This is a genomic window from Granulicella mallensis, from assembly GCF_014203225.1.
Taxonomy (GTDB): Bacteria; Acidobacteriota; Terriglobia; order Terriglobales; family Acidobacteriaceae; genus Granulicella; species Granulicella mallensis_A.
The window spans coordinates 1-406,056 of record NZ_JACHIO010000003.1; the positions used below are offsets into that span (position 1 = coordinate 1).

304 protein-coding genes, 6 tRNA genes and 6 pseudogenes are annotated in these 406,056 nt (G+C 55.5%); 150 read left to right on the forward strand and 166 right to left on the reverse strand.

What is annotated here, in order from left to right; genetic code table 11:
- Positions 1 to 153: 153 nt before the first annotated feature.
- A complete protein-coding gene (locus HDF15_RS03425) occupies positions 154 to 1,332 on the reverse strand; it encodes a glycoside hydrolase family 27 protein (protein WP_184252867.1) in 1,179 nt (392 codons plus the stop codon).
- A 306-nt stretch (positions 1,333 to 1,638) separates the two neighbouring features.
- Here HDF15_RS03425 and glpK point away from each other — a divergent pair, with 306 nt between their 5' ends.
- From glpK to HDF15_RS03440, 3 genes are read left to right on the forward strand one after another with little or no spacing between them, the layout of a single operon-like run.
- Positions 1,639 to 3,135, forward strand: coding sequence for a glycerol kinase GlpK (gene glpK, locus HDF15_RS03430; RefSeq protein WP_184252868.1), 1,497 nt, complete (start codon positions 1,639 to 1,641; stop codon positions 3,133 to 3,135).
- Positions 3,132 to 4,709 carry a glycerol-3-phosphate dehydrogenase/oxidase gene (locus HDF15_RS03435; protein ID WP_184252869.1) on the forward strand — a complete coding sequence of 526 codons (1,578 nt, stop codon included), beginning with the start codon at positions 3,132 to 3,134 and terminating at the stop codon, positions 4,707 to 4,709. The genes glpK and HDF15_RS03435 overlap by 4 nt, the downstream gene beginning before the upstream one ends.
- Before the next feature lie 3 nt (positions 4,710 to 4,712).
- Entirely contained in the window at positions 4,713 to 5,441 is a 729-nt protein-coding gene (locus HDF15_RS03440) for an MIP/aquaporin family protein (protein WP_184252870.1), read from the forward strand.
- A 19-nt stretch (positions 5,442 to 5,460) separates the two neighbouring features.
- Here the strand turns inward: HDF15_RS03440 and otsB are convergent, their stop codons facing one another.
- Entirely contained in the window at positions 5,461 to 7,884 is a 2,424-nt protein-coding gene (gene otsB / locus HDF15_RS03445; RefSeq protein WP_184252871.1) for a trehalose-phosphatase, read from the reverse strand.
- On the opposite strand from otsB, the gene HDF15_RS03450 reads away from it, so the two are divergent.
- Positions 7,883 to 8,650, forward strand: a complete 768-nt coding sequence (locus tag HDF15_RS03450) for an acyltransferase (protein ID WP_184252872.1) — start codon at positions 7,883 to 7,885, stop codon at positions 8,648 to 8,650. The two genes, otsB and HDF15_RS03450, sit on opposite strands and share 2 nt — an antisense overlap.
- A gap of 109 nt (positions 8,651 to 8,759) precedes the next feature.
- Here HDF15_RS03450 and HDF15_RS26165 read toward each other — a convergent pair.
- Positions 8,760 to 9,397, reverse strand: a pseudogene (locus HDF15_RS26165) (TIGR03435 family protein); the annotation flags it as partial.
- Positions 9,398 to 9,716: 319 nt separating this feature from the next.
- On the opposite strand from HDF15_RS26165, the gene HDF15_RS03460 reads away from it, so the two are divergent.
- Entirely contained in the window at positions 9,717 to 10,493 is a 777-nt protein-coding gene (locus HDF15_RS03460) for a GntR family transcriptional regulator (RefSeq protein WP_311733021.1), read from the forward strand.
- On the opposite strand, the gene HDF15_RS03465 is transcribed toward HDF15_RS03460, so the two are convergent.
- The 3 genes from HDF15_RS03465 to HDF15_RS03475 form a co-directional block, all read right to left on the reverse strand.
- On the reverse strand, positions 10,477 to 11,262 hold the full coding sequence (locus HDF15_RS03465; RefSeq protein WP_311733022.1) for a putative N-acetylmannosamine-6-phosphate 2-epimerase: 786 nt from the start codon (positions 11,260 to 11,262) through the stop codon (positions 10,477 to 10,479). The genes HDF15_RS03460 and HDF15_RS03465 overlap by 17 nt on opposite strands.
- An 83-nt stretch (positions 11,263 to 11,345) precedes the next feature.
- On the reverse strand, positions 11,346 to 14,063 hold the full coding sequence (locus HDF15_RS03470) for a TonB-dependent receptor (protein ID WP_184252875.1): 2,718 nt from the start codon (positions 14,061 to 14,063) through the stop codon (positions 11,346 to 11,348).
- Between the two features lie 157 nt (positions 14,064 to 14,220).
- Positions 14,221 to 16,287 (reverse strand): glycosyltransferase family 39 protein, encoded by a 2,067-nt coding sequence (locus HDF15_RS03475; protein ID WP_184252876.1) that lies wholly within the window; start codon positions 16,285 to 16,287, stop codon positions 14,221 to 14,223.
- Between the two features lie 85 nt (positions 16,288 to 16,372).
- Here HDF15_RS03475 and HDF15_RS03480 point away from each other — a divergent pair, with 85 nt between their 5' ends.
- Positions 16,373 to 17,275: an AraC family transcriptional regulator gene (locus HDF15_RS03480; protein ID WP_260330811.1), complete on the forward strand. Its 903-nt coding sequence runs from the start codon at positions 16,373 to 16,375 to the stop codon at positions 17,273 to 17,275.
- 81 nt (positions 17,276 to 17,356) lie between these two features.
- Here HDF15_RS03480 and HDF15_RS03485 read toward each other — a convergent pair whose 3' ends face one another.
- Positions 17,357 to 17,797 (reverse strand): DUF1641 domain-containing protein, encoded by a 441-nt coding sequence (locus HDF15_RS03485; RefSeq protein WP_184252878.1) that lies wholly within the window; start codon positions 17,795 to 17,797, stop codon positions 17,357 to 17,359.
- Positions 17,798 to 17,814: 17 nt separating this feature from the next.
- On the reverse strand, positions 17,815 to 20,832 hold the full coding sequence (gene fdhF / locus HDF15_RS03490; RefSeq protein ID WP_184252879.1) for a formate dehydrogenase subunit alpha: 3,018 nt from the start codon (positions 20,830 to 20,832) through the stop codon (positions 17,815 to 17,817).
- A gap of 310 nt (positions 20,833 to 21,142) precedes the next feature.
- Between fdhF and fdhD the strand changes: the two genes are divergently transcribed.
- The 6 genes from fdhD to HDF15_RS03520 all read left to right on the forward strand — a co-directional run bounded on the left by fdhD (position 21,143) and on the right by HDF15_RS03520 (position 26,880).
- A complete protein-coding gene (gene fdhD / locus HDF15_RS03495) occupies positions 21,143 to 22,081 on the forward strand; it encodes a formate dehydrogenase accessory sulfurtransferase FdhD (protein WP_221314263.1) in 939 nt (312 codons plus the stop codon).
- A complete protein-coding gene (locus tag HDF15_RS03500; protein WP_184252880.1) occupies positions 22,078 to 22,461 on the forward strand; it encodes a DUF7009 family protein in 384 nt (127 codons plus the stop codon). Before fdhD ends, HDF15_RS03500 begins: the two co-directional genes overlap by 4 nt.
- 21 nt (positions 22,462 to 22,482) lie before the next feature.
- Positions 22,483 to 23,892, forward strand: coding sequence for an alginate export family protein (locus HDF15_RS03505; protein ID WP_184252881.1), 1,410 nt, complete (start codon positions 22,483 to 22,485; stop codon positions 23,890 to 23,892).
- A gap of 18 nt (positions 23,893 to 23,910) precedes the next feature.
- Positions 23,911 to 25,164: a cupin domain-containing protein gene (locus HDF15_RS03510; protein WP_184252882.1), complete on the forward strand. Its 1,254-nt coding sequence runs from the start codon at positions 23,911 to 23,913 to the stop codon at positions 25,162 to 25,164.
- A 185-nt stretch (positions 25,165 to 25,349) separates the two neighbouring features.
- A complete protein-coding gene (locus HDF15_RS03515; RefSeq protein WP_184252883.1) occupies positions 25,350 to 26,687 on the forward strand; it encodes an OFA family MFS transporter in 1,338 nt (445 codons plus the stop codon).
- 22 nt (positions 26,688 to 26,709) lie between these two features.
- A complete protein-coding gene (locus HDF15_RS03520) occupies positions 26,710 to 26,880 on the forward strand; it encodes a hypothetical protein (protein WP_184252884.1) in 171 nt (56 codons plus the stop codon).
- A 385-nt stretch (positions 26,881 to 27,265) separates the two neighbouring features.
- Here HDF15_RS03520 and HDF15_RS03525 read toward each other — a convergent pair whose 3' ends face one another.
- Positions 27,266 to 29,044 (reverse strand): hypothetical protein, encoded by a 1,779-nt coding sequence (locus HDF15_RS03525; RefSeq protein WP_184252885.1) that lies wholly within the window; start codon positions 29,042 to 29,044, stop codon positions 27,266 to 27,268.
- 410 nt (positions 29,045 to 29,454) lie between these two features.
- A complete protein-coding gene (locus tag HDF15_RS03530; RefSeq protein ID WP_184252886.1) occupies positions 29,455 to 31,497 on the reverse strand; it encodes an alginate lyase family protein in 2,043 nt (680 codons plus the stop codon).
- Positions 31,498 to 32,053: 556 nt separating this feature from the next.
- On the opposite strand from HDF15_RS03530, the gene HDF15_RS03535 reads away from it, so the two are divergent.
- From HDF15_RS03535 to HDF15_RS03545, 3 genes are all read left to right on the forward strand, one after another.
- On the forward strand, positions 32,054 to 35,566 hold the full coding sequence (locus HDF15_RS03535) for a TonB-dependent receptor (RefSeq protein WP_184252887.1): 3,513 nt from the start codon (positions 32,054 to 32,056) through the stop codon (positions 35,564 to 35,566).
- Positions 35,567 to 35,669: 103 nt separating this feature from the next.
- Positions 35,670 to 38,384, forward strand: coding sequence for a glycoside hydrolase family 3 C-terminal domain-containing protein (locus HDF15_RS03540; RefSeq protein ID WP_184252888.1), 2,715 nt, complete (start codon positions 35,670 to 35,672; stop codon positions 38,382 to 38,384).
- A gap of 56 nt (positions 38,385 to 38,440) precedes the next feature.
- Positions 38,441 to 39,226: an SGNH/GDSL hydrolase family protein gene (locus HDF15_RS03545; RefSeq protein ID WP_184252889.1), complete on the forward strand. Its 786-nt coding sequence runs from the start codon at positions 38,441 to 38,443 to the stop codon at positions 39,224 to 39,226.
- Positions 39,227 to 39,247: 21 nt separating this feature from the next.
- Here HDF15_RS03545 and HDF15_RS03550 read toward each other — a convergent pair whose 3' ends face one another.
- The 3 genes from HDF15_RS03550 to HDF15_RS03560 all read right to left on the reverse strand — a co-directional run bounded on the left by HDF15_RS03550 (position 39,248) and on the right by HDF15_RS03560 (position 43,452).
- Positions 39,248 to 40,903: a tetratricopeptide repeat protein gene (locus HDF15_RS03550; RefSeq protein WP_311733023.1), complete on the reverse strand. Its 1,656-nt coding sequence runs from the start codon at positions 40,901 to 40,903 to the stop codon at positions 39,248 to 39,250.
- Between the two features lie 220 nt (positions 40,904 to 41,123).
- The gene (locus tag HDF15_RS03555) at positions 41,124 to 42,014 is read right to left on the reverse strand and encodes an NAD(P)-dependent oxidoreductase (RefSeq protein WP_184252891.1); all 891 of its coding nucleotides are present in this window, start codon (positions 42,012 to 42,014) and stop codon (positions 41,124 to 41,126) included.
- Between the two features lie 169 nt (positions 42,015 to 42,183).
- Entirely contained in the window at positions 42,184 to 43,452 is a 1,269-nt protein-coding gene (locus HDF15_RS03560; RefSeq protein WP_184252892.1) for a condensation domain-containing protein, read from the reverse strand.
- 1,003 nt (positions 43,453 to 44,455) lie between these two features.
- On the opposite strand from HDF15_RS03560, the gene HDF15_RS03565 reads away from it, so the two are divergent.
- Both HDF15_RS03565 and HDF15_RS03570 read left to right on the forward strand, forming a co-directional pair.
- Positions 44,456 to 45,025, forward strand: coding sequence for a sigma-70 family RNA polymerase sigma factor (locus tag HDF15_RS03565; RefSeq protein WP_184252893.1), 570 nt, complete (start codon positions 44,456 to 44,458; stop codon positions 45,023 to 45,025).
- On the forward strand, positions 45,022 to 45,963 hold the full coding sequence (locus HDF15_RS03570) for an anti-sigma factor (RefSeq protein WP_184252894.1): 942 nt from the start codon (positions 45,022 to 45,024) through the stop codon (positions 45,961 to 45,963). The genes HDF15_RS03565 and HDF15_RS03570 overlap by 4 nt, the downstream gene beginning before the upstream one ends.
- A gap of 199 nt (positions 45,964 to 46,162) precedes the next feature.
- Here the strand turns inward: HDF15_RS03570 and HDF15_RS03575 are convergent, their stop codons facing one another.
- The 4 genes and pseudogenes from HDF15_RS03575 to HDF15_RS03595 all read right to left on the reverse strand — a co-directional run bounded on the left by HDF15_RS03575 (position 46,163) and on the right by HDF15_RS03595 (position 51,373).
- On the reverse strand, positions 46,163 to 46,711 hold the full coding sequence (locus HDF15_RS03575; protein ID WP_184252895.1) for an outer membrane beta-barrel protein: 549 nt from the start codon (positions 46,709 to 46,711) through the stop codon (positions 46,163 to 46,165).
- A 548-nt stretch (positions 46,712 to 47,259) separates the two neighbouring features.
- Positions 47,260 to 48,498, reverse strand: coding sequence for a glycosyltransferase (locus HDF15_RS03580; protein ID WP_184252896.1), 1,239 nt, complete (start codon positions 48,496 to 48,498; stop codon positions 47,260 to 47,262).
- Between the two features lie 466 nt (positions 48,499 to 48,964).
- Positions 48,965 to 50,092, reverse strand: a pseudogene (locus HDF15_RS03585) (acyltransferase family protein).
- A gap of 147 nt (positions 50,093 to 50,239) precedes the next feature.
- Positions 50,240 to 51,373: an acyltransferase gene (locus HDF15_RS03595; RefSeq protein WP_184252899.1), complete on the reverse strand. Its 1,134-nt coding sequence runs from the start codon at positions 51,371 to 51,373 to the stop codon at positions 50,240 to 50,242.
- Positions 51,374 to 51,576: 203 nt separating this feature from the next.
- Here HDF15_RS03595 and HDF15_RS03600 point away from each other — a divergent pair, with 203 nt between their 5' ends.
- The 4 genes from HDF15_RS03600 (at position 51,577) to HDF15_RS03615 (ending at position 57,139) form a co-directional block, all read left to right on the forward strand.
- Positions 51,577 to 52,800, forward strand: a complete 1,224-nt coding sequence (locus HDF15_RS03600) for an acyltransferase (RefSeq protein ID WP_184252900.1) — start codon at positions 51,577 to 51,579, stop codon at positions 52,798 to 52,800.
- Between the two features lie 159 nt (positions 52,801 to 52,959).
- Entirely contained in the window at positions 52,960 to 54,153 is a 1,194-nt protein-coding gene (locus HDF15_RS03605) for an acyltransferase (RefSeq protein ID WP_184252901.1), read from the forward strand.
- Positions 54,154 to 54,316: 163 nt separating this feature from the next.
- Positions 54,317 to 55,822, forward strand: coding sequence for a hypothetical protein (locus tag HDF15_RS03610; protein ID WP_184252902.1), 1,506 nt, complete (start codon positions 54,317 to 54,319; stop codon positions 55,820 to 55,822).
- 78 nt (positions 55,823 to 55,900) lie between these two features.
- Positions 55,901 to 57,139 carry an acyltransferase gene (locus tag HDF15_RS03615; RefSeq protein WP_184252903.1) on the forward strand — a complete coding sequence of 413 codons (1,239 nt, stop codon included), beginning with the start codon at positions 55,901 to 55,903 and terminating at the stop codon, positions 57,137 to 57,139.
- Positions 57,140 to 57,262: 123 nt separating this feature from the next.
- On the opposite strand, the gene HDF15_RS03620 is transcribed toward HDF15_RS03615, so the two are convergent.
- The 11 genes from HDF15_RS03620 to HDF15_RS03670 form a co-directional block, all read right to left on the reverse strand.
- Positions 57,263 to 58,408 (reverse strand): acyltransferase, encoded by a 1,146-nt coding sequence (locus tag HDF15_RS03620; RefSeq protein ID WP_184252904.1) that lies wholly within the window; start codon positions 58,406 to 58,408, stop codon positions 57,263 to 57,265.
- A gap of 210 nt (positions 58,409 to 58,618) precedes the next feature.
- Positions 58,619 to 59,632, reverse strand: coding sequence for a polysaccharide biosynthesis/export family protein (locus tag HDF15_RS03625; RefSeq protein WP_014265756.1), 1,014 nt, complete (start codon positions 59,630 to 59,632; stop codon positions 58,619 to 58,621).
- On the reverse strand, positions 59,616 to 61,838 hold the full coding sequence (locus HDF15_RS03630) for a polysaccharide biosynthesis tyrosine autokinase (RefSeq protein WP_184252905.1): 2,223 nt from the start codon (positions 61,836 to 61,838) through the stop codon (positions 59,616 to 59,618). Before HDF15_RS03630 ends, HDF15_RS03625 begins: the two co-directional genes overlap by 17 nt.
- Before the next feature lie 755 nt (positions 61,839 to 62,593).
- A complete protein-coding gene (locus HDF15_RS03635) occupies positions 62,594 to 63,727 on the reverse strand; it encodes a glycosyltransferase family 4 protein (RefSeq protein ID WP_184252906.1) in 1,134 nt (377 codons plus the stop codon).
- On the reverse strand, positions 63,724 to 64,875 hold the full coding sequence (locus HDF15_RS03640) for a glycosyltransferase family 4 protein (RefSeq protein ID WP_221314264.1): 1,152 nt from the start codon (positions 64,873 to 64,875) through the stop codon (positions 63,724 to 63,726). The genes HDF15_RS03635 and HDF15_RS03640 overlap by 4 nt, the downstream gene beginning before the upstream one ends.
- The gene (locus HDF15_RS03645) at positions 64,872 to 66,062 is read right to left on the reverse strand and encodes a glycosyltransferase family 4 protein (protein ID WP_184252907.1); all 1,191 of its coding nucleotides are present in this window, start codon (positions 66,060 to 66,062) and stop codon (positions 64,872 to 64,874) included. Before HDF15_RS03645 ends, HDF15_RS03640 begins: the two co-directional genes overlap by 4 nt.
- Entirely contained in the window at positions 66,062 to 67,222 is a 1,161-nt protein-coding gene (locus HDF15_RS03650; protein ID WP_184252908.1) for a glycosyltransferase family 4 protein, read from the reverse strand. The genes HDF15_RS03645 and HDF15_RS03650 overlap by 1 nt, the downstream gene beginning before the upstream one ends.
- A gap of 155 nt (positions 67,223 to 67,377) precedes the next feature.
- On the reverse strand, positions 67,378 to 68,385 hold the full coding sequence (locus tag HDF15_RS03655; protein WP_184252909.1) for a glycosyltransferase family 4 protein: 1,008 nt from the start codon (positions 68,383 to 68,385) through the stop codon (positions 67,378 to 67,380).
- Between the two features lie 208 nt (positions 68,386 to 68,593).
- On the reverse strand, positions 68,594 to 69,622 hold the full coding sequence (locus HDF15_RS03660; protein ID WP_184252910.1) for a hypothetical protein: 1,029 nt from the start codon (positions 69,620 to 69,622) through the stop codon (positions 68,594 to 68,596).
- 180 nt (positions 69,623 to 69,802) lie between these two features.
- Positions 69,803 to 70,780, reverse strand: coding sequence for a glycosyltransferase (locus HDF15_RS03665; protein ID WP_184252911.1), 978 nt, complete (start codon positions 70,778 to 70,780; stop codon positions 69,803 to 69,805).
- Between the two features lie 211 nt (positions 70,781 to 70,991).
- A complete protein-coding gene (locus HDF15_RS03670) occupies positions 70,992 to 71,939 on the reverse strand; it encodes a hypothetical protein (protein WP_184252912.1) in 948 nt (315 codons plus the stop codon).
- A 491-nt stretch (positions 71,940 to 72,430) separates the two neighbouring features.
- Here HDF15_RS03670 and HDF15_RS03675 point away from each other — a divergent pair, with 491 nt between their 5' ends.
- On the forward strand, positions 72,431 to 73,561 hold the full coding sequence (locus HDF15_RS03675) for an acyltransferase (protein WP_184252913.1): 1,131 nt from the start codon (positions 72,431 to 72,433) through the stop codon (positions 73,559 to 73,561).
- A 185-nt stretch (positions 73,562 to 73,746) separates the two neighbouring features.
- Here the strand turns inward: HDF15_RS03675 and HDF15_RS03680 are convergent, their stop codons facing one another.
- Positions 73,747 to 74,043 (reverse strand): DDE-type integrase/transposase/recombinase, encoded by a 297-nt coding sequence (locus tag HDF15_RS03680; RefSeq protein ID WP_184252914.1) that lies wholly within the window; start codon positions 74,041 to 74,043, stop codon positions 73,747 to 73,749.
- Positions 74,044 to 74,306: 263 nt separating this feature from the next.
- Here HDF15_RS03680 and HDF15_RS03685 point away from each other — a divergent pair, with 263 nt between their 5' ends.
- Entirely contained in the window at positions 74,307 to 75,914 is a 1,608-nt protein-coding gene (locus HDF15_RS03685) for a DUF6798 domain-containing protein (protein WP_184252915.1), read from the forward strand.
- Between the two features lie 275 nt (positions 75,915 to 76,189).
- On the opposite strand, the gene HDF15_RS03690 is transcribed toward HDF15_RS03685, so the two are convergent.
- Positions 76,190 to 76,402: a hypothetical protein gene (locus HDF15_RS03690; RefSeq protein WP_184252916.1), complete on the reverse strand. Its 213-nt coding sequence runs from the start codon at positions 76,400 to 76,402 to the stop codon at positions 76,190 to 76,192.
- A 167-nt stretch (positions 76,403 to 76,569) separates the two neighbouring features.
- Positions 76,570 to 77,610, reverse strand: a complete 1,041-nt coding sequence (locus HDF15_RS03695; RefSeq protein WP_184252917.1) for an acyltransferase — start codon at positions 77,608 to 77,610, stop codon at positions 76,570 to 76,572.
- A 532-nt stretch (positions 77,611 to 78,142) separates the two neighbouring features.
- On the opposite strand from HDF15_RS03695, the pseudogene HDF15_RS26365 reads away from it, so the two are divergent.
- Positions 78,143 to 78,271: pseudogene (locus HDF15_RS26365) on the forward strand (helix-turn-helix domain-containing protein); the annotation flags it as partial.
- Positions 78,272 to 78,536: 265 nt separating this feature from the next.
- Positions 78,537 to 79,490, forward strand: coding sequence for a glycosyltransferase family 2 protein (locus HDF15_RS03705; protein WP_184252918.1), 954 nt, complete (start codon positions 78,537 to 78,539; stop codon positions 79,488 to 79,490).
- 151 nt (positions 79,491 to 79,641) lie between these two features.
- Here HDF15_RS03705 and HDF15_RS03710 read toward each other — a convergent pair whose 3' ends face one another.
- The 5 genes from HDF15_RS03710 to HDF15_RS03730 form a co-directional block, all read right to left on the reverse strand.
- Positions 79,642 to 81,054: a lipopolysaccharide biosynthesis protein gene (locus HDF15_RS03710; RefSeq protein WP_184252919.1), complete on the reverse strand. Its 1,413-nt coding sequence runs from the start codon at positions 81,052 to 81,054 to the stop codon at positions 79,642 to 79,644.
- A gap of 234 nt (positions 81,055 to 81,288) precedes the next feature.
- The gene (locus tag HDF15_RS03715) at positions 81,289 to 83,943 is read right to left on the reverse strand and encodes a hypothetical protein (RefSeq protein ID WP_184252920.1); all 2,655 of its coding nucleotides are present in this window, start codon (positions 83,941 to 83,943) and stop codon (positions 81,289 to 81,291) included.
- Positions 83,944 to 83,946: 3 nt separating this feature from the next.
- Positions 83,947 to 86,274: a hypothetical protein gene (locus tag HDF15_RS03720; RefSeq protein ID WP_184252921.1), complete on the reverse strand. Its 2,328-nt coding sequence runs from the start codon at positions 86,272 to 86,274 to the stop codon at positions 83,947 to 83,949.
- 278 nt (positions 86,275 to 86,552) lie between these two features.
- Positions 86,553 to 88,430: a capsule assembly Wzi family protein gene (locus HDF15_RS03725; protein ID WP_184252922.1), complete on the reverse strand. Its 1,878-nt coding sequence runs from the start codon at positions 88,428 to 88,430 to the stop codon at positions 86,553 to 86,555.
- 430 nt (positions 88,431 to 88,860) lie between these two features.
- A tRNA-Ser gene (locus HDF15_RS03730) sits at positions 88,861 to 88,950 on the reverse strand.
- Between the two features lie 189 nt (positions 88,951 to 89,139).
- On the opposite strand from HDF15_RS03730, the gene HDF15_RS26170 reads away from it, so the two are divergent.
- The 3 genes from HDF15_RS26170 (at position 89,140) to HDF15_RS03745 (ending at position 96,457) form a co-directional block, all read left to right on the forward strand.
- Positions 89,140 to 91,329, forward strand: coding sequence for a tetratricopeptide repeat protein (locus HDF15_RS26170; RefSeq protein ID WP_184252923.1), 2,190 nt, complete (start codon positions 89,140 to 89,142; stop codon positions 91,327 to 91,329).
- Between the two features lie 453 nt (positions 91,330 to 91,782).
- Positions 91,783 to 95,283: a TonB-dependent receptor gene (locus HDF15_RS03740; protein WP_184252924.1), complete on the forward strand. Its 3,501-nt coding sequence runs from the start codon at positions 91,783 to 91,785 to the stop codon at positions 95,281 to 95,283.
- An 85-nt stretch (positions 95,284 to 95,368) separates the two neighbouring features.
- A complete protein-coding gene (locus tag HDF15_RS03745; protein WP_184252925.1) occupies positions 95,369 to 96,457 on the forward strand; it encodes an alginate lyase family protein in 1,089 nt (362 codons plus the stop codon).
- 229 nt (positions 96,458 to 96,686) lie between these two features.
- On the opposite strand, the gene HDF15_RS03750 is transcribed toward HDF15_RS03745, so the two are convergent.
- Positions 96,687 to 98,300, reverse strand: a complete 1,614-nt coding sequence (locus HDF15_RS03750; protein ID WP_184252926.1) for a hypothetical protein — start codon at positions 98,298 to 98,300, stop codon at positions 96,687 to 96,689.
- Positions 98,301 to 98,587: 287 nt separating this feature from the next.
- A complete protein-coding gene (locus HDF15_RS03755; RefSeq protein ID WP_184252927.1) occupies positions 98,588 to 101,263 on the reverse strand; it encodes a hypothetical protein in 2,676 nt (891 codons plus the stop codon).
- Between the two features lie 369 nt (positions 101,264 to 101,632).
- On the opposite strand from HDF15_RS03755, the gene pqqA reads away from it, so the two are divergent.
- The 5 genes from pqqA to pqqE are packed head-to-tail and all read left to right on the forward strand — an operon-like array spanning position 101,633 to position 104,746.
- Positions 101,633 to 101,713, forward strand: a complete 81-nt coding sequence (gene pqqA / locus HDF15_RS26370) for a pyrroloquinoline quinone precursor peptide PqqA (protein WP_150110859.1) — start codon at positions 101,633 to 101,635, stop codon at positions 101,711 to 101,713.
- A gap of 3 nt (positions 101,714 to 101,716) precedes the next feature.
- The gene (gene pqqB / locus HDF15_RS03765) at positions 101,717 to 102,622 is read left to right on the forward strand and encodes a pyrroloquinoline quinone biosynthesis protein PqqB (protein ID WP_184252928.1); all 906 of its coding nucleotides are present in this window, start codon (positions 101,717 to 101,719) and stop codon (positions 102,620 to 102,622) included.
- On the forward strand, positions 102,607 to 103,386 hold the full coding sequence (pqqC, locus tag HDF15_RS03770) for a pyrroloquinoline-quinone synthase PqqC (protein WP_184252929.1): 780 nt from the start codon (positions 102,607 to 102,609) through the stop codon (positions 103,384 to 103,386). Before pqqB ends, pqqC begins: the two co-directional genes overlap by 16 nt.
- Before the next feature lie 10 nt (positions 103,387 to 103,396).
- Positions 103,397 to 103,657, forward strand: coding sequence for a pyrroloquinoline quinone biosynthesis peptide chaperone PqqD (pqqD, locus tag HDF15_RS03775; protein ID WP_184252930.1), 261 nt, complete (start codon positions 103,397 to 103,399; stop codon positions 103,655 to 103,657).
- 3 nt (positions 103,658 to 103,660) lie between these two features.
- Positions 103,661 to 104,746 (forward strand): pyrroloquinoline quinone biosynthesis protein PqqE, encoded by a 1,086-nt coding sequence (pqqE, locus tag HDF15_RS03780; RefSeq protein WP_184252932.1) that lies wholly within the window; start codon positions 103,661 to 103,663, stop codon positions 104,744 to 104,746.
- Here the strand turns inward: pqqE and hpaI are convergent, their stop codons facing one another.
- Positions 104,747 to 105,544 carry a 4-hydroxy-2-oxoheptanedioate aldolase gene (gene hpaI / locus HDF15_RS03785; protein WP_260330816.1) on the reverse strand — a complete coding sequence of 266 codons (798 nt, stop codon included), beginning with the start codon at positions 105,542 to 105,544 and terminating at the stop codon, positions 104,747 to 104,749. It abuts the gene before it with no gap.
- Between the two features lie 255 nt (positions 105,545 to 105,799).
- Between hpaI and HDF15_RS03790 the strand changes: the two genes are divergently transcribed.
- A complete protein-coding gene (locus HDF15_RS03790) occupies positions 105,800 to 105,991 on the forward strand; it encodes a hypothetical protein (RefSeq protein WP_184252934.1) in 192 nt (63 codons plus the stop codon).
- Between the two features lie 226 nt (positions 105,992 to 106,217).
- Here HDF15_RS03790 and HDF15_RS03795 read toward each other — a convergent pair whose 3' ends face one another.
- Complete coding sequence (locus HDF15_RS03795; protein WP_184252936.1) at positions 106,218 to 111,713, reverse strand: choice-of-anchor D domain-containing protein; 5,496 nt, start codon at positions 111,711 to 111,713, stop codon at positions 106,218 to 106,220.
- A gap of 271 nt (positions 111,714 to 111,984) precedes the next feature.
- On the opposite strand from HDF15_RS03795, the gene HDF15_RS03800 reads away from it, so the two are divergent.
- Positions 111,985 to 112,344: a hypothetical protein gene (locus HDF15_RS03800; protein WP_184252938.1), complete on the forward strand. Its 360-nt coding sequence runs from the start codon at positions 111,985 to 111,987 to the stop codon at positions 112,342 to 112,344.
- A gap of 291 nt (positions 112,345 to 112,635) precedes the next feature.
- On the opposite strand, the gene HDF15_RS03805 is transcribed toward HDF15_RS03800, so the two are convergent.
- The 4 genes from HDF15_RS03805 to HDF15_RS03820 form a co-directional block, all read right to left on the reverse strand.
- Positions 112,636 to 112,992: a hypothetical protein gene (locus HDF15_RS03805; RefSeq protein ID WP_184252940.1), complete on the reverse strand. Its 357-nt coding sequence runs from the start codon at positions 112,990 to 112,992 to the stop codon at positions 112,636 to 112,638.
- A gap of 681 nt (positions 112,993 to 113,673) precedes the next feature.
- The gene (locus HDF15_RS03810) at positions 113,674 to 113,970 is read right to left on the reverse strand and encodes a hypothetical protein (RefSeq protein WP_184252942.1); all 297 of its coding nucleotides are present in this window, start codon (positions 113,968 to 113,970) and stop codon (positions 113,674 to 113,676) included.
- Between the two features lie 326 nt (positions 113,971 to 114,296).
- Positions 114,297 to 115,142 (reverse strand): hypothetical protein, encoded by an 846-nt coding sequence (locus HDF15_RS03815; protein ID WP_184252944.1) that lies wholly within the window; start codon positions 115,140 to 115,142, stop codon positions 114,297 to 114,299.
- Between the two features lie 358 nt (positions 115,143 to 115,500).
- Positions 115,501 to 115,602, reverse strand: a tRNA-Ser gene (locus HDF15_RS03820).
- 123 nt (positions 115,603 to 115,725) lie between these two features.
- On the opposite strand from HDF15_RS03820, the gene HDF15_RS03825 reads away from it, so the two are divergent.
- Positions 115,726 to 116,955, forward strand: a complete 1,230-nt coding sequence (locus tag HDF15_RS03825; RefSeq protein ID WP_184252946.1) for a site-specific integrase — start codon at positions 115,726 to 115,728, stop codon at positions 116,953 to 116,955.
- 87 nt (positions 116,956 to 117,042) lie between these two features.
- Here HDF15_RS03825 and HDF15_RS03830 read toward each other — a convergent pair whose 3' ends face one another.
- The 7 genes from HDF15_RS03830 to HDF15_RS03855 all read right to left on the reverse strand — a co-directional run bounded on the left by HDF15_RS03830 (position 117,043) and on the right by HDF15_RS03855 (position 129,783).
- The gene (locus HDF15_RS03830) at positions 117,043 to 119,733 is read right to left on the reverse strand and encodes a DEAD/DEAH box helicase (RefSeq protein WP_184252947.1); all 2,691 of its coding nucleotides are present in this window, start codon (positions 119,731 to 119,733) and stop codon (positions 117,043 to 117,045) included.
- Positions 119,730 to 120,695: a DNA methyltransferase gene (locus tag HDF15_RS25480; RefSeq protein WP_221314265.1), complete on the reverse strand. Its 966-nt coding sequence runs from the start codon at positions 120,693 to 120,695 to the stop codon at positions 119,730 to 119,732. Before HDF15_RS25480 ends, HDF15_RS03830 begins: the two co-directional genes overlap by 4 nt.
- Positions 120,692 to 121,432, reverse strand: a complete 741-nt coding sequence (locus HDF15_RS25485) for a site-specific DNA-methyltransferase (RefSeq protein WP_221314266.1) — start codon at positions 121,430 to 121,432, stop codon at positions 120,692 to 120,694. The genes HDF15_RS25480 and HDF15_RS25485 overlap by 4 nt, the downstream gene beginning before the upstream one ends.
- Positions 121,433 to 121,491: 59 nt before the next feature.
- A complete protein-coding gene (locus HDF15_RS03840; protein WP_184252949.1) occupies positions 121,492 to 123,777 on the reverse strand; it encodes an AAA family ATPase in 2,286 nt (761 codons plus the stop codon).
- A 40-nt stretch (positions 123,778 to 123,817) separates the two neighbouring features.
- The gene (locus HDF15_RS03845; RefSeq protein WP_184252951.1) at positions 123,818 to 125,107 is read right to left on the reverse strand and encodes a DUF2130 domain-containing protein; all 1,290 of its coding nucleotides are present in this window, start codon (positions 125,105 to 125,107) and stop codon (positions 123,818 to 123,820) included.
- Entirely contained in the window at positions 125,104 to 128,046 is a 2,943-nt protein-coding gene (locus HDF15_RS03850; protein ID WP_221314267.1) for an SNF2-related protein, read from the reverse strand. Before HDF15_RS03850 ends, HDF15_RS03845 begins: the two co-directional genes overlap by 4 nt.
- Before the next feature lie 360 nt (positions 128,047 to 128,406).
- Complete coding sequence (locus HDF15_RS03855; RefSeq protein WP_260330817.1) at positions 128,407 to 129,783, reverse strand: chromosome partitioning protein ParB; 1,377 nt, start codon at positions 129,781 to 129,783, stop codon at positions 128,407 to 128,409.
- 194 nt (positions 129,784 to 129,977) lie between these two features.
- Between HDF15_RS03855 and HDF15_RS03860 the strand changes: the two genes are divergently transcribed.
- From HDF15_RS03860 to HDF15_RS03875, 4 genes are read left to right on the forward strand one after another with little or no spacing between them, the layout of a single operon-like run.
- On the forward strand, positions 129,978 to 131,030 hold the full coding sequence (locus HDF15_RS03860; protein WP_184252953.1) for a tyrosine-type recombinase/integrase: 1,053 nt from the start codon (positions 129,978 to 129,980) through the stop codon (positions 131,028 to 131,030).
- The gene (locus HDF15_RS03865) at positions 131,027 to 132,859 is read left to right on the forward strand and encodes a site-specific integrase (protein ID WP_184252955.1); all 1,833 of its coding nucleotides are present in this window, start codon (positions 131,027 to 131,029) and stop codon (positions 132,857 to 132,859) included. The genes HDF15_RS03860 and HDF15_RS03865 overlap by 4 nt, the downstream gene beginning before the upstream one ends.
- Positions 132,852 to 133,301 carry a DUF6262 family protein gene (locus HDF15_RS03870; protein ID WP_184252957.1) on the forward strand — a complete coding sequence of 150 codons (450 nt, stop codon included), beginning with the start codon at positions 132,852 to 132,854 and terminating at the stop codon, positions 133,299 to 133,301. The genes HDF15_RS03865 and HDF15_RS03870 overlap by 8 nt, the downstream gene beginning before the upstream one ends.
- Positions 133,302 to 133,361: 60 nt before the next feature.
- Positions 133,362 to 135,482, forward strand: a complete 2,121-nt coding sequence (locus HDF15_RS03875; protein WP_184252959.1) for a TlpA disulfide reductase family protein — start codon at positions 133,362 to 133,364, stop codon at positions 135,480 to 135,482.
- Positions 135,483 to 135,713: 231 nt separating this feature from the next.
- Here the strand turns inward: HDF15_RS03875 and HDF15_RS03880 are convergent, their stop codons facing one another.
- From HDF15_RS03880 to HDF15_RS03890, 3 genes are all read right to left on the reverse strand, one after another.
- Positions 135,714 to 136,061 carry a ParB N-terminal domain-containing protein gene (locus HDF15_RS03880; protein ID WP_260330819.1) on the reverse strand — a complete coding sequence of 116 codons (348 nt, stop codon included), beginning with the start codon at positions 136,059 to 136,061 and terminating at the stop codon, positions 135,714 to 135,716.
- Between the two features lie 86 nt (positions 136,062 to 136,147).
- On the reverse strand, positions 136,148 to 136,558 hold the full coding sequence (locus tag HDF15_RS03885) for a DUF6908 domain-containing protein (RefSeq protein ID WP_184252960.1): 411 nt from the start codon (positions 136,556 to 136,558) through the stop codon (positions 136,148 to 136,150).
- Complete coding sequence (locus HDF15_RS03890) at positions 136,558 to 137,469, reverse strand: ArdC family protein (RefSeq protein ID WP_184252962.1); 912 nt, start codon at positions 137,467 to 137,469, stop codon at positions 136,558 to 136,560. The genes HDF15_RS03885 and HDF15_RS03890 overlap by 1 nt, the downstream gene beginning before the upstream one ends.
- Before the next feature lie 512 nt (positions 137,470 to 137,981).
- Here HDF15_RS03890 and HDF15_RS03895 point away from each other — a divergent pair.
- Together HDF15_RS03895 and HDF15_RS03900 are read left to right on the forward strand one after the other, a co-directional pair.
- Entirely contained in the window at positions 137,982 to 138,740 is a 759-nt protein-coding gene (locus HDF15_RS03895) for a sensor histidine kinase (RefSeq protein WP_184252964.1), read from the forward strand.
- A gap of 140 nt (positions 138,741 to 138,880) precedes the next feature.
- Positions 138,881 to 139,498: a response regulator gene (locus HDF15_RS03900; protein ID WP_184252966.1), complete on the forward strand. Its 618-nt coding sequence runs from the start codon at positions 138,881 to 138,883 to the stop codon at positions 139,496 to 139,498.
- 93 nt (positions 139,499 to 139,591) lie between these two features.
- Here the strand turns inward: HDF15_RS03900 and HDF15_RS03905 are convergent, their stop codons facing one another.
- On the reverse strand, positions 139,592 to 140,170 hold the full coding sequence (locus HDF15_RS03905) for a ferritin-like domain-containing protein (RefSeq protein WP_184252969.1): 579 nt from the start codon (positions 140,168 to 140,170) through the stop codon (positions 139,592 to 139,594).
- A gap of 243 nt (positions 140,171 to 140,413) precedes the next feature.
- Here HDF15_RS03905 and HDF15_RS03910 point away from each other — a divergent pair, with 243 nt between their 5' ends.
- Positions 140,414 to 141,244: a hypothetical protein gene (locus tag HDF15_RS03910; protein WP_221314268.1), complete on the forward strand. Its 831-nt coding sequence runs from the start codon at positions 140,414 to 140,416 to the stop codon at positions 141,242 to 141,244.
- A 197-nt stretch (positions 141,245 to 141,441) separates the two neighbouring features.
- Positions 141,442 to 141,660 carry a cold-shock protein gene (locus HDF15_RS03915; RefSeq protein WP_184252971.1) on the forward strand — a complete coding sequence of 73 codons (219 nt, stop codon included), beginning with the start codon at positions 141,442 to 141,444 and terminating at the stop codon, positions 141,658 to 141,660.
- 36 nt (positions 141,661 to 141,696) lie between these two features.
- Here the strand turns inward: HDF15_RS03915 and HDF15_RS03920 are convergent, their stop codons facing one another.
- The 4 genes from HDF15_RS03920 to ligD form a co-directional block, all read right to left on the reverse strand.
- A complete protein-coding gene (locus HDF15_RS03920) occupies positions 141,697 to 143,247 on the reverse strand; it encodes an ATP-binding protein (protein ID WP_184252973.1) in 1,551 nt (516 codons plus the stop codon).
- Positions 143,190 to 144,089, reverse strand: a complete 900-nt coding sequence (locus tag HDF15_RS03925; RefSeq protein WP_311733024.1) for an alpha/beta hydrolase — start codon at positions 144,087 to 144,089, stop codon at positions 143,190 to 143,192. The genes HDF15_RS03920 and HDF15_RS03925 overlap by 58 nt, the downstream gene beginning before the upstream one ends.
- 77 nt (positions 144,090 to 144,166) lie before the next feature.
- The gene (locus tag HDF15_RS03930; protein WP_184252974.1) at positions 144,167 to 145,003 is read right to left on the reverse strand and encodes an SOS response-associated peptidase family protein; all 837 of its coding nucleotides are present in this window, start codon (positions 145,001 to 145,003) and stop codon (positions 144,167 to 144,169) included.
- A 177-nt stretch (positions 145,004 to 145,180) separates the two neighbouring features.
- Positions 145,181 to 146,152, reverse strand: a complete 972-nt coding sequence (gene ligD, locus HDF15_RS03935; protein ID WP_184252976.1) for a non-homologous end-joining DNA ligase — start codon at positions 146,150 to 146,152, stop codon at positions 145,181 to 145,183.
- A 181-nt stretch (positions 146,153 to 146,333) separates the two neighbouring features.
- On the opposite strand from ligD, the gene HDF15_RS03940 reads away from it, so the two are divergent.
- From HDF15_RS03940 to HDF15_RS03965, 6 genes are all read left to right on the forward strand, one after another.
- Positions 146,334 to 147,365, forward strand: coding sequence for a recombinase RecA (locus tag HDF15_RS03940; protein ID WP_184252978.1), 1,032 nt, complete (start codon positions 146,334 to 146,336; stop codon positions 147,363 to 147,365).
- Entirely contained in the window at positions 147,362 to 148,873 is a 1,512-nt protein-coding gene (locus HDF15_RS03945) for a DNA polymerase Y family protein (RefSeq protein ID WP_184252980.1), read from the forward strand. The genes HDF15_RS03940 and HDF15_RS03945 overlap by 4 nt, the downstream gene beginning before the upstream one ends.
- Positions 148,866 to 152,093 carry a DNA polymerase III subunit alpha gene (locus HDF15_RS03950; RefSeq protein WP_184253324.1) on the forward strand — a complete coding sequence of 1,076 codons (3,228 nt, stop codon included), beginning with the start codon at positions 148,866 to 148,868 and terminating at the stop codon, positions 152,091 to 152,093. Before HDF15_RS03945 ends, HDF15_RS03950 begins: the two co-directional genes overlap by 8 nt.
- A gap of 347 nt (positions 152,094 to 152,440) precedes the next feature.
- Complete coding sequence (locus HDF15_RS03955) at positions 152,441 to 152,674, forward strand: hypothetical protein (protein ID WP_184252981.1); 234 nt, start codon at positions 152,441 to 152,443, stop codon at positions 152,672 to 152,674.
- Complete coding sequence (dinB, locus tag HDF15_RS03960) at positions 152,667 to 153,821, forward strand: DNA polymerase IV (protein ID WP_184252983.1); 1,155 nt, start codon at positions 152,667 to 152,669, stop codon at positions 153,819 to 153,821. The genes HDF15_RS03955 and dinB overlap by 8 nt, the downstream gene beginning before the upstream one ends.
- A 357-nt stretch (positions 153,822 to 154,178) precedes the next feature.
- Positions 154,179 to 155,003: a hypothetical protein gene (locus tag HDF15_RS03965; RefSeq protein WP_184252985.1), complete on the forward strand. Its 825-nt coding sequence runs from the start codon at positions 154,179 to 154,181 to the stop codon at positions 155,001 to 155,003.
- Between the two features lie 630 nt (positions 155,004 to 155,633).
- Here HDF15_RS03965 and HDF15_RS03970 read toward each other — a convergent pair.
- The 12 genes from HDF15_RS03970 to budA form a co-directional block, all read right to left on the reverse strand.
- A complete protein-coding gene (locus tag HDF15_RS03970) occupies positions 155,634 to 156,752 on the reverse strand; it encodes a carbohydrate porin (RefSeq protein ID WP_260330839.1) in 1,119 nt (372 codons plus the stop codon).
- Positions 156,695 to 156,817 carry a hypothetical protein gene (locus tag HDF15_RS25715; protein WP_260330852.1) on the reverse strand — a complete coding sequence of 41 codons (123 nt, stop codon included), beginning with the start codon at positions 156,815 to 156,817 and terminating at the stop codon, positions 156,695 to 156,697. The genes HDF15_RS03970 and HDF15_RS25715 overlap by 58 nt, the downstream gene beginning before the upstream one ends.
- A gap of 107 nt (positions 156,818 to 156,924) precedes the next feature.
- On the reverse strand, positions 156,925 to 157,512 hold the full coding sequence (locus HDF15_RS03975; RefSeq protein ID WP_184252989.1) for an FUSC family protein: 588 nt from the start codon (positions 157,510 to 157,512) through the stop codon (positions 156,925 to 156,927).
- Positions 157,499 to 158,773, reverse strand: coding sequence for a threonine/serine exporter ThrE family protein (locus HDF15_RS03980; RefSeq protein ID WP_184252991.1), 1,275 nt, complete (start codon positions 158,771 to 158,773; stop codon positions 157,499 to 157,501). The genes HDF15_RS03975 and HDF15_RS03980 overlap by 14 nt, the downstream gene beginning before the upstream one ends.
- 136 nt (positions 158,774 to 158,909) lie before the next feature.
- The gene (fumC, locus tag HDF15_RS03985; RefSeq protein ID WP_184252993.1) at positions 158,910 to 160,340 is read right to left on the reverse strand and encodes a class II fumarate hydratase; all 1,431 of its coding nucleotides are present in this window, start codon (positions 160,338 to 160,340) and stop codon (positions 158,910 to 158,912) included.
- Between the two features lie 77 nt (positions 160,341 to 160,417).
- Positions 160,418 to 160,963, reverse strand: a complete 546-nt coding sequence (locus tag HDF15_RS03990; protein ID WP_311733026.1) for a cytochrome P460 family protein — start codon at positions 160,961 to 160,963, stop codon at positions 160,418 to 160,420.
- A gap of 71 nt (positions 160,964 to 161,034) precedes the next feature.
- The gene (locus HDF15_RS03995; protein ID WP_184252995.1) at positions 161,035 to 162,099 is read right to left on the reverse strand and encodes an alpha/beta fold hydrolase; all 1,065 of its coding nucleotides are present in this window, start codon (positions 162,097 to 162,099) and stop codon (positions 161,035 to 161,037) included.
- A gap of 105 nt (positions 162,100 to 162,204) precedes the next feature.
- Entirely contained in the window at positions 162,205 to 163,299 is a 1,095-nt protein-coding gene (locus tag HDF15_RS04000; protein ID WP_184253328.1) for a redoxin domain-containing protein, read from the reverse strand.
- Positions 163,300 to 163,487: 188 nt separating this feature from the next.
- Positions 163,488 to 164,171 (reverse strand): response regulator, encoded by a 684-nt coding sequence (locus HDF15_RS26375; RefSeq protein ID WP_184252998.1) that lies wholly within the window; start codon positions 164,169 to 164,171, stop codon positions 163,488 to 163,490.
- 501 nt (positions 164,172 to 164,672) lie between these two features.
- Complete coding sequence (locus HDF15_RS04010) at positions 164,673 to 165,758, reverse strand: hypothetical protein (RefSeq protein WP_184253000.1); 1,086 nt, start codon at positions 165,756 to 165,758, stop codon at positions 164,673 to 164,675.
- A gap of 69 nt (positions 165,759 to 165,827) precedes the next feature.
- Positions 165,828 to 167,501 (reverse strand): acetolactate synthase AlsS, encoded by a 1,674-nt coding sequence (gene alsS / locus HDF15_RS04015; RefSeq protein ID WP_184253002.1) that lies wholly within the window; start codon positions 167,499 to 167,501, stop codon positions 165,828 to 165,830.
- A 22-nt stretch (positions 167,502 to 167,523) separates the two neighbouring features.
- Positions 167,524 to 168,345 (reverse strand): acetolactate decarboxylase, encoded by an 822-nt coding sequence (gene budA, locus HDF15_RS04020; protein ID WP_184253004.1) that lies wholly within the window; start codon positions 168,343 to 168,345, stop codon positions 167,524 to 167,526.
- Positions 168,346 to 168,706: 361 nt separating this feature from the next.
- On the opposite strand from budA, the gene HDF15_RS04025 reads away from it, so the two are divergent.
- The 3 genes from HDF15_RS04025 to HDF15_RS04035 all read left to right on the forward strand — a co-directional run bounded on the left by HDF15_RS04025 (position 168,707) and on the right by HDF15_RS04035 (position 171,180).
- Positions 168,707 to 169,888 (forward strand): dipeptidase, encoded by a 1,182-nt coding sequence (locus HDF15_RS04025; RefSeq protein ID WP_184253006.1) that lies wholly within the window; start codon positions 168,707 to 168,709, stop codon positions 169,886 to 169,888.
- A gap of 64 nt (positions 169,889 to 169,952) precedes the next feature.
- Positions 169,953 to 170,324 (forward strand): RidA family protein, encoded by a 372-nt coding sequence (locus tag HDF15_RS04030; RefSeq protein ID WP_260330821.1) that lies wholly within the window; start codon positions 169,953 to 169,955, stop codon positions 170,322 to 170,324.
- Between the two features lie 307 nt (positions 170,325 to 170,631).
- Positions 170,632 to 171,180, forward strand: coding sequence for a DUF4136 domain-containing protein (locus tag HDF15_RS04035; protein ID WP_184253010.1), 549 nt, complete (start codon positions 170,632 to 170,634; stop codon positions 171,178 to 171,180).
- A gap of 27 nt (positions 171,181 to 171,207) precedes the next feature.
- On the opposite strand, the gene HDF15_RS04040 is transcribed toward HDF15_RS04035, so the two are convergent.
- From HDF15_RS04040 to HDF15_RS04130, 19 genes are all read right to left on the reverse strand, one after another.
- Positions 171,208 to 172,209, reverse strand: a complete 1,002-nt coding sequence (locus HDF15_RS04040) for a sigma-54-dependent Fis family transcriptional regulator (protein WP_184253012.1) — start codon at positions 172,207 to 172,209, stop codon at positions 171,208 to 171,210.
- Between the two features lie 679 nt (positions 172,210 to 172,888).
- Entirely contained in the window at positions 172,889 to 173,521 is a 633-nt protein-coding gene (locus HDF15_RS04045; protein WP_184253014.1) for a response regulator transcription factor, read from the reverse strand.
- Positions 173,514 to 176,696: a sensor histidine kinase gene (locus HDF15_RS04050; protein ID WP_184253016.1), complete on the reverse strand. Its 3,183-nt coding sequence runs from the start codon at positions 176,694 to 176,696 to the stop codon at positions 173,514 to 173,516. Before HDF15_RS04050 ends, HDF15_RS04045 begins: the two co-directional genes overlap by 8 nt.
- 596 nt (positions 176,697 to 177,292) lie before the next feature.
- Complete coding sequence (mobF, locus tag HDF15_RS04055) at positions 177,293 to 180,430, reverse strand: MobF family relaxase (RefSeq protein ID WP_184253018.1); 3,138 nt, start codon at positions 180,428 to 180,430, stop codon at positions 177,293 to 177,295.
- 8 nt (positions 180,431 to 180,438) lie between these two features.
- Positions 180,439 to 182,502, reverse strand: coding sequence for a type IV secretion system DNA-binding domain-containing protein (locus HDF15_RS04060; RefSeq protein ID WP_260330822.1), 2,064 nt, complete (start codon positions 182,500 to 182,502; stop codon positions 180,439 to 180,441).
- Positions 182,499 to 182,876 (reverse strand): CopG family transcriptional regulator, encoded by a 378-nt coding sequence (locus HDF15_RS04065; protein ID WP_184253020.1) that lies wholly within the window; start codon positions 182,874 to 182,876, stop codon positions 182,499 to 182,501. Before HDF15_RS04065 ends, HDF15_RS04060 begins: the two co-directional genes overlap by 4 nt.
- Before the next feature lie 185 nt (positions 182,877 to 183,061).
- Positions 183,062 to 183,388 (reverse strand): hypothetical protein, encoded by a 327-nt coding sequence (locus HDF15_RS04070; protein WP_184253022.1) that lies wholly within the window; start codon positions 183,386 to 183,388, stop codon positions 183,062 to 183,064.
- Positions 183,375 to 184,397: a CpaF family protein gene (locus HDF15_RS04075; protein ID WP_184253024.1), complete on the reverse strand. Its 1,023-nt coding sequence runs from the start codon at positions 184,395 to 184,397 to the stop codon at positions 183,375 to 183,377. The genes HDF15_RS04070 and HDF15_RS04075 overlap by 14 nt, the downstream gene beginning before the upstream one ends.
- Positions 184,398 to 184,459: 62 nt before the next feature.
- Complete coding sequence (locus HDF15_RS04080; protein ID WP_184253026.1) at positions 184,460 to 184,843, reverse strand: single-stranded DNA-binding protein; 384 nt, start codon at positions 184,841 to 184,843, stop codon at positions 184,460 to 184,462.
- A gap of 452 nt (positions 184,844 to 185,295) precedes the next feature.
- Positions 185,296 to 185,982 carry a VirB8/TrbF family protein gene (locus HDF15_RS04085; RefSeq protein WP_184253028.1) on the reverse strand — a complete coding sequence of 229 codons (687 nt, stop codon included), beginning with the start codon at positions 185,980 to 185,982 and terminating at the stop codon, positions 185,296 to 185,298.
- Between the two features lie 10 nt (positions 185,983 to 185,992).
- A complete protein-coding gene (locus tag HDF15_RS04090; RefSeq protein ID WP_311733027.1) occupies positions 185,993 to 186,862 on the reverse strand; it encodes a type IV secretion system protein in 870 nt (289 codons plus the stop codon).
- Between the two features lie 22 nt (positions 186,863 to 186,884).
- The gene (locus HDF15_RS04095; RefSeq protein ID WP_184253030.1) at positions 186,885 to 187,688 is read right to left on the reverse strand and encodes a hypothetical protein; all 804 of its coding nucleotides are present in this window, start codon (positions 187,686 to 187,688) and stop codon (positions 186,885 to 186,887) included.
- A gap of 51 nt (positions 187,689 to 187,739) precedes the next feature.
- The gene (locus HDF15_RS04100; protein WP_184253032.1) at positions 187,740 to 188,027 is read right to left on the reverse strand and encodes a hypothetical protein; all 288 of its coding nucleotides are present in this window, start codon (positions 188,025 to 188,027) and stop codon (positions 187,740 to 187,742) included.
- An 8-nt stretch (positions 188,028 to 188,035) separates the two neighbouring features.
- On the reverse strand, positions 188,036 to 189,364 hold the full coding sequence (locus HDF15_RS04105) for a TrbI/VirB10 family protein (protein ID WP_184253033.1): 1,329 nt from the start codon (positions 189,362 to 189,364) through the stop codon (positions 188,036 to 188,038).
- A 30-nt stretch (positions 189,365 to 189,394) separates the two neighbouring features.
- A complete protein-coding gene (locus tag HDF15_RS04110; RefSeq protein ID WP_184253035.1) occupies positions 189,395 to 190,162 on the reverse strand; it encodes a TrbG/VirB9 family P-type conjugative transfer protein in 768 nt (255 codons plus the stop codon).
- An 11-nt stretch (positions 190,163 to 190,173) separates the two neighbouring features.
- Entirely contained in the window at positions 190,174 to 192,663 is a 2,490-nt protein-coding gene (locus HDF15_RS04115; protein ID WP_184253037.1) for a VirB4 family type IV secretion system protein, read from the reverse strand.
- Positions 192,663 to 192,965 (reverse strand): VirB3 family type IV secretion system protein, encoded by a 303-nt coding sequence (locus HDF15_RS04120; protein ID WP_184253039.1) that lies wholly within the window; start codon positions 192,963 to 192,965, stop codon positions 192,663 to 192,665. The genes HDF15_RS04115 and HDF15_RS04120 overlap by 1 nt, the downstream gene beginning before the upstream one ends.
- A 57-nt stretch (positions 192,966 to 193,022) precedes the next feature.
- Positions 193,023 to 193,355 carry a TrbC/VirB2 family protein gene (locus HDF15_RS04125; RefSeq protein ID WP_221314271.1) on the reverse strand — a complete coding sequence of 111 codons (333 nt, stop codon included), beginning with the start codon at positions 193,353 to 193,355 and terminating at the stop codon, positions 193,023 to 193,025.
- A gap of 123 nt (positions 193,356 to 193,478) precedes the next feature.
- A complete protein-coding gene (locus HDF15_RS04130) occupies positions 193,479 to 194,495 on the reverse strand; it encodes a LysR family transcriptional regulator (protein WP_184253043.1) in 1,017 nt (338 codons plus the stop codon).
- A 550-nt stretch (positions 194,496 to 195,045) separates the two neighbouring features.
- On the opposite strand from HDF15_RS04130, the gene HDF15_RS04135 reads away from it, so the two are divergent.
- Both HDF15_RS04135 and HDF15_RS04140 read left to right on the forward strand, forming a co-directional pair.
- A complete protein-coding gene (locus HDF15_RS04135) occupies positions 195,046 to 195,717 on the forward strand; it encodes a helix-turn-helix transcriptional regulator (protein ID WP_184253045.1) in 672 nt (223 codons plus the stop codon).
- The gene (locus tag HDF15_RS04140; RefSeq protein ID WP_184253047.1) at positions 195,689 to 196,264 is read left to right on the forward strand and encodes a DUF6036 family nucleotidyltransferase; all 576 of its coding nucleotides are present in this window, start codon (positions 195,689 to 195,691) and stop codon (positions 196,262 to 196,264) included. The genes HDF15_RS04135 and HDF15_RS04140 overlap by 29 nt, the downstream gene beginning before the upstream one ends.
- Positions 196,265 to 196,487: 223 nt before the next feature.
- Here HDF15_RS04140 and HDF15_RS04145 read toward each other — a convergent pair.
- The 3 genes from HDF15_RS04145 to HDF15_RS04155 form a co-directional block, all read right to left on the reverse strand.
- A tRNA-Glu gene (locus tag HDF15_RS04145) sits at positions 196,488 to 196,564 on the reverse strand.
- A 180-nt stretch (positions 196,565 to 196,744) separates the two neighbouring features.
- Complete coding sequence (locus HDF15_RS04150) at positions 196,745 to 197,020, reverse strand: DUF507 family protein (RefSeq protein WP_184253049.1); 276 nt, start codon at positions 197,018 to 197,020, stop codon at positions 196,745 to 196,747.
- Positions 197,017 to 197,295, reverse strand: coding sequence for a DUF507 family protein (locus HDF15_RS04155; protein WP_044176702.1), 279 nt, complete (start codon positions 197,293 to 197,295; stop codon positions 197,017 to 197,019). The genes HDF15_RS04150 and HDF15_RS04155 overlap by 4 nt, the downstream gene beginning before the upstream one ends.
- Before the next feature lie 113 nt (positions 197,296 to 197,408).
- On the opposite strand from HDF15_RS04155, the gene HDF15_RS04160 reads away from it, so the two are divergent.
- The 8 genes from HDF15_RS04160 (at position 197,409) to HDF15_RS04195 (ending at position 205,933) form a co-directional block, all read left to right on the forward strand.
- Positions 197,409 to 197,870 carry a hypothetical protein gene (locus tag HDF15_RS04160; protein ID WP_014265790.1) on the forward strand — a complete coding sequence of 154 codons (462 nt, stop codon included), beginning with the start codon at positions 197,409 to 197,411 and terminating at the stop codon, positions 197,868 to 197,870.
- Positions 197,871 to 197,877: 7 nt separating this feature from the next.
- Positions 197,878 to 199,707, forward strand: a complete 1,830-nt coding sequence (gene recJ, locus HDF15_RS04165; protein ID WP_184253051.1) for a single-stranded-DNA-specific exonuclease RecJ — start codon at positions 197,878 to 197,880, stop codon at positions 199,705 to 199,707.
- 169 nt (positions 199,708 to 199,876) lie between these two features.
- The gene (locus tag HDF15_RS04170) at positions 199,877 to 201,040 is read left to right on the forward strand and encodes an efflux RND transporter periplasmic adaptor subunit (RefSeq protein WP_260330823.1); all 1,164 of its coding nucleotides are present in this window, start codon (positions 199,877 to 199,879) and stop codon (positions 201,038 to 201,040) included.
- Positions 201,041 to 202,039: a lipopolysaccharide assembly protein LapB gene (locus tag HDF15_RS04175; protein WP_260330824.1), complete on the forward strand. Its 999-nt coding sequence runs from the start codon at positions 201,041 to 201,043 to the stop codon at positions 202,037 to 202,039.
- A gap of 43 nt (positions 202,040 to 202,082) precedes the next feature.
- Positions 202,083 to 203,444, forward strand: a complete 1,362-nt coding sequence (locus tag HDF15_RS04180) for a TolC family protein (protein WP_184253053.1) — start codon at positions 202,083 to 202,085, stop codon at positions 203,442 to 203,444.
- A gap of 109 nt (positions 203,445 to 203,553) precedes the next feature.
- The gene (gene hpnJ, locus HDF15_RS04185) at positions 203,554 to 205,032 is read left to right on the forward strand and encodes a hopanoid biosynthesis associated radical SAM protein HpnJ (RefSeq protein WP_184253055.1); all 1,479 of its coding nucleotides are present in this window, start codon (positions 203,554 to 203,556) and stop codon (positions 205,030 to 205,032) included.
- An 83-nt stretch (positions 205,033 to 205,115) separates the two neighbouring features.
- Positions 205,116 to 205,544 carry an EamA family transporter gene (locus HDF15_RS04190; protein ID WP_184253057.1) on the forward strand — a complete coding sequence of 143 codons (429 nt, stop codon included), beginning with the start codon at positions 205,116 to 205,118 and terminating at the stop codon, positions 205,542 to 205,544.
- Entirely contained in the window at positions 205,544 to 205,933 is a 390-nt protein-coding gene (locus tag HDF15_RS04195) for an EamA family transporter (protein WP_184253059.1), read from the forward strand. The genes HDF15_RS04190 and HDF15_RS04195 overlap by 1 nt, the downstream gene beginning before the upstream one ends.
- A 302-nt stretch (positions 205,934 to 206,235) precedes the next feature.
- Here the strand turns inward: HDF15_RS04195 and HDF15_RS04200 are convergent, their stop codons facing one another.
- Positions 206,236 to 207,183 (reverse strand): phytoene/squalene synthase family protein, encoded by a 948-nt coding sequence (locus HDF15_RS04200; protein WP_184253061.1) that lies wholly within the window; start codon positions 207,181 to 207,183, stop codon positions 206,236 to 206,238.
- A gap of 118 nt (positions 207,184 to 207,301) precedes the next feature.
- Positions 207,302 to 208,417: a zinc-binding dehydrogenase gene (locus HDF15_RS04205; RefSeq protein WP_260330825.1), complete on the reverse strand. Its 1,116-nt coding sequence runs from the start codon at positions 208,415 to 208,417 to the stop codon at positions 207,302 to 207,304.
- Between the two features lie 168 nt (positions 208,418 to 208,585).
- On the opposite strand from HDF15_RS04205, the gene HDF15_RS04210 reads away from it, so the two are divergent.
- Both HDF15_RS04210 and HDF15_RS04215 read left to right on the forward strand, forming a co-directional pair.
- A complete protein-coding gene (locus tag HDF15_RS04210; RefSeq protein ID WP_184253064.1) occupies positions 208,586 to 209,365 on the forward strand; it encodes an ABC transporter permease in 780 nt (259 codons plus the stop codon).
- Positions 209,366 to 209,370: 5 nt separating this feature from the next.
- Complete coding sequence (locus tag HDF15_RS04215) at positions 209,371 to 210,219, forward strand: ABC transporter ATP-binding protein (protein WP_184253066.1); 849 nt, start codon at positions 209,371 to 209,373, stop codon at positions 210,217 to 210,219.
- Between the two features lie 16 nt (positions 210,220 to 210,235).
- On the opposite strand, the gene HDF15_RS04220 is transcribed toward HDF15_RS04215, so the two are convergent.
- Entirely contained in the window at positions 210,236 to 210,988 is a 753-nt protein-coding gene (locus tag HDF15_RS04220) for a dienelactone hydrolase family protein (RefSeq protein WP_184253068.1), read from the reverse strand.
- A gap of 200 nt (positions 210,989 to 211,188) precedes the next feature.
- Here HDF15_RS04220 and HDF15_RS04225 point away from each other — a divergent pair, with 200 nt between their 5' ends.
- A complete protein-coding gene (locus HDF15_RS04225; protein WP_184253070.1) occupies positions 211,189 to 211,455 on the forward strand; it encodes an acyl carrier protein in 267 nt (88 codons plus the stop codon).
- A 1-nt stretch (position 211,456) separates the two neighbouring features.
- A complete protein-coding gene (locus tag HDF15_RS04230) occupies positions 211,457 to 212,668 on the forward strand; it encodes a beta-ketoacyl synthase (protein ID WP_184253072.1) in 1,212 nt (403 codons plus the stop codon).
- 419 nt (positions 212,669 to 213,087) lie between these two features.
- Here the strand turns inward: HDF15_RS04230 and HDF15_RS04235 are convergent, their stop codons facing one another.
- From HDF15_RS04235 to HDF15_RS04250, 4 genes are all read right to left on the reverse strand, one after another.
- Entirely contained in the window at positions 213,088 to 214,113 is a 1,026-nt protein-coding gene (locus tag HDF15_RS04235) for an NAD(P)-dependent oxidoreductase (RefSeq protein ID WP_260330826.1), read from the reverse strand.
- Positions 214,076 to 215,374, reverse strand: coding sequence for an aminotransferase class I/II-fold pyridoxal phosphate-dependent enzyme (locus tag HDF15_RS04240; protein WP_184253076.1), 1,299 nt, complete (start codon positions 215,372 to 215,374; stop codon positions 214,076 to 214,078). Before HDF15_RS04240 ends, HDF15_RS04235 begins: the two co-directional genes overlap by 38 nt.
- Positions 215,375 to 215,442: 68 nt before the next feature.
- Complete coding sequence (locus HDF15_RS04245; protein WP_184253078.1) at positions 215,443 to 217,215, reverse strand: ABC transporter permease subunit; 1,773 nt, start codon at positions 217,213 to 217,215, stop codon at positions 215,443 to 215,445.
- Complete coding sequence (locus HDF15_RS04250) at positions 217,212 to 218,558, reverse strand: nitrate/sulfonate/bicarbonate ABC transporter ATP-binding protein (protein ID WP_184253079.1); 1,347 nt, start codon at positions 218,556 to 218,558, stop codon at positions 217,212 to 217,214. Before HDF15_RS04250 ends, HDF15_RS04245 begins: the two co-directional genes overlap by 4 nt.
- Before the next feature lie 427 nt (positions 218,559 to 218,985).
- Between HDF15_RS04250 and rfbC the strand changes: the two genes are divergently transcribed.
- On the forward strand, positions 218,986 to 219,549 hold the full coding sequence (rfbC, locus tag HDF15_RS04255; protein ID WP_184253081.1) for a dTDP-4-dehydrorhamnose 3,5-epimerase: 564 nt from the start codon (positions 218,986 to 218,988) through the stop codon (positions 219,547 to 219,549).
- A gap of 42 nt (positions 219,550 to 219,591) precedes the next feature.
- On the opposite strand, the gene rfbD is transcribed toward rfbC, so the two are convergent.
- The 4 genes from rfbD to HDF15_RS04275 form a co-directional block, all read right to left on the reverse strand.
- Positions 219,592 to 220,524 carry a dTDP-4-dehydrorhamnose reductase gene (gene rfbD, locus HDF15_RS04260; RefSeq protein WP_184253083.1) on the reverse strand — a complete coding sequence of 311 codons (933 nt, stop codon included), beginning with the start codon at positions 220,522 to 220,524 and terminating at the stop codon, positions 219,592 to 219,594.
- Between the two features lie 5 nt (positions 220,525 to 220,529).
- Positions 220,530 to 221,405 (reverse strand): glucose-1-phosphate thymidylyltransferase RfbA, encoded by an 876-nt coding sequence (gene rfbA / locus HDF15_RS04265; protein WP_184253085.1) that lies wholly within the window; start codon positions 221,403 to 221,405, stop codon positions 220,530 to 220,532.
- Positions 221,406 to 221,411: 6 nt separating this feature from the next.
- Positions 221,412 to 222,494, reverse strand: coding sequence for a dTDP-glucose 4,6-dehydratase (rfbB, locus tag HDF15_RS04270; protein ID WP_184253087.1), 1,083 nt, complete (start codon positions 222,492 to 222,494; stop codon positions 221,412 to 221,414).
- 123 nt (positions 222,495 to 222,617) lie between these two features.
- Positions 222,618 to 223,673, reverse strand: a complete 1,056-nt coding sequence (locus tag HDF15_RS04275; RefSeq protein ID WP_311733037.1) for a glycosyltransferase family 2 protein — start codon at positions 223,671 to 223,673, stop codon at positions 222,618 to 222,620.
- Positions 223,674 to 224,536: 863 nt separating this feature from the next.
- On the opposite strand from HDF15_RS04275, the gene HDF15_RS04280 reads away from it, so the two are divergent.
- Entirely contained in the window at positions 224,537 to 227,086 is a 2,550-nt protein-coding gene (locus HDF15_RS04280; RefSeq protein ID WP_260330827.1) for an SLBB domain-containing protein, read from the forward strand.
- 78 nt (positions 227,087 to 227,164) lie between these two features.
- Complete coding sequence (locus HDF15_RS04285) at positions 227,165 to 229,072, forward strand: capsule assembly Wzi family protein (RefSeq protein WP_311733028.1); 1,908 nt, start codon at positions 227,165 to 227,167, stop codon at positions 229,070 to 229,072.
- 15 nt (positions 229,073 to 229,087) lie between these two features.
- Here the strand turns inward: HDF15_RS04285 and HDF15_RS04290 are convergent, their stop codons facing one another.
- From HDF15_RS04290 to HDF15_RS04315, 6 genes are all read right to left on the reverse strand, one after another.
- The gene (locus tag HDF15_RS04290; RefSeq protein WP_184253091.1) at positions 229,088 to 230,179 is read right to left on the reverse strand and encodes an acyltransferase; all 1,092 of its coding nucleotides are present in this window, start codon (positions 230,177 to 230,179) and stop codon (positions 229,088 to 229,090) included.
- A 150-nt stretch (positions 230,180 to 230,329) separates the two neighbouring features.
- Positions 230,330 to 230,866, reverse strand: coding sequence for a cupin domain-containing protein (locus HDF15_RS04295; RefSeq protein ID WP_184253093.1), 537 nt, complete (start codon positions 230,864 to 230,866; stop codon positions 230,330 to 230,332).
- A gap of 153 nt (positions 230,867 to 231,019) precedes the next feature.
- On the reverse strand, positions 231,020 to 232,186 hold the full coding sequence (locus HDF15_RS04300; protein ID WP_184253095.1) for an MFS transporter: 1,167 nt from the start codon (positions 232,184 to 232,186) through the stop codon (positions 231,020 to 231,022).
- Between the two features lie 78 nt (positions 232,187 to 232,264).
- On the reverse strand, positions 232,265 to 233,464 hold the full coding sequence (locus tag HDF15_RS04305; RefSeq protein WP_184253097.1) for a CehA/McbA family metallohydrolase: 1,200 nt from the start codon (positions 233,462 to 233,464) through the stop codon (positions 232,265 to 232,267).
- 93 nt (positions 233,465 to 233,557) lie between these two features.
- On the reverse strand, positions 233,558 to 236,104 hold the full coding sequence (locus HDF15_RS04310) for a beta-propeller fold lactonase family protein (RefSeq protein WP_184253098.1): 2,547 nt from the start codon (positions 236,102 to 236,104) through the stop codon (positions 233,558 to 233,560).
- A 99-nt stretch (positions 236,105 to 236,203) separates the two neighbouring features.
- Positions 236,204 to 239,557, reverse strand: a complete 3,354-nt coding sequence (locus tag HDF15_RS04315; RefSeq protein ID WP_184253100.1) for a TonB-dependent receptor — start codon at positions 239,555 to 239,557, stop codon at positions 236,204 to 236,206.
- 287 nt (positions 239,558 to 239,844) lie between these two features.
- On the opposite strand from HDF15_RS04315, the gene HDF15_RS04320 reads away from it, so the two are divergent.
- The gene (locus tag HDF15_RS04320) at positions 239,845 to 241,260 is read left to right on the forward strand and encodes a hypothetical protein (RefSeq protein ID WP_184253102.1); all 1,416 of its coding nucleotides are present in this window, start codon (positions 239,845 to 239,847) and stop codon (positions 241,258 to 241,260) included.
- Positions 241,261 to 241,269: 9 nt separating this feature from the next.
- Here the strand turns inward: HDF15_RS04320 and HDF15_RS04325 are convergent, their stop codons facing one another.
- Positions 241,270 to 241,665, reverse strand: coding sequence for a nuclear transport factor 2 family protein (locus HDF15_RS04325; protein WP_184253103.1), 396 nt, complete (start codon positions 241,663 to 241,665; stop codon positions 241,270 to 241,272).
- A 404-nt stretch (positions 241,666 to 242,069) separates the two neighbouring features.
- A complete protein-coding gene (locus HDF15_RS04330) occupies positions 242,070 to 245,480 on the reverse strand; it encodes a TonB-dependent receptor (RefSeq protein WP_184253105.1) in 3,411 nt (1,136 codons plus the stop codon).
- 340 nt (positions 245,481 to 245,820) lie between these two features.
- Here HDF15_RS04330 and HDF15_RS04335 point away from each other — a divergent pair, with 340 nt between their 5' ends.
- From HDF15_RS04335 to HDF15_RS04360, 6 genes are all read left to right on the forward strand, one after another.
- Complete coding sequence (locus tag HDF15_RS04335; RefSeq protein ID WP_184253107.1) at positions 245,821 to 247,071, forward strand: hypothetical protein; 1,251 nt, start codon at positions 245,821 to 245,823, stop codon at positions 247,069 to 247,071.
- A gap of 256 nt (positions 247,072 to 247,327) precedes the next feature.
- Entirely contained in the window at positions 247,328 to 247,858 is a 531-nt protein-coding gene (locus HDF15_RS04340; protein ID WP_184253109.1) for a dihydrofolate reductase family protein, read from the forward strand.
- A 269-nt stretch (positions 247,859 to 248,127) separates the two neighbouring features.
- Positions 248,128 to 250,341 (forward strand): glycoside hydrolase family 3 C-terminal domain-containing protein, encoded by a 2,214-nt coding sequence (locus HDF15_RS04345; RefSeq protein ID WP_184253111.1) that lies wholly within the window; start codon positions 248,128 to 248,130, stop codon positions 250,339 to 250,341.
- Between the two features lie 61 nt (positions 250,342 to 250,402).
- A complete protein-coding gene (locus HDF15_RS04350; protein ID WP_184253113.1) occupies positions 250,403 to 251,551 on the forward strand; it encodes an acyltransferase in 1,149 nt (382 codons plus the stop codon).
- A gap of 59 nt (positions 251,552 to 251,610) precedes the next feature.
- A complete protein-coding gene (gene bglX / locus HDF15_RS04355; protein WP_184253115.1) occupies positions 251,611 to 253,911 on the forward strand; it encodes a beta-glucosidase BglX in 2,301 nt (766 codons plus the stop codon).
- A gap of 146 nt (positions 253,912 to 254,057) precedes the next feature.
- Positions 254,058 to 254,948: a PhzF family phenazine biosynthesis protein gene (locus tag HDF15_RS04360; RefSeq protein ID WP_184253117.1), complete on the forward strand. Its 891-nt coding sequence runs from the start codon at positions 254,058 to 254,060 to the stop codon at positions 254,946 to 254,948.
- A 359-nt stretch (positions 254,949 to 255,307) separates the two neighbouring features.
- Here the strand turns inward: HDF15_RS04360 and HDF15_RS04365 are convergent, their stop codons facing one another.
- Complete coding sequence (locus tag HDF15_RS04365) at positions 255,308 to 257,497, reverse strand: glycoside hydrolase family 3 protein (RefSeq protein ID WP_184253119.1); 2,190 nt, start codon at positions 257,495 to 257,497, stop codon at positions 255,308 to 255,310.
- Positions 257,498 to 257,959: 462 nt separating this feature from the next.
- Between HDF15_RS04365 and HDF15_RS04370 the strand changes: the two genes are divergently transcribed.
- The 3 genes from HDF15_RS04370 to HDF15_RS04380 all read left to right on the forward strand — a co-directional run bounded on the left by HDF15_RS04370 (position 257,960) and on the right by HDF15_RS04380 (position 260,249).
- Complete coding sequence (locus HDF15_RS04370) at positions 257,960 to 259,090, forward strand: glycosyltransferase (protein WP_184253121.1); 1,131 nt, start codon at positions 257,960 to 257,962, stop codon at positions 259,088 to 259,090.
- 143 nt (positions 259,091 to 259,233) lie between these two features.
- On the forward strand, positions 259,234 to 259,689 hold the full coding sequence (locus tag HDF15_RS04375) for an MEKHLA domain-containing protein (protein WP_184253123.1): 456 nt from the start codon (positions 259,234 to 259,236) through the stop codon (positions 259,687 to 259,689).
- Between the two features lie 62 nt (positions 259,690 to 259,751).
- Positions 259,752 to 260,249, forward strand: a complete 498-nt coding sequence (locus HDF15_RS04380) for a DUF2165 family protein (RefSeq protein ID WP_184253125.1) — start codon at positions 259,752 to 259,754, stop codon at positions 260,247 to 260,249.
- Positions 260,250 to 260,451: 202 nt separating this feature from the next.
- Here the strand turns inward: HDF15_RS04380 and HDF15_RS26380 are convergent, their stop codons facing one another.
- The gene (locus HDF15_RS26380; protein ID WP_409254859.1) at positions 260,452 to 260,658 is read right to left on the reverse strand and encodes a TetR family transcriptional regulator C-terminal domain-containing protein; all 207 of its coding nucleotides are present in this window, start codon (positions 260,656 to 260,658) and stop codon (positions 260,452 to 260,454) included.
- Between the two features lie 206 nt (positions 260,659 to 260,864).
- Here HDF15_RS26380 and HDF15_RS04385 point away from each other — a divergent pair, with 206 nt between their 5' ends.
- Complete coding sequence (locus tag HDF15_RS04385; protein ID WP_184253127.1) at positions 260,865 to 262,226, forward strand: FAD-binding oxidoreductase; 1,362 nt, start codon at positions 260,865 to 260,867, stop codon at positions 262,224 to 262,226.
- A 71-nt stretch (positions 262,227 to 262,297) separates the two neighbouring features.
- Here the strand turns inward: HDF15_RS04385 and HDF15_RS04390 are convergent, their stop codons facing one another.
- Positions 262,298 to 263,146: a helix-turn-helix domain-containing protein gene (locus HDF15_RS04390; RefSeq protein WP_184253129.1), complete on the reverse strand. Its 849-nt coding sequence runs from the start codon at positions 263,144 to 263,146 to the stop codon at positions 262,298 to 262,300.
- Between the two features lie 435 nt (positions 263,147 to 263,581).
- Between HDF15_RS04390 and HDF15_RS04395 the strand changes: the two genes are divergently transcribed.
- Both HDF15_RS04395 and HDF15_RS04400 read left to right on the forward strand, forming a co-directional pair.
- On the forward strand, positions 263,582 to 264,586 hold the full coding sequence (locus tag HDF15_RS04395; RefSeq protein WP_184253131.1) for a cyclase family protein: 1,005 nt from the start codon (positions 263,582 to 263,584) through the stop codon (positions 264,584 to 264,586).
- A gap of 68 nt (positions 264,587 to 264,654) precedes the next feature.
- Positions 264,655 to 265,266, forward strand: coding sequence for an HD domain-containing protein (locus HDF15_RS04400; RefSeq protein WP_184253133.1), 612 nt, complete (start codon positions 264,655 to 264,657; stop codon positions 265,264 to 265,266).
- Between the two features lie 82 nt (positions 265,267 to 265,348).
- Here the strand turns inward: HDF15_RS04400 and HDF15_RS04405 are convergent, their stop codons facing one another.
- From HDF15_RS04405 to HDF15_RS04415, 3 genes are all read right to left on the reverse strand, one after another.
- A complete protein-coding gene (locus HDF15_RS04405) occupies positions 265,349 to 266,938 on the reverse strand; it encodes an MFS transporter (protein WP_184253135.1) in 1,590 nt (529 codons plus the stop codon).
- Positions 266,939 to 267,063: 125 nt separating this feature from the next.
- The gene (locus HDF15_RS04410) at positions 267,064 to 267,564 is read right to left on the reverse strand and encodes a MarR family winged helix-turn-helix transcriptional regulator (protein WP_184253137.1); all 501 of its coding nucleotides are present in this window, start codon (positions 267,562 to 267,564) and stop codon (positions 267,064 to 267,066) included.
- 603 nt (positions 267,565 to 268,167) lie between these two features.
- Positions 268,168 to 268,238: transfer RNA gene (locus tag HDF15_RS04415), tRNA-Ala, on the reverse strand.
- Between the two features lie 250 nt (positions 268,239 to 268,488).
- On the opposite strand from HDF15_RS04415, the gene hypF reads away from it, so the two are divergent.
- From hypF to HDF15_RS04490, 16 genes are all read left to right on the forward strand, one after another.
- Positions 268,489 to 270,849, forward strand: a complete 2,361-nt coding sequence (hypF, locus tag HDF15_RS04420) for a carbamoyltransferase HypF (protein WP_184253139.1) — start codon at positions 268,489 to 268,491, stop codon at positions 270,847 to 270,849.
- Between the two features lie 3 nt (positions 270,850 to 270,852).
- Complete coding sequence (locus HDF15_RS04425; RefSeq protein WP_184253141.1) at positions 270,853 to 271,179, forward strand: HypC/HybG/HupF family hydrogenase formation chaperone; 327 nt, start codon at positions 270,853 to 270,855, stop codon at positions 271,177 to 271,179.
- Positions 271,176 to 272,330, forward strand: coding sequence for a hydrogenase formation protein HypD (gene hypD, locus HDF15_RS04430; protein ID WP_184253142.1), 1,155 nt, complete (start codon positions 271,176 to 271,178; stop codon positions 272,328 to 272,330). The genes HDF15_RS04425 and hypD overlap by 4 nt, the downstream gene beginning before the upstream one ends.
- A gap of 20 nt (positions 272,331 to 272,350) precedes the next feature.
- Complete coding sequence (hypE, locus tag HDF15_RS04435) at positions 272,351 to 273,454, forward strand: hydrogenase expression/formation protein HypE (protein ID WP_311733029.1); 1,104 nt, start codon at positions 272,351 to 272,353, stop codon at positions 273,452 to 273,454.
- Positions 273,455 to 273,759: 305 nt separating this feature from the next.
- Positions 273,760 to 274,812, forward strand: a complete 1,053-nt coding sequence (locus tag HDF15_RS04440) for a hydrogenase expression protein HypE (protein WP_014267362.1) — start codon at positions 273,760 to 273,762, stop codon at positions 274,810 to 274,812.
- Between the two features lie 26 nt (positions 274,813 to 274,838).
- Positions 274,839 to 276,641 (forward strand): nickel-dependent hydrogenase large subunit, encoded by a 1,803-nt coding sequence (locus tag HDF15_RS04445; RefSeq protein WP_184253144.1) that lies wholly within the window; start codon positions 274,839 to 274,841, stop codon positions 276,639 to 276,641.
- Positions 276,641 to 277,234, forward strand: coding sequence for a NifU family protein (locus tag HDF15_RS26175; RefSeq protein WP_184253146.1), 594 nt, complete (start codon positions 276,641 to 276,643; stop codon positions 277,232 to 277,234). Before HDF15_RS04445 ends, HDF15_RS26175 begins: the two co-directional genes overlap by 1 nt.
- Before the next feature lie 9 nt (positions 277,235 to 277,243).
- Positions 277,244 to 277,423, forward strand: a complete 180-nt coding sequence (locus HDF15_RS04455) for a hypothetical protein (protein WP_184253148.1) — start codon at positions 277,244 to 277,246, stop codon at positions 277,421 to 277,423.
- A 21-nt stretch (positions 277,424 to 277,444) separates the two neighbouring features.
- Positions 277,445 to 278,104, forward strand: a complete 660-nt coding sequence (locus HDF15_RS04460; RefSeq protein WP_184253150.1) for a DUF5947 family protein — start codon at positions 277,445 to 277,447, stop codon at positions 278,102 to 278,104.
- Entirely contained in the window at positions 278,097 to 278,765 is a 669-nt protein-coding gene (locus HDF15_RS04465) for a DUF6084 family protein (RefSeq protein ID WP_184253152.1), read from the forward strand. The genes HDF15_RS04460 and HDF15_RS04465 overlap by 8 nt, the downstream gene beginning before the upstream one ends.
- Positions 278,762 to 280,081 carry a hypothetical protein gene (locus HDF15_RS04470; RefSeq protein ID WP_184253154.1) on the forward strand — a complete coding sequence of 440 codons (1,320 nt, stop codon included), beginning with the start codon at positions 278,762 to 278,764 and terminating at the stop codon, positions 280,079 to 280,081. The genes HDF15_RS04465 and HDF15_RS04470 overlap by 4 nt, the downstream gene beginning before the upstream one ends.
- Entirely contained in the window at positions 280,078 to 280,611 is a 534-nt protein-coding gene (locus HDF15_RS04475) for a hydrogenase maturation protease (RefSeq protein ID WP_184253156.1), read from the forward strand. The genes HDF15_RS04470 and HDF15_RS04475 overlap by 4 nt, the downstream gene beginning before the upstream one ends.
- Before the next feature lie 24 nt (positions 280,612 to 280,635).
- On the forward strand, positions 280,636 to 280,740 hold the full coding sequence (locus tag HDF15_RS26385; RefSeq protein ID WP_409254857.1) for a DUF6893 family small protein: 105 nt from the start codon (positions 280,636 to 280,638) through the stop codon (positions 280,738 to 280,740).
- 19 nt (positions 280,741 to 280,759) lie between these two features.
- Positions 280,760 to 281,107: a hydrogenase maturation nickel metallochaperone HypA gene (locus tag HDF15_RS04480; protein WP_014267371.1), complete on the forward strand. Its 348-nt coding sequence runs from the start codon at positions 280,760 to 280,762 to the stop codon at positions 281,105 to 281,107.
- The gene (hypB, locus tag HDF15_RS04485; protein WP_184253158.1) at positions 281,104 to 281,799 is read left to right on the forward strand and encodes a hydrogenase nickel incorporation protein HypB; all 696 of its coding nucleotides are present in this window, start codon (positions 281,104 to 281,106) and stop codon (positions 281,797 to 281,799) included. Before HDF15_RS04480 ends, hypB begins: the two co-directional genes overlap by 4 nt.
- Positions 281,796 to 282,533: a hypothetical protein gene (locus tag HDF15_RS04490; RefSeq protein ID WP_184253160.1), complete on the forward strand. Its 738-nt coding sequence runs from the start codon at positions 281,796 to 281,798 to the stop codon at positions 282,531 to 282,533. Before hypB ends, HDF15_RS04490 begins: the two co-directional genes overlap by 4 nt.
- On the opposite strand, the gene HDF15_RS26390 is transcribed toward HDF15_RS04490, so the two are convergent.
- The gene (locus tag HDF15_RS26390) at positions 282,530 to 282,940 is read right to left on the reverse strand and encodes an Arm DNA-binding domain-containing protein (RefSeq protein ID WP_184253162.1); all 411 of its coding nucleotides are present in this window, start codon (positions 282,938 to 282,940) and stop codon (positions 282,530 to 282,532) included. The genes HDF15_RS04490 and HDF15_RS26390 overlap by 4 nt on opposite strands.
- A gap of 98 nt (positions 282,941 to 283,038) precedes the next feature.
- Here HDF15_RS26390 and HDF15_RS04500 point away from each other — a divergent pair, with 98 nt between their 5' ends.
- Complete coding sequence (locus HDF15_RS04500; RefSeq protein WP_311733030.1) at positions 283,039 to 284,022, forward strand: cytochrome D1 domain-containing protein; 984 nt, start codon at positions 283,039 to 283,041, stop codon at positions 284,020 to 284,022.
- Positions 284,023 to 284,579: 557 nt separating this feature from the next.
- On the opposite strand, the gene HDF15_RS04505 is transcribed toward HDF15_RS04500, so the two are convergent.
- Complete coding sequence (locus HDF15_RS04505; RefSeq protein WP_184253165.1) at positions 284,580 to 285,530, reverse strand: TIGR03435 family protein; 951 nt, start codon at positions 285,528 to 285,530, stop codon at positions 284,580 to 284,582.
- Positions 285,531 to 286,174: 644 nt separating this feature from the next.
- Here HDF15_RS04505 and HDF15_RS04510 point away from each other — a divergent pair.
- The gene (locus tag HDF15_RS04510; RefSeq protein ID WP_184253167.1) at positions 286,175 to 287,764 is read left to right on the forward strand and encodes a hypothetical protein; all 1,590 of its coding nucleotides are present in this window, start codon (positions 286,175 to 286,177) and stop codon (positions 287,762 to 287,764) included.
- A 1,338-nt stretch (positions 287,765 to 289,102) separates the two neighbouring features.
- On the opposite strand, the gene HDF15_RS04515 is transcribed toward HDF15_RS04510, so the two are convergent.
- Together HDF15_RS04515 and HDF15_RS04520 are read right to left on the reverse strand one after the other, a co-directional pair.
- Positions 289,103 to 290,869: an alpha/beta hydrolase-fold protein gene (locus tag HDF15_RS04515; protein WP_184253169.1), complete on the reverse strand. Its 1,767-nt coding sequence runs from the start codon at positions 290,867 to 290,869 to the stop codon at positions 289,103 to 289,105.
- A gap of 246 nt (positions 290,870 to 291,115) precedes the next feature.
- Complete coding sequence (locus tag HDF15_RS04520; RefSeq protein WP_184253171.1) at positions 291,116 to 291,655, reverse strand: PRTRC system protein E; 540 nt, start codon at positions 291,653 to 291,655, stop codon at positions 291,116 to 291,118.
- A 263-nt stretch (positions 291,656 to 291,918) separates the two neighbouring features.
- Between HDF15_RS04520 and HDF15_RS04525 the strand changes: the two genes are divergently transcribed.
- Positions 291,919 to 294,399 (forward strand): S9 family peptidase, encoded by a 2,481-nt coding sequence (locus HDF15_RS04525; RefSeq protein ID WP_184253172.1) that lies wholly within the window; start codon positions 291,919 to 291,921, stop codon positions 294,397 to 294,399.
- 319 nt (positions 294,400 to 294,718) lie between these two features.
- Here HDF15_RS04525 and HDF15_RS25720 read toward each other — a convergent pair.
- Positions 294,719 to 295,105, reverse strand: a pseudogene (locus tag HDF15_RS25720) (InlB B-repeat-containing protein); the annotation flags it as partial.
- Between the two features lie 70 nt (positions 295,106 to 295,175).
- Here HDF15_RS25720 and HDF15_RS25725 point away from each other — a divergent pair.
- A pseudogene (locus HDF15_RS25725) lies at positions 295,176 to 295,251 on the forward strand (transposase); the annotation flags it as partial.
- A 487-nt stretch (positions 295,252 to 295,738) separates the two neighbouring features.
- Here the strand turns inward: HDF15_RS25725 and HDF15_RS04535 are convergent.
- Together HDF15_RS04535 and HDF15_RS04540 are read right to left on the reverse strand one after the other, a co-directional pair.
- Positions 295,739 to 299,914 carry an amino acid adenylation domain-containing protein gene (locus HDF15_RS04535; RefSeq protein WP_184253174.1) on the reverse strand — a complete coding sequence of 1,392 codons (4,176 nt, stop codon included), beginning with the start codon at positions 299,912 to 299,914 and terminating at the stop codon, positions 295,739 to 295,741.
- The gene (locus tag HDF15_RS04540) at positions 299,911 to 304,647 is read right to left on the reverse strand and encodes a type I polyketide synthase (protein WP_184253175.1); all 4,737 of its coding nucleotides are present in this window, start codon (positions 304,645 to 304,647) and stop codon (positions 299,911 to 299,913) included. Before HDF15_RS04540 ends, HDF15_RS04535 begins: the two co-directional genes overlap by 4 nt.
- Positions 304,648 to 304,913: 266 nt before the next feature.
- Here HDF15_RS04540 and HDF15_RS04545 point away from each other — a divergent pair, with 266 nt between their 5' ends.
- On the forward strand, positions 304,914 to 305,159 hold the full coding sequence (locus tag HDF15_RS04545; protein WP_184253176.1) for a hypothetical protein: 246 nt from the start codon (positions 304,914 to 304,916) through the stop codon (positions 305,157 to 305,159).
- 101 nt (positions 305,160 to 305,260) lie between these two features.
- Positions 305,261 to 307,084: an alkaline phosphatase family protein gene (locus tag HDF15_RS04550; protein WP_184253177.1), complete on the forward strand. Its 1,824-nt coding sequence runs from the start codon at positions 305,261 to 305,263 to the stop codon at positions 307,082 to 307,084.
- A gap of 302 nt (positions 307,085 to 307,386) precedes the next feature.
- Here HDF15_RS04550 and HDF15_RS04555 read toward each other — a convergent pair whose 3' ends face one another.
- The 7 genes from HDF15_RS04555 to HDF15_RS04585 all read right to left on the reverse strand — a co-directional run bounded on the left by HDF15_RS04555 (position 307,387) and on the right by HDF15_RS04585 (position 312,977).
- Positions 307,387 to 308,556 (reverse strand): hypothetical protein, encoded by a 1,170-nt coding sequence (locus HDF15_RS04555; RefSeq protein ID WP_184253179.1) that lies wholly within the window; start codon positions 308,554 to 308,556, stop codon positions 307,387 to 307,389.
- Positions 308,553 to 309,698, reverse strand: a complete 1,146-nt coding sequence (locus HDF15_RS04560; protein WP_184253181.1) for an acyl-CoA dehydrogenase family protein — start codon at positions 309,696 to 309,698, stop codon at positions 308,553 to 308,555. Before HDF15_RS04560 ends, HDF15_RS04555 begins: the two co-directional genes overlap by 4 nt.
- 1 nt (position 309,699) lies before the next feature.
- Positions 309,700 to 309,963 carry an acyl carrier protein gene (locus HDF15_RS04565; RefSeq protein WP_221314274.1) on the reverse strand — a complete coding sequence of 88 codons (264 nt, stop codon included), beginning with the start codon at positions 309,961 to 309,963 and terminating at the stop codon, positions 309,700 to 309,702.
- 11 nt (positions 309,964 to 309,974) lie between these two features.
- Complete coding sequence (locus HDF15_RS04570) at positions 309,975 to 310,631, reverse strand: AAA family ATPase (RefSeq protein WP_184253183.1); 657 nt, start codon at positions 310,629 to 310,631, stop codon at positions 309,975 to 309,977.
- Positions 310,621 to 311,664, reverse strand: coding sequence for a 2,3-diaminopropionate biosynthesis protein SbnB (sbnB, locus tag HDF15_RS04575; RefSeq protein ID WP_184253185.1), 1,044 nt, complete (start codon positions 311,662 to 311,664; stop codon positions 310,621 to 310,623). Before sbnB ends, HDF15_RS04570 begins: the two co-directional genes overlap by 11 nt.
- Complete coding sequence (gene sbnA, locus HDF15_RS04580; protein WP_184253187.1) at positions 311,652 to 312,686, reverse strand: 2,3-diaminopropionate biosynthesis protein SbnA; 1,035 nt, start codon at positions 312,684 to 312,686, stop codon at positions 311,652 to 311,654. The genes sbnB and sbnA overlap by 13 nt, the downstream gene beginning before the upstream one ends.
- A gap of 78 nt (positions 312,687 to 312,764) precedes the next feature.
- A complete protein-coding gene (locus tag HDF15_RS04585; protein WP_184253189.1) occupies positions 312,765 to 312,977 on the reverse strand; it encodes an MbtH family NRPS accessory protein in 213 nt (70 codons plus the stop codon).
- A 134-nt stretch (positions 312,978 to 313,111) separates the two neighbouring features.
- On the opposite strand from HDF15_RS04585, the gene HDF15_RS04590 reads away from it, so the two are divergent.
- The 3 genes from HDF15_RS04590 (at position 313,112) to HDF15_RS04600 (ending at position 321,819) form a co-directional block, all read left to right on the forward strand.
- Positions 313,112 to 313,837 carry a 4'-phosphopantetheinyl transferase superfamily protein gene (locus HDF15_RS04590; RefSeq protein WP_184253191.1) on the forward strand — a complete coding sequence of 242 codons (726 nt, stop codon included), beginning with the start codon at positions 313,112 to 313,114 and terminating at the stop codon, positions 313,835 to 313,837.
- Positions 313,838 to 314,089: 252 nt separating this feature from the next.
- Entirely contained in the window at positions 314,090 to 317,458 is a 3,369-nt protein-coding gene (locus HDF15_RS04595) for a non-ribosomal peptide synthetase (protein ID WP_184253193.1), read from the forward strand.
- Positions 317,458 to 321,819 carry a non-ribosomal peptide synthetase gene (locus HDF15_RS04600; RefSeq protein ID WP_184253195.1) on the forward strand — a complete coding sequence of 1,454 codons (4,362 nt, stop codon included), beginning with the start codon at positions 317,458 to 317,460 and terminating at the stop codon, positions 321,817 to 321,819. Before HDF15_RS04595 ends, HDF15_RS04600 begins: the two co-directional genes overlap by 1 nt.
- A 161-nt stretch (positions 321,820 to 321,980) precedes the next feature.
- Here HDF15_RS04600 and HDF15_RS04605 read toward each other — a convergent pair whose 3' ends face one another.
- The 5 genes from HDF15_RS04605 to HDF15_RS26180 all read right to left on the reverse strand — a co-directional run bounded on the left by HDF15_RS04605 (position 321,981) and on the right by HDF15_RS26180 (position 329,652).
- The gene (locus tag HDF15_RS04605) at positions 321,981 to 323,234 is read right to left on the reverse strand and encodes a threonine synthase (RefSeq protein ID WP_221314275.1); all 1,254 of its coding nucleotides are present in this window, start codon (positions 323,232 to 323,234) and stop codon (positions 321,981 to 321,983) included.
- A 17-nt stretch (positions 323,235 to 323,251) separates the two neighbouring features.
- Positions 323,252 to 327,112 carry an AMP-binding protein gene (locus tag HDF15_RS04610; RefSeq protein WP_184253196.1) on the reverse strand — a complete coding sequence of 1,287 codons (3,861 nt, stop codon included), beginning with the start codon at positions 327,110 to 327,112 and terminating at the stop codon, positions 323,252 to 323,254.
- A 101-nt stretch (positions 327,113 to 327,213) separates the two neighbouring features.
- A complete protein-coding gene (locus HDF15_RS04615; RefSeq protein WP_184253197.1) occupies positions 327,214 to 328,284 on the reverse strand; it encodes an LLM class flavin-dependent oxidoreductase in 1,071 nt (356 codons plus the stop codon).
- A 12-nt stretch (positions 328,285 to 328,296) separates the two neighbouring features.
- On the reverse strand, positions 328,297 to 329,208 hold the full coding sequence (locus HDF15_RS04620) for a 3-hydroxyacyl-CoA dehydrogenase family protein (RefSeq protein WP_184253198.1): 912 nt from the start codon (positions 329,206 to 329,208) through the stop codon (positions 328,297 to 328,299).
- A 102-nt stretch (positions 329,209 to 329,310) separates the two neighbouring features.
- Positions 329,311 to 329,652, reverse strand: a complete 342-nt coding sequence (locus HDF15_RS26180; RefSeq protein WP_311733031.1) for a LysR family transcriptional regulator — start codon at positions 329,650 to 329,652, stop codon at positions 329,311 to 329,313.
- Here HDF15_RS26180 and HDF15_RS04630 point away from each other — a divergent pair.
- The 4 genes from HDF15_RS04630 (at position 329,651) to HDF15_RS04645 (ending at position 333,336) form a co-directional block, all read left to right on the forward strand.
- Positions 329,651 to 330,193 carry a hypothetical protein gene (locus HDF15_RS04630; RefSeq protein WP_311733038.1) on the forward strand — a complete coding sequence of 181 codons (543 nt, stop codon included), beginning with the start codon at positions 329,651 to 329,653 and terminating at the stop codon, positions 330,191 to 330,193. The genes HDF15_RS26180 and HDF15_RS04630 overlap by 2 nt on opposite strands.
- A 47-nt stretch (positions 330,194 to 330,240) precedes the next feature.
- On the forward strand, positions 330,241 to 330,651 hold the full coding sequence (locus HDF15_RS04635; RefSeq protein WP_184253200.1) for a hypothetical protein: 411 nt from the start codon (positions 330,241 to 330,243) through the stop codon (positions 330,649 to 330,651).
- A gap of 1,315 nt (positions 330,652 to 331,966) precedes the next feature.
- Positions 331,967 to 332,344 carry a hypothetical protein gene (locus HDF15_RS04640; RefSeq protein WP_184253201.1) on the forward strand — a complete coding sequence of 126 codons (378 nt, stop codon included), beginning with the start codon at positions 331,967 to 331,969 and terminating at the stop codon, positions 332,342 to 332,344.
- 197 nt (positions 332,345 to 332,541) lie between these two features.
- Positions 332,542 to 333,336: a TIGR03435 family protein gene (locus HDF15_RS04645; protein WP_184253203.1), complete on the forward strand. Its 795-nt coding sequence runs from the start codon at positions 332,542 to 332,544 to the stop codon at positions 333,334 to 333,336.
- Here HDF15_RS04645 and HDF15_RS04650 read toward each other — a convergent pair whose 3' ends face one another.
- From HDF15_RS04650 to HDF15_RS25740, 6 genes are all read right to left on the reverse strand, one after another.
- A complete protein-coding gene (locus HDF15_RS04650; RefSeq protein ID WP_184253205.1) occupies positions 333,337 to 333,612 on the reverse strand; it encodes a hypothetical protein in 276 nt (91 codons plus the stop codon).
- 175 nt (positions 333,613 to 333,787) lie between these two features.
- Positions 333,788 to 334,912: a dipeptidase gene (locus HDF15_RS04655; protein ID WP_184253207.1), complete on the reverse strand. Its 1,125-nt coding sequence runs from the start codon at positions 334,910 to 334,912 to the stop codon at positions 333,788 to 333,790.
- Between the two features lie 110 nt (positions 334,913 to 335,022).
- Entirely contained in the window at positions 335,023 to 336,471 is a 1,449-nt protein-coding gene (locus tag HDF15_RS26185) for a DUF418 domain-containing protein (RefSeq protein WP_184253209.1), read from the reverse strand.
- A gap of 50 nt (positions 336,472 to 336,521) precedes the next feature.
- Positions 336,522 to 336,923 carry a DUF885 family protein gene (locus HDF15_RS04665; RefSeq protein WP_311733032.1) on the reverse strand — a complete coding sequence of 134 codons (402 nt, stop codon included), beginning with the start codon at positions 336,921 to 336,923 and terminating at the stop codon, positions 336,522 to 336,524.
- Between the two features lie 5 nt (positions 336,924 to 336,928).
- A complete protein-coding gene (locus tag HDF15_RS25735) occupies positions 336,929 to 337,453 on the reverse strand; it encodes a M13 family metallopeptidase N-terminal domain-containing protein (RefSeq protein WP_260330829.1) in 525 nt (174 codons plus the stop codon).
- Between the two features lie 29 nt (positions 337,454 to 337,482).
- Positions 337,483 to 337,788, reverse strand: coding sequence for a M13 family metallopeptidase (locus tag HDF15_RS25740; protein ID WP_260330830.1), 306 nt, complete (start codon positions 337,786 to 337,788; stop codon positions 337,483 to 337,485).
- Between the two features lie 667 nt (positions 337,789 to 338,455).
- Between HDF15_RS25740 and HDF15_RS26395 the strand changes: the two genes are divergently transcribed.
- A complete protein-coding gene (locus HDF15_RS26395) occupies positions 338,456 to 338,812 on the forward strand; it encodes an NAD-dependent epimerase/dehydratase family protein (protein ID WP_409254858.1) in 357 nt (118 codons plus the stop codon).
- Here HDF15_RS26395 and HDF15_RS04675 read toward each other — a convergent pair.
- The 6 genes from HDF15_RS04675 to HDF15_RS04700 all read right to left on the reverse strand — a co-directional run bounded on the left by HDF15_RS04675 (position 338,775) and on the right by HDF15_RS04700 (position 346,632).
- Complete coding sequence (locus HDF15_RS04675) at positions 338,775 to 339,530, reverse strand: PAS domain-containing sensor histidine kinase (RefSeq protein WP_184253211.1); 756 nt, start codon at positions 339,528 to 339,530, stop codon at positions 338,775 to 338,777. The genes HDF15_RS26395 and HDF15_RS04675 overlap by 38 nt on opposite strands.
- 351 nt (positions 339,531 to 339,881) lie before the next feature.
- Positions 339,882 to 340,388 (reverse strand): sigma-70 family RNA polymerase sigma factor, encoded by a 507-nt coding sequence (locus HDF15_RS04680; protein ID WP_184253213.1) that lies wholly within the window; start codon positions 340,386 to 340,388, stop codon positions 339,882 to 339,884.
- 902 nt (positions 340,389 to 341,290) lie between these two features.
- The gene (locus tag HDF15_RS04685; RefSeq protein WP_221314276.1) at positions 341,291 to 341,617 is read right to left on the reverse strand and encodes a DoxX family protein; all 327 of its coding nucleotides are present in this window, start codon (positions 341,615 to 341,617) and stop codon (positions 341,291 to 341,293) included.
- A 227-nt stretch (positions 341,618 to 341,844) separates the two neighbouring features.
- Entirely contained in the window at positions 341,845 to 342,474 is a 630-nt protein-coding gene (locus HDF15_RS04690) for a response regulator transcription factor (protein WP_184253215.1), read from the reverse strand.
- On the reverse strand, positions 342,471 to 345,569 hold the full coding sequence (locus HDF15_RS04695) for a sensor histidine kinase (RefSeq protein ID WP_221314277.1): 3,099 nt from the start codon (positions 345,567 to 345,569) through the stop codon (positions 342,471 to 342,473). Before HDF15_RS04695 ends, HDF15_RS04690 begins: the two co-directional genes overlap by 4 nt.
- Positions 345,544 to 346,632, reverse strand: a complete 1,089-nt coding sequence (locus HDF15_RS04700) for a glycoside hydrolase family 16 protein (protein ID WP_260330831.1) — start codon at positions 346,630 to 346,632, stop codon at positions 345,544 to 345,546. The genes HDF15_RS04695 and HDF15_RS04700 overlap by 26 nt, the downstream gene beginning before the upstream one ends.
- Before the next feature lie 626 nt (positions 346,633 to 347,258).
- Here HDF15_RS04700 and HDF15_RS04705 point away from each other — a divergent pair.
- Together HDF15_RS04705 and HDF15_RS04710 are read left to right on the forward strand one after the other, a co-directional pair.
- Positions 347,259 to 348,713, forward strand: a complete 1,455-nt coding sequence (locus tag HDF15_RS04705; RefSeq protein ID WP_184253218.1) for a Mu transposase C-terminal domain-containing protein — start codon at positions 347,259 to 347,261, stop codon at positions 348,711 to 348,713.
- Positions 348,649 to 349,614, forward strand: a complete 966-nt coding sequence (locus HDF15_RS04710) for an AAA family ATPase (RefSeq protein WP_184253220.1) — start codon at positions 348,649 to 348,651, stop codon at positions 349,612 to 349,614. The genes HDF15_RS04705 and HDF15_RS04710 overlap by 65 nt, the downstream gene beginning before the upstream one ends.
- Before the next feature lies 1 nt (position 349,615).
- Here the strand turns inward: HDF15_RS04710 and HDF15_RS04715 are convergent, their stop codons facing one another.
- The 3 genes from HDF15_RS04715 to HDF15_RS04725 all read right to left on the reverse strand — a co-directional run bounded on the left by HDF15_RS04715 (position 349,616) and on the right by HDF15_RS04725 (position 352,970).
- Entirely contained in the window at positions 349,616 to 350,542 is a 927-nt protein-coding gene (locus HDF15_RS04715; protein ID WP_311733033.1) for a tyrosine-type recombinase/integrase, read from the reverse strand.
- Positions 350,543 to 351,358: 816 nt separating this feature from the next.
- Positions 351,359 to 351,664 (reverse strand): hypothetical protein, encoded by a 306-nt coding sequence (locus HDF15_RS04720; protein ID WP_184253224.1) that lies wholly within the window; start codon positions 351,662 to 351,664, stop codon positions 351,359 to 351,361.
- Positions 351,665 to 352,394: 730 nt separating this feature from the next.
- Entirely contained in the window at positions 352,395 to 352,970 is a 576-nt protein-coding gene (locus HDF15_RS04725; protein ID WP_184253226.1) for a TetR/AcrR family transcriptional regulator, read from the reverse strand.
- Between the two features lie 559 nt (positions 352,971 to 353,529).
- On the opposite strand from HDF15_RS04725, the gene HDF15_RS04730 reads away from it, so the two are divergent.
- On the forward strand, positions 353,530 to 355,224 hold the full coding sequence (locus HDF15_RS04730) for a hypothetical protein (RefSeq protein ID WP_184253228.1): 1,695 nt from the start codon (positions 353,530 to 353,532) through the stop codon (positions 355,222 to 355,224).
- A gap of 382 nt (positions 355,225 to 355,606) precedes the next feature.
- Here HDF15_RS04730 and HDF15_RS04735 read toward each other — a convergent pair whose 3' ends face one another.
- Both HDF15_RS04735 and HDF15_RS04740 read right to left on the reverse strand, forming a co-directional pair.
- Positions 355,607 to 356,470 carry an SDR family oxidoreductase gene (locus HDF15_RS04735; RefSeq protein WP_184253355.1) on the reverse strand — a complete coding sequence of 288 codons (864 nt, stop codon included), beginning with the start codon at positions 356,468 to 356,470 and terminating at the stop codon, positions 355,607 to 355,609.
- A gap of 82 nt (positions 356,471 to 356,552) precedes the next feature.
- Positions 356,553 to 357,317, reverse strand: coding sequence for an alpha/beta fold hydrolase (locus HDF15_RS04740; RefSeq protein ID WP_184253230.1), 765 nt, complete (start codon positions 357,315 to 357,317; stop codon positions 356,553 to 356,555).
- Between the two features lie 122 nt (positions 357,318 to 357,439).
- Here HDF15_RS04740 and HDF15_RS04745 point away from each other — a divergent pair, with 122 nt between their 5' ends.
- The 17 genes from HDF15_RS04745 to HDF15_RS04825 all read left to right on the forward strand — a co-directional run bounded on the left by HDF15_RS04745 (position 357,440) and on the right by HDF15_RS04825 (position 374,554).
- The gene (locus HDF15_RS04745) at positions 357,440 to 358,192 is read left to right on the forward strand and encodes an SDR family NAD(P)-dependent oxidoreductase (RefSeq protein ID WP_184253232.1); all 753 of its coding nucleotides are present in this window, start codon (positions 357,440 to 357,442) and stop codon (positions 358,190 to 358,192) included.
- A gap of 27 nt (positions 358,193 to 358,219) precedes the next feature.
- On the forward strand, positions 358,220 to 359,320 hold the full coding sequence (locus HDF15_RS04750; protein ID WP_221314278.1) for an alpha/beta hydrolase: 1,101 nt from the start codon (positions 358,220 to 358,222) through the stop codon (positions 359,318 to 359,320).
- An 85-nt stretch (positions 359,321 to 359,405) separates the two neighbouring features.
- Positions 359,406 to 359,903 carry a DinB family protein gene (locus HDF15_RS04755; RefSeq protein ID WP_184253234.1) on the forward strand — a complete coding sequence of 166 codons (498 nt, stop codon included), beginning with the start codon at positions 359,406 to 359,408 and terminating at the stop codon, positions 359,901 to 359,903.
- A gap of 102 nt (positions 359,904 to 360,005) precedes the next feature.
- Positions 360,006 to 360,410, forward strand: coding sequence for a nuclear transport factor 2 family protein (locus HDF15_RS04760; protein ID WP_184253236.1), 405 nt, complete (start codon positions 360,006 to 360,008; stop codon positions 360,408 to 360,410).
- 82 nt (positions 360,411 to 360,492) lie between these two features.
- The gene (locus tag HDF15_RS04765) at positions 360,493 to 361,365 is read left to right on the forward strand and encodes a haloalkane dehalogenase (protein ID WP_221314279.1); all 873 of its coding nucleotides are present in this window, start codon (positions 360,493 to 360,495) and stop codon (positions 361,363 to 361,365) included.
- A 6-nt stretch (positions 361,366 to 361,371) separates the two neighbouring features.
- On the forward strand, positions 361,372 to 361,944 hold the full coding sequence (locus tag HDF15_RS04770) for a nuclear transport factor 2 family protein (protein WP_184253240.1): 573 nt from the start codon (positions 361,372 to 361,374) through the stop codon (positions 361,942 to 361,944).
- Between the two features lie 78 nt (positions 361,945 to 362,022).
- Positions 362,023 to 362,526: a MarR family winged helix-turn-helix transcriptional regulator gene (locus HDF15_RS04775; protein WP_184253242.1), complete on the forward strand. Its 504-nt coding sequence runs from the start codon at positions 362,023 to 362,025 to the stop codon at positions 362,524 to 362,526.
- Between the two features lie 10 nt (positions 362,527 to 362,536).
- Complete coding sequence (locus HDF15_RS04780; protein WP_184253244.1) at positions 362,537 to 364,126, forward strand: MFS transporter; 1,590 nt, start codon at positions 362,537 to 362,539, stop codon at positions 364,124 to 364,126.
- Between the two features lie 266 nt (positions 364,127 to 364,392).
- Positions 364,393 to 364,950, forward strand: a complete 558-nt coding sequence (locus tag HDF15_RS04785) for a metal ABC transporter permease (protein ID WP_184253246.1) — start codon at positions 364,393 to 364,395, stop codon at positions 364,948 to 364,950.
- 117 nt (positions 364,951 to 365,067) lie between these two features.
- Positions 365,068 to 365,916 carry a helix-turn-helix domain-containing protein gene (locus HDF15_RS04790; protein ID WP_184253248.1) on the forward strand — a complete coding sequence of 283 codons (849 nt, stop codon included), beginning with the start codon at positions 365,068 to 365,070 and terminating at the stop codon, positions 365,914 to 365,916.
- Positions 365,917 to 366,936: 1,020 nt separating this feature from the next.
- A complete protein-coding gene (locus HDF15_RS04795; RefSeq protein WP_184253250.1) occupies positions 366,937 to 367,953 on the forward strand; it encodes a hypothetical protein in 1,017 nt (338 codons plus the stop codon).
- A 330-nt stretch (positions 367,954 to 368,283) separates the two neighbouring features.
- Positions 368,284 to 368,991, forward strand: coding sequence for an alpha/beta fold hydrolase (locus HDF15_RS04800; protein ID WP_184253252.1), 708 nt, complete (start codon positions 368,284 to 368,286; stop codon positions 368,989 to 368,991).
- A gap of 485 nt (positions 368,992 to 369,476) precedes the next feature.
- Complete coding sequence (locus tag HDF15_RS04805) at positions 369,477 to 370,391, forward strand: hypothetical protein (protein ID WP_221314280.1); 915 nt, start codon at positions 369,477 to 369,479, stop codon at positions 370,389 to 370,391.
- A 314-nt stretch (positions 370,392 to 370,705) separates the two neighbouring features.
- Complete coding sequence (locus tag HDF15_RS04810; RefSeq protein WP_184253256.1) at positions 370,706 to 371,764, forward strand: NAD(P)-dependent alcohol dehydrogenase; 1,059 nt, start codon at positions 370,706 to 370,708, stop codon at positions 371,762 to 371,764.
- Positions 371,765 to 371,770: 6 nt separating this feature from the next.
- The gene (locus tag HDF15_RS04815) at positions 371,771 to 372,766 is read left to right on the forward strand and encodes an AraC family transcriptional regulator (RefSeq protein WP_184253258.1); all 996 of its coding nucleotides are present in this window, start codon (positions 371,771 to 371,773) and stop codon (positions 372,764 to 372,766) included.
- 76 nt (positions 372,767 to 372,842) lie between these two features.
- Positions 372,843 to 373,838 carry an NADP-dependent oxidoreductase gene (locus HDF15_RS04820; protein ID WP_184253260.1) on the forward strand — a complete coding sequence of 332 codons (996 nt, stop codon included), beginning with the start codon at positions 372,843 to 372,845 and terminating at the stop codon, positions 373,836 to 373,838.
- A 221-nt stretch (positions 373,839 to 374,059) separates the two neighbouring features.
- Positions 374,060 to 374,554: a hypothetical protein gene (locus HDF15_RS04825; protein WP_184253261.1), complete on the forward strand. Its 495-nt coding sequence runs from the start codon at positions 374,060 to 374,062 to the stop codon at positions 374,552 to 374,554.
- A gap of 262 nt (positions 374,555 to 374,816) precedes the next feature.
- On the opposite strand, the gene HDF15_RS04830 is transcribed toward HDF15_RS04825, so the two are convergent.
- Positions 374,817 to 375,386, reverse strand: coding sequence for a cupin domain-containing protein (locus HDF15_RS04830; RefSeq protein WP_184253263.1), 570 nt, complete (start codon positions 375,384 to 375,386; stop codon positions 374,817 to 374,819).
- Between the two features lie 188 nt (positions 375,387 to 375,574).
- Between HDF15_RS04830 and HDF15_RS04835 the strand changes: the two genes are divergently transcribed.
- Both HDF15_RS04835 and HDF15_RS04840 read left to right on the forward strand, forming a co-directional pair.
- Entirely contained in the window at positions 375,575 to 376,402 is an 828-nt protein-coding gene (locus tag HDF15_RS04835) for a helix-turn-helix domain-containing protein (RefSeq protein ID WP_184253265.1), read from the forward strand.
- 847 nt (positions 376,403 to 377,249) lie between these two features.
- Positions 377,250 to 377,783, forward strand: coding sequence for an AAA family ATPase (locus HDF15_RS04840; protein WP_184253267.1), 534 nt, complete (start codon positions 377,250 to 377,252; stop codon positions 377,781 to 377,783).
- A gap of 75 nt (positions 377,784 to 377,858) precedes the next feature.
- On the opposite strand, the pseudogene HDF15_RS04845 reads toward HDF15_RS04840, so the two are convergent.
- Together HDF15_RS04845 and HDF15_RS04850 are read right to left on the reverse strand one after the other, a co-directional pair.
- Positions 377,859 to 378,098, reverse strand: a pseudogene (locus HDF15_RS04845) (transposase); the annotation flags it as partial.
- Positions 378,099 to 378,382: 284 nt separating this feature from the next.
- Entirely contained in the window at positions 378,383 to 379,315 is a 933-nt protein-coding gene (locus HDF15_RS04850; protein WP_184253269.1) for a site-specific integrase, read from the reverse strand.
- A gap of 512 nt (positions 379,316 to 379,827) precedes the next feature.
- On the opposite strand from HDF15_RS04850, the gene HDF15_RS04855 reads away from it, so the two are divergent.
- From HDF15_RS04855 to HDF15_RS04875, 5 genes are all read left to right on the forward strand, one after another.
- Positions 379,828 to 381,855, forward strand: coding sequence for a hypothetical protein (locus HDF15_RS04855; protein ID WP_184253271.1), 2,028 nt, complete (start codon positions 379,828 to 379,830; stop codon positions 381,853 to 381,855).
- Between the two features lie 1,009 nt (positions 381,856 to 382,864).
- Complete coding sequence (locus tag HDF15_RS04860; protein WP_184253273.1) at positions 382,865 to 383,659, forward strand: TIGR03435 family protein; 795 nt, start codon at positions 382,865 to 382,867, stop codon at positions 383,657 to 383,659.
- Positions 383,660 to 383,744: 85 nt separating this feature from the next.
- Positions 383,745 to 384,935 (forward strand): hypothetical protein, encoded by a 1,191-nt coding sequence (locus tag HDF15_RS04865; protein ID WP_184253275.1) that lies wholly within the window; start codon positions 383,745 to 383,747, stop codon positions 384,933 to 384,935.
- Between the two features lie 85 nt (positions 384,936 to 385,020).
- Positions 385,021 to 385,512, forward strand: coding sequence for a redoxin family protein (locus HDF15_RS04870; protein ID WP_184253277.1), 492 nt, complete (start codon positions 385,021 to 385,023; stop codon positions 385,510 to 385,512).
- 913 nt (positions 385,513 to 386,425) lie between these two features.
- Positions 386,426 to 388,285, forward strand: coding sequence for an O-antigen ligase family protein (locus tag HDF15_RS04875; protein WP_260330850.1), 1,860 nt, complete (start codon positions 386,426 to 386,428; stop codon positions 388,283 to 388,285).
- 381 nt (positions 388,286 to 388,666) lie between these two features.
- On the opposite strand, the gene HDF15_RS04880 is transcribed toward HDF15_RS04875, so the two are convergent.
- Positions 388,667 to 389,593, reverse strand: coding sequence for a site-specific integrase (locus HDF15_RS04880; protein WP_311733035.1), 927 nt, complete (start codon positions 389,591 to 389,593; stop codon positions 388,667 to 388,669).
- Positions 389,590 to 390,669, reverse strand: a complete 1,080-nt coding sequence (locus HDF15_RS04885) for a PDDEXK nuclease domain-containing protein (RefSeq protein ID WP_184253281.1) — start codon at positions 390,667 to 390,669, stop codon at positions 389,590 to 389,592. Before HDF15_RS04885 ends, HDF15_RS04880 begins: the two co-directional genes overlap by 4 nt.
- 124 nt (positions 390,670 to 390,793) lie before the next feature.
- Between HDF15_RS04885 and HDF15_RS04890 the strand changes: the two genes are divergently transcribed.
- The 3 genes from HDF15_RS04890 to HDF15_RS04900 all read left to right on the forward strand — a co-directional run bounded on the left by HDF15_RS04890 (position 390,794) and on the right by HDF15_RS04900 (position 392,238).
- A tRNA-Leu gene (locus tag HDF15_RS04890) sits at positions 390,794 to 390,913 on the forward strand.
- Between the two features lie 169 nt (positions 390,914 to 391,082).
- Positions 391,083 to 391,496 carry a hypothetical protein gene (locus tag HDF15_RS04895; protein WP_184253283.1) on the forward strand — a complete coding sequence of 138 codons (414 nt, stop codon included), beginning with the start codon at positions 391,083 to 391,085 and terminating at the stop codon, positions 391,494 to 391,496.
- Between the two features lie 271 nt (positions 391,497 to 391,767).
- Positions 391,768 to 392,238 carry a DUF1643 domain-containing protein gene (locus HDF15_RS04900; protein ID WP_184253285.1) on the forward strand — a complete coding sequence of 157 codons (471 nt, stop codon included), beginning with the start codon at positions 391,768 to 391,770 and terminating at the stop codon, positions 392,236 to 392,238.
- Positions 392,239 to 392,248: 10 nt separating this feature from the next.
- On the opposite strand, the gene HDF15_RS04905 is transcribed toward HDF15_RS04900, so the two are convergent.
- Both HDF15_RS04905 and HDF15_RS04910 read right to left on the reverse strand, forming a co-directional pair.
- Entirely contained in the window at positions 392,249 to 393,055 is an 807-nt protein-coding gene (locus HDF15_RS04905) for a hypothetical protein (RefSeq protein ID WP_184253287.1), read from the reverse strand.
- 103 nt (positions 393,056 to 393,158) lie between these two features.
- Positions 393,159 to 394,832 carry a hypothetical protein gene (locus tag HDF15_RS04910; RefSeq protein WP_184253289.1) on the reverse strand — a complete coding sequence of 558 codons (1,674 nt, stop codon included), beginning with the start codon at positions 394,830 to 394,832 and terminating at the stop codon, positions 393,159 to 393,161.
- Positions 394,833 to 394,912: 80 nt separating this feature from the next.
- Between HDF15_RS04910 and HDF15_RS04915 the strand changes: the two genes are divergently transcribed.
- From HDF15_RS04915 to HDF15_RS04925, 3 genes are all read left to right on the forward strand, one after another.
- Positions 394,913 to 395,356 carry a hypothetical protein gene (locus tag HDF15_RS04915; protein ID WP_184253290.1) on the forward strand — a complete coding sequence of 148 codons (444 nt, stop codon included), beginning with the start codon at positions 394,913 to 394,915 and terminating at the stop codon, positions 395,354 to 395,356.
- 386 nt (positions 395,357 to 395,742) lie between these two features.
- Positions 395,743 to 397,305 carry a Fic family protein gene (locus HDF15_RS04920; RefSeq protein WP_184253292.1) on the forward strand — a complete coding sequence of 521 codons (1,563 nt, stop codon included), beginning with the start codon at positions 395,743 to 395,745 and terminating at the stop codon, positions 397,303 to 397,305.
- A gap of 250 nt (positions 397,306 to 397,555) precedes the next feature.
- The gene (locus HDF15_RS04925; RefSeq protein WP_184253294.1) at positions 397,556 to 398,236 is read left to right on the forward strand and encodes a site-specific integrase; all 681 of its coding nucleotides are present in this window, start codon (positions 397,556 to 397,558) and stop codon (positions 398,234 to 398,236) included.
- 196 nt (positions 398,237 to 398,432) lie between these two features.
- Here HDF15_RS04925 and HDF15_RS04930 read toward each other — a convergent pair whose 3' ends face one another.
- Positions 398,433 to 399,113, reverse strand: a complete 681-nt coding sequence (locus tag HDF15_RS04930) for a TetR/AcrR family transcriptional regulator (RefSeq protein WP_184253296.1) — start codon at positions 399,111 to 399,113, stop codon at positions 398,433 to 398,435.
- Positions 399,114 to 399,196: 83 nt separating this feature from the next.
- Between HDF15_RS04930 and HDF15_RS04935 the strand changes: the two genes are divergently transcribed.
- Positions 399,197 to 400,558 carry a carotenoid oxygenase family protein gene (locus HDF15_RS04935; RefSeq protein WP_184253298.1) on the forward strand — a complete coding sequence of 454 codons (1,362 nt, stop codon included), beginning with the start codon at positions 399,197 to 399,199 and terminating at the stop codon, positions 400,556 to 400,558.
- A gap of 319 nt (positions 400,559 to 400,877) precedes the next feature.
- Here the strand turns inward: HDF15_RS04935 and HDF15_RS04940 are convergent.
- A tRNA-Asn gene (locus tag HDF15_RS04940) sits at positions 400,878 to 400,952 on the reverse strand.
- Positions 400,953 to 401,080: 128 nt separating this feature from the next.
- Here HDF15_RS04940 and HDF15_RS04945 point away from each other — a divergent pair.
- Positions 401,081 to 401,659: a carboxymuconolactone decarboxylase family protein gene (locus tag HDF15_RS04945; RefSeq protein ID WP_184253300.1), complete on the forward strand. Its 579-nt coding sequence runs from the start codon at positions 401,081 to 401,083 to the stop codon at positions 401,657 to 401,659.
- Between the two features lie 18 nt (positions 401,660 to 401,677).
- Here the strand turns inward: HDF15_RS04945 and HDF15_RS04950 are convergent, their stop codons facing one another.
- Genes HDF15_RS04950 through HDF15_RS04960 form a run of 3 tightly spaced genes read right to left on the reverse strand, consistent with a single transcriptional unit; the run spans position 401,678 to position 404,298 of the window.
- Positions 401,678 to 402,457: a CAP domain-containing protein gene (locus HDF15_RS04950; RefSeq protein WP_184253302.1), complete on the reverse strand. Its 780-nt coding sequence runs from the start codon at positions 402,455 to 402,457 to the stop codon at positions 401,678 to 401,680.
- Positions 402,458 to 402,492: 35 nt separating this feature from the next.
- Positions 402,493 to 403,299 carry a WecB/TagA/CpsF family glycosyltransferase gene (locus tag HDF15_RS04955; protein ID WP_184253304.1) on the reverse strand — a complete coding sequence of 269 codons (807 nt, stop codon included), beginning with the start codon at positions 403,297 to 403,299 and terminating at the stop codon, positions 402,493 to 402,495.
- Between the two features lie 6 nt (positions 403,300 to 403,305).
- The gene (locus HDF15_RS04960) at positions 403,306 to 404,298 is read right to left on the reverse strand and encodes an NAD-dependent epimerase/dehydratase family protein (RefSeq protein WP_184253306.1); all 993 of its coding nucleotides are present in this window, start codon (positions 404,296 to 404,298) and stop codon (positions 403,306 to 403,308) included.
- Positions 404,299 to 404,589: 291 nt separating this feature from the next.
- Here HDF15_RS04960 and HDF15_RS04965 point away from each other — a divergent pair, with 291 nt between their 5' ends.
- Together HDF15_RS04965 and HDF15_RS04970 are read left to right on the forward strand one after the other, a co-directional pair.
- Positions 404,590 to 405,414, forward strand: a complete 825-nt coding sequence (locus HDF15_RS04965) for an ABC transporter permease (RefSeq protein WP_409254860.1) — start codon at positions 404,590 to 404,592, stop codon at positions 405,412 to 405,414.
- A 4-nt stretch (positions 405,415 to 405,418) separates the two neighbouring features.
- Positions 405,419 to 405,877, forward strand: a complete 459-nt coding sequence (locus HDF15_RS04970; protein ID WP_184253308.1) for a metallophosphoesterase family protein — start codon at positions 405,419 to 405,421, stop codon at positions 405,875 to 405,877.
- The last annotated feature ends 179 nt before the right edge of the window (positions 405,878 to 406,056 follow it).

A 406,056-nucleotide genomic window follows, 5' to 3' on the forward strand; every position in this document is an offset into this window, starting at 1 on the left:
GGAGGTTGCTCAGGCTCACGTTCCCACGCTGCACAGGCAACGCTTCCTTGATCCGTTCATACTGCGCCTCTGTCAGTTCCATCGGTACGAACAGGTTAACAGAAGTCTAGCCAATAGTGTGAACACGCCCTGGCACTCTGGGACTGAAAGAAACTACCTCGCGACCTTGAGCAGCACCACCCCATGTCCCGGCACCTGGACGGTGTAGATGTTCTGCATGCGACCGAGATCCTTGGCTTGCCAGATATCGCGCGCAACCGGTGGCTTTGAAAATCCGAGCTCACGAAAGTCGACGGTTGCGCTCATCGTTCCGGGGTGACGATTGAAGATACCAACGGCCCTGGAACCATCGGAGAGCGACCTTGACCATATCTCTACAGGGCCCTGCGCACTCACGCGATCTCCCTGCTTTCCGGCAGCATCCTGATCGATAGCGATGACCTCTTTGTTGGTCAGCAGTGCAATCGTCTCCGGAGTCATCTTGGACAGATCGTTGCCGGCTAGCAGAGGGGCAGCAAGAATCGCCCAGAGGCTCATATGCGTGCGATACTCCTCGAGGTTCATGCCTCCATTGCCCACTTCGAGCATGTCAGGGTCGTTCCAATGACCGGGACCGGCGAAGCGTCCGAGACCCGCCTGACCAAAACCAATCTCGGCCATGCGGTCGTATTTATCGGTGATATCTCCGGTCGTACGCCACAGGTTGCCGCCCACCTCGGCTCCCCAGTCCCAGACCGCGTCATTGCCGTACTGGCAGAGGCTATAGACGATGGGACGTCCCGTAGAGCGGAGCGCATCCCGCATCTTCGCATAGGAATCGACCATGATCTTGTGCGCCGCTTCAGGCGAGCCAGCCTCTTTCATCTGCACCCGCAAGCCGCAGAGATCGTATTTGAGATAGTCGATGCCCCAGGCCGCATAGGTACGAGCATCCTGCTCTTCATGGCCATAACTGCCCTCATACTTCGCACACGTTTTTGGTCCGGGCGACGAGTAAATGCCAAGCTTGAGTCCCTTGCTATGTACAAAATCCGCGAGCGCTTTCATGTCAGGAAACTTGCTGTTCGCGTGGATCACGCCCTGGCTGTCGCGTTCTCCCTCCCAGGTGTCATCGATGTTGATGTAGACATAGCCCGCGTCGCGCATCCCGCTTGAGACCATGGCTTCTGCAGTCGCACGAATCGTGGCATCGTCGACCTGCGCGTGAAAGTGGTTCCAGCTATTCCATCCCATCGGTGGCGTCGCGGCTGCAGCTACGTGCTGCGCTTGGAGGCCAGAGGATGCAAAGAACAATGCAGACGAGAAATAGGCGAGGGTACGAAGGAATTTCATAAGATCGACATCACTCCGGAGACAGAAGGATCGCAACGTTTATACGTGAATCCAGCAAGCGATGCCAAGGGGTACATGGAAATACGTTTACCTAGCGAAAATTACGTTGCATTTATAAAATGCCACCATTCGAGTTGAATGGGTGCCTACCTCATCAGCGGAGAGGGCGGATGCCTGCCATGCGGGAAGCCACTCGACTTTAGTTCGTCTGGGGATACGTGTTCCCTCACGAAACACATCGCAAAAATATGTCGACAACCAGCGTGCACGGGCCACGCAGAAAGGGTATCCTGCATCTCTCAGACGATGAAGCACGTACTCGCGCTCGACCAGGGAACCACCAGCTCACGGGCGATCCTATTTGGACATGACGGCAACATCGTCGGGATCGCGCAGCATGAATTCAAGCAAATCTACCCTGATGTCGGCTGGGTAGAGCACGATCCCTTCGACATCCTAACCTCGCAGTTGACCTCTGCCGTAGAAGTTCTGGGCAAGGCACGCGTGCGCCCACGGGATGTCGTTGCACTGGGGATCACGAACCAGCGCGAGACGACGATCGTCTGGGACCGGGAGACGGGCAAGCCGGTCTACAACGCCATCGTCTGGCAGGACAGGCGTGGTGCTCCTCTCTGCAAGAAACTCGCCGATGACGGCGCGGAAGAGACCATCCGGAAAAAGACGGGCCTGCTCATAGACCCGTACTTCTCCGCCACCAAGATCGCCTGGATCCTTGACAACGTGCAGGGCGCCCGAGACCGGGCGAACCAGGGCAAGCTCGCCTTCGGCACGGTCGACACCTGGCTGATCTGGAACCTGACCAGTGGCAAGCGGCACCTCACCGATCGCACGAACGCAAGCCGCACGATGCTCTACAACATCGTCGAGGATCGCTGGGACCAGGAGCTGTTGAAGCTGCTGAATATTCCCGAGAGCATGATGCCGGAGGTTGGCTGGTCGAGTGAAGCCGTGGGCCAGGTGACCACATCTCTTGGACTCGGAGATGTGGAGATAGCCGGCATTGCGGGCGACCAGCAGTCGGCGCTGTTCGGCCAACTCTGCGTCTCTCCCGGAGATGCAAAGAATACCTATGGCACCGGCTGCTTCCTGCTGCAGCACATCGGTGATAAGTTCACGCTCTCGAACGAACGGCTCATTACTACCCTGGCCTGCAGCCTGAACAAAAAGCTCGAGTATGCGATGGAAGGCAGTATCTTCGTCGGCGGCGCGGTTGTACAGTGGATGCGCGACAACATGCACTTCTTTTCGAAATCGTCGGAGGTGGAGCGTGCTGCCGCCTCGGTTAAAGACGCGGACAAGGTTGTCTTCGTTCCCGCGTTCACCGGCCTGGGCGCCCCACACTGGGACCCCTATGCCAGCGGCATGATCATCGGCCTCCAGCGCAGCACCGAGATCGGTCACATCGCTCGCGCCGCCCTCGAAAGCATCGCCTTCCAGGTGGCCGACGTTATTCACGCTATGGACAAGGACACGAAACAACCGTTCCGGGAGCTTCGCGTCGATGGCGGTGCAGCCGCAAACGACATCCTGATGCAGTTCCAGTCCGACCTGCTTCAGCTTCCGATACGGCGTCCGGCAGTGCTGGAGACAACGGCCTCAGGTGCGGCTTACCTGGCTGGGCTGGCGGTTAACTTCTGGGGAAGCACGGATGAGATCGCGAAGCTGCGAGGACCGGATACTATGTTTGAACCAAAGGCCGACCGAAAAGAGATGGATGCCCGTCAGGCCAAGTGGCAGGATGCAGTCAAACGCGCAGGTGGGTGGAACAAGGAGACGGCATGAAGCGCGAAGAGATGATCGCTCGCGTTCGCGAACGCAGCGAACCCTGGGATGTAATTGTGATCGGCGGCGGAGCTACCGGGGCCGGCGTCGCAGTAGATGCGGCGACACGGGGTTTTTCAGTCCTGCTGCTGGAACGTGAGGACTTTGCGAAGGGTACCTCAAGCCGAAGCACCAAGCTCGTCCATGGCGGCGTGCGCTATCTGGAGCAAGGCAATGTGTCTCTCGTAATGGAGGCGCTCAAAGAGCGCGGCATCCTCCGCCAGAACGCGCCCCACCTAGTTCACGATGTGCAGTTCGTCGTTCCGAACTACTCCTGGTGGGAGGCTCCCTTCTACGGAATCGGTCTGAAGATCTACGATCTGCTCGCTGGCAAGTATGGGTTCGGAAAGTCGGAGCTTCTCTCCCGTGAAGAGACCCTGGAACGCCTGCCGACCTTGCGGCAGGATGGTCTGCGTGGGGGTGTCATCTATCACGATGGCCAGTTCGACGACTCACGCCTGTTGATTCACCTGATCGCAACGGCCGTCGACCACGGTGCAGTAGCGCTGAACTACGCTCCGGTCATCGAACTGCAAAAAGACGCAGACGGCTTTGTCGACGGCGTAATCGCCGTCGATAGTGAGACCTCCGAACGCTTCACGCTACAGGCCCGCGTGGTCGTGAATGCCACCGGCATCTTTACCGACGAGATCCGACGCATGGCCGACAAACAGGCCGACACGATGGTCGCGCCCAGCCAGGGAATCCACCTGGTGCTGGACCGCTCCTTCCTGCGCGGGAACACAGCGGTGATGGTGCCCCATACCAGCGATGGCCGCGTGCTCTTCGCTATTCCCTGGCATGAGCACACCGTAGTCGGAACAACCGACACGCCGATTGAGCACGCTTCCTACGAGCCTCTTCCGTTTGAGCAGGAGATCGAGTTCGTGCTCGAGACTGCCAGCGAATACCTGAGCTGGCCTCCAAAGCGTGAGGATGTCCTGAGCATCTATGTGGGCATTCGTCCCCTGGTGAAAGCAGGAGGCGAGGCTGGCAAGACCTCGGCGCTCTCTCGCGATCACACCATTCACATCGACCAATCGGGGCTGCTGACGATTGTTGGCGGCAAGTGGACGACCTACCGTCATATGGCCGAAGACACCGTGAATCATGCCATCACTCTTGGCAAACTAGCCGACAGCCCCTGCGTGACGCACGACCTGCATATCCACGGCTATGCCGAAAACATCGACCCCCATGAGGGACTGGCCGTCTACGGCTCCGACGCAGAGCAGATCCTTCAGGTCGCGAAAGAACGTCCCGAACTAGCCAAACAGCTTCATCCTGACTTGCCCTACATCGCGGCTGAAGTTGTCTGGGCAGCAAGGATGGAGATGGCGAGGTCGGTCGAAGATGTGCTCGCGCGCAGAACCCGTGCCCTCTTCCTCAATGCCCATGCCGCCATCGCCATGGCACCCGATGTGGCTTCCCTGCTCGCAGCAGAGTTCGGCAAAGACAAGGCCTGGGCCGAAACCGAGGTAAAGAACTTCAACCAACTGGCTGAACAGTACACGCTACAGAAGACAGAGGTATAGCAAATGCGTTCTCCTATGCTTGGCGAATTCATGGGTACGCTCATGATGATCCTGCTCGGTGATGGTGTGGTCGCCGGCGTACTGCTGAAGAAGAGCAAGGCGGAGAACTCCGGCTGGATGGTCATCGCCACAGCCTGGGGCTTTGCCGTGCTCTGCGGAATCTTTACGGCGATCCTCTTTGGCAGCAATGATGCCCATCTGAACCCGGCTATTACTCTTGCCTTCGCCGTTGAAACCAATAACTATTCAAAGCTGCTGCCCTATGCCGTAGCACAGATTGCGGGCGGCTTCTGCGGCGGAGTGCTGGTCTGGCTCTTCTATCTCCCTCACTGGAAGATTACGGAAGATGCAGAAGCCAAGCGCGGTGTCTTCTGTACCGCACCGGCGATAAGGAACTATCCCGCCAACCTGATCTCGGAGATCATCGCCACCTTTGTTCTGGTAATCGTTGCAGGCTCCATAAGCTCAAAGCTCGTCCTGTCAAACGGCGCTGCTGCCGGTCTGAGCCCGTACCTGATTAGCTGCCTGGTGTGGGGTATCGGACTCTCGCTCGGCGGTACAACTGGCTATGCCATCAATCCGGCACGCGATTTGGGTCCACGTCTTGCTCATGCAGCACTGCCCATTGCAGGAAAGACTCACTCCGATTGGGCCTACTCCTGGGTTCCAATCATTGGCCCCGTCCTTGGTGCGAGCGCCGCTGGAATCGTACTGCACCTGATTGGGGCTTAGCTCGAACGGCGCTTCCCTTTTATTCCACTCGCTTCAAGCTGGCAAAGAAAAGATCGCGCCAGTGGTGAATGTCGGCAGAGCGAATCTGGTGACGCAAGCGCAGCATGCGCCGACGCTGCTCTTTCACCGTCATCTCGATGGCTTGTTTCAAAGCATTCGCTACCCCGACTTCGTCGTAGGGATTGACGAGGATCGCGCCAGTCTTCAACTCCGGCGCAGCTCCCGCAAACTCACTCAAAATCAGTACCCCGTCATCCTCTACGTGCGCCGCGCAATACTCCTTGGCTACAAGATTCATGCCATCTTTGAGCGGAGTCACTAACGCAATATGCGCAGCCTTATAGAGAGCCAAAAGCTCTTCATGCGGTACCGACCGATGCATGTATTGAATCGGCGTCCACCCCGGTTCCGCCAATTCCCCATTCACGCTGGAGACCAGCTTCTCCACCTCGGAGTGCAACTCCTGATAACACGGAATATTCTCACGGCTAGGTACCACGACTTGGATCAGGGTCACCTTACGGCGAAACTCAGGTTGGTCGCGTAGTAATGCTCGAAAGGCTCTCAACCGCTCCGGAATTCCCTTCGTGTAATCCAGCCTGTCGATTCCAAGAGCGATACAAAGCCCTGGAGACTCGCTGCGAATCTCTGCCACTCGACTCGCCACAGCTTCTGAAGCGGCAGCCGATGCAAACTCATGGAAGTCGATGCTGATCGGCATGACCTGGATCAAGGTCACCCCTCGAGTACCCACCACCTTGCGATGATCGCCCCGACCATCCAGCTTGATGTCTGGGATAAAGGCGCGCAGGCAGGCGACGAGATTTCGCTGATCGCGTTCAGTCTGTAGTCCTATAAAGTCGTAATCGAGCAGGCCTTGAAGAATCTCTCGCCGCCAGGGGAGCTTCTCAAAGATATCCGGCGGCGGAAAAGGAATATGCAGAAAGAAGGCAATCCGTGAGCGCGGACGCTGTGCACGGATAAAAGAAGCAACCTGCAACAGTTGATAGTCCTGCACCCAGACGATGTCCTCTTCACGCGTCACATGAAGAACAGCTTCGGCAAACTTCTGATTCACTCTGCGATAAAAATCCCAATAAATCGGCTTGAAGACGCAATGCGTCTGCAAGTCATGAAATAGCGGCCAGAGGACCTCGTTGGAGAACCCCTCATAGTATTTCGCTTGCTCTTCCTCGCTCAGGAAGAGTGGTTCGTAATGATAATGATGTCCGCAGGTAGCTTCTTTCAACTGTGCGCGAATCTCCGGCGAGTCCTGGGTGCCCGCACTTCCGATCCAGACTCCACCATGCTCTTTCAAAAGAGGCTCGAGGGCGCTTACCAGGCCTCCACTGGAAGGCGTTGCCGTCAGCTTGCCTTGCTCCATGGCAAACGACAACGGAATGCGATTGGATACGACAACAAGACTCGTGGAGGAAGAACCTGCAACACCGCTGACAGTCCCTGCCTTCGCTGCCCCCTCTCGATCCGCAGAGACAGCTGCCAGCCAGCCATCAAGGAACTCCAGCAACTCCTGGGGCGGCTTCAGCCAGAGGTTAGCCAACGTGGGCCGAAACTCATTGCGCACCAGGACGCGAAGACCTTGATTGCCCAAGGCGCAAAAGGCATCTTCATCGGTCTGGTCGTCGCCCAGATAAGCCGCAAAGGTCCCCTGCGGCTCTTGCTTAAGAATGTGCTCGACGGCGGTGGCCTTCGTGCAGCCCTTCCCACGCACCTCAAGTCCCCCATCGAACGGCAGCATCTCAAGCACCGCACCCGACGGCTCTACCTGGGCGAAGAGCGTCTCAGCCAACGACTTGAGCTCTCTCACCTGATCTCTGTCGAGGCCTCGGGTATGCAGTGCCAAGCCGCTGGCCTTGCGTTCAATGGATGAGCCGAACCCTTTTTCAGCCATCAACCGATCGAACCAGTCAAGCTCCTCTATCTGCTTCTGGCTGAGAGAGGTCAACTGGTAGCTACCATCGGCCGACAGTTGTTCGCGCCCATGGCTTCCCCACATCTCGGCGTGAATGTCTTGCGGAAGAAGAGCCCTCAACTCACGCACAGGACGGCCCGTGACGAATACCAGCCTCCCTCCGGTCAAACGGCTGAGGCGATGCAGACGTTCCTCTACCCCGGGATATAGTTTGCTGCTCATCCGGTCCTGTACGAAGGGAGCCAGGGTTCCGTCGTAGTCCAGCATCAGCACAGAACGGTTCGCTGCAGCCAGTCTCTTGAAACCTCTCTGTGCAGCCTTCTTCGACCAGGCTCGGTCGTGGGCTTCCCTGCTGGACGGGTCTTTCTGCATTTCAATACCGCTCTTCTCTGCCATAAAGGTACCTGCGATATAAGATGCAGACACTAAGCTAATCGCATGGCTCCCCGGCTCGGTGGCGCGCATCCAATAGAGCGCGTCTTCGAGATTGAAGATTCGAGAACCTATCATGCCCCCATTTCCCTATCGCGAACTTGACCCCACCCCTGAAGCGAAGACACGCTTTACCCAATGGATTCAGCAACTCGACGAGCAGTTCACCCAACACGCAGGCTATGAGCGACGTTCGGAGATCGTGCGAGAGGAACTACGGAAGCTCTTCCTTCCTCAAGGCCCTGCGACTGATCCCACCAATCTCCTGGTAGACCTGTCGCTAGACCCTCGCAACATCACACTGGAGCCTGAATACTACGGCGACGTGGACCCGATTCGATACTACGAGCGCAAACCGCTTATCTATCTTTGGCAGATGTTCGATCGCTCTCCGCTCGGGCTCAATCATTGGCTTGGCTTTCGTCTCCGCGCCATGCTCGGCCGTCACCTCTTCCAGCACATCGGTAGTAACGTAAAGATCTTTCACAACGTCGAGTTCACCTTTGGCTATAACCTCACCATCGAAGACAACTGTGTGATTCATAGAAACGTTCTCCTCGACGATCGAGGCGGCATCATCCTGCGGCACGGTACAAGTGTCTCGGACTATGCCAATATCTATAGCCATACGCATGACCTGAAAGAGCAGGCGAAGGTCACCAACAAGGTCACCGAACTCGGCCCCAACGCACGCGTCACCTATCACGCTACGGTTCTCGCAGGTGTCCGGATCGGCGAGGATGCCATGCTCGGAGCCATGGGCGTTGCAACCAAAGACGTTGAGCCACACCACGTCAACGTAGGCATTCCAGCGAGGACAGTACGCATTAAAGACCGCGGCTAGAGCAAATTTCCTTTAGATGTATAGCGGAACCGTGACATATATGGCCGTTTTTCCCCAGAAAAACGGCACTGCACGCCCGATTAAACTTCCCGGGAACAGGAAATTTGCTCTAGTTGGCCGATGGCCGTTCTACATGGTCGATGACATAGTCATCCACCGGCCCCTTTTCTGCCTGGAGTTTCAGGCCAAGCTGCTCCCTTACGGCATCGAAGATCGATGGACGATCCCGGAGTTCAGCCGGCAGGTTGTCTTTCGAAACCTCCGGCGGAAGTTCCGGAGCAAAGGACAGCGTAAAGTCGTAGTTCTTGTCGAGCCCGGTCTTGTCGATCACCGGACGTCCATCTCTTTGCAGTTGCTGTCCAAGCCACCAGCAGAGATAGGACATCGGAACCCTGGCCCCAACAAAGGCGTTGTCGCTGCCCGCATTGATAGGAATCTTGAAGTCCTGTTCACGGTCATCGGCCTTCATCTTCAGGCCAGACTTATCGACAGTGAGCGCATAGACAGGGCCTTTTTAACCACTTTATGAAACTTCAAATTGAATCTGTCTGCCAGCAGATTTTGAAACATGACATGAAGATCGTCGATACCGTAAGGACGGTCTGTCCTGGCCTCAACATCGTAGCGGTCGGTATTGAGCCAGTCCGGCCCACCTGAGATCTGTCGCATGGGCACCTTGTACATCAGGCTGATCATGAGCTTGATTGGAATATTCTGAGCTACGTACCCGCGACCGTCAGGCAGAGGCTTAATACCTCCGCCCTGTCCGCCAGATTGAGAGGGCCTGATCGAAGCCACCTCGAACGTCAGCCTGGGGGTCTTGTCCTGACCACGCGCGAGAGGCATAGCGATCAAACCAATGATTGCGGCCCAAATACACGCTGTACGCCTAAACATATCCACCTCATGCCAACGCCTGTAGTTTACGTCGCCCCGTCCTCGTGTGGCACAAGTTCTCTACAAGGTACGTCCATCTTTAGCGTATGTATGGACATTCATGGGGTCTGGCATTGAAAGTATTTACGGTATAAATGACATCGATCAGAGGAAAGCCGTAGGAGAAAAAGTGGCGAAAGCGAACAAGGAGTCTGCGGCGACATCACGGCCTTTGGATAAGAGCGGGTTCATCCCGCTGTACTACCAGATCCAGCAGGCACTGATGCAAAAGATCCAGTCCGGAGAGTTACCGGAAGGCGCAGCACTGCAATCGGAAGAACAGTTGGCAAGGGTCTACCTGGTGAGCCGCATGACGGCCCGGCAGGCACTGCAGGGGCTCAAGTCCGGGGGATATGCCTCCAGCCAAAAGGGACGAGGAACCTTCGTAACTCACCCCAAGATGGAAAAGAACATCATGCACCTGCTGGGCTTCACGGAAGACATGAAGCAGCGAGGCATGGTTCCGAGTTCCAGGCTGCTGGAGCAGACCGTGATTCATGCCACAGAGGAGCTTGCATCCAAGCTCAAGATAACGGCAGGAGACGATGTCGTTCGTCTACGCCGTCTGCGCCTGGCCGATGGCACCCCCATGGCACTCGAAGAGTCCAACATCGCGCTGAAGTTCTTCCCCGGCCTGGAGCGGCTCAACTTCTCGAAACAGTCGCTCTACCGTGTTCTTCGCGAGCGTTATGGCGTACGCGTCGGCTGGGCGGACGAGGTGATCGAGGCTCTTCCTGCGACGCGGGAAGACTCCGAGCTACTGACGATCCCGAAGCGGGCCAGCATTCTCTCCATCTCCCGCATCATCATGACCACGGAAGACACTCCGATCGAAGTTGCCAGTTCACGCTATCGTGGCGATCGCTATCGCGCATCGATTCGTGTTCCGACTACGGTGATTGAGTAAGTGATTCCCGACCGTTACCGAGCTTTGTCGCTGCAACAAATCGTGCCGTAATACTTTTGGGGCAAGTAATAGCCGCGCCCACCACAACCGCATGCACCCCGGACTGCAAAGCCCTGCCGATCTCTTCCGGCTGCCTCACATGGCCTTCCAGGATGACTGGAATCTTGAGCCTGTTGAGAAGACTGTCAAGCAGCGCCCAGGAGATGGTGCGAGCACCTTCCGTATCAGCGGTATATCCATACAAGGTAGAGGCAACAGCATCAGCTCCGGCGGCCTCGGCGGCGAGAGCATCTTCAAGCGTGGCAATATCCGCGAGGACCGGCCGCCTCAGTTCCTCATGAATACGAGGAATGATCTCTGTCCATGGTTCGGCCTCGACAAGGCGACGCCTTGTGCAATCCAGAGCAATGATGTCCGCACCGGCATCACTGATCTCTCGTGCGGACTTGAAATCGGGGGTAATATAAACCCTGCCGTCTCGGTCCTGCGTCTTGAGCAGGCCAATGATAGGAAGCATTGTCTCCGTCCGAAAAGAGGCTATCCGTTCAGCGCCTTCGGCCCTCAACCCACCGGCGCCGCCTTGTAGAACAGAGACGGCGATGTGCGTGAGCGTCTCTGTATCGTCCAGTGGATCGCCATGCGGAGCCTGGCACGAAACCACCAGGCTCCCACGTAGAGCTTGCAAAGCACGTTGCTCAGAGGCGACAGGCAATGAGAACACTATAGATATCTCCCGGGACTTAGTCAGCAATTCTATGCTGCATCCCACGAAACAAGCCAGAAAAAGGTTTGTTTAGGATTCGAATTGCGAAAGTATCGGGAAGCTAATACCTCCATCAAGCTGCGTTACAGCTAGAAGCTGTAACGCAACCCTGCTTCGACACGACGGCCATTGTCGGCGGCATAGGGTACCCCGAAGAGGGGTGAGCCCAGCACTCCACCGACCTGCGTCACGTTGGTATGGTTCAACAGGTTGGACGAACGGATATTCACCTGCAGCGTCTGCTGATGTGTCGCCTTTGGGTTGCGTGTCAGCGTAAAGGCACGCTGAATGTTGGCATCGAGATAGATCGTCCACGGCATGACACCCTCGTTGCGAGGGAAAACACCTTTACCGCCTGAAGCCACCAGGAGTCCGTAAGGCGTAGCAATAGCGCCCGGAGTTCCGGGGGTAGCATACTGCGGACGGTCGTTGAAGTTGCCGTCGCCGTTATTATCGAAGCCCGTGGTGATGTTGTAGTGCCCATCGCCACCACCATGGAAATCAGTGCTGAGCTCAATCTTCTTGGGCAGAGTGAAGGTGCCGTTCCCAAAGATATTCCAGACAGATTGATTGCTACGGTGGGCGAACTCACCGGCATCGGTCACAGAGCTCTGCGGTGAGGAAAGTTCACTGTCGTCCGTGTCGTCTATGAGGTTGACGCGCACGCCGCCGAAGAAGAACTGCACGTGTTTGAGCGAATGCTGCTCAACCCCAGCGAAGACAGCATTGACTCTTCCCTGTCCGCTGGCCTGCATCTGCAGGATGTTGAGATTCGCCGGGCCGGGCCTCGGTCCTGTGGGTATGTCGTTCACGGGGGAGTTGATGTTCTCCGTGCGGGTGTAGTTCCAGATGCGCCCAACGTAATAGTCAGCCGAGAAATTCCAGCCATGAGGAAAGGTACGTGTGCCTCCCACGTTCTCCGCTATCCATGTGAGGTTACCCAGGTGAGGAGAAAACTGGCGGAGACTATGGATGGGCGTCGCCCCCAAAAAGGGATTGCCGTAGACCGGGTTATAGACCGTGCTGGTCACACGTGTAGTGCCGTTCTCGCGGAGGATCTCCGCGTTATCCGTCTCACCAAAGCGGCCGGAGAACATTCCTGAGTGTGCGTGGAGTGTCCATGTTCCCTTCTTCGTTGGCGACCAAAGGATGCCGAGACGCGGCACGATGGAATCCAGAATGGTGGGATCGGTCTGCACGAAGTAGCGCACCCCATAGGCGACGTGCACGTTGTGGCCTACGTTCCAATCGTCCTGTACAAAGAGCGCGTTCTGCACCTGCGTGAAATCGACGTTAGGGGTTCCTGCAACGTTGCTGAACGCGGTAGCCGCGCCTCCGGCGAGTCCGAGTTGAGCGCGCCGGTACTGCTCTACCCCTGTAATGGTCTCGGTCTGCCCCGGAATAGGATTGTTGTTCGCATCGAGTACCGGTGCCGTTCCGCCACCGAAGGTATAAGTGCCGTTGAAGTTCGTCGTGAGCTGCTGATGCTCGTTATAGACCATCATCTGCGTACCGAACTTGAAGGTATGGTTCTTGGGAGTAACGATCGCGTCGTCATCAACCTCGATGTTCAGTTCGCGCACCCGCTGTGCGCCAAGCGTAGCGCCACCGCCGGTGAAGGCGCCGGCGACCTGGACCTGGGGCGCCGTGGAGACGGGCGTATCCGTCTCTCCATCCCAGCGCAGGCTGAGACGAGCCTCGTGCATGAAGTGGGGCGATGCCGTGGTGATATCGCTCACACGGAACATATGCTCATACTGCTCGCTGTTATAGCCGGTCTCCGCCAGAGCGGTGCCTCCCACTCCGACGTTCTGCAGGTTGTTTACATTTGCGCTATAGCTTGTAATGAATGTGTTCTTCGGCCCCAGTTGCCAGTCCACGCGCGCGGTTCCCAGCCACAAGCGCTGTGGGGTCGCGACGTTCGATATGGAGCTTGAAGTATTGCCTGCACTGTCGATCGTAATGGCATTCACAACCGCGAAGTTGTCGATGCTGCGATGCTCCAGGGTAAGCGCAAAGTCGCTGCCGGCCTTGCGTATCGGGCCTGTCAGCTCAAAGCCATAGCGCTGCTTGCCGATGGCGGCCTTGCTCGTCGAGAATGGGTCGCGCGCATTCTCCCAGGGGCTGCCGTTTGTGGCAAAGAGCGCGCCGTGAAAGGCGCTCTGTCCAGGCTTTGTATAGACTTCGATGCGACCGCCATCAAACGGAGGTTCGCGATATTCAGCGGAGAACTGATCCGGATTGACCTTGATATAAGCGATGGAACCCTTGGGCGGCAGGCTGCTGGAGCCCTGGAAACCGTCGACCGAGATGGTGGCATTCGATGGATTGCCGCCCAGCGCGGCGGAAAACTGCTGCAGCTCGCGCTTCAAATCGTCGGGATCGTCGGCCAGGGATTGCAGGCGGGAACCGGAGATCGTCTGCGTGGGACCGCTGGCAGCCGCGCTGCTCCCAGGACCGGCATCTGCGCTTACGTCTACGTCTGTTTCAACGGCCTCCGGATGGAGTACAAGAGACAGCTGCGACGCGTGCGGTGCAGTGAAAGAAAGATCGTGCTTGGCAAATCCCTGCGCCATTACAGTCAAATGGTGGGAACCCTCGCTGATGCATGAAAAGTGGAAACTGCCATCGGAACCGCTCGTTTCGTCATGGGCTCCGTCCAGCGAAAGCGTTGCATTGGGAATGAGCGCAAGCGTGGTGTCACGTACGGTACCGGCGAGTGTTGTTCCGTGGCAGGCCGCCGTCTCTGCGAAGGCGTGCGGGAGCGCAAACGCCGCAAGGCTTGCGGCGAAGAGAAGTGTCTTCATGAGCCCTCTTATTCTGTGACAAACGTGCTGGTCACGGCGCAGGCGGCGCCTTGCGTCGATCTGCTGTTGTCTGAAGAATCTCTACGCTGGAAGGTATGTCGAAGTTCCCTTACCCCAGTGGAAATATTCCATCAGCAGTTTCTTCTACCTGATTTCTCTATACACCTGAATCGGAATCACACTTGGCAAGGAGCCCCTTCAGGCTCTTCTCAGCGTGCTCTTTTGCCGATGGCTCCATCCGCTCCGTAATCGCAAGAGCTTCCCTGTACTGGACCGCCGCTTCCTGCTTGCGGTTAAGTGCAAGCAGCGCATTGCCCAACACAAGATGAGCATCGAGACCTTCGGGAGCGAGACTGACAGCCTGCGATGCAACAATCAATGCGGCTTGGGGATCCGGCTTGAGATGGGTGCTGGGATCTCCGCTGAGCAGTTTGCGAGCGCGGACCTCATACATCATGGACGATGCGAGCGGCAGCTCGAAGTCGCCGTGATAGACCTCAACCCCGTTCATGATGATGTCGTCGGGCTTCCGGTGAAAGAGCGAATCGTAGGGATTGAGCACAGAGCTTCCGAGTTCATAGCCACTTAGAACGGAGTCGCTGATCAGGATCGTGCCATGGATGACTGGTGGAACTTCGAGGTCAACCATGCCACGAGATTCGAGGGTTGGGAGCAACTTGCAAGGGATGCCATAGTCGGAGGGCAGAACAAAGGGCTCGACGAAGTAGGCGAAGTAGCAATCATGGATATTGTGCTGGTCCAGGTAGGACTTCGTCCACTTGAGGTTCTGCCCCCACTCCACGGCGGCATCGCTAAGATAGAGGCGAGTGTGCGAAGGGCCGCCCCAAAGCTCGTTGCTGTAGGGCATATAGTTCGGGAAGGCGTGCAGGCAGGAGACGATATTCCAGAGCAGGAGCGCTGCCACCGGATACGCAAAGCGACGAGATTGCCGAATGAGCGCGACGGCTGCGGCCGAGGCGAGCACCAGCAGAAACGGCACGACTGGAAGGATATGGCGAATGCCGACGTTGAGCGGAGAGGTGAGAGCAAAGCTCAGGAAGGCTACCGGTGGCACGAGAACAAACCAAAGCTCGCGCCTGTGAATGCGGCCCGAGAGGATCGCCCAGACTGCAGCCGCGAGGAAGAGCAGCACCGGAAGGGTGAGTTTGATCAGCAATACGATGGGAAAGTAGTACCAGACTCCGCTGGCGAGGATGTGTCCAAAGAGATAGGTCGGCTGATTGCCCGCGACTCGGCGCACATCGACCAGGCCGAAAAGATAACTCTCCGGCAGCAGATGATGGTGCACGGCGAAGAGGATGATCTTGTTGTCGAGCGGCGGCAGTGACACCATCGTGGATTGCAGCGACGGGATCATCATGGGACCACCGGGCACCATCCGATAGCGGAAACCGTAGAAGGCCCAGAGAACGAAGACACCGATAGCCAGGATGCAGGCCAGCGAGGCGGCCGAGCGAAACAGGATGCGACGCAGATCCGCTACGCGGTGCTGGGATGTGCGCGCGGTTTGCCACCGGCTGCACAAGTCACCCGCGGCCAGCAGAATAAGCATGGGCGGCAGAAGGATGGCAGAGTGTTTTGCCGCGAAGGCCAGGCCCGTTGCCAGCCCCGTGAGGAGCAGACGCGACAGCGATGGGGCCTTGGTGTAGCGATAGAAGGCGTAAACCGCGGCGAAGAGCATGCAGGTAACGGCAGAGTCTGTGGTGATGATGCCTCCGTTGGTCAGGAGGCTGGGCTCGAAGGCTACGAGGGTTAAAGCAATCAATGCGGCGACAGGCCCGAACATCTCCCAGCTTGCGAGGAAGACCAGCACGGCAAGCAGCAGAGCAAAGACCATGACGGCGAGACGGGCGCGATACAGCAAGGTGTCGCCTGCGTAAGCGCCACCATGGGCGGGATCGTTGCGGAAGACCAGTTCGCGCCCATTGAAGTAAGCTTCCCACTTGAAGTAGCGGCCCTGGTAGGGCTGAACGGCAAGATTAAGCGACAGCAACGGGAACGCTGCCACCATCTTGGCGAGCGGTGGGTGCTCTGGATTGAGAGCAAAATCACCGGCCTTGAGCGACATGTAGCCTGCGAAGAGGTGGTCGCACTCGTCCCAGGTGGAGGACTGTTGGCGCACACTCAACGCAAGTTGAGCCGCCATGGAGAATAACAGCAGACAAGCGATGAGGAGTACGAGTGGCTTATTGCTACTACGCATTCAGTCTCCGAAGGGCTTTTCGATGGGATTCTATTCAGATCAGGAAGGGACTAGAATAACGGTTGTCCAGTGTGACGGCGGCAAAATGTTGAATTCGGGCCAAAATATCGAAGCTTCAACTATCGGACAGCAACAGTTCCTGATAGGGCTCAATCCGGGGCCGCCAGCAGACTATGTGTCGCAGGATTACGGCGACTATAGCCTCTACACCGCCGAGCAACACCGCTCCGTGTGGGAACGCCACACCCACAACTGCACCCAGATCACCGTTGCCATGAGCCCCGCGCAGGTTCGCGGCGAATGGCAAGGCGTAAACGGACATATCGAACGCCGCGAGATGAACGGCGATATGGCCTGGATCATCCCACCTGGCGTAGAACACATCATTCACTTCGATCGGCCAGCCACGCTGATCCATCTATACCTTGCCGAGTCCTTCTTCCACAAAATGGTTGAGGATGTGCCGAATTCGGTAGAGCAGTCCTTGATCCCTTCGATCCTGGTTCGCGATCCTTTTCTGGTGGAACTTGCAAAATCTCTTCACCGTGAAAGCCTCGAAGGGCCGCTCTCGCCGCTCTTTACCCAGTCGGTGGCAACACTCACGGCAACGCATCTGGCGCGCTCTTACAGTAACCGCAGCCGTGCCGTTCCTTCCTGCCACGGAGGCATGGGTCCCAGCCGCGAACGCCGCGTACTGGCCTACATCGCCGAACATCTCGATCAGACAATCACGCTGGAAGAGCTGGCAAAAGTTGCCGCGATCAGCCCCAACTATTTGATCGCGCTGTTCCGCCAGTCCCTTGGAATGACCCCGCACAAGTACGTGGTGCAGCAGCGCGTCGAACAAGCTCGCAGGCTGCTGAATGAACGCGACCTCAGCTTGCTGGAGATCGCACAGCGTTGCGGATTTCAGGACCAGAGCCAGTTCACAACGGTATTCCGGCGCTATGCCGGAGTCACACCGGGCCAGCTTCGCCGCTCGCTCTAGAACATAGAACAGCTTCCAACCTGTTCTTCCTCATAGCTCTAAATCCTCACAACTCGTAGCTCAACAGGAACCGCTCTCCCTCTAACTCTTTTTACCCAGCGCCGCACCAAACACATTCAATAATCCGCCGGCAGCGCCCATAGCACGGCGTGCATTCTTCGAGGTCATCCTCCGGGCAATCTGGAACAGGGACGGAGGCTCTCCCTCCGCCTCTTTCAGCACCCCATGCAGATCGTCCGGGTTGATCTCCTTCAGCAGATTTCCCGCCAGCAGCGATAGCCGCAGCAGGTTCACCATCTCTTTGGATGAGACTAAATCCGCCACGTGATCGACGACGGTATCCTTCGCGCCCAGAAGACCGTTCATCAGGTTCAGCACATCTTTTTCGTGCAGCTTCTCCAATACTTCATACGCTGCAAGAATGGCCTCGGCATGTTTCTCCGGCGCCTCATGCACCTTGCGCACCAGGTCCTCGCGAGGGTCCACTGGTTGATACACCCGAAAATCAACGGCGACTGCCATATTCTGCTCCTTATTCCTTAGTGAGACTTCCGCGTCTCAATCTGCACCAGCTTTGCCGAACCGGGCATGCGATAGTCAGCGCGCTTCCACTTGCGCTCGACCTCCACTCCGGTCTGTGGCGTTGGAGAACCCGAATAACGGAAATTCAGCCGTTTAAGCGGGTTACTTCCCTTCTCCGGCAGCACCTGCATGTTGACAGCGGTCTCCTTGAAGGCTGGCGTGTCCGTCGCCGTATCGGTAAACGAGCCGGTCAGCACATTGACCGGACCTTCCTGCGACAGCAACGGCAGATAGATCTGCTTGCCTGTCACGCGAGCCGTAACCAGCACTTTTATCTTCAGTGAACCGTAGCGGCTGGTGAGGCGAACCCATTGTCCCGAATCGATCTCTCGTTCCTTGGCCAATGCAGGTGAGATCTCAACCCACCGTTCTGGCGTCTCCTTGAAGATACCGGCAACACGATGGGTCATATTTCCCTCATGAAAATGTTCCAGGATACGGCCATTGTTGAGGAAGAGGTCATACTCCTCATCCGGGCTGTCCGAGGGCTTACGGTACTCCAGCGGGAAGAACTTTGCCTTGCCATCGGGAAAATTGAAACGTTCCGTGTACAGGATCGGCTCATCTTTTCCGTCCGGCGTAACCGGCCACTGCAGTGTCTTGTAGCCCTCCAGGCGATCGAAGCTGACGCCCGCGTAGAGTGGCGTCAACGGAGCCATCTCCGCCATGATCTCCGAAGGGTGTGTGTAGTTCCAGTTCGCGCCCATGCGGTTGGCAATGTCCTGCGTGATCTTCCAATCGGCACGGCTGTTTCCGAGCTCCGGCAACGCTTGATACAGGCGCTGTACGCGGCGCTCTGTGCTAGTGAACGTGCCTTCCTTTTCAAGTGCGGGCGAGGCAGGAAGCACGACATCCGCATAGCGGCAGGTCTCGGTAAAGAAGATGTCCTGCACCACGAGAAACTCCAGCCGTTCAAAGCCACCGGCGACGTGGTTGGCATTCGAATCGGCCGAGATCATGTCTTCGCCAGCCATATAGATTGCACGCATCTTGCCGTCATAGACCGCATCGATCATCTGATGGTTATCCATACCGATCTTCGGCGGCAGCGTCACACCCCAGGCCGCTTCAAACTTCTGCCGGACGGTGGCATCCGTCACAGGCTGATAGCCCGGAAAATTGTTCGGCATGGCACCGATATCGCTGGCGCCCTGCACGTTGTTATGACCACGCAAGGGATACGCACCACACCCTGGCCGCATGTAGTTGCCGGTCGTCAACAGTAGATTGCTGATCGCCGTGGACGAGTCCGATCCCATAACGTGCTGCGTAATACCCATCGCCCAAAGCACGCACATGGTGTCGGCGTGCGCGATCATCTCTGCGACCTCGATCAGCGTCTGCAGCGGTACCGCGCAAACCTCTGCGGCGAACTCCATAGTGAACAGGTCGAGACTTTTACGATAGTCGTCCACACCGTTCACCCACTTCGCGATAAAGTCGTTCTTTGCGTAGCCATGGTCGAACATGTAGCGGCTCATCGCCGATAGCCAAACCAGATCCGTTCCCGGTTTGGGGCTGAAGTGAATATCGGCCCGCTCGGCCATCTCATGCTTGCGGGGATCGGCGACAATCAGCTTCTGCCCAAATAGTTTGTGGGCACGCTTTACGCGCGTCGCCAGCACCGGGTGGCTCTCTGCCGTGTTGCTGCCAACCACCAGTACCAGGGCAGACATCCCGATATCTTCAATCGAGCCGGAGTCACCGCCATACCCAACCGTGCGAAACAGCCCCATCGTCGCTGGAGACTGGCAATAACGTGAGCAGTTATCTACGTTGTTCGTTCCAATTACAGCCCGTCCCAGCTTCTGCATCACGTAGCCATCTTCATTCGTCGCCTTCGACGAAATAATGACTCCGATGGCGTCCGGACCATGCTGCTGCTTAATCTGCCCAAGCTTGCTGGCAACCAGCGTGAGCGCCTCTTCCCACTCCGCCTCGCGGAAGGTATTGCCCTCGCGGATCAGCGGCTTCAGCAGGCGCTCCTTGTGGTTCACATAATCCCAGCCGAACTTGCCCTTGACGCAGGTGGAGATCGCATTCGCATCGCCGTTCAGCGGTTCGACCTTCAGGATGTGCCGGCCCTTCGTCCAGATGTCATACGAGCAGCCGACGCCGCAGTAGGTGCAGACGGTCTTGGTCTTCTTGATGCGCTCTTCGCGCATGACCGCCTCGGTCTGCGACACCTCCATCACCGCGCCGTAGCCCATCTCCGGTTCAATGGCCTTGATCACGTCGATCATCTTGTCGAGCGTCTTCTGTGGCGTGGCCGTCAGATAGCCCGCTTCGCCGAGCATGGATTTTTCCATCAGCGCATTGCAGGGACAGACCGTAATGCAGTGGCCGCAGGAGACGCAGCTTGAGCCGCCGATCTGCATACCGCCGTCCCAGAGCACACGGGGGCTGTCGAGCTCCCAGCCGATCGTCAGCGTCTCATTGACCTGCACCGTCTGGCAGGCCTGCACGCAGCGGCCGCACAGAATGCATTGGTTCGGATCGTAGCGATAGAACGGATTCGACATGTCCACTTCATACGGCTTCTTCGTGAAGGGACGCTCCTGGTGCTCCACCTTCATGGCGAGCGCCGTATTGTGGACGGTGCAGTTCTCGTTATTGTTGTCGCAGACCGTGCAGTACAGCATGTGATTCCCGAGAATCACATCGAACGCCTCCGCCCGGGCGTCCACAGCACGCTTCGACTCCGTGACGATCTGCATCCCGGCCGACACCTTATGTCCGCAGGATCGGACCAGCTGCCCATCGACTTCAACCAGGCACGTATCGCAGGTCTGGATCGGTCCCATTAACTTCGAGTGGTAGCAGACATGGGGGATCTCTTTGTCGCGCAGAACCGCTTCCAAAACCAGCTCACCCGCCTGGGCTGTAACTTGCCGTCCGTCTACAACCACCTGTACTGTGGACTCTATTTCCACCTCAGCCGGTGGAGGGACTATCTTGTCTATGATCTCGATCATCGTTCCTGCCTCTGCCGCTCGAAGGTGGCGCAAATCCAGCACACGCCACCGGGGCAACACTCTAGTGTCGTCCTATCAATACACCCGTGGATGTTCATTTCCTACATATTTTTTCAAAAAGTACCGATGATTTTGTATTTCTTTCACGCCACGTTCCTTAAGCCCTTTCGCATCTATAGGTAGTGGGTATAAGTTTTCAATTTGTACTGGAAATTTGGAAGATCTTCCAGCACAGGGAATGCCAGTACGAGGAATACCAACCCAGCGAACCGGTAAGGTTACCAGCGGAACGCTGTTCGGAACCATAACGATGCAGATTTTGCCGAACGATCAGATTCCCGTGATAGAACACAACAGGTCAACTGCCCCAGTGTCGATCTATCGCGTGGACTCGCAGGGATCCGCCCTTTTTCCCGACACCTTAGCCGTCGAGGAGCCTCTGGAGATCCAACTGACCTATGGCCCCCGAAGCGCCCGAACCACCAAATCCATCACCGTCACAATGCGAACTCCCGGCCACGACGAGGAGTTGGCTGCAGGCTTTCTCCTGACCGAAGGCGTTCTCGAAGACAGCGCGCAGATCGTTCGCATCGACGCATTTTCGGAAGCAGCAAGCTCCGAGCTTTCCAGCGGCAGCACGCTTCCAGCGTCGACTCCCGGCAATATCGTTCGCGTGGAGCTGGAGCCGGACGTAGAAGTCCGCACAGCCACACTCGAACGGAACTTCTACACCACATCAAGCTGCGGCATCTGCGGCAAGGCTTCCCTGCTAGCTCTGCGATCCGTCTGTCCGCCGCGGAGAGCCAATACGCTGTCGATCTCCGCCGAAATACTCTATGTGTTACCCGAAGCACTGCGCACCGCGCAGCGGGTCTTTGACGTTACGGGTGGCCTGCATGGCGCTGGGCTGTTCACCGCGGAAGGAGAATTTGTTCTCTCTCGCGAGGACGTTGGCCGACATAACGCGGTGGACAAGCTCCTGGGGGCGCAGTTTCTTGCCGATGCCATCCCCCTGCGCGACAAGATGCTGATGCTGTCCGGCCGCGCCAGCTTTGAACTACTGCAAAAGGCCGTAATGGCGGGCATCCCCATGGTGGCGGCTGTCGGCGCACCTTCGAGCCTCGCCGTCCAGGTCGCTCGCGACTTTGATGTCACTCTGATCGGCTTCTTACGCGATCGACACTTCAACGTCTACCACGGTATTGAACATATAACTGGCCACAAGATGTCCAGGGAGGTATCCGCATGAAACTGCGACTAAAAGGTAATTCGGTACGTTTGCGCGTGACGCGCTCAGAACTTGCCCGGTTGCAGGCCGGCGAACGGATTCAGGAAACAGTCCATTTCCCTTCCGGTTCAACCCCCAAGTTTGCCTACGCTTTGGAGATCGGTTCACACAGCCTGCCGGTCACTGTGACCTTTATGGATGAGCAAATTGTCGTCAGTGTGTCTCAGGATCAACTTGCAAGCTGGAGCGGCGAACATCAGGTCGGCGTTTACGCTACGTTGCCTGTCGATGAAACGACAGTGCTCGAAGTAGCCATCGAAAAAGACTTCGCCTGCCTGGACCTCAGCGATGCAGATAACATCGACACCTTTGCCAACCCATTAACAGGCAAAGCCTGTTAGAAGTATTACCGGAGAACATTAGTGAAATTCAACATGTTCTGTAACAAGATCCACTTGCCGGCTCGCACCAGCTCCATTGCCCTGGCTATCGTCATCACATTCTCTGGCATCCATGCCTTTGCGCAGGCCACGATCTATGCGGACTATCCCCAAAAACGAGGAAAGGTCGAACCTCTCCAATGGAGCGATCTGCCTTCGTGGATGACCCTAAGCATGGAGCTTCGCGGTCGTACTGAAGGTCAGACGTCCTATAACTACACCCAGAACGGCGATCGCATCTATGAGCTGACCCGCATCTATGGTGCGGTTGAGGTAAGGCCGACAAACTTTCTTACCGGCTATCTGCAGTTCATCGACACTCATGCCCTGGGCTTACCGACCCATGTTGTAGCCTCCAACATGCGCGACGCGTTCGATCTGCGCCAGGGCTACGCTGATCTGCACGGCAGACCAGGCGGCGTACCTGTCGACCTCTTCGTTGGACGGCAGGAGTTGAAGTTCGGCAGTGAACGAATCATCGGTATCAGCGACTGGACCAATAACAGCCGCACCTGGGACGGTTTCGATGCTCGCATCGGGGACAAGAACCGGGTTGATCTCTTCTCCACCTCCGTCGTTGCCGTGCATCCCACCTCGCTCGACAAACACGGCGCTGGGCTCACGTTCCATGGTGCGTACGGCTCGATCTCGACGTGGATTCCTAAGGTTCACCTTTCGCCTTATGTGCTCGTGCACACCGTACGCGGGGTTACCAGTAATCAAGGCGTCAAGGGGAACGAGGTAGAAACAACATTCGGCGCCGAAGTTGAAGGGACCTTGCCTGCGAATTTCGATTACGAAGCCAACGCCTCCCTGCAACGCGGAAGCTATTCAAACAACTCGATCCACGCGGGCCAGAACTTCGATAAACTCGCTTACACAATTGAAAAACTCCCGTGGGAGCCGCGTATTGGTGGCGAGTTCGACTACGCAACCGGCGATGGCCATACGAACTCAAACCGCATCAGCACCTACGACCAGTCCTATCCCTCGAACCACAATGCCTTTGGTCTCGTTGATCTATTCGGATACGAGAATATTCGCCAAGAGCGCATCAATCTGGATCTTGGACCAACCAAGAGCCTTTCAATCTTGGTCCAGGGTGGCTTTCTGAACCTTGCTCAGAAGAAGGACGCGCTTTACTCTAGCTCTGCCTCTGTGACGCTCAAACCACCCACCGGAGGGTTCGCTACAGACGACATCGGTCAGGAGTTCGATGCCTCTGCCAAATACGTCTTCCACGATTACATCGTCGCCAACATTGGCGTGGGTCACCTTTTTCCTGGCAGGGTGCTTCTCGACAACAAGCATGGCGCCGCGGAAACAATCGGCTACTTTTCGCTTACCTACCGCTTCCGGGTGGACAAGCAGACTCCTACCAAACAGAAATAGAAAGGAACTATAGAACTTATGTCCGACAAAGAGTACAACCCTCTAAGCCGCCGCAAATTTCTTGGGACTTCTTCTGCGGCTTTAGTAGCTATCGCCGGCATGCAGGGCACGGCTTCCGCACAGCAGGCAACATCCATCCACTCCAAAGATCATCACCTCGTCAACGAGAGTGAGCCTCAGCCGAAGAACACCGCGCTTGACGCTCAGAATCCGTCTTCCAACTTCCCCCCTGAAACCGATTCCGGCGGACAGCCGCCCTTCAAGTACCCCTTCTCCTTCGCGCATAAGCGCATCGAAGGCGGTGGCTGGACCCGCCAGGTAACCGTACGCGACCTTCCCATGTCGAAGAAGATGGCCGGCGTACAGATGAGGCTCATCAAGGGCGGCGTTCGCGAACTGCATTGGCACGTAGGGGCGGAGTGGGCCTTCATGATCTCCGGCAGCGCCCGCATCACCGCCGTCGATCAGCACGGACGCGGTTTTGTCGATGACGTGAATGAAGGCGACCTCTGGGTCTTCCCGGGCGGCATCCCCCATTCCATCCAGGGCCTCGGCCCGGACGGTGCCATGTTCCTGCTGGTCTTCGACGACGGAAACTTCAATGAGTTCGAAACCTTCCTGCTCACCGATTGGCTGCACCACACCCCACCCGAGGTACTCGCCAAGAACTTTGACGTACCCGATGCGACCTTTGCCAACGTACCTCCGAAGGAACTCTTCATCTTCGAGCGTGAGCTGCCACGCCCGCTGGCTGAAGAGAAGCGTCAGGTTGAAGCCATCACCGGTGGCGTCCCCAACTCCTTCGCCTTCTTTACGAGCAAGATGAGCCCCACCAAGGTAACCAAGGGTGGCGAAGTCAAGATCGTCGACGCGAAGAACTTTCCCGCATCGAACATCGCGGCTGCCATCGTTACGCTCAAGCCCGGAGGCCTGCGCGAGTTGCACTGGCATCCAAATGAAGACGAGTGGCAGTACTATGTCAAAGGCAGCGGACGCATGTCCGTCTTCGCCGCAGGTGGCCGCGCTCGCACCATGGACGTTCAGGCCGGGGACGTAGGGTACATCGACAGGTCTCTTCCCCACTTCGTCGAAAACACAGGCGACGAGGACCTGGTCTTCCTGGAAGTCTTCCCGACACCCCACTATGAGGACATCTCTCTCGCCGAGTGGCTGGCGCACACACCTTCCCGGCTCGTCGATCAACACATCGGCACTGGTGAAGATTTTCTGAACAAGATCCATAAAAAAGAAGCAGTCATTACTCCTGAATAGCCATCCGGCTGTGGATGCCAGGCAACGGGCATCCACAGCTACTCATCGATAGATATCCGAATATTGTCATAACGACCTGTCGCCATAGACGGCCGTCAACCGCATGGAGTAGTTTGAATTGCTCGAAGCTGAAAAATACAGCTTCACGATTCATACGGCGTCTTTAAAATATTCAAGAGGTGAACATGGCTCTATCATTTCTAGCTCGGGAACGCTCCGTAGCTGCTCCGGGATACAGCCGTTGGCTGGTTCCGCCTGCTGCACTCGCAATTCATCTTTCCATCGGGCAGGCATACGCCTTCTCGGTCTTCAAGAACCCTCTGCTCGCTCTACACGCTGCGAACGGAGGTGCCTGGAATCAGAAAGAAGTCGGCTACATCTTCTCGATCGCCATTGCCTTCCTCGGTATCTCGGCCGCACTCTTCGGAGCCTGGCTTGAGAAGGCTGGACCGCGGCGCGCCATGTTCTATGCCGCTATCTGCTTCGCCTCCGGCTTTTTCGTCGCCGCCGTGGGAGCTCAGCTCCACAGTATCGTCCTGATCTACCTCGGCTATGGTGTCATCGGCGGTATCGGCCTGGGCCTTGGTTATATCTCACCTGTCTCCACACTGATCAAGTGGTTCCCCGACCGTCCCGGCCTTTCTACGGGCCTCGCCATCATGGGTTTCGGCGGAGGCGCTATGATCGGTGGCCCGCTGGCCAGTAACCTCATGGCACACTTCAAAGCACACGGACAAGCTGTCATCCCCATGACCTTCCTGGCCATGGGCGTCCTCTATTTCATCTTCATGATGTATGGCGTCTTCACGATTCGTGTACCTGCCCCCGGCTGGAAGCCCGAAGGCTACGTGCCATCGGAGAAGCACTCCGCCTTGATCAGCTCGCACAACGTCGATGTGACGACGGCCTGGAAGACACCCCAGTTCTTCCTGCTCTGGATCGTCCTCTGCACAAACGTAACCGCTGGGATTGGAATTCTCGAACAAGCTTCGCCGATGATCCAGGACCTATTCAAGGGGACCATCGGACCGGCTGCCGCAGTCGGCTTTGTCGGATTGCTGAGCCTCTTCAACATGGGCGGACGTTTCTTCTGGGCGGCTGTCTCCGATTACATCGGTCGCAAAGGGACTTACTTCTGCTTCTTTACTATCGGCGCAATCCTTTATTTCCTGCTTCCAAAGATCCACACGGTGGGTGCGTTCGTCGGTGTCGCCTGTCTCCTCTTGTCGATGTACGGCGGCGGCTTCGCAACGATCCCGGCTTACCTGAAAGATCTCTTCGGTGGCTATAACGTAAGTGCCATTCATGGCCGCGTGCTCACGGCATGGTCGACTGCTGGCATCGTTGGCCCACTCATCGTCAACGGCATTCTCGACCATTATGTCGCTATCGGCCGGCCCAAGGCGCAGGCTTATCCCATCATCCTGCACATCATGTGTGCCCTTCTGGTTGTAGGGTTCCTTGCCAATCTCATGATCCGGCCGGTTGCCGAAAAGTACTGGATGCAGGAAAAGACCGCCTAACCGGCGAGAAAGCGAAAAGCATATGACGACGGACATCAAAAAAACACCCGCAGCGGCAATCCTCGTGGCCTGGCTGATCGTCGGCATCCCCGCAGGCTGGGGAGTCTACAACACGGCTCTCAATGCAAAGAAAATCTTTGCAGCGCCACCACCGGCTACCGCCACAACAACACCAACAACGGCCGCAAAGTAGCATCAGCATGCTAACTAGGGACGGCCCAACGCCGTCCCTAGGAACCCTTTGTAACTTTGTCCCTGCGTTTATCAGGTAGAGTCTGACGACTTATCGGACAATAACAAATCCCATATTTTGCCCTCCCACAGAGTCGTCATCCTGAGCGAAGCACCTCGCGCTTTTTGCGAGGTGCGCAGTCGAAGGACCCCGAGGGATTTGATCTTACCCAGGAGGTAGGTACCTTTTCCAGCACGAACGTCCAGGCTCGAACGCTCGAGGTAGAAAAGGTGCTAAGGACCTGGGCAAGATAGCAATCCTCGGGGTCCTTCGACTCCGCGTCCCCAAAAGCTGGGACGCTCGCTCAGGATGACACTTCAATAGAACAAGGGCTATAAGAACGCCTCTAGAAGCAGGCATACCCGATCTGATACGAGGTCGAAGGAGCCAACGCCCCCGCCCCACTCGAGATCACGAATCCAGCCGTCGTAGGCGATGAGATAAAAATGTTGCTCAACGCCGTTGCCGTCGCCGCATTCTGGGCCGTGGGAATGCAGGTATTCGGAGCCTGTCCCAGGAGCGTCGCAAAGGTAACAGTTGCCAGTGGCGACAGAGCTGCCGGCCCCGTGCCCGTCGTAAACGTTACAACACCCGAAACACTCGTGCTGGTCGACGAAAGCGCAACCCCCGAAGGAGAACCACCCAGCCCAGCCCCGGCGGCAACCAGTGGCGTTGCCGAGTTACCCAGAAACTGCGATGCCAGCACCTGTCCTGTATTCAGACCAGAGCCCGCATTGCCGGTAGTTCCGTTGCCAAGACACAGCATCGCGGTACCCACAACGCACGGAGACAAGCCCAGGTAGTTACCCGCAGTCGTAGGCTGGGTCGACCAGCCTACGACATAGTTCCCTGCGAGCCTCACGTTATTCCCGAAGAAGGAGAGGTCAGTGGCCGAATTGAAACGCATGCGAATACTGTTGTCTGCACTCCATCCGATGTTGTAACCGGACTGGTTCAACTCCGTCGTCCCGTTCCAGGTCAGGACCGCGCCGGAAGCGACGTTGATGGTCATGGTGGTACCCAGCCCGTTCATAAACCCGTTCGCCACGAACTGCGTGGTAGCCCCGAGTTTGAGCAGCGTTGCGCCTGTGCAGGAGCCAGAGGCATTCACGCACTCTCCGCGCAGGAAGATCGTGTCATCCCCCGCGTTGCCGCCAACCTTACCTGTGCCGGTCAGCGACATCACAATGCCGGTGGAATCGACCGGCTCCACGATTGCGTCAATGAAAGAGTGGTAGAGAAAGGTATTGTTCTCCACCGAGAAGCCGATCTGATTGGTCCGAACCTCGGCTCTGAACCCGCGGATTGAGCTATACCCAAAGCTGTCGGAGAACGACGTTCCCGCCGTATTCGTGAAGCGTATGGCGATGCTGTTGTTTGTGGACGTAATGTCCTGCAGCGCCATCCCTTCCGTGAACGAAACCGTGTTGTCGAACCAGTAGGCCGCAGAAGTAGCCGTTCCCGTAAAGTTGTTTACGGCCACATTGGCCAGGTGGATCTTCGAGATATCGCCAGCATGGATACCGCTTACGGCCGTGGACGACTGGTTATAAATCGAGCAGTTTTCAACGCTTGGTCCCTGGTTCGGCTGCGTAGTCGCTGCGCCGCTGATCTGCACGCTGGGAAGAATGCGGATGGCATCGCCCGAGCCGGTATAGGTAAGGATGGCTCCCTGTTCGCAATGCAGATCGAGATAGGGAGAGTTCAGGTTCATAGTCGTGCTGAAGGTGTAGTTGCCTGCGGGAATGAGTACAACGCCCTGCGTCCACGTCTGCGAGTTCTGCGTCACCGTGGGCAGCGAGGCAATCGCTGCATTGACCTTCGCACCGATATCGGCACCGCCGAAACCGGTGGCATTGACCAGCCCCACGCCTGAACCTGAGCCAGCACCAGAACCTTCCATGCCTTCTAGAGCAGGTTCCAGTGAAGCCTTCGACGAAGCAGGAGCAGCCGCTTCCGGCTCATTGATGTCGGGAGAAAACATACCCGCCAGAGAAGCGTCGGGAAGATTACTGGCTAGAAGCATGGGAGTTTGGCTTGCGCGATGACTCTGCCCCATCGCGACCGCACTGGAAACGACCAACGCCAAAACGGCGACTCTGCAACTGAACGCTTTGATCCGCATAAATTCTCCTCACTCAAATTGCGTCCCCTTTCCGCCCAGACAAAAGAAGAAGGCTGAACCTGCAACTTTTGCCGATGAACATAGCGAGAACGTTACCAGCGGGAGAATTGATATACGTAGAAGCAAATACTTGTCAACATTTTTTCTAGACAACAAAAATATATTTATAAAAACGCAAGCATGAACCCAGCTGAGAAATAGTTTCACCTCTTCATCGCACAGTTAGACTTCAAGGGAGCATCGTTTCCCGCAAATACCCAAGGGCCTACAACGTAGGCCCTTGGAGGTATCACAGCTTGTAATCGATGGAAAATAAAGAGGAAATAGGCAATGCTATCGCGTATTTTCAAGTCCTTCACCAGCATGTCAACCCCTCATCCCGGGTTTATGCAAAGTGAAAAGGCAGCGGCCTACCGTCCAGCATAGTCCTCGCGGGAAGCAGCCTCCGCTCCATTCAACCGGAGGATATTGCCCTCTCCTGCATCGATCTTCATTTGCCTCTGGTCACGAATTAAATCGATACCGTTCTCATCATTTCCTTCCAATAGCGATTCGCTAACGGTCACATGCTCGCAGTTGAAAAAGCTGAGGCCGCTCTTCCAGTTACGAGCGGCCTCACATCGTTCGACCTTGATCGTGTCTACGGAGATCGCCCTGAGTCCGGCCCCGGCAAGCGAGCCATCGAGCCGCGAGCCGCGTACAAGAACACGTTGGCAGTGCGTGAGCCGAAGAGGATTGTGATTGCCCGGTCCAGGCGCTACTCGGCCGCCGCTGTCGCACAGGTCGCACTGCGCAATCGAGACTTCAGCAACTCCCTGGAGATCCACCGCGCTCAAGGTGCAGTTGCGGACCGTAAGCCGCTCCAGACGTATCCGCTGCATCTGCCCCTGCCGATCGGCAATCAAGTGCACCCCTCCGCGAGAAGCCGCGCGATACGTGGCATGCACTCTGCGGTCTTCATTTGGATCAGGCTGAGGGAGAGGTTGCGTGCCACCCTCCACTATAAACTCGCGCAAGACTACATCGTGTAGATCCAGCTCCGCAGCGACGAGACACGGACCGGAGAGTATCGGCTCAAGCGAGACGATCGTGCTTCGTCCTGCGCCACTCATCGTCACGCCGCTGGGTATCCGCAGCGGCTGTGTCAGTTCATAGTATCCGGCCGCCAAGAAGAGGCTCCCTCCCCCGGCCTGATGCAACTCATCCAGCGCTGCCTGAATAGAATCGCCCGGAGCGATCCGCTTCGCATCTGCCGGTGCCTGAATAGCGTCAAGGGACGCTCCAGGCAGAGCCGCTGCGGGGATTTGAGGCGCGGCAGCCTTCGCGGGAGCAGCACTGGGTTCGGCTCCGCGGTACTGAGTCAATGTCGTCTTTGCATGCTCTCTCGCCTTCAGTACGGCTTGTTCCGTGTAAGGCATATCCAACCCCTTCACGTAGCGATAGTGCTGATAGGCGACCTCGTAGAAGTCGGAAAAACTACCGCGGCTTTTGGTCGCGATATCCCCGAAGTAAGGCACCGCTTCTCCCAGCATGTACTTCGAGGTGTACTCGAAGCCCAGCGCCAGCCGGTTATCTGCAAGACCGAACAGATCGATCCCCTGGTGCCAGCAGACCAGCGCCGTCAAAGCGAAATAGCCCAGCCCCAGTTGCGTGTGCCCCATATCGCGGACGGACTCCTCGCACTGCCCGGTCGGAAAAACATACTTCGTGATGCCGGAGTTCTTCTGTCCAAACTTGTAGTGCGTAACTACCTTCTCAAAGAGAGCATGGTCTTCCGTAAAGACCGCAATGGCTGCCAGGGTCTGCATGATCGCAGCATCCCAGTTGCCGTTTGCCTCCGGGAAAAAGTCCACATCGAGTGGGAGATAAACCTCCGTCATCATGCGCTTGAAACGCTCCTCGCGCTCCGCTCCCCATTCCGGATAGGTGGCGCGCAGAATCTCAGCGGAGTTGCACAAGGCCGCTCCAGTCCAGCCGGCAATCAGCTTTCCATCGTTGCCGCCAAAGTTCCAGAGCGTCCGGCTCCACGCGTCCAGGATCTCCGCTGCCTTCTCCGCATGCGCCCGATCGCCTGTCACAAACCACTGGAGAACATGGCTGTTCGCCGCATCCACACTGGCGTGCAACTCATCGTCCCCATTCTTCTGCAGTCCGTTGGCTCCGCGAAAGATATGGGTAACGGGTGAAGGAACAAAGGATAGGGAGGACAGCGGCAAGGCCAGCATCTCCGTCCACTTCCCAAACCAGGGCTCCTTCCGTGCCAGCACCATCGACTTCATGAACTCGAGTTCGGCATGGGTTTGGAGAATGCCCGGATGCACGAAGCGTCCCTTGGACAGAGCTCCCTCATTCCGTCCAGATTGCGTCTCTGCGACAGCGGCAGTCGATCGTCCAAACTCCACTCCTGCAGCCAGGGCTGCAGCCGTATATCCAAGAAACTCTCTTCTCCGCATCTCTATCTCCTCTTTCCTTCCGGCTTCGTCTTCCAAGGCAAGAGCGACACCAATTCCTTGCTCCCTCGAAAACTTTGTAAACCGTTGAATGACATAAGAATTTCCTCCTATATCTCTGCAAACTCACAACCATAAGCATCCCCCTGTCGCGGTTTTCGGGGAACGCCTCATGCGTCTCAGACTTTGCCTGATAACGTTACTAGAATTTTGTCTCTTTTGGCTTAATTTCATTTGCACTAATTTGTTTTTACCCGAGAAAATACCCCTCAAAACCCTTCATCCCTATGGGGCTGAGAGGCATTCCTCTTCCATTTTCGTGCAGGAAAATGAAGTATAGTTGGGCATTTTTACACTTTTACGAGGTAGACCCAAGACTTCAAAAGAGTCCGACTCCTTGGATCTTGACAACAATCCACGACTCCTTGTACGCTCCCCTCCGAAATGCTAACGATACTTATTACGACTCGAAAAAGAACTCACACCTTCTCGACATAGGGCTGGAATTCTTCGCTCGAGCACCCCCGCAACAGCTCCAAACTCCCTTTATGAGGCCACCATGCAACGACATATCCCCTACAAGATTCAAGACAGCAAAAGCTGGTTTTTCTTCGCGATCCTGCTCGCCCTCCTTATCTCCGCCACGAGCGCAATGCAGGCGCAGCGGATCACGGCCTCACTCAAAGGCACGGTCCATGACTCGACCGCGGCTCGCATTCCAAACGCGACGGTCACCCTTACCAACACGGGCACGCAAGCAAACTTCAAAGGATTGACGGACAGCACCGGGAGCTTTGACATCTCCAACCTGCCTCCCGGACCCTACACCGTAACCATCGAGGCCACAGGATTCAAACGCCTCGTACGTTCCGGCCTCATCCTCGATGTCGATCAGACCGCAGGAGAGGACTTTACCCTTGAGCTGGGCACCGTCTCGGAGACAGTGCAGGTGACCTCCGCTGAGCCTCTTCTGGAGACCCAATCCTCCGACGTAGGCGCGGTCATCGAAAACAAGAGCATCGAAAATCTCCCGCTCAACCAGCGGAATCCATTCAGCCTTGTATTGCTCGTCCCCGGCGTAACGGGAACCGTCAACGCCAGCTTTACCGGTCTTCAGTTCAACGTAAACGGAGGCAGGGCCGGCAACACGGACGTTCTGCTGGACGGTGTACCTGCCGCTCCGCCGACGGACGATGTCACCGTCCTCAGCATCTTTCCCTCGGTCGATGCGACCCAGGAGTTCAAAGTCCAGACCAGCAACTTTTCAGCTCAATTCGGCAATGCCGCCGGTGGCATTATCAACATCCTGTACAAGTCGGGGACCAATAGCCTGCATGGCAGCGTCTACGACTTTCTGCGCAACTCGTATCTCGACGCAAACAACTACTTCTCGGATCAATTAGGGTATCCACTCCCCGCCTTCAGGAGAAATCAGTTTGGGTTCAGCCTGGGCGGCCCGGTCTATCTGCCCAAGCTCTACCACGGGCGCGATAAGACCTTCTTCTTCGTGGACTATGAAGGCCTTCGCCAGACTCAAGCCGCGCAGCTTACGACCACCGTGCCCACGCTTGCTGAGCGCGGCGGCGACTTCTCAGCGGATGCGACATCGTCCGGTGCCGCAATCTCCATCTACGATCCTCGCTCGACGGTCGCAACCGTCACCTCCACAGGCACGGTTTACACCCGTACTCAATTTCCCAACAACAAGATCGATCCATCGCTCTTCGATCCGGTTGCAGCCAATATTCTCAAGTACTATCCTCTGCCCAACACAGCAGGACAATTCGGCCACAACAACTATGTCGTCAACGCATCGACGCCAACATCCATCAACCAATACGACATCAAGGTCGACCAGATCTTCAGCGATCGTCAGCGTTTGTCCTTCCGCTTCTCCAAGCGCAATCCCGTCAATGGCTTTGCTCATGAGTTCCCTGCCGCCATCCAGGTCGCTCAGAATGCATCGACCGGTTCCCAGCCTGCCATTGGAGCGGGGCTTGACTATACCTTTGCCAAGAGCAGTTCCTATATCTTCGAACTCCGCGCCGGCGTCTCCCACGTCTACTACAACACCGCCACAGCCTCCGACGGCTTCGATCCCACAACGCTGGGCTTTCCTCCTTATCTCGCGGCAGCAGCCATCGCGAGTTCGGCTACCTCTCTCACGTTCCCAGGCATCGCCCCTGCCGGCTATCTCGCCATCGGCGCGGGCAGCCAGCAAGGAAAAGGAACCGCAGGCTATCTTCAGGACTCCTTCCTGATCAACAACACCAAGGTTCTCTCACACCACACGCTGAACTTCGGCGGGGAGTTCCGCATCCTGGCTAATAACTCCAACCAGAACGGAGAAGCCACCGGCGCCTTCTCCTTCGGCACAAACTTCACCCAGGGCGGGAACGCGCTCACCGCCTCCAGCACCAGTGGAGACGGATTTGCTTCCTTCCTGCTTGGACTGGGCTCAGGATCGGAGATTCAGGCGTTCAAGATCAGCGATACCACCAGCCACTATGCCGCGGCCTACCTGCAGGATGACTGGAAGGCATCCGACAAGTGGACCTTCAATGCAGGTCTCAGATATGAGCTATTCATTCCCAGAACCGAACGTAAAAACAGAACCACCTGGCTCGATCTGAACGTGCCATCCCCGCTCGCCTTAACGACCACCCTCACAGGCTTGAAGGGCGGTCTGGAATACGCCGGGGTCAACGGGAATCCGAGGACCACAACCGATGGCACCTATCTGGACTTCGCTCCCAGAGTCGGATTCGCCTATCACCCCACTACCGCGCTTGTCGTGCGCGGGGCCTTCGGTATCTTCTTTGCCGACAGCCCTAATCAGGCTGCGGCTACAGTTCAGAACACAGGCTACCGGGCCACGACGCCTTACAACGGCACGCTCAATGGAGCCACCCCCAACGCCTATCTCTCGAATCCCTTCCCAACAGGCTTTGTGCCGCCCACCGGAAACACGCTGGGACTTTTGACCTCGACCGGCAGTTCCATCGTGTCGCAGCTCCGTCGCCAGCCCGCTCCCTACTCAGAGAACTATCAACTGGGAGTGGAATATCAGCTTCCCGGAAACTGGCTCGTAGGAATCACCTATGTAGGCAATCACGGTGTACAGCTTCCCTATAGCCCCACCTACAACCAACTGCCTGATTCCGATCTTGCTCTCGGGGCACAGCTTCTGACCGCTGCCCCTAACCCCTTGGCAGGCAAGGTTCAGGTCTCGGGACCTATCTCCGGGGCCACGATTCAGCAACGTTACCTGCTCTCCGCTTATCCCCAGTTCACAGCTGTAGACGGATATCAGGTAGCGGGCGCCATCTCGCACTATGACTCCATACAAATCAAAGTCGAACGGCGATTCAGCAGGAGCGCTACCGTTCTGCTCTCCTATACCGGCTCAAAATCCCTGGATGACTACTCCATCAGCAACTCAAACTTCGGTTCAAACGGCACCTATCAGGACGCGAGCATTCCCCTGATGCAGGATTCTTATGCGCCCTCTACCTTCGACATCCCGAAGAACCTCGTAGTCAGTGCGGTCTACAGCCTCCCCTTCGGCCGTGGAGAACGTTTTGGCTCCAATTGGAATCGTCTCGTCGATGCAATCTTTGGCGGATATCAGGTGAACGGTATCTATAGTGCCCACAATGGAACCCCAATCGCCTTGTCCGCCAGCAATGTGGCAAACATCTTCAACCCTGGCGAACGTCCCAACTACAACGGTCAGAATCCGAAACTTCCAGGCAGAGTGGAAGATAAATTGAAGAAATATTTCAATACAAGCTCCTTCTCCCAACCGGCAACTTACACCTTCGGCAACACGGCCCGCACCCTGGGATACCTTCGCAATCCAGGCCTGACCAATCTTGACATCTCCGTCTTCAAGCAGTTTTCACTGGTAGATGGCATCAAGACTGAAATCAGAGGTGAAGCCTTCAACGCCCTCAACACGCCGGCCTTCTCCGGCCCCGATGCAGGGGTCACAGACGGAACGTTCGGACAGATCACCTCTCAAGCCAACACACCCCGTGAGATACAAGTCGCAGTCAAGATCCTGTTCTAACGCGACATCCTGTGGCCGCGGCTGGCAAAATCATTATGCCAGCCGCGGCCTAACGGGACAGCCTCCCGCATCGGCTCGATCACAGCTAAAGAAAAAGGAGCAGATGAAACAGTTCGCACAGGCCAGATTAACCTTTGCCACACTTGCTTTCGCCACACTCACGTGGGGCGCAAGCTCTTTGCTTGCGCAATCCAAGCCCTTTCCTTACCTCGACTCTTCTCTGCCTGCCGCTCTTCGTGCACACGACGTAGTCTCCCGCATGACCCTGGATGAGAAGGCCGCTCAGCTCGAAGACTGGGCTACAGCGATCCCGCGCCTGGGTATTCCCGACTACCAAACATGGAACGAAGCCCTGCATGGCGTTGCCAACTCGGGCTATGCGACCGTCTTTCCGCAGGCAATCGGAATGGCTGCCACCTGGAATCCGGCACTGGTCCAGCAGATGGGAGATGTCATCTCGACAGAAGGCCGTGCCAAGTTCAACCAGGCCCAGAGCGAGGGCAATCACCGCATCTTCTATGGCCTTACCTTCTGGTCTCCCAACATCAACATCTTCCGCGACCCACGCTGGGGACGCGGCCAGGAGACCTACGGAGAAGATCCTTTTCTCACCAGCAAAATGGGCGTGGCCTTCATTACCGGAGTTCAAGGCCCTGATCCTGAGCACCCGAAGGCAATAGCTACCAGCAAGCACTTCGCCGTACACAGCGGTCCTGAATCACAGCGCCACGGCTTCAACGTGGAGGTGAGCCCTCGCGATCTGGAAGAGACTTACCTTCCCGCCTTTCGTTCCACCGTCGTGGACGGTCATGTGAAGTCAGTGATGTGCGCCTACAACGCAATCGACGGCGTTGCCGCCTGCGCCAACCCCATGCTGCTCCAGGAGCATCTGCGTCAGGCGTGGAACTTCAAAGGATTCGTCGTGTCCGATTGCGGCGCCATCGTCGACGTAACCAAGGGCCACCACAATGCACCGGACGTTCTCCACGCCTCTGCCATCTCCATCCAAGCTGGTACCGATCTCTCCTGCAGCATGTGGAACCCCGGCTTCAATACACTGGCCGACGCCGTGCGCAAGGGCGTCGTCTCCGAAGATCTGCTCACCCGCTCCGCCGAGCGCCTCTACACGGCGCGCATGCAACTCGGCATGTTCGATATCTCGGGCCCCTATGACCGCATCCCTTTCGCTGAGAATGGTTCTGAGCAACATCGGCAGATCGCCTTGCAGGCAGCGGAGCAATCGCTCGTGCTGCTCAAAAATGATGGCGTGCTTCCGCTCTCTGGCAAACCCAGGCACATCGCCATCATTGGCCCAACCGCCGATCTGCTCGATTCCTTAGAGGGCAACTATAACGGCACGGCCATCCGGCCAGTCTCCCCACTCGACGGTCTTCTCACACAATTCCCGCAGGATACGATTCGCTATGCGCAAGGCGCTACGCTCGCCGAAGGCATTGCTATCCCTGTGCCACGCACGGCCTTTCCTTCGGGATTGAAGACTGAAATCTTCGCCACACCCGACTGGACTGGCAGGCCGCTCGCCCTGCGCACAGACTCGGAGATTCAATACGACTGGCGCGAGGCCTTACCGTCTCCCGAGCTTCACACCCATGACTACTCCGTACGATGGAGCGGTGCGATTGAGGTACCTGCTGCCGGGCACTATAGCTTTACTCTCGAAGGCGGCAACGGTTTTCCCTACTCACCTACAGAAAAATATCGCGTCGTCTTCGACGGCAAAACCCTGACCAGTGGCGATCTTAATCCTGGAGCCGCTGGTGCAGGAACCGCCAGCTCCCTCCTGGGTGGATCGCCTACGACACCGCCTAAGATGTCCAACCCAAAACCTGCAAAGTTCGAGGTCGACTTCACCGATACCAGGCCGCATCAGATCGAGGTCTGGTACAGCCACTCAGGCGATCGTGCCGGTGGAGGCGCAACGCTAAGCTGGGAGCCCCCGGCCCAGGCCCAGCTTGCTGAAGCCGTGAGTGCCGTACGTGACGCGGACGTAGTGCTTGCCTTTGTAGGACTCTCGCCTCGACTGGAAGGCGAAGAGATGTCCATCAAGATCGATGGCTTCAACGGCGGAGATCGAACGAACATCTCTCTGCCCGCATCACAGCAACGCCTGCTTGAAGCCGTATCCGCGACTGGCAAACCTCTCGTCGTCGTCTCTCTTACAGGCAGCGCCCTCGCCCTCACCTGGGCCAAAGAACATGCGAATGCGATTCTGCAAGGGTGGTATCCCGGCGTCGAAGGAGGAACGGCAATCGCGCGGACTCTTGCAGGACTCAACAACCCCGCTGGACGCCTGCCAATCACCTTTTACGCAGGAACACAGGACCTTCCAGACTTCACCGACTACTCTCTGAAAAACAGGACGTACCGCTACTACACGGGCACACCGCTGTGGGGTTTCGGCTATGGAGTCAGTTACTCCACCTTCCACTACGCTCCGGTCAAGCTCTCTACCACGTCCATCGAAGCGGGCAAACCCATTACAGCTTCCGTGATAGTTACCAACACCAGCAACCGCTCTGGGGACGAGGTTGTCGAGGCCTACATTAAGACACCTCAGGTCGACGCTCCTCTGCATTCTCTGGTCGGCTTTGAACGCGTCCACCTTGCTGCCGGCGAGCACCGGGAGGTTCAACTCAAGATCGATGCTCGCGCACTTTCGAGTGTCGACAGCCAGGGGCAGCGGTCCATTCTTCCCGGGGTCTACCATCTCGTACTCGGGGATGCGCAGCCGCAGGAAGCCCTATCCAAATCAGAGGCCAGCTTTACAGTTGTTGGCAGAGCTGAATCGCAAAAATAGTATGGCTTCGTCATGCTTAACAAATCTGCTCGCTGCAGACCCACAAAGGGCATTCCATGAAATTCGCTTACATTTCGCTGTTCCTGTTTAGCACCTCCCTGCTGGGTCAGCAGGCCACTCCAGCCACGGCGGCCGCTCCCATCGTTGCGCAGGCAGCACCCGCAACATCGCTTACCCCTCAACAGATCGAGGGCATGCAGAGGAAGCTTGCAGACTGGCCGGCACTCGCACACTATCGCGACGAAAATATCAAGCTCGGAGACCCGGCCCCCGGAGAGAAACGTGTGGTCTTTATAGGGGATTCCATCACAGAGTTCTGGGGTAAAACCTATGGCAAGTTTTTTCCCGGCAAGCCCTATGTGAATCGCGGCATCAGCGGACAGACCACGCCTCAAATGCTAGTGCGCTTTCAGCAGGATGTACTACATCTGAAGCCCACCGTAGTTGTCCTTGCGGGCGGCATCAATGATATTGCAGGCAATACCGGACCGGAGTCCCTGGAAGCTATCGAGGATAACTACCGCTCCATGGTTCAGCTGGCGAAGGCCGCTCACATCCGAATCGTTATCACATCGCCACTTCCCGCGTCCTTGATCCCCTGGCGACCGAGCGTCCATCCGGCGGAGACTGTCCGCCAGCTGAACTTATGGATCAAGGGATATGCGCAGACCGAGCATCTGGTGTACGTCGACTACTATTCAGCGATGGTAGACGACCATGGCGGCATCCGTCCCGCTCTCGCCATCGACAAAGCCGTACACCCTAACGATGTCGGCTACGCCATCATGGAGCCTTTGGCCCAGCAAGCGATTGAACGCGCGCTTGCTGAGCCGCAGCCATAACGGTCAGACTCAAAGATGGAACTACAACCCGCTGGCTTTCCCGCCTTGAACGAAGTGGCGAGCATAAGCAATCTCCGGCCGCTGAGAGTGCGCGCCATTGTTTGTAACCTTCAAGAGCTGTTTGTAATAGGTCTCTGCCTCTTCGTGCTTCCCTGCTGCTTCCGCAGCGCGGCCTGCGTGATAGAGCGCGTTCAAACGATTGGGACTCAGTTTTAGCGCTGTACGGTATTGCACCAGGGCCTCTGCCGGACGATTGTCTGTCAGAAGCATGTCGGCATACATCTCGCGTGCCGGGATATCGACCTCAGCCTGGCCTACTCGGTCCTGCCTGTCCGCAGCAGCAGCGATAAATTGAAGAGCCTCTGCGTCCTTCTTATGCGCGAAGCTTTGCCAAGCCTTGATCGTGTCCTGGGCTACCTGTCTCTCATCGGAGATCGGACTGCCATCGCTGGCAAGTTTGCCATAAACAGCATCAGCCTCTGCTGCTGCCTTGTCTGCAGCCACGGCATCACGAAGATGTCCGGCAGCAATAGTCTGCTCCCAGGCCCGGTAATACTGCGCAGAGACCAGGGGATGAGCAGGCTCCGAAATAGCCAGAACAGCCTTCCAGTCGTGCATCTCAAGACCATAGATGCCAGGCAGTTCTACCTCGAAGTAGGTCATGAAAAGGGCCATGCCATCGTTCTCGATGCCGGGCAGCGAGCGTAGATGCGCGAGCATGGGTTCGGTGTAATCGAGTACCCGCTTGGCATTCGCATCGTCAGCCTCCTGGAGATAGGCATAGAGCAGAAACTCATAGGCATGCATCTGATGCCCTACGCCTCCCAGGTGATTTTTCTCGGCATACTCCGAGGCGTGAACCGAGGCCTCATTCGAATCGATGTCCTGCTGCCACATGCCCAGGCGCGCGAAGATGTGGCCTGGCATATGCAGGGCATGCGCGGAAGAGGGTGCGATCGACGCATATTTTTCCGCCGCGGCAAGCGCTTCGGGGGCTAACTGCGGGCTGTCGCAGGTGTGAATGATGTAATGGGCCAGCCCAGGGTGATCAGGATGTGCCTCGAAGGCAGGTTCCAACACAGCCAGGGCTTTACGGGCATCGCCCACTGGATCCTGTGTGCCGATGCTGGCGGCCAATCCAAGGCCATAGAAGGCTGTGGCCTCGATATCCTCCGGATAAGCTGTGTGCAACGCACCCATTGCCGCATCGTAACCCTGCAGAGCTTTTTCATTTTGCGAAGGATCGGCGTGGAGATAGCCGCTCAGAGCCGCGATATAACGGCGTTCACGATCTGTCTTAGCATTGAGCGCGGTAGCCTTATCGATCTCCGCCACACCAGCCTTGCGACGATCGTCAGGCATGCCATCCCAGAAGGGACGCCACTCGGTCATGGCCAATCCCCATTCAGCCATGGCGCAATCCGGATCGGCTACAGCCACTGATTGAAACTGCTTCTCCGCTTCCTCGTACCAAAAAGAATGGAGGAGAGCGACGCCACGCTCAAAAGGCAACTGCACAGACGCAGCACAGGAGATAGGCATGTGAACGGCGCCGAACTTCTCAACCGACATCGTATCCCCACCCTCCGCTCCATGGTGATGATGCTGTTGCGCCGAGAGAGATGCGGAAGAGACCAGCAGAACAGGAACAAAGCACATCGCGAAAAGTTTCTTCACTCCACCCAAATTGATGGCCGAAGAAAACAATGGGGACTGAGCATATATAGTCAAGAGGTACCTCTGTGTTTCTTTAATAAAAGCGGTTTGTCTGTTCTTCTTCAAAAGACTGCCTAATCCGAACCTATAGGTTGTGCAATCTATAGGTTCGGCTCAAGCGCATAGATCATCCGTAGATTCACGTGATCCATCAAAGCTTGCCTGAAATAACATGGCGATGCTACAGGACGACGGGTACTTCTACTTGTCTTTTCCGTACCAGCTCATAGTATCCAGTTGCCCAATCATGGTCTTTCATTCCTGCTTCGATGGCTGCATCGAAGTTCTTTCCCATCAGTTCAGCCAAAGGTGTCTTCACACCATTCGCCGCAGCAGCTTCACGAAACAAGCGGATGTCTTTCTCGCCCAGTTCCATCGAAGCTCCAACCTCCTTCGGTGGGTTTGTGAGTGTTTTCCCATACACCTCATAAAGAGGCGAACGGAACGCCGCACTGTTTGCCATCTCTACAAATAGCTCGGGAGAAACTCCCATGGATTCTGCAACCATCATCGCCTCGGACAATGTGGCAACCATCGCCGCAACGGAAAAGTTACCTGCCAGCTTCATGGCATGAGCGCTCCACGGCTCCTCGGAAACAACCGTCATGCCCCGCGTATAGCTCTCCAATAGCGAACGCACACTCTGCACCGCCTCTTTAGCTCCGCCCACGACAGTCCACAGCTTGCCTTCGGCCGCCACATTTGGACGCCCAAACACCGGAGCACCGACGTACCTGTGACCACGTTTTGCATGTTCTAACGTAAGCCGCTTCGCCAGTGCAACGCTAATCGTGCCTACTGATACATGAACCGCATTCTTCGGCATGGCATCCAGCACCCCACCATCAAACAGAACGGCTTCCGTCGCAGCATCGTTCAGCAAAAGAGAAAACACTACTTCACAACTACTCACAGCCTCCGCAGCGCTCGATGCCATCGTTGCGCCCTTCGATGCCAACTCTTTTGCCGCTGATGAACTTCTATTCCACACCGTTACTTCACAACCCGCATTCAACAGATGAGGAACCAGAGCGCTCCCCATCTTTCCAAGCCCTAAAAACGCAACCCGCATACAATCTCCAACTCTTCACGTACATTTCATCTAAGCCGCTGACGCCCAACGGCACTTTATTGAGGCAAATGTAGATTTTTGACCAAAATCTCGGAACAAACAACTGCCGTGGCCTGAGATCTAATTTGAAAACCCCACAATTTACAAAATATCACCACAGACAACGCCTTTAGGCATGGACCAGAATCTCGCGCGCATCTTCCAACAAAGTGGGAAATAAGTCTCGAGCGACCAAGGTCATTCCCAGTTTTCCATTCGTGGTAATCACGGATACCTTTTGAATATCCGAAACGGCAGCGCTACCGGTAAAGAGGTTCTCGATTTTAAGATTGCCGTATTCCGTGCGAACCTTATAGCTGGCATAGTTGGTAACCATGAGTTCGTACCGTGATGGCGCCGTGCGGACAAACCGGTACAGGTCAAGCGCGCCATGCTCTTCTGCAACCATAGAAGAAAACGAACCGAGAAGGTATCGAGCTCCGTCGAGACTCTGAGCGGGCAGCATATCTTCTTTCACGGCCCTTGCGATATCCCAGAACGATGCTCCCTCTGAAAGAGGCACACGACCACTATGAGCGGAAATCAATAAGCCTGCTGCGTCTGGAATCATTAATGTCCTCCTCATATCGATTGGAGACATGCAACGAATCGGCCCAAGCTCCCATGCTTTCGAGTAGCGCTTGCCAGCCAGCGCCAGAGCTGTAACCAGTGCGGCATGCACCGTAGTGTTTTCTTCCTTGGCGCGCCGCAGCAACGCGACTGTCTCTTTTTCTCCAAGCTGCCGGTGTTGTACACGAATTTTCGGCAGCTCCACGCGCGTTCCATCTTCCGAAGCAACCGACCTTCCTGCCAGCTTCTTTACATACGGAGCGGGAGCAGGTAACCCAAGAAGTTGTCCCATGCCAGGCTGCAATTCGAGAGGTTCGTCCAACGCTTCTCCTGCCATCGCGGCCATCAAATCCTGGACCAACAGCAGATGCGATTTGCCATCGAGGCTGCTATGGTGCGTCGCAAATAAAATGACAGAGCGATCTTGAGCATGAAAAAGTGTTGCCCGTGTGAGCGGACCGCTGCCATTCCCGAACGATTGCGCCAATTCGCTTTCCATCTCTTCCTCTAATACCAGCCAATCGGTTAAAGGAACAATCCGCAAAGGGATGGAGGAACCATGTACTTTTTCGAAAAAAGGACGCTGACCTGGAATCTTCCTGATCGATGCAGACAGCAGAGGATGACGAGTCTGTACGGCAGACAGTGCACCCCTCCACTGCTTCGTCGTCGTTGCACCATGCACTTCGAAAACAATAGAGTGAGATAGATTTGTATTGTGCTCCATGAGCCAAATATATTCTTCAAACCCATCAAGATCGCGAAGCTTTGTTGCACTTACAGATTGATCCTGTTCAACATCTGAGGCATAAATAGCAGCAGTAGACAAAAGACACTCCTTCATTTCCTGTAATACCCAAAGTGAATAAGAACGAATAAATGCAATTCATGAAAGATAAGGACAGAGTTCTACTGACACAGAAAACTATCCGTAGCGATCTATCGTATTCTTCTCAGCGGGTAGGGGTCTTTCGATTGGTTAACCCATCGTTGCATCGCAAGCAGTAAACGCTGCTTCTTGCGATACATCTGCGCGGATGGAATAACACGGTCGTCAGGCGTCTATTCCCGGCATCGATCTTTCGCCACCCAGTCATACCGATAATCGCCCACTCAGTGTTGGCGGTGGTGTAGCCGTTTCCGTGTCTCTGCCAAGCAGGCGCCACGAACGAAAACCAGGCCAGCACAATTGTGCTGGCCTGGTTTTCGTTCACAGGGTGAGTTCAGATTTGGGTTGCACCGGCGCATTCCGGTACAAAATGCTTTATTTGCATGATTTGGATCCTATTTGGGAATAAAGCATGCAATCGAGTGTTTCTCCATTAGCAAGCAGCGGTATGTACGGCCGCCTAAAGGAAGAACATGATTCCCCATATCGGTCCAGAAATGGCAGACGTGATTTTAAACAGTTCCAATACGTCGCGGCTCAACGCTCAATGGCTGACTTTCGATGTTTCACATTTACTACGAACCCTATCGTCAAGTTCCGTCCGCAGAGGGCCCTCCCTCCTGCCTCGGTTCTCTCTTGCCGTTCTCTTGTCAACCACCGTTAGCCTTGCCAGGCTTGCGCTTTACCCTCTCACCCAATAGTCATCATCCTCGCCGCTGCGAGAACAGCAATCACTGGGGGATCAAAGCTTCGATCGATGCGAGTTCCAAATAAAGGATCGGAGATGCAAGCTGAAGTGCTTCTGGAGGGGGGAGACTTCAGACCCCCAGAAGGGGTATATTTTATGTACTCTGAAGAGTCATAGCTTAGACCCCCTGAAGAGACCTGCTCTGAGCGATGTTGGGCCCTAGTATAAAACGCGCATTCCGTAGACAATGCAAGAATGATGTTCCAGAAAGTCGGCCTAAGCAGTAAGACGGAGGCCTTCGGCTTAGAATATATAGACGCCCTGTATGGTTATGCCCTCATGCTCACGCGGAATCGCAGTGACGCAGAAGATTTGGTACAGGAAACCTATGTCCGCGCGTTGGATGCGAAGGACCGGCTCCGTGAAGACAGCAACGTTAAAGGTTGGTTTTTTACCATTCTTCGAAATTTATGGTTGAACCAGTTACGAAAGCGCAAATCAGAGCCGCACCTCGTCGAGATCGATGGCCAGGAAGGCGGTGCCGATTATCTGTCCGGCAATACACCCAGTTCAGATGAGATTCTCGTTGCCAAGGAAGATGTGGAACAGGTTCGTTTCGCTATACGTCAACTTTCTCCGGAGTTTCAAGAAGTTATCCATTTGCGAGAGTTTGAAGAGCTGTCATATCAGCAGATTGCCATTGTCCTTAGTTGCCCAACAGGCACAGTCATGTCACGCCTGGGAAGAGCGCGCGCGAAACTACGCGCCTTGCTAACTCCAACGTGGAGCCAGACGGCAAGCTCAGGAAAGGACTCACGCTCATGAAAAGTCACGAAGATTACGACACGATGATTCAGCTCTTCATTGACGAAGAGCTACCAGAGGGGAACCGCGAGGAATTCCTCACTCATTTTAAGGATTGTGGCGATTGTCAGAAAACCCTGGTAGAGGCAGAGGCATTCTCCGAAACGGTACAACGGGCGCGTCCACAAGTTCAGGCACCTGCTGCTCTGCGTGCGCGAGTCCTGAACCAGATGGACAGAGCCCACAATAAAGCCGGCTTGACAGCGCTCGCGCAAATACAAGCTGCTGTCAGCCTTTACTGGAGACCACTTTCCATGGCCGCGATGCTTTGTATCGTCGCAGGGGGAGGACTGTCGATCTCACACTTCCGCCGGGAATCGCTCGCCAATGATTTCATCCGTTCCGCCGTTGCCAATCATCGCAAGTTTGGAATCGATACATCACTTGATATAAGCTCCAGTTCCCCGCAGGAGGTATCCTCTTGGTTCGCCCAGCGAGTCTCGTTTCCCTTCCGAATGCCTAATGCAGGTATCGCGTCTGATGATCATGCAAAGTACAAGCTTATGGGAGGACGCTTGGTGGACTTTGGCGGCCAGCGAGCAGCTCTTGTGGTATTCCAGATGCCAAACAACCGCATCAGCCTGCTGGTTTCCTCGGATAAATTAGCAAAGGCCATGGGCGGAAAGATTACCCAGTCAAGCGGTTTGAGATTTCACGCCAGAGACATGAATGAACTCCACATTGCTACGTGGGATAACAAAGGACTTACCTACGCGCTCGTCTCCTCGGTTGCGATGGGGAGCAGTGGGTCCTGCTCGACCTGCCATAGGAGTTCAGCCACGGGCGTTGCCAAAAACAAGAAACCTCAGGATGTCGTAGAACATGTACTGCAGGCCTCAGAGAAAAACCCTCTTCAGGAAATGATCCCGAATTCTGTGGGCGTCTCTGCTGGCCGATAAAACTGTGATTCACAATTCAGTCACTGCATTTCTACTCACTCTAGATCTAAAACCATTCCGTCCAAAGCAAAGGCGAGAATATTACTCTCTGCCTCATGCCAACTACAGACATGGATATTCAGGCCCCAAGGATTGAAATCTATTTCAGATTCAAGCCCCGGGGCCAACCAGTTATCAGAAGAGGTGCACCAGCACCGATTTAAAAGTGGTAGGCCGCGCCAATAGTACCGACTAAGGGACTAAGACCGTGATTCTCAAAAGATGGCCACTCTTGCTGCTCAATGTCAAACAACCGGACATTGAGCCGTCTGGTAGCTCTTAAATCTACACCGCCACCAAACGCATAGATGAAGTAGTTCCCCGAACTATCAACTGGGTAGTAGCCTTTTTGAAACTCGAAGTTGCCAATCCCGAACAACGCTTTGGCATACGGGCGGAAACGTCCTATCCTCCACTCATAGCGCGGCCCCAGAAGATAGCTGCTTTGTCCTATGTCGCTAGGAGTAACGATCTTTAGATCATGAATCTCGCCATCGATTCCCAAGTGGCGAAAACGCCTGAAATCTAACGTTCCATAGATTGTGATCCCTTTGATATGCGGAGAGGAATAGTCAGGTTGGGCAGCGCTTATGCCAACACCGATCTGAAGATCCAACGGTCGTGATGCAGCCGGCGTTGCTTGCGCGAAAAGCCCGCAGGGAAAAGCGATGAGAACTACCAATAAAGCTAGATATCGTTGTATTTGCATCAGATTCCTTTTGTAAATCTTTCCTATCATAGCCTTCGCGCATTCTCGGGCTACTACGTGGCGCTCTTTGCGTGTTTCTTATAGAGACCCTGTTGAAATAGCCTCTATTTCGGATGCATCTACATTCCGGGTAAACAATCCCATCTTGCGCATTCCACGTTGGAATGGACCCTGCGTCTTCATAATCAGGATCAATACCCTATTTAGCACAGATGCTTCCTGGTTCTTAAGACGGCCAAACGTTGCCTTCGGATGTATCGATGAATCGGGATTTATACCAAAGGCACCAAACATGACAAAAAGCTTGCACCCTCCAAAAGTCTTCCCCTTTGTAAGGGGCTTGGGCAAGAACATTTCGACACCTGTCGAATTCGTGTCAAAAGGGTTCAAAGGCTTTGGGGGCGTCGCTGGCAGGGATTTGAAGACGCCGAAAATAGTCTTTGGAACACCCGATCAACAGTGCAACCGAATCGCGTTTGCACCGATTGCGATATCTGCCAGAATTGAGACTCCAGAAATCGTCTGCCGTTTTCGACCTCTCAGCTCTGTCACTCCACCCAAAGCTGATCCATAGGGATCGCGCTATCCCATTTTTTTGCGGCGGCACCACGAGGCAGACTGACCTGCCTCCTGTTTACAGAAACATCTGTGAGCTCATGACCGCTACGTGAAATCGCTGTCCATGGGAGCCCACGCCGCTTGGCTTCAATGCATAGATCCACAAAGGTCGAGAACCGCTGCTTGAATTTTGACGCATCGAAGGAACGTGCATTCGACTGTATCCGGACCGGATCATACCGTTCCTGCTCGCTCTCGAAGCACAAAATAGCGCCCACCAGAGATTCGGTCGTTTGCTCTTCAAAGTGCAATCCCGTGACATGAGGAATTACCGTCTCGAGCACGCCGCCTCGCCCATAGGCAATGACCGGCCGGCCATAGGACTGGCACTCCAACGGGACGATTCCAAAGTCCTCCTTTGCAGCAAACAACAGAGCTTTACAACGGGCATACAAAGATGCCAGTTGGGCGGTCGGCACCCGGTCGGCAAATTCTATTGTCGGCCCTGCAATTCTCTTGAGATTCCGGAGTTCGCGCCCACGGCCCACGATGATCAACCGTCGTCCAAGCCGATTGCATGCATGAATCAGTAGATCTACACGCTTGGAGGCTACCAGCCTTCCCACAGACAGGTAGTAGTCTTCAGTCTGAGCATCGATATATCCACTGTTCGCTTCTACGGGAGCATAGACCACTTCACTCTCTAGCCCATAGTGGGTGCGAACACGTTGAGAGATGTATTGCGAATTGGTAGCAAAACCAGTGACCCGTTGAGCGGCAATGTAATCCCACATCCGCAGGTGACGTGTCACAAGCTTGAAGATCGGCCTGGCCAGCCAGGGCAACGCTTCAAGATATTCACGATATTGGTCGTACAAGCAGCGCATCGGGCTGTGGCAGAAGCACACATGCGTCGTTTCGTCATCCAGCAGCACACCCTTGATTACGCAGGAATCGCTTGAGAGGACCAGGTCGTACCCCCGCAGATCGATTGCCTCAAACAGCATGGGGTAAATCGGAAGCAAGTGCCTGTAAAAATGGTACTTCCCTGGGAGGTTGTTCCATTTTGAAGAGATGACTTTTCGGTTGGCGAGCTGTGGCGGCAACCCGCTCTTCTCGCAAAAGAGCGTGAAGATATCCGCATCCGGATAGAGCTCGGCCACGATCCCCACAGACTGCTCGGCACCGCCCAAGGCCAAAAACCAAGGATGAACGATTGCAACGCGCATATCTCTGAGGCCCCCTGTCGCTTTTTCAAAGTAAATCAAGCTTGCATCTCTAAAATTCTTAGCCCATCATATACTATGCCCATCATATACTATGATGCGCCTAACCCTATACAGCACTTCAATTTGGCTCTATGCAGCGAAAAATGGCTCTGCGTATAAGAAGCTAACATTATGATGCGGTTTTGCTGTCTGCCGTTTACCGGCGGAACAAAAAAATACCTGGGCATGAGATGCCTTCTGCCGAATTTGGGAAGGCTTTGCCCTGTGGAAGCCCGGCATTCGGAACAATTCCCTGTCGGTTCAGCCGATGTTCATATGCCTCAATATTGCAGCCTTCTCCTGGAACCCTGCCACGGCGGGATGGTTGGAGCATGCCCGTAAAAGCTTAGGCGATGCAACACAATCGCTCTCGAGTCTGGATCACCGCTGCATTGCGCGGCGATACGGCAGCCCGGCAAGCAGGAGTTCACGCAACTCGATTGGCCTTCGAGGCCAAGACTTGACCAAGCCGGATTGAAGTGGCCTCAACCGTGCGATACATGATAGCGGCTAGAACGATCGTCACAACGAGATACGGAATCAACCAAACCACCGGTGTCGCCTTGTTGTAGAAGATGTATCCGAAGGCAAACAGAATGGGGGCGTGAATCAGGTATACGCTGTACGAAATCTTTCCCAAAAACAGGATCGGAGGCTGAAGCAGCCAGGAGTCAATTCGCTTGTTGATGAGCGCAAAGAGGATGATTCCTGAGGCTCCAATCGCGGTAAGACTATCCCAGGCGGCAGCCTCCCATCCCAGGTAATTCAATAAAGATGGGGTGTATGCATAGAGAAATACGCAAAACAAAAAGACAGACCAGTAGGTGGTTCGCTTTAGCTTATTCAAGCGGCCTTCGAGGTAAGGCCAGTATCTTGCAAGCAGAATGCCGAAGATAAACATCCCCGTATATCCCACGGTCTGCGAAAAGCTATACGCGTTCGGTGCAAATTTGTTCAAACCCAGATTGAGCAAGAAACATGTAAGAGCAATCAAGCCCCCGATTCTGGCCCGAAAGCGCAAAATCAGAGCGCAGACCAGTGGAAAGATCAAGGAGATACGCATCTCCTGCACCAGGGTCCAAAAGGATACGTTGTAGCGACCTGGATTGTAATTCCCCAGAAACAAGAGGTGCTGCGCAACATACTTCCATTGCGGAGGCTCCGTCCAGGCATTGTCTACCCAGGCACCATATTCGTGCAGTCCATGCCACTTCCAGCAACCCAGAAGAGCCACTCCCAGAGCAACAAGATATGGCAGCTAGATACGGCACACTCTCTTGATGAGATAGCCGCTATAGACCACACGCTTTCCAGCGACCTGAGGCAACGAAAGCACGAAGCCGCTCAGAACGAAGAACATCATGACGGAAGAGTGGCCCGCAATGAGAAGCCTAAATGGCAAGAGTTGGAGCAGGAAAGCAATATACCTGGAATGAGGCGTGAGTATCCAGAAGATATGCCAATGATGAAGAACAACGGCAAGGGCAGCCAATCCTCTGAGAGAATCCAGGCTATAGAAGTGCTTCTTCTGGTTGGTAGCCACTTCGCACGCCACTCCTGCGTTCCTCGAGTTTGATCAGAGTTATAAAGGGCTCTATCGCCTCAGTCCCGCAGATTTCAAAGCCACATAATACCTGCAGCTCTTAGATAGGGTGCTTCAACTCCCTACGTCCTGACCTCCTAAATTCTAACATTGTTCTCCCTAGCCATTCACGGATCCCGCGGCAAGGTTATTCACGGGCTGAGCAGGTTGTACCTCCTGGGTGCTCACGCTCTCGGTGATGAAGCGCTCTCGGATATTCCTGGGAAGACGACGAAGCAGTGGCTGCTCAACGAACAGATGGACACCGATACCAGCGAAAAGGGCTAAAAGGATCATGGCAGTGAATGGAATAGCCATCGGGACAGGATGACGCGCCCAGAGCGGATAGATCATCTTTGCAGTTGCGGACAGAACTGCGTAATGCACAAGATATAGCGAATATGACGCCTCTCCCAGGAGCAACAAAAACTTAGGAAATCGAAGTTTATGGGACCGCTCAAGGAGCATCAAGCCCAGCATGCCAATCGCGGTAAAAGTTCCAAAGAAAAGAGGTAAGTAAGAGTTAGGCGCTCGGTTGAAATCGTTATACATGCAACAAATAACAAACCCAAAAGCACCAACGATTGCAAACGTCAGGCCCCGACGGGAAACGTGTCCAACGGTCAAAGCGACAAGCAATCCAATGCCGAAAAGAAGGTGCAGTGGCGAGATATATACAAGTAGAAGTTGATTGCTTGGCGAAAGCAGCAAGGCCGCAACCGAAGCCAACATCCAGAGCATCAAAAGGACGATGCCCAGGAACCGTTTAATTAACAAAAAGCTGAAGACTGCATAAAACATGATCTCGTGATAAAGAGTCCAGGCAACCGGAATAATCGTTTCAGCCCCGGTGATGGGTATCAGCAGAAATGAGTTAAAAATGGCAGATGCCTTCCGCTCGAAGCCATTTCCCATCCCAGGAAGCGCAAAATACAAAGGAAGAAGCATCAGCAAAATAATCCAGTAAATCGGGTAGATTCTCCGAAATCGCTTCCACAAATAAGTACGCAACCGAGAAGGCTTGCCGATGTCGGACCGATGTGCGTGAAGAATGACGATTCCACTTAAAACGAAGAAAAAATCCACGCCACTGGAGCCAAAATGAAAGTAATACCGGGTTAAATGCCAATACTTAGCAAGAGAAAACAGGCCTTCACAGTGATAGAAGACCACCATAAGGGCTGCTAAGCCGCGACCGACCTGCAACGATTTGAATATCTTCACCTCGTTCCGGCCGGCACGGATCTTATCCATACGCGTATCATTTTTCGATGTCATAGAAGGGCATGCACTTAAGCTTTGTGTGCCTCAGGCGACATAGCAACGCGTCGCCCTCCAGCTTTTGCAGGGCCCGGAAATCTTCCCAATTTTAATCGGGAAGACATCAGCTTGGTCTGATGAATGTGCACATGATAGCATAAGATTGCTGCCTGCGGTGAGCGTAGACAAGCACCGATATGCCGCAATCTTTGCAGGTCCCGGAAAGAAGAACCAAACCAATTTTGAATGCGGAGACAAATAGACCGACCTCGGTCGTTGCTACCCCCCTGCGAACGCTTCCGCAGGGCTTGCAGCCTAGTCGAAACATCCCCTCTCTTGATGGATTAAGAGCGTTTTCAATTTTGCTGGTTATCTTTGCCCACTCCAGTTGGTACCTTCCAAGCTGGATCACGCAAAACTCCATCTTTCATTCGGTCATTGGAAATGGCTACCACGGTGTAGCGGTTTTTTTTGTCATCAGCGGATACCTCATAACGACTCTGCTTCTGCGCGAGTTTGACAAAACCAGAACCGTTTCCCTGAAACATTTTTACTTTCGCCGCACCTTGAGAATTTTCCCGCCGTTTTATTTCTTTCTGGGGATTATGGGAATTCTATGGGCAATCCATGTCATTCCGGAAGACCCGCGCAGTTTTATTGCATCATTGACCTATACCTGGGCCTATTATCCTGGAGCTCATGGTTACTTCATTACTCATACGTGGTCGTTAAGCATTGAGGAACAGTTTTACCTCATATGGCCGCTGCTGTTCGTATTCCTGCATCGCAGGAGCAAACTGATCGCGGCTAGCGCGCTATTCATAGTAGCAATGCCGTTTATTCGCGTTTTGTTCTATTTCATTTTGCCAAACCTGCGCGGCCATGAGTTCTATATGGTTCACGGGTGGATCGATACAATGATGGTCGGTTGTCTGCTTGCGCTTGTGAAACATCAAGGCAAATGGAAGGCGTGGCAGCAGCGCTACATAAATGGTTGGACGGTAAGCGCGATGGCAATCATCGCCTTCTACATCAACCCAGTTGTAACGGCTGCTCTTCCGAAAAGATCAAGTGGGATCTTTGCCCTTGGCATCAGCCCAACGGTTACAGCATTCTGTATCGGCGGAATCCTGATGTATCTCACAAGCACGGGAAACCCCTTGATTCTGAGGCTATTCAACAATCGTGCAATTCGTCATGTGGGTGTACTGTCATACAGCCTCTACCTATGGCAGCAGCTCTTTATGTCGCATCAATTTTCTTTCCTGCCATATGGCTATCTTTATGCATTCGCCATTGCGGAGTGCTCGTTCTGGCTTGTGGAAAAACCCTCTTTGCATCTGCGGGCAAAACTCGAAGCCACATGGTGGCCAATTCGAGAGCCAAGAGGATCGGATCGGGGCGCTGTACAAGAGGGGTAAAAGTAACCTCATAGGAGGTTACGCGCTGATGTCTTCCGCAAAGATACAATAGGAGACAGATGCAAGCCTTTGATTTTGGGTTCTCGGTCGCTATCTCCCTGGAAGTCCCCTATCTTTTTAGGCGAGGATCCGCATTCCTTGTTTGGAGCACACCTGATCGTGTCGATCCCAAAAGATTCAATTAGGCAAGCTTCCGAGGGTTCCATTCATCTGGATGCCCTTCGGGGTGCTGCAGCACTCATCGTCTTCGCAAATCATACGAGAGCTTTATATTTTTCCTCTTTACTGAAGCCGGCACAACCGACGCATGCTTTGGCTGTGCAGAGACCCTCGACTCAACAATCGATCGTCCCAGAAGGTTTTGGTGAAATCAAATTTGCCAGCGAAGCCGTGGTGATCTTTTTTGTACTCAGTGGTTATCTTGTTGGCGGAAGCGTGATTCGCTTGTTGCGAACTGCACGGTGGTCCTGGCGTGTGTACCTTACAAAGCGGATAACACGCTTATGGGTCGTTCTGATTCCGGCGATCCTGATTGGCGTAACACTGGATTATGTAGGCATCCATCTATTCGGCCCAGGTAGTGTCTATACGCAACCAGCGGGCATGGATCTTGGGGTTGCATTCAAGCTTTTTGAGCGGTTTCACCCCACTGTTTTGATAGGAAATGCACTCTTCCTTGAAGGGATTCTCGTTCCCTTCCCTGGAACAAACGCTTCGATCTGGAGCCTTGTAAACGAGTTTTGGTACTACCTCGCGTTTCCACTTGCAGCTCTGGCATTGGCTACGAAGAGACACTGGCTACAACGGCTGACATGGGGGATGGGAGCCTGTGCAATTTTCATATTCGTTGGCTGGCCTATTGCAATCTTGTTTCCAATCTGGGTTTTTGGAGCGTTGGCCAGTGTGCTGCCGAGGAAGCTTTCGTTGAAGCAGGCAAAGGGGCTCTCCTGGGCCTCTGGTGCCTTGCTATTGGCGGGCATGTTTGGGGTGCGTCTGCTCCCCGTTCGAGCAATTCAAGCCGAGTATATCGTTGGCTTGCTCACAAGCCTTTTGCTTTGGTGCGTTGTCCAGCAAACCTCGCCAGCCAAAGAGGGCCTCTACAAGACCATCGCAGGGTTCTTTTCACGTATCTCCTACACCTTATATCTCTTCCATCTACCCATGGCGGTTTTCCTTTGTGGCCTCTTGAACTCACCATGGCATGGGTGGGCATATACCCCCAAGAATGTGGCGCTGTATCTTGCCAGCGATACGGTGATCGTGATTCTGGTATATGGCTTATGGAGGTTATTCGAGTCAAACACAGATTTGATCCGCGCGAAGGTCTTTGAACGTGAGCGGAGGATGAGTTAAACGTTCTAGTAGCCGTTCGAATTGCCGTTGCTGCGCGCACAAGGGATAAGTTTGTCGTTCGGAGATTCCAGCTTGCATCTACAATTTAGATACGGACAGTATCAGGAGTTCAGGGCAATCTATGCTGGGCTCGACAAATAGAAGAATCAGGAATCGAACTTACATGGATCAGGTTAATGCACGCATCGAGAAGCTGCCATTCGGCCGCCCTACGGCCTTGGGCGTCTGGGTCACTGGCATCTGTTTTTTGATTCCTGCATTCTATTTATTTACGCATGGTCAGATGCGAATCCTGATCGCCTTCATGTTTTTCGGGGCGCTGCTCATGTCGTGGACGCTCAATAGGACTTTGGGGATAGCTGCAACCTTCACCTTCCTGCTGACCCTCGGCGATATCCGCCGCATCCTGGATATGATCGCACCAAGCTATCAAGGACTCGATCTCCTTCTATTGGTAGGACCGATCTTTGCCGTATATCTCGCGGTGCCCTTATTGATGCGATTGAAAGTCGCTGACACGATCTCAAAGGCGGTCCTGGCTCTGATGGCGCTCATGATCGTGGAGATATTCAATCCACGCCAAGGATCGATTATTGTTGGGGTGTCCGGAGCGTTGTTCTATGTAATTCCCATCTTATGGTTTTGGATTGCCAGGAACTATGCCACCGACCGAATGATGGATACGCTGATTTATCGCGTGTTTCTCCCCATTGGAATTCTGGACGGTCTGCTGGGTGTCGCACAGGCATACGTCGGCTTTTTCCCTTGGGAAAGAGACTGGGCCCTGAAGCTTGGGAATCAGTATCTCTATCACGCCGGACACATGCGCTCCTTTGGCTTCTCCACCGGCGCTTCTGAATTCGCGAGCACACTCCTGATTGCCAGTGTCTGTGTTTTGGCAGCAATCTTTGCAGGGAAACGGGCATACATTCTATTGCTGCCCATTCTATTAGCTGCATCCCTGCTGGCCTCTTCACGTGGCTTGATTGTCAAGCTTCTCTTCGCAGGCGCAATGATATGGGCAGTTCGCAGCAAGGGTGGCAAGAACTGGTTACCGAGGTTCATCTTTGCTCTCGTTGTCGGCCTTGGCCTTACGTACTATTCCGCCTCCCATGCCGGCGGCGACGAGCCTCGCTCCGCTCAAAGCGATACAGCAAGCACTGCTCAAATCGCAACGGCACATGTTACCCAGGGACTCGCCGATCCCGGACATTCCACGGCTGGTCTCCATTGGCAGATCTTTGTTGGAGGCATCGTAAAAGGATTTACCTATCCCATTGGAACAGGAATTGGTGCCATTACTCTAGGCGCCGGGAAATTCGCGGCAGGCGGGGCAACCATGGGATCTTCAGAGGTAGACATCAGCGATGCCTTTATCACAATGGGTTTCTTTGGAGGCTTTCTCTACCTCTTCATCATCTATATGGTCTTTCGTCTTGCATTCTTCTATATCCGAGAAGGATCACTCAGCATGAGTCTTACCTATATGGGACTTTTCGCAGCGCTCATTGGTGCGTGGTTAGCCTTGGGGCAATATTCGACAGCTCCCTTTATTTGGTTTTGCATTGGGTCTCTTGTCCGTAAGCAGTCACTCTTGCAATCCGCTGGTTTCCAGTCCAAGAGCAGTAATGTAAAAGCACTGAAGAACGTCACTGCAAGCAGAGTTTAACGCTTGCAACTCACTCAAACGGGCTACGGCATCTCGAATCAAATCATATTCTTGATAGTCGCTCATCTGTGAACTAGTATGAGGACAGATCGCACCTATTTCTTTATGGCTAAACCTGGTGAGAAGGTTCGCTTCACTGATACGACGGCTTCCGTCTTGCTTGATCTGGTGCGGGGTCTGGCAGCATTGCTTGTGCTATCCGTTCATCTACGGAATATGCTCTTCGTTGATTATCCAGAAGCCATTCAGCACGGAGCCTCTAAACTATTAGTCATTCCCTATGTGCTTAGCTCTGGGGGACATCAGGCTGTCGTTATCTTTTTTGTGCTCAGCGGCTATCTGGTCGGTGGAAGCGTAATGCGTTTACTGCGACAAAGACAGTGGCAATGGAGATCGTATTTGCTCCATCGCATCGTACGCTTATGGATCGTCTTACTTCCCGGCCTTCTTCTTTGTTTTCTACTCGATTCAATCGGCCTTCGATCGCATAGCTTGCTATATCACGGAATTATTCCGAACTATGAGACCGGCGATATCTCTCAGCTACATACGATCAAGATTTTCGTTGGCAACCTGTTTTTTCTTCAACCGATGTGGGTGCCGACCTACGGATCGGATGGATCTCTCTGGAGCCTTTCATACGAATTCTGGTACTACCTTCTTTTTCCTCTCGGCCTTATCGCCATTCGTAGAGAGTTTTCATGGAGGACCAGATGCGCATGCCTTATCGGCTTCATCGCTTCTTCCTGGTTTGTGCGAATTCACATCCTCCCACTATTCCCAATATGGCTTTTTGGGGTAGCGTTGACGATGGTTCCAGCTCCACGCCTGGGATTGGCTGTTCGCTGGATGGCGGCAGCACTCTACATGCCGCTTATTTTCGTTTTCTCTCGAAAAGCCATCTGGTCACTCTTAGTTCAGGATTACATTTTTGCTATCGTCAGTGCTCTGTTTCTTTGGATTATGCTTTCAGCAAAAGATGAGGCAGATAAATCGGGATACTTCACCCGAGGGTCACGTGGACTGTCCCGCTTCTCTTACACCCTCTATGTGGCTCACCTGCCTTTCTTATTGCTTGCAGCCTCTTTACTGATAGGGACCCAGCGGTGGCTCCCAGATGTCAGGCACATTGCTGAAGCATTAGGCTTACTTGTGGTGGCACTGATTTATTCCTATGGCATTGCGGCGGTCACTGAATACAAGACAGAGGTATTTCGTCACTGGCTAGAACGCAACCTGGGAATCTTTTCAGCTCCTAAGGCACATGCTCCAAGCCTGCTGCGACAAGAAGTGTTACCTGGAAAAGACAAATCATAGCGATGCAATCGCCTTAGCTCTCTTGTGCATAGGGCGTGCCATCAAACCATTCTTGAAGCGAAATTGAGCTATGCAGTCAGTTTGTTGACATGCCCTAGGACTCGCTAGCGGTTTACCTCAATATCAGGAGAATCGCTTTTTGAGATTCAGGATGGGGGCTTCGAAATAATGATAGCTCAATATTGCAGCCCCTAAAGTTATAGCTAATGAGGAGATAACCACAATAGCTCCACCTAAAAGATCTGAGTGTACAAGCCGCTGGATCGGATGTACCGCCTGAACGAGGAAGACAAACAAAAGACCGTGGTATATATAAAGCCCATAGCTGTAGCGCCCGAAGAAGCGAAGAAATCTAAGGCGGCCAATCCGAGCGATCCAGCCTCTTCCCTGTTGTGCAAAAAATACTAAGCACGCGAAACAGACCGCCACAACGGTATAGCCGAAGGTCGCAAGAACCTGGTTTCCGTGCGTAGTGAATCTCATACTTATAAGCACAATGAGGGTGGTTAAGCTTGAGACGACAAATACTCTCTTGACTGGGATGCGTTCCGGCAACGGCCCTCTAACCAATAGTGCAGCGATTCCTCCGCAGACCAGCGTGTCAATCCGCGTAGGCAATAGAGGGAAGATGTGAAAAAAAGTGACTCCACGATAGACAAGAATGATGCGCAGTATAAGAGCGGCCAGCATGATTGCTACCGAGACTTGCAACAGCCTCCTTCGGTCTCGGACATGCCAGACGATAAATGGCCAAACCAAATAAAACTGCTCTTCCACTGCCAGCGTCCAAAAATGTCCGACCATCATCTTTGGCCCCGGAGAGGCAAGTCCCGGGGTAAAGAGGGGCATCATATTGGAAAGATAAAAAAAGTAGAGAAGATGCCCAGGTTTCCAGTGAAGCTGGAGAACGGGTGTTAAAAGCAGAAATAGCAGCAGAACACCGTAATATAGAGGAAAGATTCTTAGCGAACGTCGTGCATAGAAGTTTTTGACCCGATTAGGCTTATGTGCGGTATCGTAAAGGATTCCTGTAATAAGAAACCCGGAAAGCACGAAAAAGAGATCAACCCCCATCCACCCCGTATCCGCGATGCCAGACCAGATTTGAATCAGCCAATTTGAACTCTTGCTACCACCTCCGAAGTGGTAGCAAAACACAGCCAGTATCGCGATTCCACGCAAACCATCCAGCGCCGGGTAGTGACGGCTTGATTCCCCCTTGAATTTACTCCGGGATGATTCTTGCTGATCAAGCTGAGAAACTTGCATTTCACCTCTCTTGCGCCATGCTGACCTTTGCTACAAGCAGGCATGCCGTCGATTGAGAGAAGCCGGGTCTTGCTGGCTAACTCGATAAGTCTGTCCCATTAGTTGGCGAGAGTACCAAAGCCACAGGAGCAGGTTCTGCAAACGTATCGCACACACGGAAATGCGTCACATTTGCAAGACTGCGCTCCCTCCAAATGACTGGAGCTGCAATTATTTTATAACTGCTACATCCACACCAGCACTGAGCGCACTTGCGGTAGCTGAAGGAAGAGCATACTGGAGGAACCGCTTGAAACCGCTATGTGGCATAACCAGAACATCTGAGGCCTGTAGTACCAGATTGGGGGCGGCATTTTTTACTACCTGGTTAAAGTCGACAGGGATCGTTTCCGTTCCAGTTGCCGTCTTACGGATGATTGTGGCTTTGGAAGCCGAGGCTGTGACCGTCCATCCACGACACAGCGCCAGGATATTAAGCAGACTTAAGTCGCGGCCCAGCGGAATAGAATACGCCCCAGGCGCATTCACGTCACCAATGACATAAACAAAATCCGCCTGAGCTACGACGATAGTATCTCCTGGAAAGACCGGAGTGGAATTCTGAACTGCAGAATAATTGGTTGACCTAACCTGTATCACAAGCGGATGAGTTGGATCGCTATGGTGAGTAATCGTAATCGTCGAACCCTCATTCTGGGTAGGTCCCCCCGCGAAAGATAGTGCTTCGTAGAGCGTATGAGGCCCAAAGAGCGGATAAGTGCCGGGAGCACGGACTTCTCCCATCAGAGTGATGCCCTGCGTTGCAAATTGAAAGATCTGAACGGTTACATGAGGATCAAGCATGATCTGCCCGTCACGGAGACGCTTTTCAATGGCACGCGCCGCCTGATTAGAGTTGAGGCCAGCAACCTCTAATTGGCCTCCGACGGGCAAGTCCACCCTGCCCTCCTGATCGACACGAAGCCTCCCCGATAGCTCTATAGTATTGAACACCGTCACATCGACAACGTCGCCTGCACCCAGGACAAGCTGGCCAGTCTCCGTTACATTCGGGCCATAGGGGGCGAGTCTATCCGGAGTGGCCGATTGCGCGTGGCTTGACTGTACGCCTGGGCCGATCAGAAGCAACCCAAGGCAAAGCAACAACGTTGGGATGCCCGCCGTCCGGAGCCAATCATTTTTTGATTGACCGCAGGTTTCTATCAGCTCAGTTGTAATATCCACTACCGTAGCCTCCGTAATAGCCCGTTTGAGTGACAGCCATGTCGTTGATAACCACGCCCGCCACCTGGGCGTTTGTGTGTCGCAGAACATCGCGAATGCGCTTGAGTGCACCAAGCGGTGTCATGTTATAGCGGGTAACAAGAATGAGTGCATCCGCCCAGCTTGCAAGGGGCAAGCTATCGCTCACAATCAGCAAAGGAGCTGAGTCGACGATGATGTAATCAAATTCCTGCTCCCATTGTTGCAGGAGCGAGTAGAACTTATTAGAGCCGAGAGCTTCCGAAGGAAGGGCAACCTTCTTTCCGGCAGTCAACAGAAAGAGATTATCAAGGTCCGGAAGAGGATTGGTGAAGGGCTCGGCAGTATTATCTCCAAGAATCAGATTACTGAGACCGCGCTTGTTCTCGACACCAAATTTACTGTGTAGGGCTGGGCGCCGAAGATCAGCGTCTACCAGCAAAACTCGAGCACCTTTCTGCGCCAGTACTACCCCATAATTGGCCGTTGTGGAGCTTTTACCTTCTCCCGGGATGGTGCTGCTAACTAACAACATCTTCGCTGGCCTATCAATCGAAGACAACAGAAGCGCATTACGCAGGTTACGAAAAGCTTCTGCATTTACGGACAACGGGCTGTTATAAGCCACCAACATCTGAGACGCATCGAAAGCAGGGGCAGCGCCTTTGTCGTCTGTCTTTTGTGCTACCGAGATATGAGGAATAATTGCAAGCAGTTGATACCCCAAGGCACGCTCGATCTGATCCACGCTCTGCAGCTTGTCCGATAAGGCTTCCCTAAGGAAGGCTGAACCTACCCCGGCAAAAAGTCCCAGAACCAAACCGAAACTCAGAATGACCAATTTCTTGGGTTCGACAGGAATCAATGGGGCCCGGGCTGTATCTACGCGCATGGTGTTGACGCTTTGCAATCCAGCATCGACTCCCGCCTGCTGAAGCTTGTATTGCAACGTATTGTAGAGCTCCCTGCTGGAGCTTCCCTCCGCGTATAACACTGCGAATTCTGCCGCTTTCCGATTGAGGGCGTAGGCCTTATCGGTCTGTTCATCGTATTGCTGCTGCAGTGAGTTCTGAATCGCAACAGCAGTGTCGTACTCCTGCTTCAAGCGATTCTTCACGATGGAACTCTGGCGCTCGAGCTCTGCATCAGTTTTTTGCATCTGGGTTTTGACTTCAGCAAGCGGCGGATAGTTTTGCCCGAACTTAGTCGAAAGTTGTACATATTGACCGTATAAAGTTCCCTGCTGCGCTTGTAGTGCTGTCAAATTGGAACTTGGGAACATGGCTGCCAGGACTGCCGTATTTCCGTTCTCAGCGGCGCGCATCTGCGCTTCTTTGACGATCCGATCCCCCTGAGCCACGGTCAAGCGATTATTCAACTGGCTGAGACGATCGGTCACCGTAGAGGCAGAGGGCGTTGGTGATTCTCCCCCGCCATCCTTGCTGGATCCGGAACTGCCCCCACCCAGCATGAGAATGTTGTTCTTTTCCTGGAAGTCAGCTAACTTCTTCTGCGCTTCGGAAGCGCGTTCACGGAGAGAATCCATCTCGCTGGACAGCCACTTCGTGACCTGAGTGACCGAACCATAACGACTATCGAAGGTCTGACGGAGATAGGCCTCAATCAAGCGGTTAGCGAGGAGTGCTGCTACCTGCGGATTCGGGTTACGGAATGAGATTGTTACCAATTGCGTGCTCGGCACCTGAAGCACATTGATCTGCGATTTGAAATGACTGAGCATCTCTTCTTGCGCCGGCGAGAGAGAGGTCGCTCCAATAGGAATCGCTAATTGCTTTGCGTTGGGGCCGGCGTACTGCCGGAACTCCTCCTCCGAAAGAGAGTGCATGGTGTCAATGGCAACAGCATCGCTCTTGATGATGGCCATCTCCGTGGCAATCATCTCCGCGGAGTCCGCCTGAGTACCCGTTAAATCGGCAAGACCGAGCGAGCCAATACGGCCTGGATCGATTCGGATGCTGGCCGTAGCCTCATAAATCGGAGTTACGGATTTAACGTACACGACTGCAACAACCGTGCCGATCACGATGCAGACAAGAATGAACCATTTATGCCTGCCAAGCATTTGGGCGATGTCGCCGAGAGACAAGGCTGAAGCTGAATCCGCCTCCGCGAGGGAACGCTGATCGAGCTTCCCCTCTGTGTCCGGCTGCGTTGTTTGAACCCTCATCTGCCGATCTCCGTTCCCTTTTGCCAGTTATTGTTTTTTAACTCAACTTCAACACGAGAAAAGCCATCAAGCGGTTTGGGACGACTGTCTCGATGGAGACGTGCTCCTCTATCTTTTCCCCAATGTTTACGGGACGAACACCATTCGCTTCTTGTGAAAACGCTAGTGTACGCCCCTGCGTTTTCCTGTAGAAGCAGCATTGCGGTATTCTCGGATGCAATCCTGGATTTAAACCGACTCGATACAACTCTGCCTAATAAGCCACCAAGGAGTCCCTGCCCACACAGCCTCGTACGCATACAGGTTTGACGATCCAACCATGGAGACATTGCTCCATGCCATGCAGGACAGTGTCCCCGATGGGAAGGGTGCATCTGGCAATTGTCTATAGCAGTCTTCAAGAGGCAGGGGTCACTCACAGGCATTTGGTCTGAGATCACACACTATAAAGAAGTAGATAGGCTGCCAACGCCACGTGCACAAACTCTTTGATCTTAGAGGATTGTACCATTTTGGGAGAGCCAAGTCGTTGACTGTGAACGTACAGAGGGGACAGCACACCTCTTCATGCAGGATCCCTCTTATTCATGGGTTTGACATCAGACGTATGGCTGGTAGTAGGCTGTGAAGTTTGGCAAAGCATCTTCACATTCTGATGCCTAAATATCGCACTTCGTTGGCGCGCCCTCTCTTAAATCTTGACCCTCCATTCTGACCTGCATGGGCCGGATCAGTGCAGGATAAAATCACGTGATTTAAAGCTCACCGATTACGGTCGAGATGCCTTGAAACAAGGCATCAAGTGAGAACATCTCTGCCCTGCGGCGTCCGTCCCGAGAGAGCCGTTCTGTCGCGGCGGGATCGGACAGGAGCCTTTCGATTGCTGTATACAGCTCGGAGATCGAACCGGGGGTGACAAGCATTCCGCTTTCTTCCTCTTGGATAATTTCGATGGCTCCGCCTGCGCGGGTTGCGATAACAGGCTTTCGGGCGAGCATTCCCTCCACAATCACCAATCCGAATGGCTCGGGAGATGTGGAAGCGTGGACGATGATATCCATGGCCTGCATCAGCGCGGGGATGTCTCTTCGAAAACCGAGGAAGTGAACTCTGCCTGCAATATCCGGCTGATTTGCCCTAAGCTTCAGACCTTCCGCATAGGCGCTTTCACCAAAGAGAGCGTCTCCGATTAGAACGGCATGCGCTCCCGGAATGGCACTGATAGCTTCCAGAAGGATGTGCTGCCCTTTCCATGGAGAGAGACGTCCAAAGATCCCGATCATGGGGCTGGACTCCGAGCCGATCTCCCTCCGAAGCGCTGCGATTGCCTCAGGGGTAATGCTATCGAACGGCCGAGGATCGATTCCGTCATGTACGACTCTTACTTTGTGACGATGGCCTCCAGCCGCCACGAAGGATTCTGCCGTCGCATGGGAGTTGGCAATGATAACCGAGGCATACCGATTGCCGGCAAAAATCGCAAGCTTTCGAAGAATCGGGCTGAAATGTTCGGCGGTAAGGATGTCGCGCAGATGCCAGATGAGAGGTTGTCCGCGACGTTTAGAGAGAGCCGCGAGCAGAAAGGCCTTCTGCGAATTGGCGTATAGAAGATCGAAGCCCGCAGCTAACCTCGCAAGCCGTCTGCGGAGAGAGGCAAATGCCGGCAGAGCCGAAAGAATGGACTTCACCCCCGACTCTCGCCGCACCCCTTTAAGCGTATCTAAAGCAAACACGTCAACAGGAATGCCGCACTCCTCTATCAGAGGGCGAAAAGGACCGTCCTCAAAGAGGACAACATGTGCACCTTCGGAGTGGGCTCGGAGCCAGGGAAGGATCGCTAGCTCTCCTCCTCCGAGCTGGCCAGTTTGATCGACATAAAGAATCTTCATCCCATCGCCTCGTCATACACATGGCGGACCCGCTCTGCGATGTGTGGCCAGGAATAGCCATTGGCAGCGTAGGCACGGCAAGCATCCTCCGTCGGGACCGGCCGGGCCCCTCGAAGCGCCTCCCCGAGGACGCTTGCGATCTCCACCGAAGAGGTTCCACTGAAGACACATTCAGGAGCGAAGGGCTGGACGATTTCGGGTAACCCACCAACAGGAGTGACATAGACGGGTGTGCCTGCAGCAAGCGATTCGAGAGTGATCAGACCGAAGCCTTCGAGCGACTGCGATGGAACGATGGTCATATCTGCGGCACGGTAGGCCGTTGGCAGATCAGCATCGTCAATGCGGCCCAGCAGGCGGACGCTATCTTCCAAGCCAAGTTCAGCGATTAGGCTTTTCAGCTCACCGGAGATAGAACCAGAGCCACCCAGCAGCAAGAGGAGATCCGGTTGCTGCTGGACGAGCAGTTTCGCCGCATGAATGAGGTCTTCAAGCCCCATACGGCGGACTTGTCGGCGGATGGAGAGAAGAATTGGACGGTCGTTCGGCCATCCCAGGCGCTGCCTTGCCTCGGCACGGCTGAGCGTCATATTGAAGCGTTCGATATCGATTCCACCAGGGACGACTCGGATGAGTTCCTCGGCAACACCGTATCGCCGAACCAGTTCCTGCTGAAAGGAACGAGAAAGAACAATGAAACGTTTTGCCCGGGAATAGACCACATTCTCTACTGCTTGCTTAAAACGGGCATTCAGTTTTGCCGCGCCTTCAGCACCACTCTCCCCTGCCCAGGGGCCATGAAAATGCACTACGGTCGGGACTTTCCGCAACCGGTCAGCGATGGGAAGGGCGTAAAGCGCAAAGTGTGCAGCGATGAGATCAATTTGACCTCTGTCGATCTGAGCCAGTGCCGCCTTTCGAGCAGACCGTAATCGCTCCAGTATTGGAGCATCTGGACGGGCGAACGCAACGACAGTACCGCCAGTCGATTCAGCTATCCGAGGGGAGCCGACGACAAGCCCATGGGCCGTCGTACCGGTAGCCGGAAGATGCCGAAGCAGTTCGAAATAGTAGCGAGCCAGGCCACCTTCCTTCTCCTCGATCCAATCGTCGCCTGTCTGCAGCGTTCTCATCGTGGCTAGGGTCATTTCTTCTCCTGAGAATTGGCCGCATCGTCCATCGATAGATGCCCGGCAGAAGCCGCTTGTCTCCGCTTTTCGAGGAGTTCCTCGTAGACATCGAGATAACCTGCAGCGGTCTGTGACCATTGCATATTCAACGCCTGCTCACGCGCTGCCGCGCCCATGCTCTTGCGCTTCTCTGGGAAACGAACCAGCTCTTCCATGATCGCCGCAAGCGCCGAGGCATCATTGGGATCGTCGAATACTTTGCCTCCCGCGTGAATGTAGTCAGCCGCACCAAAATTGCCGGAGACAACCACCGGAAGCCCGGAAGCCAAAGCCTCAAGCAATACCAGAGGATGTGCTTCGTAGCGCGATGGAAAGACAAAGAAATCGACGGAGCGCATCAGCGAGGCAATCTTCGACGTCTTGCCAATAAAGTGAACGCGATCGCTCACGTTCAACTCTGCTGCAATAGCCGGATAGGGGCTTCCTTCCACCTTGCCTGCAACCACCAGATGAAGCTCGGGTACAGACTGCATGGCTTTCAGAACAGTCTCAAGATTTTTGCGTGTCGTCTTGATATCTCCAACGAAAAGCGCAAGTGGAATCTCTTCCGACAGACCAAACTCCGACCTGACAGCAGAACCAGGGTGAAACTCTTCTACATCTACGCCGTTGTGGACGACAACGATCTTCTCTTGCGAGATTCCATACTCGGCGACTTCTCCAGCCGTAAACCGGGAAACAGCGATCAGCTTATCTGCGCTCCTGAACGCCTTCTTCTCATAGTGCCCGTTGATGATCGTGATCAAGCGCTGATAGTAGGCATAGGGGGAAAAGGAAGACCAGTGAAACGGAAAGAACGGATTCCTGAGCCATGCACTGTGCACGAAATGCACGGCTACGATATCGGCAGGCTCCCAGGTGACGAAACCGTTCGCCTGGATAATATCGAATTCGTCGCGATGATGCCGGAGCCAACGCGCGCTCTTCTCGGCGAAGTAGATATTGCGGAGAAGTTGCGTAGGAATCGGAATCTCACGCGCGCAGATAAAACGTCCACGAGGATGGTTCGCGATCTCTGAGGAACAATACTCCGCGATCACCGTTACGCTATGTCCACGGTCAAGTGCCGCCTTAGCGATCTCATAGTTCACGCGTCCCTGGCCGTCCTGAAAATCCACCTTGTGGGTTACGAGAGCGATGCGCATTACGGCTTTGAACCTTCCTGCTTAGAAGCATTCCGAATGGTCGTTACAAATCGTGAAGCGAGATATCCCTGATCGTACTTTTCACGCACGGCAGCGGCCCCCTGCAAGGCAAGTTTTCGGGTCCGATTGGGGTCTTCTGCTAATTCCAGCATAGCCTTGCCGAGCTCCGCGATGTTGGCTTCAGGCACGATAAGGCCTCCCCCTGTATCGCGGAGGACATTGCCAATCTCTCCCGACTCGGTGCCAATCACCGCGGTCTCGCAGGCATTGGCCTCGAGAATGACCCTGCCAAATTGTTCTTTCCAGTTCGAGCGAGTCTCCGATGCAAGGACGAGCACGTCGAAGAGCGAAAGCCACCCAGGTGCTTCCTCGTGGGGAACAAAACCGGCAAAAAAAACATGGTCTGTCATTCCGAGTTTTGCAACAGTGGCACTAAGCTCGGGCTCATACGGTCCGCTCCCTACCAGAACGCAGCGCCAGCGCCTGCCCTGAAGCACCTGTGCCGCATGCAGCATAGCCTGAAGGCCTTTCTCTTCTACCAATCGACCGAGATAGCCGATGACAAACTCATCTTCAGCGATACCCAACTCAACACGCTTGGCCTGGGCCCAAACCGGTTCCGGGTGATAGATGCCCTTATCCAGGGCGAGAGGCAAAACCTCGGCGATTCCCTTGTAGCCCTTCTGCTTGACGACTTCGAGCGCACCCTCGGTCACAGGAAAACAGAAAGCAGAGTTTTGCAGCACCCAATGTTCAAGCCAGCGGAAAGGAATGGGATAGTGCTTGAGAATATTCTGGGCACCATAGAAACCAATAGGACGATTGTCCACCAACCTGTTAGCCAGGTAGATCTGGGCAGTCGCGAGTCCGTAGGGTTCGTGGTGGACATAAATCACATCCGGGCGCACCTTGCGTAGCAAACCAATCATCGTCTGCTTGTAGACATGGAGAGGAATGTTGCCAGCTTTCCAGACAGGAATGGTGTGAATCTGCCCTTGAAAATCCTTCCACCGCGAGGCCTGCAGGTTCGACTTATATTCGCTATTCCACGAGGACGGAATGACCAGTTCGACATTCCATCCGGTTTGCTGGACTACATCGACAAAAAAACTTTGGTTAACTGGCGTCACACAAGCGTGACTAATGACAAGGAGTTTCAACGGTTACATCCTTTGATGAAGCAAAGCCCAGCCTCTGATCTCAACCATGTGATTCGAAAGCTCCGAACAGACACGAACCAAAAGGGGCGGATAGTAATAATTGATGCAAGGTGCATCCCAAACGTCTCCTTTCGAAAGAGCTGAGGATAGAAAAATCAGGAAGCCATTAAGCCGCGAAACAGATCGAGATAGCGCGCAGCGATAAAGGCAGGTTGGAACTTCTCCAAGTGCTCAGGACCTGCGGAGATCAGGCTTGCACGAAGTGCAGGATCCGTAAGCACCTGTTCAAGCGCCGAGGCCAGGGCCTTTACGTCTCCGTTAGGGAAATAGAGACCGCAGGGGCCAACCGCGTCTGGAAGCCCCCCTTGCGAAGAGGAGACGAGAGCACATCCTGAGGCCACACCTTCGAGGGCAACGACTCCGAAGGGTTCAGCCCACACTGAAGGTACAGCCATGATCCGATGCCGCGCGACAATCTCTCCCCTGCCCTCCTGTACGGCTCCCAGGAACTCGACCTGCGCCGTAAGACCAAGTTGCACGGTAAGTGCTTTCAGAGTGGACATCTCAGGACCATCCCCAATGACCGTCAAAGATGGAGTGAGCCCCTTCGGCTTTAATTCCGCAAGCGCATGAAGGAGAAGATCACACCCTTTATCGGAGACGAGTCGGCCAAGGAACACGATATCTCTATCGCGCGGGGTGTCTCGCCGCCCCTCAAAAGCCTTCGCCTCGAAGGGATTTCCGATGACTACTGAGTCGACGGGCAAAGACTTTGCAATAGCCTTGCTGATGGATACGTTGTGGCAAGCGCGCAGAGCGAGAAGCTTGGCATAGTTCTCAAGGCCTCGCGTTCCATCCGTTCTCCTGAGCCAGCTCTGATGCGTCACCACGATCGGCTTCCTGCTCGGGATGAGCGAGATGAGGGTACGAAGGGAGATGAGATTCTGCAGGATGACATCGGAATCTCGCGCAAGGCCACGAAGCTTCGTATGGGAGGGTTGCCGCACAACGGTGTAGACAAGACCCTCTTCGGGGCCAGGTGTGTTCGTTACGACGGTTACCGTCGCCCCAGCCCGGGTAAACTCTTCTGCCAGGATCTTGGAAATGGTTTCAACACCACCAAAGCTGGGAGAAAACCAATGAGAGCAAAGAAGGATTCGCATCACAGTTACCTTTTTCTATATCAAGCAACGGGTACCCTCATGAGCGAGCTTCGATGGGGCAAGTTGATGCAGCAAACGGGGATCACCACCCACGGCATGAACATGCCTTATTAGAGTGATTTCGCTTCCTTGCCACGATCTTATTCAAAAATTATAGCGTACCGGCGAAAACCGCAGCACAAGGCGTGCGGGCGCACGGCTCTACAGATTATCCGAAGATATACTTTGCGACGCTCTCTGCTGCTGACCATGAATTGCGGGCTTGGTAATTGTTGTAGACCGTGGCTGACAGCCGATCCAGGGGCGGCAGATTAGGTTTGACCACTCCACGGCTCAGGGCGATGTAATCTTCGCCGGAAACCAGGCCGGGACATGAAAGCTCCTTCTTCTGGTTGTCGAAGACAAATGGAATCGTTCCATGAGCACAGCTAACGGCATGCACAGAAGACTTAGGGAGAAGCGGCACAGGATAGGTGATGAAGCTGGCCACAGATTTCGCCATCCATTGGTTTACAGCATCTGCTTCGAGACGGCCACAGCGAATGATCGGAAACCCCTCAATATCGGACGTGGTATCGCCGGGGATGGGCTCTCCAATATCGATGATCCTTTCAGCGCCAATCAAACGGCAGAGCGATGCCAGCACATCGCTGCCACGCTTATAGTTCGCTTTGCGCTGGGCGCCTCGTCCAAAGACGATTACGTCATTGCGCCTCTCTGCAAAGGGAGGATTCGAGCTGGGCTCCCCTATGGTCGAGAAATTGGGAATCAAGGACACCCTTCCCGAGCCCCACTTTTCCAAGTCATGCCGATAAAATTCAGCATTGGTGTATTGAAAGCGACCGAGCCTGGAGATATGGCTGATCAGGTTGCGCTGCAGCGGAGACACCCAGAAAGCGCTGCTCCAGGGACGCAAACTGTGCACCTCCAACTCGTGGAAGACGATGTTCAGCGTCTCCGGCCGATGCTCTTGCCAGCCTTCCAGTGTTCTCTGCAGCCAGAGGGGATAGCCGCGCTTTTGATATCCATACGGTGAGAAATGCAGAAGCAATGGAACGGATTTGGACTGGACATGCTGCTCGCATCGGAGCACTGCATCCAGAAAGCCCTGAGGGGATCGTGCATCCACCTTAGTGGCATAGAAGCCTTCTACTTCCCCACCCTGCCAGTCTGGATCTGCAACAACAAAGCTGCTGGTGATCTGGTGTCTTTCTCGGAGACGTCTTGCGAGTTGCATGGCGTAATCGCCAATCCCATCAACTCTCGGAAGAAGCCCGGGAACAATCTGAATGAGATTCATTGAGGTGATTGTATATGAGTCGTGCTCTATCGAATCGATGGAACGCGACTCTCGGACGCAGGCATCACACATCTCGATTTACTCAAAAAGAGCATTTACTTTAATCCTGATTTCTATTCAACGCTTTGCGAAGAACGATTTCGCAATTAGTAGGAGATGATAGATACCTCGTGCGCTAAATCGTTTGCGTAGCGGATAATCAGAGGATTGAAAGACCTGCCAGGCTCGCTTGGGCTGGCCAAGCTGGGTAAAACCCGAGACTGCGCTGGGTGCAATCTCACGTCTAGCCTCTCCAAGCATCGACGCAGCTGCAGAAGGCACGCGCAATGCGGCCAGCATGTTGTAGGTATAGGGCGCAACGATGGCGTATTTACTGATGGATTCGCCGGTGAGTCGATACTGCATGGTGAACTCGTCCAGAAACCAAATATCCCGGGCCGCCGCACACAGACGCAAACCAAAGTCGGTGTCACAGGCGTGGCCAATCTCTTCCATTGAACGATAACCGATCGTGCGGGCAAGCTCTGTCGTAACGAGAAAACCGTCGTTGGGAAACATACGCTGCAGGCCTGCAACAACCGGAATCGACTGTCTGCCGGCGTTTGCAGCAACACGATGGTAACCATCATTCAGAGCTTTCGTTCGCTCCTCCACAGTGGGGCGCCCATCATGTTCGATTAGAATTTGCTTGCCAAAGGCGGCATCCAATGTGGGCAGGTCTTCCCAAAGCTTCGCCAAATTCGCAAGAGCATTCGGCAGCAGCCGATCATCGTCATGCAGGAGGAGTAGTCGACTTCCCTGCGCCCGGGCAAAAAGGTCGTTGACGTTGCGGTTCTGTCCTAGCGACGGAACATGACGCTCATAGCGGATACGGCCGGGATGTGCACTCTCATAACGAGCTATCAATTGCTCGGTGTCTACATCTTGAGAATCGTCACCGATAACAATTTCGAACTGAGCATAAGTTTGAGCAAAACAGGATTCTAGCGCCTCAGCCAGTAAACCGGGGCGCTGGTAAGTCGGAATACAAATAGATATCAGTGGGAGTAGGAGGTTATCCGACAAGTTTAACTGATTGTCCGCCATCAAAAACATCCCATCTCTGAAGCTTATGAGCAATACAGAGGTCGATCATAAAGACCAAGGTGTAAGCTCTTCCGGAAACAGCCCGAGTATACCGTACAGATCGAATAAGCCCGATAACAATCGAGACCATATGGGGAAATATAGAGCTACTTTGGCCTACCTAAAAGCAAGCGATTCAGGGGTGTAAAGGCAAGCAAATCAGCGAAGAGGCGCTCATCCTTCATCCTCGTCTCTGATAGAAGCGACTCAGGAAGGCAGCTAATGGAACCAGCCAGCGGTGTCGGCGAATCCTTGCAGCCGATTCCACTTGAATCGGTGCACCCGCAAGTTCCCAATATAACCGCGCACCTCGATCCGGCTTTTCACCTGAAACGAGGAGATCTAACAGCACCCTGCGTCGCCACGGCTTTCTGAGATAAGCATGGACAGTAAGCCACTCTCCACGCTCAAAAGCCATGCCATCGGGTCCCACCCAGGAGACCGGATGCGTTGTCAGATAGGTGGCCAGCGTAAACCCATCTTGACCGGGACGATGAAACAGGTCCGTACGTGCAGGAGTTCTCATCCCTTCAATCGCACCAAAATCCCGGCGGATGGCATTCATGACCTCATCCCAAAGCCGAAGAAAAGACCGCATCTCGCGTGATACGCCAACCAATCCGCTGTTGAAATAAGCGTTGATCTCATTCCAGTGCGTGTAGCCAAGCTCTGACGCGTAGGCCCTCCAGCCAAGAGCAAGCGGATGACTTGGATTGAAAGGGTATCCGACATCCTCACAGGCGGCAATTCCAAAGGCTAACCATCGTTCAAAGAACGCCCATGCTCCCACCACAAACATGTCCGGATCGAAATAGTACACGCCCTGCGCATCCGGCTCGAATTCCTCTAGCACACGAAGCATCCATGTTGGCTTGTATTGAGCAAAGTGAAGATCGGTCGGCACTTTAACAAAAACAACCTCCACACCCGATCCTGTGGAAAATGTATAGGTATCTGCCTGGGTAACGCCGCCAGCGGCCCACTCGGGCAGATCTCCCTTATACCCAGTCCATACACGTCCACGATAACCGAAGCGGACCAATGAATTGACCAGCGTAGCAACCCCTTTATGGTGGTCCTTCTCCCATAGCGTGCAAACAGTGATCGGTGATACGGATGCGGCTGACATTCGATGGCTCCCAAATCGAAATAAACGGTCGACAAGACGGTTCAGAATACCGAGCCAGCGTTGCCCAGATTCCGTCGTCTAGAACAAGGATCAAAAATGATCACAAGGTGGTACACACCCCGCAAACGAATCTCATGCCACGGGAACGGTCATAAAAAGATGCGCCCAGAGGTCCTCTTTGGCCGCCCAGACTGAGCACAGCATTGCTCCTGAGCTCTTGTCCCATGGTAGCGAGATTGGATTCAGTAGTAAAAGCAACTCTAGAGCTGCTGCACCTATCATAAATGTAGGCCCAAATTGAGTGTTCGCCAAGATGACATCTCCGTGTTTATCCATCATCTATCAGACTGGCTCATCGTTGTAAGCCAGCGTTGCGTTATCACGACCAAGTCCCACATTAGTTCGAACAAGGGATGTATTGTATCCTCGTAAAATGAAATCGTGCCTTTAGAGGCAGACACTTAGGGCTGTCGCCCTGTAGGGAATCTTGCATGCCAAAGGCACTCTCGCCTCAACTGAATCGTCCCGATCAGATTCATGCGCTTACTTCCCTGAGATTTTTCGCGGCACTATATGTCGTTTTCTTTCATGAATTTCCGGGGTCACAAAAGATTCCATCGTTCATCCTGCATTTGATCAGCCTGGGGTTTATCTCGGTAAGTTTCTTTTTTCTGCTGTCCGGCTACATCCTGGCAATCGTTTACCTCCCAAGAACCAAGCTAGAGACACGCAACTTCGGCGTAGCCAGATTCGCCCGTATATACCCGTTGCTTTTTGTAACACTTTTAGCGGACACACCATTTCTACTACATCAGAGAACCGCTCTTTATGGCATAAAACCTGCCATAGTCAAAACGATTGGCACGCTTATTGGCAACATGTTGCTACTCCAAGCCTGGACTGCGAAACTGCAGTATGCCCTTAACGAACCGGCATGGTCACTTTCTGTAGAAGCTTTCTTTTATGCAAGCTTTCCTATCATAGGAAAAGCGTTATGGCGGCTGCACGGAAGATCGCTTTGGCTCACCGCAACTGCGGTGTACGTGTTTGGTCAGTTGGCAGTTTGGCTTCTTACCGTTCCCATGCACATGGGAGAACTAAAATTCCATCCATTGCTTCACCTATCTACATTTGCGCTGGGCATTTTACTGGCTCGCTGGCAGCGAGACAATAATTCACGAATGGCACCCGCAGGGCCACCCACGACGCTTCTTTATGCAACTCTTGTTTTGTCTATTGCGGCTTTCTTTGCAATTGTGCAACTCGGACATCGAGTCCCTTATACAAACCTTCAGCATGGCCTTCTGGCCCCATTGTTTGCTGCTGTGATCTGGGCTCTATCTTACCCACAGTTTCGCGTCTCACAATGGCTTAGCCAGCGATGGCTCGTAGTGCTCGGAGAGTCCAGCTTTGGGCTGTACCTGTTGCATGCTGTTGTCCTGCATTGGTACGTAGGGACTAGCGAAAAAATGACAGGTGAACAGTTCGCGGTGTATCTCTTCTTGTGCGTTGGATTAAGCGTGCTCAGCTTTTATTACTTTGAAACGCCGGTCAGGAGATGGTTGATTAGCGCGTTTAAGTCCCGTAGCCGGGAGACGCTCGAAGCTGCCTCTGATGCTTAGCATCGTGGCTTACTCAATGTTGGATTGTTAGTATAGCGCGGCTTTGAAGGCCTAGTTTTCCTGTACCAAGGTCAGAGCTAGCCTCCGGCCGAGCATCAAGAGATGAGTGGGGACGACTCTCAATGTGTTCCTGCCTCTATGCTGCAATCAGTTACTTGGGGGCCATTAGCATGAACGAGTGATGTTTAGACATTCGCTTCGGAACGTCCATTGAAGCTCTCCACTAAAACGGTGTCGGTCGGCTTACCAATTCTATTGGAACCGATCTTCACTCCATTCCAATAGGCCCACAGATCTATCGCCTGACTAATGAACTCGCTGTCGTTGTCAGAGGGCAGCACCTTCGAAGCTCCACGGCTAGACTCGAGCCGGTTCAGGGTTCGAACAACATCGTCCGCCTTCAAGCTCTGTCCAGCTTCGATAGTCACGGCATCGCGGGCATACAAATCTACGATTATCAAACGAACGGAGCCGCGTGCCATCCTGTAACTGGTCCTCAACGAGGGACATACCCACGCCTAACCCGGTGCTGTGCTTTTGAACTTTTCTGCGTTGCCGTGAAGTCTTAAAGTGGCGTTAAAGGCGCGATCAACCCCACTTTGCCCTTTCGCCGCAAGCTCTACCCCGACTCGTACGTTGTATAAAGGATATAAGAGAACCGTCAGCATTTATCATGAATGTCGACTCGGTTTGCACTATCCAGCGGTATCGACCCAATGGGGCTGATACCGCTGGATAACGGAGCATGGAGGAAACAGTGGCGGCGAAATTCCGTACTTGGGTCATGACACAGTACTGGCTCGGTCTTATACCTGGACTGCTGATTCTGATCTACCGGGACTTCATCCCCAAGTACCTCGCGAACGACGCGACTAGGCTCGTAAGCCTAAGGCTCTTTTACGATCCATCATTCATCTCACATGACTGGCTCCTATTAGCGCATTACGACGAGGACCGCCTCACAATCCTATTCAGAGCGATCTTTGCTCCGCTTTGGTTTTTGACAAAGGACGGCATTGTCATTGCGCTCATTGCTCGCGCATGCGTTTGGATCTTTCTGCTCTACGTCATTGTCCGCCTTGCCAAGGCTCTGCAACTACCACTCTTCGCCTTGGCCATCGGCTTCTTCTACTGGGTGGATCAAGGACAATCGCTCGGCGCAGGTGAGTGGATCTTTGGCGATGCAGAAGGTAAATGCCTGGCCTACGGATGTCTTTTTCTTGCGATTGAAATGCTGCTGCGTAATCGCCCACGATGGGCGGCAGTCCTCTGTGGTCTTGCGTTTTGGTTTCACGTCCCCGTTGCGCTTTGGACGGTGTTGGCATTTTATGCCGCACTCTTGATTGCTGAACGGAAAAACTTCTTAAAGGGCTTCGTCATTCCCGCCCTGATCACAGTTGCAGTGTGCCTTCCGATGGCCCTCATTGCACTGAGATACATGGAGGTCTCGGCTCCAGCGCCTGCGGGCATCTCCATCGACTGGCTGATTGTTATGTTCCGCAATCCGCACCACATGGATCCACACCACTTTCATGGCTGGCGCGAACTGGTTGAACTTGTCGTTTGCGCCACATTGGCAACACTCAGCTTCTGTGTCTCTCTCGGAGATAAGAAACGGACGTTTCTCTCCTTATTTTTGTTCATGCTGCTCGGGGAATTTGCCTGTGGAGTGCTTGCCCGCGAAGCAAACTTTCTGGGCCTGCTTAAAACCTACCCTTTCCGTGCCGCAGATGTACTCGTTTTCTTTTTTGCATGCCTCACATTGCCATCGTTGATCGCGAATTTGATTTCTCGTGTATCTAAACCTCGCTTCGCCCAGCTGCAGCCCCATGGCGCCAGGGTGACAGCCGGCGCCGTAGCGTGTGCACTCTTGATCTTGCCTACCATCTCTATAGGTTTAATGAAGAGTGATAAGTTCTTCGTACATCAGTTCGTTACCTCATGGGTGGCCTTCGCAAATCACCAGCAAACCTCCTACTCCGAAATGACGGAGTGGATAAGACTCAATACCCCCAAGGACACCGTCATTATCGCGCCTCCATGGCTCAATGACTTCACGTTGGAATCGGAGCGAGCAACGGTTGTCAACTTTGGTCGTGACCCTCACAATGGCTTAATCGTTGAGTGGTACCAACGGTACTGCGCCATGAATGGAGGTCCCTATCACACGTTTGGGACCGATACAGAAACTGAAGTTCAGCGTCACTACGACTTTCTTGATGCCGCGCAGGTGCAAGATATCCACAAGAGATACGGTGGGCAGTTCTACTTCACAAAGATCCCTCGATCCGAGCCAAATCTTCAACTCGTTCATGCAAACGCTAACTACTATCTCTATGCAATCAAGGACTGATTTACAACAATTCGTGAAGGCTCTTGAATCAAGCTCCACATTGCAGAAACGGTAGGCGAAGTTCAGCGTCACTACAATTTTCTGGATGCCGCGCAGGTGCAAGACACCCGGAAAATGTACGGTGGATAGTTCTATTTCGCAAAGATCCCTCAGTCCGAGCCAAATCTTCAGTTCGTGTATGTCACGTCATCGACATGCAGATTCGTTCGGCAAGGATTGATCTCGGCAAGACGACCTTTCATTGGTGAAGTTTACGCAGAAGCAGCTCATCACGTTTACGTCAACGTGCAGACTTCCTTGATCGGGATGGAGACCCCTGTCTCAATGAGGCCGGAGATGAAATGAAAGTTACGGGTCAGCCTGTCTAGATTCGCGAGCTCGGCAAGCAGGGATCTGGTCCCCAAAAAGCGGGAGACAGCGTCCTGCAGTGCTTGAAGCCCAAGACCGCTCTCACCCTGATGCTCAGTCGAAACCCGGTAGAAGGCCACAAACGTGCTCCTTCAGGGCGATTATCCTGGCTGAAATAACCGTTTTAGGAATACAAGCAGCTACTTAGTTGATGGCCCCCATCAAGAGCGCACAATGGCGACAGTGGAGCGTTGCTTGTAAAGACGGGTCAGGGTTTTGCGGACGGGGATATCGTAAAAATGCGCGGCTAACCAGGAGAGCAGGACGAGCCCAGCGGTGTAGGCGAGCATGACAGGCGCGGAGAGCGGTTGATGGGTGTGGGCGAAGCGGATAGCTGGGACAATGTCAGCGGCCAGAGCATAGGCGGGTGCAGGACGTAAAGCGGGTAGGAGATGGTGCCGAGAAAGGCGCAAAGGGGCGTCCAGCGCGAGGAAACTGAGACGTGGGCGCCATAATAGACAATCAGTGGAAAAAGTAGGAGGAGCAAGACTAATTCTGGTGCGGCATTGTGGGTAAGACTGGGGGGACCGCAGAGAGCCAACACGAAGACGAAAGTGATGGCAGTGGCAGCGAGAATCGACGGACCGACGAGCAGTCGGGCGCGTGCCTGGTGGCGATAGAGGCGGAAGGTGAGTACCCCCAACAGGAAGGACAAGGAGACGCGGCTGAAGCCGACGTAGGCGCTGTCGAAGGTGTAGCCGCGATCGAGTGTACCGAGATGGAGGCGCTCGCCGGTGAGGGCAATAGCAGCGAGGGTCACCAAAATAACGAGGAAACCGGTAGTGGCAAGTCGCCTGCGCACAAGGACAGCGTACAAAAGGTTTGCGATAAGTTCGAAGAAAAGGGTCCACATTACTCTGTCGAGAGGAAAGAGGACATAGCGCGCGGAGGGAAGGACAAGGAGTCCTAGGGCGGTTTCCAAGGCGATTCGGAAAATAAAGGTGCCTACAGGGGCGTGCAGGTGCAACTGGAGGGCTAGTTCGACCGCACCGACGACCGTGCCGATAGCGGCGATCGGATACAGGCGGATAAGGCGGGCGACAAAGAAATTCTTGAAGGTAAGAAAGGTGCTGAGGCGCTGCTCGTAGGAGAAGGCGATGACGAAGCCGCTGAGACAGAAAAAAAAGTCAACAGCAAGAAAACTGTTTTCAGTAACAAAGGACTGCGCATAGACCGGTGGAGAATGCCTCATGATGACGAGTATGGCCGCCAAGCCTCGGAGAGCATCAAGGAAATGAAAACGATGATGCTCGGGCGGCGTGGCTGGATTAACTACGACGTTCGTCATTTGTTTCCATTCGTCACAAAGGATGGAGGAGCAACGCCAATTTTACAAGATATCCCTAGTCGAGACTGTGAGTTTGTGGAATGCGGGCCTCATGCGCGTTCCAAGTTCGAAGGGCATCAAATCCATAGCCTGCCTTGAGGATCGCCCATGCTCTCCGGAATGGCTATTTTTCTCTTTGTTTTGGGCTGGGGCATGCGGATCGGGCGCTGCGAGAGTTGGCTGTGCAGTCGCGAATAAAACTACTCAATCCAGTAAAGCCGGTCATCCCACCACCCTCTAATCAACATCATCGCTGAGCAACTAGGAGTTCCTGTCGATGTGTGGACAGTTCGCGATTGGGCATGATCGAAGAGTGTACGGATACGGAGGCTTTGGGACAACTCGAATAGTCCTCGCGTGGGCCCTATTAGCGGCCTAGGAGTGTCTCATGAAGACTACGTCTCAAATACCGCCGCATTGGTGAGATTCGAGAGCGAACTGTCGCGGTCAGAAAGCCGCCCGCGCTCGCAAAGGAAGTAGCCCGGCGAAGCTCTCCCCTAAAGAAATTAGAACAATTCGCTCCTTGCTCAAAACCGCCGACATGCCTGTCGCTGAGATTGCCGCCCACTCTGGCATTGCTCGCTCCACCTTTTACCGCACGATCTACAAACCTGCCGCTTGAGTGTGCACCGCTTAGTCTGTCTAGGTCAGTGGATGTACTCAATCTCCGGCAAATTGCTCTTTGCTCTTCAGAAAGATGTTTCCATTCCCTACGATCTGCTTTCAGGTTAAGAGCACAATCCACAAAGCCCGTTCGTGAAAATGAATTTCAAATTGCTCCACTACAGAGGATTCCCCTCCTGCCTTATCAGGAGGACCACTGACCTTCCCTCACGTATACTGAGTACATCGAGATCTCAAATCTACAATGCTGAGTGCACGCTGACATGATCGAGTCTCAACCCCTGATTAGTGTGATTGTGCCGTGCTTCAACGAAGAAGATGGCATTGCTATGTGTCACGAACGGCTTTCCGCCGTTTTGAGCGGTATTACCGACGCCTATGAAATCATCTACGTGGACGACGGCTCTCGAGACCGCACCGCAGAGCTGCTGCGCAGCTTCCACCAAGCTGATCCGCGCGTCGTCGTACTCCGATTCAGCCGCAACTTCGGCCATCAACCGGCGGTTTCGGCCGGGCTGGATGCCGTACGCGGCCAGGCCGTGGTAATCATAGACGCCGACCTCCAGGACCCGCCGGAGCTAATTCCCTCCATGCTCGAACTCTGGCGCAAGGACTATCAGGTGGTCTACGGCGTGCGCGTAAACCGCGAGGGTGAAACCGGCTTCAAGTTGTGGTCCGCCAAAATGTTTTACCGCATCATTAACTCGCTCTCCGATGTCGAAATTCCGCTCGATACCGGAGACTTCCGCCTTATGGACCAAGCCATCGTAAGCGCGTTCCGGCAGATGCCAGAGCGGCATCGTCTATTGAGAGGCATGTCCAGTTGGATCGGCTTCAACCAGATTGGGCTGCACTACGAGCGCTCAGCGCGCTTTGCCGGCACGACCAAATATCCGCTGCGTAAAATGCTAGGCCTCGCGCTCGACGGCATCGTGTCGTTCTCCACCATTCCGCTTCGCTTGGTGACTATCATGGGCTTCGCAGCGGCACTGCTGGCGTTTATCGGGATCATATACTCGCTGGTGGTGCGACTGGTGACCCACTCGTGGGTACAGGGCTGGGCGATATCGTTCATTGGCATGCTCTTCATGTCCGGCACGCAGATGCTCTGCCTGGGTGTGCTGGGAGAGTATGTGGGGCGCATCTATACCGAATCCAAACAGCGGCCGCTGTACCTGCTGCGCGAGGTACTGCGTTCGCCGCAGCCCCGTCTGTAAATACCCAGTTCAATCGCTCAAATCTCCGAGCATCGCCTGGACACCTCTGGTGTCATAGGCGTTAGAGGTGTGCTCGACAGGTCTACAATCCGGCGTTGAAATCAATGGACAGTTGAGGGTACGCCGGTTGATGCCCTCAACTGTCCGCCTCTTACGACTCGCTCTTTCTTGGCACGGACTCAAGAGGCACGCTGCCATCTTCCAGAGGATATAAGTCCATATAAGCTTCGGATTCGACCACGCTTTCGGGAACCATCACAGGCTTTTCCTCGGTCTCCCTCGGTCCCTTGATGAATCCGTAGGCGCCGGAAAGAATATTGATGAAAAGCGAGGTCACATTGGTAGCCACAGTGAGCCACAGCACACCTCGCACCGTGCTCATATCGGCTTTGAATATGAAGAGGATCTGTACAGCGAGTGTAAGTCCGATACTGAGACCGACATTCCACCAGTAGACGAATTTTCGCGCCGTATGGATACACCACATCACCGAACTGAAAAAGCTTATCGAGCTTGCGGCTACCGCAAGCTGAACTTCAAACCGCAGATTACTGTATTGCGGCCCCAACACCCACAGCAGAACCTGGGGAAAGAAATAGGTCATCTGCATAACGGCCAAACAAATTGCCGCAGTAAGCAGTAGAGTGATCGTATAGCTGGATCGCAAGCGCGATTTAGGCAGCTTCGCAAAATAGGGCTCTATAAACAGAGCATTTCCCTGCTTAAAGATGACAAAGATCTGCCCCAGTCTCGCCAATGCACCTACACTCGAAACACCTTGCGTATGCCCGAAAAAGGTGATCAGGAAAAGGGATATCTGTCCCTGAAGAGCGTAAAAAATGGCTTGCGGAATATTGGGCAGCGCAAGGCCAACAATGGCACGTTTCAATTGAGGCGTTGGTATGCCGACGACTCCAAGAAGCTTGCGCGCGTGCCAATAATAGTCAATGCCTACATAGACAAGGCCAAGAACGTTGAGCAAAATAGCTGTAAAAGGGCCCAGTAGGTGCAGCCGCCAAAACAATACGAGCAACACCAGGGTTCCCACATTCGAAATCATTGTGGCCCGATACCAGAGTGCTCGTCTGCGCAGCAGGATCAGAACCGCTCCATACGCTGAACCGATGCGCACGAACCATGTGGAGATCAGCAGGATCACGATCATTGATGCGACGACCTGCCAATTCCAATTTCTATGCTTTACCAGGAGGGGATAGAAAAAGATTGTCCCCGTGCCCACGATTCCAAACGCCCAATACGAAAGTTGCCGCAACGATGCAACATAATCAGCGATCAACTGACGATTATCGATACGATCGCCGACGAGAGGAATCAGCGTCCCAGAGAAATTCACATCCATGAGGACAAGGAGAGTACCCTGGACCCCGAAGAGAACAACGAACTTCGCATACTCGGACGACGGCAATAAACGCACACAGAGGAGGCCGTAGAGGAGGGTTGCCGCAATGGTAACGCCCTGGGCACTGAAATACTGGAGCATTGCCCCAGCCTTAGCAGCAACCTGATCGTAGAGCGTGCGAAAAATTCTTTTGTTCTTAACCATAACATCCTTAAACGTTTGCCATAACTCGCTGTTAGGAGCTATGGCAGTTGAGACAACAATCGATCAATGTGCAGGCAGTTCACATTTCCCCCAAGGAGAGTTGCCAAAAGCATGTACTGGGCTGCTTCATTCATTATAAGAGAGCCATGGGCTGAGATCCTACAGCCTCAGGTCCATCATTCAAGGGCCACCGTTCGAGTGCATGCATTCATCAAGTGGCTGCAATTGGTGGCTCTATTGCAAAGTCACAGTATGGCCAAGGACTCCAGTCGCTGTAAGCTCGGTGATAGTTTCAAGTCCCGAGACATCCCACTCGTGCAAGCCTGGAAAGTAACTCTCATCTCCATGGATGATCTTGATGTGGGTTCCAACCTGGAAAGCCTTGAAAGCTCCAACGTCTCCACAAAACCCAGGGACTTTCTTCTCACCAGTAGCAACGTTTGGAACTCCATTAATTCCCCATGCATCCTGACCATTTGGGGTAGCGGAAAACTTAGTCATATAGCCAAACTGACCGATAAACAGACCATCTTCGTGATAGTGGAAAAATTGACATCCCCAGGCAGAGTAGTTGCCGGCATACATCGCAAAAATCTCCTTCCCTACGGAGTGAACGTCTCCGCCCTCTGCGGCCATACGGGCAAGATCAGCCGAGGGAAAGTTGCCATCACCATCGGCCCACGCTATATCCTTTTGAGGCATCGCGGTCCATGCAAACGAAGCCCCTCCTGGCAGAACGCCACCCAGATGATAAGCTGGGGTGCTTCCCGGTACATCGTGGTTTACATTCTGATCGAAGACTGCCGTGATCCCTCCACTCGTCGGATCGGACGCAAGAGCGGAGTTCCATGGCTCTCCATGCGCGTGATCTACCGCAATGGTTTGTCCATTGACTAAAGCCCCGTATACAGGCATGTTCTCTGAATCGTACCCGGTAAGAGGATAGCGAGCGAAGGTATATCGTGTCTTGGGTCCGCCACGCTGAACATACATCTGATCTCCGTTAGGCGACATGGTTGTCCAGCCATAAATATTTGTCGCCAGAGATTTTGCCGCAGTCACACTCCCATTCGAGTTGAGAATCGTCCAGACGAACTTGTTCATGATGTCCCCGACAAGAGCGTAGGTTCTCCCATTGGCCGGACTCTTCCAGACATCGCGGATATGTGGAATCAACGAAGCAGTTGGAAACCCTACCGCCGATATGACACACGGCAACCAATAATGGGATGCAGTCCACGCTCCGTTTCCTCCTAAAGCAGGATCGGGGTCTCCCGGAACAAGTTCTTTCGACCAATCACGTGTTATCTCCATCATGGCCCCCTGCCCCGCAAATAGCCTGGTTGGATCATTCATTGCCGCCGCAATCGTGCGTTGCCATGATTGGTACATAACGCGATTCGTATAGGTCCACACTCCTGAGGACAAATGAAAGAACTTGATTTGACCGGTCGAGTTATCGCCTATTTCCAGGTTATTTTTATCATCCACATTGATAAACGTATCAAGTTGCCCTGCAGCTTCATCGACCTGCCGCCCCACATCCATTCCGCCATAATCGAAATAGAACTTGTCAGGAGACATGGTTGAGTCACAGGAATCTCCAATGCCGTAGCCTCCAGGCTTTCCAAGCTTTCTCACAAGCTCATTCGTCTTGGCGTTGTACTCGAATACCTGCTGGTTCTTTCCGCCATCTGCAATGAACAGGTCTCCAGTCAAAGGGCTAACGGCCAGGGCGACGGGATTGCTGAGTCCTCGAATAGGTGTCGTAATGATATTGGTTGATCCGACATCTGCGATCTTGGAGAGAGTGTCACCACTTCGACCATCGCCGGAGAGCACCCAGAGATTCCCTGCAAGATCAAACGCCATTCGTTGTGGGTTCGTGATTGCAATGGAACCGGCCATCCCACCGACAGGAGCTCCCGTGTCCTTGTCAAAAAGCTTGATGACATCGGCACTCGCTACAAGATTGCGTTTGCCATGCGCAGTGGCGAGTAGGCTTCCATGACGCTGCACCGCAACACCGGTAATAATCCCCTCGGTGTTGTTGATGGTATCGGCCCCCTGTACCGTAACGTAACGTACATTTTTGGGATCAACAGCGTTCATGAAATACGTGCGTGGCAAAACCGTTCCAGCGGAAAAATTGTGAATGTTACCTTTTTTATCCACCGCGGTGACCCAGCTTTTGACGGTAGATCCAGGCAGATAAATCATGCTGGAATAGTAGATAAGATTCCCGTCCGTTGAAGCTCTAAGAAACATTGCGCCTCCAATACTCTGCGGAATCAGTGGGTTCACCCGAAGAGAAGGCGTGGCCAACGGGAAGGTAATAGAGTTATAGCCGCCTTCGTTATATCCCTCGGCAGTAAAGCCCTCACTACCGATGGAAACGAGATCATAGGGGAATAGCCCTCCCACGCCCGACCACGAATCAGGAGCGGTCGGGTCCGGACTAGTGTCTGCTAATACCCCATCCCATCGATATTGCACACCGTTGTATTGGAGCAAAAGTGTAAACGGTCCTCCGACTGCTGCCACACCATAATCGTCGAGACCATCCCAAATCTCTCCATGTTTGCCAGGAGAATAAGCGCGATTTTGCCATAACTTTCGAATGACCACGCCAGCCGCATTTTTCACCTCTGCGCTGGTAGAGCGTACAGGAACCGGAGGGGTTCCAACCGTAGCAGGAATACTGAAGACAAAGCCTATCTGGTTCGAACGAACAGGGACGATAAACTTCCCATCCTGAAAAGCAGAATCAGCCGTACTGTAGTAGTGAGGCTTCGCCCAATTTGCAGGAAGCTGAATAGGCGTATTTTGGGCACGCAAGGCGGACCCCAGCATCACCATCAAAAGAATCGTTTGGATGAGCCTCTTCATGACCTAATAGCTTCCCGGAGCAGGAGCAAATTGGAAGATGCATACGACGGTTGCGGCCGCTGAAGATGTCACCAAAACGTTGTTTATATCACCGGGAATTAGAGCAACAGAGGGTGCACTTGTACTGTCTGTCGAATAACAGTTGCTGATTGGATTCGGGGTTCCAAGATTGTGTTTGAACTTTAGAGAACCAGCTTTGCCGAAGATGTTCTGTATCGTGATGATATGTCCGCCACTCGGCATTCCGGCCACCATATCCCAGGAAGAAGAAGCTGTCCGGTCATCAGAGAAAGATGTACCAAGCAAGGTTGTCGTGAAATGGGAACGGCCCGGATCGGGATTGGATATACCTTCAAATCGATTGACCGGTCCAGAAGGTAAGTTTGTTGGAGTTTCGATGACAGCAACTGCCTTTGTACCAGGCGGAATGAATGGATCTTTGTATGTGTTTCCAAGAGCAGGCATCCTGACCATGCTGAATCGGCTATTGGTCACACTGGCTATGATCGGAGATCTATAGCCTTTGTCCTGCCATACATTAGAGATGCTCACGTTCTGTGAGACATAAGGCGATCTGGAAAGAATGGTAATCGCTCGGTCAGAGATACCTCGGTAGCACTGAAATCGACTCGAGTTGCCTGCTCCAAAAAGATAATCTACCGAGCGGACCTGTGGGGTTAGAGTTGTTGGGCACACTCCTTGCCCATTTGCGGCTTTGGGCGTAGAGGCAGGCGTAAAATCCCCGTGCCATACAAACTTCTCAAAGAATTGATCGAGAAGAGCGTTGTAACTGTTCCCATATTGCTGGTATTGGCGAAAGTTATTGATAACAAGCCCATCTGCAGACCCACTTACGGCATAGGTATAAATACCTCCACCACTCGAAACGTTGGTTCCGCCCATAGAACCGAGACCAAACTCGCCACGCGAGGTGTATTGGCCTCCCACGACAATCCCGCCGGAAGCATAATTTGAAATATTGTCGATGACTGTGCCGGGCCCCGTTTGGGCAGCATAAAAGAAGAGGCCTCCTCCAGAACCAGGGATATAGGTCTTCGGTCCCTGAACCCTGGGCGTTGCGTACTGTTCAGTGACATTCTCGACGGTAAAGTTATTGGTTGTTCCGGACAACCAGATGCCTGCAGGCGCGGCGAGATGAATGTCTCTGATCGAAATGTTCCGAGCTTGATTCCCATAAGCATCGCATAAGGCAACAATCTCGTTTGGACCGTAGACGCCTGTCTGCCAGTCCGTCTGGATCGTGCCACCATCGCCTTCGATGCTTACACCAGCGCGAAGCTGTATGGCACATCCTATTGTCACAGCGGAAGAGGGGGCAATATTTTTTGCCTGTGCCGTTCCCTCGCCCACTGATTCCCCCACCCAGATAGGAACCTTTGCCGAGGCAGTCCCGTTATAAGTGCACCCCGAACCTGGAGCCGTAACACGAACCGATGTTAGAGCACTTACGCTTAAACCCGATTTACCAGCCGTCCCCGCAAACTGAGGTTTGATCTTGCAAACCAGCCCTGCCGGCAGCCCGAAAGCAAAGGATGGATAACCATTTCCCTGAGGCATTCCAGTGCTATTAGAAATGGATGTGGCGGAGGTAAACGTGCCGTCCGACATAGTTGCCATCACGGTAGCCCCATCGGCACCTTGGGCAAAAGAATAGACATCGACGCCCGTTGGAGGGTAATTGATCCCTGCACTATCCACTACGCAAGAGCCAGGGATTGGAACCCCGTTATTGTCGGTGAGGGCATACACTGAGCCACCTGAACCATGATAGGAGGCATCCTTTATCTGCCCAATGATCCATCCCTTTGGGTTATAGCCTTTTCCGCCAGAGATGCCACAGCTCTGTATAGAACCATTCACAATATCTAACGAAAACTGTGCACCCTCTCCGGCCGAAGCTCGGGAGTAGTCTCCAAAGTCACGAGGCATGAGTATCTGGTAGTTGGCCTTTGAGCAGCGATAGTTGCGTCCGTTGAGATGCACAACTTTGGGAGTATTCAGACCAGCCCCTTGGGCAGCATATTGAATTGCCAGGTTGATCGCAGCACAATCATCACCGTTTTCTCCCGAACCTGTTCCCGCAGCACCAAACTGTTCCGGATTGAGGCTAAGCCTCAACTGATCGTCACGGTCGAGGACCGTTGTCGATCCCTTTTGCGTAAAACCCGGCAACGAAGGCACCGCAAGGTTTCCTTTTGCTCCTTCGGTGGGAACATCTGCGGGACTCCCTTTCGTGGCATTTGTTCCGCTGACACCCTGCCCGTATACCGGAACAGCCAGAATAAAGAGGAGGCAAAACAGGTTCTTCATTGGGTCCTTTCGGTGGCCTTACAACTGCACACTGCCAAGGTTATAGGGTGGTGGAGATTACACCGCTCTAAGATCCTGGGAGGATATAAGGATCGTTCTGGTTATCCATGAAAGACGGCGAATTCAATGCCAGCAATACTGGCAGGATTCACTTAAGGCCGCCTACAAACGCCAATATCACTTATCACTATTGAGGATAGAGCCCTACGATCCGTCCCTATCCTCAAATTCAGTTTCTTCTCCGATCAGAGCAAACACCATTCATGGGCAAGCATTGCCTAAGGAGTTTTATTGATTAGTTTTGGATACCATGCAACTTGAAAACTGCCTGTCGTATCCGACTGCAAACCGGATTTGTAGATAGGTGCCTTCCAGCGTTCGTTTTGAATATAGGCGCTCAATTCGATATCGGGCCGTATTCGCTTCGTAATATCCAACCGGAAGGTGTTTTGTGTTGTGCCCGACGGGATGAAATCTTTTGCATTCTTCTTGTTCAGGTACTGGAGGGAGATGAATTCATTACCGGACAGATGATAGGTAAGCCATGCCTGGCCGCCTTTGGCTTCGCGGCCAATCCAGTCGCCCATGATGAATCCCTTGTTGGTATATCCCTGAACTTCAATCTGTTCATCATAGTTGCCTTCGCCACCCTGGCTACGCAGCGTGGGATAGTCCGTATAGACGCCTTCAATACGCAGATCAAGTTTCGGAGCGTAAGGCAGGTGCGAGAAATAGATGCCCGGACGCCAACCGGCTCGCCGTGGCGCACTGATCGGCGTTACGTCGTCATGCGTAGTGGAGTCTGTATAGAGTGTGACTGATTTACGCAGAAACGGAAGCCGATACGAAAAGTTGAAGGTTGAAAAACGTGCACCAGGATCAAAGCGTGAGAACTTGGTAGCAAGGTCGGTATCGTTGATATCGAAAAAGCCCTTAAGGAAGGTATGCAGAGTAACAGGGGCATGCCCCTCTCCTCCGAAAATAATCGTTCGCTGAAAACCAAATTGAAAATCACTGGTTGGAGCGAAAGAAAACATCTCAGAGTGAGCCCAGGGAGAATTCGGATCAGTGTGCCCTTTCAAGCTTCCAATGAAGAAGTCATATCGAACCGGACCAAGAACCCTGCTCAACCATGGAATATTTAGCGGTTCCACACGATTGATGCGGAATGTATACATGTCCTCGGCGTTATTCGACCATGCCATCGCGCCTCCCAGGCCCGGGCCCAGCCAGGCATCGGACTTGCCAAACGAGATCTCGTGGCCGACAAGGTGACCCGATACATTCGCCTCAAGCAAGCGAAAATTATTTTGCGATGGAAGAATACCCTCTGGAATTGTCGATTGCTGAAGGTTAAAGCCGGAATAAGGAATACGGTCAGCAATGGAAAGAGATTGCGCCAGCGCGAAAGAATATCCATCGTAATGCGGTGCATGCTGGTATTCGCCTCTCACGTAAAGAGAGAACCGGCCCCGTTCAGCGATGGCAGAAAATCCATCATAGCTATTGAAGCCGGTGGAGTATGGACGGCCATAATCATTGATAAAACTCTGCCCCAGGTGAAAGCTGTCACGGAGTACGGGGCCCGCTATCTGCCGCACACCGATGTAGCCCGAGTTCAGTCCATAGACAAGACCAGACGAGGGCACAGTTTCAAAGCTGGGGTCACGCTGCAACTCCCTCTTCACCTTGGCGAATATCTCCTTCGCCTCGTCGCTCCCATTCAAACGAACGGAGTCCTCGGTTTCATCCAACATGTGCAAGACACTGCGATTCGTCCAAGGCCGCATAGATAAGAAGGCTGTGTCGAGGTATCCGAGGGAGTACAGCCGCAGCAATGCAGGGTAGATCCAGCTATCGACAGGAATATAAGCCGAACCCAAAGCTTCTTTGCTCTTATTTCCATCAAACGATTCTTGATGAGAATTTCCGGTCTCGATAGAAGAGGGGGTGGATAAAACAGCCGTTGGACGCTCGGAACCGTCTGAGCTTACGGCGCTGGCCCTGACTTCCGGAACAGTTGCTGCGATAGGGACATACCTGGCGCTAAATTCGGCGAGTGAGCTTTCCTGTGCATCCATCATAGGCATATAGACCGGAGCCACCACGACGACACAAAACAGGCTCGCAGATCTAGCTATTGAAAAGAGAGACATAAAACCTCGCTGTTGCCCAGAGCTTCACCCCCCGCGAGCGTTTACGCTAACACTCGGGTAGGTTTCTTACTGGAGTTCTTTGAATTCTAAGTTTGGCAGATTGCCCATATTCAGAGATACAAAGAGGCAACGAAATCGATCAGTTCATGCAAACCATCGCATCGTCCACGGTAGCCTCTTACCGGAAGAAATCTCAGGCCTGATGTTCGCCATGAGCCGGACTAAAGAAGCTTCGCAAAGGCTGATAAAGCACCGTAGACATATGGCTAGACTATCCCAAGCAATGATCAGCTGCAATCGCAGGTATCTGCAACTGCTGTGGAATCAGCGTTCAAAAGATGAGGGAATGGAATAGCAAGTTCACAAAGCAAGCTGATGGCGGAGGGAGAGGGATTCGAACCCCTGACGCAAAGCGCGGTGTAAAAATTTATGGCGGAGGGAGAGGGATTCGAACCCCCGTAGCCCGTTAAGGCTAAGCGGTTTTCAAGACCGCCTGTTTCAACCACTCACACATCCCTCCGCATATTCACGCGGCTTGTGCCATCTGCTCTCTCAAGGGTAGCAGCAAAGCCTGTCGATCTAAAACCCCTGAGAGCAAGAAGCAGGCTTGGGCGCATATGGCTTCATGGCACAATAGCCAATCTTTCGTTAGGATGAGGCGTTGGCTGGGCGGATCACCTGCCAAATCCAAGTGGACGGACTCTCCTTCGTGACGAAAAAGCATTCCATAGCCGTGGTTTCTTTGCTCATCGTGGCGGCTGCGGTTTCTTTTCTATTTATGCATCACCAGGAACCGCCCAAGGCCGCTATCGCACAGCAGTATGCCGATCCCGCCTCCTGTGCGCAGTGTCATGCCACCGAAGCTGCCGGATATGCTCGCACCGGAATGGCCCACGCCTTCTACAAGCCCAAGGCCAGCGATACCGTCGAGAGTCCCGCCCGCGATCGTCAGTTCTACCACGCTGCATCCGGCAGCTATTACACGCTGACGCAACATGACGGCAAATACTATCAGCGCCGCTGGCAAAAGGGGTTTGACGGTAATCCTGAGAATGTCGAAGAGCTGTTGATCGACTACATCATGGGTTCGGGAAATCATGTGAAGACCTACCTGCATCGCGAGCAAGATGGAACGCTGATCGAACTGCCGCTAGCCTGGTACGCCGAAGGCGGAGGTCACTGGGGGATGAATCCCGGCTTCGACAATGCCCACCCGATGACACGCCGTCCCATCGCCTACGAGTGCATGTTCTGCCACAATGCGTATCCGCAGATTCCGCCCATCGCGCATCGTGATCTCTCGGCAAACTCCGTATACAGCGGTGCCTTGCCGGAAGGCATTGATTGCCAGCGTTGCCATGGGCCGGGAGCGGCACACGTCAAAGCCGCGCAAACTCCAGGGACGTCTGTGCAGCAGATTCGCGCCCAGATTCTCAATCCAACTCATTTGAGCAACGATCGCCAGATGGAAGTTTGTGAGCAGTGCCATCTCGAAACCACCAGTCAACCACTACCAGATCGCATTCGACACTACGATCAGGAACCTTTCGGCTACAGAGCAGATCAGCCGCTCGCCAGCTTCAATGCGTACTTTGCCCGGGACCCGGATCATGGCCGCACCGATAACTTCGAGATCGTGGATGCCCCCTACCGGCTTCGTCAATCACAGTGCTATCTCAAGAGCCAGGGAGCGCTGACGTGCGAGACCTGCCATAACCCTCACGACCTGCACAAAGGGCTTGAATCGGTTACGTACTACGCCAATATCTGCATGAAGTGTCATGGCGCGAACCTGCCTGGGAAGATCGCGCAGCATCAGCACCCTGCCTCCAACGATTGCGTGTCGTGCCATATGCCGAAACGCAGAACCGAAGATGTCATTCATGCCGTTATGACGGACCACCTGATCCAGCGCTTTGCACCGCCGGCAAAGGTATTGCTGGCAGATCGGCAGGAGGTTCCGGAGACACCCGCAACGGCCTATCATGGTCCGGTAAAACGCTACCTTCTGGATCACGAAGATGCCTCCCCGGATGACGACCTATACAACGCCGCGGCGCAGATCATCGACGGAAGCAATCTCGAGGCAGGGATTCCGGCACTGGCGGATTTGATTCGAACGAAATCCCCCAGTCAACCCAACTTTTCCATCGAGCTGGGTGACGCCATGCGGCACACCGGCAATCTTCCAGGCGCAATCGATGCTTACCGGCAGGCGCTCAAGCTCGATCCCCTCTCTTCACGGGCTCAGCGACGGCTCGGCGTCGCACTGGGGAATGCCGGACAGACCGATGAAGCGCTCACCGTCTTACAGGGCGCCATCGACCATGAACCTGATAACGCCCTGCTCTGGTACGAGAAGGCGTTGATTGAATCGAGACGCGGAGATTCGGACAAGGCAGTCGCCGACCTTCGCAAGACACTGGAACTCAAACCCGACTTCGCCGACGCACAAAACACCCTGGGGTCCGTTCTCGCTCAGTCCGGAGATATACAGCATGCCGAAACGGCATTTCGCGCAGCCCTGACGACCAATCCCTACGACTCAGCGACCAGAGCGAATCTTGGACGTTTGCTGGCGGGCACAGGCGATTGGAAGCAGGCTGCGTTCCATCTGCAAAAAGCCGTCCAGCTTGATCCAGCCAACGTCAATGCTCATGGGGACTACGCCGTTGCGCTTCTGCAACTGAAGCGTCTTCCAGAGGCGAAGACAGAAGCCGAAGCCGCGCTGAAGATCAATCCGGAGTTCGGACCCGCGCAGCTCAATCTGGCTGAGATCTTCCTGCAGCAGGGGCAGGTACGCATGGCCCTGCCTCTGCTGGAGAAGGCAGCCCACTCCCCCGCGCCTGGAGTTGCGGAACAGGCACAGACGATCCTTCAGCAGCTAGGAACGCGATAGCCTACTGCTCGATTGATTGGGAGAAAACAAGCACCGTTCTGTCGAAATTTGGGGAAGATAGGGCTTTTGACGACATCAAGTAATCGTTTTCTCTGATTTCATTGCGGTCATGCATCGTTTTGAAAGGCATTGCGTTCCTGGAACGGACTACGTCCAGGGATGTATTTGTGTAACTTTCAAGCGCGGAAGGCGTCCCATCTTCAGAATTTCCACAACTTCCCTGACCGCTCTTGCAACCGGATGAATAGGCATTTTGCCCTGTTTTTTGATTTAAGTTGACAACGTTCCTCTCGCTGTTTTCTTATGGGGCCTCGCATCGGTTTTCTTCTAGAAAACCGCTTGTCCTAAAGAAATCGCAATGTTCCAGGCCTTCGATTCTGAATCACACGACGGTCAACAAATTTTAAGTTTGTGCATGCCTGGATGCACCAAAGTATTTCGGAGGCTAGTTTCATGAACATCCATCAACGGGTACAAAGAATCCCGAATCAACTCAGCAGCACGGTACGACTTTCGATAGCTGCAGCGGTATTGGCGCTGACCGCCTGGGGGACCTTCCCTGGTCTCTTCCCTGGAGCCGGCGTAGCTTACGCCCAGAACACCAACGCGACCATCCGCGGCGAGGTCCTCGACCCGACCGGAGCTCTTGTACCCAACGCCAAGGTCCTTATAGTCAACCAGGACACAGGCGTAACAGTCTTCAATGGCGTTACGGACTCTTCAGGCGACTTTGTAGCGCCTCAGGTTATCCCGGGCACCTATCGGGTAACGGTGACTTCTCCCGGCCTGAAGCAGGCTGTCATCAATAACCTCATCGCAACGGTTGCACAGGTCGCCTCGGTCAATATCAACCTGCAGCTTGGCCAGGACACCGAAACGGTAACCGTCGAATCCAGAGGCGAAGAACTCGACCGAAGCACGTCAGACGTATCGACGCTCATTGCTCCGACCGAAGTTCAGAATCTACCCCTGCAGCAGCGAGCGACTGAGAACCTGTTGACCTTTATTCCAGGTGCAGCTCACGGCGGCGCCGGCGATACGCCGAACACCTCGCAACTCTCGATCAACGGCAGCCGTACGCTGAACACCGAGGTTCTGTTGAATGGAGTTTCGACCATCGTCGCCTCAACCGGAAGCCCTGCAACGCTGCCCTCGCCGGATGGAATTGATTCATTCCGCGTCCTCACCACAAATGCTCCGGCCGAGTATGGCCGCACCTCGGGTGCCGTGATCTCCGTGAATACCATCTCCGGAACCAACGTCTACCATGGCAATGTCTATTTCCTCCTGCGCAACGAGGCACTTGACGCCAACCAGTACTTCCATAAAGACACCATCAACACGAAGACGGGAGCCGTCACACCGCGCAACCGTGATCGATTCTTCCAGGAAGGCGGTTCTTTTGGTGGCCCCGTCCGGATTCCCCACCTCTACAACGGCCACGACAAGACCTTCTTCTTTGTCAACTATGACCGTACGATTCAGCCTGCTTCAACAACCCTCACAGCGACCGTTCCAACGGCCGCTCAGCGCTCAGGCGATCTGTCCAACTCCCCGCAACCGATTTACCAGCCGAACGGAAAATCGTCGGCAGTCTTTGCTAACAACCAGATTGGCCCTATCGATCCTGCAGCAGCAAAGATCCTGGCCTTGCTGCCACTTCCGAACACGGTTGGAACCTTCGATCAGGCAAATGGTCGCTACACCGGCAACTGGACTTCACTGCAAAATTTGACAGGCCATGTTGTCAAGCTCGTGGCCCGTGTGGATGAGAATGTCACGGTGAAAGACAGGCTGAGCTTCAATGTCTATCGCTTCACTACCTCGACCCCAAATGCCGTCTCCTGGAACAGCTCGTTGCTCAATACGACCTGGGACTGCACCTGTAACAACGCATGGCTTCCCTCTGTCGATTACACACGGACATGGACTCCGACTCTGGTCATGGACTTGAACATGGGCTTCTTCCGCAACGTCGTGCTCCGCAATCCCCCCGGAGCCGGCCAGAATGCTTCGCAACAGCTTGGAATTGCATCGCTGCCTCTTGACCAGACACCGGAACTCATCTTCGGCGCTACCACTGGTGCTACTTCCACTTCCTCCACAAATGCTATTAGCGATATCGGCGCGGATACCAACACGAACCAGGTCAACATCACCAACACCTACACCCCTTTCGGGACTGTCACGAAGACGGTCGGACCGCATACCATCAAAATTGGCGCATCGCTTCGCAAGAACGAATTCAACTCCTTCAACCCTGCCACAAGCCCCGAAGGACAGATTCTCTTCGACGGCACGATCACGAACCAGGGGTCCGCAGGCAATCCCAACACGCAAATTGCCGACTTCCTCCTCGGCAAGATCAAGACTGCACAGTACGAACAGCCTCAGCCTCCCACGGGACGGCGCAATTACAACTACGGTATCTTCCTGCAAGACGACTGGAGAGTTACTCCAAAGCTGACTTTGAATCTGGGAGTTCGCTACGAGTATGAGTCGCCGCTAACGATTGCCACTAACATCTATAGCCGTATCGACCCGTCCACAGGGAAATTGCTGGCTGCAGGCCTCAATGGTGTCTCCCGGTCCCTGAATATCAGCACCCCAAAGGCTGACGTTTCTCCAAGAATTGGCCTGGCTTACAGCGTTGACAACAAAACCGTCATCCGCGCTGCATTCGGCACCTTCTACGGAACCATCTTCCAGAATCTCGGCGGGCAGCTCGCCTATCCGGGCTTTGACAATGTCATCAGCTATAACAATCTTGGGACTGGCGTAGCTCAGCCGTTCTCCCTTTCGCAGGGCCTCCCCCTTGCGCCTCCAGCTAATTTGCAGGATCCCTTCGGCGTCGTGGCGGCTGCTACGGCCAGCAATCCCTATAGTGTCGCCGTATCGTTCAACGACCAGAGCCATTTGCCAATGGTGCAACAGTGGAATTTGGGCTTCGAACGTCAGCTACCTCTCGCACTTACGCTGGAGGTCAACTACGTCGGAAACCATGCGCTCCACCTGTCCTATAACCTGAACGAGAACGTCGTTCCCCTCTCAGCGGTACCTGCGGTGACCCTCGCCAACACCAGCCTTGCAACTCAAAATGCATCCCCGTACCCGACTCTCAAACAGTTCCAAACGAACGACAACATTGGAGCTTCCAATTACAACGGATTGCAGGTAACTGTTCGCCGTCAGTTCAACAAGCAACTGGCTCTTCTCTCGAACTACACTTATGCCAAGAGCGAAGATGACGGCAGCACGATCTACAACTTCTCAGCACCCAATGGAACGGCAAACTCGCAGTATGCCGTCGATAGCCCGGACCGCATCAAGGACTTCACCGTTAGCAATATCGATGTGAAGCACACCTTGAACATCGCCGTCGTCTACACAACCCGGGGACCGTGGTGGCTGCGTGACTGGCACATTTCGCCGGTATTTGTAGGCCACACCGGACTGCCCATCAACATCACGCAGACCAACGAGATTCCGGGTTCATCCCAGCGTCCTAATGGAAACCCCCAGCTTCTCAAGCTGTCGCACCATCCCCTCAACGGGCCGGCCTTGCAATACTTCGATGCTGCGAGCGATCCAAACTTCCCGCTCACCGCCTCCGGACCGGTCTACAACACCATTGGCGGTCAGCGAACACAGATCGTCGCCACTGGCTTCGGCAACGTATCGCGAGACTCTAACCGGGCCCCTGGCGAAGTCGATTTCGATGCCTCCGTTGCAAAGGACTTCCAGATCTATCGGCAATTGAAGTTCCAGTTCCGTATCGATGCCTTCAACGTCATCAACCATACAAACCTCGGAGCACCTAATGGTTCGCTCACAGTGACAGCGGATCCCAAGAGACCCACCGTAGCAATTTTTGGCACCTCATCGAATTTCGGCCAGATCACAACCACACAGCCGAATCGTCAGTTGCAGGCCTCAACCCGCTTCTTCTTCTAACCACTACCGAATAATCGCTGTACAGGAAAGGCCATCCGCAAGGATGGCCTTTTCAGGTAACAGAATAGCCCCAGAAAGAGACTGAATGAAAAGCCCTATACGACTTCCCTTCCGTGCAGATGGCCCGTTCCTCTGTAGATATGCCGCACTGGCAACTCTCGGCTTGGCAGTAACACCGGCGCTCCTTGCAGCCCCTCTGCGCTCTCCCTGGGATGGAAAGCCTGTTGCAGCGACCGGCTCGGCTTACCCTTGCCCGGCTCTTCCTCATCTCACGCCTGATCTTGTCACCGATGGCTTTTACAGGCTGGATGACCCGACACACTCCATCATCGATCCCGTGCGGCAGGAGGCCTATCGCAAGTCGAGCGGCAAGGTAAAAGAGGTTGGAATGGCCATCGTCAGGGCCGCCGATGACTACCGCACCTCCGGCTCGCGTCAGGCGGCACAGTGCGCCACCAGTCGAATCGTCACGATGGCACAGGACGGATCGCTCAGCGGCAAGATGTCCTCGAGCCAGGCCTACTATGTGCAGGGTTGGGTCGTAGGGGCCATCGCCATCGCCTATCTCAAAGTTCGTGAAACCGGAGACGCCACTCCGGAGCAGAACGCAGTCATTGCCAAATGGCTGCATCGCGTCGGAGGGGAGACCAGGGACTGGTACGACGGGCATACGAAAAAGGACGGCGGCAAGGGAAATAATCACTTGTACTGGGCTGGGGTGGAGCTGGCGGCAATCGGTGTAGCCGCCGACAACCAGAGCGATTTCAACTGGGCCATGGCGACCTACGACAACGGGGTCGATCAGATACGGCCTGACGGAACGCTTCCCCTGGAGATGGCTCGAGGCAGCAAGGCGCTGCACTACCATCTTTATGCATTGGCACCGCTCGTCCTGCTGGCGGAGTTTGGAGAGGCCAATCATCTCGATCTCTACACCCATGCGAAGGGTGCGATTCATCGCCTGGCAGACGTCTCCGTAGCAGGGCTTCATGATCCAGCGCTCTTTGAGAAGGCTACGGGAGTGAAGCAGGAGGTTCCAACGGTCGTCACCGGAGACCAGATTGGGTGGGCGCCTCCCTATGTCCGGCGCTTTCCGAATGCGGAGCTGACGCGGTTGATTCAGGCGGCGCCTAGTTTGAGTGTCTATTATCTGGGTGGGCTGCCGCCGGCGTAGAGGACGGCGTCGGGGAGAAACAGTTGCCTTTCTGGTTGTCATTCCGAGCGCAGCGAGGAACCTGCTGTCTCCCGTTTTTCGCCAATACCACCACAAACATTGCGTGTCCGTTCGAACCGATCCCTCGTTTGAGCTCACGTATTTTTGGGTGATACGAACGAAGAGCGGGAGACAGCAGGTTCACTCGCTGCGCTCGGAATGACAACCAGAAAGGCAAAAGCAAAGGCACTTAGCGTTGGCTTTGTTCTGCCGAGGAGGCTGTCCATAACTGCTTGCTACGGACGCCAGGAGGCAGTTGCCGATCGAAGTCCAGAAGGTTGCGGGCCAGGGTTGGAGCTTCAGAGGGGTCGACAGCATAAAACGTAACCGTGTCGCCTCCCAGGACCGAGTGCCCCTTGAGGTCTGTGACTTGCCAGTCTTCAACAGGCACCCAGCGAGCAGGGATCTTATCGGTAAACCAGGAGCGGTACAGGACCGCAATCTGAACATGGCCGGTCGTGGTGAGCCGATCGATCGCATCGCGGTCAAAGGTACCGCTGACTCGCAGACGTTCTACATCGACTGAGCCCAATCCCCACAGGTCGAGGCAGCGTATGTCGTCGAAATAGTTGGGAGCGCCGATATCGTTCAAAGCAACGCCCTGTCCGGCATAGTGCTGGCCCAGGAAAGCTGCCACCTGATACTGCTGCGCGTATACGCCATAGGTCTGCTCAGGAATAATCGAGAAGACGATAGCAGCACGCGCGCCGAGACCCAGCACGGTCAACACCAATAAAACTTTGGCCACGAGCTGCGCTTCCCGAGAGAAGGCATGATCCGTGCCTGAAGCCATCAAAGCCGAAACCCCGGCAAAGATCACAACGATGCCGGCGCCAATCAGGTAAGCCTCGTACCGGAAGAATCCCCCAAATTGAGCGAACTGGGCATGCAGGAGAAAGACACCCAGAAGAATCAGCAGCCAATGCTTAAGCTGGCTGTGTTGATGGGGAAAACTCTTCTGCAAGTAGATGAGAAGAACGCAGCATAGGAGAAAGACAAGGGTCACCCCGGAGATCAAGGCATGCCTGCCGAACAGGTTGTGCAGCCAGGTCAAAGGAGAGAACTTGCTGGCTCCAGCCGTCTTGATCAAGAGCGGGGACGGCAGAAAGGTCGAGCCCTGAGAGAGCCCATAGAGCCCAAACGCAACCACCAGAAGCAGGGCTGAAGAACCAGCAGCAAAAGCAAGCTTCCACCTGGACTTTACAGCCAGCAGTCCACAGACCAGCAGCACTGCAAAGAGCCCCTCGTAGCGCGCTCCTGTAACGAGAAACGAGGCGAGCACCAGGAGAGCTGCGGCCCCCCGGGCAGGCTTTGGACGCGTCGCGGCCTCGTAGCTGCCCAGCAAAAGCAGAGAGGCCAAGAGGTGGAAGAGGTGCTCCATCCCCAGAAAGGTCATTCCGACCAAGGGGACACTGCACACCAAAAGCAAAAGGAAAAGCGCCTCAAGAGCGGGCGTTAGGTACATCCCTACACGCCTCAACAGGCGATAACTAAACCAGAGGATGAAGAGAGAGATTGCAATGTTGAGGACAAAGGGAACCCAGACGTGGACGCCGACAATAAGAAACGTAAACGCAATCAGGAACGGCCACAGGATGGAAGAACAGGGGAAGCTGCTGTGGTAACGGGTGATCCCGTACACTCCGTGCAAAGCCAGATTCTTGGCAACGGCGGCGTGGATATACGTATCGTCAAGCGGGTAAAGCTGGTGGCCGTGGGTTCTACCGAGGATGATAGCGAGCAGAACGCCTAGGGCTACAAAGTATGCCGCCGTAGCAAACCAAAGTGGCCAGACTTTTTTCATCCAGCGACTATCTTACAGCTTCGCTTGATTGGGGCAGATCTGAAATAGGCCCGGGCTTAGCAGGACAAACGCGAAAGGGGCTTAGCAGTGGAGGGGCTCTTTGACGAGCGAGCATTCCCTCAGTGGCTAAAGCCACGCCAGCGGCAAGTCAGGGACGGCGGGACTGAAGTCCCGCCCTTTCAAGGCAAAGGCAATAGCCAAGGACAGAAGCAACGACAAGGACAAAGACGATACTTCCCGTTCGTCAGACGCTATCAGCCCTTCCCAAACGCAAAACAACATGATCCTTACTTCGGCTGAGTTGAAGTGTCGGTTGAAGGCTGCGCGGGTGTGGGAGACGGCGGCGTGGCCGGCACTGCCGGGGGGGTGGATGGATTCGGCGAAGCTGGGGCTGGAGTGGCGGCGGGTGTCGCTGGTGCAGCACTCTGCGTTGCAGGCGTGGCATCCGGTGTCGAGGCCGGAGCTTGTGCGGTTGTGGCAGGCGCTGGCGTGGACTTCACAATCGGAGTAGGCAGAGTTACCGTGGCCACGACGTTGGGATCGTCGCGGAGCTTGAGGTAGAGCGTCGCTCCATCCAGCGGTGTGGGCACGATGAAGGTATTCGCAGCAAAACCGGTGGGCACCTCGGCTGGCTTGGCAAAGTCCTTGGACGCCCCAAAGGTTTGCACCAGGAAGAACTGGTTGCCGTCGACCGTGCAGGTAGGAGCATCTGCGCTGGTGCAGTGGATGGCAGTGATCTGCGGGGTGCGGACGAGAGTGCCGAGCGGTGTCCAGTCGCCCGGAGTCTGATCTTCCGCGACAGGACGCATCTGCAGATTGCCAAAGGCCGACTGACCGAAGGCCTTCAAAGGATCAAGCATGGCAATGGCGGTGTGATCATCCTGCAGCACAAGGTTGTTGGCGGCAAAGGAGAGGCTGGTGTGGACGGAACCGTCGGCCGTAGCGACTTCGATGGTCTGCGTGCGGGGAAAAACATCCTTGGTCTGCACGACGAAGGTGAGCTTGCCGTTGAGCGGAATGTCGTTCTTTGTGCCCAGGGTGACAGGGATCGAGCCGTCCTGCTGCGCGGGTGTGGCATCGAACGAGAGCAGCTTCAGGCCTGGACGTGCGGCTTCGGTAGCGACCTTGATCTTCATGGTGCGACCGTCTTTGAGCCTGGCGGTTGCGTCAGCACCATTGTCAGGAGAGACACCTGCCCCGGAGTGAAGATGCAGGGTCTTGTCGTCGTTGCCAGTGCCGGTGGGAGTAAAGGCCTGGTTGGCGATCTGCACGGAGACGACATCCTGAAGCCCCTGGCCCGTAAGTACAGCTTCATTGTCGCCCGTGTGAATCTTCAGGCCATCGAGATGGATGTCACCGGTATAGGCAGTAAGTGGGACCTTGTCCTGATTGGCATCGCCGTACTGCCGAATCGCGAGCGAGTAGCCGCCGGGCTGCACCTTCTTGAGCGAGGCGTCCAGGTCGAGCGAGTCCTTGGCGACTTTGCCACCATCGCTTGCCGTCGGCTTGAAGGCGACGTCGATATCTTTATCCTTACTGGTCGTAAGAGCGATGTGCTGAACGCAGGCGGTGCCATCGCCCTTGAGCGTGAGATGGTTGTCCTGCCCTGCAATTAATTGAGTGTCGCCAACGATCTTCCAGTCTTTGCCGTCGACCTGCTGGAGAGTGAGGGTGGGACCTTCGAAGGGGTCGAAGCCCCAGTAACCGCGGACAGTGCCGGTAATGGTGAGGTCAGTGCTGGAACCGATCTTCACGTCAGACTTTGCGGGAGGCGCGCTGGCGCTGTCATCGACGAGAGGCCTGCGCTGCTCTTCTTTCGCGGCGATAAGGCCGCCTTCAAAGGCATCGGGCGTCAAGGGAATATCGCTGGGCGCGCCGGTTCGATTGAGGTGGAGGATGAGATCGTGCGCGAAGCTGGTAGAGAAGACGAGCGGCGCTCCTTCGAGTTGCAGAGCCATCTTCGGCTGCAGGAGACAGGCGACCTCGTCGGCATCGTGGGGGTGCAGCGGTGGCAGCTTGGCCGACTGAATGGCCGGTAAACCGATCACGATGACCGTTTTGGGATTGTTGAAAGAGGGCGGAGCGTTTAGCTTCAGGTTGAGCGTAGAACCCTGCGGAAAGCTGATTCCGGGAATGTATTGATACTGGGCCGTGCGCAGCAGGCTAACAAGGTGGACGAGGTCCACAACAGCGCCGACATAGGCCGAATAAATTCCAGCCGCGATAACCGGTGTGGCGGAAGCCGCATTAATAAAGTCGGAAGAGGCTCCGGTGGTAAGAGCATCAGCAACACTCTGGCCATGCCCATCGTCGAGGAGGACCGGCGCACTGGACTGCGTGAGGCAGTTTACCTGCTGTTCCACAGGCTGTTTGAAGCAGTCGGCATTCGGCTTAAGAGCAAGCGTAGCAGCCAGCTTGGCGGAGTGGTCCTGAATGGCCTTCTGATCGTTTTGTGGAATCGTCTTCATCGCCGCGAGATAGCGTTCGATGCGCTGCTGCTCGAAGGAGGCTTGATTCAGGTCGGCATCGGCGCGGATGAACAGCCCCGGCCTGCCTTTGACCGCGGAGCGAAGAGTTTTAAAGTCGCCGCCGGTTTCAGGCGCGACAAACATCACAGCCTGCTCGGCTTCCCTGGGCACTGTGATCGTCGTGCCTTCGATCGTTTTCTTGTCCCAGGTGTCGATCTCGGTAAACCAGTGGTCAGGCGGCTCGTTGGTAGTGCCACGCAGGAAGGCGACGATGATCAGCAGGTGGTTGGATTGGCTATGGGGAAGGTCAGCCTTGATCCAGATCTTGTCGCCTGGCTGCAGGTTCGGAACCTGTGCGATGGGAAGCGTGGCAGTGCCACGAGTGACGCGGACATCGATCTTGGGACCAACGAGATCAAAGCGTGCATTATCAGCACGGAGAGTTGCCGTGATGGCAGCGACGAAAAGGCAGGCGGCAACTCTTAAGAGTTTCATCTGAATGTCTTAGACGCTCAGGTGTCGAGGGTGGTTGTGATCCGTCTGCCGAATCGAAAAGATTGCTGCCGTTGCCGTTGCTTTTCTGGTTGTCATTCCGAGCGAAGTGAGGAACCTGCTGTCTCCCGCTTTTGCCAGAGCTCCGGAATGCTGCGCATTGGGATAGGTCTTGTTCTTGTTGTGTTGGCTTAGATGCCGGGCGGTTCGAACGAAGAACGGGAGACAGCAGATTCGCTCGCTGCGCTCGGAATGACAACCAGAAAAGCAACGGCAAAAGCAGAAGCAAATGGAGAGCTATAATTACCTCGGAAAGGCGAGTAGAAGAGCGCTTGCATTTCCTCAAGGAATTTCAAGGAGATCGAAATGGAAATGAAGGCCTGGACCCGTCCTGATTTTGTAGAAGTCAACCTTGGCTGCGAGATCAACTGCTACGCCCCTGCGGAAATCTAAACCTTGCTGAACTTTAAACTGCTGGGGACCGCCGCCGGCGGCGGTATTCCCCAGTGGAACTGCGCCTGCAAGCTGTGCGACCTGTGCCGCAAATCCCCTGAGATTGTCCAACCCCGAATGCAGCTTCAAGCCTCTTTCTCTGCCGATGCGGAGAACTGGTTTCTGATCAATGCCTCGCCTGATCTAAGAATGCAGATCGAAGCGCATCCTGAGTTGCAGCCGAGCTCCCGACTGGGCAAACGCAATACCCCGATTCGAGGCATCATCCTGACCAGCGCTGATCTAGATCAGGTGCTGGGTGTTCTTCTGCTTCGCGAGTTCCAGCCCCTCACCCTCTATGCGACAGCCCTGGTGCGCGAGGTGCTGGAGTCAAATAGCTTCTTCCGCATGCTGCATCGCGTTCCCGATCAACTGACCTGGGTAGAGATCTCTCCACAGGAGAGCTTCACTCTCGGCGGCGGAATTACCTGCACGCCGATCCCTTTTCAGGGCGGGCTTCCCTACTATGCTCGCGAGAGTCACATAGAGCAACCGGGACAGACGACGCTGGGCCTCGTCCTCGAGGCTGATGGCCAGCGCCTGGCCTATACGCCCTCCGTGCCTGAGGTGACGGACGAGTTGCGAGACCTCTATGACTCCTGCGACGCGATCCTGGTGGATGGCACGTTCTGGAGCGACGAGGAGCTCAGCAGCACACACGCTGGAACCCCACTTGCACGCTCCATTGGGCACGTGCCCATGAGTGGTGATGATGGCACGCTCAGCTTGCTGAACAACACCTCCGCACGGCAGAAGATTTACGTACACATCAACAACACCAATCCGGTGCTCGATCCTCGCAGCGCTGAATATAAGCTGGTAGTGGATGCCGGATGGCAGATAGGACATGACGGATGGCAGTTGAATTAGTCGCTCTTGAATTAGCCGCTCAAGGCAGGGTTGGAGACGATGCCCTTCTCTCGAAAGACGAGTTGCACGCTCGTCTTCGCGCGGTGGGAGAGAGACGCTATCACCACCTGCACCCCTTCCATCAGCGCATGCACGCGGGGGAGCTGACTCGCGGCCAACTGCAGGCCTGGACGCTGAACCGCTATTACTACCAGAGCCGCATCCCGATCAAAGACTCGCTCGTGCTGGCCAAGAGCGATGATCCTGCCTTTCGCCGGGTCTGGCGAAAGCGCATCGTCGACCATGATGGAAACCAGGATGGCTACGGCGGCATCGAAAAATGGCTCCAACTCGCGGAGGCCTCCGGACTCTCGCGCGAAGAGGTGATTCCCTGCACTGGCGTGCTGCCCGGAGTCGTCTATGCGGTGGATGCCTATCTGGCGCTGGTGCGCGACAGCTCTCTTCTCATCGCCGTCGCCTCTTCGTTGACGGAGCTATTCTCACGCGACCTCATCTCTCTTCGCATGGATCAGCTTCGCCTGCACTATCCCTATCTTTCGAGCGGCCTAAGCTACTTTGAGGGCCGGCTTACCCAGGCTCCCGAGGACGCGGCGTTCGCGCTGGACTACGTCTCCACCCACGCGCAGACCCGGCGCGAACAGGAGCAGGTGATCCAGGCGCTGGAACGAAAGTGCGCCATTCTCTGGGCACAGCTCGATGCGATCGACTACGCCTATGTTCAGCCCGGCAACATACCGCCGGGGTGCTTCGTCCCACAGGTTTGAAGAGGCTGCCATGCAATTGAACGACACTCCAAGACTTGCCCCCGGCTGCCGCCTGCATCCGACCGAATCGGTTCTGCTGATACCGGAAGGGGCGTTGAATCTGCGCGGCCCAGCTCGTGAGATTCTGCAACAACTGGACGGAAAGCGAACAGTCGAAGACGTTGTGCAGGAATTGCTGAAACAGTACGCCGGGGCGCCTGCAGATGACATCCGGAAAGACGTGGTCGACCTGCTGGAACGCATGCAGGGACACGGCGTCGTGCGCGCATAAACCATGTTGACCTCCAGCCCTATTTCGTCCCTGCCCAAGCCGCTCTCGCTCATCGCGGAGGTTACGCATCGCTGCCCGCTGCACTGTCTTTACTGCTCCAATCCGCTGGAGTTGAAGCGCGCGGAAGATGAGCTACCAACGGCTGACTGGAAGCGCGTCTTTGAACAGGCCGCCAGTCTTGGGATTCTGCATCTGCATCTCACCGGCGGAGAGCCCTTGGCGCGGAAAGACCTTGCCGAGCTGATCGATACCGCACACCGGGCGGGACTCTACGTCAACATGATTACGTCGGGGGTCGGGCTGACCAGGGAGCGGCTTGGAGAGTTGGTGGAAGCCGGGCTTGAACATCTGCAACTCAGCTTTCAGGACCTCGACGAGACGACGGCCAACCATATCGCAGGCACGCGAGCTCATGCGATCAAGCTTGCGCTGGTTCCGGTGCTCAAGGAATTCCCTCTTGCTTTCACGGTTAACCTCGTCGTCCACCGGATGAATCTCGATCGACTGGAGTCCTTTATCGGGCTGGCGGAAGAGCTGGAGCCGGATCGCCTGGAGATTGCGCACGTTCAGTACTATGGCTGGGCGCTGAAGAACCGGTCGCTGTTGATGCCGACGCAGGAGCAGGTAGATCGCTCTTTGCCTGTGATCGAAGCGGCAAAGGCTCGGCTTAAAGGAAAGATCCACCTGGAGTCGGTCTTTCCTGACTACTTTGGCAGCTTTCCCAAGGCATGTGTCGGCGGCTGGGGACGGCAGATGATGTTGATCGACCCGACAGGACAGGCGCTGCCCTGCCACTCTGCAGCGATCATCCCCGGCCTGCGGTTCGACAAGGTGCAGGATCACGACCTTGGGTGGATATGGGAGTCATCCGCAGCCTTTCAGCGCTTTCGCGGAGACTCCTGGATGCCGGAGACGTGCCTGGCCTGTCCGCGGAAGGAGAAGGATTTTGGAGGATGCCGCTGCCAGGCTTTTCTGCTTACCGGCGACGCCCAGGCCATCGATCCCGTGTGCCGGTACAGCCCAGACCACCATTTGCTGACAGAGCTTAGGCTTCCCTCCGACGACGTTCTTCCGATCTGGAGAGGGTAATTAGTACGTCGCACCCGGCTTTACGACGGGTGCGGGGGGAAGATCTCCCTTGAACTTGCGGGCTAAGGCTCGCGCGGCTTGAGCCAGCATAGTCGTATCAACGCCTACCGCACAGAAGGTAACACCACGCTGAATGTACTTCTGTGCGAGCGCAGTATCCGCGGTAAGAATGCCGGCGGCTTTACCGGATTGCACGATGCGAGCAATCGCTGATTCGATCATCGAGATCACATCAGGATGGCCGAGATTCCCCAGGTGGCCAAGCGATGCTGCCAGGTCAGACGGCCCGATGAAAACGCCATCGACACCCTCCACGGCGAGAATCTCATCCAGATTTTCGACCCCCTTCAACGTTTCGACCTGGATCAGCAAACAGACGGCTTCGTTCGCGCGCGCGAGGTACTCGGCTTCAGCGCCCCAGCGCGAGGCACGCCCCGACGCCACCCCGCGAATTCCGTGTGGCGGATATCGAGTCGCGGCCACCAACTGCCTTGCCTGCTCTCCCGTCTCAACGATTGGAATAAGAAGCGTATGGGCACCGATGTCGAGGTACTGCTTGATCAGCACCGGATCGCCGATCGGAAGGCGCACGACTGGATGCGTGGGATAAGCAGCGACCGCCTGAAGCTGGGCAAGCACGGAGCGCAGATCATTTGGTCCATGCTCCCCATCGATGACCAGCCAATCGAACCCGGCGCTTGCGACAATCTCGATAGCGTAAGCGTCTGCAAAGCTCGCCCACAATCCGATCTGCGTTTGACCGGTAGCGAGTGCTTTTTTGAAAACATTCTCCATCATTACTGATTAGACTCCAGTCTTATAGAAGCAGCAGGCTATTGGGCCGAGTGGCCCGGAATCGATTGGGAAGGGCTGGCGGGGTGATCGCCGATACCCACCTTAAATCTCCATCGTGAAGTCTACATCGTGCGACTTCACGAGACGACCATTCGTGCCTAATCCCTTAGCAACCGGAAATGCAGCACATGAACCAAAGTTGATTCTTGCCTATTCGCTATATCCAACGTAAACATGGCGTGGGTCCCAAATTCAACTATGAGAGGTAAGACCTTGGCAACGATAAAAAAAGCTGTTGTGAAGAAAGCCGTCAAGAAAGCCCCCACAAAGAAAGCCGTCAAGAAAGCTGTTAAGAAGGCACCAGCGAAGAAAGCTGCGAAGAAGACAGTTGTGAAGAAGGCCGTGAAGAAGCCCTCCATCAGGGCGCAGCGGAATAACGGGCCTCTCTAAATAAGACGTAAGCCGTCCCCAACCGTAGTACAGGCAAGCAAAAGCGCCCGGCAACTCATTACGAGAGCCGGGCCTTTCTGCCTATAGGGAAACTGCTGGATTCGATGTGTTTCGGCCATTCGATCCTCTGCTACTTCGACTGCGATTTTTCTAAACGACAAAGTGGTTGAGGCTGTCCGTTCTCTTCATAAAAGTCAACCTGTCATGCCTCGATCTTCAACCGGAATCACTGCACGGTAACAGACACACTCGTTTTCGCCGTGATGCTTGAGTTCGACGAATCCGTTCCGGTCACTTGGAATGTGTACGTGCCCGTGGACGTTGCCGGAGTGCTCGAACCACCTGATCCGGAATTCGAGCCACCGCTTCCGCCGCATCCAATTGCACCTGCGGCCACGACCAACCAGACCATCATCATCATTGCCGTCCAGCGCCGGCGGCGAGTGGGAACTCCTATCAGAAACAGCCCGGCGAGAACCGCTCCGCCACCAGCACCTAACAGCTTCATCTGAGTGTGAATCAGTAGCGCAGTGGTTGACGCTGCCGTTGTCTTCACGGTGAGCACGGTCGTTGCAGTGCCCCCTGCCGAGAGATTCACAGATGTTGGACTCAGGCTGCACGTCGGCGAACTGAGCGCGCCTGCAGGCGAATTGACGAGTTGGCAACTCATGTTCATCGTGCCTGAGTAGTTGTTTCCAGCAGAGAGAGTCACAGTGGTTGTAGCACTGCCGCCGGGCGAGACACCAGAGGGAGTGGGTGCGGAAATTACAACCTGCGCAACCGTGACCACTGCCGTTCCGCTTGATCCGGCGTACGTTCCATCACCGGAATAAGTAGCGGTCAGAGTGTTGGCACCGCTGCTCAAAGCGCCCGCTGGAATGACCACGTTTCCGGCGCCCGCTGTAAGTGCCTGCTGTGCGCTGTATGCCCCGCTCTTCAGAGTTACAGTTCCCGTGGGCGTCGGCTGTCCGCTCACGCCCGCAACCGTGATGGACACTGCATCGGATTGTCCATTCGTGATCGTGGGGGATGCGGCCGTAACGGTGATGCTAGACGCGTTCTTTCCCGCGGCCATCACAGTCACCAATGTCGAACCGGTAACACCGTTGTACCTGGACGAACTGGAGCTATCCGGCGTAAATACGACGGTTAGGGTATCGGTACCAATCGCCAGTGCACCGGCCGGAACACTGACGGTAGCTATTCCACCGGAAAGCGATGCGGCAGCTGACATGTACCCGCCGCCAGAGAGCACAATCGCCCCTGTAGGTGTTGGATTGCCGACGCCACCGCTAATACCTGCACTTACCGACAGAGATTGCGCAGTAGTGATGCTGGATGCCGAAGGAGTAACTGTTATGGTTGGCGTCGTCTGCCGTCCGGGTTCTATAGAGACGGCTACAGAGTTCGAGGTTCCACCACCTGGCGCTGGCGTGGTCACTTGTACATTGAGCTGGCCGACGGCTGCAATGTCCGAACCCAGAACCTGGGCAGTAAGTGACGTACCGCTAACGTAAGTGGTCGTACGCGGGTTTCCTCCGACCAGCACCGTCGATGCGCTGGTAAAGCCGCTTCCAGTCAGCTGCATCGTATAGGACGGACCACCGGCATACACAACTGCGGGCGACACCGACGCTAGAATCGGAACCGGCGTTGTGTTGCCGGAAGACACCAGACTGCTGGTCAGCACTACGATCTGATTGGCGCTCGGTTCAGAACCCGTAATGTCGACGCAACGGAAGGCAAAGCCGCTGCTTCCCCAGCGCACAAGGTCTGCCGCATCAGGCGGGTAGATGTTCAAAAATGGAACAGCTCCGAGCAGGCCATAGCTCGCCTGAGCGTACACGTCGATATTGAGCGACTGATATTGCAAGTATTGTGAGTCGCCATCCAGGAAATAGGTGTGCCCGTTGGCTGCGTCGGGCACAACACCGGCCGTGTAGAACAATTGGGAGCCGTTTGACTCGAGATACGTTCCAAGCAGGGCTTGCGTGGATGGATTCCACACCTGGCCTGAGTTCGTGTACAGCAGAGTTCCGTCAGAGCGCACGATACTACCGGTTTGCTGGTTGGTCCCTCCGGCTCCGCCTCCGCTGTGTGAAAGGCCGGTCGGGCTCACCTGCACCTCCGTAAAGAAGGTACTGCCTTCGGGCAGCGCATAGATGGAGGAGGCTGAGGTGAAGGTGAACGAATCCATCTGTAGAGGAGTACTCGTTGGAGCTTCGCCAGGCAGCCAGTTCACGAGGCCGGAATCATTGTAGAGCGCGGCTCCATCTTCGGCCGGATCAACATTGGCAAATAACTCCACCACGATCGACTGTGGTGAGCCAGGAACTACGTGCATCTCCTGAACGTAGGTCTGTCCCCATTCAGTGTCCACCGGCAGATTGAACGTTTTTTCGAGAGCCAGCGTCTTCAGGCTGAAGCGCTGCAACACGCCGGCCGAGGCCACGTAGAGTTCGCTGCCGTCGTCGGAGACGGCCAGCGCTCGTGGACCACTCGCTACGGCTATCGGCGTCATCGTAGCTCCGGTTGCCGGATTAATCGGGATAACGGTGTTCGGATTCTGCGTGGCGCTGGCGGGAATGGCGGCATAGAGCAGGCCGCCTACAGGGTCCACCGTCAGAGCGCTGGCCGTGAGCGGAATGGAGAGATAACTAATCAGAGGATAGGCCGCACTGGCGCCTCCGCCGGGCATAGGGTTTGAAACCGCAACCGAGATCTCCCCGACGGCATTCAATAGAGATGACGGAAACGTCACACTGAGAGACGTGCCACTCATGTAGCTCGTTGTCTGCGGGGCTCCCTTGAGGTACACCACGGAACCTGGAAAGAAATTGGTTCCAAGAACGCTCATGGTGATCGGCGCAGTCCCGCTGTTGATCGGGTAGGACGGATTGAGTAATCCGGTAATGGTGGGGATTGGATAGGAGCTAAAGGCAGTGCCCGTCAGACTTGTGCTGATCGTCGGGTTCACCGGATCGCTCGAAGCCACCGACAGCGTCCCGCTGATCGTGCCGGCCGTTGTCGGCGCAAACACGACAAAGATCAAGCAGGATGCGTGTGCGGGTAGAGAGCCAGGACACTTGCCGCCTGGCGCCAGAGCAAAACCGCTCGTAACGGCTATCTGCGATAGGTTAATCGTGAGTGGAACCGTGCCATTGTTGTAGAGCGCGATTGGCTCCGCCGCGCTAGTCTGCCCCACGAGCATGGGTGAAAAAATCAGTGTCTGGGTAGACCCCGGCGGCCCGAACGCCGCAACAGGTTCCCCGCCGCTGCCGCTAAGCGGTATCGAAGTGGTGGCAATTGTGGCGTTAGACGTGAAGATGAGTTGTCCCGAATAGCTTTGCACCGCTGTCGGCGAAAATTCCACAGTCGCCGTGCAGGAGGCGTTGACTGCGATTGATCCGGTACAACTGTTGCTATCGGACGGCACAGTGAACGCCGCATTGCTCGAAGTAATAGACGTGAAGACGAGGGGAGCGCTGCCGCAGTTGGTCACCTGGACGCTCTGCGAAGCCGAGGTTTGCGGAAGAAGATAGCCATACGAGAGTCCTGTGGCGGCTGATCCGCCCAGGCACAGCGTGCCACCGGAACCTGACGCGTCAATCACTGACACATAGGCGTAAGTGCTCTCAGAGAAGCCAGGACCGGGCACTGGAACCGACCCCGCGTAGACCCCCGGCGTCGTATACATTCCGTATTCCGCAGCGCCAGCCACATGCGCTTTATGGTTAGCATCCATCGCGACACTGCTGGCATATCCAGAGACACTCCCGCCCATGAAGGTCGAGAACTTCAGCGTTTCACCGGTGGGATCAAACTCACTCAGAACAGAAGCGGGTTCTAAACCATTTGCCGGGAACGTGCTTTGAAGCGGAGCAACCAGCGGAAATTGTGGATTCGAAGTCTGCCCCGCGAGCCAGATATCGCCATCTGCATCCAATGCCATCCCATTGATCTTGTACGATGAATCGCCGATGACGGTGGAGTACGCCAGGCTGGTCCCAGTGGAATTGAGTTCGGTGAGGAAGGCATTGCCTCCACCAGAGTTTTGCTGATAGGCGTTCGGCGTCGTCGGGTAGCTGGCGCCCACTTCGTTGCCTGCGATAAACACATTCCCGTTGGACAAGGTTCCGATGCCGGTTACGACGTACGCATAATCCAGGAAGGTCGAATAGACGAGACTCTTTGCGTCGGGCGCAACCTTCGTTACGAAGGGGGTCGCGTAAGGCATCGATCCGGCAATTTGCGTCAGGTAAGCGTTGCTGGTAATGGGCCACAGGGTTCCCGCCTGGCCGGCAACGAACGCATCACCGGCAGCGTCGACAGCGATCGCAGAGGCTCCAATCGGCCCACCCCCACCATTCTGAGGATCGGCCGCACCCAGAACGGCACTGTACATCAAGGTGCCAGTCGGGCTGAACTTTGCCAGGTAAACATTGAATTCGTTGCCGAAGTTACCGCCGCCACCCTGGTTCAACGCGCCAGCCGAGGTGAAGAATCCGTTACCTGTATCTCCGGTGACATAGGCGTTGCCTGATGAATCGACAGTCACAGCCGTTGCAGACGTCTCCGCGCTTTGGCCGGCCGACGGGCTGCTGCCTAGCAACGTTCCGTAATTGAGAGAAGAACCATCGGGCGAAAGCGAAATAAGGTAGCCCACATCGTTGTTATTTTGAACGGCAATCGGCTGCCCATTCCTGGTCGGAAAGTCGCTTGCACCGGTCCAACCGGATACCAGTACGTTCCCGTTCCCATCGACCGCAATGCCTGTGGGCTGGGCAAAGCTATTCCCTCCGAGCACCGTCGAGTAAAGGAGACTTGTACCGTCGGCACTAAGCTTGCTGATGAAGGTCACGACAGAATTCGTCGAACAGTTGGTGCATCCCGCAAACGCGCCACCTGTAACCGGAAACCCGAGCGAGCCATACCCTGCGACATAGCTGTTGCCGCTGGCATCGGTAGCAATCAGATTCGCATCCTGGCCCAGTGAAGAAAGGTACGTGGAAAAGGAAAGCACTGGGTCAATTACCAGTTTTTCCGTCCGATCATAGCTGCCCAGCCGGAAGCGTACCGTTCCGTTGCGGTCGACCTTAAACGCGGCGTCCACGTTGCGCCGCGCGCCTGCCACCACCTGGTAGGCGACGGGTCGTTCAAAGGTGATGGCTCCGTTCGCCAGCCCGATCCGTAAATTGCCATCGTAGTCCAGCTTCACGTTCCGTGCTTTGTCCAGTCGAAAGGCGATGCGCGAGGGGTCGGCTCGCGGTTGTAATTCGAAATCGTGCTCCAGAGCTCCACCATTGCCGTAGAACACCAGATCCGTTCCGGAATAAATCCGGCGATAGCGAACCGACGAATAATTGGGTAAACGCAGCCAGTGATCCCGATGATTGCCTAACAGATAGTTGGTATACCCTTCCAGCGCGCCGTCGCCATCTATCGCTGAATCCTCCCGCGCACCGACCAATCGCATACTCACCTGCGAGTCAATCTTCGTGCCCGACAGAAGTCTCAGACGAACGCCGTCACGCTGAAACTCGCCCTCGATGTTCCCCTGGCGCAACACATAGCGGACGTTCTCCGAAGCCTGGCCTCGATTTTGCTGAAAGACCAGCGGTAGCTTCGCAGTAACAGACTGGGCTACCCCACCCTGTATCAAACCGCCGAAGACAACTGCACACAGGAACAGCGACAAACCTGCACGACCGAAAACTTTCACGGAAGGCTCCGTTGCAAAGATGAAGTAAGGGGAACTTTGCAACTATACATCAGCATTCCGGCTTCACGCTCTGTTGAGCGCGAAGCGATCGGTATCACCCGATTCCAACCGCGCACCGCGACCAGCGCCGCGAAAATACCATTCGCCGTTCAACGCAAACTCTCATCACATGACCGAACAAACGATCTGAACCAAAGTTGACTCTTGCTATTTGGCTACACCCAACGTAAACATTGCGTGGGCCACAAATTTAATTCCGAGAGGTAAGACCTTGGCAACCAAGAAAGCTGTAAAGAAGGCTCCTGCAAAGAAAGCCGTAGCGAAGAAAGCCGTAGCGAAGAAAGCCGTAGCGAAGAAAGCCGTAGCGAAGAAAGCCGTAGCGAAGAAGGCACCAGCGAAGAAGACGGCTGCTAAGAAATCACTAGCGAAGTCACGCATGTACATCGGCTCTTATGCTGCCAAGCCCGCGAAGAAGGCCGCTGCAAAGAAGACCACAACAAGAGCGGCTATTACCGGACCTGGCACTCTCACTGGTCCTGTGACCTTAGCAAAGAAGAAGGCTCCGGGAAAGAAAGCCGTGAAGAAGGTCTCTATCAAGGCGCAGCGGAATAACGGGCCGTTGGCGTTTTAAACCTTACCCAACCCGCATTACAGGCAAGCAAAGACGCCCGGCAACTCATTACGAGAGCCGGGCTTTTCTGCCTTTAGAGAAAACTGCTGGATTCGGATATGCTCTGGGCCCGCTCCCCCGCACCGGAGACGTTGCACCCCGAGATCAAGACAGGGCATGGGAAGTGGGAAGCAAACTACTCTTCCCACTCCCCCGCACCCTCGACGGCGACGAAATATCGACAAAGGTCGCTCTAACTAACAATCCAACTACTACAAAAGATCGGGCACACCATCTGCAACGTGTCGGTGACTACGCGGCAGAGGCAATATTGGTTACGTGAATCGTGTTGCTTGCTGTGTCGAACGTTCCGGTAACTGTCACTTGTTTGTCTTCGTACTTCTTCGCATCGTCCTGATTATCAAGGAAGTGTCCGGCTGCTTTGCCCTCAGGCGTTTGGCCTGTAAGCAGGGCAAACTGTCCAGTCTGAAGCTTCACAACCTTGCCGGTGAACTTCATTTCTTGCTGCGGGTTCTGTTGCGGTTGTTGTGGCTGAGTAGCGCTGCCGCTTTGCGCGGTTGCTGAGCCGGGGGTGAAAGCGCAGAGAGCCGTCGCCAAAATCAGTGCGAACGCCTCTCTATGATGATTGCTCCTTTGCGTTATCTTCATCTTCCTCCAGTGTTTTTCGGTTTACTTGAAACCTTGACTTACAACATTGACAAGGCAGTTCGTCCTCTCGACTCGAAGACTTCCAACCTAGGAAGCACAGATCGTGTAGCGGGTTGCTCGCGTGAGGCAAAATGCCCGTCAGTTCATTACTAGAGCCGGGCTTTTGCCTATAGGAAAACTGCTAGATTCGGATGTTCTCCAGCCATTCGATCATGTGCTACTTCGACTGCAATTTTTCCAACGGGAAAGTGGCCAGCGGGGTGCTTTGTATGGTGGGATCGCACTGGTAATGTCGGCTTCGCTCTCACCGGCATCTGCCCAAAATGGAACCGTGAACTGCTCGGCGCCAGTCTGAAGCTGTGACGCCATCTCACCGCTCGCAACCGCTACCCCAGACAGATACAGGGCGGTCGAGACAAGCGAGTTTTCGACTTGATAGGCGGTGAATTCGGCAGGAACAATAACGTCGGCAATCTGTGTTTAAGCCATCTAGCTAACCTCGAATCCAAATGAAGTGCTTTGATCCAGGCTTGGCCGATGGCTAGACCGCTCGGCTACTGCCGAGGACGTTCGATTGATGCAATATGCGACTGCACCTGAGAGATATTAGCGCACCTTCCCATTGGGCGCAAACATATTGAGACGGAGGACAATGATGGATACTGGCGGATTGCGTTGCGACTACTCCGCAGAACTTTCTTTGATTTTGATGGGCCACATCGAGGAGATCACCTTCAGCAGGCAAACACCAAACAAACCGTCGAGAACTCCGATAGCGGTCGTGGCTGCCCAGTGCCGCTCGTTGTAGATAAGGACGAAAATGAAGATCGTGAGGGCTACGACTATGGCCAATGTCACGCCCAAAACAAGCCATTGCATGGCTGTTCGCTGGCGTTCGAGATTGATTGCCTGCACTACTTGATACGTCGCCAATTGCTGCGGGGTAAGGTCGAGGAGTTTTGGAAGTTTATCGTTCATTGAACACGTAGAACTCCCGTCGTTGAAGTGAGCCGCTTGGGACTTCTACGCGCACAATGTCATCCCCATCACGGTGCGAGCAAGGAAGTGTTTCTGGAATAGGTCGGGAATCCCGAACCTCATATGCAACAGAGTCATCATCTGGGCAGACGAGCACTACGCGGTGACTGAACAGACCCCTGCTAACCGCAGTCTCGCAGATCGTCCGGGCAGCACGATGCGAGATACCTAGCAGACTCCGAATGTTCTCGACTTCAATGTGATGAGGGTCCAGCTTGGAAAGAATAATGGCTGTTGACTCTACATCAGGAGTCGGGACAAGATCACTAATTTTTTGAAAGAAGCGCTTGTACCACTGCATCCGCATCTCCAGAATCATCGGTATAACGCGGGAACCTAAAGTGACCTCTTGATGGGTCTAAGAAAAAGTCGCCTATCGATTTCACAGGATCTTTCAATAGATGAAAAGCGGACATAAACATGGTCGCAGTCTTCAGCTCTTCATATCGTTCCGGCTTGGTGGCTTTGATGCCTTTCTCTTCGTCCATGACTTCAGTCAACGTGGAGTCTGGACTGCGAAACCGGACGTTGAATGCATCCATATAGTCCTCCTCCCAAAGAGCCTTCATTCCTTTATGTACGTCTGCGGTATCGAATCCTAAAGCCTTCAGATTTTTTACGATTAGCTTCTCGTCAAGGCTACGTGACACGATCGATATCGGCTCATTATAGAGCGTCGCTGGTGTGCGCTCCAAAACGATCGCACTGAGGACCAGATGATCGGCCAAGGTATGGATGCGCATCGGCCAGAGAAGATCAACTTTCTCTTTCTTCAATGAATCTTGCAGAATGACAACAAACGAGACACGGGCAAGGATCAGGGTTGGACCGTCTGCTACAACCTTCAGAATTTCGGCATCTGTGATCGCGTTCATGATACTGACGTCTTTGTGCTGAGATGGATCGAGCACATAAACGTGCATCTTGCACTTCGCAAAATTCGCCAAAATGAAGTCGATAGCCTTACCCGGTTCCAATGCCCTGGCAACGGTGTCACAAATGACTTCCTTAGTACCTTTGATGCCTTCCCATTCCTCTTTGAGAACGGCGACAGGGAACAGAGATAAAAGTCTGCTTATCTCGTCTTGAGTTGATCCTTCCAATATGGGCATCCAGATTCCTCTGCATTAGACCTGCACCATCCATGATGCACTCGTAATCACATAGACTCAATGCCTATCGTTATCGAATATGAAGATCGCCGACCTGCTCGCCCCACTGGCCTATAGACAATGCTGAGTACGACAATCGGCTATGAAATGTTGTCATGCCCGCGTTTCACATTTGATCCAAGTAAGACGGAGTATCCCTCAGCTCGCGGGTCAGGAATCCCATGGGCTCGGTGAGTTCCCGGTCGCATGGTTTAAATCGAACCCTGCGATGCGATTTTGAAATCTTTTTGGGAACCTTCAAACAGGGCTACGCAAACGATCTAGTCGCTTCGCGTAGCACCTTGATTCGTAAGGGTTTTGGTAGCGTTACCGGGGCTCGAACCCGGACTCTTCGCCTTGAGAGGGCGATCAATAGGGTACGCACAGGACTGCACAGAATTGCAAGTTAAATCACAATACCCTTTATCCATGGGATTTTCGCAATCTCTTGCTTGCAGGGCGTCGCACAACTTCGCACGAATTAGACGCAACAACTGGCACAAATCTGGCACAAATTCCGATATCCTTTTGCTAAGGGGTCTCTATGGCGTCCAGAGGCAGAAAGCCGGCAAAGGTCAAGGGTGTCTATCAGCGTGGCAAGAGTTGGTGCTGTCGTTATGAGGTCAATGGAAAGGACGTTCGCAAGACGTTCGACTCCCGAGAGCAGGCAGTGGAGCACCTCGATAAAGTGCGTCGGATGGAGCGCGAAGGCGAGATCATTCCGCCCACGGCGAAGGGTCCGCTTCTCAACGCATCCGAGCGGGAACGCCGATCGAAGCGGTCTTCCCTGCTTCTTGATGACCTGATCGGCCAGTACCTCGAAAAGGAAGAGGTCGCGGTGAACCGCGAACTCGAACAGAACGCAAAGTCGGACGCGTATAGCAACGACGCTCAAAAGCGCCTGGACAATCTGAAGTCTCGGTTCAAAGCAATCAAGACAGCTTTTGAGGGTAGGCTAGCCGATTCCATCGAACCTTTCGAGATCAAAGACTTCCTTGAAGGGCTGGGCCGATCCAACGGAACGATGAACCGGTACAAAACGACTCTCAGCGCCGTCTACTCGTACGCCAAGGAGAGAAAGTTGCTTTCGCTCAATCCTGTCCGGGAAGTCAAGCGCTACACCGAGGTGCTGGGCATCCCGCGCTGGATGAACGAGACCGAGGAAGATCGCATCCGGCTGGTCGTGCAGGAGTGGATCGAGGAGACGCCCGCTGAGTACCGTGTCACACGCCTCCTGCTCCGCGAACACCTGAACGAGATCACTCTGGCTTCACAGACCGGAATGAGGAAAGGAAACCAGTATGCGCTGCGCTGGGAACTAGATATCAACTTCCCTCTCCGGCTGATTCACTTGCCCAGCACCAAGTCGAATCGACCACACACCATCCCGATGACGGATGGTGTTTACGAGGCGTTGCTCGACCAGCAGGCGATTCAGGCAGAACTCGCCATACTTCGCAACGAAAATCCGCAGCGCACGAGGATGCAGCTAAACGGACGCGTTTTCACGATTCGAGAAAACCGGGAGTGGTTCGATAAGGCCAAGAAGGATGCCGGCATCAAGGCGCTACGCTGGCACGATCTCAGCCGTCATACGGCTGGCTCCAGGCTCGCCGCGAGTGGTGCGAACCAGAAAGTGATCCAGGAAGTCCTCGGACACTCTTCCCTAGCGATGAGCGCTCGGTATAGCCACCTCTCTAAAGACCAGGTAGCCGATGCGATGAAAGCATTGAATCGCGGTGGTATCCAGCCTAAACCCGCCGAAACAGCCTAAACCAGATTTCCGGCCCGAGCGAAGCCGGCCCCCTCGGGCTGGCTTCAGTGTTTTGGGCCTAGATCTCGAATATGGCAACATGAGCCCTCACCGCACGGTGTAGCGCTGAACAATGTTGCCTAGAGTCGCGCTAATCTGAATCGCATCGTGGGGGATCAAAACATATTGCCACGGCTTATCGCTCACGCTCGATGCATGTTGGCACCAAAGCATTGCTGCCTTTGCCTTAAGCAGCACAACTTCATCGGTCATCTCACTTGAGCGCTTCGGTTCACAGAGATATCGAGCAGTTGCCGTCTCGACAACGAAATCAGGCTGATAGACCTCTTCTTGATAGTAGTAAATCCTCAAAACATCTTTGGGCGGCTTGAGCCACTTGAGGACTGAAGTCTCGTCTTCAAGAATGATGGCGAAGCGCCGTTCGGTATCTGAGTCGAACTTCTGCGCGGGATATAAGCATTTTGAAAAACCTCCGAAGAGCATTCCTCGAATCAGGAGTCGCTCTTCAACCGGAGCCCGGAACGGAAGAATCGTTTGGTCTGTCTGCATGGCTGCCATACTGCTTGTGAGAGTTTGAAATCCTTTCGATACAGTAACCTCGTACTCCGTCGCCTTCTCGACGTAATGTTGGTTCATCTGGGCATGGATGAGTGTCACGAGCTGGGTCTGGTAGAACTGCAAGACATTTAATACATCTTCCGATGTCTGCAAATAGGACTGGAGATGGCGAACCATTTGTGCTGCCAATTTGTAGAGCAACTCTGCATGTTCGTCGTAGTTGATATCGTCCTTGTCGATCAGACCGCGAACGATATAGTCCTCAAGATTCTTTTCCAGCACGATGCCATCACCGCTCACGATCTTGAAACGCTGATTGTTCATCAGGTGCTGAACGAGCAAGTCCTTTTCCGCCGGAGGCTGTCGGAAGCTATTGCAGTCGAGGTCAAAGTCTTGATAACCGACAGTGACTTCTCCTTTCGGCGTGACAATGATCTTCGGAATGTCGATTGTTCGTTCGGCAATCGCGCTTGTGACGCGCTCGACGACCGACGCAACATCTACCGGTTGCAAGATGGATGGAAGTTCGCCTTGGACGGGCTGCATCAGTTCTGTTACTCGCGCGGTGATGCGCTGTTGGACATCATGTGTCTTGAGGTCGCCAGAGCGCGTTAGTCTTTCGAATTGCTGCCGAATGACTTGCATCGTCACCTCGGCAGTCCTCCGCTCTGGCTCACTGATTGTCGGCGCGGACTGCGGCGGGGCACCCGGCACCGGAGCTGCGGGTGCGATTCCCAATCCCAACTGAGTCATGAAGACTGGCTCGATGGTAACGGCCTTCGTCGGAGTGTCAGGAATGTCTCGCCCAATGACGATGCCTGTCCGGATGATCGAGTTGGGATCATTGGCATGGTCAACAATCTCTTGGAAGCGGTCGTGCGAAACGATGGTCAGGCGATCAACGTCCGCTACGCCAGTCCGTTTTCCATATGGAAGACGCAAACCGCGCCCGATGGACTGTTCGACTAGAGTTCGTGAGTTGGCCGTGCGAAGCGGGACGATGGTGTATAAATTCGTCACGTCCCAACCTTCCTTGAGCATATTGACGTGAATGACAATCTCAGTCGGGTTCGCGGGATCTTCGACGGAAAGAAGCTGCTGTACCGTCTCGTCCTTCTCATCGCCCGTTTGGTTGGAGTGGACGGTAATGACCCGTCCCTTGTATCGACCTCCAAAGAAGTTATCCGCCTCGATCCGCCGTTGAAGGTCATTCGCGTGCGTAGTGTCCTTCGCCACAACGAGCATGAACGGTTTCACTAGAGGCTTCATGTTCTCGCGAGCATAGATATCGAGCTGGACCTTGGTGTGTTCGTGGATACGAACGCCGTCCTCCAGCTTCAGCTTCTCAAGGCCGGCCTCGTCGTAGTTCTCTGCACGGAAGTTCTCGCGGGTCGCAACGGCTGGCTCTTTTACGAACCCATCCTTTAGCGCCGAGGACAGCGGGTAGCTGTAGATGACGTTCTTAAAGTCCGCGCCACCTGCTGTTTCCGTCCGGGGCGTAGCCGTAAGCTCAAGGCCGAGGATTGGCTTGAGTTCGTTGATCGCCCGCATTCCGGCCTTACCGCGATAGCGGTGCGATTCGTCCATCAAGAGAACCAGGTCATCCAACTCGGACAGGTACTCGAAATAGCTCTCGCCGATGTACTCCTGTAGCCGCTTGATGCGAGGCTCTGCGCCGCCGCGCACCTCAGAGTTGATCTTGCTGATATTGAAGATATTGATGTGTACTGGCGCATCTGGGTCTTTGAGGCCGGGGATAGCGGGCTGGCTCAAGCGTTCGGAACGAACGCCTCGCCCGCTTTCGTAGTTGTCGCCTGTGATGATTTCCGGAGGCTGAATAACGAAATCGGAAAGACCTTGAAAAACATATTTGGGCGAACCCGGTGTGAAGTCGGAGATAAGTTTGTTGTAGATCGTCAGATTGGGTGCAAGGACAAAGAAGTGTCGGATGCCTTCGGCTTGATGGAGATAGGCAATGAAGGCACCCATCAAGCGAGTCTTGCCAACACCGGTAGCAAGTGCGAAGCACAACGAGGGGAAATCACGCTCGAAGTCGGTGACGTTCGCGAACTCGGCGCGAATGGTGGCGAGTGCTTGTGCGGCGTCCTGGTCTTTTTGCAACGAGAGCAGGTCACAGATGCGGTCAAGAATTTCCAGCGACTCGCGTTGCGGAGAGCGAAGGCTAAGGCGGTTGGCGATGGCATTACCAGCTTGCTTCATTCTGCACCCCCATCTCCATCGGTCGAGAAGAGGTTCGGTTGCGCAGCACGCCGACGGGTTTGTTTGGGCGTCAGTCTCTGTGCGGAATCCGTTTGCACAGGCTCCACAGGGGGAGCGGCCTTTGGCAGGTTGGCGACGTTGAGGCTGTAGTCATCATGTCCCCACTCGCACTTTGCCAGCACGGCTGATGGGATTTTCTTGACGGTCAAATTTTGAAACGCATCTGGTTTCCCGCGAAACGCCGCGCAGCAAATTAGAAGGCTGCGGTGGTCGCCGACCTCATCACTCAACTTAGCAAGCTGATCACGAGTGAGCGTTTGCGTAGTGACGTATAGGAAATCGCTTTCGGTAGATCGACCGTGTTGCCAGTAGAGTTCATCGCTGGGCGCGTAAGTAAAGCCCATAACCTTGCACATGGCTTCTGCCAACATAGCCGCGTTGTACCTTCTACTGATTATGAGATTTCCGAAGCGATCGCTTTCCAATAGAGATGGCGCGATGCGGAAGTAGCGGAATCCGCCGCCGCCCTGCCAATTCGTAGTTTCCGACACTCCACCGGGATCTTCATCGTCGATGACTTTTGTGAGGCGCGGAATGATGTGAGTGTGCGCGTGCTCTCCGAGTTCAACCATAATCCATCGTCTGCCCATTTTGTGGGCAACCGCGCCTGTCGTTCCCGAGCCACCGAAAGAGTCGAGAACTAACTCGCCAGGATTAGTAGAAATCAGGATGATCCGTTGGAGAAGTGCTTCTGGCTTCGGAGTTCCGAATGGCTCAACATCTGTCAGCAGCTTTCTCAAATGATCTCTCCGAGCCGATTGGTTTGAGCCAACTTCATCAGCGGGCCACCATGTCTTAGGGACAAAGCCATCCTGAACTTCGCTTAGGTAGGTCTTAATGATCGGCAAACGATCACCGTCCTTACCGAAATACACCCGCTCTTCCAAACGAGCCTTCTTCAATGTCTGCTCAGAGAACCGCCAGTAGTTCCCAGCCGGTGGAACAGCCGATCGTCCTGATGGCAATGGAATCGGAAATCTATTCTTTTCGCTCCCACTCTTTGCAGTGCTGCAAGCTCCTTGCAGCCAAGGACCTCTCGGATCATCGTCGGGGTTCTTATATCGGCCGTTGCCCGTGGCTTCCCTAGGTTCAAGTTGCGTACTGACCGCCAGACCGAAAAGTCTTTGGCATAAAGGAGAATATGATCATGCGCGCTTGAAATGAGCGCATCATTGTGACGGGCCTGATCCTTCTCCCACGCGAACGATGCTACAAAGTTTGCGCGTCCGAATATTTCGTCGCACAACACCTTAAGGTAATGCGCTTCATGGTCGTCAATTGTTATCCATATTGCGCCATTCTCTGCTAGGAGACGTTTGAGCATTTCCAGCCTGTCCCGCATAAGCGATAGCCAAACGGAGTGCTCAACGCCGTCGTCGAAATGCTCGAATGCAGACCCAGTGTTGTAGGGCGGGTCTATAAAGACGCATTTCACTTTTCCAGCGAACTCTTGCTCCAGCGCTTTGAGCGCTAGCAGGTTGTCACCGAAGATCAAACGGTTGTCGAAGATGTCATTGTCAGTTACGAGCCTCTTGGCGTGATAGCTCTTCTCCGGGTCTTCAAGCAGGATGCGCGGTTCCAGCCGAGGCCGGTTTTCTTTGCCAATCCATGTGAGTTCCAGCCTCTGCTTACTCGTCATTTGCAGTCCGTTTCTGTTTTCATGCTGTTCTGCAAGTTTCTTGCGTTGAGCGTCGAATTCTAAGCAGTTCCTTTGTAGATGACATCAAGGGCTCTGCCAACGTAGGTCTTCAGCTCGGAGGGAGTAATCACGGTGCTATCCGCGTCTGGATTCGTGTCGTGATGAAACTGACCAGCGTAGTCATTGATCTCATTCAGCTCTGTAACGAGATTTTGAGCGTGGCAGAGAGGACTGGGAACCGTCGAATCCCGAATCAGTATCACCACCTGTCCGAAAAGATGTTCTTTCGGTAGTAGTCCTGGGAACCTTCTGTGCAAGTATCCCTCTAGCATAGGGCGAATCGCATTTGATACGGCCTTGTGATCGGTTCCCGCTCCGGTCGAGTATTGATTGAGCAAGCGGTGATGTTGCGCGTAAATCGACTCGCACTCTTTGTCGATCTCAATGGCAGCGAAATCCGTGTAGCCGTTAGTAGTGGCTTCGAGGCGGAAGATCGCAATCGGCAATGTCTTGTCTTCTTTGAGGAAAGCGTCGCGGAGATCTCGGATGAAGTAGGCATCATGGGCAAGAACAATGATTTGCTTTGCTTTGCCGCGAATCTGTTTGAGAACCATTCTCGTATGCTGCCTGCGAGTCATGTCAAGGCTACACATCGGATCGTCAATGACCACGACGCGTTGACTAAGCGTTGGATCGTCGAGAGTACAGGCCACAAAGAAGGCGAACGCAAGGGTACGTTTGTCGCCGTCACTCAAGGCCGTAGCAAATGATGGCGGACCGCCTTCGAGTGCGACATCCTTCCCGCGCAGTAACAGTCCGTACTCCGTTCTGGGCGCGCTTCCACGAAAGTTTGCATTCATACCCTTGATGCCGAAAGAAGCCCCAAATTTCTTAAGGAGAGCATTGATCGCAATCTGGTATTTAGCCAGGATCGCAACCATCAGCGTCTCAAGGGCCTCACGAGCAGTCTTCTTTGTCGCCTCTGCCGTTTTGGCGTCTAATCGGGCGGCAGCTAGCTTCGTAAAGAGAGTGACAATTAATGGGTCATAACGGCGTTTGGTGGCCTGAAGAAGCTGAATTTGTTGCTGCAGTTGAACAACGCTGTCGCCGCTGAGCTGCGTCTTGTAATTATTGATGAGCAGCGCAGTACCCATAAGAGCTTCGTTCGTGGTCTGTAGGGATGAAAGGAACGCAGACCATAAATCGGACGCGGTAATCTTATCGCCGGCGCTCCCAAACGGCTCCGCTGGGGCGGCTTGCTTCTTGCTGACCAAATCAATGAGAAATTCTCGGAATGCTTTTAGGTTCGCAGCGGCGGTGACGGCATCGAAGGTGACATCATCGGTGGGCACCTGCTCTACCCACGACTTTGCTTGCGCCATTGAGACCGTCAAGCTCCGCGTGAAGTCGGTAACGATGGCGTCGGCCGTGTCCTTTAGAAGCTTCTGTTCCGCAGTTGTAACTTTGCTTTTGAGATTGGCGTATGCCGCATTGAAATGTGTTTGGTAGGCAGTCACGAGCTCATTCGAGGAGATGTCTTGATTGCAGAACGGGCACGACGATCCGTCGCTATATTGGCGCCCTTGACTGAGCCATGCTTCAGCTCCGGGCTTCCCGAGTTTCAAGACGTGCAACTTTACTGTCTGTTCGGCCTCAGCATGAATGTCCTGTAGTGAAGTCGCCAGAACTTCAAATAGACCATCAATGTCGAAAGTCGGCTCAGCAATGACGACGGGAACTGGTCGCGCCTGAATCGCTGCCACATTTCCAGCCGCAGCTGCCCTCTTTTGAAGTTCTGCAATCTTTACGTCGATATCTGCGACTTGCGCGAGCTTTTCAAATTGAGCGATCAGCATTCCAACGTGATGTCCAGAGAGTTGATCGGTAATCTTGGTCACTTTCTCTGAGGCATCCTTGGAGGCACTAGTAGCCGCGTCCACTGTCTGACGAGCCGCGACCGCAGGATCTCCGAGAGCGAAGTCTAGTAGGTTCTTTCGATGATTCGTGTCGACTGCACCGCCTGAATGAACATTGCGGCTTATGAATTCAGCATCGAAAACGAGAAGTTCGGGGCGCTTTTCGCTCCACGTGCCGTTTTGGAAGGACACTTGGTGTCCGTTCTCGAATTGCAGGTTAACCTTCACGGGCAGGGTCCCGTCAATCGTTTTACAGCCATTGATGATGAGAGGGTCGCCGGTCGCAACCGATCGTAGAATCGTGGCGAGTGTTGACTTGCCTCGGCCATTGTCGCCATAGATAAGCGTTGCGCCCTTGCAAGTAAACGGCTTGCCGTTAGCTTGGTGCAAAAGGCCAACTCCCTGAATTTCAGAAATGCGCTCAAGCATGTGAAGTCCTCGTTCTCTCGAAAAACAATAGTGCTGCCGCTTATTCCAGTGTGCGATCTGGACTTGAACTAAGACCTTCCAGTTCAAGTCCTTCAATCTCTCCCAGAGACTTTCCGGCGATTCCCTGCATGTCTCCATACATTCCAACCGTGGCACCCATGACGCGTTCGATCTGTTCCTGTCGTTTGGCCCATTGCTTCATGATTGCTTTCCGTTCCCTGTCTAAATCTTCTTGCATACATGAGAAGGACTCGACTATCGCTTCTACACGTTGACGGAACCTTGGGCCCATTAGATACTCGTAAATCATCTCTGCCTTCGTCTGTTGACCAACTGCGATTAGGCGTGTCGAACTCACTTGCTGAAGGGTATGGCGCAGAATGGTCGCGACTGGCAATACACATTTCGGATGTGTGACCCACACGCCATCTATGACGTCGAATGTCTCAATTCCCTCTGGCAAGGTTTGAGAGACGAGAACAGACAAATCGGCTTTCGCCGTGCGCTGATCGTCTCGCAACTTAGCTAGCCAACCGTTGCTCCAATTCTTGGTGCGCTTGGTTTCCCACAAGATGGTGCCACTCGTTATACCGCTGGCGTTACCGACGCGATGAAGTGTGTCTCCACCGAACTCGCCTTTCGGTACTGGCTCTATGGTGTCGAACGGAAACTTAGCCCGAAGGGTTTGCTCCAATTCAAGCTCCTGCACTTCACCTTGCAACTGCTGGGAACCCTGCTCAGCTTTCTGTTTAAGCTCTTCGATCTTCTGTTGCATCGAAGCGATGGTTTGATCTTTTTCCATCACCTTAAGGCGAAGGCCATCTTCCGCTTCACGTTTCGCTTGCGAACGGACTTCGGTCAAACCGCTCTGGACCCGCTTCTCGATGGTCAGCTCCAATTCACGCTGTGCGTCATCCAGATCTCGCTGCTTCTTGATGATGTCGGCCTGAGCCTTTTGAGCTTCAGCAAGTTTTTCGTCACGCGCCTTCAATACCTCCTGAAGTTCGCGGAGTTCTTGCGCTCTCGACTCTAGCTCCGCGGCACTAGCCAGCTTCGCTTTCTTGGATTCTTCCGCGATGACCCGTGCCCGTTCGGCACGAAGCTGATCCGCGACTTGGTCAGCGATTTGTGAGTCAAGTGTGCGTTTTTCTTCTGCGATTTGCCTCTCTTTGTCCCTCAGAGTCTGTTCACGCTTCGCGACATCAGCGTCTTTATCCGACATCTGTTTTTCATATTTTTGTCGGGTTGCCTCCAGCAGCGGCGCGGCCAAGGACTGCGTTAAGGGAAAGTCAGTTTTGCATTGGGGGCAAGTGATACTCGGTTCGGTCATGTTAATCTCCAACGGATCGTAAATAGAGGAACCAATTCCTGTTTTTGTTTCAGCTTGCCCTCTATGTCGGCTATCAAGGTTTCTCGGCGTGCTTCTACCTCGTCCTGAGCGATGAAGAGATCTTTACGACGCTGATTGCGCGTTGATGTTAAGTCTCTTAGGCGGCGCTGATGTTCCAGCTTGTGCCGCAGGCCTGTAGAAGCGACCGACTCACGTCGCACCTCGCGAATCTCCTTATCGAGATCTTTAATCTCCTGCTCCAAGCCGAACTTGAGGTCTTCGGTCCAACGATCGAGTTTCTCGATCTCCGAGTCGAGCCACTTGCCGTTGCGAGACTCAAGATCGGCGAGAACTCTCTGCTGTTCTTTCTCCAGCTCGACGGCAAGCGTTTCTGGGGCTTCCAATAAGAGTGATTGGCCGGAGACAGCCCCAAGATCGAACAAACGCTTACAAGCGCTCGGCTCAAGCGGCTGCCCGTCATCCATGATTCCGGCGAGCAGAATATGATCCTCTGTTTCGAACCCGCTAAGGGTAAACCGGGAACAACTCAGCCATCCGCTCCGGGCAGGCAGAGACTCCAAGACAGCGATACGCTTACCGCTTCCGGACAGATCGAATTCCAAATCTACTTTCGGAGTCGGAAGCACGCAGCAGCTCCGCAGTACCTGCTGTGCCAGCGGGTGGCCGACGCGATAGGTGTTGGCGTCCTCCACATTTTTGCCCATCCGGTAGGGACCGGGATTTACGGGCTGCGGGCTTTCGACGAAAACTGGGAACGGATCACGTTCCAAATGGAAGGAGTGGCCTGGCGTATCGAAACGGGCGTAGGGGGCTAGGTAGAAGGCCGTAAGCCTCCAGAGCAGGTCTTGAAAACGCCCGAGGGATTGTCCGCTGGTTACGCGGACGCGCTCGATCACTTCCTGATCGAAGTTGTTGAGGAGCTGCTCGCTCGCGTCGCTACGGGCCTGGGATATCTGCGATTCGAGTTCCTGTTGCAACTGATCGAACTGCAACTCAATCTGTTCAGTTGTCCGGCACTTTTGGTAGATAGCAACGATGCGCTTCTCAAAGTCCACGCCGGATTCGACCACACCAATTACCTCGTCGCTGGCACCGAATACGCCATCGAACAGCTTGAACTTCTCGGCGAGGAGCTGATAGACCCGAACATCAGCGGCATTTGCTCTGTTGAGGAAATTCACAACGACCACGTCGAACTTCTGTCCGTACCGGTGGCATCTTCCAATGCGCTGCTCGATCCGTTGGGGGTTCCACGGCATGTCGTAGTTGACGACCAGATTGCAGAACTGGAGATTGATACCTTCCGCTGCCGCTTCTGTGGCAATCATGATGCTGGCCGTATCTCGGAAATGCTCGACCAAGGCTGCACGTTTGTCGGCGGTTGGTGAGCCGGTGATTCGGTCAGTCCCGGCGTGCTGTTTCATCCAGGCTTGATAAATAGACTGACTCTGGGGATCGGTGTTCGTGCCGTTGAAGAGCACAACCTTACCGAGGAACTCGGTCTTTTGCAGAAGATTGAAAAGATATTCTTGGGTACGACGAGATTCGGTAAAAATGATGGCTTTTTGTTGAAGAGCCCCGGTTCCGTCTGCCATGCGCGCCGTTCGCGCGGCTTCAAAACCACGTTGTAATGCCGTTAGCAACGCATCACCTTTGGAGTTGGTCTGAATCGCCTTGGCGAGAGCATGGAAGTGATGGAGTTTGTCCTTCTCAGCGCGAAGCTCAGCTAATTGCTCTGGCGAGAGCCGTTCAGGTGATTTCTTGCGGGCTTCGTCAGATTCCGATTCTGAACCTTCGTCCTCATCGATCCACTCATCTTGTACTTCCGGCAGCGTCTCAAAGTCTTCGGCTATTGAGGCAGGAACCTCTTCGGCCTGTTTTTGGAAAGCTTCTGCCGTTTCCAGCTTGGTCGCAAGCCCCAACAGTGTGTCAGAGATAGCGTAGGTCGATGAAGCAAGCAGCTTCCTAAGAATGAGCGTCATGAGTTGCCTCTGGCTCGCTGGAAGTGCGTACAACTTGTCCCCCATGAGGTAATCGGAGACAACTTCATATAGTTGCTGCTCGGCGGCGCTTGGGTGAAACTCTTGAACCATCGCGTGCCGGTTGGTATACGGTACGTAGGCAAGGACCTGTCTGCGCAGAGTCCGTTGGCAGACTGGCCGAAGGCGTTGCTTTAGCGCGTCAAAGTCAGCTTTGCCCGCCAAACGGCCAAATTGTGCGCGAAAACTGCGAAGATCCCCGAACGTGAACTCATCGACGATACTGACAAGTCCGTAAAGCTCCAGAAGAGAGTTTTGTAGAGGCGTTGCCGTTAGCAAAACCTTCTGAAAGCCGCTCACGGCGTTTTTGATGGAGTTTGCGACCTTATTGCCCGGTTTGTAGACGTTCCTCAGTCGGTGGGCTTCGTCGATTACGACAAGATTCCACGGTGTGCTACGCACATACGGTTCCTTTGACCGTGCGAACTGAAAAGAGCAGATGATGATCTTGCCCTGCTGAAAAGGGTTTAGATTTCCGGCGCGGATCGCCTCATTGAAAGTCTTGGCCTCAAGGATGACACTCGGTAAGAAAAACTTATCGAGCAGTTCCTGGCTCCATTGCTTTCGGAGGTTGGCGGGGCAGATGACAACCAACGCCCGCCGCCGCTCTGCCCAATGTTGAGCGAGCAGAATGCCAGCTTCTATCGTCTTGCCGAGACCGACTTCGTCGGCCAGGATCGCTCCCTTTGACAGCGGGGACCGAAATGCAAAAAGTGCTGCCTCGATCTGGTGGGGATTTAGGTCGACTTGGGCATCTGAGAGCACAGACGCAAGTTTGTCGACATCATCCGAGCCCGACCTCTTGGTCAGAACGTGAGCGAAATACCGAGCGTGGTAATTTGTGAGGCTCATCTTTGGAATGACAAACTGCGGCAGCAAACCGCGCTTCAGTATCCAAGTCGACGACTCGGCTCTGATGCGCTTCAGCTACCCCGTAAAGCAACGGATACATTTGACCTCTATGATATGCCGTCCGGCACCGCAATCGTGAATGCGAGGTAGCTGTTAAATCACTAAACCTGAGGGAATAAGGGCCGGTTCCCAAAACACGCCAAAATCCTCGAAAAGGGGAAGGTGCAGGAGGAGGAACTGGACTCCTGCCGCGCTGCCGGCGGGCGGGGGCCGGACCAGCGGGATGAGGGTGCAGGGAGAAACCAAAGCGGGTTCTCCCTGCCGCTTTTCGGGAGCCTGAGACGAAAAAAGGACCCCGGACGAATCCGGGGCCACAATGGAGCAGGGTTAGGCAGCTTTCTTTCGTGTCAGTTCCCTCTTGAGCGGGGCCTTTACCGCCGTCGGCGTCTTCTTGGTCGGCGCGTCGGCCTTGGCCTTGATGGCCTTGGGCTTTTTCGGTGCGAATACCTGCTCAGCCTCGGTAAGGAGGTCGGGCTGGTTCTCGTGAGGGATGCCGATGCGGTCGGAGAGAACGAGGCGCAGGGCGAGGCCGGTTAGCTTCTCGTCAGCGGTTCCATCCAGTGCGGCCAACACGATCTCATCCTCAGACTGTTGCGCGTTCTCATCGCCGTTTGCGAAGTGAGTCGCAACCTCCTCAAGGAAGCTGTAGTCCAGGTGGATGAGCAAGCGAAGGAAGATGCGCATCTGTGCCGCGCTGAACGATGCCGGAGCATGTTCGATGATGCGGTCGAAGATGGCAACCCGTGCCTTGCGCTGTTTTTCGCGGCGGGTCTGCTCGGCCTCGTATTCCTTCTGTTGACGCTCGAACTCGACTTTGCGTTCCTCCTCGTTGCGCTCCTGCTCGGCCTTGTACTCTGCCACGCGTTGCTCGTGTTCGGCTTCGCGCTGCGCTGCCTCCTCTTCCGTCTCCTGTTCGGGCGCTGGTGCCATGACGGGCGGCGGTGCGACCACCTCGCCGGGCCGGTGGTTGGTGTGTACCGGGCACTCCGTGTCGAGGCAAACCGTCACCGTGTATCCGGCGTGTTTTCCGAAGACAATGATTGCGCCTTTGGCACTTGGGCAGGGTGGCTCGGCGTCGGGGTTATCCGGCTCCGCAAGTTCGCGGTACTGATGTTTCTGCAACGCACCGGGACGCTGTTCTTTTGGAGCTCGCCAAGCGGTTTCGATGCTGACAAGCTCAGGACGCGCGGCAATCTCGCGGTCGATGTGCGCCGTCACTTTGGCTTGGAAGCATGGCGCGTCAAGGCATTGGTCACCCTGCACGTCCGCAAACAGGCTGGTATTGAAACCGCTGCGGCGTGGGCAAGCCACGCAAGCTCCGGCCTCTGGTTTGAGGTTCGGGTCTTCCCTGTCGAACGGTGCCTCGGCAAGATTCAGGTAGAGGTTGGCCTGAATCCATGCGCTAAGGTGTTTCGCGGGAAGCAGGTGCGCTTCTTTGTCCTGCCAGTCCTTGCGCCAGCAATTCTCGAACGCGTCGGCTTGATGCTCCTGCGGTAGCCGGGCGATGAGGTTGGCATGGCTTGCCGTGATGCGCTCCTGCGCGAACGCCTCGGCAACCGTGGGAATCAACTGCAAGAGGGACAAACGAGCATAGACGTGTGCTGCGCTCTTACCGGATTTGGAGACAAGGGCGGCAACGTCGTAGCCGGGGAGGTCTAAGAGACGCTGAAAGCCTTGCGCCTCTTCGTAAGGGTGAACGTCCACGCGCTGCGAGTTTTCGACTTATCTTTAGTCCTTTAGAAGCTGTCAATGACGTCCACGACGATGGGTTCTTGAACGTGGTGGAAACTTTATCTGTAGTCATCTGTGACGTAGATCAGCCAGCATGGGCGCGGTGAGCGTAGCGAACTGCGCCCATGCTGGCTCGTGCCTGGCTCTGGAGGCAGGACATGGTAAGAGTGCAAAAAATCAGGGTCCCGGATACGGGGCGTCTGAGTTGGATCGTCATCGACGGGGAGCATATCCCGGTCGATGTAGTGAACGAGTACCTCGTTTATCTCCATCGTCTCGAAAGGTCGCCGAACACGGTTAGAGCGTATGCGCATCATTTGCAGGCCTACTGGGATTTTCTGCTCGAGCAACAGCATAACTGGCGAGATCTGAAGCTGCCTCAACTTGCGGAGTTCGTAAGTTGGGTGCGACATACGACACGAGCTGGCGGTGGACATCGTTCCGACGCCACAATCAATTTGATCCTGGCAGCTATCAGCTCGTTCTACGAATATCAGGACAGGCTTGGCGTGGAGACGGCGATCAGCCGCTCCCGGCGCTTAGGGGCGAAGAGTCCTTACAAGCCCTTCCTGCACCATATCAGCCGAACACAATCGTTGCGACATGCTGTGGTCCGGGTGAAGGCGATCAAGCGCCTGCCACGCGTGTTCTCACCTTCCGAGGTTCAATCTTTACTCGATTCCTGCACACGTCTGCGGGATCGATTCCTTCTGTGCCTGCTGCACGAGAGCGGGATGCGGATCGGGCAAGCTCTGGGCCTTCGTCATGCCGACATCCGGTCTTACGATGGCGCGATCGATATCGTGCCACGCGCAAACAGTAACGGCGCTCTTGCAAAATCTCGCTCGCCGTATGTGGTGCATGTCTCGAAACAGGCGATGGCACTCTATGCAGACTACCTGATTCATGAGTATGGAGAGATTTCGCACGACTATGTTTTCGTGAACTGGTGGGGTGGCCAAGTCGGTGCTCCGATGCGGTATGCAACGGCCATCGATCTGTTCCGCCAACTCTCGAAGAGGACGGGGCTTCGGGCAACGCCGCATATGTTCCGCCACACCCATGCAACCGATCTCCTGCGGGCTGGATGGGACGCGGCCTATGTACAGCGACGGCTGGGGCACGCGCATATACAAACAACCGTCAGCACCTATGCCCACTTGTCTGCGGAAGACATGGGCGAGATGTTCGAGCGTTACCAAAAGGAGCGTGAGCGATGATCACCAATGCAGTCTGGAACCGTGCAACTCAGATCAAGCTTCTCGCTGAACTACAGGGCTTTTGGGCTGATGACCTATGGGACATGCACCACAGCCCCGTGAAGGACTTGTCTCCCAGTGCGAGGCAGCGCCGTCTGCGTTTCCGGTGTAAGTCTACGGCGATCAACGGCGAGCTGAAGTACCTCTGCTGGAAGAAGTTCTCCAGCGGTGAATGGCGGAGCACTCAGGAGATCTCCCGTGTTCATCGGATGATTCACTGGTTGAATAGCATGCCAACCTTACCGTCCTCTCTTCTGGAAAAGGACTTCAGTGTTTGGCGGGACCTCTATCGGACTTATCTGACCGAGCTGGGACAATACAAAACGGGCACGACGAGTCGCATGGATGTTGAGCAGCGCCCCCGTGTCACAGGCCGGGACAGTAGCTTCGTCAGCACGCTGCGGCAGGCTTGTATCCTACTCAGGCAGGCCTATGATCTTCGCCCTGATCGCGAGAAAGATATCTGGGATCTGAAACGGATGGGGGTACCTACTAACCTCTCGCAATCAAACGTAAAGCTGAGCTTCCTGGTGATCAAACAGGCATGGCTTCGGACTGCGGTCAAGTCCTATCTGAGCTACTGTCTGCCGCTCTACTCAGCGAGCACATGCCGAACTCGAGTGCAGTCGATGGCATGCTTCTCCAACTTCCTCGCGATGGAGAAACCGCCGGTGACGACAAGGTCGATCACACGCAGATTGCTTCTCGAATATCTTACCTATCTCCAAGGCAAAGTACGCACGGCGACCAGCAAGAATCACGTACTCACTCTGCGGAACTTCCTTGAGATGGCGCATCGGGAAGGATGGCTCACAATCGGACCAGATCGCATGATCTATGACGAAGAGGTGCCCCAGCCAGCGAAACATCAGCCGCGTTATCTGCCCGCGACAGTGCTGGATCAATTGAATTCACACCTTGGAGATCTAAAACCGCCCTGGAGGCGCAAAATACTTATCCTCCAGGAGTGCGGGATGCGGATCAGCGAGTTGCTGCAGCTTCCAGTTGATTGCCTCACGCAAGATGCACGGGGTGTCCACTACCTGCGGTATATGCAAGGGAAGGTGAAACGGGAGAATGCCATCCCCATTTCACTGGAGATCGCCCGCATCATCCTGGAGCAGCAGGCCGAAGGGCGCAATCGTGACAAGCCTTCGATGTGGCTCTTCCCGAATGAGCGAGGAGGAGTGATCAAGCAGGCCACCTTCGCGCATCGAATCAACCGGCTGGCCTATGACCACGACATCAGGGATGCGACAGGAAAGTTGTTTCGCTTCCAGTCACACCAGTTCCGTCACACCGTTGGAACGCGCATGATCAATCTTGGCGTACCGCACCACATCATCCAACGCTATCTCGGTCACAAGGGCCCGGAGATGACGAGCCGGTACGCCCACATCCACGATGTCACGATGCAGGACAAGTTGTCGGAGTACTTGAAAGGCACGCTAATCGACGTGACAGGCAAGCCAGTCCCAGAGGACGGGATGAACGACAGCGCCGATCTCCAGTGGTTTACTCGCAGCGTCCTTGCGCAGGCTCTGACGAACGGCTATTGCGCGATCCCAATCGTCGCCGGTCCCTGTCCACATCCGAACGCCTGCCTCAACTGCGCTCACTTCCGAACGGACGCAACCTTCCTCGAAGTGCATCGAGCCGAACTCCACGAGACGGAGCGAGTCATCGCGAAAGCGGATGCGAATGGTTGGGTGCGACAGAGTGAGATGAACGAGCGAAAACGAACAAGCCTCATCAACATCGTCACAACCCTGGAGGCCAACCATGGTTAGGAATACGGATGGACTAAAGCGCAGTGCCCGGTCTCGCAGCGAGGATGCGACGCAGCGTGCCACGGCAGCGATCCTGCTGATGCAGGCTGAAGAAGTGGAGATCAACTTCCGCAGCGTCGCCGCGCGTGCGAAAGTATCGACGGCCTGGCTCTACGGAACGAAGTCCCTCCGGGACAAGATCATGAAGATTCGTACGACCTCGCCAGCTGCTGCGGGCGATAATCTGCAACATCGGCAGCGGCTCTCGCACGAACGAGTCGTGGCGACTCTCCGACTCCGCATTCGGACGTTGGAGGAAATCAATCGCGAGCTGAAAGAGCAACTCGAAGCCGCCTACGGCAGACTTGCGGTTGTACAGACGAAGCTGAGTTCTTGCACCGAACGTCAAAATGATGCGTTAATCACTTGCGATCGATGCTCCGAGGCATTCCGGGGTACGTAGTTGCCGCAAATGCGACTTTTCAGGCCTTTCGATTGGGCCCAGTCGGCCTAAAATGGTGGCATGTCAATCCGGGCCGTGTCTCTCGTTCTCCTTCTCGCCGCGCCCAACCTCTTCGCCCAGCAGGCTCCTTCGTCCAGCGTGGCAAAGAGTACTAACGCAGGACACCCTGAACAGTCGGTACTGGCAACTGAGCCCGCGTGTCCGCTTATCAACTCCAACGCGATCACCCATCAATCGGAGACGGAACCGATCCTGGTGGCGTACGACTCTGGGACGATGGGAGCGTTGCGGGCGGCGAAGTCGGTAACACTGCATGCGGCCCCGGTGCCCATGAATGGGTTGGGAACGGTCGCGGACTTCCCGATGGCGCGTCAAGCCGACGGCACCTGGCTGGCTACGGTGAAGTTGGCCGGAAAGAGTGTGGGTTCGGGCTACGTGATGTTCGATGTTGAGGACCAGGACCATCACATCGACCGGAACGGCGGCGCGTATTGGGATACGGAGCTTTGCTTCACAAATCGCAACATACCAAACAGCGCCTACATGCTGCCGAGCGGCTTTAGCGCCAAGTTATCCAGCTATAACGGGCGCATCGTGGCGCCAGGATTCCAGCGGGCACCGGACACGGCACGGGCGCTGGCGATTGCGCGAGAGGATTTTACGAAGCACCCGCAGGACTTCGGCGATCTGTTCTCGATATGGTTTTTGGAGACAGAGGGCGGCCTGGGCCGTGGCACTGATGCCGAATGGGCGCAGGTAAGTCGGGAACTGGACGAGCAGATCACAAAAAACGGCACGACGAATGGGTTTTTCCTGCAAATCCTGGGGTTCGTTGCGCCAGCCCAAGCGCGCATCGATCCGGCAGTGATCGGGAGATTGCGGGCCGCGATCATCGCGTCGCCGCGGACGATTCAGCCCTCGCGCTGGGAAGGTACGACGCTGAAGCTGATTCCGAAGCCCGCTTATTGGGATGATGCGGTGGCGAAGGAGGTAGCCCTTTTCCTTTCGGAACTCGACCTGCCTCCCGCGGAGCAGATCAAGGACCCAGAGGCCCGCGGGGATGCGCTGGAGGCTTTCGTCAAGAAGTACGGGAATTGCGTAGAAAACTGCAACGAGATCGCCCCCGCATTCGGGCTTGGTGTACAGGCATTTGGCGAGGCAGGCGATCTGGATGGCGCGAAGCGACTGGCGGAGGAGTGGATGGCGTGGGACCCGAAGAATCCCGATCCGCCGGCGGTCCTGGCGCAGACGTATCTAACGGCGAACAAGCGGCTACCGGAAGCGCTGGAACTGGCGAATCGCGCGGCAGAACTCTACAAACCATTTGCGGATACCGTCACGCGGCCAGCGAGCGATCACACGATTCGCTCTCAGATGTACTTTGAGGTCGCGCCGTGGGCAAGTCATAAAGGCAGAGCCGAATTGCTGCGCGGAAAGATCGAGGCGGAGGTGGGCGACTGGGCAGCGGCTGCGAAGGACTTACAGGTAGCCTGGAATGCGCTGGCGCAGAACCCGGGCATGGTGATGCAATTCATCGAGGCGGCGATCGCCCTGGGCGGTGCTGACGAGCATATAGGCGACCGGGAGGCGGCGCTGAAGGCGTATCTGAGCGCAGCCAGCGAACCGTATCAGACCGACCCGAAAGCGCACAACGCATACCTGCGTCTGTTCGTGGCTGAAGGCAAGGGCACCGACCAGCAGGCCGAGGCTTCGCTACTGGCCGCAGTGGAAGAGTCACGCGCAAAAGAGGCCGGGAACTATGTCCCGGTGGAGTTGCATCGGCCGATTCCGAAGTTGCAACTGACGGGCCTGGACGGAAAGGCGCTCAGTCTGGAGAATCGCCGACGGCCGGTTGTGGTGGATTTGTGGGCGACGTGGTGCGGTGCGTGCGCAGTGGAACTGCCATCGCTGTTGGCGTTTCAGAAAGCGCATCCAGAGGTGGATGTGCTGGCGGTGGATGTGGCCGATAAGCCGGAAGCAGTGCGGCAGTTCTTGATGAGCAAGAAGCTTACTGGGCTGCATGTTGCATTGACGAAGGCGTTTCCGGAGGGCATGGCTCAGAACTACCCGACTACGCTTGTTATTAGCTCAAAGCATGAGATCGCGTTCCTGCACGCGAGCATGCCCAATGATATTGGGGCGGAACTCGCGGCGGATCTGTCGGCCTTGAATCCTCAGTAGGACACCGCGCTGCTTCCAGATCATGTAGAAGCCCGGGGGCGCGGTCGAGGGGTTTGCTGGGATTGCTGTGACGTGCGCGAAAAACGGCGATGTCGGTAACTTCAGTTAAGCCCGCCAACACCTACGTAAAGTTTCTTTCAGTACAGGTCACTTTTGGTCTGAATCTGACGAAATCGCATTGCCGAAAGGTATTTGGTGTGGTGCACCAATCCTCGGCCCCTGGCACGTCGTTTACATATAAACAACGTGCCAGGCCGTATGAAGACAATGAAAACTCTTGCCAACTATAGATAACTCGATTAGCTGCCACTCCATCGCCTGGGCATCGGTGAGTTCCTTGATGTGGGCGGGGAGTGAAAACTTCTCGGCGATCTGACCCGCACGGAACCGCCTCGCACCTGCGACGATTTCAAAGCGGTTGTCCTTCGGGCGTACAACGATGGGCTGGATAAGACCGTGCTTTCCGATGGACTCGGCAAGCTCTTCCAGCTTCTTCTGGTCGAACGTCTGGCGGGGGTTGGTAGTGGATTCGAAAATCTGGTCGATGGCGATGTATTGGAATTCGCTGCTGTCCTGCATGGTGCCCTCCTTGTGGGCTGTCGCTGGTTGAGGTTGTGGAGCGTATACGCTGCCCTTCATCCGCTCCGTAGGCGGGGAAACTTGGGCTAGGCGTGTTGCTGTCGCTCGAAGGCCACGGCGAAACCTTGCTCTCGCAGGTTCTTGTCCCACAGCTTGGCGAATCGTTCGTGTTCTTCGTGAAGCTGGGGCTGATAGCAGTAGTTGTCTTCCCGAATAAAGCGGCTCCACTGCTCAATCCCTGCGAAGTCATTGCGCCAATAGAACGGATTAAGGTGTGCGCCTCCGGCCAAACCCAACTCGAAACACATCTCCGGGTCGCGCATTGCGTCGCCGTTCTGTTCGCCGTAATGACAAACGGAGATAGCAGGCAGACCACACGGGCCGGATTCGTCGGTCGCCTCGATCACCAGCGTCATAAACGGCGGGTTCTCGATGCGGAGGTAGAGGCCGTGGTTCCAGCCTCCGGCGGCTTTGAGGATGCGGAGGACGGTTTCCATCACGCCGCCTCCTGTAGATCTGCTTCGCTCAGTTCCGGGGTTCCGGCTGGTGCTTCCGCCTCGTTCTGCACCGGAGCTTCCAAAGCCGCAAGAATGACGTTGGCGGTCTGCTGCACCACCTCTAAGCTCTCGGCCAAGAGCGATGCGTTGCCGTGATAGAGGTTGATATAGTCCGCAGACGCGCTGCCAGTGACTAGCCCAATCGCCTTCCCGACGACAAAGGCAACGGCTTCGGCTTCAGTCTCGCGTACTGTCTTGGTCGTGGCCGTCCGTCGTTCGGCCTTGTGCATCATCTCGTGCGCTGCTTCGTGTACGAGCGTCGAAAACTCTTCTGCCTTGGATTGACCCGGCAGGATGGCAATCCGTCCGCCGTAGCTGACTCCCATTGCGGGCGCAATTTTCGGGTTGTAGACGATCTGGATACCTTGGCTTCTGAGGAATGCCGCGAGACGGTCGATGCTCTCGCCGGGGTCGCCTGAAACCGTGTGCAATTCTGGAAGGTCTACGCCGTTGGTCTGCGAGATGTCGAAGACGTAGGCATTGCGGAAGCCCAAAAGGGCGCGGATGTTCTGCTTGGTGATGTCCTTCTCGGCCTCGCTGTCTTTCTTGCGCTTGACTCCCACGATGGGGGCAAGGATGCGAATGCCCTTCGCTCCGGCGTTCACACTGCGACCAAGGTTCTTCCATGTCCAGAACCCTGCAACGCGGGTTGCTGTTGGCATCTGTCGCGCAATCTCCAGCACGTTTCCAAAGCTGTAGTTATGGAATCGACTCATGGCCGTGAGGTAGTTCGTGAGGGCGTCGGAATTACCAGCCTCTAACTGCTCTATGAGGAGCTTGATGTTGGCGACGATGATTTCCTGTTTGGTCGTGGGCTTCTTGCTGTCGATGGTTGTGGCTACATTGCTCATGTTGTCTTCTCCTTGGGTTTGGCTGCTGCACTTTCCGCGTTGAAACGCGGCATGTACATGCCGAACGCCACCTGGCGAAGGCGGGGGTAGCAAGCGTCAAGGGGAGGGGTATCTCCCACCCTTGGAGAGGGAGCCGAAGGCGGAACGGAAAGGGCGGAGCGTAGCGGAGGTCTGCACAAGCGAAGCGCGGAAGACTGCGGGAAACCCCTTGACGCGCGCGATCGGGGCAGAGCCCCTTAGCGAGGTTTGGCTTCGATATCCGCGTGCGTCAGCACGCAAGAACTTTTGGGGAGGGCGTTGCGGGAAGGAACGTCCCGCTGAGGTGGGTGGCGATAGACGCGCAGCGGCTGAAGACAGGGAGGAAGGTCCTCCCTATAAGGGCGTTATCCAACAGATTTCGGGAGTGTTGCATCTCAAGAAACAAGCTGTACGCTGGTCACGCGGGTCCATGTGGTTAGAACCACCAATGCGCGAATCTCCAGAGCTTGAAAGCCTTGAAGCTGGAGAAGGCCATGGAAGTGGACATCGTTCAAGATTTGCGTGCCAAGCTCTCTATCGCGATAGAGGCACTACGAAGAGCCGAGGAGCGGGCTTTGCCCGGTCAATTCGCGCTCGAAGTGATGCACGAAGTTCGCAATCCTCTTGAAGCAATGGGTTACCTCCTGCACCTGGCAAGCGAGGAAGACGATCCAAAAGCTGTCCGAGAATATCTGCGGCAAGCCAACGAGCAAATGGCAACTGTCCATCAGATCGCAGCGCAAACTCTCGGTTTTGCTCGTATGCTGCCCACGCCACAGGAAGTGGATTTAGTCGAACTCGCGGAGGCGGCCCTCCGTATTCATCACCGGCGCATCACCGCTCAGAAAATTCATCTCGTGCGCGATTTCACCACGGCGACCTTCGCAGAGGTCTACACAGGCGAGATTTTGCAGGTTGTTTCCAATCTCTTAGCCAACGCACTGGACGCTCTCCCAGAGGGTGGCACCGTCTCCCTTCGGCTGCGTAAACGAGGAGCCCAGGTGCAATTGCTTGTGGCAGACAATGGGAAAGGCATGGCTCCCGATCACATGGCGCGCCTGTTTGAGCCATTCTTCACAACGAAAGAAAACCGAGGAACGGGGTTGGGACTCGCACTATCCAAGAAGATCATCGAGCGCCATGCTGGACGGATCTTCGCTCGAAGCAGCGCACTGCCCCGTAGAAGTGGCACGACTTTCCGGATCACCCTGCCTGCGAAGCGTCAGACGGAAGCCGCTGCGACCGACCTTTGAGGTTGACGTTCGGCCTGTCATGTCCGAGAAGAGTAAGATTTGACGTGGAACCCTCCGCAGAAATGGCCGCGCCCGCCAAATAGGCCAGACCTCGTTGACAGAACCGGAGTTCCCTGCAAGAAAGAGCCAGGTGACTTCCGATGGATGCAAGCCGCGTTTTCAAGTGTCGTATTCTCCTAGTCGATGACGATCCTCTAGTGCTTCAAACATCTTCCGCGATACTGCGCAGTTTCGGATTTTCGGTACGCACTGCGGAGGATGGATTCATCGCCCTCAAGATACTCAGACAAGTTTTGCCGGACATGATTATTTCCGACCTGAGAATGCCCAACATGTCTGGGTTTGAGTTGCTTTCCATCGTCCGTCGCAGGTTTCCTCATCTCCCTACGATTGGCATCAGCGGCGAATTTATCCTTGCGACCATGCCGCTGGGCTTGTTGGTAGACCACTTCTTTCAAAAAGGTGCATACACGCCCGGCGAACTGCACACAAAGATGAAAGAGTTGATCGCGGACTCTCCCATCCGTCCACACATCGGCAAAGCCGATAGGGCACCCCTATGGATTCCGCGAAAGGATGCTGAATACATCGTCGTGACGTGCCCGGAGTGCTTGCGATCCTCGTCGATAGCCGATCAAACGGAAGTGGGCGATCTGCAGGAGACGGAATGTTTTGCCTGCGGAGCGATGATCACATATCTGATCGATTCCAGTGTTCTCAAAGTCCTTGAGGATAAGAGGCCGGAGATGATTGCCTAATTGCTCCGACGTTAGCTCAGTGATTTCGTATTCGCAATAAGCAGGGGAACGGTCTGAGACCGTCCCCCGCTCACTCCCTGAAACAGGCTTGATTTACTTTGCAAGACTGCTGGCTGCCTTCTTTTCGTCTTCACGGCTCAATTCGGCCGAGTATTTCTCTTTGTTGGATTTCGGCTTCTTCGGCTTTTCCGGCTGTTTCGCAGAAGCTAGGAGAATTGGCTTGCCGGCGATCAGAATCTTCTTTGCCGCGGCGAGCTCTTCATTGAGATTTTTCGTCAGCAACGCCGCGACCTTCGTCAGCTTCAATGTCTTTGCCATCTCGATCGAGGCCGTATAGCCTGCGATCTCGTAGTGTTCCGTCCGGATGGCGGCACCGATGATGCCAGCGTCGAAAGATGGACCTTCCTCATCTTTCTCAAGGGCATCCTTGCCCTCCTCAATGACGCCTTCCATACCATTGCAGTGCTCACCCGTGGGTTTTTCTTCAAGAAGCTCGAAGACCTGTTTGAGTCGAATCACCTGGCCCTTTGTCTCTTCGAGGTGGGCTGCGAAAAGAGACTTGAGTTTGGGATTTTTGGCACCCTTTGCAAGTTTGGGCAGTGCTTTCACCAGCTGGTTTTCGGCGCTATACATGTCTCTAAGCTCGTCGATCAGAACGTCTTTCAATGCCATATTGATCTTCTTTCTCGTACATCAATGTGCAATCGGTGGGTGGTCACCGAGACGAGCGTGATCCAAGACTGCCAAGTTCTTAGATGCTGAAATCATTCCGGATAGAATGCCCACACATTTTGATCAATCGATTCTCAGGGAGCCCATCTTTTGCATCTCAACAATGCAGCTCAGATTCCGACGCAAAAATTCAGTAGGACTTTTTATCGCTGATTGCGTGATGGGCTTAGAAAGCGGGGCAAGATGAATCAATCGGAAACAACGAATCTGCCACTATCAAGTAGTAGAAAAGATCACCCCGAAGCGGTCGGGTCGGGCGTATCTTGGTCTGCCGTGGTCGCTGGCGCCTTTGTTACAGCAGCCCTGTACCTGATCTTGCTTTCTCTCGGGGCAGGATTGGGCTTGTCTTCTGTTTCCGTCTGGTCGAATGTCGGCGTTTCTGCCGCTACGATCGGAACGGCTTCCATACTGTGGTTGATCTTTGCGGAAATCGTCAGCTCTTCTATGGGTGGATATCTTGCTGGTCGCCTCAGAACGAAGTGGACGGTTATTCACGGTGACGAGGTTTATTTTCGCGATACGGCGCACGGTTTCTTGTCTTGGAGTGTTGCGCTGGTCGTGACCGCTGCTCTTTTGGGAGCGGCAGCAACAACGATGATCGGCTCACCTTCCGCGAACGGTTCCTCTGAGACAAAAGGCGCTGTGAGTCCGAACGCATACTTCGTCGACGCCATACTGCGCACCGAAACGCCCAAAACTGATTCTGATACGGCGTCCTTGCGGCAAGAAGTCGGAACGATCTTAGCTACCTCTTTGAAGCAAGGTTCGCTAGGCAGTGATGATAAGGCCTATCTTGACCGTTTAGTGAGCGCGCGGACAGGGCTCGATCAAGGCACGGCTGACAAGCGCGTCTCAAATGTTTATGCCAATGCTCAAAACGCAGCTGAGGCCACGCGGAAAGCAGTCGCCCACACTCTTCTCTGGATTTTCATTGCACTGTTGATTGGTGCTTTCTGCTCAAGTCTTGCCGGAACAATCGGTGGCAAGCAAAGAGACAACGTCGTCATTCTCTAAGAAACGCCATCGGCATATAAGGAGATTCCACATGCGTTCGATCCTGCTTTTGTTTCTCGGTGTTCCAATTCCAATCGTCATTCTCATCGCACTCTTTAGCCACTAATTCTCAGGCTCAGAGGAATCCCTCACCCGGTTGGGAGGGATTCCTGCACGGGTAAGGCCGGACGAATTGGTTCAGAACGAAAGGTACGGCGATGGCTCAATATAACGGCACGGTCAAATGGTTTAATAACGCCAAAGGGTACGGGTTTTTAGGGCACGAGGGCGGCAGCGATGTATTCGTCCATTACAGCTCTATCCAAGGAGACGGCTATAAGTCCTTGAAGGAGGGTGACCCCGTGGAGTTCGATATCATTCAAGGCGAAAAGGGTCCGCAGGCCGACAACGTCACGCGACCGACGTCTGCGATTTAGGGCGAGGTCGCATTGTAGGAAACTTCGGTTCCGAGTCTAGGCGACTCGATGGTCGGTTCGTGACGCAGCGCTTTCTGCAGCGTGAGGAAAAAAGAGGCTAAACGTAGTTCCGTGCATCTCGCCTTTGGCGCTCCGCACTCGCATCACTCCACCATTCTTCTGAACCAGATCCTCCGTCACCCAGAGCCCCAGACCGGTCCCTCCAATTCCCTTTGTAGAAAAAAAGGGTTCAAAAATTCGAGCGAGAGTCGTGGCATCCATCCCTGAACCGGTATCGGCGATAGTGATGCGGACGCCAATCGCGCCATTTACCCAATTGGTTGATTCTCTGCACCGCAGGAAAAGTGTTCCGCCGTGTTTCATCGCATCGACGGCGTTCGCAACGATGTTGAGGATGATCTGCCTCAGTTCGCCTTCATGGCAATGGAGATGCTTTGCCCGACATTTATCGACAACTGCTGTGATGGAAAAGTTCCGAAAACGAGCGCGGTAAAGTCCAACAACTGAACTGATCAGCTTTTCCATGTCCAGGTCGGTCGAACTGCTGCTTTGGCGATGGAATCTCAGCGTATGCGTGGTGATTTGTGAGACTCTGGCAAGCTCTTCTTCAGCCTGAGCAACGAGAGTTTTCAGTTCAGGTGTGGGAACCTGTAGCCCAAGGATGTAGAGAAGATTTGTCACCGAAGCCAAAGGGTTGTTGATCTCGTGTGCAATTGAACTCGCCAAACGCCCAACGGAAGCGAGCTTCTCGCTCTGAAGTAAGGCTCGTTCGGCACTCTTCTCATCCGCGATGTTTCGAAGAACGGCGGAGTATGCGACAAGCGTCCCTGGAGCTTCCATATGCGGAGTGAGCTTGAAGGAGACCTCTACATGAGACCCGTCCTTGCAACGGGTGATTGTTTCTCCAGAGTGTTCGAGTCCCTTCCCTAGAACCTCCAGCGCTGTCCGGAACGCGGTCCGGCTTTCATCAAGCGAAATCAAGTCCGGGAGCAGTTTCCCGGTGGCCTCCGCAGCACTGAAGCCGAACATCTTGGTCGCCCCTTCATTCCAGTTTCGCACTCTGCCATCCGCGTGCAACGTAATAATCGCGTCGGACGATCGGAGGATCACCTCCGCAACTTGTTGCGCTTCTTTTTGCAGGAGGAGGAGGTTTCTTTCGTATATGCGGCGCTCCGACGCGTCGAATAACGCGACACGGATTTCCTTGGGGGTGCCGGCTTCAGATGTCAGAGAAAAGTTTGCTAACACTGGAACGCGGGTGGACTCCACGCGCAAGTCGAGCGCAATCTCGTTCAGCCGGCCGCTTAGCAAAAGCCTTGGAAGAAGCTGGGAGTCGTAAAAGATGGCCCCCGCTGAGGTGAGCAGGGTTCGGAACCCGAAAGGAGGCTCGCTATCTGGACCACGCTTAGTAAGCCGGTAAAAGATGCCGTTCGCTCGCAGAATTTCGCCAGCCATATCCATCACCAGGTAGGCGCACGGCGCGTTCTCGAACAGATCGCGGTATACCGCCAGGTCTGCGATTTGCTGCGCTAAAGGAATTCCTGGATCGCTTTCGTTACGCTCCCCGGCGAACTCAAGTGCGGGCAATGGCCCGTCGCCTCCAGCATCACGAATTGGCTTCCCGGAAGACATTGATGTACATATTCTCCCACGATGGCAGGAGCTATCGCATCCTTGTCGCATTGCAGGATAAGCGTTTTCGTTCGCAGCTTGTTCAGATCCGAGCGATTGTCGGAGAGGAATGTGACGCGGGCGAAGTGTTGGGCATGGATAGGGTCCGTTTTGCAAAAGCTCTGTTCCAACTCTTGCGCAAACTCGGGATGTTCGGGGTTTCCCATAATGATGGGCGCCATCATGGCGGACCATCCGGAATGGTTATTGTCCAGCATCTCAAGCAAGTCTTCGATGTCGGCTCGCTCGAAGCCCCCGACGTACTCTCCATCGTTGATGTAGCTGGGGGAGGGGCCGATCATCACAATACTCTCGAAGAGCTCAGGACGTTTGATTGCGGCAAGCGCGCCGATCATCGAACTCACGGAGTGCCCAACGAAAATCACCGGTCCGAGGCTCAACTCGTCAATGATCTCGATCACGTCAGCAGCGTAACCGTTCAAGGTGCTGTATCGCGTTCGGTTAAACGCGGCGGGATCGGAATCCCCTGAACCGACATAGTCGAACAGCACAATCTTATGGTCGTTCTCAAAGCTCGGTACGACTCCTCGCCACATATTCTGATCGCAGCCGTATCCATGGGCAAACATCATTGTGGTGGGGCCGCTGCCACTTATCTTTACGTTGTTGCGAAGGACCGATGACATAAAACCTTTCGAACGCTGAGAAAATAATGACCGCACGAGTCCAACGCTTTCACGATGGTAGTGCATAAGATGCACTTTCTGAGGTTGCAGCAGACATACCCGGCGAATCACGAGTGCCTGCTTTTATCAGGATGGTATGCACTCGTGTGGTCGCGGCATATTCCCGTGGTTGGGCGTTCCAGCGCCGTCTAGGCTGCGATTTGATGCACGTAGTATGGGGTTTCTCTCGCCGTTAGGATTTCTTCCAAGCGTTTCGGACTCACTTGTCCGGGTGACAGCCACTCCTGAAGAAACTTCTCCTGAAGGGAGATGATCGTGCGCTGATGTCCCGTAGCGGCCACTTCCGGGAGGGGCTCATCCGTTATCGCGGCAAACGAATAAAGGTCCGGCTCATTTGGTTTCGTCCAGCGATCCCAAATACAAGCTACGAGCATGTCGGTTGACGGTTGAGGATCAAATTCCAAAACGAGATTCTTTGCTTTCTCATCGGGCGCCAGTTCGCGGTGCTCATAGAGATGAAGCGGCACATTTTCATAGAATCCGGAGATGACCATCACGGCGTGATGTTGCCCGTAGACCTTGTTCCAGTAGTCATCGAGGCTGTCACGTCGCGCGTTATAGGTGCCAGGAAATCGCTTGTCGTAATCAGCGGGTTTCCCTGACAGGCGGCAGGCATAGCGCATGGGGCGAATGATCGTCGTATCGTTCTCTCGAACCAGTACCGGCGCATACATCATCGGGAAGATGCGAGCGTCTTCGTTGTTTGGCTCGGTGCGTCGAAGGTCAGCCAGCCGTTCAAGCAGGGCTTGAGACTTGGTGGTTCCGATCCGAATGTCTTCTCTCGCCTTCTTCGTTTCCTTCTTCGCGAGCGATTCTTCTGCGGCCGCTATGCGACGCTTCTGAGCGAATACTTCGCCTTCCCACTCCGCGCGCTTCTCTTTGAGATATTGGGCGATGTATTCGGCAATGCGCTTCTGAACGTCTGTCTCGGGATTTACGAAGTTGCGCTGGAGGTCTCGGGACATCTTAATGTCCTCGCCCTCGGCTCGACGGCGATAGGCGTCTTCAAACGCCTCCCAATCAACTTTCGCCTCGTAGCGGCGAGAGAGGTGTTTGAGATTCTGCCGTACTCGCGCGGAGTAGCACATGGGGCTATTTTAGACTTTCGGTTTGGATTAGGTGCATTCCTAATGTCTCGCTGATTACGTCTCGCGGACCACTTTGCGTGCATCTTTATCGTCGCGCAGAGCCACAAACTTTGTGTGTCGCAGATGGTCAGCTCCCGTCCATTCGAGGAAGTCGATCCGTGCGACGGCCTCGGGCTTGAGCCAGACACACTCTTTCATTTTCTCGGCAGTGAGACCCTGCCCCCAGCGCCCGGCTTGTGTCTCAGGCAGATTCGCAAACGGGCACTTTGTTGTGGTCAGCCCTTTGATCTTTGCAAAGACCTCCCTGCGAGTGGCCGGGACAAAGCCAGCACGAACTCGAGCCGCATAGTGAAGTTCCTTGCCTTGATAGAAGCCGATGACCAGCGCGTCTAATCCATGCGTTCCGGGCGTATACCCGCCGATGACAAACTCCTGGCCGAGATTGATACGGTGCTTGGACCAAAGCCCGGTTCGCTGTCCGGGCTGGTAGACGCCGTCAATGCGCTTTGCTACGACACCTTCCAAACCATGCGATCGGACAAAGTTGAGCATTTGCGAGGCTGTCTGGTTTGACACTTCTGACAAGGCCAAGTGGTGGCCGGGCTTGATGACGGAGCGCAGTATCTCGCGACGCTCTGAAAGCGGAAGCATCGTAAGGTCACGATGCTTGTGAAAGAGGATGTCAAAGGCGTAATAGGTGATGTGAGATTCGGCGGAGCGGAAATTCTGAAGGAGGTTGAAATTGGGGCGGCCATCTGCCCCGGCTGCGACCAACTCTCCATCAATGACCGTCCCATGCGGGAGCGAATCGAGAGCAGTGGCGATGTACGGAAACTTTTGGTTGAGTACGTTCCTGCGGCGGGAATACAGAGTTGTCTCGCCGTCTGCCCTCACTACCTCAAGACGATAACCATCCAGCTTGATTTCATACGTCCATTCCGGTCCTTCCGGCAGTTTCAGCAGGGGCAGACAGTCCATCGTTTCGATGAAGTCTGCTGTGCGCTTCCCGACGATCTTCTTTTCCACGGTGCGTGCTCCCTCGGGTTTCGCTTCTTCGTCGATCTTTCCATCTGATGCCGGAAGGCGAGCAGAAAGTAATTTGGCTTGTATTTTCAATCAGTTACGTCACTTCTGCACCGTACACAGTGCGGTGCCATTTGACACCACACGATACTGATAGGCGAAGATAAGGCGAAGGTGTTCATATATGGCCTCCGCCGCCACAATCCGGCTTCAAGTTGAGTCGGCTCTGGCGCGCAGGTACCCATCCGCCCTGACGCCCCCGCCTCGCATGGTGCGCCCGGTCGTCTCGTCCGGTGTCGCACCTCTCGACGAACTTCTAAGGGGCGGGCTGCCAGTCGGCGCTCTCACCGAACTGGTCGGCGATACGTGCTCGGGCCGAATGTCCCTTGCGCTTTCCTTCTTGTCGCAGATCACGTCTTCGGGCAAGGTCTGCGCCTGGATAGACGCCTCCAATACTTTCAACCCCGCTTCGGCTGCTTCTGTTGGCGTCGATCTCAAGCGGCTTCTCTGGGTGCGTTGCGGTGTGCGCGAAGGTATGTCGGAGCAGGAGACACGCAAGTTCGCTCTGCCCTCTTCTTTCTTTACTCCAAAGCCAGCAACAAAGGGTTTGCATGGGGGCGGCCACGGCACGCATCCCCGTGATGAGGTCAAAGGTCTTTCTGCGGCGGTGGGTAGATTTTTGAGCAACGATACGGTCAATGCTCGTTGCGCCGAACCCATTTCCAAAGCTAGGCCCACTCCGCAACACTTCGAAGCAAACCTGCAACCTTCCACCGCATCGGTGCGTACGCCACGGCGGGCGCGAATCTATGACGCGATTGAGCAGGCTTTGCGGAGTACAGACCTCTTGATTCAAACCGGAGGCTTCAGCGCAATCGTCCTCGACTTCGGAGAGATAGCGAGCGAGGTTGTGGCTCGTATCGAGCTTTCGACCTGGCACAGATACCGCGTTGCCTCAGAGCAGACCCAATCGAGTATCGTGCTTCTTTCGCAATATGCTTGCGCGAAAAGCAGCTCGGAATTGCAACTACGTCTTTCGCCTTTTGAGGACACCTGTGAGGAGCGCACGGTCTTTACAGGGCTAAGCGCACGCGCTGAAATCCTCCGGCAGCGCTTCCCCACTGCTCCAACAAATGTCGTGCCGATGCGGAAACCTCCGCAACGCGCGTGCGATGCCCGGTGGGATTATCGGGCGAGTTGGGCGGGGCCGCTATGAGTAGCTTCCCTGAACTCTATGCTTGCATCTACGTTCGCGAGCTTCCCGCCCAAGCTCTACTTCGCTTGCGCCCTGAGTTGGCGGAGAAGCCGTGCGTCATTTTGGAAGGCGACGCGCCCGGACAGACGGTGTGCTCGTTGAATACACGAGCTCGTCTCCTCGGTTTGCGACAAGGCATGACAAAGGTAGAAGTTGAAACCTTCGAGAGCGTCGTCGTCCTGCAACGAAGTGTCAAGATGGAGGGCTTCGTACGGGTGATCCTGCTGGAGTGTGCTGGTGCGTTCTCGCCACGCCTTGAAGACCGAAGCCTGAACGGGATATTTCTCTGCGCCGTAGATGCGGCGGGTACAGAATCTCTGTTCGGTCCCCCGCAACTCTTAGCAAAGCAGATACGACAGCGCATTCGTTCGGTTGGTGTCGTAGCCTCTGTGACGGTTAGCGCAAATCTGCAGACGGCGATCTGTCTTGCGAGAGGGCTCAAGAGGGGCGTCGCAATCCAAGTTGTGTCGCGGGGGGATGAGGCGAGATCAATCGCAGAACTGCCGGTCGCCGTGCTGGATATTACGGGGACGCAGGCAGAGACGTTTGGGTCGTGGGGTATCCGCAATGTCGCAGCTCTCGCGGTTCTGCCGGAAAAATCTTTAATCGCACGTCTGGGTCAGGACGCCAAGAGATTGCTGCAACTCGCCAATGGAATCCGTCCTCATCTGTTCCAGCCAATTGCTATTCCCTTCGTCTTGGAAGAGCAAGTCGAACTCGACTTTCCGTTGGATGATCTTGAGTCTTTGCTGTTTGGGCTATCGACGATGTTGGAGCAACTCATCGTTCGCGCGAAATCCCGCGTGCTCGCGTTGGCCTCCGTCACCATCACGTTGCGACTGGACGGAGGTGGATCGCACGAACGGAAAGTTAATCCGCGCGTCCCAACCAATGACAAGCAACTATGGCTCAAACTACTGCACCTCGACCTCGAAGGTCATCCGCCATCATCGTCGATCCTCGGCGTACACCTCTTCGCTGAACCAGGTGCTACGAGTAAGGTCCAACTCGGACTATTCTCTCCACAACTGCCAGAGCCCGGTAAACTCGATGTCACTTTGGCCCGTATCGCGGCCATCGTCGGCGAAGGAAATGTCGGGCAAGCCATACTTGAGGACACACACCGCGCGGGCGATTTTCATGTGGAACCGTTCTGCGTTACGACTCTGGAACCACCCGTCCCGGAAACATCTTCCCTGCTTTGTCTGCGTCTGCTTCGCCCCGCTGAGCCTACAAGAGTCGAGGTACACCGTGGACTGCCTCATCAAATCAAGTTTCGCTCCCGCTCATATCTGGTAGAGAAGGCTTATGGGCCATGGCTGGATGGCGGGGATTGGTGGAACGAAGCAATCTGGGGCAATGAACAGTGGGATGTCATCGGCAAAGCGACCGACAGCGCCGTGCTTGTTTGCAGGCTTGCACGAGACTTCATTCAGAATGACTGGCGGGTGGCGGGACTCTATGACTAGCCGCTACATCGAACTCCATGCCAACAGTGCCTTTTCTTTTCTGGAGGGCGGTTCCCAGCCAGAAGCTCTGGCAGAGAGAGCCTTCGCGCTCGATATGCCGGCGATGGCATTAATGGATCGCAATGGCTTCTACGGCTCTGCGCGATTTCACAAGATTGCGGAAGAGAACGGAATCAGAGCGCACGTTGGAGCTGAGGTGTCTGTGACGGGCTTGGGCAACCGCCTTACGCCTCCCGTGTGGTTGCCTCACCAGCATCTCACCGAACCGTCTCGCCTTCCTCTCTTATGCGAGACGAGATTGGGATACCAGAATCTCTGCCAGCTCATTACGCGCTTCAAGATGCGCGAGACCACAAAGCAGGAGGGCTCCGCAAAGCTGTCCGATGTTGCTGAATACAGCGAAGGTTTGGTTTGCCTGACGGGTGGAGACGAAGGACCACTCGCCGCCGCGCTGATGATTGGCGGCGAAGCTGCGGGTCGCGAAGCTGTACAACGGCTCGTAGGTGTTTTCGGAGCGAACAACGTCTTCGTCGAAGTGCAACGGCATCGGGAACGAGCGCAGGAGTGGCGGAATCAAGCTGCGCTCCGTATCGCTGATTCGCTCCATCTACCTGTCGTGGCTACCAACGGTGTACGGTACGCAACAAAGTATGACCGAGAGATCGCAGACCTGTTCACAGCAATACGAAACCATACGCAACTCGACCATTCTGGACGATTGCTGGCGCTCAACAATCAGAGACACCTCCGGTCCGCAGACCGGATGGTTGCCCTATTTCGTGATGTTCCGGGCGCCGTCGAGAACACGGTTGAACTCTCCTCTCGTCTGGACTTCCAGCTCTCCGACCTCGGTTACGAATTTCCACGTTATCCGGTGCCTGATGGCGAAACGATGGATAGCTTTCTTGAGAAACGCGTTGCGGAAGGTGTCACCAGACGCTACGGGCCAAAGCGCGATTCTGGCCTTCTCGAACGCGCCAAGAAGCAAGTCGCGCACGAACTGAAGCTGATCGCAAAGCTCGGCTTCGCCGGATACTTCCTCATCGTCTGGGACATTGTTGAATACTGCAAGAAACACGGAATCTTGATTCAAGGCAGAGGGAGCGCGGCAAACTCGGCCGTCTGCTACGCATTGGAGATTACGGCAATTGATCCTGTTGGCATGGAACTCCTCTTTGAGCGTTTTCTTTCAGAGAGCCGCGGTGAATGGCCCGATATCGACCTCGACCTCCCTTCTGAAGAAAAACGCGAGCAAGCAATCCAGTATGTGTATCAGCGTTATGGTCAACTTGGCGCGGCTATGACTGCGAATGTCATCACGTATCGCGGCAAGTCTGCCGCGCGAGAGGTTGGCAAGGCTCTAGGCTTTGATCCTGAATCGCTGCAGCGCTTGTCGGGACTGGTCGCGAACTATGAGTGGAAAGGCCCGAATGACACAATGGCCCGCTCGTTTCAAAACGCGGGCTTTGACGTAGAGCATCCACGCATAGCGAAGTACCTCGAACTCTGTATGCGCGTGCAGGACTTCCCGCGACATCTCGGCCAGCACTCAGGCGGCATGGTGATCTGCCAAGGGCAGCTTGATAAGGTCGTCCCACTGGAGAGAGCTTCCATGCCTGGGAGAACGGTCGTCCAATGGGACAAAGAAGACTGCGCCAATCTAGGCATCATCAAGGTGGATCTGCTCGGACTCGGCATGATGGCCGTGCTGAAAGATTGCCTGTCGCTCGTGCCCGAACATCACGGCGACCAACTCGATCTCGCTCAACTGCCCGAAGATGAGGAGGTCTATCGGACTCTTCAGCGGGCCGATACCATCGGCATGTTTCAAGTGGAGAGCCGGGCGCAGATGGCATCTCTGCCACGGAACCGCCCAGAGAAGTTTTACGATCTCGTCGTACAGGTGGCAATCATTCGTCCAGGCCCCATCGTCGGTAAGATGATGCACCCGTACATGCGGCGTCGCCAGAATCAGGAGGAAGTGACGTATCCCCATCCTTCCCTTGAATCAACCCTGAAGAGAACGCTCGGTGTTCCTCTTTTTCAAGAGCAACTGCTTCGCATGGCGATGGTCGTTGCGAACTTCACGGGCTCGGAGGCAGAAGAGCTTCGGCGGGCTGTCGGTATGCGTCGCTCTTGGGAGCGAATGAAAAACCTAGAAGGTCGCTTGCGTGATGGCATGACTGCGAATGGGCTGGATATCGCGACGCAGGAAACGATAGTTCAGAACATCAGCTCGTTCGCACTTTACGGATTTCCTGAGAGTCACGCCGCCAGCTTTGCACTCATTGCCTACGCTTCGGCCTATATCAAAGTGAAGTACCTTGCGGCTTTCACTTGCGCCATGATGAATAACCAGCCGATGGGTTTTTACAGCCCTGCCGTGATCATCGAAGACGCGCGGCGGCATGGCCTCCGGGTCAAACCAATCGACATCCAAGTTTCAGATTGGCCTTGCTCTATCGAGCACGAAGACGATCATTCTTTGTCGCTGCGTTTGGGACTTGGCTATGTGCGAGGGTTGCGAAGCCAATGCGCAGAAACAATAGTCAATACTCGTAGTGCGGGCTACTTCAGGTCGGTCGATGATCTTGTGTTGAGGGTCCCTCAACTCAACCAGAAGGAACTGGCACTTTTGGCGAACGTGGGGGCGCTGAATAGTCTCGATGGCGTCGAACATCGACGGGATGCGCTCTGGCAGATAGAACGCGCTGGTAAGCCAGAAGGCCCGCTGTTCATGCAAGAGAGCGAATTGCTCCGCGAAGAGTCTCCTGAAATACCCTTGCTTCCGATGACGGCCGAAGAGCGGCTGGTGGCTGACTATGCAGTGAGCAGCGTCACCACGGGACCTCATCCAATGTGGTTCCGACGTAAGGAGCTTTGCCGCCGTGGCTATCTGCGAGCTACAGACCTCGCGCAGCGGCCTAATGGGGCATACGTCAGAACTGCCGGATTAGCCATAGTCAAACAACGTCCCGGTACTGCCTCGGGCGTTGTCTTCCTCACGGTTTCCGATGAAACCGGAAACTTCAATGTTTTTGTAGCTCCCGACTTCTTCGAAGAAAACCGTCGACTCATCACGACTGCGAAATTTCTCGTTGTAGAGGGACCGCTCCAAAAGGAGGGTCCAATTATTCATGTGATGGCGAAGTCGTTTAAGGAACTTTCAGTGGAAACCCGCGCAGGCCGCTTACAGGTGACATCTCATGACTTCCACTAATAAGGGTTCGCAGGTGGGCGGGCACAGAACAGAAGTCGATCAACAGAAACTAGGGCCAGCGCTTGTCATCACGGCTGGCGTCATCCTCGGGATGAGGACCATTCGCTGGGAAGCTACTCATAGCGATGGCCTAGCGAGCACGGAATGGGAGAAAGAAGTGGAGCATAGCGTACGCGTCGCAAAACGTGTTCTAACCTTTCTGACAACTAGATATCCTGACCTTTTTCAGTCAAAGCAAGTTCCTTGGTATGTCGCGACCGATGATGATTCGCCACGTTAGTGAGGGCTACATGGAATCTCAGCACTTCGGCCACAATGTGCCAAACTTAAGAGCGAAGGAGACACGAATGCGGGGCCGTTTATCCGATGCGTCGATCGTCTATCTCTTCCCAAAGGGCAAAGGCGCTGCGTGTGCTCATGGACTTGAGCTCCTTTTCGCCTTCATGATCGAACGTCCTACCGATTTCACGTTCCTGGAACCGGATGACTTCCTTCGTATGGACTCGTCGGGCTTTATCGGGATTTCAGAGTGGGATGACTTCGCGCGGCACTACACGACATGCGGCCTCTGTCATGGATAATTCGATCGACGCAATCGCGGCGATAGGTACTCGCAAGATCGTTCATGTGGATATGGACGCCTTCTACGCATCTGTCGAGCAACGCGATGATCCGGCCCTTAGAGGGCGGCCTGTGGTCGTGGCGTGGAAAGGCAAGCGTTCCGTGGTCTGTGCAGCCTCGTACGAGGCACGACGGTACGGAGTGCGGTCGGCAATGCCCGCAATCACTGCGGAGCGTATGTGCCCCGACGCCGTCTTTCTTCCTCCAGACTTCATCCGCTACAAGGCGGTCTCCAAAGCTGTTCGTGAAATCTTCCAACGGCATACGGACGAAATTGAGCCGCTCTCGCTCGATGAAGCGTACCTCGATGTGACGGTGAACAAGACCGATATAAAGACCGCAACTTTGGTTGCGAAAACCATTCGACAACAGATTTGGGAGGAATTGAACCTCACCGCGTCTGCAGGCGTAGCGCCGAACAAGTTCATAGCGAAGATTGCTTCGGATTGGCGGAAACCCAACGGGCAATTCGTTGTCCAGCCGCACGAGGTTCAGGCTTTTCTCATCCCATTACCTGTTGGAAAGATTCCCGGTGTTGGCAGAGTTACCGAGGCGCGAATGGCCGAGGTTGGGATAAAAACCGTCGGTGACATCTATGCGATGGATCTGATGACACTCGAAGGTCACTTTGGGGGTTGGGGCACAAGGCTGTTTCAACTCGCGCGAGGTGTTGACCACAACCCGGTCGTCTCCAACCGAGTTAGCAAACAGATATCGGCCGAGGACACTTTCCCCGACGATATCCCTTTAGCGGACTGCGAACCGCACATTCGACGACTAGCGGAAAAGGTCTGGGCTGCTTCGCAAGGAAATGCGCGTCGCGGTAGGACAGTGGTGCTCAAACTCAAAACGAAAGAGTTCAATTCCCTTACTCGCAGCTTGACGCCGCCGAATGTCCCCATAACGCGTGAGGATTTCACTGGCTTTGGTCTGCATCTTTGTTCTCGTGTTGATTTGGATGCGCGGCAGCTCTACCGATTGGTTGGGATCGGCTTGAGCAACTTTGAAGTTGAAGGGGATGTCGAACATGATGTCGCGCCCCTGATTGACTCGCCCGGTAGTCATCCGCTCGGCTTGAGCGACTTGGAAGCAACTGTCCTTGACTGATGAAAAGAGCGTTTCCCGGTAGGAATCCGCGCCGCTGCGCTGTGGAACGCGATACTTACAATGCGGCCTAATCGTTCCTTTAGTTTGAGCCGTATTTTGCAGATTTAGTTCTCCACCAAGCCATGCGATAACTACAAATGCAATGCTATCGGCGCCGGACATCCCGATGCTGTCTCTTTCAACGACGTCGGCTCGCCTGACGGAAGGCAGACATCTGGCCTCAAGGTCCACATCAACGCACAAGTCGTCAGGATTGAGGACCTGAACTGGTACTACAAACTCCTGCAACTCTGCCCTGACATTCCAGGTGAGTTGAAGTCTGCGGTCGTCCTCGCCCGTTTCGATGCGTTACCGACTATGAGAAAGACTGAGATATGGACCGCGCTCGGCAAGGTATCAATTCACGTTGTCGATCCGAGGCCATACAAGACAAGCGTTGATTCGCTTCTGCGCACAGCCATGAAGCGTGAGAATGCCCCGGAGTATCTCAGGCAGAGTGCGTCTGAGGGACTCGTTTGGGCCAGAAACCTTCATCTCCGAACCCAAGTCTTTGCGGCCGAGTCGATCCTTGGAGACTCTATAGCTTCGCGGGCCCACCGTCTCTCGCACGCTTTCGGCCAGGACGCGTTCATCATGCCGTTTGAGCGAGTCGAGCCTCCAGAATTGGTGACGGTGGAAGACTTCAAATGCGATCCCAAGGGCGTCGTTAGGAAGGTCACGGAGTGGTCTGCGAAAGCAGCAGCAGCATTCCACGCCAGCATTGATGCCTTGGACACATTCGGCGCTGATGACGGTATTTACAGGTTCAACTATGGCCAACATATTCGTCGGAAGATGATGCGCCCACTGATGGACACTCACGCCTTCGACCAAGGAGACAACCAGCAGATGCGGGTCTTGGAAGACGTGCGAGGCAAGCTTATCGAGAGCATGACCGATCCAAACGACATGTTCTCGCGAATGCAGAGGATGAGGAAACCAAGCCAGAAATACATTGAGTTTGATTCTAAGGACACACTGTTCGGACAAGCAGCCGACATTGCAGCCGGGATTGCGTCAGCCTATTTCGAACGTGAGGGGATAACCGGAATCGTCTCCCGTTTCGAACACGTGACCTACAACGGTAAGAGAACGCGCCATGCAGATATCGCGAAGATCACGCATGACCTTGGTAGAGGCTGACTATCCATACGGGAGACAGGCACTATGCTGCTAGTCTCATTGGAATATGTCAAACGATACGGTTTTTATAACCTTAGCGGCCGTCCCGGATCAAGATTTTCACGTTCGTGTCCGGGAACCAAAGGCCAATAAGAAGTATCCAGATCCCCTTACTGGCAAAGGATCGAGCATCATGATCGCTGCCATAGTCGGCGGAGCGCTCATTCCGCTTCTCCAAGGACGAATGGCGGACGGCGCGATCGGACTCCACCACGCGTTCTTCCTACCAGTTATCTGTTACGCATACATTTCGGTGTTTGGATTCACTAGAACACGCCCGGACGGTATCCAGCCATGCTGACTGTCTGGCGGCGACCCCCAAGAGTGCAGCCTAGACGGCTGCGAGACATTGCTCGGTCCCTGCCGCTATTCGTTCGTTGACGACAAGGGCGTTTCTCGGTACCTACCTTTTCGTGAGCCTGAAAAGGGACCTGGTGCCGCATATGGAAAACAAGCCGCCACTTTGTTGAAGGTGTCGTTTGTCATTCTGTCCACCTCGTTATCTTCGTGCATTTCGTTCATTCAGACCTCCCCTTACGGCGTTTAAAACCAAGTTCCCCGGTGCTCGGTATGGGGCGTGCAAACCACGTTTCAGAACTCCACTTTGGTGCGGAATCCTATGACCAGGGCACGCCGCACTCCCCCGCCGACATTGGCGTAGTACTGAACAACGGGCTGCAAAAGAAGCATCGGTAAAGGATCCAGGAGCGTGTTGAACTCGACACCATGTTCGAGCTTCCATGGTGCAGCACCCGCGGGAACAAATTGTCCGCTTAGATGGTTTTGTACGTATCCCAAAGACATCGTATTGTGGAAGTTGACTGGCAACGGTTCATCGAAACGCACTCCTGCCGTCAGCATCTTATCGTTACGATTCACTGCGGCGGGGCTCCAGTCGTAGGCCAACGTTCCATCTAAGCCTTTCGCTCCTGCCCGATCTGCTCGCCAAAGCGCTTGGTTCGCCATCCAATAGAGTAGATAGTTCCCCGATATCGGTGTTGTGCTTGTGGGATCGGCGAACTTCCCCGGATTATAAGAAGCCCCGAACTGGTAAAGGCCGGAGTACCCTTTGCGACTGTCTACGTTATCAAAAGCCCGGACAGCGGTTGCTCTCTTCCCGGGAGTGAAACCGATCTCAGAAGCACTCACGGGGGTGCCGTTAAATTGGGGAAACAAGCCGGTGGGATTCTGAGAAAAGGGAGATTGGACGCCAGCCATCACCATCGATTTCACATAGAAGTTGTGGATGGGGACGGTTCTCACTTCGAATGCTGGCGTAGACGGCGGATCGAAGGACTCGTTGGTTGTGGAAAGATTTCCCAGCGCGTAGCCCATTGGTTCGAAGATGAAGGATGCCGCGTCGTATTGGGAGCCATAGAAGTCCTGGCCCGCGAACTGCCCAACTCGTGCGGTGAGGCGCTCATTGAACCATCGCTTCTCGATCCACCAAGAGTCGAGCCGAAATGTGTTCTCGCTGGACATCCCGCTGGGGCTGCTGAGCAAACCTAGGTACGTTCCGAGATTTCCTCCGCCTTGCCAGAGGGCTGTAGCGTGAAAATAAAGACCTTGCGTGTGGGAGAGTTTGCTGAAATCGATATCGATTGTTCCACGGAAACGATTCCAAGCTGCAAAACGCTCAGACTGCTCGCTCTTTATGTTCCACAGTGAATCGCTGACGTATTGAAGATCGAAAGCAACACCGTGTTCCAGCAGCCGGGATCGCTGTCCGTCCCAATCTCCGAAGAGATGACCGTGTGGCCCCTGACCCGTTTCATGACTGTCAGGTCCGCTCAACGCGTATTCCTGCGAGGTCTGTGAACGAGCGCCTGGGGCGAAGAGACAAAATGCCGCATTGGCTAGAATGGCGAGTTTGCACATTAGTCTAGGCATGGTCTTGTGGCTCATTTCTTAGCATTTCTGGCCCGCTGGATTTTGCTTTTGAGGTGATCCACACGCCCGCAACTCCGACGCCTACGCCAACAACCGTATCGATCAAGCGGAGGATGGGCTGCTTCCAACCTGGATGTGGACTCAGACCAGCAACGACCATGATGACTGCGGTCGTAATCCCGGTCGTGACAATCTCATCAGCACGATCGAACAGGGACATTGTGATTGCACCTAGTCCGATCAACGTGACCATGCCCACGAGACTGAATGGGAAAAACAATAGGTAAATCAAGCAGAGACCGAAGCTGAGCAAGGTCGCCCACATTCTGGAGGCAGCTGCTCCGACGCTGCTGTCGTAGCTATAGCGATAGACAAACACTGTTGCCGCAACTGCCCACATGCCTCCTAACAGATCGTCGTCACGGGAAACCGAGAACGCTCCGGAGAGCAAGTGCGTAATCAGCCAGTAGCTGATTGCACAGAAGACAGACAACATTACCCCGTGAAAAACTGCACGGAACACTGCGGTTGCAGAGGGCCACGCATGCATAGTGTGGGAATCCTTTCTAGCGGTTGGCATTCGTTCCTCCTCCTGATGTTGTCTGCCGGCTACCCTCAAATAGGCGATCACTTATCATCTTCGGCACGATCAGCCCAAAGCTCATCGCGAGAATGATTGCGATGGCCGTCATGCCGTCACTGGCGGTGGCGCTCAGGAGACCGAAGCTTGCAAGAGATGGGTTCGTAAGCTGCACAAGTCCGCCAGCCATTCTGAACAAGAAGACTCCCGGCATCATCGACACCACCGCAGCGAAGCCTACAGCAGCGAACGGCATACGCCATTTGTGCGCAACAGGCGCAAGGATCAGTCCCGCAATCAGACAGGCGACCATAGCGCCCGTGGCGGCATTGCGGTGGAGCTCCACAAGCAATAACCACCTCATCGCGTGGGCCAACATACCAATCGCGATCGGCCATGCGACCATCCGCAACGGCGTTGAGAAGAACATGCTGTAGGCGAAAACCGCGACGCCAGCAGCGATGGTATCTAGCCAGAGAGTCACGGATCTGCCAGTCGGGTCTACAGGAAACGAAACACCAAATATTGCGAGCCCAACTAACAAGCCCGCCGAGATGGCCAAGATGACTAGCGCCGCAAAGACTAATCGCGCGGTGCCGAGACCGATGCGTCCTCTGACTAAATCCAGAGCACCATTGAGGAGGTGTGGTCCCGGGACCAACACCATGCAGGGACAAACTGCAACGAGGCGCAGTGTAGAACTCAGTTGATATCGGAACGCCAATGCACCGATCAAACCGGCGAGCAATGAAGCGCAGAACGGTTGAATAAAGACATTTGCGCTGAATCGGCCCAATCTGCGGCGAAGAATGGCACCCGCGCCCGCGCTTACGAATATGATTCCTGCCGCAGGCAAATGTTGTACGCCGAAGATCACGGCTAAAGCCACAGCGCCTGCTGCGGCAGCAAGCGTGAACAACCAATCAGGGGATGGGTGCGCCTGTGCGATCACACCGATCGTCTTGATAGCTTCAGAGGAAGCGCGCCGACCAGACTGAAGGTCATTTATCACCTCCATGGTTGAAGCCACGCGATTCATGTCTACACCGGTCGGTCTGGCACAGACTACGGAGATCAACCGTTCCTCATGATCTTCGGCGTGTAGTTGTATTTCTCCCCAATGCACAAGGATTTTGCTATCAACACCAACCGAGTCGGCTAATCGAGAGGCTGCCTCCAAGGTCTGGTCGGTGGATTGACCATTCACGAACAGCACTCGCGCAAAACTAAGCACAAGATCAGAACGTTCCTCTAACGTCATGTGAATCACTCCTTCGTCTGCCAATTGTGGCGGCGGTGCGCTGAATCAGAGGTGCACTCTGCCCGAGGTTGGAGCGACGCGTTAAAACGCCAGCTCCAACCTCATAACAATTGCGCCGGGTTCCCAGACTGGTTCTCTATGCGGTGGTGGCTACATAGGGCCGAACCATTTTCTTTGGGTCCACAATTCGGTTGAACTCATCTTCAGTGACGAAGCCTAACTTCAAGGCAGCCTCTTTGAGCGTGAGATCGTTGTCCGAAGCATAGTGCGCAATCTTCGATGCCTTGTCGTACCCGATCACAGGAGCGAGTGCGGTCACCAGCATCAGCGAACGCTCCACCGACTCACTAATTTTCTTCAGATTCGGCTGCGTTCCTTCGACCAAGAATTTGCGAAAGTTCGTGCAGCCGTCGGTCAAGATTGTTATTGAATGGCTCACGTTGAAGATGATCAGGGGTTTATAGACATTCATCTCCAAATAGCCCCCGGCACCTCCGAAACCAACTGCGACGTCGTTGGCCATCACCTGGACGGCAATCATCGTCAATGCTTCGGCTTGGGTTGGATTCACCTTACCCGGCATGATAGAAGAGCCAGGCTCGTTTTCTGGAATCTCCAGCTCCGCAAAACCTGCTCGGGGGCCGCATGACATCAGCCGTATGTCGTTCGCAATCTTGTAGAGCGACACCGCCAGGGTACGGAGTGTGCCGGAGAGTTGAACTTGATCATCATGTGCACCTTGTACAGCGAATTTGTTCGGTGCACTGATGAACGGGAGACCTGTGAGCCCGGCAATCTCGGTGGCCGCGACCTCCCCAAAGCCGGGCGCTGAATTGAGGCCGGTGCCTACTGCGGTGCCACCAAGCGCGAGTCGATAAACTCCCGTCAGTGAAGTTTCGATCCGCTCCAAATCGTCCGCGAGCACGCTCTCGTAGCCCGACCACTCCTGTCCAAGCGTGAGTGGGGTCGCATCCTGCATGTGGGTGCGGCCAATCTTGACGATATCGCTCCAATCGATCACTTTGGCCGATATGGCGTCGTGCAGGGCCGTCAGAGCGGGCATAAGCCGACGCTTCACGTTTACCGCAGCCGCAATATTCATAGCGGAGGGGAAGGTATCGTTGGACGACTGAGACATGTTCACATGGTCATTCGGGTGAACGGGAGCCTTGCTACCTAGAGGTGTTCCGGCTATCTGACAGCAGCGGTTGGAGATCACCTCGTTCACATTCATGTTGAACTGTGTGCCGCTCCCGGTCATCCATACATGCAGAGGAAACATATCCTGATGTTGACCCGCGAGAATTTCATCGCAGACCTGAACGATCAACTTGTGACGTTGCTCATCGAGCCGCTTGCCGGCATGATTAGCATTGGCCGCAGCTTTCTTCAATGTGGCAAAGGCCGCGATCATTTCGCGCGGTATCAGATCTTGCCCTATGCTGAAGTGCTCAAGCGAGCGTTGTGTTTGGGCTCCCCATAGCATTGTGCTCGGCACATCAACTTCACCAAGGCTGTCGGTCTCTTTGCGTACTTCTGTTACATTTGCTTCGGCGGTTGCATTCATTGGCTTATCCTCGTCTTCGCGGTTTCTTGCCTGCGTGGCATGTTCAGGGCTCGGGGACTCAACGACCTGTTCCCCACTCAAGGTGCATAGCGTGTGAAAACATAATCGTGTCCTTTTGCGTGGGCGGCATGACAGGAAAAACAGGTTTCGTGCTGTGCCTTGTCAACCGGCTTGCCATCTATGAATCGGCCGAAGCCCCATCCGCCGGTTACCGCATACCTTTTCGAGTTCTTGACCATGAATTGAACTGTCGTGGTAGGCCCAGGGACAAAAGCATCAGGCACGATCTCGTGGCCTTCGACCAGAGGCACTTGTTTCCAAGCCAATTTGGCAAGAATCGTACCGTCCGGGTACGGAAGAGCACCCTTCTCATATGCGTCCATTGCTTGTGGATTCCCAAGGATTACCCGTAGCTCGTGTAAGCCCAGTTCGTGCGATGGCGCTACCATAGCCCATTGCCTGTATCCGGGAGGAATCGTCACTCCGTAGATCGGAGAGGCATTGTCCGCCGTCCTGCCCGCCGTAACCGCGACAGGAGCTATCAGGCATGTCCACATCACAATCCCAATGACTGAAAAACTGACTCGTTTCACGGAATGGTCCTTCTTCCTGTGCCCAAGCATCTTGAGCGAGGTCGTATTCGCCGCCCTGCGGGCTGTAGTTGTAGTCCGCAGGGCAGATGAGCTATCGGCGGCTAAAAGCCGTCGACATCCACGATGGCCTGAGCAAAAGCCTGTGGCGCTTCTTGGGGTAGGTTGTGGCCCACGCCGCCGGCAATTACACGATGTGCGTACTTGCCGGAGAACTTGTTGGCATATGCACTTCCTTCCGGGTGCGGTGCACCGTTATCGTCGCCTTCAAGGGTGATGGAAGGTACGGTGATCACGGGACCTACAGCGAGCCGCTTTTCGAGGTCGTCATACTTCGGCTCGCCAGCGGCCAGATTTTGGCGCCAACGATAGTTGTGAATGACGATGGCCACGTGATCGGGATTATCGAGGGATGCTGCACTGCGAAGGAATGTAGCATCATCGAAATTCCACTTCGGTGACGCCTGCTTCCAGATGAGCCTGGCGAAGTCATGCGTGTACTTTCCGTAACCATCCGCGCCGCGATCTGTGGCAAAGTAAAACTGATACCACCATTGGGCCTCGGCTACCGGAGGAAGTGGCGTCTTTCCCGCTGCCTGGCTGCCAATCAAATAGCCGCTGACGGAAACAAGACCCTTGCAGCGTTCCGGCCACAGTGCAGCCATGATGTCCGCAGTCCTTGCTCCCCAATCAAATCCGCCAATGAGCGCCTTCTGGATCTTGAGGGCGTCCATGAGAGCAATGATGTCGAGAGCCACAGCAGATTGCTGCCCGTTGCGGAAAGTGTCGCTCGAAAGAAAGGTTGTGGAACCGTGGCCGCGCAGGTGGGGGATGATGACTCTGTAACCCTTTGCAGCGAGCAGAGGTGCGACATCGACGTAGGCATGAATGTCATATGGCCAGCCGTGCAAGAGGATGACCACGGGACCATCTGCGGGGCCCGCTTCAGCATATCCGGTGTTCAGTAGACCCGCATCGATCTGCTTGATTGGCCCCAACGATGTCTTGCCGGCTGTTTTTGCGGCTGATCCGGATGAGGCTTCAATACCGGTTCCAGGTTGACCGCTTTCTGCGAGAATGGAGCCCGACGCGAGCAGCGCAGCTCCCGTTGACAGGCCAATCATTCCGAACCGACGCCGCGTGATTCCAGATACTTCTGTGCTGTTCATAGCTTTCTCCTTTTGAGTCTTAGTGATGGGTGTTGATACCGGCCCTTATTTGTCTGACGGCGCGAGTCGTTGTTGACTGGCGGGCAACCCAGACGTGTTTGACTATTAGCCAAATGTGAAAACGAAGACCTCCACATCTGGATCGAGAAACTCGATCTCGAACTCGTGGTCAGCGATCGGTTCTGTTTGCCGGATCAGCTGGTAAAGGCGCGGCTCAATCGCGGTGCCGTTGCCTTGCTCATCGACGTCGACTCCGTGTGTTGAATGGGGAGCTTGCCCATCGACGCTGATTCGATATCTCACCGTGGTTCCTCGCACGGCAGGCCCCATGACGAGATGCAAGTCTCGTGCGTGGAAGCGATACACGATACGCGTGCCGGCTTTGTCCGCGATGGCAGACTCTTTTCCGACTTTCCAATCGCCCGAGAGTGCCCAACGATTGAGATTGAGATTAGATGGGAATGCGTACGTCCGTTCCTTATCCTGATGGAGGCCACCGGAAGAGGCAAAGTTCTCAGCTTGACGGTAGCCAACGTATGTTTCCGGGGACTTCAGACTATTCCAGGCTGCGGCTCTTTCGATGCTGGATGGCTCGATTGAAGCTGGGGTCTTATCGAAGCCACGGGCTCCCGCCTCGACGAGCAATTGTTGAAGGATTGCTTCGGACTGTTCGTACGCACCTTCGCCAAATTGATGATGGCGGATTCGGCCTCTGGCGTCGACAAAGTACAGTGCCGGCCAATATTCGTTATTGAATGCATCCCATATCGCATGCTCGTTATCAACCGCGATCGGGTAACCAAGCCTCATGTTCTGGACGGCCCAGCGAACATTGTCGAGATTCTTTTCGAACGTAAACTCCGGGGACTGGACACCGATGATTACCAGGCCTTTATCCTTGTACTTCTCTGACCACGCGCGGAGGTACGGAAGCGTTCGAATCGAATTGATGCAGGAAAACGTCCAGAAATCGACGAGCACGACCTTCCCTCGTAAGCTCGTTGGCGTCAAGGGTGTCGAGTTGATCCAAACAGCCGCTCCCGCGAGTGAAGACATCTCCCCCTCAATCGGCAGGCGCGATACCCCCTTAGATTGCGCATCAGCGCATCCAACGCGGCCAAGCTGACACGCCCCTAGGATGAGAGCGCCATTGCCAAGAAAGCGGCGCCGATTCCAGTTGATAGATCCGAACATCTCCATACCTCCAGTTGCACCCAAGATCTCCGCCCATCTTTCCAACACAGAACGTCGAGTATTCAGTTGCAATAGATCACTAGGCTCCACGCCGCTGGTTACCTATTCGTTCGTCGAATCACTCGAAGCAACAAAGACCGTCAAAAACGTGCCCTTCAGGACGGCGATGATCATGACGGTGAGTAATAGGCTCCTCATCGCGATAACTGCTCCGAATGCAGAGCTGAGCCGAAGTATGTATCAAGGGACGACCGGAGGCCATTCGTCGAGGTCATTGAACTTGGAATCGTTGTTGCGTCAAGCTCCTTCGCCGCTCGCACTATGGCGAGCTTCACAGGACATGAGCAATGGGGACAATTACTGTCACGCTCGTGGGGCAGACCCTCATGAAGAAAATGAGCGAAAGGCCTCAGACATTCTGGGCATGCAACGGACATCGTGGAACGCTCTCGGTCATGAAAGGGCAGCGCCGGTACCCATATCGGTGCCTGCGCACGCCTTGATTGGCGCAACCCTTGGTCCCCAATCGCCGCTAGAATTCGGAACAACAAAGCGGGACTGCTTGAACCTTTGGCGTAAAAGCCATCTGCAGCCACTCCCGCCGGAACGTCCTCCCCGGAATAAGCTCCGCTCATCGCTACCGCTGCAATCACCGGGAAGCGTCGACGCACTACGGATAAGAGTTCAAAGCCGGACATACCTTGCATGTACAAATCGGATAACAGGACAGTTGGGATACGGTCTCTGATCACGGCCAACGCTGCGAATCCATCGGCAGCTGTCCGGACGGTATAGCCATGCTCTCTGAATATCTCCGAGAGCAAAATGAGAAGTGTTGGATTGTCGTCGACTACAACGATATCGTTGGCTGCATTCATCGATGGTTCCCTCCTCCTAGTTGTGGGGCACAAGCGATACTGGCTAATACTCAATCAATTGCCGTTTTGCCGAAAGCCTCAGTAGAGTCAGCAGCGAACTATATCGGTGTCAGTTGCCCCCTCTTTTAGCGGAGACGTTTTAGACAGATCGCAGATGTTCCACGGCATCATTGATTGCACGTCGGAGGCCGAACCGCGATACCGTTCAAGTTCATTGTTTTCTTCATGAGCGCTTGCGAATCATCACAGAGGTAGTGTCTTGCCGGCGACGCGATGACGGCGTAAAGACATTTAGCTGTTGATGTAGCCGAGCATTGGAGAATCTGCTAAGTCTCGAGCCGCAAGTTACGACCGCCGCCTATTCTGCAATCGCTGTCAACAGGTTTCTGGCCGAGCGGGGAGGACAACTGCCATACCAGCAAGAGATCGAAGATTTAATAACTGGCGGTTTCTTGGGAGAGGGATGTCGTAAACCGTCACGCTAACGAGCAAAGTCCAAGCTTAGCGCCTAGCGTCCACGGGATAAGTGATTATGCTGACGGTGCTCGAAGAAGCATGCTGTAGGTCTTCCAGTGAGCCTTCTAGCGGGGCAAAAGTTTGTTTTGCGATGAAGAGCATTGACTCTTCGTATCTTTCGCGTAAAGACATAAGCTCGCGCCACTGCAAATCCGCGTCGGCTGATCTCAATATCAGGCCCGCCAATTTCAGCCGTCCTAAAGCAAGTTCAAACTTCTCCCTAGAGGGGTAAGTGCCAAGTCGTGCCGCTGGACACGTGCGCCCCAGTGCATCGGCGATCGCAAGGAATGCGCGTGTTCCCGTCTGGACGCAGATTCTTGCGGACTCTCTGTCGGCCGAATCTATGACGCAAGCTGCAAGGCTCGCGGCATCTAGTACCGCCGCACCAGCCAATACCCAAGATTGGTTCTGCTGCACGGAGGGAGACATGGCAAGCATCGGCATGACCGAGTGCGTGTCACCGAGCATGCGAAACCAGTCCTCCCACGCTCCCCATATATCTTTCATACCCCCCGCGATACCCGCCCTCTGACACCATTCAAGCAGCGCTACACCGGTCGGCTGATCGCGAGTACGGACATACAACCATGAGGTTTTGTCTTCACGCGCCCGAATAACAGTCTGATACCCAGGAATAAACGTGAAAAGAAAGACCACGATGCCGAGTCCGAGTGCACCCTCAGGAATAGCAAGCCATTGACCTGTGATAGTTGTAGGAGTCGCAAAACCTAGTGTGTTCAAGGCAGACCCTGAGGCGAGAAACGCTTGATGCCACGTCCCTACAGCGGACAACCCCCAATACAGGAGAACGAAGGAGGTCATTGCGCCAACGAAGTATACGAAGATAAGCGAGAGAAGGTACGCAGGGAAGAACCAGAGAAGAATCAGATGACGGGTCTTCGGATCGTGATTGTTATGCAGTTTGAATGAAACTATTGAATAGACGACCCGGCTGGCCGCCTCAGCAAACCAATCGCGATAGTGTCGGTTGATCAGGGCGATACGGATCATCGATCTCAGAATAAGAACGAGCAACCACAGGCCAAGAATCGTTATGAGAACGTGTGCCACTCTAGAACCTCTAAAGACTTACTACTGAGATGATCTGGTTGTCCGACGGAGATCCATGCGACGGGCGACTTATATGATCGCCGATTCATGAACTCGCTCAAAGAGCTTGACGCTATCGCTGTAGTCGACACGCACACCAATCAGTACGGGGCCAGGAGTCTCAAATGCATTTCGCAGGGCTGGTGCAATGTCTTCGGGACGTTGAATGAATAAGCCCGTAGCCCCGAAAGCTTCCGCATACTTGACCGTATCCACAGGCCCCAGTTTCACTCCGGAGGTGCGACCATATTTCAGTTTTTCCTGGGCTCCAACCATGTCGTAGCTCCCGTCTATCCAGACCATATGGACCAAATGTGATTTCAGGCGCACTGCGGTTTCGAGTTCGTTGGCGGAGAACAGAAAGCCCCCATCTCCGGAGATCGAAAGCACCTTCTCATGGGGACGAACGATTGAGGCTGCTATGGCCCAGGGGAGCGCTACCCCCAATGTTTGCTGACCGTTCGAAATAAGAATTTGCCGTGCACGAAAACTGAATAAATAACGACTGAGGTACATGCTGCAGGTGCCCATGTCAGAGCAGACTGTCACATCGGGTGTCAGCATATTTTGAAGTTCACTGATGAGACGCATGGGATGAATGGGGACGCCGGACTTCGTAGCGGCTTCCTTCATTAGTCGCTGTCGATCTTCGGCAATCAATCGCAAAAGCCTTGCGGACGATTGAGCAAGTTGCGACCTATGGAGCAGGGAGGATAGAGCGGACAGCGTTTCTTCAATGCTTCCAATCAATTCAACTGCGGGCACATAGTCGTTCTCGATATTTGCTGGCATCACGTCCACGTGAACGATTGCGCGGTCGCGACCTCCGTTCCATAGCGACGGCCAATACTCTACTGCATCGTAGCCGATGGTGATGATGACATCACCCGATTCCAACAGGGTATCGGCTGGTTGATTGGCAATCTGCCCAACGCGTCCGCCAAAGCAAGGAAACAGCTCACGTGAAATGGCCCCTGCCGCCTGAAAAGTTCCCACGACCGGGAGTGTCGTCATGCTTAGCAGCTTGCGAATCGCGTCGCCGCATTGGGGTTTACTCGCCATGAGGCCCAAAAGAATCACGGGGGATTCTGCGGAGTTGATCAGACGTGCGGCTTCACGCAGCGACCTCTCTGGAGCTGGCCCGTCTCCTACAAAGGTGGACAGGGTAATTGGGGCGCATTTGGCCTCCCCTGTGACGATGTCCATCGGAAGACTGACAAAGGCCGCGCCAGGACGGCCCGACTCTGCGGCGCGGAAGGCCGCCGAAAGCACTTCCGAGGTAGCACCTGGAGAATCAATTTCGGCCGAATACTTTGTGACAGGTTTACATACTTCGACCGAATTGAGAGTTTGATGGATCGACTTCAGGCGATCTGCGACGGCGACCGCCCCGCCAAGGGCAACCATCGGATCACCTTCCGAATTGGCAGTGACTAGACCTGTGACTAGGTTAGATACACCCGGCCCGGAGGTAGCAATCGCAACGCCCGCCTTACCGGTCAGGCGTCCAATCCCCCCAGCGATAAAAGCCGCGTTCTGCTCGTGCCGGCATTGAACAGTCTGAATGCTGGAATCCAGCAATCTATCGAATACCTTGTCGATTTTTGCGCCTGGAACTCCAAACACGTGAGTGACCCCACGCGCCTCCAGTGTTTCCACAATGACGTCCGCACCCGTAAGCGACTTCTTTTCCCTTTGTGTCATGGTCTTGTTCCTCTCAATTCGTCTATTCCGTTCTCGCCAGATCCGAGGACGGATCTCTGCTCAGGTCCGTGGTCAAGAAACTGCCTTGGTCCGGCAGCTGTATGTCATATTCACAAAGTGTCTGGACGCCAATGCGCAACGTCATAGCCCTCACGTCCAACACGTGGCCGCCCTCGCTGCGATCCTTTGAAAGGAAGTGGAAGTGATATCCGGGCACATTGAACGCACTGGAATATCCAGGCGACCAAAAACACACGAGGGTACCCTCCACGCCTTTGAACTCGAATTCTCTTTGCGCTTTTGCGGCATCCGCCAACCGGATTCCCGCCCCCACTGGGCTCACGGCACGGGCATGTATTTTCTCGAAGGCTCCATCCACATGAAAGGCATAAAAGAGATTGTTCGACTCACGATGCTGATCACATACTCTTTCCAGATCACCAAGATTCGTGATCGTACCCGTCTCAAACATCGCTTCTGGTTGATACCGCGTGACGACGGCAAAAGGGATTTGGAAGTCGTCATCACGACGCAGCACCTTACCGTCGCTATGCACTTGATAAATTGCCCCATCCGAAATCACCATCTCCCCGTCGAGATTCTCAAACGTCCCCAGCCCAAAGTCGCCGTGAAGCAATAAATCCCGTGAAGAAATCGCGCCGGTGTAAACACCCTCGACAAGAGCGCTGGAAGTAGAAATCTGGTACATGCGATGTCCATCGTTCTTGAAGTAGTCGCCGAGCGCCGCACCCGCGAGACTGTCTACCGATGTTCCTCGTCTGCTTGCGGCAACACGAAGGTCGTTATAGGTACGCTCGGCTACCACGATGTTGAGAATTGACATTATGCCTGCCCTCCCGCTTCTTCTGTCTAGCAAGGTGCAATCGGGTCGCCAAAGGCGGCGCAGCGAATTCAACGTGTTTTGTGCATCTTGGCCGAACCTTTGGATCACCGGATGTCGACAGCACGACATGCGTGTCGGCTGCCCTGCACCGATGCTCGCTGTAGACGGCATTGCGCTCAAATGCATCGTCTGTCTGAGTGGCGACGTGGTGTCGCCGCCTCGACAGGCCGTAATGCTCTTCGAAACGCAATCGTGGAGCAAATGCACGTAGTTATGCCACGAAATCGTTTGGACATTTGAATGCAACGATCTACTGCAAGGGAGATGCGCGCAAGAGCCTACCCCTTCTATGGAGGTCTTCATGAGCTTGAAAGCAGCAACCAATTTCAGTACCGAGGCAAACGTTCACACGGGACATCGCAACAGATCACAGTCAAACGATCTTGCCGTTCGCGCCCGAAAGCTGGCAGACGAAGCTATCGGCATCGATAGTCACATCGACACGGTACAGCGCATCCTGGTGATGGGCGAAGACCTTGGCAAGAGGTGGGATGTCGGTCACGTCGACATTCCTCGGCTACATGCTGGCGGGACACACGCACCGTTCTTTGCGTTGTGGGTTCCCGTCTATTTTCCTGGCGCAGAGGCTGTGCGCAGAACATTGGATTTGCGCGACGCAATGCAAACCCTGTTTGAAACGCGCAAAGATGAAATTGAGTTAGCCACCACGGCGGATGACATCGAGCGGATCGTCAAGGAGGGCAAGATTGCTGCCTTTATTACCGTTGAGGGTGGACATACCATCGATGACGATCTGCGCGTGCTGCGAATGTATTACCAACTCGGTATCCGCTCCATGACGTTAACCCACTCGCGCAACAACAATTGGGCGGATTCGGCCACGGACACGCCAGTGCATAACGGCCTGACGGATTTCGGTAGAGAAGTTGTACGTGAGATGAACAGGCTGGGCATGGTGGTAGACGTGTCTCACGTCGCCGACAAGACCTTTTACGATGCGCTTGAGGTAACGACCAAGCCAGTAATGCTCACCCATTCGTCTATGAGAGCAATCTCGGATGTCCCGCGCAATGTGACCGACGAGATGCTTTGGGCGCTCGCGAAGAATGGTGGTGTTGTCGGCATCACCTTCGGCGAGGGTTTCATCAATCCGAAGGATGCGGAAGCTTTGCGATCGGCCATTGAGATTGAGACGACAGCGCCAGTGATGGCTGGCCGCACATTGGATGACTATGCGGCTCAGGATGTCCGCAAGCTATTTGGCACACGTGTCAAAGTTGCGGCAACGGTTGAAGACGTTGCCGATCATATCGACCATGCAGTGAAGGTGGCAGGGATCGATCACGTCGGGATCGGCAGCGATTTCGACGGGGTGTCAGGCCCTCCGAACGGACTGGACGATGTCTCAAAGATGCCTGCACTGATCGAAGTACTGCTGGAGCGAGGCTATTCGGACCGGGATCTAAAGAAAATACTTGGCGGAAATACGCTTCGCGTGATTCGCGAGGTGACTGGTAGGTAAGCTTTCTGCCACGTCAGAGATGTGCGCTCGGTTGGTTCAACAATCACCCTACAAAGGAGACTTCATGACTACAGCATCAAGAGCTATCAACTTTACCAAGGGCATGCCATTCAGTGACGGCTATGTCGCGAACAACACCTTGTATGTCGCGGGACAGCAGGGGCCGTCGTCCGACGGCAATACACTCGACATAAATATCACGGAGCAAACCACGAACGCCATCAACGCAGTCAGGAAGGTGCTGGACGAAGCTGGTTTCCGCATGTCGGACATCGCATCGGTCACGGTATTTTTCACGGATCTCAACGATGTCTCGTTAATAAACACCGTCTACAACGCTTCAATACCTGATCCCAAACCAGCGCGAACTGCAGTCCAGGTAGCCGGATTGATCGGCGGCGCAAAGATCGAGATTTCCGCAATAGCGGTTCGGTAGCAGCGCAAGCATGAGGCAGAGTAAAGCACTGCCGGCATTCGCAATCAAGGGAATAAACGGAGGATTACGGAAATGGAAACTCAAGAGAAAAGTAAGTGCGAGCACGTCCCATGCTCGTGTCTCGTCGAACCTGGTCAAAAGTACTGCGGTGACGCCTGTCGCAACGCGGGGAGCGAAGAAGTCGAGATCGCCTGCCAATGTGACCATGCCGCATGTCCTCTGACGCTTTAGGAAGGAACCTCGTTCAGCACATACCCAGACCGGGAGGTGATGGGCGTTCGCACTTGTCTGCCATAAGGAGAAACGTATGAGGATTCAGCGCAGGATATCTTTATTTATCGCGACCGCGACCTTCCTTCTGTCGACATCGTTCGCACAGCAGGTGAAGACTGACTACGATCGAGGCACAGACTTCAAGCAGTACAAGTCGTACTCTTGGGGAAATGTCCGAACGCCAAATCCCTTATGGGTCAAGCGGATCAAGGCGGCGGTCGATTCCGCCCTTCTATCGAAAGGTTGGACTCAGGTTCGCTCTGGCGGAAATGTGTCCATCATGGCCATGGAAATGACCCAAGATCATCAGACCCTTAACACCTACTACGACAGCTTCGGCGGCGGATGGGGATGGGGAGGAAGGTTTGGTGGGCTCGGCGATGGTTTCGGTCAATCTACGACGACGCAAGAAACGTATCGAGTCGGCACCCTGATTGTCGATTTGTTCGACTCAAGCACCAAACAGCTGATCTGGCGAGGATCCTCAAGTGATGTCTTGTCCGACAAATCCAACAAGAACATCAAGAACCTGAATAGACGAGTCGCGAAAATGTTCAACAGCTTTCCACCCCGCAGACGCTAAGTACTGGGAAGACAGAAGCCTCAGTCGTTACGCGAAAGATTGCTCCCTCGACTTTGGTCCGTGGGAGCAATCTGTTTCCCCGTTTGGTCGAGAAGCTATTTCACGGAAGATTCCGTGACGTTGCATCATGGTGATCAGAGTCGTCCTGGCCAGTCCCAGTTGGGCGGCCGCTCCACGCCGGCCGCCAACAACCCAATTGGTCTCCCGAAGCGCAGCTGTGATGTGAGCCCGCTCGGCATCAGCGAGCGTTCTGATTGGTGCCGATTCTCCAATCGAGGTCGTTAGATCGATCGCTGACAAGTCAAGGACGGACCCTTTAGCCATAATTACGGCACGTTCGACTACATTTTGCAGTTCCCTGATATTGCCAGGCCAATCATGGCCTCTCAAGGCTTCCATCATTCCGTCGGAAATGCGATCAATCGACTTGCCCTGTCTCTTCGCAAACTTGCAAATAAAATGTTCTGTCAGCGTTCGAATGTCGTCCTTTCGTTCCCGCAACGGCGGCAAGCTAATCGGAAACACATTCAACCTGTAGTAGAGGTCCGCTCGAAACTTCCGATCTTGGACCATGCGCCAAAGGTCTTGGTTTGTGGCTGCGATTACCCTCACATCAAGATTAATCGGACGCCCGCTACCCAGCCGCTCGATCTGCATTTCCTGAAGGACTCGGAGCAACTTCGGCTGTAGGTCGAGCGGAAGATCTCCAATCTCATCCAGAAAAAGCGTTCCTCGATCAGCGCTCTGAAACCTCCCCACAGTCTGGGTCACGGCCCCAGTGAAAGCACCTCGTTCATGCCCGAACAGTTCGCTTTCGAGCAAGGCATTCGGAATCGCAGCGCAGTTGACGGCTACAAAGCGATTGTGCCGACGCTGACCGGCCTCGTGAATTGCTTGAGCAATCACCTCTTTACCGGTTCCAGTTTCCCCTTGCAATAGAACCGTCGAGTCGACAGGGGCGACCATATCAATCTGGTCGCGGACGGCTTGAAAATTTGCGCTAGAACCGATCAAAGTAGTAGCAGCCATCGTGTACCCTCCAGGAAAAACCAAGCTTGATCATCGGAAGTTGTCTTGGTGCTCATGCGTCGATTGTCGACTAATTTCTGGCGAGAAAAAGCCCCCCATTGGGAGCCGGAAGAGCTACTTCGGCCTTCAGAACGACTCTTTTGAGCGAGGAATTTCCAAATGCTGTCCGAACAATTCTCCTATGGAGCCGTTCGGCCAACATATATGTCTATATGCCGACTCGGCTGTCAACGCTTAAGGTCTATCCTCTTCCAACCAAACAACCTTGAATCGAGAGACCATGCGCCGGGCCCAAGAAGGGCCAACGCGGCGCCGATGGACGCTAACAAAATACACGGACAGGGATTTGTGCTTTGCGTGATGATGCTCCAAATTGCGAGGACCACCACTAAAGATCCTGCAATGGGCGTCCACAACCCCGCGACCAGAAGGCTCCCATCTGCAATTGCGGCAATATCCCAAAAAGCGGGCTCTAGCGGTTGGCCAGTTCGGAATTTTTCGATTCCATGAATGATGAGAGCGAGACCGGCCACAAGGCGTAGGAGCAGAAGTCCCGCGCCTGGCCAGCCGCGAGCGAATGTAGAGAATAGACGACGCAAGGGAACCTCTTCATGAGGTTAGGCGATTCTCGAATTTGAGGAGACCCCCAAAAGAGTCGAGAATCCTCTCTTTTGGATCGCTAAGCCTCGATGATTCCCCTCTTCAGACCGATCATGGCAGCTTGAGTTCGATCGTTGGCGTTTAGTTTCGACAAAATATTTTTGACACGGCCTTTGACTGTCTGCTCAGTGAGCGACAGTTGCGTCGCAATCTGTTTGTTTGCGTTCCCTGCCGCAATCAACCGAAGTACATCAACTTCGCCGGCCGTCAGATGGTCATCCATCGCATGTTCTGCGAGCGCAAACGAAGCATCGGGCGATATGGACTTTCTTCCCGCATGAACAGCACGGATGGTTTCAAGCAGTTCTCTATGAAGTAGAGTCTTCAATAAATAACCACGAGCCCCAGCCTTCAAAGCCCTGATGACTTGTACATCTCCGGTGTAGGTAGTGAGTACGATGACCTTTGCATCCGGAAATTCCCCCCGAATGGCTATCAATGCATCAAGGCCGTTCATCTCGGGCATCTGCAAGTCCATTAACGTTATATCTGGCTGATGCATGCGGAACTGTTGGATCGCTTCTCTACCATTGGCGGCTTCGGCAGCCACTTCCATATCCTTATGATCGGCCAAAATAGCCACTATGCCTTGGCGAAAAATGGAATGATCGTCGACGGCCAGGATCCGTATTGGTGTCGGACTACTATTCATTTTGTAAGTTTCGATCCCCTCTGCGTAACACAGACCATCGGGAAACGCGCGGCTTCGCGTAGGCACTGGTTGCTGGAATCCTTAACTCCACTTCGCTGCCCGAACCCAGTTCGCTCCAGACTTCGATGATGCCTGCAACCAGTGTCGCCCGTTCGCGCATACCGTGCAAGCCCCAATGCCCTGGAGAAATGTGTCCATTGAGAACACTCTGGTCGATTCCCTTTCCGTCGTCTCGGATTCGGATTCGCAGTTGGCTTTGGTCGTAGTGAATCTCAACTTCGATGTGTTCCGCCTCCGAGTGCCTGATGGCATTCCGCAGCGCCTCCGCGGTGATCCGATATGCTTCGTCTCGAACTATTGGATTCAGAATGCACGGAGTTCCTTCTATTTGGACTCGAAATTGAGGAGGATGTTCGCGTGGCGGTCCGCTCAGAAGCTCATTCCCGAAGTTGCTGACAGCCTCTCCCAAATCAATGGTTGATAATTCGACAGACCGCAATTCTTGGAGGGCATCGCGGCCTTCAATGATCGCATCCGACGCCTGCTCAATGGCACTCTCCATACGTGTCTTGGCCACGTCAGGCTCCCTCGGGAGTAGATTGGAGACGGCTTGGAACCGAAGGAGTAATGCGCTGAAACTCTGCAGCAATGTGTCGTGAAGATCGCGAGCAATTCGCGTCCGTTCGTCCACACGGACGTCAAGAGCCATTTGAAATTGCCGCTCAAGTTGTTGAAGGCGGAATTGGTAGACGATCCATAGGACTAGAAGACTGGCGACCACAACAATGGCTCTGAACCAGATCGTCTGATACCACGCTGGCAATATGGAGAAGTCCACAATGGCCAGTTCGTCGGACCACTTTCCGTTGATATCGGAGGCCGCAGCCGCGAAGTGATAGTGGCCGGCTGGAAGGTTGCGATACATGACTGGACTCGCGGTGCTAACCTCGTGCCAATTGGCGTCGGTCTCTTGCAATCTAACGCGAAAGCGGACTGCATCTGGATCGGACAGACTGATAGCGGCGTACTCGATACGCACGCTGGAGGTGTGTGCCGGGAATGTCAGCTGATGGTCGGGCTCGTAGTTCTTGTCGTCGGCTGAAACCGATTGGATCGTGATCGGAGGGGCTGCCGGTGGAGTTCGAAGCTGTTTTGGATCTAGTGATACCAAGCCACCATCGACGGAGAACCATAGCCTCCCATCGCTTCCCTGAATGGCAGAAGGAAGCGGGCGGATTTGCGGGGCGAAGCCCGGCAGACCTTCTCGATTCCCAATGCGCTCACCTTTAACGCGATAAGAGGGATCTTTGAGTGCTTCAAGTATTTCAGCCCGACGGATGTGGATGATTCCAGAAAGGCCGTTGAGCCATAGATCTCCATCGGCAGTTTCGACGATCCCGGATATTCCGAGCAGCCAGTCTCCGTTAACCGCGGCAATCGTATGAAATTTTCCTTCATCGAATTGCTGTAATCCAAACTCTCCGCCGATCCATATCTGCGATCCGCGCCCATATATCGCGGTGATGGTACCCACTCGGATACCGTCACTTGGATGAAACACCTTCACTTTCTCTCGTTCCAAGGAAGCCAGTTGTCCCCTTGAGTAGCCAAACCAAACCCTTCCAAGGCTGTCGGAAAACTCACTTATTACGTCCGGCGTCGGGAAACCGCTATGCACATCAGGGATCGTCCACACGCCCCTTACCAATCGATATAGGCCGAGCCTTGAAAAGGAAACCCAAAGTCCCCCGCTTCCGTCCGTTGTCATCGCCTGGAGGTAGACACCATCACCAAGTCTCTCTTTTGGGAGGGCGACATAAACCATCTTGCCGTTTACGAGATGCCAGAGGCCCCCTTTGCCCCCAAACCACACAGTTCTATCGGGAGCCCAATATGCGAGCGTCCAATCTCCAAGACCAACAGAATTGAGAGCATCGGTTTTTCCATCTACCACGCGGTAGGTGTTAGGGATCTTCCCGCCCCACGTTGCGACCCAGACCTCCCCGACATCACCAGCGGCTATTGCAAACGGCCCTGGCGCAGATCCAAGGCGCTGTTTGACAAACGGAATATAAAAGAATCGATGGATTCCATGGTCGTCGCTAAACCAAATATTCCCCTCGCGATCAACCAGAGATTCTGCCCCAAACGGATGAACCTCATATGTCTCCGCATTAGCAGGGGCGGCTTTGGCCAACGCAGCTTTGATGTCGTCGGGTGTCGACACTCGCATCAGCGGAAGTTCCGCGGAAGCAATTATCCATACGCTGTTGGTTCGGTCAACTAGTTGCGCCGAATCCTTTCGAAAAAGCGGATAGGTAAGTAAAGTATGGTTCGGTTCTTTTTGAGCGCTTGACCGATGCTGAGTCTCCATACGCCTCGTTATAACCCGGTGGTCGGCATCTAGAGTGAAACCGTAAGCGGTCACATCATCATCAGTTGCCTCAAACCGGTTATCACCGGGAAGCAGGTACAGCAACTTGTGTTTGTCATAGCCAGTAAGGACCCACATCGTACCTTCCCGGTCAAACGCCAATCGCGTAAAGATTCTTGGTCCGTTCCACTCGGAGCCAAGACGGCGCCACTTGGAATGGTCAAATTCCCAAACGCCATTCGCAGTACCTGCCCACACGATTCCCTTAGGATCTTCAGCAAATCCGTTGACGGTCCCGGTCGCCGCCCCGTCATCCCGGCTGTAGTTTCTCACCCGGCCGCTATTCACGAAGCTGAAGCCACCAAACTCGTAGCCGACCCAAAGACCGCCTGTTGTGGGCGCGAATATGGAAATCACATTCGTGGAGAGGAGTTGATCGCCAGACGACGCATGAAAACGCTCGAACCGCGTGCCATCAAACCGAAATAGTCCCCCAGGACCACCAAGCCATAAGAACCCATCAGCTGTCTGTGCCATGCTTTGGATATATTCCGGCGCACCTTGCTGGACCGTCCATGATTCCTGCATGACCGCTTGGTTACTTGTCCGCGCTGTTGGAGTGGACGCCGAATCGCTTGCATTCTCGTCCTGGACGCTCGCCGGAATTGCACGCGATAGCCCATCTCTCGCTCCGTTGGCAAAAGCCACGGGGGCCACAAAGCATGCGAGCGCGGCGACGCAGCTGACTGCGGCAAGCAAATCAATTAGCGGGTTCTGCCGAACGAGCACTCCAAGACTCATCGCGCCTCCACGTTGAGAATCATGCAAGCGACTTCGCCCGTTGGACCTCATACGAGCGTCATCACGACTATATTCTCGAATGCAAAGGCCAAGACCGAATACGATCTGCGAAATCCGAACGGATGATTTCATCAGAGGCTTCTATAAAAGGCAGTGCACGTCTGGTGCCGATGCAAGAGCCTTTTGCGGCGAATATTACTTCATTAGAATCAATAAGTTATGGGATCTCGATGCGGCCCTGGGAATGCGCGGGCGGCACTAATGTCGTCCGTTCGCCTCAGGTGTCGGCACACCGACAGCCAGCTAGGACCAATTAAACCCAAGGCCGGAGAGTAATTTAGATGGTCAAGAGTGGATGCCTTTATGATCACAAACCGCTACCAGATAAAGAGGAAGGTGCAGAAGGAACCCGACTCCTGCCGCGCAGCGGCGAGCCGACAATAGGAGATTAGAGTGCAGGGAGGAAATCAAAGCGGCTTCTCCTGGCGCCATCCTCGACGGAAAGGGATGAGGCAGCAGTCTACGCGCCATGTGATCGTGGGAAGGAAACGCCATGTCCTATGGATTGAGAAAGCCAAGGGAAATGAATTTGAAGGTCATAAGCTCAATCCCTGATCGTTCCCACCGAAGCCTTTAGAAAGTGACTGCGCTTGCGAGATTTCGTTGACCGCAAGAGCGACGTGTCCTGCGTGTTCCAATGCGTGTTCCCTCGTTATTGGTTGAGCATGGCGGTCATAGAATTGCCCTTGTGGGTCAATGTGCAGCCAACTGGCACTTTCGTTGTGCTGATAGCTCTGAATGTCGCCAGTTTCCCGCCGCCACTCGTAACCAGCGTTCTCGTTCGGTAGCGCGACCAGGAGAGGTGCATAGTGCCGCTGGTCGCTTTCGGTAATGGTCTGTAGGGTGACGGCTACGGGAGTAAGTTCATCTTCGGACTGCCGCCTCTGCTCTTCGGGGCTTTGTTCACGGGTATTGGTCATGGTGTTCTCCTTGGGTTGAATTGAAGTATTTGAGCGCTCTTGCGTCTGGCTGTTGGGTTTGTTGAGTTGCATAGCGGAGGTCTTGCTGATGTCCGTGTTCAATCGCTGGGCCAAAGTCGTTGCATCATTGGTATAGAGACGAGCGTCTGAAACAGCGCGGGATACTGAGACATACGCGAAGCGAGTGTTGATGAGTTCTGGATGCGCCGTGGTGTCCATATTGATGAGGACTCGATCCGTAGTGAGGCCTTGAGAACTGTGTGACGTGACTGCGTATCCGTGGTCGAAGTGCCTCATCTGGGAGCTGTCGAACGTCACGCTTCGACCCTTTTCGCCGTCCATTCGAACGGTCATGCTGATCCCGTCGATTCGCTCGATGGTTCCCAAGTCTCGATTCTTCACGTCCATCTCGGGTTTGCTAACCGTGAACTGCAAGCGGTCCCCCTCTGCGAACTCCCGACTGATCTCGCGGTAGGCGGCGATGCCGTGGAGTCGTTCCGGGTTATAGCTGACATTCTGACCGTCCTGCCGTTCTACGGTGAGGCGGTTCTCCCTGGGGTCGGTGGATAGGACGGTCGCGTAACTGCCACGGTCGAGTCCAAGTTCTTTGCTACCTCGGGTGTAGAAAAGGACATCCTCTGGCTGGTATAGCGCCGCCCAATTCCGGTCGGCACTTGTCAACTCCGACCTCTGGATCAGAACGGTCATCTGGTGGTTTTCCGCTGGCAAGACTCCGGTGCGTTGCAGTTCGGCTCGGACAGCGTCATTGATATCGCGGCGGCCCGCGTTGTCGGGCGATACTATAAGCGTGCCCTCGGGTCTCGCAACGTATTCCTTTGCGATGGCGTCGATGCGCTGTTGGCGGTCTGGGATTTCGGTGACGCGCCCTTGTTCCTGGAGTAGTTGAACTCCCACATTCGTCTCATTGCGCGAAAGATGTTCGACGGCGCGTAGTAGTTCAGGATCTTTCTGACGAACGATTTGGTCGAGATGGGAAGTCCGCATCCCTGCTTCCTGCATCTGCTCGAAAGGCTTCCCGGCATCGACCCCTTGGTGTTGTCGGGTGTCGCCAATGAGCAGTACGCGATCCTGCGGACCGATCTTTTGAAGGAACGCTTGCATCTGGCGAGTGCTAGCGAGACTCGACTCATCAAGCATGTAAAGATGTCGCGCGGTGGGATCACCCGAACTACGTTCTGTTCCGCCGCGAGACAGAAACCCTTGCAAGGTGTCGGCTGGGATACCGGCATCGCGGAGCTGACCAGCAGCGCGGCTGGTAGGCGCAAGCCCCTCTACGGCGTAGCCGTTTTGCTCTGCTCCTTCGCGGATACCTGAAAGAGCCGATGTCTTGCCCGAACCGGCCAAGCCTTGCAAGCCGTGTATCCGGTCTTGCGAGGTCAGTATTTCCTCAATGGCTTTGCGCTGCGCAGGGTTAAGCAATTCGCGTTCGCGGGCATGAGATGCTGCGTCTTCCCTGCCCATGATCGGTTCGCTCTTGAGTTGGCCCTGCTGCATGTGCTTGATCGTTGCAAGTTCTTCAGCGATAGCTTCTCTGGTCGTGAACTGCCTTCCTGTCTCATGCTTTTGTCCGGGTACGGATTGGAACTCGCCAGAGGTGACCCGCTCCTCGAACCGTTCGCGCACCTGGCGGTATGTGAGATCGCCCATACCGCGCCGTAGGGCGTCGCGCATGAGATCGCGTTCGTCTGTGACGGCCTCCCGCTCAAAGTTGCGGCTCTTGGAGAACGTGACGGCTTCCTGTACACGCTTCGGCATGGTCGCGAGGGGCATTTGCTCGATACCGTTCGCCCGATGTCTGGCATCTCGAACGACCTGATCCGCTTGATTGCCGAACGCTGCCGCAACCTGTCGGTGAGCCGCTAGAACCTCGGACGGAGTGTGAATTTCTTTCTTGTCGCGGGTCGAATGAGCGGCGATCTGCGCGGCCTCTGGCCCCGCAAAGCCACTCTTTTCGAGGTATTCGCGAATCTGTTGGCTCCGTGGGCTTGAGGCGTCAAGGTATTCCTGCGTGTACCCCTTGATCTCCGGTGCTCCGCTCCTGCCAGGTGTAATTTCGTAGCCCAACTGATACAGACGGTACATCAGCTCAGATTGATAAACCGCCGTCGCAAATTGCTGACTGTCGAAGTAACTCTGAGGCTGAACGGCGCGGGTGGAACCGTCTGCCCGTTCCGTCATGTTGAAGATGACCGCATGGGTGTGAAGCTGTGGCGCGGCATAACCGTCAACTGGACGTGCGGTGTCGTGCTCGAATTTTGCGGCGATGAATTTGCCGGTGGTTTCAGCGGCGCGGTTCCCGCCGATTCTTGCTTGGGTATACCGCTCCAACTCTGTGAGGGCCGTTGTCACTGCTTCCCGATGAGCATAACGAACACGGTCGTCTCCGCCGACAAGGGCGGTCAGTGAGACAGACTTGGGCGCGGAAAACGTAGCATCCCATCCCGCTCTATGCTCGACGGGCTTTACCGTAGCTCCGTCTGTGGTCGTGTACTCCTGGCCGTTACGGTGCCGGACAAGCTGTTCGCCGGTCAAGGGATTCTGTCCGTCACTGAGACGAGCAAAATGCACTGCGTCGATACCCCCGGCAAGACCGTACTGCTCCGCCATGCGCCCTTGCCACTCTCCAAGAATCGAGTCGCCCTGCTTCCAATAGTTCTGCTCCGCAGAAGTGAACTCCTTGGCGTGATACGTCTGTGCTTGTCCAGAGCTAAGTGGTTTGGAGATAGTAAGCATAGGCGGCCTCAGACGCGCATCGGTTCATCCGCTGCGATTGGCACATCTTCTTCGTGGTCGTCACTGGGACTGTCTGGATCGAGTTGGCTCGCCTCGATCTCTTCCTCGGTTGGCTGCTCGGACTCCTCACCCTCGGACACCTCTGCCTCTTCGGTGGCCTGAGAGGATGTAGACAAATCGGCCTCTAGGTCGATGCTCGGAGCGGCTGGGGCCGGAGCCTTTGGAACAAGAGTCTTCGGGTCGAATGGAAGTTCGTCATCTTCTACCTTGCGCGGCACGAATCCCGGCGTGGTTTGAGCAACGTCCATGTACTCGAAATGGAAGCGGGCGACATTGTTGCCCAGCTTCAGGAACGCATGGCGATTTTCCAGACCGGAGATTTCAGAGTCCATGACCAAAGGCTCGACCTGGCGATCTATGGTGAAGTTCTTGCCGGAACGAGAACCGTCGAAATGCGTCTCCTTCATCCGTTCGATCTCAATTTTGCCGATGGCGTTCGATACCCACTCCGCTGCTTTTGGCTCTGTCGTTTTCAGAAATATTTTGGTCGCGGGCTGCGAAAGCATGACCTCGGCCAAATGTCCGTAGATGACTTCCAACTGCGCCTTCCCCTGAAATCCGAGCACGAGCGGGTTCTTCGATTTCCGGTTCTCAGTGATCGCGGTGTGGAGCTGCGGGAGCCGCTGCAGACTGGCGAGCTCGTCGAGAACAAACCAGACAGGGGTCTGGTTCTCCTGCGGCGCGGTGAGCAGACGCATGACGAGCAAGTCGATCCAGAGACTATGCAGTGGACGCAGAGCCTCGCGCTCGGTGGCGCTGGATGTGATGAAGATCCAGCCCTTCCGTTCGACGGCCCATTCCGTGGCGCTCCACGTTTTGTTCTTTGCCTGCACCTTGGTGGGCAGCATACGAAGGCTGTCTGCAACAAGACCTAACGAAGCCAGAACGCCATTCCGCTGCTGCTGCGCTCCTTTCGCAATCATCGCCTCCATCTCGGTGCCATGTACTCGCTTATCAATCTCGGCCGGGTTGGAAAGCCACTGAACAAGCTGCTGCGGATTCGGTCCGTAGGTCAGGAGATGGGCGAATATCTTCTGCGGCGTTTCCGTGAAAAATTCACCTTTCTTGTCGCTTGTCGGCTGGTACAGCGACGCGGCGATTGCCTTCGCCTCCGCCTTCCGGCGTAGCTCCTCGGACGGTCCCCAATAGGGGCAACGCTCGTCCAATGGATTGAGGACCAGGTCGCCGCGCCTCTCGTCATAGAACCGCTGAATGAACTCACACGCTGGATCGTAGACGATCGCCGAATGACCCCGGCTTTGTATCTGCCGGAGGATTTGCATAATGAGCGTCGTTTTGCCCGCTCCGGTATCTCCCATCAGTTCGATATGCTGCGCCTCCGCCTGCAAAGGAATTCGCATCATGTCCTTGGCTTCAGTCGTGACGAAACCAACCCCATCGCCAGCGACGGTCTTGTTAAACTCCCTCGGAGTGAGGAGTACCGGACCTTTGAGACGCCGGCCATACTTCAATTCCTTGCGGCGGCGAATGTCCTTACGGATTGAGAAAGGCAGTTGGACAAGCAGAGAAACCAGTCCGAAAATGAGCGGCCACTCGTAGATGTCCCTGAGCTGATCCCCGGCATAAACCGCGTTCCGCAGATAGGTGTGCAAGCGACTGTCGATGTACTTCTGTTCGGTGCCGCGATAGAGCACGTCAAGCCCTCGGCGCTGCGCATCGCTAGAGAGTGCGAGTGGGATTTGCTTTCCCTGCGAGGCCAAAGTCGTACCCACCTGCACGTCTGACTCCGACGCGATTTCCGCTCCGGCGCTGACGCCTGCGGCATAGAGGAGTTGGTAGGGATGCGTCTTGTTGAACGCCCCTCCCACAGCACTCCGTACATAAATCGGCGTGTAGAACTGCTGCAGCGGCGTTTGGCCGTAGCTGAACCGGAGGTACAGAAATAGCCCGGTGAACACGAATGCGAGGAAGACCGCGCCGTAGGAATAGATTGGGCTGTGTGGCGGGAAGATGATCGTTTCTTTGCGGCCCCATTGTGTCGTCGGCATCATGCACGCTCCAGGTCTTGCATTGCATCGGTAGCCACTTCGCGTTTCCGTTTCTTCACTTCGGCAAGCATGTTGTCGAAGGCTTCCGGGGTCAATTTCTGGCCCGTCGCGAGTGGCCGAAAGAGATTGGTCAGCATCAATCGAATGCCCATGATCTCAGTGAGTTCCGTGCTCGCTTCGACCGAACCTGCGTCTCGCGCAAGCTCATCGAGAATGAGCCTGCGGATGAGTTCTCCACGCTGCAAACCGCGTGATCGTGCCAGCCGCTCCACGTTCTCAACTTCGCGCGGGTTCAATTTGGTCGTAACTCCCAACAGCCGATAGTTGGCTCGCTTCTCGGCGTTGGTCGTGATTTGCATGTCATCTGTGAGCTTCATACTCGGCTCCTGAAAGCGGTGTCCTTAGGTGTCCCTGAGTGTCCTCAAGGACACCTGACACCCGTAAGTCTCTGCATTTGCAACTTGTGTCTGAGGCGGTTCCAAGTGTCCCTGACACGACCCTCGGAGGGGTGGAGTGTCACAATTCTTCCGGTGCGAAGCACCGTGCCTGCACCGGAACGAATTTATGCGCGAGCTGCAACACTGCTGGCACCCTCACTCTTCGGCGTTGGCATGGCGGCAACCGGCTTCTTGGCACCCCCGGATGGCGTCACCGGTTGCACTGCCTTCCGGATACGCAAAGTCGCGGTCACCTTGGACGCCTCCGGAGTCTTTTGGAAATCCCGAAATCCGGGATCTTTGCCGAAGACGTATTGAAGCGCCTTCTCTACGACATCGTCTGCGGTGGCCTGGATGTAAGCGGCATATTGATCGACTTGCATTGCTGTCGATTCAGATAGCCGAATCGAAGCGCTGATCTGTTTGGTTTGGGTGACTTCAAGCAGTGGCATTGTGGGCATCCTTTCGAGATGATTCAGGGGTAAGGTTGTGAGCCGATTTCGGCGAGCAATCGGCCCGATAGAGTGGGGTGGTTTCAAAGCGTTGAAGCCGACGATCGTAGGCTTCAATCTCAAGAACTTCGCTGATGCGACGGCATCCCGGTTGGCGCTCCACATGGACAACGAGATTGACGGCCTCGGCGATCTCTGCTTCAACGTCAGAAATGGTGGCTTGTGCGTGACTCCGCATCACCAAGTTGGCGAATCTCCGTAGGGCCTTCTCGGCGGAGTTCGCATGAATAGTCGCCAGCGATCCGCCATGCCCTGTATTCAAGGAATCGAGCAGCGTACGCGCCTCGGCTCCGCGAACCTCTCCCAGGATGATGCGATCCGGTCTCCATCGGAGAGCGGACTTCAAGAGGTCGTCGAACGTGACGGCCGATTTGAAGGTATCGGTCTGGCATTCCACAGCCAGTAGGTTCGGCTTTTGGATACGAAGCTCAGACGTATCCTCGATCACGACAACGCGCTCATGCTCTGGGATTGCGTTCGCGAGGATGTTGAGCAGTGTTGTCTTCCCGGTTCCGGTTCCGCCACTAATGAGCAGCGTCTTTCCGCTGCGAATCTGCTCTTCCAAGAGATCGGCGAGAGAGCGCGTCAGCGCGCCGCGAGCAATCAGGTCTTCAGCCGTGAACTTCCGGCTGGTGAACTTCCTTATCGTCACGGCGGGCGAAGGCCGCACGACGGGCGGAATGACAGCCGCTAAGCGGCTTCCATCGGGAAGCTGCGCGTGCAGGACCGGATTGTCTTCGTCCAACCGCTTGCCGAGCTTGTTGGCGACCACTTCGAGGCCGGTGCGGAGCTTGCCGGCGTCGAAGGAAATGCTCTCTTCCCTCCGCACAATACCGTCTCGCTCGTACCACCACGAAGCGTCGGGATTGCCCATAATCTCGCTGATACTGTCATCCAGTAGAAGCGGCTCGATGGGGCGAAGGAACGGAAGGATTAGCTCGAAACTCATAACGGGATCTCCAGTGATGGAAGCCCAGCGTTTGCCGGGCTTCCAAGGGTGAAAGATAGGGCCTACGCGGCCACGTCCTCTGCAGGGCTGTCGTCGTGATCTTCCGCTTCCACGGCGGCCTTCTCAGCGCGGTCAAGCTTCAGGATCGAATCGACCTTGATTTCCCAGATGCGCTGCTTGCTGTCCGTCTTCTTGCTGTCATACTCCCGGCTGCGAAGCTCACCCTCAACCTGGAGATGTGCGCCCTTCTTGAGGGTCTTGGCGAAGTCCGAAAGCTTCCCGAAAACCACGCAACGGTGCCACTCGGTATGCGAGATGTACTTGCCGTCTTTCTTGTAGGAGGACTGGGTTGCCAGCGAGAGAATTGTGAAGCTGCGGTTGTTGTTGGCACGAACTTCTGCGTCACTGCCGAGGAAGCCGATGAGGTTTACTTTGTTCTGGTACACGATGGTGTCTCCGTTTGGTTGAATTTCCCGATCTTGCTCGGGTCACTAAATAGCGAAGAGGGCCCGGCTCCCAAGTGCCGAAGCTCTGCATTTACGGAGGGTCCCGAAGGGAAACCGTAACCCGTAGGGCGGCGTAGCCGAAGCAGAAGAGCGAGCTGCCGCAGGGCGCCGGATAAGCCCCGAAGCAGTGACCGTGCAAAAGGCGGGATACCGGACGGCTGACACATACGGGACCAAAGTTTTCATCTGCGTCTTGGGTGCAGAAGTTCATCGCCATTACCGCACGAACGGAGCTGGCACTCGTACCCGCAAGCAGGCTTGAATCGGAACCTGTGGCCTGGGTTGGAAGGGTCTCGTACCCCCGCGCCATCCCACGTAGGGACAGGTGGGGCAAAGCAGCCGGATTGGCAGCATGTCTGGACATCTCTAAGCCTCTGGAAAGTCGATTCTGTCTAGCTGAACGCCTGGTCGGCACGGAAGCGAACGATGGTCAGTCCGAGAGGGTCAACGGCAAGCTCATCGTTCTTCACACTCTCGCGGAAGACATAGGTAACGCTGGCTGTCCATCGCTCCCGCTTGAGCTCGGTATGATCCGCCGGATTCGTGTACACCCGTTCAAACTCAATCCGAGCCGAATACGGTGATTGCCGGAGGTCGTCAAGAACGACATTCTTGACCTCTACGTCGATGTACGGAAGGGTCGCATCTTTAGCGTAGGTTTGGATGATGTTGTCTTTGCGCTCCTGCTCGATGACTGCCCTTTGCACGTCACTGTTGAGGAAGTACAAGGCATTGGTCTGATCGCGTTCGATAGTGAAGCGATTGCGTGAGAAGTAGAGCTCTGCCCACCGGGTCAAGTAATACTTGTTCTCGGCTTCCTGGGGTCTGTACTGGAAGTTCCGGTAGTCAATCGCTTCCGCGTGTCCTACGTCGTTGATTCGGACGATTAGCGGGTGCATGGAAGCAAGCGCCTTCTGGCTCTTGAAGACGAGCGCGGCGAGCGCGAGGCAAATGACCACAAGAGCAATGATGGTGACCTTCAAGTAGGTATTCATCACGAGCGGATCGCCATACTGTTCCAGATAGCGTTCCGCGGCTCTTGTGATCTCGGGGGTGGCTTTTACCGTTGCTGTAGTCATTGGAAACTCCTTAGCCCATCAGTGCGCCGGTGGCGGCGGTTGTAGCGAGACTGGAAACGATACCCGTGCCGGCGTCGTGGCCGCCGACGTGGCCGGAGAAAATGGTCGCCGTCATCGCCGGGATCTTGAGAAGGATGAAGCCATTGACGATCACCAAAAGGATGAGTACGGGCAGCTTCTCAACCATGGTTGCGGGATCTGTGAATCCGCTCATCATCGCGTAGTAGTGAGCCAAGAGCTGAGAAAGAACGCTCAGAGTCGCGGCGGCGACGACTTTGTAGAAAGAGAACGCAAGGAAGGCCCTAAGCCAGCCCCAAAAAAGAAATTCGAGCTTCTCGAATACAAGGAACGGAATGAAGATCGGCCCTAACAGCCCGACGATGGCGCTAGCCACCGCACCGTAGGCGATGATGACGGAGATGAGAGCCGAAAGCCCGGCTAGAAGAACCTGGATCAACGCTAAGATGATCGCGTTATAGGGGTTCATAACGGTAGACATCATCCCCGGCCCTTGGCTCGTTTCGGCCTGCTGCAAAGTGCTGAGAATGCTGTTCGCACTGTCCGTCCCGATCAGGTCAACAAGCTGCTGTGCCCCGCCGTTGATGAACCCCTTTAGCGAATACCCAATACCGGGGATAGAGGAGTCATAAAACTTGACCATGACGTAAGCGAAGGTGATGAGCATGAAGAAGTTTAGGAACTTCGCCATGCTGAAGCCTGGGCCGCCCTGAGCGGAGGCTAAAGCCTCCTGAACGCCAAACCAAACGAGCATAACCGTTGCCAAGGCAATGCAGATATGGACACCCATCGCGTCAATGGAAGGGGCCATTGTGGACGTGAGCGAATTGCATGCTTGCGTGATCCAAAGAAAAATATCCATATCCGCCTCGCTGTTCGGTGGGTTAGTAGCGCATTGCCGCCGCTGCTCCGCTATAGGACGGGGCCGTTGTCATATAGCCCGTCTGGAAGTGATTAGCTTGCTGGAAGGTGGCTTTTAGTTGGTCCTGTTGCTGCTTCTGAGCCACGATTTGCTGCAGCGCATACGCCTGGCTGATCTGATTCGCTTCCTGTTGCGCCATGAGTTGCAGAATCAGTGCCTGATTGATTCGCTGGAGCGTTGCGAGTTCAGTGTGCTGCGCTGGGTCTGTTGACTGCGTGGCGGACTGCAAAGCATTGATGTCCGTCTGTCTTTGCTGAGCGTTCGCGCGAATCACTCCCAATGTCTGCATGTTGCTGGCAGTGACAGCGTCATTCAGGTCGGCGGTAGCACCCTGTGCCGCGATCTGTTGCTGGGAAGACAAGCTCACATTTCCATAACCATTCAACTGCGTCGTGCGTGGAATGGAGGCCTGTTGATATGCATATTGGGTGCCGACGCCGTTGTTCGTGGAGTTCACCCATTGCTGGGAGTTTCCATAGGTATTCGCCGCTTGGTTGATCGCCATCCAATACGACGAAAAGGACATGAAGGGGCGATAGAGGCTGTCGGGAGACATCGCCATCTGATGGGCCAAGTTGTACGTCGAAATGGCGTTGTCTGCCAGTTTGACGGAGTTGGTGAAGATGTTCTGGCCTTGCTCGATCTGTTGCAGAGCGTGGGCAGACTGCGTTGGATCGAAAACCACTCCCGAACCGAACTGCGCTCGGGCAATGGTCGAACCTGAAATCGCGAGCAAGAGGGTGATTTTAAGACAAAACGGCTTCATGTTTGCGTCTCCTTCGTAGATCGCATGGACGGTTTAGGTTGTGGTTAATAGCTACTGAGAAGCGGCTTGGAGCTGCTGCTGGAGAGCACCAGCTTTTTTCGCCTCCTGGTCGCACTTCTGCTGCTGCAAAGCTTCTTGTTTCGGGGTCGGTGCCTTCGCAGTCTTCCCGCTAAGAGCGGCGCTTGCTCCGCTCGTCATTGGCGATACGCAATCGTCGACATATTGCTTGTGCGCCTGTTGGTACTGCTGCTGCAAAGCAGTCACGTCCACTTGCTTACCGTGGCAACCGGCTAGGGCAATGCACGACGCGAGAACAACTGTTGAAAGGAATGGCTTCATGACTCCTCCTAGAAGGATTGAGGTATTGCGTGGTTTTCGTATGCGGGCAGGAGCATATCCTGCGTGACGTAGACCTTCACCCGATGGCCTTCGCGGATCGTAATGGTCGGAGGTATCTGCATGAAGCGGTCCAAGACGGACGTTGCTGACTGTGCGACGGATGCCGACGCACCATTAGTGAACACCTCCGGGCCAGAAGCGGTCAAAGCACCACCACCCTGCGTAATCTCGGCGGCACCCGCGATTACTCCTAAAGCGATTGAAGCTCCGAAGATTTGCAAATAGTGGTTGTTCACCTTGTCCTTAAGTCCTTCCTCACCAATCTGATCCAAGCCGTGAAATTGGTCTAAGTCCACGCTGTACCCATCCGGCATAATCATCCGGTGAAAGACGACGGCCATACGCCGCTGCTGGCCGAAGCCGCTGCCACCTATCTTCTTCGCCTCTCCCAGCACGATCGTTCCGTCAGGAATGAGAACGTGCTGGTGGTCATGCGAGTAAAGCGGATTAGAGACAAGCACCTTGACGGGACCAACCGCGTCGCCGTCTAGGCGGTTCATGAGAACCGTGTCTACGGTCGTACCCTCATAAATGACATACGGCTGGCCGGAGGCAGCGTCGATATTCACTTCCGGGGCGCGTTTGGGAGCGGCTGCTGACTCTCCCTGCGATTTCGCACCCGCCTCCCGGGGTGCCATCAAATTGCTTTGCTGCGGGGCTGGGATGCCGCTTGACGGATTGGGCTGCTCTCCCCCTAGGCCGCGAGTTGATATTGCGGTCTGGGCGAATACCAAATTGGAAGAGAATCGAGAGTCGTACGCCAACTCCCGTTCTTTGGCCTGAAGCTGTTGCGAAGCCTGTTGGGCCGCCGATAGCTGTCCGCCTCCGTTGCCCTGAGCGTATCCGTATGCTGGCGGCTGTTGACACGGCTGCCCTGGTACACACGGGACGGGCTGGCCCGTAGTGCCATATCCCGCAACGGCTGCCCTCTGAGCGGGAGTAGCCATTTGCATCGCGGGATCTGTTGCTGCCGCAAGCTGCGCGTTATTCTGCTCGGCTTCTTTCTGTCGTTCGGCGGCAAGCTGTGTCTTGAGGTCTTGAATGTTGTTGTCGCTATTGTCCTGCACGACGGGCTGCGGGGGTTCATGCCGAGCCGCCGCTTCCTGTGCCGGCGTCTTCTTCCCGCGTGAGCTGAAAACGGCGGCGAGGATGACCAGTAGGGCCACGCCCAGATAGAGGAGCGGCTTCATATTCTTCTGCAGAACACCGCGCGGGTCAGTGGCCCATTTGCGAAGTGACGGCTCGGATTGCTGTGATGTGCTGACTGTCTCTGCCATGATGCTCTCTCCCTCTCCTGCGTGTTGGTACTAGCCTTTGCGGGAAAACTCCATCTTCTGCTTGCCAAGTTCCACATAGCCGGAGTCCATCACCTTCGGAATGATGTAAGTTCCTTCCCGCAAGTCGTAGGAGATCAGGTTCGGCTTGCCGTCCTTCATCTCGTAAACGCTGAACTTCTCGGGAGCATTGGTCTTGATATAGGTGAACTTGTCGTCGTGATAAATCGACTGGATATCGAAGGGCTTTTCATTCGCTTTGAAGTGGTAATCGAATGTGAGCTTGCTTTGATAGGCGCTCTTGTATTCGTCAACCGCCTGCCCAACGTGCGTTTGCAATGCGGCGAGCTGTTGCTTCGACTGATCGAGTTGGGCGGCTGGAACGTATTGTGCCGGGCCGGATGATGCGACGATCGAAGATCGGTCAGCTGGCTGGACGAGCACTTTGAGGTCCGGTGGAACAGAGCCGTTGGAGACGTCCTGGAGCGTGAAGGAGTAGATATTTCCCTTGTCTGTGATGAGGTTCAGATTGGAGCTGATACCGGCCTTGGCCGGATGTACGAAACAGAAGTTGCCGACAACATCCACTACCCAGAAGTCCTTGTCGCCCGTGGCCGCTTCCATGATCTTCTCGGTGGCGGGAATCTGGATCAAGGTCGTGTACTTGAGCTTGGCGCGGATAGGCACGATGTCCTGCGAGTGATACTGCACGATGCGAGCCGTTGCCTCCTGGGCGGAGAGCATGACGTTGGGAGAGAGAGCCAGAGCGATCCCGGCAAGTGCGATCAGTTTGCTGTTCATGGTGATTCTCCTTAGCGGTTGGTTGTGGAGGAAACGGCCATTGTGCGTGGTCGAAATGGGTGGTCTTCTGCAAGCCTTCGTAAACCGTCGGCGATTCCATATCGCTCGAAGTATTCGCGCTTTCTGAGGTTGTCGCGGGCGTTGTTGGTCGCGGTCCAGTGGGAGACGGAATCCACGTTCAACTGCACCTTCTTACTGGACTGCGCCTTGCGTATGAGCATTTGTCCAGGAGGCACGAGACCAGCAATCAGTTCCAACTCCGTATCGTTCAGGTGGAACGCTTCGCGGTACAAATCGCGATCCATCTCAGGGTTTGCCAAGAAGATCTTCGTCGGGCAACTTTCGGAGACAATCTGCAACATGCCGGACTCTTCAAGTTCCTTGATCGACTGAGTTGCCAGAATCATCGCTGCGTTGTGTTTGCGCCAAGTCTTCTGCGCTTGGACGATGTAGGTGCGTATTGTCTCGTTTTTAATGAAGAGCCAAGCCTCGTCTAACAAAAACATCTTGAAGGTGGCAAGCTTCTGAGGATTGGCGATTTCGTTCGATGCCCGGTGAAGGACATAGAACAACAGCGGCTCCAGTACTTCAGGCGCATCGCCCCAGCCGGCGAAGTTGAACGTCTGGAAACTGCTGAACGATAGGGTGTCTTCCGGGTTGTCGAAGACAAACCCGTATTGTCCTCCCTCCGTCCACCGATGCAGCCGTTCCTTCAACTCCCCGATGATGTTTACGAAGCTGGAGATTGTCCGCTGTCCCGGCTCCAGAACGTAGACCCGCTCGATGGCGTCCCAGAGCTTGCGCTCCTCTTTGAAGTCGAGGCGGTAACGCTGTTCGGTGCCCTCGATCAACACGCGAAAGAAACTGAAAAGAAACTGCAGATTCTCTTTGGTAGGGGCGAGTGAAAACGGATTGATCGTGAAGTCGCGCGTGTCCTGGCCGACGTTCAGATAAGAACCGCCGAAGATCGTCGTTAGCGATTGGAAGCTGCCACCGATATCGAAAATGAACGTGAGCGGCGCGTACTTCTGTGCGTTCTGCAAGAGAAAATTACAGAAATACGATTTGCCGCTCCCCGTCATGCCGAGAATCAGCGTGTGCGCCACTTCGCCGTTATGCAGATTGAGGAAGTACGGCGTGCTGTTCTCGGTTTCGAGGACAGCGAGATACTCTGTGCCGAGGTGAGCATTGCGTCTCTCACCCGGCAGTATCGTGAAAAGAAAACTGAGATCCGCATAGTTGCTGTTGAGCAGGTAAAGCTTGCGGAGGTTCAGAGCGTAGTTGCCTGGGACGGTGGCGAAGTAGGCGTTGAGTTGGTTGTAGGTCTCAGTGAAGAGATTGCCGTCCGCGTTGGTGAAGACGCTGGTGAACTCTCCAGCGAGCTGATCTAAGGCCTGTTTCGAGGCTCCATGCAAAACAATTGAGAGTGAGAAATCGCCAAGCGACTGTCCATCGCCGAGGGCTCGAAGGCAATCCCCTAGATTCTCGATGTCTGCCTGTTTCGACTCATCAACCAGTACATCGCGCGGGTTTGTCTTGCTGGCGTCATTGCCGATCTGCGAGACGAAGCCGGTCTTCGACATATTGAAGTGACGGCGACGCTTGTTTACCTCTTTGCGGGCCTTGTCTGTCGGCAATGGTGTCCACTCGGTGCAAACCATAAAGCTGGCCGGGATCTTCAGCAGCGAATCCAACACTAACGGCCTTGTCTCCGTGATGGCTTCCTTCATCGTGAGGACACGAACGAAGTGCCCTCCGACGCGCAAGTGATCTCGTTCGGCCTCAATGTTCGAATTGACGACCTGATAGTCGAGGAATTGCGTGCTTTGCGGTTTGCCCGCAATCCGGCAATCGTCATAGTTGAGGAGGCGACGCAGGAAGGTGAGCTGCGACGCTTTGTCCAGAACTGAGATAGAAACGAAGTCTGCCAATTGCCGATTGAACGCCTGCACTCTCTGGTCAAGCCGCGCAAGGTCGGCTTCGATTTGGGCTGTCAACAAAGTCTTCATGCTGTTGTTCGTGAACTGAGCGCGAAGTTCTTCGATGGCCCCGGCCGGATCGTGGAAGAAGCGGCCAATTGCCGCGCCAACACCACGTTTGGATCGCGCTCCCTCAAGCATCACGACATAGAAAATCTCGATCTCGTAAAGGTCTTCGCGCTTCGACTCAAAGAAGCGACGGCGCTGGTCGATCGCTGCTTCCACAACGGGGTCTTCATAGTTGGCGAATGGGATGTCTGGACGGTTCGATTTGAAGAGGTACTGATAGACGTGGAAACCGGCATCGAACGCTTTGAGCGCTGCCTCAAGACGCTTGACGGCGTATTCCTGCTCGACGCTATCGAGGCTTTCATAATCGACCCCCTGAATCTGCAGGACCATTCCCAGGTCTCCCGACTTGGTAAGAAACGTGGTGTCGTTCCAAAACCCGTAAAGGTTGATGTGGTCGTTGAGAGCGGCGCTCTCTTTCCATGGTTTGATGACTCGGTCTAGTCGCAACATCAGCGGACCTCCACGCGGGGGACAAGCTGCTTTGCAGCGTCGTACCGCAACTTGTAACGCTCAGACTTGGCAAGAATGCGAAGGAAGGCCGGGTCGCTGCTCGTGACCCAATGGCCGAAGATGAAACCGGCGATGAAGACGCCTAGGCCGGCGAGGATGCTGTTGAAGAGATTGAATGCTCCGACTGCTCCGACACAGACGAAGTAAAAGAGAGTGCGTTCGACTCCGAGGTATGTAAGGGGCTTATGCAAGCTTTTGAATACGCGATTTGTGCGCCGCTTCCGGTTCGTTTGTTCCGACATAAGCCCCTCGCAAGGTGGAATGGATTGGTGGGTTGTGATTGGGGACGACGCCGTGGGTTACGCGCCCCAAAGCCAACTCAGGACGTTCGCCGCCATGACGGCAATGCCCGTACCGGCTGCGACACCGGCGAGAGCCTTCTTCGCTCCGGGTTCGCCATGAGCGAAGCCGTAGCCCCCGATCACGATTGCAATTAGGCTTGCCGCCTTTGCAATCGTCCCGGTGAAGAGGGTCTGGAGGTTGGTGAAACCGCTGTCGAATGGAGACGATTGTGCGTGTGCTGCGACGGGGAGTAGCAGCAACACGCCGATGAAGAGGAAACGAGACCGAACCCAACTGCGGACGGACTGCACTGTTTGGCTGGGAATGACGATACGGATACGGCGGGACATCGGCACCTCCTGCAACTGTGAATCAGTTGCGGTATGCCGAGACATTAGGCGGAAGGATGCCCGCCGTCCAATTCATCTTTTAGATAGCGCCATCTCTCACGAAGATAGCTGCATTTACCTTCGTCAACTCGCCTCGAACAGTGAGAGGGAATGTCCATGTTTTGCTTTGACCGATTTCGGTTGCTTCTTGCCGTTAGAACTGGTCAAACTTTGCGGAAGCTGGGGAATCCAGATAGAGCCTAGATCAATGGCTCTTTTTCTAAATTCTCGTAGAAGCATTGCCAAAGCTGGATGTTGTGAACTTGGCTTCAAAACGAGAGCGGTGTCGATCGTCCATTCCACGCCGTGTATCGGTCGCGTAGTAAGGCCGGGCATGAGTCTTGCCCCTTCGCGCACCAGCGCGTATCCCTGCTTCTCAAGCACGGTCCATTGAATATGCTCTCGATTCATCGTTGGCTTCGTAAGGCGTGGCTCAATTCCCACTGATTTGAATAGTTCAAGGAGACGCGAGTAAGCGGCACGATGTGCTTTTTGATACTGGAAGATACCTAACTTACCCGTCAGCAAGTGGGTAGGGATCGCCTCGTGAGCGGCAAGCGGATCGTCTGCCCTCATGCAAACGACAAGCGGCACTTTCTCGATAGTGCAGGTCATTAAGTCAGAGTTGTGTTCGATAGGGAGAGTTACTAGGGCGCCGTCTAGTTCACCGCTTCCCACTCTCGTCTCTAGGTCTTCGACCTCGTCTCCATCCGCAAGCACTTCGCAGTAAGGAAAAATTCGCCTTGTCGTGCTGATGATCGTGTCCAAGGTCTTCTTTTCAACGAGCGCGGAAAACCCAAGCTTCAGAGCCGTCATTTCTCCTGTTTTGAGGGTGTTTAACATGTCAACCACGTCTTCCCGGCCTTGGAGAAGATCTCTTCCATACGCCAAAAGAATTTCACCGTGTGGCGTGAGTGTCACACCGTCTCGCTCTCGATTCAGGAGCTCCACGTCGAACAACTCTTCAAGCTGTTTGATCTGAGTGCTGATGGCGGATTGTGTAATGTGTACTCGCGCTGCAGCGGCGGTGATCGTGCCTTCTTCAGCGATTGCCTGAAGATACTTCAGGTGACGGAATTCCAACTGGTCGTAGTCAATCATGGTTGCCCCCGATTCTCAGCTTGCGGTGGACACTGCGTTGACAGGTCGTGCCGTAAATCCTGTGTCAACGATTTTCCACAAAAGGTACCTAGATCGTCAACCCACGGTATCGCTTTCAGAGATGGCGACATTTTCAAAATGAATTGGACAATGCTTCGAACTCTCTTCATCATCCGGGTTATGAGGTGCAGTCACATGCAAGAAGAATTCGTCACCCAGAGAAAACCACCAGCCAAGGCAGAGGTCCCTAACAACCAACGGCTACTTGTCGGCAGAAGAGAAGCCGCTGATCTGCTCTCAATCAGCGCCCGTGCACTCGATTACCTTGTGGCCAACAAGCAACTCACGACGAGACGGATTGGGGCACGCGTCCTCATACCAGTCTCAGAACTTCAGCGATTCGCGCGAACGGATCATCCGGAGCGGCTAGCGAGTTGATTTTGCTAAACGACTCGGCCTCCCAGTATTCCGGAAGATATTGCCATATTTGCTATATTGCAAATGTTGCAATATTCTATATCTCGGACACATTGGGGGCACTATGCAAGGGATGGCGCTTGAGCGCTCACGGAAAGAACGGGGCTTCACGCAAGAGGAGACTGCCAAATTGTTGGGCGTATCGCAGCCATTCCTTTCTCAAATGGAGAATGGTCAGCGGCCCGTTCAAGAGGCGGTCGCGACGCGGGCCTTTGAACTTCTCGGAGAACCGACGCTGCTTCCCCTGGATCCGAACCGGCGTCAGGATGAGACAAGCCTTGCAAACGAGCTAGGCGCACTGGGCTACCCCGGTCTCGCTCCCTTCGCCGGGCAGCCCTCTCGAAATCCGGCAGAGCTTCTCCTCGACGCGCTTGACCGCCCTGATTTAGATACCCGTGTTGCGGAGGGATTGCCTTGGCTCGCTCTCCGCTATCCAGATCTGGATTGGGATTGGCTGCTCTCAGAAACGAAATTGCGAAACAGGCAGAACCGATTGGGATTCGTTGTTGGGCTGGCTCAACAGATAGCGCATCGATCGCAAGGGCTCAACAAGTCACAAAGCAAACTCAACGTCGTGGAGGTGGAACTGGAAAAGGCTCGGCTTGCCAATCCGGACACGTATTGCCACGACTCTTGGTCACAGCGCCAACGGGATCAGACGAACAAGCGCCGCTCAGACTTGGCAGAGCACTGGAATCTCACGACGGGGGTCAAAGTTGAGCATCTCGATCACTACTCTTCGTGAACCATGGCTATCCTTTCTTCATGAAATCGATCAGCAGATTGATGAAGTGACTGTACTTCCCTGCCTTGGCGGATTCGTCGTCACGGAGTGCTATGGCAATCAGCGTACAACGGCTGACTTCGATGTTCTCGATGTCGCGCCAAGGAGTATGAGCGCGAAGTTAATTCAGCTGGCTGGGCGAGGTTCAGAGTTGGCTGTTAGACACCGTCTCTACATCGACGTGGTCGGCGTTGCGTCTGTCCCCTATGAATACGAATCCCGCCTGACCGATTTCTGTCCTGGCATGTTCAAGAAACTCCATCTCCGCGTGATGGACCCTTACGACATTGCACTTTCTAAGTTGAGCAGAAACCTTGACCGCGACCACGACGATGTCATGTACCTGGCGCGCGCTGTTCCTTTCGACCTCGATCTGTTCGAGCGTCGCTACAAGGACGAATTGCGTCCGGATCTCTTCGGAAACATAGCGGAGAAAGACGACTGGTTTCAGTCCTGGCTAGACGACATCCGGGAAGAGCAGAAGCAGCGGGCGACTGAAGCCTGGTGACCGCGTTGATGACTTGCCTCTTCGAGCCACAATAAGCCTATCCAGATCTAAGCCATCTGCTCCGTCTCGCTGCTTTACCGCTGAGGGCGAAGCAAGATGCATTTTGCTGCACAGAGTGGCACAAATTCCCGCAAACAACTGGCACAAATCTGGCACAAAATCGAAAGAGCCGAAAAGGGCTCGCTCGCCTTCGGCTCTAACTTATTCATTTGTTTGAGGTTTTTGGTAGCGTTACCGGGGCTCGAACCCGGACTCTTCGCCTTGAGAGGGCGACGTGTTAACCAGTTACACCATAACGCCACATCACGGATGAGGAATCCGTTGCGACTTAAAGAAGTATAGCAGACAGAAACGAAATAGATTTCCTATGCTACGGCTCAAAAACAATACCACTGACTCGTAGAGTGGCTGAATCCTCAGGAAGCAGATTCCCTGCGGGAATGACAACCAGAAAAGCAAAAGCGTCAGAAAAAAAAGACCTTACAGCCCAAGCTTCTTGACCTCGTCGTTGTAGTACTTGCGGTACAGGATGTCCCACTCCTGCGAACCTTCGACGATGATCTTGCGCTGCGAAGAGATCTTCATGCGCGCGGCGGCATCGATCCTGGTCTCTTCCGTCAGCAGCTTTTCGAGAATCTTGCGGGCCTCCTGGCGGATCGTGTTGCGGTCCTCCAGAAAGTCGACTTCGTCGATCTCGGCGAGCGTGTCGGCTACGGTATGGGCGAGCTTGTTGAGCTTGTCGCGGCTGATTCTCATAGCACCGCCTTGTACTTGCGCGCGAGCTCGTTCTTTACCTTCTTGAACATCTCTGGGTAGCTGGCGCCGGTCTTGTGCATGTCGTCCTGAAAGGCTTCGAGGATGACGCGAACTTCATCGTTGATGCGGTCTTCCAGCGAGAGCTCATCAATCAGGCCTGCGGTGACGCGTTCGTCGACGAGAGCCGGCTTGTCGGTCTTGATCATCTTCGCCGCAACGAGATGCTTATTCGTCTGCCGGGCGAGATAGCCTACATAGTCCTTGGAAAAAATCATGGTCACCAAAAGGTTAGCACGGTGAAATGATTGAGTCAGCAGGTCTTTGCACTCCGGTCGATTCTTTCTTTCCTGTAGCGCACGAGTCTCCCGCATCTGCGAGAATGGCCTTTATGCATTTGGACGATCTCTCTACACTCAAAGACGATATGGTGGCCTTCATCGCCGGGCATGGCATGAGGCGTATGAACGGTTATGTGCCCGAAGATGTACCAACGGTCATCTTCGAGGAAGACGATATTGACGGATGGAAAGACTTCGTCGAGCACGCCAAATCCGCCAATGCCCCGTTTCTGACGATGAGCGAAGTCGTCCTCGAGCCTGAGGATGTTGCGACGCTGATCGGACAGGTGCGCGACCACAACTATCCGGACCACGACGCAGCCGAGCTCGAAGAAGCCCAGGATCTGACCCAGCACGTCGGCAAGACCGGCTACCTGCAGCTCGGCTTCTCGCATGGCGGTGTGATGTTTCTCTACGAGACCGCCACCGAATGGTATGACGTCTTCCAGGAACTGATGGAAACGGTCACCGATCTCGGACAGATTATCGTTGACGATAGCGACGAAGACTGAGGCTCGCGTGAGTGCGCCACCCCTCACCCAGGTTACCCAGTGGGTCGTCGCAGGCAAGGTTTCCGATACAGCAAAGCAGTTGGAGCGAGAGCTAGGCCTTCCGCCGGCGATCGCCTGCCTGCTGGTTTGCCGTGGAATCGAAACCGTAACGGCGGCCAGGGCTTTTCTGTCCCCCTCGCTCGACCAACTGCACGATCCCTCCCTCATGCTCGGCATGGATAAGGCTGTGGCGCGTCTCCGTACGGCACTGCTCCTGCAGGAGCCGGTGCTCATCTACGGCGACTACGACGTCGACGGCACCGTGGCTACCGTGCTTCTGAAGACCGCGGCAGAACGGGCTGCGGCGGCGATGGGCGTCACCGCCGACATTCGATATCACATCCCCCACCGCATTCGCGAAGGCTATGGGATGCAGGAGCTCCGCATCGAGGCGGCAGCCGCCGAGGGCGTACGCCTCATCGTCAGCGTCGACACCGGCATCCGTGCCTTCGCCGCTGCCGAAGAGGCCGAGCGTGTCGGCCTCGATCTCATCGTGACCGACCATCATCTGCCGGACGGGGCGGAAGGCGTTCCGCGAGCCGTGGCCGTGGTGAATCCGAACCAGCCGGGCTGCGAGTATCCCTACAAAGAGCTCTGCGGAGCGGCGGTGGCCTTTAAGCTGGCGCAGGCCCTGCTCGAAAGCTCAGTCCAGCAGGAGGACGAGCGCCTCCGTCTGCGCGAAAAGACGCTGCCCTCCTTCCTGAAGCTGCTGGCGATCGCCACGATCGCAGATGCCGTTCCCCTGACCGGGGAGAACCGGGTCATCGCAGCGCTGGGCCTGCTTGAGCTGCGGAAGCCGTCACAGGCAGGACTCAAGGCCCTGATGGAGCTGTCCCAGATCGACACCTCGCGCGCCATCTCGGCAACCGACATCGGGTTTCGCCTGGCTCCGCGCATCAACGCCGCCGGCCGCATGGACATCGCCAGCGATGTTGTGGAGATGTTTCTTACCCGGGACCCGGCGATGGCTCGCACCCTCGCCGAGAAGCTGCATCGACTGAACGAGGAACGCCGGACAACCGAAGCCGAAGCTCTGCGCGAGATCGAGGACCGGCTGGCCGTGATGGTCGCATCTCCCGATGGGCTTGCGGCCTGCCTGGTGCTGGACGATCCAGCCTGGCATCGCGGCGTGATCGGCATCCTGGCCTCCCGTGTCGTCGACCGTACGGGCAGGCCCTCTTTGGTGCTGGCGCATGAAGAGGGGCAGGCCTATGGCTCCGGCCGGTCCGTCGCCGGATTTCATCTGCTCGATGCCCTCACAAGCATCGACACCGAGGAGGACACTCAGCTCTTCGCACGCTTCGGCGGACATGCGCATGCGGTGGGTTTTTCACTGCCCTCCAGCCAGGTGGAAGACCTGCGCAACCGCATGGCCAGGTATGCGGCCTCGAAGCGCACGACGGACGACGGGATCACGAAGCTGGATTGCGATCTTGAGCTGCGACTCGGCGAGATCACGCCTGATTTTCTGGTCGCCCTCGAACAGCTTGGCCCCTTCGGCAACGGGAATGCCGAGCCCGTGTTTCTCAGCTATGGGGTGCGGCTGGCCATCGCGCCCAAGGTCGTCAAGGACCGGCATCTACGTCTGACAGTAGAGGACCCCGACGACGGTTCGCGGTGGGGGGGCATGGCATGGGGACGGCGCACCGACTGGGCCGCTCGAGCCCGCGAGGAAGGCTGGATGCAAGGCAGTCTGCTCGACCTTGCCTATCGTCTTCGGCGCAACTGGCACCCTGACTTCGGAGGATGGGAGTTGGAGATCATCGCTATCCGTTCGGGTGCAGCCAACAACAGGTAGAATCCTCGTAAACACCTGTGTGTAAAAGTTTTTGCTTCGCTTTGAAAGATTAGACGTCCTATATACTGACGCTTTGCTTATGGCACAACGAGAGTCCAGTCAAACACGCGGTTGGATGTGGGGTATTGTCGCGCTAATCGCGTGCGGTGCTCTCTTCCTGCTAGTTCATATGGCCTTACGCAGCACCGTGGCCGTTCATACCGCTACGGTGGGGTATGAGGACATTGCCATTCCCGTTTCAGCGAACGGCATCGTCCAACCCCTGGACGATTTTCAGGCCCATGCGGTCGCGCCCGGCGCGGTCAAGAAGCTCTTCGTTACAGTGGGGGAGAAGGTCAGCAAGGGGCAGGAACTCGTCCGGATGGACGACAGCGAAGCTCGCAAGAACGTCGTTGCCGCCCAGGCTTCCCTGCAATCGAGCGAATCGAACCTGAAGAACCTGCAAAACGGCGGCACGCATGGAGAACTGCAAACGCAGACGTCTGACATGAGCGCTGCCCAGGTACAGGAGCAGCAGGCTGCCACTTCTCTGTCGGCGTTAGAGGCTCTCCAGGCGAAGGGAGCGGCATCGGCGAATGAGGTGGCCACGGCAAAACAGCGCCTCTCCGAGAGTCAGGCGCGTCTGGCTACCCTGCAGACACACCACTCCAGCCCCTACGGCCCCAACGATATCGCCCCCCTGCAGGCCCAGGTGGCCCAGGCGCACGCCGCTCTCGAGGCTGCACAGAAGGCCCTCGCGGACATCGACATTCACTCTCCGATGCCTGGCACGGTCTACTACATTCCGGTAGCCCAATACGACTTCGTGGCGGGCGGCGATACCTTGCTGGACGTTGCGGATCTTACACATATTCAGATTCAGGCCTACTTCGACGAGCCTGAGGTAGGCAAACTCGCCGACGGCCAACCTGTAACCATCCTCTGGGACGCCAAGCCCGACCGCATATGGCATGGACACATCCTGCAGATTCCGACAACCATCATCAAATACGGAACCCGCTACGTCGGTGAGTGCATTATCACTGTCGAAGATGCCAATGGCGATCTGCTCCCCAACACGAATGTCACGGTCAAGGTGATTACGCAGCAACGCCTGCACGTGTTGAGCGTGCCTCGCGAGGCGCTGCACACCGATGGCCCCAACAACTTTATCTTCAAGATCGTCAATGGACGGCTGCGCAAAACGCCAGTCCAGGTCGGGTTGGGCTTGAACCTGACGCGTGCTGAAATCACACAGGGGCTGTCTGAGGGCGACACCGTCGTCACCGGCGCAACCACGGAAGCTGACCTGATAGACGGGCTCGAAGTAAAGGTAGTAAAGGCGCAGCAGTAGATGGGAAGAACAGATATCCAACGACGGGGCCTGCACAGTATTTTGATCGCTGGAGTGCTTGCTGCGTCGGCTCTTCCCTGCTTCTCTGCCGACGTTGCAGCCAGCCAGCGAATTGCCAGTGAGCATGCCTTGATGCAAGGCCGGGCAGATGAGGCAATTGCAGGTTTGCGCACCCTCGTTGCAGCCAACCCAAAGGATGGAGCGGCACACCTGCTGTTGTGCCGCGCGTTCTATGCGGAGGAGCTACCCGATGCTGCCGTAGCGGAATGTGAAGCAGCTTTGTCGGTACTGGATAAAAACAGCATGGCCCAGGACTGGATGGGTCGCGCCTACGGCATCAAAGCCAGCCACTCCGGCCCCCTTGCAGGCTACAAGCTGGCCAGCAAGGTCAAGAACGCCTTTGAAGCGGCCGTTGATCTCGATCCCAGGAACGGCGATGCTGTGAACGATCTCAGCGAGTACTACATCGGAGCGCCCGCTATCGTGGGCGGAGGGCTCGACAAGGCAGCAGCACTCGCCTCCCGGGTAGAAGCGCAACTTCCACAGCAGGCTCACCGCACGCGCGGACTTGCAGCCGAAAAAAATAAAGACCATGCCACCGCAGAGCGCGAGTTTCGCGCTGCAGTAGCCGTCGCAGGACGTCCCGATGCCTGGACAGACCTGGGTGCCTACTATGCGCGCCGCAACGATAAAGGCAAGGCCCTCGATGCCTTACGTCAGGCACTCAGCGTCGATCGGTCCCACGACGCTTCGCTGGTGGATGTCGCCAGCATCCTGCTCGACATGCACATTGAACCGAAGTTGACCGAACAGACACTGCGCGACTATCTGGCATCCAACGCGAAGAGCGATGCAGCGCCCGCCTTCAAGGTTCATGTCCTGTTGGGCAAACTACTGCAAAAGCTTGGAAATAAAGCAGGCGCTCGCGATGAGTTTGCCCAGGCCCTCGCTCTGGCCCATGAATATGCCCCTGCGCAGAAGGCCATGCAGCAGCTTTAAGTGACGAAGATCGCAATCGCGTCGTAAGGTGGAGCAGGAGAGAATGTTGCTGAAGAGAACGATGCAAATCCGGTGGTCAAAAGCGATGGGGGTCGGACTGGCCCTGAGCCTTTGCGCCTGCGCCTCCGCGCAGATCTCGCTGACTTCGGCCGTGGATCTTGCGTTGCGCAGCAATCCCAAGGTTCTGGCAGCCCAGGCTTCTGTGACGAAGGCCGAGGCCGCACTCGCACAGACCCGTGATCCCTATATTCCCACTGTGGGCGTCGATGGTGGTTACGGCAAAGGCACAGGCGCTCCCTCCGGTCTGCCCACGGTCATCGCTCTCTCCAGCCGGTCCCTGCTCTTCAATTTTTCGCAGCAAGACTATGTTCGCGCAGCCACCTCAGGGCTACAGGCGGCGAACCTCTCCCTGCAGGAGACACGCGACCAGGTAGCGGAAGACGTCGTCGTCACTTATCTGAACCTCGACAACGCACAACGGCGACAGGCCGCCCTGAATGAGGAATACGGGTTTGCTACGCGTTTGGTCACCATTGTCCAGACTCGTCTCAATGCAGGGCAGGACACGCCCATGGATCTCCTTCATGCGCGCCTGACCGCGTCCCAGATTCGCGAGTCGCAACTGCACACAGATGACGATGTCTCTGCCTTATCCGACCACCTCGCTCGCCTGATCGGTCTGCCGGAGCGCCCGTTGGTCACGGTCCCGGATTCGATTCCCGCGATGCCGCCCATTGACATGTCCGCTAACAACGAGACGGACAGCTTCGGTATCAAGGCCGCCTTCGCCAGCGCCAGGAGCAAGCAGGAGACGGCCTTTGGAGATTCCCGTTACCGTTTTCGGCCGCAGATAAGCTTCGGAGCGGACTACAGCCGTATCGATACCAGCGAGAGCGACTTCCTCGATTACTATCCGCAGTTCGGGGGCAAGAGCGACAATACATTCTCCGTCGAGATTCAAATCACCCTCCCCATCTTTGACCGCAGCCACGAAGATCATGCACGAGAGACAGCCGCTGAGGCCCATCGTGCTCGCTTCGAAGCAGAGGATCAGCGCAATCAATTTATGGAAGGCCGCCTGAAGCTTCGGCACAGTCTGGCCGAGATCCAGGCGAGCAGTGAGACCGCCGAGATCCAGCGCGACATCGCGCAGGGGCAGCTCGATGCGATCCTCGTTCAGCTCAATGCTTCCTCAGGCGATCCCAACAAGCCGCAGATGACCCCCAAAGATGAGCAGAACGCCCGTCTCCAGGCCAGCCAGCGGTCGCTCGATCTGCTCAACGCTCAGTTGCAACTGAGGCAAGCCCAGGTTAATCTGCTGCGCCAGACGGGTCAACTCGATGAATGGCTAAAGATTCCCCTCACTCAACCGGCTGGTACCGTGATTAAGCCCTTAGCACACTAACGCGGTGCATGCGTCTTTCCTTCAAGCCCTGCACCACACAGGGTGCCCCCTGTAACACAGGTTGAAGCAACATGAGAGTTTACAAAGTGGTAAAATTGACCCTATTGATATGCCACTGAAAACCCTGCTCCTGAACCCGCCTTCCTTTGAAAATTTTGATGGTGGCGCCAGCTCTCGCTGGCCGGCCACACGCGAGATCGAATCGTACTGGTACCCGGTCTGGCTCGCTTATCCGGCGGGAATGCTGGAAGGGTCAAAGCTCCTGGACGCTCCGCCTCATCACGTCTCGGCGGAGCAGACGATCGAAATCGCCAAGGACTATGAGTTTCTGGTGCTCTTCACCTCGACCGTAGGCTGGGCCGGCGATCATGGTTTGGCTCGCGCCATCAAGAAGGCCAATCCGACGATGAAGATCTGCTTCGTCGGGCCCCCGGTTACCACCGATCCGGACCGTGCGCTGAATGAGTGCGAAGTCCTCGACTTCATCTGCCGCCGCGAGTTCGACTTTTCGGTTGTGGAGTTTGCCAACGGCAAGCCACTGAATGAGATCCTCGGAATCAGCTACAAGGACGCCAACGGCGTCATCCAGCACACCCCGGACCGCCCGCAGGTCGAAGACCTCGACGCGATGCCCTGGGCCACCAAGATCTACAAGCGCGACATGGACGTGACACGCTACAACGTGCCGTTCCTGCTGCACCCGTACATCTCGCTCTACTCGACGCGCGGCTGCCCGGCACAGTGCACCTTCTGCCTCTGGCCCCAGACCCTCTCGGGTCATGCGTGGCGCAAACGGTCCTCCGATGATGTGGCGGCCGAGATGGCCTGGGCGAAGCAGAACTTCCCCGACGTCAAGGAATTCTTCTTCGACGACGATACCTTCAACATTCAAAAGGTCCGCACCATCGAGCTTTGCGCGAAGCTGAAGCCGCTCGGCATCACCTGGAGCTGCACCTCGCGCGTTACCACCGACCGCGACACCCTCAAGGCCATGAAGGAAGCCGGCTGCCGCCTGCTGATCGTCGGCTTCGAGTCAGGCGATCCGCAGATCCTGAAGAACATCAAGAAGGGTGCAACCGTCGAACGTGCACGCGACTTCGTCAAGGATTGCCATGACCTCGGGCTGATCATCCATGCCGACTTCATTCTCGGCCTCCCGGGTGAGACCAAGGAGTCGATCTGGAACACGATAAACTTCGCCAAGCAGCTGGATTGCGAGACGATTCAGGTGTCGGTCGCTCACGCTTACCCTGGCACGGAGTTCTACGACTACGCGAAGCGCAACGACTTCATCACCAACGAGAACATGGAAGACGGCGGCGGCCACCAGATGGCGCACATCGAGTACCCCGGTCTTCCGACCGAGTACGTGATGGAGATGGTTCACAAGTTCTACGATGAGTACTATTTCCGTCCCAAGGCCGCGTTCCGCGTGGTCTGGAAGGCCATCGTGAACCGCGACGTGCCCCGTCTCTACGTCGAGGCCAAGAGCTTTATGAAGCTGCGCTCGCAGCGCAATAAGGCTGCTCGCGCCAAGAAGGAAGAGAACGCTCTGAAGCAGCAGGAGAGCGTGAGCATGAACGCGTAGTTCGGCTCGAAGAAACAGGAGGCGGAGCATTCCTGCTCCGCCTTTCCTTTTTGTTTGCGACCCAACGTTGATAGGGCACTCGTATGAAGCACACACTCAAGCCATCACAGTACGCTGTCCTGATAGCGATTATGCTCACAGCGTCCGTAGGCGATTCCCTGTTGTCGCGGGGCATGGGACAGGTAGGACAGGTGGATCTGCATCACCTCGGGCTGCTCTGGCATGCGCTCTTCAATCCCTTTGTCGACGCCGGGATTGTGCTGCTGATCGGCTTCTTTGCCTGCTACACGACAGCACTGAGCTGGGCCGATCTTACCTTTGTCATGCCGGCGACGGCGTTCGGCTACGTGGTCATTGCCCTTCTGGGACGTTTCTGGCTGCATGAGCAGCTGTCCCCCACCCGGTGGGCCGGCATTCTGCTGATCGTCTGCGCTGTAGGCTTTGTCGCGGGCGGGCCGTCAAGGACCGAGCATCACGAGCTGGATACGATGGACTCCGGGGTGGGCCGCTAATGCTTGCACCGCAGATCATACGAGTATGGGGTTCGATCTTCTTCGTCTCCGCGCTGGCCGTGGCGGGAGAGGTCCTGATCGCAGCGGGCATGCGCGAGCTTGGCGACCTGGATGACATTCGGGCAAAGAGTGGACTGGTTGGCACGATCAGGGCAGTGCTGACGAATGGGAAGTTTTTTATTGGGGCACTGTGCATGGCGCTCAACTTCTTTGCGATGCTGTTTGCCCTGAGCATCGCGGATTTGTCGCTGGCGGCGCCTGCCATTGCGTCTCTTACGTACATCGGTAATGCCATCGCAGCGAAGTGGTTCCTGCACGAAAAGGTGGACCGGCGGCGGTGGCTGGCCACTTGCTTTGTGGCTGTGGGTGTGGCGCTGATCGCGCATTGAAGCTGGATAGGTCTTGCTTTTAATTATTTGCTTTTCTGGTTTGTCATTCCGAGCGTAGCGAGCGAACCTGCTGTCTCCCGTTCTTTGCCAGTGCCACGACAAATGTTGTGCGGCAGTTCAGACCGCGCTCCAGTTCCAGCTACATGTTTTCCAGGTGATCCGACCAAAGAACGGGAGACAGCAGGTTCGCTCGCTGCGCTCGGAATGACAAACCAGAAAATCAAGGGCAAAAACAGATGCAGGTCCTGGTCCTTAACTAGCCTCTACCCAGCGGCAACAAAGCTTGCAGCGTTCCCCAAGATTCACGCCGAGCGGCGCGCCTTCATCGATTGCACCATGCCGACAAGGAGAATTCCGAGCTTCCGTGAAGTCGGCATCGAGACGCGTCCGCGGAAGACTGCCGTGGGCTCTTCGGCGATAAGGTTGAGCAGCCCGCGATAGATCCGCACCAGCACTCGCATGGCAGCACGCGAATCCGGATCGAGCAGAGGGATCAACTCATCGGCGCTGCGATAGAGCGTCTGGGCGTGCTTCTCAAAGCCCCGCAATAGAGCAATGTCAGCCGGGCTTGACGCTTTCCCTTCAGTAACAGCCAACAGATGCTCGGGAGTAACACCGTGCTCGCTCAGCAGGTCGGCGGAGAGATAGATCCGCCCACGCTCCGCGTCTTCCTTTACATCGCGCAGGATGTTCGTAAGCTGAAAGGCAACGCCCGTGTCGATCGCGAGCTGTTCGGCACGGCGGTCCTTGTAGCCAAAGATACGAATGCAAACGAGCCCGACGACCGAGGCTACGAGATAGCAGTAATGATGCAGCGCCGCAAAGTTGTCATAGACCTGTAGCGTGCGATCGAAACACCGGTGGTCCTGTACGACCAGAGTTGTGACTCCCTCGGGCTGCGGATTGAGGTCGAGGGTCGTGCCTGCAACCAGCTGTTCGAGAAGATCGTCGGGAATCTCAAAGCGCTGCTGCGTGTCTTTGAGAGCGAGAAACACCGGGTCGTTCGTCGGCGAGGTGCGCGACTCCCGCCAGGCGGCTGTCCATGCTGTCATGGCGTCGCGGCGAGCCTCCAGGGAGAGCGACTCGTCATCGGCGAGATCGTCGGCCTTGCGCATGAACGCATAGACCGCGCACATCGCGTCGGACTTGTGCTGCGGCAAGACGCGAAATGCGTAATAGAAGTTCTTGGCCTCGCGCTTGGCGATGTCGCGGCAAACCGCATAGGCCGCTGTAATCTCTGGTGTGCTCACTGGCTCAACTCCTTTGGGAACTTCCGCGCAGGCCGCAATATCGCGCCCGCCTTCCCTGACAACGCGCCGCCAGCAGGCGCAGCTTTGCGGCCTTCGTGACCACAGGACGTTGCACTCATTACGCGCTCACCTTCTCTGCCGCAGCAAATGCTGGATGCAGCTCGTTCGCCGGACGACCGGGAAAGATCGCCGTCTTGATCTCGGGAACGATCCCCTCGGCCGGACGCACCAGCATGCGCGTAAAGACCTCCGGCACCTCATCGAGAGTAGCAGTACCGGTAAGGAAATCCTGGCACTGGAAGCGGCCCGAGCACAGCAGATCGAACGCCGCTCGCGCGGTAGAAGGCGTGTGATGAAAGCTCGCCTTGAGCGTGAGATCGGAGTAGTGCAGCAGGTTGGTATCGAACTGGACCGTCGTGCCTGCGGGAGGGCCGCCAAAGAGGTTGATCAGCCCGCCTTTGCGCGCCATCTGTGCTGCCCACTGCCAGGCCTCGGGCGTGGCGACGGCTTCGATCACGATGTCCGCTCCCCGGCCCTCGGGCGTGAGTGCGCGAGCCGCGGCAATAGGGTCGGCGACATCGCCGATGCGCAAGACCTGCTCCGCGCCGAAGCGCTTCGCTGTATCTACCTGGTCCGAACGCTTGACTACCGCGATCACATACAGGCCTGCCAGCGACGCGGCATGAATGAACAACAGCCCGATGGGGCCAGCGCCCAGCACGATCACCGTCTGCCCGGCCTTTGCCTGCGACTCCTCAAGGCCGCGCATCACGCAGGCCAGCGGCTCGGTAAGCGCAGCGTGCTCGAACGGCATCGCCGCTGGAAGCTTGAGGGTGTTCTTCTCGACAATCCGCGCGGGAATGCCGATGAACTCGGCATAGGCCCCGTTGTTGAACAGCAGATCGTCACAGAGGTTCTGCTGGCCCTGGCGGCAGAAGAAACAGTCATCGCAGGGCGCGGAGTTGAGCGGAACGACGCGATCGCCGAGCGCGAAGGAGGTAACGCCCTCGCCCACTTCAACGACTGTCCCCGCCAGCTCATGGCCGAAGAGGCGGTTGAGCGTCAACATCTTCGCGTGATATCCGCGACGGAACACTTTGAGGTCTGTACCGCAGGTCAACGCGGCGTCTACCCGCAACACCAGTTCACCAGGGCCCGCTGTGGGCACAGGGACGCGCTCCATCCGGAGGTCTTCCCTGGCGTGCAGCACGGCAGCTTTCATGGTCTCGGCCATCCTTCTATTTTCTCATTTAAAGGAAATCTTTAATGCAGAGGGTACCGAGGTTTCATGAAGGTCAAGTGACGCAAGACCCCAGAGCCCTCTGCGTTAGAAATGTCTCTACTCAACTAGATGCTCGTAGGTCCGCTGACGCATCTGATAATCTGACCCACAGCGAACCGCATGAAACTTGTCTCCCCAGGAGCCTTCGCGAAGAACATCGTTGCCTCGGTGCAGGAATACTCCTTGCTGTCCGGACGCGCGATCGGCAACCTCTTCACGAACCCGCGCTATATCGCCGACACCTTCACGCAGATGGACTCCATCGGCGTTGGGTCGCTTCCTATCGTCGTTCTGACAGGCTTTTTTACCGGCTGCGTTCTCGCCCTGCAGGCGGCTGTCTCGCTCAAAGAGTTCGGCGCCATCAATATGACCGGGAAGCTGGTCGCGCTTTCGATGGTCAAAGAGCTGGGCCCCGTGCTGACCGGGCTGATGGTCTCCGGCCGCAATGCCTCCGGCATGGCCAGCGAGCTGGGCTCGATGAAGGTGACCGAGCAGATCGACGCCATGCGCGCTCTGGGGACCGACCCGATTCGCAAGCTGGTAACACCGCGCCTGGTCGCGACGGTCTTCATGCTCTTCTTCCTGACCATCATCTCGGACGCCTGCGGCACAGGCGGCGGAGCCCTGGTGGCCGTCGTCCTGCTGCGCCTCAACGGTCCGGCCTTCTTCCACACGGCCTACATGTCGCTGGTCGGGGGTGACGTCGTAGAGGGCCTGGTCAAGCCGCTGTTTTCAGGCTTCATCATCGCGACCATCGGCTGCTACTACGGCCTCCGCACTACCGGAGGCACCCAGGGTGTCGGCAAAGCCACCACGCAGGCCGTCGTTGCCTCTTCTGTCCTGATCATTCTTGTCGATTTTCTCGTGACGCAGCTCATGATCGGGATCTTTGGAAGGTAACGGCGATGACCCTGCCCACACCTGATTTACAAGTCGCCGCACAGCCCTCGATCGAGATGCCGCCCGGCGCGGCGATCGTCGAGTTCAAAGACGTCTCCATCGGCTTCGAGCAAAACCACGTTCTGAAGAACATCTCATTCCGCGTCGAACGCGGCGAAACCCGCATCATCCTTGGCCCCGCGGGCGGTGGCAAAAGCACCTTGCTGAAGCTGGCGAATGGTTTGCTCAAGCCGGACAGCGGAGAGATCTGGATCTTCGGCAAGCCGCTGTCCGGCATGTCCGAGCGCGAGATCTTCGAGCTGCGCGCGCATATCGGCATGGTGTTTCAGGAGAGTGCGCTCTTCGACTCCCTCACCGTCGAAGATAACGTGGCCTATCGCCTGCACGAAGAGCGCGTCCCCGAAGCTGAAGCCCACGACCGCGTCGTCGAGGCCCTGCGTTTCGTCGAGCTGGAGAAGGCCATCACCAAATTCCCGCCGGAGTTGAGCGGCGGCATGCGGCGGCGCGTCTCCATCGCACGAGCCATCATCAGCAAGCCCGACCTGATCCTCTACGACTCCCCTACCGGAGGCCTCGACCCCATCACCTCGACCACCATCATCGAGCTGGTAGTGAAGCAGCGAGACGTCTCCAACACGACCTCGCTGCTGATTACGCATCGGCTGCAGGATGCCTTTACGCTGGCAACCCATCGCTTCAGTCAGTCGACGGGCCATATGGAGCCCATTCCTGATGGCAAGCTCGATCCGGGCACGAAGTTTCTCGTGCTGAATGAAGGAAAGATCGTCTTCGACGGCACGACCCATGAGTTAACGCACACGCAGGACCCCTGGCTCAGGGCTTATCTGGAGTAGCAGCGCTGCTCTGCTCCTACGGCGCTCCAACCGCCAATGTCCGATGAAACAGGCTCAAAGCCAGCCCAAATGTGCTGCGCGCCAGGTCCGCATCGTAGCGAACTCCTTCATCGCGCAGAAATGCATGCGCTCCGTTGACCTCATGCCAGTTAAGCTTCGTTCCCACCTCGTTTAGCCGGGTAAGCACCTGCATGCGGCCCTCGGTCGGGATGTGCGGGTCCTGGCGGCCCCAGGCCATCAACAGTTCCCCTTTGATCTCACCCGCGCGGGCCATGGAATCATCCTTCATTCCAAGTCCAAGGGTGCCCTTGTGGATGTCGGTCGCATAAAAGCAGACCGCGCCCAGTACCTCCGGGTTCATGGCTGCACGAAATGCGAGATGGCCTCCGAGGCAGATGCCCATGACGCCGAGCCGTCCCGTGCAGTCGGACCGTTCCGCCAGATGCGCCAACACCGCCCGGGCATCGCTGTCGTAAGCGGAGACGGGCTTGGCGGTCTTCAGCGCGTTGCCACGGTCGGAGCCTGCCTGATCATAGGCAAATACCGTGCCCGCAGGCTCAAACTCATGATAAATCTCCGGTACTGCAACGACATAGCCGTGGCCGGCAAGTTGCACGGCAGTCCGATGAATGGGACTCGTAACCTGAAAGATCTCGGAAAACATCAGGATTCCCGGAAACCGCCCCGGAGCGGAGGGCCGGACGATGTGCGTCCGCATGCTGCCTGTGGGGGTTTCCAGGTCCACGTACTCGTTATCGATGACGATCATTTAGAACTCCAGTAGAAGTAACTCCAGCTTCGCCGAGTCTACTATGCGGGCTTTGCGTGTTTATTTTTGGGGACGTATGATGGGCTGCACTGAATTCGTCGAGTAGTTCAGAGAAGTCAGGATAGAATCGAAAGTGTTAATCCATTTCATGCGGATTTGTTTTTGATCCCCTCTAATTCCCTCTAGGACCGTACCTTACCTTGTCAAGCCTGACCATCCAAGATCGTGTTCTCAAAGTCATTGCGACCTCGAAACGACTGCCCCTCGAAAGTGTTCAGGCCGACGGCAGCTTCGAGGCCCTCGGAATAGACTCGCTGGACCGCCTCAATATTCTCTTCGACCTCGAGAGTGAATTCGACATCGAGATCAACGACGAAGAAGCCAAGCAAATCAAGAATATCCACGAGATGGTTGAAGGAATCACCCATCTTCTCCAAGCGAAGACCTCCTCTTCGCCCTCCGAATAACATGCACCGGGTTGTCGTCACAGGAACAGGTGTTATCAGCGCGCTTGGCCATAACACTGCCGGGTTTTGGCAGTCATTGACCACGGGAACCTCCGGCATCCGCGAGATCGAGAACATCGACACCTCGCAGATCCGGTTCAAGCATGGCGCTGAGGTTCGGGGCTATGTTCCCGAAGAGTACTTCGAAGCCAAAGATATCTCGCTCATGGACCGCTTCGCGCAGTTCGCGGTTCTCTCTGCCCGCGAGGCGCTTGCCGAAGCAGGGATTGAGTGGACACAGACTCTGCGCGAAGAAACAGCCGTGATTACCGGTTCCTGCCTGGGCGGACGGGGGGCGGAAGAAAGCGGCTATTGGGAGCTCTTCCATAACGGCAAGAGCCGCGTCCACCCGCTCACGATTCCCCTCAGCATGAGCAACGCCGGTGCCAGCCATATCTGCATGCAGTTCGGCATCGAAGGCCCGGCCTATACCATCTCCACCGCCTGCGCGTCGTCTGCTCACGCCATCGGCCAGGCTTTCTGGATGGTCCGCTCCGGGGCTGCGCCCCTCGCCATCGCGGGTGGCAGCGAAGCTCCCATGTTTCTCGGCGGCCTCAAGGCCTGGGAGGCTCTGCGGGTCGTCAGCAAAGATACCTGCCGCCCCTTCTCTGCCGAACGCAGCGGCCTGGTCCTCGGCGAAGGTGCCGGGATGCTGGTGCTCGAGCCTCTGGAGGCAGCACTCGCCCGCGGAGCTCGCCCGCTCGCCGAGATCGTCGGCTTCGGCATGTCCGCCGACGCCGGCCACATCACCCAGCCCGTCGCCACAGGCCCCAGCCGTGCCATGAAACTCGCTCTTCGTGACGGGAGCCTCGCTCCTGAGCAGATTGGCTACATCAATGCCCACGGGACAGCGACCGAAGCTAACGACCGCATTGAAACGGCGGCGATCCATAGCGTCTTCGGCTCACACGCCGGGAAACTAGCTGTCAGTTCCACCAAGTCCATGCACGGTCATGCGCTGGGTGCAGCCGGTGCGATCGAAGCTGTGTCCAGCATCCTCAGTCTCAGGCACGGCATTCTTCCGCCTACTGCAAACTTTCTTACAGCGGACCCTGCCTGCGACCTAGACGTCATCCCCAACCAAGCCCGCATGGCTTCTGTAGAGGCTTGCCTCTCGAACTCCTTTGCCTTCGGCGGGTTGAACGCTGTACTGGCCTTCAAAGCTTTCGTTTAGAGCCTGTCATCAAACTGCTTTGGGAGAGAAATCGAACTGTGCAACAGTTTTGTTGAGGCACGGAGCGGAAGGGCACGGTTTCAACCGTGCCGTAAAACGTCGAGCCAAAGGACCCTACCTCTCTGCCGAAGGCTGGAGTGAAGCCCGCAGGGCGCAACGACTGCATTGCCTTCTTTGATCGTAGCGAAACCGCCACCCTCACCACGACTGTACCCTTGGCGAGCCCTGCACAGTCTTGGCAGCACCGAAAAAGCAATTCAGTCGTTACGGCTGCGCCTCCACTCCGGCCTTCGGCAGAACGGTACAGGACTTTGACCTGGCGTTTGTGGCCTGGCTGAAGCCAGGCCCTTCCGTTCTTGCCACAGGAAGCTATTTACACGGCTCAATCTTCAACCCAAAATAGTAATTTGATGAACTCCCTAGCTCAGAGTCTTCAACCACGCCACCGACCGGGCTATCCCCTCCGCCATCGATACCTGCGGAAGAAAGCCAAACTCCGTGCGCGCCTTTTCGCTCGGATACTCCTGGTCCCGCCCCAGGAGAGACACCGCGTGCCGCGTCAGCAACGGTCTTCCCGGCAACGCCTTCAGAAGATGGTAGGGAGCCTCCATCACACTCGCCACCGCCATGGCCACCCCGTAGGAAAGATTGATCCAGGGCTGCTTATAGCCCAGTCCATCCGCCAGCGCGGCCACATACTCATGCCACCGCACTCCGGTTCCGTCGGTCAGGTTATAGACCTGCCCCAGAGTCGAAGGGCTCTGGGCCGCCGACATCATGGCATCTACCGCATTGTCGACATACAGAAACCCGCCCGTCGTTCTTCCTCCCGCGATATGAGCCATCTGACCCTGCCGCAGCAGGTCCGCAATGTCGGTCACAAAGGCCTTTCCGCGAGGCCCATAGATCGTCGCAGGCCGGACTACCGTCACCGGCAGGCCGTCCTCCCGCGCAGCGCGCCAGACGGCTTCCTCCGCCAGGATCTTCGTCCGGTTGTACGGTAGCCCCACATCCCGAAGCGCGCCAGTCTCAGCGCATGGAATCACCGGATAGCCATAGACATCCGTCGTGCTGACGTGGACGAAGCGTTCGAGCTGACGAGCCTCCCGCGCCGCCGCGAGCAGCATCTCCGTCCCCCGTACGTTGCTCTCGACGTAGACCTCCATCGAGGCCCAGTCGGTCGAAGCCGCCGCGCAGTGAAAGATGTGGGTCGCCTCGCGCACGGATTCCAACAAGGAGTCTCGATCCGTCAGGCTCCCCCGCACTACCCGCACGTGCGACGCAGACAGGTGACGAAGGTCGGCGTTGGGACGAGCCAGCACGGTTACCTGCTCGCCTTCGCGCGCCAGCACCTCCGCCAACCGGCCTCCCAGGAACCCGCTCGCCCCCGTCACCATCACCGGCACGCTATTCGCTCCGCATCTTGGAGAAGACGTCCAGCGCAAACTCGAGATGCTCCTGCGTATGGGCCGCCGTCACGCATAGCCGCAACCGCGCCGCGCCCTGCGCTACAGCAGGAAACAGCACCGGCGACACCAGAATTCCATGGTCGCGCAGCTTCCGCGCAAACAGCGCCGTTGTCGTGTCGTCATTCAGCATGACCGGGATCACCGCGGTCTCAGAGAGCCCTGTATCGTATCCGAGGCTCTGGAGTCCCTCGCGCAGGAAGATCGCGTTCGCCTGCAGCCGTGCGACGCGCTCCGGCTCCTGCTTCAGGATCTTCAACGTCGCGAGAACAGCTGCGGCTACAGGCGCCGCCATCGCTCCCGAAAAGATAAAGGGAGCCGAAGCATGCTGCAAGAAGATAGACAGCCGCTGCGACACAGCGACGAAGCCTCCGCTCGCGGGAATCCCCTTCGCCAGAGATCCGGTCCAGATATCGACCTCATCCGTCGGCACGCCAAAGTGCTCATCCGTTCCGCGTCCATGCTTGCCCAGTACGCCGCTCGCATGCGACTCATCCATCAGCAGGAAGCAGTCGAACTCCTTCTTCAAGGCGATCAGTTCAGGAAGACAGCCGATATCGCCATCCATCGAGAACACGCCGTCCGAGATAATCAGCGTGCGATTCGCCTCCGGCCCGTTCTCCAACTCATGCCGCAGAGACGCCGGATTGTTGTGCTCAAACCTCTGGACCTGAACTCCTGCCAGGCGGCACGCATCCATCAGGCTCCGGTGCGAGAGCGCATCGGCGATCACCCGATCGGCAGGCCCGAAGAGCGCGCTGATCACGGCCAGATTCGCGGCATATCCCGAGGTGAAGGTAATAGTCGACTGAGTTCCCTTGAACTCCGCCAGGGCATGTTCCATCTCCTGGTGCAGGTCCAGCGTTCCCGTCAGAAGACGAACGCCTCCCGTCCCTGTACCGTACCGTCGTATCGCCTCAATTGCAGCTTCATCCACGCGCGGGTCGCCGATCAATCCCAGGTAATCGTAGGACGACAGCATCAGCATCCTGTGACCGTCCATCACAACCTCAGGCCCGGACCGGCTGCTCAGCGGAGCCTGAAACGGATAGGCATCGATCGAGCAGGCCAGGGCCGTATTCTCGAACAGTCTGCGTGCCCGCGCATCGATGAGGTCATGCTTCTTATAGGTATCTTTGCGATCGGAGGCAAAGTAGTCCTGGAACATCTGACCTGAAGAGGAGGGGAAGTTCTTCTTAGCTGGGGTGGCGGTTTCTTCGCTGGGTGGTTGAGTACGCATGAATACCCAATATATCGCGCGAGCTACAATTCTTTCTTTTCCTTATAAAAACTGCCCAGTTATTGCAGTTACGCATCCAGCTTATAGCGCGTCTCCGATAGACGATACAAGGGCCGCCATACCAGCCGATTGATCGTGACCACCATCAGCGCCATCACAATCGTGGAGAGCAGCAGCAGATGGAACTCCCCGTGATCCGTTGCCGAGCTGATCTGCGCTCCGAGGCCTACAGTCTGCATGGTCTGGTTATTCAGATGGAAGTACTCCGCGATGATGCTAGCGTTCCACGCGCCGCCCGATGCCGTAACCATTCCCGTAATCAGGAAAGGAAAGATACCCGGCAGGATGACCGTGCGCCAGCGCTGGAGCGTGCTGAAGTGGAACAACTGGGCCACCTCGCGCAGATCGGACGGAATCGCCATTGCCCCGGCGATCACGTTGAACAGGATGTACCACTGCGTTCCAATCAGCATCAGCAGAATAGACGCGATTCCCATCCCTCCGCCTACCCGGATCAGGGCCAGCAGGATCACGGGAAACAAAGCCGTCGCCGGTACAGAAGCGGCGATCTGAGCCAGGGGCTGCGCAATCCGCGCGAGCTTAGGATTAAAGCCGATAGCGACGCCGACCGGGATCGTCCAGGCCGCGGCGATCACCAGCGCTATATTCACCCGCAGGAACGTCGCAGCAGCGCCGTGTAGAACAGCCACGAGTTGTGGCGCTCTTACCTGACGAAGCAGGATCAAGGCCTCCGAAGCCAGGTAGATCACAGCCACGAGCAGCAGTAGCACCGCTACCCACCGGAACCACGCGCTTCCCTTCTTCTCCGTGACTCCATCCGCAAGACTGAGTCGCCGCTCCCGCCGCTGCGCCAGAGAGCAGTAGATGTTCTCCGACACCGGATCGAGCGTGTGGCGTCGCAGCGTACGCAGTGCCCCAGAATGAGTGAGAAGGTGCAACAGCGGCGAACGCACGTGCGCGCCACCTTCAACCTGCTCGAACTTGAACTTGTCGCTCCAGACAATCGCAGGGCGCCAGATCAACTGATCGATCGCCACGATAATGCCGATCATTACGGCAAGACCCATGACGATCGCCCGCGTATCGTTTTCACTCGCCGCCGTCTGCAGGTAGGAACCTAGCCCAGGCAGGCGGAAATCCCGCGTGCCCAGCACGAACATCTCGCAGGCCATGAGAAAGAACCAGCCGCCGGCCACCGACACCATCGAGTTCCACACCAACCCGATGGCTCCATACGGCAACTCGAGTTGCCACAGCCGCTGCCAGCGCGAAAACCGATAGATAGAAGCGGCTTCACTCAGTTCGCGCGGGATGCTCTTGATCGACGAATAGAAGCTGAAGGCCATGTTCCAGACCTCACCGGTAAAGATGAGCAGGATCGCCCCCATCTCAACGCCGATTTGCCGGGTGGGAAAAAGCGCCACCATCGCCAGCATCACGCCCGGCAAAAAACTCAGGACCGGGATCGACTGGCAGATATCCAATCCTGCCACCATCAACGGTTCCAACCGGCGGCTGTACGCGGCAACATATCCATAGCCGACAGCGAAGAGCAGACTCAGAATGTAAGCGAGGCCGATACGCACGATCGAATAAAACGCATAGAGCGGAAGCGCACGTGGACTGAGCGAGATGACGATCTCCGGCTCCGCATGCCCAAACCAGTAATGGGCGATGCGCACCACACCATAAAAGCAGGCGAGGCCGATGCCGGCAACGCACAGGTCCATGACCACTGGCCAGGTACGCTTCAGCGCCTGCGCGCGTGCCAGCGTCTCACGGCCACGGATGGAGCTCAAGCTGCCGGGAAGCCGAATCAAACGCCGCTCTCCACAAAGGATTCTGCCTGCGCATGCAACTTCTCAGCCTGCACGAAACGGCGGCGTGAGGCGTCGAAGTCGAATAGCTCCGCGTACCGTCCCCAGTTCACGGCAGTCTCTAACTGACGAATCGTCTCTTCCTCTGTGAACTGCTCATCCAGCATGTCGTGGAAGAAGTCTTCGGAGACGGTATGGTCGCTCTTGGCCTCGATCGCACGCACGATCTGCCGCAGCAAAAGAACGTGTTCGATGGCCGACTCGCGAAACAACTCCTTCTGCCGCAGGATCTCGGAGTTCGCATACTCGGCTCCCAGCGGAGAGATGACAGCAGCGCCTTCCGTCACGGTAAGGAAACCGAGCATCTGTGCCGCATCCACAATAGGAAGAAGGTGGTCAATCTCGAAGGCTAGATCGTCGGCCAGGCGATACATGTCGTACTTGCCGCTGTGGTCTTCCAGCAGCTCCAGCAATCCTGCAACACCGCCGGGACGTGCATGCGGCAGCATCTGATACTGCTTGTGGATTGCGGCCCGCACCGGCTGGCTGCCGTTCGTCTGCGGCAACTCTGGTGGCTGCTCCTCCGGCTGGGTCAGGACCTTGTAGATGTAATCAACCAGTTGGTGAAATGCCGGTCCCTTGCGGTCTCTCGGGTGCGCGAGGCTAACCTCGAAGTCCGTCCGAACTCGTCCTGGATTGCGGCCAAGCACGATGATTCGATCAGCCAGCAACACCGCCTCTTCGATATTGTGCGTTACCAGGAAGATGGCCTGCGTTGGGATGGTCTTCTTCTGCCAGAGCTCCAGCAGTTCGCTGCGCAGATTCTCTGCCGTCAGTACATCGAGCGCGGAAAAAGGCTCGTCCATGAAGAGAACCTCCGGCTCGACCACCAGCGCCCGGGCAAAGCCTACTCTCTGCCGCATACCACCCGAGAGCTCCTTGGGATAAGCGGCCTGAAAGCCATCGAGACCAACCGTATCCAGAATCGCCAGGGTACGCCGCCGGCGCTCAGCCATCTCCATGCCACGGGCTTTCAACGGAGCCTCTACATTTTCGAGTACCGTCAGCCAGGGAAAGAGCGCAAAGCTTTGAAAGACGATGGAGACGTTCATATCCGCTGTGGCAACCGGCTTTTCATGCCAGTACACCTGTCCAGCCGACGGCTCTGAAAGCCCCGTCAACATGCGCAGCAGTGTCGATTTTCCTGAGCCCGATGGCCCCAGCAAAGCAACGATCTGGCCCGGAACGATGGAAAGATCGGTAGGCGAGATGACCTGAATGCGGTTCTCGCTTGGCTGCGCATAATATTTTTCAATCTGCTCGGCGCGAATGATCGAAGTTTGCATAAGTTTCTTACTTTCCTAAGACCACCCTGCTGCGCAGGCCAGACTGTCGCACAAGATACGACAGCTAAAAGGGTTGGCGGCTTTCCACAGTGATTCCAGCATCATTTTCAGCCGCCCTACATCTATATCAATTGATCTGCCGTTCATATACAAGCTGATGGTGTGGATATCGACTGTCGTGCGCGAGCTCCATTGAAACAACCGCGCCTGCCACTGCCCTAAGGACTCTACAAGGGCAAACATAAAGATGGGCACCGGATTGTTTGCTTCTAATCTCTGCTCTGTTCTGGAGATCCGAAATTACTTCCTGCGACATAAAACCCTGCGCAGGAACAGAGATATTCTGCAGGATTAGAAGGCATGAAGTGGAGCATCCCCGCATCCCTGAATCGAACGGCTGTTGAAGTTAGCCATGTTAAAATGCAGTATGGAAATTTCTGAAACCAGCTTGCGTGATGTGAAACTTGTACGTCCTAAAAAGCATGGGGACGAGCGCGGCTGGTTCTCCGAGGTCTTCAACGCAAGAAGCTTTTCGGCGGCAGGCCTGCCGGATCGCTTTGTCCAGGACAATCAATCCTTTTCACGGCGAGGAGTCCTGCGTGGACTGCACTACCAACTAGGGGAACAACAAGGCAAACTGGTTCGTGCGCTCTCAGGTCATATCTGGGATGTCGCGGTCGACCTTCGACCAAACTCGCCGGACTTCGGCAAATGGGCCGGGTTCGATCTCAAGGGAGAAGAGATCGAGTTCCTCTGGATTCCCGAGGGGTTTGGGCACGGCTTTGTCGTTCTCTCAGAAACCGCCAACGTGCTTTATAAGACCACCAACTTCTACTATCCCGCCGGCGAGCGCTGCGTACGCTGGGACGATCCAACACTTAACATCACGTGGCCACTCGATGGAATCGGAGTCCCCTCAGTCTCTGCCAAAGATGCGATTGGAAACCTGCTGGCGGAGGCTGAACTGCCCCCGCCCTATCAAAACAAGTAAGCACCACGCGCCTGAGGCTTTCTACGGTTCCACGAACACGCTTTACTCAGAAACCGTGGAAAGCCACTCAGCCATCACCTCTGCCGTTGAATCCTGCCATGTCGGCAGTTCAAACTCAAGCGTGCGCGCCAGCTTCTCGCAGTTCATGCGCGAGTTCTGAGGCCGCTTTGCAGGCGTTGGATAGGCATCGGAAGAGACAGGAGCCAGCCTGGCAAATGCCTGTTCGGGACGAGCGCGCTGTGCCAGTCCAACAAACTCTGACGCGAAGCCGAACCAGGTCGTACACCCTGCGCTACAGGCGTGATAGATCCCACGGAGGGGCTGCATGGCCTCAACGAGCGTTCCGCCTTGGGTCGCCGCGTCTTTCTCGCCGCGAAGAATCGTATGCGTGGCCAGACGAGCAAGCGTACGCGACCAGGTCGGAGCGCCGTACTGGTCATCGACGATTCGCAGCTCCTCACGCTCGCGAGCGAATTTGAGGATCGTCAGCAGAAAGTTCTTGCCTCGGGCCCCGAAGACCCAACTTGTCCGAAAGGTCAGGTGAGCCGCGCCACTGGCTGCAAGGGCCTGCTCGCCGGCAAGCTTCGATGCCCCATAAACACCCAGCGGGTTCACCGGATCGTCTTCGCACCAGGGACGAGTTCCATCGCCGGCAAAGACATAATCGGTAGAGAAGTGAAGCACGGCAGCACCAATTCGAGCGGCCTCTTCGCCAAGGACACCAGGAGCATCGCCATTGATAGCAAAGGCAGTCTGGATATCGCTTTCGGCCTTATCGACAGCGGTGTAAGCCGCGGCGTTCACGATCCATCGTGGCTTCACCTGTCGCACCGTCGCGCGAATCGCAGCGGCATCGGTTAGATCGAGCTCTGCCCGGGTCACGGCAACAACAGGGCCAAGGGCATTGAGCATGGGCAACAGCTCGCTGCCAACCTGGCCATTCGCTCCGATAAGCAGGATAGGAGCATCGATCATGTCTGTCAGTAGACCCTCTCCGAGAGCAATGCCCGCAGATATTGCCCATAGGAACTCTTTGAGATTTTGTTGGAGAGTGCTTCCAACTGATCGGCAGAGATATATCCAAGACGAAATGCGATCTCTTCAGGACATGCGATCTTCAGCCCCTGACGGTGCTCAATCGTCCGAACAAAGTTGGCCGCGTCCAACAAGGAATCGTGCGTTCCGGTATCGAGCCAGGCCATGCCTCGTCCCAGCAACTCGGTATGCAGTTGACCACGCTCCAGGTACCAACGATTGACGTCGGTAATCTCCAGTTCGCCACGCGGCGAGGGTTTGATCTGTTCGGCCACCGACACAACCTGTGAGTCATAAAAATAGATGCCCGTAACCGCATATCGAGACTTCGGCTTTACCGGCTTCTCTTCAAGCGAGATGACTTTGCGATCGGCGTCAAAGGCCACGACGCCATAACGTTCCGGATCGGTTACCGGATAAGCGAATACGGTCGCACCCTCCGACTGGTGGCGCGCGTTTTGCAAGGCCTTGACGAAATCGTGGCCAAAAAAAATGTTGTCTCCCAATGCGAGACAGCAGCCATCGCCAGCAAGAAACTCCTTGCCGATGAGAAAAGCCTGAGCGATGCCATCGGGGGATGACTGTACCGCATATTGCAGATGAATTCCCCACTGCTCGCCCGAACCGAAAAGCTCCTGGAACCGTGGTATGTCCTGCGGGGTAGAGATAAGAAGGATCTCGCGAATCCCCGCCAGCATCAGTGTGGAAAGCGGGTAGTAGATCATCGGCTTATCGTAGATCGGTAAGAGTTGTTTCGAAACGGCTTGAGTCACCGGATGCAGTCGCGTTCCGGCTCCTCCTGCAAGAATAATCCCCTTCATTGAACCTCAGCTTTGGGACTTGCGGTCAGCATAGTTAAGTGAAACCCATTGTTGATAAGCGGCGCCTGTCACAGCTTCAATCCAGCGGCCATTGGCAAGGTACCACTCTACAGTCTTGCGGATTCCAGTCTCAAAACTTTCCTCCGGCTTCCATTTGAGCTCGCGCTCAATCTTATCTGCATCGATCGCATAACGCCGATCATGGCCCGGGCGGTCCTTGACGTACGTGATGAGTTGGTTATGAGGCTTGTGGGGCGACAAGGGGACCAACTCGTCGAGCAAAGCACAAATCGTTTGCACGACCTCAAGATTGCTGCGCTGATTACGGCCACCGATGTTATAGGTTTGACCGAGGCGGCCCTTTTCAAGCACATCAATAATGGCTCTGCAGTGATCTTTGACAAACAGCCAGTCGCGTACCTGCAAGCCGTCACCATAGATCGGAAGCGATTTGCCGGCAAGAGCGTTGGCAATGATCAAAGGGATGAGCTTCTCTGGAAACTGGTAGGGGCCGTAATTATTGGAGCAATTCGTTACCAGCACAGGCAGATTGTAAGTGTGAAACCAGGCACGAGCCAGAAAGTCCGAAGCTGCCTTCGAAGCTGCGTAAGGACTATTAGGAGCGTAAGGTGTGGATTCTGAGAATGCGGGATCGTCAGGACCAAGTGTGCCGTACACCTCATCGGTCGAAACATGAACAAAACGGAATGTTTTTTGGTCATCCTCGCTGAGCGTCGCCATATAGGTACGGGCCGCCTGCAGCAATGTGAACGTGCCATCAATATTTGTCTTCAGGAACGCATCTGGTCCCACAATGGAGCGGTCAACGTGGCTTTCGGCCGCGAAGTGTATGACCGCTTTCGGCTTATGACTAGCGAAGATATTAGCGACAAACTCAGCATCGCAGATATTTCCCTGTACGAAGGTATGATCCGGATTGCCCGCAAGCGAGTCCAGATTTCCAAGATGGCTTGCATACGTGAGTGCATCGAGGTTAATGACGCGCCCTTTGCCTGAGTGGACCCAATGCAAGACAAAATTCGAGCCAATAAAACCTGCACCGCCAGTAACTAAAATTTCCGTATCCATCAATTCTCGAACCACTCGCCTTTCCTGCGAACAAAACGCTCTTTTTAGTGAAGCACAGGAAGCGGTTCAATAGTCGCCCCCGTGGAGGATGAAACGATTACAGACGGGTAGCCTGTCTGACCACTAGCGGTGCGTCGGATCTGTCGGTGTGTAGTGGGGCCGGGGGGGTGAAGACACGATGTGAGATTTATCCGCAGAAGAGAATGTGAATTTCTCATCCTGCCAGAAGTTCTTTTGCGCTGAAATAGCCTGCTTTAGAGCTAACGGAAGATATTTTTCGTGAAGGCCAAGCTGATAGCTGCACCACTTGCTTGCATTGCGCAGAGTCGCCAGGGGAATCAGAGAGGGCCTGGTCTTCAAAAGAAATTGCATCTGCGAAATGACAAAGGTACGCCCCTCGCCACCCGCTCCACCAAAAGCATCCAGCATCCACTGTTCTCTTCCATGGTGCACCCCGATATCGAAGTAACGGGAGAACTCCTGCAACAGGGTTAGCGGATGGGAATGAATCACAGTGGCATCTGACTGATAGGCAATCTTCCAGTTCGCCAGCAGCATGCGTGCAACTACCGTCACCTCTTCAGAGACGATGGTGTGTGAGGGAAAGCCGCCGACCTCATCAAAGGCCGCACGCCGATAGGCAGCGAAACTGTTGGAAAAGAACGCTGTCTTTATCCCAAGACGCTCGTGGCTTGAAAAAGTCCGTACATCGGAGAGGTCAGGGTAGTTAAACAGGCGCGCATGCTGTTCGATTGGATCTGCCTGTTCGCGCGGCAACTGCCTGCCGTAAGCAGCTCCAACTGCCGAATCGTTAAAAGCACACAGCAATGTTTCGATCGGATGATCCCCACAAGGGAGGGCGTCCTGGGTCAAAAGAACAAGGAACTCAGCCCATGGCATCGATTCGACCGCCATCTGGCGTGTTGCGCCATGACGGAAACTTTCTTTGGAAACGTTCATTAGCCGATAACCGGCACGCCGAACCAACTCCTGGGTCTTATCCGAGGAGGACGAATCGACGATCAGAACCTGCTCCCTGGCAATGCCCTGTGTCTCCAGGGCTGTTTGCAGACGCTCCCAATGAGGGTTTGCGTTATACGTCGGGATGACGATGCCAGCCCGCTGAAGACAAGTTCCATTCGGAGAAGCATCGTGCAAAGTCTTATCAACAGACATCATCGTGAGCAACTGGCCCTTCATTCACGCTCGAAATCCTGTGCAAAACGGACTAAGATCCAAGTCGGGCCGAAGAGCTACGATCTAAAAGCTGGGATCGTTCTAGAAGCTCTTCAACAGCGGCAATGTTACGATATCTCGTAAGCGAAATCAAACCATGGGTTCTGCATCATTGCAGTTCGATGAAGACACGCCACAACCGAATTCCTCTACTCGCATCACTGTCATGATGTGTAAACACCATGGAGTACCCAATTAGAGGGAAACAGCTAGTTTTGTCTGCTCATTCAAACGATAAGATCTTTTGAACGTAGCCTTTGTGGCGACAGCTCTGAAAATGAAATAATGTCGGCACTAGGGCCTTTTCGACGGCTTGTGTCTCTATCCGGTACATATTTCAGTAACTGAGCGTAATGTTGACACAACCCGCGATTTCGACCAAGCGCTCCGGCCAGGAATCAAGGAAGATTCCCCCTGCAACATGCAACCAAAATGATCTTTGGTGTTGGAAGTAGCCGACCATATCGTCTCATCTCTTTGATAAAAGGAAGGGATTCCCTCACATCATCCATAGATTTATGAAAACCACGCACAAGAATCCATTTAGTCTGATTAGAAGCGCGTCGTTGACGCGTCTAAGAGGCGTTCAGACATCTCAGGATGCTGCTGTGCCGGCACTTTCACTAAAGCCGAGGTCTGGAATTTTGTTTCGCATCAGCAAATTTCGATTTATCCCGATTCTGTCTGTCGTTCTCCTGCTACCTGCCTTCTCTGCTTTGGCACAAAATTCGCAGCCCTGTACTGACCAGTCTTCTCCGGATTGCAGCGACAACTCCTCGAGCCAATATGGGAACTCAGTAAATCCCATGCAAAATGGAGCGGCTGTTCCTGATAATTCACAAACGTTGCAGACACAGAGGCAATCCCAGCAACAAAACAACCAGCTTTATGTCGATTCGGCCGGCAATACCCGAAACCAGCAGTTCTCTAATAATCTGAACCGCCAGAACAACTTCTTCCCGCCCGACAGGCCAACAGATATGCAGAGGCTGACACAAGCCTCTACAGGGGAACAGCTGTCGATCTTCGGTCGCGATCTGTTTCAAAGAGCGCCCTCTACCTTCGCTCCGGTCGACCAGATCCCCGCCATGTCCGACTACATTGTCGGCCCGGGTGATGAGATTCTCTTGCGTCTTTGGGGACCCGAATCTTTCAATGGACAATTGACCGTCGACAGCTCCGGTTCGATTTATGTACCCCAGGTCGGAGGCATTCACGTCGCAGGTCTCCGTATCGATCAGCTCCAGAGTCAGATCAGCTCCGATATTCGGCACACTTTCCGCAACTTCAATTTGTCAGTCGATCTGGGCCATCTCCGGTCCATTCAGGTCTATGTGGTGGGTGAGGCCAGGCGTCCGGGCGTTTACACGGTCAGTTCCCTCAGTACCGTGCTCAATGTACTTTTCGTGGCCGGCGGACCAAACGTCCAAGGATCCCTACGACATATTGAGGTGCGGCGCGATGGAAAGGTTGCCGGCGAACTCGATCTATACGACCTATTGTTGAAGGGCGATAAAACACACGATCTTCGCCTTCAACCCAACGACACTATCTTTATCCCCCCCGTAGGACCACAGGCCGCACTGGCCGGCAGCGTGCATCATCCTGCCATCTACGAGCTTCGCGGCGAGACGACTATCGGGGATCTGCTGAAGCTTGCTGGGGGTCTCACGCCTACAGGATCGACGACACAACTCTCTCTGGAGCGCGTCGAAGACGACCACTCGCGCGCTGCGGTGACGGTGAATATCGACGACGCAGGCCGAGCTATGGCGCTCCGCGACGGAGATGTGCTGTTCGTCAACCACATTACCTCCGCCTACCAGCAATCGGTAACCATCCGGGGCAACCTGGCGAACCCGGGACGATTCCCCTGGCATCCTGGCATGCGGTTGAGCGACATCATTCCTGACCGGAAATCTCTACTAACGAATAATTACTGGCGGCAACGCAATCGTCTCGGTGTTCCAACGCCGCTCTTCGAACCTCTGCGCCCCTCACAGGAGTATTCGTGGGGGAAACCGCAACTCCCCACAAGACAAAATCGTACCTCGACTTCTTCATCCTCCTTGTCATCCTCATCTTCTCAGCGGCTCAATGGAGGAATTAATCAGTTCCCTCCCCTCCCACCACCTGGGGAAGACGAGGAGAGCGACACCCTCAATTCTCAGCAGGTCTCAAATATTGGAGACCAGAATACCGACGATCAAAATGCTGACGATCAAGAGCTTGCTGGAAGCACGAATGTGCAGAACCGGAACACAGGATCTACCTCCCAATCCAATGCTTCTCTTCCCTCTTCCGACAAGATGATCAGTCGGGGGTCGCTGGCCGAAGAGCAGCAGGCCGCTGGAAGTCCGAGTGTGGCTAACGTTGGCCCTATCAATACGATTAAGATCCCGGCACCAGAGATCGATTGGTCCTATGCCGTCGTTGAACGCCTCAACCCGGACACACTCAAAAGCTCTCTCATCCCTTTCAACCTCGAGAAGCTTGTTCAAGGCCAAGACCCAGCTCAAAACCTGGAGTTGCAGCCCGGAGACGTCGTAACCATCCTGTCTCAGGCCGATATTCACGTTCCGCAAGACGAGCGGACCAAATATATTCGTCTCGAGGGCGAGTTCGCGGGTGCGGGCGTCTACAGCGTCGGCCCCAATGAAACTCTTGACCAACTGGTGCGTCGCGCCGGTGGCCTTACGAGCAAGGCCTATCTTTACGGGTCCAGCTTCACCAGGGAGTCCGCCCGTATCTTCCAGCAGCAGCGCCTGGATGAGTATGTCTCTTCACTCGCCATCAGTATGCAACGTGCGTCTGCAGTCCGAGCTGCTTCCTCGTCGGGGACGGTAGTCGACCCCAATGCTCTTTACGAAGAGCGGGATACCATCGCCCAGTTGCGCAAACTGCGCGCTACTGGCCGCATCGTACTTGAGTTCCGCCCGGATAGTGTGGGCGCTGATAAGATCCCGGCCATCCCCCTGGAGGATGGCGATGTGTTCCGCATTCCTTCGCGGCCACTCACTGTAAGCGTCATCGGCGCCGTTTATGGGCAGAACGTCTTTCTCTACGACTCCAAACGGAGAGTAGAAGATTATGTGCTTCTGGCCGGAAAACCAAATTCCATTGCGGACAGCAGACACGCTTTCATCATCCGTGCCGATGGCTCGGTATACAGCCGTCAACGAGCTAAGGGAACGTGGAAGAACAGCTTTGACGCGACGCAGATCAATCCTGGGGACTCTATCGTTATTCCTGAAAAGCCGATCCAGGCTTCTCTGATAAAGCAGGTCATCGACTACTCGCAGATCTTCTCCCAATTTGCCCTGGGAGCGGCGGCAGTCACCGTCATCAAGCAGTAGCGAGCTTCGTCCTTTAGGCTCGCACCAACAGGCCAGTAAGATTTATGGCAGGCCCCGTATCATCCTGACGAGGAACTCGTGAGTCCCAGACGTACACTGCTTTGTTTGACGACGGTATCTTTAATGCTCTTTCTTCCAGGCGCGGACCTTGCCCAGCAAGGCTCCCGCGCGGAAGCTCCAGTCTCAGGAAAAGGTGTCGCGCTGACCCTGCCAGCCAGCAGCGTTTTCCCTGTTTCCACCAATACGCCGCAATACATTGCATCGACACCCTATACGGCTCAGCCATCTATCGCCCCGAATGACGTGTCCTCTGGAGATGCAGGGAGCAGCGATGGCCGTGTAATCGATCCGGACGCCAACGACAACTACGAAGACAGGATCGGCTCCACCAACGTTCCGATGGATAGCTGGATCTACCCTGCCCTGGAACGACTTAGCTCCATGGGCCTGATCCCCTTCCAGAGTGTCTCCATCCGTCCGTGGACTCGACAAGAGTGCCGCCGGCAGGTGCAGCAGGCGAAAGATATTCTGCTTGGCGTTCACGGACACTATTACGACGTCAGCGACAGCATTAAGCTGGAAGCCGAGAATCTTATTCCTCAACTCGATAGTGCCTTGCAGGAACCCAATGAATCCTCAGAGGCTGTATTGGAATCCGGCTATGCTCGTGAGGGCACGATTGCCGGACCTGCGCTGACTGACGGCTTCCATTTCGGGCAAACGTGGCGGAACGATTACGGGCGTCCGCTGGGCCGCGGCAATAGCGCTATCGCTGGCTTCTCCGTACGTGCCGTGCATGGACATTTTTTCTTCTTCGATCGGCAGGAGTTGCAGCAGGCTCCCACGACACCGCCGATCACTGCGGCCGATTCAGCCCTGTTTTATAGCCTGGACGACTTCCCTTTCGCCGTCCCCTCAAACCCTCCCCCCGTTCCGGTAACACCTGCTCTTGCAGCTTATGTGCGCCAGCGCCCGCTCGAACTCTATGCCGGAGCGGCCTTCGGCGGATTTGCTCTGTCGTTTGGCAAGCAGGAGCTCTTCTGGGGACCAACGACCATGGGTCCGCTCTCCTTTTCGAGCAATGCGGAACCAACCTACAACCTGCAGTTGGTTGCAACCCGTCCCCATCCCTTTCCCATCTTCCCAACCCTGGGCACTTATCGTTTCGACCTGGTCTTTGGAAAGCTTTCCGGACATCACTATCCAGCGCGCCCCTACTTCAATGGCGAGAAAGCAGACTTCACATTCGGACGTACGTTCGAAATGAGTTTTACGCGTTGGTCCATCTTATGGGGGGTAGGTCACCCCATGACCCTGGGGAGTCTCAAAACAAATCTATTCAGTTCAACCTCAACAGGTTGTGGCTTCGGCTATGGAGATCGCTGCGATCCAGGAGATCGGAAATCTGGATTTGATTTTCGGCTGCATGTCCCTGGACTGCGGAACTATGTGACGCTCTATGCAGATTCCTATGCCGACGATGAACCGAGCCCCATTGACGCCCCACGGCGTGTGGTCTGGCATCCCGGCATCTATCTTCCACGCCTTCCCTATCTTCCGCATATGGATTTTCGTTTCGAGGCAGCCAGCTCTGAGGAACTCAGCCAGGACGAAGGCGGCACTCGCTTTTTCATCAATAACCAGTATCGCGACGGCAATACCAACAAAGGATTCCTCCTGGGCAATGCGGTCGGGCGCGATGCGCGCGCACTGGAAGGCCGCACAGGTTACTGGTTTTCAGCTCGTACGCGAGTCGAAGCCGGCTATCGGCAAACAAAAACCAGCAGTTTATTCCTTCCAGGGGGAGGCACCACCACAGATGGCTTTCTCAATGCCTCCTATGCTTTCAATCGGGAATGGTCTCTCCAGGTATTTACCCAATACGAACGCTTCCTGATTCCCGCTTATCTGCCTGGGTCTCAGCACAATACGAGCGGCTGGTTCCAAATTACCTGGGATCCATCGCGTTCTATCTTTTCGCACTAACTCCTAATTACTGCCTCAACCCCTGGAGCGTAAATACGCTCGCATCGGCTTGTCATACGCAACCATCACCAGGCATGCAAATGCCACCATCATTACAACTCCGCAGGTCACGTCTAACGCCAGCGCCGGCCCTCCCGTCGCCAGTTTGTGCTTTTCGGCGAAGTCCCCCCAGATCCAGATCACCGAGTAATGCGTCATATACAGCGGATACGATAAGTCTCCCGAAAACCGGCACAACCGTTCCACCTTCGGGGATACCGTCGCCCCCGCGCCTAGCACTACCAGCAGCGGGAAATACACCACAATCACCGCCACCTCCCGTATCCATCCGCCGTGCGCATAAGGCATCACCAGTGCCAGCAATAGCAAGACACTCAACGCGCCAAAGCCCAGCCGCGTCCGCAGCCGCCACCCCATTCGGTACACCAGCAGCCCTGCCATAAACGAGAAGGCCACCCGCGCTCCGCCGTCCCAAAAGTTCCGCGCACTCCATCCACCCGCTAAGTTTCCTGCCCGATACCCCGCCCAACACAACAGCACTGCCGCCACTACCGTGAGCACTGCCAACACTCCACGCTTCACCCGATACAGCGCCAGAGCAAACACCACGTTGGCCACATACTCCCAAAATAAGGACCACGCCGGAGCATTCAGGCTGAACAGGTTCTGGCTCCGCTCCTTCATCACCCCATAGGGAATCAACAGCAGCGACGCCACAAACATTAGCGCCACCTTGCCCAGTCCATATCCCGGTGTAATCCCAAACGGATTGGCATAGAACGCGAGCAGCCCCAGCACCGTCCCCAACACCACCAGTGGATGCAGCCGGATCAGCCGTGCCTTCAGGAAGCTCACGAGCCCCATCGTTTTCAGGCGATCGTCATACGCATACCCCATCACAAAGCCCGAGAGGCAAAAGAAAAAATCCACCGCCAGAAAGCCATGTCCAATCCAAAGCTTGCTGTAGTTCCAAATCACCATTTCCAGAAAGTGGAAGGTCACCACCCCCACAGCCGCCACGCCGCGCAACCCATCCAACACCACAAAATGCGGCTTCGTGCGTTGCATCTCTGCCGTCCCCACTGTTACGCCGAAACCTTCAGCCATCCCACCTCTCACGCTCTTCGTCTTCTGTTTGTCGCCGCAGGCTAACTCACTCACCCTAAACTCGCTCAATCGAGCGATCTGGTACGATTCCCCTCGATTTCCATGACAATTTGATGGATCTCAGTTCTTAGCCTCGGCTGGCTCGAGCTCTTACGCTTTATCTAGAAGCTCGGTGCGGTACTTCGGGGCAAGCGCCTTTGCCCGCTCCATAAATTCAATCCTCTGCTGCTCATCCAGTTCTGGTGGAGGCGTTGTACGAGTCGCCACGGGAACGCCGACTTCGAGGAAGAACTCGTCGTTCCCAGAGGGAGAGCAGATGCAGATCATCCGGGCGGGCTTGGAAGATGCATTATGAAACTGGTGCGGGGCGTTGGACGGAACATTGATCGTGTCCCCTGCCCGCACGGTGGACCTGTCGCCGCGGAAGGTCACTTCCATCTCGCCGTCGAGGAGGATAAAGGTCTCCTCGAACTCGTGACGATGCGGGGGCGGGCCACCGCCGGGCGGTACGTGCATATCGATCACGCAGAATCGATTGCCGGTGTCCTTTCCAGCGACGGTAATGGTATACGTATCTCCGACCAGACCAACGTGTTGGGCGGTTTCACTGTCTGCGTGGGCGAACCCCAACACGCGATTGAGATCGTCGGGAGGTAGAAGTGGATTTCCAGATATCTTTTCAACCATGTGAGTTCTCCTTGGGTTTGCAACAAATCTTACTGATGGCTCTATGAACTTATTGGTTGGACACGCTCAGGAAGCTCCAAGCGTGAAGACAATTTTGCCCACGGCAAGTCCAGACAGACGCTATAGCCGTAAGCGCGGCAGATTTTGTAAGGGCTATCTTTGAGCCCCAAACGCTCGTTCGTCACGTCGTTCAATCATCACTGTCACTACCCCTGCCGCGAGGCACAGTGTCATCACAACGGCGCTTGCAATTGGCAGGCGCATATAGCCGTACCCGGCGGCCAACACGAGTCCACCAAGGCTCGCCCCGAGAGCATTCCCAAGATTGAAAGCGCCCTGATTGAGCGTCGCTGCCAGATTCGGCGCACCCTTCGCCTGCTCCACGATCCGCGACTGCAGCGGAGCGATTGCGCCGAAGTGCACCATGCCCCAGACAAACACCAGCACCACCGCCGACACTACATGCGGCATGGCTATCGGCATCGCAAGATGAATGGCAATCAACGCAGCCAGCCCACCCAGTACCAGCGGCATTGGCTTCCAATCGCCGAGCCGTCCTCCCAGTAAGTTGCCTACGGTGATGCTTATGCCAAAGAGCACCAGTACCCACGTGACCGCGTGCGGGGTGAGGTGTGTTACGGCCTCGAGCATCGGTGCGATGTAGGTAAAGGTGCAGAACAGCGCGACCGAAGATACCGTGCTGAGCGTGAGCACCAGCTGCACCTGCGGCCGCACCACCGCACGAAACTCGTGCTTCAATACGATGGATTCCGCTTGCTGTTCGGGCACCATGCGATACAGTGCCGCCATCGCCACCAATCCCACCGGGATCAGCGCGAAGAAGGCCGCGCGCCAACCAAAGGCCTGCCCTAGCGCCGTTCCCGCTGGGACACCGAGCACGTTCGCAATGGTCAGGCCGCTGAACATCAGCGTTACAGCCTGTGTTCGCTGCTCGTACGGTACAAGCCTGGTCGCCACAATGCTTCCGATCCCAAAGAAAGCGCCATGACAGAGGGCCGTCAACACTCGCGCGCACAGCAGCAACTCATAGTTCGGCGCGAGCGCGCATAGCAGGTTTCCAGCCACAAAGATTCCCATCAGAATCAGCATGGCGCGCTTGCGCTCTGTCCGAGCCAGCAACAGAGCCACCAGCGGCGAACCGAACGTCACGCTCAGCGCATACGCCGATACAAGCACGCCGGCCTTCGGGATGCTGACGTGCAGGCTGTGTGACAGGTCCGGCAGCAGACCCATGATGATGAACTCGGAAGTCCCAATTCCGAAGGCAGCTACCGCGAGTGCAAGAAGCGATTTGCGCATCTTTTCATCATCTCAAAAACGCCGCACAATCGCGTCAACAGGCATCGGCATTCGACTGCTGAACTTTATTCATCACAATCAAAAGTTCGGGTCAAAGTTGAAGTAGAGGGGATTCGACAGCCCGACCATGTTGCCGTTCAGCGCGGTCGACCCGGGAACCTGCGGATAGGCTGTCGGCGGCCCTTCCACCTCGACGCGATAGTACGTTCGACCAAGTGCCTGTGGGGTATCGGTAAACTCAGCTATCGTTGTCTTGCCACCGGTGGCCTGCAGGGTCTTGAACGGGTTGCCGTCCTTCACCACATGCAGGGTATATTGGGCTCCTTGAACAGTATTCCCTGTCAACTGAATGCGGAAGGTGGCCGCCTTCCCCGTTGCCTTGGCGTTGTCGCCCATCATCATGTCCATCTTGCCGTCCTGATCGAGGTCGGCATAGAACTCGACGCGCGGAGCATAGGGGTTCGCGCTGACCGCCACTCGTCCGTTCGTCAGGGCGTCCACGACTGCCTGCAAGGTTCGTTCCTTGGCGTACACCCAGGTGGTCGGCGTTCCCACATAGTTAGCCTGTCGCTGATAGGTGTTCTTGGTCGCCTGCTCGGGTGTATCCGGGGTACCGTGGTGCGAGTCACTCCCACCTCTGCCGGTCAGCTTGCGTCCCGATGAGAGCATGTCGTCCCAGATCATGATCGCGTTGGCGTTCTTCGACCACACCGCAGAGTTCCAGACCTCAATCGAGTCCACCATATCGTAGGAGAAGCCGAAGTGATCCTTGCCGCTCGGATGGTTAGCCGACAGATGAATCCCGAGTTCCTTCTTCACCGCCCCGATCACAATATCGCGCTGATCGCGGACGTCGTATAGCCGCTGATGATCGTAGGGCCGGGCCGAAAAGGCATTGCCGTGGCCGCGCGTCGTCGTCCACTCGGCGCCATACAGCAACAGCACGGAGTTCGACTTGAACTCCGGATCGGTCCAGGTGTTGTGCGCGACATCACCCTGAACATGGTTGTCATGATCCGTGATGGCGAGATAGTCCATGCCAACCGACTCGGCGAAGCCGATGATCTTGGCCTCGGAGTTGTTGCTGGAGTCTTTGCTGTGCCGGGAGTGCAGGTGAAGGTCGCCCTTGAGCCACACGCCGTCGCTGAGACTGGCGATCGGAGGCAGCGGAGCGACATTGACCGGTGACCACGGGTTGACATGTTCGGTCTGAGCCAGAGCGGCGGCGCTGAGGCTGGCCGTCAGGACCATCTTTCGAAGAAAGAGGGTGAAACGCATCCTTGATTCCTTTCAAGTCGTGCAGGGTTGAGCCTCACTCGTCGCGATCCTCAGGAAAAGAGGAGGATCGCGACGAGTGAAGAATGCCCGGCGCTAGTCGTTGTCTTTCGTGATCATGTCGCCTGCATCGATGAGCGGACGGAAGCGATGTACCGGCGGCGGCATGGGCGAATCCGCACCCTTGATGCTCTTCCAGATGACCTCGTTGAGAGCATGCATCGGCGCGCGGTCCACGTCGGAGAAGTCCATCTTTTTGCTCTCCTCCGATCCATAGTCTCCCTTCTTGTTCTTGGCGTTCACGTCGATCTTCGGCGGTATCGCATCGAAGGCCATCGTCTGCGCCTCGGTTCCGAAGGAGGCGTACATCGGCATCGCGGCCGCATCGTATTGGCTCATCGGCGGCATACCGAGCAGCAGTTCAATCGACCGCACCATCGAGCTTGTCGAGTACAAAGTGCTATCGACAACACCACGCTTTACATAGGGACTCAGCACCAGGCCTACGGTGCGGCGCGCGTCCACATGGTCAGGACCATCCTGTCCGTCGTCCTCGATGATGAAGATCGCCGTGCTCGGCCAGTAGCGGCTGTGGCTCACCGCATCGACCAACTGGCCGATGGCGTAATCGTTGTTCGCCACCATGGCCTGTGGGGTAAACGCGCCCGGCGCCGTCCCCTTGGTATGGTCTTCGGGCAGGCTCATGATGACGAAGTTCGGCAGCCGCAGGTTGGCATTCGGGCTGTCGAAGTGGCTCTCGTACTCGTGGAACTCTTTTAGAAAGACCCCAACGTTCGCCGTGTCACGCTGCCTGCCTCCGAGATAGTTGGCTGCGACGTGACCGGCCAGGCCACCCGATCCAGGCGCTGCATCCATGCCTTCACCAGTGCTGGCGCGGATAGCATACTCGCCGTAGGACCGGTACGTGAGTCCCTTACGTGCGGCCAGATCCCAGAGGTGACCGGCCGAAGGCACATAGGCCCGGCTGCGTTCCGCATCGCTGCGGCCCGCATACGTAGGCGGCCAGTAGCGTTCATTGAAGTCGGTCGCGTAGGCCGAGTCCGACCACGAGTGTCCGTCCACGCTCACTTCGCCATCGCAATACAGGTTATCGAGCGTTACATATTGACGGGCCAGCGCGTGCTGGTTGGGTGTCACCTGTTCGCCGAAGATGGTCAGCCGAGGATCGCCGTTGGCCCCCTTGATATCGCCGAAGACCTGGTCGTAGGTACGGTTCTCCTTGATGATGTAGATCACATGCTGAATCGGGGTCGCGACTCCGACCTCGCGAGGCAGGATCGTGGGCTCCCTGGGCGGCCGTGCCTCTGACAGCAGAGAATCGTTGTAAGGTGTGTTCTCGATCACCTCATGGGTCCATTTCGGCAGATTCTGCCGAAGATTGGCTACCGGCAGCACCTCGATGCTGCTCTTCTGCAGCGTCTTGACCGTTTCATCGCCATTCCACTTCGAGGCCAGCGGGCTGCCCACGCTCTTGAGGTCCGGGTGACCCTCTTCGCCTTTGGCGTTGCCGATGAAGAGTGTATTGTTGTTCTCCGCCAGCGCCAGAGCCGATGGATACCAACCGGTCGGAATAAATCCAATAACGGCGCTATGCTCGCGTACGGCAATCCTAATCACCGTAATCGAGTTGTTATCTGCATTGGCAACATAGAGCAGCTTGCGCTGGTTGTCGATCTCGATCGCATCGGGCGTCGAGCCTTCGGGCGCGAACGGAGTCAGCGTCGTCGAGAGCCTCTCGACCACTTCCAGCTTGTTCGTATCGATGACATGGATCGTGTTGTCGTTCGAGCAGGCGACAAAGAGCCTTCCATCCGCGGACAACTTCATGTCGTTCGGATTCATGCCCACATGCAGCGTGCGAATCACGCGGTTGGTCTCCGTATCGATGACGCTTACACTCTCACTCGACCAGTTCGAGACAAACAACCTGCGCCCATCTCTGCTCAACACGGTGGCATAAGGATTGATCTCAACGGGAATGCGGGTGACGATCTTTCGTGTCTTCGCATCGAAGACGACCACGTTGCTGGGACCGAGTCCGGTTCCACGATTGGCGGCATAGATCAGGTGCTTGCCCGGCAGATAGACCACGCCGGCCCACCATACATCCTTGGCATCAATCGTCTCGACCAGGCTGTTGGTGGGAGTATCGCTCAAACGTCCATTTTTATAGGTGAATTCATAGATCGGAGCCATGGTGCGGGCGATGTTCTTCGCGCCGGTCGCATTGCCGCCTGAGACATACAACGTGTGACCGTCGGGAGACCAGGCAAGTCCCAGCCACGTTGTCTTCAGCGGAATCTCCTGCACCAACTTCCGCGTCTTCACGTCGATCACGTCGATGCCGTGCGGAAGATAACCGGAGTGGCTCGCCACCATGATCTTTCCATCGGGAGAGGTCACGGTGTTCAGCACCAGGTCTTCGATCGTGGCGATGGACTTTCCGGCCGGGGTGATGCGCCATCCATTGGGCAGGTTGAATCCGCCGGGGATGTACTGGGGAGTTTGTCGTGTCGCGTCGCCGATGCTGCGCGTGCCGGGAGCGGGAGCAGTCTGGCTCATACCCACGAGGGAAAAGCTTGCAGACAACAGGACAAGGGAGAGGCGAGTAATCCTAAGCATAGGGAGGAACCGTTCCGTATCGGAATGAGGGTTTGGTTGTCCGTCTGCCAGGGCTCATAGGCAAACCCTGGCAGACGGTACTGGTAGAGAGCAGCTCGGTTAGAAGCTGAACTTCGCGGCGAACTCTACGGTGCGGCTTTCGTTGACCACCGACGAGATCACGCCGAAGGAAGAAGGAGTCGTGAGGGAGGAGCTGGGTACGCTGAAGTTAGGATGGTTAGCGACATTGAAGACCTCGGCGCGAAGCTGCAGTTTGTAGCGTCCGGCGAGCACGGTGTTCTTTTCAAGGTTCATATCCCAGTTCTGGTAGTGCGGCCCCCACAGCATGTCATAGCCGGAGTTGCCGAACGTATACGCCGGAGGAGGACCAAAGGCCGGGTTGAGCTTCTCCTCTCCAGCCACGGTGGGCATGCCTGGGATCGCATTGTTGAACCACTGCTGAAGGGTCTTGACCTTGGGATAGAGCGGCGCGCCGAGAATGCGGTTGGCTCTGCCGCTGGCTCCGTAGATCTGACTTCCGGGAGCGGTATAGCTAACCGAGAACGGCTGCCCGGTCTGAAACGACGTGACGCCGCCCAGTTGCCAGCCGCCAAGGATCCGGTCGGTGAAATTGCCTGCGTTGCCGAACAGCATCTTGCCCTTGCCGAACGGAAGTCCGTACTGGTAGCTCACCTCGAGCGTCTGCGGGGTGATGCTGGAGATATTGCCGTAGGAGTCTCCGATGTTGGTCGGGTTCTGGTGATTCTCCACTCCCAGCACCCTGATCCATTGGTACTCGGCATTGATCAGGAGGCCATGGCTGAAAGCCTTGTGTACGCCCACTTGCAGGGAGTTGCCGGTCGTGTGATACAGCGGATCGAAGGCCTCGGTGATGGTCGAGAACTGCTGGAAAGGACGCTGCGACTGTTCGGTGTAGGGACCTGGAGGAGCATAGTTGATGTCCGGCTCGGTATTGCCCGGGCCGCCATGGTTATTCTGGTGGATCGTGCGTTGGCCGACGTAGCCGATGCGCAGATCGATCGCTCCGGGCAGTTGATGCTCCAGGGCCAGGTTGTACTGCTCGGTGTACGGTGCGATGGTTTTGTGCTGCGCGATCACCGACGGATCGGCGCCTACCGTAGCGCTGCCGGCGAACGGCGCATTCATGGTGATCGTGGGTGTGGTGGGGGTGTTGGTGTAGTTGACGCTGGTGATGAAGGGCAGGCTGCTGAATCCTCCGCCCACGTAGGACGAGGGCAGCAGGTTGTAGTACTGACCCACGGCACCACGGATCACGGTCTTCGGACGAATCTCGTACGCGAAGCCGAAGCGCGGCGCGATGTTGGTCTTCGCCTGGCCGAGATAGGCATACATGCTGCTCGGTAGACCGACTGTCGGCGCCAGGACCGAGTACTTGGTATACAGCGGATTGGTGATCGCCGGGTAGGAGTTCGCGAAGACCACGACCTTGCCCACACTCGGAACGAACAGCGACTCGGTTCCATAGGGGTTGTCGTACAGGTGCTGCAGATCGTAGCGAATACCGTAGTTGAGGGTCAGGTTGTGCAGGACCTTCCAGTCATCCTGAATGTACATGCCGTACTGAGCGGAGTTCCAGCGAACGACGAAATCCTGCGGGTTCGAGGTACCGGTCGAGTTCGGGTAGCCCAACAGGAAGTCGGCATAGGCATTTCCTGTGTAATTTCCGTTGAAAGAAAAGGACCCGTGTCCGGAGGAGTCCTGCCACGACGTGTTGTAGAGATAAGAGAAGCCCGCTTTGACGGTATGCTGGGGAAAGACCTTGGTAAGCGCCGTGTTGCCCTGGTAGGTCTGCTCGAAGTTCTTCGAGCTCCCTTCAGTGATGCCGGTGATGTTGGTGATGGAGATCGTCGGTGCGGCTGGGAGCAGAATCGGGCCCAGGCCGGGAATGATCGACGAGAAGTCGGTCTTGTAGTTCTGCCCAATGCGGAAGAGCGGCATGTGCATGTAAGAGACATAGCTATCGAGCAGCAGCGTGGGGGAGAAGCTGTGGCTCCAGCCCACGACAAAGATATCGTTGTGTTCGCCATCCTGTGCCACGCCGCCGGCCAGGCTCGAAGTCCCGACATCGGCGAAGGGTCCATAGAAGGCACGCAGCCAGGTGCCGCGAAGCTGGTCATGATCGCTGATCTTATGATCGAAGCGCAGGTTCAAGCGCGAGACCTCGGTCGTATGCGGAATCAACTCCTGCGTGTTGACTCCGGTCGTCTGCGTTGTCGACTGTGGAATGAGTATGCTCTGCAACTGAAGATCAACCGGGTTCAATGGCACGTTGATGATGTTGCCGGGAAAGGGCTGATGGGTCAGCGGGTTCATGAGGATGACGGTCGGGGTGCAACTGCCTCCGGGGAGGAAGCAACTGAAGTCGCCCTTGCGCTCGGCCGCAGTCGGCTGGGTGCTGCTCACCGAAGCGGACTGCGTGAGGTGGAAGCCCTCATAGCTGGCGAAGAAGAAGCTCCGGTTCCTGCCATCGTAAAGATGCGGAATGTAGATGGGCCCGCTCAGGTTCCCGCCGTACTCATTGCGCTGATAGGGAGCACGCACGGGAGCTGCGTCACGGGGGCCGTTGAACCATGCCTTGGCCGCGGTGCCGCGGCTGCGATTGAACTCAAAGCCTTCCCCATGCAGCTGGTTGCCGCCGCTCGCGCTGACGACCACGATCTGATTGGGTTGATTGAACTCCGCCGGAGCGCCCTGGTCGATCACCTTGAACTGGGAGATCGCATCCAGTGAGGGCACTTCGCCCTGCGCGCGCTGCAGCTCAATCTCCATATTCGTAACGCCGTCGAAGGTATTGCCCGCGTCGCCATAAGAGTTGCGCTGGTTGGTACCGAAGGCCAGCGTGACTCCGCGTACCGGCACCTGGTCCTGCGCGGCGACATCCTGCACACCCGGCGTCAGATTGATCAGACCCAGGATGCTGACATGGCCGTTCAACGGCGTGTTCTGGATCGTCGCGCTGTCGATCACCAGGCCCACCGAGGAGGTCTCCGTCTGGATGACCGGCGAATCGCTCGTGACCTCGACCGTCTGTTGATCCGAGCCAACCTCCAGCCGCGCATCGATCTGTGCCACCTGATCGATCGCCAGCGTGATGTCGCTCTGTTGAAAGACGCTGAAACCACCCTTGTCCACCCGGACGCTGTATTTGCCGGGTGCCAACTGGGTGACTCCGTACGATCCCACGTGCGAGGTCGTGACGATGCGGCTTTCATTGGTATCGATCTGCCGCACGGTCACCGTTGCACCTTCGATCGCAGCGCCGCTGGTATCCGTCACAATTCCGTTGATCGACCCGGTGATGCCCTGAGCTACGAGATCGTGCGGCGCTGCAAGGGTAAGCAGTAAGACCATGCTGCCCACCAGCATCGCAAGCCAATTGACTCTCTGGGAGCTTGCGATGCACTTCGGCTTCTTAAAGAATGTCCTTTTCATAACTCTCCTCATTACGCCTCTTCGGAATGCATCCCGCGAGCGTGTTGCAAAGGCTGTCCCGATAGCCCTGAGTATTGGCGAGCTTCTTCATGCGCGATAGGGGTTTTCCTTGTGCTCATTCGCTTTGAACCCGTCCCCGCCGATATCTGTTTGCGAATCAGGCGGATCGACAGGTGCATGATCGCCCGCGAACCCGGTGTACGATCGCCGCCATACCCGCGCATTTACAGACCATTCATCCTGGCCGCCTAAGATTCGATCCAACGAAGGAGAATTCAACAGGCATCTTGCAGATCCTCGAGCCAACGTCTAAGACCGCAGTGGGGTTGCCCCATCGATTGCCGGACGCGGCCGATCGGGGACCGCATCTCTCTGCGGATGACCAACGCTGGCAGCTCGCGCTGCGCATCGCCGTGAGCCGCTCGCTGGGCCGCTCGCAACTGCTTTCGGACTTTCTTCTCTATATCGTCGAACGCAGCATCCAGGGCCGTCGCGGTGAGATCACCGAACAGCAGATTGGCGTCGCGGTCTTTGGCCGGGCCGAAGACTACAACTCGAACGACGACAATATTGTTCGCAGCTATGCGCGCAAGCTGCGCAAACGCATCGACGATTACTACGCGAGTGAAGGCAGAGAGGAGACGCTACGGCTGGAGATTCCACGCGGTGGATACACACCCATCTTCGTCGAGCACGTCTCTCCATCGGAGATTACCCCCGAGCCTTCTCTCGCCCTCGAACCTCTGGAAGAGGAAGCAGCCGATGAGTTAAGGCAGGAACCCCGGTTCGCACGGCCTGCCGAGGTCGTACCTGCCCCCGCGCTTCATCCCAAGCGTTCGTTCACGCCAGGCATGTTCTTTGCGCTTCTTCTGGGGATACTCCTCGGCGTCGGCGCAATGCTACTGAAACAATCCCACCTCTTCGTCTCCCGCGCCGAAGCCACATCGCACACTTTATGGGCGGAGCTATTCAACGGCGATCACGATACGTTCATCGTTCCCTCTGACGCCGGTCTGGTCATCATGCAGCGGCTCGTCGATCGACCCGTCCCTCTGGCCAACTACGTCAACGGAACCTATCGCACCCGGCTCAAGGCCGACGATCTGCCCAACGCCGACGAGATCCTCAAACTCGGCAGCCGGCGTTATACCAACGTTGTCGATCTGGACCTGACCGCTCATCTGGCGCAACTGCGCGAGGTCGTGCCCGAGCGAATGTTGCTCCGATATGCTCGCGATCTGCGCATGGACGACCTGCGCACCGGCAACGCAATCCTGATCGGCTCCGATGAATCCGATCCGTGGATTCAGCTCTTCAGTCCGCAGCTCCAGCTCTCCTTTGAATATGAGCCGAACTCCGACCGGCCCTCGGGCTTTGTCAATTCTTCTCCGCGTCCCGGCGAGCGAGCGCTCTACACCACCAACGGACAGGAAGACCGCACCTTCGGCATCATCGCCTACAGGCCCAACCTCACCGGCACTGGCCATGTGTTGATCGTCGCGGGTCTGAATACAGCGGGCACGCAGGCCGCAGCCGCTTTCCTGCTCGATCCCTCGACGATGATGCCGACTCTCCAGCGGGCGAAACTGGCCGACGGCACGCTTCAGCCCTTCGAACTGCTGGTCAGTGCCGGCAATGTCGCGACCAACGCCTCCACACCCCACCTGGTGCTCGAGCGCATCGGTCTGCCTGCTGCGCATTGAAATAGCCAGTCAGGATCGATGTGCGAATGCGGCAGACGGACCAGCGGTTGGATCGGCCTCATCCCCGAGGTCCATGGCTGCGATGAGACCGTTCTTCACGGTGAACACATGAAGAACCTCGCTGTCGGAAAGAACTTCCCCTTGAAGGCTCTTGACGAGTTGATGCACCCTGACTCGGGTCTTGCCTCCGTCTTCCTCGGTCATTGCAAGCGGTTCGACATGGGGATCGAACTCACTCCATTGTCGAGTCCAGTAGCCGCGGATCTCTTCTTTTCCGACAACCTTGCCGCCCTCCGAAGCCTTAGGCCAGCTCACGTCTTGCGTCATCAGTGCTAATGCACCGTCGATGTCCCGCTTGTTGAATGCGGTGTACGCCTGCTCAATAAGGAGCTTAGTGTCTGCCATTCATCCTCCGATAACGATTGCCATGCATTCGATGATTGTCCTTCAATGCGGTAAGGCTACGTTACTTCTACGGAGACAGGTGACGATCTTGCCAACAGATCCGTTCCGGGAAGCCGATTATAGGGGCCAGGTAGTGGCTGACGAATCGACGACTACGCTTTGTCTTTGCTTCTGAGATAGGCCCGGGCTTTAGCCCGGGCATTACGGGAGCAACATAAAGTGGGCTTCAGCCCCTGGGACAGGCCTTCCTATCTCTTGGCCTCTCTGCCTGCGGAGAGGAGAGCCTATCCCAGGGGCTGAAGCCCACTTTATTGACCGTCTTGAATGTCCGGGCTGAAGCCCGGACCTATCTCAGAAGCAAAGACAAAGACAAAAACACTATCGCTGTGGGTCCTTGAAGATCTTTAGTATTCGAGCTTCAGAGAAAACTGAATCTGACGGGAGTTGCCATTCGTTCGATTGATCTGGCCAAAGCCCGCCCCAAGGATTGTGTTCGACGGAAGCCCCATGTTCACGATGTTGAACAGATTGAAAAACTCAGCCTTGAACTGCAAGTTGGTGAGTTCAGCTCCAGATCGTCTTCTTCCGATCGGGGTGTCTTTGACCAAAGAAAAGTCATAATCGTAATAGGCTGGCCCTCGGAAAGTATTCCGTCCGAGAGTTCCAAAGCTCCCATGATTAGGCCCCGTTCCTCCCGGAACGTTAATTGGTATTGAGAAAAAAGAAGCATTATCGCTTCCACGCCCGAAGTAGTCCTCTCTCTTGGACCTCGCAGTGGATAACGATGGCTTTGCGATCTGATCGGGCCTGTCCGTATTGGCCGACCCTGCACCCGTTTGCTGAATTCCCGAATAAACGGTAAAAGGTGTACCGCCAGACAGCGATGAAATACTGATCAACTGCCAGCCGTGAGTAAGTTTACGGCTCACGTGATTCAATGGGTGGATCGCATCAACCGGAAGAGACTGCGTGAGACTCAGTGAGAATGAATTCGTTGTGTCGAATACGGACGGACCGCGTTCCGGGTGAGTATCGAAAGGATTTTGAGGCGCTGCCTGCGCTATGGCTCCCACGGTGCTGGTGGCTGAGGTCCCGCCAACACTGCTGGTATCGTCGATCGACTTCGACCAGGTGTAGTTCGCCTGGAAGGCAGGTCCACCATGCGGAGTTCGCCCCTGCCCTGAGACCTGTAGAGCGTTGTACGAGGAGTGCGAAGTCGCCGTCATCTCGCCTTCGGTTCCGAACCCGCCTACAGCCTGGCCGACGGCATTGAAGTTCGTATAAGGTGCAAATTGCGCTGTCGCGCCAGGATAGGCGTTGGGAAATGCGACGCGCGGAAGCCTATAAGCGGTTGTGCCTATATAAGTGGCAGAGAGCGTCACTTGTCCCAGGGACTGTTCCAGGCCAAGGGACCACGTGCCGAGCCCCGCGTTCCCAAAGTTCCTGCTGATTCCCCCTACATTGAGCGGAGTTGTTTCTCCGTCGGAAGCATCTGCAATTCCCTGCTCCAGACGATCGATATCAACTTCCGTGTTGGCGGGGACATCGTTGGGCCGTCGATTGGCAAAGATGTCGGTACCGTCGGGGGTATAGACGCGGGGTAACTGCGCCGGAGTGAACTGAAATCCGTAGGGGACAAATGCCGTCGGTCCAGCCGTCACTCGGGGGTAGAACACGAACGGCAGATTGCCCGTGATCATGTTGTCTTGCCAAAGATTGGGGGGAATCGTGGTCAAAGCTGCACCGGCATGGAGTATCAGGGCCGGGCTCAAGCGGTAGTCAGCTTGCAGACGAGGCGCCCAATTGTTCATTCGAGTACGGTACCTGGGTTCAGGATTAATCAAGAAAACCTGGCCTCCGCCAGGAGATGGGTAAAATCCGGAAGTGCGGTGAGCCCGATCCGATATCGGCGTGTAGAGCTCGAAGCGCAGTCCATAGCCGATCGTAAGGCGGCTTGTAGCTTTCCAGGTATCTTCCACGTAGGCGGCGATTGCCGTTCTGTTTACCCCAGTGGCACCTATATTTTGGCCATTTGAGAAATAAGCAGGCGCAACAGCTCGTGTGTACGCGAACGCGCTTCCGGTAAGGAACGCTGACAGGGTATCAGGCAAAGGATCTCCAATATTGATCGTGTGAGAACCGCTTGCCGATGTGATTTTAACTGCGGAGTAGGCTGTTCCTCCGCCAAAGTCATATTCCCCGTTTGGGCTGGTTCCGAAGTAGCCGGAGTCACGGTTCAGTCGAATCTCCGCACCAAGCTTGACCGTATGGGCGTTGCGCGAGAACGTTACATTCTCGCGAGCCTGGAATAAGTTTCCGTAGTCTCTGGAGACAGAACCGCCTGGGGCATTGAACGGCTCGAAGAGAGCGTCGTTGAATTTGACGGCCGGGTCAGTGGTATTGGGGGTTGGAAAAGAGGGGGTCGTTCGAATGGCACTCAGCGCCGACTCGAACATGAGAGTCGGCGATGCAGTGTGTATCCATGTCAGCACGCCATTGCGCTGGTGATCGACATATTCCACGCCGAAGCTCGGATCTATCACCGTTTGATCCGGATTCGTCGTTGGGCCGCTGAGATTGTCGAGAGAGAATCGCGCCATCCAGTGGTCCCTGGCGCCGCTTTGAAAATCAAGCCTGCCGGAAAACTGATCTGCGTCCGTGTTCACTTTGGATGAAGTTGCGTATGTGTTCGCTCCAAAGGTTCCGGCTGAATAGTCAGGCAGCGGGTATCGCGCCAGTATCTGGCTGATCGAGGAGTTCACCGGAACAAAGAGCGTGTCCCCTGGGAATGCCGTCGTATCCATGCCCGATCGCTGTTCTGCGGTTGGAACAGAAAGAACCTGGGTCGTTCCCAGGACCTGGCGGAAGCCCTGGTACTCGATGAAGTAAAAGATCTGCTTACTGTTGCCGAGCCAACGAGAGATCGGAACAGGGCCGCCATTCGTAAATCCAAACTCATTTCTTCTGAAAGGTGGAATGCGTCCCGGACTTACCGGGGAAGGATGATCGAAGTAGTTGCGGGCATCGAGCGCGGAGTTTCTCAGAAACTCGAAGAACGATCCATGCAGGTCGCTTGTTCCGGATCGAGTCAAAATATCGGTATAGCCAGAGGCGCCACGACCTATGTCGGCCGGCATCACCCCGGACGACGATTTCAGGTCAAGTATCGCGTCAACGTTGAAATTAGTGAACGTCCCGCCACCCATCTCCGGGTCACTGATGTCCGCTCCATCGAGAGAGAAAGTTGCCTCCACACCGCGCTGGCCGTTGATCGCGAACTGCTGGGTGAAGTTTGAGGCTCCATTGGTGTCGCTGGACGTTCCCGCAGCGAGTAGCAGAATTTGGCTGAAGTCTCTTTTATTGAGCGGGATTTCGCTCACTCCCTTATTCGTGAGTTGATCGGTGTCAACGACTCTTCCGATCTCCGTGTTGACCATCTCCACCGAGCCGTCGCGGCCCAGCTTGAGCGTTACGCCTACAGCCGCTGAGGGGATAGAGACCTGGGTCGCGCTGCGGTAGAAGTTCCCCGCGGAACGAACAGTCACGGAGTAGAGGCCGGCATTCAGGCTTTGGAACGAAAAAGCCCCTTCTGTATTTACAGCTGCGGAATAGTGATTCGTGCCCGAGTCGAGCAACACCGTTCCCTCGCGTGCAGGCAGGAACCGGTCCGTGCGAAGCACACCATTCCAATTTGAGGTTGGCGCCTGCGCCCAAACAGCAAACGAGTGCGCGTTATTAAAAGGAAAAAGCATTCTCAAAACGACATAAAGCGAGATAAGAATGCCGATCCTGTATGAGTTGCTGTTGGCTGACATGGGGAATCTCATGACGACTTTCGTTCCGCGGAATCAGAAAGGATGACTCTATTCACTACGGCACAACGTCATAAGAGCTATCGGGTAGGAACCAATTCCCTGCTGGATAGGTACCTCTTTTTGAAGGACTTACCGCAGGTAGCCAGGGGATCAAAAGGAATGTATGATACCCCCAAATCCTGGTTGTCAATATGGAATAATGAGGGGTTGCTGTTGGGTCCCGGCTCTATGCCGTCGTCGGTAGGTACTGCGTCCCTGCTTTTGCGTGGCAACGCGTCGAGGTGGACGCAGCGCCCGTCTCCAAACCCGAAAAGCAGGAAGAGAATCAGCAGAACTCACGATGCCATTGTTGCCACAATCCGAAAAAGAGGCTGGACAGAGTCTCGCGCCAGATGCCAGTGCTGTCCGCGAACAGCTTAAACGGCTCCTTGCACACCCGCTATTCGCAAACAGCAAGCGCTACCCCGTGTTTCTGGCTTACACGGTCGAGCAAACGCTGCGAGGCAATGCAGGCGATTTAAAGGAACGGACGATAGGGGTGGAGGCCTTTGGACGTGAGCCAAACTACGATGTAAACCTTGATCCAGTCGTCCGTACGACAGCGGCCGAAGTCCGGAAGAGGTTGATCCAGTACTACTACAATACGGATCATGCCGGAGAGCTGATCGTCGAACTTTCGGCAGGCTCCTACGTTCCCTCATTCCGGGATCCAACGGTCTCCGTGAACCTCGAATCCGGATCGCTGGTCTCGCAGAGAAACGGGGCGACCCCTCAGGGCTCTCCCGCAACCGAGTCTAAATCTGCCGAGGCAGCTCTACCTCCTCCCGTGCTGACCAGGCATCGATGGATATCTACCGCAACATTATTACTGTTGGCCCTTCTCGCAGGATTCGGAATGGGCCGTATCCAAATCCCTCGGAAGCTGTCGAACCTGGAACGTTTTTGGGAACCGATAACAGCGGCTTCAAGCAAGGTCACATACTGCCTGGGACAACCGATCGATGCGGTCGATCGAGAGCGCACAACGCCAAACGGGATGCCCCTCTATGGCCGGCTCGATGTCTCGGACGTGATCACGTTGGCGCGATCCATTGTTCCTCTCGTCCCCAAGGGCGGCGATTTTCGCGTTGTTTCCGATTCAGAGATCGGCTATACGCAGCTACGCGAAGGCCCCGTCGTGCTCATTGGTGCCTTCGATAACGTTTGGACCATGCGGATTACCCAGGATCTACCCTTCGGATTCGAGTACGATTCGCAGGTACGAAGGCTCGTAGACCGCAAGAGTCCCGAGAAGAGGTTTTGGACCCTCCAATGGCAGGTGCCTTACACAAAGCTGGCAAAGGACTATGCCATCATCGCCAGGATTCATGACAGAGTAACGGGCCAGCCAGTCATTATCATTGCGGGGATTCTAGGGGAAGGTACCGAAGCCGCCAGCGAGGTAGTCTTCAAGCCTGCGTATCTCGATGAGATGTTGAAGAAGGCGCCTAAGAACTGGGACCAGCTCAACCTGGAAGCGGTGATCGAAACGAATGTCATCGAAGGCCACGCAGGCCCTCCCACGGTGCTCGCTGTCGAGACCTGGCGGTAAGTCACTAGAGCAAATCTCCTGTTGCTAGGAAGTTGAACCGGGCGTGCAGTACCGTTTTTCTGGGGAAAAACGGCCATAAGTGTCGTGGCTTCGCTATACACCTACAGGAGATTTGCTTTAGTGGATAGAATCTGACGCTTGGTACTTGCGCAGAAACCTTCGACAAAACAAAGCGGCGTGCAGTTTGCTGCCTAACCTCACCTTCGCGTATTGTCGCCTCAGCTATTTTGAAGAACCTGGGCGGAGGTTTTGTACTATGGCAAAGATCGTCTATGGATTGCAACAGTCTTTGGATGGCTACGTCGACCATCTTGCAATGAGACCAGGTCCTTCGCTCTCTCGTCACTTCATAGAACATGTGCGCAACCTGACGGGCGTTGTGTACGGTCGCCACACGTACGAGATCATGCGTTATTGGGAAGAAGACGTTCCGGACTGGGACGCGGAGGACCGCGACTTCGCGGCGATGTGGCGGAACCTGCCGAAGTGGGTTGCGTCGCGCACGTTGAAGTCGGCCGGACCCAATGCCACACTTGTCGGGGATGACATCGGGGCGGCAATACGCGGGCTGAAGGAGCAGCAAGCTGGGGAGATTGACATTGCCGGACCAGACCTGGCTGGAAGCCTAACCGACCTTGGTCTTATTGATGAGTATCGGCTCTACTTGCGCCCCATCGTGCTTGGTCACGGCAAGCCATTCTTCTCCGGCCCGCGGCCGCCGCTCCGCCTTGTTGCCAGCGATCTAATTACCGAGGACGTGATTCGGTTGACATACGTTCCTGCCTAGTCGCTCAACTCGCCCGCTGGACTGTACCGCAGCGTATCTCACTGATTTTGCCGTATGATACGTACCTTGTGACGGCCCACCCCTCTAACGGTAACTTCAAGATAAATATATGGTTATGGGGATAGAGCCGTGCTCCTACCCGTTGGAGCTTTTACATCCCCTCCTTCCCATTAGATTCTGCAATCGTAGTCGCCCTTCTCGCACCGCCGCGATGTCTTCTGGCCTTGATCCTTGCCATCGCAGCATCGCCGGGGCGGCCTGGAGACACGATGCAGAAGAGCAGCTCGCAACTTCCCCTATTGATTTTTACGGCAGCCATCCTTGGAGTCGCCAGCGCGTCGGCTCAGGAAACGAAGCGGCCTTGGATGGATTCCCAACTGTCTCCAGGGGAGCGCTCAGAGCTGGTCCTGAAAGAACTGACTCTGGATGAAAAGTTGGCGCTGGTACATGGCAACGGCATGTCGGGCGAGTCGCAGTGGCGGATGCCTCTAACCCCTCTCACCAATGGCGGCGCTGGTTACACTCAAGGCGTCGAGCGCCTGGGTATTCCTCCCCTGATTATCTCGGATGCCGGCTACGGCGTGAGAGCCAGCGGCGCGAATGGAAGATACTCGACGGCGATGCCTTCCAACCTGGGTGCAGCTTCGAGCTGGGATCCAGAGTCCGCGTGCCAGTTCGGCGAAGTGCTCGGCGGCGAACTTCGGGCTCAAGGTTTCGATGTGAGCCTGGGAGGCGGCGTGAATCTCACCCGCGAACCCCGGAACGGGCGGACCTTCGAGTACGCGGGCGAAGATCCGCTTCTGGCCGGCACTGTTGTTGGCAACATGATGAAGTGCGAGCAGGAGCAACACGTCATCGGCGATATCAAGCACTACGCCGTCAACGACCAGGAGACAGGACGATTCATTGTGAATTCTGTCATCTCGAAACGCGCGATGCAGGAGTCCGATCTATTGGCCTTTCATATTGCGATCTCTATCGCCAATCCCGGCGCCGTGATGTGCTCTTATAACCGAATCAATGGCGACTTCGGTTGTGAAAATTCCTACACGCTGCAGGATGTTCTCAAGAAGGATTGGGGATTCAAGGGCTTCGTGATCTCGGATTGGGGCGGCACGCACAGTACGGAGAAGGCGTCCTCTGCCGGACTCGATCAAGAGCAGCCTATGGCCGACTACTTCGGACCGAAGTTAAAGGAGGCGGTAGAAGCAGGGAGAGTACCTCTGTCCGAGATCGATGACCATGCTCGCAGGGTCTTGTACGCGGAGTTTTTAGCTGGCATCGTCGATGATCCTCCGCATAAGAGTGTAGTCAACGTAGAAAAAGGGCTTGAGGTTGCGCAGCGTGTCGAAGAAAAGAGCATCGTTCTCCTAAAGAACAACCAGGCCGTGCTCCCCATCCTTCCGTCCAAGGTCCACAGCATTGCAATCATCGGCGGCCACGCGGATGTAGGAATGATCTCCGGTGGTGGTTCTGCACAAGTTGACCCGCCTGACGGCAATGCCATTATGCCCCCTGGTAAAGGCGAAACACATTGGCAGGACCATATCTGGTTTCCGACTTCCCCCTTACAGGCTTTGCGAGCGAAGTTGCCGAACACAAGAATTGAATTTAACCCGGGAACGGATCTGCAGTCAGCGGCAGCTTTAGCCAAGACCGCGGATGTGGCGATTGTCTTCGCCTATCAGTGGGAGTCCGAAGGGATGGACCTGCCGAACCTTTCGCTTCCGGACAGCCAGGATACGCTGATCGCGCAGATAGCGGCGGCCAATCCGCATACGATCGTTGTTCTTGAGACCGGGACTGCCGTTACGATGCCCTGGCTCGACAAGGTGGCCGGGGTTGTTGAGGTTTGGTATGCGGGCAGCGCCGGGCACAAGGCGTTAGCAAACATCCTTCTCGGGGACGTCAATCCGTCTGGCAAGCTGGCGATGACCTTCCCCAAGGGGGAGGCGGATCTTCCTCGCCCTTTAATCGCGGACCTCCCTCCGAATGACGAAGGACAAGGACATTATGCTGTGAACTCCGAAACGCGTGTCTCCAGTTATGCCGTCCACTACGACGAAGGTTCAGAGGTCGGCTACAAGTGGTACGAAGCCCAGCATAAACAACCGTTGTTTCCGTTCGGTTTTGGCCTTTCGTATACGTCCTACGCGTATTCCGGCCTAAGCGTCGATTCATCCGCGAAAACAGTCCGCTTTACAGTCAAAAATACGGGCAAAAGGACAGGGACTGAGATCGCGGAAGTCTACGCCACACTTCCCAAAGAAGCTGATGAATCGTTCAAACGCCTGGTCGGTTGGAAGCGTGTCACGCTCGCGCCTGGCGAGTCACAGGATGTCACCGTAGCCATCGATCCACAGGAACTGCAGACCTTCGACGAATCGAAGAACACATGGATGCTTACGAACGGCGAATACGGAATCCTGGTTGGACCGGCTTCAGAGAGCACCCCTTTGAAAGCGAGCCTTCAGGTTCGCTGAGGGTCTTCACCGAATACCACTTCGAGACTGGAAAGACGAAACGCATAAGGAGACCTCTCAAATGAACGACGTATCAACCCTGGGTCAGACGGGTAGTGCAGTTCGAGTCGATCGGACAAGCACCGGGAAAGAGCACTTTGAGGTGTTGGATGGATTGAGAGGCAGTGCAGCCATTCTGATTGTGATCTTTCACGTCTTCAATTACTCCTTTGGCTGGGATACTCCTCTAAGCCTGATGCACCATGCCTACCTGGCAGTCGATTTCTTCTTCGGGCTCTCCGGCTTTGTCGTCGCCTATGCCTACGATGACCGATGGACACGAATGTCTACCCTCCAATTCTTTCGCATCCGGCTCATTCGGCTTCATCCGTTGGTGCTGGTGGGCGCAACCTTTGGTCTTCTTGGCTATCTTTTCGATCCCTTCGGCAAGGGGATAAACCACACCTCAGCGCCGATGTTACTGCTGGCCTATGTGACTTCACTTCTCCTGTTGCCTTCTCCGCCAGTAGGGGGACGGCAGAACGAAAGCCAGGCACTGAATGGGCCAGCGTGGTCCCTCATGCAGGAGTATCTCGGGAATATCGCGTATGCTCTGATTCTTCGCCGGCTGCGTGCGCTCACACTCGGAATCATCTTCGGAGTCTCCGGACTGCTGCTCATATGGACCGCTAATATGAAAGGTTCGCTGGATGGAGGCTGGGGATACCCGGAGATCTGGATGGCACCCCTGCGGTTGACCGTCTCTTTTGTGATGGGCCTGTGGCTGTACCGTATTCAGGCTCGTATCCGCCGTCCCAAAATTGGACTCCTGGTTCTTTCGATTCTTCTTGTGGTCATCTTTCAGGCGCCAAAGCTCCCCAACGCAGGCGGGCTTTCTTTCAATGGTCTCTATGATGCTGCGTGCGTGCTGTTCTTATTCCCGCTCATCATTATTTGTGGCGCGCACTCTGATGCCGGTGCAGGCATGATGAGGTTGTGCAAGTTCAGCGGCAGGCTCTCCTATCCCCTCTACATCACACATATCGCGTTCGTATATATCATTGCGAACTTCGCTCATACGAGACATCCGTCCAAGTCCGTGCTGCTGACTTATATCTTCCTGCTTCTGCCATTCGTGATTGCTGTAGCATGGCTAGTTCTTAAGTACTTCGATGAGCCTGTTCGTGCGTGGCTGACCCGCCGCTATGGCATAAAGCGGGCAGCAGCATAGTACCCCAAATAATCGCAGCATAGAAGCCGATTTATTTTCGAAAAACGGAGGACAAAAACATGATGTTGAAAAAGTATTCTGCAATCGCTCTTTTTTTTGTCGCAGTCTCTGGTGTCATTTCCGCCGGGGCACAGACAAGTCCCTTCAGTGCTGAGGCCAAACAGAAGGCCGAGTCTCTCCTGAAGCAAATGACTCTCGACGAAAAGGTCGGTCAACTCAATGAATCGTCCGGTCTAGTGGCGCCTGGCATCGCTAAAGAAAAACCAGATGATCTCATTGCCAACGGCGGAGTAGGCTCGATTCTTTGGCAGATGGACGTCAAGGAGATCAATCGCCTTCAGCATATCGCGGTCGAAAAGTCGCGGCTTCATATTCCGATCATCTTTGGTTTTGATGTGATTCATGGATATCGAACCGTCTTTCCAGTACCGCTGGCGATGGCGTCTTCGTGGGACCCATCGGTCGAGGAGCAGGCACAACATCTGGCGGCACAGGATGCACGCGCTGCCGGGATTGATTGGACTTTTACGCCGATGGTCGATATCGCGCGTGACGCTCGGTGGGGTCGCATCGTGGAAGGTGCCGGAGAGGATCCGGTTCTTGGTTCCGCAATGGCTCAAGCACAGGTCCGTGGATTCCAAGGCACGAAGCTTGGACAGAACAGCGTACTGGTGACCGTAAAGCATTTTGCCGGTTACGGTGCAGCCGACGGCGGCCGCGACTATGACTCTTCCTATGTGCCGGAGGAATTACTTCGCAATCTTTACCTGGTTCCCTTTCATGCAGCGGTTCAGGCTGGGGCTGGCGGAGTTATGAGTGCCTATATGGACCTGAACGACGTGCCGGCGACTGGCAACCATTGGCTCCTGACCGACGTTCTCCGGAAGGATTGGGGGTTCCAGGGTATTGTGCTTTCGGATGCCTTTGCAGTCGGAAACCTCGTTACCCATGGTTACGCGAGCGATAGCGAAGATGCGGCCTATAAGGCGATCACTGCAGGCCTGAACATGGATATGGCGAGTCTCACCTACACACACAATCTTGCAAAGGTAGTGAAAGAGGGCAAAGTCAGCGAAGCCTACATCGACCAGATGGTGTTGCCGATTCTGGAGGCGAAGTTTGATCTAGGACTCTTCGACCATCCCTACGTCGACGAAGCCAGTGTCGATGCGGTCCTGAACCGTCCGGAAGGTATCGCGCTCGAGCGCAAACTGGCAGGACGTTCCATGGTGCTGCTTCGCAATGAGAACCAAACTCTTCCCTTGTCGAAGGGGCTGAAAAAGATTGCGGTGATTGGCCCTCTCGCAGATGCGTCCCATGATATCGAGGGCGGATGGACGGTGGAGGGCCTCTTCGGAAAGGGGTCCAAGAGTCATCCGGTGACTGTGCTTGCCGGTATCAAAAATAGGCTGGGTGCCGATACGCAAATCACGCTTGTCGCCGGGCCTCAGCCGTCGAAGGTCTATACCGGGATGTTGGATCAGTTTCTAGGTACAAAGGCTTTACCTCCGCCTACTCCTCAAGAAACCGCCGACTGGATTGCCAAGGCCAAAGCAGCGGCCGCCGACGCTGATCTCGTCGTGGCCGTCATGGGTGAAACGGCGAACATGAGCGGCGAAGCGGCTTCGCGAGCCAGCCTGGATCTGCCAGGAATCCAGGAGCAGATGCTAGAAGCTGCTGTTAGCGTTGGCAAGCCGGTGGTGCTCGTGCTTGAAAATGGCCGGCCACTCGATATTCACTGGGCCTCTGAACACGTGCCGGCAATCCTCGAGGCCTGGTACCCAGGCACACAAGGTGGCAATGCCGTGGCCGACGTACTGTTCGGGGATGTGAATCCTGGCGGGAAGCTGCCGGTAAGTTGGCCGGGCGCATCGGGCGTCGAGCCACTTTACTACAACCACACGTTGACCCATGATCCCGAAGATCGCCCTGGATTCACGTCACGCTATTGGGATGTCGCTTCCAAACCGCTTTACCCTTTCGGGTACGGCCTCAGCTACACGGCGTTCAAATTCTCCAACCTCCATCTCAGCAAGAACAGCATGAGCGTGAGCGATAGCAACGAGGTAAGCGTCGACGTCACGAATACGGGCTCTATCGCAGGGGATGCTGTTGCACAGATTTATATTCATCAACGCTATGGTTCGGCCTCTCGCCCCGTTCGCGAACTCAAGGGATTTGAGCGGGTTCTCCTCCAGGCGGGAGAAACCAAAACTCTCAGGTTTCCTCTTGGAACGGAACAACTGCATTTCTGGAGTCCGCAGTCGAAAACCTGGGTGGTGGAACCCACCGATTTCGATGTGTGGGCCGGAGGAGATTCAACGGCAAGTCTTCACGCGGAATTTAAAACCACGCAATAAACGTTCGGTGCACGTTGCTTTGCTACTGGCATCGTTCGTGATCCTCTTCGCGTGGGTTGCGGTGAAGTTTTTCGATGAGCCGATCCGCACCAAGCTCCGTCACTACAACCTTTAGAAGAGGAACGTCCCGCTCTAAAGAGGACACTATGCAAATCCGGTATGCCCTTGTCGACGCCTTCACAGAACGCCCGCCAGGAGGGAGCCCCGTCGCAATTGTCCCTCATGCCGAGACGCTGGATGAACCCACCATGCGGCGAATCGCGGGAGAGCTTAATCAGGTCGCGACGACATTCATTCTTCCGCCCAAAAATGATTTCGCGGATTGGAGGTTGAGATCTTTCACTACCACTGGCCACGAGGTCTTCGGCGTAGGACACAATTCGCTCGGCGCGTGGTGGTGGCTGGCCAAGTCCGGAGATCTTATGCTGGATGAAGGCCGCAATCACTTCATGCAGGAGATTGGCGGGGAGCTCTTGCCTGTGGAAGTTCGCTGCCAGCACAGCCAGCCTGTCACGGTTGCCCTTACGCATATGTCTCCTGTATACGGAGCTGTTTGTGAAGATCTTCCGAAGCTTGCCGATGCCCTTGGAGTAGAGGACGAGGACATCATGTTGTCTTTGCCGGCACAGGTAGTTTCAACGGGAGTAGCTCATCTGCTTGTCCCAGTAATAGATCGAGAGATCGTAACCAAGGCTCAACCAGACCCTCAACAACTCAAACGCCTCCTACAAGAAGTAGACGGAGAGGGATGTTACCTCTATTGCCTGGATGACTCCGAGTTACCATCCTCCGTCGCGCATGCTCGATTTTTCAATCCAGCACAAGGGATTGTCGAGGAGGCCGCTACTGCGACTGCTGCTGTACCTCTGGCCGGCTTCATGCTGAGATACGGAATCGCCGGGAACAGGAAAACTCTTTTCATTGAACAAGGGTATGAGATGAAGCGCCCATGCGTTTTAGAGGTTGAGATTGAAGACGATGTTTTGCGGCTGGCAGGCCGAGCTATCACGGTCATGGAAGGTACGCTTCACATCTAGTGTGGTGAGTCATTAATTCGTTAAAGACAGAGGGTCTGTTCATCACAGCGCGAAGCGCGTTCCCTGATGCTTCAGCATCAGGGAGACGGAGGGAGCCGTAGCCTTTAGGCTACGGAATAAGGGGCTGGCAAAGATGCGGCCTTTAGGCCCGGGCCTTCTTTCGGCTGCGAACAAAAGGCCCGGGGCTAAAGCCCAATTCTTGCCTGGCTCTTATTCCGTAGCCTAAAGGCTACGGCTCCCTCCGTCCCGCGACGCTAAAGCGTCACGGTTTGCGCTTCGCGCTATGGGGTAACGCTGGTTCTTCAACGAATTAACGACTCACCACACCTGTCCTGCCTGATGTTGTTCTCCGTTGCAGATCATCGCCCTTTCAAGCGTATGTCTCGCGAGGAGGAGCCCACGTAGGTCACGGCGTCCGGAATGTACCGCCAATCCGTGGCGGACGTGTCCCAAACGCTTTGGGTCCTGGGCGAGACCGTCATATCGACCTGTTGGCTTGCTCCAGGCTTCAAATGAATCTTGCTCCAGCCACCCAATCGCAGAGGCGGTTCCCCCGCATAATCAATTCCCAGGTAGACCTGCGGAACTTCTGCACCCTCAACAGTGCCGTCATTCTTGACCGTGAACGACACGTGGAGAGTGTGATCCGGATCGCGTTTCAGGGAGAGGTCCGAGTATGTAAAGTGGGTATACGACAGCCCGTAGCCGAACTCAAAAAGCGGTGCAAGTTTCTTGGCGTCGTACCAGCGATAGCCTATATTGAGTTTTTCGGAATAGACAGGATCTTTAGAAAGGACGCCGGTAGCTCCCCAGGTGGGGGTGTCCTCGTCCCGGGCAGGAAACGTAAACGGCAGCTTGCCGGAAGGATCCACCTTGCCAAACAAGACATTGGCGATCGCTTTGCCTCCAGCTTCGCCTGGATACCAGGCTTCGACGATCGCCGCGACCTTATCTTTCCACGGCATCAAAATCGGATTACCACTTTCGATTACAACGATCGTATGAGGGTTGGCGCTTGCAACAGCCTCTACCAGTTCATTCTGGTTCGAGGGGTTCTGCAGACTGAGAGTCCTCAAATCTCCGAAGTCTTCTCCAGCGGGCTGCGCGACTACGATAATCGCGAGGTCTGACCGGCGTGCCAGCGCGACTGCATCGGCGATTTCGCCCGGACTATAGGCGCGGAAGGGAGCGTGCTCGTCCTGGACCCCAGAAAATTCGACTTCGCTGGCCGGCGATAGGTCGCGAATGGCTTTTGTCAGGGGTACAGGAACCTTCAGCCACGGACTGCGCCACCATCCGCAGCCATTATGGTCGACGAATTCCAGACCTTCACACCCAGTGAACGAGCCCGTCACCGGATGCATCGTGTCTCCAGAACCACCACCAGACATCACAGCTACGTCTGCATGGGAGCCGATGACCGCAATACGCTTCAGCTTTGAGGCTGATAGCGGAAGCTGCTGACGATCGTTCTTGAGCAATACGATGGATTGTTCCTCTACGGATTGTGCAAAGGTCCGCGTCGCATCGAAATCAATCTTTTCTCCACCGAGGGGAGGATGATCCATCACGCCGGAAGAGATCATTGCGTAGAGTTTGCGGCGCACCATATCGTTGACCCGCTCCTGGGTGATGTCATGGTTGGCCAACGCAAACAGGACTGGGACACGCCCGAAGTAAGAAGGGCCCGCATCGCTTCCTTCTTCTTCATCAAGTCCGGAGTTGATCGCCTTTGCCGTCGTGTGAGTCGCTCCCCAGTCCGACTGTACCTGGCCCGGAAAGTGCCATTGCGTTTTCAGAATGTTCGTAAGAAGCACCGAATTCTCGCAGGCATACTCGGCATTCAGCCGGTTATAGCTGCACATAACGCTTGCCGGATGGCCCTGTTCAACGGCGATTTCAAAAGGTAATAAATAAAGCTCTCGCAGGGTGCGGTCATCGATGCGGCTGTCTCCACCTATGCGGTTTGTCTCCTGTTCATTTCCCGCAAAGTGTTTGATCGACGCCATTACCTTCTGGCTCTGAGTCCCTTTCGTGCGCGCCGCCAACAGTTCCCCCGCGAGGAGTGGATCTTCGCCTAAGTACTCGAAGGCTCTGCCTCCTCTGGGCTCTCTTGTGAGATTTGCACCTCCGCCAAGACCCATTGCGAATCCCTGGGCGCGCAACTGGATCGCTATTTCACTCCCGTAGTCATAAGACAACTGCCTGTCCCAACTGGCAGCAAGTGCAATCGTCGCAGGGAAAGTAGAGCTCGGCTGGGTTGTGCTCCCTGAACCTGTGGCCGAATCGGAGATATTGATCCCGGGAATATGGAGCCTCGTTACACCCTCGATATATCCGCCTCCGCCACCTGGCGAGGCATTGGAGGGATACCTGGAGAGAATCAACTGAAGCTTCTCGTCGAGCGTCAACTTCTTCAGTAGTTCATCTGCGCGCCGCCAGACAGCGTCATTTGTTATCCCGCTCTCCTGGGCCTTCGGCGTTATCGTGAGGGAAACGGCAAAAGACATCACCAGAAGCACTGCAATCCATACTCGATTAGGCTGCATATCATTCCTTCGCATTCTCAATGAACTTTCCCTCAAATCCAAAGCTTCGGTCCTTTCGACCGCGGCGATCGTCGCTATGTCGTGAAGCCGAAGAGTATCCGATCCAATGCTTTGTATCGAGCTCTTCCCGTCGGCATGGTTTCCCAGCGTGATTGCCCAGTATCACAATACTTGCCTCTTCATTTCTGGATAAGCACCATCGCGTATGGAGCAGACCGATGTCGTGCAAGCCCCTGTTGCGACAATCACTTAAGTCTGGACTCAGCGCCAGTATGGACGGCTGTATGCTACAGAGCAACGGCCCAGTCCTAACCGGCATTGCTTATCACCGCGGGGCTGGCGATGGCCTTGCCTTCGGGCCTCCGTTTGCTGGCTGCGCGACAGGAAGACGTCCGGGTTCGTTTCAAAATACCCCAGGGGCATGAGCCCGCGGAGTCGGCAACGGCTACTGGATAATAGCTTATGATTTTTATTCCTGTTCTGCTCAGCGTCGTGATCTGGGCATGGCTACTGATTGGGCATGGGGCTTTCTGGAGGTCCGGACCCGTTCTAGGAGCTGCACACCCGACTCGGCGGCTCAAAGTGACGGTCGTGATCCCAGCCCGGGATGAGGCCGAGCATATCGCAGACACTCTGAGATCTCTGCTCATTCAGCAGTTCGACGGCGAGCTAAAGATCGTGCTGGTAGACGACAACAGCTCAGATGGAACGGGAGTCCTCGCGCGTGAGTTGGGGGTAACGGACGGACGCCTCCGTGTCCTGGACGGCGAGCCGCTGAAAACCGGCTGGACAGGCAAGATGTGGGCGGTCTCGCAAGGTTTGCGGCAGATGGAAACGCTGGCGGCGGACTATGTTCTGCTTACCGATGCCGATATCGTGCACGGACCAGGACACTTGGCCTCCCTTGTCTCCCGTGCAGAACGAGATCAACTCAGTCTTGTGTCGGAGATGGTTCGTCTGCGGTGCGAGAGCCTTGCGGAGCGAGCTACGCTGCCGGCCTTTGTCTTCTTCTTTCAGATGCTCTATCCCTTTCGCTGGGTTTACGATCCGGGGAGAACGACCGCTGCGGCTGCGGGAGGTACGATGCTGGTATCTCAGGAAGCCTTGCGAAAAGTTGATGGGGTAAACCGAATCAGTACCGCACTGATCGACGATGTGGCTCTGGCGCGAGAGATCAAGCGTGAAGGCCTCAGAATCTGGCTTGGACACGGCGACCGGGTGGTCAGTAAACGAAGATATGCCGGATTCAGAGACGTATGGGAGATGATTGCGCGAACAGCCTACGTGCAGCTTGGCTACTCTCCCTGGATCCTCATAGGAACATGCGCCGGCATGCTGCTGGTGTATGTTGAGCCGGTACTGGCCGGCATCTTCGCAACTGGCGCGCTGCGTTGGAGTGGGGCGGTTTGCTGGATCGCCATGGCCTTCGCCTTCCAACCCACACTTTGGCGTTACCGGCGTTCTCCCGCATGGGGATTGCTACTCCCGGTGATTGGGCTGTTCTATCTGATGGCGACAATCGGTTCAGCCGTGCGGTTCTATCAGGGACGAGGCGGGGAGTGGAAGAATCGGAACTATCCGGTTCATAAGTAACGAAGCCTTTCTGATCTGGATGATTCTCCGACCAAATTTCTCAGCCTGCTTCGCTTATGGTGGAACAGGTAGAGATGGCAAGGACGCAAGAACAACAACAATTCTGTCATCGATGAAACACATACAAATGGAGAATAGAACCCATGAACTTGCAGTTCGATCCGGCATTTCACAAGTTGCTCGTTGAAAGTTATGAACGTCTCACCGGACAAAGTCTGGTTCCGAGTGGATTGAACACTGAGGAGTCTGCAAGATGGCTGTATACAGATGCGCCATTTGCTGTTCTCGCCCACAATACAGCGCCTGATGCGGTCTTCATTTATGGGAACAAAGCGGCAATGCAGCTCTTTGAGTATCGCTGGGACGAACTCACCGCATTGCCCACACGTTTATCTGCCGAACCGTTGGAACGTGAGGAGCGTCAACGGTTTCTGGAACGTGTGGAGCTCGACGGGTTTATTACGGGTTATTCTGGCGTCCGGGTCGCGAAATCGGGAGCACGCTTCCAGATTATGAACGCAACTGTCTGGCAGTTAATAGACGAAGACGGAAGCCATCAAGGACAGGCGGCAATGCTTCCGCAATGGAAGCCTCTTTGAAATGGAACACTCGCTACTTTCACTACATATTTTCAGATACTTGGAGCGGATGGACAATCGAAATGAGTCTTCGCATAGCAAAGATATTCCTGCTCATCGCCGTTGCGTTCTACTACACGTTGGTCGTCTTCAATAATTTGACAGACTACGGATCAAATTATGCGTTCGTGCATCACGTTCTCCTCATGGACACAACCTTCCCGGGCAACCGTGGCATGGGGCGCGCAATCCATTCAACGCTTGTGCAAACGATGTTCTATGACGGGATTATTGGTTGGGAGGGGGCGACCGCATTGCTGACATGGATCGGAGTTGTCCAGTTGCTACGTGCCGTTCGCAAACAGCCGACCGTCTTCAATGCCGCCAAGCGGTACTCGATCATCGCTCTTACCCTGGGCATGCTTCTGTGGTTTACCGCATTCATCAGCGTAGGTGGCGAGTGGTTTCTCATGTGGCAATCGAACATCTGGAATGGTGAAGACAAAGCATTTCATATATTCGTTGTGCTCGGGATCATCTTGCTGCTGGTCGCACTTCCGGACACGGAGGCTCAGCAGTAAGTTAACTCGCACCGACGGTATGCCAGGAGCATGAATGCGCCTTCGAAATCGCACAACTCGAGATGCTTGCATCACAAATCATTTAGGTAGGCCACGCCAGCATCGCCCTGGCCACGATACGGTAGAGATCTCGCTTGCTGGCACCCGACTGCGCCTCCACAGCCAATCCCCATCCGATGCTCATGACGTACCGTGCTAGCTCCTAAGGATCTGAATCGCGGGGGAGATCTCCCGATGCTATGGCTTCTTGAAAACATCTCTTCAATTTCGCCCGACGAGCCTTACGCTCTGATGCGAGTTCCTGCCGCACCTGGACGGCTGTCTCCGAACCTGGCAGTGAGCAGTTCATGATGAGACAGCCACGTGGATTCGAGGGATTGCTGTAGACGTCGGCGCATCCATAGAGCATCGTTTCCGCAACGCCACGCGCACCTTCCCTGGAGTGCAGAAACGGTTTGAGGATGTGGACGAACTTCTTGCCTCGCCAGCTACCTGCCGTAATTTGGCCTAAGGAGCACACGCGGGCGCTTCTACAACGGCGAATAGTGGTAAGAACAGATACAAAATGGTCATAGGCTGTACAAATGGGCAAGCCTTCGTAAGTAGGGTATGGGTATGATAACTACCACAATCGATCAGTTCATCCAGGACCTTCGCGAAAACGTTGAAGGAAAAGTTTATGGTTCAGTTGATGAGTCTTTTGGATCTCTCGTCAAAGTCTGGAATGGAGCGATCAGCTCCAAGCCGTCTGCCTTAGTCCGTTGCGAAGGCGTATCTGACATTCGAGAAGTCGTTCTTCTCGCATCACACTATGGAATTCCCGTCTCTGTTCTCGGTGGTGGCCATGATTGGGCCGGACGAGCATTTTGTGAGGGTGGAGTGGTGATTGATCTGCGATCTATGCGGGATGTTCGGCATGATCCAGAGAACGAAATTGTCGAATCGCAGGGAGGAGCCACTATCGGCGATCTGCTTGCCGGGCTTCCTGATGACACCGTTATCGTCACCGGAACCGCCAAGCAGGTTGGACTGGCTGGTTTCACCATGGGCGGTGGCTACGGCCCTCTGAACGGGCAGTTCGGTCTGGCTTTGGATAATCTTGTTGAAGCGACTGTCGTCCTGGCAGATGGTTCAAGCGTCACGGCAAATGAATCGGATCATGCCGATCTTTTCTGGGCGATTCGTGGTGGCGGTGGAAACTTCGGAGTACTGGCTTCACTTAAGACGAGAACACACCGCCTGAGTGAGGTTCAGGCTGCCTTTATCCTGTTTCCGATATCCGAAGCTAAGACGGCCCTGGGCCGCTATCAGGAGATACTGGACAATGCTCCAGATGAATTGGGTTTGATGACCGGCTTCTTAATGGGCCAGGACGGAAAACCGATGCTCTTTATCGCGTCGCACTGGAGTGGGGACAAGATGCAGGGTGATGCCCTGCTGGGTCAGATAACAAGCCTGAAAGGCGCTATCACGGTCAGTCATGGATCTTCGCGCTATGCCGATTCCATGGGTATCTTTGATCCATTAGTTGTGAATGGCCGACATCACTATATTGAAACCCGCAACCTGGATCGTTTCAATGTTGAATCGATTGCCGCGCTTGTTGAGGGGGCAGAACAGATGAGCTCTCCGTTCTCAGGGATTGTTATTCACGATTTTCACGGCAAAGGAACCCGTGTATCTCCGGATGCGACTGCTTTTCCCTTGAGGAAGGCTCATTTGCTTGTAGAGATCGTCTCCGCCTGGGACAAAAGCTCGGAAGAGCTGGATGCCAAACACCGCAACTGGGCTACAGCTCTTTCACAAAATCTGGCGCCGCACTCTCTTTCCGGCGGCTATGTAAACCTGCTCACCGATCAAATACGCGTTGAGCAATTCTATGGAGAGACGGCAACGCGTCTTCGCGAGGTCAAGCACCACTACGACCCGAACAATATGTTTCGGTCGGCACCTGGATCAATCTACCGGTCCGAATAACAGCCATGGAAGTTGTTGCGGTAGATAGCTCCTATGTCATTTGAGCTATCTACCGGGCAGCTCGGCCATCGTTATCCAAGAAGGTTCGTGCGGTATCGGCTGGGTGTAACGCCTACCACTCTACGAAATATGCGGGACAGATGATGCTGATTGGCAAATCCACTGCTCAATGCAATTTCAGTCAGCCCGAGGCGTCTATCCCGCATCATCGATTTAGCCCTCTTGGTGCGTAGTTCCAGGACGTATTGGTATGGACTTTTGCCCGTGCTTTGACGGAAGCTGCGGATCAAATGCGATGGGCTCATTCCAGATTCACGGGCAAGATCGTCGAGACGGATTGATTCAGTAAGGTTCGCTTGAATAAAGTCGATACAGCGTCGGAGTGTCGACGGGGCCAAGCCGCCTGTCAAGGTCGGCTTCAGGGGCAGCGTAGCTGAATATCTATTAACGAGATAGGACGATAACGCTGTAACCATGCTGTCGAGAAAAAGAGCGCCGGCCTGAAAACACTCTCGCCTTTGTTGCAGCAGGATGGTAGTCATCTGAAGTAGCGTCGCATCTTCCAGGATGTCGAGAGCCATAAGCTCGACCCTTTTGATTCCGCAGTCTTGCAGAACGGGTGCAAACAAATCCTCGTTGAGTGTTATGTGTCCAAATGCTGTCTCCTCTGCGAATTCAAAGACTCGTGCATCATTCATCCGGCAGATAGAGATGTTGCCAACAGGCGTATTCTTCGGATACTGAGCAGTAGGCTTTACCTGAACTGCCGAGGTCGGCTTCAATGTAATAGCGAGACTAATTTGCGAGGAGGCTGGAGTCTTCCATTCGCCAGCCCCCACTGCAATCTCAGAGATCGTCACATTTGTGTCTTTATCCCTGAGACTATTCATCCTTGTTTCTGATGAATCGAGCATGTTCATACAGTGAAACTCCGTCAACTTGATGGCCGATGCACGCGTGTGGACCCACCCTCCTATTGGATGAAACAAATAAGGAGACGACTCTCTGGATCCAGCGGACTACCGCGCAGAAATCTTTAGCATATCCAACCAAACCTGAAGAATCTGGACGGCAATCTACCTTGTGGACTGCCGACGATTGCTTCTTGCCAGCACTCTCAAGAAATAACCCCTCCAGGGACAAATTATTCCCTCTTTATCGAGAGGTTGCTCGGTTTTCGTCGAGCGACTCCTGCCATATCTGCAGGAATGAAACCTCTCCGACAGGCCCCTGGTGAGAACACTTTTAGTGTGAGTCCGGAAATGAAACTTCTCTGCCAAACCCTTCAGCGAGAATCGCCCTCTCATGGCGATTTCAGATACATCGCAGATCAGCTTCGCGTGTAAAAAAACTACATGGAAAAGATCGATACAAATACGACCTCACCCGTTGACGATCGGGGCATGGCGCGCCTGCTGGGAAGCGATACGTGGACACGCTGTGCACCATTGCTCACAGACGATGGAGCACAATGCTACGAGTTGTCACACATCCTCAGCGACACGATGCCTTCATCGCCCTTCGCCCAGGAATTGAAAGTTGCGGCGAGTCCTACGACGGGAATCCCGGGAACCCGGCATGTTGGAAATAAAGAGATGCTGACTGGCGATTTTACTCAGCAGGGCACGCATTTAGATGCACTCGGACATTTTGGGGTATTGCCGGAGATGTGGGCCGGACTAGAGCCACTGCCCCTCGCTAACGCAACTTATCATGGCGGGCTGACGCAGGCTGAGGTGAAGCCGGCGCCTGAGAAACGATTGGTCCGTTTGGGCGTTGAAAACGTACCTCCAATCTTTACCACCGCGATCCTTCTTGATGCAGAACGGGAATTCGGCGCGGGTGCTCCTCTATCTGCAGGCTTCTCGATTGATGCCGAGCACATTGAGACGATGTTGCGCGCTCAAGGCCTCGCGCAACGGGGAATACTTGCCGGAGACGTTGTCTATATCCATACCGGCTGGGGTAAATTCTGGGCGGATCCTGTCGCTGAAAACTCGGATTATTATCGGAAAGGCCCTGGACTGGGGTTCTCCGGCGCCGAGTATCTTGCCAGTAAGAATGTCGTGTTGGTCGGGCTGGACAATCCCTTTACCGATCCAGTGAATGGCGGCCAACTGAGTGGTCTCGCGTCGCCACCTGCAGATATGCCTGCAGGTCTTCCCTTTGGAACACATCATTTCAATCTGGTGAAAGCGGGTGTTTTGCAGATGCAAAATATGCGACTTCTTGAGCTTGCTCAAGATCGTGTGTGGATATCCTGTACCGTTATACTTCCTCTCCGCTTAGAAGGTTGTTCTGGATCCCCTGTCCGGCCCATTTCCATCGGAAAGCCGTCACGCCAGTTGGCAGATGATTAGTCTCCTGTACTCAAAAGCACAAGACTATTTTCAGCCTGGTCGTTGTGGCAATCTGGAGAGGAGGGAGTATGTCGAAGCTAACGAATGATGTTAAGTGCGAGGTCATCAAGCGGGTAAATCATCCGAGACAATCGGTTGCACACCGCTTCGATCACGTAGAACGTGTCATGCGGAACGCCCTTAAAATTGCTGCAACCATCGAAGAAGTAGATTACGAGATTCTCGAACTCGCGGTGCTCTTGCACGATGTTGACCAACCGGCTGGAAGGAAAGCTGAACATGTGGAATTGAGCTTGCTTGCTGCAGAGGAAATTCTGCGGCAAGCAGGTTGTCCGAGTGATCGGGCAAACGCAGTTCTCGCGGTGATTGCGGAACATTCCACAGAGCACGTCCGTACGGTCAAGCCATCTACAGATGAAGCAAGAATTCTGTTTGACGCCGATAAAGTCGATGGTCTAGCGGCGATGGGTATCGCTCGTGTCTTTTCACTGTTCGGACAGATGGGGTTCCCGCCTTCTGACGCGATACGGTGGTACAGGAGCAAGATTGAAGTTGCTTTGGAATACATACAGACCGATGAAGGACGCAGACTTATTCTGTTGAGATTGCCCTACGTTCAAGAATTTCTCTCTGAAATGGAGTTAGAAGCTGGAGCAGGCGCGGATATCTGGGAATCATGATTTGGGAACAATCGCGCCATATGCTCCGCATCTGCATCACTCACACCTTTAGCTCGGAGAGCCCACAGCCCTGGTCGTCAAGCTATTCCATCACCGCAACCAAGGTGCGTTGAAGATCGTCATCTGCTACTGGCGCGGTATCGACTGAACGAACAAGAATATATGTCAGAAGTCCGGTGAGAGCAGCTACTGCGGCTGCAACCAGGCTTGCCGCGGCAAATCCTCCCGCGAACGCTGCCCATCCAGCAGCGTGAACCTGCGCCTGAAGTCTTGCGGGAACGTCGGTCATCACTCCTGTCAGGTCGCCTGAGGCGACCTGCTTCGCGGCATGGGCCACAAACTTTGGCTCAAGGCCGAGAGCCACACCTGCGCTAATGAATTGGCGCGAAACAACCCGGGCCAGCACCGCGCCAAGCCCTGCGACCCCTAACAACAGGCCGACAAACCGAGTGGTCGAGGCCAATCCCGATGCCATTCCTGCACGCTGCGCGGGAACCGCGCCTTGCATGACTTTGGCGGTCTCACTATTCAGGAGGCCGGCACCCACTCCCGCCACCAGCATGCCAACGAGAAAGACGGGGTAGCTCATCCCAACGTGTGCGAAGCCATAAAGGAGGAGGTTGCCAAGCATAGTCGTCATGAGACCAAAGGTGAGAAGCGCGCGGCCTGAGTAGCTTTTCGCCAACCGGCCACCGAGACGCGGAGTCAGAAACATGGGCAGCGCAAACGGGATCATCGCAAGACCCGCCTTGGCGGGCGCGAATCCATAGGCATTTTGCAGGTACATTGGCAGGTAGAAAATCATTACCTGAGCGCCACCGGCATATCCCAACATAGCAAAGGCCGATCCCAGAAAGGTCGGCTGGGCAAAGAGCGCGAGGTCTACCATCGGACGCGTTTGGCGGACCTCCACGACGACGAAGGCGATGAACAAGCCCGTAGCCGTAACGAAGCGCCAGAGGATGGCGGCGTTTCCCCATCCCATGCTGTTCCCGTCGATCAGCGCCCAGATCAGCAGAAACAACCCTGAACTCAAAGCCAAAATACCCGCAATGTCGAGCGTCTTGGCCTCATGATCGCGCGACTCCTCCACGATCACAACAGAGGTTACAAAAAGCACAGCACAGAGAGGAAGGTTCACCAGAAAGGTCCAGCGCCATCCCAGGAAGCCGGTGATCGCTCCGCCGATGATCGGTCCGCTCGTGATAGCAATACCAATGCAGGCACCCCAGAAGGCATAAGCTTTTGCCCGCGCCTGTCCTACATAGGCGTGATTGATGACTGCAAGGGCCGCAGTCAGCAGAAGGCTGGCGCCAATGCCCTGCAAGGCCCTTGCCAGATTGAGCATCTGTGCAGAGTGCGTCAGCCCGCAGAGCCCTGACGCGAAAGCAAAGATAGCCAGGCCGACAAGCATCGTACGCTTCCTGCCATGGCGGTCCGCATAAGAACCTGCGGCCAGCAATAACGCGGCAAAGGGAAGCACATAAGCGCTCACGACCCATTCGATATCCGTGAAAGAAGCGCCAAGAGATCTCGCGATTGTAGGCAACGATACCGCGACGATATTGGCGTCGAGCATGATCAGAGAACAGACGAGAGAGGTCGTCAACAGGATCGCGAATTTACGCTGTTCCGAAGACTTCGAATTCGATATTCGAGGAGATTTGGTCATAGCGGAGTCCTACCTAGAGCAAATTTCCTGTTACTGGGAAGTTGGATCGGGCGTGCAGTACCGTTTTTCTGGGGAAAACGGCTATAAATGTCGCGGTTTCGCTATACACCTACAGAAAATTTGCTCTAGCGGGTAACAGGGTTGGGTGTTGGCGAAGTAAGAGTTGCATCGGCCGCAATGCCAAGCAAAATGCCACGAAGTTCAGCCGCTTTCGCAATCCCAAAGTTTGTCTCGAAAAGGACCTGGGCAGAGTGCCATAGCTTATTTGATTCGGCGAACGCGGCCCGGCCCTTCCGTGTCAGCACGACATATTTCCGACGCCGGTCCGTCTCAGCAGCTTCCAACGAGACGAGCTGATCTCGTTCAAGAGGGCGCAGGTTGTGCCCAAGCGTCGAGCGGTCCATCACGAGCGCATCAGCAAGTTCACGCATTGTCGGCGGCTTTTCGCCTAACCGACGGATCTCCGAGAGGATGGAATACTGTGTGGACTTCAGCCCGGAAGGCGCGAGAACACTGTCATATAAGTGCGAAAGCCGTCGGGATGCCTTGCGCAACGCAGTACAGTTGCAGTGATTCTGCGTATCGATAGAAGCTGGCGGCGAAAGGATGTCCTGAGTTCTGGGCATATGCCCCTAATTATACAGATATATGCTTGGCTTGATTTGTGCCAATGAAAACCATAACGACTGGACTGACGAAGAAGGCCATCTCTCGGATGGCCTCTATAGCTTAGAGATTCTTATGGTATTTATGGCTCCTGAGGCAGGACTCGAACCTACAACCCTTCGGTTAACAGGCGTCGGGTAAGGGTTGGAGTCTGTTTGTTTTCAAGAGGATAAGATGGAGTCGAGAGGCGTTTTTGGAGCCCCTACGGCGCACAATTTGGTGAAGTTCTGTTCTTGATCCTGGCCGTGGAGAAACAGATCTCATCGCAGTTATCTGCCAGTTCCCTGCTTTCCGGAGACTGAAGTAAACCATAACGGCAAGGGAACGCTAAGTGGCAGAGTGTATCGGTAAAACTCTAAGAAACACCTATCACCTTTCATGCTACGCAAGTGTCCGCGAAACATGAGGCGCGTTTGCGGACCATGAAAGACCCGCCGTCTTCTCACGGAGACCAGCGGTATTACCTCTGCGATCCACTCATGAATGATCAAGGCTTACACAAAGATGCTCCGAGAGCTCGGCGTGCCATTCGATCAAATTACATACGACGAATTTGGGAATTTTGGAGAGGCAGGACTCGAACCTACGACTTCTACCGCGCGAAGATAGGGTCGAAACGGCCGACTACATATTCTAAAGGGCTTATTGGCGGGGAATAGCCGGTAAAAACCGCCGTTCCGGCCGTTGAGGGCAGCCTTGTTCTTTTCGAGAACCGGGTACGAAGGTTCCTCTTCCAGTATCGTTCGTTTAGAACCACCGCATCCCGTATTCTCCGGCTGGGTAGCTCCAATTCATCATCGCGGCAATCCATTGGATAGGAATATCGTAATAGGACACCATGCACCACAACCTGCGATGATAAGGTGCAAGCTGAAGCGTCACCTATGGATACGGACGCAATAACCCCGCCAAAAGCGATCACTCGACTACAGGTTCAGGTGCGTGGCATTGTGCAAGGTGTCGGATTCCGCCCGTTCGTCTACAAACTAGCTCACAGGCTGGGCCTCTCGGGCCACGTCTTCAACTCCACCTCCGGCGTCACTATCGAAATTGAAGGCAGTAAATTCGCCCTCGATTCTTTTCTGAAGACACTGAGGACGGAGCCACCTCAACTCGCAGATATACAAGAAATAACCGTCTCGCACATCGTTCCGTTTGGGGCCGCTGGCTTCTCTATCCTCCACAGCCGCGAGGAGGGGGGCGCAATGGCTCTCGTTCCAGCCGACGCAGGCACCTGCGACGCGTGCTGGCAGGACTTTAGCGATCCAAATAACCGCCGCTTTGGCTATCCCTTTACCAACTGCATCCATTGTGGTCCGCGCTACACCATCACCGAGGGCATCCCGTATGACCGCCCCAGCACCACTATGTCAAACTTCACGATGTGCAGCGCCTGTGCGGCTGAATACGCTGACCCCAATGATCGCCGCTTCCATGCGCAGCCCAATGCCTGCAGCCGCTGTGGACCTTCACTCGCGCTTCTTCCGCGCGGTGCCGCATTGCCGGAATCATTTACAGACACAGATGCACTCCCCATTCTTCGTCACGCGCGTAGCCTTCTTCGCGAAGGAAAAATTCTCGCGGTCAAAGGCCTGGGCGGCTTCCTGTTCGCGTGTGATGCCACTAACGAAACTGCGGTCGCCGAACTTCGCCGCCGCAAACATCGTCCGCATAAACCATTCGCTTTAATGGTCCGCGACATCGACGCTGCTCGTGCGTTGTGCGGAATCACCCCCGAAGATGAAGCCGCTCTTCGTCACCTGCGCCGCCCCGTCGTCATCCTTCCACGGCGTCTCGATACGAATCAGGTGCCTGGCATCGGGCTTAGTGTCGCTCCAGACAACAACACTTTGGGGATTATGCTTCCCTACACCCCTCTGCATTACCTGCTCTTCAGCGATTCAGCGCAGGAGGACTCCGCCTTCTCCGCCTTGGTAATGACCAGCGGCAATATCAGCGAAGAGCCTATTGTGATCTCGAACATTGACGCACTTCTACAGCTCGACGGAGTCGCCGACTGGTTCCTTCTGCATAACCGCGAGATTGCAACGCGCGTTGACGACTCCGTCGTCCGCACCTTCGAAGGCCGTGAGCGTGTCCTCCGCCGGTCCCGAGGCTTTGCTCCCCAGACCCTATCTCTGGCATCCGCGAATGAATCGGTCCATCCATCGGTACTGGCCTTTGGCGCCGAACTGAAGAACACCTTCTGCCTCACCCGAGATGGCCATGCCATTCTTAGTCAGCACATCGGAGACCTGCAGAATTACGAGACCATGCAGTTCTTCGAGGAAACGCTTGCGAAGATGAAGCGTCTCTTCCGTGTCACGCCGCAGGCCGTCGCTTACGATTTACATCCGCACTATATGAGTACCCGCATGGCGCTGGCCTCCAGTATTGAGCGCAAGATCGCCGTGCAGCATCACCACGCCCACATCGCCAGCTGTATGGCCGAAAATCACTTGGGCGGCGAGGTCATTGGTGTAGCGCTTGATGGTACCGGTTACGGCACCGACGGCAAGATCTGGGGTGGAGAATTTTTTACCGCCAATCTCGGCGGCTTCACCCGTCGCGCGCATCTGCGCTACCTGCCGCTCCCCGGCGGCGATGCTGCCGTCCGTCAGCCCTGGCGCATGGCGCTCAGCTACCTGCGCGATGCCTTCGGCCCCGAGATCCCCGATCTTGCCTGCCTCCGAGCTATCCCTCTAAAGCAGCGCGACATCGTCAACACGATGATCGCCAACAAGCTCCAAACCGTCGAGACGTCCTCCTGCGGCCGGCTCTTCGACGCCGTCGCGGCTCTTCTCAACCTCTTCTCGGAAGTCACCTTCGAAGGCCAGGCCGCCATCGCGCTTGAAAGTATCGCGCTCTCCGGTGTCACCGGACGCTATGAATTCGACCTGCACGATGGCGAACCCATGACGATAGACCTCCGTGCCACGATCCTCGCCATCGTCAACGACCTCGCCGCCGGCAAACCCGCCGGGGAGATATCCGCCCGCTTCCACAACACCTTGAGCACAGTTATTGCTGCAACCTGCTGCCGAATCCGCGACTTCAGCGGGCTGGACCGGGTCTGTCTCAGCGGAGGAAGCTTCCAAAACATGGTGCTACTGCATCCGACAGTGGTACAGTTACGCCGCCACGGCTTTCAGGTATTTCTGCACTCTGTAGTCCCGGCAAACGATGGTGGCATCTCACTGGGCCAGGCCGCAATCGCTTGTGAACGGATCCGAACAGGAGCGTGAAGCATGTGTCTCGCCATTCCAGGGAAAGTCGTTGAGACCTTCGACAAGGGCGGCATGCTGATGGCCCGCGTGCAGTTTGGCGGCATCACCCGCGAGGCTTGTCTCGAATACGTTCCCGAGACCATCGTCGGCGATTACGTGCTGGTCCACGTCGGCTTCGCCATCAGCCGTATCGATGAGGCGGAAGCCGAACGTACCTATCAGGCCCTCAAGGAGTTGGACCAGCTCACGGAGCTCGAGTCTCCTATCGTCGAAGAGGTGGAAGAGTCGCCGCCGGTCACTGACGAACCTATAGCCGAGCCCGTAGTTGCCGGGGGTAAAACCCAATGAAATACCTCGATGAATATCGTGACAGCGAAGTAGCCGCAAAGATCCTGGCCGAGATGCGCCGCATCCAGACCCGTCCCTGGGTGCTCATGGAAGTCTGCGGCGGCCAGACGCACTCGATCGTCAAGCACGGCATCGACCATCTGCTGCCGCCGGGCGTGGAACTCGTCCACGGCCCCGGTTGCCCCGTCTGCGTCACGCCGCTTGAGATGATCGATAAGGCCCACGCCATCGCGCGCTGCCAGAATGTCATCTTCTGCTCCTTCGGCGATATGCTTCGGGTCCCTGGCTCGGACGGCGATCTCTTCACTATCAAATCTCTCGGCGGCGATGTCCGCATCGTCTACTCGCCGCTCGACTGTCTCAAGATCGCCCGCGCCAATCCCGACAGGCAGGTCGTCTTCTTTGCCATCGGCTTTGAGACCACCGCTCCCGCCAATGCGATGCTCGCCTGGCGCGCGCGCGAGGACAAGGTGAACAACCTCTCCCTGCTCGTCTCGCATGTGCTCGTCCCGCCTGCGCTTGAAGCGATCCTCAGCGCGCCGGACAATCGAGTGAACGGCTTCCTGGGTCCCGGTCACGTCTGCGCCGTCATGGGTTACAGCGAGTACGAGCCCATCAGCGCCCGCTTCCATGTGCCTATCGTGATCACCGGTTTTGAGCCCATCGATATCCTTCACGGCGTACTCATGACACTGCAGCAACTTGAAGAAGGCCGCGCCACGGTCGAGAATCAGTACTCCCGCATCCTCGACCGCACCGGCAATCTGCCCGCACAAAATCTCATCGGCAAGGTCTTCGAAGTCGGCGACCGCAAGTGGCGCGGTATCGGCTCCATTCCACGGAGCGGCTATCGACTGCGCCCGGAGTTTGCCTCTCACGATGCCGAAAAGATCTTTGACGTCGCAGAGATCGCCACGCTGGAGCCCGCTATCTGTATCAGCGGCGAGATTCTGCGCGGCATCAAGAAACCTCACGATTGCCCGGCCTTCGGCACGCAGTGTTCTCCGCAACGTCCGCTCGGGGCAACGATGGTCTCGGCGGAGGGTGCTTGCGCCGCCTACTACGCCTATGGCCGGCATCTCAATCCGCAGGGCATGGATGCACCTCTGAATCAGATCGAGTCCGCCCCCGTCCCCGTAGTTCTTGGATAAGAAAGCGAGACCGTATGCCCATGGCGATCGCACCGGAGACCGTGAAGGTAAAGGAAGAAGAAAGAGTCTCGCCCGTCTTCGGCTCGTGTCCGCTGCCCATCTTCGATCACAAGCAGATCGTGCTCGGTCATGGCAGTGGCGGCAAGCTCACTTCCGAACTCATCGAGAGGATCTTTCTTCCTGCCTTCAGCAATCCCATTCTCGATAAGCTCGACGACCAGGCTCTCCTCAGCATCGGTGGCATGCGTCTTGCCTTCACCACCGACTCCTTCGTCGTCACCCCCATCTTCTTCCCCGGAGGCGACATCGGCCGCCTCGCCGTGCACGGTACCGTCAACGATCTGTCCATGAGCGGTGCCCGCCCCCTCTACCTTTCAGCCGCGTTCATCCTGGAGGAAGGCCTGCGGGTTGAGGATCTCTGCCGCGTCGTCGAATCCATGCGGGCCGCCGCCGCTGATTCCGGGGTGCACTTCGTCACGGGGGACACCAAGGTCGTCAACCGGGGCAAGGGCGACCAGATCTTCATTACCACTACCGGCATCGGCGTCGTGGAGGCGAGCGTCAACATCTCCGCCAGCCGCGCCCAGCCTGGCGATTGCATCCTCCTGAGCGGGACCATTGGGGACCACGGCATGGCCATCATGTCGCAGCGTGAGGGCTTGGAGTTCGAGAGCGAGATCTCCAGCGACTGCGCGTCTCTTCACGATCTCGTCGCACAGATGCTAGCCACCCCCTCTGAGACAACGGACTTCCTTCACTGCCTGCGAGACCCGACGCGCGGCGGCGTCGCCACCACGCTCAACGAAATTGCTAAAGCCAGCCATTCCGGCATGCTTCTGCAAGAACAGGCCATTCCCGTACGCGAGTCCGTCCGCGGCGCCTGCGAGATCCTCGGGCTAGACCCGCTTTACGTCGCCAACGAGGGCAAGCTGCTAGCCGTTGTGGTGCCCGAGATGGGCGAAGCTGTCCTCGGCCGTATGCGCCAGCATCCCCTTGGGAGGGACGCTGCCATCATTGGCGAAGTCGTCGCCACTCATCCGGGCATGGTGTTGATGAAGACCGGTATTGGCGGTACCCGTGTGCTTGACGTCATGTTCGGCGAGCAACTGCCGCGCATCTGTTGAGGAGTTTATTGTCAAATCGCATGGATGCAATCAACAAAAATTGCATGCAAGAAATAATTCGAAATGCTTTGACATACCGAATGGCAAGGCGTACGTTAGAGCCCGCTTGAAATTTGCCGTTCTTGCTTCTTTGAAGTTCCAGTCGGAATGTACCTTCTGCTGATGTATCTTTTCTCAGGAAGCTTGCATCGTAACTCTTACGGCCTGTAGCCCGGCAAGCCACGATCCCGGACACTCGTATGCTGTAAAGCCCCGTCCAATGGGGTGCACTCCCGCACGCATTTATTACCGCGAAGGAGGATGCAATGGCTGAACAAGCAAGCACGATCACCAAGGCTCCCGCCGTCTCCGATATACACATTGTCTGGATCACTGCCGGTCTGGGTTGCGACGGGGACAGCGTCTCCATTACCGCAGCCGAGCAACCCAGCATCGAAGACGTTCTCCTGGGAGCTATTCCCGGCCTTCCCAAGGTCCACCTGCACAACCCCGTTCTTGCTTACGAGAACGGCGATGATTTTATGAAGTTCTACTACGACGCCGAAAAGGGTTTACTCGATCCTTTTGTACTGGTCGTCGAAGGCTCCATCCCTAACGAGAAGATCAAAGAAGAAGGCTACTGGGCTGCCGTCGGCACGAACCCCGAGACCGGCCAGCCGATCACTACCTGCGAATGGATCGATCGCCTCGCGCCGAAAGCTCTCGCGGTAATCGGTGCAGGAACTTGCGCTACCTACGGTGGCATTCATGCCATGGCGGGCAATCCTACCGGCTGTATGGGCCTCGCCGACTATCTCGGCTGGGACTGGCGCTCCAAGGCCGGTTTGCCCATCGTCAACGTGCCCGGTTGTCCCGTGCAGCCCGACAACTTCATGGAGACCGTGCTCTACCTTCTCTATCAAGTCGCCGGACTCGCACCCATGATTCCTCTCGACAAGCAGCTCCGTCCTACATGGCTCTTCGGCAAGACGGTGCATGAAGGCTGCGACCGCGGTTCCTACTATGAGCAGGGCGACTTCGCTCACAACTATGGCTCCTCCAAATGCCTCGTCAAACTTGGCTGCTGGGGCCCGGTGGTCGATTGCAACGTGACCAAGCGTGGCTGGATGCGTGGAATTGGCGGCTGTCCTAACGTTGGCGGCATCTGCATCGGCTGCACCATGCCCGGATTCCCCGACAAGTTCATGCCGTTCATGGATGAGCCGCCGGGCGGCACGCTCTCTTCCACCATCATCGGCACCTATGGGCGTATGATCCGCACCCTTCGCGGCATCACCAACACGACGCTCAACAAAGAGCCGAAGTGGCGCCACTCAAGGCCAGAGCTCACTACCGGCTATCACCCTACGACCTACTAATTAAAACGGAACGCAAGGATAATTCCATGGCGACGATTCCTGAAACTCTGGCCCACGAAGCACAGAAAAAGCGCACTCTTGTCGAGATGAACTGGGATCCGATCACCCGCATCGTCGGGAGCCTCGGTATCTTCACCAAGATCGACTTCCAGAACCGTGAAGTCGCCGAGTGCTACAGTACCTCCTCCATCTTTCGCGGGTACTCTATTTTCATGAAGGGGAAGGATCCGCGCGATGCCCACTTCATCACCAGCCGCATCTGCGGCATCTGTGGAGACAACCACGCGACCTGCGCCGTCTACGCGCAGAACATGGCCTTCGGCGTGCGTCCGCCCGCGTTGGCCGAGTGGATCATCAACCTCGGCGAAGCGGCCGAGTACATGTTTGACCACAACATCTTTCAGGACAATCTCGTCGGCGTCGACTTCTGCGAGCAGATGGTGAAGGAGACCAACCCCGGCGTCTGGGACAAAGCCCAGTCCACGCCTTCGCCCAATGCGGACAAGCACGGCTATAAAACCATCGCCGACATTATGACCGCGCTCAACCCCTTCACCGGCACCTTCTACCGCGAGACGCTGGCGATGAGCCGCCTTACCCGCGAGATGTTCTGCCTTATGGAGGGCCGCCACGTCCACCCCTCTACGCTCTATCCCGGTGGCGTCGGCACTGTGGCCACCATTCAGCTCTTTACCGACTACCTGGTTCGCCTGATGAAGTATGTCGAGTTCATGAAGAAGGTTGTTCCGCTGCACGACGATCTCTTCGACTTCTTCTACGAAGCTCTTCCCGGCTATGAGAAGGTCGGCCTGCGCCGCACGCTGCTGGCCTGTTGGGGCTCCTACAACGATCCTGATTATTGCGACTACCAGTATAAGAACATGGATGCATGGGGCAAGAAGATGTTCGTCACCCCCGGCGTCGTCGTAGACGGCAAGCTCGTTACGAATAACCTGGTCGACATCAATCGCAACATTCGCATCCTGCTCGGCAGTTCCTACTACGAGGACTGGCAGGGCAAAGAGACCTTCGTCAAGAAGGACCCCCTCGGCAATCCGATCGACCAAAACCATCCCTGGAATCAGACGACGACGCCACGTCCGCAGAAGCGCGACTTCAACGGCAACTACACCTGGGTCATGTCGCCGCGCTGGTATGACGAACGTACCGGCGATCATCTTGCACTCGACACTGGCGGCGGCCCCATCGCGCGCCTCTGGTCCACCGCGCTCTCCGGCCTGGTCGATATCAACTATGTGAAGGCCACCGGTCACAGCGTCAAGATCAATCTTCCCAAAACTGCGCTTCTTCCCGAGGTTGAATTCGAGTGGAAGATTCCGCAATGGAGCAATACCATCGAGCGCGATCGTGCTCGCACCTACTTCCAGGCCTATGCCGCTGCTACGGCCCTGCACTTCGTTGAAAAGGCTCTCGCCGAACTGCACGCAGGCCGCACCGCTACCTGGTCTGAGTTCAAAGTTCCCGATGACGCTATCGGTTGCGGATTCCACGAGGCGGTACGCGGCGTGCTTTCGCATCATGTTGTCATTCGCGACGGGAAGATCGCCAACTATCACCCCTATCCGCCTACTCCATGGAATGCGAATCCGCGCGATATCTATGGCACGCCCGGCCCCTATGAAGATGCGGTGCAGAACACGCCGCTCTTCGAGGAGAACGGTCCCGACAAGTTCAAGGGGATCGATATTATGCGAACTGTTCGCAGCTTCGATCCCTGTCTTCCCTGCGGCGTGCATATGTATGTCGGCGACGGCCGCACCATTGAGGTCCAACACTCGCCCATGTTTGGGGCTGCGGGGAACAAATAATGGCCGCCTCTGCTGTTGTCATTGAAAGCATCGGAGAAAACCAGTCTGCTTCGGCTGTATCACCACAGCCTCGCAAACCCAATGAGTTCAAGGTTCAAACCGATCGCGTCGAAAAGCTCGCAGCCCGTCTCGAACAGGCCAACGATCCCGAGACCCGCGCCACGGCGCTTGAACTCGTGCAGTCCGTCATTGAGCTGCACGGTGCCGCATTGCAGGCTCTCATCGACCGCTGCATCGCTACCGAAGAAGGCGAACGCCTCCTCAATGAGGCCCTGCAGGACGATCTCGTCTCCAGCATGTTCCTTCTGCACAACCTGCATCCGGACGATCTCGAAACCCGCGTCCTGCGCGGCATTGAATCTGTACGCCCGTATCTGCAGGAGCATGGTGGCGACTGCGAGCTTGCCGGACTGGACAACGGTATTGTGCGCCTGCGTCTTCACGGTAACTGTGGCAGTTGTCCTTCTTCCTCGCTCACTCTCAAGAACGCCGTTGAAGAGGCGCTCTTTCAGGCCGCGCCGGATATCAAAGAGATCATCGCGGAGAACGCGGCTGCCAAACCTGCCACCTCAAACCTTGTGATGATCCAGTAAAGGAGACCTATGGCACACGATGACGTAAAGCCGGACGCCCCTTCGCATACGCCTGGCACACCTCGAGGCGAGAACCGCGCCGCGCCTCTCAAGACTCGGATGACGCGCATGGCAAAGGATGCCACAGGGATCAATGTTGCCGATCGCAAGCCGATTCATCCGCTGATGCCGAATCTTCCTCCAGCGTAAAGAGCAAAGCCAGGGCAAGCCATGAGTGAACCTTTCAATGAGGCACCGGAGCGCGACGCGGCGTCTTCCTTTCTGCGCCAGTTTGCCCGCCGGCGCACGTCCACGGAGCCGGAAGAGCGCTGCGAACTCTGTAGCACCGCGCTTAATCCTTTGCATCAGCACCTTCTCGATCCGAAGAAGCGGCAGATTCTCTGCGCCTGCGACGGTTGCGCCATTCTCTTCTGCGGCCAGGCGGGAGCGCACTATCTTCGCGTACCCCGCCGACTCCGCCGCCTCATCGACTTTCAGATCAGCGATCTGCAGTGGGAGGCGTTGATGGTTCCCATCAACCTCGCCTTCTTCTATCACGACACCGCCGCTGACAAGGTCTTCGCGATGTATCCCAGCCCGGCTGGCGCCACCGAATCTCTTCTCACACTCGATTCCTGGCAGGAGATCGTCGCGCAGAATCCTGATCTCCAGACCATGGAGGCTGACGTCGAAGCTCTTCTCGTCAACCGGGTCGGCAACAGTTCGGAGTACTATCTCGTGCCTATCGATGAGTGTTATCGCCTGGTCGGGATCATCCGCATGCATTGGCGCGGGCTGTCCGGTGGCACCGAAGTGTGGAAAGAGATTCAGCGGTTCTTTGACGACCTGCGCGCACGCAGTACCGAGAGCCGGAGGCCAGCACATGCCTGAGCTTCAGTTCCAGATCGAGGGCGCAGAGGCGGTGAAGCACGCGGCTACGCCCTTGCTTGCACTCAAGCTGCGCATCACGAATCTTCCCGCGAGCGAGCCCATCCACACTCTCACGCTCAAGTGTCAGGTCCAGATCGAGCCGGCAAAGCGTCGCTATCTTCCGCCCGAGCAGGAAAAACTCGCCGACCTCTTTGGCGAACCTTCGCGCTGGAGTCGAACCGTGAAACCGCTGCACTGGATGAACACCAGCGTCGCCGTGCAGGGATTTACCGGCAGCGTTCTCGTTGACCTCGAACTTCCGTGCACCTTCGACTTCAACGTCGCTTCCACCAAGTACTTCCACGCGCTCGAAGCCGGCGACATTCCCCTCTGCGTCATGTTCAGCGGAACGGTCTTCTACCAGTCGCAGCAGGAGACATTGCAGGTCGCGCAGATACCGTGGGATCGCGAGGCTTATTTCAAATTGCCTGTCGCGACATGGAAAGAGATGATGGACGCTCACTTTCCCAATAGCGCCTGGCTCAGTTTGCGCCGCGACGCCTTCGAGCAGCTCTACGACTACAAAGTCCGCAACGGTTTGCCTACATGGGAACAGGCCATCGAGCGTTTGATCGCCTCAAACGAGGTCGTCTCCGGGAGACCTGATGAGGTGACGGCATGAACTTCGAAAGTGCGGAGAAGATTGCCGCGGCCATCCTCTACGAGGGATACATCCTCTACCCCTATCGCCCTACCGCAATTAAAAATCGCCAGCGCTGGAACTTCGGCACACTCTATCCGCGCGTCTATGCCGAAGCTCAAAAGCCGGAGGAGCCCTTTCGCCTGCAAGCTGAGTGCATCGTCCTCGCTGAGGAGGGCGCGACTCTCGACATCAAGATCAGCTTTCTCCAACTCATCCGCCAGGGCCGCGCCCTCGACGGTACGGAAGATGCAGCCGCCCTCACCGATCCCTCCCTCGCATGGGAGGAAGCGGTCGAGCGCACCTCCGAGCATCCACAGCTTCTCCTTGGCGATCTTCTCGCTCAACCTCAGCAGCTCACGCTTCATCTCGGGGCAGCCACACTCCCTGGAGATCAGGTCGTCGCACCTCGGACAGATCTCCAGGCGCTCTTTACCGTTCGTATCGAGGCTCTCGAGTCCGGTACCTTGAAGCTTCACATTGAACTGGAGAACACCACGCCACTGCGCAGCGAAGCCGCTGCCAAACGTGACGAAGCGCTTCCGCACTCACTCGTCTCCGCGCACATGCTTCTCGGTCTCACCGGTGGCGAGTTCGTCTCGTTGCTCGATCCGCAGGAGAGCTATAGCGGGGCCGTCGCCACCTGTAGCAATACCGGAGTCTTTCCTGTTCTTGTCGGCACGGAGCCGGAGCGCACCATGATGTTGTGTTCGCCGATCATCCTCTACGACTATCCGCAGATTGCGCCTGAAAGCGGCGGTGATTTCTTCGATGGCACCGAGATGGACGAGATGCTCACCCTCCGCGTCCTCACCCTGACCGATGCGGAGAAAGAGGAGATGCGCAATGGCGATCCACGCGCTCGCCAGATCCTTGAGCGCACGGAAAATATGACACCCGAAGCAATGCTCAAAGCGCATGGTGTTGTTCGCTCCTTGCGCCAGGTCCGCGAGATCCCTGCCAACGAACCCTTCGGAGAATGGAATCCCTTTGTTGAAGCCAAGGCGCCGCCAGAGAGCGTTACCGTCTTCGGAGTGGCACTTCGCGTCGGCGACCGTGTGCGCATCTGGCCGCAGAAGAACGCCGACATCATGGACATGGCACTCGAGGGCAAGGTCGCCGTCATCGAAGCGATCGAGCAGGACTTCGAAGACCAGGTACAGTTCGCCGTTGTACTCGATGATGATCCCGGCCGCGAGTTCGGCATGATGCGTCAGCCGGGGCATCGCTTCTTCTATTCGCCCGAAGAGGTCGAACCGGTCAGCGAAGCGTTTGCTACGGAGAGAGAACTCAAATGACGGGCACAACTTTAGTTGCGGGCGTTGGCAACATCTTCCTAGGCGATGACGCCTTCGGTGTCGAGGTGGTGCGCTCTCTTGCTCGCCGCACTCTTGCGCCCGACATCCTCGTGAAGGACTTCGGTATCCGCGGCTTCGATCTTGCGTACGCTCTGCTTGAGCCCTGGGACGCCGTCATCCTCGTCGACGCGCTTCCTCGCAATGACGCTCCGGGCACTCTCTATATCGTTGAACCCGACCTTTCGCAGATGGGAGATCCCTCCACCCCGGGGATGGAGATGAATCCACACAACATGGATCCGGTGCGCGTTCTCAATCTTGCGCTCACGATAGGTCCGATCACAGCCCCCATCTTTGTCGTCGGCTGCGAACCTCATGACTTCGGTGACGAGTTGGAGGGCCGTATGGGCCTCTCCGCGCCGGTGCAAGCCGTAGTAGAAGAAGCGTCCAACATGGTGGAAGGACTTGTCGCAAGGATCAGGGCAGGCGCAGCCACCATACAACCGCCGGTATTGGCGGCAATGCAGTAACAAGAGATGGAATGGAGGAAGTCCATGACAGAGAAAATTATCTTAGGCGTGGTTGGATTAGTCATTGTCGTTATCGCGGTAGCAACGGCTCCGGATCTGATTCGCTACATGAAGATCCGCTCTATGTAAAAACCCGGAAGGCCGGCAGATGCACGAACTTTCGATTGCCATCAGCATGATCGATCAGATCGCCGAGGAGTCCGCAAGCCGCGGAGGCCTGGACGTGGAGGCTGTCCATCTGCGTCTCGGTGTCTTCGCCGGGGTGGATAAGAATGCTCTGCTCTTTGCCTATGAACTTGCCTGTGAAGGAACACCTTTGCAGGGATCACGCCTGATCATCGAAACGGTTCCCCTGCTGGTCTACTGCCCTGTCTGCCGGCAGGAGCGCACGCCGCCCTCCGTGTACCAGATCTGCTGTCCGGAGTGTCTCGCGCCAACACCGGAGATTCTTACCGGCCGCGAGATGGAAGTCGCATCCCTGGAGGTCGCCGCATGAGTACGCGCATGGTCGAGGTCCGGGCAAAGGTGATGAAGCAGAACGATCTGCTTGCACGCGCACTTCGCGAACGCTTTCAGCAGCAGAACACCTGCGTCATCGGTCTCGTCTCCAGTCCCGGCTCGGGTAAGACGGCCTTTCTCGAAAAGGTCTTGGCCGGGCTCGCTCGCGATCATGGTGTTGCCGCCCTCGTTGGCGATCTCGCTACCGAGAACGATGCAGCCCGCCTGCAGCGGGCCACACCGAACGTCAAGCAGATCACCACCGGCACTATCTGTCACCTCGACGCTTCGATGATCGAGAGGGCGTTGGAGGGTTGGCATCTCGACAACGTCGATTTCCTGTTCATTGAAAACGTGGGCAACCTCGTCTGCCCCTCCAGCTACGACCTCGGCGAAGAATTGCGCTTCGTTCTGCTCTCCGCCACCGAGGGCGAAGACAAACCGCTGAAGTATCCCACCATCTTCAACAGCTCTGATGTCGCCATCATCACAAAGATGGATATGGCAGACGCTGCCGAGTTCGATCTCGCCACCGCACGACGCAACATTGAAAGCGTTCGCCCCGGCATGAAGATCTTCGAGGTCTCCTCGAAGACCGGTCAGGGCATGGGAGAGGTCTTCAACTTTCTCCGCGCACAGCTTGCGCGCCCGCGTACGACCGCTCCCCTGCTTGAGGAAGCCGCGCTATGACCTCGCCCTTGCAGATTACGCTTGTCTCCTGCGCCATTCTTGGCTTTCGCCACGGCTTCGATTACGACCACATCGCCGCCATCTCAGACATCGCAAGTGTGCAGACCAAGACCTCCACGGCCATGCGCCTTGGCCTGCTCTATGCGCTCGGCCATGCGACGATGATCACTCTGCTTGGCAGCATCGTTATTCTTTTTCAGCTCTCTCTGCCGCAGCGCATGGACTCATGGGCTGAGCGACTTGTAGGCCTCACACTCATCCTCCTCGCCGTCTACGTCATGGGCAGTCTTGTCTGGGGAAACGCGCGCGCCGTGCCACCCTCGCGGGCTGCCATTATCATCCGCTGCTACCGCAAACTCCGGCGTAAGATCTGGCCTTCCGCCGCTGCCACCGATTCGCGCATCGACGATGACGTCAACTATACCGGTCCCGTCGCCTTCGGCATCGGCCTCATCCACGGACTTGGAGCAGAAACACCTAGCCAGCTCGCACTCTTTCTTCTCGCAGCCAATCTAGGCGGCATCGCTAAAGGCGCCGGCGGCATGGCCATGTTCCTTGCCGGGCTGCTCATCATGAACACCCTGATGACCGCTTCTGCCACTGGTCTTTTTCATGGGGCTGTCCCACATCCTCGAGTCATGCGCCTCTTCGTCGGCCTTACTGCGGTCTACAGTTTCGTTGTCGGCTGCATCTTTCTGCTTGGTTCCTCCGGCCACCTTCCACAACTCAGCTAAAAAGCAAAGCAGAGCCAGTGATATTCGCTCAATCGCAATGCAAAGCCTTTGCTAGCAAACTGCTGGCAGTTCGCAGCTATGCAAACTGGAAATTGGAGTACCCCGATCTCCTGCTGTTGCTCTTTGGCTTCCCTCCGTTTGGCATCGGCCTTTCTCCTGCGCTCAACCCTTGGATCAATCCCAGCGGCTAGCGTCTTGCGAGCTTCAAAGTGAAGTTGCCGAGTATGGCCCAGACCCACAAGCGGATATGCACCAAATGTCATAAGCCTTTCTTTGCCATCAACACGATGGCGCCAGCTCCAAAGCTTCGATCCGCCGGGAGTGACCAGCAGAAACAGGCCATTACGGTCATACAGCTTATCTGCCCTCGAGCACTCCCATCGCCACCCGATTCGAAGACTCTTCAAACCACCCTTAATTTCAGCAGAAAACCATGACCCTGTTCAGAGGTTCCTGAACTGTTCTATGCTTCTGGGGTATGAGAACACACTGCATTCTGGCGGGCGTGAGTTTGGTCGTGTGCCTGATGGGCGCGCGGTCGCAGTCTTTGCTGGTGGTGAACCAGGGAGACGCGACGGTCAGCGTAATCGACCCGCAGACAGGCAAACAAGTAGCCTCTATCGAGGAGCACACGCCTGGGGTGCATGGGCATGAGATCGCAGTGTCGGCTGACGGCAAGACGGCTTTTCTGCCGATTTACGGAAGCGTCGGGGTCGGCAAACCGGGCATCGATGGACACGAGATGCTGATTCTCGACGTGCCCTCGCGCAGGATCATCGATCATGTGGATTTCGGTCATGGCGTGCGCCCGCACATGCCTTTGCTGGATGAAGCGAGCGGCATGCTGTATGTCACGACAGAATTGGATAAGACAGTGACGGTCATCGATCCGAAGACGCATCGCATTGTGGGTACGATTCCGACAGGGGCCGAACAATCCCACATGCTGATCCTGTCGCATGACGGGAAGACCGGATATACGGCGAATGTAGGGCCAGGCAGTGTTTCGGTGCTGGACATGCGTGAACGCAAGACGCTGGCGGTGATCCCGGTGGCTGCGGAGGTGCAGCGGATTGCGATTTCGAACGACGACAAGTGGGTGTTTACCTCAGACCCGAAGCAACCGCGCATGGCGGTCATCGACACCTCGACACGCAAGGTGGCGAAATGGATCGACCTGCCGGGGATCGGATATGGAGCGAAGCCGACCACCGATGGCAAGTGGCTGCTGGTGGCGATCCCGACGGCTGGCAAGGTTGCGGTGGTCGATCTGGCAACGATGACGGTGAAGAACACCGTGGAGGTTCCCCTGGCTCCGCAGGAGGTCGTGATCCGGCCGGACCAGAAGGTGGCTTATGTTTCGTGCAATACCAGCGGGAAGGTGGCTGCGATCGATCTCACGACGTGGAAGACGGATCTGATCGCAGCGGGACCGCTGGCGGATGGCATGATCTGGGTCCCTTCAAGGAAACGCCAACCAGTCCGATAGCGCAACATCGAGCGACTCCCGATGAGCCTCCCAACGCACGGAAAAGGTCTATGGCTTGTCTCGGTCTAAGAGATGCAACAGTGCATTTCCCATTATCTCGTTTCGGTGCCACGGGTCACCATAGTTGATGAAAAGTCCAGATAATTCGTCAAGCTACAGCCTCGGAAAACCTCACCTGAGGCAATGCAAGTCACCCCGTCACTGTTCCCCGAGTAGGGGTAAACCCAACACTGATGTTGCCAACCGCAAAGTAGGCATAGGAAAACGGCTCAATCGAGAAAGAAAAGCCGGATTTATTATGATTGAGGCCAATACAGGTGAACTCCATGAGGAGGTCGGGGTATGGCGACGTATTCAAAATCGCGGCGCAGTACGTTCTTGGCATGTCTTCAAGATGTCGAGGGAGTTTGGGCGCCTACCATTACAAAACTCTGCTCGTTACGGTTCGTTCGTTTCTGGGTTTTCACAAGCCAATTGCATCCCTACGGGCAGCCAATTTTATTGGCTGCCAAGCTATCCATGAGCTTAGACGGAGAAGCCACAAGAAGGCATCATGCCTAATTTTCTGTCGGCGTTTTCGCAATACTATCGATGACTAATCGGTTCACACTCGCCTTTCGCGCTTCCAACCTCAGTCCTAGCTCCTGTACTGATTCCAGCACCAATTGTCCACCATCTGGGTCGGAGGCGCCACTCGATTGTCCTCCCGCTCGCGCCGGCAGATCGATCCCGCTTGCTTTCGCGATCGCCAAGATTTCCGCCAGCGAAATATCGAGGTTTACTTCGTAGTAGCCTTTCAGGCTGGTCATGTCGACTACTTGTCTGCTGTTACTACCGCCCATTTGCGTGACTCGGGTCAGCATGTCTGCGAATCCCGCCATCGTCATGGCGCTGGACTGAATATGCAGAGTCTTCGTCTGCATGTCCATCTTCTGGATGAAGATTCCTTTCACGCCCATGTTCATGGTTGTGCTTCCATCTGAGTTCACCTTCACTCGCATGGGACCATCCAAGGAGTCCATCTTTATCTCGCCGGGCTTCAGCGGAGTGTTTTCATCAATGGGGGTCGGTGCCTCCGTCGCGGGTTTCAGTTTGGGTCCATTCTTGGCCACCACAAGCGCCAGCACCGGCTGCTCCTCCGTGGACGGGTGTGCGGTCAACTTGAACCGCTCCTTCAGAAGCGTCTGCAACATCGCGGGCGCAGCATCCTTCGGGGCTCCTTCCGGCATCTTCGCATTGATATCAAACCGCGTCGTCGTCAACCAATCGGGTCCGTTCACCTGATAGGGTTTGAGGCTGTAAGCCAGTGCTATCAGCTCGCGCAATGCCATATAGGTATATTCTGCGCGTCCACCCTCTACGTGGGGCCCAAGCTTCGGAGCCTGCCCAGCTTGCATCGCCGCAGCTATTTTTGCCATGTCAAGCGGCGCTGCCAGCTTCACCGTTGCTACCTCGAATGTCGCCTGTCCGTGCGCTGTATACGTCATGATCAGCGCCACCACAAGCACACAACCTCTCATCCATTTCCGCATCACAACCCTCCAGTGCTTACCTATTTATGGATGTCCTAAACGAACCGCAATGTGAATCCCCGTTTCGCGTTCACCATCGTTGTAATGCCTGAGGTTATGCGCGTCTCCTACAGCAGGATACCCGCAGATGTCTCGTTGGACCTCTTTAATCTCCCGTGATTCCATTGCCGATTTCTAGACAGATTCTTAGAGCTTATTCGCGCTACGTAGAATCCGTCTGACTTTTTTCAGTGAAATGCATCAACTCGTACCGGAAGTGATCGCGAGCCTCATTCGGATGACAGGAGGTAATTTCCTTCTTACTCGCCTCCTCACTCAGATTGAACGGGTTCTCAGCGTCAGCGACCTGCACCTTGTATCAGTCGCGGTCGTCGAAGCGGCGGGGGACAGCCTCGTCATCGGCCCGGGATGGCGCGGACTACGCCAAATAATTCTGAAACACTACGCCAAATAGCGATCAAAGCTACACCAAAACACCACGGCCAAAGGAGGGAGACTACCCGAACGAAACGATTCTTGACTGTGGAATAGGGATCGGAGTATCGTCTCCGCAAAACAGAAAGCTCTCCGTTTTGCTCTAGTAAAGCGGTTTGCTTCGTTCCCTACTCAAAGGATGCCTCATGAACGACGAATCCAGAATCCCGAAACAGCGAGCTCCGCAAGATCCGCTACAACCAATCGACAGAAGAAGTTTTGTTCGTTGGACCACTCTGGCCGCAGCCTCGGCGTTGACAGTGGGCGCTGATAGCGTCAGTGCCGAAATGCGCAGTTGGGCTGGCAGTGATGGGGATGCATCCAGCGGCATCCCTGCAACGTTGAGCATTCAGAAAACCCGAGTCGCAGATTCAGTAATACTGGATTCCGCATTCGCCAGTCTGAGCTTCGAAAAAAGTTCCATCAATCGGTCACCGGTTTATTTAAGCGGTGACAACACGGACCTGATTGGCCTGCTGAATGCACTCGGAGGCGGCGTGCTGCGGATTGGCGCCAACAGTGTCGACGAAACCACCTGGACTCCAGACGGAGAAGGTCAAATCAGTGGACAAGTCGCGCCGAGCGATATCACCAACTTCGCGAGCCTGATACGGAGATGCCCGCTCTGGAAGGTCATCTATGGCGTTAACTTCCGGGGCAAAGATGGCTCTACCGCCTCGCCGACACTAGCCGCCGGCGAAGCGGCCTATGCCGCGGAGCATCTCGGCAGACAGTTATTGGGATTCGAAATCGGCAACGAACCTGATCTCTACGGCGATGGATTGACTTACGACATCTTTCTCAATGGAGGAATGCTCTCTGACGGCACCCTGATCTCCGGCTGGAATCAGTTTGCGGACGCCATTCGATCCTCTGTACCTCGTGCCATCTTCACCGGCCCGGCAGCTTCAAGCGACAGCAAGGGGTGGGCTGAAGATTTTGCCTCCAGCGAAACTGGCAAGATCGTGCTGCTGACCGAACACTACTACATCAGCAATTACAGCAGCGCTGCACCCTCTATCTCCGGCATGCTAACGTATCCCAGTCCGCACCTGGTGACAGCCCTGCAAAATCTACAGGCTGCCGCAAAAGCCAACTCGGTGCCCTTTCGCATAGACGAATGCAACTCATACTTCTCCAGCAAGAATCCCGCTGGCGTCAGCAATGCCTTTGCCGCGGCGCTTTGGGCCATCGACTTTATCTTTACCAATGCACAGTACGGCTCGAGTGGCCTGAATTTTCACAACACAGGAAACACTTCTGGCTATGCCGCGATCGGCGAGACCAGCAGTGTTGTTACTGCGGTACAACCGCTCTACTATGGACTGTTTTTCGTCTCGCAGATATTTGCAGAAGGTACAAGAGGGGTGCTGCTGGAAAGCACACTCACTGTCAGCGGTGTAGCCTTGACCGCATTCGTAGTAGATTCGGAGAGCGGCACCTACGTTGTTTTGAATAATAAGGACACCACGAACGCCGCAACCGTGACGATCACCGGGTTCCGTCCCTTTGCATTCAGGGCGACAGTTACCACGCTCGCCTCGTCTGGAAGTACTCCCTCGGAACAACTCAGTAATCTTGGCATCTACAACGGAGGATCAGCGATCACATTCGGTGAGCAGCCAGTCGCACTCGACGGCAGATGGCACGGAAACTCAAAAGAGTTGCCCGTATTCGGCGAAAGCCTGACTGTCACTGTTGCAGCAGCGACCGCAACTCTCATTCATATTCGTTAGAGCAGTCCCGTATAGGTGTATAGCGAGCCACAGGTCTATAGGCTGTTTTTTCCAAAAAACAGCCTATCCTCGGCGTCAACGACGCCCAGGTCATCTCGGTCGAAATCGTCGAGGCAGCTAGAGACAGCCTTGTCATCGGCCAAGCCTGAGACTCGGCGCCCTACGACAAATAATTCCTCACCCTACAACGCTGTCCTACCCTAACCATTGACCTTAATGGCATGGAAGAAACCAGCGGCGAGTCCGCTTCCCTACCCTCTCCATCAAGGTCTGCGATAAGATCATTTCCGTCCAAAGTTGCGCTCTTTGAGGTCTAGATGCCACGACGATTGACAATCCACTTATAAGATGTGACCACTTCCACGACCTTGGGTTCTCTAACCCAATTCCAACCCACCGGTGTCCCCTACATAGCGTTCAGAGGTCGGAAACTGTCGATACAATTTGCCGCATCGAAGGGGGTACCCGGTTCTTTGATATTCAGCAACGTCGAATCTGGAGTATTCGCATGGTCGATACTCTGCAGCACCTTTTGAGATATATCTACGCATCGCGTGTGGCTCAGCGAGTAGACCGGTGCATCCGCAGGTAGGTTTGTAGGATAGTCGTGATTAAACAGAACGCGATTATGTTTGAAACTCAGGCCTTCCGCCATCATAGAAGCTCACGATGGACAGCTTTGGGCGGAAACAACCAGGACTTTGGGGCCAAACTTAATCTCTTACTCAGGTCGCCGGAGGCTTCGCTAACAAATGCTCGACCTGCGATATTGCCAGCCAAGGAGAAGTGATGGGAATGTTGACCTTGATTGGCATCGTTGATAAGAGTAAGACTCCAGTTCACATCGCTAGCAGCCATACGTGAGCAAATCTGACTTCATTTGAAGTGGTCGTCCATCGATCATAGATGAAGCAACCGGCTCAGATGTCGTGCATCATTCTTTTCCTTTTGGAAGCTCAGTCTTCACCAAGCACTCCGGCTGCACAGGCAAGAGACAGCAAGAACTATTCAAGATTTTCTTTTCGTGTGACCCTGCACTTTGGTGCAGATGCATCCAATGTGCTCAATCACTGCAGATGTAAAACGCCAGACATAAGCGTCAACGATGGACCGGGATCGTTCTGTGTCATCACCGCGTTGCAAACTGCCGAAGGTACAGGGCTACGCAACATTGGGATCACGGCTCGCACCAATTTTCGAAGCGTCATCCTGTCGCGCAGTGGACACCTACCCCTCGGTTGCACGACAGAAATCGTACTCCGGAGCAAAGCGTTGTACCCAGCGAAGAATCGTCGTGTGCGTCAACTCGCCTAGACGCGTGCTGGCAGGATACGTCTATCAGTATCGCCAGCTTGTTAGATCTGCGCCCTTTGGAGCTGTTTGCAGGATGCGCTGCATAATCTTTGGCACATACATCGTTTCGTAATGCAGTCGGCTATAGGCGTTCGGGAGTTTGGGGTCACCATTCCAGCAGTGTTCTGCGCGAGGCCCGTACGCGATCTCGGCATGTGCGGGTGGATTCGCAGTGTCGAGAAAGTCTTGCAGCAGGTACACCGCATCGTTCAGCATGTAGGTATCGTCGGAGCCAACGTAGACGTGCAGCTTGCCGTTCAGCTTCGGCTGTAGTTGCGGCCACTCACGCTGGAGCTTCGCGTTGAGATCGTAGTGATCGTGCCAGTATTTCGCAACAATGGGATCGATTGCACCGGTCTGCTTGTCGAAAATACGCGCAGGATAGCCGTCCGGTCCTATGGGGGAGAAGACTGCCTGCCAAATGTCGTACTGTTCGCCGGAGCGCCCGTGGTCGCCAAGCGCAGTCTCGTACTGGTTCACGCCGCGCTGCGTGATGGTGGTGTGGCCCAGATAATCACGCATCGAAGGCTGTTCGATTTGTTTGTTTGCGCCGCTTGTGAAGTACGCATTCGCGTCGCTGTAAAGGTCGATGTTGGTATAAGCGTGAAAGTCTACGGGGTCCGGACAGGCGATGAAGGCGCCGTTGTAGTGGTCGGGGTAGAAGACTTGCGCGGCCATGGCTTCCCAGCCCCCCGTGGAGCCGCCATAGAGGAAGCGCGCCCAGCCCTGTCCGATGGCATGGAACTGCTTTTCGACGGCAGGCAACAGCTCGGTTTCGATGGCTTCGCCGTAAGGACCCAGGTTCGCAGAATCGATAGCATAGCTGTCGTCGTAGAACGGATTCGCGGTCTGGATCTTGACCACGAGAAAACGTGGGAAGTCTTTCGCGATCCAAGTTTGGTAGAACTTGTAGGCTTCCTGCTGCTGGATGCGGTTATAACCGGCGAGATGAAAGCGCTCGGAGTAATCGGGCTTGAGATTCGGGTCGGGAGGCGTGGTGCGGAACTCCGCGAAGCCGTCGTTGAAGTGGTCTTCAAACAGCATCAGCGGGAAGCGTGCCTCCGGATGCTGGTCGAAGCCGGCGGGCACGAGCACCGTGGCGGAAAGATATACAGGCCGGCCCCAGAACTTTGTCAGGAGCGGTGACTGGATCCGCAGACGGCGGATGAACTCCGAATCGGCGATCGGGGTAATGGGCGGAATCACCTCGGTAAGCGTGACGTCGACGTCGCGCACAGGCTTGCCGTTCGCGCCGATCGAGATAGGAAAAGGCTTGCTGTAAAGGTTGCCAGGAGCTAGATTCCAGTGCTGTCCTTCGCCACGGTCAGGTGCAAGCTTCAAGGTGCGGCCGTCACCCATATGAAAGGTCTCATAGAGGTTCAGCACAGCTTGCACCGTGTACTTGCCGGGAGGCAGCTCGCTTAGGTGCAGGTGCGGGTAACCGGCTGCGCTGTCGTCCACGGTCACTTCGCTGCCAGGCCTTGCACCGTTGAGCGTAAGGCCGAAGATGTTCTGCGAAGCCGGTGTGTCGTTGATCTGCATGCGCGGCTCGTCGCCGAGGTCGTTCGACAGCAGCAGCAACAGGCGACCATCCAGAGGAGCGGGCTCGGCTGCGCGCTCTCCACCACTCTGCAGTGGTCGTGCATCCTTGGGAATATGCACGCGAAAGCTTTGGGCCTGCAGCATCACTGCGGCATTGCAACACAACGTGATCGTGAGGGCGGCATTACGGAACACGCATAATTTCGGCATGGGAAAGAGTATACGGTGCGGTCGAGATCGGCTGATTTCGCCAAACCCGAACGATCTGCTCAATTTCCTTCCGTCATTCATCGGTCGCTTAGCCCAAGCGCATTATCTATGAGCAGGTCACCGGCTTCGATCATTTTGCTCAATAGCTCCTGAGGTGACTCCGTCTCTGCGAATATCTCGCCGATACGAAATAGCACATCCCATGCCCATCACAAAGTAAGGATGCTTCGCAAGAGCGGTCTACGTTCAGGCCACCTCATCCAGCTCTTCGCCCTCGTCGGCCTGCCCTTCTTCCGAGACCTCGGCAAAGATCTCTTCTTCCTCGTCGGTATCGGCAGAGTGAGCGGGAGGTCCGACTACCGCGGCAGGCACATCGAAGAGACTGCCCGTTACTGCTGGTTTCGATCTAGCAATCTCCGCCGGTTCCGCGGCCACAGCAGACTTCGCAGCATCTGGCTTTGACGTATCCTTCCTGACCGCGGTCTTGGCTTTTGCCTTGGCTTCAACTTGCGCTGCTTTGATGGCTTCGTCCATCTCCGCTTGCGACTTCTCAAGCGAGTTCTTCATTTGCAGACAGGAAGAGACGAAATTCACGATTGCGGAGGGCAGCTCTCGATCCAATTCCTCGGCGGTCCCTGTCACCTTCAATGCTGTTGTAAGAGCGTTGTTCTCGCTCTCCTTCAGCTTTTTCGGAATGATGTTGACACGGATCTCGTCTTCCTCAAGACGGGTTACGGTCAACAGGACAGCGCGTTGCCGCAGTAAGGGCGAAAGTTCTTTGAACATGGGTCTCTCCTGATGACATATGTCGTTTGGGACACGCTCCAGCCCGCGTCGTCTTCTCGAGTTCCGGAGCGCTAGGTGTATCCGATCCGGACATTTAACCGCTGTCGCTGTGACATAACCCTGCAAAACTTCCTCCTACCTGCGGGCCAGGGCTTGGGCTGTTCGATAAATAGCCCCGCGGACGCGGTCATGAAACTTCTCATGCGCTTGATTCGTGTACCTTGTGAAAGTCTCCCATCACCTGCTTCAAAACGAGGCTCTACATGAACCACAGAATTGCTCTGGTGGCTGCTGCCACTATGATCGCCGCCGGTTACGCCACGGCCCAGACCGCCCTCCCCTACCAGAAGCCGCCTGCCGCCATCGAGCAGCTGCTGGAGTCAGCGCCGACGCCTCAAGTGCAGCTCTCGCCCGACCGCAAGACCCTGCTCATCGAGCAGCCCGCCACCTTCCCCACCATTGCGGACGTCGCCCAGCCGCGTTACCGGCTCGCAGGCATCCGGTTCAATCCGTTGTCGAACGGCCCCAGCGTCGAGCGCTATGATGTCTCGCTGAAGCTGCAATCCGTAGACGCAGCAGCAGCGAAGACCATCGCCGGGTTGCCCACCAAACTGAAAGCCGTCGACGCGATCTGGGCTCCGGACTCCAAACACGCCGCCTTTGTGGCGCATGCCACGGCTCCCGCCAAGGGTCTCGACCTCTGGGTGATCGATGTCGCTACGGCCAGCGCCCATCGTGTCGGCACGATCAAGCTGAATGCCGTGCTCGGAGCACCCTGCGCGTGGATGCCGGACTCTGCCTCACTGCTCTGCAAGACAGTCTCAGCCACACGCGGAGCCGCACCCAGAGTCAGCGACATACCCACCGGCCCCGATATCGAGGAAAGCCTGGGCAAGGTGAGCCCCGCACCGACCTATGAAGACATGCTGAAGACCACCACGGACGAGGCCATCTTCGAGTACTACGCCTCTGCCGATCTGACCGTGGTCACACTGAGCGGTACCGCCAGGACCCTGCCAGCCAAGGGTCTGATCGAGCGTGCCACGCCTTCACCGGACGGCCATTATGCCTTGGTCTCCATCGTGCACCGGCCCTTCAGCTACACCTTTCCCTATGAGCGATTCCCGCAGATCACGGAGATCCTGCCGCTGACGCCGGGCCGCGTGAAGGTGCTGCTCGATCGCCCTGCGGTGGACAACCTGCCCATCTCGCGCGACGCCGTGGAACCCGGCCCGCGCGACTACCAGTGGCGCGCCGATGCACCGGCCACCGTCGTCTGGGTGGAAGCTGCAAACAATGGCCTGCCACTTCCCAAGGACGCCAAGGTCGCTGACACCCTCTACACGCTCCCGGCGCCGTTTGATGGCAAGGCCACCGTTCTGTACGAAGCACCCATGCGCCTCTCACGCGGTGGCGGCTTTGGCGGAGCTCGCGGGTTGGAGTGGGGCAACGACCACCTGGCGTTGGTGACCATGTCGCGCTTCTCGGACCGCAAGCAACTCACGGTCGCGATCGATCCCTCGTCTCCCGGTAAGACCGCGACGATCTATGCGGGTTCGTCGCAGGACCGCTATCACCAGCCGGGCTCTCCGGTGACCGAGTTGAATGCCGGCGGTCACCCGGTGCTGAAGCTGACCAGGGACGGTCAGGGCGTGTATTTCATCTCGCCGGGCGCGTCACCCAAGGGCGATCAGCCGTTCATCGCCATCATGCCGCTGGCAGGAGACGCTGCCGGCAAGGAGAAGATCCTCTTCCGCTCGGCGGACCCTTACTATGACGAGCCCATCGGGCTACTGTCGGACGACAAGGTGCTGATCCGGCGCGAGAGCCAGACGCAGTCGCCGAACTACTTTGTTGCGGCCTTCGATGGGTCAGCCCCTGCGCAGCTCACACACTTTCCCGGCCGCTATGACGGCATCAAGATGCCCACGCGCCAGTTCCTGAAGTACAAGCGTGCCGATGGCGTCGATCTGACGGCAACCCTGTGGCTACCGTACGGCTATGACAAGAGTCAGGGTCCGCTGCCGACTCTGATGGAGGCCTATCCGGCGGAGTTCACCTCGCGCGCTACCGCCAGCCAGGTGAGCGGCTCTCCCAATCGCTATCCGGTCTTCGGTGGCGGCTCGCACGTGTACATGGTGCAGGATGGCTATGCGATTCTCGATAGCGCAACCATCCCCATCATCGGCGAAGGAGGCAAGGAGCCGAACGATACTTATGTCGAGCAGCTGGTGGACGGAGCGAAAGCGGCCATCGATGAGGGCGTCAAGCTGGGTGTGGTTGACCCCAATCGCGTCGCCGTCATGGGACACAGCTACGGCGCCTTCATGACGGCCAACCTGCTGGCGCATTCCAACCTGTTCCGGGCGGGTATTGCGGAGAGCGGCGCCTACAACCGCAGCTTGACTCCGTACGGCTTCCAGAACGAGGAGCGCACCTATTGGCAGGCCCCCGACCTCTACAACAAGATGTCGCCGTTCAGCTATGCCGACAAGATCAAGACACCGATTCTGCTCTTCCATGGCGAGGCCGACGACAACACCGGTACCTACCCCATCCAGAGCGAGCGCTTCTACGCTGCGCTGAAGGGCCAGGGTGCAACGGTGCGTCTGGTGTTCCTGCCGCTCGAACCGCACGCTTACGGCGCGCTGGAGACCAAACAGCACGTGCTATGGGAGATCGATCGCTGGCTAAATACGTATGTGCGGCCAGTGGACCCACCGGCCGCACCAACCGGAAACTAGCTGCAGCACCGGCTGCCACGCTCGTGCTCGAACCGGTCGAGATCCCAAGTGTGAAGGGCAAGCCTACCGTGAAGCTGGTGGTTGCCGTTGCCGCGGTGTAGTTTCCGCTCGCTGCCTGATTCGCCGCCAGCACAACCGTTCCTGTTCCGGTAACCGTGACGACGTTGTCAGCGATCGTCGCCGGACCGCTCGTAACTGCATAGGTCACCGCACCGTTTGAGGCCGAGGTCGCACTCACCGCGAACGGTGCGGCACCCACTAGCTGCGAAGAAATCGGAGCAAAGATCAGAGTGGGCGCGATCTGGGTTACGAAGTTAGCTGTGATCGACTCCGGCCCGTTGATCGGGAGAGTCAGTGGATTGCTGGTGGATGTCGTCGCGCCGGTGAAGTTCACGAAATAGTATCCGGCGGAGGGTGTCGCGGTGATCATGGCGTTGCTGCCCGCTGCGAAATAGACGCCCGCGCTGATGCTGCCTCCGGTTCCAGCAGCGGTGGTGAGCTGGTACTCGGTGGTGAAGGAGGCGGTATAAACAGCTGAGGCCGAGGGAGCGGTGACCTTATCCGACGTAGCGGTGGTGCCGTCCTGCCACTGCGCGAAGGCTAGCTGTGTACCCGTGGCTACCGCCGTAGGCGAAACCACACTCAGAGTGCAGCTATTGCCGGGAGTCCAGAGCAGCGTGACCGGGGTGGTGTAGGTGCCGGGCATGCAACCGGTTCCGGCAGACGTGAAAGCCAGACCAGAGGGAGAGCTGGTGATGAATGCTTTATCTGCGCCCTATTCTCCTGATCTTAACCCTATTGAGAAGGCTTGGGCAAAACTCAAACAATGGCTTAGAGAGGCCAAGGCCCGAACCAAAGAAACTCTCGATCACGCCATCATAGGTGGCTTTACCTCGCATCACCCCGGACAATGCTAAGGCATGCTTCAGACTCGCCATAAATGGTCTGCATTTAAAAAGAAAATGCTCTAGGCGAATCTTCTACGAGATCGCCACGAAGGAAGTAACAACTAACTAACACAAAGCAATGGAGAGTCCACCAGCGCTATCTCAGCAACCTCTCAAGATGAGAACCTCAACCCGAGCTCAAATTGGTGAATCGGCATACTCAACCACGATGCAGGCACTGCGTAGTGCTGCCCGAAAGATCCCTTCATACTTACTCTCCTGAAAGGAAACGGGCGACTGATTGCTCTACTGCTTCTGAACGGCGCAAAACAACAGAGGAAGATATGGTAACTAGACTTCGGCCGAGCCGCTGTTCCCAGAGACGATGTAACTCCCACCTTCGGCGTAGGCCGTTTGATTTCCCGGCATCCCTGTGGAATTATTTCCACTATCTATACTTGTCCAGATAGTGTGGGTGGCTTGGAGGAGTTGAACTCCGGAGGATAAGTGGTTGAACGGACATCCCTCCCTGCGTTAGGTAACGGCAGGCATTTCAGACACGCTTTTATCTGAACGCTTAGTTGGAGCACATGGGGTTCGGCCAGCACGGTGACATGATCACCTGGGGTCGTCCTCTGCTCAAAACCGCGTCGAGAGAGCCTACTCCACCACTCAGCCGCATCCGATGGCGATTCCTCCTCTGCTCGAAAGTAGGTGACGGTCAGATCTGCGGGTTGTGGCTGGTAGGCCCTGCGTGCAGCCACGTGCGCTCGTCCCGTCTTCAGCGAACGCCGCACCCACTGTTCCAGCCCTTCACGCGGCAGCATCTTCAGTTCGCTCAGTTCCGCGACGACTCGTCTTACCTGCTCTTCTTCAGGTAAGCCCTCGATCGCAGCGGTCTCAAAGGAGCTGCTTCGGCGTGTAAAACGTGCGGCGGCCTGCACAATGCCTGCGAGTACCTTTGCCGTATCGATCTTCTCGATTACTCCCTGGTCCGCCACCCCCGCGCGCGGCGAATCGATCAGCCCGAGAAACGCGACCTCATCGCCTAAAGCACGTAGTTTGGCTGCCATCTCGAAAGCGACCATACCTCCCAGCGAATGCCCACATAGCAGGTATGGCCCCTCAGGCTGCAGCCGCTTCAGCTCTACCAGATAGCTCGCCGACATCGCCTCCACGCGGTCATGTGGTTCCTCATCGTCCTGGATTCCCCGCGCCTGGAAGCCATACACCGGAATGTGCAGCCCAAGATGCCTCACCAGAAACATGTAGTTGTAAAGCGCACCACCACCGGAGTGAACGAGGAAGAGCTTGACTGCAGACTCACCCGACCACAACTCAACAACCCTGGAGACATTGGAGGACGCCGATTCAAGGATCTCTGCCAACCGCCGGATGGTTGGCTGCTTCAGGAAGGCGGACAAGACAAGACGCCGGCCAAACTGATGCTCAACCCGCATCAGCATACGCATGGCAAGCAAGGAATGCCCTCCGAGATCAAAGAACTCCTGTGTCACGCCGAAGTGGCCTGCGGGCAGTATCTCCTGCCAGAGCCTGAGCAATGCCTCCTCCGTCGCATTGCGCGGCGACTCCACCTTTGCATCCGCGGCTTCGGGGGTCGGCCGAATCTGCTGGAGGCGCTTGCGATCTACCTTGCCGTTCGCCGTCAGCGGCATCGCTTTGACGAAGACAAAACTGGAAGGCACCATCGCATCCGGTAGCGTCTTGCGTAAAAATGCCCGGATCACCAGCGCTGTGCAGACCGAGGGATCATGGGGCATCACATACGCGATCAGCCGTGTGTCGAGGACGCCAGCCCTCTCCTCCAACTCCGCAAGCACCACGACAGCAGCCACCTGAGGATGCTCGCGCAGACGCGCTGCCACCTCCTCCGGCTCCACACGAACACCATGGACTTTCACCTGAAAATCCATACGACCCAGGAACTCGAGGTTGCCGTCAACAGTGAATGCCCCTCTATCGCCGGTCAGGTACAGCAGGTCATCGGAATACTCAGAGAACGGATTTCTGATAAACCGCCGAGCCTGTTCCTCCGGAACGTTCCAGTAGCCCGCGCTACGGAACGGAGTGCGGATTGCGATCTCTCCGGGTTCGCCTATGGCACAGCATTGCTTCGCGGGCGACAGAATAAGTACCTGCGTCTGAGGCAACGGCTTGCCGAGAGGCTGCACGCCGGCACGCATCTGCCGGGGAACCCGGTAGAAACACTTCGCGAGCGTGGTTTCGGTGGGCCCATAAAGATTGATCAACTCGCACTCTGCTGCAATGACCTTGCGAAAGCGCTCGATCAACGCAGAGGTGAGAGGTTCACCAGCGAAAAATAATCTCTTCAAATGGGACAGTGGCGCAGGCGACGGCTGTGCCAGCCACAGATCCACGACGGAGGGCACTGTGTGCATACTGGTGATCTGTTGCATCTGTAACCAGTCCAGCACAGCGCCCGGCGAAGCAAGGTTATTCGCAGAGGGCACCACCAGTGTCGCACCCGATGTAAGCGGCAGGAAGATATCGCGCAGCACAACATCAAAAGAGAGCCCGGTGAGATGGGCACACCGGTCCCCAGGGCCAATACGGAACTCCGCACGTTGCCAGGCGAGAAAGTGAGCCAGCCCCTCATGTGTTCCCAGCACTCCCTTCGGTCTCCCCGTGCTGCCGGAGGTAAAGAAAAGATACGCGGCACCGGGGCCACTACCCAGCGTCAAATCGTGCACGACTTCGGCGCCATCCACCGTGAAGCGCAAAGTAACCAGGCCAGGCATCGCGTCCTGCCATGAAGACGGAACCGGGTGACCCGCAATCTGCCAGAGAAAGCGCGCTTGCGCCTCTTCAAGCATCATCAAACGGCGCTGTTCGGGAAGATCCTCACTCAGCGTAAGAAGGACCGCACCTACCGCAAGCACCGCGGCCATGGCCACCGCCATCTCCACAGAGCGCGGGCCACTGACGGCAACGACCTCACCCGCCACGACACCATGGCACTGCAGGTGTACTGCGCTCGCCTGGACCTGTTGCCAAAACTGTATGTAGGTCAACTGCTTTGACTCGCCCCTCACCGCCAGCGCATTCGGCGTCCGGCTCGCCCAGTCGCGAATGCTCTCCACAACCCGCGGAAGTTGAGGCTTCGGAATAGGCTCTGCAAAAGGCTGTGGTTTGTTTCCATCCAGCATCAGGCTTCCTAAGGTCCTTCGCGGATTATCGAGAATCTGTACCAGCAGATGATGAAACTGATCCAGGAACAGCTCTACTCTTTCCCGCGTATAGAGCGCAGGACGGTACAGCAAGCAAAGGCTGTAAATTCTTCGTTCCTCAGTGATCTGCATTTGCATGGAGAACTCGGAGCCCTGTACCGGAGCCTCCAGGAGGTTGACGCGAATTCCCGGCCACTGCCACGAGCGCGCGGGGACAGGGGCAAAGTTGAAGAGCACATCAAACAATGGGGCTGCTCCCCCACGCTTCGTCTGAAGCGCATGTACAACCTGCTCATAGGGAGCCTCACCATGCGCAATACCCTCAAGCACCCGTTCGCGCACGGTCTGCAACAACTCTTCTACCGTATCCGTCTCCTGTATCGTCACGCGCAGAGCCAGTGTGTTAACGAAGACCCCAACCAGCCTCTCGCTATCAGCCCTATCCCTCCCGCTCACAGGAGAACCTACGATCAAATCCTCCTGCCCTGTGCACCGTGCAAGCAGAATGTAGAAAACCGTCAATAGCAGAGCAAATGGTGTCGTACCGTGCGATGCGCTGAACGACTGCATTTGGGTAGAAAGCTCAACACCAAGCTGCCTGGACAGACTGGCTCCCGCAGCAGGAGGAACGGCAGGATCCTCTGAAGCATCCGGACGCAGCCGAACCGCAGCCGGAGGCTCGGCAAGGCGGCTCTTCCAGTACTCCATGATGGGACCGAATCCAGGCGATTCGATCCTCCGGCGCTGCCATGCGGCAAACTCGTGATACTGCATGGGCAGCGGAGCCAGGCTGCACTCGCCTCGTAGTTGCTGCGCGGTATAAAGTGCGGTCAGTTCTTCCAGAACCAGACCAATCGACCAACCATCTCCCGCGATATGGTGTAGAGCGAGAACAAGATCATGACGATGCGGTTCCATGCGGATCAACAGCGCACGGAACGGAGACTCCTCACCGAGCGAAAAGGGCCGGGTTGCCTCCTCGCGAAACGCCACCTCTTTGCGCGAATCCCGATCCTGAACCCCGACCGCGCACAGATCAAGGATGCGCAGCAGTCCGTCTCCCGGCGCACCAACAGAGGGCTGCAATTGGCCGTCCTTCACAGGAAAAGTGGTGCGTAAGACCTCGTGCCGCAAAACGATCTCGCGCAATGCAGCCGCCAAAGCATCCACGGCAAGCTCACCTTCAAGCTCCAACGCACCGCACAGGATATGAGCTGTATCATCCCCTGCTGTAGCACGGTGAAAGTACATTCGCTCCTGCGCGTAAGAGAGTTGCCGAGGCTCGCAATCCGGTCCGTTGCCTGCAAAGGTGCGCGGAGTCTCCGGGGCCTTTGGCACGAGGCTCTTCTGTTTCAGGCGCTGCATCAGCAACTCGCGTTCACGCGGCGAAAGCTGCGCGATACGTTCAGCGGTTGTCACAGTCCCTCCGCTGACGAGGTACTTTCTGCCGTCTCCGTGAGCACCGCCTCCAGTTCCTCCGCGCTCATCGACTCAATGTCAGCAAGAAGGTCTTCCAACATACCAGCATCTATGTGCTCCGCCTGGAGAGCGCATATCACGCCTGCCAACTCAGCCACTGTCGGCGCCCGCAACAGGCTGACAAGCGGTATCTCGACGCGCAGCATGGCATACAGCCGGGCGTTTAGTTGAGTTGCCAGCAATGAGTGTCCCCCAAGGGCAAAGAAGTTGTCATGCACTCCGATGGGGCTTACGCCAAACAGATTCTGCCAAATAGCGGCCAGTTGCCGCTCCAGTTCGTTCCGTGGAGCCTCATAGTTCGAAGCGAGTGTTGGCCTCTCCTGCAGGCTGACAACGGATGCCGAGAGGACTTTGCGTTGTCCAACCCATTGTCTGAGCCGTTCGTCCAGGCTGCCCGAAGAGACTGCGACCTGGGTTAGCGCAGGCTGTGCCAGCACGCGGACAAAGGCCTCCGCGCCCTCGTGGCCATGCACGTAATACGCGCTGACCGTGCCTCCCAGCAGATTGTTCCCAGCGCCGGCATCTTCCAGTCTCCAGGAGTCCCAGTCGATGCTGAGCCAACGGGGCCCGATACCGTTTCCAGTACGGCGACGATTGGCCCACGCTGCAAAGGAATCCAAATAAAGATTGGCTGCGCTGTATGCCGTAAATCCGATGCCTCCCAACAGCGCGGAGAGTGAGGACGTGAGCATGCAAAAGTCAACGGTCCGTGTCTCCAGAATCCGCTGCAGTGTCATCACACCAAACACCTTTGCGCGGAGCTGTTCCTCACTGTGCTCCGGCCGCATATGAACGATCTCGGAGAACGTGTCGATGCCGACGCTTCCGGCGGCGTGGATGACACCATGCACGCCGCCAAAGCGGGCCTCTGCCCTGGCGAAGGCCTCCCGCATTGCAGGTTCACTGGAGACATCGGCCTGCACGATCAGCACCTCCACGCCCCGCGCCTCCAATGCCTGTAGTTTGCGGATGGTCCTGCTAGTCGGATCTTCTTCAGGGCGAGTCTTCTGCCAGTCCGACCACGCTGAACGCTCCGGGAACTTCGACCGGCCAAGCAGCACCAGGCGGGCTGCAACCTTCTCCGTCAGATACTCCGCAATCGCCAGGCCTACAGAACCCAACCCTCCGGTGATGAGATAAATCCCCTGCCTGCGGAGCGGAAGATCATGGTCACCGGGCATCGGAATAGATACCTGCGTCCAACTTTCAACCAGGCGGTCGCCATCACGATAGGCCACGGCCGTTGCCTCGTCATCGCAGAGTAGCTCGTTATACAACTGCGCGGCAGCCTCACGCACGTTATCTGCTGAGACGTCGATATCTGTAACGCGGCAGAAGAAGTTGGCATGCTCCTGCGGAGCAACCAGCGCGGGACCACGCAGCAGCGCCTTTTCCGGCGACACGTTATCTTTTCGCGTGACCTGAAAGAGATGATTGCTGACAATATCGAGCCGTTCGGGATGATCGCGTCCCGAGCGCAGCAACGCCTGCAACGTCGCCACGAGCCCGCCATAGCCGCTGGGATACAGTCGCCAAAAACACTCAGAGGACGGCGCGCAATCCGGCTCTGCAGGCATAAGCGACCAAAGGTGAACGATCCGCTGTGGAACGAAGTCCTCTGCCTGCAGACGCGCAAACAATGCCGACAGACTCTCCGGCGAAGAGGGATCCACGGTGTAGTCTTCGTCACGGCCACACCTCTCATTGCCGAGAGCAACCGTCCGGACATCAGCTTGGTTGAATCGCAGTCTCTCTGCCAGCCTCGCTCCAACTCCCGTGGCGTCGCTCAGAATCAACCATTTCTTCAATGCCGTGACATCCGGGACAAGGGGCGCCAGCGAAGGCTTCCAACCGCGCAGATAAAACCAATCATGCAGAGGCTTGCGCACCTGCTCGGCACGTCCGTCAGATAAGGCAGGATTGGCAGGAGGCTCTATCCAGAGCCGCTGGTGCTGGAATGGATACGTCGGCAGTGGAACGCGCCGTGCAGGATGAGCAGCCGTCAGTGCGGTCCAGTCCAGCGGCGCTCCCGCGACCCACAGTCGAGCCAGCCCATTCAGCAAAGCAGCTAACTCGGACTCCGAGCTATAGTGCCAGCGCATCAGCGGAACCACTGCCGGTCGCCCCTGAGCAAACTGTGCCTGCTCCCGCACGGCCTGCGAGGTAAGGCCCTGGCCCGGCCCGACCTCCACCAGCAGCCGAGAGGACTCTTTCATCAACTCGCGCAGACCGTCGTAGAAGCGTACGGTGTGGCATAGATGTTGAGACCAATATCGTGGATCTACCGCCTGTTCATCACGAATCCATGTGCCGGTCGTACACGATATATACGGAATGCGCCCCCTGGATAACTTGACTCCGGACATCGCCTGCTCCAGCAATTTTGCTACAGGCTGCATCATCATGGAGTGGTAGGCGTAAGCGCTGCGGAGCCGCTGAAAGCTAACGCCACGCTGCTTGAGACGTGTCTCGGTTTCAGCGATTCCGGCCTCACTTCCCGACAGCACGCTGACGTTGCTGCCGTTGACTGCAGCCAGCGACACCTCCTCAGAGACGTACTGCGCAGCCTCCGATTCCTGCAACGGTACAGCGAGCATCAAGCCTGGCAGCGCATGATCTTCAATCAAGAGGGCGCGTGTTGCTACTGTGCGTAACGCGTCGTCAAGTGAAAAGACGCCGCTGACGTATGCTGCGGCAAACTCTCCGATACTATGGCCGATGCAGGCCGCAGGTACCAGTCCCCAACTCAGCAGCAGGTCTGCCAGTGCGGCTTCCGTGACGAAGATGCCGGTCTGCAGAAAAGCCGGGCGTTCTCCAGGACTCTCGGCCGGAGCTGCGCCGCGTCCAAGCATCGCCCGCAGATCGGGTTTTGACGGCTGTTTCGAAGCAGTGGGCTCATAGTGGGGATGGCTGTAATCTTTGCCCGGGTACAGTGCGCTCCGAATATCCGCCTTAAGCACAGGCTGCAACAACGACGCACTACGATCGACTGACTCGCGAAATGCCGGCTGTGTGCAGTAAAGCTCCCACCCCATGCCTGGGTAGTGGTCACCGAGCCCCGGGAACATGAACACCAGCTCCGGCTTTGCAGACACCGTTCCCCTGAACAATCTCTGTGCGTCACCATGGGACAGCAGTCTGCCGGCTTCGACGGTATCGTACGCTACCACCGCCGCTCTTTGCTGGAACGGTTTGCGGCCAATCTGCAGCGTATAAGCTACATCCGCCAGATCCAGCACTGCATGCGACGAAAGGTGATTGCCCAGTTGCGCGAGGGCCACGTTCAGCGCCTCTTCGGACTGCGCAGATACAGGCAACAATTGCGGCATGCGTCCCCCAGTGTCCCCTTCCCGGAGAAACTGCGGAGCTTCCTCCAGGACGACATGGACATTTGTGCCGCCGATACCGAAGGAGCTCACTCCCCCGCGCAATGTTCTCTCCTGAGAGAAGTGAATGCTCTCACTGTTTACATAAAACGGTCCGTCCTCCATATGGGTCGCGGGGTTGGGCCGCCGGAAGTTCAGCATCGGAGGCATCTCACGGTGATGCAAAGTGAGAACCGCCTTCATCAATCCTGCAACGCCCGCAGCGCTGTCAAGATGACCGACATTGCTTTTGACGGAACCGAGTGCGCAAAACGCGCGTCTGCCATCACAGTCGCCGAAAGCCTCGCGTAACGCTGCTACCTCGATAGGATCACCCAGCACGGTGCCTGCGCCGTGCGTCTCGATGAAGGCCATATCCGTGGGCTCCAGACCAGAGACAGCCAGGGCTTCGGCGATGACACGGGCCTGCCCCGTCACACCAGGCGCAGTAAAACCGACCTTTGCGGCGCCGTCATTATTCGCAGCCGAGCCCCGAATCACGGCATAGATATGATCTCCGTCCTCCAGCGCATCTTCCAGCCGCTTGAGAACGACGACTCCAGCGCCATCGCCAGACACCGTTCCCTGCGCATCCGCATCGAAAGGGCGGCAATGTCCATCCGGAGAGAGGATGCTGCCGGTCTCGAATAGATACCCATTCACCAGGGGCAGGTGAATGGAAACGCCGCCTGCCAACACCATGTCCGTCTCTCGTAACAGCAGGCTTTGGCAGGCCAGATGAACAGCTATCAGCGACGTAGAACAAGCGGTACCGACGCTGATGCTGACACCGCGCAGTCCCAGGTGGTAGGCAACGCGCGTGGCAAGAAAATTCGAGTCGTTCCCCAGCGCGGCCTGGAAGGCGCCAGTCCCTTCCACCAGTTCACGGTTCGGCCAGACATGCCGTAGCAGATACATGCTGAGGATGCTGCCTGCAAAGACGCCGATCGCTCCCGGATAGTTCTGCGCGGTATATCCTGCATCTTCCAGGGCGCTCCATGCGCACTCCAGAAATACACGCTGCTGGGGATCCATGATGGCGCCTTCACGGGCACTCAAGCCAAAGAAGCCGGCATCGAAACCGTCGGCCTGGTCGATTGCACCCTTCACCGGCACGTAGCCAGGCTGACCCCAGACAGACTCCGGGATCCCGGACTGCGTCAACTCCTCTTTGGAAAATCTGGTAATCGACTCGGTGCCCGATTGCAGGTTCTTCCAAAATCGTTCAGGGGTATCGGCGCCTGGAAAACGGCAGGACAGGCCAATAACTGCAATCACTCCGGCAGCAGCGGAAGCCTCTTCGATCACGCGAAATCCCTCTATGTAACAGCGCTCTGTTTTACTCAGCGGACGGAACAGAAGACCTCTACACGAGGCACTCTATACAGATAAATGCGATAAATGTACAAGGTCGCCCATAACGCGTCAAGATGACGCTCAGAGGTCTGGCAAGGCCTCCATTACAGCCGGCTAAATATATCTACAATTTTTAGAAACAAACCCATTACAGGTCGGTTATACTTGCCGTGCCTTTTACAAGGCGATCAAAAATCTGAGCATTTCCAGGAGCTACTATGGCAGAGCAGTTAAACGTATCCGGAGTCTCAAAAGTCCAGGGCAAGACACTGAAGGCCCCCCTCAAGTCAGCCCTAAAGACCAAGCTGAAAGCTAGCTTCAAGGGCGATATCAAAACCAAACTGAAGACCAAGCTGCAGAACAGCCTCAAGGCTAAGTTGAAGCCTGTCTTCAAAGCGAAGTTCAAGCCTGAGTTCAAAGAACTCAAGTCGACGCTGCCCCCCGCAGCAGGCGCCAAGGCTTAGGCCCCATCTCTATACATATCGAGTGCAGAAGATGCGCGCCCCTTCCGGTCGCGCATCTTCTGTCAACAGGTGTCCGCTCAACTGAGAAGGATGGCAACACCATGTTCATTCGCACGCACCAGAGTGCATCGTCGCGTCTTTATTCGAATTTCAGCCTGTATTTTCGCAGTGCGGCACGCCTCTCACAAAAGACATACCAGGGCGTAGCCTTCCTGCTCGCCTGCTGGATCTCAACGTGCTCCGTTTTACCAGCCCAACAGCAGGCCAAACAGGATTCAGCAGAGGATAAGCATCCCCCAAAACTCATCCTGCAGATCGTCGTCGACCAACTTCGCGAGGACATGCTTTCGCGAATGGCTCCCCGCTTTGGAAAGGGTGGCTTCCGCTATTTGATGGATGAAGGCGTCTGGTACGTCTCCGCGACACATCCTCACGCGAATACAGAGACCGCCGTGGGCCACACCGTCCTGGCTACCGGAGCCTATCCCTCCCGTAACGGCATCATTGGAAATAAATGGCTCGATCCAAAGACAGGGAAAGTACAGGACTGCGTAAATAACCTTGATTACTTTCTGGTTGGAACGCAGAAAACCAGCGCTGCTCCTCTGCAGATTCTGACCACAACCTTCAGCGACCAGATGGCTCTTGCCACCAACGGCAAGAGCCATATCTTTGCGGTCTCCGAGAAGGACCGGGCGGCGATCCCACTTGCAGGACACAACGGCAAAGCGTTCTGGTTCAACACTGATAACGGTCAGTTCAATACCAGCACCTATTACTACTCCGCCTACCCCGCCTGGGTCAGCGACTGGAATAACAAGAAGGATGCAGATGCCTGGCAAAACAAGGAGTGGGTGCCACTCGACAAACCCACAACCTACCTCTACTACGGAACCGGCCCGTTTGCCAAAAACATGGGGCCCTACGGCGATGCCTTCCCGCATCACTTTGGAACACTGGGAGGCGACGGCACATTCTATACGAAGCTGACGATCAGCTACGTCGGCAATCGACTGACTGCAGACTTTGCAAAGGCCCTAATCGAGAACGAGCAACTTGGCTCTCATGAAGGAACAGACTATCTGGGGATCAGCTTCTCTTCAACCGACATCGTCGACCACAACTTTAGCCCCGACAGCATGGAGGGTGAAGATGTTCTGCTGCGTCTGGATCAGACTCTGGCCTGCCTGTTCTCTTACATCGACAAGACCGTGGGCCTGAAAAATACTCTCATCGTACTTGCCGGCGATCACGGCTCGGCCGACGTTCCCGAGTACCTGGAGACACTGCACATTCCAACGGGAAGGCTCGATACCACTATCGACGACCTCGTTACGGCGGTGAATCAGGTCCTCCTCGATAAGTATCAAGTTCCAAATCTGCTCTTCCCCTCTCACCAGCCATTGCCTTATCTCTACCTTGACCACGACCTCATTCAGAAAAATCATCTCGACCTGGTAGAAGTGCAGCGCACGGCGGCAGACGCTGTCATGAGCAAAAAAGGAATCTACCTGGCTCTTCCAGCCACCTCAACACAAACCAATAACTCCAACGGTGATGCCCAATTGCTGGAGCGCATTCAGCGCATGCACAATCCGGCACGGGCAGGTGATCTCTACGTCGTCCAACTGCCGCAATGGCAACTAGGAAGACCGCCGGCATCTGGTGAAGGGAACCTCCCCGGGGCTGGCGTTGATCACGGTTCGCCCTGGGAGTACGACACCTCTGTCCCGGTCATCTTTGCTGGAGCCAGGCTAAAGCATAGTGTCATCTCACGCCCGATCAGCACAGTGGATGTCGCCGTCACCCTCTCTGGAAAGCTGGGCATCGGCTATCCCTCAGGCAGTGCCGGCACAGTGCTTCCTGAGATTGTGCCCGCCGCTATGGCATGCCAGGATATGGCCGACGAAGAGCACTGCAAGTAGTGCGAAGCACATTCCCTGAGGCTTCAGGCTCAGGGAGGCGGCGTCTTTAGAACAGTGTCCCCATAGAGGTAGAGGATTTATTTTCGACTTTCCTGCAAAATTGTCATCTCGACCGGAGGCGGCGTTTTTTGCCGCCGTAGCGGAGAGACCTGCAGCTTGCCTGCGCAGGCGATACTGCCTCCCCCAGCAAGCCTGCAGGTCTCACGAAGTCGAATGGACGCATGACATAAGCCGTCATGCGTCGATCGAGGACAAGTCATGGGTAGTTGGGGAAAATCCTCGGCCCCTATGTGGAAACCGCTTTAACCTAAACAGCGTCGGACACGCTCCGGCCATTTCTCCGGATGGAACCCCTTCTGGCTAAGAAAGCCATAGGTCCAGCGATCGATTCCGAACCCGATGCAGGAGCTCTCCGCAAGACTACCGTTCATCAATTGCGTCCCGTAGACAGAGGTATAGAAATCACGGTGCAGATTGAAGGAGGAAGCCGCCAGAGACTCGTCACGGAACGGTAGTGGGAAGAGAAGTTCGTACTTCACTTCACCCATACGTTGGAAGATGGTCTTGTCACGGTTGGCATCCAAGAAGAACGGGTCGTTCGCGACCTCGACGGTCACCGTGAGATCCAGCTCGCGGCATAGCTGCAATGTACGTTCTAGTACCTGTTGGCGCAGACTTTGCATGTCGGCATAGGATCCGAAGAACACGATGTCGCGAACGGTAAAGTCCCACCCGCGCGCCAGTGGACGAAAGCGGTTGTTCTCGTAGCGGAAGACATGGTTCTGCATCGTCAGCGTGCGCACCTCGCCCTCGGCGAGCGTGACTCCGCGCATCTGCCGGTAGCACGGCAGGCAGACACCAGGAGTGAGCACATGCTGAGGCGAAGTTGCGTGCTTGCCGGCGTGATAAACAATCTCCTCCGGCGCTCCCATCGCCTTGGCGACCGAGTCGAGCACAGACAGATCATCCGGTAGATGAGAGCAGAAGGTAACGTGCTGAGGAAAGTGCCCCAGATAGCCCAGTTCGGCAACGATCGTAGCGGGAAGGAGCGTTGGATACTGTTGCTCTTCAGCATGAAACTCTTTCGCTAACTTCAAGAACTCCTGTTCAAAGAAACGGAACAGCTGCAGGATGCTGCCGCGAATTCCTGCCAACCCCGGTCCCAGTGGCAGCAGATCGTTCGTATGCGAGAGCTCTTCGTCGACATCGAACCATGTGTTTTCTTGGCTCTCCGTCTGGAAGAGCACCTTGGAGGCAATTCGCCGATGCGTCTGGAGTATGCTGGCGACGAAAGATGCTGTTCCATCGGCGGCATCGTTGTCTCTGCACTGGATCTCGAGGCTGCCGCCGGAAGCATTAAACGTTGAGCTCAGCACATGATCGCCATTGAGTGCCAGGCCGTGAAGCACCGCTTTGACCGCGGCTCCGCTTGCCCGTGAAAGATCGAGGGTACGCGTAACGATATCGCTCATACGGCGGCCTCATTGTAGGTATAGCGGGCGATCGCTGTTTCCAGCACCTGCGTACTGCCTTCGATCACCTCCATAATCTTCGCGTCGCGGAGAATGCGCTGCATGGGGGATTGCGCCGAACATCCAACCGCCCCGTGAATCTGCACGGCGTCGGCCGCGATGCGGTTGATGGCCTGGGATGCGAAGTACTTTGCAATCGTGCTCGCTTTGACCGCAGCTGGTGAGTTCCTGCCTCGTGTGCTGGAAGCTCTCCAGCAAAGCAACCGCGCGGCTTCGATGTCCGTAGTCATCCGGCAGATCATCCGCTGCACCAATTGAAACTCTGCCAGCGCCGCATTGAACTGATGGCGGGTCTGCGCATAGTGCAGACAGGCCTCCAGGCAGGTGCGCGCCATGCCGACGCAGGCCCAGGCAAGGTTCAGGCGGCCCTGATCGAGCCCCGTCGCAGCGAAGTGCGTCAGACCGAAGGGAGACCGCCCTACCAGGGCCTCCGCAGGCAGAAAGCAGCGCTCAAAGCGCAGCGTCGCCAGCATGTAGCCGCGACAACCGAGCATGCCGTGAATGGGTATCCTGGTTAGCCCTTCTGTATTGGAAGGAACGATGAAGATCGCCGGCCCATTCTCCATTCGAGCGAGCACCAGGAATACATCCGCGGACTGGCCGCAGGTGATCCATGTCTTGGTGCCTTCGAGCGTATAGCCACCCTGTACGGCCATCGCCTGCAACTCGACGGCTGCGGCATCGCTACCCACGTTGGGCTCGGTGATCGCCAGTCCGGCTAGGCATTCGCCGGAGGTCAGTCGCGGCACCCAATAGTCTTTTTGCGCGGCGCTTCCCCAGCGAGCAATAATAATGCCGCCCATGTGATGCACGTTGACCAGCCCCTGAATCGAGGCACTTCCTGCGCCCAGCGCTTCGTGCATCAACCCATGTCGTATCGCAAGGTCCTCTGGATCTCCGGCGGGGCCGCCCTTGTCCGCAGGAAAGCCGCTGGCAAACGCTCCTTGCTGGCGGAGCGCCTGGATCACCTCCGCGGGAATGCGCTCTTCATGATCCACCTGCTGCGCATAAGGAACAATGTGCTTCTCTGTGAAGTCGATCCACTGGCGGTGAAACTCGTTGTAATCTTCAGGCCAGCGCATCTCAGGCGCCTATCTTTTTCTTCACTAATTGCACCATTGCACGCAGCGTCCTGAAGTTATCCATCTCCAGGTCATCGCTCTCTATCTGGAAGTGAAACTCCTGCTCCAGGAAGGACACCAGTTGCATTGCGAATAAGGAATTGCCGAACCCCAGAGCAAAGATGTCGTCCTCTTCGCTCAGCGTACGACCTGCAAAGCTCCGCGCTAAAAAGCCGTGGATGCGTTCAGTAATCTGTTCTTCGGTTTGTACAAGAACTTCGCTCAAGCTCGTTGCTCCTACTTTGAGTGTGTGAAAACAGTTTCAGAGAAATCCTGTGCTGCAGGGAGAGCCGAATGCCCGCGGCGCTGCAGCTCCAGAGACACCGTCTCAATCCAGCTCTGTGGCGGCAGGGTGCCGTCCAAAACAATGTCGGAGGTCCTGCGGGCCTCATCTACGGCCACCTGGTAAGCTCGCCGTCCTGCCTGTAAAAACGCTTTCAGATCGGTCACGACATGACGTAACTGATCCGTCGCTTCACGAGAGCCGGACTCTAATGTTCGGATCACACGCCGTGCAAGAGCGATGTCCATGGGAGTATCGAGAAACACCACGAGGTCCAGCAACCCCTGGAGCTCGCGCCGCGCTCTACCGAAAGGTTCTTCCACCAGCAGGAACGGTGCAGGAGAGATCATCTGTCCCTGCGGCGAATGCACCTTCTTTCCTGCCCTTAGCGCAGCAAGGTTTGTTGCGAGCTGAGGTGTCTGGAAGGCATTGAGATCAGCGCCCGCATCCAGCCATCCCACGATGTCTGCCGGTACGTTCGAAACAGAGATGTAGTCATCAAAAGCCAGGCTGACTGTCTCGGGCAAACGCGCGGACAGCTCTCGCAGCAGCGTTGACTTGCCGCTGCCGGAAGTGCCGGAGATGCCAATGCAGAAGATCTCAGTTGGCATGCTTACCTACAGTCCAACTCTCAGGCAGAAAATCATGCACGACAGTTGCATGACCTGTCTTCCTGGCAAGTTCTACGGCCACGTTGCCCGCCGCCACATCCAGAATGCCCAACCCAAAAGGACTGAAGAGGAGCGGCTTGCCCGGGATGCGGACCGGTGTCTTTCCGGCCAACACCGCACCCAGAGTCGTGCGGATGAAATCCCGGTTCTGCACCTGCTCGCTGGCCAGGTGGATGGAGGTCTGGTTGCTGCAAACGTGCTCCACGTCGTCGACAACGTTATCTGCTTGCAAGATTGCCTCCGGCGTGAAGTCGCGCAGAGAGACATGCAAAATCACAGCATCAGACTTCACGCGATCAAGCTGGCCGAGGTATGGCGTCGTTGCCGTTGTTGCCAGGCTGACAAGATCGCTGGTGCTGAGGAGCGCACCGGAGTCTTCGGAGATGCTGAACCGTCTTCCCTCTGCCAGATGCTGACAGCCCTCGACGAACTGAACCGCGCGTGAAGGAAGCAGGTCGAACACTTGGATGTGATCCACCTCCGGATGAACAGTGAGGAGGAATCGTAGCGTATGAAAGTTGATAAAACCGGCTCCGATCAGCCCAATGGTCCGCACGGATCCCGGGGCCTTAAAGGTCTGCGCAGCCAACGCGGCGCTGGCTGCCGTGCGATACGCGTTGATAAGCGAGCCCTCCAGAATGGCTGTCGCAAAACCCGTGTTCGGAGAGTTGAGCACCAGAACAGCAGAGGCACGGTCTTGCCCGCGTTGAAGATTGCCCGGGAACGAGGCCACCCATTTCATTCCGGCTATCGGTTGTTTCCCGCCCAGATAAGCAGGTTTGGCGATGATGCGTGCTGACGGATCGTGCGGAAAACGCAGGAATGGGCAATTCGGCAGGGACGTATCACCGGCCTCATGGGTCAGATAGGCAGCGCGTACAGCTTCGATCAGGCCCAGTTCCTGGCCTTCAAACAACACTCCAATCTCCTTTCCACGCAGCAACAAGATGTCGCCGTTGTTCAAACTTCCCATGCCTGATCCGCCTCCTCCATCGTTAGTGAGGCATCCCCAAAGTGTTGCCCCGTCCACTCTTTGGAGAAAATGGTGTCCAGATAACGCTCGCCTCGGTCGCAGAGAATCGCGGCGCAGGTCGCGCCGTCAGGAATGCTGGCCTGATACCTGGCAATGGCAGCTACAACGGCGCCGGCAGAACCACCGGCAAAAATGGCCTCCCGGCGCAGTAGATGGAAGCACCCGCGCACGCATTCGATGTCGGAGACTTTGACGTGGTCATCTTCGAGGCCGGAGTAATACAGTTCCGGCAACCGCGAAGCTCCGTGGCCCGGGATCAGCCGCTTCTTCGGCTGGTCCCCAAAGATCACGCTGCCACAAGCATCGACGGCGACTACACGGGTCGAGAGTCCGTTCTTTCTGGCATACTCGCTGCACCCGCGGAGCGTCCCACAAGTGCTCGTTGCCACAAACAGGTAATCCAGCAGCGGAAGTTCACGGTGAATCTCCGCCATCGTCTGGTAATGCGCCTTGGCGTTGGTCAGGTTTGCGTACTGGTTTACCCAGAAGCTGTCCTTGATGGTTCGGCATAGATCCTGCACAAGCTCGATACGCGCACTGAGCAGATCGCCGGTCACGGGATGAGGCCGCTCGACCAGTCTTACATCAGCACCGTAGGCCTTCAGGACGGCAAGGTTCGTCGGCGTAATCAAGGTATCGACGACGCAGATAAATCGCAGCCCAAGGCGCGAGCACGCTTGTGCCAGACCAATCCCCAGATTGCCTGAACTGGACTCAATGATGGTGGTTTCAGGGCCGATACGTTGCTGCTCCCAGGCCTCCAACAGCATGCGCATCGCAGTGCGGTCTTTGATGCTGCCGCCCGGGTTCAACATCTCCAGCTTTCCGTAAAGGTAGAATCGGTCTCCGAACAGCCGGTTCAAAAGCACGAGCGGAGTATTGCCGATGGCACTGAGAATACCCTCAGCTGGCGGTGGCTGATGGACCTCTTCAATCGTGGCGATACGGCTTGCTGCAATCATCTTCCCCTCCGGATACTGCTCAACGCCGGTTACTGCTCTGAAAAGTGAATGGGGTTCTTACAGATGTTCTGACCGAAATTAACTCAAACTGCCGACCTCACGCCGACTGAGCGGACGCATGTCCTTCCACACAGAAGCTATATGCTTCAAGCACTCGTCTTTGGTTCCCGTAAAACCGCTTGAGATCCAGCCCAAAGGAAGCTTCCGGTCAAGCGGCCACAGCGAGTATTGCTCTTCGCTGTTGACCACGACCTGGATCGTGGATTCCTGCCAATCTACGCTCGTTGACATAAATGATGCTCTGCCTTGGTCGAAATGAGCTTATTTCTTAGCGACAACGTTATCACACCCTTACTCGTGCCAGGGAGTAACTGTTTACGCGGCAAGATACACTGTTTGCGCTAACGACTGCAAGACGCGTCATCATGTATAGGCTCGTGCTAAATCTACCACAAGAGTTCCGGCAATTCGTCCTGTTCGATCTTCCCAGCCATGAGGCCATGGTCGACGGGATTCGCATCGTCTGGTTCCAAAGAGATGTACCGGAGCCTGTTTGCAAGCCGCTCGCGCATCTTTTGAGCAGGCAGGAGCGGGAGCGCGCCGACAGTATGGTATTTGCGGCCGACCGTCACTCTTTCATTTGGGTACACGCCTGCAAACGCGCCCTGCTGGCTGAATACGTCGGCATGAAGCCCTCGCAGTTGGAATTCATGCACAACGCGCAAGGTAAACCCTTTCTCGTAGGATCCGACCTGCAGTTCAGCCTGTCGCATGCAGGCTCCTATGCCGTGATAGCGCTGGTTCGAGGCCGTCGGCTGGGAGTGGATATCGAGCCCATCCGACGCTTAGAGGACGCGATGGGCCTTGCCCGCCGCTTCTTTTCTGAGAAAGAAGCAGAGCGGCTGCGAGACCTCGAAGGAACCCCCGACTTTGGCCTGGCATTCTTCGAATGCTGGACCCGGAAAGAGGCCTTTATCAAAGCGCTCGGTGGAGGTCTGTCCATCCCTCTCAACGGGTTTGAGGTGAGCTTCCATCCGTCCCCCAACCCGGATCTGCGCGGCATCTCCGTGGCCACCGATGGATGGATACTGCATGATCTGAAGCTGGTGGATGGCCATGCAGCCGCCCTGGTAGCTGAAGTTTTCAGTTGAGTTTTTCGCGAAGACCAGTATGCTTCCTGTACAGCGATTCCTTAGCCGCCCACTTATACTGGGTTCATAAGAATCTCTACCTAGAACTTCACTCGCAGAGTTTTACGAAGCTATGGTCAATGTTTTTCACGATATGCCCTGCAATTCCAGGGCATCGAACGATCACCCCACAGTGTCGTATTCACTGGGTCTACGCACCTTACCTCGCCCTCTAACCTGCTTTCATGCCGGAAGCGTAAAGGAGCGGTGCGTATGAGCAGCGTCCCTGCAATCTCCGAGCTCACAGCACAAGCTAAACGGCAGTTGCTGAAGGATCTCCTGCGCAAACGCCTCGGAGAGGAGGACGGTTGGTTCCCACTCTCACCCTCGCAGGAGGCGCTCTGGTTTTTATGGAAGCTGGCTGAGGAAAAGGGCACCTACCATATCGCTGTACCTGTCGGCATCCGTGGCCCGCTGGATGTTGCCGTCTTTGAGCGCTGCTGGCAAACATTGATCGACAGGCACCTGGGGCTACGACTGCAGTTTGCAGAGCGCGATGGAAAGCCGATGCAGCGTTCGATCCATAACCATCGTTTTGTCCTGCGTCACATCGATGCCAGCTCGTGGACCGAGGAGCAACTGGCCAACGAGATGCGAAGTGAGTACGTTCGCCGAATCGATCTTGAGGCGAGCGCCTCTCCCTCTGTCATCCTCTACAAGCGCAAGCCGGGAGAAGCAGTACTGCTGATCGTCCTGCATCATATCGCCGGCGATCTATGGTCATTGATCGTAACGATGGACGAGCTGCGCATCCTCTACGACGCGGAACAGAATGGCAGACGCGCCGAGTTGCCGCCGCCTGCCATTACGCTTCAACACGCAATCGAATGGCAGGCCCGGCAACTTTCATCTTCGGCCGGCGACAGGCTGCGCCAGTACTGGCAGCAGGAGCTCCAGGGAGATCTGCCCTTGCTGGACCTGCCGACGGACCGCCCTCGGCCGTTACAGCGTTCGTTTGCAGGATCCATGTATCTGCAAACAATGGATGCGGAGTTAGCTGCCGATCTTCAGCGCCTTGCGGCAGACAACGGTGTGACCTTGTTCTCTGCCCTCCTCGCTGCCTACCTGACGCTTCTGCACCGCTTCAGCGGGCAGCAAACCGTCATTGCGGGAACACCTGTCGCAGGACGCTCGCGCAAGGAACTGGAGCCTCTGGTCGGTGACATGGTCAACATGGTTCCGCTGCGGGCCGAGTTCGACGGCAACCCAACCTTCCGTGACCTGCTGAAACAGATGCGGAGCCGCGTGACTGGAGCCATCGCGCATGGGGACTTTCCCTTTTCACTCATGCTGCCTTTGCTGGAGCAGCCGATGGATCGCAATCGCACGCCGGTCTTCCAGACGATGTTTGTGCTGCAGCGTTTCCAGCGCTATCCGGATTTCAGCCGCTCCATGCTTCCCACCGAAGATATATCGCCGATTCCATTTGCCGGCCTTGAGTTGATACCTATGCTGTTTGCGCAGCAGGAGGGCCAGTACGACCTAAGCCTGGAGATGAAGCAGGACGAGCAGGGGAGGCTCATTGGCGGCTGGAGGTACTCCACCAGCCTATTCGACCTGGAAACCATTCAGCGGCTCGCAGCGCACTTTGTAACGCTGCTGCGGGGTGTCGTATCAGACCCCGGACTGCCCGTCGCCTCGTACGCTCTGATGACGCCGGACGAAACCGAACGCTTCTTGCAGGACGGGCGAGGCGCTACTAGGGAACTGCCTGCAGAGAAGACCGTTTGCGAGCTATTTCTGAAGCAGGCACATCTGACTCCGAACGCCATTGCCCTGTGTGTTGGCGAGAGAATCCTCACGTATGCGGAGTTGGAGAAGGAAGTAGATCGGCTGGCACGCCGGATTCATGGATTGCAGCTGCCGCCTGGCTTCCTGATGCCCATCCTGCTTCCGCGCGGAGTGGAGTTCATCACAGCCATTCTCGCGATCCATCGCGCCGGTGGCGCGTTCCTTCCCATGGATCCCCGTCACCCCATGGCCAGGACAGCCGGCATCGTAACGGAGGGTGGAACACCTGTCGTTCTTACGACAGCCGGCATCCGCACCGAGCTGCAAGCGGAGTTACGAACCTACCCTGAGGCGCTGCGCTGTCGCTTGCTTACCCTCGAAGAACTGCCGCAGCCGGAGCCGACTCTACCGGATGTGCCAGCGAACGGACTGGCCTATGTGATGTTTACCTCCGGCTCCACGGGCAAGCCCAAGGGCGTCATGGTGGAGCATCGCGGCATGATCAACCATGTGCTCGGCAAATTGCAGGACCTCGGCATCACCGCCATGGACCGTGTGGCTCAGACCGGGCCGCAGTCCTTTGACATTGTGGTGTGGCAGTGCGTGGCACCTCTGGTCGCAGGTGCATCGGTGTGGGTCTTCACGGACGACGAAGCAGAGAATCCGCACACGCTGCTGGAGCGCTCCCGGGACAACAGAATCACCGTGCTGCAATTGGTGCCGTCGATGCTCACGGCGTTACTCGATGAGGCTGAGAGCGCCGCCACATCGGCGGCGTCACTTCAGCAGCTGCGCTGGATGGTGCCTACCGGGGATGCATTTCCTACCGTGCTCGCAGAGCGCTGGCTTGCGCTGTTCCCGCACGTTCCCCTGCTGAACACCTACGGCTCCACGGAGTGTTCAGATGACCAGTGCCACTACGCGTTGGATCGACTGGAGGGCTCGGACCTCGCGGTGCCTGTGGTCTCCATCGGAACCCCCATCGCCAACATGACGGCCTATGTCCTGGACGGGGCTCTACGTCCGGTTCCCGTGGGCGTCGCCGGCGAACTCTACATTGGCGGCGCGGGCGTGGGGCGAGGCTACGCAGGACAGCCGGAGTTGACGGCACAATCGTTTCTGCCAGACCCTTTCAGCACGACGTCCGGCGCACGGCTGTACCGGACGCGCGACCGTGTACGCCGCCGCCCGGATGGACGAATCGACTTCATGGGCCGCAATGACCATGTCATTAAACTGCAAGGGCTACGCATCGAGCCTCGCGAGATCGAGGCGGTCATGGTGCGGCATCCGGATGTATTGCAGGCAGCAGTCCTGTTGCTGCATGACCCATGGCGGCAGCCTCGCCTGACTGGCTACTACACCGGAACAGCCACAAGCGAGAGCCTGTTGCGTTGGCTGGCAGAGCATCTGCCGCAGTCCATGATTCCTTCAGTGCTGTGTTCGCTGGCTCAGCTCCCAATGAACTCCAGCGGCAAGCTCGATCGCAAGCAACTGCCGGAGCCGGACTGGGGCAGCACCGGGCAGATGGATGTCATCGCACCTCAAACCCCCGCGGAACAAGCACTCTATGATATCTGGCAGGCCGTGCTCGGGCGGTCTGACTTTGGCACAACGCATGATTTCTTTGCCGTAGGCGGGGACTCTATCCGCAGTATTCAGGTAGTGTCACGCGCCCGCTCTGCCCAATACGTCTTTCAGGTCTCTGACATCTTCATCCACCGCACTATCGGCGCACTCGCTAGGGTTGCGAAGACAGCGATGCCCATCGAGACGCATGAACTGCCGGCAATCCAGGCTGCCGATCTTGCAACCGCGCTGCAACAGGTTCAATTTGACGAGGAAGACTGATGCCGCCATCTGGAGTACCTGAGGTTTATCCACTGTCGTTCATGCAAGAAGCGATGCTCTTCCAGTGCCTGCAGGCACCGGGTTCAGACATTTACGTGCAGCAGCTCTCGTGCGAACTAGCCGGGCCCCTCCGCGAAGCGGACTTCACGGATGCCTGGGCTCGATTGATCGACCGTCACGCCGTCCTGCGCACCGCGTTTGCCTGGAAGGACCTTCCTGAACCGCTGCAAATCGTAGGCAAGGTTCGTGTGCCATTAGAGACGCTGGACTGGACAGAGATGGAGTCTGCACAGCAACGGGACTCTCTGCAGGAGCTGCTGGCGAATATACGCGCCACCGGATTCCAGATGCACAAGGCCCCGTTGCACAAGCTGCACCTCATCCGCCTTGCCGCCGACCACTATCATCTGGTTTGGACCTGGCACCACATCCTGCTGGACGCATGGTCTGTGCCCGTCATCTTTCGTGAGTTCTTCACGCTGTATGACGGACACTCGCTGCCGTCGTCGCCGGCATTTCGGGACTTCATCGCGTGGCAGCGCAGCCGTGATCTCGCCAGGGCGGAGGATTACTGGCGCACCTATCTGGATGGCTTTACCCGTGCGACTCCGTTGGGGTTGGACCGAGAGTCCACGGGTGACACGGGCTACATCCTGCAGTACGAGCTTCTGTCTGCGCAGGAGGCGCAGGCCATTCAGGATGCGGCAGCGGCACTCAAGGTGAGTGTATTTACGCTTCTGCAAGGCGCATGGACACTGCTGCTCAGCCGCTACAGCGGCACAGAGGATGTACTCTTCGGAACAGCTGTCTCGGGCCGACAGGCAGAGTTGCTGCACATCGAGGAGATGTCCGGGCTACTAATCAACACCATTCCTGTGCGTTGCCGCATTGTCAACGAAGAGACCGTGTCGGACTGGTTGACCCGCTTGCAGCGGCAGCAGTATGAGACGCAGGCGTTTGATTACGTCCCATTGCGCAAGACGCAACAGTGGAGCGCCATACCTTCCGGCGCCCCTCTGTTGGAAAGCATGCTGATCCTGGAGAACGTGCCGCTGCATAACGCGACATTCGGTGGACAAGACCTGGGTCTGGGACAGATCTCTTTCACAGAGCGAGGAGAGTTTCCGCTGACGGTCATGATGTCTCTGGAGAGACAGCCACGACTCGGTATCGGGCTGCAGCGCAACCGCTTCTCCGATGGGGATGCCACCCTTATTCTGCGCCAGCTGCGCTTTGTCCTGCAGCAGTTGGTAGAGCACACAGAAGCTACCGTGCGTCAGATCGACATCTTCACACCCACGGAACGGGCGGACCTCGTCTCGTCCGGCCGTCCCGAGCGCGATCTTAACCTGCAATCCGCCGCGGCATTGTTTGACCGGCAGGCCGAGCGGACTCCGTACGCTACGGCGGCCGTGTTCCGCGCAGAGTCCGGCGACGAATTCATGTGGACCTACCGGCAGTTGCAGCGCCGGTCGCGACAGTATAGTAGCGGTTTGCTGCAACGGGGCCTGCGGCGTGGGAATCGCGTCGCCATCTGTGCGGATGCCTCTTTAGACCGTCTTGCGGCGATTTTGGCCATCTTGCGCGCTGGCGCCGTGTACCTTCCACTCGACCCGGAGATGCCTTCGGCCTTGCTGCAGGATCTACTAAGCGATGCCACGCCTGCACTGATTTTGACAACGGTCGATCTGGCCGCAGAGTTTGCGCCATCCAACAACTGCGAAACACTCCTTCTCGAAGGCGCCTTCCGCGAAGTGGAACCGATACACGAGGAAGCGGAAGTAAGCCCGCAGGATCTTGCTTACCTGATCTATACCTCGGGCTCGACCGGCCGGCGCAAAGCCGTGGCTGTCACGCATGCATCGTTGCAGTCCCTGGTCGAGACCCAGATCGCAGCCTTCCGGATTGACCGGCAGAGCCGTGTTCTGCAGTTCTCATCGCTCAGTTTCGACGCATCGATCTCCGAGATCTTTACTGCGCTGTTAGCCGGTGCTGCTTTATACATCGCGCCGCGTCGCCTACTGCTTCCCTCCCGCGAGTTCCTTGAGCTGCTCGCCGAGTGCCGGATCACAACCGTGACGCTCCCCCCCTCTGTACTGGCTGCCCTGCCCTACACGGTCCTGCCCAGCCTGCAGACCCTGGTCTCAGCCGGGGAAGCATGCCGCTCTGAACTGGTGGAGCGCTGGAGTCACGGAAGGCTTTTCCTGAATGCCTATGGACCTACTGAATGCACGGTATGCGCCACCTTCGGAGAGGCCAGACGGGGAGTAGTCAATCCATCCATCGGGCGTCCCTGTGATGATGTTCAGGTGTACCTATTGGATGATGCCCTGGAGCCGGTTCCCAGCGGCGTTCCCGGGCACATGTACCTGGGCGGGCGTCAGGTCAGTGGCGGGTACTGGAATCGCCCTGAGCTCACGGCCTCGGCCTTTCTTCCCGATCCCTTCTTCCCTCGTCCCGGCGCGCGGATGTATCGCACCGGCGATCTTGCCCGCTTACTGCCTACCGGAGAGCTCGCCTACCTCGGTCGTGCGGACGAGCAGGTGAAGGTGCGCGGAATCCGCATGGAGCCGGGAGAGGTCGTCTCGGCCATCCTGCAGGATCCCACTCTGAGCGAGGCCGCCGTCATCGCCATCGAGGACGCCGACACGGGCACCGCGCTTGCGGCCTATGTTGTCCCCAGAATCACACCCTCCAGCGGCGCCGGGGAAACAGGCTGGTGGCCATCGCTCGCCGAATATCTGATCTATGACGGCCTTGCGTACCATGCGATGACCAGCGATGAGCGGCGCAACGAAAGCTACCGCGCCGCAATTCGTCAACACGTACCGGGGAAGGTCGTGCTGGAGGTGGGCACAGGGCCTGAGGCGCTGCTTGCACGCTTCTGCATTGAGGCCGGCGCCAGCAAGGTATACGCCGTCGAACTGCTGGAGGAGACCTTTCGCCAGGCACAACGCCGCGTGCATGAACTCGGCCTCGAAGACCGCATCTTCCTGGTGCACGGCGATGCGACGAAGGTGGAGTTACCCGAGCCCTGCACGGTGTGCGTTTCGGAGATTGTCGGAGCTCTGGGAGGATGCGAGGGCGCAGCGGTCATCCTGAACAGCGTGCGCCGGTTGCTCACGCCCGATGCCGTGATGATCCCGATCCGTAGCCGCACACTGATTGCACCGGTGGAATTGCCGGAGGCACTGCGCGGCAGACTAGGATTCGGAGAACTCGCGGCCAGCTACGTGGAACGTATCTTTGCCGATGCCGGACGCCCGTTTGATCTGCGGCTGGCGGCCAGGGGACTTCGCTACCCATCCTTGCTCGCTGAACCGCGGATGCTGGAAGATCTCGACTTCAGCGCTATGACCTCTACCAACGAGACATACGACGCGAACTTCGCGATCGACCGGCCAGGGCGCATGGACGGCTTCGTCGCGTGGCTGATGCTCGATACCGGCGCAGGCGAGGAAATCGACATCCTCGCACACGATCACTGCTGGCTTCCCGTGTTCTTCCCGTTGCCAACCGATCCGGTGAAGGTGAAAGAGGGAGATTCCGTCACAGCTAAAGCTGGCTTCACCTTGAACCACGACGGCCTCCATCCGGATTACTTTGTTCATGGGCAGATCGAGTCCTCGGACGGCACTGTCATAGAGTTCCGCTATGACGCACCGCACGATCCCAGAAAGTTCAAGGCAACGCCCTTTACGCAGCATTTCTTCCATGATGCTGACATACCTCGTACAGAGGCGATGAGCTTCAATCCTGCGCTATTGCAACAGCGTCTGCATCAGTCTCTGCCTGCATACATGGTCCCGGAATCGTTTGTGGTGCTGGACCACCTGCCGCGCACGCTGAGCGGAAAGCTTGATCGAAAGGCGCTGCCTAAGCCGGTATCGTCACACACTGCGGTAAAGATCTCCCGTGGCATGACGCCACGCAATCAAACAGAGCAGGAGGTCGTCTCGATCTGGCGCGATGTACTCCGTCTGGACGAGATCGACCTGCAAACCAGCTTCTTCCAGCATGGCGGAAGTTCCCTATTGCTGCTCCGAGTACAGACGGAGATCCAGCGCAGGCTCGGTGTCGAACTGCCTGCGACAGATCTCTTCCGCTACCCCACTGTAGAGACTCTGGCCCAGCACCTGCACGAACGTATCCCGGTCCAGGGAACAGATCTTATAACGCCTGTATCGACCGAGAAGAGGCTTTCCGCCCGGCGAGACATGATCGCACTCAAGTCTGTGCTCAAGGACCGGCTGAAGGTTCCACTGAAGTCGGCATTCAAGGACCCGCTGAAAACGGTACTCCACTCGGCTGCAGCCCATCCTTCGCCGGAGCCCGAAGAAGCACCTGATGTCGGGGCATGATCCCCTCCTATGCCATCGAAAAGAGTCCAACAAAGTAAAAGAGCTTATCCTGTCCTGCTGCAATTCCGCGTTCTCTATTGCCGTTGCTTTTCCTGCTTGTCATCCTCGAAGAGGATCTGCTTCCCTGCCCAGAAGACTGGATTGCGGCTGAAGAAGGCTTCTCAGCCGCGATATCCATGACCGGCAAGCAGATCCTTGAGCTCCCGGCCATCCGGCGAGACATCATGAGGCTGCCCCACCGCCAGTCGTGCCGAGCGCGTATCCTTCAATCCATTGCCGGTAATAACGGTTACGACTGAAGCGTCAGAATCCACGTATCCTTCGGCAACGGCCTTGCGCAGACCAGCCACGGAGGTGGACGCAGCAGGCTCCGCAAAGATTCCGCTCAGACTGCCGGTGTAGCCGATCGCCTCCAGAATCTCGGAGTCATCCACGGAGATCATGGTGCCGCCGGACTCATGGATGGCTTGCAGCGCCTTTCTCCAGTTGCGTGGCACCCCCACCTTGATACTGTCGGCAACGGTGTTCTCGGGGCGGTCGGGCGGCAGCGATCCGGTGCGGAAGGCTTGCAGTACGGCGTCAGCGCCGCTTGCCTGCACGCCAAGCATGCGTGGCGTACGGTCAATCAGTCCCAGCAGCTTGAACTCGCGGAAGCCCTTCCAGATACCTGCAATGGTGCAACCGTCTCCTACCGAGACTGCAACCCAGTCAGGAACCTTCCAGTCGAGCTGTTCGCAGATCTCCAGCGCAACGGTCTTCTTGCCTTCCACCAGCCATGGATTGATGGCGCAGTTGCGGTTGTACCAGCCGGAGATCGCGCACGCGGACTGGCAGAGCTGGAACGCGTCATAGTAGCTGCCTTGCACTCTCAATACCGTCGCCCCGAACGCAAGCAGCTGGGTGAGCTTGGGCTCAGGCGTGTCCTTTGGCACGAAGATGACGCTGCGCATCCCCATCGATGCAGCCATGCCGGCCAAAGAGGATGCGGCATTCCCTGTGCTGGAACAGGCGATGACATCTTTGCCCTCCGCGCAGGCCAGGGCCACGGCGAGCGCGCTGGCGCGGTCCTTCAACGATCCCGTTGGGTTCCGTCCATCGTCCTTTATCAGCAGCGAATCGAGCCCGAGATACCTTGCGAGCCGAGGCGCTGGAGTGAGCGGCGTACAGCCAACGGAGAGGTCGGGGATGCGTGCCGAAGAGGCATCCACTGGCAGCAGCTCTCTGTAACGCCAAAGGGTCTGGCTCGCACGGCCGGCAAGCGGACTCTGTTCCAGCGAACGACGTGCCTTGTCATAGTCGTACACCACGTCCAGAATGCCGTCTGCGCCGCAGAGCTCACACATAAGCCGGGTTTCAGGAGCGTAGGTTGCACCGCACACAACGCACCGCAGGTGATCCACACAGGTCATCTTCATCTACCTACTTCCTGCTTCTAGTTGTTGTTGTCAGCCCCACCGGTAAGTTCAGCCAGCAACCGGTCTACCTCGTCTTCGGGCATCTCGCTGATGCTCGCCAGCGCAGCCAGATCGTCTCGGATGGGAGCCACGCTGCACGACGTTGCGCTGCTGGATGGCTGCGTATTCGAAGCCTTCGCCGGTGTGAGTGTTGCGACGTATTCCGACAGTTGCCCGATCGTCGGGTAGTCCCACACGGCTGTTGTGGAGATGCCGACGCCGAGCCAGGCCTCCAGCGCATTGGAGAATCGAAGAGCAGAGACCGAATCCAGGCCATACTGACTGATGCGATCTTTCACGCTGATCGTGGCGCGATCGCGTCCAAACTCCTTGCAGACCCAGTCAGAGATCCAGTTCACATAACGCTGTGTATCGGAATGTTCTTCGTTGTTTGCCTTGGCTGGAGTGGCCGCAGAGGAAGAGATCGACGTCTCCACCGCTGCCGAAGCCGTCCCAGGCTTTCGGAGGAGAGGATCGATATTCCAGTCTTCACTGGCCATCGTCTGCTCCACGTCACCGATCTCACGAACATATTCGTTGATGACGTCCTCAGCCTGCACGGCATTCAGATACACGGCCTCGGACGGTGTCACACCCAGCGCGCTTGCGATGCACTGGTCAAGTCGCAGCCGCGTCCACTCCTCGGCACGGCTTAATGCCGCAGAGGGCTCTTTCTGCGCCCGGTAGCGAATGCTTGCGAGCAGAAGGCCCTGCACGCCGACCTCGCCGGCCAGGCTGTTGGCCCAGTTCTGAGCAGCGACGCGGTCGGCTCCCATGGGAAGCCGAGTGCTCTGCGTACGGTCTGCGATCCGTGCAGCCGTCACCTGCAACTCGGCTGCAATCGCTTGTTGATGAAGAACGTTGCGGAGAAAGCTCTCCAGCGGAGCGCTGTCATTGATCAGCTTCGAGCCGATATACGCAGTCATTGGTTCCGTTGGCCCCTCGAAGATGCGCAGGATGCGCGCATCGCGGAGAATCTGCGGAGCGATATTGCTCTCGATGTAACCGCGGCCGGCCATCTGCTGGACGAGCCCATCCGCAGCCTTCCAGGCAAACTCCGGTCCGGCCACCTTGCAGGCGCAGAAGAACTCCGGGGGAACAGGCTCATTCGCATCCATCAACCCGGCCACCACGATAGCCAGGGATTCGACCGCGGTAACTGCGGCAGTCAGATCGCTGATACGGGTAAGCGTAACCGGATTCTCGATCACCCGGCCGGTTGCGATATGGCGCGCCTTGCCGTGGCGCAGCATCAACTGCAGGCAACGCTTCAATACCCCAACACTTGCCCAGCAGAGAGCATAACGGCCGTATTCCATCGCATCCATTGCCACGGTCATGCCATTCCCGGGGGTTCCGAGCATGTCATCGGCCGTGACCTTCACACCTTCAAGATGCACTTCGTTCTGCACCATCGCGCGCAGGCCCATCGTCAGCGCCTCCGGCCCCATGCGCAATCCACGGCTTCCCTGGCGTACCGTGAAGGCAGTGACTCCGCGAGGACCGTTCGTGTCACCTGGTTCAAGCTGAACGAAGGTATTGATATAGCCGGCCCAGGAAGAGGTGCCGCTCCAGATCTTCGTCCCGTAGAGTTCCCAACCTCCAGGAGCAGGCACTCCTCTGGAACTGATGCCGCGCACATTCGAACCCGCGCCAGGTTCGGTCATCGCAAAAGCGATCAGCTCGCGTCCCTGCGCGAGGACCGGCAGCAGCTCCTCCTGCCGCTTCGGCGTTGCATGGCGCAGGATGGGGCGGACTCCCAGGACATTGTTCACAGCGGTGAAGGATGCAATTGTGAGGTCGATAGCGGCGAGCTGCTGCAGCACCAGACCGGTACTTAAGTGGTTCAACGCCAGGCCACCGTAGCGCACAGGCGCCTGCATGCCCAGAACGCCGTGATTCGCCAGATCCATCACGATATAGGGTGGAATCGAGCGCCGCTCATCCATCAAGCGCGAGTTGATGCGCTCCTCGGCATAGTCCCTTAACCAGTCCAGGGTCTCCTGGAGCTTCTGTGTTCCAGCCGTATCTTCCATGTTTCTTTCCTCCTCTGCATTGGAAACATTCACTACTTGTGCGGACTGCCATTGACTGCGCCACTGCGGGGTAATCCAGGTATGAAGCGAATCGAGCGCACCGTCCAGGAACATGCGGCGGCAAAGCTGGCGCTGTTTCTTTCCGCTGTGTGTGCGCGGAAGATGTCTGGGCCTCAGCAGGACAATCGCAGCCACTTCAAGCCCATGCTGCTCGGACACAGCCGATACCACATCCGCTGCAATCGCATCGGGATCCAGGGTACGCATGGCGATGCGCTGCACCTCAACGGCCAACGCCAGGCGCAGCTCCCCACCAATCTCCAGGGAGAAGACACAGCATCCGTCCCGAGCCAGCGATGGATGCGCGATTTCAATATCCGGCTCGACATCCTCTGGGTGAATATTGACGCCGCGCACGATGAACATATCGTCGATGCGCCCGCGAACGTACAACTCGCCGTTGTACATCATCCCTAGATCGCCGGTGCGCAGATAAGGACCGTCACCGCTCGGCTGCAGGTGTGCCTCAAAACGCTTCAAAAGCTCAGGGTGCTTCCAATAACCCGCAGTCACAGAGGGGCCCTTCAGGCATATCTCTCCGGATTGCCCCTCAGGCAACTCCTCCTGCGTGAACGAGTCGGCGATCCGAACTTCTGTGCCTGGAACCGGCACACCCGACGAGGTCAGCCGGACTCCGCCATCAGCTTCAGTCGGGACAAAGAGCCCTGTAGTTAAATGCTCCGCATCCGCAGAAAGGATGCGAGGCAGATGGCCAAGCGCTGTGGTCGTTGCAGCCAGCGTGTTCTCGGCCAGTCCATAGCCTGGACAGAAGGCCTCCGGAGCAAAACCGTATGGAACGTACTTTGCCAGGAACCGCTCTACCGTGTCCGGGCGAACATGTTCTGCCCCGTTGATCGCGGTCACAATACTGCTCAGGTCCAGGCCCTTCAGTTGCTCGTCAGGAATCTGGGTGCAGGCTTCAAAGGCAAAGTTCGGGGCCGCCGTGTGGGTCGCCTTATACGTCGACATTCCCTCCAGCCAGCTGAGCGGGCGCTGCGCGAACATACCTGGCGCCATCATGATGCATTCGCACCCGCAGTACAGAGCCTCCAGCAGCCCCAGCACTAATCCCATGTCATGAAAGTGCGGCAGCCAGGTAAAGACCCGGCTCTCCTGATAAAACCTCCGCTGCTGTTGTAGTGCATAGCAATTCGCCACTACGTGACGGTGCTGCAGCACCACCCCCTTGGGAGTTGACGTCGAGCCGGAGGTGTACTGCAGATAGGCGACATCTTCGGCCGTGCAGCCAGGGTCTTGCCACTCAGGTGCGCTCTCCGGGAGGTCTTCCTCCTGCATGGCCAGCCAGGTAACGGAAGGCAGAGCCGCGGTCAGGATAGGCTGCATCTCGATCGTCGTCAGGCCAAAACGCGCGCCGCTGTCTGCTGCGAGAGTTGCTGTATGGTGCTGAGGACGACGAGGGTTCGGGTAGCGCGTGGGAACCCCGATAGCTCCGGCATACATGCAACCAAAGAAGGCCGTCAGGAAGTCCAGACCGGCGGGAAAGACCAGCATGACGCAGGGCTGCTCCGTGGGCTGCGGAAGCCCTGTAGCCCGCAGGCGGGCGGCAACGCGGCGCGCACCACGATCCAGTTCCGCAAAGGTGCGCCCACGCGGTCGCGCCTCTCCGTCAAGAAAGGTATAGCCGCGCTCCGGACTCAGTTGTGCACGCAGACGTAGCAGCTGCGCAAGCGTCAGTCGGTTCGTTTGAATCTCGGCGTGTGAACGATCCTGTGGACTTGTCATTGATCTGCGGGGCAATCGCCCGGCATCATCCTCACGATATTTTGTCGGACGACTTCGTTATCTTCTGCCGGAGCGGTGCTTCCTCTCTTTCCTGGAAAATACTATGCGGAGAAGTACGGTAAGACCTCTTCCCCAAAGGTTCGAATCGATTCCATCGTAAGTTCGTGGGGTGTCGTCCCCGTCTGCATCACCAGGATCAACTCGTCGACCCCGATATTGACAAACCTCTGCACGGTCTCCCGCGCGCTGGCTGGATCGCCGATAACCGCCGAAAGCTGCGAGCTCGGCGTATTGCGGGCCTTGCGGAAGCGCTCCAACTGCTCATCGGGCAAAAAGTCCCGGGAGATGTTGATGCGGCCGCTCGGCCGCTCGGCGCCGTAATAATGCACCATGGAGCGCAGAAAATAGGTCGCACCGCGCAGTCCATGCCGGCAGGCGCTCAGGTCGTCCTTCAACACGAAGGCCGCCGCATTGCAGGCAAAGTGATTGTTGATGACCTTCCCCACGGGCGTGGCCTGTGCAATCGCTTTGCGATAGTCGCTGACACGTTCTCCTAACATCTCGTCGTGATAGGTCGCAAGATTCAGCGCGCCAATACCAAGCTTTCCGATGGCGATCGCCTGCTCCGGCTTAGAGCACGCTGCAAACATGGGAGGATGTGGCTTCTGCACCGGCTTCGGCACGATACAGGTCTCAGGAATGTCGAAGTAGCGCCCCTTGTGGCTGAAGACATCCGCTGCCCACATCTTTGGAATGATCTCCAGCGCCTCCAGCCACTCGCCATGGATCGCCTCCGAGTCCACTCCGAACGCCTCGCGCTCGACACGTGTGCCGGACTTCGCGGAGCCCCAGTTCACCCGTCCATTCGAAAGAATGTCCAGCGTCGCAATGCGTTCAGCGATACGGATGGGATGGTTGTAGCGGTGCGGTAACAGCGTGCAACCGTGGCCGAGACGGATTCGCTTGGTCTGCCCGGCGATGTACCCCAGGAAGACCTCCGGGGCCGACGAATGGGAATATTCATACAGCCCATGATGCTCGACCTCCCAGATGCAGTGATAGCCGAGGTCATCTGCCAGCTTGGCCTGCTCCACGCAGTTGTGGAAGAGGATGGCCTCCTTCTCCGGAGTAGGGTCTGCCAGCTGCATCTCAAAAAACAAGGAGAACTTCATGAGGCCTCGCTTCTAAAGCTCGTAAGGGTAGAAGCCTTCACCGCTCTTGCGACCGTTGCGTCCTGCGTAAACCATCTTACGGAGCAGCGGGCAGGGGCGATATTTGCTGTCGTTCAGTTCTGCATAAATCACCTCTAGCGATCGCAGAACCGTATCGAGTCCAATAAGGTCTGCAGTCTCCAGGGGGCCCATCTTATGGCCAAAGCATGTTTTGAACAGGCGGTCGACGTCCTGCGCGGACGCTACATTTTCGTGGACGAGAAACATCGCCTCATTCACCATCAGCATCATCACGCGATTCGTCACAAACCCGGGAGAATCGTTGACGATAATGCTCTCGCGGCCGGCCTGGCGAAGAAGCTGGATGCCCTTATCAAGCACCTCTGCCGAGGTGCGATCCCCTCGTATGACTTCCACAAGCGGCATCAGGGGCACGGGATTCATGAAGTGCATCCCTAAAACGCGCTCCGGATGCTCGTACAACGAACCAAAACGCGTAATGGGGATTGCTGAAGTGTTCGCTGCAACCGGAACGTGCGGCGCCAGCACCCGGTTCAGCTCCTCGTGAACGATACGCTTCAGATCCCAATCTTCCGTGATGTTTTCGATCACGAAGTCCGCCTCTGCGACACCGGCCAGATCCTCTGCGACCGTAAGATAGTCGATCGGCGAGATCGCCTGCGGATCTTTGCGCAGGAGGTTGTAAAGTTTGGCGTTCTTGCGAATGGTGGTAGTAGCGCGATCTAATTGGGCACGCGTATTGTCGACAAGCAGCACCTTGTGGCCGCTCTGCGCGAAAAGGTGCGCGACTCCAGATCCGATAACGCCGGCACCGATAACGGCGACGCGATTAAACGTTCCTTCGCCCCTTCCAGCAGCCGATTCGTGCTCTGCATAGGCAAAGGCTGACACTGGTTCCTTCATAAACTCATCCGTGATGAAGTGTTCTCTACTGGTGATCTATAGTTTCACGATTTTGATCTGTAGTCTCCTCGAAAATGATGGAGCAGATTATCTACACGTGACCTAAGATTTTGAGGCGCTCAAGAGCCGGGCTAAAGCCATAAATGCGATACCCGTTTCAGTGGGGCGGATACCACCGCTCTTCGTCTTCTGGAAGAGGCGAATGGTCGCATTCTCTTGAAACCTTCTGGCCTGCACGGTGAGGCTAGGTTGGGCTGTATGCAATTCTTCCGCAGCGGCAAGCATCGTTGCGTGAAGATCTGCCCCAAGGCCGGCACGCCGAAGTGGAGGGCCGAGCAGATGCTTCAGGAGATCATCCTGAAGGAGACCAAAGGCGTTGGGCCGACTCCAACGCTTCCACCGGATGACTCTTTGACGTTCCGCTGGTGTCAAAGAGCGATACATTCCGATGCGGCGAGGCTCATGGAGCCCAACTTACAGGAAAACAAATACCTACAACCTGGAGCACTACCTGATTGGACACTTTGGCGACTTGCCACTACGGAATCTCAGTACGTTCGAGATTCAGATCTGGCTGAATAACGTAGCGGAAGAGCAGGATTACTCCGATTCGGTGGTGCGAAGTTGCTTTAATAACATCCGTGCTATCACCCACCTGGCGAGGAAACAAAAGTTTCTTGCCGAAGATCCGGGAGAAGACGTCACCATGCCAATCACTAAGATTTCCGAAAAGCCGGTGATGGCAATCGATCTCATGCTCCTGCTGCTTGGAGCGATTGAAGACCTCGGGGATCTCTGCCTCATGCTTGTTGGCATCTTCAGCGGGCCTCATGCAAGTGAGGCGATGGGATTTCAATGGAAGTCTTGGACGGGAGTTTCCCTGAGCCCTACGGCACCGCCGTCGAGGGGCAGTTTTATGAAGGGCGTCTCAAGACCAAGGCGAGTCGATCTCCCATTGCAGTTCCGGAGCCCGTACGCCCGGTGATTGAGGCTTGGCGAAGAATATGTCCGGACCCGTCTCCGGAGGCTCTCATGTTTCCCACGTTTGGTCGCGGGAAGCGGAAGGGGCAAGCTGTACCGCGGCACGCAAAGAACTTCCTCAAGTGGCGGATTCGTCCGATCGCTGAGAAGTTGGAGATACCAACTCGTCTCATTACCTTCCAGGTTATGCGACGTTCCCTGGGAACTCATCTTTCCGGCCACGGCACGCTCAAAGACACGCAGGGCACCCTACGCCATGCAAGCATCACGACGACCGGCAACGTGTATGTGCAGATCGTAGAAGAGAACGTAATGCGAGCGGTGAACTCTCACGCTTCGAAGGTGCTCGAGGGATGGAGTCCAGCGGTTGAAAGCACTGGGCGGACGGGTCGTAACGTGAAGCGTCTACCGGAGCCACTTGCGGGGTCCGAAAGCAATTTGGTGAAGTTTGGTGAAGTTTAGGAGAGGAGGTCTTGCATGTGCTTGATAAATATGGCTCCTGAGGTAGGACTCGAACCTACAACCCCTTCGGTTAACAGTTAGGGATTCCCTCTTTTCAGGGTTGCTCGTCGGTGTTCTATGCTGCTCATAGGAATAGGCTTACATCACTTCCTAGAAGTTGCCGGACTGTGGGTATTACCCGTTATTACCCGCCTTTTCGAGGCAAGGTACCCACAAAACTACCCACACTCTTGAGGCTCAGTTTCAGTCCTCCGTTGGGGAATGCGAACTCCCTACCCCCCCGTGATTCAGTCGCAAACATCTGATCTCGATCATCGGCGGCGCTAATAGAGCGGACCGCTATTAGCGTTTCTCCAGCAAGGCGCTAATAGCGATGGCGAGTTTATGCGTTAGCACTCGACAACGCGCTAGCTTGCTGTCTAGTGCGTTGTCACGCTGCACTCAATTCCCGGAATCACGCTTCTTTGTTTTCAATCCTTTTCCGGGATTTGAGTGCATGGTTGCAGCACTGAAACCCCGGAATTTTGCACTCAAACCTCGGACAAAGTTCAGGCTAAAGTTTGTCCGGGATTTGAATGCCAAAACGAACCCATCCCATTTCCTTGCCGCAGTTCTGTTCCGGGATTTGAGTACAAAACACACGGCGGATTCCGGGATTTAGGTGCAGCATAGTGACCCTCCAGGACATATTCCGGGAATTGAGTGCAGCGTGACACCTGATGAACACCTTACGGCCGGCTGCCGCAAACTCCCCCAAGACTGCTTCAGTAACGCTTGAGCTAACCGATCTCTGTTCACTTGCCGATACCCTGGTGTGGAGCAGAAATCACCGATCTTTTTGATCGGTTTAAGCTATGCTTTTGGACTGAAGGGCTTTTGGACTTGTTTTCTTAGCTTTTCTGCCCAAGACCGCTTGAGGGGTTTGCCTGTTTTCACAACAAATTTGTACTTGCATGAAGCACAGGTAACAAGAAGACTACGGCCAACAGTGTCGTTTATCACGATAAATGTCGTAGTTTTATCACGCTATATGTCGCATTCAAAGCTACTGGGCTATGCCCTCGCTGACGGTCCTAACGCGCTTCTCCAGCGATGAGCTAGCCTGTGCTTCTTCCAACATTGTGGACAAAGCGCTTTGTCTGGGGCTTTTGTCGGAATACGATCTCGGCTGAACGGATTCATGTGCCTTTCCATGACAGGAGGTGCCGGTTCGCCTTTACGACATTTATCGGGAAAGGAATGCGTCAGATATTCTGACAAACAACACGAACGTATGACGATGATTGGAGCCATCAGATGTAATGAAGGAACTGTCTTGCTCGCCGATGGACAGGAAACGATTACCGATTACGCAAAGTGGAGCGTGAACAAGATCAAGTCGGCGGAGCTGATAGGGCAATTTCGTTGTGTGATGACGGGCGCTGGTAGTGCGGACACCATAGACATGATTTGGGAGAAAGTCTCAGCCCTTTGGAATTCGCCCGGATCGTCATATTTACACGGCTGGATTACTCGAGTAGAACTCAGACCTCTTCAACAATGGCGTGAACAGATTGTTTCGACCGTCCGTGAAACAACTGAGACCTGCGTCGTTCCTTGGGGAAATGCCCATTCGGGAGTGAGTCTTATTTGGTTGATTCAGGATCTATCGGAGCCCCCCGCACAGCCTGGTACTGTGCCGATGGAATTGTAGACAGCGAGCAGCGCAAAGAGGCTGGGAGCGAGACGCGGTACCAATGCGATGGGACGGAGCATGAGAACACCTTTGCGCTGAGAGGTTTTGTGACGATTCAGGGTTGTGCAACTACTGCTTCTGGATGCGTGGTGGAGTGTACCTCCACGGAGAAGATAAGTTGAGGGTCTGGCGCAGGGCGTCGTAAAGTTGTAGCCATGGGACTATTTCGACGAGTTGGGTTCGCACTGATGATGGCTACGATGGTGTTGTTTCGCGCAGTTGCACAAAAGCCGGCTGATGCCGGGCCGCGGCTGGAGGTGGCGACGATCAAGCCCAGTGCCCCGGAAGAGACGGGCCGGTTTGTTGGTTGGGAGGGGCGAAAGTTTATGATGCACTACTCCACGATGAGCCAGGTGACGCAGTTTGCGTATGGGTTGCAGGCGAAGCAGATTGTGGGCGCGCCGGCGTGGTTTGATGCGACGACCTATGACATTGACGTGTTGGCAGATACCGCCGAGCCTACGCGCGAGCAGTGGAAGATCGTGCTGCAGGAGATGCTGAGCGAGCGGCTGCACTTGAAGGTGCATCCTGAGCAGAAGGTGATGCCGGCGTATGTGCTGAGCGTGGACAAGGACGGGCCGAAGATGAAACCGCCAATGGATGAGGAGGGGACGGTGGAGGTTGGGGTGCGGATTGGGCGTGGGCCGCATGAGTTGGTATTCGTGAAATCGGTTCGCGGAAGTATGGGGGAGTTGGCATCGGAACTGCAGCGCGTGGAGATGGACCGGCCTGTGGTGGACAAGACGGGTTTGACGGGGCGGTTCAACTTTGAGATGAGAGCGACTTCGACGAAGCCGTTCTTTGCAGGGGAGACTCCTGACCCGAGCGATGATGCGCCGCCGATAGTGTTTACGGCGTTGCGCGAGCAGCTTGGGTTGCGGCTGGACCCCGCGAAGACAGAAGTCGGTTGCCTGGCGGTCGACCGTGTGGAGAAGCCCTCTGATAATTGATTACATGATGCGCTTGGGGATGGGCGGGAGCTCGATCTTCTCTGGTACGTGCCGGGTGACGACGACGCCATTGGTCTCGAAGTGCGTGACGCGGTGGCCGTAGTCGTGGCCCATCATGACGGCTTTCTTGAGCAGCGAGAGGTGACGGCGGGTTTCTTGCGGGAAGAACTTGTTGACCGAGGCTTCGTAGTCGGCGTGGAGCAGATAGTAGACGTCGCACTTGGGGCAGTAGATGGGCTCTTCAAGCTGGCGCGTGAAGGCGCCCTGCGAGTACATAAACAGCTTCGAATTCCGAGATTTTAGTGCAGTAAATCAGTTCGAAATGTACAATTCCGGCCTTTAAGTGCAGTCCGACACCTCTCGCCATTCGAACCAGCCACGCACGTCCGTCTTGGTGTGCGCCGGAGCGTCCTTCAGTCCGATGCGACGCCAAATTAACGCAACAGACCCGTCAATCCTGCCAGACATCCTTGAGCAGACGGTCAAAGTTCCCGCCCAGGATCTTCTCAATACGCGCATCCGAGTGCTTCCTCTTACTCAACAGATCGGCGATGCGAAGAAAACGGTCTGGCTCATTCAGATCGGGCACATACAAATAAACATCCGGGTCTTCGCCGGGCGCGGAGATGCCTTGCCTGCGCCGCTCCTTGATCTCGTCCGCAAATGACTTCTTGTACTCCGGCGTAAGCACAAGCGGAGAGGTCGCGCGGTCCGTGCCCATGCCCACATGATCCTCGCCGCAAACGTCGATCGCGTGCTCGATATGCCGGATCACATCGTCAGCCATCGGCTGCCCCTGGCTACGCAGAAATGGCATCAAATAAATTCCCACATAACCGCCCTTGTCGGCGAGCTTACGCAACTCGTGGTCTGTCTTGTTCCGCGGATTCGGTACAAGCGCGGCGCAACCGGTATGCGAAATCGCGATCGGCGCCGTCGAAGCCTCGATCGCTTCCAGGGTAGTACGTTCGCCGGCATGGGCCAGATCGACCAGCGCCTTGTGTTCATTCAGTCGCGCCACAAGCTTGCGACCATACACAGACAACCCTGCATTACCCGGCTCCAGGCAGCCATCCCCCACCAGAGTGCGCTTGTTGTAGGTCAGCTGGAAGATACGGACTCCGAAGTTGCGAAAGGTATCGAGTCGGACGAGATCCTCGCCAAACGGATTCGTATCTTCGAAGCCGTAAATTAGGCCCAAGCGATCGCTGCGTTTCGCTTCAGCAATATCCGCTGCATGCCGTACCAGCAGGAATACATCTGGATGTGCAGCGATCTCTGCATTCCAGTAAGCAATCGCGCGGACGGTCTCGTCATAACTGGCCGGACCGCCGACGATCAGATTGATGGCCGTCAAACCCGAGGCACGCGCATCATTAATCTCGGCAGCGGTCAGCGGCGTATCCAGGGTGTCGTTTTCCCCGCCAGGGGTGCCGAGGGAATCGATCAAGATCCCATGGCCGTACCCCTTCCCCACTTCACCTTGTGTCTCCGCCAACGCGCGACCAAACATGCCGGAAAGAAGTGTTGCGGCGGACGCACTTCCAAAAAGAGACAAAAAACTTCGACGCTGCATGCTGTAGAAACCTCAACGTTTAAAGATATCTTTCGATGTGAAGGTATAACGCTGGAAAAGTAATCTATTCCGAAAGCTGCAATACACCTATGGACTTACCTTCAAGTGGCTCAAGCTAGTGGGCGATAGTCACCGACCCCGTCTCGGCTACGAAGAAGCATGGGTTGCCTCCTCCAATAGGTAAGCGAGCGCAAAACCCACTCAATCGGCCCGAAAGCAAAGTACCGAAGCCAGATGGGGCTAACCACAAGATTGATGATCCACACCCCGAACACGCAGTAGAAGATCTGGAAGAATTCAAGCTGACCGTAGAGCTTCCATGGTCCCCATGCAAACAGAAACTGACAAATCACGCTGGTAAGAATGTAGTTGGTCATCGCTGTCTGGCCGACGGCTGCGCAGCGCCTGGCAAGTCCACGAAAGGCTCCGATCTTGACGAACAGAAGTATAAAGGCCGCAGTCGCCAGCGTCGCTCCAACGCGCGTGAACTCATGCGGCAGATACATCCAGCATGCAACAACCCCCGGTGCGAAGCCCGACGCCCTGGCCTTCAAGAGTCCGGCTAACGTGAGCGGAAGCGAAGCAAGAACTCCCAGCAATATCGTCCACACATACGTTGCACTGGAGAGCTCGCCGGTGAAAAAGTCCAGCTTGAACAGCGCCATGCCGATCAACATCATCCCACCCGACTCGACCACAGCTATCGCCAGAGAGATCAACTCGCCTTTCAGAAACTCAACAGGGCTCTGTTTCAGCTGAGCCAAATAGCCTTGCCGCCCCTCCCGGATGCGTGCAGCGTCTTTCTGCGCGTCGTAGGTCAACGGCCGCATCATCACGTTCCACGACTGCTGATCGGCCCTCTGCGCATCCGTCGGCGTCTCACCTGCGCGTGCGACGCGTTCCGCCACCACCTGCCGCTCGACAAGCCGCAGTGTAGGCAGTTGCTTATTCGCGGAAAGATAGGCGTAAGTACCGGGTATGCCCGTGATCAAGACCCCTGCAATCAACAGCGTCTTCGGCCTCAGACCGCGGCACGCGAACACGAACAGCAACGCGGTCCCCGCATAGGGCATGATGTAGTCGCCATCCCATATGAAATAGGCGTGCAGCAAGCCCACAACGATCATCCAGCAACTCCTGCGCAAAAATGTGGTTGAAGCCGCCTCGGCTCCAGCACGTCTTTCCATGCGAGTAGTTAGCAGCATGACTCCAGCACCGAAGAGCATGGAAAGTAATCCACGCGTCTTCCCATGGAAAAAGATGTATTGCAGAAAGTAGACAGCGAGATCGAGATGAGAGTGCCATCCGCTTAGCGTCTGCCTGGGTAAGGAATAGACAACGCCAGCAAGGTTCTGCCCGGAAAAATCGGAGATATTTGAAGCGAGAATCCCCATCAGCGCGATTCCGCGCAGAATATCCATGCTCGCAAGGCGTTCCTGTCTTGTCGTAGGCCCAACTACCTGAACGCGATGCAGGCCCTCTGATTTTTCTTCGGTTCCCAAGGCCGGTTCTGCTTCCTCCGCAAGAAGTGCTACTGCTGAACTGTGTGTTTTCTGCACGAATCTCTCCTATTTCCTTACAAACGCCTGCGACCCTTAGCCGGTCACAATCACGCCTTATGAAAGGCATCGCCTGTAATCTGCGTCTTCTTCAGCTCTGCAATCACATCGCGATAGTCGCTCAACGTGTAACCCTTCTCCTTTGCAATCTGTGCCGCAATCGGAGCCATCTCCGCTTGGTATTCGACGTAGGCCTTATGCGCCATCACCGCAATCTGCGCCGGCGGTATGTCGACCCCGTACCGTTCGAACGCCAGCTTGTACTCCTCCGGCGGCAGCCTGAAATCAGATCGCGCCTTCGGCAGAATTGTCGCCCGCGCCCACGCGTCGTAATCCGCCAGCTCCACTTTCATCTTCGCGTACGGTTCCTCCCACCCCGTCAGCTTGTAATTCGTAAACAGCTTCGCAATCCCATCTATGTAGTTCTGGTTCCGTCGCAGCTGTGTCTCCACATCTGCTACGGATACTGCTTCCAGTCATACTCCGGCGACAGCGTCTCGAGCTCCGCGACCGTCATGATGTGGTACTGCTTGATGGGATCGCGCATATCCACGCGACTCATCGAACCCCTGGCAAGCGCCGTCTCGATCCGCATTACGTCGGCTGCCTCATGCGCCGCATTCTGCTCGGAGTCGCCTATCAGTACAAACATTCGGGTCACATGCGCAACATATTGCTCGCGCAGCTTCTGGCTCCGCGCATCGTCAGCGAGATAGTAATTCCGGTCCGGCAGGGTCAAACCTCCTTGCCCCGTCGCCAGGATCTGCTTGTTCGAATCCATCTCGTCCTTCTCCACATTGACATCGAATAGCGCCGTCCCGCCGTACTGTCTGGCCAGCTCCAGACTCAGAGCCGCAATCTGCTTCTTCTCCTTTAGCCCGTCGATCGCCCTCAGCAACGGCTCAAGCGACTTAGCGCCGAGCTTGTCGGCCGCCTCGACGTTCATGCAGGCCGCGAAGTAATCGCCATACTTCTTCTGCAACGGCGTCGTCGGAGCCTCTGCCGCAGCTTTCAGATCGATGTACAGCAGATAGTTATGAGTTCCGCCAGTTGAATGACTTGGTTCCAGTGGGTCTGGTCAGCGGGAAGCGGGTTGTTTTTCATCCAGTTTCCGCAGGCGTACTGATAGAAGTTCGTACATGGGTCGGCGGTCTTATCGATCGCCGAAAGGTCAAGGCTCTTCAACTTCTTCGGCACCGACGTGGGACCGGCATCGAGATTCAGTCCTGAATCGAGGTTCTGTCCGAAAGCTGTTTTAGGAGCGAGATATAATCCACCGGCCAGTATAAGAAGCGAAGCAACGTTTTGTAAGCGCATGGAACTCCTAGAAACAATTCAGATGAGAAGCCGAATCATTGAAATTGGATCAGAGAAAGAGACCCAGATTTTCTCGAGCCAAAACTAGTCATCTTCCTGATAAAACACGGTAAGCCCGTTTTTATTCCGACCGTTCGAAAGATTTTCTTTCCTTCCACTCGTCCGCAGACGGATTGCCCCAGCGCAACAGCTTTCTTGACTCCATCATGAGAGTCATGCAACAGCGAAGGCCCAATGCGCGCCCGGACTATGAAATGCCCGATGACATTACCAGCACCCGATTCATCGCGTCCCTGCCGTATCCGATGGAAAACAATGGGACCTACTTCGCTTGTGGAGTTTTCACAGTGTAGTCCATCATCTTTTGCTCATGTCCATCTACGCCACAATTCAAACAGCAACGGCGGCATCCGTGAGAGCATAGCCTTCGTCCGATGCACCTTGGCGTGACAGGCAGGTCAAAGCGCAATCCTCAAGTGCAGAACAGACTTCCCTAGCCAGCGATCGTGGCCGATGATCGAGCGCCGATGCGACCGGAGGCATCGCACACCCGGCACCGATAGCTGTCCTTTTTTTTGAACGCGACCCCCAGCGCACTCCTCCGCCGCATCGCAGGAGCACAAACCTCGTCCAATCGCTGTCAACATCCTGACCGAGAGGATCTCTCATGTCCCGCATCGCGCTCGTCGCTGGAGTCACAGGAATAGTCAGCAACAACCTCGCCCATCAGTCCCTCTACAACGGTTGGGAGGCTCACGGTATCACTCGACGCGCCTCCAAAACCGTCGGCGGGTTTAACTTCATCGCCGCAGACCTCCTCGATGCAACGGCCCTGAGCGCGCATGACAGCTCCGATTTGTGTCAGTGTTCACCGCTTGAGGGTGACGTAACGATCCCGTCGAGCTCGTTGATGCCAGGCTCTATTCCCCGAAAGGAACCAACGATCTTCTCATCGGAGAGAGTAGGAGCTACGGCAATCAGATCTTTTAATGGTAACAATTATTCTTCGTCAGACTCAGTGTAAATACCGTTCGATCTCGATTCGATTCCTCGAGGCAAACGCTACCACCGTGCTCTTCAGCTATTCGACGAGCGAGGGTGAGCCCCAGGCCTGTTCCGTTGAGTTTTCCTGCGGTCACGAACGGATCGAACAACGTCCTCCGGACAGCGGCAGGTATGCCAGGACCATTGTCAGATATTGTAATGTAGATCCGTTCATTGACTTCCGTAAGGTGGACCATCACCTCAGGCACGTGAGTTGAGAGCGTCGCAGCTTGGCAGGCATTGAGCAGCAAGTTATATATGGCACTTTCAAGATTCTTCGCATCGATGTCTGCTTCTGTCGGCGGAAACTTGCCGACCGTGATGGACACGTTCCGTCCGTCTGGATGAAACTTCATCGCCGCAACAGCTTTCTCAACAACCGAGGAAACGCGCGCACGGACAAGCGGGCTTTTCCGTCCGTTACTACCGAATTCCAGTAATGAATCAATGCGCTCTGTCATCGCGAGCACTGCTTCTTGAATTTCGAGCAGCAGATCAGCCCGCATGCACGCACATATATCGTCGCGCTCGAGGAACTCTGCGTTCGCATAGATGGCGGTGAGGAAGTGGCGCATATCGTGAGATATCGAGCATGCCATCCTGCCGATTGCCGACATCCTCTCTGCCTCTATCAGTTGGCGCGACGCAGGCCGCGGCGGTTCGTTTCGCAGATCCAGATCAACGCCCTTATCAAACATAAGGATATTGCCTCGGCCTGAAATCTCTGTTTTTCCAGGGTTTGTACTCACTGTTTCCCCTTGTGATCTAGAGACATAAATCGAATGAATGGCGCCTGCGCCTTCGAGTGTGTGGTTCCCGACTCGTGCGGCATACCACCGTTTGAGGTCAGGAGTTGATCGTTCTATCTTTTTTCGCTACCTCGGCTTTGAAATTGTTGACTGCGTTGAATACCTGCGATCGTGCTACACGGTGGCCAGCTCGGCAGGAAGATCGGCTACAAAGCACTCTTGCAATGTACCCATGGCTGGCCCCCGTGAAATTCGCAGGTCTTTGTATCTATTCATAGTGAGTCCAAAACGAAAGGCTACCTATGCGTCGTGACAACCTGTCAATACGGAGATAGGCGGAACTATGCTAAGACGATCAATCGCATACGTTACAAGTCCTTGCACCTCAGATGGCGGCAGGCCGAGATACTTCGCAACCTCTGTTTCAGGTGAACGGATGATCAATCTCAGCACAAATGCCAGGCGGGGGAGATCGGGCAAGCTACCAATGGAACTCGGCAAAAAAAACTGGCTCTCATCTTCCTCTCTGCGCGCGTCCGACAGTACAGCAATCGCTTGAGTGATGAAAACATCTCGAGCCTGAATGTAAGCGAGTGCTGGAATGGAAGATTCAAATGCAGTCGTATCGAGCTTAGCCATCGTGCGCGCGAAGGTGGCTTCGACAAGCTTGCCATCTGCTACGAGATACCAAACCAGCGTCGCGAATTCATCCAGGTGCTCGAGCAGTAGGAAGCACCATGATGCGCTTTTCGGTGATGGAGTAAATAATGAGGGGGTAAATAATACGGGTGTGAATGAAGTTGCCATGGCTGTTACTCCTAACTTCGTAAAGGGGAGGGCTGAAATCTAATTGACTGCGGGAACGTCATGCAGCACGGCCTCTCGAACTGCTTGCCGCCTCCGCAGCGCGACGGTCTGATCTTCGTTTTGAGCAGCCTAACCGCTCGAACACGTCGTTCACCGTATCCTGCAACCGGGTGTTAGGACGATGCAGTTTGCGGGTTGCCTTCGCTATCAGCCGAGCGAGTAAATAGCGATTCGATTCATAGGTGAGAGCCATAAATGTTAATTCAGCACGCATGGTGTCCCTCCGGAAGCCCGATCTTAGTTGCAGGTGTTAACTTCGAGATCGATGATCTGCAGTGTGACGATGGCAGCTATTTTTGAGGCGCACCATTATGGGGTAGGTACGACCAGCGATTTCTGTAGCCGCGCCTGATCTCGACTTGCGTGTGTTCGTTCCTTGAACCACGGCCGCATGCTGAACGCGTATACGACGATGCAAAACAGGTTCGCGGGAATAAAGCCAAGCTGTGACGTTCGCAATCCAATTAGACAGACGATCAAGCTGTTGGCTATTGCGACGAGGAGTCCGATCCATGATTTTCGTGCGAGCAGTATTGTCGCCAGGATTGTGAAGAAACAAGAGAGATAATCCAAATGGAACATCACGAAAACCGAACCTCCAATTGAAGCTTCACCCGATTCAGGGAATCGATGATTCGTGATGCTCTGATCTGTCTTCCGTGCTCGATACTGTTGAAGTGACTATGAAGGAAAACTCGGACGATTGCATCCCACGAAGGAAGGCATTTTCAACGCTGGCAACGGAGGGGTATCGGATACCACTATTTAGGGGGATTGATGCCCAGGCATTGGGGAGAACTGTTTGCATTCAATCTCAAGGAAGTGCGGAATTTTTCTGAGAATCATCGACGCGTTGAACGCGGGCCTTCAGGAATAATGATTTCGCGACGACCGAAGACACGCGCATCAAGTGAAAAAGCGCCCGGGCCGAGCAGGACAAGCGCGCCGGATATCGCAGCCAGATTGAATGCAGTTAACGCACTGATGTGGTTGTTCGCTTCAGTCATCAAAGACGGCGAAACGGCCATCAGGAGATAACCAACTGTTGCCGCGGCGCTTGCAGCGGGTGTGAGAAAGCCGACGAAAATCGCCGCCCCAACAGCGATTGCGACCGATCCAACGGCCCAAGCGCTAATCGTATGACTTTTGGGTCCAACGAGCGCGTCCATTGCGCAAATGATTGCATTGACAGCAACTATAAGCCGCAGAAAGATGAGGCCAATGCCTGGCCAACCCTCCGGGAAACTGGAAAAGAGCCTTTGCAGCCGGGGCCTCCTCAGGCACAAAGACGCGCCAGAAAAAAGGCTAGCGTCTTTCGCTGCGAATTGGACCCCCAGAACGAGTGCTTTTTCTGTACCACTTGGAAACTCCAGGGCACGCGGAAGTGTGGATAAAACTAGAGATGGATGATTCCGCGTCTAATTCCGACAGCGACGGCCTCGGTGCGATCGCTTGCGCCGAGTTTTTCCATGATGTGCTTGATATGTCCCTTCACCGTTTCTTCAGAGATGAAAAGGAGCGCTGCGATGTCGCTGTTGCGATTTCCTCCCGCGACGTTCTGAAGGACCTCAACCTCTCGCTTGCTCAACGTTTCATCCCCAATATGCTCGATGAGTCGAGCTGCGACCTCGGGAGGGATTTGTTTCTTCCCGGCGTGCACCTTGCGGATCATTTCTACGAGCTGTTTTCTGGGCATGCTTTTGAGCATGTAACCTTGCGCTCCCGCCTCCAGCGCGCGCTGAATCTCGGCGTCTCCTTCAAACGTCGTTAGCATGATCACTCGGGCATCTGCAAACTCTGTGCGAATGGCAAGCAATGCGTCGATGCCCCCCATATCCGGCATCCGGACATCCATGAGTGTCACGTCGGGCTGATGTTCACGAAATCCTTGAATGGCTTCGTGTCCAGTTGATGCCTCTGCAACCAATTGCATGTCGGGTTCATTTCTGATGACGGCCGCAATGCCTTCCCTCATGAGAGGATGGTCGTCAACGCAGAAGACTCGAATCCTTGGGATAATGCTCATTTATGTACTCGCTTCGCTTTGTTATGCTTCGCGGTCTCAAGCCTCTCTCGGCTAAGCCAACGGAACCACTGCGATATAGGGCCATTCGAACCTTTTTCGAATGCGACCGTGCCGGGAACCGTTAATTCTATTTCAGTTCCTGCGCCAATGCGGCTTCGAAGTCTTAGATGAGCGCCAATTCTTTCGGAGCGCTCTCGGATGCCGACGAGTCCCCAGTGCCCCTCACGGCCTGAGTGCAGCACTTGAGGGTCGATTCCACGACCATCGTCTCGCACCAACACTTTAAGATGTCTGCTCGCATATTCTACTTCGACTTCGATATGGTTCGCCTGTGCATGCATAAATGCATTCAATAGGGCCTCGCGGCCAATGCGATAGACTTCATCGCGGATCAGCGGCCGCAATGGACGCGTAACACTATCAACGATAACGCGGAAATCAGTTTTGTTGTCGAAGGGAAATTCCTGTCGCAGTCGCGAGAAGGCAGTCTCAAGGCTTTGGTTGCCCGATTCCGTTGTGCGCAAACCACGCAGCGCATTTCTACCTTCTTGAGTGACTGTACTCATCAATTGCAGGACCCGTCTCAAGAGAGGTTTGGTGGGAGAGTCCTCCGGGAGTTGGTCTTCCGCTACATCAAGCTGGAGAGAGGCGCTCAGAACACCTTGCAGCAGCGTGTCATGCAATTCTTGCGCAATGCGCGTACGCTCTGCGAGCCGTTCTTGGAAGCCAACATTCAATCGTTTCGTCAATTGGTGAATGTGAAAGCGATAAATGGCGAGGATCGTCAGGCAAGACCCTGCAAGACAAGCCACTCGAAACCACCACGTTTGCCAGAACGCAGGTTCGATCACGAAAGGGACAGAAGTCTCCGGACCATTCCAAAGACCGACACTGTTGGAGGCAACGATGCGGAAGAGATATGTGCCAGGGCCCAGGTTTTTATAGACAACCTGCCTTGACGCAACGATATCGCTCCAACCTTGATCGGAACCATCGAGCTTATAACGAAAACGGATGCGTTCTCGCGCAGCCAAGTTCGTATTGTCGTAATTCAAGGTAATGCTCTGAATTCCAGAGGGAATTTTGATGGGGTTCTGCACATTAACCTGATTTCCGCCAGCGGACATAGATCCGATTCGCACTGCGACTGGAATCGAATTTCTGAAGATGGCGATCGGATCGGCCATGGACAAACCCGACTTAAGAGAGATCCAGATGCGTCCTTCAGGGTCAGCAACTACGGTGCCGTCGCGACTCACGCCTTCCACCCCCTGGAGGCCGTCGTCGATTCCATAGCTTTGAACATCGGTATCAGAGAGCAATCCGCTCAAAAGTCCGTCCCTATTGACGCGAAGTACGTGATCTGAGGTGGTGAACCAGAGGGAACCCATCCCGTCTTCCGCAACTCCGAAGATCTGCTCCCGTAATGCCTCGGGCAGTCTCGCTGGAACTTTGATCTTTCCGGAGGATATGTACGCCAGACCGCCGGGGGTTACGACCCACACCACATGCTTTGTGTCTTCAATGATTGTTCTTACTGTTGACGATGGCAGGCCGTCGTTAGCTGTATAAATTGTCCAATGCCGATTTGCGAACGAGGCTAAACCGCTGGGGGTAGCCAACCATGTTGTCCCATCGAAGCCTTCGACTATGGAATTGACAGCATTTGAGGGGAGTCCACTGGAGTCGGAATAATTGGTAAATTTCCCGCCATTCAATCTGCTTACGCCGGCGCTCACAGTCCCAGCCCAGATCGTCCCATCGCGTTCACGGTGCACGGAATAAACGCTGTTCTGCGCAAGGCCATCCGCCTGTGTATAGGTGTGGGCCGCAAATGAGTCGCCCTTTCCGGTCAGCACGGTGAGACCGCCATGTTGCCGTCCGACGCAGACTTCACCGTCACCACCGCTAACGGAATACACAACATCGTGTTCCAGTCCATCGACAGTGATATGACCGACTTGCCCGTCCTTCATCCAGTAGAGGCCACCCGAGAGCGGCGCAAACCAGATCCGGCCCGTGGAGTCGGGGTAGACTGAGCCAATGCCGGTTGACGGAAGACCTTCAGAAGTCGAATAGGTTGTAAGCATTCCATTTCGCAGTCGCTCGACTCCTCGCGAACCGCCAAACCAAATATCTCCGTCGAGATCTTGATAGATTGCTGTTACTTCAAACCCAGGCTTTGGGTTAAGCAGGTCGAGCGAAACAACGCCGGATGGAGTAATGCGCACGATGCCATGGTTCGTTCCAATCCAGATGTTTAGGTCACGATCTCTGGCCATCGCCAGAATCTGTAGTTGCTTCAGCGAAGAAGTCAAGTGAGGGGTGGCCAGTACGCCGCCCTCCCACAAATGAATGCCGCTGTCGGTTCCAATCCATAAGCCGCCGGTGACTGCGGGCAGAAGGGCATTGATCTTCGAACCCTTGAGCTCCTGAGCAACTGCGGAAATGTGATTCTGGCTCAGACGAAAGAGACCGTTATCTTGTGTGCCGAACCAGATACTCTGGTCTCGCGTCGCAGCTAGGGAGATGACAATACCGGGAATTTGCTCTGCACTGACTATTGTCTCCAGGCGCCCTCCCTCATATCGGAATGTCCGGTCCCCAAGTCCGGAGAGAATGACGCGACCCTTGTAGTCGGAAGAGGTCGCTGTAAAGGTGATGTCCTGAAGATCGAATCGGGTGTATGGGTCCTCAAACTTCCCATCATGATAAAGAAGCATGTGTGGACCTTCGAGACGAATCCAGAGATTCCCGCTGGCATCGGTAACGAGGCCGCGCACGGGACTAATCGGAGGCGAATCTGGGAGAGGTCGCTGAATCAGAATGAAATTGGCCCCATCGAATCGAACCAGACCTCTTTCGGTTCCAATCCACAAATAACCATCGGCCGATTGGCGAATGGTGTAAATCCTTCCTCCAATAAATCCTTTGTCCTCGCCCCACTTGTCATGTACGTATTGTGAGATTCTCCTGGTAGGGTCTAATCCAAAAGCAGTATTCACTAGACATAAGAGCGCGATCCCATTTAAGAGAACCTTGCGTAGCCGATGCCTCTGCATCACGTTTTCAGGGTAGGAACTCGAATTTTTCAATCACAACCTCGATCGGTTGTTGAGAAGAAGCCTTCGTAAGTCGATAGCTGTACAAGCCCATGTGAACCGTTTCCTTGGCAGGAGTCGGAACCCCCGAGGTAAAGATGTGTTCACTAATGGTGGCGGCTCCGGGGCCTATCCCCGATCCGCGGACAGTCTTAAACGAAGCGCGTCCGGCCTCCCAACGTAACATGTGGGCCAGCACTCCGGCCGGGGCCGTGAATCGAGAGACGTTTTCAGGGACATAAAAAGGTTGGACAACATATTGCGCATTCTTGCTGTCTGCAATACCCCAGCGGCTCAATTCGATGTCAAGTTCACCAGGAATGTTATCCGTTCGAAAGTCATCATTTGTATACAACCCCAGAGCAGCAGATGGGCCAAAATGACCGGTATCTTGAACTACAAAGATGTACGAACCATAACCCAGACTTCGGGTCAGACTCACCTCGGCACATGTCCATAGGCCATCATGCTCCTCCATGCGAAGATGCAGATAGCCGTTCTTATCGGTCCACACATTCGAGGGATCGTAGGAGTTGGGTTGCCCTCCTCGATCGCTCGCCGCGTTACGCACTCTCCAGTCATATCCACTAAAGTGGATGACCTTAGAAACAATTTGGGCAAGAGGCTTGCCTGTCGAAGTAGCGATTGCGACTACGCCGTTGCCTTCTGCAGGCAACGTCGTAACCTTCGTTGCAGGATGAAAGCCGGGCTCAACGAGGATCGCTGCATAATCGGTGCCGAGATGGGTCGAGTTCCTCCACGTCGAATCGGGCTGAATCTTCGTAAAAGGCTGATTCGCAAAAGGTTGAATCCACCAAATACCGCTGCGTGCGTAAAGCACGATCTGTTCGCCAGGTTTGGCGCCGTTCGCCCGCCCTCCGATAAAGTCCAGTTGTACCGGACCGCCAGGATTGGAGGCGGGGACTAGCGTGATTTGAACGTTTGGCTTGGGAGGCACCCTACTCGAATTGCAGGCATAGAGAAGGGCGCTCACGAACACGAGAAGGATATTCGATCGAAGCTTTTGGAAGGAGGACGTGTAAGGGGAAGGTTTCATATTCCTCCAAATGTCGCAATTTCTGACTATGAGCGACGCCGATTCCTCTTACCAAGGGGCAGAAATGCAGCGGGCCAGAGGATTGACCCCAAAAAACAACTCCGTAAGCAAAAGATTACACAATCTACCGGCTATCGCACACGTTTTCGGATTGTCTAGCGTTGCTCTCAGTCATATATATACGCTTCGGGAATACCGATGCTGATCTATGGAGAACTATAGCAGTGTTCTGATGATGATTCGACATTCCGCTCGGACATCTAAGGAGGGAATTCAGAGTGCTAACCTTCGTGCCTGCCTTTCATGTTTGCGGTCTCTTTTGTGTCGTCCAAAACACTTCTTGCTCTCGATGTAGCATCGATTTCGGATATTCCAATGGGTTGTGGAAACTTCTAGGAGCCTTAGCCTGGTTGATAGGGCGCGGCTGGCTTTCAGCGTTTTCGTCCTGTTGGTTGGTTTTGTTCGCACATGCCGAGCGCCTTCGCTTTCATATCGAGGTCGGTCTCGGCGTATACGTTGGTGGTGTCGAGCGAGACGTGCCCGAGCCACGCGCGGATGGTATTGATTGTCGTTTATCACAATAAATGTCGCATTTTTATCACGCTCTTTGTCGTATCCTTCGAGGCATGAGCGAGGGTGGTGAAGTTGCGGTTCCAATCGAGAGCCGTGCCTTGGAGCGTTATAGGCTGATTGAGCCGTTCCTGCGAGGCGCAAGAACACTCGCGTCGATTGCAGGGCAAGCCGACGTCAATCTCAGAACAGCGCAGCGCTGGGTCGACCTTTACCGTAGGGACGGTCTGGAGGCTCTTGCACAGAAGCAGCGCGTGGACCGTGGAAGCAAGCGTGCGATGTCGCAGAAGATGGTTGAAACCATCGAGGGCCTGGCGCTCGAAAGGCCTCGGGTTCCCATTTCTGCCATCTATCGAGAGTTGCAGGAATTTGCGGCGAAGACCGGCGAACGGCTCCCGAGTTATCCCGCTGTCTATCGAGTGGTGAAGGCGATTCCGATCAGCCTGATGACTTTGGCGCACAGTGGAACCCGAATGTATTGCGAGCGCTTCGACCTGGTTCATCGTCGCGAAGCAGCTAGACCCAATGCCATTTGGCAGGCCGATCATGCGCAACTCAGGATTCAGCTTCTTCGTGAGGATGGGACGACTGGAAAGCCCTGGCTCACCATTGTGATTGATGACTATAGCCGAGCCATCGCAGGCTACTACCTTGGGTTCGAGCCACCATCCGTCCTAAGGACAAGCCTTGCGCTGCGCCAGGCAATCTGGCGAAAGACGGATGCGCGTTGGCCGATCTGCGGCATCCCGGACGTACTCTACACCGATAACGGCTCCGACTTCACATCGCGGCACATGGAGTACGTTGCGGCGGATCTGAAGATGCAACTCGTGTTCTCAACACCCGGGCAGCCACGCGGACGTGGCAGAATCGAGCGATTTTTCCGCACAGTCAACGAGATGTTTCTGTGCACACTCGACGGTTATGCCGGCAAGTCCAGACGTAAGCCGAGCCTCACGCTGGATGCATTCGATGCCTTGTTCAAAGCGTTTCTCCTGCACACCTATCACTGCAGGCCGAACAAGGCAGATGAGCTGTCACCAGTGCAACGCTGGGAAAAGGGTGGATTTCTGCCTCGCATATTGGACTCGCTGGAAAGGCTCGACCTTCTGCTGGTGCACGAAGCGAAAGAGCGCAAAGTCCGCCCTGATGGTATTCACTTTCATCGCCTCCGATACTTGTCTCCTGTTCTAGCGGCGTACGTGGGCGAGTCGATCACAGTGCGCTACGACCCCCGGGACGTGGGCGAAGTTCGGGTCTTTTATCGAGACAAATTCCTGTGCCGGGCAATCTCAGCCGAATTGACTGGTGCGGTGGTGCCCCTTCGCGAGATCGTCCGGTCGCGTAACCAGCGAAGGAATGAACTCCGGGGCATCCTCAAGAACCGACAACAAGCCGTCGATGCTTTACTCGATCTGAAACGCGGACATGTATCCAAGGAGCCAGATGCCAACAGCACCGTTGCAATCCAGCCCGCTGCCCCCAAACTCAAGCGCTATCGGAACGAATAGCGCGGATTTTATCGAGACGTTGGAGTATCGGCGCTTCGTTGAATTCTGCGATGCTTGTCGCCAGTACCGTTATATCGGTCTCTGCTTCGGCCCACCGGGCGTCGGCAAGACGCTGTCGGCTTCACGGTACAGCAGGAACGATGCGATCGGCGCCTACGATTCCGCGATCAAAGAGACACCCTTAGTTCCACCGATTGACACCGTGCTCTACACGCCTCTGGTCATGAACTCGCCGTCGCGCGTGGATAGTGACATTAAGCGAGCCCGAGAGACTGTGGCCGGCATGGTGAGGTGGCCGCTGAGACGCGAAGCTCAGGCGACGCTCAAGGCTCTCCGCGAACGCGACGAAGCTTGTAGATCTCAGAACCTCGATCTTCCTGCGAAAGAGAGAACTGATGTCGCCTCGCTGAAGCCTAGTTACATGGAAGTGTTCGCGGACTATGCGGCACGGGAAAAATCTCTAGCTGATCCGACGACGCTCATCGTTGTCGATGAGGCAGATCGGCTACGCATGAACAGCCTTGAGCAGTTGCGTGCAATCTTCGACGAGGGGGCAGCCGGTCTGGTTTTGATCGGCATGCCTGGCATCGAGCAACGCGTCGCACGGTTTGCGCAGCTCTACTCACGCATCGGCTTTGTGCACGAGTTCCGGCCGCTCGGCGAAACGGAGATTGAGAAGTTGCTGGATGACCACTGGACTCCTCGCGGGGTCCGTCTTCCAAATGAGCCGATGACACCAGAGGTCGAGGCGGCGATCATCCGCATGACGGCGGGCAACTTCCGACTGCTGAAGCGGATTCTCGCGCAGATTGAGCGAGTTCTCGACGCGAACAACATCGACACCATTACGGCAGAATCGGTCTTGCTGGCGCGCGAAAGCCTTGTGATTGGTCAGGCCTAAACTAGAGCCCTAAGTTGTCGTTCACCGCGATGGAGATGTCCTGCTCGGAGCCAAGATACCGCTCCGTCGTCTGGATCGAAGAGTGTCCCAGTAAGAACTTGATCTGCTCTAGATCGCCGCCGGATTTGCGGCAGAGTTTCGCGCAGGTGCGCCGAAGGTCGTGCGCGCCGAGCCGCTTCATACCGATTTCTTCAGCCGACTGCTGCACGATCGACCACACAGCCCAATCGCTAAGACTCGAACGAGAGATCGTGCCGTTCTTCGCTACGGAACGAAAGATTCGCCCCTCAAGGAGTTCGCCTTCTGTCAGCCACGCATCGATGGCGGCTTTTACCCAGAGCGGGACTGCAACTGTCCGAATGCGATTGCCCTTCCCGCACAGATCGGCGATGACCCATCTTCCCTCGCGCTGCTGCACGTCCGCGATGTCAAGAACAGCAAGTTCACGTCGGCGTAGAGCGCAACCGACCAGCAAAGCCAAGATCGCGTAATCCCGCTTCCCTTTTAACGTGCTGCGATCTGGCACACGCAGCAGATCCTTCGCCTGTTCTCGCGTTAACCAGTTGCCCAACCTGTTCCCGCGCTGCGCCACGTTCGGGATGTCCGACAGATTGCTCGCCTCTTCTGCGCCTATCAGCCCATTGCGCCGAGCCTCAGAGACCAGGCGCCGAGCAGCTGCGAGTTTCACGTTCACGGTCGAGGCTGCCAGGCTGTCCATCGACGCCTTCCACTCCTGCAGCAGAGCACGCGTCAAAGGTCGTCCGGCGGCAAAGGCGAATAGATCGTCCAGCGATTTCGAATAGTTTCTACGCGTGTTCGCCGCGGTCACAGAGTTCAGCACCATCTGCTTCAGCAGCAACTGAGACACCGTCAGTTCCTGAGAACTGTCGTGATCCGTCCGCACCGAAGGGCTAAGCAGGATGCTCACACCCTCTGTATACGACATTTATTGTGATAAATCACGACAAATAATGTGATCAGAAAACGACACGGAATGTGAAAAGCTACACTCACACAGCGCGAAGACCTCATCCAGGGCCTTGGCGTAATTGCGTTTGGAGTGCTCTGATTGTCACTCTAAGAATTATCTGGCGTAATCTTTCAACGATATTTGGCGTAGTCGAGGCTCTGAAAACGCCAGATCCAAAGGGAGGTCTCCCGCACATGAATATGCAGAATCACAGAGTTAACTTAAACTCAGCCGTATCTTGCTGAACAAGCCTTGGTCGACAACGTCTGGCAGTTCGATCAAAGTACGCCAAATAGCCCTGTAATACTGCGCCACCAAATGATCAAAGCTACACTCTTGATCGCTGGGAACCTTTTTGCCTATACCGGTTTCCCCTCTCTTTTCTAGAGAACGCCAACGGAACAAAACCTGACCCCCAAAATAGGGGCCTGCATCCGATCTTGGGGCCATGATCTATCCAGCAGCAGCCCCTCATCGTCAATCAACCACCTGTTACCTGCTGCTTTCAGCCTTCGGCAGCGCGAGAAAAATTAGCTTGAACTTTGTGTGTCCCTTTTCAGAGCTGTCAATACCAACGATCCGGAATTGCCCGGGCAAGCCCGCCCTCAGCTCATGGCGGTTCTCACTGCCATTTACCGTCACGCTTGCGCTCATCGTCACATTGCCATTCTGCATTCTACGGTTGCTACTATAACCGCCACGCGTCACCCCACTCTTTGTGACCGTCAGTGAGCCCACAGGCTTCCCGCCCACGCACTCTACCACCTTGCCAAATTAAGCAAGTGGTTTTCGATAGTATTCGAGTACACGCTCAGCTGAGTCCGCGGTCACAAAAGTCATCGTCCTCACACCTAGATGCCGGTCGTTTAGTAAAATGCCGATATTATCCGAGGATGATTCACCATCTTTGGTAATTGTCGCTCCCGGATATACAGGCAGACCGATCTCTGCGGCCGACGTGCGTGAACTAACCTGGACACTTACCTTGAAGCTCGTATCCTGAGCAAAGGCTGGTGCCGAAGTGTAATTGATAGTCAGCATGATGAAAGCCACTAATGGATGAACCTTGCGCAGAAGCATAGAACTCCTCCAAGCCCTATACGCAAATCGTGAATACGTGGTTCCCCTTGTTTTGGCCTGACGATTGTCACGCTGCCTCTCTGTCAGACACATGTCCCTTGACTATTGCGAACCATCGAAGCGAGCCATACAGCAAGTTGGCCGATATTCAGGCCTGAACTGCTAGGCCGCATTTTTAGCGCATGGTCTCAAAATGAAATTGATAAAGCGATCAGATCCGCGTAGCGCTGCCCTGCCGAGCCCTTCCAGGGACACCAAGATGTCAACTTTAAAGTCCGGTCCCATCAAGGAATCGGTACATTGCCGCTATGCGTCCCTGAGAGACCAAGACTACATCCATCCCCGTTATGACTGGAGGACTATCATGTGCTCCAAAAGACCAACGTACTCGAGCGGCTTCAGGGATCTCATCGACTTCTCAGCTAAGGGCGAAATCAAACTCCGGGTATCTTCGCAGGAGATCCGCCACCGCCCGCTCAATTTCTTTAAGTCCTAAGTAGGTTCCTTCTGTACTCCAAAGCACCGCATCGGGTGCCCAGAGTTTCTTCAGTGCCGCCATCCGCTTCTTGCCGTCCCGCTGGTTGAAGACAAAGGATAGATTGCTTTGCCAGAATAGTGGATACTGTTGTCATGGGGCCCCAGGGTCAGCTCAAGTAAATACACCTGTGAAGCTTGTGCAATGGAACAATTGAAGGTTGATATTAACTACGTCTGTCGAGCAGTCTCTGACCTACTTCGAAAGGCTCTTCCGTGTCGAATGGAGCAGTTCGTCGGAGAGCTGTGGATTACATTTCTTTACAGCACGCGACAGCATCAACGCGCCCACTAGGCCGCTGAGCAAGGCAACCGCTTGTTGCCGTGATTCTTGTTTGGTTCCGGTCATTTGGGCGGAGAATACATCCAGATAGGACTCAATGCCTTCAGCGAAGGCCATCTGAATCTCATTGCCATTTCGGGCAGAGTCGGATGGTAACGCTGCTGCCGGACATCCGCCTGTCGATGAATCGCGATATCCAGGGCTTAGGTATTCGGAAATTACTGTCTCAAAGCCCTTCTTCGGAGTCTTGGCTGTTCCAAACTTCTCAGACAGGTTGTGTGTGGACTTGACGAAGGCATACGCGATCGCCTCAGCTGCAAGCTCTTCTTTGGAATCGAAGTGGTTGTAGAAGCCACCATGAGTGAAACCAGACTGCTTCATAATGTCAGCGACGCTGACATCTTCCAAACCGTGCAATCTAAACATCCGCGACGCAGTTTTGAGAATGAGCTGCCGGTTCTCCCGGGCTTGTTCGCTGGTTAAACGCACGTGCCGCCTCCGTGTGAGAGCAGAATAGACATCCCTCAATGATGACGTATATCATTGTTGCTGTCAATGTCCAACGTGTCGAGGCAGAGTCGTGAGTTTGATTGTTTAGGCCGACTGCCCTTGAGCGGGTGTGCGGATGTGCAATGTGGAGAGGCATTCACATGTGCGCGACGTGATTGCCCGTCGAGAACAGAGAGACGAGAAGCGTAGTCAATTGGTTACGCTCATCGCAGCGTGATATTCGTTGAGTGACATGCACACCCTGGCGAAGAGCGTCGACTCATGGAAAATTAGAGAGCGGCTTCAATCGATGAAGTCCGAAGATCGGGGGCTATGGGGTGTCATGGACGCTTCTGAGATGCCTTGCCATGTCGCGTGCGTAATTTTTAGATAGCTACGTATCGGACACTGTAAGCCAATGGAACATTTATCGGCCTTATGTCGTATCTCCCTAAGTTTGCAATGCCAGTTCATCGTCGGCGGTCAAGAAGAAGCTGGGGGAGCTATAGGCGGCGATCGTGTTATAGGGGCTGTCCACAAAGGAGTCGCGCGCTACGTTATGAAACTATCGATCACACTTCTTGCTTTTGCAGGTTTCATCATTTTTAGTAACAAGTGCATTGCACAGTCTGCGCCACCGCCAATTGTGATTGTCCTTAAACCGCACGGAATCGAAAACACCGTGGACTACATTGATGTTGCGATTCATCTAGGCGCGCCAGATGTAGGCGCTGGTCGCACGTTGGTTCATCTGCCTTTGACCATAGTTTCTCGTCCGGGTATTCAGTTAGAAGCAAAAGACCTGAAGGCTACTGACGTCGAAGGTGTTTTACCGTTGGGACAGTCTGATATGTTCGCCACCTCTTCGTCCACCTACCGAAACTACATACCCGCCCGCGCGACGTTGGGAGACGTGACGCTGGAGTATCGGGCCCATGTGAATGCAAGTAAGCGCAATGGTCCGCTGTTTGACCTTGTAGGGCAGCCGGGCGGAGTAAATGGTGCCGGCGTCACATTCCTGGCTCTTCCCGATACGAATAATGTGTACGCCATCGATGTTCAATGGGATCTTAGCGCACTGGCAGCCGGGAGCAGAGGGATCAGCAGCCTCGGAGAAGGTGAGGTCAAACTGGTCGGCCCTCCGGAGGCCGCTTTGTATATGTTCTACTACGCTGGAGCTGTGAAGTCCTACACCCTAGCCTCCAGCAGGTTTACTGTTTACTGGATGACCGAACCGCCTTTCAATGTCCAAGCGTTCGCAGCCAGTATCGGGCAAATCTACAAGGAGGAAACCTCTTTTTTCAAAGGCTCAGCGCCGGCATACAACATCTTTATTCGGCAAAATTCGTTTTTGGGCCTCGGAGGGACGGCACTGTCGCATGGCTTTATGCTCGGCTATAGCAGAACAGGAGACGAAAATGCGTTGGCGTACCGCATGCTTGTCTCCCATGAAATGATACATAATTGGCCTGCACTTAGCGGGGACCACATCGATACGGCCTGGTACTCGGAAGGCACAGCTGAGTATTACTCTTTGCTTCTTTCGCTGCGCGCCCATACCAACTCCATGGATGAAACGATTGAAGGTCTTAACAGCCGGGTATCTGCCTATCTCGGCAATCCTCTACACACGCTCAACAATAGAAGAGTTGGAGAGCAGTTTTGGAAAGACCTCCGTGCGCAGACCGTCCCATACGGCCGCGGGCTTCTCTACCTTATCCACACGAATGCACGTATTGTTCAGGCGACCGCGGGACAAAAGAGTGTGGATGACGTTGTGTTGTGGGTGCTGAACCAACAGCGTGCGGGCAAAGAGATCGGTAATGCGGAATGGGTTGAGCGAGTAGGTTCCCTGATTGGAGCCGAAGCTGCAAAGAAGGACTATGAAGCCATGGTTGCCGGATCGCTCGATAGGGTTGATCCAAAAGCGTTTTCCCCGTGCCTCGTGTCAGTTCCTGCACAGATTCATGAATACGATCTTGGCTTTGACCCGCAGTCATTCGATTCGCATCGGATCACGGGGCTCAACCTTTCCTCAGCGGCAGCCAAGGCCGGCCTCGAGGAGGGTGACACGATCATTGACACCAGCGACACCTACCGTGCCCGGATGGGGCAGACAAATCATCTTGTCCTCACAGTTGAACGCGGCCAGAATACCCTCAAGATCGACTACATTCCTCGATCCTCGCAGGCAATATCTGCATTCAAGTGGCAACTTGCTCCTGATATCACTACAGCAAACTGCAGCCTCTAGGCTTCCTAAACTTTCGCGGCCGGGGAAAGGGCTCGGCCGATTCGTATACCGCCTGCGGCTCTCTATTTCCGTTAAGTCGGCGAGCAGGCAACTAGCCACTATGAACCGAGTAACCGCCTCCCGCTGCGCCTGTAGCCTAAGGCCGCTCTCGCCTTAGCGCCGGGTCGACACCCGATAGTAGCTACAAATACTCACGCTTTCTTTGGCAAAATGTCTTTTGAGGATTGGATGGCATGGGGTTATCTTCATACGGATCATGATCTCAGGCAGTTCGGACGTTGATCGAAACATGGCCGGGGGCGCTTCTTGCCATCACTTCCCTGCACGCCGGGAGAGCTTTCCTGCCAAGTAAAGCCGGGCATACAAACGCCCGGCCTTTGGTTTAATGCTTCATCAAGTCCGGAATCACCGGCGCGTCTGGAAATACTGTCGAAAGCGTTAAATCCCGATATTTTGCAGCTTCTTCTGCACGCGCCGATTCGACGTTTTTGACACGGATCTCCGCATCCTTGCCGAGGATCAACCGCTTGGGAACGTCTTGCATATTCGCCAGTTTCACGATTACATCAGCAATCTTCTTAGGGTCGCCCTCTGATCTCCCGCGAAGCGAAGCCAGCAACTTATAAATCGCCCCAACCGATGCCTCGTACTCCGGAAGCACGTCCGGCGAAGATTCACCGGCTCTCTGAGCCCAGTTCGTGCGGATGCCGCCAGGCTCCAACGTGCAAACTTTTACCCCAAACGGAGCTACTTCAGAGGCTAATGAATCGCTGAAGCCACCCACAGCCCACTTTGCCGCATGATAGGGCGAGTTGCCCGGCATTGCGAGGCGTCCGCCGACTGACGATATCTGAAAGATGTATCCGCTCTTCTGACGGCGCATCACCGGCAGAGCCGCATGCGTTGTATACACGATACCGAATAGGCAGGTCTCCACTACATCGCGGAACTGCTCAGATGTCATCTGCTCGAACGGAGCGAAGTATCCATAGCCGGCATTGTTCACGAGCACATCCAGCCTGCCGTATGTGTCCACAGCGGTCTGCACGGCGGCTTTTGCTGCCTCTTCATCCCGGACATCCAGCTTCACCGGTGTGACTCGTTGTCCATACTGCTCCACCAAGGAGCTCAACTCTTCTAAACGCCGCGCCCCTGCGACAACGCGGTCTCCTGCCGCCAGCGCAGCCTCTGCAATGTCCCGTCCTAAACCGTTACCGCTTCCAGTTATTAGCCAACTCTTCGCCATATGTATGTGACCTCCAGCCTGAATAGATTCAAGAATCATCGAGTGGTTCCTTTATGAGCTTCTTCGCAACTGCCCGCTGAGATTATGCCGCCGCGGCCTGAAGAATGAGAGCCGCAATCTCCTTCGAATGAGAAACCAGAGAAAGATGGCTGCTTTGTAGCTCGATCGTATGTGCCTTCATGCGTTTCGCCATGAAGCGCTCAAGGTCGGGATCAATCGTCCGGTCTTGAGTTGAGACTGCGTAAAAGCTTGGCTTGGAGTGCCATGCTGCCTGCGTTGTTTTCTCTGCAGTAAGCGCCCTATGAAATGGTTGCTGAACAGCATAAAGAACGCGAGCCCTTTCCCTCGGCACGTTTCCTGCAAAGTCTCGGAGAAACGCTTCTTCGGTTAGGCGTCCTATCTCGCCGTCAAAGACTATGCCAGCCGAAGCAGGCGGTGTTGGGAACCGCTTGGCTAGCGCCGAATAATCCTCTCCGGCGTCGGGCGCTCGCGCGGCCACATAGACCAAGGCCGTCACCTTCGGGTCGAGGCCAGTCTCGCTTACAAGAACTCCGGAAAATGAATGCCCAACCAGAACGGTCGGTCCGTCTTGCTCGGCGAGAACGCGACGGGTCTCGGCAACGGCATCCTGCAAAGTGTTTAGCGGATTCTGAACGGCGGTCGCTGTCATTCCCGCCGACTGCAGTCGCGCAATGACCTCTGACCAGGACGACCCGTCAGCAAATAACCCATGCACAAGCACAACATTGCGCGCCTTCAGGGTGTCGGCAGCTGCGGGGAGCATCGATGGAAACAAACCGATCGCCGAAGCCGCGGCAATCCATGTTAGAAAATTACGTCGATCCATCCTCTTACTCCTGAATGAAGTTTTCTCTTAGAAACGCTCTCGCCTCTTGACAATGATGACACACATCATTGTAAATGATGAAAGCAACAATGATGGTAAACATCATTAGAGGAGTGGCATTTATGAGCGTTTCCCTGCAAGGAAAGGTAGCTGTGGTTACGGGTGGTGGTGAAGGCATCGGACTCGCGTCCGCTAAACGGATTGCCGAGGAAGGCGCATCTGTCTTCATCGTAGGTCGCCGTCAGGCGATCCTAGACGCGGCTGTGGCAACAATTGGAGGCGATGTTGTGGCTCTGCAAGCAGACGTCTCGAAGCCCGCCGACCTCGATCGGGTTTACGAAGCGGTTCGCGCGTCAAAGGGCAAGATCGACATTCTGGTCGCTAATGCCGGAGTTCAAACCAGAGAAGCGCTCGGGTCGATCACGGAAGAAGGAATTGATTACCAACTGGCAGTCAACTTCAAGGGCGTCATCTTCACCGTGCAGCAGGCTCTGCCGTTACTGACCGACGGCGGCTCGATCATTCTGACATCGTCCGCGACAGCCCTGAAAGGTATTCCCCAGCGCACTGTTTATTCCGCTACTAAAGCTGCTATCCGCAGTTTTGCTCGGACCTGGGCGAATGAACTTAAAGCCCGCCGCATTCGCGTCAATGTCTTCTCCCCTGGACCGATTCTCACGCCTTTGCTGGAGGCAACCTTCGCTGATCCGAAGGTCAAGGAAGCCTATATGACGAACGTCGTCGGCGCCGTTCCACTTGGCCGTGCTGGGCGGTCGGCAGAGATGGGAGAAGTTGTGGCCTTCCTTGCGTCCGACGCAGCCAGCTATATCAACGGAGCGGACATTCAAGCTGACGGCGGCTTCGCGCAGGTCTAAGCATCGCGCGTGGCTTTGGGGGGGGACATGGGACTTTCACGACGTGCTTTTGTAACTCAGGTCGGCTGCACAGGCGGTTACACAGCTGCCTTGGCGACGATGCAGTCTCTGGGAGTGATGACGATGAAGGGGCAGGCACCACAGCAAATATCGGCATCACCAGGAAACCCAAGTGCAGTCGGCAGATTCCAGCTCCAGCTTTCGCCGACAGTCAAGCCGAGCGATACGAGCACCAGTATCGTCATCCATCCCGACCCATCAAAACAGATCGTCTGCGGCAAGGTGCCACTCACGACATACGACAACGTCGTATACAGCACGCCCAACGCCGCCAAGGGCGGACGCAGCCTCCGCATGGACATTCTCGTCTCGAAGACTCCCGGTAGAAAGCCGCTCGTTGTGTACGCTGCGGGAGGCGGATTTGTCATGGCGAATAAGGAAAGCGATCTTATGCTTCGCACCTACGTCGCGGAAGCCGGGTTCGTGGTCGCCAGCATCGAGTACAGGACTGTCCGTGACGGTGCAACCTACCGAGAAGGGGTTGCAGATATGAAGTCAGCGATCCGTTTCTTGCGTAGCACCGCCGAGCAGTACAGCATCGACCCCGACGATGTCGGCGTATGGGGGCAATCCGCGGGAGGCTACATCGTTGCGATGGTGGGTGTCACCAACAACGACAAGGCCTTCGACGTTGGCGATCATCTCGATCAAAGTAGCAGTGTGAAAGCCGTGGTCGATAAATTCGGGCCATCCGATGTCTCTAAGGTAGATGCCGATTACAACGGAGCACAGAATGCACCTGCGAGGCGCGCACTCTATGTGAACGGCTTCCTCCCAGATGGAGGGCTTCGGGATCCAGTGTCCAGCCCGATCAATCACATCGCTCCATCGGACGTTGCCTTCCTCATCTTTCATGGAAGTCATGACGGGTTGGTATCACCGAGTCAGACACTCATCTTTCATAACGCTCTACTCGCCGCCGGGGTCAATAGCAAGCGGTACGTCCTCGAAGGTGCGAACCATGGGGATCTCACCGTTCTCGGAGATAAGGTCGCGGGTCTCCCGTGGTCTTCTATGCAAACAATGGACCTCATTGTCGACTTTTTCCGAACTTCGCTAGCTTTTTGAAGTCTGGGATAAGTGAACTCCTGCCGCCTATATCTGGGCGGCTCTATTGACCAGAAATGTTCCAACGCTTAGAAAGCAGGTTGACTTGTCAAACGAGGAACTCTTCGCAGCAACAGCAATCAACACATGGTACACAATGGCCTCGCGGCTTGAGAAAGCCCTTTCCACGATGAGCGAGGAAGACTTGCAATTGGAAGTAGCTCCAGAACGGAATCGGGTTTACTACCTTCTTGGGCATTTGACGGCGTTTCACGACCGCCTTTTTCATCAGTTGGGGTTAGGCGAGCGACTTTACCCGGCACTCGAAGATTCCTTCGTAACCAAGCCAGACCGAAGCGGCAAGGATTCATTCGATGGAGCGGCTCTACGGCGAATGTTTGCAGAGATAAGCGCCACGGTTGCCAGCGGGCTTCATGCCATGCCACCCGCACAATTGCTCCAAAAAGCCGAATCAGTATCGGAGCAGGATTTTGCAGCACAGCCGCTGCGAAATCGTCTTGCTGCCCTTATCAATTCGACGGCACACATGATGCTCCACTTGGGCCAGATCCGCCTTGCTCTGAGACCCGATAACAAATCATGACACTTGCCTGCCATCAGATTCGATCGAAGGAGATGACGACCGGAGACATTCTGCTTACGGCCTGTCGGCATCCTCGATTGTTTGCGGCACAGAAGGAGAGATATGAATACCGAACACAACATCGAAATCGCTAAGAATTACCTCAAGGCCGTCGGCAATCGCGATGTCGAGGCGGTTGCAGAGCTGATGACGGAAGATGCGACATGGTGGATCATCCCGGGCTCGAAGTTCTCGGGAGATTACAAGATCAATAACTTTCTTGCCGAGATGCCTGCTTTCTTCGCCCTCGCCACTGGCGACCTTGAGTTTGAGATCCTTCAGGTTTTGGCCGAGGACGATCAGGTCGCGATCGTCGCCAAGGGGAATATGCCCCTCAAGAGCGGGGCCAACTACAACAGCGATTACAGCTTCTTCTTCACCTTCCGCGACGGCAAGATCTTGAGTGGCCGTGAATATTTGGACGGCGTGCTTGTCAACAAGATCTTTGGCGCTCCCGAACGTTCGTGAGAGGCGTGGATGCGACCGGCCCCCATGTTCGTGACGAATGGGTGGCACCCAAATAGTGTTAGAACTTTAATCGGAGATGCTCGTGGCTCAACGTTCAATGAAATATGTAGAAGTTCTCGGCTCGAAGATGGCTTATGTGGATGAAGGCACAGGCGAAGCAACACAAACCGTCGCACTATTTCTTCATGGCAACCCAACCTCGTCCTATCTCTGGCGAAACGTGATTCCACATGTGGCTCCACACATGCGCTGCATTGCCCCGGACTTGATAGGTTTCGGTGATTCTGACAAACCGGAGCTCTCGTACAGGGTCGAGGACCATGCACGTTACATCCAGGCGTTCATCGAGGCGTTGCACCTAAGAGACGTTGTATTGGTCGTACACGATTGGGGATCTGCACTAGGTTTGGATTGGGCACGGCGAAACTCAGCTAGAGTCAAGGGCGTGGCACTGATGGAGTTCATCGCGCCGGTTACAACATGGTTGGATCTCAGCCCTGCGGCTTACGACTATCTCCGAACCATTCGCGACCCGAAGCTGGGACGGAAGATGGTAATCGAGCAAAACAGTTTCATCGAGCAGGGTCTACCCGCCGGCATGCTTCGCCAGCTTTCCGCCGAAGAGATGAAAGACTACCGTCGTCCCTTTTTCAGTCCAACGACGAGGGAGCCGCTCTACCGGTTTCCCAACGAACTTCCAATTGCAGGAAACCCAAGCGATGTTTACGCCATGGCGATCGCTTATCATGACTGGCTCATGACAACTGAGACGCCCAAACTCTTCTTTCATGCCCAGCCCGGCATATTCATTCCGCCGCAGCTAGCCGAGATTTATTCCAAACGTCTGAAGTCCTGCCGCACGGTTGATCTTGGACCAGGGCTCCATTATCTGCAGGAAGATCACCCAGACAAGATCGGACAGGAGATTGCCGCATGGCTGAAGACTCTCGATTGAACCCAGGTGAAATCGAAGGGGAGTGCTCATCTTCACCAAGAGGATAAATTCATGAAACGTAGCTATCTCAAGCCAATCGAAACGTTTTCAGTTGCTGCTGGACTCGCGCTCTTATTCATGGGAACCATCGGTATAGCAAAGGCCCAGTCTCCCCAAGAAGGTGTCACCTCGAACAAAAAGCAAGTAGAGGCGATGCTTATAGCATGGAAGAATGGCACCGGCGAACTGCTTCCCTTACTCGATGACAACGTCCGTTGGACCATCACTGGCAACTCGCTTGGTGCCGGTACAACGGTTGGGAAACCCGAGCTTGTAGAGAAAATTCTCAATCCCTTTGGTGCCAGGTTTGCGTCTTCCGCAAACAAGTTCAAACCAACAACCATTCGTGGGATCTACGGAGACGGAGACACCGTCATCGCGAACTTTGATGGATACGGCATTTCCAATGATGGGAAGCCGTATTCGAACTCGTATGTTTGGATTCTCAGGATGCACGGAGGCAAGGTTGTCGAAGCGACGGCATTTTTCGATGCGGTCGCATTCGACGATCTGTGGACCCGCGTGAAACCTCAACCGTAGGATTATGCGACCGCGGAAAAGGGATCACTCTCTACAGTATCTACTTAAAAGGTGCATATGCCCCTATAATAGGGGCATATGCACACATCCCGTGGGATCAAGACGGCCTCTCCCTCCTCTGACCAGTTAAACGACTGCAACTGCACCGCTTTGCGAAAGGCCTCTCGAAGGCTCTCGCAACTCTACGACTCCGCTCTTGCGCCCACGGGCTTGAAGTCGACACAGTATTCCATCCTTTCGGAGATCAGCCGATGGACTGAGACCCCGCCCACCGTGCGGCAACTTGCCGACGCGCTAGTGATGGACCGCTCGACGCTTGGGCACAACTTGCGGCCCCTCGAACGAGATCAGCTGGTTTCGATGGCAGGTGTTGAGACGGACCGGCGGCGGAGACATGTCGGGCTGACACAGAAGGGCGTAGCCACGTTTGCCGAGGCGAAGAAGCTGTGGCGCACGGCTCAGAATCACTTTGAGAAAAGGTTCGGGGCCTCGCAGTCGGCCGAACTCCGCGGCATTCTGCTTGGTATTGCGGCCGATGGAGCATTTGCGCAGCCGATGTCGGCTTCAGCTTCAACCCGTTAGGAGTTCCGTTATGGCTACATCCCCTCCAACACCGCATTACAAATCCCCGGAACGGCGCAAGTTTGCGATATTGCTGACGACTTCCCTCGTCTGCTCTTTGATCATGCTTGATGCCAATGTCGTCGCGGTCTCGTTGCCAGCTATCGCGAGATCTCTGGGTGCTTCCTTCACGGACATCGAGTGGGTTGTGAGCGCCTACGTACTTCCCTTTGCCGCTCTGCTGCTGGCCGCAGGATCTCTAGCAGACCGCCACGGCAGAAAGCGTACGATGCTTGCCGGCTTGGCAATCTTTGCCTTCGCCTCAGGGCTATGCGGACTTGCGCATTCGGCCTTAATTCTAAATTTGGCTCGTGCTCTTCAAGGCGTCGGCGCTAGTCTCTTGCTGACGTCAGCCCTTGCAGTCATCAATCATGCCTTTGCAGGACAGGAACGGGCGCAAGCCTACGCTTTTTGGGGGGCTTGCCTGGGAATCGCGATCACCAGTGGACCGATCATCGGCGGGGCGATCACCAGTTTCTTCGGATGGCGCTGGACCTTCCTAGTAAACCTTCCTTTCTGCGCCGTCCTCTTTGTGGCCTCTTTCATCCTTGTGGAAGAGTCACGAGATCATGAGACTAAGAATCTCGACATCGCGGGTATTCTAACGCTGAGTTCAGGGCTCTTTTTGTTGATCTGGGCCTTGATCGACGGCAACAGCGCTGGGTGGACTACTCCCGCTATCCTCTGGCGCTTCGCGGCGGCTGCAGGCTTGCTGGGCGCGTTCGTAGTTGCAGAACTTCGCCAAACGCGCCCGATGGTGGATTTGGCTCTCTTCGCACAGCCAACTTTCCTCGGGTCGGCTTTTGCGATGGTCGGATACGCAGGTGGGGCTCAGGTGATGATTTTTTACATGCCGATGTACCTACAAAATGCGTATGGATTCGAGCCCGCCAAGGCGGGCCTCGCCATGATTCCATTTGCACTACCGATGTTTCTGACGCCGCGTCTCGGCAGCCGACTTGCGAAGAGCTACTCAGGCCGCGCCCTTCTCACAGCCGGTCTCATGACAACCCTGCTCGGGAACCTCCTCCTTTATGGCATTGCACACGCCGGCATGACCTATCCCGTTTTTGTCGTTGGCATGCTCGTGGCCGGGGTAGGAGCTGGTCTCCTGAATAGTGAGACGGCTAAGGTGATGCAGGGGGCAGTTCCCGCGCAGCGAGCCGGCATGGCTTCGGGACTGGCAGCGACTACTCGATTCGTCGGGCTGTTGCTAGGCGTTGCCGCACTTGGCTCGGTGCTGGCCCAGGTTGTATCGAGCCAGTTCGTTAGCGCAGCCGTAGCGCTTGGTCTCCAACCGCAGTTTGCGGTACAGGCCGCGAAGCGAGTGGCCTCCGGCGATCTTGCAGGCGTAATGGCCGACGTTCCGTCGCGGCTTCAAACGCAGGTTCATGCAGCCGGCTGGGCGGCGTTCGCGGGCGGATTCGCGGCAGCGAGCTTGGTTGCTGCTGCCGTGGCTGCTCTCACCGGCCTTCTCACATTTCTTCTGGTTCGCTCAACCGACACTGCACCCGGCACCGATGTCAATGATAGTGGCGCGTTGGTTGCAATGATGGAGTAGGTTGTAGCCGTTTGGCCGGGAGCTTGAACTTCAATTGAAGCGACGAGCTACTGGCTCGTCTGCATAAGTCGAGGGATTCTCTACCTAAACACAAGTCAAGGTTCTTTGAAGCGATCCTAGGCTGGACTGAGGTATCCAACATGTTAAATCGACACTGGTTTTCTCTCGCGGCGGTTTTTGTATTTTTTATTGGCTCATCAGCTCTCTCGCCAACGCCTGCAAGAGTCCGTGGCACAGTCACCATAATCGACGGCGGGAGCCTGACGGTGAAGGAGCAGGACGGCACGACGCTCACGATAGGCACCGACTCCACCACAAAATACGTCGATGTCGTGCCATCGTCGCTGGATACGATCAAAGTGAACGATCACATTGGCACCGCCGTCAAAGGTCCTCTCAATCACTTGATCGCAGTCGAGATCGCGTTGGTGCCTGAGACTATGCGTCCTGGAAGAATTGGCTTCTATCCGTGGGACTCCTTGCCTGACACGTCGGGGTTTCCTCCACCAGATCGTGCAAGAGCGCACGTGGCCAGCGGCGTTGTTGCCCACATTTCCCGAGCAAGACCTGAGATGACGGACACCAACATGACCAACGGCACAGTTTCAGCCGCAGAGAGCAGCCGGATCGGTCGAACACTCACGGTGACCCTAGTCGGAGGAACTTCCGCTGAGATCCTGGTTTCGAGGACCGCGCCGGTGGTTCGGTTCATTCCTTCCAGGAGGCTAGCCCTGTCGGCAGGTTCTTCAGTTGTCGTATGGACCAGACCGGATGGCAAGGCGCGAATTGTTGCGGTCGGCAAAGGGATAAGGCCTCCGATGTGAAGCAGACTCAGAGGGATAGCCGATATCGTAACGACCGCGCCGCCAAGAGCTACAGCCGCGATCACTGTGTGAATGTATCTGGCGGCCCGGCCCGCCAAGCTAATGGAGTTTTGCTAAATGAGTATGCTCGAGCCGTCCCAAGCACTTCTGGGGAATATCAAGGACAAGCGCGCTGACGTGACGATCGCTAAAATTACAGTAAAACCAGGAGAATGGAAGACTCCTGCCTCCTCAAACGTTAGTTTAGCGCTCACATTAAAGCCGACTGCTGCGACGAAGGTAAAGGGCAACCCTCAATATTTGAAGCCTATGCCTATGGGCAACATCTCCCTTTGCCCACTGAATGATTCACGGGTATTCGAGTTTACAACGGAGACCGCGTTTGCCCACATAACGCTCAGTGACGCCCTGTTCGCTCCGCTTCTGCAGGGCAGCAGAGTAACAAGGATAGAGCTTATCAGCCGCGATATTCTTGAAGATGCGACACTGCGCAAAATGGCCGCGGTCCTTCTACAGCAGAAACGAGACTGCTTTCAGGCCGGCGCGTTATTTCTCGACAGCATGGCGACAGCGTTATCGTCATATCTTGTTAGCAAATACTCAACTGTTTCGCCCCTGGAAGCGGCAGTCACTGGCGGCCTCGCGCCATCCACACTTCGGCGCTGTATTGATTTCATCCAAGCGAATCTTTCGAGATCGATCCGTCTCGACGACCTCGCTCGTGAATCTGGGCTGAGTACGTCACATTTGGTCCGCAGCTTTCGTCAAAGCATCGGAAAAAGTCCATATCAGTATGTCCTCGAACTGCGAACCCAGCGGGCAAAATCGATGATGCAAGAGGGACATCTCGGACTTACTGACATTGCATTGAGCAGCGGATTTGCCAATCAGCACCATTTGTCACGCGTATTCACAAAACTAGTAGGTATTACGCCCAGCCGGTATCGCGCAGGTCTGCCTGAATAGGGACTGATGATAAATCTCTCTGTGCTCGCAACATATGTCGGCACCTCTTCACCTGTAGTTACATACCAAGCAATGTCTTTCGATTGCAAAAGATCAGGATGCGAGAGGTGATATGCGTAAGAACAATCCTAGCGATGCGGACGCGATGTCCGACTTCTTTCTCCCACTCAATGTTGGCAAGGCCGTCGTCGTGCGTAGGATCATCCCAACTTTAAACCCGCCTGATGGGTATCCTGCGTTCGGGCCGTTCGTACCTGCCGATTTTCTGCACACATTCCAATAAAGACCCGTTCCCGCTTTGTCAAAGGGACCACTTCGAGCATACATCTGCGACTCGCTAGGTCAACATTCTTTCACATTTGCGTGGAGGCTCAGAACTGTGAAGGCTACCGTTCCGCCGGACCACAAATTAGAAACTGTCAGTCCGTTGACTGGTTCCATTTCAATACCGATACTCCTCGGTACTGTCAGCCACTCTCATTTGAGATCGAAGCTATATATACAAAAGAGTTGGCGCTCCATAGAGAAGCCACAACACATACCCGTCGTGCTACCAACGCATTCGACGTCTCCCGGTGCACCGCACGATTGGTTGAGTCGAGCAGTTGGCTTGCGGCCTGAGAGCACATTCATATCGCGTACGAGGAAATGGAATTTCACACCGTAAGATGTTGGTTATAACGGATACAAAAAGGCAGGAGCAGATACAGTAGGTTACTCCACCGGAAATAGGCTAGGTTAATGGCAGTTACGAAACCGCTCCCGTTATCCTCGACCTCTCACCCTTGTGAATCAGGAGAGAAGCTTTCTGAACTCGGAGGTTTGCAGGAACATTTCTGGTTGGCGGAGCACACCGGATCTCATCTTGCGATACTCGTTGCCGAGGTCGAAGGTTCCACTACCGTCAACGACTGGCGCGACTCTCTTGCCAGTCTTCAGGTGAAGTATCCCGCGCTCGCCGCTCGGTTACGGAAGCATCCTGGCGAGAGGCCTTATTTGGAGTCTTTTCCCGAGGTTGTGATGGATTTCGAAGTCTTTTCCTACGAAGTTCATCCCGATTTGGATTCCATTTTGTCTGATCGGATAGTCCCATCCTTTGAATTCGGAGATGGGGGACTCGCACGCATCGCGCTTTATCACGGGCCGACAAGGTCGATTGTGGTCATTGCGGCGCATCACGCTGCGAGCGACGGCAGGACGCTCGTCATGATGATGCGAGACCTGGTTGCCGGAGCGTCGGGAAATGACATTGGTCTCCCACTCCGCGCCTTGCCGCCGTTAACCGAACTCCTGGGAATGCCCTCACCTGAACCATACACCAACCTGCTGACACTTGAGGAGACCGCGCTTCGTTCCGAACCAGAGCGTCCGGCGGTCAAGGTAACTCATCACAAGCTAGGTGCCGACGAGTTTAGTGTGCTCCTAAGCCGTTGCAAGGCAGAGAGCACAACCGTACAAGGGGCGCTCGTCGCAGCCTTCATCCTTGCGGGACGTGAACTTTCTGAGTTCTGGCGCAGTAGGCCTGTAGTCTGTCTTTCCCCGATCGATTACCGATCGTTGCTCGGTGTCGAAGGCAGTGCAGGTGTGCCAATTGGCGTACATCCAACAGTTTCAACGCCCGAAGAGACGAAGAAAGGAATTCGTTTTTGGGATCTCGCTCGTGCAACCAAATCAGACATGCTCAAGTCACAGACTAAGGAAGGCGCTATCGCCGGAGTCGAATACGCCGCAAGGTTTGTGCTGCGCGAAGGTAATCCGTACGACGTACGGACGGTAGATCCCGAACATCTCCTCGACCACGACCTCATGGTGAGCAACTATGGAAATTATGGTCACGATATGCAGTTTGGATCACTTATGGTTAGAGCGCTCTATCCGGCAGTCACCTTTCCTATGAAGGAGACTCAGAGCATTTCACTACTTACCCTAGATGGTGTACTTCACATAACGCATTCAAGTCGTACGCGCCTTACAGGGCTTTGGGATCATGCCCGGGAGCTGTTGATTGCGGCAAGTACAGAAACAGTGTCTAAATAGACGTAATTGAGACCGCTGCCGGTGCTCACGGCGAGAGCACATAACAGAGATTTCAAACACTTGAACTGTGCTACGGAATAGAGCCAGGAGGAAAAAGCACCACCTGGGATCACTCGATGCTGTGTCTCAATTTGCGAGTACAAAGCTGCTTCCCAATTTCCGTCCGGATAGAACATGACGCACGGAAGCCCCCTTCCTACTTGGCATCTCGTCTGGGAGCGGGTTGCAATGTATCTACACCCCCGACTTGTCACGTAAGACGATAGCTCGCTGGCAAGAGAGGTTTGTCGAAAACGACTCGGAGGTCCCGAGACGCAAAAGGAGAATAGCTTGGCAACGTTCGTTCTCGTACATGGAGCCTTTCATGGAAGTTGGTCTTGGAAACGGGTGCGCAATGCACTCCAAGCCGCCGGGCATGAGGTATTCACTCCCACGCTTACAGGACTTGGCGAGCGGTCCCACCTCAACTCGCCGAACGTCAATCTTTCTACCCATATATTAGATGTGATCAATCTCATCAAATGGGAAGAGCTATCGAACGTGGTTCTATGTGGTCACTCCTATGGTGGTTGCGTGATCAGCGGCGCGGCCGAGCAGTTGAACAGCTCTATACGTGCATTGGTGTATGTCGAAGGGTTTGTGCTCGAAGACGGCGAGTCTCTTATGGACCTTTTTCCTCGTGAGCAGGTAAACCAAGCAAGACAGCAGGCACAGACTGCCGGAGATGGCTGGAAGATCCTTCCGTTTCCCGCAAGTGTTCTTGGTACGAATTCAGCAGACGTTGATTGGGTAGATGCACAACTGACTCCCCAACCAATCGCTTCATTTGAAGAACCGCTTCTGTTTGCCAAAAGATCTCCAGAGGTTGCAGATATCCTCCACATTCTAGCGACCGGTTACGAGTCGCCGTTTCCGATTGCAGCTGCGCACGAACGCGCTAAAAAGAGAGGCTGGGCTACTCGCACCGTCTCCTGTGGACACGAAGTTATGCTTGATCGCCCCGATGATCTGACTAAACTACTTCTGGAATACGTCTGACGCAATCTAGAAAAGGTTGAGAGCGATGGACCGTTACAAGGCCAGATCTGGGCGTCCAGGATTCATTCAACGGCGCTGTACTCGAGCGAATGTTTGTTGAGATGAAACGGGAGTGACCAACGGGCTTCTTGCGATTGTCCCCGCAGATTTACTCAAAAGACCAAAGTCATATCCGAGCAGGATTGTGCAAGAGAGGCGCTGCGAGATCGCCTTTCTGTCCTCAACAATGCCACGGCTAATAGGATGCCCCATGCTGGTTAGATCCGTTTGGTTGTGAAGCCCCGATCATGACACCCTGAATCGGGCATCAAGGCCGATTGCTCAGAAACGCTGCGTATGAACTAAAAGACATCTGGAGTCCAACCGTCAAGGGAGGAATTCATTTGAAAGGTTGGAAATTAATGGCCATTGCCCGTATGAAGGTTTCAAACTTTTTTGATCAATGTACTTACCGCAAGCATCACCGATGGATACGGCTGCAGTTCTTGATAGCGGCACTGATTGCTGCCGCAGTGCCGCTGGCGCGCGCAATGCCCCAGGATTCTCCGCGGAGCGAGATAGTAAACGTCGAAGCGCTGATGACCCGCGTCGGGCCACCGTCTCCCTTGGCCATCAAAGAATTTAAGAATGCGGGAATGGAAGGCGTTAGACCACACACATTGACGGCTTCCGAGAGAACAACGGTGGAGGTCACTCTTGCTTCACTCCCGCTCTTGACCAGACGTGTGCTTGAGAAGAAGCTGCATTATCTGGCATTCGTCGACGGCATTCCGGGTGAAGGCACCGGGCTTACTTCCCCTGTTGCAAAGACAGGGCTCTATGACATCACGCTTCGCGCCAGCATTTTGGACGAGCCGCTCTCGATCTTTCTGACAACCAAAGAGCGCAGACTGTTTACCAATGATGGTACGGGGCTCACAGTCATGGTGAGTGGGACAGGTACCGATGCTTTGACCTACGTGCTGCTGCATGAGTCCGCGCACGTAGTGGATAACAGTTGCGGCATCACGGCTAACCCTCGCAGCCGGTTTGTTGCCGACATCTGGGCGAGTCAAAAACGATTTGTGCCTCGTCTGGAGGCCTCGGTCGTGGCGGCGACGGCCTTTCACGGAGGACGTCCGCTTAGGATTGGACAGGCTGCAGCGGTGTACGACGCGATGGCGCAGACAGGATTTGTGAGCTTGTATGCAACGCACGGCTCACTGGACGATTTTGCGGAGCTCGTTGCCTGGCGCGAGATACTGGTCCAACATCAGGGTAACCTCGTCATCGAAGTGAAGGATGCGAGTGGAAAGAGCTTGAGGCGGTGGGAGCCGCTGACTTTCCCTGAAGTGCAGAAGCGCTTTGAGGATGTAGACAAGCTTCGTGCGTCGCCAGCAACCTGCCGCGGTGTGGTCTAAAGGGAGACATGTATTTAGACGATTACGTTCGCGTGTTGCAGACGGCTGGAGCCCAACGTCCTGCCTGGACGATTTCATCTCACCGAGTCATCCATATCAGCCAAATGAAGAAGAGTCGATGGCACCAGATTGCTTTACAGAAAGGCGATCGGCGGTAGACCCTCCCCAGCGTCCAGCAATTGGCAATGGAGAAAAGAGACCGAAGCATCGGATCACAGCAAATAAATCAATGGCACGTAGTTTGTGGCGCACTCTGCATTCCAACTGGCGCAGTATGCATAACGCTGCCTTTCAGAAACTTCTAACTTAGCCTTATGTTCGATACAAAAGCCTACTCCGCTACGAGTGAAACATCGCCGCTGGCCTCCTCTGTGATCGCGCGGCGCGATCCCACCGACATCGACGTGCAGATCGAGATTCTCTTCTGCGGCGTATGTCATTCTGACCTTCACTACGCGCGCAACGAATGGAAGGACGTCCTTCCCACCATGTACCCCTGCGTTCCGGGTCATGAGATCGTCGGTCGTGTCACAAAGATCGGACCTGCCGTAACCAAGTTCAAAGAGGGCGACATCGTCGGCGTCGGCTGCCTCGTCGACTCCGACCGGACCTGCACTTCGTGCCAGGCTGGCACCGAGCAGTTCTGCCAGCACATGACGATGACGTACGGTTCCATGGATAAGCACACCGGTAAGCCCACCTATGGAGGCTATTCCGAGAGCATCGTTGTGGATGAGCACTTCGTCGTCCGCATTCCTGACAACCTTGATCTTGCCGCCGTCGCTCCGCTGCTTTGTGCAGGCATCACAACCTACTCGCCCCTTCACCACTGGGGAGTCACCAAGGGCAAGAAGGTTGGCATCGTCGGTCTGGGCGGCCTTGGCCATATGGGAGTGAAGTTTGCCCAAGCATTTGGCGCATACACGGTCGTCTTCACCACGTCCCCCAGCAAAGTGCAGGATGCTGTACGTCTCGGTGCGGATGAGGTCGTCATCTCGAGCGATCCCGCGCAGATGCAGAAGCACGCTGGCTCTTTTGACTTCATTCTCGACTGCGTAGCTGCAGACCACGATATCAACGCCTACATCCAGCTCCTCACTGTCGACGGCAACATCACTCTTGTCGGCGCACCGGAGAAGCCTCTCAGCTTCTATTCATTCGGTCTCATCTTCGGCCGCCGCAGCATCTCAGGCTCGCCTATCGGAGGCATCGCGGAGACGCAGGAAATGCTCGACTTCTGCGGTCAGCACAACATCACCGCCGATGTTGAAGTTATCCCGATCCAGAAGATTAATGAAGCCTACGACCGTCTGCTCAAATCAGATGTAAAGTATCGTTTCTGCATCGATATGGCATCACTCAAGTCCGAATAACTCTCCATGACAAAATACTTCCGTGTCACCGGTATGCTTCGGCCCCGCCTAGAAGAACTCGAAATCCCCGTGCCTGCGGTTCTACGCAGGGCGGGGCTTCCGCATAATTTCTTCGAGCAGACGCGCATCCTTGTCTCGACTGAGCAGCTCTTTGCTCTCTGGGACGCCATCGGTTTTGTCAGTAACGATCCCGCCGTCGGTGTAAAGCTCAGTTCAGAGAGCAGAATCGAACGCTTCGACCCCATCGCCCTCTCCACTCTGACAAATGAGAACTTCTTCGCTGCAGTTCGCCACATTGCACGCTACAAAAGCCTTTGTGCGCCGGAGGAGATTATTCACCAGGAAGAAGGCAATGAGTGGAGCATTCAGTTCCGCTGGACACTGGCACTCGACACAGATCCGCAGGTATTTCTCGAGGCCTGCTTCGCATGGATGCTCAACATCGCACGTCACGGTACCGGCACCCGTATCTCTCCACTGCGTCTTGAGTTTGTTCAGCCGCGCAGCCATGTCCGCGAACTCGAACGTCACTTTGGCTGCCCCGTTCACTGTAACGCGCCGCGCAACGCACTCATCTTTCGCGCCTCCGACGCACTTATCCCTTTCATCACACGCAATGCGGAACTGCTGGATGCTCTCGCACCAGAATTTGAGCAGTCCCTCAAATTGAACAAAGAAGACAACAGTTTCATCGAACTCGTGGGCAATGCCATCCGCAGCCGTCTCACTGGTCGCCGCCCCGTGATCGAAGAGATTGCGCGCGACCTGCACGTCAGCTCCCGAACGATGCAGCGCCGACTCAAAGAGGCGGGTTCCAGCTTTCAAGGTGTGCTTGATCAGGCCCGACACCAGATGGCCCGCTACTACCTGAAGAACTCCGTACTCGAACTCAACGAAGCCGCCTATCTTCTCGGTTACGAAGATGGAAACTCCTTCGTCCGGGCCTTTCGCATTTGGGAAGGTGTCCCACCAGGTCTCTGGCGTGAAGAGAACCGCGCGTAAATACCGTGCAATAGATTTCCGGCCAACGAGTTCTCAAATTCCTGGCGATAATACCGAACGAAGGGCATGAGGAAACATGAACACTGCATCACGCGAGATCCGGCTGGCAAGCCGTCCTGAAGGTACGCCAACACTCGATAACTTTAAATTGGCTGAAGTTGAGCTCAATACGCTGGCTGACGGGCATGTGCGCGTACGCAACCAATGGATGTCGGTCGATCCCTACATGCGCGGGCGTATGCGTGACTACGAAAGCTACTTGCCTCCATTCCAGATTGGAAAAGCGCTGGAAGGCGCGGCGGTCGGTCAAGTGATCGAATCGAACAACGCTGAGTTCCACGTTGGAGATACCGTGCTGTCGATGCTGGGCTGGCGGGAGGTGTTCGATGCTGCACCGCAGGCCCTGCGTAAGCCATCGGTCCCCGTAGCCTCCCCGGAGATGTACCTTGGTATCTGCGGTAACACCGGTCATACCGCGTACATTGGTCTAACGGAAGTCATCCGTCTCAAACAGGGCGAGACGATATTCGTTTCCGCAGCCGCCGGCGCTGTTGGTTCCGTCGTCTGCCAGATTGCTCTATTGCTTGGCGCAACAGTCATCGCCTCAGCTGGCGGCGCGGACAAGGTGGAGTATGTTCGCAGTCTAGGCGTCGAACGAATCATTGATTACAAGAGCACGAACGACCTCACACAGATTGTACGTAAGCTTGCGCCGCAAGGCATCGATGCTTATTTCGACAATGTTGGTGGCGAACATCTGGATGCTGCGTTAGCCTCTGCACGTAACTTTGCCCGCTTTGCTCTCTGCGGCATGATCTCCGGCTACAGCGGCGCTGGCACACAACCACAGAACCTATTGATGGCCATCGAAAAACGCCTACTTCTGCAAGGCTTTCTTGTCTCCGACCATCTCGCCGGCCGTGCCGCATTCATCGAACAGATGAACCAATGGATTGAAAGTGGTGAGGTCATCGCAAAAAACACCTTGGAGTTCGGCATCGAGCAGGCTCCCGCTGCATTTCTTCAACTCTTCTCCGGAGCGAACGTAGGCAAGGTGCTCGTCGGACTATGAGTTTGAATCAGAAATCCCCGAAATGAGACACCGACTGCTAATGGAGGCCCGACCGTAAATATCTTCAAAGGAAGGTTGATGCCTGATTGAAGTTTCGATGCCTACCGATCCGGCGTGAAACCTTCCGCCCCACCAACCGGTTCCGCCTTGGGCTTCCCCAATGCGTTTGCGATCACAAGGACCCTTGTTTCATCAACCGCTGACACAGCTACATAGGAGAGATGATGCCATTTGTCGAGGTATTTACCAGAGAACGATTGTCCGATGATATTCGCGCCAGACTTGCAGAAGAGTTGTCTAACACCATGATGACTATAGAGGTCGGAGGGCCTAACGAGTCCGCGAAAATGATTGACTGGATGTGGTTCCACACCATGCCTGCCGACAGTTGGGCGGTCGGGGGCCGCTTCGACGAAACATACGTCAGGGGCCGAACGATGGCACTCGCGCGTATTATCGCACCGCGGGGGGTAATGAATGCTGAGCTGAAGTCGAGAGCGGTTCGAGAAGTCGCGCGCGTTTTGAAGGCTGCGCTTGGCGTTGGGGAGAAAGATGAAGATACCGGGATATTCACAATGTGCGTCGAAATCGAGGATGGACAATGGGGTATTGGCTCTAATGTCCCCACACTTTTTGAAGTGATCGACCACCTCGGCGGCACCGTTTCGGAAGAAAGATTGGCCGAAATGCGCGCTCTCTACCCTCAGAAGCGATGAGCGAAAACTCCAAGAACTCCGTAGCCAAGGGAATCCTGCCTTGGCATTGCATCAGACGAGTTCCAAGAGCAGATCAGCCAACTCATCAGGACGATCAATCCTAGAACAGGCAAGTCTCGGCAGGTGCGGTGGTCGCATCTTCTACTGTCCATTCTTGGAGTTCGCCGGACAAGCGTCGCAGACGCTCCCAAACGAGAGCAGGCCGGCTCGCACCGGCCCACCAGAGTGTTCGAAGATTAAAGTAAGGCAAGAAGTCGGTGAATCAGAGATTACGCTTTGCAAGATCTTCAAAGATTTCCATCCCGTTTTTTGCATGCATAAGCGGGAAGTACATATCGACCGTCTTCGATGCGTCTTTCAGAACTTCGAGATATTGCTTTCCATCGGCTTCGGTCGGCTCTTGAGGAGGCGGCAGAGGATCGTCGATACTCACGGCCATGCCGTACTTATCCAGCCCGACCTGATGATAGTACGTTGAGAAACTCATAAATCGGGTCGGTTCCTTTGTCCGGTTGTGAAATGCATGTAGTACGTTGATAGGAGCCACCAGTGTATCCCCAGCACTGCAGCGGACCCAGTGTTCTTGATCGTCTATATCGATCCATACAAAATCGGTTTGCCCTGAAATAATATAGAAAATCTCTGCATAGGCATGGCTATGCATGGGAATGCCGTTGCCCGGGGTCAACTCCATCTCATACGCGCTTGTTGCGAATCCGGTATCTTCACCCGTAGCTTTCCATATCAGCCGTGTACCACCCACGGCAATAGTGCGCCCCTCGTTCGGGCCCAATTTCCTAACGACGTGACCTGTCACTAATCCTTGCTGCATTCTTCCTCCTTCGATTGCCTAATGCCCGGTGCCAACAACACCAACATGGCTTGTAGGTGTCTTAGCGGCAAGCCATCCCGTTCTGCTGCGCCGATGTCTCTTCCGTACGTCCAATTGAAGCAGTTTCGGCCTAAGCAGATGTGCCGAAAGCGACCTTGGTGTGCACAAAGTGATGAGAAAATGGGGAGATGGATGAAACCACAAAGCCGACTTCCCCCTCGTCCCCACGATTCGCGACTGTCTTCAAAACGACCGCTCCACAAGGGGAATGGGACACGCCTGCGATTCCGCACGTGAGTCTGGGGCTTTCGCTTTCGAACCATCAAAGCACGTGGCAAGGATGCTCAGGTCTGTTCTCAGCGAACATCAGCCCAAACGATGTGTCTGTCTGCGAATACGACCGATCGAGAACATACACTCTCGACCAGAGTGCGGACTTCGGCGTCATCATCCTCGCCGACGAAGTGATGCTCGCAGTAAGCGGAGAGACAAAGTATCCGGTGCCGGAGATACAGCATCATCCGTTTTTGCAAGACACAACCCTGACAAACCTTTCATCTATCCTGATGACGGAAAGTGATACCAACTATGAAAATGGCCACCTCTTCACAGACAGCATCGCTACCGCGCTGGCGCAATATCTGTGGCACAATTACTCGGCCTTTCCATCGCAGCGCAGGCACTCTACTGGCGGTCTAGCTCCAACTCATTTACGCAGAAGCATCGACTACATACAGGCAAATCTAGGCAGCGATATTCGCCTAAGAGATCTTGCGAAAGAAACAGGGTTTAGCCCTTCGCACTTCTTGCGAAGCTTTCGCCAGAGTACAGGGATGAGTCCGCACCAGTACCTACTTCACCGACGGGTCGAACGAGTACAGCGTCAGATTCGCAACGGAGCAGCATCTCTGGCGGAAGTTGCGCTCGCATGCGGATTTGCAGACCAGCATCACATGGCTCGCGTCTTTCGCCGGATCACCGGCATTAGCCCAACACTATTCCGGCGGTCTATCTAAACATCTGGAGATCGTCGTATCGAGCTCGAGGCCGTAAGCCTAGGCTCTTCAAACGAGCCGCAATCGGTGTTGTGGCCGCCTCTACCTCTGTATATGAGCATCAGGTGATCTCTCGCCGGATGACCGCGTCACAGGGTCCTTGAAGTAGTGCTTATCCAAGATCTTCTTTACGCCTGGTGCGCTCAGCGACCGCACATACTCCTGAATCGCTTTTCCGTCTTTCCAAGCAATTGCATATTTTCGGAGAGAGCTCTGAGCTTCTTCCAGGAAACCCTGGCATCCGGTGCAAAGCCGCCGCATGTTCAAAACCCAAAGCGAATTTGCATGTCTGCAAACCGTTCCTCTCGTCGCAATGCATTGAAAATCGTTGGCACCCTCTTCTCAAACCACTTCTCTATCTCACCTAAACAGACTCTCGAATCCGGTTGATACCCCTTGCATTCATAAATCGCGACAATCCGCTCACGGATATTCCGCACACCGATCTCCGCACGCTGTCCCCGGTCGCTAGTCACAATCAATCCAATGTCTACAGACCCACCCTCCAGCGATCGCACGCAGTGACCGACGACTAACTCGAAGAGGGCGCCTCGCAAATTACCCGCTGCACCCTCGATGGAGGACAACTTGGAAAACAGGTTGCTCAAGTGGATGCGGCGCGAAGCAGATGGTCACTTGGTGTGCCTGGTACACCACCGAAGTGGTGAACACGCCAGCAAGAGTCCAGTCTGACATCCGCACAACCCGAGAGAGGCTCAAGGAGGTGTCTCTTTGTCCCATTCGAAAGGAAGCCACCGACGCTCTTGATGCAATCCGCTTGCGGGACGAGGCAAGGCGCGCAGAGATCATGAACAAGCCGGGCTGCTTGCCTTGTGATCGACCAGCGGTTGATCCTACATACTTCCAGACCTTTGAACGGTTCGAAGCTCCTAAGAGAGCTGTCCCCGATCCAACCACTCTGATCCTGGTTGACGAAGCCGACCGGTTGCACATGAACAGCCTTGAAGTCATCAGGTCGATCTTCGACGACGGGGGTATCGGCATGGTGCTGATCGGAATGCCCAGCATCGAAAAGAGGATCGCTCGCTTCCCTCAGTTCTATTCGCGGATCGGTTTCGTCCACGAGTTCCGCCCCTTAGACGAAGCGCAAATGACCAGACTTCTAAACGAACGGTGGTTGCCGGCTGGCGTGAAACTTCCCGACGCATTGCTCGCTCCCGAAGTCATCGCCACTCTGATCCGAATGAGCGGGGGAAACTTCCGACTGCTGACCCGCCTACTGACCCAGGTCGAACGACTCCTAAAGGTGAATCATTCTGAAATAGTCTCCAAAGAGATTGTCACTGCCGCAAGAGACAGTCTGATTATCGGACAGAGCTGAACTCGAGTGTACAGACGCTTACGCCAAATAGCGCTCAAATATCTACGCCACATTGCGATCCAAGCTACACACCAGGCCTTTCGGCAGAATGTGGATGAGGAAGCGCCTCAGGAACTCGTTGGCTGAAACCGTCATAACCTTCTGCTTGCTGCCGGCTGCATAGTCCTTCCAACGGAAGGAGACTTGATGGTCCTTGAAGCTGACGAGGCGATGGTTCGAGATCGCGACACGGTGGGTGTAGCGGGCGAGATAGTGGAGAACGTGTTCGGCACCACCGAAGGGCGGCTTGGCGTAGACAACCCAGTTGTCGCGCTGCACTCAATTCCCGGAAACACGATTCTTTGTTTTCAATCCTTTTCCGGGATTTGAATGCATGGTTGTTGTATTGAAACCCTGGAATTTTGCACCCAAACCTCGGACAAAGTTCAAGTTAGAGTTCGTCCGGGATTTGAATGCTAAAACGAACCTATCCCATTTCCTTGCCGCAGTTCCGCTCCTGGATTTAAGTACAAAACACACGGCGGATTCCGGGATTTATCTGCAACATAATGACCCTCCGGGAGATATTCCGGGAATTGAGTGCAGCGTGACACCTGAGTTCACAAACCAATATTGTCATTCACCGCGATTGCGATCTCTTGCTCCGAGCCGAGGTAGTGTTCCGTCGTCTGGATCGAAGAATGTCCCAGCAGAAACTTAGTCTGCTCAAGATCGCCACCCGATTTGCGACAGAGTTTCGCACAGGTACGGCGCAGATCATGAGCCCCGAACCGCTCGATGCCGATTTGCTCCGCTGACTGTTGTACAACCGCCCAGACTGCCCAATCGCTCAGGCTCTCGCCGGCGACCTTGTCGCTCTTCGTCATCGACCGGAAGAGTTTCCCTTCCAGCAGCTCAGCTGCATCTAGCCAAGCATTGATCGCGTTCTTGACCCAGAGTGGAACGGCAACGGTGCGGATCCGGTTGCCGTTGCCGCAAAGGTTCGCAATCACCCAACGCCCTTCACGTTCATGAAGATCCGACATCTCAAGCGTAGCTAGCTCACGCCGGCGAAGAGCACATCCAACCAGCAAGGCGAGGATTGCGTAGTCCCGCTTCCCTTTCAGGGTTGAGCGAGCCGGGACCTGCAACAGCTCCTTCGCCTGCTCTCGTGTGAGCCAGTTTCCCAGTCGGTTGCCACGCTGTCTCACGTTCGGAATGTCGGACAAATTAGCGGCATCCTCTGCTGAGATCAAGCCGTTGCGACGGGCCTCTCCGACAAGCCTCCGCATGGCTGAAGGCTTTACATTGACAGTGGACGGTGCCAGCGCTTCCATCAAGGCTTTCCACTCCTGCAGCACCGCGCGAGTCAACGCCCTGCCAGCAGAGAAAGCGAACAGCTCATCCAGCGTCAGGGCATAGCTCCGTCGCGTATTCGGTGACGTGACAGAGTCGAGCACCATCTGCTTTAGCAGAACCTGCGCCTCCGTCAGCTCACCTTGTCCCGCGGCATTCTCCGTAAGCTCCGGCGCGGGTAGAAGCAGATTATCCATCTCACCTCAAGCTAGATATACGACATTTAGCGTGATAAGAATACGACAGAGATCGTGAAAAACAACACTTCAGGGACGGCGAACATATCGTAGGAGCAGACGCGACGCTTCATTGTTCGAAGCTCCTTCCGCTAGATCATCTCTGCTTTCCGAAAACAATACAAGATACTTGCTTCTAAGAATATGTACGCAACGCGCTTTATTCTTGATCAAGCCCACGAGGGTAAGGGACGCCTCAGGCCCACAACGCAACGCATGTCCCGGCCCACTAAATCTTTAGCGGGGTTTGTCTCCATTATGGACCGCGCACCTCAGAACGATTGTGGGTGGGGTGCTGTGAGGAGGAACCGTACCGATAAGGACTCCATCATCGAATTCTCTCGTCGTACTGACAATGAATACCGGATGGACGGGAAGTTCATTGTCTCTTCACTGCAAATTTGAGTTCATCTGTCCGGCGCAATGTAAAATCTGAAACTTGACCGATATTTATGAATGGCCAGGAGGCAAACATGTTCTACCCGGTGAAGAACGCTGATCGCGGGACACGGAATGTGCGCATTAAGCGAGCGATCACAGCATTATCGCTGCTCATTTTATTGGCCTTATTAACTGCCTTAGTGGGTTTTTATCGACATCGCGCCGCCCGATACACCCCCGATCTTCCTGTGACTGCGGTTGCACTTTCCGACCATGCATCGGTAATCGGAGTCTATAAATGGAGAATATGCGGACCATTCGTCGCTGCCACCGAGGATCAGCATTACACGCCACTAACTGAACGTAATATGCTTCTCCATGATTATCTTCATGATATCCATGGGGCAGAGACACCATTGCACATAGCGCTGCCCCGCACTAATATCGGAATCAGCTTCGATCGCGACCCGGCTGCAGAAGATAAAGCGCCTATCACAAAACAAGAATTCCTGAATCAGGATATAACTTTTCCAACTCCCGACATCAAGACACAGCTACTTTATTGGGGAGAATATCATGTCTTTAAAGTTGTCTATGCTGCTGCATTTCTTGATTCACCTAATGAGCAGGATGTAATATTGCTCTCCGCAACAAATTCTCCGATCAAGATTTGGCTGAACGATCAATTTCAAACACAATCGTCGCCTGGCTCGGTGGGCGAATACTGGTACGCTCATGTCGGAACCGTCGTTCACCTCCGAACAGGAAAGAATACGCTCTTAATAAAAATGTTATGCTTCCCCTTCCGCAACGATTTTGCTGTATGGATCGCGACGCGTGAAGGAGCTTACGCGTTCATCCGCGAACACGGTGGACTCTTCGACCTATCCGCTCAGTTGGTGATTCCCCGTGGCGAGCCGATAGTTCTCGCTCCGATACTATCTATTTATGATCGTGGCAAGGATACGTTAAAGAGTTATTCTATCCTCGATCAACGAGGGCGCGTCGTTAGACATGGTCCACTAACTGAGCCGACGATTGATACATCTTATATCCCAGATGGACTATATTCTCTCAGCCTTAAATACGACGCCTTAACAGTAGGAGAATTGATTTTCCTGGGTAACCCAGTAACGCGCCTGAAAGAATATCAAACCCAATGCATCAGAGGTGCTCGAATAAACGTTCCATGTGCCGGCCTATCTCGACTTGCCACGACAGTCAAAGATGCTAGCGCGGGGTTCGCCGTTGATAAGCAGAAATTGCTCGTTAGCCTAATCGCGAATTTCGAATGGAGCATTCATCGTTTGCCCTTGTATGACGGACTGACTGACGAAGTCCCGCGTGTCCGATTAATCTCCTTTATTTCAAAGATTGACCACACTATTCAGTATTACTATATGCATGTTCCATCTGGGGTACCTCCATCTCGACATATCCCGCTTGCGGTCATCTTACCCACAAGTGCTCCAATACTTCCCTTCTTCGACAATTGGATTACGCTCCACCCTGCGTCCCTCTTGAAATACTCTAGGTTTGCGGATCGCTACAAGATGGCTGTAATTGAACCATTTGCCCGCGGCGAGCTATTACCATCAGATCTTGCAGAAGCTGATATTTTGCAGTCAATAAAGGACGCAGAATTCCGCATTGCTATAGATAAATCTAGAGTTTATCTGGCTGGTGAGTGCGGCGGCGGCAGAAGCGCCTTTTTGCTCGCAGAGGATCACCCGGATATGTTTGGAGGTATCAGTACGATAGGTGCAGCAACAGGCGTTGATACGGCGGTGCGAGATCAGGAGGCAAGTCGGCAGAACGTCTTGCTGCGGCTGCGGAATATAGCTTTTATCCCAACACGTATAACGCACGGTGCTGAAGATTATCACTCTCCCGTACGCCAGGCAAACGTCCTACTTGAGAAAGGAGCTAAGGTGGGGTTTCACCCAGAACTCGTTTTGCTTCCTGGAGATTCCGAGTTTGGCTATGTAGAATCTTATCGTAAAATGTTTGAGGTTTTCTCGATATCAAAGCGCTCACATATGTCGGCCGATACCGTTTTCGGTAAATCAGATAACGGAACAAGTAGGAATTACGATGCCGCCCAGCCCTACGATCACTGAGAACTAGAAAACGACCAGACAGACAGCCACGGAAAACCACACGGCAATACTCAAGCAAAACAACTTTAACGGTGCTCAACGAGCGAGACACTAGCTACGCTGGCCGAGCAGTTCGACCGTTCAAGTACCGCTTCAGCTCGATGCAAAAGACTTCTCGTCGGAGTTTTGCCCAGCGAACATACAACCTGATATCTGCCGGGCGTGCCCTAGTCAAGCTATAAATATGAGCCAATGCCTGACCGCGACGACTTATTGCGAGAGGCACTTGTGTGAGGGAACTCCAGTTTCAATTGGGAGAGATTTCTGAGGGCAGGCCACTTGCGCATGATAGAACGGCGGTTGACCGGCTCAACGAAACGTCTATAGATCTTCACTTCTCCACCACAACTCCAGCGGGTGGTTCCACTACAATCGCCTGAATTGCGAACTTTCTCATTTCTATGGCCTGTACTTTTTCGCCGCGAGAACCGAGTGATGCGGCTAATTGTTCGAAGATTGATGAACAACTGAAGGCGGGCCTTATCTCCAACAGAAGCGTTCGTGACAGCACACCATTCCATGATTCTTGCTTAGAATGGTATTGCACCATCCGTCGCAACGCATCCGGACTTGCCAAGTGCATAGTTTGCCGCCAGGCTTCAAGCGCTTGGAGCCTTGCTTCGTTACATCAGGCCTCGGTCCCTGGATCTCTAGTGCCACAGACTTGCTCGTGTCAAGGCAAATCGAGGTGAGCGTAGAACTGTGCAGCACGACCGTAGAACTTTCAAGATGTACTGTTTTGTGAGCTGCTGCCAAGTCATAGAACATTAATGAAATTGCGCTTGAACAGCTACGTTCTCTGATATAACGTGATTGCAGTCATCTGAAAGATGTTTTTACCAGTGAGTTTGTTAGTGTATTGTAGCGACGAAGGACCCAGCTTTGCTGTACCAACACCAGAGTTAGTCTTCAGCTGGTTCAAGTTTCAGCCAGTATGAGGCTAGCTGCATCGTACCCGGAGGTCTTCGCCTTGCGTTTCTTATGCGTGCTGCAACTGTCTCTTCGTTGTTTTGCGATCAGCTTTATAGGGTTTGGTTCGAGAGTTGTTCATGCACAGCAACCAGCCTTAGCTCCAGAGTCTGGCTTCGAGGTTGTCTCGATTAAGCCGACACACTTCACGCCGGGTTGCTACAGCATGTTTCCTTCTGGAAGCCCTCATTACGTAGCAACTTGCATCACGCTTCGCGAACTCATCGCTCGAGCATGGAAGGTACACCCGGATAACATTCAGGGAGGCAGCTCCCAAGCGCTCGCTACCGCCTACACGGTTTCGGCAGTTACTCCCAACGGCACGCTGTGGAATCCCGAAAATGTCCGCCCGATGTTGCGTCAGATGCTTGAGGAACGTTTCCATGTATCGGTCCACTCGGGAACGAAGCAGATTTCCGGCTATGTTTTGGTTGTAGCTAAGGGAGGTCTTAAGCTTCAGGCATCCAAGTCCGAGATCAACCCACAGGCCCATAGCGCCGGCCAACCTTTCAGCAATTCAATCCGTCCGGGGTATATCCGTGGCCGAAATATTGATCTCAACGGGATAGCTGCCTTACTTTCCTCCGTTGAACAAAACACTGTTGTCGACGAAACGGGCATCGCTGGGACCTTCGACATTGATTTGCACTTCGCAAAAGATGGCGATACGGAATCGAGCTGGCCAAGTTTCCCGATCGCATTGGAGGAGCAGCTTGGTCTTCAGCTTAAGGCCCAAAAAGTTACGGTAAATACTCTTGTCGTCGATCATACTGACAACGAGCCAACACCTGATTAAGGCGGCGTAAGATCGTTTGCGGTTGCAATATCTAGCGTGGACGCGGATCGCTGCTCCAGTCCAATGCCTTATCGATGCGGCGTCGATGAAACGTCATCCCTCACTTGTGGAGCCTCAGAAGATGAAAGTTTGCGCGATCCAGACGAGATATCTGAACAATCGTCTAGTGAGTGTTCAGCATATTGGCATGGTGTCAGTTGCGATCCTAGCGGTTTTTCTGTCTTCTTGCAGATCGGCACAACATCCTGACGATAAATATCGTAGAGAAATGCCGGAAGATTATCGAAGAATGGTCGACATTGCTGATCGTAACGCCAGCAGAGACCAACTTCCGAAAATTCTTGCTGATGAACACAAAGTGAGCTGTTCTCCTTCACCGATGAAAGACATTTCAAGAGCAGCTTTTGAGTCAAACGGGCAATTTGCAGTACTCGATTCTTCTGGTCCCGGTGTCTATTTGTTCGCCAATAACGGATCAGATATCGGCGAGTTGGGAACCAAAGGACGTGGACCCGGTCAGTATAAAATCCCATGGTCGGTAGCATCGACAGGGAGCGGATTTGCGGTTGCAGATTTCGAAGACCACCGCGTAAATATTTACGGATACGATCAACATCTTTCGTCTTCGTTTATTTACTCCGTACAACGCTTTTCAGCGACTGGGATCCGTCACGATAAAATAGGGCGTAAGTTTTTTTTGTTCGGGAATCATCTTCAGATATCCGGTGAACGTAAAGCTGTCGACTTCGTGCATGTATACAGCGACAATGGTGAATTTCAATCCTCCATCTATCAACTGCCCACCGAGTGGCTCAAGGCGAACTATGTAGCGGTTGACACTCCTCTGCTGACAACCGACGAGAAGCAGAACCAGTACTTTATGTTCGAGTTCGACCGAATCCTGCATCGGATCAATCAATCTGACTCAAAGGTCGATGACGTTCCGTTGACGCTTCCGGGATTCATTCCCCCGCCTACACCTTTGACAAAGGACCAGAGGGGACTTGAGTCGGTACTTTCCTGGGATCTCAAGTATACGCCGATCAGATCACTTGCAGGCTACCACGGTGCCACGGTCGTGGAATACGAGTCTCATCACGGACTTCGCTACACCATTGCGGTTTTTAAAAACGGAAGCTCGGAACCGTCTCAAGTTGTAGAAACAAATAATCTACTGCTTGGTATAAACAGCGACGGTATGGCTGTATTTACGAACAATCCGGGAAGTTCAGCAGAGGATATCCATGAACTCACATATGGCCGTTTCACAATCTAACTCCAGTCGAAAACTTACTATTGTTGCATTGTGCTCTCTAAGCGTTCTTTGTGTGCTCGCGGCCGGATGGTGGCGCTTCAGTATTATGGCGAAGCGCGTTGATATTGTGGAGGCAAACGGTGAAACCGAGATGGATATTGGCAAGTTGTCGTCGGTATCGCTCTATGATGTGTCACGGAAAACGACGGTCGAATTGAAGGCATCAGCAAATGGTCCGAAGAGATTGTTGGTTTTCCTTACAGCCGCTGACTGTTCATCATGTCTCGATGAGTTGGGCGACTGGCTTTCTATCGCTAAAACGACACCAAGCGAACGGTTTGAGGTTGACCTGATATACATTCATACGGCGTCAAACGAACTAGCTTCATTTATGCAGAGCAACCCGTTGCCGTACCACACTTATTTTGATGAGCAGGGCGAACTATCGAAGCAAATGAATATTCCTCCTCAAACACCTGTTACAGTCTTGGTGGATAAGAATTTCAAGGTTCTGGCAGCTCAAGCTCCCGCACCCGATGCGAATGCTCGTCAGCCGTTCATCGCAAGAGTTGAAGCTATCGTCGCACGGGGGGAATAAGGGTTATTTCAGTACGTCGAGCGGTACGGAGATATCGCGTAGATTTCCCATTGATGATCTGCGGTTAGTGTTCCCTGTACAGGTGCTGCAGGACTGGCTTGCCAATTTATTGAATATCAACAATTCCAATTTTGATAAGGAGAACCAAAATGAGAAAGATGAGCCTACCATTGTTTGGTGCCTCAATGCTGCTGTGCACTGGACTTCTCTTCACCGGAGCAACCAAAGCGATGGCCCAACAAACCCAATATGGTTGCCCTGTATACGATTCCGCTGGCAACACGGTTGGATGCACTTGCGATAACTGCAGTTCCTCGCAGCCTTGCATTTGCGAATAGCGTCTTCCGCTGCACCAACTTAAATACCTACCCATAGAGAGCTCCTAGTGTAGAGGCATTTGAAAATTCCAAAAGCGCTATGCTAGGAGCTCTGTTAGAGGCTCGTCAAAGTGCAGCCGACTCTATCGACGAATTAGCAACGTAGCTGGGTATTCTGCCCTGTCCCGACCGACGCGTAGGAAATGATAGATTTCAACAACATCCAGTCGAAATGTGTGCGCGATGGCGTTCTATTGCTCGGTTTGTTGCTCGGTTTATCTTCCGCCCTATGTAATAGGGCCCCTGGGGGGGGATGGGGTGCTTTTGTTTGCCTCGCAGGCTCGCTAGCGTTTTACAGGCTCATACTCGGTTCCAACCTGTCGGTAGCAGTACGGTTTGCAACCGCGGTTGGGGTGAGTGTCGTTTCCTGCATATTCTGTCGCCATCAACTCTCGCATGCACTCGAAATCTTGCAAACAGCAAAAGATCTTGGTTTCGCAAACCCGACAGACATTAGACATCGGCTTCCATCGCTTCTGCCAAGCGGAATTCTCGGAGAGTCCTTAGTCCTGCTGGCTGCCATATTGCCATTTCCTATGGCTCTATTCCATAAATATGGTTGGCGTAGGATAGCGGGAGCGCTATCGGGCTGTGCAGTCACGTTCATACTAGTTTGTATATTTCTAACTTACGAACGCGCGGCATTCGTCATGGCGCTTGTCTTTGTTGTTTCCGGATCCGCAATGGGTCTTACTGCCGCCGCCAAGTATCGAATGGATGTGTGGAAGTGGCTGGTGCCCTTCGCACTCGCGTGCATATTCGCAGAAGGTATGTCTAATGCCGGATTCTCAAATACCTTGCAACTGCATTCCACGGAATCGCAGAGACGAAGCGCCTCTGGTCGTCTTCACATATGGCATAACACTTTCCAAATGATCAGTCAGCACCCATGGCTAGGGACCGGTCCAAATACTTTTGCTCGTTCTTACAACGACTTCGAGAGAGGGGTGACGCAAGACGCCGTCGTAAATAGACCGTTCAATCTCTTACTTGGACTGGCAGAGGAGTATGGCGTCCCCTTCGCAATCCTGTTCCTGTTACTTATCATAGCGCAGTTGCGTTCTGCTCATATTGGGCTTGCAGTTGAGACCAACGATAGGAACGCTGCAACATTTTCGATCTGTTGCCTGGCAGGAATGTACAGTCTTCTTACTAGGGAATTGTTCTATTCATCATTGTTCAGATCGTATCAAGTAGCGTTTCTTTCGATGCTTGTATTAGCGTGGACTACGCAGCCATCAGCTAGGCCAAGCATCCATAACAAATACTCAGCATCGTCGTCGTGGTCGGCATCATACATGGCCGTGTGTGGTTCTGTGATCATCGCTAGCCTGTTCTTTATGCGTTCGGAAAGGGTCTCAGCCACCCATTTCGTTGCGGGTTCGGAGAAGCTTCACTCGGGCGATTTTTTATCAGCTGCCCATGAGTTCGAAGTTAGTGCTGAGCTCAAACCTCGAAGTGCGTATTATCACGCTTCTTATGGTCTCGCTTTGGAGAGTCAGGTTCAGAGCGATTCATGGGACGATTCGAATCGGTCAATCGCGAATGGGCGACCAGCCTCTTCAGAGGATATGACTCTCAGAGATCGTGCAGAACGGGAATACCAAGTAGCTCTAGCGCTCAACCCCAATGATGCCTCGTTTTTGAATAATCTTGCCTGGATTGAAGAAGCAAAAGGAAAGAAGGAGGAGGCTGCACGGCTGGTCTCTCGAGCAAGAATTGTGTCGCCAACAACACCGCTTTATCAGGTGAGCGCTTCAGTTCTCGAAGACCTAGCCGGCAAACGCGATGACTCAATCAGTTCAGGCGCAAATGCTATTTCTCAATCACCTGTCTTGGTCTATTCCAGTTGGTTTGTGTCTTTGCGGGCGACGTGTGCGAATTGCATGGAGGCTATGCTTGCAACAGCGGTGCAAAAGACCTCGAAGGAATATGACCGATACAAGTCCCCATTGGCCTTAGCCCGACTAGGAGCGCTATATTTCATCACTGGACGGAAGGATGAAGGGTATGAGTTGTTACGGATTGCTGTTACGGCTATACCCAATCTGCCTGAAGCTTGGTGCTTCATGGCCCGATATGAGATGGAGCAGGCAAACTATACAGAAGCGCGCATGTATTACGAGAAAGCACTCTTTTTAAACCCGAGTTCGAGCACTGCGCGATTGGGCTTGTGTCAAGTTGCTATACAACAAGGGGAACTGGGGGACCCTTGTGAAGCGGCTGTAGAATGGCGAATCGGTGCTGGGATGCGTTCGTCGAATTCGATGCGGGCAGAGTATTTATATGGCGTCACGGATCGCGATGCTGTGAATGATGATGTGCTTCCACAAGGATTCTTATCATTTTGCTGCTTCGTACGAGTCGGCAAGAGCACCCCCCCTCTGAATCGATGACTACTTTGTCGTTTTGCTAATTAGTTGGCATATTCTTGTTTGGATTATCTGGCGCACTATCGTTCCTGATGTGTCCCGCTGACCTCGAGAAGGGTTTGAAAACATCCTTCCTCAAAGATGTGCTCTGGCTCACACTTTCTTACCAAGATTTGTAGCCAGCGCGCCGAATAATTAGTACAAAAGTTCGCCAGATAATTTGAAAAGCAATAGCCTTGTCATCGGCCAAGCCTGAGACTCGGCGCCATACGACAAATAATTCCACAAAAGCTACGACAAACAATTCCTCACCCTACATCTTGGCGCAAACTTTTTGCGATAACGCTTATCGCAGCTATATCGCAAAGAACTCCCTATCGGTAGTGACTCTGTACATCGCCAAAGTCATAGTCCCAAATTGTCATTCACGGCAACGGCGATCTCCTGCTCGGAACCGAGATAGCGTTCGGTGGTCTGGATCGAGGAGTGGCCGAGCAGGAATTTGATCTGCTCCAGGTCGCCGCCGTTCTTGCGGCAGAGCTTCGCGCAGGTGCGGCGGAGGTCGTGGGCGCCGAAGTGTTCGATGCCAATTTGCTTCGATGACTGTTCAACTACTGACCAGATCGCCCAGTCACCGAGTTCGTCTCCAACAATCTTGCCCGATTTCGAAAGCGGGCGGAGCAGATTGCCTTTCTCGATCTTGGCTGCCGCAGTCCAGGCGTCTATTCCTTGTCTTATCCAGATCGGGATTGCGACCGTGCGGATGCGGCCCCCCTTGCCACGAAGATCGATGATCACCCACCTCCCTTCTCTGAGCTGGATGTCTTCGATCTTCAGCGAGGCCAGTTCCCGTCGGCGCAAGGCGCACCCGACCAAGAGAGCGATAATCACATAATCGCGCTTGCCCTTTAACTTGGAGCGATCGGGCACCGCGAGAAGCTCCTTCGCCTGTTCACGCGTGAGCCAGTTGCCGAGGCGAGTTCCTCGCTCCGGGATATTAGGAACTCCGGTCAGATTGGAGGCCTCTTCCGCGCTGAGCATTCCATTCCGTCGGGCTTCGGTGACCAGCTTGCGCATGGCCGAGAGCCGGACATTCACGGTCGAAGGGGAGTCCTTTTCCATGCTGGCTCGCCATTCCATCAGCAGTGCCCGGGTGAGAGGTCGGCTGGCAGAGAATACAAATAACCCGTCGAGAGCTCTTCCATAATTGCGTTTGGAATGCGGCGAAACGACCGAGTCGAGAACCATCTGTTTGAGTTCAACAAGGCGTGGGTCGACCGGCTCCGGCGAGGCATTGTGGTTCGGAGAAAGTAGCAACGCGTGGTCGCTCACGTCCCTTCCTCCGGCTCAGCCTGATCCGCCTTGCGGGCTGCAGCAAGTTCCGTGCGGAGCTTTTCCACGATTCCTTTGAGGTCTTCGATCGAGGGAACCTCTTGTTCCAGTGCCTTCGGCATCTCCCGTGTGACCGTATAAGTAGACACGCCGATCGGCTTCTGAAAGTTCTTAAAGGAGAGCTCAACGATCGCTTCGTTGTGGCTTTCGCAAAGCAGCAACCCTATGGTCGGGTCGTCGCGGTCCGATTTCATGATCCCGTCAACGGCCGACAGGTAGAAGTTCAGCTTGCCAGCATACTCCGGCTTGAACTCTCCAGTCTTGAGTTCGATCACAAAATAACAGTGCAGGCGTACATGATAGAAGAGCAGATCCAGATAGAACGTTTGGTCCCCGACTGGTAGAGGCACCTGGCTTCCAACAAACGCGAAGCCGCGACCGAGTTCCAGCAGCAGATCGCGGAGATGAATGAGCAGTCCGCGTTCGAGCTCCCGCTCCTTGAAATCGTCGGCCAGGGTCAGGAAGTCGAAGTTGTAAGGATCACGCAGGATCTGCTCGGCCATGTCGGAATCAGGCGGCGGCAGGGTTTGCTCGAAATTGGTGAGCGCCTTCCCTTCCCTCTCGTGCAGCCGGCTTGAGATCATGTGGACAAGAACGTTCTGGCTCCAGCCATGTTCGAAGGCGGCGCGCAAATACCATTCGCGAGTTCGCCGGTCCTTAATCCTATCCAGAACCCGGAGATTGTGGCCCCAGGGCAATTGTGCAATGAGCTGTTGCACAATTGCCTCTTCCGGCCATGCCTCGGCTAAAGCACGCATATACTTTAGGCTTCTTGCCCCGAAGCCCTCGACTCCAGGAAACTCATTCTGGAGATCATGGGCCAGGCGGTCGATCACCCGCGTGCCCCAGCCTTCCATTCCCTGCCGAAGGAGGATGTCCCGCCCTATTGACCAGTAGAGCAGGATCAGCTCCCGGTTAACGGCGAGGGCAGCGCGAACCTGGGCGCCCCGGATACGGGTCTTGAGTTCTTGGAGGAACTCGGGATAGCCTGTGGGCGGCAAAAGAGCGGATTTCATCGATTTCAGGGTAGCATGCAAATTACCCACGATAAGTGACATTATCGTGGGTAATAATCAAGAGTCGTTATCATAGTTATTGGCAGGTGTGCCAATAATCCCGGTATCCTGAAAGTGTCGCAAAGTTGAGGTTTTTCAATGGCTCGTCCCGTCAAATGGTCACGCGATCTGCACTCCATTCGCAAGCTAGCTTGAGGTGCTAGCACCGCAAGGCATAGGGGTTCAAGTCCCCTCCTCCGCACCAATCTGAAAGTAAAGGACTTACGAGAAGGCCAGCCCGAAACGGTTGGCCTTCTTTTTCGTCACTGTAGTGGGTTTTTGTAGTGGTTGTAACCAGCTTTCGTTTTTTGCAGGGGCCAACCGAACGGGTTGCCCCCGTATAAATGGGCGGTATAAGCTATGACTCGGACCCGATGATGCGCCCCACCCCGCAAAGCATTCCAACCAGTGCGTTGCAACAAGAGGCCGGTGCCCAAGATCTCGTCCGTTCGGAAAAGATGAGGCCGTATCTGGAGCTGCTCAAGGCCCATATCGGAGGGCAGGACACAGCGCCTTACCTGGCCGCATTAGCCGAACTGCCGCTCGAAGAAAGATACGTTTGGCGGGTCATCTCCGCCTTGAAGTGGGCGTTCTGCGATCTTGAAACCGAAAACGTACTCGCCGATCTCGAAACCCTCTCCGAAGACGACCTCAAGTTGGTTGCCAAGCCGATCGCCATGCGGGCAATCCAGTTCTCTTTGTTTGCTAAGGCACTGCTCGGACAAGAAGCCGCAGAGCAAATCATGTTGCGGGCCACAAGGATTCTCAAACAATCTGACAATGGATGACCGCGCAGCTACTGGACAAGATCACCTCCGTTGAGCCACGACCCATGCAACAGCAGCTCCGACGGCGGGAGTGGGGCACGCCGCCCTTACACAGCAAACCTGAACGCTGCGCCGTCGCGGACACCGTGGCCGGCGGTGGGCGCGGCGAAGTGGGTGCCGACGACGAGGATCGGCTGGCCAGCCATTCGTCGAGGAGGGGTGAACGGGTAATCAGGTCGCGATCACACGTAAAATGGGGATGCCCAAACCCTATGGTGGAGAGAATATAAAAATGAGTGCGATCATCTCCAAGTGTGGCTCCTACCGCTATCGGCTTGAGCGTCGAATTGGATCTGGATCGAGAACCTGCGTCTTCATCATGCTGAACCCTTCTAAGGCAGACGCGACGATTGACGATTCCACGATTACCCGGTGCATCACCTATGTGAGGTCATGGGGATACGACAAGCTTGTGGTCGGTAACCTGTTCGCGTTCCGAACGACATACCCGACTGAGCTTAAGGTCGCAGCCGATCCTGTCGGTCCCGAAAACAAGAAGCACCTGTCAAAGATGTTCCGCGAAGCGGACATCGTTATCGCAGCATGGGGCAACCATGGCGATCATCGAGGACGAGCACAAGAGTTCCATGAGTACACGGCGAAGAACGGCATTGATCTCCACTACCTGAAGCTCACGAAGCAGGGTCATCCCTCACACCCCAGCAGATTGGCGGCTGCGCTTCAACCGAAAAGATGGTCCTGAGGCCCACTCGCTAGAGCACGCCGTCCGGCCCGAAATACTGTTTCCAATTCGGCACATCTTCTCCCAACAGCTTCAGCAACATCATCCCCCGCGTCGTGAGTCGCGCGGCGTAGTTGCTGATGGGAACCTCCCGAGAGGAAACGGAGATCATCTCCGCCAGGCCGAATCCTTGCAAGCGAAGGCATATCTGGAGACCTTCCTCGCGGCTGAAGGTATTGCCAGCGCCGTCCTTGCCGGTCAAAGCCATAGCCATTTGGAGCGACAGTTCCTGCGCGCGTTGGATGAATGTGTTCGGATGGAGTTTAGGAGGATTTGCGTATGATGGCGATGCCTGCTCGTTCCAGTCTCCATTCTTGTTCATAACCTGATTCAAAATTTTCAGACCGATCAAATCCCGTTCGCCGAGCTTTTCAACGTCCTGAATGAAACTGACTAGGCCGTTGATCCTCGTTTCGCTCGTGATCGACGAAGTGATGACGGTTAGATAACGTCCGCGCTTTTTGTCGTCGAATTCTTCCGTGTCGTATTCGAGCGATAGGCGCGTTGCTGATTGAACTTCGCTGATGTCGGTTCGCATCTTCTCCATAGCGTCCTGCACTTTGACCATGTCTTCAACTAGCTGGCTTACAAACGCTTCGGCACGTTCCTGACGGGCCTTTGCGGACATGGAATTCAGGAATGCAAAAAAGCCGTAGATCGGCGGCGAGACTTTGCCGAGGGCCTTTCCGGCGTCGAGCACCTTCATGATGCCGGACGTAATGCCGTCACCCTTGGGATACTGCTTATCTATCGCGTCGTAAACGTTATCAATTGCCATGTCGTTCCGTCAGCCTTCTGTGACGCCGGTGGGTCGGTTAACCATCCTAGACCCTGGGCGCAAATTGCGAGGCAACGGAGCGCAGGCGGCCAGCGGCGGAGTGCTAATCCTTCAGATCGAACTCAAGTCTCATTTTCTCGTCGAGTTCTTTCATGATGGCAATATGTGCGTGGAAGTTTCGCGGGGTGCCTCGCGGGACGTGGCTGCTCGCGGCCTCGAAAGGACGGCCGAGGAAGGTATCTTCGCGAATACGATCTTGAAGGATGTCGCTCAATGCCGTCTTTTGCAGGGCTGAACAGGCTCGCTCCAGCGTCGCAATGTTCATGCTGACCAGAGGCGTTATGATGAACCGCTTGTTCCGAGGCCCACGCATGTTTTGGAATCGCGCGTTTAGGTATCCGTTCGTCATCCAGCTTGAGCCGATGTCATCGCGGGTGATGATGAGTGGCATGATCTTTTTGATGCCGCGCAACCATTCCGGAAGCTCATCTTTCGGTCCCTGTGTGATCCTGTTGATCGCCGTGACGAGTTGAGAAACACCGACAGGTCGGTTTGTGCCATCGACGAGTCTCGTATCCAGATATTCCCGAATCAGTTTTCTATCGCACGAGTAACGCACATCGGCACGACATGTGGCGAGCTTCGCCTCAATCAGCACTGCCGTAGAACCACAGATCACCATTGAATCGCAGATGGGTCTCGTGTCTTTACCAGAGAGGTAGTGTGGCTCCGGAAAGCATCTGTTCAGCGCTTTGCTCGCGTAGTTGTCCAAAAGCCAGTTAACGTAGCCCTCGAAAACGTCTCCCCAGAAGCTGAAGTATTGGAGACGTCGATTCTTCTCCATCGTCCCGGCTACTCGCCATAACGCCCCGCTCTCCAGCTTTGCGACTGCATGTTCGTAATCGATCGCGTAGAGTTTGTCATCGATGCGCAGGTAGGGGTTGTTCTTGAGAAATTCGAAATCGGCATAGCCATGTACTTTTTTGGTATCCGGCAGGTCGCTGAGCCGGCAGCAGACCGTATCGAACATACGGCTCACCTGGTCCTCAGTGAGATTTGTCCGCTTGAACCACGAAATTCCCAAGCTGCCTTCGGGAACATCGCCGAGCTTAGTTTCTTCCCTCTGTAACAGGGCATGCGCTGTAAAGGTGTGAACGAACTTCGTGTACAGATCCAACGGAAAGCCGAACACCTTTTCGAACTCGGCATCCACGTCAAAAAGCCGTTTATTCGCGGGTAGCGAGGGGATGATGATCGTCAGATAAATGTAGAAGCGCAGGAACAGAACGAAAGCATCCGTGATGGAGTCGGTCTCAAACGTCGGAATGAAGTTCGCGACAATTTCAGCCATCGTATCGAGTTCTTCGACGGGGCGGTCTACGGGCACCTTGTGCATCAATTCGCCCGCGGCCAGGAGCAGTTCGCCCAGTGCGTAGTCATGCACTTTACTGCCATCCTCCGGATGTGCCGGGTCAAGACGCATAGCCTCAGACGCCAGGAATCGAACCTGTCCTTGGAAGAAGAGCGGGCGCCCCTGCTTTGCGAACGCTAGGGCGCGCGGTGCCAAGTTCGGGAAGAAGAGAAGGGGTGCCCAGTATTCCGTAGCTTCCTGCGACGCGACCGTGTTCGCGTCCGGCCCGAAGCCGAAGATGATGCTGAATCGAGCGCAAGCGATCAAGATTTCGCTTCGAGGAAACTGCCGAAGAGCGTTCCGGTATTGCTCAATTGTGATTTTCGGTTTGCCGGTCAGCTCAGACCAATTGAGCCAATATCTCATCTCGGGTGGGGACGCCATCGTCCATCTCCTCACAGGCCGCAACACGACCCCCGACTGCGCAGGAGGTTTATTCTTTAATCATGCCACTGATGAGCAAGAAGAAGCAGCCATTCATCATCGACGAGGACCTGAGCGCTGCGCTCAAACCCTATCTCCCCGCCGATTCGCGGACGACAGTGGAGTGCGGCCTGCGGAAGGGTACGCCCGATTTTCCCTTCGTACTCGACCTCTGCCAGCGCGAGAAAGCAATGCTCGTTACTGCCGATATCGAGTTCCCGAAGCACGTTAAGCGTTACCAGCGCTCACACAATGATTGCTGCTGGGGTCTCATGTTGCTGCCGGACGGGGAACTGAATCAAATCGCGTTACTGAGGGACCTCAAGGAAGGCAAGATCAAGCTGAACCATCCGAAGGTTAAGGACTTTAAGTTCGACTTCGCGCGTCACGACAATCTGTTCATCAACCTCCGCGCCAACCCGCCTAAGGTATCGGAGCTTTGCGACTGCGAATGGGATGATGACTAGTAGCTGGCTGCGCCCTGAACTTCGCTTGCGGTCGAACTCGATCACATCTTCGATCAATTCGACGAGAATGATACTTTCTCTCCATTCGCGCCAAAGTCTTCCTCCGCTGGCGTGAGGCGTCGGGCACCCCTCTCCGCTAAATTCCAAATCGTGTAACAAATTGAGTCAATTTGCTCTGTCTCACCTTCAAAGTGAACTTTGGACGGATTCCGGCCATCAAAACCACTAAAGATACGTTGGCTCGTGGGAAGTCATGCCTGCCTGTAGACCCTCGGCAATCCGTGACCTAAGCAGCCTCCAGCGCCTCTAGTATCGACATAATAAGATAAAAAGCGTACAACAGAAACAGATAATTTCCGTACAGCAGAAAAAGCTAATGGAGCGACATGGCAACTCCGTCAGAAAAACTCGCGCAATCTCTGGAGGCTCTTGCCAAACTCCAGACGGCGGGCGGTGCCGTAGCGATTCGTGCAAGGGATATGTCTCGCACGCACAGGGAGCGGCTGCTCGCGCAAGGCTTTCTTCAACCGGTTCTAAAGGGCTGGCTCATCCCGAGCCGCCCAGACGACGCAACGGGCGAGAGCACGGCCTGGTACGCCTCTTATTGGCAATTCTGCGCGGTCTACCTCCGAGAGCGTTTCGGAACGGAATGGTGCCTCTCCCCCGAACAATCCCTGTCGCTCCATGCCGGTAGCTGGACTGTACCTCGCCAACTGATGGTGAGGGCGCCGAAAGCCCGGAATGCCGTCACAAAGCTCCCGCATGGCACTTCCCTCCTCGATCTTCGCTCCTCCCTGCCCGTAGCTGCCGATCGGCAGGTTGTAGACGGCCAACAGGTCTTCTCGCAGGAGTCCGCCCTGATCGACTGCTCTCCCAATTTCTTTACCCACAACTCGACTGACGCTCGCGCTGTTCTATTGACGATCCGCGATGCCTCCGGGCTTCTGGCTCGACTACTGGCGGGAGGACACACCATCATTGCGGGGCGTCTGGCTGGAGCCTTCCGCAACATCGGACGCGATCGCATCGCGGATGACATTGTGAAGACGATGACTGCTGCCGGTTATGCGGTTCGGGAAAACGATCCATTCACCGATAGGCCAAACCTCGTTCTCCGCACCCGTGAAACATCTCCGTATGTAAACCGAATACGGCTGCTTTGGCAGAAGATGCGGGAGCCGATTATTGAGCGATTCCCCAAAGCGCCGGGGACACCGCGCAACATCGCGGCCTACTTGAAGCGCGTCAATGAAACCTATGTCACCGACGCTTACCATTCGCTGTCTATCGAAGGCTATCGCGTCACACGCGAGTTGATTGAGCGCGTCCGCGCTGGCTCATGGAACCCGGAGACGAACGAGGGAGATCGTGAGCAGCGGAACGCAATGGCGGCGCGTGGCTACTGGCTGGCGTTCCAGTCCGTGCAGCAAGGCGTTGGACGGGTTCTGCGCGGCGATAATCCGGGGCAAGTTGCGGATGAAGAGCACGGCGCTTGGTATCGGGAACTCTTCGCGCCGAGCGTTGCATCTGGCATCTTGAAACCCGCAGACCTTGCCGGGTATCGCAGCAGCCAGGTCTACATTCGGAAGTCCATGCACGTTCCTCTCAACCGCGATGCCGTGAGGGACGCCATGCCAGCATTCTTCGATCTCCTCCGCGAAGAAGCGGACCCGGCGGTGCGCGTCGTGCTGGGGCATTTTCTCTTCGTCTACATTCATCCATACATGGACGGAAACGGGCGAATTGGGCGCTTCCTGATGAACGTAATGCTGGCATCGGGTGGATACCCTTGGACGGTGATCCCAGTTGGAGATCGCAACGCTTACATGAGCGCCCTCGAACGTGCGAGCGTCGGAGAAGACATTGTTCCCTTCGCCGACTTCATTGCGGGCCTCGTGCGTAAGGGTCTCGGGGGAGAGCCCTTGCCGGCTGTGCCGAAGTCTTCCTGATGACTACCCCCGCGCAACCGAACGCTCACTCTGTCAATATAGTTCCATTATTGAATGATGCTGACATATTCACATCGCTCAGTGAGTGACTCGGCGATTCTTCACTCGTTGAACACAGGGGCCTATAAATTCAATCACTACCGAGCCACACACCTAGTTCTCAGGCTGGACGATATGATTGATGCGTTCGGCAATTGCCTTGGAGTGACGATGGATAAGGATGTAGTGAAAAATGCCATCGGTGGCATCGATGCGATCCTCAGCAAAGGCATACAGCACGGACGAAAAAGATCGAATGCTGACCGAAGCGAGGAAGTCTCGTTCACCCCACATCTACCCGGCAATCATGCTGGCGCTAAACGCTGGTATCCGTGACGCGGAACTTAAACAGCTTACCTGGGCGCAGGTAGACCTCAAGAAGGGTTACCTGACGGTAGGCAAGAGCAAGACGGAGGCTGGCGAGGGGAGGACCATTCCCCTCAACTCGGCACTCTCTGAGACCCTGACTGAGTACGCAGACTGGTATGAGGCGGTGTTCTCTGAAACACGGCCCGAGTGGTATCTCTTCCCCTTCGGGAAACCGCGACCCAGTGATCCAACGCGACCCGTGACCACGCTCAAAACGGCTTGGGATACTGTACGGAGAAACGCCAAGGTGACGGGCCGTTGGCACGATCACCGTCATACGCTCATCACCGATCTTGCCGAGAGCGGCGCCGGCGAACAGACGATCATGGATATTGCCGGACACGTCTCACGGAACATGCTCAAGCACTACAGCCACATTCGCATGGAAGCGAAACGCGACGCTCTGGAATCGCTCGTGACTAAGCCCGCGAAACCGAAGCCGATAGCCAGTAAGAGCATTGGGATTCGACCCATTCCCCAAGCCGCCAGCGTCGCCACAGGACTACCCCTTCGAGTTCAATGAGTGCATCGCCCTGTTAGCAACAGTTGAGATTCGGTTTCCGATAGCCCGTCACTCAGATGGAACGCAGAAATGTTCTCCCAAACCCTCCATCACGATAGCCGCTCGCCCCAGGCTTCGCGAATGATGCAAGCGGAAGTGAATGGTTCAAAGATCTAGCCGCTGAAGCAGACTCATTCTGATTGCAGGCTGTTGCGATTTACTTCCGCGTTGCCGCTTTCCTATGCGTTCTCTTCTCTTTGCCTTTGGGTGAGCGAGGTGCTCCGGAGAGAGTCGCGATCATGTGCCGCACGACATCTGCTGGAGTGACCTTCTGGATAAGTGTGGCTGAGGTCAAGCCCTCCGCCTCCAGCATGACAAGGCCATGCAGGGTAGACCAAACCCAAATGGCCGTTACGTTGATCAATTTAAGTGCAATGAATTTCTCGATCTGGTGCAATAACAGGTCAAATGCGATCCTGTACGCCCGCTCCAGCGCGGGGTCGGTTGCGGTCTTAAGCAGATGCGATGCGAACATCAGACGATAGAGGCCTGGATACCTGCCGCCGAACCGAAGATAAGCGACGCAGGCGCGTTCAAACCTTTCACTTTCGGGTCCCTCGCCTGCGGCTTCTGCTAATGCCGCTGTGAACTGTTCAAACCCGTCTGTTGCGACAGCAGCCAGGAGCGCTTCGCGACTGCTGAAGTGCCGGTACGGTGCCGGTTGCGAGACACCGAGCTGTGCCGCGAGTGCCTTGAGCGAGATGGATTCGGGGGCAACCGTTTCGAGTGCTTCCCGTGCTGCCGCGATCAGAGCAGAGCGAAGATTGCGGTGGTGGTACACACCCGGGTCTTTAACCGATGAGTTGGTGAGTGCGGATGAATGCAAAGTAGATGTCATGTGATTCCCTATAATTTTACCTTGACAATCGGAGCGCAGAATAATGTATTAGACTAATACATTGAGGTCGAGGAGGCCCCACCATGCCGGTTCTGGAAGATTCCGTATCCCACCTTTCTCATACCAATCGCTTTCTACGCGGCAATTTTGCTCCGGTTACCGTCGAGACCACAGCTTTCGATCTACCGGTTAAAGGCAAAATCCCCGAGGAACTGGAGGGACGGCTCCTTCGCATCGGTCCCAATCCTATAGGGATGCCGCAGGAGGAGCATTATCACTGGTTTACTGGCACGGGCATGGCGCATGGCCTACGTCTTCGGAGCGGCAAAGCAGAGTGGTATCGCAATCGCTTCGTGGTAGATGGATTCAACGCTTCGGCGCTGGGTCGCCCAGATCTACGCGGTCCTCGGAATGGTGACGGAAAGAACGTGGCCAACACTAATATTCTCGATATGGGTGGCCGCACCTATGCGATTGTTGAAGCCGGCGGATTGCCCGTAGAACTTACGTACACCCTTGAAAGTGTCGCTCGGTCGAACCTGGGTGGGACGCTGGAGCACGGCTTTGTCGCACATCCAAAGCTCGACCCTAGCACGGGCCAACTTCTCGCGGTGAGCTACGAGCCGCAGCTTGAGGCATTGACCTACATGGTGGTGGACCCGGATGGCCGTGCTGAAGCCAGGGCTAGTATTCCAGCACCCCACCGCCCGATGGTCCATGACATGGCCTTCACACCCACATGGGTGATCGTGCTGGATCTGCCGGTTACGTTCAATCCGGCAAGGATGAGTAGTGGGTTGCCGTTTGCATGGAATCCCGAGCGGACGCCCAGGCTCGGTCTGTTGCCCCGAAACGGGGACGTGAAGCAGATGCGCTGGGTCGAAGCGCCCTCCTGCTATGTGTTTCATGTGATGAACGCTTTCGATGATGGGAGCGCAGTCGTGATGGATGTCGTACGACACCCGCGCACCTTAGACAAAGAGCATCACGGACCAGGCGAGGGCATATCGAAGCTGGTCCGCTGGCGCATCAGTCTGCTCACAGGAAAACTCACCGAAACGGTCCTTGAGGAGCGGGGTTGCGAGTTCCCGCGCTTCAACGATGAGTTTGGCGGAAAGGAGTATCGCTTCGGGTACACGGCCGCGACCGATGAAGAGTTCCAATTTGGCCCCGCGTTCAAGCACGACGTGAGCACAGGCCGCACCGAGGTCCATGACTATGGTCCCGGACGTGCCACCCTGGAACCTGTGTTTATCGCTCGAAAGGGAGCGATCGAGGAAGACGACGGCTGGGTCATGTCCTATGTCTATAACGCTGAACGGAATGCCTCAGACGTAGTCATCCTGGACGCCAAGGCTTTCTCTGAGAAACCGGTCGCTTCGATTTCGCTACCGGTGCGTGTGCCCTTCGGCTTCCACGGAAATTGGGTGCCTGATCACATTTAGCAATCAGTCAAGGATGTCGCTTTCCCAGTTCCGAATTGGTGGCCGGCAATCCGGACATTGGTGGTTCTCCTCAGTTGGTGCATCGTGCATCATCGCCGAGTCACTCAAGGACCATCCCTGGCGGCGAGGAGAATTGGGTAAACTCGCCGTCTCGCGGCGTACGCGCAAGCGCCAAAGACATCAGGCAGCATCTCCGACTTGCTCGGGAATACCCACGTTTACCCACAGTATTCTTTTGGGGTACCCACAAAAGTCCCCACAGTGAGGGATATTTCTAGGTTTTAGGGGAGGGATCATGCTCATAACTGGTTGATAAATATGGCTCCTGAGGTAGGACTCGAACCTACAACCCTTCGGTTAACAGCCGAATGCTCTGCCATTGAGCTACTCAGGATCACGCGGGACGCGCTAGGCAACCGGACGGCTGCGCTCTCACTGTTATAGCAAAATGGCGGGTGTTGGTCAAAGTGTGAATATCCTCCAGGCTCCGCAGTATCATCCGTTAGTGAATGGAGGTGTACTATGCCACGCATCAGCCGACTCGACCGCTCCGAAGTTTCTCCCGAGCTCACCACGATCTATGATCGCTATCTGCAGGAACGCGGCAATGTCCCCTACTTCTTCCGGACCGTTGCCCATCGGCCACAGATCTTCGAGACCATGATTGCGCACATGGAAGCCGTATTGCGCACCGGAACACTTTCGACAAAGCTGAAGGAGTTGGTCGTCGTACGGACCTCGCAGTTGAACTGCACGACGTACTGCCTGGCCAGCCACACCGCCATCAGCCTCAAACTCGGCTGGACCACGGAGCACCTGGAAGCGCTCAAGGACTGGCAAACGAGTTCGCTCTTCAGTGAGGCGGAGAAAGAGGCGATCCACCTCGCCGAAGTCATGACCTTGCGCTCCCACGAGTACAGCGATGAGGATATGGCAAGGCTGCGGCGCTTCTACTCGGAAGGAGAAGTTGTGGAATTGATGGCTTCCATTGGCCTTTTCAACTATTTCAATCGCTTCAACAATATGCTCCGCATGGAACCCACCCAGCCTGCAACCGCCGAGGAGTTGGCTGAAGCTGGCGTTGAACCAGCCCACGCCTAACTCTAGGGATAAAGCACTTTAGGGATAAAGCAATACCACGATATTGAAGTAACTAAAAGATTGAACATCCTTAGGTGCACAGGCTCCGACAGCGGCCTCGTGATACAGCCCTGACGCCAGCTTGCGCTGCAACATCTCGGGCAGCACAGCCAGATCTCCCGAGGTATAGCGGAACACAAGCGACGGGGTAATGGCACCTGCGTACCCCGTCGTCATGGCGCAGGTCTGGCGCGCGTCCTCCTGCATGGTCAGAAGCGTCAACGGGGTAATGGAAGTCAGTAAGGAAGCAACTGTGTGCTCCTGCTCGTCAAAGGTTAGGTCGTCTACCGTACGACCGAAGTCCTGTACCGCGTAGAGTTGGCCATTGCGACTCAGCACGCTGATCCCAACGACATTGCTCTGAGGATCGAGCAGGTTCTCACGATGACCGGGAGAGTTCATCCAGGCCTCGTGGATCCGAACCGCGGTAGAAGCCTGGGCCACATTTTCGGCAATCGAACTGAATCGGAATCCCGCTTGATGCCCTCGAGCCGCAAGCTCCATCTCTCCCGGGTACCGATGGGAGATAGAGGCACGTGAGGCCATCTCACGAGCATGGCCTTGTGCGGCACGATACAGAGCGTCGTCCCAGCGCAGCAAGGTCAGGCCCCGTTGCGCCCGCTCTGCGTTGGCTGCGCTAAAAAGATATTGTTCAGCAACCGAGCCCGGCCCCTGGGCTGAGGGAGCTTGCGCATACAGCAAAGCTCCACCAAAGGTGGAGCAGAACACGGCAAGCAACAGAATTCCAAGGTGTTTCATAAATCAAACAGGGTGCCGAAACCTAAAGTCCGGCGCTACAGTTCAGGGAGTTCGTCCGCCAGAGGAAGGCGGTTGCGATAGCGCTTCATCAACGCAAACAGTTTTCGAGCGTCCCAGTAACGAGGAATGTATTGCCGAGGCTCCGATATCGATCGGAAGAGCCAGCCAAGATACATCTTGTCGGCCCAGACAGGAATGAAGATCTGATCGCCACTCAGGAAGGCAATAGCCGCTCCGATGCAATGAATTGAAGGAAGATAGCTAAGGTTACGCTTGAGGTATAAACCCAACCGCTCCTGCGTTCCACCGCCTACGGTGACGATGACGTGCTGAGGCCGCAGATCTTCGAGCATCTGTAGCAAATCGGTATCTTCTACCTCTTTGATCTCTTTACCGTACATCGGCGCCAAGTAAACGCAGTTGGCAGGAACATCAATTCCCTGTCGGCTGAGCCACGTCAGATTATGCTTGGCGCTGACCGGGCTTGCCATGACCCAGACAGTATTTCCAGGCTCGCGCGTATCTGGCTGCAAAATAAGCTCACGGAGATACTCCAAACCGGAAAGCCTTGTGATTGCAGCACGTTGCAGCCAATTCCAAATGAGAACCATGAAGGCGGAGTCTGTGATTGCAAGATCCGCGTTCACCAAAGACTCCCGGTAAGCCGCGTTTGATCCGAGATCCTTGAGAGCAGGGGCAGCCGGGACCACCAGTAAACCGCCATTACGCATGCGATCTACAGCCTGAGCCGCCGTTCCATGAAAAAAGTCGATTCCAAGGATCGTTGTGTACTCGTGCATGACGCACTCACGCTCGCCCTGATCCAGTAAATTAGAGAGCATAGCCCGCTATTTGCCCTTCACGCCGGTTGCTATTTGTTCTTCAATCCAACGGTAGGTTTTCTCCATGCCGTCACGCAGACGGATGGAGGGCTCCCATCCAAGCTTTTCCATAATAAGAGTGTTATCGCTATTGCGACCGTTCACACCCTTTGGAGCAGTTAGATTGTAGTTGCGCTTCAGTTTGATACCGGCGATATCTTCCACCATATCGACAAGTTGACCAATTGTCACTAACTCACTTGATCCCAGGTTGATTGGTTCATCGATCTCGCTGCCGACGATCATCTGAGTTCCTTTCACGCAATCGTCGATGTACATGAAACTGCGGGTCTGCTTTCCATCGCCCCAGATCTCAATCTCATGCCTGCCTGAGTTTTTCGCCTCAATCACTTTACGACAAATAGCTGCCGGGGCCTTCTCGCGCCCGCCATCCCAGGTGCCATCCGGGCCATAGACATTGTGATACCGTGCCACGCGGCAGATAAGACCGTAGTCCTCTTCGAAGTGGCGGCACATGCGCTCACTGAAAAGTTTCTCCCAGCCGTAACCGTCTTCAGGCAGTGCCGGGTAGGCATCGGACTCTTTGAGAGCCACGACATCGGGGTTCGTCTGCTTTTCGCCGTTGTAGACACAGGCCGAAGAGGAGTAGAAGAACCGCTTAACCCCCACCTGCTGCGCGGCCATCAGCATGTGGGTGTTGGTCAACACACTCAGCATACACAAAGCTTTGTTGTTTTCGATAAAACCCATGCCGCCCATATCCGCAGCGAGCTGAAAGACCAGCGAACTGCCGTCGGCGGCCACGATGCAATTCTGTTTATCCTTCAGGTCAAGGGAAAGATTTTCGACCCCTTCCGTGACCTGATACCACTCGTTCAAAGGTTTGACATCAACTGCTCGAACGATCTTGATCCCATTCGCAATGAGGCTTTTGACAAGATGTCCGCCAATAAATCCGCCTGCACCGCAGACAACCGCCGTTTCCCCGCGTAAATCCATTCAAAACTCCGTTCGGTTCTGGCCCCATGAGACAGCCCAAGCATCTCAACTCGGTGAGTGAATATTACAAGTTGCAGCTAGTGGTTCTGTTTCTAGTCTATGTGCCCCCTTCTGAAAGTCAAGGCACATACCTATTGAACGTCACGATACTCGCAGTTGGATGTATTCACTTTGTTCCCTTTGTCTCTTTTTTTGTCACGCAAAACAGGGATCTTATCGTGCAGCAGTTTACGCTCAACTTTAGACAGTTATGATTAAAAAGCATCAGGACAAGGACTGACTCTGGATCGAATTGCACATCACAAGCTGGCCGCTGTCGGGATTGTCATCCTGTTTCTCTTTCTGGCTTGCGCCCTTTTTGCTCCATTCCTGGCCCCTCACGATCCGGCACAACTCAATCTCTCTGCCCGGTTGCTTCCCCCCTCCGCAGCTCACTGGTTCGGCACCGATGAACTTGGCCGCGATGTGCTTTCGAGAACGATCTATGGCGCACGCGTCTCCTTGATTGTGGCCGTAGCGGTGGTCAGCCTCTCCCTTGCCCTGGGACTTCTGCTGGGCTCCCTGGCAGGCTTCTACGGGGGCATCACCGATACCGTTGTGAACGTCTATCTCACCAACGCCTTCCTGGCACTGCCGGGAATCTTGCTGGCCGTCGCCTTCGTGGCGTTCCTGGGACCGAGCCTGACCAACCTGATCCTGGCGCTGGCCCTGGCGGGCTGGGTCAACTATGCACGCCTGGTGCGTGCCCAGGTCATGGCCATGAAAGAGCGCGAGTTCGTGCAGGCTGCCCGGTCGCTGGGAGCAAGCGACCTTCGGCTGATGCTTCGGCATATCCTGCCCAACATCGTGCAGCCGCTCATCGTGCAAGCCGCTGTAGGCATGGCCGCAGCCGTGCTCGCAGAGGCCACCCTCAGCTTTCTGGGGCTTGGGGTGCAGCCCCCTACGCCGACCTGGGGAGCGATGTTGAACGATGCACGCTCGCATCTGTTCGAATCGCCTTACCTGGTCTTTTTCCCCGCCGCGGCGGTGGCTCTCTGTGTCTTATCGTTCAACTTCGTAGGCGACGGCCTGCGTGACTTCCTCGATCCCCGCACACGTATGCGGGAAGGACTCTAACACCATGCTGGTTGGCGTGCTCTCCGACACCCACGGTCTTCTGCGACCGCAGGTCCTCGAAGCCCTCGCGGGGGTAGAGCACATTCTGCATGCGGGCGATGTCGGCGACATCCGCATCCTCGACAAGCTGCGAGAGATCGCTCCTGTCACTGCGATCCGCGGCAACGTTGACACCGTTGGCCCCTGTGCTGAACTGCCTGCGACCGAAGCGATTGAACTCGGAGGCCACTTTTTTTACATGGTGCATTCGATCGAAGACCTTGATCTCAATCCTCGTGCCGCAAAGATTCAGGTCGTCATCTCCGGCCACTCCCATAAGCCTTCCATCACTCAGCGTGACGGCGTTCTCTACCTGAACCCCGGCAGTATGGGGCCGCGTCGATTTTCACTGCCTATCTCGCTAGCCCTGCTGCATCTCAAACCAGAAAGCGTACGGGCAGAGATCGTGGAGTTTGAGGGCTAGGGTGTGTCGTCCAACTGCTGTGGGAGAAAGATTGAGCCGTGCAAGCATGTTGCTGTAGCACGTCTCGGAAGGGCAGGGTTTCAACTGTCTAGTCTCCAGACATCCTTTACAGATTGTCTCCAGACATCCTTTACAAGTTGAGGAAGTTTGCCGGGCATGGCTCCACGATCGTGGAGCCA

Excerpts from the sequence above, each read along its gene's own strand:
- HDF15_RS03715 (WP_184252920.1), bottom strand. The coding sequence starts at position 83,943 with ATGAAGAGGCTCATCCAAACGATTCTTTTGATGGTGATGCTGGGGTCC.
- HDF15_RS04795 (WP_184253250.1), top strand. The coding sequence starts at position 366,937 with ATGGATTTCGAAGTCTTTTCCTACGAAGTTCATCCCGATTTGGATTCC.
- HDF15_RS04585 (WP_184253189.1), bottom strand. The coding sequence starts at position 312,977 with ATGTCAACGAGCGTAGATTGGCAGGAATCCACGATCCAGGTCGTGGTC.
- HDF15_RS03515 (WP_184252883.1), top strand. The coding sequence starts at position 25,350 with ATGGCTCTATCATTTCTAGCTCGGGAACGCTCCGTAGCTGCTCCGGGA.
- HDF15_RS04510 (WP_184253167.1), top strand. The coding sequence starts at position 286,175 with ATGAACGACGAATCCAGAATCCCGAAACAGCGAGCTCCGCAAGATCCG.
- HDF15_RS04620 (WP_184253198.1), bottom strand. The coding sequence starts at position 329,208 with ATGAAGGAACCAGTGTCAGCCTTTGCCTATGCAGAGCACGAATCGGCT.
- HDF15_RS03865 (WP_184252955.1), top strand. The coding sequence starts at position 131,027 with ATGATCACCAATGCAGTCTGGAACCGTGCAACTCAGATCAAGCTTCTC.
- HDF15_RS04400 (WP_184253133.1), top strand. The coding sequence starts at position 264,655 with ATGTCGAAGCTAACGAATGATGTTAAGTGCGAGGTCATCAAGCGGGTA.
- HDF15_RS04035 (WP_184253010.1), top strand. The coding sequence starts at position 170,632 with ATGAGGATTCAGCGCAGGATATCTTTATTTATCGCGACCGCGACCTTC.
- HDF15_RS04705 (WP_184253218.1), top strand. The coding sequence starts at position 347,259 with ATGAGCGAGGGTGGTGAAGTTGCGGTTCCAATCGAGAGCCGTGCCTTG.
- HDF15_RS04215 (WP_184253066.1), top strand. The coding sequence starts at position 209,371 with ATGACCCTGCCCACACCTGATTTACAAGTCGCCGCACAGCCCTCGATC.
- HDF15_RS04305 (WP_184253097.1), bottom strand. The coding sequence starts at position 233,464 with ATGCGTTTCACCCTCTTTCTTCGAAAGATGGTCCTGACGGCCAGCCTC.
- HDF15_RS04635 (WP_184253200.1), top strand. The coding sequence starts at position 330,241 with ATGTTTCCCACGTTTGGTCGCGGGAAGCGGAAGGGGCAAGCTGTACCG.
- HDF15_RS04195 (WP_184253059.1), top strand. The coding sequence starts at position 205,544 with ATGCTTGCACCGCAGATCATACGAGTATGGGGTTCGATCTTCTTCGTC.
- HDF15_RS04555 (WP_184253179.1), bottom strand. The coding sequence starts at position 308,556 with ATGAGCGATATCGTTACGCGTACCCTCGATCTTTCACGGGCAAGCGGA.
- HDF15_RS04675 (WP_184253211.1), bottom strand. The coding sequence starts at position 339,530 with ATGTTTGATAAGGGCGTTGATCTGGATCTGCGAAACGAACCGCCGCGG.
- HDF15_RS03680 (WP_184252914.1), bottom strand. The coding sequence starts at position 74,043 with ATGGCACGCGGCTCCGTTCGTTTGATAATCGTAGATTTGTATGCCCGC.
- HDF15_RS04480 (WP_014267371.1), top strand. The coding sequence starts at position 280,760 with ATGCACGAACTTTCGATTGCCATCAGCATGATCGATCAGATCGCCGAG.
- HDF15_RS04150 (WP_184253049.1), bottom strand. The coding sequence starts at position 197,020 with ATGAGAATCAGCCGCGACAAGCTCAACAAGCTCGCCCATACCGTAGCC.
- HDF15_RS03640 (WP_221314264.1), bottom strand. The coding sequence starts at position 64,875 with ATGACCCTAGCCACGATGAGAACGCTGCAGACAGGCGACGATTGGATC.
- HDF15_RS03435 (WP_184252869.1), top strand. The coding sequence starts at position 3,132 with ATGAAGCGCGAAGAGATGATCGCTCGCGTTCGCGAACGCAGCGAACCC.
- HDF15_RS04105 (WP_184253033.1), bottom strand. The coding sequence starts at position 189,364 with ATGGCAGAGACAGTCAGCACATCACAGCAATCCGAGCCGTCACTTCGC.
- HDF15_RS04025 (WP_184253006.1), top strand. The coding sequence starts at position 168,707 with ATGAGCTTGAAAGCAGCAACCAATTTCAGTACCGAGGCAAACGTTCAC.
- HDF15_RS04390 (WP_184253129.1), bottom strand. The coding sequence starts at position 263,146 with ATGAACATGCTCGATTCATCAGAAACAAGGATGAATAGTCTCAGGGAT.
- HDF15_RS04475 (WP_184253156.1), top strand. The coding sequence starts at position 280,078 with ATGACGGGCACAACTTTAGTTGCGGGCGTTGGCAACATCTTCCTAGGC.
- HDF15_RS03530 (WP_184252886.1), bottom strand. The coding sequence starts at position 31,497 with ATGCGGAGAAGAGAGTTTCTTGGATATACGGCTGCAGCCCTGGCTGCA.
- HDF15_RS03840 (WP_184252949.1), bottom strand. The coding sequence starts at position 123,777 with ATGCTTGAGCGCATTTCTGAAATTCAGGGAGTTGGCCTTTTGCACCAA.
- pqqA (WP_150110859.1), top strand. The coding sequence starts at position 101,633 with ATGAAGGCCTGGACCCGTCCTGATTTTGTAGAAGTCAACCTTGGCTGC.
- HDF15_RS03705 (WP_184252918.1), top strand. The coding sequence starts at position 78,537 with ATGATCGAGTCTCAACCCCTGATTAGTGTGATTGTGCCGTGCTTCAAC.
- HDF15_RS04070 (WP_184253022.1), bottom strand. The coding sequence starts at position 183,388 with ATGCCACTGCTTGAAGTCACCCAAACCAAACAGATCAGCGCTTCGATT.
- HDF15_RS26385 (WP_409254857.1), top strand. The coding sequence starts at position 280,636 with ATGACAGAGAAAATTATCTTAGGCGTGGTTGGATTAGTCATTGTCGTT.
- HDF15_RS04810 (WP_184253256.1), top strand. The coding sequence starts at position 370,706 with ATGTTCGATACAAAAGCCTACTCCGCTACGAGTGAAACATCGCCGCTG.
- HDF15_RS04945 (WP_184253300.1), top strand. The coding sequence starts at position 401,081 with ATGCCACGCATCAGCCGACTCGACCGCTCCGAAGTTTCTCCCGAGCTC.
- HDF15_RS04395 (WP_184253131.1), top strand. The coding sequence starts at position 263,582 with ATGGAAAAGATCGATACAAATACGACCTCACCCGTTGACGATCGGGGC.
- HDF15_RS04745 (WP_184253232.1), top strand. The coding sequence starts at position 357,440 with ATGAGCGTTTCCCTGCAAGGAAAGGTAGCTGTGGTTACGGGTGGTGGT.
- rfbD (WP_184253083.1), bottom strand. The coding sequence starts at position 220,524 with ATGATCGATGCTCCTATCCTGCTTATCGGAGCGAATGGCCAGGTTGGC.
- HDF15_RS04175 (WP_260330824.1), top strand. The coding sequence starts at position 201,041 with ATGGGAAGAACAGATATCCAACGACGGGGCCTGCACAGTATTTTGATC.
- HDF15_RS03740 (WP_184252924.1), top strand. The coding sequence starts at position 91,783 with ATGAACATCCATCAACGGGTACAAAGAATCCCGAATCAACTCAGCAGC.
- HDF15_RS04900 (WP_184253285.1), top strand. The coding sequence starts at position 391,768 with ATGAGTGCGATCATCTCCAAGTGTGGCTCCTACCGCTATCGGCTTGAG.
- HDF15_RS03910 (WP_221314268.1), top strand. The coding sequence starts at position 140,414 with ATGAATCAATCGGAAACAACGAATCTGCCACTATCAAGTAGTAGAAAA.
- HDF15_RS04455 (WP_184253148.1), top strand. The coding sequence starts at position 277,244 with ATGGCACACGATGACGTAAAGCCGGACGCCCCTTCGCATACGCCTGGC.
- HDF15_RS04365 (WP_184253119.1), bottom strand. The coding sequence starts at position 257,497 with ATGCAGCCTAATCGAGTATGGATTGCAGTGCTTCTGGTGATGTCTTTT.
- HDF15_RS03595 (WP_184252899.1), bottom strand. The coding sequence starts at position 51,373 with ATGGATAAGATCCGTGCCGGCCGGAACGAGGTGAAGATATTCAAATCG.
- HDF15_RS04875 (WP_260330850.1), top strand. The coding sequence starts at position 386,426 with ATGGCTCTATTCCATAAATATGGTTGGCGTAGGATAGCGGGAGCGCTA.
- HDF15_RS04605 (WP_221314275.1), bottom strand. The coding sequence starts at position 323,234 with ATGAAGATGACCTGTGTGGATCACCTGCGGTGCGTTGTGTGCGGTGCA.
- HDF15_RS04445 (WP_184253144.1), top strand. The coding sequence starts at position 274,839 with ATGGCGACGATTCCTGAAACTCTGGCCCACGAAGCACAGAAAAAGCGC.
- HDF15_RS03825 (WP_184252946.1), top strand. The coding sequence starts at position 115,726 with ATGGCGTCCAGAGGCAGAAAGCCGGCAAAGGTCAAGGGTGTCTATCAG.
- HDF15_RS04290 (WP_184253091.1), bottom strand. The coding sequence starts at position 230,179 with ATGGCTGAAGGTTTCGGCGTAACAGTGGGGACGGCAGAGATGCAACGC.
- HDF15_RS04950 (WP_184253302.1), bottom strand. The coding sequence starts at position 402,457 with ATGAAACACCTTGGAATTCTGTTGCTTGCCGTGTTCTGCTCCACCTTT.
- HDF15_RS04220 (WP_184253068.1), bottom strand. The coding sequence starts at position 210,988 with ATGATCGTCATCGATAACGAGTACGTGGACCTGGAAACCCCCACAGGC.
- HDF15_RS03940 (WP_184252978.1), top strand. The coding sequence starts at position 146,334 with ATGGCCTCCGCCGCCACAATCCGGCTTCAAGTTGAGTCGGCTCTGGCG.
- HDF15_RS04595 (WP_184253193.1), top strand. The coding sequence starts at position 314,090 with ATGAGCAGCGTCCCTGCAATCTCCGAGCTCACAGCACAAGCTAAACGG.
- sbnB (WP_184253185.1), bottom strand. The coding sequence starts at position 311,664 with ATGGGAAGTTTGAACAACGGCGACATCTTGTTGCTGCGTGGAAAGGAG.
- hpaI (WP_260330816.1), bottom strand. The coding sequence starts at position 105,544 with ATGATGGAGAATGTTTTCAAAAAAGCACTCGCTACCGGTCAAACGCAG.
- HDF15_RS04000 (WP_184253328.1), bottom strand. The coding sequence starts at position 163,299 with ATGGAGATGTTCGGATCTATCAACTGGAATCGGCGCCGCTTTCTTGGC.
- bglX (WP_184253115.1), top strand. The coding sequence starts at position 251,611 with ATGATGTTGAAAAAGTATTCTGCAATCGCTCTTTTTTTTGTCGCAGTC.
- HDF15_RS03685 (WP_184252915.1), top strand. The coding sequence starts at position 74,307 with ATGGAGGAAACAGTGGCGGCGAAATTCCGTACTTGGGTCATGACACAG.
- HDF15_RS04850 (WP_184253269.1), bottom strand. The coding sequence starts at position 379,315 with ATGGATAATCTGCTTCTACCCGCGCCGGAGCTTACGGAGAATGCCGCG.
- HDF15_RS03915 (WP_184252971.1), top strand. The coding sequence starts at position 141,442 with ATGGCTCAATATAACGGCACGGTCAAATGGTTTAATAACGCCAAAGGG.
- HDF15_RS04645 (WP_184253203.1), top strand. The coding sequence starts at position 332,542 with ATGGGACTATTTCGACGAGTTGGGTTCGCACTGATGATGGCTACGATG.
- HDF15_RS03480 (WP_260330811.1), top strand. The coding sequence starts at position 16,373 with ATGTTGAATTCGGGCCAAAATATCGAAGCTTCAACTATCGGACAGCAA.
- hpnJ (WP_184253055.1), top strand. The coding sequence starts at position 203,554 with ATGCCACTGAAAACCCTGCTCCTGAACCCGCCTTCCTTTGAAAATTTT.
- HDF15_RS03610 (WP_184252902.1), top strand. The coding sequence starts at position 54,317 with ATGGATCAGGTTAATGCACGCATCGAGAAGCTGCCATTCGGCCGCCCT.
- HDF15_RS04310 (WP_184253098.1), bottom strand. The coding sequence starts at position 236,104 with ATGCTTAGGATTACTCGCCTCTCCCTTGTCCTGTTGTCTGCAAGCTTT.
- HDF15_RS04060 (WP_260330822.1), bottom strand. The coding sequence starts at position 182,502 with ATGATGCCGACGACACAATGGGGCCGCAAAGAAACGATCATCTTCCCG.
- HDF15_RS04210 (WP_184253064.1), top strand. The coding sequence starts at position 208,586 with ATGAAACTTGTCTCCCCAGGAGCCTTCGCGAAGAACATCGTTGCCTCG.
- sbnA (WP_184253187.1), bottom strand. The coding sequence starts at position 312,686 with ATGATTGCAGCAAGCCGTATCGCCACGATTGAAGAGGTCCATCAGCCA.
- HDF15_RS03875 (WP_184252959.1), top strand. The coding sequence starts at position 133,362 with ATGTCAATCCGGGCCGTGTCTCTCGTTCTCCTTCTCGCCGCGCCCAAC.
- HDF15_RS04545 (WP_184253176.1), top strand. The coding sequence starts at position 304,914 with ATGGCAGAGCAGTTAAACGTATCCGGAGTCTCAAAAGTCCAGGGCAAG.
- HDF15_RS03555 (WP_184252891.1), bottom strand. The coding sequence starts at position 42,014 with ATGCGGGTTGCGTTTTTAGGGCTTGGAAAGATGGGGAGCGCTCTGGTT.
- HDF15_RS03755 (WP_184252927.1), bottom strand. The coding sequence starts at position 101,263 with ATGAAACTCTTAAGAGTTGCCGCCTGCCTTTTCGTCGCTGCCATCACG.
- HDF15_RS04905 (WP_184253287.1), bottom strand. The coding sequence starts at position 393,055 with ATGGCAATTGATAACGTTTACGACGCGATAGATAAGCAGTATCCCAAG.
- pqqD (WP_184252930.1), top strand. The coding sequence starts at position 103,397 with ATGCAATTGAACGACACTCCAAGACTTGCCCCCGGCTGCCGCCTGCAT.
- HDF15_RS04935 (WP_184253298.1), top strand. The coding sequence starts at position 399,197 with ATGCCGGTTCTGGAAGATTCCGTATCCCACCTTTCTCATACCAATCGC.
- HDF15_RS04360 (WP_184253117.1), top strand. The coding sequence starts at position 254,058 with ATGCAAATCCGGTATGCCCTTGTCGACGCCTTCACAGAACGCCCGCCA.
- rfbC (WP_184253081.1), top strand. The coding sequence starts at position 218,986 with ATGGAAATTTCTGAAACCAGCTTGCGTGATGTGAAACTTGTACGTCCT.
- HDF15_RS03510 (WP_184252882.1), top strand. The coding sequence starts at position 23,911 with ATGTCCGACAAAGAGTACAACCCTCTAAGCCGCCGCAAATTTCTTGGG.
- HDF15_RS04790 (WP_184253248.1), top strand. The coding sequence starts at position 365,068 with ATGAGTATGCTCGAGCCGTCCCAAGCACTTCTGGGGAATATCAAGGAC.
- HDF15_RS04920 (WP_184253292.1), top strand. The coding sequence starts at position 395,743 with ATGGCAACTCCGTCAGAAAAACTCGCGCAATCTCTGGAGGCTCTTGCC.
- HDF15_RS04855 (WP_184253271.1), top strand. The coding sequence starts at position 379,828 with ATGTTCTACCCGGTGAAGAACGCTGATCGCGGGACACGGAATGTGCGC.
- fumC (WP_184252993.1), bottom strand. The coding sequence starts at position 160,340 with ATGAATGCAACCGCCGAAGCAAATGTAACAGAAGTACGCAAAGAGACC.
- HDF15_RS04960 (WP_184253306.1), bottom strand. The coding sequence starts at position 404,298 with ATGGATTTACGCGGGGAAACGGCGGTTGTCTGCGGTGCAGGCGGATTT.
- HDF15_RS26375 (WP_184252998.1), bottom strand. The coding sequence starts at position 164,171 with ATGAATGCAGCCAACGATATCGTTGTAGTCGACGACAATCCAACACTT.
- otsB (WP_184252871.1), bottom strand. The coding sequence starts at position 7,884 with ATGATAGGTTCTCGAATCTTCAATCTCGAAGACGCGCTCTATTGGATG.
- HDF15_RS04835 (WP_184253265.1), top strand. The coding sequence starts at position 375,575 with ATGGATGAAACCACAAAGCCGACTTCCCCCTCGTCCCCACGATTCGCG.
- HDF15_RS04240 (WP_184253076.1), bottom strand. The coding sequence starts at position 215,374 with ATGCGTACTCAACCACCCAGCGAAGAAACCGCCACCCCAGCTAAGAAG.
- HDF15_RS03450 (WP_184252872.1), top strand. The coding sequence starts at position 7,883 with ATGCCCCCATTTCCCTATCGCGAACTTGACCCCACCCCTGAAGCGAAG.
- HDF15_RS03695 (WP_184252917.1), bottom strand. The coding sequence starts at position 77,610 with ATGACGAACGTCGTAGTTAATCCAGCCACGCCGCCCGAGCATCATCGT.
- HDF15_RS04740 (WP_184253230.1), bottom strand. The coding sequence starts at position 357,317 with ATGGATCGACGTAATTTTCTAACATGGATTGCCGCGGCTTCGGCGATC.
- alsS (WP_184253002.1), bottom strand. The coding sequence starts at position 167,501 with ATGACACAAAGGGAAAAGAAGTCGCTTACGGGTGCGGACGTCATTGTG.
- HDF15_RS04760 (WP_184253236.1), top strand. The coding sequence starts at position 360,006 with ATGAATACCGAACACAACATCGAAATCGCTAAGAATTACCTCAAGGCC.
- HDF15_RS04825 (WP_184253261.1), top strand. The coding sequence starts at position 374,060 with ATGATGCCATTTGTCGAGGTATTTACCAGAGAACGATTGTCCGATGAT.
- HDF15_RS04775 (WP_184253242.1), top strand. The coding sequence starts at position 362,023 with ATGCACACATCCCGTGGGATCAAGACGGCCTCTCCCTCCTCTGACCAG.
- HDF15_RS03990 (WP_311733026.1), bottom strand. The coding sequence starts at position 160,963 with ATGCTTGGGCACAGGAAGAAGGACCATTCCGTGAAACGAGTCAGTTTT.
- HDF15_RS25485 (WP_221314266.1), bottom strand. The coding sequence starts at position 121,432 with ATGACGAGTAAGCAGAGGCTGGAACTCACATGGATTGGCAAAGAAAAC.
- HDF15_RS26175 (WP_184253146.1), top strand. The coding sequence starts at position 276,641 with ATGGCCGCCTCTGCTGTTGTCATTGAAAGCATCGGAGAAAACCAGTCT.
- HDF15_RS04490 (WP_184253160.1), top strand. The coding sequence starts at position 281,796 with ATGACCTCGCCCTTGCAGATTACGCTTGTCTCCTGCGCCATTCTTGGC.
- HDF15_RS03945 (WP_184252980.1), top strand. The coding sequence starts at position 147,362 with ATGAGTAGCTTCCCTGAACTCTATGCTTGCATCTACGTTCGCGAGCTT.
- HDF15_RS04730 (WP_184253228.1), top strand. The coding sequence starts at position 353,530 with ATGAAACTATCGATCACACTTCTTGCTTTTGCAGGTTTCATCATTTTT.
- HDF15_RS04820 (WP_184253260.1), top strand. The coding sequence starts at position 372,843 with ATGAACACTGCATCACGCGAGATCCGGCTGGCAAGCCGTCCTGAAGGT.
- HDF15_RS04340 (WP_184253109.1), top strand. The coding sequence starts at position 247,328 with ATGGCAAAGATCGTCTATGGATTGCAACAGTCTTTGGATGGCTACGTC.
- HDF15_RS04700 (WP_260330831.1), bottom strand. The coding sequence starts at position 346,632 with ATGAAACCTTCCCCTTACACGTCCTCCTTCCAAAAGCTTCGATCGAAT.
- fdhD (WP_221314263.1), top strand. The coding sequence starts at position 21,143 with ATGCAGATTTTGCCGAACGATCAGATTCCCGTGATAGAACACAACAGG.
- HDF15_RS04570 (WP_184253183.1), bottom strand. The coding sequence starts at position 310,631 with ATGCCAACTGAGATCTTCTGCATTGGCATCTCCGGCACTTCCGGCAGC.
- hypF (WP_184253139.1), top strand. The coding sequence starts at position 268,489 with ATGGATACGGACGCAATAACCCCGCCAAAAGCGATCACTCGACTACAG.
- budA (WP_184253004.1), bottom strand. The coding sequence starts at position 168,345 with ATGTCAATTCTCAACATCGTGGTAGCCGAGCGTACCTATAACGACCTT.
- HDF15_RS03630 (WP_184252905.1), bottom strand. The coding sequence starts at position 61,838 with ATGAGGGTTCAAACAACGCAGCCGGACACAGAGGGGAAGCTCGATCAG.
- HDF15_RS04970 (WP_184253308.1), top strand. The coding sequence starts at position 405,419 with ATGCTGGTTGGCGTGCTCTCCGACACCCACGGTCTTCTGCGACCGCAG.
- HDF15_RS04680 (WP_184253213.1), bottom strand. The coding sequence starts at position 340,388 with ATGGCAACTTCATTCACACCCGTATTATTTACCCCCTCATTATTTACT.
- HDF15_RS04955 (WP_184253304.1), bottom strand. The coding sequence starts at position 403,299 with ATGCTCTCTAATTTACTGGATCAGGGCGAGCGTGAGTGCGTCATGCAC.
- HDF15_RS04120 (WP_184253039.1), bottom strand. The coding sequence starts at position 192,965 with ATGTCGGAACAAACGAACCGGAAGCGGCGCACAAATCGCGTATTCAAA.
- HDF15_RS26395 (WP_409254858.1), top strand. The coding sequence starts at position 338,456 with ATGTCCCGCATCGCGCTCGTCGCTGGAGTCACAGGAATAGTCAGCAAC.
- HDF15_RS04110 (WP_184253035.1), bottom strand. The coding sequence starts at position 190,162 with ATGAACAGCAAACTGATCGCACTTGCCGGGATCGCTCTGGCTCTCTCT.
- HDF15_RS04230 (WP_184253072.1), top strand. The coding sequence starts at position 211,457 with ATGCACCGGGTTGTCGTCACAGGAACAGGTGTTATCAGCGCGCTTGGC.
- HDF15_RS03810 (WP_184252942.1), bottom strand. The coding sequence starts at position 113,970 with ATGAACGATAAACTTCCAAAACTCCTCGACCTTACCCCGCAGCAATTG.
- HDF15_RS04930 (WP_184253296.1), bottom strand. The coding sequence starts at position 399,113 with ATGACATCTACTTTGCATTCATCCGCACTCACCAACTCATCGGTTAAA.
- HDF15_RS04915 (WP_184253290.1), top strand. The coding sequence starts at position 394,913 with ATGCCACTGATGAGCAAGAAGAAGCAGCCATTCATCATCGACGAGGAC.
- HDF15_RS04690 (WP_184253215.1), bottom strand. The coding sequence starts at position 342,474 with ATGAGCATTATCCCAAGGATTCGAGTCTTCTGCGTTGACGACCATCCT.
- HDF15_RS03655 (WP_184252909.1), bottom strand. The coding sequence starts at position 68,385 with ATGCGAATCCTTCTTTGCTCTCATTGGTTTTCTCCCAGCTTTGGTGGT.
- HDF15_RS03790 (WP_184252934.1), top strand. The coding sequence starts at position 105,800 with ATGAGAGGTAAGACCTTGGCAACGATAAAAAAAGCTGTTGTGAAGAAA.
- HDF15_RS04885 (WP_184253281.1), bottom strand. The coding sequence starts at position 390,669 with ATGAAATCCGCTCTTTTGCCGCCCACAGGCTATCCCGAGTTCCTCCAA.
- HDF15_RS26380 (WP_409254859.1), bottom strand. The coding sequence starts at position 260,658 with ATGCTCTATGGATGCGCCGACGTCTACAGCAATCCCTCGAATCCACGT.
- HDF15_RS03425 (WP_184252867.1), bottom strand. The coding sequence starts at position 1,332 with ATGAAATTCCTTCGTACCCTCGCCTATTTCTCGTCTGCATTGTTCTTT.
- HDF15_RS03830 (WP_184252947.1), bottom strand. The coding sequence starts at position 119,733 with ATGAAGCAAGCTGGTAATGCCATCGCCAACCGCCTTAGCCTTCGCTCT.
- dinB (WP_184252983.1), top strand. The coding sequence starts at position 152,667 with ATGGATAATTCGATCGACGCAATCGCGGCGATAGGTACTCGCAAGATC.
- HDF15_RS04160 (WP_014265790.1), top strand. The coding sequence starts at position 197,409 with ATGCATTTGGACGATCTCTCTACACTCAAAGACGATATGGTGGCCTTC.
- HDF15_RS03750 (WP_184252926.1), bottom strand. The coding sequence starts at position 98,300 with ATGAAAAAAGTCTGGCCACTTTGGTTTGCTACGGCGGCATACTTTGTA.
- HDF15_RS03565 (WP_184252893.1), top strand. The coding sequence starts at position 44,456 with ATGATGTTCCAGAAAGTCGGCCTAAGCAGTAAGACGGAGGCCTTCGGC.
- HDF15_RS04525 (WP_184253172.1), top strand. The coding sequence starts at position 291,919 with ATGAACCACAGAATTGCTCTGGTGGCTGCTGCCACTATGATCGCCGCC.
- HDF15_RS04090 (WP_311733027.1), bottom strand. The coding sequence starts at position 186,862 with ATGGATATTTTTCTTTGGATCACGCAAGCATGCAATTCGCTCACGTCC.
- HDF15_RS03660 (WP_184252910.1), bottom strand. The coding sequence starts at position 69,622 with ATGCAACTCGCAAGACGTCTCCGAGAAAGACACCAGATCACCAGCAGC.
- HDF15_RS03815 (WP_184252944.1), bottom strand. The coding sequence starts at position 115,142 with ATGCCCATATTGGAAGGATCAACTCAAGACGAGATAAGCAGACTTTTA.
- HDF15_RS03580 (WP_184252896.1), bottom strand. The coding sequence starts at position 48,498 with ATGCGCGTTGCAATCGTTCATCCTTGGTTTTTGGCCTTGGGCGGTGCC.
- HDF15_RS04910 (WP_184253289.1), bottom strand. The coding sequence starts at position 394,832 with ATGAGATATTGGCTCAATTGGTCTGAGCTGACCGGCAAACCGAAAATC.
- HDF15_RS04925 (WP_184253294.1), top strand. The coding sequence starts at position 397,556 with ATGCGATCCTCAGCAAAGGCATACAGCACGGACGAAAAAGATCGAATG.
- HDF15_RS04870 (WP_184253277.1), top strand. The coding sequence starts at position 385,021 with ATGGCGAAGCGCGTTGATATTGTGGAGGCAAACGGTGAAACCGAGATG.
- glpK (WP_184252868.1), top strand. The coding sequence starts at position 1,639 with ATGAAGCACGTACTCGCGCTCGACCAGGGAACCACCAGCTCACGGGCG.
- HDF15_RS04190 (WP_184253057.1), top strand. The coding sequence starts at position 205,116 with ATGAAGCACACACTCAAGCCATCACAGTACGCTGTCCTGATAGCGATT.
- HDF15_RS04425 (WP_184253141.1), top strand. The coding sequence starts at position 270,853 with ATGTGTCTCGCCATTCCAGGGAAAGTCGTTGAGACCTTCGACAAGGGC.
- HDF15_RS04615 (WP_184253197.1), bottom strand. The coding sequence starts at position 328,284 with ATGAAGTTCTCCTTGTTTTTTGAGATGCAGCTGGCAGACCCTACTCCG.
- HDF15_RS03485 (WP_184252878.1), bottom strand. The coding sequence starts at position 17,797 with ATGGCAGTCGCCGTTGATTTTCGGGTGTATCAACCAGTGGACCCTCGC.
- HDF15_RS04100 (WP_184253032.1), bottom strand. The coding sequence starts at position 188,027 with ATGAAGCCATTCCTTTCAACAGTTGTTCTCGCGTCGTGCATTGCCCTA.
- HDF15_RS03500 (WP_184252880.1), top strand. The coding sequence starts at position 22,078 with ATGAAACTGCGACTAAAAGGTAATTCGGTACGTTTGCGCGTGACGCGC.
- HDF15_RS04350 (WP_184253113.1), top strand. The coding sequence starts at position 250,403 with ATGAACGACGTATCAACCCTGGGTCAGACGGGTAGTGCAGTTCGAGTC.
- HDF15_RS03575 (WP_184252895.1), bottom strand. The coding sequence starts at position 46,711 with ATGCAAATACAACGATATCTAGCTTTATTGGTAGTTCTCATCGCTTTT.
- HDF15_RS04895 (WP_184253283.1), top strand. The coding sequence starts at position 391,083 with ATGATGCGCCCCACCCCGCAAAGCATTCCAACCAGTGCGTTGCAACAA.
- HDF15_RS03965 (WP_184252985.1), top strand. The coding sequence starts at position 154,179 with ATGAGAAAGACTGAGATATGGACCGCGCTCGGCAAGGTATCAATTCAC.
- HDF15_RS04750 (WP_221314278.1), top strand. The coding sequence starts at position 358,220 with ATGGGACTTTCACGACGTGCTTTTGTAACTCAGGTCGGCTGCACAGGC.
- rfbB (WP_184253087.1), bottom strand. The coding sequence starts at position 222,494 with ATGGATACGGAAATTTTAGTTACTGGCGGTGCAGGTTTTATTGGCTCG.
- HDF15_RS04410 (WP_184253137.1), bottom strand. The coding sequence starts at position 267,564 with ATGCCCAGAACTCAGGACATCCTTTCGCCGCCAGCTTCTATCGATACG.
- HDF15_RS04865 (WP_184253275.1), top strand. The coding sequence starts at position 383,745 with ATGAAACGTCATCCCTCACTTGTGGAGCCTCAGAAGATGAAAGTTTGC.
- HDF15_RS03975 (WP_184252989.1), bottom strand. The coding sequence starts at position 157,512 with ATGCCAACCGCTAGAAAGGATTCCCACACTATGCATGCGTGGCCCTCT.
- HDF15_RS03995 (WP_184252995.1), bottom strand. The coding sequence starts at position 162,099 with ATGAACAGCACAGAAGTATCTGGAATCACGCGGCGTCGGTTCGGAATG.
- HDF15_RS03470 (WP_184252875.1), bottom strand. The coding sequence starts at position 14,063 with ATGAAGACACTTCTCTTCGCCGCAAGCCTTGCGGCGTTTGCGCTCCCG.
- HDF15_RS04590 (WP_184253191.1), top strand. The coding sequence starts at position 313,112 with ATGTATAGGCTCGTGCTAAATCTACCACAAGAGTTCCGGCAATTCGTC.
- HDF15_RS04720 (WP_184253224.1), bottom strand. The coding sequence starts at position 351,664 with ATGCTTCTGCGCAAGGTTCATCCATTAGTGGCTTTCATCATGCTGACT.
- HDF15_RS04135 (WP_184253045.1), top strand. The coding sequence starts at position 195,046 with ATGGCGCTTGAGCGCTCACGGAAAGAACGGGGCTTCACGCAAGAGGAG.
- HDF15_RS03615 (WP_184252903.1), top strand. The coding sequence starts at position 55,901 with ATGAGGACAGATCGCACCTATTTCTTTATGGCTAAACCTGGTGAGAAG.
- HDF15_RS04250 (WP_184253079.1), bottom strand. The coding sequence starts at position 218,558 with ATGCAAACTTCGATCATTCGCGCCGAGCAGATTGAAAAATATTATGCG.
- HDF15_RS04325 (WP_184253103.1), bottom strand. The coding sequence starts at position 241,665 with ATGGCAGACACTAAGCTCCTTATTGAGCAGGCGTACACCGCATTCAAC.
- HDF15_RS04685 (WP_221314276.1), bottom strand. The coding sequence starts at position 341,617 with ATGGACGCGCTCGTTGGACCCAAAAGTCATACGATTAGCGCTTGGGCC.
- pqqE (WP_184252932.1), top strand. The coding sequence starts at position 103,661 with ATGTTGACCTCCAGCCCTATTTCGTCCCTGCCCAAGCCGCTCTCGCTC.
- HDF15_RS04600 (WP_184253195.1), top strand. The coding sequence starts at position 317,458 with ATGCCGCCATCTGGAGTACCTGAGGTTTATCCACTGTCGTTCATGCAA.
- HDF15_RS03620 (WP_184252904.1), bottom strand. The coding sequence starts at position 58,408 with ATGCAAGTTTCTCAGCTTGATCAGCAAGAATCATCCCGGAGTAAATTC.
- HDF15_RS04385 (WP_184253127.1), top strand. The coding sequence starts at position 260,865 with ATGATAACTACCACAATCGATCAGTTCATCCAGGACCTTCGCGAAAAC.
- hypD (WP_184253142.1), top strand. The coding sequence starts at position 271,176 with ATGAAATACCTCGATGAATATCGTGACAGCGAAGTAGCCGCAAAGATC.
- HDF15_RS04440 (WP_014267362.1), top strand. The coding sequence starts at position 273,760 with ATGGCTGAACAAGCAAGCACGATCACCAAGGCTCCCGCCGTCTCCGAT.
- HDF15_RS04300 (WP_184253095.1), bottom strand. The coding sequence starts at position 232,186 with ATGCGCAAATCGCTTCTTGCACTCGCGGTAGCTGCCTTCGGAATTGGG.
- HDF15_RS03880 (WP_260330819.1), bottom strand. The coding sequence starts at position 136,061 with ATGCAGGACAGCAGCGAATTCCAATACATCGCCATCGACCAGATTTTC.
- HDF15_RS04065 (WP_184253020.1), bottom strand. The coding sequence starts at position 182,876 with ATGAAGCTCACAGATGACATGCAAATCACGACCAACGCCGAGAAGCGA.
- HDF15_RS03725 (WP_184252922.1), bottom strand. The coding sequence starts at position 88,430 with ATGTCTCTCTTTTCAATAGCTAGATCTGCGAGCCTGTTTTGTGTCGTC.
- HDF15_RS04040 (WP_184253012.1), bottom strand. The coding sequence starts at position 172,209 with ATGGCTGCTACTACTTTGATCGGTTCTAGCGCAAATTTTCAAGCCGTC.
- HDF15_RS03805 (WP_184252940.1), bottom strand. The coding sequence starts at position 112,992 with ATGAAGATAACGCAAAGGAGCAATCATCATAGAGAGGCGTTCGCACTG.
- HDF15_RS04650 (WP_184253205.1), bottom strand. The coding sequence starts at position 333,612 with ATGTACTCGCAGGGCGCCTTCACGCGCCAGCTTGAAGAGCCCATCTAC.
- hypB (WP_184253158.1), top strand. The coding sequence starts at position 281,104 with ATGAGTACGCGCATGGTCGAGGTCCGGGCAAAGGTGATGAAGCAGAAC.
- mobF (WP_184253018.1), bottom strand. The coding sequence starts at position 180,430 with ATGCTTACTATCTCCAAACCACTTAGCTCTGGACAAGCACAGACGTAT.
- HDF15_RS04470 (WP_184253154.1), top strand. The coding sequence starts at position 278,762 with ATGAACTTCGAAAGTGCGGAGAAGATTGCCGCGGCCATCCTCTACGAG.
- HDF15_RS04275 (WP_311733037.1), bottom strand. The coding sequence starts at position 223,673 with ATGATGTCTGTTGATAAGACTTTGCACGATGCTTCTCCGAATGGAACT.
- HDF15_RS04655 (WP_184253207.1), bottom strand. The coding sequence starts at position 334,912 with ATGCAGCGTCGAAGTTTTTTGTCTCTTTTTGGAAGTGCGTCCGCCGCA.
- HDF15_RS04130 (WP_184253043.1), bottom strand. The coding sequence starts at position 194,495 with ATGATTGACTACGACCAGTTGGAATTCCGTCACCTGAAGTATCTTCAG.
- HDF15_RS03440 (WP_184252870.1), top strand. The coding sequence starts at position 4,713 with ATGCGTTCTCCTATGCTTGGCGAATTCATGGGTACGCTCATGATGATC.
- HDF15_RS04515 (WP_184253169.1), bottom strand. The coding sequence starts at position 290,869 with ATGCCGAAATTATGCGTGTTCCGTAATGCCGCCCTCACGATCACGTTG.
- HDF15_RS04815 (WP_184253258.1), top strand. The coding sequence starts at position 371,771 with ATGACAAAATACTTCCGTGTCACCGGTATGCTTCGGCCCCGCCTAGAA.
- HDF15_RS03955 (WP_184252981.1), top strand. The coding sequence starts at position 152,441 with ATGCGGGGCCGTTTATCCGATGCGTCGATCGTCTATCTCTTCCCAAAG.
- HDF15_RS03745 (WP_184252925.1), top strand. The coding sequence starts at position 95,369 with ATGAAAAGCCCTATACGACTTCCCTTCCGTGCAGATGGCCCGTTCCTC.
- HDF15_RS03870 (WP_184252957.1), top strand. The coding sequence starts at position 132,852 with ATGGTTAGGAATACGGATGGACTAAAGCGCAGTGCCCGGTCTCGCAGC.
- rfbA (WP_184253085.1), bottom strand. The coding sequence starts at position 221,405 with ATGAAGGGGATTATTCTTGCAGGAGGAGCCGGAACGCGACTGCATCCG.
- HDF15_RS03950 (WP_184253324.1), top strand. The coding sequence starts at position 148,866 with ATGACTAGCCGCTACATCGAACTCCATGCCAACAGTGCCTTTTCTTTT.
- HDF15_RS04830 (WP_184253263.1), bottom strand. The coding sequence starts at position 375,386 with ATGCAGCAAGGATTAGTGACAGGTCACGTCGTTAGGAAATTGGGCCCG.
- HDF15_RS03905 (WP_184252969.1), bottom strand. The coding sequence starts at position 140,170 with ATGGCATTGAAAGACGTTCTGATCGACGAGCTTAGAGACATGTATAGC.
- HDF15_RS04710 (WP_184253220.1), top strand. The coding sequence starts at position 348,649 with ATGCCAACAGCACCGTTGCAATCCAGCCCGCTGCCCCCAAACTCAAGC.
- HDF15_RS25740 (WP_260330830.1), bottom strand. The coding sequence starts at position 337,788 with ATGCGCTTACAAAACGTTGCTTCGCTTCTTATACTGGCCGGTGGATTA.
- HDF15_RS03710 (WP_184252919.1), bottom strand. The coding sequence starts at position 81,054 with ATGGTTAAGAACAAAAGAATTTTTCGCACGCTCTACGATCAGGTTGCT.
- HDF15_RS04335 (WP_184253107.1), top strand. The coding sequence starts at position 245,821 with ATGCCATTGTTGCCACAATCCGAAAAAGAGGCTGGACAGAGTCTCGCG.
- HDF15_RS04780 (WP_184253244.1), top strand. The coding sequence starts at position 362,537 with ATGGCTACATCCCCTCCAACACCGCATTACAAATCCCCGGAACGGCGC.
- HDF15_RS03675 (WP_184252913.1), top strand. The coding sequence starts at position 72,431 with ATGCCAAAGGCACTCTCGCCTCAACTGAATCGTCCCGATCAGATTCAT.
- HDF15_RS03545 (WP_184252889.1), top strand. The coding sequence starts at position 38,441 with ATGAAATTCGCTTACATTTCGCTGTTCCTGTTTAGCACCTCCCTGCTG.
- HDF15_RS04180 (WP_184253053.1), top strand. The coding sequence starts at position 202,083 with ATGTTGCTGAAGAGAACGATGCAAATCCGGTGGTCAAAAGCGATGGGG.
- HDF15_RS04280 (WP_260330827.1), top strand. The coding sequence starts at position 224,537 with ATGCAAAATGGAGCGGCTGTTCCTGATAATTCACAAACGTTGCAGACA.
- HDF15_RS04375 (WP_184253123.1), top strand. The coding sequence starts at position 259,234 with ATGAACTTGCAGTTCGATCCGGCATTTCACAAGTTGCTCGTTGAAAGT.
- HDF15_RS03600 (WP_184252900.1), top strand. The coding sequence starts at position 51,577 with ATGCCGCAATCTTTGCAGGTCCCGGAAAGAAGAACCAAACCAATTTTG.
- HDF15_RS03520 (WP_184252884.1), top strand. The coding sequence starts at position 26,710 with ATGACGACGGACATCAAAAAAACACCCGCAGCGGCAATCCTCGTGGCC.
- HDF15_RS04075 (WP_184253024.1), bottom strand. The coding sequence starts at position 184,397 with ATGAGTTTCGAGCTAATCCTTCCGTTCCTTCGCCCCATCGAGCCGCTT.
- HDF15_RS04735 (WP_184253355.1), bottom strand. The coding sequence starts at position 356,470 with ATGGCGAAGAGTTGGCTAATAACTGGAAGCGGTAACGGTTTAGGACGG.
- HDF15_RS04045 (WP_184253014.1), bottom strand. The coding sequence starts at position 173,521 with ATGAATAGTAGTCCGACACCAATACGGATCCTGGCCGTCGACGATCAT.
- HDF15_RS03525 (WP_184252885.1), bottom strand. The coding sequence starts at position 29,044 with ATGCGGATCAAAGCGTTCAGTTGCAGAGTCGCCGTTTTGGCGTTGGTC.
- HDF15_RS04345 (WP_184253111.1), top strand. The coding sequence starts at position 248,128 with ATGCAGAAGAGCAGCTCGCAACTTCCCCTATTGATTTTTACGGCAGCC.
- HDF15_RS04330 (WP_184253105.1), bottom strand. The coding sequence starts at position 245,480 with ATGTCAGCCAACAGCAACTCATACAGGATCGGCATTCTTATCTCGCTT.
- HDF15_RS04155 (WP_044176702.1), bottom strand. The coding sequence starts at position 197,295 with ATGATTTTTTCCAAGGACTATGTAGGCTATCTCGCCCGGCAGACGAAT.
- HDF15_RS04030 (WP_260330821.1), top strand. The coding sequence starts at position 169,953 with ATGACTACAGCATCAAGAGCTATCAACTTTACCAAGGGCATGCCATTC.
- HDF15_RS04050 (WP_184253016.1), bottom strand. The coding sequence starts at position 176,696 with ATGAGTCTTGGAGTGCTCGTTCGGCAGAACCCGCTAATTGATTTGCTT.
- HDF15_RS04465 (WP_184253152.1), top strand. The coding sequence starts at position 278,097 with ATGCCTGAGCTTCAGTTCCAGATCGAGGGCGCAGAGGCGGTGAAGCAC.
- HDF15_RS04170 (WP_260330823.1), top strand. The coding sequence starts at position 199,877 with ATGGCCTTACGCAGCACCGTGGCCGTTCATACCGCTACGGTGGGGTAT.
- HDF15_RS03665 (WP_184252911.1), bottom strand. The coding sequence starts at position 70,780 with ATGTTTTTGATGGCGGACAATCAGTTAAACTTGTCGGATAACCTCCTA.
- HDF15_RS26180 (WP_311733031.1), bottom strand. The coding sequence starts at position 329,652 with ATGTATCGCTCTTTGACACCAGCGGAACGTCAAAGAGTCATCCGGTGG.
- fdhF (WP_184252879.1), bottom strand. The coding sequence starts at position 20,832 with ATGATCGAGATCATAGACAAGATAGTCCCTCCACCGGCTGAGGTGGAA.
- HDF15_RS03645 (WP_184252907.1), bottom strand. The coding sequence starts at position 66,062 with ATGCGCATCGCTCTCGTAACCCACAAGGTGGATTTTCAGGACGGCCAG.
- HDF15_RS04840 (WP_184253267.1), top strand. The coding sequence starts at position 377,250 with ATGAACAAGCCGGGCTGCTTGCCTTGTGATCGACCAGCGGTTGATCCT.
- HDF15_RS04405 (WP_184253135.1), bottom strand. The coding sequence starts at position 266,938 with ATGACCAAATCTCCTCGAATATCGAATTCGAAGTCTTCGGAACAGCGT.
- HDF15_RS04085 (WP_184253028.1), bottom strand. The coding sequence starts at position 185,982 with ATGACTACAGCAACGGTAAAAGCCACCCCCGAGATCACAAGAGCCGCG.
- HDF15_RS04370 (WP_184253121.1), top strand. The coding sequence starts at position 257,960 with ATGATTTTTATTCCTGTTCTGCTCAGCGTCGTGATCTGGGCATGGCTA.
- HDF15_RS04115 (WP_184253037.1), bottom strand. The coding sequence starts at position 192,663 with ATGTTGCGACTAGACCGAGTCATCAAACCATGGAAAGAGAGCGCCGCT.
- HDF15_RS03980 (WP_184252991.1), bottom strand. The coding sequence starts at position 158,773 with ATGACGTTAGAGGAACGTTCTGATCTTGTGCTTAGTTTTGCGCGAGTG.
- HDF15_RS03475 (WP_184252876.1), bottom strand. The coding sequence starts at position 16,287 with ATGCGTAGTAGCAATAAGCCACTCGTACTCCTCATCGCTTGTCTGCTG.
- HDF15_RS04125 (WP_221314271.1), bottom strand. The coding sequence starts at position 193,355 with ATGTCCCGCCGTATCCGTATCGTCATTCCCAGCCAAACAGTGCAGTCC.
- HDF15_RS03720 (WP_184252921.1), bottom strand. The coding sequence starts at position 86,274 with ATGAAGAACCTGTTTTGCCTCCTCTTTATTCTGGCTGTTCCGGTATAC.
- HDF15_RS03890 (WP_184252962.1), bottom strand. The coding sequence starts at position 137,469 with ATGAGCAATGTAGCCACAACCATCGACAGCAAGAAGCCCACGACCAAA.
- HDF15_RS03900 (WP_184252966.1), top strand. The coding sequence starts at position 138,881 with ATGGATGCAAGCCGCGTTTTCAAGTGTCGTATTCTCCTAGTCGATGAC.
- HDF15_RS03930 (WP_184252974.1), bottom strand. The coding sequence starts at position 145,003 with ATGTCCCGAGACCTCCAGCGCAACTTCGTAAATCCCGAGACAGACGTT.
- HDF15_RS04315 (WP_184253100.1), bottom strand. The coding sequence starts at position 239,557 with ATGAAAAGGACATTCTTTAAGAAGCCGAAGTGCATCGCAAGCTCCCAG.
- HDF15_RS04380 (WP_184253125.1), top strand. The coding sequence starts at position 259,752 with ATGAGTCTTCGCATAGCAAAGATATTCCTGCTCATCGCCGTTGCGTTC.
- HDF15_RS04520 (WP_184253171.1), bottom strand. The coding sequence starts at position 291,655 with ATGTTCAAAGAACTTTCGCCCTTACTGCGGCAACGCGCTGTCCTGTTG.
- HDF15_RS04460 (WP_184253150.1), top strand. The coding sequence starts at position 277,445 with ATGAGTGAACCTTTCAATGAGGCACCGGAGCGCGACGCGGCGTCTTCC.
- HDF15_RS04560 (WP_184253181.1), bottom strand. The coding sequence starts at position 309,698 with ATGCGCTGGCCTGAAGATTACAACGAGTTTCACCGCCAGTGGATCGAC.
- HDF15_RS03540 (WP_184252888.1), top strand. The coding sequence starts at position 35,670 with ATGAAACAGTTCGCACAGGCCAGATTAACCTTTGCCACACTTGCTTTC.
- HDF15_RS03535 (WP_184252887.1), top strand. The coding sequence starts at position 32,054 with ATGCAACGACATATCCCCTACAAGATTCAAGACAGCAAAAGCTGGTTT.
- HDF15_RS04610 (WP_184253196.1), bottom strand. The coding sequence starts at position 327,112 with ATGACAAGTCCACAGGATCGTTCACACGCCGAGATTCAAACGAACCGA.
- HDF15_RS03570 (WP_184252894.1), top strand. The coding sequence starts at position 45,022 with ATGAAAAGTCACGAAGATTACGACACGATGATTCAGCTCTTCATTGAC.
- HDF15_RS03885 (WP_184252960.1), bottom strand. The coding sequence starts at position 136,558 with ATGGAAACCGTCCTCCGCATCCTCAAAGCCGCCGGAGGCTGGAACCAC.
- hypE (WP_311733029.1), top strand. The coding sequence starts at position 272,351 with ATGGCGATCGCACCGGAGACCGTGAAGGTAAAGGAAGAAGAAAGAGTC.
- HDF15_RS03845 (WP_184252951.1), bottom strand. The coding sequence starts at position 125,107 with ATGACCGAACCGAGTATCACTTGCCCCCAATGCAAAACTGACTTTCCC.
- HDF15_RS04550 (WP_184253177.1), top strand. The coding sequence starts at position 305,261 with ATGTTCATTCGCACGCACCAGAGTGCATCGTCGCGTCTTTATTCGAAT.
- HDF15_RS03635 (WP_184252906.1), bottom strand. The coding sequence starts at position 63,727 with ATGAAGATTCTTTATGTCGATCAAACTGGCCAGCTCGGAGGAGGAGAG.
- HDF15_RS03670 (WP_184252912.1), bottom strand. The coding sequence starts at position 71,939 with ATGTCAGCCGCATCCGTATCACCGATCACTGTTTGCACGCTATGGGAG.
- HDF15_RS25715 (WP_260330852.1), bottom strand. The coding sequence starts at position 156,817 with ATGAAACGGGTCAGGGGCCACACGGTCATCTCTTCGGAGATTGGGACG.
- HDF15_RS04095 (WP_184253030.1), bottom strand. The coding sequence starts at position 187,688 with ATGAAGCCGTTTTGTCTTAAAATCACCCTCTTGCTCGCGATTTCAGGT.
- pqqC (WP_184252929.1), top strand. The coding sequence starts at position 102,607 with ATGGCAGTTGAATTAGTCGCTCTTGAATTAGCCGCTCAAGGCAGGGTT.
- HDF15_RS04295 (WP_184253093.1), bottom strand. The coding sequence starts at position 230,866 with ATGGTTGAAAAGATATCTGGAAATCCACTTCTACCTCCCGACGATCTC.
- HDF15_RS04205 (WP_260330825.1), bottom strand. The coding sequence starts at position 208,417 with ATGGCCGAGACCATGAAAGCTGCCGTGCTGCACGCCAGGGAAGACCTC.
- HDF15_RS03895 (WP_184252964.1), top strand. The coding sequence starts at position 137,982 with ATGGAAGTGGACATCGTTCAAGATTTGCGTGCCAAGCTCTCTATCGCG.